This window comes from Cyclobacterium sp. 10D3-21, from assembly GCF_055809755.1.
The window spans coordinates 3633298-4094670 of the sequence record NZ_CM147924.1 but is presented as its reverse complement, the minus strand read 5'-3'; the positions used below and the strand labels follow the sequence as shown (position 1 = coordinate 4094670).

At 38.6% G+C, this 461373-nt stretch carries 335 protein-coding genes and 1 tRNA gene (1 of these 336 only partly in view); 172 read left to right on the top strand and 164 right to left on the bottom strand.

Going from position 1 to position 461373, the window contains the following annotated elements; all coding sequences use genetic code 11:
* Positions 1-700 carry the end of a sulfatase family protein gene (locus tag AC0L7T_RS16185; RefSeq protein WP_473336555.1) on the top strand. Its footprint begins 854 nt before the window's first position, so only the last 700 of its 1554 coding nucleotides appear in the window; its start codon lies off the left edge, out of view; its stop codon occupies positions 698-700.
* 151 nt (positions 701-851) lie between these two features.
* Positions 852-2108 (top strand): alpha/beta hydrolase family protein, encoded by a 1257-nt coding sequence (locus AC0L7T_RS16180; RefSeq protein WP_473336553.1) that lies wholly within the window; start codon positions 852-854, stop codon positions 2106-2108.
* A 105-nt stretch (positions 2109-2213) separates the two neighbouring features.
* Here the strand turns inward: AC0L7T_RS16180 and AC0L7T_RS16175 are convergent, their stop codons facing one another.
* The 18 genes from AC0L7T_RS16175 to AC0L7T_RS16090 form a co-directional block, all read right to left on the bottom strand.
* Entirely contained in the window at positions 2214-3281 is a 1068-nt protein-coding gene (locus AC0L7T_RS16175) for an NAD-dependent epimerase/dehydratase family protein (protein ID WP_473336551.1), read from the bottom strand.
* A 381-nt stretch (positions 3282-3662) separates the two neighbouring features.
* On the bottom strand, positions 3663-4325 hold the full coding sequence (locus AC0L7T_RS16170) for an NAD-dependent epimerase/dehydratase family protein (protein WP_473336549.1): 663 nt from the start codon (positions 4323-4325) through the stop codon (positions 3663-3665).
* 6 nt (positions 4326-4331) lie between these two features.
* Positions 4332-5249, bottom strand: coding sequence for a helix-turn-helix domain-containing protein (locus tag AC0L7T_RS16165; protein WP_473336547.1), 918 nt, complete (start codon positions 5247-5249; stop codon positions 4332-4334).
* A gap of 229 nt (positions 5250-5478) precedes the next feature.
* Positions 5479-5835 (bottom strand): DUF4260 domain-containing protein, encoded by a 357-nt coding sequence (locus tag AC0L7T_RS16160; protein WP_473343377.1) that lies wholly within the window; start codon positions 5833-5835, stop codon positions 5479-5481.
* Between the two features lie 181 nt (positions 5836-6016).
* Positions 6017-6139, bottom strand: a complete 123-nt coding sequence (locus tag AC0L7T_RS16155) for a hypothetical protein (RefSeq protein WP_473336545.1) — start codon at positions 6137-6139, stop codon at positions 6017-6019.
* Between the two features lie 57 nt (positions 6140-6196).
* Entirely contained in the window at positions 6197-6925 is a 729-nt protein-coding gene (locus AC0L7T_RS16150) for an SDR family oxidoreductase (RefSeq protein WP_473336543.1), read from the bottom strand.
* 28 nt (positions 6926-6953) lie between these two features.
* Entirely contained in the window at positions 6954-7265 is a 312-nt protein-coding gene (locus tag AC0L7T_RS16145) for a darcynin family protein (RefSeq protein WP_473336541.1), read from the bottom strand.
* A gap of 263 nt (positions 7266-7528) precedes the next feature.
* Positions 7529-8104 carry a Crp/Fnr family transcriptional regulator gene (locus AC0L7T_RS16140; protein WP_473336539.1) on the bottom strand — a complete coding sequence of 192 codons (576 nt, stop codon included), beginning with the start codon at positions 8102-8104 and terminating at the stop codon, positions 7529-7531.
* Positions 8105-8340: 236 nt separating this feature from the next.
* Positions 8341-9975 carry an MGH1-like glycoside hydrolase domain-containing protein gene (locus AC0L7T_RS16135; protein ID WP_473336537.1) on the bottom strand — a complete coding sequence of 545 codons (1635 nt, stop codon included), beginning with the start codon at positions 9973-9975 and terminating at the stop codon, positions 8341-8343.
* Between the two features lie 246 nt (positions 9976-10221).
* Positions 10222-12363, bottom strand: a complete 2142-nt coding sequence (locus AC0L7T_RS16130; RefSeq protein ID WP_473336535.1) for a plastocyanin/azurin family copper-binding protein — start codon at positions 12361-12363, stop codon at positions 10222-10224.
* Positions 12364-12386: 23 nt separating this feature from the next.
* Positions 12387-14261, bottom strand: coding sequence for a 3-keto-alpha-glucoside-1,2-lyase-like domain-containing protein (locus AC0L7T_RS16125; RefSeq protein ID WP_473336533.1), 1875 nt, complete (start codon positions 14259-14261; stop codon positions 12387-12389).
* Between the two features lie 469 nt (positions 14262-14730).
* Complete coding sequence (locus tag AC0L7T_RS16120) at positions 14731-16314, bottom strand: sulfatase family protein (protein ID WP_473336531.1); 1584 nt, start codon at positions 16312-16314, stop codon at positions 14731-14733.
* Between the two features lie 273 nt (positions 16315-16587).
* Positions 16588-16794, bottom strand: a complete 207-nt coding sequence (locus tag AC0L7T_RS16115) for a hypothetical protein (protein WP_473336529.1) — start codon at positions 16792-16794, stop codon at positions 16588-16590.
* A gap of 165 nt (positions 16795-16959) precedes the next feature.
* Complete coding sequence (locus AC0L7T_RS16110) at positions 16960-18735, bottom strand: SusD/RagB family nutrient-binding outer membrane lipoprotein (RefSeq protein WP_473336527.1); 1776 nt, start codon at positions 18733-18735, stop codon at positions 16960-16962.
* Between the two features lie 11 nt (positions 18736-18746).
* Entirely contained in the window at positions 18747-22238 is a 3492-nt protein-coding gene (locus AC0L7T_RS16105) for a SusC/RagA family TonB-linked outer membrane protein (RefSeq protein WP_473336526.1), read from the bottom strand.
* Positions 22239-22747: 509 nt separating this feature from the next.
* Positions 22748-23167: a DUF1801 domain-containing protein gene (locus AC0L7T_RS16100; RefSeq protein ID WP_473336524.1), complete on the bottom strand. Its 420-nt coding sequence runs from the start codon at positions 23165-23167 to the stop codon at positions 22748-22750.
* A 13-nt stretch (positions 23168-23180) separates the two neighbouring features.
* Positions 23181-23642, bottom strand: coding sequence for a GyrI-like domain-containing protein (locus AC0L7T_RS16095; protein WP_473336523.1), 462 nt, complete (start codon positions 23640-23642; stop codon positions 23181-23183).
* Positions 23643-23648: 6 nt separating this feature from the next.
* Positions 23649-24407 carry a helix-turn-helix transcriptional regulator gene (locus tag AC0L7T_RS16090; protein WP_473336521.1) on the bottom strand — a complete coding sequence of 253 codons (759 nt, stop codon included), beginning with the start codon at positions 24405-24407 and terminating at the stop codon, positions 23649-23651.
* Between the two features lie 432 nt (positions 24408-24839).
* Here AC0L7T_RS16090 and ypfJ point away from each other — a divergent pair, with 432 nt between their 5' ends.
* Positions 24840-25739: a KPN_02809 family neutral zinc metallopeptidase gene (gene ypfJ, locus AC0L7T_RS16085; RefSeq protein ID WP_473336519.1), complete on the top strand. Its 900-nt coding sequence runs from the start codon at positions 24840-24842 to the stop codon at positions 25737-25739.
* A gap of 79 nt (positions 25740-25818) precedes the next feature.
* Here ypfJ and AC0L7T_RS16080 read toward each other — a convergent pair whose 3' ends face one another.
* The 23 genes from AC0L7T_RS16080 to AC0L7T_RS15970 form a co-directional block, all read right to left on the bottom strand.
* Complete coding sequence (locus tag AC0L7T_RS16080; protein ID WP_473336518.1) at positions 25819-28038, bottom strand: TonB-dependent receptor; 2220 nt, start codon at positions 28036-28038, stop codon at positions 25819-25821.
* A gap of 469 nt (positions 28039-28507) precedes the next feature.
* Positions 28508-29464, bottom strand: a complete 957-nt coding sequence (gene rlmF / locus AC0L7T_RS16075) for a 23S rRNA (adenine(1618)-N(6))-methyltransferase RlmF (RefSeq protein ID WP_473336516.1) — start codon at positions 29462-29464, stop codon at positions 28508-28510.
* A gap of 3 nt (positions 29465-29467) precedes the next feature.
* A complete protein-coding gene (locus tag AC0L7T_RS16070) occupies positions 29468-29926 on the bottom strand; it encodes a tRNA (cytidine(34)-2'-O)-methyltransferase (protein ID WP_473336515.1) in 459 nt (152 codons plus the stop codon).
* 9 nt (positions 29927-29935) lie between these two features.
* A complete protein-coding gene (locus tag AC0L7T_RS16065) occupies positions 29936-30085 on the bottom strand; it encodes a hypothetical protein (RefSeq protein WP_473336513.1) in 150 nt (49 codons plus the stop codon).
* A gap of 86 nt (positions 30086-30171) precedes the next feature.
* The gene (locus tag AC0L7T_RS16060) at positions 30172-31317 is read right to left on the bottom strand and encodes an FAD-dependent monooxygenase (protein WP_473336511.1); all 1146 of its coding nucleotides are present in this window, start codon (positions 31315-31317) and stop codon (positions 30172-30174) included.
* Entirely contained in the window at positions 31314-33446 is a 2133-nt protein-coding gene (locus AC0L7T_RS16055) for a LodA/GoxA family CTQ-dependent oxidase (RefSeq protein ID WP_473336509.1), read from the bottom strand. Before AC0L7T_RS16055 ends, AC0L7T_RS16060 begins: the two co-directional genes overlap by 4 nt.
* A gap of 26 nt (positions 33447-33472) precedes the next feature.
* The gene (locus AC0L7T_RS16050) at positions 33473-34432 is read right to left on the bottom strand and encodes a ferritin-like domain-containing protein (RefSeq protein ID WP_473336508.1); all 960 of its coding nucleotides are present in this window, start codon (positions 34430-34432) and stop codon (positions 33473-33475) included.
* A 1030-nt stretch (positions 34433-35462) separates the two neighbouring features.
* A complete protein-coding gene (locus tag AC0L7T_RS16045) occupies positions 35463-35855 on the bottom strand; it encodes a hypothetical protein (protein ID WP_473336506.1) in 393 nt (130 codons plus the stop codon).
* Positions 35856-36173 carry an aminoacyl-tRNA hydrolase gene (locus AC0L7T_RS16040; protein ID WP_473336504.1) on the bottom strand — a complete coding sequence of 106 codons (318 nt, stop codon included), beginning with the start codon at positions 36171-36173 and terminating at the stop codon, positions 35856-35858.
* A 279-nt stretch (positions 36174-36452) separates the two neighbouring features.
* Positions 36453-36899 (bottom strand): TlpA family protein disulfide reductase, encoded by a 447-nt coding sequence (locus AC0L7T_RS16035; protein WP_473336503.1) that lies wholly within the window; start codon positions 36897-36899, stop codon positions 36453-36455.
* 8 nt (positions 36900-36907) lie between these two features.
* Positions 36908-37501 carry a hypothetical protein gene (locus tag AC0L7T_RS16030; protein WP_473336502.1) on the bottom strand — a complete coding sequence of 198 codons (594 nt, stop codon included), beginning with the start codon at positions 37499-37501 and terminating at the stop codon, positions 36908-36910.
* 12 nt (positions 37502-37513) lie between these two features.
* A complete protein-coding gene (locus AC0L7T_RS16025; protein ID WP_473336501.1) occupies positions 37514-38689 on the bottom strand; it encodes a sialidase family protein in 1176 nt (391 codons plus the stop codon).
* 75 nt (positions 38690-38764) lie between these two features.
* Complete coding sequence (locus AC0L7T_RS16020; RefSeq protein ID WP_473336499.1) at positions 38765-39565, bottom strand: M90 family metallopeptidase; 801 nt, start codon at positions 39563-39565, stop codon at positions 38765-38767.
* A 151-nt stretch (positions 39566-39716) separates the two neighbouring features.
* Positions 39717-40124 carry a hypothetical protein gene (locus AC0L7T_RS16015; RefSeq protein ID WP_473336498.1) on the bottom strand — a complete coding sequence of 136 codons (408 nt, stop codon included), beginning with the start codon at positions 40122-40124 and terminating at the stop codon, positions 39717-39719.
* Between the two features lie 285 nt (positions 40125-40409).
* Positions 40410-41234 (bottom strand): CHRD domain-containing protein, encoded by an 825-nt coding sequence (locus tag AC0L7T_RS16010; RefSeq protein WP_473336496.1) that lies wholly within the window; start codon positions 41232-41234, stop codon positions 40410-40412.
* 288 nt (positions 41235-41522) lie between these two features.
* Positions 41523-42536: an NAD-dependent epimerase/dehydratase family protein gene (locus tag AC0L7T_RS16005; protein ID WP_473336494.1), complete on the bottom strand. Its 1014-nt coding sequence runs from the start codon at positions 42534-42536 to the stop codon at positions 41523-41525.
* A gap of 62 nt (positions 42537-42598) precedes the next feature.
* Positions 42599-43168 carry a Crp/Fnr family transcriptional regulator gene (locus AC0L7T_RS16000; protein ID WP_473336492.1) on the bottom strand — a complete coding sequence of 190 codons (570 nt, stop codon included), beginning with the start codon at positions 43166-43168 and terminating at the stop codon, positions 42599-42601.
* Positions 43169-44413: 1245 nt separating this feature from the next.
* A complete protein-coding gene (locus AC0L7T_RS15995) occupies positions 44414-45961 on the bottom strand; it encodes an arylsulfatase (protein ID WP_473336490.1) in 1548 nt (515 codons plus the stop codon).
* Positions 45962-45971: 10 nt separating this feature from the next.
* Positions 45972-48071, bottom strand: coding sequence for an alpha/beta hydrolase (locus AC0L7T_RS15990; protein WP_473336489.1), 2100 nt, complete (start codon positions 48069-48071; stop codon positions 45972-45974).
* Positions 48072-48605: 534 nt separating this feature from the next.
* Complete coding sequence (locus AC0L7T_RS15985) at positions 48606-48992, bottom strand: GIY-YIG nuclease family protein (RefSeq protein ID WP_473336487.1); 387 nt, start codon at positions 48990-48992, stop codon at positions 48606-48608.
* 179 nt (positions 48993-49171) lie between these two features.
* Complete coding sequence (locus tag AC0L7T_RS15980; protein WP_473336485.1) at positions 49172-49558, bottom strand: GIY-YIG nuclease family protein; 387 nt, start codon at positions 49556-49558, stop codon at positions 49172-49174.
* Between the two features lie 336 nt (positions 49559-49894).
* Positions 49895-51505 (bottom strand): phage tail sheath family protein, encoded by a 1611-nt coding sequence (locus AC0L7T_RS15975; RefSeq protein WP_473336484.1) that lies wholly within the window; start codon positions 51503-51505, stop codon positions 49895-49897.
* A 20-nt stretch (positions 51506-51525) separates the two neighbouring features.
* Positions 51526-51765, bottom strand: coding sequence for a DUF1059 domain-containing protein (locus AC0L7T_RS15970; RefSeq protein WP_473336482.1), 240 nt, complete (start codon positions 51763-51765; stop codon positions 51526-51528).
* 1400 nt (positions 51766-53165) lie between these two features.
* Between AC0L7T_RS15970 and AC0L7T_RS15965 the strand changes: the two genes are divergently transcribed.
* Together AC0L7T_RS15965 and AC0L7T_RS15960 are read left to right on the top strand one after the other, a co-directional pair.
* Positions 53166-54545, top strand: a complete 1380-nt coding sequence (locus AC0L7T_RS15965) for an FAD-dependent oxidoreductase (protein WP_473336480.1) — start codon at positions 53166-53168, stop codon at positions 54543-54545.
* Positions 54546-54570: 25 nt separating this feature from the next.
* Entirely contained in the window at positions 54571-55665 is a 1095-nt protein-coding gene (locus AC0L7T_RS15960; protein WP_473336479.1) for a hypothetical protein, read from the top strand.
* Positions 55666-56139: 474 nt separating this feature from the next.
* On the opposite strand, the gene AC0L7T_RS15955 is transcribed toward AC0L7T_RS15960, so the two are convergent.
* From AC0L7T_RS15955 to nfsB, 6 genes are all read right to left on the bottom strand, one after another.
* Entirely contained in the window at positions 56140-58140 is a 2001-nt protein-coding gene (locus AC0L7T_RS15955) for an FIST N-terminal domain-containing protein (protein WP_473336477.1), read from the bottom strand.
* Positions 58141-58511: 371 nt separating this feature from the next.
* Complete coding sequence (locus AC0L7T_RS15950; RefSeq protein WP_473336475.1) at positions 58512-59135, bottom strand: toxin-antitoxin system YwqK family antitoxin; 624 nt, start codon at positions 59133-59135, stop codon at positions 58512-58514.
* Between the two features lie 89 nt (positions 59136-59224).
* Entirely contained in the window at positions 59225-60121 is an 897-nt protein-coding gene (locus tag AC0L7T_RS15945; RefSeq protein WP_473336473.1) for a YHYH protein, read from the bottom strand.
* A 379-nt stretch (positions 60122-60500) separates the two neighbouring features.
* Complete coding sequence (locus AC0L7T_RS15940) at positions 60501-61046, bottom strand: hypothetical protein (RefSeq protein ID WP_473336471.1); 546 nt, start codon at positions 61044-61046, stop codon at positions 60501-60503.
* 322 nt (positions 61047-61368) lie between these two features.
* Positions 61369-61842 (bottom strand): hypothetical protein, encoded by a 474-nt coding sequence (locus AC0L7T_RS15935; RefSeq protein WP_473336470.1) that lies wholly within the window; start codon positions 61840-61842, stop codon positions 61369-61371.
* A 499-nt stretch (positions 61843-62341) separates the two neighbouring features.
* Positions 62342-63001 carry an oxygen-insensitive NAD(P)H nitroreductase gene (gene nfsB, locus AC0L7T_RS15930; protein ID WP_473336468.1) on the bottom strand — a complete coding sequence of 220 codons (660 nt, stop codon included), beginning with the start codon at positions 62999-63001 and terminating at the stop codon, positions 62342-62344.
* Positions 63002-63100: 99 nt separating this feature from the next.
* Here nfsB and AC0L7T_RS15925 point away from each other — a divergent pair, with 99 nt between their 5' ends.
* Entirely contained in the window at positions 63101-63445 is a 345-nt protein-coding gene (locus tag AC0L7T_RS15925) for a winged helix-turn-helix transcriptional regulator (RefSeq protein WP_473336467.1), read from the top strand.
* A 45-nt stretch (positions 63446-63490) separates the two neighbouring features.
* Here AC0L7T_RS15925 and AC0L7T_RS15920 read toward each other — a convergent pair whose 3' ends face one another.
* From AC0L7T_RS15920 to AC0L7T_RS15860, 13 genes are all read right to left on the bottom strand, one after another.
* Positions 63491-64033 carry a DinB family protein gene (locus AC0L7T_RS15920; RefSeq protein ID WP_473336466.1) on the bottom strand — a complete coding sequence of 181 codons (543 nt, stop codon included), beginning with the start codon at positions 64031-64033 and terminating at the stop codon, positions 63491-63493.
* Positions 64034-64085: 52 nt separating this feature from the next.
* Complete coding sequence (locus tag AC0L7T_RS15915) at positions 64086-64622, bottom strand: Crp/Fnr family transcriptional regulator (RefSeq protein ID WP_473336465.1); 537 nt, start codon at positions 64620-64622, stop codon at positions 64086-64088.
* 26 nt (positions 64623-64648) lie between these two features.
* Positions 64649-65044 (bottom strand): (deoxy)nucleoside triphosphate pyrophosphohydrolase, encoded by a 396-nt coding sequence (locus AC0L7T_RS15910; protein WP_473336464.1) that lies wholly within the window; start codon positions 65042-65044, stop codon positions 64649-64651.
* A gap of 149 nt (positions 65045-65193) precedes the next feature.
* Positions 65194-66648: a hypothetical protein gene (locus tag AC0L7T_RS15905; RefSeq protein ID WP_473336462.1), complete on the bottom strand. Its 1455-nt coding sequence runs from the start codon at positions 66646-66648 to the stop codon at positions 65194-65196.
* 452 nt (positions 66649-67100) lie between these two features.
* Positions 67101-67523 carry a VOC family protein gene (locus AC0L7T_RS15900; RefSeq protein WP_473336460.1) on the bottom strand — a complete coding sequence of 141 codons (423 nt, stop codon included), beginning with the start codon at positions 67521-67523 and terminating at the stop codon, positions 67101-67103.
* A 736-nt stretch (positions 67524-68259) separates the two neighbouring features.
* Positions 68260-69039, bottom strand: coding sequence for a sterol desaturase family protein (locus AC0L7T_RS15895; protein WP_473336459.1), 780 nt, complete (start codon positions 69037-69039; stop codon positions 68260-68262).
* Between the two features lie 54 nt (positions 69040-69093).
* Complete coding sequence (locus AC0L7T_RS15890) at positions 69094-69831, bottom strand: hypothetical protein (protein ID WP_473336457.1); 738 nt, start codon at positions 69829-69831, stop codon at positions 69094-69096.
* Positions 69832-69977: 146 nt separating this feature from the next.
* Positions 69978-70544 (bottom strand): Crp/Fnr family transcriptional regulator, encoded by a 567-nt coding sequence (locus AC0L7T_RS15885; protein WP_473336456.1) that lies wholly within the window; start codon positions 70542-70544, stop codon positions 69978-69980.
* Between the two features lie 354 nt (positions 70545-70898).
* A complete protein-coding gene (locus tag AC0L7T_RS15880; RefSeq protein WP_473336454.1) occupies positions 70899-72194 on the bottom strand; it encodes an APC family permease in 1296 nt (431 codons plus the stop codon).
* A gap of 442 nt (positions 72195-72636) precedes the next feature.
* Complete coding sequence (locus AC0L7T_RS15875) at positions 72637-74484, bottom strand: pyridoxal-dependent decarboxylase (RefSeq protein WP_473336452.1); 1848 nt, start codon at positions 74482-74484, stop codon at positions 72637-72639.
* A 463-nt stretch (positions 74485-74947) separates the two neighbouring features.
* Positions 74948-75571, bottom strand: coding sequence for a hypothetical protein (locus AC0L7T_RS15870; protein WP_473336450.1), 624 nt, complete (start codon positions 75569-75571; stop codon positions 74948-74950).
* Between the two features lie 88 nt (positions 75572-75659).
* Positions 75660-76238: a Crp/Fnr family transcriptional regulator gene (locus AC0L7T_RS15865; RefSeq protein ID WP_473336448.1), complete on the bottom strand. Its 579-nt coding sequence runs from the start codon at positions 76236-76238 to the stop codon at positions 75660-75662.
* Positions 76239-76422: 184 nt separating this feature from the next.
* Positions 76423-77589, bottom strand: a complete 1167-nt coding sequence (locus tag AC0L7T_RS15860) for an SGNH/GDSL hydrolase family protein (RefSeq protein WP_473336446.1) — start codon at positions 77587-77589, stop codon at positions 76423-76425.
* A gap of 584 nt (positions 77590-78173) precedes the next feature.
* On the opposite strand from AC0L7T_RS15860, the gene rapA reads away from it, so the two are divergent.
* Together rapA and AC0L7T_RS15850 are read left to right on the top strand one after the other, a co-directional pair.
* Positions 78174-81008 (top strand): RNA polymerase-associated protein RapA, encoded by a 2835-nt coding sequence (rapA, locus tag AC0L7T_RS15855; protein ID WP_473336445.1) that lies wholly within the window; start codon positions 78174-78176, stop codon positions 81006-81008.
* A gap of 63 nt (positions 81009-81071) precedes the next feature.
* Positions 81072-82076, top strand: coding sequence for a DHH family phosphoesterase (locus tag AC0L7T_RS15850; RefSeq protein ID WP_473336443.1), 1005 nt, complete (start codon positions 81072-81074; stop codon positions 82074-82076).
* Between the two features lie 125 nt (positions 82077-82201).
* Here the strand turns inward: AC0L7T_RS15850 and AC0L7T_RS15845 are convergent, their stop codons facing one another.
* The 5 genes from AC0L7T_RS15845 to AC0L7T_RS15825 form a co-directional block, all read right to left on the bottom strand.
* Positions 82202-83155: a calcium/sodium antiporter gene (locus tag AC0L7T_RS15845; protein WP_473336441.1), complete on the bottom strand. Its 954-nt coding sequence runs from the start codon at positions 83153-83155 to the stop codon at positions 82202-82204.
* A gap of 274 nt (positions 83156-83429) precedes the next feature.
* Positions 83430-84806, bottom strand: a complete 1377-nt coding sequence (locus AC0L7T_RS15840; protein ID WP_473336439.1) for an FAD-containing oxidoreductase — start codon at positions 84804-84806, stop codon at positions 83430-83432.
* Between the two features lie 34 nt (positions 84807-84840).
* Positions 84841-84987: a hypothetical protein gene (locus AC0L7T_RS15835; protein WP_473336437.1), complete on the bottom strand. Its 147-nt coding sequence runs from the start codon at positions 84985-84987 to the stop codon at positions 84841-84843.
* A gap of 8 nt (positions 84988-84995) precedes the next feature.
* On the bottom strand, positions 84996-85856 hold the full coding sequence (locus AC0L7T_RS15830) for a sulfite exporter TauE/SafE family protein (RefSeq protein ID WP_473336435.1): 861 nt from the start codon (positions 85854-85856) through the stop codon (positions 84996-84998).
* 381 nt (positions 85857-86237) lie between these two features.
* Positions 86238-87635 carry a short-chain fatty acid transporter gene (locus AC0L7T_RS15825; RefSeq protein WP_473336433.1) on the bottom strand — a complete coding sequence of 466 codons (1398 nt, stop codon included), beginning with the start codon at positions 87633-87635 and terminating at the stop codon, positions 86238-86240.
* Positions 87636-87954: 319 nt separating this feature from the next.
* Between AC0L7T_RS15825 and AC0L7T_RS15820 the strand changes: the two genes are divergently transcribed.
* The gene (locus tag AC0L7T_RS15820) at positions 87955-88077 is read left to right on the top strand and encodes a hypothetical protein (RefSeq protein ID WP_473336432.1); all 123 of its coding nucleotides are present in this window, start codon (positions 87955-87957) and stop codon (positions 88075-88077) included.
* 226 nt (positions 88078-88303) lie between these two features.
* On the opposite strand, the gene AC0L7T_RS15815 is transcribed toward AC0L7T_RS15820, so the two are convergent.
* Positions 88304-88807, bottom strand: coding sequence for a YkgJ family cysteine cluster protein (locus AC0L7T_RS15815; protein WP_473336430.1), 504 nt, complete (start codon positions 88805-88807; stop codon positions 88304-88306).
* Between the two features lie 567 nt (positions 88808-89374).
* Between AC0L7T_RS15815 and AC0L7T_RS15810 the strand changes: the two genes are divergently transcribed.
* Entirely contained in the window at positions 89375-91114 is a 1740-nt protein-coding gene (locus tag AC0L7T_RS15810; RefSeq protein ID WP_473336428.1) for a SulP family inorganic anion transporter, read from the top strand.
* Positions 91115-91394: 280 nt separating this feature from the next.
* On the opposite strand, the gene AC0L7T_RS15805 is transcribed toward AC0L7T_RS15810, so the two are convergent.
* A complete protein-coding gene (locus AC0L7T_RS15805; protein ID WP_473336426.1) occupies positions 91395-93350 on the bottom strand; it encodes a sensor histidine kinase in 1956 nt (651 codons plus the stop codon).
* Between the two features lie 242 nt (positions 93351-93592).
* Between AC0L7T_RS15805 and AC0L7T_RS15800 the strand changes: the two genes are divergently transcribed.
* Positions 93593-93838, top strand: a complete 246-nt coding sequence (locus tag AC0L7T_RS15800) for a hypothetical protein (RefSeq protein WP_473336424.1) — start codon at positions 93593-93595, stop codon at positions 93836-93838.
* Positions 93839-94105: 267 nt separating this feature from the next.
* On the opposite strand, the gene AC0L7T_RS15795 is transcribed toward AC0L7T_RS15800, so the two are convergent.
* Positions 94106-95644: a sensor histidine kinase gene (locus AC0L7T_RS15795; RefSeq protein WP_473336422.1), complete on the bottom strand. Its 1539-nt coding sequence runs from the start codon at positions 95642-95644 to the stop codon at positions 94106-94108.
* 13 nt (positions 95645-95657) lie between these two features.
* On the opposite strand from AC0L7T_RS15795, the gene AC0L7T_RS15790 reads away from it, so the two are divergent.
* Positions 95658-96101 carry a hypothetical protein gene (locus AC0L7T_RS15790; protein ID WP_473336420.1) on the top strand — a complete coding sequence of 148 codons (444 nt, stop codon included), beginning with the start codon at positions 95658-95660 and terminating at the stop codon, positions 96099-96101.
* A gap of 143 nt (positions 96102-96244) precedes the next feature.
* Here the strand turns inward: AC0L7T_RS15790 and AC0L7T_RS15785 are convergent, their stop codons facing one another.
* The 5 genes from AC0L7T_RS15785 to fabF form a co-directional block, all read right to left on the bottom strand.
* Positions 96245-96661 carry a response regulator gene (locus AC0L7T_RS15785; RefSeq protein ID WP_473336418.1) on the bottom strand — a complete coding sequence of 139 codons (417 nt, stop codon included), beginning with the start codon at positions 96659-96661 and terminating at the stop codon, positions 96245-96247.
* 991 nt (positions 96662-97652) lie between these two features.
* Entirely contained in the window at positions 97653-98060 is a 408-nt protein-coding gene (locus AC0L7T_RS15780) for an OsmC family protein (protein ID WP_473336416.1), read from the bottom strand.
* Between the two features lie 863 nt (positions 98061-98923).
* Positions 98924-99982: a sensor histidine kinase gene (locus tag AC0L7T_RS15775; RefSeq protein ID WP_473336414.1), complete on the bottom strand. Its 1059-nt coding sequence runs from the start codon at positions 99980-99982 to the stop codon at positions 98924-98926.
* Positions 99983-100108: 126 nt separating this feature from the next.
* Positions 100109-101206, bottom strand: coding sequence for a glycoside hydrolase family 43 protein (locus AC0L7T_RS15770; protein WP_473336412.1), 1098 nt, complete (start codon positions 101204-101206; stop codon positions 100109-100111).
* A gap of 456 nt (positions 101207-101662) precedes the next feature.
* Complete coding sequence (fabF, locus tag AC0L7T_RS15765; protein WP_473336411.1) at positions 101663-102904, bottom strand: beta-ketoacyl-ACP synthase II; 1242 nt, start codon at positions 102902-102904, stop codon at positions 101663-101665.
* 563 nt (positions 102905-103467) lie between these two features.
* Between fabF and AC0L7T_RS15760 the strand changes: the two genes are divergently transcribed.
* On the top strand, positions 103468-104811 hold the full coding sequence (locus AC0L7T_RS15760) for a glucuronyl esterase domain-containing protein (protein WP_473336409.1): 1344 nt from the start codon (positions 103468-103470) through the stop codon (positions 104809-104811).
* A 268-nt stretch (positions 104812-105079) separates the two neighbouring features.
* On the opposite strand, the gene AC0L7T_RS15755 is transcribed toward AC0L7T_RS15760, so the two are convergent.
* The 3 genes from AC0L7T_RS15755 to AC0L7T_RS15745 all read right to left on the bottom strand — a co-directional run bounded on the left by AC0L7T_RS15755 (position 105080) and on the right by AC0L7T_RS15745 (position 109017).
* Positions 105080-106699 (bottom strand): ATP-dependent DNA ligase, encoded by a 1620-nt coding sequence (locus AC0L7T_RS15755; protein WP_473336407.1) that lies wholly within the window; start codon positions 106697-106699, stop codon positions 105080-105082.
* Positions 106696-107712, bottom strand: a complete 1017-nt coding sequence (locus AC0L7T_RS15750; RefSeq protein WP_473336405.1) for a ligase-associated DNA damage response exonuclease — start codon at positions 107710-107712, stop codon at positions 106696-106698. The genes AC0L7T_RS15755 and AC0L7T_RS15750 overlap by 4 nt, the downstream gene beginning before the upstream one ends.
* 69 nt (positions 107713-107781) lie before the next feature.
* Positions 107782-109017: an aryl-sulfate sulfotransferase gene (locus tag AC0L7T_RS15745; protein WP_473336403.1), complete on the bottom strand. Its 1236-nt coding sequence runs from the start codon at positions 109015-109017 to the stop codon at positions 107782-107784.
* A gap of 356 nt (positions 109018-109373) precedes the next feature.
* Here AC0L7T_RS15745 and AC0L7T_RS15740 point away from each other — a divergent pair, with 356 nt between their 5' ends.
* Complete coding sequence (locus AC0L7T_RS15740; protein WP_473336401.1) at positions 109374-109823, top strand: KTSC domain-containing protein; 450 nt, start codon at positions 109374-109376, stop codon at positions 109821-109823.
* Between the two features lie 223 nt (positions 109824-110046).
* Here the strand turns inward: AC0L7T_RS15740 and AC0L7T_RS15735 are convergent, their stop codons facing one another.
* The 8 genes from AC0L7T_RS15735 to AC0L7T_RS15700 form a co-directional block, all read right to left on the bottom strand.
* A complete protein-coding gene (locus AC0L7T_RS15735; protein WP_473336399.1) occupies positions 110047-111249 on the bottom strand; it encodes a Gfo/Idh/MocA family protein in 1203 nt (400 codons plus the stop codon).
* A gap of 290 nt (positions 111250-111539) precedes the next feature.
* Positions 111540-112973 carry a pectate lyase gene (locus tag AC0L7T_RS15730; RefSeq protein ID WP_473336397.1) on the bottom strand — a complete coding sequence of 478 codons (1434 nt, stop codon included), beginning with the start codon at positions 112971-112973 and terminating at the stop codon, positions 111540-111542.
* Positions 112974-113224: 251 nt separating this feature from the next.
* Entirely contained in the window at positions 113225-113473 is a 249-nt protein-coding gene (locus AC0L7T_RS15725; RefSeq protein WP_473336395.1) for a hypothetical protein, read from the bottom strand.
* Between the two features lie 44 nt (positions 113474-113517).
* Positions 113518-114351: an alpha/beta hydrolase gene (locus AC0L7T_RS15720; protein WP_473336393.1), complete on the bottom strand. Its 834-nt coding sequence runs from the start codon at positions 114349-114351 to the stop codon at positions 113518-113520.
* A gap of 148 nt (positions 114352-114499) precedes the next feature.
* Positions 114500-115531 carry a PorP/SprF family type IX secretion system membrane protein gene (locus AC0L7T_RS15715; protein ID WP_473336391.1) on the bottom strand — a complete coding sequence of 344 codons (1032 nt, stop codon included), beginning with the start codon at positions 115529-115531 and terminating at the stop codon, positions 114500-114502.
* Positions 115528-121263, bottom strand: a complete 5736-nt coding sequence (locus tag AC0L7T_RS15710) for a PKD domain-containing protein (protein ID WP_473336390.1) — start codon at positions 121261-121263, stop codon at positions 115528-115530. The genes AC0L7T_RS15715 and AC0L7T_RS15710 overlap by 4 nt, the downstream gene beginning before the upstream one ends.
* 317 nt (positions 121264-121580) lie before the next feature.
* Positions 121581-122609: a PorP/SprF family type IX secretion system membrane protein gene (locus tag AC0L7T_RS15705; RefSeq protein WP_473336388.1), complete on the bottom strand. Its 1029-nt coding sequence runs from the start codon at positions 122607-122609 to the stop codon at positions 121581-121583.
* Positions 122606-128305 carry a PKD domain-containing protein gene (locus tag AC0L7T_RS15700; RefSeq protein WP_473336386.1) on the bottom strand — a complete coding sequence of 1900 codons (5700 nt, stop codon included), beginning with the start codon at positions 128303-128305 and terminating at the stop codon, positions 122606-122608. The genes AC0L7T_RS15705 and AC0L7T_RS15700 overlap by 4 nt, the downstream gene beginning before the upstream one ends.
* A 405-nt stretch (positions 128306-128710) precedes the next feature.
* On the opposite strand from AC0L7T_RS15700, the gene AC0L7T_RS15695 reads away from it, so the two are divergent.
* Genes AC0L7T_RS15695 through AC0L7T_RS15685 form a run of 3 tightly spaced genes read left to right on the top strand, consistent with a single transcriptional unit; the run spans position 128711 to position 132754 of the window.
* The gene (locus AC0L7T_RS15695; protein WP_473336384.1) at positions 128711-130555 is read left to right on the top strand and encodes a glycoside hydrolase family 2 protein; all 1845 of its coding nucleotides are present in this window, start codon (positions 128711-128713) and stop codon (positions 130553-130555) included.
* Positions 130552-131724 carry an aldose epimerase family protein gene (locus AC0L7T_RS15690; protein WP_473336382.1) on the top strand — a complete coding sequence of 391 codons (1173 nt, stop codon included), beginning with the start codon at positions 130552-130554 and terminating at the stop codon, positions 131722-131724. The genes AC0L7T_RS15695 and AC0L7T_RS15690 overlap by 4 nt, the downstream gene beginning before the upstream one ends.
* Positions 131725-131728: 4 nt before the next feature.
* On the top strand, positions 131729-132754 hold the full coding sequence (locus AC0L7T_RS15685; protein WP_473336380.1) for an SMP-30/gluconolactonase/LRE family protein: 1026 nt from the start codon (positions 131729-131731) through the stop codon (positions 132752-132754).
* Positions 132755-132795: 41 nt separating this feature from the next.
* Here AC0L7T_RS15685 and AC0L7T_RS15680 read toward each other — a convergent pair whose 3' ends face one another.
* Together AC0L7T_RS15680 and AC0L7T_RS15675 are read right to left on the bottom strand one after the other, a co-directional pair.
* Positions 132796-133938, bottom strand: coding sequence for a geranylgeranyl reductase family protein (locus AC0L7T_RS15680; RefSeq protein ID WP_473336377.1), 1143 nt, complete (start codon positions 133936-133938; stop codon positions 132796-132798).
* Positions 133939-133947: 9 nt separating this feature from the next.
* Positions 133948-134304, bottom strand: a complete 357-nt coding sequence (locus tag AC0L7T_RS15675; protein ID WP_473336376.1) for a hypothetical protein — start codon at positions 134302-134304, stop codon at positions 133948-133950.
* 447 nt (positions 134305-134751) lie between these two features.
* Here AC0L7T_RS15675 and AC0L7T_RS15670 point away from each other — a divergent pair, with 447 nt between their 5' ends.
* The 5 genes from AC0L7T_RS15670 (at position 134752) to AC0L7T_RS15650 (ending at position 139135) form a co-directional block, all read left to right on the top strand.
* Positions 134752-135453 (top strand): orotidine 5'-phosphate decarboxylase / HUMPS family protein, encoded by a 702-nt coding sequence (locus AC0L7T_RS15670; RefSeq protein WP_473336375.1) that lies wholly within the window; start codon positions 134752-134754, stop codon positions 135451-135453.
* A gap of 17 nt (positions 135454-135470) precedes the next feature.
* Complete coding sequence (locus AC0L7T_RS15665) at positions 135471-136496, top strand: zinc-binding dehydrogenase (protein ID WP_473336373.1); 1026 nt, start codon at positions 135471-135473, stop codon at positions 136494-136496.
* Between the two features lie 2 nt (positions 136497-136498).
* Positions 136499-137290 carry an SDR family NAD(P)-dependent oxidoreductase gene (locus AC0L7T_RS15660; RefSeq protein WP_473336371.1) on the top strand — a complete coding sequence of 264 codons (792 nt, stop codon included), beginning with the start codon at positions 136499-136501 and terminating at the stop codon, positions 137288-137290.
* Between the two features lie 22 nt (positions 137291-137312).
* Positions 137313-138200: a sugar phosphate isomerase/epimerase family protein gene (locus AC0L7T_RS15655; protein WP_473336368.1), complete on the top strand. Its 888-nt coding sequence runs from the start codon at positions 137313-137315 to the stop codon at positions 138198-138200.
* A 62-nt stretch (positions 138201-138262) separates the two neighbouring features.
* Positions 138263-139135, top strand: coding sequence for an SMP-30/gluconolactonase/LRE family protein (locus AC0L7T_RS15650; protein ID WP_473336366.1), 873 nt, complete (start codon positions 138263-138265; stop codon positions 139133-139135).
* 217 nt (positions 139136-139352) lie between these two features.
* On the opposite strand, the gene AC0L7T_RS15645 is transcribed toward AC0L7T_RS15650, so the two are convergent.
* Positions 139353-140846: a Gfo/Idh/MocA family protein gene (locus AC0L7T_RS15645; protein ID WP_473336364.1), complete on the bottom strand. Its 1494-nt coding sequence runs from the start codon at positions 140844-140846 to the stop codon at positions 139353-139355.
* 97 nt (positions 140847-140943) lie between these two features.
* Positions 140944-143826, bottom strand: a complete 2883-nt coding sequence (locus AC0L7T_RS15640) for an FAD-binding and (Fe-S)-binding domain-containing protein (RefSeq protein WP_473336362.1) — start codon at positions 143824-143826, stop codon at positions 140944-140946.
* A gap of 191 nt (positions 143827-144017) precedes the next feature.
* Here AC0L7T_RS15640 and AC0L7T_RS15635 point away from each other — a divergent pair, with 191 nt between their 5' ends.
* From AC0L7T_RS15635 to AC0L7T_RS15605, 7 genes are all read left to right on the top strand, one after another.
* Positions 144018-145316, top strand: coding sequence for a Gfo/Idh/MocA family protein (locus AC0L7T_RS15635; protein ID WP_473336358.1), 1299 nt, complete (start codon positions 144018-144020; stop codon positions 145314-145316).
* A gap of 33 nt (positions 145317-145349) precedes the next feature.
* Complete coding sequence (locus AC0L7T_RS15630) at positions 145350-146102, top strand: 3-keto-disaccharide hydrolase (protein WP_473336357.1); 753 nt, start codon at positions 145350-145352, stop codon at positions 146100-146102.
* A gap of 12 nt (positions 146103-146114) precedes the next feature.
* Positions 146115-146999: a phytanoyl-CoA dioxygenase family protein gene (locus AC0L7T_RS15625; RefSeq protein WP_473336355.1), complete on the top strand. Its 885-nt coding sequence runs from the start codon at positions 146115-146117 to the stop codon at positions 146997-146999.
* 13 nt (positions 147000-147012) lie between these two features.
* Positions 147013-150132, top strand: coding sequence for a PVC-type heme-binding CxxCH protein (locus AC0L7T_RS15620; RefSeq protein ID WP_473336354.1), 3120 nt, complete (start codon positions 147013-147015; stop codon positions 150130-150132).
* 18 nt (positions 150133-150150) lie between these two features.
* Positions 150151-150993: a 3-keto-disaccharide hydrolase gene (locus AC0L7T_RS15615; RefSeq protein WP_473336353.1), complete on the top strand. Its 843-nt coding sequence runs from the start codon at positions 150151-150153 to the stop codon at positions 150991-150993.
* A 55-nt stretch (positions 150994-151048) separates the two neighbouring features.
* Positions 151049-152125 carry a Gfo/Idh/MocA family protein gene (locus AC0L7T_RS15610; protein ID WP_473336351.1) on the top strand — a complete coding sequence of 359 codons (1077 nt, stop codon included), beginning with the start codon at positions 151049-151051 and terminating at the stop codon, positions 152123-152125.
* 66 nt (positions 152126-152191) lie between these two features.
* Positions 152192-153187 (top strand): 3-hydroxyacyl-CoA dehydrogenase family protein, encoded by a 996-nt coding sequence (locus tag AC0L7T_RS15605; RefSeq protein WP_473336350.1) that lies wholly within the window; start codon positions 152192-152194, stop codon positions 153185-153187.
* A gap of 213 nt (positions 153188-153400) precedes the next feature.
* Here the strand turns inward: AC0L7T_RS15605 and AC0L7T_RS15600 are convergent, their stop codons facing one another.
* The 5 genes from AC0L7T_RS15600 to AC0L7T_RS15580 form a co-directional block, all read right to left on the bottom strand.
* Positions 153401-155071 (bottom strand): hypothetical protein, encoded by a 1671-nt coding sequence (locus tag AC0L7T_RS15600; protein WP_473336348.1) that lies wholly within the window; start codon positions 155069-155071, stop codon positions 153401-153403.
* Positions 155072-155083: 12 nt separating this feature from the next.
* Positions 155084-157051, bottom strand: coding sequence for a hypothetical protein (locus tag AC0L7T_RS15595; protein ID WP_473336346.1), 1968 nt, complete (start codon positions 157049-157051; stop codon positions 155084-155086).
* A 275-nt stretch (positions 157052-157326) separates the two neighbouring features.
* Positions 157327-159549, bottom strand: a complete 2223-nt coding sequence (locus tag AC0L7T_RS15590) for a DUF4954 family protein (protein ID WP_473336344.1) — start codon at positions 159547-159549, stop codon at positions 157327-157329.
* A 26-nt stretch (positions 159550-159575) separates the two neighbouring features.
* Positions 159576-161411, bottom strand: a complete 1836-nt coding sequence (glmS, locus tag AC0L7T_RS15585; protein ID WP_473336342.1) for a glutamine--fructose-6-phosphate transaminase (isomerizing) — start codon at positions 161409-161411, stop codon at positions 159576-159578.
* Positions 161412-161706: 295 nt separating this feature from the next.
* Positions 161707-163095, bottom strand: a complete 1389-nt coding sequence (locus AC0L7T_RS15580; protein ID WP_473336341.1) for a sulfatase-like hydrolase/transferase — start codon at positions 163093-163095, stop codon at positions 161707-161709.
* A 93-nt stretch (positions 163096-163188) separates the two neighbouring features.
* Here AC0L7T_RS15580 and AC0L7T_RS15575 point away from each other — a divergent pair, with 93 nt between their 5' ends.
* The 3 genes from AC0L7T_RS15575 (at position 163189) to AC0L7T_RS15565 (ending at position 167151) form a co-directional block, all read left to right on the top strand.
* Positions 163189-164283 (top strand): SGNH/GDSL hydrolase family protein, encoded by a 1095-nt coding sequence (locus tag AC0L7T_RS15575; protein WP_473336339.1) that lies wholly within the window; start codon positions 163189-163191, stop codon positions 164281-164283.
* 298 nt (positions 164284-164581) lie between these two features.
* Positions 164582-165688, top strand: a complete 1107-nt coding sequence (locus AC0L7T_RS15570; protein ID WP_473336337.1) for an acyltransferase family protein — start codon at positions 164582-164584, stop codon at positions 165686-165688.
* A 53-nt stretch (positions 165689-165741) separates the two neighbouring features.
* Entirely contained in the window at positions 165742-167151 is a 1410-nt protein-coding gene (locus tag AC0L7T_RS15565; RefSeq protein ID WP_473336335.1) for a Gfo/Idh/MocA family protein, read from the top strand.
* A gap of 65 nt (positions 167152-167216) precedes the next feature.
* Here AC0L7T_RS15565 and AC0L7T_RS15560 read toward each other — a convergent pair whose 3' ends face one another.
* Complete coding sequence (locus AC0L7T_RS15560) at positions 167217-168845, bottom strand: ABC-F family ATP-binding cassette domain-containing protein (protein WP_473336333.1); 1629 nt, start codon at positions 168843-168845, stop codon at positions 167217-167219.
* Between the two features lie 81 nt (positions 168846-168926).
* Complete coding sequence (locus tag AC0L7T_RS15555; RefSeq protein ID WP_473336331.1) at positions 168927-170147, bottom strand: multidrug effflux MFS transporter; 1221 nt, start codon at positions 170145-170147, stop codon at positions 168927-168929.
* 222 nt (positions 170148-170369) lie between these two features.
* Here AC0L7T_RS15555 and AC0L7T_RS15550 point away from each other — a divergent pair, with 222 nt between their 5' ends.
* The 28 genes from AC0L7T_RS15550 to AC0L7T_RS15415 all read left to right on the top strand — a co-directional run bounded on the left by AC0L7T_RS15550 (position 170370) and on the right by AC0L7T_RS15415 (position 204973).
* Entirely contained in the window at positions 170370-178475 is an 8106-nt protein-coding gene (locus AC0L7T_RS15550) for a malectin domain-containing carbohydrate-binding protein (protein WP_473336329.1), read from the top strand.
* A gap of 430 nt (positions 178476-178905) precedes the next feature.
* Complete coding sequence (locus AC0L7T_RS15545) at positions 178906-180354, top strand: MBOAT family O-acyltransferase (protein ID WP_473336328.1); 1449 nt, start codon at positions 178906-178908, stop codon at positions 180352-180354.
* Positions 180355-180362: 8 nt separating this feature from the next.
* Positions 180363-181250, top strand: coding sequence for a hypothetical protein (locus AC0L7T_RS15540; protein WP_473336326.1), 888 nt, complete (start codon positions 180363-180365; stop codon positions 181248-181250).
* 340 nt (positions 181251-181590) lie between these two features.
* Entirely contained in the window at positions 181591-182151 is a 561-nt protein-coding gene (locus AC0L7T_RS15535) for a hypothetical protein (RefSeq protein ID WP_473336325.1), read from the top strand.
* Between the two features lie 360 nt (positions 182152-182511).
* Positions 182512-183309 carry a class I SAM-dependent methyltransferase gene (locus AC0L7T_RS15530; protein WP_473336323.1) on the top strand — a complete coding sequence of 266 codons (798 nt, stop codon included), beginning with the start codon at positions 182512-182514 and terminating at the stop codon, positions 183307-183309.
* A 376-nt stretch (positions 183310-183685) separates the two neighbouring features.
* Positions 183686-184435 carry a hypothetical protein gene (locus tag AC0L7T_RS15525; protein ID WP_473336322.1) on the top strand — a complete coding sequence of 250 codons (750 nt, stop codon included), beginning with the start codon at positions 183686-183688 and terminating at the stop codon, positions 184433-184435.
* Positions 184436-185147: 712 nt separating this feature from the next.
* Entirely contained in the window at positions 185148-185984 is an 837-nt protein-coding gene (locus tag AC0L7T_RS15520; protein ID WP_473336320.1) for a DUF4437 domain-containing protein, read from the top strand.
* 49 nt (positions 185985-186033) lie between these two features.
* On the top strand, positions 186034-186285 hold the full coding sequence (locus AC0L7T_RS15515; RefSeq protein WP_473336318.1) for a hypothetical protein: 252 nt from the start codon (positions 186034-186036) through the stop codon (positions 186283-186285).
* A 20-nt stretch (positions 186286-186305) separates the two neighbouring features.
* Positions 186306-186575, top strand: coding sequence for a UBP-type zinc finger domain-containing protein (locus AC0L7T_RS15510; protein ID WP_473336317.1), 270 nt, complete (start codon positions 186306-186308; stop codon positions 186573-186575).
* Positions 186576-186587: 12 nt separating this feature from the next.
* Positions 186588-188234, top strand: coding sequence for an FAD-dependent oxidoreductase (locus tag AC0L7T_RS15505; protein WP_473336316.1), 1647 nt, complete (start codon positions 186588-186590; stop codon positions 188232-188234).
* Positions 188235-188248: 14 nt separating this feature from the next.
* Positions 188249-189115: an AraC family transcriptional regulator gene (locus tag AC0L7T_RS15500; protein WP_473336315.1), complete on the top strand. Its 867-nt coding sequence runs from the start codon at positions 188249-188251 to the stop codon at positions 189113-189115.
* Between the two features lie 595 nt (positions 189116-189710).
* Entirely contained in the window at positions 189711-190706 is a 996-nt protein-coding gene (locus AC0L7T_RS15495; RefSeq protein ID WP_473336312.1) for a zinc-dependent alcohol dehydrogenase family protein, read from the top strand.
* A gap of 280 nt (positions 190707-190986) precedes the next feature.
* Positions 190987-191955, top strand: coding sequence for a hypothetical protein (locus tag AC0L7T_RS15490; protein WP_473336311.1), 969 nt, complete (start codon positions 190987-190989; stop codon positions 191953-191955).
* 75 nt (positions 191956-192030) lie between these two features.
* Entirely contained in the window at positions 192031-192828 is a 798-nt protein-coding gene (locus tag AC0L7T_RS15485) for an SDR family NAD(P)-dependent oxidoreductase (protein ID WP_473336309.1), read from the top strand.
* Between the two features lie 158 nt (positions 192829-192986).
* Positions 192987-193406, top strand: coding sequence for an antitoxin Xre/MbcA/ParS toxin-binding domain-containing protein (locus tag AC0L7T_RS15480; protein WP_473336307.1), 420 nt, complete (start codon positions 192987-192989; stop codon positions 193404-193406).
* Positions 193407-193408: 2 nt separating this feature from the next.
* A complete protein-coding gene (locus AC0L7T_RS15475) occupies positions 193409-193864 on the top strand; it encodes an RES family NAD+ phosphorylase (RefSeq protein WP_473336306.1) in 456 nt (151 codons plus the stop codon).
* Between the two features lie 657 nt (positions 193865-194521).
* A complete protein-coding gene (locus AC0L7T_RS15470) occupies positions 194522-195286 on the top strand; it encodes a hypothetical protein (protein WP_473336304.1) in 765 nt (254 codons plus the stop codon).
* A 257-nt stretch (positions 195287-195543) separates the two neighbouring features.
* Complete coding sequence (locus AC0L7T_RS15465) at positions 195544-196641, top strand: hypothetical protein (RefSeq protein ID WP_473336303.1); 1098 nt, start codon at positions 195544-195546, stop codon at positions 196639-196641.
* Positions 196642-196831: 190 nt separating this feature from the next.
* On the top strand, positions 196832-197257 hold the full coding sequence (locus AC0L7T_RS15460) for a hypothetical protein (protein WP_473336301.1): 426 nt from the start codon (positions 196832-196834) through the stop codon (positions 197255-197257).
* A gap of 500 nt (positions 197258-197757) precedes the next feature.
* Positions 197758-198342 (top strand): Crp/Fnr family transcriptional regulator, encoded by a 585-nt coding sequence (locus AC0L7T_RS15455; RefSeq protein ID WP_473336299.1) that lies wholly within the window; start codon positions 197758-197760, stop codon positions 198340-198342.
* Positions 198343-198403: 61 nt separating this feature from the next.
* Positions 198404-199381 carry a cyclase family protein gene (locus tag AC0L7T_RS15450; protein WP_473336297.1) on the top strand — a complete coding sequence of 326 codons (978 nt, stop codon included), beginning with the start codon at positions 198404-198406 and terminating at the stop codon, positions 199379-199381.
* Between the two features lie 7 nt (positions 199382-199388).
* Positions 199389-199835, top strand: a complete 447-nt coding sequence (locus AC0L7T_RS15445; RefSeq protein ID WP_473336295.1) for a DMT family transporter — start codon at positions 199389-199391, stop codon at positions 199833-199835.
* A gap of 1 nt (position 199836) precedes the next feature.
* Positions 199837-200565: a GNAT family N-acetyltransferase gene (locus AC0L7T_RS15440; RefSeq protein ID WP_473336293.1), complete on the top strand. Its 729-nt coding sequence runs from the start codon at positions 199837-199839 to the stop codon at positions 200563-200565.
* A gap of 7 nt (positions 200566-200572) precedes the next feature.
* Positions 200573-201205 carry an NAD(P)H-dependent oxidoreductase gene (locus tag AC0L7T_RS15435; RefSeq protein WP_473336292.1) on the top strand — a complete coding sequence of 211 codons (633 nt, stop codon included), beginning with the start codon at positions 200573-200575 and terminating at the stop codon, positions 201203-201205.
* Positions 201206-201217: 12 nt separating this feature from the next.
* Positions 201218-201907: a DUF4386 domain-containing protein gene (locus tag AC0L7T_RS15430; protein WP_473336291.1), complete on the top strand. Its 690-nt coding sequence runs from the start codon at positions 201218-201220 to the stop codon at positions 201905-201907.
* A gap of 480 nt (positions 201908-202387) precedes the next feature.
* Entirely contained in the window at positions 202388-202813 is a 426-nt protein-coding gene (locus AC0L7T_RS15425; RefSeq protein WP_473336289.1) for a hypothetical protein, read from the top strand.
* Positions 202814-203413: 600 nt separating this feature from the next.
* Positions 203414-203758, top strand: coding sequence for a hypothetical protein (locus tag AC0L7T_RS15420; protein ID WP_149392223.1), 345 nt, complete (start codon positions 203414-203416; stop codon positions 203756-203758).
* Between the two features lie 399 nt (positions 203759-204157).
* The gene (locus tag AC0L7T_RS15415) at positions 204158-204973 is read left to right on the top strand and encodes a hypothetical protein (protein ID WP_473336288.1); all 816 of its coding nucleotides are present in this window, start codon (positions 204158-204160) and stop codon (positions 204971-204973) included.
* 112 nt (positions 204974-205085) lie between these two features.
* Here AC0L7T_RS15415 and ltrA read toward each other — a convergent pair whose 3' ends face one another.
* Positions 205086-206474, bottom strand: a complete 1389-nt coding sequence (gene ltrA / locus AC0L7T_RS15410; protein ID WP_473336287.1) for a group II intron reverse transcriptase/maturase — start codon at positions 206472-206474, stop codon at positions 205086-205088.
* 534 nt (positions 206475-207008) lie between these two features.
* On the opposite strand from ltrA, the gene AC0L7T_RS15405 reads away from it, so the two are divergent.
* Positions 207009-207383, top strand: coding sequence for a hypothetical protein (locus tag AC0L7T_RS15405; protein WP_473336285.1), 375 nt, complete (start codon positions 207009-207011; stop codon positions 207381-207383).
* Positions 207384-208180: 797 nt separating this feature from the next.
* Positions 208181-208618 (top strand): hypothetical protein, encoded by a 438-nt coding sequence (locus tag AC0L7T_RS15400; protein WP_473336283.1) that lies wholly within the window; start codon positions 208181-208183, stop codon positions 208616-208618.
* A gap of 87 nt (positions 208619-208705) precedes the next feature.
* Here AC0L7T_RS15400 and AC0L7T_RS15395 read toward each other — a convergent pair whose 3' ends face one another.
* The gene (locus tag AC0L7T_RS15395; protein WP_473336282.1) at positions 208706-209149 is read right to left on the bottom strand and encodes a hypothetical protein; all 444 of its coding nucleotides are present in this window, start codon (positions 209147-209149) and stop codon (positions 208706-208708) included.
* A 90-nt stretch (positions 209150-209239) separates the two neighbouring features.
* Here AC0L7T_RS15395 and AC0L7T_RS15390 point away from each other — a divergent pair, with 90 nt between their 5' ends.
* From AC0L7T_RS15390 to AC0L7T_RS15355, 8 genes are all read left to right on the top strand, one after another.
* On the top strand, positions 209240-209659 hold the full coding sequence (locus AC0L7T_RS15390) for a winged helix-turn-helix transcriptional regulator (protein WP_473336280.1): 420 nt from the start codon (positions 209240-209242) through the stop codon (positions 209657-209659).
* A gap of 250 nt (positions 209660-209909) precedes the next feature.
* Positions 209910-210335, top strand: a complete 426-nt coding sequence (locus AC0L7T_RS15385) for a hypothetical protein (protein ID WP_473336279.1) — start codon at positions 209910-209912, stop codon at positions 210333-210335.
* Between the two features lie 484 nt (positions 210336-210819).
* Positions 210820-212085: a DUF418 domain-containing protein gene (locus tag AC0L7T_RS15380; protein ID WP_473336278.1), complete on the top strand. Its 1266-nt coding sequence runs from the start codon at positions 210820-210822 to the stop codon at positions 212083-212085.
* Positions 212086-212501: 416 nt separating this feature from the next.
* The gene (locus AC0L7T_RS15375) at positions 212502-213617 is read left to right on the top strand and encodes a Fic family protein (protein WP_473336277.1); all 1116 of its coding nucleotides are present in this window, start codon (positions 212502-212504) and stop codon (positions 213615-213617) included.
* Between the two features lie 187 nt (positions 213618-213804).
* Positions 213805-214146, top strand: coding sequence for a hypothetical protein (locus AC0L7T_RS15370; protein WP_473336275.1), 342 nt, complete (start codon positions 213805-213807; stop codon positions 214144-214146).
* A 228-nt stretch (positions 214147-214374) separates the two neighbouring features.
* A complete protein-coding gene (locus AC0L7T_RS15365) occupies positions 214375-215664 on the top strand; it encodes a toxin-antitoxin system YwqK family antitoxin (protein WP_473336273.1) in 1290 nt (429 codons plus the stop codon).
* 781 nt (positions 215665-216445) lie between these two features.
* Positions 216446-217840: a vWA domain-containing protein gene (locus AC0L7T_RS15360; RefSeq protein WP_473336271.1), complete on the top strand. Its 1395-nt coding sequence runs from the start codon at positions 216446-216448 to the stop codon at positions 217838-217840.
* 92 nt (positions 217841-217932) lie between these two features.
* Entirely contained in the window at positions 217933-218601 is a 669-nt protein-coding gene (locus tag AC0L7T_RS15355) for a hypothetical protein (RefSeq protein ID WP_473336270.1), read from the top strand.
* Positions 218602-218739: 138 nt separating this feature from the next.
* On the opposite strand, the gene AC0L7T_RS15350 is transcribed toward AC0L7T_RS15355, so the two are convergent.
* Positions 218740-222279 (bottom strand): PVC-type heme-binding CxxCH protein, encoded by a 3540-nt coding sequence (locus AC0L7T_RS15350; protein ID WP_473336268.1) that lies wholly within the window; start codon positions 222277-222279, stop codon positions 218740-218742.
* A 51-nt stretch (positions 222280-222330) separates the two neighbouring features.
* Entirely contained in the window at positions 222331-223518 is a 1188-nt protein-coding gene (locus AC0L7T_RS15345; protein ID WP_473336266.1) for a GDSL-type esterase/lipase family protein, read from the bottom strand.
* 353 nt (positions 223519-223871) lie between these two features.
* Here AC0L7T_RS15345 and AC0L7T_RS15340 point away from each other — a divergent pair, with 353 nt between their 5' ends.
* Positions 223872-224438 (top strand): acyl-CoA thioesterase, encoded by a 567-nt coding sequence (locus AC0L7T_RS15340; RefSeq protein WP_473336265.1) that lies wholly within the window; start codon positions 223872-223874, stop codon positions 224436-224438.
* Positions 224439-224440: 2 nt separating this feature from the next.
* Here AC0L7T_RS15340 and AC0L7T_RS15335 read toward each other — a convergent pair whose 3' ends face one another.
* Positions 224441-225151 (bottom strand): class I SAM-dependent methyltransferase, encoded by a 711-nt coding sequence (locus AC0L7T_RS15335; protein ID WP_473336264.1) that lies wholly within the window; start codon positions 225149-225151, stop codon positions 224441-224443.
* Between the two features lie 375 nt (positions 225152-225526).
* Here AC0L7T_RS15335 and AC0L7T_RS15330 point away from each other — a divergent pair, with 375 nt between their 5' ends.
* From AC0L7T_RS15330 to AC0L7T_RS15320, 3 genes are all read left to right on the top strand, one after another.
* Complete coding sequence (locus tag AC0L7T_RS15330; protein ID WP_473336262.1) at positions 225527-225886, top strand: hypothetical protein; 360 nt, start codon at positions 225527-225529, stop codon at positions 225884-225886.
* Between the two features lie 787 nt (positions 225887-226673).
* Positions 226674-227072, top strand: a complete 399-nt coding sequence (locus AC0L7T_RS15325) for a hypothetical protein (RefSeq protein WP_473336261.1) — start codon at positions 226674-226676, stop codon at positions 227070-227072.
* A gap of 244 nt (positions 227073-227316) precedes the next feature.
* A complete protein-coding gene (locus AC0L7T_RS15320; protein ID WP_473336260.1) occupies positions 227317-227763 on the top strand; it encodes a DUF4440 domain-containing protein in 447 nt (148 codons plus the stop codon).
* 150 nt (positions 227764-227913) lie between these two features.
* On the opposite strand, the gene AC0L7T_RS15315 is transcribed toward AC0L7T_RS15320, so the two are convergent.
* The 5 genes from AC0L7T_RS15315 to AC0L7T_RS15295 form a co-directional block, all read right to left on the bottom strand.
* Positions 227914-228576: a bifunctional 4-hydroxy-2-oxoglutarate aldolase/2-dehydro-3-deoxy-phosphogluconate aldolase gene (locus tag AC0L7T_RS15315; protein ID WP_473336259.1), complete on the bottom strand. Its 663-nt coding sequence runs from the start codon at positions 228574-228576 to the stop codon at positions 227914-227916.
* 87 nt (positions 228577-228663) lie between these two features.
* Positions 228664-229116 (bottom strand): NanQ anomerase/TabA/YiaL family protein, encoded by a 453-nt coding sequence (locus AC0L7T_RS15310; RefSeq protein WP_473336258.1) that lies wholly within the window; start codon positions 229114-229116, stop codon positions 228664-228666.
* A gap of 24 nt (positions 229117-229140) precedes the next feature.
* Positions 229141-230166 carry a PfkB family carbohydrate kinase gene (locus tag AC0L7T_RS15305; protein WP_473336256.1) on the bottom strand — a complete coding sequence of 342 codons (1026 nt, stop codon included), beginning with the start codon at positions 230164-230166 and terminating at the stop codon, positions 229141-229143.
* A 370-nt stretch (positions 230167-230536) separates the two neighbouring features.
* Complete coding sequence (locus AC0L7T_RS15300; protein WP_473336254.1) at positions 230537-231367, bottom strand: polysaccharide deacetylase family protein; 831 nt, start codon at positions 231365-231367, stop codon at positions 230537-230539.
* Between the two features lie 3 nt (positions 231368-231370).
* Entirely contained in the window at positions 231371-231847 is a 477-nt protein-coding gene (locus AC0L7T_RS15295; protein ID WP_473336253.1) for a YehS family protein, read from the bottom strand.
* Positions 231848-231966: 119 nt separating this feature from the next.
* Here AC0L7T_RS15295 and AC0L7T_RS15290 point away from each other — a divergent pair, with 119 nt between their 5' ends.
* On the top strand, positions 231967-232761 hold the full coding sequence (locus AC0L7T_RS15290; RefSeq protein WP_473336252.1) for an SDR family NAD(P)-dependent oxidoreductase: 795 nt from the start codon (positions 231967-231969) through the stop codon (positions 232759-232761).
* On the opposite strand, the gene AC0L7T_RS15285 is transcribed toward AC0L7T_RS15290, so the two are convergent.
* From AC0L7T_RS15285 to AC0L7T_RS15270, 4 genes are all read right to left on the bottom strand, one after another.
* Positions 232758-233621: an SDR family NAD(P)-dependent oxidoreductase gene (locus AC0L7T_RS15285; protein ID WP_473336251.1), complete on the bottom strand. Its 864-nt coding sequence runs from the start codon at positions 233619-233621 to the stop codon at positions 232758-232760. The two genes, AC0L7T_RS15290 and AC0L7T_RS15285, sit on opposite strands and share 4 nt — an antisense overlap.
* Positions 233622-233732: 111 nt before the next feature.
* Positions 233733-234176, bottom strand: a complete 444-nt coding sequence (locus AC0L7T_RS15280) for a hypothetical protein (RefSeq protein ID WP_473336249.1) — start codon at positions 234174-234176, stop codon at positions 233733-233735.
* A 200-nt stretch (positions 234177-234376) separates the two neighbouring features.
* Complete coding sequence (locus AC0L7T_RS15275; RefSeq protein WP_473336247.1) at positions 234377-234976, bottom strand: hypothetical protein; 600 nt, start codon at positions 234974-234976, stop codon at positions 234377-234379.
* A gap of 348 nt (positions 234977-235324) precedes the next feature.
* A complete protein-coding gene (locus AC0L7T_RS15270; protein WP_473336245.1) occupies positions 235325-235735 on the bottom strand; it encodes a Fur family transcriptional regulator in 411 nt (136 codons plus the stop codon).
* 346 nt (positions 235736-236081) lie between these two features.
* Here AC0L7T_RS15270 and AC0L7T_RS15265 point away from each other — a divergent pair, with 346 nt between their 5' ends.
* Both AC0L7T_RS15265 and AC0L7T_RS15260 read left to right on the top strand, forming a co-directional pair.
* Positions 236082-236714, top strand: a complete 633-nt coding sequence (locus tag AC0L7T_RS15265) for an MSMEG_1061 family FMN-dependent PPOX-type flavoprotein (RefSeq protein ID WP_473336244.1) — start codon at positions 236082-236084, stop codon at positions 236712-236714.
* Between the two features lie 78 nt (positions 236715-236792).
* Positions 236793-237800, top strand: a complete 1008-nt coding sequence (locus AC0L7T_RS15260; protein WP_473336242.1) for a metallophosphoesterase family protein — start codon at positions 236793-236795, stop codon at positions 237798-237800.
* A 418-nt stretch (positions 237801-238218) separates the two neighbouring features.
* Here AC0L7T_RS15260 and AC0L7T_RS15255 read toward each other — a convergent pair whose 3' ends face one another.
* On the bottom strand, positions 238219-240918 hold the full coding sequence (locus tag AC0L7T_RS15255) for a DUF7133 domain-containing protein (protein WP_473336241.1): 2700 nt from the start codon (positions 240916-240918) through the stop codon (positions 238219-238221).
* 333 nt (positions 240919-241251) lie between these two features.
* Between AC0L7T_RS15255 and AC0L7T_RS15250 the strand changes: the two genes are divergently transcribed.
* The 4 genes from AC0L7T_RS15250 to AC0L7T_RS15235 all read left to right on the top strand — a co-directional run bounded on the left by AC0L7T_RS15250 (position 241252) and on the right by AC0L7T_RS15235 (position 245998).
* Complete coding sequence (locus AC0L7T_RS15250) at positions 241252-242328, top strand: amidohydrolase family protein (RefSeq protein ID WP_473336239.1); 1077 nt, start codon at positions 241252-241254, stop codon at positions 242326-242328.
* Positions 242329-242491: 163 nt separating this feature from the next.
* On the top strand, positions 242492-243487 hold the full coding sequence (locus AC0L7T_RS15245; protein ID WP_473336238.1) for a sterol desaturase family protein: 996 nt from the start codon (positions 242492-242494) through the stop codon (positions 243485-243487).
* Between the two features lie 177 nt (positions 243488-243664).
* Complete coding sequence (locus tag AC0L7T_RS15240) at positions 243665-244681, top strand: zinc-dependent alcohol dehydrogenase (protein ID WP_473336236.1); 1017 nt, start codon at positions 243665-243667, stop codon at positions 244679-244681.
* Positions 244682-245227: 546 nt separating this feature from the next.
* A complete protein-coding gene (locus tag AC0L7T_RS15235; protein ID WP_473336235.1) occupies positions 245228-245998 on the top strand; it encodes an SDR family oxidoreductase in 771 nt (256 codons plus the stop codon).
* A 159-nt stretch (positions 245999-246157) separates the two neighbouring features.
* Here AC0L7T_RS15235 and AC0L7T_RS15230 read toward each other — a convergent pair whose 3' ends face one another.
* The 6 genes from AC0L7T_RS15230 to AC0L7T_RS15205 all read right to left on the bottom strand — a co-directional run bounded on the left by AC0L7T_RS15230 (position 246158) and on the right by AC0L7T_RS15205 (position 255716).
* On the bottom strand, positions 246158-247375 hold the full coding sequence (locus tag AC0L7T_RS15230) for an IS256 family transposase (RefSeq protein WP_473336234.1): 1218 nt from the start codon (positions 247373-247375) through the stop codon (positions 246158-246160).
* Positions 247376-247936: 561 nt separating this feature from the next.
* On the bottom strand, positions 247937-249619 hold the full coding sequence (locus AC0L7T_RS15225) for a sulfatase (RefSeq protein ID WP_473336233.1): 1683 nt from the start codon (positions 249617-249619) through the stop codon (positions 247937-247939).
* Positions 249620-250197: 578 nt separating this feature from the next.
* Positions 250198-251295, bottom strand: a complete 1098-nt coding sequence (locus AC0L7T_RS15220; RefSeq protein ID WP_473336232.1) for a BF3164 family lipoprotein — start codon at positions 251293-251295, stop codon at positions 250198-250200.
* A 999-nt stretch (positions 251296-252294) separates the two neighbouring features.
* Positions 252295-253311: a DUF4221 family protein gene (locus AC0L7T_RS15215; RefSeq protein ID WP_473336231.1), complete on the bottom strand. Its 1017-nt coding sequence runs from the start codon at positions 253309-253311 to the stop codon at positions 252295-252297.
* 876 nt (positions 253312-254187) lie between these two features.
* On the bottom strand, positions 254188-254631 hold the full coding sequence (locus AC0L7T_RS15210; RefSeq protein WP_473343376.1) for a DoxX family protein: 444 nt from the start codon (positions 254629-254631) through the stop codon (positions 254188-254190).
* A 515-nt stretch (positions 254632-255146) separates the two neighbouring features.
* Positions 255147-255716, bottom strand: a complete 570-nt coding sequence (locus tag AC0L7T_RS15205; RefSeq protein ID WP_473336230.1) for an REP-associated tyrosine transposase — start codon at positions 255714-255716, stop codon at positions 255147-255149.
* A 744-nt stretch (positions 255717-256460) separates the two neighbouring features.
* On the opposite strand from AC0L7T_RS15205, the gene AC0L7T_RS15200 reads away from it, so the two are divergent.
* The 3 genes from AC0L7T_RS15200 (at position 256461) to AC0L7T_RS15190 (ending at position 259717) form a co-directional block, all read left to right on the top strand.
* Positions 256461-257663 carry a glycoside hydrolase family 117 protein gene (locus tag AC0L7T_RS15200; protein WP_473336229.1) on the top strand — a complete coding sequence of 401 codons (1203 nt, stop codon included), beginning with the start codon at positions 256461-256463 and terminating at the stop codon, positions 257661-257663.
* Positions 257664-257771: 108 nt separating this feature from the next.
* A complete protein-coding gene (locus tag AC0L7T_RS15195; RefSeq protein ID WP_473336227.1) occupies positions 257772-258890 on the top strand; it encodes a Zn-dependent alcohol dehydrogenase in 1119 nt (372 codons plus the stop codon).
* Positions 258891-258904: 14 nt separating this feature from the next.
* Entirely contained in the window at positions 258905-259717 is an 813-nt protein-coding gene (locus tag AC0L7T_RS15190; protein ID WP_473336226.1) for an alpha/beta hydrolase, read from the top strand.
* Here the strand turns inward: AC0L7T_RS15190 and AC0L7T_RS15185 are convergent.
* From AC0L7T_RS15185 to AC0L7T_RS15165, 5 genes are read right to left on the bottom strand one after another with little or no spacing between them, the layout of a single operon-like run.
* Complete coding sequence (locus tag AC0L7T_RS15185; RefSeq protein ID WP_473336225.1) at positions 259701-260828, bottom strand: XdhC family protein; 1128 nt, start codon at positions 260826-260828, stop codon at positions 259701-259703. The two genes, AC0L7T_RS15190 and AC0L7T_RS15185, sit on opposite strands and share 17 nt — an antisense overlap.
* Positions 260829-260833: 5 nt before the next feature.
* Entirely contained in the window at positions 260834-262030 is a 1197-nt protein-coding gene (locus tag AC0L7T_RS15180; RefSeq protein ID WP_473336224.1) for a molybdopterin molybdotransferase MoeA, read from the bottom strand.
* Positions 262031-262070: 40 nt separating this feature from the next.
* On the bottom strand, positions 262071-263060 hold the full coding sequence (gene moaA, locus AC0L7T_RS15175; RefSeq protein ID WP_473336222.1) for a GTP 3',8-cyclase MoaA: 990 nt from the start codon (positions 263058-263060) through the stop codon (positions 262071-262073).
* Positions 263061-263093: 33 nt separating this feature from the next.
* A complete protein-coding gene (locus AC0L7T_RS15170) occupies positions 263094-263507 on the bottom strand; it encodes a molybdenum cofactor biosynthesis protein MoaE (protein ID WP_473336221.1) in 414 nt (137 codons plus the stop codon).
* 1 nt (position 263508) lies between these two features.
* Positions 263509-263766 (bottom strand): MoaD/ThiS family protein, encoded by a 258-nt coding sequence (locus AC0L7T_RS15165; protein ID WP_473336219.1) that lies wholly within the window; start codon positions 263764-263766, stop codon positions 263509-263511.
* A 754-nt stretch (positions 263767-264520) separates the two neighbouring features.
* Between AC0L7T_RS15165 and AC0L7T_RS15160 the strand changes: the two genes are divergently transcribed.
* From AC0L7T_RS15160 to AC0L7T_RS15100, 13 genes are all read left to right on the top strand, one after another.
* On the top strand, positions 264521-265108 hold the full coding sequence (locus AC0L7T_RS15160) for an RNA polymerase sigma factor (protein ID WP_473336218.1): 588 nt from the start codon (positions 264521-264523) through the stop codon (positions 265106-265108).
* A 130-nt stretch (positions 265109-265238) separates the two neighbouring features.
* Entirely contained in the window at positions 265239-266264 is a 1026-nt protein-coding gene (locus tag AC0L7T_RS15155; protein ID WP_473336217.1) for a FecR family protein, read from the top strand.
* Positions 266265-266315: 51 nt separating this feature from the next.
* Positions 266316-269777: a SusC/RagA family TonB-linked outer membrane protein gene (locus AC0L7T_RS15150; RefSeq protein ID WP_473336216.1), complete on the top strand. Its 3462-nt coding sequence runs from the start codon at positions 266316-266318 to the stop codon at positions 269775-269777.
* Between the two features lie 50 nt (positions 269778-269827).
* Positions 269828-271360 (top strand): SusD/RagB family nutrient-binding outer membrane lipoprotein, encoded by a 1533-nt coding sequence (locus tag AC0L7T_RS15145; RefSeq protein ID WP_473336215.1) that lies wholly within the window; start codon positions 269828-269830, stop codon positions 271358-271360.
* Positions 271361-271542: 182 nt separating this feature from the next.
* The gene (locus tag AC0L7T_RS15140; protein WP_473336214.1) at positions 271543-272316 is read left to right on the top strand and encodes an HpcH/HpaI aldolase family protein; all 774 of its coding nucleotides are present in this window, start codon (positions 271543-271545) and stop codon (positions 272314-272316) included.
* Positions 272317-272320: 4 nt separating this feature from the next.
* Positions 272321-273754, top strand: a complete 1434-nt coding sequence (locus AC0L7T_RS15135) for a GntP family permease (RefSeq protein WP_473336212.1) — start codon at positions 272321-272323, stop codon at positions 273752-273754.
* 24 nt (positions 273755-273778) lie between these two features.
* Complete coding sequence (locus AC0L7T_RS15130; protein WP_473336211.1) at positions 273779-274942, top strand: mannonate dehydratase; 1164 nt, start codon at positions 273779-273781, stop codon at positions 274940-274942.
* 72 nt (positions 274943-275014) lie between these two features.
* A complete protein-coding gene (locus AC0L7T_RS15125) occupies positions 275015-275890 on the top strand; it encodes a 2-hydroxy-3-oxopropionate reductase (protein ID WP_473336210.1) in 876 nt (291 codons plus the stop codon).
* 19 nt (positions 275891-275909) lie between these two features.
* On the top strand, positions 275910-277223 hold the full coding sequence (locus AC0L7T_RS15120; protein ID WP_473336209.1) for an enolase C-terminal domain-like protein: 1314 nt from the start codon (positions 275910-275912) through the stop codon (positions 277221-277223).
* Positions 277224-277318: 95 nt separating this feature from the next.
* On the top strand, positions 277319-278251 hold the full coding sequence (locus AC0L7T_RS15115; RefSeq protein ID WP_473343375.1) for an RraA family protein: 933 nt from the start codon (positions 277319-277321) through the stop codon (positions 278249-278251).
* 184 nt (positions 278252-278435) lie between these two features.
* Positions 278436-279713, top strand: a complete 1278-nt coding sequence (locus tag AC0L7T_RS15110; protein WP_473336208.1) for a mandelate racemase/muconate lactonizing enzyme family protein — start codon at positions 278436-278438, stop codon at positions 279711-279713.
* 104 nt (positions 279714-279817) lie between these two features.
* Positions 279818-281215: a mandelate racemase/muconate lactonizing enzyme family protein gene (locus AC0L7T_RS15105; RefSeq protein WP_473343374.1), complete on the top strand. Its 1398-nt coding sequence runs from the start codon at positions 279818-279820 to the stop codon at positions 281213-281215.
* Between the two features lie 104 nt (positions 281216-281319).
* Positions 281320-282255: an RraA family protein gene (locus AC0L7T_RS15100; RefSeq protein ID WP_473336206.1), complete on the top strand. Its 936-nt coding sequence runs from the start codon at positions 281320-281322 to the stop codon at positions 282253-282255.
* Between the two features lie 264 nt (positions 282256-282519).
* Here the strand turns inward: AC0L7T_RS15100 and AC0L7T_RS15095 are convergent, their stop codons facing one another.
* Both AC0L7T_RS15095 and AC0L7T_RS15090 read right to left on the bottom strand, forming a co-directional pair.
* Positions 282520-286656 carry a PAS domain S-box protein gene (locus AC0L7T_RS15095; protein ID WP_473336205.1) on the bottom strand — a complete coding sequence of 1379 codons (4137 nt, stop codon included), beginning with the start codon at positions 286654-286656 and terminating at the stop codon, positions 282520-282522.
* A gap of 692 nt (positions 286657-287348) precedes the next feature.
* Complete coding sequence (locus AC0L7T_RS15090) at positions 287349-287747, bottom strand: hypothetical protein (RefSeq protein ID WP_473336204.1); 399 nt, start codon at positions 287745-287747, stop codon at positions 287349-287351.
* Between the two features lie 91 nt (positions 287748-287838).
* Between AC0L7T_RS15090 and AC0L7T_RS15085 the strand changes: the two genes are divergently transcribed.
* The 4 genes from AC0L7T_RS15085 to AC0L7T_RS15070 are packed head-to-tail and all read left to right on the top strand — an operon-like array spanning position 287839 to position 290571.
* A complete protein-coding gene (locus AC0L7T_RS15085) occupies positions 287839-288402 on the top strand; it encodes a LemA family protein (RefSeq protein ID WP_473336203.1) in 564 nt (187 codons plus the stop codon).
* A 7-nt stretch (positions 288403-288409) separates the two neighbouring features.
* Positions 288410-289345, top strand: coding sequence for a M48 family metallopeptidase (locus AC0L7T_RS15080; protein ID WP_473336202.1), 936 nt, complete (start codon positions 288410-288412; stop codon positions 289343-289345).
* Between the two features lie 25 nt (positions 289346-289370).
* On the top strand, positions 289371-290285 hold the full coding sequence (locus AC0L7T_RS15075; protein ID WP_473336201.1) for a DnaJ C-terminal domain-containing protein: 915 nt from the start codon (positions 289371-289373) through the stop codon (positions 290283-290285).
* The gene (locus AC0L7T_RS15070; RefSeq protein WP_473336200.1) at positions 290278-290571 is read left to right on the top strand and encodes a chaperone modulator CbpM; all 294 of its coding nucleotides are present in this window, start codon (positions 290278-290280) and stop codon (positions 290569-290571) included. Before AC0L7T_RS15075 ends, AC0L7T_RS15070 begins: the two co-directional genes overlap by 8 nt.
* A gap of 14 nt (positions 290572-290585) precedes the next feature.
* On the opposite strand, the gene AC0L7T_RS15065 is transcribed toward AC0L7T_RS15070, so the two are convergent.
* Together AC0L7T_RS15065 and AC0L7T_RS15060 are read right to left on the bottom strand one after the other, a co-directional pair.
* Positions 290586-290660: transfer RNA gene (locus AC0L7T_RS15065), tRNA-Val, on the bottom strand.
* Positions 290661-291100: 440 nt separating this feature from the next.
* The gene (locus AC0L7T_RS15060) at positions 291101-292987 is read right to left on the bottom strand and encodes an IS1634 family transposase (protein ID WP_473336199.1); all 1887 of its coding nucleotides are present in this window, start codon (positions 292985-292987) and stop codon (positions 291101-291103) included.
* Between the two features lie 172 nt (positions 292988-293159).
* On the opposite strand from AC0L7T_RS15060, the gene AC0L7T_RS15055 reads away from it, so the two are divergent.
* Positions 293160-294644, top strand: a complete 1485-nt coding sequence (locus tag AC0L7T_RS15055) for a thiol-activated cytolysin family protein (protein ID WP_473336198.1) — start codon at positions 293160-293162, stop codon at positions 294642-294644.
* 137 nt (positions 294645-294781) lie between these two features.
* Here AC0L7T_RS15055 and AC0L7T_RS15050 read toward each other — a convergent pair whose 3' ends face one another.
* The 4 genes from AC0L7T_RS15050 to AC0L7T_RS15035 all read right to left on the bottom strand — a co-directional run bounded on the left by AC0L7T_RS15050 (position 294782) and on the right by AC0L7T_RS15035 (position 300892).
* Positions 294782-297337, bottom strand: a complete 2556-nt coding sequence (locus AC0L7T_RS15050; RefSeq protein WP_473336196.1) for a protein kinase domain-containing protein — start codon at positions 297335-297337, stop codon at positions 294782-294784.
* Positions 297338-297344: 7 nt separating this feature from the next.
* Entirely contained in the window at positions 297345-297893 is a 549-nt protein-coding gene (locus tag AC0L7T_RS15045) for an ECF-type sigma factor (RefSeq protein WP_473336195.1), read from the bottom strand.
* A 282-nt stretch (positions 297894-298175) separates the two neighbouring features.
* The gene (locus tag AC0L7T_RS15040; RefSeq protein WP_473336193.1) at positions 298176-299528 is read right to left on the bottom strand and encodes a sensor histidine kinase; all 1353 of its coding nucleotides are present in this window, start codon (positions 299526-299528) and stop codon (positions 298176-298178) included.
* Complete coding sequence (locus AC0L7T_RS15035) at positions 299528-300892, bottom strand: sigma-54-dependent transcriptional regulator (RefSeq protein ID WP_473336192.1); 1365 nt, start codon at positions 300890-300892, stop codon at positions 299528-299530. Before AC0L7T_RS15035 ends, AC0L7T_RS15040 begins: the two co-directional genes overlap by 1 nt.
* Before the next feature lie 204 nt (positions 300893-301096).
* Between AC0L7T_RS15035 and AC0L7T_RS15030 the strand changes: the two genes are divergently transcribed.
* The 14 genes from AC0L7T_RS15030 to AC0L7T_RS14965 all read left to right on the top strand — a co-directional run bounded on the left by AC0L7T_RS15030 (position 301097) and on the right by AC0L7T_RS14965 (position 331337).
* Positions 301097-302443: a TolC family protein gene (locus AC0L7T_RS15030; protein WP_473336191.1), complete on the top strand. Its 1347-nt coding sequence runs from the start codon at positions 301097-301099 to the stop codon at positions 302441-302443.
* 3 nt (positions 302444-302446) lie between these two features.
* A complete protein-coding gene (locus AC0L7T_RS15025) occupies positions 302447-303697 on the top strand; it encodes an efflux RND transporter periplasmic adaptor subunit (protein ID WP_473336189.1) in 1251 nt (416 codons plus the stop codon).
* Between the two features lie 68 nt (positions 303698-303765).
* A complete protein-coding gene (locus AC0L7T_RS15020) occupies positions 303766-304461 on the top strand; it encodes an ABC transporter ATP-binding protein (RefSeq protein ID WP_048643561.1) in 696 nt (231 codons plus the stop codon).
* Positions 304462-304515: 54 nt separating this feature from the next.
* Positions 304516-306912 carry an ABC transporter permease gene (locus tag AC0L7T_RS15015; protein ID WP_473336188.1) on the top strand — a complete coding sequence of 799 codons (2397 nt, stop codon included), beginning with the start codon at positions 304516-304518 and terminating at the stop codon, positions 306910-306912.
* A gap of 38 nt (positions 306913-306950) precedes the next feature.
* Positions 306951-309356, top strand: a complete 2406-nt coding sequence (locus AC0L7T_RS15010) for an ABC transporter permease (RefSeq protein WP_473336187.1) — start codon at positions 306951-306953, stop codon at positions 309354-309356.
* A gap of 27 nt (positions 309357-309383) precedes the next feature.
* A complete protein-coding gene (locus AC0L7T_RS15005; protein WP_473336186.1) occupies positions 309384-311816 on the top strand; it encodes an ABC transporter permease in 2433 nt (810 codons plus the stop codon).
* 27 nt (positions 311817-311843) lie between these two features.
* Positions 311844-314276, top strand: coding sequence for an ABC transporter permease (locus tag AC0L7T_RS15000; protein ID WP_473336184.1), 2433 nt, complete (start codon positions 311844-311846; stop codon positions 314274-314276).
* Between the two features lie 54 nt (positions 314277-314330).
* Entirely contained in the window at positions 314331-316721 is a 2391-nt protein-coding gene (locus AC0L7T_RS14995) for an ABC transporter permease (RefSeq protein ID WP_473336182.1), read from the top strand.
* 17 nt (positions 316722-316738) lie between these two features.
* Positions 316739-319135 carry an ABC transporter permease gene (locus AC0L7T_RS14990; protein WP_473336180.1) on the top strand — a complete coding sequence of 799 codons (2397 nt, stop codon included), beginning with the start codon at positions 316739-316741 and terminating at the stop codon, positions 319133-319135.
* 99 nt (positions 319136-319234) lie between these two features.
* On the top strand, positions 319235-321604 hold the full coding sequence (locus AC0L7T_RS14985; protein ID WP_473336178.1) for an ABC transporter permease: 2370 nt from the start codon (positions 319235-319237) through the stop codon (positions 321602-321604).
* A 139-nt stretch (positions 321605-321743) separates the two neighbouring features.
* Positions 321744-324125: an ABC transporter permease gene (locus AC0L7T_RS14980; RefSeq protein ID WP_473336176.1), complete on the top strand. Its 2382-nt coding sequence runs from the start codon at positions 321744-321746 to the stop codon at positions 324123-324125.
* 29 nt (positions 324126-324154) lie between these two features.
* A complete protein-coding gene (locus tag AC0L7T_RS14975) occupies positions 324155-326527 on the top strand; it encodes an ABC transporter permease (protein ID WP_473336175.1) in 2373 nt (790 codons plus the stop codon).
* An 11-nt stretch (positions 326528-326538) separates the two neighbouring features.
* A complete protein-coding gene (locus AC0L7T_RS14970; RefSeq protein WP_473336173.1) occupies positions 326539-328953 on the top strand; it encodes an ABC transporter permease in 2415 nt (804 codons plus the stop codon).
* Between the two features lie 11 nt (positions 328954-328964).
* Positions 328965-331337, top strand: coding sequence for an ABC transporter permease (locus AC0L7T_RS14965; RefSeq protein WP_473336171.1), 2373 nt, complete (start codon positions 328965-328967; stop codon positions 331335-331337).
* A gap of 169 nt (positions 331338-331506) precedes the next feature.
* Here the strand turns inward: AC0L7T_RS14965 and AC0L7T_RS14960 are convergent, their stop codons facing one another.
* The gene (locus AC0L7T_RS14960; RefSeq protein WP_473336170.1) at positions 331507-331641 is read right to left on the bottom strand and encodes a hypothetical protein; all 135 of its coding nucleotides are present in this window, start codon (positions 331639-331641) and stop codon (positions 331507-331509) included.
* A 53-nt stretch (positions 331642-331694) separates the two neighbouring features.
* Here AC0L7T_RS14960 and AC0L7T_RS14955 point away from each other — a divergent pair, with 53 nt between their 5' ends.
* From AC0L7T_RS14955 to AC0L7T_RS14920, 8 genes are all read left to right on the top strand, one after another.
* The gene (locus AC0L7T_RS14955; RefSeq protein ID WP_473336169.1) at positions 331695-332453 is read left to right on the top strand and encodes a head GIN domain-containing protein; all 759 of its coding nucleotides are present in this window, start codon (positions 331695-331697) and stop codon (positions 332451-332453) included.
* Positions 332454-332480: 27 nt separating this feature from the next.
* Positions 332481-334910: an ABC transporter permease gene (locus tag AC0L7T_RS14950; protein WP_473336167.1), complete on the top strand. Its 2430-nt coding sequence runs from the start codon at positions 332481-332483 to the stop codon at positions 334908-334910.
* A gap of 449 nt (positions 334911-335359) precedes the next feature.
* On the top strand, positions 335360-337777 hold the full coding sequence (locus AC0L7T_RS14945) for an ABC transporter permease (protein WP_473336166.1): 2418 nt from the start codon (positions 335360-335362) through the stop codon (positions 337775-337777).
* A 61-nt stretch (positions 337778-337838) separates the two neighbouring features.
* Positions 337839-340205, top strand: coding sequence for an ABC transporter permease (locus tag AC0L7T_RS14940; RefSeq protein ID WP_473336164.1), 2367 nt, complete (start codon positions 337839-337841; stop codon positions 340203-340205).
* Positions 340206-340242: 37 nt separating this feature from the next.
* Positions 340243-340911, top strand: coding sequence for an ABC transporter ATP-binding protein (locus tag AC0L7T_RS14935; protein ID WP_473336162.1), 669 nt, complete (start codon positions 340243-340245; stop codon positions 340909-340911).
* A 208-nt stretch (positions 340912-341119) separates the two neighbouring features.
* The gene (locus AC0L7T_RS14930) at positions 341120-341440 is read left to right on the top strand and encodes a hypothetical protein (RefSeq protein ID WP_473336160.1); all 321 of its coding nucleotides are present in this window, start codon (positions 341120-341122) and stop codon (positions 341438-341440) included.
* A 120-nt stretch (positions 341441-341560) separates the two neighbouring features.
* Positions 341561-343165 (top strand): SulP family inorganic anion transporter, encoded by a 1605-nt coding sequence (locus AC0L7T_RS14925; protein ID WP_473336159.1) that lies wholly within the window; start codon positions 341561-341563, stop codon positions 343163-343165.
* Positions 343166-343204: 39 nt separating this feature from the next.
* The gene (locus AC0L7T_RS14920; protein WP_473336157.1) at positions 343205-343855 is read left to right on the top strand and encodes a carbonic anhydrase family protein; all 651 of its coding nucleotides are present in this window, start codon (positions 343205-343207) and stop codon (positions 343853-343855) included.
* 137 nt (positions 343856-343992) lie between these two features.
* Here AC0L7T_RS14920 and AC0L7T_RS14915 read toward each other — a convergent pair whose 3' ends face one another.
* The 5 genes from AC0L7T_RS14915 to nrfH form a co-directional block, all read right to left on the bottom strand.
* On the bottom strand, positions 343993-344631 hold the full coding sequence (locus AC0L7T_RS14915; RefSeq protein WP_473336156.1) for a hypothetical protein: 639 nt from the start codon (positions 344629-344631) through the stop codon (positions 343993-343995).
* A gap of 142 nt (positions 344632-344773) precedes the next feature.
* Positions 344774-347881 (bottom strand): cytochrome c biogenesis protein, encoded by a 3108-nt coding sequence (locus tag AC0L7T_RS14910; protein WP_473336154.1) that lies wholly within the window; start codon positions 347879-347881, stop codon positions 344774-344776.
* A 9-nt stretch (positions 347882-347890) separates the two neighbouring features.
* Positions 347891-349213, bottom strand: a complete 1323-nt coding sequence (locus AC0L7T_RS14905; RefSeq protein WP_473336153.1) for an alginate export family protein — start codon at positions 349211-349213, stop codon at positions 347891-347893.
* 23 nt (positions 349214-349236) lie between these two features.
* The gene (nrfA, locus tag AC0L7T_RS14900; RefSeq protein WP_473336151.1) at positions 349237-350730 is read right to left on the bottom strand and encodes an ammonia-forming cytochrome c nitrite reductase; all 1494 of its coding nucleotides are present in this window, start codon (positions 350728-350730) and stop codon (positions 349237-349239) included.
* Between the two features lie 11 nt (positions 350731-350741).
* The gene (nrfH, locus tag AC0L7T_RS14895) at positions 350742-351371 is read right to left on the bottom strand and encodes a cytochrome c nitrite reductase small subunit (protein WP_473336149.1); all 630 of its coding nucleotides are present in this window, start codon (positions 351369-351371) and stop codon (positions 350742-350744) included.
* A gap of 506 nt (positions 351372-351877) precedes the next feature.
* Between nrfH and AC0L7T_RS14890 the strand changes: the two genes are divergently transcribed.
* From AC0L7T_RS14890 to AC0L7T_RS14850, 9 genes are all read left to right on the top strand, one after another.
* Positions 351878-354202 carry a PSD1 and planctomycete cytochrome C domain-containing protein gene (locus AC0L7T_RS14890; protein ID WP_473336148.1) on the top strand — a complete coding sequence of 775 codons (2325 nt, stop codon included), beginning with the start codon at positions 351878-351880 and terminating at the stop codon, positions 354200-354202.
* A 1-nt stretch (position 354203) separates the two neighbouring features.
* Positions 354204-355658: a DUF1501 domain-containing protein gene (locus AC0L7T_RS14885; RefSeq protein ID WP_473336146.1), complete on the top strand. Its 1455-nt coding sequence runs from the start codon at positions 354204-354206 to the stop codon at positions 355656-355658.
* 24 nt (positions 355659-355682) lie between these two features.
* A complete protein-coding gene (locus AC0L7T_RS14880; RefSeq protein WP_473336144.1) occupies positions 355683-357857 on the top strand; it encodes a c-type cytochrome domain-containing protein in 2175 nt (724 codons plus the stop codon).
* A 355-nt stretch (positions 357858-358212) separates the two neighbouring features.
* The gene (locus AC0L7T_RS14875) at positions 358213-361431 is read left to right on the top strand and encodes a SusC/RagA family TonB-linked outer membrane protein (protein ID WP_473336142.1); all 3219 of its coding nucleotides are present in this window, start codon (positions 358213-358215) and stop codon (positions 361429-361431) included.
* A 17-nt stretch (positions 361432-361448) separates the two neighbouring features.
* On the top strand, positions 361449-362984 hold the full coding sequence (locus tag AC0L7T_RS14870; protein WP_473336140.1) for a RagB/SusD family nutrient uptake outer membrane protein: 1536 nt from the start codon (positions 361449-361451) through the stop codon (positions 362982-362984).
* 199 nt (positions 362985-363183) lie between these two features.
* Positions 363184-365526 carry a PSD1 and planctomycete cytochrome C domain-containing protein gene (locus tag AC0L7T_RS14865; protein WP_473336138.1) on the top strand — a complete coding sequence of 781 codons (2343 nt, stop codon included), beginning with the start codon at positions 363184-363186 and terminating at the stop codon, positions 365524-365526.
* A 4-nt stretch (positions 365527-365530) separates the two neighbouring features.
* Positions 365531-366991 carry a DUF1501 domain-containing protein gene (locus tag AC0L7T_RS14860; protein ID WP_473336137.1) on the top strand — a complete coding sequence of 487 codons (1461 nt, stop codon included), beginning with the start codon at positions 365531-365533 and terminating at the stop codon, positions 366989-366991.
* A gap of 515 nt (positions 366992-367506) precedes the next feature.
* Positions 367507-369408, top strand: coding sequence for a LamG-like jellyroll fold domain-containing protein (locus AC0L7T_RS14855; RefSeq protein WP_473336135.1), 1902 nt, complete (start codon positions 367507-367509; stop codon positions 369406-369408).
* Between the two features lie 322 nt (positions 369409-369730).
* A complete protein-coding gene (locus AC0L7T_RS14850) occupies positions 369731-370414 on the top strand; it encodes a class I SAM-dependent methyltransferase (protein WP_473336134.1) in 684 nt (227 codons plus the stop codon).
* A 390-nt stretch (positions 370415-370804) separates the two neighbouring features.
* Here AC0L7T_RS14850 and AC0L7T_RS14845 read toward each other — a convergent pair whose 3' ends face one another.
* Positions 370805-371086 (bottom strand): hypothetical protein, encoded by a 282-nt coding sequence (locus AC0L7T_RS14845; protein ID WP_473336132.1) that lies wholly within the window; start codon positions 371084-371086, stop codon positions 370805-370807.
* 189 nt (positions 371087-371275) lie between these two features.
* On the opposite strand from AC0L7T_RS14845, the gene AC0L7T_RS14840 reads away from it, so the two are divergent.
* From AC0L7T_RS14840 to AC0L7T_RS14830, 3 genes are all read left to right on the top strand, one after another.
* On the top strand, positions 371276-371944 hold the full coding sequence (locus AC0L7T_RS14840) for a hypothetical protein (RefSeq protein ID WP_473336131.1): 669 nt from the start codon (positions 371276-371278) through the stop codon (positions 371942-371944).
* Positions 371945-372089: 145 nt separating this feature from the next.
* Positions 372090-372398, top strand: coding sequence for a nucleotidyltransferase family protein (locus AC0L7T_RS14835; protein ID WP_473336130.1), 309 nt, complete (start codon positions 372090-372092; stop codon positions 372396-372398).
* Positions 372388-372735: a HepT-like ribonuclease domain-containing protein gene (locus tag AC0L7T_RS14830; RefSeq protein ID WP_473336129.1), complete on the top strand. Its 348-nt coding sequence runs from the start codon at positions 372388-372390 to the stop codon at positions 372733-372735. Before AC0L7T_RS14835 ends, AC0L7T_RS14830 begins: the two co-directional genes overlap by 11 nt.
* Before the next feature lie 21 nt (positions 372736-372756).
* On the opposite strand, the gene AC0L7T_RS14825 is transcribed toward AC0L7T_RS14830, so the two are convergent.
* A complete protein-coding gene (locus tag AC0L7T_RS14825; RefSeq protein ID WP_473336127.1) occupies positions 372757-374868 on the bottom strand; it encodes an outer membrane protein assembly factor BamB family protein in 2112 nt (703 codons plus the stop codon).
* A gap of 310 nt (positions 374869-375178) precedes the next feature.
* Between AC0L7T_RS14825 and AC0L7T_RS14820 the strand changes: the two genes are divergently transcribed.
* From AC0L7T_RS14820 to AC0L7T_RS14770, 11 genes are all read left to right on the top strand, one after another.
* Entirely contained in the window at positions 375179-375475 is a 297-nt protein-coding gene (locus AC0L7T_RS14820) for a type II toxin-antitoxin system HigB family toxin (RefSeq protein WP_473336125.1), read from the top strand.
* Between the two features lie 10 nt (positions 375476-375485).
* Positions 375486-375857 (top strand): helix-turn-helix domain-containing protein, encoded by a 372-nt coding sequence (locus tag AC0L7T_RS14815; protein WP_473336123.1) that lies wholly within the window; start codon positions 375486-375488, stop codon positions 375855-375857.
* 75 nt (positions 375858-375932) lie between these two features.
* Positions 375933-376697 carry a GDSL-type esterase/lipase family protein gene (locus AC0L7T_RS14810; RefSeq protein ID WP_473336122.1) on the top strand — a complete coding sequence of 255 codons (765 nt, stop codon included), beginning with the start codon at positions 375933-375935 and terminating at the stop codon, positions 376695-376697.
* A 113-nt stretch (positions 376698-376810) separates the two neighbouring features.
* Complete coding sequence (locus AC0L7T_RS14805) at positions 376811-377674, top strand: helix-turn-helix domain-containing protein (protein WP_473336121.1); 864 nt, start codon at positions 376811-376813, stop codon at positions 377672-377674.
* A gap of 99 nt (positions 377675-377773) precedes the next feature.
* Positions 377774-378739: an MBL fold metallo-hydrolase gene (locus AC0L7T_RS14800; RefSeq protein WP_473336119.1), complete on the top strand. Its 966-nt coding sequence runs from the start codon at positions 377774-377776 to the stop codon at positions 378737-378739.
* 243 nt (positions 378740-378982) lie between these two features.
* On the top strand, positions 378983-379609 hold the full coding sequence (locus AC0L7T_RS14795; protein ID WP_473336117.1) for an O-methyltransferase: 627 nt from the start codon (positions 378983-378985) through the stop codon (positions 379607-379609).
* 4 nt (positions 379610-379613) lie between these two features.
* Positions 379614-379811, top strand: a complete 198-nt coding sequence (locus AC0L7T_RS14790; RefSeq protein ID WP_473336115.1) for a hypothetical protein — start codon at positions 379614-379616, stop codon at positions 379809-379811.
* Complete coding sequence (locus tag AC0L7T_RS14785; protein ID WP_473336113.1) at positions 379812-380405, top strand: ferric reductase; 594 nt, start codon at positions 379812-379814, stop codon at positions 380403-380405. It abuts the gene before it with no gap.
* Positions 380406-380593: 188 nt separating this feature from the next.
* Positions 380594-380854 carry a DUF4842 domain-containing protein gene (locus tag AC0L7T_RS14780; protein ID WP_473336112.1) on the top strand — a complete coding sequence of 87 codons (261 nt, stop codon included), beginning with the start codon at positions 380594-380596 and terminating at the stop codon, positions 380852-380854.
* Positions 380855-381287: 433 nt separating this feature from the next.
* Positions 381288-382097, top strand: a complete 810-nt coding sequence (locus AC0L7T_RS14775; protein ID WP_473336110.1) for an alpha/beta fold hydrolase — start codon at positions 381288-381290, stop codon at positions 382095-382097.
* Positions 382098-382308: 211 nt separating this feature from the next.
* Positions 382309-383763: an amidohydrolase family protein gene (locus AC0L7T_RS14770; RefSeq protein ID WP_473336109.1), complete on the top strand. Its 1455-nt coding sequence runs from the start codon at positions 382309-382311 to the stop codon at positions 383761-383763.
* 171 nt (positions 383764-383934) lie between these two features.
* Here AC0L7T_RS14770 and AC0L7T_RS14765 read toward each other — a convergent pair whose 3' ends face one another.
* From AC0L7T_RS14765 to AC0L7T_RS14750, 4 genes are all read right to left on the bottom strand, one after another.
* Complete coding sequence (locus tag AC0L7T_RS14765; protein WP_473336107.1) at positions 383935-385611, bottom strand: SusD/RagB family nutrient-binding outer membrane lipoprotein; 1677 nt, start codon at positions 385609-385611, stop codon at positions 383935-383937.
* 18 nt (positions 385612-385629) lie between these two features.
* The gene (locus AC0L7T_RS14760) at positions 385630-389019 is read right to left on the bottom strand and encodes a SusC/RagA family TonB-linked outer membrane protein (RefSeq protein ID WP_473336105.1); all 3390 of its coding nucleotides are present in this window, start codon (positions 389017-389019) and stop codon (positions 385630-385632) included.
* A gap of 1077 nt (positions 389020-390096) precedes the next feature.
* Positions 390097-391773, bottom strand: a complete 1677-nt coding sequence (locus AC0L7T_RS14755) for a SusD/RagB family nutrient-binding outer membrane lipoprotein (protein WP_473336104.1) — start codon at positions 391771-391773, stop codon at positions 390097-390099.
* 18 nt (positions 391774-391791) lie between these two features.
* Complete coding sequence (locus AC0L7T_RS14750; RefSeq protein ID WP_473336102.1) at positions 391792-395163, bottom strand: SusC/RagA family TonB-linked outer membrane protein; 3372 nt, start codon at positions 395161-395163, stop codon at positions 391792-391794.
* Positions 395164-396700: 1537 nt separating this feature from the next.
* Between AC0L7T_RS14750 and AC0L7T_RS14745 the strand changes: the two genes are divergently transcribed.
* Entirely contained in the window at positions 396701-398506 is a 1806-nt protein-coding gene (locus tag AC0L7T_RS14745; RefSeq protein ID WP_473336100.1) for a sensor histidine kinase, read from the top strand.
* A 400-nt stretch (positions 398507-398906) separates the two neighbouring features.
* Here the strand turns inward: AC0L7T_RS14745 and AC0L7T_RS14740 are convergent, their stop codons facing one another.
* The 3 genes from AC0L7T_RS14740 to mnmA are packed head-to-tail and all read right to left on the bottom strand — an operon-like array spanning position 398907 to position 402394.
* Positions 398907-400403, bottom strand: a complete 1497-nt coding sequence (locus AC0L7T_RS14740; RefSeq protein WP_473336098.1) for a M28 family peptidase — start codon at positions 400401-400403, stop codon at positions 398907-398909.
* Positions 400404-400431: 28 nt separating this feature from the next.
* Complete coding sequence (locus AC0L7T_RS14735; RefSeq protein WP_473336096.1) at positions 400432-401163, bottom strand: pseudouridine synthase; 732 nt, start codon at positions 401161-401163, stop codon at positions 400432-400434.
* A gap of 1 nt (position 401164) precedes the next feature.
* Positions 401165-402394, bottom strand: a complete 1230-nt coding sequence (gene mnmA / locus AC0L7T_RS14730; protein ID WP_473336095.1) for a tRNA 2-thiouridine(34) synthase MnmA — start codon at positions 402392-402394, stop codon at positions 401165-401167.
* Positions 402395-402498: 104 nt separating this feature from the next.
* Between mnmA and gndA the strand changes: the two genes are divergently transcribed.
* Positions 402499-404397 (top strand): NADP-dependent phosphogluconate dehydrogenase, encoded by a 1899-nt coding sequence (gene gndA / locus AC0L7T_RS14725; protein WP_473336094.1) that lies wholly within the window; start codon positions 402499-402501, stop codon positions 404395-404397.
* A 34-nt stretch (positions 404398-404431) separates the two neighbouring features.
* Here the strand turns inward: gndA and AC0L7T_RS14720 are convergent, their stop codons facing one another.
* Genes AC0L7T_RS14720 through AC0L7T_RS14710 form a run of 3 tightly spaced genes read right to left on the bottom strand, consistent with a single transcriptional unit; the run spans position 404432 to position 408573 of the window.
* Entirely contained in the window at positions 404432-404746 is a 315-nt protein-coding gene (locus AC0L7T_RS14720) for a hypothetical protein (RefSeq protein WP_473336093.1), read from the bottom strand.
* On the bottom strand, positions 404743-406056 hold the full coding sequence (locus AC0L7T_RS14715; protein ID WP_473336092.1) for a PepSY-associated TM helix domain-containing protein: 1314 nt from the start codon (positions 406054-406056) through the stop codon (positions 404743-404745). Before AC0L7T_RS14715 ends, AC0L7T_RS14720 begins: the two co-directional genes overlap by 4 nt.
* Positions 406057-406113: 57 nt before the next feature.
* Positions 406114-408573 (bottom strand): TonB-dependent siderophore receptor, encoded by a 2460-nt coding sequence (locus AC0L7T_RS14710; protein WP_473336091.1) that lies wholly within the window; start codon positions 408571-408573, stop codon positions 406114-406116.
* Positions 408574-409018: 445 nt separating this feature from the next.
* On the opposite strand from AC0L7T_RS14710, the gene AC0L7T_RS14705 reads away from it, so the two are divergent.
* From AC0L7T_RS14705 to AC0L7T_RS14685, 5 genes are all read left to right on the top strand, one after another.
* The gene (locus tag AC0L7T_RS14705; protein WP_473336089.1) at positions 409019-409480 is read left to right on the top strand and encodes a GbsR/MarR family transcriptional regulator; all 462 of its coding nucleotides are present in this window, start codon (positions 409019-409021) and stop codon (positions 409478-409480) included.
* 73 nt (positions 409481-409553) lie between these two features.
* Entirely contained in the window at positions 409554-410915 is a 1362-nt protein-coding gene (locus tag AC0L7T_RS14700) for a TolC family protein (RefSeq protein WP_473336087.1), read from the top strand.
* 37 nt (positions 410916-410952) lie between these two features.
* Entirely contained in the window at positions 410953-412002 is a 1050-nt protein-coding gene (locus AC0L7T_RS14695) for an efflux RND transporter periplasmic adaptor subunit (protein WP_473336086.1), read from the top strand.
* 7 nt (positions 412003-412009) lie between these two features.
* Entirely contained in the window at positions 412010-415165 is a 3156-nt protein-coding gene (locus AC0L7T_RS14690; protein WP_473336084.1) for an efflux RND transporter permease subunit, read from the top strand.
* Positions 415166-415322: 157 nt separating this feature from the next.
* Positions 415323-415562: a hypothetical protein gene (locus AC0L7T_RS14685; RefSeq protein WP_473336083.1), complete on the top strand. Its 240-nt coding sequence runs from the start codon at positions 415323-415325 to the stop codon at positions 415560-415562.
* 437 nt (positions 415563-415999) lie between these two features.
* On the opposite strand, the gene AC0L7T_RS14680 is transcribed toward AC0L7T_RS14685, so the two are convergent.
* The 5 genes from AC0L7T_RS14680 to AC0L7T_RS14660 form a co-directional block, all read right to left on the bottom strand.
* Entirely contained in the window at positions 416000-417670 is a 1671-nt protein-coding gene (locus AC0L7T_RS14680) for a RagB/SusD family nutrient uptake outer membrane protein (protein WP_473336081.1), read from the bottom strand.
* A gap of 24 nt (positions 417671-417694) precedes the next feature.
* Positions 417695-420718, bottom strand: a complete 3024-nt coding sequence (locus AC0L7T_RS14675) for a SusC/RagA family TonB-linked outer membrane protein (protein ID WP_473336079.1) — start codon at positions 420716-420718, stop codon at positions 417695-417697.
* A 939-nt stretch (positions 420719-421657) separates the two neighbouring features.
* On the bottom strand, positions 421658-422974 hold the full coding sequence (locus tag AC0L7T_RS14670; protein ID WP_473336077.1) for a sulfatase family protein: 1317 nt from the start codon (positions 422972-422974) through the stop codon (positions 421658-421660).
* Between the two features lie 61 nt (positions 422975-423035).
* Positions 423036-425222 (bottom strand): polysaccharide lyase family 8 super-sandwich domain-containing protein, encoded by a 2187-nt coding sequence (locus AC0L7T_RS14665; protein WP_473336076.1) that lies wholly within the window; start codon positions 425220-425222, stop codon positions 423036-423038.
* Positions 425223-425249: 27 nt separating this feature from the next.
* Positions 425250-425477, bottom strand: coding sequence for an MbtH family protein (locus AC0L7T_RS14660; RefSeq protein ID WP_473336074.1), 228 nt, complete (start codon positions 425475-425477; stop codon positions 425250-425252).
* 352 nt (positions 425478-425829) lie between these two features.
* Here AC0L7T_RS14660 and AC0L7T_RS14655 point away from each other — a divergent pair, with 352 nt between their 5' ends.
* The 5 genes from AC0L7T_RS14655 to istB all read left to right on the top strand — a co-directional run bounded on the left by AC0L7T_RS14655 (position 425830) and on the right by istB (position 431944).
* Positions 425830-426942, top strand: coding sequence for an AI-2E family transporter (locus AC0L7T_RS14655; protein WP_473336072.1), 1113 nt, complete (start codon positions 425830-425832; stop codon positions 426940-426942).
* 92 nt (positions 426943-427034) lie between these two features.
* A complete protein-coding gene (locus AC0L7T_RS14650) occupies positions 427035-427520 on the top strand; it encodes a hypothetical protein (RefSeq protein ID WP_473336070.1) in 486 nt (161 codons plus the stop codon).
* A gap of 34 nt (positions 427521-427554) precedes the next feature.
* The gene (locus tag AC0L7T_RS14645; protein WP_473336068.1) at positions 427555-429084 is read left to right on the top strand and encodes a serine hydrolase domain-containing protein; all 1530 of its coding nucleotides are present in this window, start codon (positions 427555-427557) and stop codon (positions 429082-429084) included.
* Positions 429085-429654: 570 nt separating this feature from the next.
* The gene (gene istA, locus AC0L7T_RS14640; RefSeq protein ID WP_473336066.1) at positions 429655-431238 is read left to right on the top strand and encodes an IS21 family transposase; all 1584 of its coding nucleotides are present in this window, start codon (positions 429655-429657) and stop codon (positions 431236-431238) included.
* Positions 431225-431944 (top strand): IS21-like element helper ATPase IstB, encoded by a 720-nt coding sequence (gene istB / locus AC0L7T_RS14635; protein WP_473336065.1) that lies wholly within the window; start codon positions 431225-431227, stop codon positions 431942-431944. Before istA ends, istB begins: the two co-directional genes overlap by 14 nt.
* A 538-nt stretch (positions 431945-432482) precedes the next feature.
* Here the strand turns inward: istB and AC0L7T_RS14630 are convergent.
* From AC0L7T_RS14630 to AC0L7T_RS14605, 6 genes are all read right to left on the bottom strand, one after another.
* Positions 432483-432665 carry a phage integrase SAM-like domain-containing protein gene (locus AC0L7T_RS14630; protein WP_473336063.1) on the bottom strand — a complete coding sequence of 61 codons (183 nt, stop codon included), beginning with the start codon at positions 432663-432665 and terminating at the stop codon, positions 432483-432485.
* Positions 432665-432862, bottom strand: a complete 198-nt coding sequence (locus AC0L7T_RS14625) for a hypothetical protein (RefSeq protein ID WP_473336061.1) — start codon at positions 432860-432862, stop codon at positions 432665-432667. The genes AC0L7T_RS14630 and AC0L7T_RS14625 overlap by 1 nt, the downstream gene beginning before the upstream one ends.
* 245 nt (positions 432863-433107) lie before the next feature.
* Positions 433108-434490, bottom strand: a complete 1383-nt coding sequence (gene mnmE, locus AC0L7T_RS14620) for a tRNA uridine-5-carboxymethylaminomethyl(34) synthesis GTPase MnmE (protein ID WP_473336059.1) — start codon at positions 434488-434490, stop codon at positions 433108-433110.
* Positions 434490-434942, bottom strand: a complete 453-nt coding sequence (locus AC0L7T_RS14615; RefSeq protein ID WP_473336058.1) for a thioredoxin family protein — start codon at positions 434940-434942, stop codon at positions 434490-434492. The genes mnmE and AC0L7T_RS14615 overlap by 1 nt, the downstream gene beginning before the upstream one ends.
* A gap of 164 nt (positions 434943-435106) precedes the next feature.
* Entirely contained in the window at positions 435107-435778 is a 672-nt protein-coding gene (locus AC0L7T_RS14610; protein WP_473336056.1) for a metal-dependent transcriptional regulator, read from the bottom strand.
* Between the two features lie 264 nt (positions 435779-436042).
* Complete coding sequence (locus tag AC0L7T_RS14605; RefSeq protein WP_473336054.1) at positions 436043-437158, bottom strand: glycosyltransferase family protein; 1116 nt, start codon at positions 437156-437158, stop codon at positions 436043-436045.
* A gap of 36 nt (positions 437159-437194) precedes the next feature.
* Here AC0L7T_RS14605 and AC0L7T_RS14600 point away from each other — a divergent pair, with 36 nt between their 5' ends.
* Complete coding sequence (locus AC0L7T_RS14600; protein ID WP_020893592.1) at positions 437195-438010, top strand: 2,3,4,5-tetrahydropyridine-2,6-dicarboxylate N-succinyltransferase; 816 nt, start codon at positions 437195-437197, stop codon at positions 438008-438010.
* Between the two features lie 14 nt (positions 438011-438024).
* Positions 438025-438627 carry a tetratricopeptide repeat protein gene (locus AC0L7T_RS14595; protein WP_473336052.1) on the top strand — a complete coding sequence of 201 codons (603 nt, stop codon included), beginning with the start codon at positions 438025-438027 and terminating at the stop codon, positions 438625-438627.
* A 1640-nt stretch (positions 438628-440267) separates the two neighbouring features.
* Here the strand turns inward: AC0L7T_RS14595 and AC0L7T_RS14590 are convergent.
* Positions 440268-440969, bottom strand: a complete 702-nt coding sequence (locus AC0L7T_RS14590; protein ID WP_473336049.1) for a molecular chaperone DnaJ — start codon at positions 440967-440969, stop codon at positions 440268-440270.
* Positions 440970-441723: 754 nt separating this feature from the next.
* Here AC0L7T_RS14590 and AC0L7T_RS14585 point away from each other — a divergent pair.
* From AC0L7T_RS14585 to AC0L7T_RS14565, 5 genes are all read left to right on the top strand, one after another.
* Positions 441724-442176, top strand: a complete 453-nt coding sequence (locus tag AC0L7T_RS14585) for a DUF937 domain-containing protein (RefSeq protein ID WP_473336047.1) — start codon at positions 441724-441726, stop codon at positions 442174-442176.
* A gap of 32 nt (positions 442177-442208) precedes the next feature.
* On the top strand, positions 442209-442616 hold the full coding sequence (locus tag AC0L7T_RS14580) for a DUF4332 domain-containing protein (protein ID WP_473336045.1): 408 nt from the start codon (positions 442209-442211) through the stop codon (positions 442614-442616).
* 147 nt (positions 442617-442763) lie between these two features.
* The gene (locus AC0L7T_RS14575) at positions 442764-444296 is read left to right on the top strand and encodes a helicase HerA-like domain-containing protein (RefSeq protein WP_473336043.1); all 1533 of its coding nucleotides are present in this window, start codon (positions 442764-442766) and stop codon (positions 444294-444296) included.
* A gap of 21 nt (positions 444297-444317) precedes the next feature.
* Positions 444318-445541 carry a BaiN/RdsA family NAD(P)/FAD-dependent oxidoreductase gene (locus AC0L7T_RS14570; protein WP_473336042.1) on the top strand — a complete coding sequence of 408 codons (1224 nt, stop codon included), beginning with the start codon at positions 444318-444320 and terminating at the stop codon, positions 445539-445541.
* A 180-nt stretch (positions 445542-445721) separates the two neighbouring features.
* Positions 445722-446069, top strand: a complete 348-nt coding sequence (locus AC0L7T_RS14565) for a hypothetical protein (protein ID WP_473336041.1) — start codon at positions 445722-445724, stop codon at positions 446067-446069.
* A 116-nt stretch (positions 446070-446185) separates the two neighbouring features.
* Here AC0L7T_RS14565 and lhgO read toward each other — a convergent pair whose 3' ends face one another.
* Positions 446186-447385: an L-2-hydroxyglutarate oxidase gene (lhgO, locus tag AC0L7T_RS14560; RefSeq protein WP_473336039.1), complete on the bottom strand. Its 1200-nt coding sequence runs from the start codon at positions 447383-447385 to the stop codon at positions 446186-446188.
* Positions 447386-447499: 114 nt separating this feature from the next.
* The gene (locus AC0L7T_RS14555; protein WP_473336038.1) at positions 447500-448180 is read right to left on the bottom strand and encodes a hypothetical protein; all 681 of its coding nucleotides are present in this window, start codon (positions 448178-448180) and stop codon (positions 447500-447502) included.
* Positions 448181-448439: 259 nt separating this feature from the next.
* On the opposite strand from AC0L7T_RS14555, the gene AC0L7T_RS14550 reads away from it, so the two are divergent.
* Entirely contained in the window at positions 448440-449633 is a 1194-nt protein-coding gene (locus tag AC0L7T_RS14550) for a Gfo/Idh/MocA family protein (RefSeq protein ID WP_473336036.1), read from the top strand.
* A 174-nt stretch (positions 449634-449807) separates the two neighbouring features.
* On the top strand, positions 449808-451985 hold the full coding sequence (locus AC0L7T_RS14545; RefSeq protein ID WP_473336034.1) for a DUF5916 domain-containing protein: 2178 nt from the start codon (positions 449808-449810) through the stop codon (positions 451983-451985).
* A gap of 13 nt (positions 451986-451998) precedes the next feature.
* On the opposite strand, the gene AC0L7T_RS14540 is transcribed toward AC0L7T_RS14545, so the two are convergent.
* The gene (locus AC0L7T_RS14540) at positions 451999-452943 is read right to left on the bottom strand and encodes a phytanoyl-CoA dioxygenase family protein (RefSeq protein ID WP_473336032.1); all 945 of its coding nucleotides are present in this window, start codon (positions 452941-452943) and stop codon (positions 451999-452001) included.
* A gap of 157 nt (positions 452944-453100) precedes the next feature.
* On the opposite strand from AC0L7T_RS14540, the gene AC0L7T_RS14535 reads away from it, so the two are divergent.
* On the top strand, positions 453101-455593 hold the full coding sequence (locus tag AC0L7T_RS14535) for a PIG-L family deacetylase (protein ID WP_473336030.1): 2493 nt from the start codon (positions 453101-453103) through the stop codon (positions 455591-455593).
* Positions 455594-455689: 96 nt separating this feature from the next.
* Entirely contained in the window at positions 455690-457414 is a 1725-nt protein-coding gene (locus AC0L7T_RS14530) for a sodium:solute symporter family protein (protein WP_473336029.1), read from the top strand.
* Positions 457415-457775: 361 nt separating this feature from the next.
* Here AC0L7T_RS14530 and AC0L7T_RS14525 read toward each other — a convergent pair whose 3' ends face one another.
* On the bottom strand, positions 457776-458624 hold the full coding sequence (locus AC0L7T_RS14525; protein ID WP_473336027.1) for a DUF2911 domain-containing protein: 849 nt from the start codon (positions 458622-458624) through the stop codon (positions 457776-457778).
* A 235-nt stretch (positions 458625-458859) separates the two neighbouring features.
* On the opposite strand from AC0L7T_RS14525, the gene AC0L7T_RS14520 reads away from it, so the two are divergent.
* Positions 458860-459786, top strand: a complete 927-nt coding sequence (locus AC0L7T_RS14520) for a 2-hydroxyacid dehydrogenase (RefSeq protein ID WP_473336026.1) — start codon at positions 458860-458862, stop codon at positions 459784-459786.
* 16 nt (positions 459787-459802) lie between these two features.
* Positions 459803-460639, top strand: coding sequence for a universal stress protein (locus AC0L7T_RS14515; protein ID WP_473336024.1), 837 nt, complete (start codon positions 459803-459805; stop codon positions 460637-460639).
* On the opposite strand, the gene AC0L7T_RS14510 is transcribed toward AC0L7T_RS14515, so the two are convergent.
* Positions 460626-461324, bottom strand: a complete 699-nt coding sequence (locus AC0L7T_RS14510) for a tetratricopeptide repeat protein (protein ID WP_473336023.1) — start codon at positions 461322-461324, stop codon at positions 460626-460628. The two genes, AC0L7T_RS14515 and AC0L7T_RS14510, sit on opposite strands and share 14 nt — an antisense overlap.
* Positions 461325-461373 lie beyond the last annotated feature (49 nt).

Below are 461373 nucleotides of genomic sequence, written 5' to 3'. Positions count from 1 at the left end.
ACAGGCTGGTGCCTATGGAGATTTCATGGTACAAAGTGATTGGGTAGCAGGTCAGGTAATCCAAGCCATCAAAGACAAGGGACTAGAGGAAAACACAATTGTGATATTCAGTGCAGACAATGGGCCTGAAGCCTATGCCTGGGAGAGAGCAGAGAAGTATGGGCATTTTAGCATGGGGAACTTTCGTGGCCTCAAACGTGACGTTTGGGAGGGAGGCCATCATGTACCGTTTATTGTTAAATGGCCAGGAAAAATTAAGGAGGGATCAGTTTCTCAGGAAACGATTTCTCAGATAGATTTAATGGCCACTTTAGCTGAAATAACAGGAGCCAGCCTTCCTGAAAATGCAGCCCCTGACAGTTACAACCTTTTACCAGTTTTGAAATCCGAACCTTACCCAACACCATTGAGGGAAGCAACCGTACACAATACTTATGCGACGAAGTGGGGAATAAGAAAAGGGAAATGGTTGTACATTGATGATTCAACGGGTGGTCATAGGCCTTTGCCTCCATCCTTCAAAGCATTGAAAGGATATTCTGATTTTGAGACAGCGGGTCTCCTCTTTAATATGGAGGAAGATCCAGAGCAAAGAGTGAATTTGTACACGGAAAACCAGGAGAAGGTAAAAGAAATGGAAACGCTACTTCAAAAATACCGTGAATCAGAAAGGTCTGTTCCATTAAAAATAAAAAACTGATAAGACACTTGATAGGTAAACTGTAGCCATTGTGTCTTTTGAAGCACCTTCAGTATCTAAAATAAGGTCTAATACCTATTTAATATTGAATGGATAAAGGCAATAACTAATTTTTAACTTTAGATCAATCTATTTACTAAAAGAGTATAAAATGAAAACATTACTTGCCCTAATATGTATGGTAGGCATTCTTATTCCAGCTTATAGTCAAAAATTTGAGCCGAATTACGAGGAAGATAAGGTGCCTGAGTACCAATTGCCCAGTCTTTTAACCATGGAAAGTGGTAAAACCGTTACCAATAAAAAGCAATGGGGGAAAAGAAGGGCAGAATTGGTTGAAATATTTGAAAATGAAATATATGGCAAATCTCCCGAATGGGATGGTCAAATTACCAGTGAAATATTATTGGAAAATAAGGATTATTTGAATGGGAAGGCTACTCGTCAGGTAGTAAGACTTACTTTGGCAAGAGCAGGGGAAACCGTTGACCTTGATCTGTTGCTGTTTTATCCCAATACTGGTAAAAAGGTACCGGCTTTTTTGGGCCTCAACTTTTATGGCAATCACACTATTTCTTCAGACGATCAAGTTGCTGTTCCAGACACCTGGGTTAGAAACAACGAAGCCATGGGAAGTGCAAACAATAAGCCATCCGAAAAAGGCAGGGGCCTAAGAATTGACAACTGGCCCTATGAGGATATTTTATCCAGAGGATATGGCTTGGTTACCCTTTACTATGGTCAAATAGATCCTGATTATGCAGATGGTTTTAAGAACGGTGTTCATGCTTTGTATCCGGAGGAGAAAAGAGAAGCCAATTCCTGGGCAAGTATTGCCGCATGGGCTTGGGGCCTTTCCCGAGTGATGGATTTCCTGGAAGAGGAAGATTGGGTTGACGATAAGAAAGTTGCTGTATTGGGTCATAGCAGATTGGGTAAAGCCGCTTTATGGGCTGGAGCTACAGATGAAAGGTTTGGCATGGTTATCTCCAATAATTCAGGTTGTGGGGGAGCAGCATTGTCTCGAAGAGCCTATGGGGAAACCATAGGACAGATGATCAATGTAATCCCTTATTGGTTCTCAGATAGCTTTACTGTCTACAATAAAAAAGAAAATGAATTACCTGTAGATCAACACCAATTGTTGGCATTGATGGCGCCTAGACCATTGTATGTGGCCAGTGGTGTCGAAGATACCTGGGCAGACCCAAAGGGTGAGTTTTTAGCTTGTGTTGCGGCTTCTCCAGCCTATGAACTTTTTGGGAAAGAAGGAGTCCCAGCAGAAGTGCTTCCCCCATTAGACCAACCGGTAATGGGAACGATAGGTTATCACATTCGTTCAGGCGGCCATGGATTGCTACCTTATGATTGGAAACAATACCTTGATTTTGCTGACAAGCATTTTTAGAGCAATTAATGGAAAATAAAATTTAACCTTCATTGAAAATAAAAAGGAGGTCAATTGGACCTCCTTTTTGCATGCTTTTTTGAAGGAAAGCTTGATGTAACATTACTATTTACCTTTAATTATTCCTTCGTCTATCAATACTTGAAACGAATCTTCCATTGTTTCTTTGAGAGGCATAAATTTGATACCAAGGTCTCTTTTTATTTTAGAATTGTCTGCATGAAAGGGTATGTTTACGTTGTTTTTGATATACTTGCGGGTATAGAGCTTATTGGCCATTGGCCCAATCAACATTAATAACCACTTAGGCATTGCTCGTTTGGGCAAAGGATACTTGTACCCATATTTTGGTAATAAAACAGCACTCATTTCCAGAAGGTCTGTATCATGTGCAGACGTTATGTATCGCCCTTTCGCTTCTGGGGTATAGCCAGCCCTAAAATGTGCTTCGGCTACATCACGTACATCAACCACCCCAAGCCCCATTTTAGGCGCGCCCATTTTGAGTTCACCGCCTCCTAGTATCTTGAGAATATTGATACTTTCAGAAGTGGTGTTGGCAGCATTCAATGCCGGTCCTAAAACCAAGGACATATTGATGGTCACTAAATCCCATTGGCTTTGGGACTTTTCGACTTCCCAAGCCTTTTTTTCTGCCAAAGTCTTTGAATAGGAGTAAGGTTGGTAGTCCAGGGAAGCGGTGGTATTCCAAACTTCTTCGGTGATTCTACCTCCGGGTGCATTTACCGTGTCGATGGCATCTGTATAAATCGCAGCACAGCTACTCGTGACGACTACACGCAGAACTGAAGCTACCTCTTTTGCTGTATTCAATACATCCGCGGTGCCATTTACGGCAGGATCTATCAATTCCTTTTGTGGATCTTTGACGTCCATTGTAAATGGCGAAGCCGTATGGTACACCAACTCACAACCTTCCATGGCTGCTTTGTAGGATCCGGCTTGCAGCAAATCTCCTGCAAAGAATTTGATTTCACCAGGTGAATTGGTAGCGGCTGTTTTTAGATGGCCTATTTTTTTTTCATCATTTGGATTCCGGACTGCCGCATGTACAGTGATTCCTTCATCCAGTAGTTTTTTTACCAACCAACTGGCGACATATCCATTGGCACCTGTAACCATAACAGGTTTTGATTTATCTATTGTTGTCATTATTGTTCTGTTTTAACCCGGATTATATAATAGGATTTCCCGTGTTTACGGGAAGTGTGGCAATCGCAAGAAAATCATGCTGTTTGGAGGTTTTAGCATAGCACCGCTATGGTGAACCTGTCTACCGTCAGGTAGAATTGAAAACAGCAACGATTGGGTATTTTGAAGGGATTTCCGCACGTAATAGCTTGTCTATTGCATATTTCGGGTTTAATATTGATACACAAATGTCACATAAAGGATTTGGAAAGGTTAACACCAAATACTGAAGCTTTAACACTAATTATGGAAAACACTTCATTTATGGTATTTCTAACCGTGATCTTTCATTTGTATAGGTATTTGATATTTAGGGTTTAATTTGAAAAGTGTTTTATTGGTTTATTTATTTGCCAATTGCTTGATCTGGTAGGGTTCTAGTACTTTTTTCTCATTCGGACTTTTAACGAGTAACAGCATGGCTTTCCCTAAATCGCTACTTCCGATTGTGTTTTTCATTCTTCTAAATAATGGGAAAATTGGTCTTAGAAGCACGTATAACGTATTGTACCAGCCTGTTTTTGATTTCACGCCCTTTTCTGGCAAGATTATTCCTGGGCGAAAGGCATAAGCATCCTTAAAACCCAGGTGTAAAAGATAGTTTTCAGTTTTTCCTTTGACCCTGGCCCACATACTATTCCCCTTTTCAGAGCTATCCGTTCCTACTCCAGAAATGTAGGTGACTGTCATGCCCGGGGTACTTTTATAAAGAGTATCGAACAAAAATTTACTATAGCCAAAAGTCATTTTGGTATAAGCTTCTTCACTAAGCCCCATGGCTGAAACTCCCATGCAGTGAAAGCAGGCATCGTATCCTGCTAAATTGCTGGCATGTGATGGGATCTGCTCAAAATCCGCCACCAAAAGCTCTTTAATCTTTGGATGATGTAGTGCAATGGGCCGCCGATTAATAAGCAAAACTTCTTCTACAAAAGTGGCTTCAAGGCATTCTATTAACACAGCATGGCCAACCATTCCTGATGCACCGGTAATAATAATTTTCATGGAAATTTAGTTTAGAAAGGATTTTTTCCTATAATCATTGGGTGTCATCCCTGTTTTGGATTTAAACAAACGACTGAAGTAATGAGGGTAATTGAAGCCTAGTTTATAGGCAATGCCACTTACGGAATCTGCATCGCTTAGTAATAAAGTCTTGGCTTTATCAACAATAAAATTATTGATGTGGTCTTTGGTGCCAATTCCCGTTTGCTTTTTCAATAGATCACTAAGGTATTTGGGAGAAAGATGGATGGCCTCTGCAAAATAATCGATAGAAGGAGTGCCCTGTTCTATAAACTTCCCTTCTTTATAATATCTTTTGAGCAAATTTTCAAATTGACTAACCGTATCTATATTCTGTGCAGTACGGGTATTGAACTGACGTTCATAATAACGCAGGCTGTAATTTAATAGCAATTCCAAAGTACTTACAATGACACGCTGGCTGTGGTTATCAATCCTTTCCTTGATTTCAGCTTTAATTAAGTTTACACATTCATAAAGGGTGTTTTGCTCTTCATCTGAAAGGTGCAAAGCCTCATGGACATCATAAGAGAAAAAGCCATAATCGTCTATTCGATGTCCTAAATCTGTATGGCGAATTAGGTCGGGGTGAATGAATATAATCCATCCATTTATTTCGTTTATTTGCTGTATTTTTTGAATTGAAGTGACCTGATTAGGCGCAGTGAAAATTAGTACGCCTTCATTGAAATCGTAAGCATTGCGTCCATAGTTTAGCCCACAGCTGGCGTCCTTCAGAGCAATGGTGTACAAATCCAAAGCCATTTTTTTTCCCAACCATTCCGGACCAATTTTCCATTGGCTAACATCTATGATACTAATTAGCGGATGAACTGGCTTAGCAAAACCACATATCGCATGCAATCCACTAATTGATTTTATACGTAATATTTCTTCCGGCATATTATTTTTAGCTAAGGTCAAATTTCACCTAATTCTATTGAAATTGATAACACAAAATGCTGAAAAAAGAACATTAATGAATTGAGTGTGCAATGTTTATTGAATATAGGGCTTAAAGTTGGTCGTTCCAACGCTTAAGAAGTCTATACCAGAATTTTCAGGTTTGCCTTCAGGACCAACCTAAAATTGGAAAGTTTGTTTGATTTCTAATTCTTAAAATTGATGAAGCTTACGCTTTCTTTCCAATTTTACCCAAATGCGTATTTTTGAAATCGTCATTGTATTTCAACCCATAGCCAAAAATTCTATCCATTGATGAATGGCCAAATAATATGATACCTGTCAAAATTAGTATAGGTAGGTTTAGATTAAAACCTAGGGCAAATATCAAAATTGCCGTCAATTTATGATGAAAGAAATTATATAGCCAGGCACCGTATTTTGGGTTGATTAAATACCCCAGCATTGATAAGTCAGGCAGTAAAATACATGTAGGGAAAACCCACCAGGCATAATCTAAATTAGTAAACAAGAGTATGGCGAGTAAAAACTGGCCTACTTCTTCAAGTCTTAGAAGCGAATTCATTTCCTTAGTCATAATTACGGTGTTTTTTTTCTTAGACATAAAGATCAAAATTTTTATTCCAATAGCTCTTGACAAAAATCAAGAAACCTATTTTTTTGCTTACTTCATTGGCTAATAAATCTATAGCATTATTCCATTTAATTTTTTCTAGAACCAATGATATTATCAATAGCATCGGTTTTTAACCCATGGATTTTTGAAATATAAAAGACATGATTTTGGCGGTATTGTTGCTTTTTTCTGCAACAATGCTGACAAAATCTCTCAATTTAGCATCATTACGGTACTTTTTTAACGATGTCATTGAATCCGGGTTTAAGACCAAGTACATTGGAGATGGGAGGGAAGTTGGCCCGGTTCGTTAGCTTTTATTTATTATGCTGTGCGCCAACCTGGAGCTTATTCGATTTAGCAATAGCAATAATTTCACCTTTCCAATTCTTACCTCATACCTGTCTTTTTCAAAAGCGATCATAAATTCATCCACGAGCTTTTCTGCTGTGATTTTATTTTTTCCTCTTCCCTTGGTCATTGCAGTATCTACCAGAGGGGGTAAAATTTCAAAAACTTTGACTTTTTTCAATTGCTGCCTAAGGGTTTTAGTGAAAATATGGAGTCCTGCTTTGGTAGCACAATAGATCGGAGCCACATCTTTGGGAACAAGGGCAAGTACGGAGGTGACATTTATAATGGCTGCATTCTTATTCTCCTCTAGAATGGGCAATAGCATGGCCGTAAGTTTAACTGGTGCAAGAAAATTAATGTTTGTCTCAAAATCTACTTTTTGTATTGCTTCTGGATCTTCTGCAAAGGTGTAATTGTATTGTATACCTGCGTTATTAACTAAAACATTCAGGTCCTGATGCTCTTTCTCAATATACTGGGTCAGTTTGTCTAAGCCCTCTTTTGTAGTCAAATCGCAGTTCAAAATATAAATGACCGGAAACTCCTGTTTTACAGCTTTTAGATCAGCTTCGTTTCTTCCTGTAATTATTACCTGGTTATTAAGCTTTAGGAATTTTTTAGCCAGAGCTAATCCAATGCCTTTGTTTCCACCAGTAATGAGTACTTTATTGCCTGTTATTTTCATGTCATTTTTTATTATAAACTTCTTCTTCTTAATGTTGAAAACCATTCTCTATGCCAATGATGACATCATTTAATAGGATATAAGGCTTGCTAAACAATTCAGAATCCCTGAGGTATTCCATAAAATAGTAGTAATCCTTTAAACCGGTGCACTCGATTAACATATAATCTGAAGTTTTGGAATGGAAGGCTTCACTATCAAAAAGTCTGATGGTTAATTTACCCTCAAATTTTTTGAAAATGGGCGTGATTTTATCGTTGAAAAAGGTTGTCCTTTCTTCTTTACTTAAAGCAAGCCAATGAGTTGTTGATTGATATAAAATCAAAATTGAATAATTCATCTTTTTGTATTAAACCCGAAATATGCAATAGATCATCTATTTCGTGATGGAATCACTTCAAAATCAGTCACTTCGTTGCTATTTTCGACTTCATCATAGCGTTGCTATGACTCAGCCTCCAAATAGCCTGATTTTTTTGTGATTACACCATTTCCCGTAAACACGGGAAATCCTATTACACAATCCGGGTTAAATTCATAAATAAAATAGTTTTGGCAAGTTCAAACCATTTTTTATGCTGTGCATTTACATAGGTAAAGAAATTATTCTTTTGATAACCTTTGCCTGATGCGACTAAGTTGAGTTGGAGTTATCCCTAAATAGGAGGCAATATGGTATTGAGGGATGATTTGTTCGAGGTCAGGAAATTCTTTTTTGAAAATCAGGTACCGCTCGCTGGCGTTTAAAAGAACAATTTCTACTTCCCGTTGCTCTTTTTGAACAAAATAGCGTTCGGAAAGGATTCTGGCCATGCGTTCTAAATCCTGGTGCTTGTCATAAAGCCCTATTAGCTTTGAAGAATTGGCCTCCCTTATCTTGCAATCGGTCAATGCTTGTTGGATGATTTGATTGGGTTTTTCAGTTACCAAGGACGAATAACCTCCAATAAAACAAGGAGCCTTGAAAAAGTGTTTGTTGTATTCTTTTCCTTTTTTATTTCTAAAATAAGCCCTGATAACTCCCTCTTCCAGAAAGCCTATTTTTTTTGCTATAACACCTGCATCAATGAAAATATCATTCTTTGCTATTTGCCTAAAGGTAAATAATGCCTCTACTTCCTTTACTGTATGCGCAGTAATGGGTGATAAAGTGTTGATATAGTCAATTAATTTTTGCATTTATTTCAAGGTGTTGGTAAAATAAAATAGGCAAATGATAGGGGTAAATTTTCTCTGATTTTATTAATCTGAAATTAGTATTAAATATTCCAATAGCTTTATGAGCCTTATTTGGAATATAATGTAGTTTGATTGCAGCATATGCTATCTATAATAGGATGGAAACAATTAAAAATTGTCATTCCTTGTTGAATTTACAGCTAATTTTGGTTCTAGGACTTGACTTTTTTTTACGATCACAATAAATACCTGAGCTGATCCAATTGCTCAGCTTTTGCTTTTAATTCACCATCAATAAAAAGCATCAGCCCTTTTCCTTTTAGGTATTTCTCACCTGTCCTATCCCAAATCACGGTAAGTTCCCTGCCTCTGTATTTAACCTTGTCCAAACAAAACCAATCCCAGGTTTCAGGAATCAGGGGATTTACTACAATCGTATTGTCAATTCCCAATTTAAGGCCCAATAGATCTGCGATGACCAAATCACAAAATCCAGAATGGTTATACTCTTTTCCTCTTTCTTCGCCTCCTTTTGCTTTAGACCAGGTTCCATTTTCCCAGGTTTTGAGTCGGGTTCTTGATATCCAATCTCCAGTAAACGGATTTAAGTTTTCATCAATCCATTTTTGTTGCTTTCCATTTTCATCAACGATAACATGGCTTTTGGCATATTGCAACAATAGCTGATAGTAATCTTCTTTCGAAACATTTCCCCTATGCGAATAATTATTCAGCAGGTTGGATAGCCCTTTGAGCGTTTGTGTGGTGGCGAAAGGCCAAGAAGGACCGTTCCATTGGCATTCATGTCCGGTATAGTTTATTTCGAAAAATGGGTGGGAACGCTCGCAAACAGTCAAACCATAGGGTGCATAAAAGCCCGTAGTGTCCATAACCTTGTCCCAGGCCTTTGAAAAGTTGGCCTGGTCATCAGGTAAATTAAAGTACCATGGAGTATAGCCAATAAGCTCCCTTACGTTTATGGGTTTACTTGTTTCGGAATAAGCTCTTGGAAGTACTGTGAAAAAGTCAAGTTCCTCGTTCCACAAACGTTGCTGTACTTCCTGCTTTATCAATTGCGCTTTTTTATCAAACTTCTGGGCCAAGGATTGCTTGTTGGTGAGTTTGGCCATTGCACCAATAGCTTTCGCATCACCATACATATAACTGTTCATGCTAGGCCTGATGGCTTCCATTCCTCCAATGGGTATTCCATCGTTGAGGATTCTTCCACTTACAGAAACCTCCATACCCTCCAGGCCATCCAATTGCCAAAAAAGGGTTTTATTGCTGTCTAACCTTGTCCTTTCCCATTTCTTATAATTGTTTACCAACAAATCCAATTGACGGGCCATTATTGAATCATTTCTATGAACTTTTTGATAAGCGAGTATTGCATCAGCTACCCAAAAGGAATATTGTCGGATGCCATCACCGGATTTGTTAAGCCAGAAATCTATATAGTCAGATATATATATCGGGTCCCTAAGCCACCTTCCTTCGTAAATATGATGTCCTGCGGGACAATTTATTGTATTGTGTTTTCCAGACCATGGCACCTGGGGTAGAAACTCCGTGATAACAAAGCCATCATCCGATTGCCGGATGTGTTTTCTAAAAGTCCACCAGCGGAAATAATAGGTTTCCTCTATCTCCTTATCGGGTATTTCAATAATTGGGATATTCTGTGAAAGAAATGCAAAAGCAGCGTCATTGGGCACGAATTGCTTGTATAACTCACGGTCATTTTCATTGAAATGCGCAATATAATCCCGAAAATAACTGGGTTCCAAAACCTTAAATTGCTCAGGTTCTTTGCAGCCTGTTTGAGACATAAAAAAACCAAGAATTATAACTAGAGGGATTCTCTTCATATGGTATTTCGCTTTCTACACTTAAGTATTTTCTTTGGCTTGTTCTACTTTACTAAGTGCTGAGGCGTCAATATAAGTCAAAAAGCAGTTTCTTCCAATGTGGAAAAAGCCCTATCAATACATGGAAAGGCCTTTTCAAGTTAATGTTATTCTATAAATTGGCATCATGAGTTAAATTCCAAAAGTCCAAGTAACATGACTTACCAATGTTTCCAATCCTTTTAACTGGAAAAGAAAGTTTATGCACTATTGCACTACCCTCATGATTCCCTGCATGACGTAATAATGTCCAGGAAATGTACAAACGTAGGTATATTCACCAGGAAAGGAAGGTGCTTCAAAATAGATGCTCTCAGAATTTTCAGGCGAAAGAATGTTGGTATGAAAAAGCACATTATCAGATTCGGGAATATAGCTTTTTTGAGAACCTTGCAATCCCAATTTTAAGGCTTCTTCTCCAACCTGTACAGCAGTGTTAGGTTTTACTAACACCAGATTATGCAACATGTCATCATTGTTATTGAAAGTAATTTTAACCTTGCTGCCTGCTTTAACTTCAAAAAGCGCTAAATCATACTTTAACCCAGGCTTCGTACCAATAACAATGCTTTGATCAGGTCCTTGGGACCAGGTACCTGGCATTTCAGTAATTCTTTTGTTTGAATCTTTTTTGGATACGGCTATCGTGTTGGCAGGTGAGACATTGGATGCAGGAGCAATTGGACTTTGATGGGCTGTATGAGGGTTGGTAGGGGATGCCTTTATTTCAGAAAGATTCACTTTTTCACCAGCCGGAATTTGATTGAGGGTGTAATATCCAATGGAATGCAGTAAGTTACTACCCCTTTTGGATTTTATTCCTTCAGCGTTTATTTCATGGATATATCCTTGCTTAAGGCCATCCACTACTAATCTTATTTTTAGTCCATCTGCTGAGACAAGGGCTCCTTTCACAACTAAGTCTTCCAATTCGATTACAGGACTACCGTAATTGTGATGGTATTTGTAATTGAAACTGGATAACTCATAGGAAGCTAAGTTTTTGGCAGCCATCTCATCTATGGGTAAGGTGAATTCCAATTCAAATCCGTCGGGTTGTGCTTTTATTGTTTTAATTTCAAATGGAGTTTTCCCAGTCCAAATCAATCTTTGCAATCCAAAGGGTTCCTTTCCAGTAGCACTCCAACCCCTGCTGGTCATTCCTACAAACATGGATCCGTCATTTCCCCAAACCATTCTTAAGATGCCAGAAGAGAATCCTTCTCTGAATGGGAAGGCTGCACCTTGGTAAACACCATTTATTTTTTCAAGAGATACCCTTGCAATTTTACTCAACCCTTGATCTCCAACAAAAAGTTGGTTGGAAAATGGACCAAATTCCCCACCGGATTTATCAACAAGAATATCTGAAGTCGAAATACCCAGCAATCCGTGGGGTAGCCATACTGCAGGGGTTTTGAATCCCGGAATATCTGCGGCCACTTGTGACATGGGTAAGCCTGTATCGGGTATGTCTTCAGGCTTTAATTTCACCGGAGAACCTTCCAGATGACTCCAAACCAAGCCTTCCGGATTGCCAACAAAATCACCGGGTTCTACATGGGTAATTCTGCCTGAACCAACCCAGTCCCCTTGATTTTCTCCGTAAAACACATCTCCCTCTGCATTGTACCCAAAACCTGAAGGAGACCTCATTCCTGTGGCAATGGGAATCATTTCCCCATCCATTGAGACTTTCATCATCCAACCACGCCATTTTGCCAAGCTGGAACCATGCCCAATCCAGCCTAAATTCAAAGTCACGAGCATTTCACCTTCGGGAGTGAACAAAGGGCCATAAGAATACTCATGGTAGTTACCTGACAGGGGCCAGGATACAATTGTCTCGTAGGCATCTGCCTGGCCGTCTCCATTTTGATCAGTCAATTTAGTAAGTTCTGACCTTTGGCTGGTATAAAAGCTTCCTTTATGATAAGCAAGACCCAGCGGCTCGTGCAAACCGGATGCAAATCGGTTGAACCTGGGAATACGTGTGCCTGTCATGTATGGATTTTCTATAACCCACACCTCACCTCTACGTGTAGATACTCCCAAACTGCCATCTTGAGTTACAGCCAGTCCTCCAACTTCAAGTTCAATCCCATCAGGAATTGGGACATTTACTATGGTGTAATATTCCGCTTCTTTCGCAGCTAAAACTTCTGCATCTGTCTTGTTCTGAGCGTGTAATGAAACAGACAGTAATAAAACATATCCATAAAACACCAAAGCCACCAGTCGATTGAATATAGATGACGGTAGAAAAAGAGCCGTTCTAAGGTTTACGATCAATAATCTGTTTGTATAGGTTTTCATTTGCTTATTTTCCAATAAATTGATCTTGTTCATTTTCTGATAGCTAGGTTTATTATTTACCAAATAATATTGTATTTAACCTCATTTTTATCACCTTCTATCGAAAGAGGAACCAACAATTCCTGTCCGTTAGGTGTATTCCTAACTACAGCATTTAAAGGAATGGGCTCAGGCAATTTTATGTAAAATTGACCTTGATTTATATGGTAAATTCCTTGGCCAGCATCCATTATTTTCTTTGCTGAAACAAGCCTAGCCCATAATCCTGCTATTTTTTGAGGATTATTGTAGCCAATGGTTCGGCTTAGGGATTTGCCCTCCATCTCTGGTTCAATGAAATCCTCAAACTCAATTTGCTCAAGGGTATATTTGAATGTGGGTCGTCTATCATTATTTAAAAAATAGCCTAAGATATGGATCCCATCGCTGCTAATAGCATCCGGCCAGGGACTGTTTTCATGTTCAAGTTTAGCGATTGTCGGTCCTTCATTCAATTCGATTAATGCGCCATTGGGGATCATCAGTTGGGAGTGGCCCCGTTGTCTCCACATGGGTGAGGTATCCAAAAAACCACCTCTCCAAATACTTATAATTGTACCTTCCTGAAGATCATACGTATAGTTTGGCCCAGTCGGTTCTCCTACGCTTACCGTATGCGTTTTTTTATTCCCTCCATGCTCAAAAAAACCTCGTATAATCATCGGCTCTGAGGAGGGTTCTACATAAATCGGTTTTTGAATATTAGGCTCTATATAGGAGCTTGCGTCGTGCAATGGACTATTTTTAATTCCAGGTCCTGCAATAAAAAAGCCAAGCTGTGGTCTCCTTCCTGGGTTATTGTTTTTATAAAACAACAATTTAAAAGGATTTGAGCCCTTTTCTAACCATAAGGTTATGCTTCTTGGAGTGTTACCAGAAGATTGAGACTGGTCCTCTAGTATTGTTTCTCCATTGAGATAAAGGCTTGTTTTACCAAAGGCACTTAACGAAAAAGTATAATCCCCTGACTCTGGAAGCTGCAAATTGCCAGTATATGCATAAGCAAAATCGAGGATTCCATGGCCCAGGTCCCAGGTTATTTTATTTAGTTGACCTGTCTGGGTAGGAGTAATTTCCTGTAACTCTTCTGTTGAATTGAACTTACCTTTGAAGTAAGCAAATTTCAGGTCTTTGATCTGAGGAACCTCGTTGTCAAATAACTTGTAAGAAACATTTCTGATGGCCACCGGCCCGTGATCCCCCTGGATCATAATTGGACCACGTGGCTTTTCGTCTTCAAACAAAGCGGATCTGGTAGGTCCTGTTACCTCCACATTTTCATGGATCAAAACGCCATTCAAATACACTTGGTTAAATTTAGCATTTTTCACCTTTACACCTGCTTCATTAAACCTGGGTGCTTCAAAATCAATTTTTAAGTTTTGCCATAATCCAGGCGCCTTACTCGCATTGGTTCGGGGAGGTTTCCCTTCGTAACCCAGTTTGTTTTTTTCATCATACCTTTGATATATTCCACCTGCATCTCCGGAATTGGGTTTGATTTTACCCCAACTATCTAAAATCTGGATCTCATAGCGCCCTTGAAGATAAACGCCAGAATTGGAGCCTTTTGGCACCATAAACTCCAATTCCAGTTCAATGTCACCATGTTCAAACCCAGACACCAAATGTTCCCTGTTTTTTTGAGAAGGTTCGTTAACCAACACACTTGTTCCCGGACTTGTTGAAAGAAATTTTTCTTGCTTCCAGTCTGTCATCACCTCACCCGCCATTTTCCAGTTTTTCGGGAGATGGCCAAAATCCTTTAGCTCCACAAAATTTTGAACTTGCTGGGCACTTACTGCATGAGAAAAGAGACAACCTGCAAGCAAAATTAATGTAGCGTATTTTAAAGTTGTCATTGATAATGTTTTTCCAATTTTATAATCCATTTGAAAATGGTTTTTATTTTTAGCCCTCTTAATCTTATATATCGGTATTAATTTTATTATTCCCTGCGAAAGCAAGTGTTGGATTACGGAGTCGCATTTTCGAAAATATTCCTATATTTCATCTTGGTACTATTTGTCTTTTGCCAAATGTAAAATCAGGTGATTTTTTATACAGTTCTGTGATTGAGCAAGCACTCCTGGCGGCACAGATTAGGGTGGCGACCAATACGTTTTTACAAAGCAGACATTCACTGGCAAATTTTTCTATATATCGGTAAAGGAAGGATACTAATCCAGGCAAAACAAAGGGCATCACATGGCTGATCATTTACAAGATAAAAATAATATTTGGCTTTTCATTTCCCACTTGTTTGCAGCTCCAATTGCATAACAGAAAATGACTATCTACATATATGAGAATCTTTTGGTGAAATGGAAATTGATGGTTTTTGATAGGCATTGGACAAGTCTAATTGTTTTTGGATAAACTTTGCTCAATAAATTGCTGATTCAATGCATCCGAATCTCCGTATTGCACACGGAGTTCTTCCAATCGGGTATGCAACATGTCCTGCACGTCTTTGAGATTAGGATCATTGTAGACACTATTCATTTCGTCAGGGTCTGTTTTCAGGTCGTACATTTCCCATTCATCTATATCATGATAGAAATGGATTAATTTATACCTGTCCGTACGGACTCCATAATGCCGTTTTACGCTATGAGGACCAGGGTATTCGTAGTAGTGATAATAAATAGCATCACGCCAGGGACTGTCTTTGCCTGCTACGAGGTCTCGCCAGGATTCACCCTGCATATCATTGGGTTTCTCCAGCCCTGCATAATCCATTATTGTAGGAGCATGATCCAGGTTCATCACCATGCTCTCCACCACAGTCCCAGCTTTAATTTCTTTTGGATACCGCACCAGCAAAGGCGTACGGAGTGATTGCTCGTACATAAATCGTTTGTCGTACCAACCATGTTCTCCGAGGTAAAAGCCCTGGTCAGAGGTGTAAACAACAATGGTATTGTCCAGTAAACCCTCTTCCTCCAGGTAATCTAGTACTTTGCCTATCCCATCGTCAACAGATTTGATAACTTTTAGATAGTCTCTCAGGTACCGGTGATACATAAACTTTGCGAGTGCTTCACCTGTTGGCTTTTCCTTTAGGAAGGCTTCGTTTTTTGGGCCATATACTTCATTCCATGCTGCCATTTGCGCTTCCGTCATGCGTTCAAAGGGAGCGTTGAGACGATTGGGTTCCCCAGTCAAAGGATTTTCTTCGAACTTCATGTCCCAGCCCCAATACATGTTGTTAACGATTTCCATTTCCTGCTCTCTGGCAGCTGTACCTCTTCCTTCATAATCATCGAAGAAATTTTTCGGGAATTCAAATTCCTGATCTTCCATATAGGAAAGGTATTTTTCTTCTGCCATCCAGTCTCGATGAGGCGCTTTGGTGTGGTAGTTGATCGCAAAAGGTTTGCTTTTGTCCCAATCCTTCGCCAACCAATCCACCACAAATTCAGGAATTAAGGCCTCGCAATGCCCCTGGAATGTCAATTTTTCTTCCCCATTCTTGATGAACTCCGGATTGTAATAGCTTCCCTGCCCAGGAAGTGTTAGCGAATAATTATAGCCTTGAGGTTTACCACCTAAGTGAATTTTTCCAATCAGGGCCGTTTCATAGCCGGCTGCCTGTAGCAGTTTGGGATAATTCATTTGGTCCCAATCAAAAGGTAAAACATTGTCTACTTTTCCGTTTAAATGGCTGTATTTTCCCGTCAGCAACACTGCCCGACTCGGCGCACATATAGAATTGGTGACAAAACTGTTCTTAAAGAGTGCACCTTCTTTTGCCAAACGGTCCATATTTGGGAAATACACCTTGTCCAATAAACCTTCTCCGTACGCATGAATGGCCCGCTGAGAATGATCATCAGACATAATAAAAAGTATATTGGGCCGCTGTTCCGTTTCTCTGTCCTTATCCTTGCAGGAGGTAAAAAGCCAAATTGAAACGAAAACGCTTAGGAGAATCTTTTTCATGGAATTTTCAATTTTTATACAATCCATTTAATTTAGCAAAGGTTTTTTTCAACACCTACTTATTTGATTTAAAAGTGATTGACCAGGAAGCATCTTTGCGAGCATTCGTACAAATGGTAAGCTGTCAGCAGTTATTAAATTGTTTAATAATGCCCGTAATAGTACTTTGCTTACACATCCTAAAAAAGATTGAGAAAGCAAAAAGACCTTTTACAGGTCCTTGGTTGCTTGAAAGCGCCCTTCCCATCAGAAAAGAAAGAAATGAACAACCTTTTAGGCTTTAGGAGGCAGCTTTTTTTTAAGGCATTCAACTGCCTTATCACTACGTAGGAGAACGAGTCTTTGGTGGTCATCGATGATCCACTCTACAATTTCTCCTTGCTGAAACTCAATTGCCTGAGCCACTGCTACAAGAAAATTGACATACCGTTGTTCGCTTTTGGTTCTTTTGATAAGCTGAATTTTTGTAGGATATCCCATGGCTTGTTATTGGTCAAAATTTGTCTAAACACTTTAGTTTTTTATTCTAGTAATCGAATTTTCTGAGACAGCGCAGCAATACCAGTCCCACGAAAGCATTAGAAAATAAAGGTTGAAGGGACTTTCTCTTCAACCTTTATTACAGTAGCTTGATTTTTGCCTGTTTTAGTTACCACCACTTCCAATTGTAGGATTATTTTTATCCCACCAGACACGTTGTTCATTGAGCGCGACTGGAGAAATGTCTTGAGGATTTATAAATCCCTGTTCGGAATTTGCCCTTAACCACTTTTCTCTATTTAAATCTCCAGGTTCTGGCGTTGGAATCCTTCTGGGGAATTTAAGCTCATTGTCATCTACAGGAGTTCTGGCAAGAATTGATGAACCGAATCGGGGATACCCTGTTCTTTTTGAAAGTGCCCAACCTTCTTCAGGTAACCTGTAAAAATTCAAAAATGCTTGAATATATACCTTTTCAAGGTCATTGGTTCCGTTAAATACCACTTTTGATTCGTTCACATAGCTATCGGTTTCCGAATTACTAACGGGTAGGTAATTGTAGGTTTTATTGCCTACGATCAAGGAAAGATTTTGCACTTCTCCCAACATATTATACGTACTGATAGAAGCTTTTATACCATTTTCATACCATTCCTCCGCATTACCGGTTGTGTAGCCTTTCAATATAAATTCAGACATCATAAAACAAACCTCAGCATAGGAAATAAAAACGTCAACATATTTCCCGTCTAATCTGGGACCTCCATAATTGGCATCCACATTCTGAAGAAGTCTTTGATGGTATTTGGAAATCATATTGGCATTTATTCCTGCAACAAGGGAATTATCAGCGTAATTATAATCCATTTGGCCGATGGTTGGATCCTGCCTGTATGGAGGGACACCTATAAACCTATAGCCTAAAATTTCCTCCCCTTCAGCAGTAGTATAAAGTACTTTTGTGTCGTTTTCAGTGTCTACTGCAGCAGGTAAAGGCGTATTTGAAGCTTCATATATATCCAAAGTCGCTTCGTGGTAACCGTTTACCTGATAAAAGATTCTCAATCTTGGATCAAGGGTTTCTTTCATGTACTCAATAGTGGGTTTTGGGGCCCACATGGTGCCTTTCCACTCAAAATCAGCGCCGCTAGTTCCTCTCCATTCCTCTATTTGAGAAATGTCGAAAATAAACTGATCGTCGTCACTTGTGAAGCTTCCATCCCCCGATACAACCGAGGCAATTATGGATCTGGTTTTACTATCATCCTGTCTTTCAAACCGAGTGGCAATTCTTAACTTCACAGCATTGGCACATTTAATCCATTTGTCCCAATCTGCTCCATAATAAAAATCTAAACCAGCGAAATCAAATTCTACTTCGAGATTTTCATTTAATACACTTATAGCGTTGTCTAGTTCAGACAACAGCGTATTTAAAATCTGTTCCTGCGTATCATAATCAGGATTGGTCAAACCTTCTGATCTACCAAGACTAGCCTCTGTATAGGGTATTCTCCCATATTGGTCCGTAATTTTGAGCGCAAAATAAGCCTGTAAAATATCAGACACAGCCACCATTTTTTTACGGATTTCCTGCTCCTCCTCAGTCATTAAGCTTACCTGTCTTCTGAATTCAGTAAGATGGTTTAAAATGGATCCATAAAATGTTCCGTATCTTGAGCCATCCAGCAGGTTGTCAACACCTCCCGCATTTGATTCACCCTGAACAAGGTATTGGGCCCAGGTCATTGTTTGATGGTTTTCATGGTACCACTCAGCACCTTTGTATGTCCCCATCTCTTTCATGGCATAAGTAAGCAGGTATTCACTTGGTGGAACTGCTACGTTAGGATCTTGATTTATTACCTGAAAATCGTTTGTACAACCCACAAAAATCCCCAATGTGAGAAGCGTTATAACTATGCTTTTATATTCTTTCATCTTCTTCAAAATTAAAAGTTTGCCTTAATACCTAGAGTCATTGAAGTAATATATGGAGCCGAATTCATTTGTAATGGGTTGGCAGCTAAATTATTACTGATTGTAGGGTTGATATTGTCCGGCATTGAATTGTAAATAAATGGGAGATCTCTCGCAGTCAATATTATGGCAGCATTTTGCATTTTTAATTTGTTAGCCAATTCTGAAGACAATTGATAAGTCAGTGAGACTTCCCTTAAAGCCACCCATTTTTGCGTATACACACCCGTTATTGGTGTCCCTGTACTGGCAGATGTCCATCTATAAACATAGCCTGACCAATGTGTAGGCTCAACCAGTCCTTGGTTATAAGCTTCTTCGTAGGTCATTCCACCTACATCAACAGATGTTCTGTTATCGGCAGGACCCCTTGTGACTGTTGTTTCATCCGGAAACACTCCGTGGGGTATATAACCGTCTTCATATTCTTTGCCATAAAAATTCTGACCCTGTCCTTCACTGGTCCAAACAATCCCTCCTTGAGAAGCATCTCTGTTTGGCAATGAACTCTCAATAACGCCTTGATGCAGGCCATAACGGGCATCAGCAGAATAAATTTCACCTCCCCAACGGATGTCAAAGAGTACACCTAAACTTAGTCCCTTGTATCTAAAATTTGAGTTGACTCCTCCAAACCAATCTGATTGCATATTCCCCATGACATGAAGAGAATCAAGGTTTTGAATACCGATAGGATAAGCTATTGACCAGCCGTTTCGGGGACTCAAAATAGGAATACCATTGTTCGGATGATCAATATTATTGCCTGCAGCATCAGTTGCCTGGTAAGGTTTGTACCCTTTTCGGGTTACAAGATCCCCATAAGCACCACCAGCATAAGCATAAGATGCAGTTGCAGCATTGGCATCAGATGGATTGCCATATAAATTAAACTCGGTTACTCCGGGCACAAGTTCGAGTATTTTATCCTTGTTTCTGGTCCAGTTAAAACCCAGGTTCCATGACATATCCTGCCGATCAATTATTGCTACATCCACCAGAATTTCAATACCCTGGTTCTGGATATTTCCACCGTTTAAAAGAATTGATCCGATTCCGCTTTCACTTGGTACACTCAAAGGTATAATTTGATCAATGGTATTGTCCTTGTAAAAATTGAAATCAAAATTTACCAGTCCTTCAAACAATAAAGCATTGAAGCCCAATTCTATGGATTTCTTTTTTTCAGGTCTTATATTGGGTGAAACGGCTGTTGAGTTTTCAAATCTATACATGGGGATATTACTGGTCCCTATTCCTGCGGGTACAAATCCGGTAGAAATTCTAAATGGATCTGTATCATTTCCCACCTCAGCATAGGATGCTCTCAACCTTAGTGAGGATATGGCTGAAGGAAGTGTGAAATCATCACTAAGTACCCAAGACAAACTTTCAGAATGATAAAAGTAGGAGGGGTCACCTGATCCATCAGGATAAACTAAGGCTGATGACCAGTCATTTCTGGCAGTTACATTTAAAAATAGGCTGTTTTTGAAAGAGGCTGTTGCATATCCATAAAAGGAATTAATTCTTTTCTCATAACTTGTTCCACCTGATACATTTGGGTTTAGTCTGGAGTTTAAAATATTATGAAAGTCCCTTACAACAAAACCGCCACTCGTTCCCACACCTGTTCCAATTGATTTTGTATTCCAAGTATTAGCTCCACCAATTATATTCAAAGTAAGATCTGGGTTCAATTCAGTATCGTACATAAGTTTTGCATCAAAAGTTGATTGAAACTTCTCTCCGTTACTTAGTGAATAGCTACCATTAAGCCGGTCTGCACTTGTAGCAATACCTCTGGATTCTGTAGAGAATGTGAATTGGTTAATATTTCCTTCTACAGAAAAATTCAGGTTATCCATTATCTTGTAATCGATATTGGCTTTTGCCACAAGTGAACCTTCCGTTCTACCGGAATAATCGTGGTTCATGCTCATCCATTTGGCACTGTAATGGGTGTAGTAATAATTTCCGTTACCTGTAGGGTAGGGGACACCACCGTCCACATCTCTATAATTATTGCTCCATTTATCTACATCGTAATTTCTAGGAAAGCCGGTATGGAACCAATCGGAATTTGCTCCGGGGTTGACTGGGTTTTCTGCCAATGATCGCGTATAGTGGAACAATGCACCTACCGTCAGGCGGTTTTCAATTAACTCCTGAGTTCCCTTTACGCTCAATGACTTCCTATCGAAGTTGTTCCTTGGGATCACTCCTTTTTCAGTGAAATTAGAAAATGAGACCCTGAAGGAATTATTTTCTCCAGCGCCATCTAAGGAAATGTTAGTATTGCTGATGATTCCAGTATTAAAAGTTTTTTTGTAATTATCAGGTTGTGCTACCCATTGGGCACGACTCCCATCATAATCGATGTATTCCTGTCCTTCAAACTTGGGACCCCAACTTGCTGCATGTTCTTCGTACTGATTGTATTGCAGTGAAGGCAGGTCTGTGGTAATATCATAAAAAGGAAATTGCCTCGTATCGTGTTTGTCTTCCCGGGGATAAGTATTTGGCCCGTTAGTATTAAAGGTAAACCAGCCGGCTGTTTGCCCCTGACCATATTGATCCTGAAAATCAACTTGATCTGAAATAAAACGAGTACCTATTGTTTGATTAAAACTTACGCCAATGCCTCTCTTTTTTTTGCCTGATTTTGTTGTAATGATAACAACGCCATTAATTGCTCTTGAACCATACAATGCAGAAGCGGCTGCACCTTTCAGTATAGTGACAGATTCAAAATCATCAGGATTGAGGTTTTTCAATTGATTGCCCCAATCGGCCCCACCCGTTCCACTAACGTCATTGTCCATGATAACATTATCGACAACAAATATCGGTTGTGTATTTTGGCCGAAAGTTGAATTCCCTCTTATAGTAATTCTCGATCCACCAAAGGTTCCGCCTGAGGTTGTGCTTATTTGTACTCCTGCAGTTTTACCCTGCAAAGTACTAACTGGATTTACCAAGGTGGCCTGTGCCAAATCCTCTCCCTTTATGGTAGAAACTGCATAGCCAATGGTTTTGTCTTCTCTTTCAATACCCATTGCTGTTACAACAACCCCTTCAAGAGATTTGATATCAGGTTCCATTGTAACATTTATGACGGATTTATTCAATACGGAAATTTCTTGTTTTACATAACCGAGAAATGTAAATATTAAGACATCAGCATTGTTATCCACATTAATTTTATACGAACCATTTAATTCTGTGATGGTCCCATTGGAAGTTCCTTCAATAAGGATACTTACCCCAGGTAATCCATTTCCATTTTCATCGGTAACTACCCCCGATATTGTTTTTACATCCTGAAAGGACATTTCAGATTCAATTCGAAGATATGCATTTGCTTCTCCTGTTAAAGGACCCAATGACATAATACTCATTAAAATAAGACTGATTGAGGATCGTGTTAAAAAGGTCTTTAATTTTGTATAAAGTGATTTCATAAAATTAAAGTTTACATGATTAATTTTTTATTAATATATACAAAATATGCTATATTTAATGCTTTAAATCATAAAAATATATCCTTATTGTTTTGCTAAATAATGACTTACAACTTTTGTTGATTAGTGAAACGCCCTTATTTTATACTCAGTGGATTTCCATTTTCAAACAATTTTAAAAAATTGATAGGGATCAATTGCTCGTTCTTCGGGGAAAAGGTTTTCTACTTTAATGGGAAGATCCTGGCGCCGGATTCCTATTTAATTACGAATGTTTATCAGGCTCCAGTTGCGAATAGAATGTCTGGGGTTCGGTTTTCGTGGTGCCAGAGAAGATATCCAGCCTTTTTCTTCCAATTCGCTTTTGGTTTTCGAAAAATAATTTTTGCTTCGACAGGCAAAGTTCCCAAATGGAAGTAATTCAGAAAAACGATACACAGAAAAAGCCCTTTCAATTCTTTGAAAGGGCTTTTGCAAACATTGGCAATTTGTAAAAGGACATTAGAAATTTAAATTCCCAAAGTCATCAGGTGCTTGACTTTATGGTAAGTGAGGGTAGCTTTAATGCATTCTTTTAGTTCAGCTTCCGGAATTTTTTGGTCGAGCGGAAATATTATGGCGCGATTTCCTTCAAAATAAAATTGACTGTTGAAAACCAATTTGAATGTGGGAACTAATCTGCTGGTACATTGAAAATACATGGCATATTGATCTGGCGTCCTTTCCTTCCAATCCATTCTCAGTGTACTGCCATTTTTGGTAACATAGCTTGGTTCTCCCCATTTTAAAGTTTCCTCCAATTTAGAAAGCCCTTCAATTTCTTCTGCTGTCTCAATAACCAATTTACGCAGGTATAGCATTTTTGCTCTTACCAAATCTGGATAATTGCCAAAAACAGTGTTCACCTTCGGATTGGTTGTTAATTCCATTGAGGCCATATTATTATTGATTTACACCTATGAAAAAATCCACCTCCGCAGCTGATGGGTTTTGTGCTTTTTCACCGTAAACTTCAAAGTCAGCTTTATAAGTTCTATTCAAATCCATCTCGAAAATTTTTGACCATTGTTCGACGATTATTCCTTGTATTAAATCTCCTTGCGTAGTAGATTTTACATAATTCCCTCCCTCAAATGATCTTCCAACCATTCCATCAGGTATCTCATCTAAGCTTTCTACGCAACAACCAAGTATAGTCGTATAGGGTTTTGTATGGTCATCTTCGTAATCTGTGTACAAAGAATAAATGTCTGGACCAATTTTGTTTGGTATCTTATCGATTGTATTTTCAGCCATAAACCTGCCCCACAAGGCTGCAATGTCTTTCGAAGCCTGACCATTTTTATTGGTCGTTCTTATGGGTAATCCTATGATTTTAAAAGGTTCAATTTTCACGGTTTGCATATCTTGTCATTTTTGTTTCTTTGCAAATGTAACTTGTCCTTGTGTCATAGGTATGTCAGGGGTAGTTTGGTATTTTTCCCTACACTTTTCAAGGTACTGTTGCAAGCTCATGTCATGTGGATTGAAGAGCTCTTCCAATATTTCCATTTGCTTTATACAGTCCAACCGAAAGGCCCTGAAATCATTCTTTAACCTGCAAAATGCAATAAGGACCCAATTGTCTTGTGTGGTATACAAAGCAAATGGTTCTATTTCTCTATAGCTTGGAATGTTGTCCAGAGACAAGTAATCAATTTTCACCAATTGAAAATTGGCTATGCTAGATTGTAGTTGAATAAGGTAATTGCTGGTTTTTACTTGCTCCTCGTTATTGCGTACTTGAATTCTGCTACTCAGTAGTTCTGTCTTTTCTTTTTGCGTGCATTTTAAAACAGCTTTGATTTTTGTGATGGCACTTTCAAATTGCTCGGTCAATGAAAGGTCTTTGTTTTTTCTTATCAGTTGTTCTGCAGTAATAAGGGCATTTGCCTCTTCCTGGGTAAATAAAACAGGTGGTATTTTATAGCCTTCCATGATAGAAAAACCTTTTCCTTCTTCTGTGACTATTGGAATTCCAGATTTTTCAAGGGTTCGGATATCTCGGTAAATTGTCCTTATGCTCACCTGATGTTTATCAGCTATTTCCTTTGCCGTTACTATCTTCTTGGCTTGTAATTGGGTCAGCATTGCCGTCAATCTCGCCAATCTTGGTTTGTCTTCTGCCATTGCGGTTGGTTTTGCTTTTAGCTGTGTAGCTTTAAGCGCTATTGGTCCTGAAGTAAATATAGTCAAAAGATATTATCAGGTCCTTAATGGTTTTTGAGGTATGGGGCAAATTGAAGCGTATTATTATGGGTAATTCTTTAAATTATAAGCAAAGGCAAAATTAAATAAACCTTTTTTTCAGTTAATCCTTGGCACTAATCCAATTCTAAACGCATTTTGCTTTAAAGATTGATAATGTCTTCAAGAAGATAAATTTTACGCTAATTTTGGCATGAAGAATGTTAGGTTTTAATTTTAGCCTTTCCTGAAGGGCTACAATAATTGATTAGAAAAGAAAATTTTATTTGAACCTTATCCTTCTGAAGGATAATTATTTAAATATATTTAAGCAATAATTTGAAGAAAATAATCACCACCACATAAATCTCAAGTATGAAATGGCAAGGTAGACGTCAAAGTTCAAATGTCGATGACCGTAGAGGACAGTCTGGTCCAAGTAGGGGTATTGGTGGATTCAGTTCCCTATTGATGGGGCCCTTGATAAAAATTCTATTTTCAAAAGTTGGGTTGGTTCTTGCAGGCTTGTTCATTGTAATCTCCTTTGCCACTGGCAACAATCCGCTGAGTTTGCTTAGCGGTTTAATTTCAGGAAACAGTGTTCAACAAGTTTCGTCTTCTGCCTACCAAGGTACAGCAGAAGAGAATGAACTGGCTGATTTTAGTGCGACAATCCTGGCGAGTACGGAAGATGTATGGAATGGAATATTTGAAAACTACCGTGAACCAACCCTTGTATTGTTTACTGGTTCGGTTTCTTCTGCATGTGGTTCTGCCTCAAGTGCTACGGGTCCTTTTTATTGTCCAGGAGATGAAAAGTTATACATTGATTTAAGTTTTTTCCACGATATGGAGCAAAAGTTAAATGCCCCGGGAGATTTTGCCCAAGCCTATGTCATTGCTCATGAAGTTGGTCACCATGTGCAGAAGTTAATGGGGACTACGGATAAGGTACACAAACTGAGGGGGCAAGTTAGCGAAACAGAATACAACAAATATTCTGTGATGTTAGAATTACAAGCCGATTTTTTTGCCGGTGTGTGGGCAAATCGTTCTGAAAGCAAGATGAGTATGATGGAGGCAGGAGATTTGGAAGAGGCTTTGAATGCAGCCAATGCCATCGGAGACGATCGATTGCAAAAGCAATCCTCGGGTAGGGTAGTGCCCGACTCCTTCACCCATGGTACCTCGGAACAAAGGGTTAGGTGGTTTAAGAAAGGTTTTGAAACCGGGGATGTAGCGCAGGGAGATACATTTAATGCTGAATCACTTTAAGAAAATCCAAATGAAATTAGAGGGATAAAAGAAAATTTAAATTCTTTTATCCCTAATCATTCCCAATAGCGTATTTCCGTTAAAACTTGTATTCAATTACTCCTTTGATATAAAAGGGAGTTCCTGGAGTAAAGTGTATTTCTTCTACAGGCACTGTTTCATTTTGCAACCTTGATGCTGTAGCAAATTGCGTTTCATTCCATTCGGTATTTAGAAGGTTTTGAATTTGTATTCCGAAGTTTAAATTTTTCCACTTGTAGCCCATGTTCAGGTCTACTACTGTATAGCCTTCTGCAACAATCGAGTTGTCTTCGTTGGCAGGTCTGTTTTTGATATGTCGCACATTCGCTCCTCCATAAATCCCTGATTTATGAAGGGCACTTAGTCCGCTTTCTAAAATAAAATCAGGAGCCAATGGGATATAATCATTTCCGCTTTCCTCTTCCATAGACCTGGCATGTGAATAGTTGGTGTCAAAATTCCAGAACAACCATTTTAATGGCTGATAACGGAGACTTAAGTCAATTCCTTGTCTTCGGGTTTTACCACTTGGCTCTACTATTCCCGCATCACCCACATATACAAATTCTTGTTCCAGAAATAAGTACCAGTAGGCCGTGTTTACCAGTAACTTAGGAGCAGGTTTCCAAACAAGGCCGGCATCCAAGCCGTAAGCCGCAGGGAGGGTTTCCTTTCCACTTTGTGCAAGAATTACCCGGGTATCGTTGGAATGAAAACCTTTACCTCCTTTTAGGTACAATTGAAGGTTTTGAGTATAATCATACAAAACATTCAATTTGGGGCTTACAATTGTTTTTGAAGAGGTTTGGGTTTGGTAGGTAGCTTGCAAAGCATCATTGTATTGAAAATCAAAATAGTCAACCCTAAAAGAGGGGTTAAATGTCCACTTTTTATAATAAAAATTAGTATTTAGATAAGTGCCGAAATTGGTTTCATTAATTTCCCCAAACTGTATGCGTGCAAGGAGCTGCCTTCGATTTAAGGTATGGGATAACTCGTTGTTAATACTTTGGTCATTTCTCAGATTAACACCAGCCTGTAGTGTTGCTTCGATTTCATTGAAAGTAAATGAACAATAATATTCACTATTTAAACCGTAGATGTTCCGACTTTCCTTTTGTTTGATTTGATCCCCATTGACGTCATCCTCAAGAAAAAATGTAAAATTGGAAAACAACTCAAAATCATATTTACTGCAAAAAACGGTGCTTTTAATAAAGGACTGTTCATCTATAAATTTTTCATAATTGACCATTACATTGGTTCTACCTGTATTGCCCCCCTCTGTATCATCAATGGCACCAAATCGACTAATCATCCCCAAATCAACGGCCCTTTGAGGGATTTGACCGGAGGCATCCCATTTGCTTGATAAATGGGAGAAGGTGATGCCCAATTTATCTAAGGGTGTAATATTCCCGGTGTACTTTCCGAACAAATTTATTCTGTTGAAATTCTGAGGGCTTTCAAATGGTCCATCTGTACTGAGGTATTCCGTGGCAATATAGGCGTCGTGCTTTTCATTGTTCAAAACACTGAACATGCCCAAAATACGGTTGGTGCTAAATTGCCCCTTCTCCATTTTTATTGAACTGTTTTCCAGGTTACGTTTGGTTTTGAAATTCACATAGCCTGCTGTGGCAAAATTCCCCTTGTCAGCATAATATGGCCCTTTTCCAAAATCAATTTTGTCGACTGTTTCAGGAATAACAAAGTGCAGATCTGCATAGCCTTGGCCATGAGCATGCGAAACCATATTGACAGGCAAGCCATCTACTGTAATGCCAATGTCTGTGCCGTGATCTATGTCAAAACCCCTTAAAAATATTTGCTCAGCTTTCCCACCTCCAGCATGTTGACCTATGAAAAGTCCTGGTACCTGCCTTAAAATATCCTGAGAAGAGTTTACTGGATTGGTTTCCAGGTCTATGGTAGTGATAAGGTTTAAGGCATTTGTTTTAGGCGATATAACTATTCCTTCCAGGGAAATGGATTTCTCTTCCAAGACAATCGTTAAAGGAGAAGATAAAGATTGGACGATGATATTCTTTACTTCATACCCTATATGAGACAATTTTAGCGTATCTCCAAGGGTAATGTTTTGCAAAAGGAATTTGCCATTTTCATCACTATGGGTGTGGTTTTTAGTGGAAAGGTTTAATATTTGTGCATCAGAAACAAGTTCTTTTTTACTGTTGATAACGGTTCCTTCAATGGCTTGTGCAAAAAGATTGGTTTGTATTAGGAGGAAAAAGAAGGCAATAAATATTCGATTCATTGGGCAAAATTTATTTTAGATGATGATCGGGTTTGTATTTCGTAAGACTGATTTGGTAGATTAAGTAACCAATACCAAAATAAAGTGGATCAGGCCATGGCTTTCGTTCTTTATCCGGTACAATTAGTTAAGAAAACAAAGATAAGGGCATTCCTTTCTTTTTTGTGATTTGTAACTAAAATTATCTTATGTTGAAAGGTGCAGGAAAAAAATGAGTTTCGGGATACTGGAAAGGACATTGTCTTTCATCGAAATAGGCAATAAATATTTATTGCCTATTTCGATGAAAGATTGTAGAATTGTTCAGCCTGAACAAGAGATGAAATAAATGGGGGAGAAGTTGATTTTGCGTTTTAGAAAGCGTTTGAATCAAGTAGAGAGAAAGTTGATTTATGGCTACATTGGATCAAAATAATTGACGCTTTGAACAAAATGGGCAGTCCTACTATTGTTGATTATACAATGGAATCTACCATCTCTTTTTGATCCACGCCTGTTTTTCTTCCTCAATGAGGAATGTCCATGCTACTATTCGGCTCGATTTATTATTTGTTCCCAAGGGGATCGTTTTCACCTGATTTGCACCAACTTGTTCTAGTAATTTATAAATCCTTTTAAGGTTTGACTCTTTTGACACCAATGTTGAAAACCAGTAACAGTTTTTAGAAAACTTTTTGCTTTCGCTAATCATTTTCTGAATAAACCTGGCTTCTCCACCATCAAATATAAGCTCATGCCTTATACCTGAAAAATTGAGTGTAGGTGTTTTTACCTTTTTACCCGATAGATTCTTAATTTTTCTCCGTGTTCCTTTTTGGGCCTCCTCAATTGATGCATGAAAAGGAGGATTACTTATCGTTAAATCGATTCTATCGTTGGGGTTAATTATACCTTTAAAAATGGATTCAGGCTCTTTTTGTAAACGACATTCAATTTTACCTTTTAAGGATGGATTTGCTTGTACAATGTGTTGGGCGGATGCAATTGATTTTGTATCAATATCAGACCCAATAAATTTCCATCCGTAACTTGTCACTCCAATAATTGGATAAATGCAACTTGCCCCTATGCCGATATCAAGACAAGTAAATTTGTCTCCAGTTGGGATCCTGTTAGCATTGTTTTCAGCTAATATATCAGCAATATAATGGAGGTAATCTGCTCTTCCGGGTATTGGGGGACATAAATTTTCTGTAGGAAATTCCCAATGTTTTATCCCATAATAGTGATGGAGTATTGCTTGGTTTAAAAGTCTAACAGCAACTGGGTTTGTGAAATCAATAGATGCTTCCCCGGATTTGCTGGGTCTAATGTGATTTTTTAATTCCGGGATAGCGGCTGATAAAGCACTCAAATCATATTTTTCTCGGTTCTTATTGCGTGAATGTAGCCTTTCTTTCTCTTGTTTTGGTTTTTCTGAAGACATGTTTTATTGTGTTTTTATGTTTCTAATGCCTTCATATACAACAATAGCTACTGCGTTGGCCAAGTTTAAACTCCGGATATGAGGACTGTAAATAGGGATATTATAAACCGAATCAAGGTTTTCGGCGACTATACTTTCGGGCAGACCGGTGGATTCTTTACCGAAAACAAGAAACATGTCCTCTTTATAATCAATGGAACAGTAATCTTGTTTCCCATGACTTGAGAAGTAAGCAAATTGTTTGCCTTCGTTCTTTGCATAGAAGTCCTCAATACTCTCATAAATAAAGAGAGAAATATGCTTCCAATAATCCAAGCCGGCTCTTTTTAATCTTTTGTCACTTAATTCAAAGCCAAAGGGTTTTACAAGATGTAATGTTGACCCGGAACCTAAACTCAATCGGCCAATATTTCCTGTATTTGTGGGTATCTCTGGTTCAATTAATACAATATTTAATCCCATTATTTTTAGTTAATCCTTTACAACGGTTTGGGTGTGGGCATTACAGTCTTTATTGATGAAGGACTTCATTGCCTCTGTTAGCCCTAAGCGGTGAATATAGGACAAAATGATGGTGAGTGCAACGAAAAATAGCCAGAGTAGACTTTCTCCGACATTCATAAAGAATAGAAGTTATAGGTGAGAATATAGATCTCTAGCTACCAAATAGTAGGGATATTGATATAAGAAATAAGTGGGATTTTGGCTTACGGATGGCTGCTAATTTTGCCTTTTCGATTGATGTCAATAGGTACACTACTTCTTTGTTTCCAAAATGGCGCATCCCACCAACGCTGCTCTAAAGCATAAACATAGGCCCTGTTTTTCTTGTATATAGCATAACGGTTTTTAATGAAGGCTGTAAACGATTTGTCGTCTTCTTTACCATTGAAAAAGGAAAGAATCTTAGAAGTTACCTGAATTCCATCACTGATCCCTTTGTAAATACCATGAGCAGCTACAGGATCATAACTAGACGCGGCATCACCAATAGCCACCCAATTTTCCCCTTCAATAACTGGGGAAATTCCTGAATAAACTGGCCAGGTATAGTATTGGTAATCTTTTAATCGTAGTTTTTGCAAGCGTTCTGAAATAAATGCTGTATGGTGTAATTGGCTCTCAAAACCTTTATGATTAGATCCTTGTAATGCCGTTATACCCTCTTTATCCGTAATCTTCATGGTGATGATCCGGTTATCGGGCAATGCAGTATTGTACCACCATCCATTGGGTACGGCTTCTAGCTGTACCTGTTTAGTTGGCTTTCCTTCAGTAATTGTGGCCATTCGAATGGACGCAAATAAGCGGTCTTCTATGGTTTTACTGATACCTATGGCTTTGATAAATCGGGATCGGGAACCAGAAGCGTCTACAACAAATCGTGCTTTTATTTCGTACGCTGAATTTTCAGTCCTTTCTTTTAAACGTAAAACGTGCATTTTTCCTTCAGAAGAAGTATCTAAAAACCGGGTAGACCACAATATTTGAGCCCCAAGTTTTAGGGCTTTTTCAGCCAACATCTTATCAAAAACTTTTCGGTTTAAACGCCAGGAAGGCCCCATAGGATTCACTATAAAATCGTTGTATCCTACGTCTGCTTTACCCCATACAGAAGCATAACCTGGACAGGGTGCATGGTTGCCTTTATAAAATGCTCCGGCTACTCCCAGTTGTTTTAAAAGCAAGATGGTTTCCGGGGGACAGTTCTCTCCTATACGTTCTTCACCGGGTGACTGCCCTTCAATAATAAGTATCGATAGCTTCTGCTTCAAAAGAAGGGAAATGGCCACACTTAATCCAGCGGGGCCACCTCCTATTATTACCACATCAAATGTTTCTGCTTTACTCAAAAAGGATGGTCTTTTTTGGATTTTTTTGGAGGATTGGCGTTAAATGGCCATTCTGCTACAGGGTCTGTAGCATCTCCAGTATTGGTTAACTGTCCCTGTACTTCTAAATACAGTTCAGGAGAAAACGTTTTGTCATCCATTTCAACATTGGTTCCTTGAATAATGATTCCAATTTTATGCCAATTGTTAACAGCATCTAACGGATCTTGAAATGTAGCTGCTTGTGCTGGATTTACTGCATAGGTTCCAGGGCCACGAATAGACCATTTTTGCTTGGGCAGAACATTTTTTACTACTTCTTCTGCCACATAAACGGCATCAGGTCTTTGAGAAGGCCATGACCAATACAAGGTGGTTTCGGCACCATTGCTTTCGTTCACGCCATCTGTATTAATGTCTGTTTGATGAATGGAACAGGAGTTGTAATCTGTTTGCCATGGAGTAGCCATAAACTTAGAAATATCTCCTGGTTCTATACCATCGGTCATGTCGTGTAGAGGAATCCATCCACTAGAAAGGTAAGGGGTGTCTTTTTTTAGGTCTTTATAGTCCAAAGGATAATGCTTGATTCGGAAGGGTCCCGCACCGGACTTTTTCCAATCCTGAATATACATGTCTTTGCAACGCACGGTATAACTTACCTCAATTCCAGGAACGTATCGTCCGCCAAGGCAATTGGACAATGAAGCCATATCTAAAAATTCGCCTGGTCCCAAATTTCTTTTATTCCCTTTGCTAAACTTTTTCTTACTCCACTGCTCTAGCAGGAAGTATTGGGTTTTTGTAACCGTCATAAAGGATGTCCCTGCTGCTCCTAATGATAAAGGCATTAAGGGAGCTCCTATGTTGGTTTCGTCTTTATTAGGGTTTCTAAGGAAATTCAAAGCTGCCATAATCGTTCGATTAGGGTCATCATTTTCGCTTATAGCGTCTACTGCTGAATGTGCCCTTAATGCCATTTCAGGTAAATTGGCAGTCCACCTTTGTAAAGTACAGGCTACAAAAGTTGGTTTGATGTCATTTGCAAAATTAGGAATATAATCAGGGTTAAACTCTCCATTATTTGGATCATCGGTACCTTTTGCCGAATTTGAAGTTTTATGGAATAGATCAGGCTGTAAATCTAATTCACGAACAAAGGTATCGTATACATCATCCCATACTGACACTACATTACGGATTTGTGGGGCATAAGCAGGATCACCACATACTATCCAGGCCCCAAAAGCTTCTTCTCTACTTCCATCCTTGAACTCTAGCGTTACGGAAACGGGACCATCGGAAGCTGAATCAAACCATCCTACATTATTTAGATCACCAGTCATCTGAATAGGCACCCCATATTCATCGTATTGCCCGACAGCATTTCCGGAGCTCGCCAATACCAATAAACGTCCTTTATCATCGGTTAATATTTCTCCTAAGGTATCCAAGGCACCATTGGGCTCAAAAAGTTCGTCATTGGAATCCGAAGGGAAGCGTACTGGGTAATCTGGCAATTTTTCTATTTGTCCATTCTTATTTAAACAGGTAGGTATGGTACGGTTATCAAATTTCGCACTTTCTTTTTTTGAAGCTGAAATGGTTCTTGGTCCCGGGTCAATCATTAATCTGTTTAAACGATAAGGAGAATCAATATCGCCATGGGTTTCGGGATTACGCAATTGGGGAACTTGAGGAACCAGTACAGTTTTTCCATCAATGACCTTTTCCACGGGTGCATAAGCCTCTATTCCTTTATTGTTGACTACATTGTATACAGCCGCTTTCTTATTGGCCAAATGGCTAGACCAGATTAAATCACTTACCACTCTACCGTCAGGCAATTTGGTACCAATAGTTACTTCAATTCCACCGCCTTCTGGGTAACTTGAATCACCATTGTGATCATAAGCATAAATGCGGAACCTGCCAGCTTGCTTCTTTAAGTTTCCATCTTCATCTCTAAGGTCTTTACTGGTTACAGGCGTCTTTTCAGTTCCTTTTTTGATGGGTAATCCTCCTGTAACGTCAATTCCCTCTTGTGGTAAACCGGCACTGGTTTCTGGAGACAATATATAGTCATCACTGGTTCCGAAACGGGCAAAATTGATAGTAGGATGTACCCTAAATACGGTTTTATTTTTCATGTTTTGGTGTTTTAAATAAAGGCTCATTATTCACTGTATTTTGGAGTAACCCCATTTTCCCAGCAGTTACGAATTGCACCACCAACACTTGCCATAATGGGGAAGAAATTTTCAGGGTTCTCTCCTTTAAAAAGATTTTGCAAGGAAATTCTTAAGGTGGTAAATTGTTCAATCAATATACCTTCTAGTTCTTTATCTTTTTTTGTATATTCTGATAGGGGCTTTACAGGAAAGATTTCTGGTAAAGAACTGTTGTTTTTTATCAGGTTAAACTTCTCGAAATGGTCATCCACTGGATTTTGATCATCTGCAGTATTCTGGAAAGTTTTTAATATTGTTTCACTCGCCTTCGATTGTCCTTCTCCCTGATCTGTAATGAGGTCGATGAGTAAGCTTACTTGATTGTAGCCTGATGCTTTTGAATTTGAAACAGTCATGTCAGGCATATTCCTATAAAAGGCAGAAAAGAAGTCTACTTGTTTCACTCCACCTTTGATATTTTCCTTTAAAAGGGAGGTACCCAAGCGAAGGGCCTCATAAAATGCTCCAATGCTACCATATTCCTCCATATTACTATGAAGGGTTACCTTTTCTTCCGTTTCATAGTCTGGGATCTCAACCAAACACATTGCATTGATATGCTTTAAATCCAAACCACCTATCTCAGCAGTATAAGGCAGATAAGGTTTAATTACCTCTTTCTTATCCAATGAGAAATCAAGATGTGGAATGGTAGTGCCTTTATAAACAGGTGCATCAATGGTGGGTGATAATCCATAAGCATTGGCAATATTTGCCGCGGATTGCAAATGCAGCATTTCCTGGTTAACAACTGTTCTAATTAATTGATAGGAATCATTTGATTTGTCTTTTATAGAATACATCGCAGACATATAAAATGGAATCGTCCATAACTCAAGGTCTACTGCTCCCTGTAAGTGAACTTTTAAATGTTCTAGATTCCAGTCTTCATGGGTTAATATCATTTGTTTACTTTTTTGGTTAGCAGATGCTAAAGGTTGGTATTAAGAGAGTTGATACTTTATTGATAAATCCGAATAATTCAATTGCATTTCCTGACTTCAACCAAGAAGTGTTGTAACTGCAAGAAAATCAGATGAATTGAAACCTGAGAGATGGTGTCGCAATGGTGATAAGGAAATAGCAAAAATTGACTGATTTTAAAGAAGTTTCCATTCTGGAAGTGATTTATTGCAAATTCAAGGATAAAGAATACCTAAATTAAAACACCTAAAAACAAGGTGGAAATAACTTTTTATGGTGAAAATGGTTGGCTTTTCTTGTTATATGTATTCACCTAAGTGAAAAATTAATGGGCAGACAATAGATGAAATAATAATTTGTATTTCCATTTTCGTGGAATAATATCAAATCTTACCGATTCAATTGATCGCCATTATTTTGACAAAACAAGTTGTAATAAATGATTTAAATCAGTTGCTGCTGGTATTATTATGGTTCAACCAAACTACGAATTTTTTTTATATTTATATATATGTAATGTTTTATTTTTTACTACTTAATCATTAGTAAATATGGGTAATGCATGATTATACAGTATTTATTTTTTAAAAAAAGACGTAAATTCCGAATGAATTTTAGAGATTAATCCTTATTTGTATGTAAATGGGTTTACCTATAAATGCTCTTGCCGCGTAAAATCTGGGTTTTGCTAAATAGAAGGTCAATTGCATATTTGAGCTTAAAGTCATACAAGTCATTAACAGCTCATGAAAATAAAGTGGCAAAGAAGCGCAGCAAAATATGCTGGGTAGGAAATTGGGTCTTAAGCTATGAAACAATCTAAGAATAAAACTAAAAATCGCCCTATTTAAATTATGCTTTTTTCCCAATAATAGCAAGAACAATCAGTGGCAGGCTTTGTGCAATATAACAATCCGTTTAAGGCAGCACCTACAGACTCAGGAATAAACCATTATTGGTCAAGTTGGCGAAATAGATTGCTATCCTTAAAAAATGGGAATTGGTTACTGGTTACTTAGGGTATAAATATTCCAGAATTTGCACTATTTCAACCACCTGGTTTATTTCTAAATGCAAAGGGTTATTGCCTTTGTGTTTAAGCACTATGACATTTTCTGTTTCATTGAATTCAATGGACAATTGGGAGAAATCAATTTCCCAACTGAAGGTATTTAGATTTTCTACGAACAATTGCTTTACATAGGGTGTTTTTGTGTAATTTTCATTCTCCCATGTTTGCTGCGAAAGCCTTGTTAACAGTTGAATTAGATCTTGGGTATCAGAAAGAGCCAATTGGCAATGATCCCCATTTTCATAGTCAATTTGCAAGCTTATTCGGTATTCATAGCTTTGAACGACAATGTTTCCTTTCTTAAGGAATAAATTAAAAAGTTGGTTTTCCATTTATCCAATCCCTTGAGGGGTCCACATTTTTAAAAACCTGAATTTTTTAGGGTATTCTTCTCTCGGGCAAAAAGCCAAACAAACCTCCTTGTTGTCCAGGCTAGATTCTGTCAACAAGATGTTTTCAGATTCATTTTTAAGGTTATTAAACGAAGCTTCATTAACTACACAAACCACCTTCTTAAAGATCCCATTGATCCATTTCACCATGTGCTCATTTTCTTCAAATTTTATGTAGCAGGCCAAGGAGGCATGAGCCGTAATAACAGGAATTAATTTATCTGGAATGTTGTCCTTTACGACGATATACATTTTCATAAATGCGAATGTTTTAAAGTAGTCATAAATTAGCAATTGGGGTGATGACTTAGGCATTACATGCTGTATTGTCTATCGTATTGTTTTTTTCAATTTAAGAATAATTGTTTGATTGAGGTTTGTTCAATGCCGATTTATGGTATTTAAAAAGTAGCGATGGACAGCTTACCTGGGCACAATTTTTAATACTAATGGTTTAAGGCCGTGGTTGTTTTAATGGATGCTGTAACTGTACTAAAAGGTATTAAAGGTTTGATTCAAAAGTATAATTTATATCTGCTATTCTACTTTTAACTGTTCAATTGCATAGTATAAGCGATTCTGGGCTCCTTCCTGGGAACCGAATATCGTGCGAGATAGTTTGCCGTCTTTGGTGATTAAAACCCATTGAGGGGTGCCAGATGAATCAAATTGATCATAAACAGTTCTTCCATTGTCTAAGAAAATTGGAAAGGGAAGTTCATCAACTGTAAAAATACTTTTTATATCACTTTCAGTTGCTTGGCTTGAGTTGAAGCTTGTATGAATGCCAACAACTTGTATCCCTTCATTTTCTTTATGCAACTCATAGGCCAGTGGTATTGCTCTACCGGTACAACCCAAACATTGGTTGTTATAGACAATGGCCAAAAGTGGTTTGCCTTGATATTTTTTGATGAGATCAATTGGATTGTTGTCTAAGTCGCGAACAATAATTGATTCAACTAAGTCATTTTCACTTACCATGGTATCCTTTAAGTTTCATTTCTTTTTCTTGTGATGTAGGCTGTGGTTTTTTCTGGTAAATCAATGGCGTTGTATTCAAAGTCAGTAACCCATTCAAAATCGAAGATAGTAAACCCATCAAAACATTCGCTAGGTACCAAATCAAATGCTTTCATTACCATTAAGAACCGATCGATACCACCATATGGGAAGTTATCAGCCACATATTCAATGATTCCAAAATGTTCATTTTGCCTTTCAAGCCTGGTCAGGTATACCTCAAAATCAAATTCTAAATAATTTAATATTGAGAGCGTTTCTTGGACACCAAGTACTCCCAATTTATCATTGTCCACTCCCAGATATCTTTCTAAAAATGCATTGGCATAGCCAGGTATTAATGATTGGTATCTTTCTTTTGCGGGATCTTCATCCAATGATGCAATTAATTTTTCATAAGCTTCATCTGATTCTTCCTTTGATAAATTTTCCCAATCAATGAGGGGGGGCTCTTCTTCCTCAAATTTGAATCCAGGTTGCCTGACATTGTCCATATGTTCAAATAGTTTTTGAAAGTCTTCAAACTTAATAGAAGATTGTATATTGAATCTGATGAATAACATTATTTAATACTTTTATGGTAATGTGATCGATTCGAGGGGGATTATGGCCAATTCAGCACTATTATTGTTCCATGAAGCCCTGCCTTCGCTAATGGGGCGGCCCACTTTTCCACCGCTATTTGAATACCCTACATAAAGTTTTCCTTGGTATTCCACGGCGTGAGGATAGGCCAAAGCAGCTTTTGGATGCGATTCTCCTGGTCCTTCTGGAAATACGGCATGCCGGATTACAAAAACTTTGGAAAAGACCAATTCTCCAGGTCGGCTAAGAGCGATAGTAAGGGTGTTTCTTGATTTTTTGACGCCTTTAAAAGTTGCACCAATCAAATAATATTCACCAGTACTCAATTGGCCAGTATAAGGTTTTGAAGTGTTCATGGGCAAATTACTGGGTGCAAGTGATGTCCAGCTACGGCCATAATTTTCACTTTTAGAGGCGAGTGCAATGGGTTCTGCCCCCCAGCGAGCTACGTTAATTATCTCAGGACCATCTATCATTATCGAGCTTTCACCCCAAACGCTTTCTGTTTTCATAGGGATAACAACCACTTCCCATTTGGTGAAATTATCGCCATGGCTAATGGCCACTGCTGGTGGATTGTTGCCATTGCCAATTTCATTAACTTGAAAGCCTGACATTATCCAGTTGCCATTTTCCATTTTCTCAGGGGCGGCAAGTGGCCAAAAATTATTTCTTGCGACCACTCCCTTGTCCTCCCAAAGGTCTGTGTCTTCATTCAGCAGGTATGCACGAACGCGAAGGTTTGCCATAATGCCATCATATTCGCCTTGAAAAGCCCACAACTGGTCTTTGTATGAAAGGAATTCACCATGACTAACGGCTACTTTTCCGCCTCCTCCTATGTTTTTTACTGGCCCCCAGGTTTTTCCACCATCTTCACTGACACGGTAATTGGCCTCCTCCGTTACGGTGTTTTCACCATTTTTATTGTGCCCAAATGAAGCGTAGAGTTTGTCCTTGTGCCAGATTAATGCTACTCCATGAAGGAAACGGTAGCCGTCTATGTCAAATTCAAAGGGTTTTATTACCGAAAATTCAACGTTTTCAATAATAGGAATTTCTTTTAATTCTGGCATTGTTTCCTTTGAATCCCATAAAGGGAAGAGATGCTGTGCAGGCAATGGTAAGGCGCATAATACCGCAACCAATAATAATATACTTTTCATTTAGGTTATTTTTTGATGTTAATCGCTAAAAATAATATTTGCTATTACAGATTTCGAAAGATAAAAACCGGATGTTCATTTATTAAGATTTCTTGATGCCATATCCTGTTTGAATACTCCCTCTAATAGCTTGTAAAGTTCTGGATGTTTGCGCTTTAATAATTTTGGTCGCTCAAAGAAATACTCACTCGCAACGGAGAAGAACTCGGCTTGATTGGTTCCTCCGTAAGGGTTTATGTCAGACTTTCCCTCCTGAATTTCCACCAGCTTTTTATTGATAAAATCCAGCCAGGGTATGGTATATTGCCTTTCCATAAGGGAAGAAGGGACACCATCGACAGATCCATCTATTTTGTCGATTAAATGCACAAACTCATGAATGGCCGTGTTTTTCTTGTCCGTTTCATTTTGAAAGCCAAGCTTTAATGCTTTTTGTGATAAAATCATTACCCCCTCCATTGGACCATTCCCAACCATTCCTGCAACCCTTCTGTCCTCGCCTTCGGTTGCAAACCCCTCATTAAACAATGTTGGGTAGATCAGTACCTCATAAAGGTTGATGTATTTCCAATCCTCAAACCCAAATATTGGAATAATGGCACTGGCGGCGACAAGTATTTTATCGGTAAGGTCTATGTTTGTTTTTACGCCTGTAATTTTGCAGTTCAATAGGAACTCTTGGATTTTGTATTCAAATCTTTTTTGTTCCTCAGCAGACAATGACCTGTAATAGGATACTTTATTGTTCAGCACATTTCTCCATTCATTGGGGAAAGATTCGCTAGGTAAAACCCATTTTGAGTCCTTTTTTAGTTTCCAGCGAAAACCGATGAAACCAAATACTATTAAAAAGAATAAAACATAAAGAAACGTCATAGGGGAATTGTATGGTTTTGGCGCATTAAAGGAAACAATTGATTAACGAATACAGCAGTAACAGGTTGCTGGTGGCCGTTTTCCATTGACGCTGAATTGGTGTTAAGTCCAGTATGATCCAGACATCAAAAGGCTAAAGTTAAATGGTTTTTTATCGGTTTGTGGTGTTAATCGTTTTTATAAAGACGAACAGGAAGAATACGCAAAATAACAGATCATTTATACCATAGCTCGAGTAAAATAGGCCTGCCATGATGTCTTTTTCATACACTTCTGAAACATTATTGTCAAGCATCCAATTGATCCAAATGTAGCCGTAAATGGATTTTTCAATGGCAAAAATACCTACAAGCCATATTACTTTTTCATAATTGTAAGCAATAGAAATATAAGCCAGTCCCCAAATTGCAATCATTAACAAGCCAAAGTTCGACATGACCATTGGATCATATTCAGGAATGGTTGAATTACTAAAGAACCGTGAAAAAACCAAAACCGTTAAGTTCATCAAGCCTGATAGTATAAAGCCTTTTGCAATTGTTTTATCTTGGATTTTCATATTTCAGGTGAATAGGTAACGTTGATTGGTTTATAAAAGATTGTGCCAATGTAGCAGTCGAATCAAAAATCGGCAATTCGAAACCAATAGGTGAAAAGAAGTCATTGTTTCTGCCAGTTACGCATTTTTGCGGTATACATGATGAGAATGAAGGTCAAATAGGGGACTGATCGTATGATGAAAGTTTTGGGCGATAAAACAGATAAAAGTCTACCAGTCCAACGGGAGGATCGGGGAGGGTGCCGTGAGCACATTGCCCACGGTTCGATTCCCCAAATCCTATATTTATCTAATCTGACCACGGAGCAAACCGCCTCCATGTTGAATGGAATGAACATTCACATACACGGGATCATTGTTGACTATTGTTAGGTTTTCTGCACTTAGGCTGAGGCTTTTTGCTAGGTCAAGCTGTGCATTGTCTGTTATACCTAAATTTATAAGCACCCCTCCATTAACTTCCGAAGATCCTGCGTGTACATGACTTGCCGTTATCGCATCTGTAGCATCCAGGTCATTCACAATCACTTTATAAAGCATGGATGTACCTATTATTCTTAAATAGGCAGCGCCTGTTTCATTTCTTCCAGCAATCGCAGGGACTTCATTGGCAGGGGATAAAGCTACATTGTAGGCATTGTCAATGGTCTGGTCAATTTGTCCTCTTACCAAGCCACTGCTTTTGTCTGTTGAATGAACATTTACGTAAACATCACTGCCTATTAAGGTAGCCACTTCGGCATCAGTTAATGTAACCGCTCCTGTGGCCATATTGCCTGAAAATGCGATATTGGTTCCATCTACCAGAGTAATGGCTACACTTCCAGCCGTTACGACATCACCTGTGTGAACATGTGCCATGGTTAAATTATCGGTGGCCAAGAGATTGTCAATTGTAATTGTAAATTCCAATGAATTGTCGTCAAACAATGTCATTTGAATGTCACCTGTTTCATTTCTGCCGGTTACCATGGGAATGGAGTAAGCATTGTCCAAATCAATATCGAAGGTCTGTACATTTACCTTGGCAGGGGTTTCGTCATCGTCCTTGCAACTGAATGTGATCAATGCACAAAAACTTAGCAGCATTAACAAATTGGTTACTTTCATCCTCTAAAAATTTAAATGGTAGTGTCTACTTCTTTTTATAGTCCTTTTTCAACAGGTTCAGACTTTGATTCTTTTCTTAAATGTAGAGAATAGTTGACACATAAACCAAGCCAACCTTCAGGCTACTACAATTTAATAATCCCAGTTTTAAACATAAAATATGGAATAGATTTTCAATTCCGTGATAGAATAAATCCCCTGAAAAAGGTCAGGACAGGCTGAAAAATGTAAGGAAACCCTACTGCGTAATTCCATCTAAAATTGACCCGTGAGGCAATCCACTAGATCTTATACAGTGCTTTTCTTTCCCCAATTGTTCTTTAAATAGTTCAAAGCATTTATAAGGGCTTCTTTGGAAGGTTTGGGATTGAAGTCCAATTCCTGCCTTGATTTCTGAATGTCGTAATCTTGTTTCAAACCATAAAACATGTCCAAATAATGCCGTTGTAATAAGGGTTCTTTACCGGTGATTTTGCTACCACATTCCATTAGCCCTGCTACCGCATACAAAAGGGATTTGGGTACTTTTTTTGGTGTTTTTAAATTTAATTCCGGGTACAATTCGGATGCTATTTTAACGCTTTCTTGTAAGGTGGTGTGTTTTTCGTTCGATAGGATGTAACGTTCTCCATTTCTGCCCTTCAACATCGCGCTGTAGGCGCCATTGGCCACATCTTTTACGTCAATCCAATTTAAGGTGACATTGGTGTCAACCGGAATTTCTCCCTTCAAAATCTGATAGACTAGCTTATTGGTATAGCTCAGTTTATGGGCTTCACTACCAATCATGGCAGAGGGTAAAATCAATACGGTTCGAATCCCATATTTTTTTCCCAATTCAATGGCCAGTTTGTCAGAATCATTTTTAGAATTGTAATACCAGTTTCGGCGGTCCTGGTTGTAGCCATTGTTAACGTTTGCAGGCAATTTTGTGAAGTCCAGCGCAGCTACTGAACTTACATAGACGATGTTCTGAATGCCGCATTCCCTGGCCATGTCAAATACATTCTGCGTTCCTTTTACATTATTGTCATAGATTTCGACCTTAGGATTTTTGGCCCACATACTGAAATTTGCGCCCACCGCATAAAGGTTGGTGATTCCCTGAAAGGCTTTCTTAAGTGAAGTCCTATCGGTAATGTCTGCGGGTACTACTTCACAATCCAAGCCTTCAAAGGATTCCAGGTTGTTTGTATTTCTTACCGTAGCCCTTACTTTCTGGTTTTTAGAAAGCAATAGCCTAACCAAATTATTCCCTAAATGCCCGTTGGCACCTGTTACCAATGAAATTTCCTTGCTCATATTGTTTTATTTTTTGTTTGAGCAAATTTCAGCAGCAAGTAAGAATTTTAAAATAACATTTGTTAGAAAGCGATTTGCTTGCGGATACGGCTCAATGATTGGGGTTCAATGCCTAAGAATGAAGCGATATTGTCGACGGACACATTCAAAGCCAGTTTTGGGTGTTGATTTAGGAACTTTAGGTAGCGCTCTTTGGCGGTTAAAACTTGAAAATCTTTTACACGATCTAACTTACAGCTCAAGTGTTCATTCGTGACCGTTTTGACAAGCTCGGCCCAAACCGGGGTTGATTCTTGCAACAATTCAAAGTCTGGCTTTGAGATTTTCACGAGGGTACAGTCGGTTATCGTTTCATAATAATCCGAGGAGGGTGTTTCGCTCATAAAGCTGTCCAAAGACGTAAAGAAATCATGTTCATCCACTAAATGCTGCACGACAAGTTTACCTTCAATATTTTGGTACCCTTTTACAATCCCCGAACTCAAAAAATATACATATCGTTCGATCTTCCCAGCCTCTAAAAGTTTGGTTTGTGCAGGTACATTTACTGAAGTTAAGTGTTTTTCAAGCAAAGCAATGTCGTCCTTGCTTATAGAAAAGCGAGTGTCTATATAGTTGAGTAGATTTTTCATCAGTGCATCTTGAAGTGTGCCGGTATAATTCTAGGGGTGGAGGTCAATTTCTAAACTGCCCTCTTTCCCGCTTTAAATGTACTAGTATTTTATTTATATCCTGGGTTGGATCCATTTTCATAGCATAGACGTCATCGGTAGAATTAGCGTTGGGCCTGTGTGTGGAAAACCGTGAAAATCCCAATTTAGTTGGACTGCCAAAACCTTTTTTAGCCCAGGAAGTATCCAAAAGGGTTTGCTGTAATGAAGTTAATTCGGGTTCGATTACAAATCAATTAACGATCTGCATTTGGATTTTGTCAGGATTGTTGCTAAAAACAGGCAACAATACCGCCAAAATCCGATGTTATTTGCGTTATCGATCCACGGGTTTCACCCGTGGTTATTGTTGTTGAAGCCCTTTAGGCTTCTTTGGTTTTTCGTCTAAATTCACGGGTTTGTCTATTCATCTGATATCAAATCCTATAAAACAATCGTCATTCCGAGGCTTAGCGATGGGCCTGTGCGTGGAAAGCCGTGGGAATCCCAATTTAGTTGGACTGCCAAAACCTTTTTTAGCCCAGGAAGTACCCAAAATGCGTTTGCTGTAATGAAGTTAATTCGGGTTCGATTACAAATCAATTAAGATCTGCGTTTGGATTTTGTCAGGATTGTTGCTAAAAACAGGCAACAATACCGCCAAAATCTGGTGTCGTTTATGTTCTCGATCCACGGGTTTCACCCGTGGTTATTGTTGTTGAAGCCCTTTAGGCTTCTTTGTTTTTCGTCTAAATTTTAGGTATTGTCTACTCAACTACCCTACAATATAAAGGTTATACTATATTAATTAGTTGATATGGTTTAGTCTTCTTTTGGGACTCTTCAAGTTGGTCATTAAATTAGCCAATATGAAAATTACTAATCATTCATTGATGAACTGATATCATAGGACAATCGTCATTCTGAGACCTAACATTTTCAAAAATGCGGCAATCCAGATGAGAATATCCAATGCCGCACCCCAGTGGGGTGCAATCTTTGTAGCCCTGGGTAAGCCGACGCAGGAGGTGCGACCCAGGGTCTAAATGAGTGGCATTTGTAGGGCATTAGCATCCAATACGCTCAACAGTGAAGCCGGCTTTTCGCTAATGCCAGTGGCCACTTACCCGAGAATTTCAAAATCTGTCATCGGTAGGCTTAGCGATGGCCCTGTGAGGAGAAAGCCGTTGGAATCCCAATTTAGTTGGGACTTCTTCCACTGGAGCATTAATAATGACCTACATTATTGGGTCTTTCAGGAATGTTTGCTGCTTTCATCCTTTTTCGGAAAGCTTCTTTACTTTCTCCGGGACTTGGCCATACATCACTGGGGCGATGGGAGTCTGACATCATTTTGTTTATCGCTTCCACTTTGTCTTTATTGTCAGCACTTATGTCATTTTCTTGTTGTGGGTCAGTGATCAAATTGTACAATTCCAACTCAGCTCCGCTTGCTTTGTGTCCATAATAGTCTCCCCAGCGAACGGCTTGATTTTGATGGTGTTCCCAATACAGGTACTCATGTTGTTTTTGCACGCCATCTCCGGTAAGGGTTGGTAAGATCGAGAGGCCATCTAAACCAGAAGGTGTACTTACCTGTGCCAAATCTGCTGCCGTTGGGAGGAAATCCCAAAAAGCCCATATATGATCGCTTTCTGAACCTGCTGCAATATGACCTGGCCAACGTGCCATGGCCGGTACATGAAAACCGCCATTGTATTCATTGCTTTTTTGCCCTCTGGTAGGGGACAAATGTTTGAAAAATTCACTTAAAGTAGGGCCTTCTTTGAGGTCAAGATACCTTGCTTCATAGCCATGACTTGAATTGCCATTGTCTGAAGCGAAGAAGATGATGGTGTCATCATCCAATTCCGATTCTTCTAGCAAGGCCATTAACCGGCCTACATCTCCGTCCATGCGGGAAATCATGGCGGCCCATTCTTTGTGCTGGATAGGCCAATCTTTGTCTTTGTATTCTCCAAGCTCAGGGACGATTAGCGGGCCATGAGGAGGGGTGTTTGCCAGGTACAGGAAGAAAGGCTGCTCTTTGTTTTGCCTCACAAATTCAAGTGCCTTTTCATTGATGATATCAAAAGAATAAACAGCTGCTGTCGGGTCTTCTATGCCGTTGGGAATTACTTTTCCTTCTTCATCATAGGCACTTGCCTTGGAATAGTTTTCGTATTCATAATGGGATTCATTCCCAGGGAAATAGACCTTTTCTTTGTTGTGATAGAGGAATTCAGGATAATAGGTGTGGGCTTGTCGTTGGTTGAGGTAACCATAGAATTCATCGAAACCCATATTATTGGGAATCCCCGGTTGGTTGTCCAATGCCAGTCCCCACTTTCCGAATAAACCGGTTTTGTATCCCGCTTCTTGCAAAAGCATGGCCACCGTATAATCGTCCTCTCTTAAGGATTCGCGAAAGGATTGATAAGAATTGCCCCTTACCCTGGCATGCCCCTGATGCAATCCCTGCATCAGCGAGGACCTGGATGGCGCACAAACGGTACTTCCTGCATAAGCATTCGTGAATTTGATTCCTTCATAGGCAATCCTGTCTATGTTTGGGGTTTTGATTTTCTCCTGACCATAAGCGCCTAAATCACCCCAACTAAGGTCATCACTTAGTATAAAGATGATGTTAGGAACCCGTTCTTCTTTTTGATTTTCCTGGCTACCAGAGCAAGCAGAAAACAGGAGCAAGGGGATCATCAATGCCAATGTACCCTGAATGTTGATGGAGTTTCTATAAAATGGTTTAAACTTCATGTAATGCTGATTAATAATGGCTTAAAATGTACTTTTTCCTGTCTTCTGCATTGTAGGTGCCGATAGTCCAGGATTTATCGTTCTTCTGTACCTTGAAAGCAGGTTTTACAGATCGATCCATGTTTTTGATATCCAAATCTCCTGCTACGGACTTGTCTCCCAATAGTGGGTTCAATACCGCTAATTCCCTAGGCGAAAGGGCCTGATAAATTTGAGGCAGGTCAAAATAGGTCAATATTCCAGGTAAAATAATCTCATGTTGGTATTCGGGGCTGTCTACTACCACAATGTTTTCAAAAGAAATAAGGGGATCCTCCAACAGAAATGAAGCAATGTTTTCATCAATTGCCCCAGCAAAAGCGCCATAAAGAGCGCCCATTCCCGTACCCCAATAATGTATCTTTTTGGCATTGATTGCTGGTGATATTAGCCAGTCGGTAAGCGCTAAAACATCTCTTACCCGTTGGCCAAAAATAGGTTTTCCCAATAGAAAATCCCAGAACTTATTGGCATTGTCAGGGCCTGTTTCGCCAATGCCTCGCAAATCAATGCCAACCAGTAAGTACCCTTTGGCTAATAGCGCTTCTACCAAATCCAGATCCTCCAACAAATTCGATTTTCCTGCTTCATGAACGTAAAGGATCACTTCTTTTCCTACCAGGTCTTCATCTGCACCCAAGACAATACCAGGTACAATTATCCCAGATTCAGGCTCCATGGTGAATTTCCGTAACGTCATGCCCTTGAGTTTCATGGGAGCTTGCAGTGTAGCATCTCCTTTAATGTCCGAAAAAGAGGTGTTCAACACCTTTTCAATCAATTGGGGCAATTGCTTTTGAAGTTCCGCTAGTGTTTGCTTTGATTGGATGGTTTTCCAATTGGCTTTGTTTTGGCCCAAATGCGCTTTTATCAAATCCAGTTCACTGATACTACCGGCTTCCTTATAAACAGTTCCGTTTTGGCTGGCCCATAATTCCTCTTCTTTCATTAATGGGGTATCCTTCTCCCAAAATTTTGAGGGATCACCTCCGGTCCATTTCAGCATCCATGAATAAGTGACTTCCCTTTGTTCTTGGTTGTAATCGTGGCCTGCATGGACCATGCTTGTTTTGAACTTCTCTGGCATCCCATGAGCGGCATAGGATTTACTTAGCCAGGTATCCAATTCCCAAACACCCCGAGTAGGATTCAAATTGTCATCAGTTGTGGCATTAATCATTAAGGCCTTGGGCACCTGGCAAAACAATGGATCTCCCCGAGGATCTATCAACTGACCGAATGCGCCGAAAAAGACCTGCTCATGATCGGAGGCAAGGTTCGCGTGGGTGCGGTGTGACCAGGTATTGGGATTGCAGGTGGGTACGGCAACAGCAATGCGATCGTCAAGGGGTAGGATATAGGTGGTCGTCATTCCCCCTCCCGAACTTCCGGTCATGCCAATTTTTGTGGGGTCTACTTCGGCCCTGCTTTCCAGGTAGTCGATGGCCCTAATGGCATCCCAGGCCATGAAATTAAATAGGTGGGTGCCGCTTAAAAAGGCTTTTGTTCCCAAGATCCTGTGAGAAGCCAGCAGTCCCCGTTCTCCCTGGCCTATCTGGTCAATGGTCAGCACCACAAAGCCATTTTTCGCCTGTGCGATACTCATCCTTTGGTACCGTTCATTGGCTTTTCCATTTTGGGCATGGCCTATGACATTCAATTGGGCAGGTCTTGGTCCGGTATAGTTTCTGGGAAGGTATAGATTGGCACTTACGTATAAATTAGGCCGGCTTTCAAACAAGATTTTTTCGATGCTGTATTCCTCGTACTCAATTCGCCCCGTAACACGTGCATTCAAAGGTGTTTTTTCTGGAAATGCACCTGTCCATTCTTTCATGGCATCCGAAATGGAGGCCGCACGATTGTCCCAGTCCTCTGCTGATTTTAAAGTGGAAAGGAGGGAATCCCTTTTGGCAAATTGGACAGCTACCATTTTGGTAAGGTAACTCCGCATCATGGTAGTTGCAGGCTGATTCAGGACAGTCAAATCATCCACCACGAGGGTGTTTTGCCCATTTGCAACGCCAACTATTAAAAGCAAAATAAAATTTAACCAAATGTGTTGCTGCATTTTACCTGATTTAAAGTAGTTATGGGAATTCTAATTAACTGTTTTAACCGGATTATGCAATACTATTTTTAGTGAGAGGTCAGGATTATCTGAAATTATTGCCTTCGACAAGCTCAGGCGACGGTATGTTCACGGTGGTTGAGCCTGTCGAAACCACGTTGTAGATTATCGTACTTGTTTTCATTGATACCATTGCCTTCGACAGGCTCAGGCGACGGTATGTTCACGGTGGTTAAGCCTGTCGAAACCACGTCATTTAATATCGTTTTTGTTTTCATCGATACCGTTGCCTTCGACAAGCTCAGGCGACGGTATGTTCACGGTGGTTGAGCCTGTCGAAACCACGTTATGTATTATCTTTTTTGTTTTCATCGATATCATTGCCTTCGACAAGCTCAGGCAACGGTACGTTCACGGTGGTTGAGCCTGTCGAAACCACGTTATGTAATATCGTATTTGTTTTCATCGATATCGTTGCCTTCGACAGGCTCAGGCGACGGTATGTTCACGGTGGTTAAGCCTGTCGAAACCACGTTATGTATTATCTTTTTTGTTTTCATCGATATCGTTGCCTTCGACAGGCTCAGGCGACGGTATGTTCACGGTGGTTAAGCCTGTCGAAACCACGTCCCTCGGATACTGTGTGTAATTTTTCGCTAAATGTGGCAATAATTCAAGTTTTCCATTAATCAAGGCTTCTTTCTTTGTCCTGCTCCAACCTTGAACCTGTTTTTCTCTATAATAGGCTTCATCTATTCTCTGATATTCTTCAGAATAAATCAATTTTACAGGCAATCTCTTCTTTGTGTGATTGGCACCTTCACCATTCTGATGTTGTTCAAGTCTAACATCAAGATTGTTGGTACTTCCTGTATAGTAGGTCCCATCGGCACATTCTAATATGTAGAGCCAACCTTTCATATTTACACATTAAGATTTAATATACCAATACACCATTGCCTTCGACAGGATTACGATTCCGGTGGTTGAGCCTGTCGAAACCACGTTATGTATTATCGTACTTGTTTTCATCGATACCTTTGCCTTCGACAGGCTCAGGCGACGCGTCAATATCGGTGGTTGAGCCTGTCGAAACCACGTTATGTATTATCGTATTTGTTTTCATCGATTCCGTTGCCTTCGACAGGCTCAGGCGACGCGTCAATATCGGTGGTTGAGCTTGTCGAAACCACGTCCCTCGGATACTGTGTGTAATTTTTCGCTAAATGTGGCAATAATTCATGTTTTCCATTAATCAAGGCTTCTTTCTTTGTCCTGCTCCAACCTTGAACCTGTTTTTCTCTATAATAGGCTTCATCTATTCTCTGATATTCTTCAGAATAAATCAATTTTACTGGCAATCTCTTCTTTGTGTGATTGGCACCTTCACCATTCTGATGTTGTTCAAGTCTAACATCAAGATTGTTGGTACTTCCTGTATAGTAGGTCCCATCGGCACATTCTAATATGTAGAGCCAACCTTTCATATTTACACATTAAGATTTAATATACCAATACACCGTTGCCTTCGACAGGATTACGATTCCGGTGGTTGAGCCTGTCGAAACCACGTTATGAATTATCGTATTTGTTTTCATCGATACCATTGCCTTCGACAAGCTCAGGCGACGGTACGATACCTTTGCCTTCGACAGGCTCAGGCGACGGTACGTTCACGGTGGTTAAGCCTGTCGAAACCACGTTATTATGATTTGCCAAGTTTTGTCGATTGTTGTCCTTTATACGAATGACATAGTTGTTTAAAACGTAAATAAACTTAGCTATTTACGGGATTGGCCTTTTACTTACCTATCTTTTCCAGTCTACCCATTCCCCATCTTCTGCTCAAAGCTGATTTCTATAAACTCTGCGGGGTGGGAAAGGGCTACTTTTACGGATACACGTAAGATGCCGTTTAAAATGTCTTCTGCCGTCATGGTGCTGCCCAGGCCTACAGCTACGGAATAGGCATCTGCCGGACTTGAACCCACAAGCCCTCCTTGTTTCCAGAAATCGGTTAAAAAGTTAGAAATCATTGTGTTTATTTCCCTCCAGGTGTTGGCATCATTGGGGGCAAAAACGTAGGCATTTATCCCTAACTGTATCGATTGTTCCAGGTAGATGAGTGTACGCCTTGTATTAATATACCTCCAGTCATTGGAGTTACCATCCATGGTGCGTGCGCCCCAGACCATGACGCCTTGGCCCACGAAGGAACGAATGGCATTTATAGCCCTGCCAGACAAGGGCACATTGAGGTCTTCCTGCATTTCATTGGTAATATTGATGGTCGGCGCTACAACAATTGAAATGGGGAGATTTGCAGGTGCTTTCCATACTCCAATCGTGTTGTCGATGGAAGTATAAATCCCCGCCATGGCAGCAGCAGGAGGCAATGTATTGACTTTCTTTTGGATTGAGTTGAGTACCAGTCTATACGCTTTGCTAATGGAATAGAGGCTGGCATGTGCGATTTTTCGACGGTTTTCTTTAATTTTTAGCTGTTGTTCCTTGCTTAATTTTGGGTCTTCCTCCGTAGGATCATCAGCTCCTTCAGCAGCAGGCTGGCCTGTCAGTTGGGATATCATAAGCAAAACCGCTCCTTTTGTTTGCTCAGATAAAGACCTAGCGTCTATTTTGAGTAAGGAATCCAGTGTTTTAAGGCCATTGCCCGATAGGTTTTTATAGGAGAAGTCATCTTCTTGGTACATAAATGTGTGTAGCCAGGGGTAATAGGCTGCGGCAAAAGAATAGTAAGCGGATTGCGAAGGGTTCACGTTTTCCCTAAAGGCATCAATGCTCTCGGACTGATTTGTTTTAGGTTCCCAATAGCCTCTAGGGATGTCCAAAATGGCCACTCGGTTAGCCATGGTCCCGCAATGGTCGATCATATGGGATTGTAAGGCATAAGCCTCGGCATATTTATTCTTTAATGTCGATTGGCTAGGATCGAATAATTCCACTGCCTCAGGTATAACGAGTAGGGTAGGGACGGTTTCTTTTTCCAGTAAGTCTACTGCCGTTTTTAAGTCTTCTGCATTGATAGGATCATTGTAATCCCCCACGCTTACCACAAAACATTCTGCTCCGCCATTGTTATAGAAAAATTGAAGTGCACTGCGCATTCGGTATTGCCGGCCATGGGCTTTTAGCAGATAGCTTTCCCCAAATTTTCCAAAGGTGAAATCCGGTGCACTGGTTTTGGTCTTTTCAAGGTCAAATTGATTCACTGGTAGTTCTTTACCGAAAACCGTATAAAATTCAGACAGTGAGGTTACCCTGTGAGGCTTATTGCGCAAATCCTCGCCATTGTAACTTGTGTTGTGCGTATAGCCTATGAAAGCCGGAATGGCGGTGGCTACAGGTACTATTGAATTCCCAAAGGAATCTATTTCCGAGACATAAACGCCTGGGGTTTTTCTTTGTTTATACATGTTTTGTTGTTTGAGACTTACTATTGATTGTCTGGCAATGCATCAAATTCCCTTCGTTTGTCATCGAACCATTTTTTCATTTTCTCAGGAGATTGCATCAGTTGCTGCATTTCTCCCATGGCATTCAAATGGGCGGGATCCTTTTTTTGGAACATTTCCATGCCATGGTTTTTGCTGAGTGCAGCCATTTCATCAAAGGTGTTGGCATGAAATGCCAGCCCACAGGCTCCCCCAAGTTGTTTACAGGTCATTGTTTTCATTATAGGTTAGGTTTATAGTTTATTAAAAGCGTTTCTGCACTGTAAGAACAGTACTTCGGCCAGATTTGTGTTTGTTATCTACTTTTGGTTTTTGTAATCTGCTGTAAAATAATCAATATAAGTAAAATCCTTTGGCTTCGACAGGGTTCGCCACTGGAATAATTACGTTTTTGTAGTTTTTTCTTTCTGGTCTCCATCTGGTCTAAGTTTAGCGAAGCGTAAATAGCCCTAAAATGAAGAAAGTTTTGGCTTCGACAAGCTGGCTTCGACAAGCTCAGCCACCGGTAATTGGTTAATGGTTTGGCTAAAGCCAGAAAACTGTATAAACTTATAACCCTCCAGCTAAAGCTGGGGGCTATTGAAAAAGAGGGATGGTTAAATTAACCTTGTTTTATCCCGAGCCAATTGTTCGAGGAAACAATTCAATAGGAATGGGCTTCAGCCCATTTATAGAAAGCGAATCATGTGGTCTGGCTTTAGCCAAAATTTAGAGAACGAAAGGTTTCTGTCCTTTTACCTTTACCTACGGGGCTTCAGAAAGCATTCTATTGAGCTGCTTGGGTTAATGATTTGGCTAAAGCCAGAAAACTGTATAAACGCTTATACCCCCCCCCAGCTAAAGCTGGAGGCTATTGAAAAAGAGGGATGGTAAAATTAACCTTGATTTATCCTGAGCCAATTGTTCCAGGAAACAATTCAATAGGAATGGGCTTCAGCCCATTTATAGAAAGCGAATTATGTGGTCTGGCTTTAGCCAAAATTTAGAGAACGAAAGGTTTCTGTCCTTTTACCTTTACCTATGGGGCTTGAGAAAGCATTCTAATGAGCTGCTTGGGTTAATGGTTTGGCTAAAGCCAGAAAACTGTATTAATGCTTATTACCCTCCAGCTGAAGCTGGGGGCTATTGATAACCTGACCCTTTGTAACAAATCCCCCTTCTTAAGGGGGCAGGGGGATTTTTTCGAGGATTTTCAATATAAAATTGATCGAAGTAATTGATAATTACGTAATAAATTCCCCTTTCCCCCTTTTAAAGGGGGATTCCGGTTTTTTAAGAATTTCCGAGTGTGTTATTGACTTTTCAATTGGTTAGCCCATTTGTAGGGGAGCATCAAATAATCTGGCTTTAGCCAAAATTTAGAGAACGAAAGGATTTTCATTAAAAATGGATTTTACAAAGGTATGGGGCTATAGAATTTCATAGGTTATCCTTACCTTAGTCAGCTTGAACACGGGGCTTTTTCCTTGGCTTGGGATTCAGTTGAATCAAAGTTGCAGGATTTCCGTAAAAACAGTTATTGTAATTTCCCTGCAGGAATATCTTGCAAAAAAAAATATTGTAAAATCACTTGCCACCATGCCAGGTGCATGCACACAGGTTTAAAAATAAAACATAGCATATGAAGCGAAGAAAGATGATTTCCACTATGGGAGCCATTTCCCTAGGATTAGCCTCTTCACCACTTTCAAAAGCAGAGGTGGTAAAAGAACCGTATAAAATAACGGAGAAAACGATTGAAACCGATATTTTGATAGTTGGCGGTGGTACTGCAGGCGTGGTGGCAGCCATTCAGGCAGGAAGAGCAGGAGCTAAAACGACCCTGGTCGAAAGTGGGAGTCAACTTGGAGGAACAACCACCACCGGAGGCGTTTCCTTCCCAGGGATTTTCCATGCCTGGGGAAAACAGGTCATCGGAGGCATAGGCTGGGAACTGGTGATGGATGCGGTGAATCTAAACGATGACATACTGCCCAATTTTTCCATCGTCCCCAATAATAAGACTATTCGCCACTGGAGACATCAGGTAACAGTGAATCCAGCTCTTTACGCCATGCTTGCAGAGGAAAAGTGCGTGGAAGCGGGTGTTGCTATTCGTTACTACGAAACGCCTACGACCATCAAATTCAACAAAGGCAAATGGACTGTGAAAACAGTGGGTAAGGGGTGTAGCAATGAAATTATTTGTGATCAGATCATTGATTGTACCGGTAATGCTACCGCTGCGTCGATAGCAGGCTTTAAGCTTTTGAGAGAAGAAGATACCCAACCAGGATCGTTTGTCTTCAGGATCGGTGGCTATGATTTGGAAAAGCTGGACCTTTCTAAGATTCCAAAAGAATATCACTCCAGGCTCAAGCAAAACATGCTTATCAATAATGACGTGAAAGTGGAATCATCTGTCAACAATTTCCCCGCTACTGTCCCTTATAATTATGTTTACGTGCATGGTGCCGACTCCTCTACCGCCGAGCTACATACAAAGGCAAACATAGAGGGAAGGGCTTCGCTTTTGCAATTGATCAGAAAATTAAGAACATTCCCCGGTTGTGAAAAATTAAAATTAATGGATGCGCGTCCTGAAACGGCCATTAGGGAAACCTACCGAATTGACGGACTTTATCAAATCACCCACAATGATTATGTTACTGGGAAAGTATTTGAAGACTCTTTGTCCTATTCATTTTATCCGATTGATTTGCACCGAAACGGGAAATCCATTTACCAGGAATTCCTAAAGGAAGACGTCGTTGCCACAATTCCACTCAGGGCATTGATACCTAAAAACAGTCAGAATTTCTTGGTTGCAGGACGTTGTTTGAGCAGTGACAGGTTGGCCAATTCCGCGCTAAGGGTTCAGGCCTCCTGTATGGGAATGGCCCAGGCCGCTGCGGCTGCGGCAGTATTGGCCATCAAGCATAAAGTTACACCAGCAAATGTTCCACTTGCAGAATTGAAAAATATGCTAAAGGAGCATGGAGGGATAGTACCGAATGCATGATTTGCTCATTCAAAAAAATAAATAGATGATCAATTGGATCAAGGGCTTGATAGTAGGGGTATTATTGCTCCCGTTTTCTTTTGAAAATGGGGAGGACATCCGATACTTTCAACCATCAACCATACCTCTATCTGATTCCTCTGATGTAATTGTATCCTCTATTTATGATTCCTTGTCAAAACAGGATATTTACCAGTTAAATACATCAACTGGTACTCCAGTACATTATTATATTGAACTTAAAGAAGGGGTTTGTTTTGAAAATGAGTGCCGGCCTCTGAATATACTGATCTACTGGAACATTACCGGCAGGTACCTGGGTTTTGAATTGGTGGATGGAGAGTTTCTGAGTAAGTATGACCACGAGCCCTTTTCTCAAAAGGAGTACGAGGAACTGCATGAGCTGCTGGCAGATCCATTCCTGCCATTGGGCAATTATACTTTTGAGGAATTGGTCAAAAGACCGGATACAGTCAGCCAATCCATGGATGGTGTTTCAGGTGCCACTATGAAAGATGTGCTGGAATACATTGTGCCCGGAGCTGCCTATACTACCCATAAACTATGGAATGTAATTCATGGCCCTATTCAACAAGAAGTGATCCGTCTGACAGAGCAGCAGCTAGATTCCTCATTGTTTAATAAAATCCTGCAGAGCAAGGATCAAAGTGACCATACCTGGGCTTTAGAACGGATTGCGCTGCTTTCTGATTTGGATGATTCTGTGATTGAATCAATTGTCAGGATACTACTTGAGGGGGAGCATTTTCAATCCTACCTGCTTTTGAAATCACTTTCTTCAAACCAATTGGAATCAGAGCATTTGCAGCTTCATCTTTTCAGTCTTATAGGTAAGGTTGACTATAGCATTGAAAACCTGATTTTTGATAAATTGGTAGAGGCACCTCAATTGCATCCATCCGTAGTGCATGCTTCAATTTCCATCCTAGGAGAATTGAATGGTTCCCAATTGGGGAAGTTGCTGAAGCTTTATTCGCATCATCAAGTAAAAAATCCTGAGTTTAATCAGGCTCTTAAGCAGATGGTGCCCCATGAAAACAGTTTTGTGGAGCGGCAGGTATTGCAGTTCTTGAATAACCAAGCTGAAACTCCTGATTAAGAGGGGAATATTTTATTCAAATCCCCCTTTTTATAAAGGGGGCAGGGGGATTTTTTCGAGCACTCTCAATTTAAAATAAATCGATTAGGTGATAATTACGTAATTCCTATCGAAGGCTGAGCGGAGTCGAAGCCATAGGGATCTGTGCCCGTTTACTAACTCCTTCCGATCAGGATCCGGAAACTATTTAAAAAGGGGGCTCATATCAATAGCCATAATTTTACCCAGAGCGAATTGTCCAAGAAATGGATTTAGGAGGAATGGGCTTCCTCTCATAAGGCCCTTGCACCCTCTCAGTTTTTGCCAGGCAGTTCCGCCCTGAGTAAAGCGTTATAATAAATCCTTCCAAGCACCAAATAGATCGAATTTGTGGCGAGCAGGATAGGTATTGAAAATTAGGAACTAAAAGGGGAGGGGTGCTTCATGGTTAATGTAGGTAAGAAGGGCGATTTACTAAAGTAGGGTCATGTATTTCTACAAGACTTTATCAGGCAGGGTGAACCTAAATTTACTTCCTTTTCCTTCTTCACTCTCTACCCAGATTTTTCCACCATGTGCATTAATAAACTCTTTGCATAGCATTAAACCAAGACCAGTTCCTTTTTCTTTGTTAGTCCCTTCTCTCTCCACTTTCTCATCAATTTTAAAAAGTTTGTTTAAAATAGCTGTAGGCATTCCTATTCCATTGTCCTCAATATTCACCAAAATTTCACCTTTTCTTTTTTCTGCGCTTATCCAAATATTTCCGTTTGAATTGGTGAACTTTATACTGTTACTTAGCAAATTCTGGAAAACGGAATTAAGCATGTTTTTATCAGCATAAACACTTAAATTCTCCGCGATATTAGGATTAATTTCGATGTTTTTTGCCTGGGCCACATTTGTTAATTGTTGCATTACATTGCCTACAATTTCATTGAGCGATAGCTCTTCTGCATCAAAAGTTATATGATCTGTTTGAATATTTGACCATTGAAGTAGGTTTTCAAGAAGCGTATAAGTCTTATCACTACTTTCATTCAGCATTACAATGATGTTTTTAATTTCTTTTTCATCAAAATCATCATAATTGTTCATCAATAAATCGCACAGGCCTAGAATTGAGCTAAAAGGACTTCTAAGGTCATGGGAGACGATTGAGAAAAACTTATTTTTTGAATTAATGGCGATTTGGGCCTTTTTATTGGCACTGATCAGCTCTTGGTTGTGCATTTCCATCTTTTCCCTGGAAGCAATCAATTCCTCGGTAACTACCTTGGTAAAGTGGCTTAATGATCGGTTTATTTGGTAAGGCGTACTGTTAAACCCTGGTTTGTTTTCTGCAGGTGGTCCTTTTTTCTCTTCGGCAAATGAACTTTTATCCTTAAAATCAGCCTTAATATTTTCACTAAGCAATAACATGGTCATGGTATTGTTAAGGATGGTATTGATTCCATTTGGTGAGGTATAAAACTCCCCGTAAGTAAAAAATCCATTTGTAGGGGCTTGTGCATTAAATGGTTTTATCTCTTTGTCGATTTCCTTGTTAAGGATTGCTTTTCTCCCTCCACAACTATAGACAAATATGCTTTCTGCCTGTTCGTTTTTCACTTTATCCAGGATGCTATTGTCCAGTAGCATATTGCTGTCTGCATAAGCCAATTGTACTTCTTCACCAATAGCAAAAGTACCTGTGAATATGCCTCCACCTTCCGGTGTAATTTGCAACAAAACCCGTGAATTTAAAATACCATTTCTTTTGTAGACCAATGGAAAAAGACCTGCCGTACCGGGTAGATTAAGCGCCACCTCATCCCCCAGGTATTTATTATAAATGGCTACGACACTTTTACCATTTATTTTATAAATAATGTTGTTTTCTGCTTCTGTTATTTTTAAAGGGATACCTATGGGTTGCCAGTTAAACTTCATTTTATTATTAACCGATAACTCCTTTCCGGAAAGAGAGACAGCAACAATTCCATTAGAAAAAAGTGTGTTTTGGTGAAATAACCATGTTTTAATGAGTTTATCGTTATCACCCGCAATTCCACCCCCTATGATTAATTTGTTATCAGAGGAAGATAAACTCTTAATTATATTATCATGGTTAAGATTGAAACCACTGGTAAAGACAATTACCGCTTTTGTGTCAGTTTCGAGAATAGGATTCCAATCTTCAGGTAGTAAGTTCTCAGCTTTCTTGTCCTCAAATTTAATGAGCTGAAGTGTGGTTTTTTCGAAAACGGAAACAATTATTATGATTGATCCATTTAAGCTATCTCCATTGAGGATTTCGCCGGTAGTGGTAGCCCCTATGATGATGGCCTGAGGAGAATTGTCCTGAACAATAGTAAGTACTTTTTCTATGCTCTCTGTTTCTAAAATTCCAGAGAATACTTGAATTAGAATACTTGTAAATGAGTTTATTTGGTGCTGAAAAATGAAAGCTAAAAAATCTTCTTCGGTAGTGTATTCCGTGCTGAATGTTTTCATTACAATAAGTTAGGTTCAAATTGGGCTGTAACGGATGGGAATACACTGATACAATTGGTCTACAGCAAATTTTCCGCTTGGAGCAATAGTTTTATTTTTCAGTACCTTGTTAGGCATTGAGATTAAAGAATTGTATTCGCCCAGTAATGGAGCTTTATCGAATTTACATATAGTTACTGAAGCGTGCAAATTTCTTTAAAACAGGCTGCTATTCAATTCGAGAAATTTGACGGGAACCAATAAAGATTAAGTGTTAATTCCTAAAATTTTGCAACAATAGAAGTGATTCCTACTCTATTTTGAACAAGAAATATAATAGACTTTGATTTTGCTCTTTTAGGTCAATATAATCAATTTGACATCAAGTACCCTTAATCTGCGTATTGTACTACCTCATCTTCCAGCCCGACACATAGAACAGCTCTTTTTAAGCCGAAAATCCTACCGTCTTTGGCCTCATAATTGGCGAATAGGTCCCCGTTTTTTCTAAAAGCCTGTTGGAGACCTTCCTCCCTTCCCATGTTGAGGCTTAGGACCTTGAAAATTTCACCTGTAGGATACCATTTTTTTTGAACCCCATGTAACTTCCCTGAAAAGTATTGAAGTTGGGATATTAATAGATGTGTGGAATCAGGAAGCCAGGTTTTCTTTTCACCATGCAATTTCCCTTTATGATAAAAAGCAGAATGTTTGATTTGTCCATCAGGATACCAATCAGTGGTTTCGTTTTGCTTCTTACCATCCAATATGCCAATCCTTTGCTTAAGGCTGCTGTCAGGAAAATAGCTTAAAGCATAACCCGAAAATTTTTCACCATTTAGCGTCCAAAGCGAGACCTTGTTGTTGTAGTCCAGTTTTGATTTGTCAATGGTATTGGTAGGTACTTGCAACGAACTGATTGCCTCCGCTGCTGGGGTTTTGATTGCTGTTTTGGATTCTTCTCCACAACTTACAATCAATATAATCAGAGGTATGAAAATTAAATTTCTAATCATTTTATCCAATTAATAAAATAGGAATCATCCCTTACTTCAGGGTTGAATTTTGGGATGATTCCTATTCATATAAAACAGAAAGTACCGGATTACATTATAGTATTTGGTGTTCCTTGTAAATCAACTCCGAACAAAAGAATATAGGAACCAATATAGGTTTCATTGATAATGTGATAGTGATAAAATTCCTCTTCGCTACTGTGCTGCGTAGCGGAAATGTGTCCACCAGATGCATCCAGGTTAGCTGGATGGTCATCAGTTGAATCGCATTTTCTACCATAAAGCAAAAATCCATCTTGTAGAATGCCAATCAACTGTTTATCATCATACGATAGTGAAGTATTTGCTTCTACATCGGTAGATTCAAGGTGGTAATGATAACCTGTTGGTCCCATATGGGCACCGGCATAATCAAAACCTGAGGCTACATTTTCAGATAAAGCGATGTTTGGCCCTTCCTCATCATTGAAAATAGGAGCCCCTGTAATGGCAATACCGATAGCGCCTAATCCAGTTGCAGAGCTCGAAGAAGCTTTTACTGGTGTTGCAGGAACGGTAACAGTGTAGCTTCCGCTGGATATGGTACCAGGCGACATTTCACTTGTACTTGCCACAAAAGGTTCAATGTACAGGCTGTTGCTCTCCTCCCAATAAGGAGAGGTATGGTTAGGCAAACCGTTGGATTCGATGGTGATCTCATCCCCATCAAAAGAAATGGTTACGGCACTTTCATTAAAATCGTCAAATGCAGCAAGCGGGGTGCTACCTGTAGAGGCGGCACTGCTGTCATCGGTGTCGCTATTGTCCGCTACATATCCACTAGGTTGTACACAGGCTGTTTGACTTATATCAGCGTTTCCTAAACCATCGCTGTCAGCATCTAGATACCAACTGGTTTCAACACATACATCCTCCTCGTCATCACAAGAGGAAATCAATATTGTCACTCCAAAGAGCACAGATAGCAATAATTTTGAGTAGTTCATTTTTTTAAAATTTTAAAAATTGGTAATAAAAAGTAATCGTTAAAGGTTTAGACTCCTTTAATTGAAAAATCCCTCGGTATTGGTGAAGGTTATAGCAAATACCTTTGCTTAATTGGGGTGGAAATGGGTTTACTTGCTTGAAAAGGTAATAAGCGTTTTATCTGGTATTGTATCAAAAAAAAGATAAAGGTTACTACTTATTCTTCCTAGTAGGAAGTTGTAATGGTATAAAAATCATATCGCATACTTCTACACAAATGTATGTGTTTTTACTTCTACCACCTAAATAAACTTAAAAAAATATTTACTATCTTAATGATTTACAGTTGTTTAATGAGTGGTTTTTTTAAATTTAACCTATTAGGCTTGTCCCATTCGGTCAATCATCCAATTTCTCAAAGCACTTATAAATTGATGTTCTGATTGCTTTTAGGTATAGCTTGTCTATAAAGTCATAATTTGCATCCATTGATCTTGTTTCAAAAAAAGCTGCTGATGTACAATACTTCACCATTTTCCCAGCAGCATTTAACAATTCTATCTTGGTTTCAAATTCAACATATTCCCTTTCGTTAAAAGTGTGGGCCGAAAACTCCTGAAATCCACCGATAATGACACATCTTACTTTGACTTCAGTTTCACCATCAGAAAAATAGGAACTAATCTGATCAATGATCAATTGCTCTTGCTCATTATTTAAAATGGGTGAAACTTTGTCAGATTGACCTGGGAAAGAAAGTACATTTAACTTTATTCTCTTACTTGTAACGTTTGACCTTTCATCTACAATTTCAATAGCTATTAACTTGCCTGGTATCGCTATTTCTTCCGTTTCAATATTGCGATCCAATAGGGCATATTTAGAAGTGCAACTTGAAAAAATAACTGTACCGATTGTTAAAATCGAAAAAAATAATCTTGACATAAAGATATTGTTTAGAAAATAATTTAAAGAGTGAGGGTTTTTATCAACTGCTTAGATGGCCAATTTTTTAACCGCTTATACAAGACAATAGGGAAGAAATAACTCCAAATTGTTGGTCTTACAAACGTAGTAGGTTTTTGATTAATTTAAAAGCACAAGTTGGCAGAAATGGATAAATTCTTAGATTATAAGTTATAATTTTGCCTAAAGAGAATTGATTTTATAAGAGTGGATGGTGTTTTGCTCATTTACTGGTGAATATTAAACCTAAAATAATAATAGTCCTTCTATTTCCTGAAAAAAACCTTCAAAATCATACCCTTTAAAAAGCGTAACCCAAACCGAGGCCTAAACCAAGAATTCCTGCTTTTATCTTGAATAAAATGCCTCCACTTGGTTTTTGGAAGCGGTAACCGAGGTCTAAACTTGGTAAAACAAAAGTTTCATCATAGTAATCGTCATAACCGACAAATGCTCCCCCATTAAGCTCTAAATGGTGATTCTTCTTTCCGGTCAATAGGGTCATTGCGGCCAATCCTCCAGGTCCACCTTCCGCTAATAGCATTCCTCCATAGCCCAAACCAGCCCTTCCATACCAAGTGAGGTATCCAGCATCTTTCACAAGTACTTCGACATTCATTAATGCCTCTAATCCTGGGACGGCCCCAATACTTATGTAGGTATTGATCTTGCTAAATTCTCCCTGCGCCTTTAGTGGATTGTTCAATCCTAAATAAACAATTCCTATCAATACTAGATTTAAAAGCATCCTAGGAATCTGGTTTGTGTTTGTCATTGTGGATTTTTAAGTAATGCCAATTATTCGGAGAGCCTTGAATTTTTGAGATCCTTTCCCGTTTATTGCATGGCTTAATTTACCTAATGTAAACCTAATTCCGAATTACCCACCTTGATTTACCTTATTTAAATTTTATAGTAAAAGTACCCTTATCATTTGATGAACAGGTTTATTTATAGCTGCTACTAAATCTAACTTGTAATTTTATATGCTGGAATGTTAGTTTGAAGGTTATGCAAATTGTATCGAATGGCAATATTTCAATTGGCCTTTAGCAGGGTAGCAATAGTTTCCCATTTCAACTGATTAGAATCTCATTTTCTGAGTCCAGCACTGTGGAGTTTTAAAACAAAAAATAAATGACGCGGATTGGGTCATTTTTATAGCCTATCGATTGGTGGAAATTTTTGTGACGGTGCAAATGTGATCTTGGTTACAAAATGATAAAACCGGAACATCGAGTTAAACCCACTTACACAATTTTTGCTTTCTCTCCTTAAACAAGTGTGAAAATCTCTTGCTCTGGCAGTCTTGATTTTGGCGTTTTGTCTGTAGTGTTAAAATCTGATGCTGTTCGGTACCCAATGGAAACAGCAGTTACTACAGTAAATCCTTTTTCTCTCAAACCAAATTCTTCATCTAATGCTTTAACATCAACGCCTTCCATTGGCACTGCATCAATACCAAGGGTGGCTACACCGAGCAAGAAGTTTCCAATATTCAAATATACCTGCTTTTCCAACCAATGGGGCAGGTCCTTTAAGTCGTATTTGTGAATGTCGACAAATGCATTTCTTCCACCATGCATGCCTTGTTTTATCTGCTCATTTGGAAACCTACCATCCAAGTCTTCCACGGCCAATACATGTTGCATATAGTCCTCATCCGCCGTAATTCTTGAGCAAAACAATATCACATGAGAAGCTTTTAAAACTTTGGCTTCATTGAAGATAAAAAATCCCTGCGTTCCTTTGGCCATGCGTTTTTTGCCCTCTTCTGTATTAGCAATGATAAAATGCCAGGGTTGTAAATTCGTACTAGAAGGACTCATCCTTAAAAGTGCCTTGACCTGATCAAAATCTTCACTTGAAATTTTTTTGTTTGGATCAAATTCTTTGGTCGAATATCGCCAGTTTAATACATTTTTAATGTTCATAATTTTATACTATAATTTTTATAGTTGCAAAAGTAAGGATAGTGTTATAACTTTGCAATAACGGTCAAATAGGATAGTATTAAATATTTCTAAATAGTTATGTACAAGTTCAAAGGAAAAGAATACCCATGTTGTGCAAGTTTAACGATGGGGCTTATTGGTGGGAAATGGAAAACGGTAATCCTATTTCACCTAAGGAATGAAACTTTGCGGTACAATGAGTTGCGAAAAGAAATGCCCACAGTAACGGAACGGACCTTAAGTCTGCAGTTGAAAACCCTGGAAGAGGATGGCATCATTAAGAGAAAGGTTTATACTTCAAAACCGCCCTTAAAGGTGGAGTATTCGCTTACCGATTTTGGGAAGAGCTTAATCCCCGTGGTTCAGTCCATTGCAGATTGGGGCTATAACACCGTTCAAAATAACGCGGAAGTTTCGGAGTAAATAATTATAATTGGTGGACCAATATAGAAAAGTAAGGAGTATTGGCTATTTCAGGATTTTATTTGCTTGTACCATATGGCGATCATTGTGATAGATGACTACTCTAAAGGTATCGCCAAGTTTTAACTTGATCCATTTTGAAATACTTATGGCAGTTTTGGTTTTGGATAAATCCACTTTGCTGGCTTTATCCAAGAGAATCAGAAGTTGTTCTTGTTGGGTAAGGAACCGTTGAAGGGTTGATTTGTCCAAAGCGCTGCCCATCGGATTTTTGTCGCTGAAGGTTTTCATCTTCTTCAATTTCTCCTTTGGCAGCATCATTTTGGCGAAATAATCACCTAAAATGCCAGATTTGAAATTCTCTTTGGGAATTGTGTTTGAATTTTTGATGCATTTGTTTATTTCAGGGATATAAAAATCCCCATATAGGTTCAAATGTTCTATGCATTCCAAAATGCTCCAACTGTCCTGTCCTGGTCTGCCATTTAGCTTCTCAATGGAGAGGGTGCTAAACTTTTCGGCCTGGTTGATATTTATCCGTGTACGCTCAACCAAATCCTGTATTAATTTTCCTGATGCTATTTTCATCGTTTTTTTTACCAAAATTCGCTGTTATTTCTAGCTAAAACATTGATTTGGATCAAGACTTTTTGATTCTGGACAATGTTTCTGGCGTCATTCGCAAATAGGAAGCAATGTATTTGTTTGGGATTTCCTGGAACAATTGAGGACTTCTGGCTAAAACCCTTTTGTACCTTTCCAAGGGCGAAGTTGTTAAAATGTCGCGCTCTCTTTCCATTTGTTGATAGATCAAATCTCCGAGCATCTGCTGCCAGATTTTGGTGTTTTCAGTTGAACCGTCAACAAAAGCCATGAAGCTTGCTTTTTTGATTACTTTCAATTGCGTTTTTTTGATCGCTTGAATGTAAAGGTCAGAAGGCTTTTCACTAATAAAAGAATCCAAGGCGGCTATGAAATTGTTTTGGTATCCAAACCTTATGATGTTCTCTTCAAATTCCTCTAGCACATAGATTCTCAAGCTCCCGCTGACTACAAAATAAAGGTTGGTATCAATGCTTCCCTTGACCTTTAAGTATTCCTTTCGGTTCAATTCCAGCTTTTTGTCCCATAAATGCTGCTGGTCAATTTGCGCTATAAAGTTTGAAATAGGATTCATTTGTCAATAAGGGTAGCAATGTGCTCTTATTTGTTGGTCAGCAATTTATTTACAATTGGTATATCTGCCGCTGCCCAATCCAACTTATCGAGTTCTTCAGGTTTTAGCCACTCCTGGCTTATATGCTCACGGAGGGAAAGTGCTTTTGAATCCACCTCACAGAGAAACCCATGCATTGTCACTTCAAAATCTGGATAGGTATGCTCTACTGTAAGGTATAAAGATTTAATGGTAGGGATAATGTTCAGTTCTTCCAATAACTCACGCTGCAAAGCCTCCATTTTTGTTTCTTCAGGTTCAACTTTTCCCCCAGGAAATTCAAATTTCTCCGAAATGTAATTGTGTTTGCTTTTTGGTCTTTGCACGCAAAGGATCTGGTTTTTAAAAAATATTATTCCTGCAACAACCTCAATGCGCTTCATTATTGTTAACTGTTTTAATTTCCTTGTTGACATTCATCATTCCTATCCATGTCTACATGGTTTCCCACTTAAGCTTCACCAATATACCCGACTAGACTAATGGAAATAAAATGGCACAGCTTAAATTATTTCAATTTTCTTTATAAAGGTTATTCTATTACCTCCAAAAATGCAACACACTGTCTATTGCTTGGTGTTTCGAGACTTATTACGCCTTGAAAACCCCAATCATGCTTTCCACCTTTCCATGTAACTTCAACTATTTCTGGTTCTGACCATTTTAGTGAATTGATATCCAACCATTGCAGTTTTAATTTATCAGCAAAAACCCAAGGGTCCAAATCTACGGTATAACGGCCCTGAGGGAAATAGATAGCATATTGTTGGCCAATGTTTGCGGTGGCATAAGCTTCCATCGTAGAAGGAACCGAAACATTTGGAGAAAGGAGATCATTATGAGGTGTACAAGACACGATGTCTAACTTTTCAAGTAGCATGTTCATGGCTTTGAGATTGGTCTGAACACGCTCATTCAAACCGGACCCCCACGGTCTGTTTGGGACAGAAGGGCGGTGGAATCTGGCAGAAGCACAGCCACCTATGATGTCCCGCCAAAACCGATCCATGGCCTCAGTTTCTGATCCTGCAGAGTAATTTGATCCACCATCTGTGGCCCCATAAATCTTTACATTGTTCAGAGGAACAGGTCCAAAAGAGGCTATTTTTTCACGTAAGAACATCAGATTGTCCCAGTGTGCTTTCCCTCTACCGCCTTTGGAGTCCTGGTTGTTTTGAGAAATGTCTACAAAATCAAAAATAGTAGGGTAAGTCATGTAATGTCGGATTGCATTTGCAGCGGAAAGTTGCATGTTGGTGATGTATATCCTTTTCAAAGATTTATTGGCCAATTCCTTCAGATAAAGTGCCCAATAGTTTTCCCAGTCACCCTCTTCGCTGCTTTCGTTATTTATATTGTACAATACATTGTCATACTTTAATGTTACTGAAAGCAATTTATCAATGAACTTTTTTTGATAGGACAACTCAGCCTGAGCGTTATTATTAACGGTTGCAAAGAAGTCCCGACTGTCCTTCCAAGTACCAAGTTGCATATTGACATTATTTTTTGGGTTCCAGGGGTGATTTCCCCATCGCCCTGAAGAATTGATATCAAAGATATCCCAAAGGGTTAATTGAACTATAATTCCTCTCTTTGTGGTTTCGTCAAGAAAAAAAACAAGCCTGCGCCAATATTCTTCATTCCATTGGTTTAGATCATAACTGTCTCCGTTAATCTTTTTAAAAGCAAAGACATTTCCTTCATCACGATCCGACATCGTATTTCTTAAGTAATTGCCTCCTGAAGAAAGTAACAAATCCAGGTGATCTGTTAATTGTTTGCTTGTCCATTGAAAAAGGTTATCATCATCACTTCCTCCTATCAGTACTATAGGTTCCCCTTGATACTGCCAATACCAGGGGTTTTGGGTGTAGGGTTTAATGCCCTGAGAATCGGTGTCATTTGCAGAAATACTTTGTCCCGATAATTTTAGGGTACTTATTAATAGAATTGACAGTAATAATAACGTTGTTTTATTTTTCATTTTTTTGGGAGCTCAATGGCTTGGTTATTTTAAACCCGAAATATGCAATAGGCAATCTATTAGGTGCTGAAATCGCTTCAAAATACCCAATCGTTGCTGTTTTCAATTTTTCCTGACGATAGACAGGTTCACCATAGCGGTGCTATGCTAAAATCTCCAAACAGCCTGATTTTCTTGCGATTGCAACACTTCCCGTAAACACGGGAAATTCTATTAAATAATCCGGGTTAAATCGCTACAATGATCATATTATTAATATATTGGCAAGGAGGGGAAGGACAAACAATATATCCTTACTACCGCTTACATTTACTACTAATCTAATTGATTTTTTGTGGTTTTAAAAATTACAGGACTATCATGGAGTGATTTCCTAGATGGTATGGTTCGACGAATTTTCAAAAACCAAAACATGGTTGATTGGACTTAAAATAATTGAAATAGGAAATTTCTTAGGGGATGTTTTCAATCAGCTTTGCCAAATGTTTAATGGTAATTTCAATGGTATTTCCTTCCGTGTCGGCAATGACACTTTCATAGTATCCATCTCCAGTAGTCCTAGGTTCACCAATTACCTGATTGCCACTTTTGCGTATTTTTTCGGTAAGCAAATCCACCTTCTCTCTAGTCCCAAGGGAGATGGCAAAATGGGTCAAGCCTAGCTTTTGTTCTGATTTGGAAATAAATTTACTTATATCAGGTGAATGCATCAATTCTAAACGTGCGCCGTTTTTAAATGACAAGAAGTAGGAACTGAAATTTTTCTTTGGGTTAAAATATTTTTCATTGTCCCTTAAATCAAAGAATTCCAGATAAAACGCAGGCATTTTTTCTAAATTTTTTGTCCAAATGGCAATGTGTTCTATTCGTTGCATACTTATTGATTAAATTTTTTCGGTGAGCGGAATTGAAAATTCTGGTGATCTTTTAACTTTATTTTATTCTGGTGTTTTGGGTATGTACAATTCAATAGCATCCTAAGCTACCATGTTCGATTTGTCCAAGCACCTTCTTTACTATTGAAAACCATATGGATAAACCACTAGTTCTTGGGCTTCCATTCCACAAAAGGCCGGGTTTGGTGATTTCATCCACTTGAAAAAAATATACCTATTGGGCAATAGTTCTGAACCATAGAAGAAATGATTAGTATTTAACAGAGAAAATTGATCCAATATTTTGTGCGTTTTGAACCAACCGTATACCCTTGTTTAAAGATGTTTAATATTGCGGTGGTTTCGTCGGTAACTTGATTACTGAAATAATCCTTGAAATTATTATAAGAGGAGCATTGATCTCATTTATTGCTATTTCAATGGAGTCAAAAGGACAGCCATCATTATCTTTTAATATATCCTTTACCAGAGATTCGGGCTAATTCTTCATAATGTTCCGGAGATGTTTCCAGTATCCCAAACATTTGATAAAACTTTATATTATAGGAAAGAATGTACTAAAAAGTCATTTCTTAGTCAAGTTGTTTAAAAGGATGCCTAAATCTTGTGCCTGGATTAATTTAGCACTAGAAGGAAGTTGATTTTTTCTTTCCAAAAGCCAACCCACAATTTGGATGTTTAGCCCTGTAATTGAGATGCCATATCTCATAGGGTTTTAAGTGCTTGTAGGCGATGTGTAGAACCTTCGGCTTTGAATTTTATCAAATTCCCGCACATAATCTGGGTGTTCGGTCCCCATTAGTTTGTCCCAAAACCTAAAATACAAGCCATAGTTTCCTTTGAATTGCGCATGGTGCATATTGTGGTGGGTAGAGGTATTTAGTATTTCAAAAAGAATAGATGTTCTAAACCATTTTGGCGTGATTTCATAACCCAGATGACCGTATACATTGAAAGAGAAGGATAACAATGCAAAAATAAGAAGAGCCAGGGGATGGATGGGAATAAGAAGGATAATAATCGGTGCAATCAAGGCTTCCAGCATACTTTCGAAAAGGTGAAAAGAGTAGGAGGCCCAAGGCGATGGATTCACTGATTTATGGTGCATCCTGTGAACGTGTCGAAACAATCTAGGCATATGGATCCCTCTGTGCAGCCAATAAAAATAAGTATCATGTAAAACCAAGCTCAACAATATACTCATTGGAATCCACCACAAAGGGTAGTCTGTAGTGTCATGATAAATCAAGGTAGAGGCTTGTGCAGGAGATTTCAAGATCAACCAAACTACTCCTGCCAATACCAAGGTTGTTTGCATTGAAAGGCCTATTTCTCTTATGAATTCCTTCTTTTTTGCAATTCGCTTCTGGATTTTACTCTTAATAAAAAGGTGTGGAAAGATGATGTAGAACACCAAAAATGGAATACCAGCTAGCACAAAGTACCTTATAATATTCAAGGCGAGGGGAACGAGATAATCAATTGTGATTTGCATTTTTTTTCTATGTTTTAAAAATAATCTAAAATTTTATATACATGACGCATACGCTTAGTTCCATTCAAGGGAATACATTGTGCCTTCAATGGTTAAATCCGCAGTTTTGTCGCCTTTGAACAAGATAGTACCCGCAAAAGAAAAGGTTGAAACTTGGGTTGTATCCGTAAATGTAAAATTGCCTTCACCGGATTGAATGCTTAAAGTTTGCTTGTCCACTTTGATGTCGGAAAGTGAAACTTCAAAATTACTGCTGATGCTTTTTTCCTTCGTAAAATTTATCTCCTGTGTGCCAAAAGAACTGTATTGGCCAGAAATTAGAATAGTTGTAACACTGGGTTGAAGGCCTGAAACATTGCCGGTAAAGTAGGAGGAATCAGCTGAAGCTATCCTTTCAGAATTGTAGGCAAAATCTGTGTTGAGCGAAAAAGTAGCCGTTTGTGGGATGCTTAAAGCATTACAGCTCATTTCATAGGTCAATTCAGTAGTGTAATTTGCTTGAATAATATTACCCTGGTAAGCTTTCGATAATGTATCGGTATACAAATTGTCACATAGGGCACCAGACTTTATTGCTTCAATTAATTGATCTGTCAAGTCCTGTAAATTGGTGTACATTCCTCCAGTTTGGCTTTGTTGAGAAGATTCCATTGTTTTGGCAGCCTCACTTTCTGTAAGTGTTGGGTTTTCTTTCATCGCTTCATCGATGGTATCATTTTCTCCGCAGGAAAAAAGAAGTAAGATTGAAAAGATTAGTGCGAGTTTTGAGGTGTTATTTTTTACTTGTGTCATTGTTAATTTTTTTTAAGATTAATAATGACACAAACCTAGCGGTCAGATACTTCAATAAAATTAACAAAAGATAATTAAGGGATAAGATTTTATAATCCCGCTATAAATACCCTCCTTGGGAATATTTTTGACTGCTAAAAAAAGAGCTATTGCTTTTTAGAAGCAATTCGCTTTCTGATCCGGCTCAATGATACTGGGGTGATGCCAAGAATATTGGCAAGGTATTTATCCGCTACTCTATTTACCAATTTAGGGTTGGTTTTCATAAATTGTGTGTAGCGCTCCTCAGGACTATATAATATAAATGAGTTCACTCGGTTCAAAGCTTCTTTCAAAATGCTTTGAAAAATAAACTTTCGGTTGGCTTCTAGTTTTGGGTGTTTTGAAACGATGGATTGAAGCAAATCATGGTCCATATAGAACACGTCCGTGGGTTCTAATGCTTTGTAGTAAAACTGGGAGGGTTGATCAAATAAGATAATATTTGGGCTGGCTAAAACTTGGTTTTCCCATCTTAGCAGGGTGGTTATTTCCTCTCCATTTTCCTTTACTTTGTAAGCACGAACGAGACCTTTTCTGATAAAAAATATCTCTTTTCTTACACTGCCTTCTTTGATGATAAAATCTCCAGTGTCAAAAGATTTACGCATTGCTGCATGCAACAACGTTTGAATATCTTTGAGGTCTAAATTCCTGCCGAAATTGTAGAGCATTTGAACCTTTTCAAAGTCTATCACGGTTTAATCTCTTTAGAATTTAATGCCATATTATTTTTTCAAGTTAATGCATTTCTTAGAAGGCCAATATGCTTTACTTTTTAAATGTGTTGAGGGGTAAATATACTTGATATAGGTGATTGTTTCAACAATTGAAATAGGAATGGATTTGCACCTTGACGCTTATTAATTTTCATATTTCCTCAAAATAAAAGGTTTATAACAAATTAGCGTTCTTTTTCTTTTATATGAATAGGCCGTTTGCAGACAAGTGGAAAAGAAAGAATTTTACCCATCTTCAAATTAGGTAAGTATAATAATTAAAGTCTCTAATAATAATTCGTTCAATTTCTAAATTTCATCAACTTTCATTTCTCGTTTCTTGTATTTTCTAAAGATATACTCTACAACTATAGCAGCTAGGAAAGTAATGATACTGGCATAAAAGGCACTTTTCTGGGTATCCCACTGGTATTTCATTAGCGCAGCAAATACAATCAAAAGGACCATTAAATTGATAATAATAAGCAGTCTATTTCCTCCATACACTTTCTGCAATTTGAGATGAGAAATTAGCACAAAAATGTAAATAACCGTAAAAATTGTACTGGTAATGGAGGCAATTGCTTCTAAATTAAAGAACAAGGCAAATACAAGACCTAATCCTGCTGTAATGTACAAACCTTCGGTAGATTTAAACCAAACTTTTCGCTCGAAAAATTCCGGAAGTTCTCCATCTTTTGCCAATGAATAAGCAATGTTTGCTCCCCCAAAAATAGTGGCATTTAAAGCAGATGAAAGTGAGAACAATGCCCCAACAGTAATAAGAATAAACCCGAAATTCCCTAAAAATGGCTTAGCAGCTATGGCCAAAGCATTTTCCTGCGCTTTTACAATTTCTGTTAAAGGAAGATTACCAATGGTAACAAGGGATATCAAAATATAGAAAACCATCACAAATAGAATACTTATAAAGATGGCTAAAGGAATGTTTTTTTCGGGGTTTTTAATGTTTTCAGAGGTGTTGGTAATAAGTCCAAATCCCATATAAGAAAGGAAGAAGATTACAGAAGCATTAAGTAAACCATTTGTGTGAGCGGTATCGAAATTCGGTAGGGTCATTGACCAATTAATCGTCATAAAGCCGCCCAAAATAAACACCAGTAAAATCGATAATTTGATGAAGACAATATAAAATTCAACTTTCCCCACTGCCTTGCTACCGAAGAAATTCAGTGCGGTAAATAATGCAATAACCAATACTTCAACCAATCCAATTGCCCATGTTGTAGACTCCAGGTGCAGAAATGGAAGTAGGTATCCAGCAAAACCTTTAACAAAAAGGGATATTGATATGACATAGGACAGCCACATTAGTATGCTTAAAGCACCTGTTACAATACCATCTCCAAGTCCCTTTAATATGAAGGCAATTGGACCTGCGTTGGAGATAATTTTTCCGCCTAATGTAGCATAGGAATAAGCTACTACTAATGCATAAATGCCAGAGAGAATAAATGCTTCTGGTAAATTTTTCCCTGCGATTTCAGCCCCTAAACCAAAGATTGAAAAAATACTGGCACCTATCATTGTGCCTACAGCCATTGATATTACTTCAATTAAACTAAGTTTTTTGGTTTTTTTCATGGGGCTTCCTAATAATTTTGATGGGGCTATGGTTTTTAGCGATTACCTTAATGAAGTTACTAATAGGCTTGTAGAGAACTTAGTGTGGGCTACAGACAACAGTACCCAAGAAAATTGGGTGCATGCAGAAAGGTGAATATAGGACAAAAATATGATCGTACCAATACGGGATTAGTTTTGGCGAAAATATCTATATATCCCTTTTCTAATGGAGATTAAAATTTAAATCATTTAAGGTCTACCCAAGCTTATCCACCTGTCAACTTAGTTTTTTAAGATTAAGGACCTACATGAATAAAGGGGGGCAACATAGCAATAAACCCAGTGCCTTTGATGGGTTCAAGTATTTAAAAGTCAGTTTTTATATTTTTTAAACAACAAATAATACACCAGCCATAATGTACTTCAGAAGGCAAGTTTTTATTGATCTTTCCTTAAGCATTTATTGGTTTTGCAGTTCCGGGTTTGGTGCTGGTGGTACAGCACTAAAATCTATCTTGGGAAAGGCAACATGCCAATCTGTATTGCAGTTTTCTCTTAAATCAGCCATAAAGGCATCAATCCTTTCTTTGCCAACTGAGTGCATAACGAAGATATGGGAATAAGAACGCAACTGGCGTTCTTTCTCGGAAACAGGAACCCAAAGCCTATCTGTATCTAAGGACCATTTGTAATTTAATGTTTCGTTGACCAACCGAAAGCGAACGGTCAGACTCAAGCGGGACCGGGCAATCCATAGGTCGACTTCCTTACCAAATCTAGCTTTTAATTCTGATTCAAATTTGAACAATTCTGCCTCCAGATAGGCCGAAACATCTTCTGTTTCAACAGCCTTATTCATATTGTCTTCATAACTCATTCTGGAAAAATAATCCCATAGAATCATGGGTGAAAAGGCAGACCGGGAACCTCCGAGAGTGGTGTCTGGCGTACCTAAAAAGGAACTTGCCGCATCTGGGGGCAGTAACTGGTAGCCAGTTCGAGTCATAAAGATTCCTGAAGGCCAGGGACCCCCAAGCCATTTATGCATGGAGCAACCCACACTCATCACAGCTGGATTTCGAAAATCGAACATAGGGCCTTTTTCTTTCAAAAGGTTGCGGTTGTGGGCCATTTCGACAAAAGGAAGATAAGCCGCACCGAGCGCACCGTCCACATGAAGCCAAAAACCTCTCCTTATATCAAACAATGGATTTCCCTTTTCGTCCTTTCCATAAATCACTTTGCGTTCCCAAAGCCATGGATAGACTTTGCCTAACTTTTCAAACATGGCGTTAATGGCAGGCACATCATCATAAGCCCCTTTCCATGTGGTTCCAATATTGGCAACAACTACAACAGGGTAGCCTTTGGCAACAAAAAATTGAACCAATTGCGTCAATTCAGCTATTTTAACCGATCCTGACTGTGGATTGTCTTTGTCGAAATCATGGGAAGGAACCATTTCAGGCCAACTTCCATCGTTGGTAATGGGACATTGTCCGGGATATTTTTCCTGTCCTATCTGCTGGAAAGTAGGTAATTCCAACAAATGCGATGCTTTTTGAATGGAATAATGAACATCTTCCGAATAGAAGAGTACAGGGGTGTATGCATTTTCAGAAGTTTCCTCCTTTTTTATAGGCGCTTTATAAGAAAAATGTTGTCCCCTTGTTTCTCTGCCTCTTCTGGTATAGCCATCAATTTGCGCATTTGTTTTTTGATCTTCAAGGATTGTCCTGCCTTTAAGGTAGTCTCTGGCATTGAACAATCCGTAGATATTTCCTTCCGTAAATCCCATTGTGAGTACATAGCCCCAATACCTGGAATCCGCATCCTGTTGATCGGTAGCAGCTGTATGAGGCCACTTGTTATTCCATAATGCGGCAAAATAATCTAAAACTGCCCGCTCACAGAATTTTGAGTTTAGGGTGTATCGCCCACTGCTAAAAGGATCTCCAATATTATTGGCATGCATGTCCATGAGGTAGGGAAAACGATCTGCATAATTCTGATCTTGATTTCCCTGAAAGCCTGCAAAACTGGAATGTTGGGTTTCAATAAATTCTTTAAAAGAAGCCAAGGCTATTTCTCGTTCCTCATTTGTCAATCCCGTAGGAGGAATTTCGAATTGGCTATAATCAATTTGCGGGAAGTTCCCATGGACATCCTTGGGTGGCACCGAAACATACACCTCATTTGGGTCATTACTTGGCCTTGATACAATGGCTCCTTCGGGTACTTGGGCAGTCCATGGAAGTTGTTTAGGGCCGTAAGGTACATGCTGAGGATCTTTGCAGTTTTTAGACATGGTTATCTTTTATGTTATTTTAAACGACAACTGTTAAAGTTGAAATAGAACTTTCCATTGTAAAGGTTAGAAAAAAAGTAAGTAGTCGGCTATGGTTTCTTTTCTATTTTATTGGCGATGAAAAACAGTTGGTAATAACCCACCAATTCTTCTATGAATTGTCAGTTTAAATCTGACTATCAAATCTAATATACAGAGAGTTATCCAAGGGTGCAAGTTCCCTTACACGCAATTTATCATAGCTTTACTAGCAAATGAATGAAGCGCAAAAAGAAGTAAGGAAATTGGCAAACGCAGGAATTGATTTTGAATAAAATTCAAGGCGTTTTATATTAAAAATCTGTTTGGGAGAACCACGCTTTGAAATTAATAGGCTTAAGGGTGGGATTACCCTTAAGCTTGAGAGGTGTATAGGTATATTGTTTATTTTTTTGAATTGGGCAATCAAGTTATTTGAATAATTTCAAAAGTTATAACCAAAATGAAGTCCTGGTTCACCAATAAAGAATTTTGACCATTTGTCATCCAGTTCTTTAAACGAATCCGGCATTTCGGTATGGTAAGGTCGGTGGGTGATTGCTATGGACGGTTCAATGAAGAATTTGTCATTGAATAACTTAAAATGGTAGCCAACTCGGTAGGTATTGAAGATTTGAAAACCGTTTTTTATTTTTTTGTTCTCTTCGTCCTTAAATGTTTGAAAGGAATTCATTACGTGTATGCCAGTATACAAGCCTTTCCACCAAAAATGCTGATAGGCAAAGGCAAATCCAAACTCCCTTATATAGCCTGGAAACTTTTCTTCGGGTGCTTCAAAAGAATCACCATAAGGAATGCCAAGCGACCAGGCATATTTCCACGATTTTAGCTCCAATGACAGCGCATCTTTTGGTCCCAATCTGTAACCTAAGTTCAGCTGGGCAAAGTCAGGTGAATTGTCGTCAGGAATTAAATTACCAAACACAAAAAATGTACTGCCGATGAAGAACCTGCTGTGGGTAGTGTCATTTTTTGCATATTGTGCTTTGAGCTCCTTAGGAAAGGTACTTATTAGCGCAAATACAATTACTAAAATACAATTTCGCATTTTTTTAATTTTTAAGTTAAAAGATAATGCAAAGGTGCATGGGAGGGACACTAAAAAACGTTCACTTAAGGTAAGAAATGAAAAAAAATTATTTTTTTATTTTAACAAGTCTTGCTTTCAATCGGCTTAAAGACTGTGGTGTAATTCCTAAAAAACTTGCCAATTGATGTTGTGGAACTCTCTGAATCAAATCAGGTCTTGTTGCCAATAAATTTTCATATCGCCTGGAAGGCGAAGAATTCTTAAAATCGTCAAGTGAGGATTGAATTTTTACCAGCAATTCTTCTGAAACGATACGACACAAAGTTTCAAACCTTGGGAATTTAGCAAAAACGTCCTCATCCAAATCAGGGGTAGATGCGGAGATTATTGAATCTTCTATGCATGAAAGATAATAGGTGGATGGCTTATTATTGATTGCACATTCAGGCACTTCACCTTGGAGTTCTGTATAAAAATTTGTTGTTTTTTCTTCTCCATCAATGATGTAAAATTTTCTGATACATCCTTTGAGGACAAAGTAACCTAGATTGGATTTTTCCCCTTCCTTCAGAAGCAATGTCCCTTTTTTTACCTCTCTGAAAAGATCCAAATCGAGGATGACTTTTTTTTCATCATCAGTCAATGGCATGTATTTAGAAATATAGTCAAAAAGTAATTGGTGCATGCGTTGTTCTTATTTGGTTTTGGTGAGGGATACCAGAGAAATAGACCTAACTATATGCATTTTCCCCCAATAATTTTGCTACTAATTTACGGGCTTTTTAATCGATATAAAAGGGAAATCAAATTATACCGAATGCCAAGGATTTTGACTCAACCAGTACCTTGCTTGTTTCAATTTCTTCTTTTCAAAAGGTCATGGCTTCAAAAGCTTGCTCATACAACCAATGGCCAAAGTCATTCGGATGATTGATATTATTTCCTAGCAGTGAGGATTGGTCTTTTCTTTCAAGTACCTTCATCCAGGTACTGTACACATCAACGTAGGCGCAATTGGCTTCTAATGCTGCTTCTTTTGCTGCATTTGCAAAAAGTTTCATTGAATTAGTACCGTAATGCCATTCATTGTTGGGAGGAAATGTGGAATAAATGATTACTTCAGCATTCTTTTGCTCCTTTATCATTTCAACGAGCTGTATAAGATTTTGCTTGTACTGTTCAGGACTGTTACTACCAATATTGTGATCGTTCATGCCCCATCCTAATAATACCAGATCAGGAGAAGTTTTTCCGATATACGTGCTCCACCATTTAATGCCTTGGGATGAAGTATAGCCTGATATGGAAGTGTCTTCAATCTTTAAGTTTGCTTGTGGGAAGTTACCTTTCAGGTAATTTCCATATAAATATTGGAACCTTAGGTCTGTAGATGATGCCTCACCGCCAGCAGTAATGCTATTGCCATAAGAAACGATGGTGACAGGAGCGCCACTTTCTAATTTCTTCCGAAAATTCACCAGGTACTTACTTTGGTCATTTGGTTGCGCAAATCTTGCTCCATTTTTTGTTGCATAGTCGACCCATATAAAGAATGAATGATTGGAGTAGTCTGGAAATTTTCTATGGTCGAAATCTTTAAGTCCATAAAGAACATGGGTAGAATAATCCGGAATACTTGAGTCTTCGGTTCTCCTGATTTCACCAGTACTGTAATCAACGGTATAATCAACTCCTTCTACATAAACCTTGCTTTCTGGGTTAAATCGTTGGTAGGTACTGCGAACGATCACACTATTTTTGTACAATGAATCAAATGAAAGTTTTCCGGGTTTTGTAGCAGCAAGCACAAGGCTTTCCCCTTGAATATCCATTGCTATTCCACGGGAAGATGAAGGAATAGAGGCCTTGTCCGAGGTATTGTAAAGGGTACTTGTTTCAATTCCATCCGGCCCTGCTGGCCCGTATAAATTGTATGAGAGGGATTCATATCCAATTTTATTTACAAAATATATCGCGCCTATTATAAATAGGAGATTTAACAAAAGTGAAATTGGAAATAATACTTTACTTTTCATTGTCTTTAAATTACCTCTGATAAACGTTATAAACTATAGTCATTGCTAAATCAAAATTTTTAAAAAAGGAAGCCAGAAGCCTTTGACCTTAATTTTCTAAATCGTCTTTAATATTTTAAGCTATGAAAAAAAAACAAACAAACAGTGAAAAGGTCTCTCAAAAGTTCGGAGCTTTATATTGTCATTCAAAAGACAGCCACGAACGGTATGCCTTTCCATTAAAAACCTAGATAGTGCCGTATGATTTTCACTTTCAAGATTACTTGGTGCTGCCCATTAAGGTATGCTGGCCTGAAGAATTTTCTTGGTGATTAAAAAATTGAAATGAAGGAAAACCATCCACCAATCTGGTATTTAAATTTTTTCAATGCTGCCTTTCAGCTCTAATGGTAATACCCCTTTGTACCTAATCCTGCAAGAAGTATGGGGTCAATATTCAGCAAAAAAGCTTGCTTAAATTGTACCCATCAAGAAATAAAAACCTTCAGTTCATGGCGAGGTGGCTAAAAATTGAAGAACTTGCATTTTTTTCAGGAAATACCTTTTTGGTTGGTTAATAGTATAGCGTAAAATATATAGAAAATATGGTGGATTTCTATCCAGATCAAAGATGGGTAAGTGAAGGTGAGCCTGAGTTGGGTGTAGGTATAATTGTTGAAACAAATAAAAATCGTGTCCAGGTACATTTCCCTGCAGCAGGAGAAACGCGACTGTATGCATTAGCGAATGCGCCATTGCGAAGAGTTGTATTTAAGCCTGGCGATACGGTTGTAGATACCAATAAACGTGCATTTGTAATTGAGCGGGTTCAGGAAAATGGACCGCTAATTCTCTATATAGGGAACCAGGGGACTTTATCAGAGGCAGACTTGGGAGACGTATCAGTAAAGCATGGCGTAAATGACCGTCTCCTTATTGGGGATGTAGAGACACCAAGTGTATTTGCTTTGAGACGAAATACCCTGGCATATGATCATATTCGTAGAATTTCGCCCATTAATGGATTTGTTGGTGGTCGGATAGACCTTATACCGCACCAACTGTATATCGCACATGAGGTAAGTTCTCGTTATGCTCCACGTGTATTGCTATCTGATCAGGTAGGGCTTGGGAAAACCATTGAGGCATGTTTAATCATGCATCGTTTGTTGTTGAGTGGACAAGTCTCCCGAATATTAATATTGGTTCCTGACTCTTTAATTCATCAGTGGTTTGTTGAAATGCTTAGGCGTTTTAATTTATGGTTCCACATTTTTGATGAAGAGAGATGTGCTGCACTAGACGAAAGTGCGCCTGAAGGAAATCCGTTCCTGGATGACCAACTGATCATTTGTAGTACCTCGTTCTTAGCAGGTTCTAAGAAACGTGCCCAACAAGCGATTTCTGCGGATTGGGACATGCTTGTAGTGGATGAAGCGCATCATCTGGCCTGGTCTTTGGAGAAAGTAAGTCCTGAATATGCGATTGTTGAAATGCTGAGTAAAGTGGCGAAAGGCTTGTTGCTATTGACAGCAACGCCTGAGCAATTAGGGGTAGAAAGCCATTTTGCACGACTGAGATTATTAGACCCGGAACGGTATGCGGACTACGATGCATTCATTAATGAATCCCAAGACCATAAAGTTATTGCCAATATTGTTGAGGACTTGTCTTTAGGGAAACCTATAAAGAAAAAAGCCCAAGTCTTATTGGAAACTATTTTTGGAAAGGAAAGAATGGCCATTGTTGCGGAAAAAGGTGTTGCAGCAAAAAATCGTTTAATTGATGATTTATTGGATCAGCATGGTCCTGGACGTGTGGTATTTAGAAATACACGTGCTGCAATGAGCGGTTTTCCTACACGAAAGGCGCAACTAATCCCTTTGGAAGCGGAAGCCAACCAAGAGGAGTGGGTGAAACGCTTGTCCAAAGAATATGCAGTTGACAAAGAGTTAGATGTTAGTCCGACTTTAAAGCAGCAATTTCGATTTTCAGAAGACCCTCGTGTGAGGTGGTTGGTTGCCTTATTGGATCAACTGAATCCAGAAAAAGTAGTATTAATTTGTAGAAGTAAAGCCAAAGTATTGGCTCTAGAAAAAGCTTTACAAAAGCTCAGCAGTGCAAAGGTAGGAGTCTTTCATGAGGACCTTACCATTGTACAGCGGGATAGAAATGCCGCCTGGTTTGCTGAGGTAGATGGGGCACAAATATTATTGTGCTCTGAAATAGGGAGTGAAGGGCGAAATTTTCAATTTGCGCATCATTTGGTATTATTCGATTTACCTGTACATCCTGAGTTATTGGAACAAAGGATTGGTCGTTTAGACCGTATTGGGCAGACGGAAGCTATTCAAATACATGTGCCTTACCTGAAAGGTAGCCCTCAGGAAGGACTGGTTCGTTGGTTCCATGAAGGGTTAAATGCTTTTGAAGAAAACATAGAAGGTGGAAACCAGATAGGGGAATTGTTTAGGGATCGCTTGGTAGAAACTGCTTTGGCTGCCTCATCTGCTGGGGCAAGCGAGAAACTAGATACATTAGTTTCGGATACGGCCGCCTATCAAAAAGAGTTAAAGCAAACATTGGCCAATGGACGTGACAGGTTGCTGGAAATGAATTCATTCAGACCACAGGTGGCGGAGCAATTGGTGGAGAAAATTAAGGCTGCGGATCAAGACTTAGGGCTTGAGAATTATATGACTAAAGTTTTCAACCACTTTGGAATTGAAATGGAAGATTTGGCACCACGGACCTATTTGCTGCATCCTTCAAGAGCAAATGTAGCTGTGTTTCCGTCAATACCTGATCAAGGAATATCCGTAACCTTTGACCGAAAGCGTGCCTTAAGTAGGGAAGATATAAGCTTCATTAGTTGGGATCACCCAATGGTAACCGGAGCCATAGATATGGTTCTTGGTTTAGGCACTGGAGGGGCAAGTTTCGGAGTTTTGAGAGGTACGGAGGACACGGGCATTTTATTAGAAGTGATATTTGTACTTGAAACTACAGGTAAACAAGGGGTTTATGTTGATCGCTTTCTGCCCAACACCCCTTTGCGTGTGGTGGTAAATCATTCTAGTGATGAGGTTACAGAAGACTATCCCGTAGACTTGTTCAACATGCAATTGATACCGGGACAAATACGTGACTTAATCGAAAATGAAACGTTTGTTGATGAGATACTTCCAGAGATGTTAAAAAATGCTATTGAGATAGCCGAACAGCTGAAAGAGAAAGAAATAGAGATAGGTCTTAAAGATATGATCGAAACAATGGATCATGAAATTGGTCGTTTGGCTTCATTGTACAAACGAAACAAAGCGATACGACCTGATGAAATTCGGACCGCATTGGAACATAAAAATGAGCTGACTTCATTGATAGCAGATGCCCGAATTCGAATGGATTCTATTCAGTTGATTCGAGAAGGAGATAGGTAAACATTTTTTTTCAAATGGTTTTATTGAAAAAAATGTATCAAAATAAGAAATAATACTATTAGAATGAATATATACGAACAAATAGTAGCTGAAATTAAGGTAGCTTCAAACATAGTAATCACTTCACATAAATCTCCAGATGGCGATTCTGTAGGAAGCTCATTGGGCTTGCTACATTTTATTGAAAAGCTGGGTAAAACAGCTGTCGTTTGCCATCCAGATCCAGCACCTGGTTTTTTGTATTGGTTAGATACTTCGGATTTTCTTTTAATGACAGATCAGGCAGAAGCCGTAGCTTCAGCTTTTGCAGCTGCTGACCTGGTGTTTTGTTTGGACTACAATGGTACAAACCGTGTTGGGTATGACATGCAAGCTTTGTTGGAGGCGGTGACTTGTAAAACAATTATGATTGATCATCATTTAAATCCTGAAGATTTCCCAACCATAACCGTGTCTGAAACATCAGTCTCTTCTACGGCAGAGTTGATTGTTGAGTTAATCGAACAATCGGGCAATGGGGCTTTACTTGATCAGAAAATTGGCACCCCTTTGTACTTGGGTATATTGACAGATACAGGTAGTTTTCGCTTTCCTTCAACTAAGCCACGCACCCACGAAATACTGGCAAAGTTACTGGCTGCCGGGGTAGCGCACCATTTGGTTCATGAAATGTTGAGTGATAACAACACTGCGAGTCGTTTACGTTTGCAAGGATATGCGATATGCGAAAAGATGGAGATTTTAGAAGACTATATGGTGGCTGTTATTTCATTGTCAAAAGAGGAATTGGCGAAATACAATTACCAAAAAGGGGATACCGATAGTTTAGCCAATCAGGCCTTGTCTATTAAGGGAATGAAGGCAGCAATTGTGTTTACTGAAAGAGATGGCATCATGAAAATATCTTTCCGTTCAAAAGGGGAGGAGAATCCTGTGAATGTGATGGCAGAAGAGAATTTTAATGGTGGTGGACACGCAAATGCTTCAGGAGGCATGAGTGAATTATCGGTCTCGGAAACCTTAGATAAAATCAAGAATTTGGTACCAAAATACTTTTCAGTTAAGTAATGCTTTTCGGATTTAATTGGAAAAGGCCCTTACAAACAGCATCCTAAGTTCAGAATGGGACGTTCGAGGGATCAGGCTGTAAAATGTCACCTTGTTTTATTGTTTTTTCAAAGTGCTGGTTTGATTTACAATTCTTTTGATATTAAATAGGTAGTATAAATCAAATAAAAACATACCAATAGTAAGGCTTCCCATCGGTCAAGCTTTTTCCTTTTGCCTGTAAACATGGCGATTATAAGGAAAACAGTACCTCCAATCAATATAGTAAAATCTTGATTGAAAATCTGATTGTATGTTATAGGGTTTATTAATGAACTAATTCCAAGAATAAGAAGAATATTAAATATGTTTGAGCCTATAACGTTGCCAATTGCAATGTCACTATTTTTTTTAAGGGCAGCTACTATTGATGTAATGAGTTCTGGTAGCGAAGTACCAGCAGCAATGATGGTTAATCCGATTATTTTTTGACTAATCCCTAAATCCGTAGCAATGCCTATACTATTGTCAACCACAAGTTTCCCTCCAATAATAAGCCCACTAAAACCAAATAGCATTAAACCCCATATCTTAAGATTAGATTTTTGAGTATAGGGAATGACTTCGATTTTTTCTGTTTTCATTTGTTTAAAAATATAGTACAGAAAGAATACAAAAGATAGAAGTAAAATAATCCCGTCAAGTCTGGATATTTCAGCGTTTTGATTGATGAAAAAATTGTTTGCAAGACCAAATAAAACAATGGTAATTATTAAGGAAATGGGGATCTCTCTCCAAGCGGTTGAGGATTGGACGGTGATTGGATAAATTAAACCGGCTATGCCCAATATGATAAATAAATTAAAATTATTGCTGCCAATTACGTTTGCCAAAACGATATCTGAAAGTCCGTCCAATGAAGCTACTGAATTCACCACTAATTCAGGTGCGGAGGTTCCAAATGCAACGATGGTCAAACCAATAACCAAATCAGGAATATGGTACTTTTTAGCCAGAGCTGATGCGCCATCAACAAGCCAATTGGCTCCAAAAATTAACCCTAAAAACCCAACTACTATTAAAAATAAAGAAATTGCCATATCATTCAATATTTGTCTTAATTGCTTTTTATAATATTTTTTTTGGAATCGTAATTTTTTGCTCTGTTTCCGATTTCACCTAAAACAGTCCAATGCACTTGGTAAATAAATTAAATCAATAGGATCATTGTATACCAGGTACATCATCTTCCAATCGGGGTTGAATTTTCCCTTGTATTCTCGCAAACTTTTGCAACGTCCAAAGTGTTTTAACAAAGGCGTAGTGCACAGTGAAATTTTTCTCAACCGCTGAAATAGTTGACAAATCCTCTAATTAAGAAACTTTGACTAAGGATGCTAGCATGGTTGGAATCAACTCTGAAATTGTCGGATGTGGCACAACTGAATCTCTAATTATTTGGTAAGGTGCATCGGCGTACATAATATTTAGCAGACTGGTTATAATTTCATCACCACCTGTGCCTAACACACATGCGCCTAAAATTTTATCTGTATCGGCATCTATAAGCGCACTCATAAAACCATTGGTTTCCCCTTTTTCTTTTGCCCTTGAGATGCGGCTCATTTCTCTTTTCGCTTCCAATACATTATAGCCATTTGCTATGGCTTCTTTTTTTGTTAATCCAACGCGGCCCATAGGTGGATCTACAAAAAGGTTATAGGTGGTAATACGGTCACTTACTTTTCGTTGCTTTCCATCAAACAAGTTTTCGGCTACAATTTCATAGTCATTGTATGCCGTATGCGTAAAGGCCCCTTTGCCATTGCAGTCCCCCAATGCATAAATGCCCGGAACATTGGTTTGTAGAAAATCATCCACTTCTATAAAGCCCTTTTTGTCGGTTGTAATGCCTGTAGCATCTAAATTGAGTGTATCCGTATTGGCTTTTCTGCCAACAGCCATTAAAACATGCGATCCATTAATTTTAGGAGGGCCATCCATTTTACAGTCTACTTGTATAGAAATATTCCCTCCAGCTTCATTTTGGGCAGTGATACATTCTGCCTGTAAGCGAAAATCGATTCCTTCTTCTTGTAAAAATTTGAGAATGGCTGCACTCGTTTCAGGGTCTTCTCTTCCGATGATGGTGTCTTGCATTTCTACAATCGTCACTTTACTTCCAAACCTTCTAAACATTTGGCCAAATTCCAATCCAATATAGCTACCACCTACAATGATTAAATGCGCTGGAATTTCTTCTAATGCTAAAATAGAGGTACTTGTTAAGTAGGGAACCTCTTCATAGCCATTGGGTACAAATGGCCGGCCTCCAACATTAATAAAAATTTGCTCCGCTGTTATTTTCTCATTGCCAACGGTCACCTGCTTATGTCCAGTAAAAGATGCTTCACCTTTATAATAAGAAATGTTTTCATTTTTTTCTATTCCGGCGGAAATGCCACTTACTGATTTTTGAATGAGTGCGTCTTTACGCGCTTTTATTTTTTTCAGATCAGCATAAACACCTTCAGGAATTACGATGCCCAAGTCCTCTCCATGTTGCGCATCCCACATTCTTCTTGCACTTGCAACATAGGTTTTGGTAGGCGTGCAACCTACGTTCAGGCAGGTGCCTCCTAAATGTTCCTTTTCTATAAAGGCTACTTTTTTGCCTTGAGAAGCCATTTTAAAAACCAGTGGTGTGCCTGCCTGGCCTGAGCCGATGATTATTGCGTCAAATTTTTTCATTGGATATATCGTGTTGATTTCTAACTGAAATTGGTTATTTATTTGATGAACTAAAAAACAAAGCAGCAATTATTAAAAAACCAACTCCCGTAAGCGCAGGAGGTAGCATACTTGCTACAATACCTATAATAATCATGCCCAAGGCGATGATTACCAATAGAAGTAAAAGAATATTTTTCATAATATTAATTATTGGGTTATTGTATAAAGCATAAAAATACCGATCGCAACAAATGCAATGGAGATGGCAACTTTCATTTTATCCTCAGGAATGACTTTCTGGAGTTTGGGCCCAATTTGACCGCCAATGACTACCCCTGGAATAGTGAAAACAATTATATTAAGCACCTCATTCATCACATCATTTGGCTCCAGTGCAAAGGCATAAAAATGACCAATTGAAGCTACAAGGACTGTAATAACCACAACAAATACGGAAGTGGCTACGGCAACAGGTGTGGGCACTTTGCACCTTGCAACTAAATGATATTCTTGAAGCTCCGCCAGGCCCACAGAAATCATTCCTACAAATGCTCCTCCCAGCGCAGCAAAGCCTTTGCCCATGCTGCGATTACAGACGGTGTAGCGGTAAACTTTGCCAGAACTGTCGGTCAACTCGCTTTCAAAATTTTGGGCAAATTCCACCTTGTTTAAAGCTTCATTTTTTTCTCTTTCTTCCTTGCGCCAGGCGGCAAACAATTGATAGCCAATAAAAAGAAGGCCTACAGAAAATATTGTTTTTAGGACGATTGCAGGTACGATATCAGCATAATAACTCCCAATAATTGCGGCTGGGACAGAATAAATTAAGAGCGCTTTTACAAGCTTAAAGTCAATCAATTTGGCTTTGTAATAGGCAACCAAGCCACTTCCAAAACCAAAAAACTCTGTTGCCAAGGCTGAACCAATGGCAATATTCGGCTCTAATTTTAAAGCGAGCATAAATAATGGAGAGAAAAACACCGCCCCACCAATCCCACTACTCATGGCAATGGAAGCTATTAAAATGGAAATGGGAAGGAGGTACCAGAATTCTAATGTTAGTTCCATAATTTATATTGAATTTTTAATCAATAGGTAGCGTCAAAAAATTCCCTCTTCCGGGTTTTATAATTTATTCTATACAAGTGGGCCCTAACTATGGGGTATATAATTCAGGACTTTAGAAACAGGAATTCTCACTTGCAACTAACAGACGCAAAAAATGGAGAAACCTGACAAAAAGGGACCATTATTATAGTATTAAAATTTCAACTAACCATTATTAGTTTTTATCCTCTATTGATGCTTTCGTAATATTTTCAGATTACGAGTAAATCTGGATGGGTGAAATTTTTATAGCCAGAGATTCGAATCCCTTCTAAAACGATGCTGACCAAATTATAAGCTAAGTTAGCTGTACTACCTAATTTTTAGGTTGTATAATCCGGGTTAAATAGGCCATAAAACAACCAGTAAGGACTGAAAAATAAAGAGTATAATAAATGGGATGACAAGGTATCCCATAACATCTCGTGCTTGTATTTTGACTCCATTTCCCATGATTGGCAGGACAATCAATAAATAAAACGGCTGTAACAAATTGCTTAAACTTTCGCCATAAGCCACTGACAAGGATGCTCTGGAAATCATAGCCGTTATTTCATTCTCAGGCAGACCTGTACCCAGTTCTTTGATGGCATTGATTATACTTGGCCCAATGACAGCAAATTCTCCCCCAGCAGAGGGAATGGCAAAATTGACGATTGCACCGGTTAAATAGGCATAAAACGGATAAGAGTCCAATGTTGCTACTTTTGCCATTAATTGCCCGAGTTGATCTCCCAAACCTGTATACATCATGATTCCCATAATGCCTGCATAAAAGGGATATTGAAATAGAATGCCTGAGACATTGCTACTGGAACGTTTCATGGCTATGACATAGCGGGAAGGCGTTTGGTGCAAAGCCATGCCTACAATTAAGAAAATGAAAATCATGATATTAAAATTCAAATCAAAACCTCTGGTACTGAAATGAAATACAATATAGGTAAGCCCCATCATTACAATGATCATTTGTAGGATGATGCTATTGTTCAATTTGTCAGATAGGGCGTTAAAAGGCAATTTCAATTCTTTAGCCTCTTCTTCAATTGTTATTGGGGCAGAAAGGCCATTGGAAATTGTCAAGTCACTCAATTCTTTATTCTTAAATTGTTTTGGCCGCAATAAGAACATTAGCAGTGAGCCACCAATCACTATTAAGCCCATCATTGCAATGTTTAGTGAGGATTGTAAAGTATAGGTGGTTGGTATCACACCAGATAAGAGACCAGTTTCAATCAAAAAATTGTTTTCAGAATTGAGGAGTAAAGGGATTGAGCTTGAAAAGCCTAAAACCCAACTGTTAAATGAAAAGTAAGCGCATGCAATTAAAAAAGGGTAATTGATCCCTTTCACTCGCAATGCCAACTCTCTGGCTAAAACACAGGTGATTACCACCCAGCCAAAGCTTATCATGGACAAAAGCATACCTATAAATACCACCAGAAAATAGACTTGCGCTGGCGTTTTAATATAGGTAGAGAGGGTGCCTATCCCTCGTTTCACCAGAGGAGACAAGGCAATACTAAAGCCTGTAATGACGATTAACACAATTTGCATTGAAAATCCCAATAAGTCAAAAAAGCCCGTATACCAGGATTTTATTATTTCCATTGGACTTACTCCTAGCCAGGCAATTGCACTAATTCCTGTGATTAAGGTTAAAATAATTGCGAAGACAAATGAATTAGGTAGGTATTTAAGAAATATTTGGGTGAATTTTTCTCCTAATTTTTCAATCATGTTGTGGTTTTTTAATAATGCCCAGGATTTTTGCTTAAAACCGTGGCTCGTTGGGCATTGGGTTTGGGTTTATTTGTAAGTCGAATGTTGAATATAGGATAAAAAGCTGATCGTTACAATGGGTGAAAAGTAAGGGATGGCCTTCTTATGGCCTTATCCAGGTAATTGTAAATTACAGGACCATTGTTCTGAATCTAAGGTTTTAACAACTTCAGCATTTTTTTGTTGCCTTTTTTAAAAGCACATGGAGCAATTGCATTAGTTGTAAGATCAGTAAAAAGTAACCTTTAATGACATTTAGGTAGGCGGATAATTCCAGATGGCTTTATCCAACAACTGGTTTTCAGAAGGGTATAATGCTGCTCTTCCATTAGGAGAAGGAAGAGGTAGTCTTACAGTTTTCTCCGTAGTTGATTTTGTCTTTAATTCAGGTGATGTATAATTTGATAAATGTGCGGCCCCAAATCCCCATCAAAGCGGTTTTAAATGGCTTGATGGGGTCTTGGTATGATATTACTCGAGTAGAAGGAGGGAGGGGTTTAGAGCGTCAAAAATGTATTTCTACCAATTTAAAAGGCACTATAATCATAGGCTATAGCTTGACTATACCTTCCCCTTTACTATTCCGACTCAGGTCAAGCAATGGGGCAAGTATAAATTTGAGTACACTAGAAGAAAGAGACATCAAAATTTTTCATCACTAGTTTGTCGAGTTCTTCAATGTCCGTAAGTAATTCTTGTTGGCTTAGGGTAATTGTTACTTCATCTGTTTTTTTCCTTAACAACCTATTCAATTCTACCATTTTAAAATAAAAGGATTGGGATTGTAATTCGATGTTACCTACTGCTAATTTTTCTTCTATGGCGACCTTTTTTTGTTTGACTACCTTGACCATTTCAACAGCGGAATCAAATTCCAATTCCTTTTGGTCCACAGATTTTAAAAGTCCACACTCAAAACTGGCGCATTGTCTAGGCCTTTTAGAATAAACGGTACAAGCATCACAAAATTTCTTACAGGGCTGAAGGAAAAAACCATTGCCTTTTTCATCCTCTATATCCATAAATTCTTTAACAACAGGCACTTCTTCAGGATCAAGCTGCACAAAGCCAATTAAAGTGCCATCGCAACAGATTCCGCAAGACAAACAAATATTCAATGAATCATTCATGTTTTCTGGATTTTACCACTTGTTTAGTGTACGCTTTATTGGAGCTTTAATAAGTGCTAAGGCCCAAGGTAGGTCTTATGACGGCATTAAAAGCAATATTTTCACCGTCTAAACCCGCTTGACAAAAAGCCAAAAACCTTGGATATAACTCTTATCCTGAGCTAAGCTATATCCATTGTGCGTGTCCAGTAGGGTAAATATAGGTCAAAAAATTGATGGTACCGATTGATGAAATTTGGTGCTAATTTTAGTTCGATGGCTTAAGGTGATAGCGATCATAGTATAAGTGACTTATTATGAGGATCCTATCAAGTAATAGAATAAGGGATGCAAGCCTTTATAATCATTTCGGAGTAAGTAAAAAATGTCCTTATTAGGTTTTTGATTTAAAGTTTAAACAATTCATTAATGGGCATTGAGTATTAGGGTTTCTTAGGAAGTGGAGATAAGTAGACAAATTTACACCTCTCAGCATCTATATTTAACTATTGGTGAATTAGCAGCTTTGTGACCAATGTTACTGTAATGGGGGCTGTAATACGGTACTTTTGATATCAAATTCTAATCATGCTAAAAAAATATTTCCCCATACTCCAATGGCTTCCGAGCTATAAAAAAGCCTACCTCTCAGGAGATGTAGGAGCTGGATTAACTGTAGGTATCATGCTAATTCCTCAAGGGATGGCTTATGCAATGATAGCCGGACTACCTCCGGTTTTCGGACTTTACGCCTCCTTGATTCCACAAGTAATTTATGCCATCATGGGTACATCGCGACAGTTAGCGGTAGGTCCCGTTGCTATGGATTCACTATTGGTCGCATCCGGTCTTGGCGCACTTGCGCTCACGGGAATAGATGAGTATATCTCTATGGCGATCTTTCTAGCCTTATTCATGGGAGTAATCCAGTTGGGATTGGGCTTGCTTCGGATGGGGTTTTTGGTCAATTTTTTATCAAAACCGGTAATTAGCGGATTTACTTCCGCAGCTGCCATCATTATTGCGTTAAGCCAGTTAAAGCATCTTTTGGGTACTTCCATCCAAAGTAGCAATCAAATACATATCCTCTTAAAAAATGCATTTTCCACGATTACCGATACCAATATGATCACATTCGGTATTGGTATTGTTGCGATTGTTCTCATTAAGTCGATTAAGAAATTTAGCAGTCGTATTCCCGCTGCCTTGGTTGTGGTGGTACTTGGTGTTCTGGGTATTTATATTTTTGGGTTAAACGATCTTGGGGTGAAAATTGTAGGCGAGGTGCCAAGCGGGTTGCCTTCATTTCAGGTGCCTAACATCGCCTATTCAAGAATATCTGAACTGCTACCCATTGCATTGACTTTGGCGCTAATAGCCTTTATGGAAGCCATCTCCGTAGCCAAGGCAATTGAGGAAAAACACTCCGATTATAAGATCGACTCCAATCAAGAACTCATTGCTTTGGGAACATCAAATATCTTGGGGTCTCTTTTTCAATCGTATCCAACCACTGGAGGTTTTTCTAGAACAGCCGTTAACGACCAGGCAGGTGCAAAGACAGGTGTTGCCCCAATGGTAAGTGCTTTGGTAGTGGGATTAACCTTATTGTTCTTAACCCCTTTATTTTATTATTTGCCCAACGCGGTATTGGCAGCCATTATTATGGTCGCTGTTTTTGGGCTAATAGATTTCAAATATCCTGTTGAGCTTTTCAAAAATAGGAGGGATGAGTTTTTTCTGTTGATCGCTACTTTTTTGATCACCCTTACTGTTGGGATCAAAGAAGGTATATTACTCGGTGTTTTGATTTCTTTGCTCTTACTAGTTTATAGGACTTCAAGGCCACATATAGCCGTCTTGGGGCGCATACGAAACACCGATTATTTTAAAAATATAGCCCGTTTTCCAGAAGACACAGAAACCTTTAAAGAATTTTTAATCATTCGCTTTGATGCACAGCTCTTTTTTGGAAATAGAGAATATTTCAAAAATGAATTGCAAAATCAACTTGACAATAAAGGAACTGCGGTAAAATTCATCATATTAAATGCGGAGGCCATTAATTATATCGACAGTAGTGCCGTTCACATGTTACGGCAGACGATTGCTGAATTGAAGAATAAAGGAATAAAACTGGTTGTTGCAGGAGCGATTGGACCTACACGTGATATCTTTTATAGCAGTGGACTGATTGATGATATCGGTAAGGAGAATTTTTTCGTAAAGACAAGTGAAGCCTTTGATCATTGTAATCCCTTAAGTCAAAAATCTGAAATTGAGGAGAGAATTTCCCTGCAATCGAAAAATTACCACGAAGTTTCTTAAACCCGAAACATGCAACAATGCTGACAAAATCTCCTAAGTTAGCATGAATAAGTTACTTGCCGATGTCTTAGAATCTGAGTTAAAATACGGTATAGTGTGAAGTTTCTGTGATCTTTTAACCAGAATCCGAATTAAGGAATTCTCATCTCAAAATGGCTTAAATCGCCAATGCTAACTCTTCTTAGGGAGGGAGAAAGTGTGGGGGACTCAGTTTGCTTAGGGTTTTCAAAGCTTTTGTTACACGACCCTCATTTGGTAGATTATTTAGGGGGGGTAAAGATCAGTACAAATCGTTAAGGGAATTTTTTAGAATTGTGAAGTAAAATGTACTACCTTCATTTTCTATAGAATCCACCCATATTTCGCCTCCATGCAAATGAACAATCTTTTCACAATGGGCGAGACCAATACCAGTTCCTTCATAATTGCTGCGTTTATTGAGCCTTTTAAAAATAGCAAAAACATTGCGTTTGTCTTTTTCGGGAATACCTATACCATTGTCTTTAATTGAGAATTTCCAATAATCGCTATCTTCTTGTATAGCTATATGAATTTCCGGGGTTTTCCCTTCTTTTTGAAATTTTATGGCATTGCTTATCAAATTCTGAAACAAAAGTCGAATTTCAGTCTTATAAGCCCTTATAATTGGTAATTTACCCAATGTAATTTTTGCGTTTTTTCTTTCAATTAAGGTTCTTAGGTCTCTGGTTATATCAAGAATTGTTTCTTTGCTATCAACGGGTAAAAGTTCTTTACCACGACCTATTCTGGAATAATCCAATAGCCCCTTAATTAGATCGCTCATTCTGTCCGTTGCTTCTGTCATGAAGTTTAAAGACATTTGGGCTTCTTCATCTAATTTACTTGAGTAATCGCCTTGTAATATGTCTATCATACTTCTCACTGTTCTTAAGGGTTCTTGTAGATCATGGGAAGCTATATAGGTAAATTGCTCAAGCTCTTTATTTTTAAGCTCCAGATTGTCATATTGAACAGCCAATAAGGTGTGTTTGGTAATGTCTTGTCTTATGGTTAAGAACTGATAAATTTCTCCATGTTCATTTTTAAAGGGAACTATTGCCGTGTGTACCCAATAAAATATTCCTTCCTTGGTTATGTTTTTAATTCCGCCGGTCCAAATCTCTCCTTTATTGATTTGACCCCATAATTCTGCAAAGAACTCATTAGAATGATAGCCAGAATTGAAAATTCTATGCGTTTTTCCAATAAGCTCGCTTCGATCATAATGAGAAATTTCACAAAATTTATCATTTACAGAAATAATAGTTCCATTTACATCTGTGATGTCAACAAGAAAACTACTATCCAGGGCTTCTTTGTATTGCTGTATTTCTTTTGCGGAAGCTTGTAAAGCATTTTGATAGGTAACTTTCTCATGTTCTGAGGTGTTCAATCGTATGGCCACTTGGAAAATGTTGCTCATTGAAAGAAAGATTGCAACGACAGAATAAACAATAAATCCGATATTCTCATCTACTATATCGTAATTGGTGAGGTATAAGAATATTATGCCTTGACCCATGATTAGGATAAAAACAAAAGGACCAGACGTTTTTATCAATTTACTGCCTTCATAACTCCCGAAGAGCAAAACATTAAAAGGTTTCGTAGCATTTTTTAGAGATAAAAATCCAGAAAGCCAAAAGAAAATAAGGGAGGAATGAATGGGTATAGGGATAAGAAAAGCAGCATTTTGGCCAGGGATGTTTAAAATAAAGATAACAATGGAGGCGAAGTTTGTTAATATTATTGCGAAAATAATATACTGTGTAATTTTTTTTATCTTTTTGGATTGTGAGTGTCTACCCCAAATTGAAATCCCTATTAGTAAAAAGCAAATTGCTGTCGCAAATGGCATTTTTCCCGGAAAATTCAAATTGTAAATATCATTTACACTGGAGCTGTTAATAATAAAATGATCACCAAAAAAATATAGCACTATTGTTAGCAAGGCCATGAGTAAAACCCCAATAATTGTAACTCTATTCAGGATTAAAAAGAAGTTAGAATTCCGTTGTGAGGCCAGTATGCCCAGACTTAGTAGAAAGAAAGAAACTGCAGTAATAATTTCCATTGGTGGAACACCAGGAATAACACTTACAAATTGAGGTATATTGAATAACCATGAACAAATGATGATTGTACTTATCACCAATATTAGGAAGTTATAAAGTTTAACGATTCTTAATTTCCTGGTCTTTGTTACCTTATTCATTTCATTATTTTAAAATATATTAATGGTTTCTCTATTTTAGTCATTTTCCTATTTAAATGAAGAACAAAAACAAGATAGGTTTTTCTAAATGAAAAAATACTGAATATTTTAAACTATTTTTTTTAAAAATGTGCGCGTTTATGGATACAAGAGGGATTTAGTTTTAGCCATTGCCAGGAAATAATTATTTTCCGCAAGGTATTTCTCGAATAGACGCATTAATTTTAACGCTAAAAGCTTTTATGGAAGCCATCATCGAAGTCAAGCCAATTGGGAAAAAACACACTAATTTCAAGGCTGATCCCGATCAGCTGCTCAATGCTCAAGGAGCATCGAATATCTTCGGATTTCTTTTTCAATCGAATTCAACGACTGGAGGTTTTTCAAGAAGAGTTGCAATGACAGGGAAGAATAAAAATAGGTGTTATACCTATGAAAAGTACTTTATAAGTGGAATTAATTTTATTATCCTTTACACCTTTGTTTAAATATTGGCCAAATGTCCTATTGGCTGGAATAATTATGACCACCGTTCACGGGATGATAGATTTTAATATACTGTTGTGTTATTCAGATACAGAAGGGATAAGTTTTTCTTTATGTCCCTGTTTTTTGATTACCCTTACTTTTGGGATTAAAGAAAGTATTACTTGGTGTTTTGATTTCCTACTGACTAGGTGGGAGGGTATGTTATATTATTACCTTGGCTGAGAAGACATTAAGGGTTGACTTAGAGGGAAAAAAATCAGGACAACCTACTTACCAAAAGAATTTTTAAGTAAGGTAAAGTAAAAGGTGCTTCCCTCGTTTTCTTTAGAATCTACCCATATATTTCCTCCATGCAAATGAACAATCTTTTCGCAATGGGCAAGACCAATACCCGACCCTTCATAATTGCTACGTTTATGGAGTTTTTTAAAAATGGCAAAAACATTGCGATTGTCTTTTTCTGGAATACCAATACCATTGTCTTTCACTGAAAATTCCCAATAGTTGCCATCTTCTTGAGCTGATATGCTAATTTTGGGGGTGACTCCTTTTTTATGAAATTTTATTGCATTGCTAATTAAATTCTGAAATAAAAGTCGGATTTCTGTCTTATAGGCTCTGATTATCGGCAGGTTGTCAATTGTAATTGCAGCGTCATTTCTTTCAATTATTATCCTTAGGTCCTTAATTATCTCAGAAATGGTTTCATTGATATCAACAGGCATTAGCTCTTTACCGTGACCAATTCTAGAATAGTCCAAAAGCCCTTTTATTAATTCGCTCATTCTATCTGTTGCCTCAGTCATGAAATTAAGTGACAATTGGGCATCTCCATCCAATTTACTGGAATAATCATCCTGTAAAATGCTAATCATGCTTCTAACTGTTCTTAATGGCTCTTGCAAATCATGGGAAGCGATATAGGTAAATTGCTCAAGTTCCTTGTTCTTTAGTTCAAGATTTTCATACTGCATGGCCAATAAGGTATGTTTGGTTATATCTTGTCTGATGGTTAGGAATTGATAAATTTCTCCAAGTTCATTTCTAAAAGGAATAATTGAGGTGTGTACCCAATAAAATTTCCCGTCTTTAGATTTGTTTTTAATGCCCCCAATCCAAATCTTGCCCCTATTAATTTGCGTCCATAGCTCTGCAAAGAATTCCCTTGAATGGTGTCCTGAATTGATAATTTTATGTGTTTTCCCTATAAGTTCATCTCGGTGATAATTTGAAATTTCACAAAACTTATCATTAACAGATATAATTTTTCCGTTTACATCAGAAATATCGATGAGAGAACTACTATCCAAAGCTTCTTTGTACTGCCTTATTTCTTTTATGGAATTATGTAATGCATTTTCATAAGTGATTTTTTCATTGTCGGAAAAGTTCAATTTCATTGTCACTAAAACAATATCCCTTATTGATAGGATAAATGCAATGACGAAAAAAATTATTATGCCCACATTTACAGCTACTATATTGTTGTTTATTAGATACAATAGGATAAAACCCATTATCATAATCATTCCAGCAACAAGTGAGGCGGAGGATTTTACAATCCTGCTTCCAGAGTTGGAACCGTAGAGTAACTCATTAATGGATTCTGGAACATTTTTTAGGGATAAATAACCCGCAATACTGAATAATAAAATAGAGGTATGAATTGGTATTGCTATTAGGAATCCAGCATCATTTCCAGGTATATTTAACACAAAAATAACGATGGAAGAAAGGTTGATTAGTATTATTGCATAAAATAAATAATTGCTAATTTTATTTAATTTTTCAAATTTTGATTCCATTCCCCAAGTGGAAATGCCTAATAAAAAGAAGCAAATAGCAATGGGGAAAGGCATTCTTTCAGGGAATATTAAAGCTAAATTCTCAAAAATAAAGCCATCACCAAAAAAATATTCAACAATTGCTAGTAGGCTGATGATTAATACACAAATGATAGTGACTCTATTAAGAATTGAAGCGAATTTAGATTCCCTCTGTGAAGCCAATACCCCCAAACTTATTAGAAAGAATGAAACCGCAGTAATAAACTCCATAGGAGGAACACCAGGGATAATATTTAAAATTCTAGGAATATTAAAAACGTATATAGCAATGACGATTGTGCTTATAGCTAACGTTAAAAAGCTAACAATTTTTATCTTTTTAACTTTTAGCTTTTTAGCTTTTAGTTTTATTGTCATATTATTATTCAAAAATAAATGCAGGAATTTTTTTTTATGCCTAATAAAACAAAAATAGCATGTTTTTATTACTAAATACGTACTTGGTGAAATCCTAAAAGTTTTCTTTTATGTTTGTTCAAGAGTGGTAAGTTACTAGTAAACAGGAAATATTATTTTTATTAAAAATTACATAAGGTTTTTGAGGAAATTAAAAAATTATTATACTGGTACAATGTATTCTTCAACAATAGCCTCTATCATTTTTACGGTTAATGGTTTGTTTCTATAACCACTAATAGAAGAGAAACTTTTGGCCTTATTTACATCATCAGGGTTCAATGAGGTGGTCAACATAATTAAGATAATATCGTCATGTTTATTATGGTTTAATTTTTCATATGCCTCTAAAAATTCCCAACCGTTCATCACAGGCATATTAATATCTAAAAAAATGATATTCGGCTTTGGTGAAGAATCCTTTTCTCTGGATTGCAAATACTCCAATGCCTCAAATCCATTTTCGACAATAACTATGTTATCTGTGCACTCTGATTTTTTAATTGCATAATTGTTAACGAAGTTAGTGGCCTTATCATCGTCAACAAGAAGGATAGAATTAAGTTTTGATGTCATCATAATATAATTTTTTTGGTAAAAAATGTAATGAGGTCCATACTCATTTTTAATTGTCTACCAAATATAACATAAAAAAACCTTACGTAAATAATAAATAAATTATTTTTTACGGTTTTTCTAAATAAAAAATTTAAAATCACATGTTTTACGGAATAAACTATTGAAAAATTGGATTTTTAATGATAATCAAGACCGGCTTATGACCAATTATTAGCACTTAGAATACTGAAAATTGGTCTTTCAAACATAAACGCTATTTTCTATTATAAAAGTTTATTTTGATTAGTACTTTGAAAATTTTAAGTCATTTATTTTTGGTTCTGGATATCACTAATTACTTAAAATAGCACAAATCATGTTTTTTTTATTCTTCTACGAATTTATGCCCTAAAACAACGTTGAATAAATATCCTGGAAAAAGAATACATAGGGTGACTTTGCCAAAAAAGATAGCAATAAGTTTCCAAGACATGACTTTTTTAAGCAAGGTCAGCTTCTGGATAAGCCGACTGTTACCATCATAAATGCAATGCTGTTCCTAATGGGATTCCTTTGGCAGCAAAAACCTTGGTTACAGGGATAATCAAAGCAACATTGGCAAACTTCAATGTTGCTTTAAAAATGAACATGCCAATAAGCAGGGCAATTTCGACTTAATTGGCTTAAGGGGAAGTGCTGAGAAACGAAAACGCTACACCTCAAGGAATACCGCCTGGCACAAAGCCAATAAAAAGAGGTGTCGATGAGCAGGGACAAAAAGGCATTAGTGCCCCTAAAATGGAAGTAAAAAAGTATCATAGTCCGTAAAATTTCTTTTATTTAGGTAATCTTTAGGCTATTCAATTGGGAAATAGGCATTCTCAATTCCCTTTATAAAAAGTAGCATTTTAAGGGTTTCATAAACGAGGAAATTTTATGCAATATTCAAATGTGTTCTGCACCAATTTAAAAAATGCTATAAATGAGCCAATTGGAAATCTGTCGCAAATAATCAAGCATTCTCCACTTTATTTATGGCACCAGAAATAGTACAGGACAATTTGACTGTGTTGAAAATTGTACCAAATTTTTCAAGGTTCTTTTTTAACAAATCAGGATTGAGCTTTTTATCATTGCTGAAAATGGTCAATTTGTACTTAATATTGTCCATCCTTGGTGGATTTTCAAGACGGGTGGCATTAACTTCAACAGTGGCTTTAGTATAAGTGAATTTCATCAAGGCTGAAAATCTTTCTACATTTTTAAGCATACAAGCAGAAAAGGAGCCCAAAAATAATTCAGCTGGATTTGGCAGCATTTCAGCAGTTCTTGAAGTTGTACCAAAAGCAATGGATGACTCTTTTATCTGAATCACTGCATCTTGATTTGAAATGGATGAAGCATTGATTGAATAATTCATAATTTTTTCCTTTAATTTAAAAGATTTAAAACTTCTTATTTAGGTAATGGGCCTTAATTGTGATTACATTATCGTTTTCCTATGCTGGGGTGGTAATGAACTTGAATTTCATGATTTCCATTACCTCTTTATTGCTTGCTTCAATGTTGTTTTCTGTAATTAGCTTTTTTATAACACAACACTTTGGTCAATATGGCTATACATTAAGACACACCAATGCTTTTACCAATTCAGCCAAAGCTTCGGATTCTTTTGCACATTATGATAAGCTAAAGTTTTTTCTTTTTCTTAATCGTAAATATACGATAGGTCTTTAAGTGCTTTTGTGACCTAAATCATGTTATAACAGGAATGTGCAATAGGTCTTCAATTACCTGGTAAAATCGGTCTCTTCGTTCTATTTTCAATCTCAGCAAAGCGGTGCTATTCCTTAACATTCAAATGGTCAGCCTTTTTCCTTCCCTGAGAAAACGCATAAACAAAATTAATCCTATGGCATTTTCTTTCAAACTCTTTTAAAATAAGTGGGGCAATAACAGAATAATCGTCATTTTTGCTATTATACTTCCGATAAATGGACAATATACCATAGCCATGGATATAAGTCTGTGGTTCAATGATTAACGTTAACTTGTCTTGTTGGTATTATTGCTCTTTTTCTATAAAAATGCTGACAAAATCTCGAAATCCAGCTAGAAAATGATATTGTAGAATGTCTTCACAACCAGATTAAATGGAACAGTTAAGGTTATTGATTTCGTATAAATTTGATGAAATTAAAAGGAAAAGGTATGTGATGTAAGGTAGGAAGTGCTTTAATATTGCTGAGATAGTAGGCGTAAAAATACAGCATCCTATTTTGTTTACGCTACCTGGTTTCTGGTGTTTTTATTTGGGATTTCAACAATGAATGTTGATCCAATACCAAATTCAGAATATATTTTTATTGATCCACCAAGGTTGCTTACAGATTTCTTAACCATATATAAACCTAATCCCACTCCATCACTTGATTTTTTATTTACCTGATAATTTCGTTTCATAAGTTTTGGAATATCCTCTTTTTTTATTCCTAGCCCATTGTCCTCAACCTTCAAAACAGCTCGCTGCGCATCGGATGAAAAGCTAAATAATATAAATTTTTCAAGTTTCTGGCTATCTGAATATTTCATTGAATTGCTTATCAAATTAGAGAGGATTGAGCGAAACTCAATTTCATTCGTATAGAATTCACCAGTTTGTTGAATATCTAGCTTAAGGTCAATGGAATTTGATTTTAAAAGTTGCTCAATCGTCTCCTTGTACTTGGATATCACGTGGGCAACATTTACGGACTGTAACTCTTCAATAGTAGAAATATGCTTCAAGGTTTCTTTAACAAAAGACCTTAAATTGGAACTACCCTTTTCTATCAATCCCAAATATTCATTTACACCCTCAATATCTTTTTCTGATTTTGATAAATTAATTAAGCCCATGATCGAAGCCAAAGGATTCTGAATGTCGTGGACAATATTGTACAAAGTAGTATGAAGTCTTTCATTGATAATAAGGGATTTACTATAATTCCTTTCAATCTTTAACTCCGCAATTTTTCGATTTGTAATATTGATATGAGCCAATAATGTTAAATCAGGATTTTCTAAAACCTGAGTTACTCTAAGAATAAACCATCTTTTTTCATTAGGAGAATGGCAAGGGTATTCCAATTCAAAGTAATCTTGTTCCCGATCGATTACTTGTTGAATTCCATGTTTTGCATCCTTCGCCATTTTTGTTTCCTCTCCCTTTACAGCCTCGCATGTAGATAAATAATTGCTATTGACCCCTGTACTGACATCATCGCCCATATTTTCCATAGAAAAGTTACGCCAGGCCCTATTTGTAAATATTATTTCGCCAGAAACGTTTATTACAGCCATTGATTCTGTTATAGAATTTAATATTTCAAAATTGCTTAACATACTTTTCTACCATTTGATTTAAAAACCATGCCAAACATCATTGGTAGGAGCAATACTAATAGCTAAAGGAATTGAAACCCTTTATTAAAATTTGTAATTCAGTACTTTCTTTTTTACCCCTTCAGTTGTCATTTTGACTGGTTTAATAAAACCATCCTTATCAAATGTCATTTCATCAATACAAGTTTCGCGGTGGTTACCATTTGTGGTGTCCAAAGGACGACGGTGGTAAACAATATAATATTCATCAGTACCTGGAATGTTGATTACCGAGTGATGACCTGCACCGGTGGCAATACTTGGGTCTTGCTGTAATACTTTACCGATTCGTTCAAAGGGACCAAAAGGAGTATCACCAATGGCATAGGCAACACTGTAATCTGGTCCTCCCCAATTCCCTTCTGACCACATAAAGTAATATTTGTCCTTTCGTTTGAATACAAAAGGTCCTTCAACATATTCATCAGGAGTAACCTCTTTAAATGTTTCACCATCATCAAAAGGTACTAAACTCAATAAATCATCACTTAGTTGGACGATATTACAATGTCTCCATCCGCCATAATACATGTAATGCTTGCCATTATCGTCTTTAAAAACAAACTGGTCTATGGGCTGAGCACCATTGTGAAATGAATTTATCAAGGGTTTCCCTATGGCATCTACAAAAGGACCTTCCGGGCTATCGGCCATAGCTACCCCAATTCCTCCCATCTCATCGTCGCTTTGTATATCGTTGGCACCAAAAAACAAATAATACATCTCATTGGCCTCTATGATGGAAGGGGCCCAAATGGAATAGGCTGCCCATGAAACGTTTTTAATGTCCAACACCCGGGAATGCTTTTCCCAATTCACCAGGTCTTTTGAAGAAAATGCATCAAGAAAAGTTTGTTTTAGGTATTGAGGATTGATCGTGTTCTTCTGAAGAGCCAATTGCTGTTCAGTTAAATCTGAGGTATTATCAGCATCATCATAATCATCTGAAAAAGTGGGATAAATCCAATATTGATCATCGAATATTATTCCCTCAGGATCTGCATACCAGCCTGGAAATACTGGGTTTCCTGAATAGATTGCTTTTTCTTCTTCTTCTTCTTCTTTTAATTCCTCCTTCTTTTGAGGCTGACATGAGGTAAAAATGGTTACTGCCATTATAAAGGATAAGATAGGGGACTTCATTGGGTTTATATTCTATTTTTAAAGTGGAAGGACCTTTCTTTGTTGGCTAGGTAGTTGCCAAGCAAGATGTTAGTGTTGAGATTTGAAGTTGTAATGGTGAATATAAGTTAAAAAGTTGATCGTTCCAACGGGTTGAATACCTGTTTCGCCTACTATTCGTAAATCTTAACCGATAGGATACAGGTATCAAACAAAGACTATATTGGTTTTGAATTGATTGAGGTACTTGGCTATAGCTAAGTATTTTAACTGTGGAAGTGAAGTGTTTGGTGGCAATAATCAATTCAGCGTTTTACTGATCCTTACCACGTATTGTTTTAGTGCTCTCAGTGTGGAGTTTACAGCACCAGGTCAAGGCACTTTATTAGAACCATGACCTGGTCAAAAAATGATTGCCTCCTAATACCTTAATCAGACAATGGCAATGTCAGGGTGAACCTTAAAGGCAATTGAAATTTAGATACGCTTAAATAAAGTCGTCGCGTTATGGCCACCAAAACCGAAGGTGTTGCTCATGGCTACATTCACTTTACTATCAATCGCATTTTTTATCACAATAGGCATTGATTTGGGAATCTCAGGGTCAATTTCTTCTGTATTTATGGTGGGGGGAACGATGTTGTTTTGGATTGCCTTAATGGATAAAATGGCTTCAATAGCTCCTGCAGCACCCATTAAATGGCCCGTCATTGATTTAGTAGCGCTAATTTTAAGGTTTTTAAAATTGCTTTTAAATGTTTTGTCTACGGCTTTCATCTCGCTCAAATCCCCTATAGGGGTTGAGGTAGCATGCGCATTCAAATAGTTAATTTCTTCTGGGTTAAGTTTGGCTTCTTCCATCGCCAATTCCATTGCTTTTATTGCACCAATGCCTTCAGGGTGTGTTGCGGAGATATGGTAGGCATCGTCAGTCATTCCAGCACCAACTATTTCAGCATAAATCTTTGCACCTCGATTTTTTGCATGCTCATACTCTTCCAGAATCAATGCTCCGGCTCCTTCTCCCATCACAAATCCATCCCGTAGGACATCAAAAGGGCGGGATGCCTGTTGGGGATTTTCATTTCGTGTAGACAATGCTTTCATGGCATTAAATCCTCCAACTGAAGACTCGGTAATTGGGGCTTCCGACCCACCAGTAACCATTATTTTGGCCTTGTTCAAACGGATATAATTAAAGGCATCCATAATCGCAGAGTTTGATGAAGCACAAGCAGAAACGGCCGTGTAGTTGATTCCCATCAATCCAAATTTCATGGCGATCATTCCGGAGGCCATATTCACGAGTAATTTTGGAATAAAAAATGGGTTGAAGCGAGGGTTTTTACCATTCTCAGCATAATTGATGACCTCATCCTCAAAGGTTTGCATACCGCCCTGCCCAGAGCCCCAAATGACTCCTACGTCGAAAGGGGAGAGCTTTTGCATATCAAAGCCACTGTCCTCAATTGCCTCAGCAGCCGAAACAAGTGCGTACTGTGTAAACCGATCTCCCCTTTTTATTTCGTTTCGATTAAGGTGCTTTTCAGCACTGAATCCCTTCAATTCACTGGCAAAGGTTGTTTTGAATAGAGTAGGGTCAAACTTGGTAATTTTTGATATCCCACTTTTACCACTGATGGCATTTTGCCAAAATTCGTCTACTGAATTTCCAATAGGAGTCAAAGCTCCCAATCCTGTTATTACGACTCTTTTCATAGGTTCTATTTTTTTCTGGAATAGCTTTAAAGTAACTTTTGAAGCTTGATTATCACCAAGAGGTGCATTCTTAATAAAACACCCTTAATTTAAGATAAAACAAGCGCTTGTCTTTTAAACCATCCTCCTTTTAATTTAAATTCTAAACATGACCAATAGCCTTACTGGTCATGTTTGACTTGTGTTTATTGGTTTCTTTTTAAGCAACTTCTTATTTCTAAACATTGCTTCCTTAAGGTAATATTTTTAAAGAGCGCAAAACTAACCAGTCGTTTTGAAACAAAAAACTTTTTCACCAGTAATTTGTCTTTGTGTTAAAATCCAAAATCATGAGAATTGTCAGCATTTCTTTGCTTAGGTTGAAATGCTATTTGACTATCGTTTAATAGCCTCGTTGACTCAAGAGATTCTTCGGCTTGACAATTGCCTAATGCTCTTCTTACTAAACCATTTTGCTATTTTGGTTAAATCATCCGTTTAGTAATTTAAATAAACAAAAAATTAGTCAGCTCCTTTTCATTTTATTATTTTAGCCTTGAATTTTTACATATAAATTGCCCTCTATGACTATTCGGGTTTTATTGCTTTCCCTGCTAATTGTTTGCCCATTTCACAGTTTTACTCAAACCCTCCCAGTTGACTCCCTTAAGGGGTATGTTGTTGCAGGTAAGGTTTGGCCCACTAGTTATGGCAGAAATTGGGAAGAGGCAAATGTGGGCGAATATTCCCTTCCAGACCCATTACTTGATAAAACGGGACAAAAAGTAACAAGTTCAAAATCCTGGGAAGGCAGTAGGCGCAATGAGATTATGCAGGATTTTTCGGAACTCATGTATGGGCATACACCGGAATTCAATTTTAAGGAAAATGCAGAAATAGTTTCTGTTCGAAAGGATGCCTTGGATGGATTGGCTACTCGAACAATTATAAATCTTAGGTTTTTTGATGACCCTTCTGCGCCAACTATTCAATTGATGCTTTACCTTCCCAATGCTGCTAAGGAACCCGTGCCGGTCGTGATGAAAATGAATTGGTATGGGAACAGCAGTTTGGAGAAGGATCCTTCTATTCCACATTCCACGAAGTGGATGCGGCCTATCGTAGAAAAGGGGATTGTTGACAATCGTGTTACTGAAGCCACACGAGGCATCAATGCCTATCGGTTTCCCAATTTGAAGGAGTTGATGAAACGTGGTTATGGATTGGCCACTTTTTATTATGGAGATGTGGAGCCTGATCATATTGATGGATGGAAAGATGGTATCCGGGGATATGTCATGCGTAGGTCAGGGAAATCACAATTGGAATCCAATGAATGGGGAGCTTTGGGTGCCTGGGCCTGGGGAATGAGCCGTTCACTTGATTACCTGGAAACGGTTGCAGCGGTGGACGTGGACAGGGTAGCCTTAATCGGCCATTCCCGTCATGGGAAAGCCGTTCTATGGGCAGGTGCACAAGATCAGCGATTCACAGTAGTGATTTCCAATGATAGTGGAGAAGGTGGAGCTGCTTTAGCCAGGCGCAACTTTGGTGAAAACATTGCCTATAGCATCGGCCATGCCTCCTGGAGGTATTGTGAGCAGTTTAGGAATTATATCGACAAGGAAGATGAGCTACCTTTTGACCAACACATGCTGTTAGCAATGATGGCCCCACGACCGTTGTATGTGGGAAGTGCTACAAGAGATCTCCTGGCCGATCCGAAAGGTGAATTTCTTAGTGCTGTTCATGCAGGGCCTGTTTACGAGCTATATGGTGTTCAGGGTTTAGAGACAAATGAAATGCCAAAGCCAGATACTTCAATTGGGAATGAAATTCGCTACCATATACGTACAGGAGATCATGACTTGACCTTATTTGATTGGGATCAGTACTTGGAGTTTCTGGACACTCATTTCCGCAATTAAACTTTTTTTTGAATCGTTGGCCTTTCTTTGTCCTATTTGGATTTAGGAAAGCTATTGATAACATTATCTTCTTTTGTTATATCGTATTTAGGTCATACATATTTGATCAACCGCTATAATGAACCTGTTTATCCGGCAGATAGAAATTGAAAATAGTAGCGAAATGGCTGATTTTGAAATGATTTTAGCGCAAAATTGTTTGTCTAATGCATGTTTCAAGTAATAACACCTCAAAACCATCGAATTAAACATAGTGCAAACTATTTCCTTATCCGTACAAATTCAATAAATTTTCTAAATCATCCAATGTATTGGCTTCATTGGCGGGTTTGTCTTTTCGCCACCTGAACATCCTTGGGAATCGTAAAGCCACTCCTGATTTATGGCGCGAGGATCTGGCAATGCCCTCAAAAGCAATTTCAAAAACCAATTCAGGTTTTACACTTCTTACTGGCCCAAAACGATCCACCGTATTTCGCTTTACAAAAGCATCCACCTGATTGATTTCCTTATCTGTTAACCCTGAATATGCTTTGGTAAAGGGAACAAGTTCATTACCATTCCATACCGCAAAAGTATAGTCGGTATACAAATTGGCCCTTCTTCCATGTCCTCTCATGGCATAAATCAAGACCGCATCAATGGTCAGCGGATCAACTTTCCATTTCCACCAATCCCCTTTTTTACGCCCTACTTTATAGGTTCCATTCTTGTGTTTTATCATTAAACCTTCAGCATGATGCTGACGGGAATTGGCTCTTTCTTTCACCAACTCTTCCCAATTGCTAAATTCAACTAAACCAGAAATAAGTAATTTTTCAGAAGCCCCTTCTTTCACCAATTTTTCCAATTCACTTCTCCTATGCTGCATTGGTTTTTCTCGGATATCCTTTCCATTGATTTCCAATAGATCGTAGGCAATCATTAAAACAGGTGCCTTCTTTAGAATGGCTTTGCTCACATTTTTTCTACCTATTCGACTTTGTAAAACATTGAAACCTAAGGGTTGACCATTTTCGTAGGCAATGATCTCTCCATCAATTACTGTCCCGTTGGGAAGTGCTTTAGTAAGCGTTTCAAATTCGGGGAATTTATCCGTTACCAATTCTTCCCCTCTCGACCAAACAAACAATTGGTTTTCCCGAACGATAAGCTGCCCTCTTATGCCGTCCCATTTTCTTTCTGCCATCCAGGCGTCGGTATCACCCAATTCCTGCGGTTTGCCTTCTATGGCATAAGCGAGATAAAAAGGGTAGGGTTGTGAAATTTTATCTGCCGGATCGGATGCTACAATTAATTGATGGTAGCTAGTGGTCTCAGCTCTCCAGTTGCCCATTAAGCGGTGAGAAAGCGTGTTTTCTTCTATGCCGCTGTGCTTGGCAAGCGCACGGGTCATTAACTTCTGAGAAACCCCAACACGCCAGCCTCCTGTCATTAGCTTGTTAAAAACAAAGCGTTCGGTTTCATCCAATTGATTCCATGCCCAAAGTACTTGATCCTTTTTGGTTAAAAGAGCTTCACTTGATGAGGGAGAAGCCTGCTCGTCAAGGTCTTTTAAATCAATGATAAAATCAATCCATTCACTTAGGCTTTTGTCGTGTTTGCTTTCCAGGTTGGGGTGCATTAAAGCCATGGTTTCAGCCAAGTCACCTACGATGTGGTAAGATTCTTCAAACAGCCATAAAGGAACATTGGCAGCAGCTGCGGACCATTCCCTTAATAGGGCTGTTCTCACACTTCTCTTGGGTTTTCGATGACTTAGTATAGCAATCGTCCACAATTTATCACTGTCACTTGCTTCATTAAAGTAATCCACCAAAGCGGCTACCTTTTTCAAGGTTTTGGTGGTTTGATCAAGCTGCGTAAAAAGATGGACAAAGTTCTTCATTCTACCTCTGTTTTTTCAGTGGCCTCCAATAGTTCCCCCTCAAATTCAGTTGCCTCGATTTGCGTATCTATACCCTGGTCATTTAACCATTTACTGAAAATATTGGTATAACCATGGGTTACGATTACCTTTTCGCATGCTGTGGCTTTTATAGCTGTATTCAATCCGTCCCAATCTGCATGGTCAGACAAAACAAACCCTCTGTCTACGGACCTCCTTCTTCTGGGACCTCTCATTTTCATCCAGCCGGAAGCCATGCCTACCTCAAACGGTTGAAACTTCTTTTGCCAAGACGTACCTAAAGCGGAAGGAGGAGCGATTACCAAAGCACCTTTAAAGTCCATTTTATTCATTTCGGGAGTTACATAGGTTGTTTCATTTAAATTGACTCCCATATTTCGGATAATTTCATTGGTCTTTTCAATGGCTCCATGTGTGAAAATCTTACCAATTGAAGGATCAACACCCTGAATTAAACGCTGGGCTTTCCCCAAAGAATAGCCAGTTAAAATGGTTACTTTGTCTTCATCTTTGTTTTTTCTCCACCAATTGTTAATGTCCTCAAAAACGTCTTTCTGATCCTGCCATTTAAATACTGGTAAGCCAAAGGTGCATTCAGTAATAAAAGTGTTACATTTTATGGGTTCAAAAGGAGTTGAAAATCCATCATCTTCCAATTTATAATCACCTGAAGCCACCCAAACCTCTCCTTTATAGGCTACACGCACTTGAGCAGAACCGATAATATGCCCAGCAGGGTAGAAGCTAAATTCCACGCCGTTTATGCGTCTTTTCGCCAGGTATTCCATCGATTCTATATGAATGTCCCCACCCAAGCGGTGTTGTATTATGGGTTTGGATAAGTGATGGCAGAGGTAAAATTTATTGCCCCAGCGAGAGTGGTCTGCATGGGCATGGGTTATAATGGCATAGTCTACCGGTTTCCATGGGTCGATATAGACATTTGCTCTTTCGCAAAAAATTCCTTTTTCAGTGAATTGCAATAAAGACATAATTCAATAACAGGAATTGGTAAAATAAGTTTGAATTTGTATTGGAATTTCAAGTAAATAAACATTTGATTAAAACCCTAAAGCCGTAATGGCATCATCATCTACGTAAAACACGTAAGCACGCCATATAGTAGCATAGTTCGTTTTGTATAACCAGTCTACATCTCCATCATCAGATACTTCCCATAATGTGCCGTCCCTACCTTCAGCGATTAGTGTATTGCCATTCTTCATTCTCACAGCACTAGAAAGACCAGAAGAGTAAAGGTCATTGTCCGTAAAGCGCCAGACAACATTTGGTTCATTGTCTTGGCCGGCTACCAGATTATACGGGGGATTTAATTCATATTCGACTACTTCAGACTGGTTTCCATATACATTATTGGCATAAGCCAACATGTTACCAGTTCCCAAAAGGTTTGGGTAATGCACATTGTTTAAAGTTGCTTCACCAATATTGTCATAGGTATCAGGGTTACCAAATCGAAAAATAAGATCACCTCCATGGCCATAATTCCCTCCTGAATTAGTGCTGGCTTCAGCTGTAGACGTACTGTGATCCAATACCCATATTTCACTGTAATTATTTACGGTTAAATAGAGCAAGTCATTTTCTTCATCCAAGGTCAGACCGTTGATGTGCATAATGTCCCCATTATTCCTGGTTCGGTAGTTGTAATTTATATCAATCTTATTTGGGTTTTCAGCTACGCTTCCATAGTTAGGTTTTGTTTCGTCAATGTCCTGAACAATATGGTCCATGGCGTGCCATTCCCATACAATCTCCTGTGTAATGGGATTCATTTCAATTATGGATTCAGGGTTAAGACTGTAATTTCCTCCAAATCCTTCTTCTGCAGCCTCTGCCTGGCTCAACTCTTCCCATGCCGGAAAAATAATGTTCCCATTTGGGAGGTATTCAACATCGTGGTGGGCGGTGTAGTTTGAAGAAGAATAGCTGACTTCCCATTCTATAGACTGATCGGCATTGATTTTCCGAAAGATACCTCCATAACCTCCATAGGTAATTGCTGCATTGTTGTCTTTAAGGCAAACCAACATACTCCCATCTGAAAGCAAGTTAATGTCATTGCCTAAACTACTGTTAAAATCCCAATTGAAAAGTTCATCACCTGCATAGTTAATTAAATGTGCCTCATTGTTCTGCTGATCTGCGATCAGGAAATAGGTGTTTTCATCGGTCGTTTCCTCCAGTTCAAAATCGTTGTCTTCCAACATGTCCTCAGTACAAGAACCAAGGAGCGTTAATCCAATAAGGGCGGTATTAATCCAAAGCTTTTTCATATTTTTTAATTAATTCAAATTCAACATATGACTCAATTTAAAAAGAGCGCCAATCTGATTAAATAGACGCGGTTTATTTAAAAATCCCTTGGTTGAGTAGCTTATTAATTTTATTTCGCAGAATATTTTTAGAGTTTTCTAGTCCTGAAACACTTTTAATGGCCTATTTAAATGGGTTCAAAAACAGTTTTCGGTTTTTAGAGATGCGTGTAAATATTTTCTGAGCATTCACAAGTAGTGATTCCATTGCTTAAAAGAATGGCCATGGTTTGTTCATGGTTTTTAATAAAGTTCTGATTCGATAGTAATTAAAGGAAAATTAAGCCGTACTTTTGTGGCCGAAAATAAAAAGTCCGATGAAGCGCATAAATGAATACAAGAAACTCTTTGGAGTTGAAAAGGAAATCGAATTGACGACCTTGAAAAAGAAATACCGTGATTTAGTAAAGGAGTGGCATCCTGATAAATTTTTAGAGGGAGATGACTTACAAGCTGAAGCTGAAATACAAAGCCGAAGGGTTATAGATGGATATCATTTTTTGGTGAGTATAGCACCTGAAACCATAGCTGCTAACTTAGAAAGCTACACAGAAACGATTAATGTTTCTGGGATTGCGGATTATAAACACAAAGGTTTATTACTTGAAATCATATTTGTGGATGGATCCACTTACGAATACTTTGGTGTGACCAAACAAGTCTATCAAAAAATGATCAATAGCGATAAGCTAAATCGTTTTGCCAAACGAAATATTTATCCAAAGTATATCTATAGAAAGACCAAAAAGAGTTTGGAAACAGCATAAAGCCTCCGATTGACGGAAGCTTAATTTTTTTATAGAAGTTTGACTGTTATTTAATCCTTTTATAAGGTTGTGTGAGCAGCAAATCTGAGCCATTTTGATCAGGTTTGCTGCTCTATTTTTATATATTGTTTATGCTTACGATTTGTCTATAATCATAATTGACCAAGTGGCAATACAGGTCAGTATTACTTTATCCTATTATTTTTTAAAGCTAACCTAGCTATCATGACAACTGAATGACCTTACCTTCTTCTGCTGACTGGTAGGCTGCATAAATCACATTCACTACATCTACTGCCAAATCAATACCTGAACGTGGCTCTCGCCCTTCGTGAATGGAATGAATAAAATCCGCTATCTCAAGTGAAAATCCTCTAAACCAATCTTCATCACAACTAGGGCGGTTCCATCCCGCTTTGGTCTCTAATTTTTCTGTGAAGTTTTCGCTCTCAAATGTTCTCGGATCTACGGCATAGGTTTCAATGACATCATTTGCAGTCATATTGGCTTTGATAACCCCATCCGTCATATAGGCAGTTACACGTGTATTGAGTCCACCCAATCCCACATCACTTACAAGCACAGTTGCCCGGGATCCATCATCAAAGCGGATCACTACATTGGCCCAATCTTCAACATCTACCGGATCAGAGCTTATCCATTGATGGGCATTGGCCTTTCGTGCGTTTTCGGATGCATCAGTATGAATGAGGTCGGCAGTATCTGCCATCACAGCTACCGGAAGAATACTTTTACCTCTACGTTGCTGTCCTTCCCATTGTTTTAAATAGAGACAAGCGCCTACCGCATGCGCTCCCATTCTTAGCAAAGCTCCTCCTCCCATGTATTTCCATTCTTTGGAAAAAACAGAATTGGAACCGGAATGATTTTCTTCTGCCCTTAATTCCAGAACGGACCCTTTAGAGGCAGCAATCAAATTGCGCATTTTCACAATAGGAGGGGCGTAAACCCAATTCTCAGCATAGCAAAACAGCACCTTATTTGCACGTACAGCTTCTCTTACCGCCTCTGCATTTCTACTGGCACCGGCTCTCATTTTCGATCGCGCTACATGTAGACCAATAGGCTCAGGGTCTCCAGACTCTCCAAAGTATCCTGTCAGCGGTTTCTCCATAATTATGTGTTTTCCGGCTTCAGCAGCCTTTATTGCGATCTCATGATGTGAGGCCGGAGGGGTACAGATATCAATGACATCAATGTCGGTTCGTGCAAGCAATTCGTCCAGATCGGTTGTCACAAATGAAACGCCAATATCCTTGGCATATGCTGCAGCACTTTCCAGAGTCAATGAGCATACACCTCTGATTTCGACCAGACCGGGAGTTAAACTCATGTAATTTGCATGATGCATTCGCGCACCATACCGTGCACCTACCATCCCTATTCCCAGTGTCTTCTTTGTCATTTGATTAAAAGATTATATTGTTGTTCAATTTATTGCCAGATAGGAGTACACCTACCGCTACGAATAGTATTACATTGATTCCAATACTAAACTAATGGGTTTTTGCTTGTTTTAAAAGGGGCAGAGGTATTATTGTAAGGTTGTATTATTACATTATAAATGAACCTACCAGATTAGATTTGTTCATGAGCATTGACCTCAATCCATATGAAGATAATGGTTTGATGATTAGGCCAAGGCCTAAGATGCAGGTAAATGTCTTGTGATCTCCTTGGTCATTAGGTCTCCTATTAGTATTTATCGAGCTCCTTACTCAAAGAGATGTACTCAGAAAGTGTGGCTATGTTTTCATTGAAAACGTCACTGCTTATTCGATCCATTATTAAATACTGACCATTCCAACGTTCTCCATTTGTCATTCTTTTCTTAAATCTATCTTTTTTAGTTATCCAAGCACCCGATTTTTCCTGGTTTTCAAGTATTTCTCTCACCTTCCCAGTGATTTCCTCTAAACGCTTTGATACTTGGTCTTTTGAAAGAAAATGATGCTCAGATTTCCACAAGTCCTTGCTTCCTAATTTTAATGCCTTCTCATAGCGGATGGTACTTTCCTCTAATGCTGCCTGTAAATCTGATTCATATCCATATCCTGTACGGCGCTCAGGATGAAGGTCCTCAAGTTTCTCTACACGAATCCTTGGTCTATCATAGTAAAGCGGCTTGCCAGTCCCTAGCTCTACAAACCGTGCCCATTTCCCATTTTCCATTCTTATCTCACGAAGCCATCTTAAGGCATCTGGAATTGGCTCAAGTATGGTTGATTGACCAAGTACAATGTATAAATCAATTAGCGTATTGATATTGTTTACGGTTACTGAAGGACATACCGCTGCTGGTTCAAAAGTTCGTGCCCAGGCAGGTTGGAGAAATTCATTGTATTGCTGTGCCCAGCCTGATTGCGGGGGAGGTAGTTGGGAAATATTCATGAACCGAGCAGCTTTTCGAAGGCTTTTCTCAATGGCTCCATCATTGGGATAATATTGATAAGCCTCTATCATTACACGAATACAATCATTAATTCCTCCATCGTTAAAAGTTGCGTAATCATGGTAATCTCCTTGTTCAGGATATTTATGTGGCCAACCTCCATTGCTTAGTTGGGTGTGCATCATCATTTTCAATGCCCTTTGGGTGGCAACATTGATAAGACTGTCCTCAAGCTGTTGGTCTAAGGCCATTAAGAAACTGACAGCCGATTGGGTTTGATCGTCATCGAAACTTACTTTATCATTGTCCAATTTATTAAAGTCGATTGTGTGATCCCAGCCACCATTTTTGTTTTGCCCCCTTATCAAAGCATAGGCGGCTTCTTTTGCAAATTCAAGTGCTTGTTCATCACCCGTTGCCCGATAGGCACGTAAAAAGGATTGACCTACTGCCGGAGTACCCGGAGGCTGAACTTCTATAGAATGATTGTCCAGGGGTACTTCTCCCCATTTCAAAGACAGATCGGGCGTTACAAAGTAAACATAACCACCTTGGGTATTTATGGTTTGAAAAAAGGCCACCCCTTTTCTCAATGAAGCATCCACCTGTGCTTTTAAATCAGCTCTTTTGGATTGACTTAAGGTATTGTTTTGTGCAAATGAGGTTGAAAAATTTACGATTGCCAATAGCATAAATATAACACATGCGCTAAGCAATTTTCTTTTTTTGAGGGTCATGAATGGGTTTATTTATTTTTTTAAATTTTGTCTAATAAACGAAAAATGCTGTGATTTATCAAATGGACAAAACCTGTTATGGTTCTATATTATGGTTTATTTTCACCATTATTGGCAATGTGCTGGGTGAATTATAACCCAGCCCTGAAATACTTACCAATAAACCAAAAGGGTAATTTAGTTTGTAAGTGAGAAAGGTGGATTTCTCTGCGGGTTCAGGGATTTTTTTTTTTTTTTGGAAGGTGCTTGTTTTACTCTTCAAATTTTAAATACCTATCAAAGAATGGAAGCATATCATTTAAAGCCCTGCCATCTTCTGTCCAGATCTTATTGGAATGGTCACCAACATAAATTTCTGCATAATGATCTATTCCTAGGTTTTCTAGCTTTTTGCTAAATTCCAAATTGGTTTTTGGGAATATATTATTGTCTTCATTTCTGCCCCAATCCAGTTTTAAAGCTTTTAATTTTTTAAGGGCCTCAATGTGATCATCTACCATTCCTAGTACTGATTTCTCGTTCCATCTTTTTATTACCTCATAGTTTATAATCTATCGGCAACATATTCATAGGGAAAATCCATGTAAAAGGGTGGATTGTCAAGGTTTGGTGAATAAGCCTGACCCATTGATACCAGTACATTGGGTAAAAATTCAGCATATCCTGTAACTAACTGTTCCCGAGATGAAACATTATTTATTTGACGATGCACAAAGCCTTTGATGCCAAACTCTTCAGTGAGTGTACCAACATGGGCTGGAGACAAAGCATAGACCGAAGAGAAAACATCTGGAAATAACATTCCCATTTTAATGGCTCCTTGCCCTCCCATGGAATGGCCTGCAACTCCTCTGCTTTCTTGGTTTTGTATGGTGCGAAAGTTCTTGTCAATAAAAGTCACAAGGTCTTTTCCCGTAAAATCAGCCCACTTTCCAGTCAGGCTTGAATTGGTATACCAACTCCCTCTATACAAGGTATATTGATTGGGCATAACCACAATTACAGGTGCTATTTTGTTAGTAGCAATGGCCTTGTCCAGTAATTTATCAAATTTGTCGACTGCAATCGCAAGGCTATCGTTCCATGTAAATCCATGAAGGTAATAAATTACTGGATATCGTTTCTCACTTTTATCATATCCTGCTGGTAAACAAACAGTAATATTTCGGGTTGGATTTTCTCCACCGGGATTTTCCAAAAGTGCTGAATACAATTGTTCAGTTACAATTTCTCCTTGTGGATATTGGGCTAAAGCTACCTGCAGGATTAATGTGAAGGCAATCAGTGAAAAGGCAATTCTTTTCATGTTTTTGGGTTTATTGTGCACGAAATCTTCGTATTGGAGGGAGTAAAATGCAATGTAGACCATCACTGTCATGAACACGTTTTTATTTTATGTTCCGTCTTTCTATTTATTTAGTCAGTATATGGTGAGGGAACCTTAAGTGGTTTTCGTATAAAAGATAATCATCCTTAATCTACTGATTATATGGTTTTTGTACAAATTATTTCAATGGAAATATCCATTAATACCTCCATTCCGCATTACTGGTAGGGCAAGGCAGTATGGTATTCATTAATGTTTTCTTTAGAAGGTCTGTGAAGTAGATGGATACTTCATGAGACACATGTGGCGGGTTGCTAAACCTATTGAGCATATAATCATAACTGTAGGCCATGGTAATACCACTCAATAGACTAAAGCCTAAAACGGCATTGATGGAGTTTTGGTCTGGCAGTTCATTGAATCGGGTGACGTTTCTGAAGCCTAATCCTCCTATAAAATTTTCTACCTGAACTTGAGGGATGACTTCAATTTGTTGAAAAGTTCCCTGTCTTTTGTAATTGAAGGACACAGAAAATACTTTACGCATATTTCCGGTTTTAAACATCCTTCTGTCCAGGTTCTTGACATAGCCTCCATGAACCCCCCATTTAATAGGTAGGTTATTTCCTATTCCATCATCCAGAAAGCCGATATTGGGACGGGAGAGATGGCTGCTGCTCAAGCCAAACCAAAAGTCCGGGGCTTGAAGCAAGGCTCCAAAAGCAATGTCGGGATACCATTTACTGTCTTCACCTGGCAATAGGTCCATGCTGCCAGGATTGATGGTTCGGTTGAGCAAGTCTATCTGATCACCAAAAACCATTTCCTGTAGGGTAAGACTTCGGTTTACAAGTCCCAGCTGCCCTCCAAAACGAAGGAAGCTTTGGTTGTTTAACGTTAACTTGTAGGAGAGGTAACCAGCAATATCTGTTGACTTTATATTGAGTATGGATTCCGAAAATTGTGAAGCAGAGAAGCCAAATCCTACATTGGTCTCATTGATATAGGTATCAAAATATACCCCAGAAGCATTAAAATCATAGCCCAGTCCTGGCCATTGTTTCCGGTAGTTGATTCCTACTCTGGTGACTTCCATAGCTCCCGTAAAGGCAGGGCTTAGGTTTAACGGCGCGGCATAGAACTGCGTAAATTGAAAATCCTGTGCCATTATGCCCACCGGACCAGTTAACAAACAGGTAATGTACAGCAAAATAATTTTTATCTCTCTCATTCCAAAAGCATAAATGCACCAGTTTCACTAAAATTTCTACCATCTGTTGTGGTATAATTCAATTTGTAAACGTAATTACCAGGGCTTGCCTTCTGCCCACGAAAGCTGCCATCCCATCCTGCATCGTCAGGATCTTCAGAATGAAATAAAATCTCACCCCATTTGTCCATAATTGTGAAAGCAAGGCTTTCTACATGTACAGATTTGGGGAAATAGGTATCATTGATACCATCTCCGTTTGGTGTAAAGACATTGGGTGTCTTTAGGAAATAATCAGTGATTATAATCTCGAAAGTATCGAAGGTTTCGCAACCCCAAATATCAGTAACCATCAAAGTGACTGTATAGGTTCCAGGGACTTGGTAACTAAAAGTTGGATTCTCCTCTAAAGAATTGTTTCCATCTCCAAAATCCCAGTAATACAAGCTTATATTTCCGCTACTTTTATTGATAAACTGAACATCAAAATTGGCCAGGTTTTCACCGTAGATAGGAAAGGCAGCTGATAAATAGTCCCCTTCCGCCAAAACAACATTGTTTTCAACAACAAAGCTTTTGGTCTGAATACAGCCATAACCATCGGTGACCGTTACTTGATAATTGCCTGGGGTATTGGTTTCCATGCGGTAGCCATTGTTTGACACCTCGCCGCTGCTCCAATCGATGGTGTAAGGGGCAACCCCGCCATCTATATTAAGGTCAATGGTTTCTAGAATTTCCCTGGGCTCACATTGTGTTGAGGTAGTATTAGCCGCATTTATGAGGATTGGATCAGGCCTTCGGACGGTAAAAGTTTGTCTAACATAGCATCCCGATTGATCAGAAACTTCTACAGAATAATTGCCATTGGTCAGGTTGAAAATGGAAGGACTGGTTGCTCCTGTACTCCAGGTGTAGCTATAAGGAGGCCTGCCTCCCGATACGGTCAGGTTAATGGCACCTCCTTCGCTGTACTGGCAATCCAATGCATCTTGCACCTGGCCCATAGCGATAAGTAAGTCAGGTTCTAATAAGTTGAATGTTCTCTCGATGGTACATCCACGGGCATCTTCAAGATAAACACTGTAAACACCTGGGGCTAAATTATACAAAGAAGATTGCTCAGGACCATGAGACCATGTGGCCTTCACAGGCGCAGAACCTCCATTTAGATTTAATAATATGCTTCCATCTGTAGCACCAAAACATGAAATGGGACTGATTACTGGGTCTATTTCGAATACGGGTACTTCAGCGATGCTTGTCTCTTTCACCACCGTGCAACCATTTGCATCTATCACCGTAGCCTGATAAAAACCAGGACCAATTCCAACAAATGAACTCTGGGTAGAGCCGATGTTCCAACTTATTTGATAGGGTTCAACGCCTCCTTGTATGTCAATGGATAGATTGGCATCATTGGCATTGTAACAAGAAACTTCGGTTTGCGCCATTGTCACTTCAAGGGGAGCATCTGGTTGTAAAATTTCTATATTGGAGCGCCCTATTTGGCAGCCATTGGCATCCGTAACAACTACACTGTAAACCCCTGATAGAAGGTTATTGATATTTGCTGTGTTGGGAGTGATTGGTAATCCATCTCTAGTCCAATTGTAAGTATAAGAATCCAGAATGCCTCCTTCAACAATAATAGAAATACTACCTGTTGCTTCTCCATAACACAGCACATCTACTTTCCCAATGAGCGTTAAGGACAAAGGATCTGGCTCTTCAATGGTAAATTCTTCTATTATTTCACAATTGTTTTCATCCACGATGGTCACTTCATAATTACCTGGTGTGAGGTTGCTTACTGCCATTGCATCAGAGGTAAAGCCATTGGGTCCTGTCCAGGATACGGTGTAATTTTCTGTTCCACCACTAGGATTCAATTCAATACTGCCATCATTTGCGCCATTGCAGCTGATTTCGTAACCATTATATAAGGCTACCTCTGAATTGGCGAGTAGGGGTTCAGGTTCAATAATGTTGATGACCTCTGTGGTGACTTCACATCCGTTTTCGTCGGTAATAGTAAGCTGGTAGTCACCAGGTTTCAAATTTTCAATGGAAGGTTTGTTCCCAATGAAATTATCAGGGCCGGACCATTTGTATTGGTAGTTTCCAGATCCTCCGGAGGTAGTTACGTCTATCCATCCGTTATCAGCACCGAAACAAGAAATATTAAAACTTGTGAAATTAGAAATGGAAACTTCCTCAATCTGTAAACCTGATGCTGGCTGAGTGATTTCCAAATTTTCAATTTCCTGTAAGCAATTATTTACATCACTCACCATGAAAGAATAACTGCCAGCAATTAGGCCCCTGAAATACCAGGTCGTTTCAGTAGTAGGAGGAGAGGTACTTACCACATCACCACCTTCATTCATCAAGGTGTAAATATAAGGCCCGGCAGAAGTCCTGTTGATGACTGCCGCCAAAACCCCAGTTGCTTGGCCAAAGCAGAAAACATTCACTTTTTCATCTGCCAATTCTCCTATTTCTAATCCTTGTGGTTCAGTAATGGTATAGGTCTTGCTGATTTCGCAACCGTTTACGTCGATTATTGTAACATTATAGGTCCCTTGGAAAATATTTTTCAAGCTGTCACTTTCTGAAACAAAACCATCCGGTCCGGTCCATTGGATGGTTGTATTCCCGGAACCTCCTGTAATATCCAGGTAGATAAATCCTTCGTTCCCCCCATTGCATTGTACCCCAAAACCGTTGTAATCAGAAACCACATCGATCAGGTTTAAAGGATCAGGCGCTTCAATATCAAAAACCCTGCTTAAAGAACATCCAGATTCATCGGTTACCAGGAGCCCATATATTCCTGCTTCCAATCCTACGAGATTTGCTTCTTCTGAGGTAAAGCCATTGGGTCCGGTCCAGTTATAAAGTAAATCACCTTGATTTCCGTTAATGTTAAATGAAATTGTTCCATCCTTTTCTCCTGCACATGAAATTTCATAGCCATTGTAATCGGACAATTGAAGGTCACTAAGTTGAAGGCCAGTAGCTGGCTGATCTACCAATATGTTTTCCAGGAGGGTAATGCAGCCATTGGCATCTTCTATGATTACCTTGTAAAGATTACCAGTAAGGTTATTAAAAGTATAAGTAGCATCACTAAAATTTGAAATACTTTCAATGGTTGTTGGTTCATCCATTAACTCCAAAGTGATGGTGTAAGGGGGTAAAGAAGATTGGTCTATATTGATTGTAAAAGCCCCATTGTTCTCACCGAAACAAGCCACTGGTATGCGTGAAGAGATGTCTTCAGAAACAATTAATTCATTTGGCTCGGTGATGTTATAGTTCGATTCAATAATACAGCCATTTTCGTCGGTAAGCTCAAGTAAATAAGTACCAGCCGAAAGGTTTTGGAGCGTGCTTTCAACAGAAGTAAAACTATCAGGTCCTGACCAGGAATAAGTATAATTCCCTGTTCCACCTGAAGGATTGGGGGCAATGCTTGCATCATTAGCACCAAAACAACTAATTTGGAAACCATTGTTTTCTGGAATGTTCTCGTTTAAGGTTAAGGGGATGGGCTCCTCCAGAATAATGCTAGCGATACTAGCGGTACAAATGTTTTCATCGGTTACTATAAACTGATATTCCCCAGGTCCAAGGTTGCTAATGTCTCTGCTGGTGGATTCGAAGCCGTTTGGCCCTGTCCAGAAATAGTCTAATTCTCCCAGACCTCCTGTTATTTCCAAGGATATACTTCCGTCGGCTGCGCCGGCACAAGATATTTGAAAGCCATTGTAATCGGAAACCAAAGTGTCCTGAATCAGTAAGCCCGTTGGTGGTTCATCTATTAAAATTCCCTCTAAAAGGAAATTACAGCCATTGGTGTCTTCAATCCTAAAATCGTACAAGCCACCTACTAATTCTGTAAAAAAGAGGGTGTCAGAAGTAAGGGTATTTATCGGCCCAAATACCTCGGATAAATTCCCATCTAAAAAAACCTCAATAGAAAATGGGGTAGGGGTATTTTCATTCAATTCAATGGCAATGGTTCCCGTTTCTTCACCAAAGCACCTAACATCTTCTCTAAGGTCACTTAATTCGGTTAAATCTAAGGGAGTTGGTTCCGTAATGGTGAAATTTTCTGCAACAATACAGCCATTTTCATCTGTTAATAATACAGCGTAGTCCCCTGGCTTTAATTGTTGTCTTGTAAATACATCATCCTCGGGGCTTGGGGGCAAAACATCCAAATCCTCAGAATTGGGGTTGTCTAAATCGTCGAAATTTCCCGTATACCAGGCAATGGTATAGCCCGAGACACCCCCAGATGGATTGATGGTCAATACGCCATCGTCGGCCCCATTACAGGTGATGTCTTGAATGGTCTCGGAAAGAAGGAGGGCATCTGGACCTTCCACTGTTATCAAAGAGGTAGTTAATACACAAACAAGTGGATCAGCGCCTGCGATATCAAACAATCTTCCATTGTCTCTTACAGAAGCATAATAATTACCAGCAGGAAGGTTTCCAAGTTTGCTTTCCATGCCAATAATTTCCCCTCCCTCGGTGACAAAGGTATTTATATCATCCTCCACTTCTTCACCATTCTCATCAAACCAGGTAACGCCATATTTAATCCAATCTTCACGTGGATTTCCAGGAAATGGCTCAGACCACCCACCACTTATAAACAAGCTGATTTCTCCATCCATATCACCATAGCAGGCAAGGTCTTCAACCGTCTCAATTATTTCAATTGGTCCGGGAACTATAATTTCAAAACTTTCTCTTCCATTACATTGAAATCTGTCTTCAATTTCCAAGGTATAAGAACCTACTTCTAAGTCCTGGACCTGTATAACGGCGAACCCGTCATCATCGGAAACTACTTCAAAACTTGTGGGTTTTTCATTGCCATCGCTGTCAATGATTACAAAATTACTGACAGGAAGTGCCGCATTGAAGATGATAAATTCTACTATTCCTGTAGCGTCATCCGGGCAAAGGAACCCTGCAAAGTTTAATTCAAAATCCAGAGAATAGGCCTGGCCCAAAGGTCCTGCATTTCTTAAATATTCCCTTCCAAGATTATCTATAGCGATAATTTTATATTGGGCCTCTCTGTCCAGTGCAATATCCAAGCCGAAGACAACAGAGGCAGAACTTTCAAAAGGAGCAGTATTGTCTACTGTCAATTCTGATATTATATTGTCTGATTCATCTATCAATTTAAAGGTAAACGGAAAAGATTCTTCATGTCTTTGATCTGGTTTGTAGGCACTTACTGTCAAGGTAATAGTACCTTGACAACTATTTTCAAAATAATTTAAAGGTAGAATGGGAGGGATGACAAGAACTGTCATTGGATAAACTTCACTTACATCTACTCCGTCGGAAACCTGAATATTGACAATTAGCTCCTTGCCCTTTGCTTCCCAGGTATCATCATAAGTAATGGTTGAGGTGATGGTTTGTCCAGTGAAAGTATAATCATCACCTGCCAGTATTTCTAGATTTAAATTAGATGGATCCCCTGAATAGTCGATGGTTAACATTTCTAGCGAAATAGCTAAATCTCCTCTGTAATGAACCAGCGTATCCACATGAGCTGTAATTGTGACAGGTACAAAAATGGAGAATATTTCACCTTTTGTTTCAAAAATTTGATAGGTCAATAATAACGATACCACAATCCCTGGAAATAAAAACTTTCCAAATCCTGTTAAACGTCTTACTAGACTTTTTGTAAAAATAATCAATATCTCAATGGTCATTAAAAATTAAACTTACTTAAAGCTGAACCCAGATCAACAATTAAAATTAGCCAATACATATTAAATATTTACTTATATTATTATATAAATATTAATTTTTTAAATACCCGATTAGAAAACATAAGGAATTAACCTTTAAGTAGCTAAGGTGAATTTCCAGTCAACTGGCTTTTCGTGAAAGGTTATTTAAAACAAGGCATTGAAAATAGATAATAGCTAATTGGAAAGCGTTATTTCAATTTTTAAAATAGCAAATTATGAACTTTTTAAAGAAGTAATTTCCTCTCCAGAAAGTCTGCCTTTTGTTCATTTTGGTTTCAGAACCTCCTGCTGTTGCTGGTAGGACAGGGTAGTATGGTTTGCATAAACTTTTTCCTTCTAAGGTCTGTAAAATAGATCGAAACCTCATGGGAAACATGGGCAGGACTGCTAAACTTATTTAGCATATAATCATAACTATAGGCCATTGTAATGCCACTTAATAGGCTAAAGCCCAAAACAGCATTGATAGAGTTTTGATCGGGTAAATCGGTGAACCGAGTTATATTTCTGAATCCCAGCCCGCCAATGAAATTTTCAATCTGTACCTGAGGAATTACTTCAATTTGCTGGAAGGTTCCTTGTCTTTTGTAATTAAAGGAAACCGAAAATACTTTACGGACCTTAGTTGATTTAAACATTCTCCTATCAAGGTTTTTAACATAGCCTCCATGTACGTCCCATTTTATGGGTAAATTATTGCCTATGCCGTCGTTGAGAAAGCCTATATTAGGACGGGAGACATGGCTACTACTTATCCCAAACCAAAAGTCTGGCATTTGAAGAAGGGCACCAAATGCTAAATCGGGATACCATTTACTGTCTTCACCAGGGAGCAGATCAACGGTGGCTGAATTGATCGTTCGGTTCAACAGGTCTATTTGATCACCAAAAACCAATTCCTGCAAAGTCAAGCTTCTATTTACCAGCCCCAACTGTCCACCAAATCGCAAGGAATTTTCATGGTTAAGCAATAACTTATAAGAAAGATAACCTGCAATATCTGAAGACCTAATATTGAGTAATGATTCTGAAAACTGTGAAGCTGAAAAGCCAAAGCCAACGTTTGTCTCCTCTATGAAATTGTCATAATATACCCCAGAAGCATTGAAATCGTAACCCAATCCCGGCCATTGTTTCCGGTAATTGATGCCTATTCTGGTGGTCTCCATGGCTCCTGCAAAGGCAGGGCTCAGGTTAAGCGGCGCAGCATAGAATTGCGTAAATTGAAAATCCTGTGCCATTAAGCCGACAGGGTCGGATAAAAAACAGGTTATAAACAGCATTACGTATTTTACATTTTTCATTCTAAAAGCATGAATGCACCGGTATCACTAAAGTTTCTTCCGTCTGCTGTGGTATAATTCAATTTATAAACATAATTGCCCGGGCTTGCTTTCTGACCACGAAAAGTGCCATCCCAACCGGGGTCATTTATGTCATCGGACTGGTATAAGATTTCTCCCCAAGTGTTCATAATGATGAAAACAAGGTTATTAATATTTAAGAACTTCGGGAAAAAATAATCGTTGAGACCATCTCCATTGGGACTGAAAACATTGGGTGTTTTCAGAAAAAAGTCAGTAATCGTTATTTGAAATGAAGTGTTGGTTTCACATCCCCAAATATCAGTAGCCGTTAAAGTAACTGTGTACGTTCCTGGAACCTTGTAGCGATAAGTGGGGGATTCCTCCAGGGAGTTGTTTCCATCCCCAAATTCCCAATAGTATAAGCCGATGTTTCCACTACTTTTATTGGTAAACTGAACATCAAAATTGACGAGATTTTCACCGTATGTAGGAAATGCATCAGATAAGTATTCCCCTTTTACAAGAATAATATTGTTTTGTACGGCAAAACTTTTGGTCTGAATACATCCACTGCCATCGGTAACCGTAACGAGGTAATCCCCGGGTGCATTTGCTTCCATACGATAGCCGTCATCATACACTTCTCCACTACTCCAGTGGATGGTATAAGGTGCTACACCTCCGTCAATATTTAGCTCAATGATTTCCAGAATTTTCCTTGGTTCACATTGTGCAGTGGTTGTATTGGAAAGACTTATAGTGATGGGATCAGCTCTGTTGACCTCAAATGATTGACTGACATAGCAGCCCGATTGATCTGTAACTTCTACTGAATAGGAGCCATTTGTAAGATTGGATATGGTAGGACTGCTTTCACCATTACTCCAGTTATAAACATAGGGAGGCCTGCCACCGGAGACCATAAGTGAGATTTCTCCACTTTGACCATTATCGCAGGAAAAAGCATCCTGCACAAGCCCTACTGCTACCAGTAATTCTGGCTCTTGTAAGTTAAAGGTTCTCTCAATGGTACAGCCACTGCCATCTTCAAGATAGACCTTGTATACTCCGGGCTCAAGATTGTATATAGAAGATTGTTCCGGACCATGTTCCCAAGTAGCCCTTATAGGGGCTTTTCCTCCATTTAGATTCAATAATATACTTCCATCTGTTGCACCAAAGCAGGAAATTGGGTTGACTACAGGATCTATTTCAAAAACCGGCACTTCTTCTATTGTGGTTTCTTTTATGATTGTACATCCGTTAGCATCAGTAACCGTAACCTGATAAAAGCCTGGGCCAATTCCTTCAAATGAACTTTGGCTAGCGCCTATATTCCAACTGATCTGGTACGGCTTAACTCCCCCGACAATGTCAATGGAAAGGTTGGCATCATTGGCATTGTAGCAGGATACTTCCGTTTGTTCCATTACTACTTCCAAAGGTGCATTCGGTTGTGAAATTTCTATAGAAGAACTGTTGATTTGACAGCCATTGGCATCAGTGACAGTTACTTTGTAGCTACCAGAAAAAAGCCCCTCAGGATTAGGTGAATTGAGGCCTATCGGAAGTCCATCCTTGGTCCATTCGTAGTTATAACTATCTTGTATACCCCCTTCAATAAGCAAAGAAATACTTCCAGTTGGTTCTCCATAGCATAAAACGGGTACTTTTTCAATAAGAGTGAGAGTCAACGGATCCGGTTCAGTTATGTTAAATTGTTCCCTTACTTCACAGCCGTTTACATCCCCAATGGTAACTGCATAGGTACCGGGAGAAAGGTTTGTCAAGCTTAAAGCATCAGCGGTAAATCCATTAGGACCTGTCCAGTCAATGGTGTAATCGCCGGTTCCTCCTGAAGGATTCAATTCAATATTGCCGTCATTTGCTCCAAAACAACTGATTCCGTGCCCATTTGTGGTTCCTGCTTCGGAATTGATAAGCAATGGTTTTGGTTCATTTAAACTTATGATTTCAGTAAGCACTTCACAACCGTTTTGATCCACAATAGTAAGGTGGTAATCACCGGGCATTAAATTTTTGATAGAAGGAGTTTCTGCTGAGAAATTATTTGGACCGGACCACTCGTAAAGGTTGTTTCCTGATCCACCAGAGGTAATTACATCTATCCAGCCGTCGGCAGCTTCGAAGCAGCTGATATTAAATCCGTTAAAAGAAGAAATGTTTACGGAATCGATTTGCAAGCCTGTAAGGGGCTGCGTAATTTCAAGGTTATTGATTTCCTTAAAACAATCGTTTGCATCGCTTACAGTAATCTTATACTTGCCTGCAGTTAGGTTAGTAAAAAACCAATTGGTTTCGGTGGTGGCAGGGGAGGTACTAACAACCATGTCTTCTGCTTCATTCCATAACTCATAGCGATATGGTCCAGCCGAGGTCCGGTTGATAACAGCCGCCAATACGCCAGTTTCCTGACCATAGCAAGAAACATTTACTTTTTCTTCTGTCAGCTCTTCTATTTCCAGCCCTTGAGGTTCTGTTAAGTTGTAGACTTTGTTGATCTCACAACCGTTACTGTCAGTTATTCTGACATTGTATGTTCCCGGGTAAATATCCTTTAAACTGTCGGATTCAGAAATAAAGCCGTTCGGCCCGTTCCATTGGATATTGCTGTTTCCTGATCCTCCTGTGATGTCCAGGTAAATAAATCCTTCATTTCCACCATTGCAATGAACTCCAAATCCATTGTAGTCAGAAACTTCATCTAACAATGCCAAAGGATCAGGTTCATTAATTTCGAAATCCTTGCTGAGTGTACATCCATTTTCATCAGTTACCAGGACTTGATAATTTCCTGCTTCCAGCCCGTCAAGAGTTGCTTCGTCGGAAGTAAAGCCATTTGGTCCCGTCCAGCTAAATGATAAATTACCCTGATTACCGGTAATATTAAATAAAATCGAGCCATTCATTTCTCCGGCACATGACACTTCATAGCCGTTAAACTCAGATAGTTCAAGATCAGTTAGTTGAAGACCAGTTGCTGGTTGTTCAACTAAAATATCGTCCAACCTTTTAACACAGCCATTGGCGTCTTCTACTGTTACCCAGTACTGGTTTCCGGGGAGGGCATCAAAAGTGAAAGTATCACCGCTGAAATCCGAAACAGTACGAGTGCTTTGGTTTTCGCCCATTATTCCCAAAGAGAGAGTGAAAGGAGCCAATGAAGGTTGGTCTATATTTATGGTGAAAGCACCGTTACTTTCTCCAAAACAAGCCACCGGTACTCGAAGATTGGTGGTTTCAGACAGGATTAATTCATTTGGCTCAGAGATTTTGTAGGTGGCCTCAATGATGGCTCCGTTATCGTCAGCTACTTCAAGGGAATAAAAACCAGCAGAGAGGTTTTGAAGGGTGCTTTCTGCAGAAGAGAAGTCCTCTGGCCCTGTCCACTTATAGGTGTAATTTCCAGTTCCTCCGGAAGGATTTGGTTTAATTACCCCTCCTGCAGCCCCAAAACAACTTACCTGAAAACCATTGACTTCAGGGATGTTGGGTGTTAAGGTTAAGGGTGGGGGCGCATTTAAGATTATGGATGACAAACTGGCGGTACAATTATTTTCATCAGTTACGATAAACTGGTATTCCCCAGGACCAAGATTAGTAATGTCTTTCGTAATCGCTTCAAAGCCATCAGGGCCTGTCCAGTAATAATCATATTCACCAACTCCACCGTTAATGTCAAGAGAAATGCTGCCATCATTTGCCTGTGGAAAAGATATTTGATAACCATTATAATCAGAGACAACAGTATCCTGAATAAGTAAACCTGTTTCAGGTTGATCTACAAGTATTCCTTCCAGAAGAAAATCACAGCCTTTGTTATCCGCAATCCTAAAGTCATAAAGCCCTCCTTTTAAATTTGAAAAATAGAGTGTGTCTGAGGCAATACTGTTTACTGGGCCCAAAACATTCAACAGCTCTCCATCCTTAAAGACTTCAATAGAAAATGGAGTGGCGGTGTTCTCATACAATTTGATAGCTATTGATCCTGCCTCTTCTCCAAAACACCTGATATCTTCCCGGAGATCACTAAGTTCAGTTAATGTTAATGGTGCGGGTTCACTTAGGTTAAAGTTTTTTGCTATGGTGCATCCGTTTTGATCTGTTATTAGTACAGCATAAGGGCCCGGATTTAATTGTTGTTTCGAAAATTCATCTCCACCGGAATTGGCAGGTAGCGCATCCAATTCTCCAGAGACAGGTGAATTGGTGTTTTCAAAATTACCTGTAAACCAATCAATGGTATATTCAGGAGTACCCCCTGCTGGATTAATGGTAATACTTCCATCCGCTACCCCATTACAGGAGATATTTTGAATGGTTTCGGAGAAAGTTAAAGGTTCCGGCCCCTCGATTGTTATCAAGGGTGTGGATTTTTCGCAAACAAGTGGATCTGTACCTGCTATTTCAAATAGTCGCCCTTTGTCAATGATTTTGGCAAAATAATCACCTGGAGGTAAATTTTGAACCTTACTTTCCATTCCTACAATTTCTCCTCCCAGGGTTACGAATGAATTTATCTCATCATCCACTTCATTTCCTGCCTCATCGAACCAGATAACATCATATTGAATCCATTCCTTTCGATGATTCCCCGGAAATGGCGATGACCAACCACCTTCGATTAGCAGGCTGATTTCCCCATTATTGTCTCCAAAGCAAGTCACATGTTTCACTGTCTCAACTGCTTCCACAGGTTCTGGGATAACAATTTCAAAGCTAGCCCTTCCGTTGCATTGAAACCGGTCTTCAATTTCCATGGTGTAAACACCAGGTTCCATTTCTTTGGCCTGAATAACCACAAATCCATCAGCCTCGGAAACCACTTCAAAATCAGTGGGTTTTTCCTTGCCGTCACTGTCTATGATAATAAAATTGTTTACGGGAAGTGTTGCATTGAAGATAATAAACTCTACTATTCCTGTTTCGTCTTCGGGACAAAGAAGACCGGCGAAGTTTAATTCAAAATCCAGAGAATAGGCCAAACCTAAAGGACCTGCATTTCTCACATATTCCCTTCCCAAGTTATCTACAGCATAAATTTCGTACTCAATATCCCTATCCAGTTCAAAATCTTGTCCGAAGGTAACCGTTGCTGAACTTTGAAAGGGAGCAGAATTATTTACCGTTACTTCCTTTAAAACATCTCCAAGATCATCTATCAATTTAAAGGTAAATGGAAAAGATTCTTCGGATCGTTGAGTTGGTTTGTAAGCACTTAGGGTAAGAGAAATAATGCCTTTACAACTGTTTTCTGAATAGGCTAATGGTAAAATAGGAGGAATGACGAATACTTTAAATGGATATATTTCGCTAAGATCTACACCATCGGAGACTTGAATATTAACAATTATCTCTTTGCCTTTGGAATCCCAATTTTCATCGTATTGGATATTCGGAGTAATTGTTTGCCCTGAAAAGTCATATCCATCTCCTCCATGTACTTCAAGTTGGAGTTTAGAATTGTCTCCGGAATAGTTGATGGATAACATTTCAATAGAAATTGCTAAATCACCATCGAATTTTACCAGTGTATCAATTTGATCTTCGATAACTATAGTTGCAAAAGGGGAAGTTATGCCTCCTTTAATTTCAAAAATTTGAGATGCAAATATTAAAGATAAAATGATACCTGTAAATAAAAATTTACTATTTCCTTTCAACTGTTCCAACAAAGAGTTTTATAAAAAATTATGTTATAAAAATGCAATAACTTAGTGAGAATTATCCTTAGATTAATTCAAATTATTAAGTAAAAATACAAAATTCCTATTTAATAAGTGGTTGAATTTTAATTTATTATAAGCGGATGTGAGCAATGACAGATGCCACTTATCACAATTTAAAACAATACTTTAGTTTAAAAATTTAGAAGATTCATATTACCTATTTTCAACATCTTTTTTACCAGTATCAAATGAAAATATTGTGAAAAGGAAAAGCGGGGATGCTACCTGATATATTTTTTGGATTTCACTTAAATTATAACCTAATTGATTTAATTTTTTAATATTTTCGCTTAATTCCCATAAATACCAGACAATATAAAATTTTATAACCTGAAATAATTACAACCCATGATACAAAAAATAACCTGTTGTATTGCCTTATTTTTCATTGCTTTTCCTGCTTTTTGCCAGCAGGGAAATTGGCAACCTGTTAAAGATAAAATTTTATCAGAATGGGCATTGGATATTGATCCAAATGCACCACTTCCTGAATATCCTCGTCCCCAGATGACCAGGGAAAACTGGTCAAATCTAAATGGGATATGGCAATATGCAATAGTGAATAGAGGAGACAAACAACCTTCCGATTTTCAAGGAGACATTTTGGTTCCTTATGCAGTTGAATCTGCGCTTTCAGGTGTGGGGAAATCTGTGGGGAAGGACAAGGAACTTTGGTACCAAAGGGAATTTGAAGTGGACCGGAACATGAAGAAAGGAAATCTATTGCTTCATTTTGGAGCAGTGGATTGGGAAGCGGAGGTATTTGTCAATGGAAAAAGCGTGGGCATGCACCAGGGAGGCTACGACCCTTTTTCTTTTGAAATTAGCGATGCTTTAATTTCTGGGAAGATGCAACAAATAACTGTAAGAGTTTGGGATCCTACTGATGATGGGCCACAACCTAGAGGGAAACAAATAAATAAGCCACATGCGATATGGTACACCCCTGTTACGGGTATTTGGCAGACTGTCTGGTTGGAAGCTGTACCAGATCAATACATCACATCCATAAGAAATACACCAGATTTGGACAATAAGCAAATTATTGTTCAGCCTCAGGTGATGCATGCACAGTCAGGACAGATGGTTAATATAAGCCTAATGGCCGATGGAGTACTGGTAGCAGAAAAGAACGTGGCTGCCAATGAGGAGGCTATTCTCACAATAAATGATCCTAATATATGGGGACCAGACAATCCATTTCTTTATACTATAGAAGCTAGTTTAATGAATGGTCGGAAAGTGTTGGATGAGGTGAAAAGCTATGCTGCCATGAGGAAAATAAGCATGCTACCGGATAAAAATGGTAATCAGCGATTGCTTTTGAATGACAAGTTTTTGTTTCAATATGGTCCTTTGGATCAGGGTTGGTGGCCTGATGGTTTGTACACTGCCCCAACCGAAGAAGCTTTGGTTTTTGATATCGATAAAACCAAGGAAATGGGCTTTAACATGATAAGAAAGCATGTGAAAGTTGAACCAGCAAGATGGTACTACCATTGTGATAAAATTGGAATGCTTGTATGGCAGGACATGCCTAGTGGAGACATGGGAAATAGGTGGGAATCAAGGCCTGGAGTAATTGGGAAAGGCACAGAGAAAAAGAGAACAGCAGAATCCGTCGCTATTTTCAAAAAAGAATGGAAAGCCATTATGGATGCCAATCATAATTTTCCATCCATAGTCGTTTGGGTACCTTTTAATGAAGCATGGGGCCAATTCAATACCGAAGAAATTGTGAAATGGACCGTGGCTTATGATCCATCTAGAATGGTAAATGGTGCAAGTGGAGGGAATTATACCTTGGAAGGTCAGATCATGGACATGCACAATTATCCAGATCCAGTGATGCCAGATCCAAAAATATGGGGCAATAAGCAAATTATCGTTTTAGGGGAATATGGTGGCTTGGGGCTACCAATTGAAGGACATACCTGGCAGGAGAAGGACAATTGGGGCTACCAAAGCTTTGAAGACAAAATAGCCTTGAAAGAAAGGTACAGTAAGTTGATAAAAGACTTAAAGCCTCTTTTGCCATTGGGCCTTTCTGCCGCCATTTACACACAGACCACCGATGTTGAGGTGGAAACGAATGGATTGATGACCTATGACAGAAAAGTAATTAAAATAGACCCTCAGTTTTTAAGACAATTGCATGAGGGATTGTATACCATTAAAATTCATATGAAATGAAAACATCCCCTTTAATGGCTCTCCTGGTATCCGGTATGGTAATGGCCTGTGGCCCGAATAACAAGGAGCAAGCTGAAAATGAACAAAAAACAGAACCCAAATACTTAACAGCAATGGAAGATTCAGCATTCGAGAAAAATTTAAATGGTAAAGAAATAAAATTGTACCATCTCACCAATAAAAATGGGATGGAAATGACTGTTACCAATTTTGGTGCAAGGGTAGTAGAGCTTTTTGCGCCAGACAAAAACGGGAAGTTTGAAGATGTGGTATTGGGATATGACAATCTAGACGATTATATCAATAATCCTGGAGGGTATTACGGCGCACCTATTGGCAGGTATGGCAATCGGATCGCAAATGCAAAGTTCACACTTGATGGGGAAAACTATCAATTGGAAGCAAACAATGGCCCCAATAATCTTCATGGAGCACCAGATGGCTATCATAAAGTAGTTTGGGATGTGCTAGAAGCTACAGATCAAAAGTTGGCGATGAAGTATGTGTCTCCTGATGGGGAAGGAGGGTTCCCAGGAACGCTTACTGTTTACATGGATTATTACCTGACAGATGACAATGAGTTTAAAATTACTTATAAAGCCACTACTGATAAGCCTACCATCATAAATCTTACGCAGCATTCATTCTTTAATCTCAATGGTCAAGGAGAAGGAAATGTGAGAAATCACATGCTTCAACTTAATGCAGATAATTTCACTCCTGTAGATGACACTTTAATTCCTCTGGGTGAAATTAGGTCGGTAAAAGGGACCCCATTTGATTTTAGTGAACCGCACCTTATAGGAGAGCGAATTGATGATGACAATGAACAACTTAAAAAAGGGGGAGGATACGATCACAACTGGGTGATCAATCGGGAAGAAGGAAACAAGGAGACAATAAAAACTGCTTCAGTATGGGTACCTGAAAATGGACGTAAAATGGAAGTTTTTACTGACCAGCCAGGTGTGCAAGTGTATACTGGTAACTTTATGTCCGGTGGAGGAGCTTCCAAAGCCGGTAAAAGTTATATAAAACAAGGCGCCATCTGTTTGGAAACACAACATTACCCAGATTCTCCAAATCAACCTTCGTTTCCTTCGGTTACTTTAAGACCTGGTGACACCTACTCGCATGAATGTATTTATAAGTTTTCAGTGATTAAATAATGTCATGAAAGCACTTCGTATTTCAAGTTTCATTATTCTCTCCGCTGTAGCTGTGTTTTCCTGTAGTGAAAAGAAATCAGGTGAAAAGGACTTAGATTACCTATCCATAACCACCGTGTCTGAAAATGACGCTCTTCAGAACATTATTGCATCAGGGGTCAAAGCAAGAATTATAGGATCTGGCTATGAATGGACAGAAGGTCCTTTATGGGTAGAAAAGGAACAGATGTTATTGTTTTCGGAAATACCTGCCAATAAAGTGCATTCATGGAAGGAGGGTGGAAAGCCGGAAGTATACCTGGATCCGGCAGGACTCACTTCAGATGATGCCAGGGGTGGAGAAGTAGGCTCGAATGGCTTGCTTCTGGATCCAAACGGGAATTTGGTCTTGTGTCAACATGGTGACAGGCGTTTGTCCAGGATGATGGCCGAATTGGATGCTCCTGAGCCCAAGTATGAAAGTGTCATTGCTGAATTTGAGGGGAAACCCTTCAATAGTCCCAATGATGCCATCTATGATTCCAAGGGAAATCTTTATTTTACGGACCCTGCTTATGGATTAGAATTCAGAATGGATGATCCCAAAAAAGCCATTGATTTTCAGGGGGTGTACAGGTATACCAAAGAAGGTCAATTGCAATTGTTATTGGATAGTATTTCCAGACCAAATGGTATTGCCTTGCTTAAAGATGAAAAGCACTTGCTTATAGCCAATTCTGATCCCGAGAAACCCTATTGGTATTTGTATGAGTTAGATGGGGAAAAAGGGTTGAAGAATGGTAGGATATTTTATGATGCAAGTCCTGTGTCGGCAAATGAACCTGGACTACCAGATGGATTGAAAATTAAAAGGGATGGTACCATCATTGCTTCTGGTCCCGGTGGAATTTGGATTTTTGATGCCAATGGGACTTTATTAGGCAGGTTGAAATTAGAAGAACAGCTGGTGTCTAATGTGGCATTAAATGAAAAAGAGGATCTTTTGTTCGTTACAGCAGACAGTTATGTACTAAGCATTTCGCTAAAATAAGCCGTATTGAAGTTTAAAAGTATGGCCATGTTTCTTTGCTGTTAGATGAATTTCAGCAAGGGAACATGGCTTTTTATTTTTCTTTTTAGGTCGTCGGGAAAAGCTTTTTTACCCATAAATATATCAGTTAATATTTCACAACCTTTCTGGCCAAACTTTTTAAGTAACATATTGCGAATAGCTGGTTGGGCATAACAAATAAAAGCGATGATAGAAGAGCTGGCTAAATCAGATAGGATTTGTTTTTCAAGTAATTCCTGGTAGGCATTTGAGGCAGCCACTTCATCGGAAAAGTTGTCAACAATGGCCAAAGCCGCCAATTCCCCTGAAAGCAAAGCGTTGGAAATGCCTTCTGCTGTCAATGGATCCGCGAAACCTGCCGCATCTCCCGTAAGGAATACCCTGTTTTTAGAAAAGCCATCCTTTCTTTTTCCTACCGGTATTTGAAAGCCATGTGCTTCTGAAGAAATTATTTCTTTAATGTCTAACTTTTCCAAGTAGGCATTGTAATATTTTTTCAGGTCAATTTTTTGTTTTTTCAGAGTACCCACCCCTAATGAAAGGTGGCCGTTTTTTGGGAAACACCATGCATAGCCATCAGGCACAGCATCCACATCAAAGCGAACCTTATGGGATAACCTGTTATAATCTTCAGATGAAACAACAACCTCGTATTCTAATGCTGGAATTAGGGTTCGGCTTTCTTTCCATCCCCCCATTTTCGCAGTATTGCTAAGGACTCCATCTGCCCCTATAAGGTATTGACATTGAATACTACCTTCAGAGGTGTTTAGGATTAGGCCATGGTCTGTTCTTTCCAAACCCAAAGCTTTTGTTTGTTCCAAAAGTTCGGCCCCTTTTTCCAAAGCCTTTTTGACCAGAAATTGATCAAAAGTATCTCTCATGACCATGGATATAATTGGCTCGTCTCTTTTTGCGGTAAAGAATTGGGGAGAGTTTTCAAAAAAAACTACTAGCTCGTGGTATTCTTTTTCTATGACCTCATCTATAGAGAAAGGCAAACGTACCCGGCCTCGATGAACAAGGCCCCCACCACAGGTTTTGTACCTGGGAAGTTTTTCTTTTTCAATTATCACTACTCTTTTACCCATTTCTGCTGCTTTATAGGCAGCCATGGCTCCAGATGGTCCGGATCCAATGATCGCAATGTCAAATATCTTCATAGGTATTGATTAAATATCGTCTGGTTCTCTTTCTGGAATATCTGGTCCAGTTAAAATTATTTGGCCTTCGTCCGCATTAAAAATATACGATAGTTTAATTTTGTCGAGATCCGATTCATTGATATTTAAACAGGCATTGTAAAAACTCTTGTTAAACCCCAAAGAAATGAAACCTGATTCCAAATGGGGGCTTGCTATTGGCTCGATTAGTTGAACATTCTCGGCCAATGCCCCATCAAGCTTGGCATATAGGCTTAAAAACATTTCCAATTCATTCTTATTCTCCTTTAAAACGCAAGAAAGAGCTGATCTAAAATCTTTCGCCTCTTTAATGTTTTCACTTTTAAAAACCCATTTTTCTTGCATTTCAGATTTAATTTTTATGTAACAGGCTTAACTTGCAAACCTTTAATTTATGGAATAGCCCATTCATGATAAATTGACGTAATTCTATTGAAAATAACAGTAGTGATCAAAAATAAATAATTAAATTGAAACAAAATAAAAAAAACCATAATCCCAAAAATCTAACTAATGAAACCGTAGAATTTTTATCCTGGATTTAGTAAATGAATTTTAAGTTTTAGATATAAATCACCCTGAAATCAGGTGGTTTTTACTTAGGTAATGCGGTTGTTAAAGTGAAAAATAGTCACAATGACTGGTCGATTTTCCACCTATTGAAGTTTATTTAAATAGGCTCAAGCCAAAATCGAAGTAAAACGCTGCAATTATAATCCCCTTCAAAAAACGGTGTTCAATAATAATTAATAAAAAATCAATAAATATTTCTCATAAAATAACCTTAAGAAAATGAAACCAATTGTCCAAATTAGTTTAGACCTAACCAATATAGATGAAGCCTTAGAAACAGCTGCGCTTGCAATGAGAGCAGGGGTGGATTGGCTAGAAGCAGGCACACCGTTAATTCTTGCTGAAGGTCTACATGGAGTACGAAAGCTCAGGGAAGCATTTCCTGGTGTTCCAATAGTTGCAGATCTTAAAACAATGGATGGTGGATATCTTGAGGCTGAAATGATGGCCAAGGCAGGTGCTACCCATGTAGTGGTAATGGCAAGAGCCCATGAAGAAACCATTAAATGTGTGGTTCAGGCCGGTAAAGACCATGGGGCAAAAGTGATGGGGGACAATTTGGGTTGTCCGGATATGGTGGCAGGTGCCAAATTTCTGGAAGACCTTGGATGTGATTACATCGTTCACCATATTGGTTATGACGAAAGAAGAGGGATTGCTGCCCAAGGCAAGCGAATGCCTAGTCCTCTTGACCAATTGAAAGAAATTGTAGCAGCAGTCGATGTACCGGTACAGGCTGTTGGTGGTTTAAGCCTTGAGCAAGCCATTTCTACACCAAAATACGGTGCCCCTCTCGTGGTTCTTGGGGCTCCTTTAACCATTGATGCTGATGCTTTTAAAACAGCTGACGGAGATTTGGAAGCTTCATTAAGAAAAATTTGTGATGCGATCCATGCTTATGGAGACATGAAAATAAAATAATTATAAATCCAATTGAAATGAAAGCAGCAGCAGTAGTAAATTATGCGGAAACCAAAGGTTCCGTAGAAATAAGAGAAATAGAGCAACCAGAGATAGGTGAAGGAGAAGTATTGTTAGAGGTGGCCAATGTAGGCGTGTGTGGAAGTGATTTGCACCAATGGACTTCTGATCACAGTTGGCCAGTAAATTATCCCGTGGTGTTAGGCCATGAATTTGGAGGGAAGATTTTGGAAGTTGGACCAAGAGTAGAAGGTTGGAAAGTCGGTGACAGGGTAGTGAGTGAAACGGCTGCAGTGATTGATCCCTTGAATCCCATGAGCCGTATTGGACTTTATAACCTCGACCCTACAAGAAAGGGCTTTGGATATGGCGTAAATGGCGCCATGACCAAATATGTAAAAGTTCCTGCCCGTTGTCTTCACACCGTTCCTGAGCAAGTACCATTTGAGGAAGCTTGTCTGACAGAGCCTTGTTGTGTGGCGTATAGTGCCGTGGTAGTCAATTCGAATATCAAACCTGGTGACAGAGTATTGGTAATTGGACCAGGAACTATAGGTGTATTGTGCGCCGTAATGGCCAAGATCAGCGGAGCGGAAGTAGCTATAGTAGGCTTGGAAGCTGATAGAAGTAGACTGGAAATTGCCAAAGGTTATGGCTGTGAAGCGATCATTGGTGATGCGACTGGCTGGGCCAGAGAAAGAGATGGCTTAGGTGCAGATTTAATAATAGATGCTGCTGGTGCAAGTGCAACCCTTAAAATTGCCATGAGTTTGGTAAGGCCTAATGGTCAAATAACCAAAGTTGGTTGGGGACCTCAGCCATGTAACTTCTCTTTGGATCCTATTGTACAGAAGAATGTACGTTTACAAGGTAGTTTCAGTCATAACTGGCCTATATGGGAAAAAGTTATTGGTATGATGGGTGCTGGAATTTTAGACGTGAAACCAATTATAGGTGGTGTTTGGCCTGTAACCTCCTGGTTAGAAGCTTTTGAGAAAATGCACCATGGTGAGGTGATTAAAAGTGTATTGAAACCAGTTTAATCATGCGCTTAAAGGATAAAGTAATTATCGTTACGGGCAGTACTACCGGTATAGGTAAGGCCATTGCCCTCAGAAGTGCAAAAGAGGGAGCGAAATTGGTGATTCATGGTTTGGAAGAAAAATGGGGCCAAGAGGTTGTTGAAAGTATAGGGTCTGAAAATGCAGTCCTCCATATTGAAGATTTGCAGCAAGAAGGATGTGCAGAGCGATTGGTAGAATTGGCTGTAAAGACCTTTGGTAAATTGGATGCAGTGGTGAACAATGCTGCATGGGTGGTTTCTTCAGATTTTCAGTCTGTAGACCGTCCATTTTTAGAAAAAGTGCTTTCGATCAATACCATCGCACCATTGCTTTTAATAAAAGCAGCCTTAAATCAGCTTGAAGCAAACAGAGGGAATGTTTTGAACATTGGTTCTGTCAATGCCTGGAGTGGGGAGCCAAATTTGTTGGCTTATAGTATTTCTAAAGGTGGACTAATGACCATGACCAGAAATCTTGGCGACAGCCTTTTTCGTGACAATGGAGTACGCATCAACCAGATAAATCCTGGGTGGGTTTTGACCGAAACAGAAAAGCAGCGTAAAAAGGAACACGGACTTTCCGATAGATGGTTTGAGGACCTTCCTAAAATGTATGCGCCTGCCGGTAGGATTATCGCTCCTGAAGAAATTGCAGCTGCAGCCATTTTCTGGTTGTCAGATGAGTCTGGCCCTGTTAGTGGACAGGTTATGGAATTGGAGCAATATCCATTGATTGGAAGAAACGCGCCAAAAGACACAAGTACAATTAATTAATACAAATATTGAAATTATAAATATGCCTAAATTAGCAGCATTTCCTAAAGCCTTTATGCAGGCCCTCTGTAAGGATGGAACAATGAAACTGGAAGAGTGGATCCAATTGGCCTCTACTTTAGAGGTTGAAGGTTTGGAATGGTACGCAGGTTTTCTTGACATGGAAGATCAGTCCAAATGGTCAACTTATAGAAAAATGGTGGAGGATACTGGTAAAAGCATCCCTATGATGTGTTGTTCTCCAGATTTCACGCATCCTGACAAGGCTTTTCGGGACAATGAAATAGCCAAGCAGAAGCATTGGATTGACATGACCCATACCCTTGGTGGTAATTATTGTAGGGTGCTTTCCGGTCAAAAAAGACCTGAATTGACATTGGATGAAGGAGTGAAACTTGCGGCCGATTCAATTATGGCTTGTATTCCTTATGCCCAGGAAAGAGGCATTACCTTGATTCTTGAAAATCATTACAAAGATGATTTCTGGGAATATCCTGAGTTTGCACAGCAAATGGATGTTTTCTGTAAATTGGTAGATAGCATTGACCATCCTAACTTTGGTGTCAATTATGATCCTAGTAACACTTTTCTAGCAGGAGAAGATCCTATTGAATTGTTGAAGCGCGTTTCTGACAGAGTAGTTACCATGCATGCAAGTGACAGGTACTTGAAATCAGGAACCATAGAAGACCTTAGAAAAGAAGAAGGTGGAGCCGTGGGTTATGCCAAAAGGTTGAGTCATGGAGAAATTGGGAAAGGATTGAATGATTATGATGCGATCTTTACAGAATTGAAACGCGTTGGTTTCGACAGCTGGATCAGTATTGAAGATGGAGTAGATGGCATGGATCAATTGGAGAGAAGTGTAACCTTTCTCCAGAAAAAAATAGCTATTTACTGGCCGAAATAAATAATATAGAATGAAAATCGGTGCAAATGTATCATTTGCACCGATTTTAAAACCTTTGTGATTTGGAAGCGAAATTATTATTGAATGCACAATGTATTTTAGCCGAAAGCCCTACATGGCTGGCAGATCAGGGATGTTACCTTTGGGTAGATATAGAAAAGGGGCATTTGTACCAACTTATTCCGGAAGTAAGTGGGGTAAAGAAATGGTCTTTTCCACACAGGTTAACTTTAGTAGTTCCGGATGGTAATGGGAAGCTTGTTCTGGCTTTGGATGCAAAACTTGCCCTTTTTGACCCAAACACGGAGAAATTTGACTGGCTATGTGACATTGAAAAAGACAAACCTGAAAACCGTTGTAATGACGGCGCCTGTGACAGTGAAGGTAGGCTTTGGGTGGGTACCATGAGTACCAAATTCACAGACCATGCAGGGGCACTCTATTGCGTAGAAAAAGACCTAACGGTGACTAAAAAAATGGAGGATGTATCCATTTCCAATGGGATCTGTTGGTCTCTGGACCACAAAACCATGTATTTTATAGACAGCCCTACCCGAGAAATCAAAGCCTATGATTACGATCTGAGCACAGGGAAAATAAGTTTCAAAAGAGTAGCTGTTAAGATTCCGGAATCCCTTGGGACACCTGATGGGATGTGTATGGATCAAAATGGAAAACTTTGGGTTGCCCATTATGGGGGCTTCGGTGTTTACCAGTGGGATCCTGAAACCGGCGACCAATTGAATAAAATCAATGTTCCTGCTCCCAATGTTACTTCCTGCGCTTTTGGAGGGAAAGAAATGAATGAGTTATTGATAACTACCGCTCAGGAAAATATGACTCCTGAAATGCTGGAGAAATATCCGTTGAGTGGAGGCGTTTTTACTTGTGACATGCCTGTAAAAGGTGCTGAGGTTTTCGGTGTGCATTTTTAAATTCAAACCAAAATTCACTTAGTAACCCTACCCTTTATTTGGGGTTATAAAAAGTTATTAAAAAAGCTGTTCAAGTTGGGTCTCCCAGTTGAACAGCTTTCTTTTTGCCTTTGTTCGTTGCGTACGTTAGCCTATTTTAATCCGAAATATGCCAATAAGAGGTCATAAACCCATCTTTAGAAGGTTCATTGGGATTGGCTTTTTTATAAAGAAAGGTTTATAACTGATCCAACTCAACAGGTAATTTCCATCCTTCTCTGTATTCGTGACGAATGTACTGTCTAGCTGCTTCCAATGCTTTGGTCTCCATGTATTTACTTTCGAAAACAGGTCTCCCATTTCTCATAGAAAAATGATTGCTTTCGATTATTTTTAATTCATCACCAGCTGTAATATTGGTAAACCGCATGGATGGACCATCCCATTGAAGGGTTTTGTTAAGGCTCTGTAGTCGAATCGCTAAAACACCTAGAAGAACCATTTCATTGAATGGGCCAGAATAAGCAAAATTGGATGTGCTTTGAACCCTGGATTCAGGGGATTCTTTACAAGCTCTGATCCAGTCTTGTTCATGAGGACCATCCTTGTACCCTTTGGCTTTGGGTATTCTTCTTAAACGAGGGCTTATTTTTGGTTCTCTTCCAGAAAGCAATCTTTTACCAACGCCTCCGCAACCGCTATACAAGGTGTCTTTGGTGCCTACAAAAATACATCCTCCAAGTCTATCTGCCATAAGATCAATTCCATCTGGTAATAAGTCGGGTCTATAGGGCAATAAGCCTCCATCATACCAAAAAACATCCACTTCAGGGAGATTAAATCCATTTATTGGAGACCTCTCAGGGAAATGAAATTTTACTTGCTCTGATTGTGGAGGACTTTCAGTATTAAAAGGGGAGGAATTGCCTTCGATTTGATCTGGGTAGCCAAGGTCCAATGCCGCATAAACGGGGTCCAATACATGACAGGCCATGTCTCCAAAAGCTCCAGTACCAAAATCCCACCAGCCCCGCCAATTCCAAGGGGTGTATATTTCATTGTATGGTCTGTAGGCAGCAGGCCCTAAAAACAAATCCCAGTCTAAAGTGTCAGGAGGAGTCATGGCTTCCTTAGGTCTTTCCAGTCCCTGAGGCCAAATGGGGCGGTTGGTCCAGGTATGTACTTCTTTTACTTCGCCTATTTCCCCATTCTGAATCCATTCGATAACCTCTTTGGCATCAATTCCTGAGTTCCCCTGATTTCCCATTTGGGTAGCAACAGGATGAATTTTTGCCAGTTGTGTGAGTAAACGGGATTCGTAGATGGAATGCGTTAAAGGCTTTTGGCAATAAACATGCTTGTCCATTGTCAATGCCGTAGCGGCAACTATTGCATGGGTATGGTCAGGAGTAGCTACCATTACAGCGTCAATATCTTTACCCATTTCATCAAACATTTTCCGCCAATCATAGTATTTCTTTGCTTTTGGAAAATCTTCAAAACAAGGCTTGGAATAGGACCAGTCTGTATCACAGAGTGCCACAATGTTTTCGGATTTCATGCCATTTAGGTTGGGTCTGCCTTTACCACCAATCCCAACTCCAGCAATATTCAATTTGTCGCTTGGAGCTTTGTGGCCCAGACCACTTACGACATGTGAAGGCACTATAAAGAAACTGGCAGCACTTGCTGTAGCTTGTTTGACGAATTTTCTCCTGCTATTGTCTTTCATGATGGAATTAAGGTTTCGTGGGCTATTGTTATATTTATTGAACCTGTATTAGGCAATGGTATTTGTGATTACTTCAAGTGATAGGATGGATATAGCTTTAATCTGGTTTAATTACTTCTACACATGACACCCAGTGCTTGGTCTTTATACCAGTGAAATGGTCTATTTGGTGCCGACAAGAAAAGCCACATGCAGCAATGGAAGCATTTTCTGGTAGTTTCCTGACAGAAGGAAACAAGATTTCTTCGCCAATTTTTTTCGACAATTCATAATGTTCCTTCTCGTAGCCGAAGGATCCGGCCATTCCACAACACCCCGAGGGTATTTCATCAAATTCTTCGGGTTTGCCTAATGTTTGTTTCATCCCCTGTGTACCATAAAGCGCTTTTTGATGGCAATGGCCATGTACATGCAATTTCCCTTCCTTGGCTTGCAATTTTATGTCTAGTGAACCTTTTGCCATCTCTTGATGTAAAAAAACATCAATCATGAGTATGTTTTCCTTTAATTTTTCAGCCAATCCCTCCTCAGTTAATAAGTCTGGAAAATCATCATTCAATGCAGAGGCACAACTTGGCTCACAAACCACTACTTTCAGCCCTTTGTCTATAAATTTAACCAATTCATGTATAGTAACATAGCCAGCATCCTTTGCTTCTCTTAAAAATCCATGGGAGATTTTAGGACGTTGACAGCAACCTACATTTGCCAAAATCACTTCATAGCCGCAGTCATTTAAGAGTTTTACGGCATCTTTTCCAATTTCAGGTTCATGGAAATTCAAATAGGTATCTGCAAAAAGCACTACTTTTTTGTCTGTTTTTAAAAGATTGATCTCATTTTTTTTGAACCATTTATAAAATGGTTCTTTCGCATATTCAGGAAGTGTTCGCCGTTTATCAAAACCTGCAATTTTTTCTAAGCCCAACTTAAAAGGTTTAGTGGATTGAATTTTGTTAATGGTTGAGGAAAGTGTACCCGCGAAGCGCCTGGCCATTTTTGGGGCATCACGGATCATTTTATCCCTAATTGAAGGTCCATGTTTGTCAAAATACAATTGTTGAACCTCACTTTTCATTTTAGCCATGTCCACATTACTGGGGCACTCAGATTTACATGCTTTACAACTTAAACATAGACTTAAAGTTTCCTGTAGTCTTTCACTTGGTAAACCCTCTTCGTCCAATTGACCAGACATGGCCATTCTCAATGCGTTGGCTCTGCCTCTGGTGGAATGTTCTTCGTCTCTTGTGGCTTTGAAACTTGGGCACATGGTGCCTCCCAGCAATTTCCGGCATTCACCAACCCCTGTGCACATGTGCACTGATTCCTGAAAGCTTTGTTCTGATTTGTAAAGGAACTCGGTCTTTACTGCCTTGTCTTTATAATTTGCCCCATAGCGCAGGTTTTCTGAAATGGATTGATTCGATATTATTTTCCCTGGATTCATCAGATTTTCAGGGTCGAATAATTTCTTTATTTGAATAAAGGCCTGGTAAAGTTCTTTCCCAAAAAACTTTTCATTAAAAGAACTCCTTACTAGCCCATCCCCGTGTTCACCACTCCAGGAGCCTCCATATTCCATAACCAGGTTAAAAGTGTCCTCGGCGATATCTTCTAGTCTCTTGATATCCACCTGTTGCCTGAGGTCAAGGATAGGCCTCACATGAATAACACCCACACTCACATGGGCATACATGGCGATGGCTGTGTTGTGTTTCTTACAAATTTGAAGGGTTCTGTCTATATAATCTTTTAGGTATTGGGTAGGGATACCCGCATCCTCTATAAATGGTAGTGGTTTCTTTTTGCCTTTGATGCCTAGCATTAGTCCGAGTCCCTTTTTTCTTACTACCCATACATCTTCGTATTCAGGTCCCTGAGGGAAAAGAGGATAGGCATATCCCAAGGCTTTTTCCTGAAGATCTTTGATCATTGCCAAAGGCCTGTCCATAACATCCTTAAGGGTATCCCCATAAAATTCTACAATTAGAATGGCATCCGGGTTTCCGCTGATAAAGTGACAATGGCGTTGAGTGGTCAGGTTTTCCCTGCTTAAGTCCACTACAATTTTATCCAATATTTCTACTGCTGAAGGCTTGAATTCCAGTATGGGTGTAATTGCCCCTACTGCATCAAGCAAGGCATCAAAGTGTACAACGCACACTGATTTAAATTTTGGGAGTGGGGCTAGATTGAGTTTTAATTCGAGAGTGGTTGCCAAAGTGCCTTCACTTCCTGTAATTAGTTTGGACAGGTTCCAGTGGTCTACCTGAATAAATTCATCCAGATTATAACCGCCCACCCGTCGCATAACTTTCGGAAACTTGGCCTCAATTAACGCCTTGTTTTTTTCTATGAGTTCAGTGAATGAATGATAAATTTCTCCTTCTCTACTTTCTTGTTTGCCTATCGCTTTGAATTCTTCCAGGGTTTTGTTTTGCAAATGCATTAAGGTACCATCAGCCAGAAGTACTTTTGCCTCAAGTACATGGTCCACTGTTTTACCATAAATGATGCTTTTTGTTCCAGAAGAGTTATTGCCAACCATACCTCCAACATTTGCCCTGCTTGAGGTGGCAGGATCTACGGGAAAATGCAGGCCTAATGGTGCCAGTTCCTCATTGAGAACATCTCTGACTTTTCCTGGTTGTACCCTCACCCAATTTTCTTCTTGGTTTATTTCAAGGGTTTGGTTCATGTATTTGGAAAAATCGAGGACAATAGAAGCCCCAACGGTCTGTCCAGCCAAACTGGTGCCTCCTCCGCGGGGAAGGATAGAAATTTTATTTTTGCTTGCCCAAGTGATGGCTTTCTGAACATCTGATTCATCCTTTGGTAGGACAACAGCCAAGGGCTTGATTTGATAAATGCTGGCATCTGTAGCATACATGGCCAAAGAATAGGCATCATTTAAGACATCTCCTTTTATCAAAGAAGTAAGTTCACTTGTGTTTTCAACAGAACTATTGCGTGGCATGGGTGTAGTGGGTTTATAGTCAATCAAGCCAAATATATTATTTTTTACCCAAACAGAACAACTACAAATATTTAATTAGCAAATGCCATACCTTTTGACATAAAAATTGTTTGAAGTTGATAAGACATATCGTATTTTACGTTTTATTCATTATTCTATAGGACCAATAGGTCTCAAAACAGTTATATACTATGGATCAAAATAATAAGAATCGCCGATCATTTTTAAAATCTACTGGAACAGCTATTGTAGCCGGTTCAGTATTGCCCTTTGGTTTCAATATCAGAGAAGGATTTGCCGGACAAAGAGCCAAACTTAAGGTAGGACTCATTGGATGTGGTGGAAGAGGAACTGGAGCTGCTGCGCAAGCGCTAAAAGCGGATAAGGATGCAGAATTGACTGCTATGGGAGATATTTTCGAAGATTATCTCGAAGAATCTTACCAATCTCTTGTCAAAATAAACCCCGAGCAGGTGAAAGTTGACCAGGCACATAAGTTTGTTGGCTTTGATGCTATTCAGCAAGTGCTTGACTCAGGTGTTGATGTTGTTATTTTAACAACTCCTCCAGCTTTCAGACCTTCGCATTTTAAAGCTGCCGTTGAAGCAGGTAAGCATGTTTTTTGTGAAAAACCAGTAGCGGTAGATGCTCCTGGTATAAGGAGTGTTTTGGAATCAGCCAGATTGGCCAAAGAAAAAGGGCTATCAGTGGTTTCAGGATTTACCTATAGGTTTGATTTGCCAAAAAGAGCCTTATTTGAACGTATGAATAACGGGGAAATTGGAGACATTACCAGTGTTTTTACTATCAGGAATGGGGGAGGATTGTGGTACAAAGAGCGACAAGAGAGTTGGACTGAGATGGAATACCAATTGAGGAATTGGTATTATTATGATTGGTTATCAGGTGATTATATTGTGGAGATGATGGTTCATAGCCTTGACCTAATGTCTTGGGCGTTGGGGGATCGTTTGCCAATAAGTGCTACAGGTACAGGTGGAAGACAAGCAAGAACCGAAGAAAAATGGGGAAATATATACGACCATTTTGCTATAGAGTACCAATACGAGAACAATATCAAAGGTGTGCATATGAGCAGGCAACAAAAAGGTTGCTCGAATACCAACAGAGCCGATTTCACAGGAACTGAAGGATTTGCGACTATAGATTCTGGTAAAAGGACTCACGCCACAATGGGTGAAACCCGATGGGATTATAAAGGTCAATCCAACAACCCTTATGAAACACAACATGAGGAATTGTTTGCTTCCATTAGGGATGGGCAATCGATGAATCAAGGTGAGTTGATGGCAAATAGTACCATGCTGGCCATAATAGGTAGAATGGTAGGCTATAGTGGTCAAACTATAACTTGGGAAGAAGCAATGAAAAGTGAAGTGAAGTTGGGGCCGGATGCGGCAGACTATCGTTGGGATTTGGTGGTAGATGTACCGCAAGTACCTATACCAGGTATTACCAAAGCGGTATAAAACTTAATTCTTAAAAGCATAAATATGAAGACAATGTATAAGTTTATAACTGCTTTTGTCCTTTTTGGACTGTTCTCAGAAGTTGTAGAGGCACAGGAAAAGCTCTTTAAATTTGGAACCGAGCAGGACTTAAATGCTTTGGTTCAAGGTAAAAAAGCCAAAGGCAAATCAATTAATTGGATAGATGTGAACACGGGTAAAGATACCTGGCATTTTGATGGAGACGAATTGGTTTGTGAAGGATTGCCAATTGGAGTGATTCGTTCTGAAAAGCAATACGAAAATTTCATCATGTTTGTGGAATGGAAACACATGTCGGATGGTGGGAATTCCGGAACCTTTGTTTGGTCAGATGCTACTCCAGGACCAAATGACCTTCCCAATGGTTTGGAAGTTCAAATGCTGGAGTTGGATTGGGTAAACCAACATAAAAATGACAAAGGCGAATTGCCTCCAATTGCTTATGTTCATGGTGAATTATTTGGTGTTGGTGGTGTAGAAACGGTACCGGACACGCCTAGAGGAACACGTAGCAAATCCATAGAGAACCGTTGTTTAGGTAAAGGTCAGTGGAATACTTATGTGGTCGTAGCCGTGGATGGTGTTGTTAAACTTTCCGTCAATGGAAAATTTGTTAATGGTATCAGTAAGGCCACACAAAAAAAGGGTTATATCTGTCTTGAGTCCGAAGGAGCTCCAATTCATTTCCGAAACCTTACTGTTACAGAATTGCCAGCGGGAGTTACTTCTGCTGATCAAATTGCGCCTTTATTAACCAACCCATAATTGTAATATCATATGGTGAGTGATTTATCAAAAGTTCATGAACTGATCTCCGATCTTTTTGAATGGCCAAAAAGTGATGAAGATTGGGATCAATATCGATTGACAGAGGAACAAATAGTGTTTTTCCATACCAATGGTTATTTACCCAATATCAAACTATTGGAACATTGGCAGGTGGCTCAACTTAATAAGGAGCTTGAAAGCCTAACAGATCCCAATCAACCTGGATTGGAATTGTTTTACGATTTTGCTTCTAATGAATCATCAAATCCTGATACCGTTCTTTTTCATTCTTTGGGACATTGGCGAATTAAGGAAGGATTCCACGATATTTTGTGGAATCCTGCATTCGTCATGGCGGCTAGCCAGTTACTAGGAGATAATTCAGTACGCTTCTGGCATGATCAGTTGTTTTGCAAACCTGCCAAACATGGTGGGGTTGTGGCCTGGCATCAGGATTATTCTTATTGGACCAGGTCAGTACCCATGCAGCATCTGACCTGCTGGGTAGGCTTAGATGATGTAGATGTTGAGAATGGCTGTCTTTATTATGTTCCCAAAAGCCACCAATGGGGTTTATTAGACAAACCTGAATTGGCGGGAGATATGGAAGGTTTAATGGAATACCTAACAGATGACCAAAAAAAGGAATTTAAACCTGTTCCTATAGAAATGGAAAGAGGTTATGGTACTTTCCATCATCCCCTAATGGTTCACGGGTCATACGAAAACAAATCAGAAAGATCCAGAAGAGCCTTTGTGTTGAATGTTTTTGCAGATGGTACAAAATCAAACACTGACAAAGAATTGTTGAAAGGTGTTCCTATTTTCTCTCCTGGTGAGAAATTAGAAGGACAGTTTTTTCCAATCTTATTAAATAGAGAGAAGGCTCTATAAATTCTTGTTATTCATGATAGAAAGGAAAAATAATAAGAATAAATTATGGTTTGGGCTTACTGGCATTGTTCTTCTCTTGGCCATTTGGGCAACTTTGGGTATTTGGGAAGATACCCATGTACAAGTACCTGGAATTGAGGTGCCTGATGGCTTTGTGATTGAGGAGGCGGTTAAACCAGGTCTTGTTAAATACCCGATGTTTGCGGTGTTTGATGATAAGGGTGGGCTGTTTATAATGGAGTCCAGTGGGCATACCGAAGGCACCGAGGAAATTTTGGATGAACCGAATTTTCAAATTTTATTATTGAAAGATTTGGATGCCGATGGAGTTTTTGATCATAAGACCGTTTACGTTGACAAAATCCCTTTCCCAATGGGGGGTGCCTTTGTAAATGGGAGTTTAATTGTCACTGCTTCTCCAGATTTGATTAAGTTCACAGACCATGATGGAGACGGCGTTGCTGAGGAAAAGGAAATATTAATAACAGGTTGGACTTTGCATCACAATGCAGCCATTTTAAGTGGGCCATTTATGGGGCCGGATGGGTATCTGTACATGGCAGATGCGAGGCGAGGCTTTGATATTCAAAGCCAGGAATTTGTGAATTTTAAAGGTAAAGGAGCCAGAATATGGCGTTGTTTACCCAATGGCTCACAATTGCAGAGCTTCGCTGGAGGTGGTTTCGACAATTCTATTGAGTTGGTTTTTACCCCTACTGGGGATGTAATGGGCACAATGACCTATTTCACAGATCCACAGGGAGGTTACAGAGATGCATTAATGCACTGGGTAGAGGATGGCGTATACCCTAAGCCAAATCCTGTAATTGGAGAAGATAAATTGGTCCGAACAGGTGATTTGATGCCTGTTATGCATAAAATGGCGAGAGTTTCTCCTGCAGGGCTTATGCGCTATGCAGGGGATAGCTGGGGAGAATCTTTTCAAGGCAACTTATTTCATGCAGAATTCAATACTGGTAGGATTGTAAAGACAGTCCTCACTCCAAAAGGAGCTACTTTTGACGCCGAAAGCCAGCATTTTATGACATCCAGTCTACCTGATTTTCACCCTACAGATGTTCTTCAGGAGCCGAATGGGAATTTGTTGGTTGTAAATACTGGTGGCTGGTTTATTTCAGGTTGTCCATTAAGTAGAACTGCAAAACCGGAGGTTTCAGGCGGTATATTTAGGATAAGGAAAACAAGCAATAAATCAGATGGTGACGACCTTTGGGGAAATAGCATCTCCTGGGAAAGCCTAAGCGTTCCGGAATTAGTGGGCCTATTGGGCGATTCCAGGTTTAAAGTTTCTGATAAAGCTGGGGAATACCTACTTAAGCAACCACTTGTTGCGATTCCTTACTTGGTAAAATTATTGGAAACCCATCCAGATGAAAATATTAGGACTAAGGCTGTTTTCTTACTGTTTAGAACCCAGAACCCGAGGGCATGGAATCAAGTAATTGTCGGTTTAAAAGACAATAGTGACCAGGTGAAAATAGCTACTGCAAGGGTATTGGGTATGGCAGAGGTTATTTCTGCTAAAGGGGAGCTAATAAGTTTATTGCAAAACCAGACAAATTTGGCCTTGGCAAGACAGGTAGCTGTGGCCTTAGGGCAAATTGGAGACCCTCAAGCAACTAAGCCTTTAATCAAATTACTGAATGAGCAGCCATCTGACAGGTTTTTAGAGCATGCCGTTATTTTCGCTTTGATTCAAATGGAAAATGAAGAAATGCTATTGGAAGAAATTCAGGAAGGGAAATTTAATAAAGCGGCTATAATTGCCCTTGATCAAAAGCAAAGTGGAGCATTGAACGAAGGGTTGATTCAACCTTATCTTAGCGACGAAGACAGTACCATAAGAGGAACGGCACTTTGGGTGTTGAAAAACCACCCCGGATGGGAAAATGCTTTCACTACTTATTTGACGTATTATTTTTCTCAGGACAATGGAGATATAAATGAGCTTACTTCCATTTTACCTTCTTTTGTGAATGCTGACGCTGTTCAGTCTTTTCTTGCTGAAGCGCTAAGTAGTACCAATAAATCTGCTGAGGAAAAATTCCAAATTTTAAATTTACTGGAAGATAATCCTCCAAAAGAGATTTCACCAAAGCTTAAAAATAGTTTATTGGTCTTATTGAATAACCAGGATGAGCGTATTCAGAAAGCGGCCATTAATTTGGCTGTACAGTTAAAGGTTGTCCACTTCCTTGATAAGTTCAAAAGCATGTTGGCAACCAATCAAGATAATCCTTCACTCAAATTATCCATTTATGAAGGTTTAGCCACCTTAGGTGAACCTTTGGCTACAAAGGATTTTCAATGGATAGCCAACCAATTGCTTGTCAAAGGGCAACAACCGCTACACGGAGTGTCGCTTAATGTCCTGAGGAACTTAACCTTAGCGCCGACCGAATTGTCTTGGCTACTTGATAATGTATTTTCCAACGCTCCCAATGGGGACATTCCCTATTTATTGGAGTTATTTGAAGGCGTTTCTGATGCCAATTTATTATCCGAATTGGAATCAAAATTATTGGAACGAAAAGAGGTTTGGGACAATTTGTCGACAAGTCAATTGGCGAGCTTATTTGAAGGCAGTGCTACAGGAAAGGTTATTGTAGATAGCCTTGAAATTAGACAAGGAGGACGTCTGGCGCAACTGGAAGAAATGGCTTTAGGTTTAGTAAAAGGGGATGTGGATAGAGGCAGAGCCATCTTCTATGGAAAAGGGGCTTGTAGTACCTGCCATGCAGTAGCGGGTAAAGGACAAACTTTTGGACCTGACCTTACCAATATCGGAGAGATTCGGTCTAAACATGATATTTTAGAAGCCATGCTTTTCCCCGGAGCAAGTTTTGCCCGGGAGTATGAGACTGTCTCTTTACAAACCAAGTCCCAGAATTATATGGGAATTGTGAAAAAATATGAAAATGGAAGGTATGAACTGTCTATAGGGCCAGGAAGTACGGTACAGGTGGAAGAACAAGACATTGTGACTTTAAAAGAGGCCAATCAATCCTTGATGCCAGCGGGCTTGCTTACCAATCTGGACAATCAGGAAGTCAGTGACCTAATGCACTACCTACAATCATTACCGGATGGTATTTATACCAGAGATAAATAATTTAATTAATTTGAACCAATGAAAAATGTAATTATGCTTAGAAAGCCAAGTTTCTGTTTAGTATTGTTTTTCGTCCTTATTATGGTGAATTTTTCTGCCATGGCCCAAAGTTTTCCTATTGAACTACCTGAAAGCTGGGAAAAAGGGGAGGCAATTGAGTTATTTAATGGTGAAAATCTTGACTACTGGTATACTTTTATTAAGGACAGGGGAAGAGATGAAGATCCTAAGAAGGTTTTTCAAGTAGCCGATGGTTTATTAACAATAAGCGGAGAAGAATGGGGATGCATTACTACCAATAACCCTTACGACAACTACATTTTGAAAACCTCTTTTCGCTGGGATGGGGAAACCTATGGTGACCGTAAAGAAAAGGCCAGAGATAGCGGTCTTTTAATTCACTCCAAAGGTGAAGATGGTGGATACAGTGGTATTTGGATGCATGGCATAGAGGTTCAGATCATCGAAGGTGGAACAGGTGATTTCTTAGCGGTTGGGGATGGTACTGAAACCTTCGGCTTAAGTGCTCCTGTAGCAAAAGAGTTACAAGGAAGTTCACATCTTTATGAACCAGGAGGAGATCTTGTACGAATTAATAAGGGAAGAATTAACTGGTATGGAAGGTCTCCTAAATGGACGGATACCATAGGCTTCAGGGGAAAGAAAGAAGTAGAGAAAAAAGTAGGTAAGTGGAATGACTTGGAAGTTCAGACTTGGGAAGGCAATATTGCTGTCTTTTTGAACGGAAAGTTGGTGAATTTTGCGACTAACGTACAGCCTGAATTTGGTAGGATTCAAGTGCAATCTGAAGGGGCTACCATACAGTTTAAGGACATTACACTTTATCCATTGATCAAATAATTTGACCAGCAATCAAACACTTAAAAGTTAATTTTAATCACATAAAAAATATACCATGACCCAAAAATCAATAAAAGTATTAGTAGTAGGATGTGGCAATATGGGGGCCTCCCATGCACTGGCTTATCACCAGTTGGATGGTTATGAAATCGTAGGCCTTGTATCTGGAGGTAAAACCAAGGAAGTATTAAATGAAAAACTCGGAGGAGGTTATCCGCTTTACGATGACTTTTACAAAGCCATGGATGCCACTAAACCAGATGCGGTAAGTATATCAACTTACCCTGATACACATGAAACCTTTGCCATTGAAGCCATTGAAAGAGGCTGCCATATTTTTGTAGAAAAACCTCTTGCAGATACTGTAGAAGGGGCCAGAAGAGTGGTTAACGCTGCTGCCAAACACAATAAAAAACTTGTTGTTGGCTATATTTTAAGACATCACCCTTCTTGGGAGAATTTTATCGCTGTCAGCCAAAAATTAGGCAAACCATTGGTCATGCGAATGAACCTAAACCAACAAAGTGAAGGCAAGATGTGGACCCTTCATAGAAATCTAATGAAAAGCCTAAGTCCAATAGTGGATTGTGGTGTTCATTATATTGATGTGATGTGCCAGATGACTCGTTCCAAGCCAGTTCAAGTATATGCAATAGGCGCAAGGCTTACTGAAGAGATTCCAGAAGGAAATTATAACTATGGAAATCTTCAGATCAGGTTTGAAGATGGTTCTGTTGGATGGTATGAAGCAGGATGGGGACCTATGGTCAGTGAGACTGCGTTTTTCATTAAAGATGTATTTGGCCCCGAAGGATCCGTTTCAATAGTTGCCAAAGAGGCTGGTGGATCTGGGAAATCTGACAGTATAGAAGCCCATACCAAAACCGAGTCACTTCTGTACCACAGGTCTGAGCTTGACGAAAATGAGAAATTCGCCCATGAAGACGAATGGATTGACCTTACAGATGAACCGGATCACAATGGATTGTGTAAGCGTGAACAAGAATATTTTCTAAAGGCTATTCAGGAGGATATTGACTTGACGGATCATATGGAGGATGCTGTTAATAGTTTAAGAATAGCTTTTGCTTGTGATGAATCTGTCAGAACCGGAAAAGTTGTACATTTATAAAATCAATCAATTGAGTAAAGGCTGGCTAAATATATAGCCAGCTTTTTTATCCCTTAATATATCAATATGTCGAGTGAATTTGATCCTAAAAATTTTCCTGTAGGAATAATTGGTTTGGGTATGATGGGTAGTAGTATTGCTGTTTGCATGCTGATCGCCGGACATCCTGTGACAGGTGTGGAGTTGGTAGAAGGTGCACTTGAGGGTGCGCGACTTCGGATTAACAGTCATTTCAAATTGGCTGAAGAAAAAGGGCTCTTAAATGGCACACCTAAAGATTACCTTAAAAACCTACACATATCATCTGACCTGGCCAACCTAAAAGATTGCCAATTAGTGATTGAGTCCATAAAAGAAGATTTAAATATAAAAGGAGAAGTTTTCAAAGCAGTGGATAAAATTGTTTCTAAGGATGCATATATCACAAGTAATACCTCTGCTATTCCTATAACTGATTTACAGGTTTTTGTTAGTCATCCGGAAAGATTTTTTGGGTTGCACTGGATGGAACCGGCTTTTACCACTCGCTTTTTAGAAGTTATTTGTGGAGAGAAAAGTGATTTGGATAAAGCACAATTTCTTTATGGACTTGGTGAATTGTGGCAAAAAGAAACTGTTTTGTTAAAGAAGGATATTCCGGGATTTATAGCCAATAGGCTTATGTATGCCATGTACCGGGAAGCCATGCACTTGGTGGATGGTGAATATGCCTCAGTGGAAGATGTAGATAGGGCCTGCCGTAATGTAGCAGGGTACTTTATTCCTATGATGGGAGTTTTCCGTTGGATGGATTTTACTGGCATAGCTTCCTATAGGAAGGTAATGAAGGACCTTTTTCCAACCTTGGACAATTCTGTAGCACCAGGAAAACTCATTAATAAGATAGTAGATGAGGGAGGTTTAGGTATAATCAATGGGAAAGGTTTTTATAAATATACAGAGGAAGAGAAAGAGATTTGGCAAAAACTGTACAGTGACTTCTCCTTTGAAATCAGAGACCTTACCTTAAAGTATCCAGCAGATATTGTTCAGCAAAAATTGAAAGAAAAGAAAGAGGGATAGTGAAAAAACGTGTAATAGGTCGTTTTCTAAATATAAATATTAGGTAACCGATACTGGTGATCTTTTTAATGCAGGGTTTCAAGCGTTTCAGAATTGATTTTGAAACGCTTGAAACCCTTTTATTTTACATTTCCACTATTAAAAAGACAGCTATAAACTGACCCCATGGTGGTTAAACCTTTGTTTCAATACTAAAAAAAAATGGGACTGGAATCATTTTTCTAATGGTACCACCATTAGAGATACCTGCTGTCCTTTTTCAAGACTGATCTCAATTCCATCTACAAGTTCTTCTCCACGGTAAGTATGCGCTGTTTCGCCTTTTAAAAACGTGACCTTGTACTTTTTGCCTTCAGTGGCGGTAAACCACTCAGGTAGTTGGTTGATTCTTGGATAGTCCATAGGCAGTTTGAAGATAGTTTGGTGCCTCGGACGGTCAAATTGAATTTTTCCTTCCCAATCTGAATCACTCACCATGCTTATTAAAATTCCTTTGTCCATAGGAATTGCGCCTAGGTAAAGTTGTTCCTTCCAGGGAGAAGCAGTGACTCCCTGACTTTTCCATAAGCAATACATAATGCTAGTACGGGCAAAATTGCCATCCCCATGCCAACCTTCAATGACGCCTGTGTTCCTGAATTTCTCAGTATTTTTTCTGTGGGACGAATCCTGAAGTGACCACATGTGCTGAATCTCACTGTCAATCCACTCTTTTGTCCCATCTAAAGGTTCTCTATTGTATAAGTTTAGCGCACTTTCAATTGCATCTGCATAACCATCGGCACTTCCCTCTTCCCAATCAAAATTGGTGTATTTATAGAGGTTACCCATGGCCTTAAGGACAGCTTCTTGATAGGGCTGATAATTGTCTTGCAGAAAAACACTATAATAGGCATTGTAGGTGTAGCCATAGGTGTCTGCAATTTCCTCATCTAAGATTTCCCCTGTTTGAGGGTTAATTTGGTTATAAAAAAGACCGTCTTCATTGATGCCAACTTCAAGTATTCTATCTAACATTCGGTAAATAGGTTCCTTATAAGCAGCATATTTCTCAGTATCACTATTGGCAACGGCAACATAGAGTTCGCACAATCCCGAAACGATTTCACAACCATGGTCCCTAAGTCTAAGTAATTCAACATCATCTGTAGGGTGATGCCCACCTAGTAGGTAATAATCTCCCAAACGTTTGGCCCAGTCCAGGTATTTCTCATCTCCAGTCATCCAATATACGCGTGACAATGCCTGTAGTAATTCACCATTGACTTCTACATTCAAGGAAGGAATGAGGCCATAGGGCGTTTCGTAAGAGGCGTTTTTCCAAATGTCGTCAAGCAAGTCTATCATTCGCTCAGACCAAGGAGTATGCCCTATGTATTCTGTTAAAGGCAATAAGCCATCTTTGATGTATTCTGAAGCACCAAAAATAACTTCATTTTTATCCATCTCCTCATTTTCAAATCCATCTTTGCTAAAGGAATAAGTATCTGGAAGTCTGTCAAGTCTGGAGGTTAGTTTGATTTCGGTTTGAAGGATTTCTGACATTTTTCCTTCATATAGTTCTTTGTCTAAAATTGCGGAAGCCAATACCATAAATGGATAGTTGTCCGCTGCAGCATCTTTGGCGTTCCAAATGTCTATGCTTTCGTTTAAATTTCTTGGGATTAACCCCGTTTCTTTGTCTGCATATTCTAGCCATGCATTTACAAAATACATGCTCCTTCGGTATCCTTCGTGAGCAAGGTAGCCATTTTCGAGTGCGGCTTTTTGATCTGCTTCGCTTGCTATTGGTTCGGTTTTTTGGCAGGAGCTTAAATAGAAAGTTGAAGCTATAATAAGGAAACTAAAAGTCTTGAGGATTTGGGTTTTTAATTGATACTGCATTGATTTTTTTGATTATTCTAAAACTATTCCTTCTTCGAAGATGGCTTTTATTAGTTGATGGGGTTGGGACTTGGTAATGTAGTAAATGCCGGAATGCTCATCTTGGTAACTTTCGACAAATAGACTGTTTTTCATGCCCTGAAATATCACATTAATTTTAAAAGCAGGTTGATTTTCTATGTTTACTTCTTCGATTACCTTTATGGCGGCATGAATATAATCAGGAATTACCAATTGTCTTTCAATTTGTTCTGTTTTTGTTGTTAAAACCTGGGTTTCAACTGAAAGGTCGAAAAACCCAAGATTGGTTTTAAATCCTAAGGACAAGGGAAGCTGTTTCAATACCCCATAAAACTGGTAAATATCGTAAAGCCCAGGATTCCCCGGAATGGATAGTTGTTGTTGGCCTTGACGGGAATTATTTGCCATTAGGATAATGGTGTCTCCGTAATGGATTTCAATTTTAGTGTCATTAATTTCAAATTGTCTTAATAGAGGGAATTGCGCTTTTTCATCTAGTAGGAGTTCATAGGATAGCTTTTCAACACCATTCAAAGTGATGCCACCCGTATGACTTGGTGTGTTCTCCAAAACATTCTTCTCTTGGTCACGAAATTCCGTGACGGTAGTGACTAAAAACGCTTCGAAATCATCACTAAGGGAAGCTGTGGTAGGTAGGTTGTTTTCAGAAAAAAGCAACAATACAGCTTTTTTTAACTGTAAAGTGTCATTGTTTTCATCAAAAGATTTGAAGATTTTAGCAAAGCCACCATTCATGGCATTTACCTGATCCATGCTTATGGTTGGCTTACGCTCTTTTCCCTCGGAAATAGGAGAGATATCATTTCGTATGACCAGCTTTTTGGGCTTGGATTCCTCTATTATTTCTTCAATTTGAAACTGCCAAATAGGGTAGGTTCTTAATTTTACGGCTAGATTTTCCTTCCATGAGGGTGGGGGATGTACCGAGTTACTAATAGCTTTTTTCAATGTTTCCATCCCAAGATTGATTCCATAGAAAGCACTGTTGTAAAGTGCCACTAATACAGGCTCGGGCTTTGGATCTAAAGCAATAGAACTACTAGTCAATTTTGATTTTGGTTTTAAGCGACTTAGGTCTAAAGAATCTATCTTAAAGGGGTATTTGTCAAAAAATGAACTGAAATTCAAGTCCTCTGGCCCTAGTTCATATTTATTTATTTCCAAACTAGTTGAAGGTTCACCTATTACATTAAAAAGGGTAAATAAAGGATGTTTTTCATCGCCTTCATTTGCCACATAGTTACCAGAAGTCCCATTGTATTGTGGGATTGAAAATTCAAACCCCTGATTTCCTGTGCTTGATGAAGCAATGCCTGAGCCTCTTAAAATCTCTTTGTTTTTTTCAAAGCTTATCTCACCAGAAATCACTTTCATCTCTCCAGTTTGAGTAAATAGCTTACCTGATAAATTATTAATTTTTGGTTTAGGGATTGTTTGATCCACAATATTTAGGTGCAATGTAATTTTATTGTCCTCTATACTGGCAAATGAAATGCTGCCTTTCAATGTAACAAGATTTGCCTGTGTATCATAATAAAAATCAGAGGCTGATAAGGCATTTGTAAAATTTGTAGGTTTCAATTCAGGAAGGCAAGGTGTTGGGTAAAATTTAGCCCTATCTATATTTCCTTGCCACTTATCTGTTGTATTCAAACCCTTTTTTAGAACCAATTCATTCCATTGAATGATTGGGGTGTTTTGAGTAGTTAAAATATCGGGCAATAAGCAATAAATTCGTTCTTTGCCTTCAGGGAAAACCATGATATAAGGCAATGGAATCTGCTGAATTCCTTCAGGAGACTGAATCTCCAAATAACTTTGATTTATTTCAGAGGGATCAAGTTTTAGGTCGGGACAAGATTGTGCTTGTGAATGAAATGCAATAAGCTGACATATTATTCCAAACAAAATCACCCTAAAAATAGCTTTGCCGATCATAATTTATATGTGTTTGGACCAAATGCAGATTTAAATATAATTTAGTGAAATTATAGTCGTAAAAAAAGCCAGATTACTATAAAACCAGAAAGGAGTTGCTGATTTTTTTGGTGTTTTGTGATTTCGAAAGAAAAGGGAAGGCAAAGAACGGCTCCTATGTATTTGGATATACCTTGTATTGTGATAGGTTTGGTAAGCTTGAGGATGAAACGGGATAAAAAAAAGGGAGAGTAGCCACAGCTATTCTCCCTTTTACTTTTTGGATCAAAAAACAATCAGTCCATAAACTTCTTTAGACCTTCCAGAAAATCATCTATTTGTTGAATAAACTTTTGACTTTCCTCTTTTTCAGTATGGATAAAGCTATTGTCTTGTAAAGAACCCAATACCTGATCCCTTTCTTTTTCGTTGGCATAAACCATGTTTCTAAAAGGGTTGTCATAGTCTTTTTTCCTACTGGTATAAATTTTTTCAGACATCGATTGCCGAAAAGATTTAGATCCTTCCAGCATTTCGTAAAATTGCCCATTATTAAAAGCTGAAGATTCTATTCCCTGATCTGCAAAGGCTATGGCAAAAGCATGTTTGGTTTTAGCTACTTCATACTCATTCCCAAGTTTTATATAGCGATCATGCAGGTCATTCCAACTGTTTATTTCGCCTTCTTTTACATCTGCTACCAATTGGTCCATGTTAAGTTTTGGAACCAATTGACCACCAACATTAATCCATATGTCAGGGGCAGGGAGATTGGAGGTCAACTCTTTTATGAGGCTTCCATCACTCAAATCTACCCTAGAATAATATTCTGACAAGCAATAAACAGGATAATATTGAATGAGTTGTTTGAATAGGGTATAGGCCTCAGCGACCTTTATCAGTCTAATTTTCCTTTTGCTGTTTTCCCAACCTGTCGCAAAAACATCTAAATTTTTTACTATAGGGTTTTTTGAAGAAAGCAATTCTTTTCCTTTTTGCCGAACAGATTGAGTGGACTCCTCTGATTCAGATGGGAATTTAGTGTAAAATGCCTTGCCACAAAGTTCTTCTAATACAGTGATAGACTTCAATACTTCCATCATACTATCAGGAGCCAGGAAATCAAATTCCAACCGCTGAAATTTCTCTATTCTTTTGTCTCTGGCTTTGTATTTCCAAGCGTTTCTAGACAAAGCATAAAGGTTGTATTGAAACCAATAAGCAGGCATAACGATCAGCTCATCATGGGTAACATCATTGCTTAGTAAAGAAAATGGTATCGGGATATCCAACTCAGCCGGATAATCACCTTTGGCCACAATGGTAAAGGTAGCCAAGCGGGAATTGTGTTTAAGGCTTACGCATAAGCCAGGCCAAAAGCCCCTTCCTGCAATGATTTCACCATCTGCTCCTCTGGAGTTATGGTTGGAACCCACTGTTGCGCCAGCGGCCATATTGCTCTGTCCTTGGACCAAGGCGGCACACAAAAAGGAATTGTTATGGTGCTGTTCGTGGGAAGGGAAAATTAGGGAGTTCAAAACCTCACAACAAGAGATGGTAGCATTTGAGCCTAAATAGCTATTGATTAGCCTGGCACCATATTTTAATTGGGACTGCGCCGCCATTAAAAACCTTACCGCTTTTACCCCATAGAAAAGGGTGCAACCTTCACTCACAATACCATTTACCAATTCACAGCCTTCACCTACCTGGGTGCTTGCGTCCGCTGTTGAGTGGATCGTTAGATTTTTGAGTTTATTGGCCCCTTTGATATAAGCATCCGATCCGATCCAGACATCTTTGATGATGAGGGTGTTCTTAATTATGCAGCGATTGCCCACTTTGCCATAATACCCCCTTTTAACATCAAACTCATTTTGTGTAAAGGAGAGTAGTTTGGACTGAAAAATTTCGTCTGTCCTGTACCTTGACCACATCCATGCATCACCAGGAAGCATCCCACTAAATGGGGCTACCTTTCTGCCTCCGTTTTCATTACAAAGCTCAAGCCATATCCTTACCTCTTCTGATTCGCCTTCCTTTACGATGCCATTGCCAAATTTTGCATGGCTTGTTGTAGACATCTCATTGACATTTACCAATACAACCTCGTCACCTAATATATAATGTGAAAGGTAATTTACATTGTCAATGACCACATTGTCTCCAATATCACAACTGATAATGGTACTGTTGTATAGGCCTACTGGCATTCTTAAGTTATGGTATTCAAGGAAAAAAGGTTCTAATTTTCCTATTCTAATCAAGCCGAAAAATTTACAATTTTTTACCAGATCAGGATTAAAAGCATCCGAAACCAAGATGTTGTTCCAGTTGTCCGCTTGATTTCGATTTCGTACAAGCTGTTCAAGTTCACTTGCATTTAAGTTTCGAAAAAGCGTTTTTGTCCTGTTTTGCTTGTTTCGAAGGTAGTATTCATCGGCACCTTCCGGTAAATATTTAGGATCAATGAATTGATAGCCCAAAGATGACAATGGGTGGCGGGAAATTTTATTCATTTTTAAATCTTTATATAAAAAATAGGCTATTCAACAGTTACAGATTTTGCTAAATTCCTGGGTTTGTCTACATCCAGTCCTTTGGCAAGGCCAGTATAGTAAGCCAGAAGTTGTAGCGAAACAACGCTTATCATTGGGGCAATAAGTTCATCAGCGGCAGGAACAGAAATGATGTCATCTGCTATTTCTTCGAATACGGTATCATTTTCAGTAACCACAGCCAATACCATTCCTTTTCTGGCTTTGATTTCCCTGGCATTGCTAACGAGCTTTTCATGGTAAAGGTCTTTAGTGGCCACAAACACTACAGGTAGTGTTTCTTCTACAAGCGCAATTGGGCCATGCTTCATTTCAGCAGCAGGGTATCCTTCTGCGTGGATATAACTGATTTCTTTTAATTTAAGCGCTCCTTCAAGGGCTATTGGGAAATTGTATCCTCTTCCTAAGAAAAGAAAATCTCTTGCGTCTTGGTATTTAGCAGCTAATTTTTTGATAGAGGGTGCAGCATTCAGCACATCCTGAATTTTATCAGGGACCAAAGAAAGCTCGTTAATCAAATGTTGGTACCTGTCTTTGGACAAAGTTCCTTTGGCATAGCCCAGTTTAATGGCAATCATATAGAGTACGGCAAGCTGAGCCGTAAATGCCTTGGTTGAGGCTACACCGATCTCTGGACCTGCATGGGTATAGGCACCCGCTTCAGATAACCTGGCAATACTTGAGCCCACTACATTGACTACTCCAAAAATAAATGCTCCCTTACTTTTAGCATTTTCAAGCGCCACCAAAGTGTCGGCCGTTTCCCCACTCTGAGAGACCGCAATGATCACATCTCCTGGGTTTATCACTGGATTCCGGTACCTGAATTCAGAAGCATACTCAACTTCAACGGGTACGCGGCAAAGTTCTTCTATGACATACTCAGCCAAAAGTCCGGCATGCCAAGAAGTACCACAACCTACTATGATGATTCTTTTGGCCTCTTTCAACAAATCAAGGTGTTGATCAATGCCCCCCATAGTGATGTGGCTATTTTTGGCGTCAAGTCTACCTCTAAGGCAATCAAAAACTGCTGTCGGTTGCTCAAAAATTTCCTTCAGCATAAAATGCTCATAGCCCCCTTTTTCTATGGCCGCCAACTCCATATCAAGTTTAGTAATATAAGGGGTTATTCTTTCGTTCCCTGGATTTTTTAGGATCAATTCATCAGGCTTTACAATGGCCATTTCATAGTCATTGATATAAACCACTTCTTTGGTATATTCTATGATTGGTGAGGCATCAGAGGCCAAAAAATGCTCGTTTTTTCCAATTCCAATAACCAAAGGACTCCCTTTTCGTGCAGCTATTAGCGTGTCCGGATGATCCTGATCCAGGATAATGATTACATAAGCTCCCACAATTCGCTTAAGGGCTTTTCTAACCGCTTCCTCCAGGTTTTCTGCATCATTTTGGTAGATGTCATCTATGAAATGAAGCAATACTTCTGTATCGGTTTCACTTTCAAAAACATAGCCTTTTTGCAGCAACTCTTTTTTAATTGGTGCAAAATTTTCAATGATACCATTGTGGACCATTGCCAGTTTACCTGATTTTGAACGATGAGGATGGGCATTTCTGTCTGAAGGCTCTCCATGAGTTGCCCATCTGGTATGGCCAATCCCCGAATGAGCATGCAGGTTTTTGCCCACTAGAGAGGATTCTAGCTCAGCTACCTTACCCATCTTTTTGTAAACAGTTAACTCCTTGTCTAAGAGGGCCACGCCTGAACTGTCATAGCCTCGGTATTCTAGCCGTTGAAGGCCCTTTAAAATTATTGGATATGCTTCTCTGGATCCAATGTATGCTACTATACCACACATAATAAAATATCGGAATAATGTATTGTAAAAATTGTTAATGTAATACTATTCCGAAATTTAATGAATAAAAATGATGAATTACAACATTGAATTTTGAAGTGAATACCCTAGAAAATTAAAAAGTAAGGAAAACTTTTCCTTACTTTTTAATTTTAAACTAAAGTTTGATTAAAATTTTATTTATCTTTTTTATGATGTAGTTTATTTTTAATTATTTATTCAAAACTTCGGTTTTACTTTAATAAATAGGGTTTGAAGCTTGAAACTATTTATTGTAACATAGGTAAAAAAGGACCTATTTTATTTTACTTTTTATTCCATTTATCCAACTTTCATACATTTCATTTAACTCTTTAACTCTTTCTGGGTATTTTTCCGCAAGGTTATTTACCTCCGTAGAGTCCATTTCCATATTGCTTAGGTAGAGTTTGTCTGCCTCGGTAAAGGTCAGCTTACCGGTGGGGTCATAGGGATTGCCTAGTAACTTCCATGGGCCTTTTCGAACAGCCCAGGCATGTTTCTTATTGTCAGGGAATCCAGTGCCCCAATACATGGTTTCATGTGGAGTGGTCTTTTTTGGATCTAAAATCAGCGGCAACAGGCTTTTTCCATCTATTTTTTGACTGGAAGGAATGGTAATTCCAGTTAATTCGGCAAGTGTTGGCATCCAATCGATACTATTTGCCCAATGATGTCTGCTCTCACTTTCTGGTATTACGGAAGGAAATCTGATAATGGCAGGAACTCTTATTCCTCCTTCCAACATGCTAAACTTAGCACCATTCAAAGCGCCTGCATCCCCACCGCCAAAAAAGGCGCGCTCTTCTACGCTAAAACCGTGATCTGATTGGTAGACAATGATTGTGTTATCGAGTTCACCTATGGCTTCAAGGTGGTAATATATCTCTCCAACCATTTCATCAATTGTGGATACAAATGCAGCATATTCTTTCCTAGGCGTTTCGAGCTTACTGTAATAATCTAGCCATTTAGGATCTCCCTGATAAGGGTAATGAGGCATGTTAATCGCCCAATAAGTGAAAAAGGGTTGGTCTGACTTTTCACTTATAAATTGTTTCATTTCTTGTACCATGAGGTCACCGAAAAATTCTCCAGGCCTGTATATTTCTGTTTCATTTCGATAGAGGTCATGAAGGTTAGGACCATGCCAGAAGAAAAAGTGCGAAAAATTATCAATACATCCTCTTTGGTGTCCAAAGAAATAATCAAATCCTTGCCCGTTGGGTAATTTCTCTGGGGTATGTCCCAAATGCCATTTGCCTATTAAACCAGTTCTATAGCCATTGGATTTAAACATTTCCGCCATAGTAACTTCTTCAGTAGGCAATCCGGATTTACCTTCAGGATCTGAATTGGGAGGAACGACATTGCCAAAAAGACCCGCATTAAAATTATATTTACCAGTCATTAATGCCGCTCTTGAAGGGGAGCAAACAGGTGCTGCGGCATAAAATTGGGTGAATTTCACGCCTTCTGTAGCCAGCCGGTCAATATTTGGGGTCTTTAAGTCCGTTGCCCCGTAGCTTCCCAGATCTTTGTAACCTTGGTCATCTGTAAGGATGACAATAACATTCGGTTTTTTATTGGATCGACTTTGTTGTGCCGCTAAGGGATTGCCTAGGGAAAGTCCGAGAATCAGACAGAGGGAAATTATTTGGTTCACAGTTTATTGCGTTTTTTAGGTTTTTATCTTCTTAATTTTTCTAAATTAGTTGCTTAAACTTTCCTAAAAAATAATTTCACTAATTATATCACAATGAATCTAAGATTGTTTTTGGCACTGTCCCTATTATTTTGCCAGTTCTCATTGGTTATTGCCCAGGAGGATTTAAGTTGGAGAGATCCTTTGACTGTTCCTGGAAAAAATCTTGTTCACGGTCAGGGTTGGCCTGGTTTGGATTACCACAGACTTCCAGATGATGCAGAGGATAAAGTTAGAAAAGCAGTATGGGGCTTATCCAGACATGCGGCAGGTGTTAAATTGCGGTTTAACACGAATGCTGAAGAGATTAAAGTGAGGTATGTTGTCTCTGGACGGCAAGCAATGCCACATATGCCTGCTACAGGCGTTAGTGGACTCGATCTGTACAATAGAGAAAGTGATCGTTGGGTATGGGTTCGGGGTAGTTATTCCTTTGGTGATACCATACAGTATACTTTTCCACTTGTAGCGGACAATATTACAGCTAAAGATTTTGACCTTTACCTGCCTTTGTACAATGAGGTAACTTTTCTTGAAATAGGCGTAGATGAGAAAGCTGACTTTAGTTTTATTGCCCCGGGAAATGAAGATTTGCCTGTGGTCGTTTATGGTACATCCATTGCACAAGGGGGCTGTGCCTCCAGACCCGGAATGGCTTGGACAGCCATCTTAGAAAGAATGATTAATAAGCCAATGATCAATCTTGGTTTTTCTGGAAATGGACTATTGGAAGAGCCCCTTATTGATTATATGGCTACCATTAATAGTAGTCTTTATGTTTTAGATTGTTTACCTAATTTGGTTAATAACACCATCACTGAAGAGGAAGTAAGCAAGCGGATTATTGATGCTGTAAGAGAATTGAAAGCAAGAAAGCCTGATACCCCAATTCTTTTGGTAGAACATGCTGGCTATACCGATGACATGGTTAACAAAAACAGAAGAGAATCCTATCAGAATAGGAATGTATTGTCAAAGGCAGCCTATAAAAAGTTGATTGCTGAAGGCGTGGAAGAATTGTATTACCTGGAAAAAGAAGACATTGGCCTTACCATGGAAGGAACAGTTGATGGTACGCATCCTACCGATTTGGGAATGGATCAACATGCCAGAGGATATTATTCAATTGTAAAAGAAATTTTAGACTAGGTATGAAATAGCAGTGCATTTTGCTGAAGGAGCATTTCAATATTGGTATTTGCACGGGATTAGCCAATTCTCCTAGGTTGATTCATTTCAGATCCTAAGTAATTGAAACTTCCATTTTATTTCATGATTCAATTGGAAATCTTGGGTAAAATCTGGCTTGTGGTGAAAATTTTTAGATTTAAAGGGTAACCAGTCATATAATTTATAGGATGTACTATTTGAACCTGAACCATGAAAAGCTATATTTGAATTATCCCTTTAAGGTAAATGAACTTTGATTTTCATCACTTAACCGCCAATGACCACACTTCAGAATGCCAGTAACAAAAGATTAGTTTCCTTAGATGCCTATAGAGGGATCACCATGTTTTTATTGGTGGGGGAGTCTGCAATGATATATGGCGTTTTTAAAGGCTTGTTTTCAGAAGGATCTTTAGGGTATTTGTTTTTTAACCAATTCACCCATCACCCATGGAATGGGTTAAGGTTTTGGGATCTAATTCAGCCATTCTTTATGTTTATTGTAGGTGTGGCCATGCCATTTTCCTTAAATAAACGATTGGCTACTCAGGGGGATCAGAAAAAAGTGACGAGGCATATACTTAAAAGATGTCTTCTCCTTTTTCTTTTTGGTACGGGGTTATACTGCATTCACGCTGGAGAGCTGGTTTTCGAGTTATGGAATGTCCTTACACAGCTGTCTTTTACCATCTTATTCACCTATTTATTAATCAGAAAACCATTAAAATATCAACTGGCCATCTCGATTGGTTTGTTGGTATTGACGGAGTTGATGTATAGGCTTTATGATCCAGCAGCACCTTTTGTCAAAGGAGAAAATTTCGGTTCCTATATGGACATGATTTTAATGGGCAAAATCAGTAGTGGGGGATGGGTAGCCATTAATTGCATTCCTACAGCAGCGCATACCCTTTGGGGAGCTATGTGTGGTAGGGTTCTGCTAAGTGATAAAACCAATGCCATTAAAATAAAATATTTAGTAATTGCAGGACTGTCAGGCTTGGTTTTGGGCTATGGACTAGATTGGTCGGGTATTACGCCCATTATTAAGAGGATTTGTACAAGTTCCTTCGTTCTAGCTTCTGGCGGATGGGCCATTTTGGTGTTGGCCTTCTTTTTCTGGTTTATAGATGTGAAGAAAGTGAATAAATGGCCTTTTATGTTTACAGTAGTAGGCATGAATTCTATATTCATTTATTTGTTTGCGAATCTATTGGGCCATGGGTGGTTAAGAAATGTGGTCCATATTTTCAATTATGGGTTTTTGGAACCAATCGGGGTTCCTGAAGTAATACTGGCTTTGCTCAATGGCATCTTTACTTTGGCCATTATGTGGTATTTGTGTTATTTTCTGTATAAAAAGAAATTGTTTTTTAAAATTTGATGATTTTAATAGGAGTATTAATTTAAAAATTCAACTAACTAATTAATGTACTTATGAGTAATAATAGGAGAGAGTTTTTGAAGCTCTCCGGCCTTGCCGGATTAGGAGTAGTGGGAACTGGTTTTAAAGGGTTGTCATTAGAAGAACAAAATAATGTCCTTGCCCAAAGCAAGAGAAGTCATACCCAGAGATTTAACATGTCAGGTTACGCTGCACCTAAATTGGATGTGGTAAGAGTAGGGATTGTAGGTTTAGGAAGTAGAGGGCCGGGAGCAGTCAATAGACTCAGCAAAATCGAAGGCGTAGAAATCAAAGCACTTTGTGATTTGTTGCCTGAAATGGTAGACAAAGTAGTGAAGTCCTTGGAAGGTACTTCACATAAACCTGATACTTACAGTGGTTCTGCCTATGCGTGGAAAACAATGATGGACAGAGATGATCTTGATTTGATATACATTGCTACACCTTGGGAATGGCATACTCCTATGGCTGTTTACGCCATGGAAGCAGGCAAACATGCTTGTAGTGAAGTGCCAATAGCTGTTACCATTGAGGAATGTTGGCAATTGGTAGAGACATCTGAACGCACCAAGAAACATTGCATGATGATGGAGAACTGTTGTTATGATTTCTTTGAGTTGATGACACTCAATATGGCCAGAGATGGTTTCTTTGGAGATGTTTTCCATGGAGAAGGAGCTTATATTCATGATTTGTTGGGATTGAATTTCGCCAAGGATGGCTACCAGGACATGTGGCGTTTGAAGGAGAATTATAGAAATGGTAGCCTTTATCCTACTCACGGTTTAGGCCCGGTTTGTCAGGCCATGGATATCAATAGGGGCGATCAAATGGATTATTTAACTTCTCTTTCAAGCAATGATTTCCTTATGAAAGCGGAAGCTCAGAAATTGGCTGAAACAGATAGTTTTTATTCCTCTTTTGCCACCAAGAATTTCAGAGGCAATATGAATACCACGATAATAAAAACGAAAAAAGGGAAATCAATCATGGTGCAGCATGATGTGAGTTCTCCTCGTCCTTATTCAAGAATTCATTTGTTAAGCGGAACAAAAGGTGCTGCAAGCAAGTACCCTGTGCCTGGTATTTCTACTGGACATGAGGGATGGTTTAAAGCAGACCAAATGAAAGCATTAGAAGAGAAGTATACGCCAGAAATTGTCAAAAAAGTAGGGGAGATGGCCAAGAAAATTGGTGGCCATGGTGGAATGGACTTTATGATGGACTGGCGTATGATCGATTGCCTGAGAAATGGCCTTCCTTACGATCAGGATGTTTATGATGGTGCGCTATGGAGTGCAATTGCTCCATTGAGTGAGTGGTCCGTTGCTAACAGATCCAATTCTATAGATGTACCTGACTTTACTGGTGGATCCTGGAAGACGAATTCTCCTGTTGAACTTACCTTGAAAGGTGGTGGAACTACAGGTGTAAACGTCTAAAAATAAAAAAGCTGTGGAAATTATTTCCACAGCTTTTTACTTTATTATTCGCCAATTTCTTTTTCTTATTTACCTTTTGGATTGGCGTACATTTTTTCTCTAAGCGCTTTAATCTCCGGGCTTCCAAGATAAGATTCATAATCCATTCTTCTATCGATTGTTCCTGAAGGCGTAAATTCGATAATTCTATTGGCCACTGATTGTACAAAAGCGTGGTCATAAGAGGAAAACAAAACAGTCCCATTGAAATCTATCATTGCATTGTTAAGGGCATGGATAGATTCCAGATCCAGGTGATTGGTAGGTTCATCCAATACCAATAAGTTAGGATTTTGCAGCATCATTCGAGAGAGCATACACCTTACTTTTTCACCACCAGAAAGCACTGATGCTTTCTTAAATGACTCTTCACCTGTAAATAGCATTCTTCCTAAGAAGGTACGCACGTAGGCTTCTTCTTGGTTTTCTGAATATTGGCTCAGCCAGTCAATTAATTTCAGGTCAGAGTCAAAGAAAGGAGAATTGTCATTCGGCATATACGCCTTATTGATGGTTACTCCCCATTTATAGCTTCCAGACTGGACGGGAATTTCATCCATTAAGGTTTGGAAAAACTTCGTTACGGATTGTTTGGTTCTTGAAAGGAAGGCTATTTTGTCCCCTTTATCCACCATTAAATTTACATCAGTAAAATAAGTGGTTCCATCATTTTTTAGCTCAAGCTCTTCAGTAAGCAATATTTGGTCACCAGCTTCACGTTCTGGTTTGAAAATAATACCGGGATATTTTCTGGTAGATGGTTTAATTTCATCTACATTCAATTTTTCCAGCATCTTTTTTCGTGCGGTAGCTTGTTTTGATTTGGCTACGTTGGCAGAAAAACGCTCTATAAAAGCTTGAAGTTCTTTTCGCTTGTCTTCCGCTTTTTTGTTCTGATCCGTTTTTTGTTTGGCAGCTATTTGCGAAGATTCATACCAGAAGGTATAGTTTCCTGAGTAGATATTTATTTTACCAAAATCAATGTCCACTATATGGGTAGCTACTTCATCCAGGAAGTGCCTATCGTGAGAAACTACAATGACTAGGTTTTTGAAGTTGATCAAGAAATCTTCTAACCAACCAATCGTTTCTGCATCCAGATCATTGGTAGGTTCATCAAGAACAAGGATATCAGGATTACCAAACAAGGCCTGTGCAAGAAGCACCCTTACCTTTTGATCACCGGAAAGGTCTTTCATTAATTTGCCATGGAGACTTTCTACTACGCCCAATCCAGACAATAAAGCTGCCGCATCACTTTCTGCATTCCAGCCATCCATTTCTGCGAATTCAGCTTCTAATTCAGCTGCCCTTAAACCATCTGCCTCGGTAAAGTCTTCCTTCATATAGATGGCATCCTTTTCAGTCATGATTTCAAAAAGCTTTTTGTGACCGATTATAACGGTACGTAAAACCTCTTCATCCTGAAAGGCAAAGTGATCCTGGGACAATACCGCCATGCGTTGGCCGGGTGTAATGTTTACATTACCCGTAGTACTGTCCATTTCACCAGTAAGAATCTTTAAAAAAGTTGACTTACCGGCTCCATTGGCGCCAATAACGCCAAAACAGTTTCCGGGAGTAAATTTTAAATTAACTTCTTCGAACAGGGTTCTCTTGCCGAATTTAAGGGATAAATTATCTACTGAAATCATTCTTTTTACTTACTGTTATGATAATAAAGTGCAAAGTTAAAAAATTATTCCAGTATCACCTATTATATAGCAATTTGCCCCTTAAGTAGGTTTTGAATTCCTCAAGCGGGTTAGTTCTCCCGTAGAATGATAATGTTTCAGCAATACAAGTCCAGCAATCAAAATACAGGAGGCCATTAAAAAAACCATGGGGATGGCTGTACCATTGTGAAATACACTGACCAAAGCCGAAACTATCCCACCAATAGCCATGCGCATAAATCCCATCATTGCAGCAGCACTGCCCGCATTTTTGGTGAAGGGAGCAAGTGATATGGCTGCCGAATTAGGAACACTTAATCCATGGCCAGTTAAAAATATAAACATCATACCTATTAAGAAATAGACATTGAAGATATTTGTCCAAACTCCAAGGACCATTATAAAGCCAATGACCAATTGGTAACACAAAGCAGTAATTACAATGGTTCGGTTACTAAAATGATTTAGAAGAATGTGGTTCAACTGAGTAGCACCTATCATGGCTATTGATAGGAAGGCAAACAACCAGCCATATTCAGTTACGGATAATCCGTATATATTTATAAAGACATCTGAAGAGCCTGCGATATAGGCAAATGGTGCTGCTCCTGCTATTCCACCGACAAGAATGTAAGTAAGAAATTGTTTGTTTTTTAAAACCTCTATGTATTTATAGGTAACGGCCTTAGGTCTTAGTGACAGGCTTGGATCAGGATCTGCTCCGTCTGGAAGCTGCCATTTACAAGCGAATATTATAAGTGTACAAAGGATAGCCAAAATTATAAAAAGCCAATGCCAATGGAAGTGTGCGGTTATATAACCGCCTAAAGTAGGCGCAATCATTGGTGAAACTGCGATCACCAAAGTAAGCAAGGCAAATGCCTGAGCGATTTTGTTTACAGGAAAAATATCTCTTACAAGTGCTTGAGCAGCTACCATTCCCACGCAGCCTCCTACGGCCTGCATAAAGCGCATGAAGATTAGCGATTCTACAGAAGAGGTAAAGGAGCAACCTATAGAAGTAACCACGTAAATCCAAAGACCTATATATAAGGGTTTTTTTCTACCAAATTTATCAAGGAGTGGGCCATAAAACAATTGTCCAATTGCAATTCCAATCAAGTAGCTGGTCAAAGACAACTGAACATTTGAAATACTGGTGGAAAGGCTATCGGCTATGGCAGGAAATGCTGGTAGATACATGTCTACAGAAAATGGGCTTATAGTGCTTAATGCGCCCAAAATCAAAACCAGAATAAAATAGTTTTTTTGTTCCTTCATAAGACTACACAAAAGTAACCATTAAAATACATATTCTACCTTCTTTGGATAAAACAGGGAGTTGGAAACAAATAAATAGTAAAAAATGTATTTTAAAACAATTAAAATGCTTTTCAAATTTGATTTTTGTAAATGATTTAACTAATATTGTATCAGGTAAACAGTTGAAAATTTTTATATTTTTCTATACAAACAGTTTTAGCATATTTAATTTCTACTACAATGAAAAAACGGGTAATTATTCCGGTCAGATTGTTTTTTTGCATAATTTTGATTGGATTAGGGAGTTCTGGGGAATTGTTTAGTCAGGCAGTTAGTTTTAACCAGACATCATTGAAGTTTAATGAATTCGGGGAAATCCAAGCAGGTACTTCTCTAAAATTCGGGCCAGATGAGCGACTATACGTATCACAGCTTAAAGGTGATATTAAAATCTACTCAATTTCTAAAGAAGGTCCAAATCAATATGATGTTATAGGGGAAGAAACTTTATTAGATGTTAAAGATATACCCAATTACGATGACCATGGATTTTTGGCTTTTGATAATCGATATGGCCGGCAGGTTGTTGGGATTACAGTAGCAGGAACGGAAGAACACCCTGTAATTTATGCCAATTCAACTGACCCAAAATGGGGTGGACCTAGTGGAGATACTTTTTTAGATACCAATTCGGGTATGATAACCCGTTTAAGCTGGACAGGTACAGAATGGGAAGTAGTTGATTTGGTGAGAGGCTTGTCCCGATCCGAAGAAAACCATGCAGTAAATGGTTTGGAGTATACGGTGATTGGAGGAAAGCCTTATTTAATTGTTAGCAATGGGGGGTTTACAAATGCAGGATCGCCGTCTAAGAATTTTGCCTATTCATCTGAATTCGCTCTTGCTGGTGCGGTTTTACGCATTGATTTAGATGCTATTGAAGCCCTACCAACTAAAACGGACAGTTATTCAGGTAGAGCTTATAAATATGATGTGCCTACATTGGATGACCCAACCAGGGCAAATGTGAATGGAATTTATAATCCTAATGACCCAGGGTATGATGGTATAGATGTAAATGATCCTTTTGGAGGTAATGATGGGTTGAATATGGGGATGGTCACCTTGGATGGACCTGTTCAAGTCTTTTCTCCAGGCTATAGGAATACCTATGATTTGGTAGTTACTGAAAGTAAAAGACTTTATTTAACGGACAATGGCGCCAATATCAACTGGGGAGGAATGCCCCAACACGAAGGGAATGCAGCCTTGGTCAATAATAACTATGACCCTTCCGAGCCAGGAGGAAGCCCATTGAATCCAACTTCAACAGGTGAATATGTTGACAATCAGGATCACTTGTTGATGATAACTGACGATTTGGAAAGTTATATTTCCGGAAGTTTTTATGGGGGACATCCAACACCTATTAGGGCGAACCCGGGACAACCTTATCCATTAGGTAGTCCTTTTCCCTATTCTCCGGGTGGAGCAGGGTTATACACCAGGTTTACAGGAGATGACAATAATTATACAAATATTACACCTACTGTTCTTCCAACTGAGAAGTTTAGAACCGAAATTTTAGAGCCAATAGCACCCGGCCAACCAGGGTTTGAATATTACGCGACAAATAGTCTACCTGTCAACTGGCCTCCAGTGCCTTTCAGTATGGCAAATCCAATCGAAGCAGATTTTATTTCGCCGACGCTAACAAATTCTAATGGGCCTCAGCCAGAAATTGTTACTGTTGTACCTAATAATTCAAATGGTATTGCAGAATATACGGCGAGTAACTTTGGTGGAGCGATAAAAGGATCGTTGATTGTAGGAAAGAATGGTGGCTTACTACATTTAATTAACCTTAAGGAGGACGGAACGTTGAAGGACGCCGAATACAATAAGTGGAACCTAAATGGAGGAAATGCATTGGGAATCACCACCAATGGTGACGTATCTTCCTTTCCAGGGACGATTTGGGTTGCTACATTTGATAACAGGATAATGATCCTGACACCAGCTGATGATATATTTTGTATTTCAATTGATGATCCGGAGTTTGATCCTTTGGCCGATTATGACCATGATGGATATTCCAATCAGGATGAAATAGACAATGGTACAGACATTTGTTCTGGCGGATCAGCCCCAGATGACTATGACAAAGATTTAATATCAAATCTTAATGATGATGATGACGATGGTGATGGAATTCCAGACCATTTGGATCCTTTTCAGGTAGGTTATCCAAGAAATTTGACATTGGAAAACCAGTTGTTTACCAATCAGGCGGATGCTACAGGAAATGAATTTGGTTATTTGGGTCTAGGTCTTACCGGACTAATGAACAATGGGAACCTAAAACCCAACTGGCTTGACTGGTTGGATAAAGGAAACGCCAGTCCAGGAGCACCGGATATATATGGAGGTACTGCTGGTGCCATTCAAGTTACAATGACAGGTGGAACAGCCAATGGCCTTGCCAATAATCAGGAAAAAGGATTTCAGTTGGGCGTAAACGTGGGGACAGAAACTGGACCTTATGTCATTACTTCAGGTATAATAGGATTGTCTTCTCCAGGTCAATTGTATGATTTTGATGGTGTTGGTGAAGTAGGGATTCAGATTGGAGATGGTACCCAAAGCAATTTTATAAAGTTTGTCTTTAATAGTGAGGGAATTCTTGCCGCACAGGAAATCGATGATGTAGAGGATCCTAATCCACTATTCTTGCCAATTCCAATAAATGATCGACCAGGATCAAGCACATTAATAGAATTGTCTTTTAATGTAGACCCTGTAAGTGGAACCGTTGAACCATTTTATAATTACATTAATCAGCCTACCATATCTTTAGGTACCATTCAGGCAACTGGATCTATATTGACAGCCATCCAGGATATAAACAAACCATTGGCTGTAGGCGTTTATGGTACTTCGAATGACGTCACAAAAGGGTTTTTAGGAGTATGGAACTTTATAAAAGTTGTTGGAGAAAAACCATACAATATTCGTCAATTGAAAGATGTCAATCGACTTTTGGGAGACGATGATGTTTCAATTGATCTTACGGAATATTTTGGTGACAATAATGGGGAGAACAATTTAACATTTTCTGTTTCGGAAAACACCAACCCTTTAGTTGGCGCTACCATTAACAATCAATTATTGACTTTAGATATACCTATTGACGAAGTCAATTCCAATATAACCATTAGGGCAACAGACCAATTTGGCTATTTTGTTGAGCAAATGTTTGCAGTAGAAGTTGAACAGGATTTCACCATTCTTTTAAGAATCAATGGCGGGGGAGAGGTTATTAATACCACCGATGGAACACCTTCCTGGATGGCTAATGCTACTAAAGGACCTGTCAATTCAGAGGCATTTGTTGCCTCGGATGGTAAAAATGGAGCAAATGAATTTCCAATTGAAAATAGACATGCTTCTATACCTGATTATATTTCTGATCAGGAATATGTCCAGATTTTTAACACTGAGCGCTATAATGCTGAAGCTACAATGGAATATAAAATTCCACTTCCAGACGGGCAGTATGCTGTAAACCTTTATATGGGGAATGGTTTTATCGGAACGTCAACTTTAGGAAAACGACATTTTGAAATTCAGGTAGAAGGTGAAGTGGTAGAAACCTCCATTGACCTTGTAGAAAGATTTGGCAATAAGGTTGGTGGAATGGAGCAATACCTTGTCACAGTCACTGATGGAGAGTTAAATATCCAATTTCAAAAACAAAAAGAGAATCCGCTATTCAACGGAATTGAAATACTTGGTAAGCCAATCCAAAATCCGATAACTTTCACTAAAGTAGAGGATCAGATCAACTTCGTTGGTCATGAGACAGATGGAAGTATGTTTGTTCAGGCTTCTGGAGGAAATGGTAATATAAGTTACAATGCAGAAGGTTTACCTCCTGGTATATATTTAGAACCTACCAATGGTACTATTTATGGTACGATTGAGGAAGGTGCCCTGGCCAATAGCCCTTATAGAATTACCATTACTATTGATGATGATGATGAAATTCATTCTGATGCAGCATCATTCAATTTTAATTGGACCATTAGCCCTGAGTTAACAAGTCAGGAGTGGCATTTGAAAAATGAAGATACTTCTTATCATCCACGTCATGAAGGCAGTTTTGTTCAGGCGGGCCATGAACTTTATCTCATGGGAGGTAGAGAAAGTTCAACTACCATAGACATTTATGATATCGCCAAGGATTCATGGCGTTCGTTAAACCAGATCAATCCTTATAGCTTTAACCATTTTCAAGCAGTATCCTATCAGGGGCTAATTTGGGTAATCGGGGCATTTGATTCCAATACCTATCCTAATGAGACGCCAGCTTCAAACATTTGGATGTTTGATCCAATCAATGAGTTGTGGATTGAAGGACCTGAAATACCTGAAAATAGAAGAAGAGGATCTGCTGGACTCGTAGAACATAGAGGTAAATTCTATGTAGTAGGAGGAAATACCATCGGCCATAATGGAGGATATGTCAATTATTTTGACATGTATGATCCTGCAACTGGTGAATGGACGGTATTAGATGATGCCCCTAGGGCAAGAGATCATTTCTTTGCAGCTACCATTGGTAGTAAATTATATGCAGTATCTGGAAGACAATCTGGAGGGCCAGGTGGTACATTTGCACCTGTTTTATCAGAAGTGGATGTATATGATTTTAACACCCAAACCTGGAGTACTTTACCCGATAGCCTAAATCTACCAACGCCTAGGGCTGCTGCGGTAGTGAATAATTACCTGGGTAAATTGATAGTAGCAGGAGGAGAAGTTTTGACAGACACACTTGCTCTGGCTGCTACAGAGATGTATGATCCATTGACCAGAACCTGGGAAACACTTGACAGTTTAAATTTTGGGCGTCATGGAACTCAAGGCATTGTTTCAGGGAAAGGATTATACATTATTGCCGGATCTCCGAGAAGAGGTGGTGGAAATATGGGTAACATGGAATACTTCGGATTTGATGATCCTAATACCAAGGCTTTGGTAGAAAGTGAATTAATTTTCCCTGAATCAATTCTTGTCAAAAAAGGCAAGCCTCAGGAAGTCAGTATTTCCCTTGCCAATGGTGTAACAGGACTTTGGATCAAATCTGTTGTCCTTGCAGGAGAGCATTCTGAAGACTTTGAAATCGTCTCAGGAGAATTGATAGACAATGTGCTGCTAAAAGCTGGTGATACTTATAACCTGACATTTGATTATGTAGGTGATAACCTTTCTGATGCGGCCAACTTGGTAATTACCATGAGAAACGATGAAGAAGTAACCATACCAATTGTTGCTGATGGAGACTTTGAAGAGGTATTCTTGTACTACAATGCGGGATCCAATACAGATACAGATCTTGAAGGAAATACCTATCTAGGGGATTTCAACCTTACGTCCTTGCATAATGGTGGATCAGTATTTAGAAATGAAAGTGTAATAGGCGAGGAGTTGTACAAATCAGAAAGGTATGCTTCCTCCATTGCTTATCAAATACCATTGCCAAATGGAGTTTATACAGTTACTACCCACCATACTGAAACTTGGTTTGGCTTGCCAAATGGAGGAACAGCTGCAGTAGGGAAAAGGGTTTATGATATTCTTTTGGAAGATCAATTGGTCAAATCGAATTTCGACTTGTATGTTGAGAATGACAATCAGCCAATTGCATTGGTTTTCGAGAATATTCAGGTAACGGATGGTGTTTTAAACATTAATCTAAATGCTCAGGTAAACAATGCCACCATCTCTGGGATATCAGTTGTAAATCAAGGGGAAATCGGAGCCATTCCAATAGCGAATATTACCACCTCAATTATAGAAGGTACCGCACCATTAGAAGTGAATTTCACCAATGAAATATCCAGGCCACAGGATTTCACTTTTGCCTGGGATTTCGGAGACGGAACCACTTCTACGGAACAAAATCCTTCGCATTTATTTGAAGCAGCTGGTGAATTTAAAGTAAAAGTGATTGTTACTAGTATGCATGGAAGCTCCGCTACGGATTCAGTCACAGTCAATGCTGTTTCTCCGTCAGAATTTGAATTGAGCATCAATGCAGGTAGTAATAATACAGTAGAAAATGATGGGAAATCGTTCATAGGCGAAAACAATGCCGGCGTAACGTTTACCAGCTCCAATGCCTTCAGCAATAACGCTGCTGGCAACCCACCATTGTTTTTATCAGAACGATATGGCAAAAATTTCACCTATTCAATTCCTGTTCAAAACGGTGTCTATACGGTAAATACTTATCACAATGAACTCTGGTTTGGTAAAAATGGACCTGCAGGTCAACCTAATCAAAGGGTATATGATATCTATATAGAAGGAGAATTGGTAAGAAGTAACTTCGATTTGTTTGTTGAGAATGCTTACCAGCCAATTGAGTTAACGCATGAAAACATTTCGGTAACTGATGAATCTTTGGATATTCAATTGGTAGCAATTATCAATAATGCGAATATGACGGGATTCTCAATATCGATACAAAATGAGCTCATTACCTATCCAGAAGCTTTGGCTGAGGCCAATACTGTAAATGGACCAGCTCCTTTAGCGGTTACGTTTGATGCTGGAAATTCAACTGGCGAAGGTGAGTTGACTTATGAATGGAACTTTGGAAGTGGTTCAATCTCTACAGAGATGCAACCTGAGTTTACGTTCAATGAGAATGGAACATATGTAGTAAGTCTTACAGTGACCGATGAGATTGGAAATGAAGCCACTGATGAGATTGAAATAGTGGTCGGAGATCTAATTCCGGAACCAACTTTTTCACTTAGTGTCAATGCCGGTACCAACGCAGCTACAAGCTATATGGGAAATGAATTCGAAGGTGAATCTACTTCTGGCGTAACCTTTACAAATTCAGGAACCTTTAGCAATATGGGGGCAGGTGATCCTACTCTTTTTCTAACAGAAAGGTCAGGTAAAAACGTTAGCATTTCTACACCAATAGAGGATGGCGTTTATACCATAAAAACCTACCACAATGAATTGTGGTTTGGAAAAGCAGGACCTGCTTCAGAGACTGGACAACGTGTGTACAATATCATGATTGAAGGAGAAATTGTAAAAAATAATTTTGACCTTTTTGCAGAATATGGAAATGAACCTACTGAATTAATCTTTGAGAACATTGAAGTTAGGGATGGGGAGTTAAATATTGGACTCCAAGCTTCCAAAAACAATGCTTCCATAGTGGCCTTGTCCATTGAGTCGATTAATTCAGCTTCATTGCCACCATTTGCTTCAATTAATTCCTCTGCTTTGGAAGGATCGGCACCATTTGAAATTGAATTTAATGGAGCTTCATCTACAGGATCTGGAGATTTGATTTACAATTGGAACTTTGGGGATGGTGAATCCAGTGCATTGCCTAATCCTTCGCATACGTTCACTGAAGCGGGTACATACGATGTTGTTTTGACAGTAATGGACGAGGAAGGTAACATGGACTCCGATACCAAAGAGATAATTATTTGGGAGGCAGCTCCGGTATGGTCCATGGTGTTGAATGCGGGTTCAGATGTCAATACTACTTATAGGGGCATGCTATTCTTGGGAGACAATGCTTTCCCTGAATTATACAGTAGCAATAAAACCTATAGGGTCACTTCAGCAAGCGCCATTGAAATGTACCAAACTGACAGGTATTCTAAGTCTTTGACGTATAACATTCCGGTCGACAATGGTACTTATAGAGTCAGGACCTTTCACAATGAACTGTGGTTCGGCAAGGGAGAGCCTGTTGCTCAGGCTGGTCAACGAGTATTTGACATCTTGATTGAAGGCATTTTAGTGAAAGACAATTTTGATTTATTTGTGGAAAGCAATTATGAACCAACAGAATTGATTTTCGAGGATATTGTGGTCACAGATGGAGAGATTAACCTTGGCTTCATAGCTTCAGCAAATAATGCCAATGTTTCAGGTATAATCCTGGAAAGAGTAGCTCCTAGCAGTGCTAGTGCAAGGATGATGTTTGAAGAGGATGCTTTGCCAGAGGCTACAGCAGAGGTTTCAAATGAAGAACAGCAAAAAGCTACACTATCCAAAGCCATACTTTATCCTAATCCAGCTAAAAATGAAGCGTTTATTGTTATTCCAGGTGAGGTATCCTTGGATTGGATCAATGTTTATGACATGAAAGGCAGACAAGTGCTGACTTTCAATGCCAGATACAACAGTGTAAACACTTACACCCTACCCTTGAACAAACTAGAACAAGGTGTTTATATGGTAAGGTTGCTTGGAAAAGAGGGTGTTATTGATCAATTAAGGTTAATTGTCAAACGATAACAGGAAATTACAATCTACTTTTTAAAATAATCAACTATCTGAAAGGTCTGGTATTCCACCAGGCCTTTCTTTTTTTTTTAGAGGGAGTTAGATTAATGAATCGCGGAATGGAAGGCCTCAACAAAAGCACCCTAGACCAGCTAACTTGAACCATACAACGGTCCATCCTACAAATCCGTCGCTGTTTTGTCGACTCACAGCACACACTTACAGCGGTTTACAGGTGAATTTTATCTATTTCCATTAAAACCCCAGTACTCCACTTGATTCCTTGTCCGAAATCCTTAATTTGATAAAGGAAATAAGCAGAAGGAATTGGGTGCATAGTCCATATCTTCGCAAATCCCCAGCAAAACATAGCTATACAAAAATGTTGTGCATCATTCAAAAAAAACCTATCATTGCAAATTTAAAATTCACATAAAACTAAATGCTTTTTAACTCAATAGACTTTGCTATATTTTTACCAATAGTTTTTATACTTTATTGGTTTGTAACAGACAACAATTTGAAACTGCAAAATTTTCTTATAGTTGCAGCTAGTTATTTATTCTATGGTTGGTGGGATTGGAGATTTTTATCGCTAATTCTATTTAGTACTGTTGTTGATTATACCATAGGTCAAAAACTAAGAACAGAAGGAAATCAAACCAAAAGAATAATTTTACTTTGGACAAGTATTTTAGTTAACCTTGGGTTTTTAGGATTCTTCAAATACTACAACTTTTTCCTTGACAACTTTATAACTGCATTTTCATTTTTTGGAACTGAAATAACAGCCCATACCTTAAATATAATTTTACCTGTTGGTATTAGCTTTTATACTTTCCAAACATTGAGCTATACAATTGATGTTTATAAAAGAAAATTAGAACCAACAAAAGACTTTATTGCATTTTCAGCATTTGTTAGTTTCTTTCCTCAATTGGTTGCTGGTCCTATTGAAAGGGCTACACATTTGTTACCACAGTTTTACAAAAAACGTACTTTCGATTATTCAAAAGCCATTGACGGAATGCGGCAAATACTTTGGGGCTTATTTAAAAAAATTGTTATTGCAGACAATTGTGCGGAATTTGCCAATCAAATTTTTAATAATTCAGCAGATTTAAACGGAAGCACATTAGTTCTTGGTGCTTTATTCTTTACTTTTCAAATTTATGGAGATTTTTCAGGTTATTCAGATATAGCAATTGGAACATCTCGACTTTTTGGTTTTGATTTAAAACAAAACTTCAATTTTCCTTACTTTTCTAGAGATATAGCAGAGTTTTGGAGACGTTGGCATATTTCGCTTAATACTTGGTTTAGAGATTATTTATATATCCCCTTAGGAGGTAGCCGCGGTGGTACTTGGATGAAGGTTAGAAATATTTTTGCTATTTTCATAGTCAGCGGCTTTTGGCACGGTGCAAATTGGACATTTATTGTTTGGGGTACATTGAATGCCATTTACTTCTTACCACTATTATTAACAAACAACAACCGTAATAATGTAGAGACAGTTGCTAAAGGTAAATTATTTCCCAGCATAAAAGAACTCTCTTTTATGTTATTAACGTTTGGTTTGACTGTTTTTGCCTGGATATTTTTTAGAGCAGAAAATATTGAACATGCAATAAGTTACATTTCTGAAATATTATCACCTTCTCTTTTTTCAGTACCAAAATTTTATGGAATGAGAACAGCCTTAACAACAATAATTCTTATTGCAATTTTTGTTTTAGTTGAGTGGAAAGGAAGAGAAGGAGAATTTGCAATTTCCGATTTGGGGTTAAAATGGAAACGCCCTCTAAGATATTTAATGTATTATGCCATTATCATTGCAATATTTTGGTTTGGTGGAAAAGAACAACAATTTATTTACTTCCAATTTTAATTAATATCATGAAAAAATATATAATTAATACTTTTTTCTTTATTTTACCCTTATTTATTATTCCAATATCAATATTTCCTCTTGATAAATATATTTTAGAAAAAAATATTTCATCAAATAATAATGTGGTAATTATTGGAGATTCTCACACAGAAACCGGAATCAATGATAATTTAAATGCCCAATTATGGAACATATCTCAGTCAAGTGAAACATATTTTTTCTCATATTATAAATTAAAAAAAATTATATCTAAAAATAAGGCTACGAAAATTGTTTTGGGTTTTTCACCACATAATTTGACATTTTTCCAGGATGAAAAAACATATGCCTTAAATGGTTCAGAACGTTATATTGATTTGTATCCAAGATATTTTTTAAGTTTAGGTAGGGATGGCATTAATAACATTTATGAAAATTCAGAAGGTAATTTTTATTCCATATTAAATTTAATTTTAAAAAATAATATTGAAGCAATCATAGCAAACAAGAATGCATACATTGGTGAATATCGAGAATCGATAAAATCAAATTTAGATACTGGATTAATTAACGATAAAGTAAAAAGCCATTTTTATAATAATGACGGAAACATTTATAATATAAGTAATGTTCAAATTGAATATTTGAATAAAATAAAGGAATTATGTAATGATAACAACTTAGACTTTTACATTGTGAATTTACCAGTTTATGATAAATACAAATCTCAGATACCTAAGAAATTTATCGAAGTTTATAATAATTTAGTAATCCAACTAAAAAGTGATGGGGTTAGGTTTTTAGACTATTCATCTATTACTTTACCTAAAAAATATTTTGGTGATGGAGACCATGTAAATTCGTTAGGTGCTGAAATAATTACTCAAAAATTAATAAGGGATTTGAACTTATAAAAAAACAAAGCACGAACGCACAACAGTGGTGTGCCACGAAGCCGCGGTAATCAAGTAGGTGAAAATCCTAACTAAATATTTTGATGTTCATTTAGAACAGCTCCCGACAGTTAAACCCGTGAGCGTTACACTGAAGCTCGGTAGGCTCAAATGTGCCAACTAAAAAACGAAAGCGTGAATCCATAGTAGCTTCGAGAAGTGTATCTGTAGTTGAGGAGTGTTTTGATGGTCCCAAATCCTGGAATGTTGCAGGACTGATAGATTACTTTTTATTATTATCTTTAAGTACCAATAAGTTTAATTATCAGGCTCTAAACTATTAGTCCATTTAAAAACAGAAATGGAAAAACTTAAAAAGACAGAAATAATGATATTGGCAATTCTCTGGACATTGTCATTGACCACCTATTCAATTGCCTTGTTGAATAACTATGTTCTTTATAATTCTGACTATCTTGGCTTAGCAGGACTGACAACAGTGACTTTAATTGCATATGTCAAACCCGAAAAATCATTTCAAGGTGTCTTGATAATACTACTATTAGGACTGTTTAACTTGTTGTCTTTTGTATACTTTTTTAACGTGGTTCTGTCCTTTGGATTTTCCTTTTTGGTAACCCCAGGAATCCAATTGATTTCGCTAACAATGTTAAGTATTTTAGTGATTAGGAAACGAGGAAAAGTAGGTCAATTCTACCGGGAAATATTAGGACAAACTGAAGAAGAGAAAGAACAATCAAGGCTGAATGCTCAAAATCGATTTAAACTGAAATTTAAGCAAATGTCGGACATGGAAATAGAAAATAAGCTTCAACAAGATTTAGTTCCGGAAGCAATTTCTGCATTGAACGAAATAAAAGAAGAAAGAAAAAACGCACAACAATTACCAAACATTTTATAACCCGAACAACCAAATCGGACCCTGAGCCTGTCGAAGGGGTCGATTTGGAGGCTAACTATTAGGCTACCTATGGGAAGAATGGGTTTTCCCTTTTTAATTTTTAAGCGTTGAGAGATTTAAAAATGTAACTGGATTTAATAGGGCCACTGCAGCACAGGTTCATTGCTATTTGTAGCCCATTTTTTAGAGTTTCCATTAAAACTTTAGTATATCCAGTGGGTTTCTTGTCCGAAATCCTTAATTTAAGATAAAATAAGTACACAGAGTTGGTTGCATAATCGATATATTATCAATTCAATAGATAAGCATGTTTATTTACTGATGTACCAAAAATTAAAACTAACTAATAAAATTAAAATTATGGAAGGATCAAATTATCAAGTTATTCGCAAATATGAATTAGATACTTGGACAAGATGCTCATCAAGTTATAATGAAACTTGGGCTACTTTAACCAATGAAACACTTCCATTATTAATAAGTAAGACAAATGTTGGTGGCAATGTTACCGTATTAGATATTGGTTGTGGTGCTGGAAACTCAACTAGTAAAATTAGTGAAACGGGAGCAAAAGTTATCGGAATAGATTTTTCTCAAAAAATGATAGACGAAGCCAATTCAGCCTATCAGAGTATCGTATTTAAACAATCCGACGCCGAAAATATTCCACTAGAAGACAATTCGATAGATGTTGTAATTGCCAATTTTGTTGTGCATCATTTTGCAGAACCAAATAAGGTTTTTAAAGAAATATATAGAGTTTTAAAACCTAATGGAAAATTTGCTTTCGCAGTTTGGGGAGCCAATGAAGAACAAAGTTCATTAGGATCTTTTTTTCAAGCTTTCGCTAATCATCACGAAATGTCTGAACTGCCTCACGGACCGCTATTTGGAATAACAGCATTTGAAACGTATAATAAACTTATTACGGAGGCTAATTTAAAAAATTTCAAATTAGAAAAATGGGATACTAATTGGAACATGGATTCTCTTAACCCGCTAATTAATGGATGTTGGGATTGGGGGAATTTACACTTATTCCCTGAAGATAAACAAAAGGATATTAAAGATGATTTAATTAAAAATTGTGAATCCTATAAAAAAGGAAAAGGTTATTCATTTCCGCATTCTGCGATGATAGGATATGCTGAAAAATAAAAACACTTGGTAAAACCTAAGTATCCTCACACCTAAAACAGGCCCCAAATCGGACCCTGAGCCTGTCGAAGGGTCCGATTTGGGGGTAATTGGTGGGTATTTAAGGGGATGGTTTTTCCCTTTTAATTTTTAAGCGTTGAGCTATTGGAATATTTAACTGGATTTATAAAGGCCACCTAAGCGCGCACTTATAGCCTTTTGTAGACCTTTTATAATAGTTCCCATTAAATCTTTAGTATATCCACGTGATTCCTTGTCTGAAATCCTTAATTTGATAAAGAAAAATAAGCAAAAGGAATTGTTTGGTATACATAGCGGATATATATATGCAACTCCTTAGGATTTTTATTATTAATGTTATGTAGCTGTTCTTACAATGAAACACATTCTGATCATATTGACATTTTTAATTTCAGTTTCGGCAATGTCTGAACCCTGGGATAAAATGGTGAATGAATTAACAAAACAACGAAATTTAACAGAACTTATAGATGTTAAATCTAAATTCTATTCACGGCATAACGGAACACAATTAACTAGAAGTATAGATTTTGGATACGAACACACAGTATGGGAATTTGACTTTGTCCACGGCGCCTACTCAACGGATTTTAAACTCTTAATAATTTCTGCAAATGATAGAATTATATTTGGTAAACTTGAACGGCTTCATTGGAGAGGAGGATCGGAAGAAACTTATTTGTTTTCGGTTATAGAAACGGAACTGCAAAATATGGTAAATAAACACAATGATTTTTATTCAACTGCCTATAAGGTTGATCGATTCATGAATGAGTTGACGGAAGAATTCTATTTCTCGTTAGGATGTGGGGAGACTGCGAGTAATCGTCCTAAACAAGCTGATAAAATGCTGAAATGGGTTAATTCAAAAAATATTACGAAGTTGAGTGAATGGCTTAGCTCCCCGAACTTTGAACTTCAAGCCTATGCTGTTGAGGGCATAATGCGAATTGAAAAAGCTGGTTTATCTGTACCTGAAAAACAGAAAAATATTTTAGAGCATCTTTGCAATAGAAACAGTATAGTAATTAATTGTGCAGGATGCTTAATGGGACTTGAAACCCCGATTAACCAACTACTATTCGAACACAGAAATAGAAAATAGCCGGTACATAATAGGAACAATGAATGAATGTGGTTTCATTGGTCAGGATTTATTTGTGGGGGTTGGAAAGTTCACCACAATTGATAAATATGAAACAAAACTTGGCTATGTACTAGCGGTAAGGTTAATGATTTCTAATCCCCTGGTCATAGTTAAACGTTGTGTGGCATTAAACGGATTATTATTAAAGTAAATATTTTTTCTTTGTTTATTATTCTCAGCCATAGCCTCTTCTCTCAGAACACTAAAGAGTTTAATAAGATAAGACCTTTGAGTCAATTTGTTGGATATTACAATGTGGCTGTCAATTATTGACAGAAAATTTGAGCCCTATTCATGTGGGAAATTGAACTACACTATTTTTTATAACGAAAGAGATCTTCCAGAGATCAAAGAAAGCGATACGACAGCTTGTGAATACCTTATTGAGATTTGTGACTAATTTCTATCTTCCCATATCATAATTAATTAATAAAGGTAGTACTATCATTTTTGACCGTTATTGGATAGATAAATTACTATACTTAATTTTGATACTATAAAAAATATAGTATTTAAAAATCAACCCATTTTGAAAGCAATGATAATGGAGGAATATACGGCAAATGCAAGATTTGAATTCCAAGAAGTTGAGAGGCCCACTTTAAAAGGCGATCAAGTTATTTTAGAAATATTTTAGATTAATTATTTTGAGTATTATAAATAAATCAAAATGAAAAAGCAGATTTTAATGGCATTTGCCATTGCAACAACGTCTTTTGCAGGCGCACAAACACCAACCACGGATCCGGTAAAATCACAAAACGAGGTATTAACCGCAGATAATGTAGAATGGGGTTGGTTAAATCCGCTACGTGGAGATAAAAGTCCCGCTGCAGGAAAATTGTGGGGAGACCGTACAAAAAACGAAGCAGCAGGATTTTTAGTAAAATTCAATAAGGGTTTCTCATCGCCACCACATATTCACAACATTACCTATCGTGGAGTAGTAATTAAAGGATTATTGCACAATGATGATGAACAAGCAGAAAAACAATGGTTGTCAGCAGGTTCATATTGGCAACAACCAGCAGGAGAAGCGCATATTACCGCGGCAGATGGCGAGAAGAATATGGCTTTTTTAGATATTCAAGAAGGTCCGTATTTGGTACAAGCTACATCTGACGCTTTTGATAATGGTGAGCGTCCAATTAACGTAGATAAAACCAATATGGTTTGGTTAAATGCAGATGAAATTCAATGGGTTGCAGATAAAAGCAATGTTGAAACTGCATTTTTATGGGGAAGCCACAAAGAAAACCAATTACGTGCAACGCTTTTAAGATTGCCAGCAGGCTTTAATGGAAAAATCAAAAATTTGAGTCCGAATTTTAGAGCTGTAGTTATTTCTGGAGGAATATCCCATCAATTTTCTAAAAAAGGAGCTAAAAACCAGTTAGACGCACCATCCTATTTTGGGGCTGAAGACAATGGAACTTCAATAATTTCAACAGAAAAAGAAACAGTTATTTACATTAGAAGTAACGGTGAATTTGAAGTGAAGGAATGATGAAGAATATAAGTTTCATGTTTAGTTTAGTTACTTCAGTTATAGAGGCATGGACGATAATTACTTAAGCAATGTCTTGGGAATCCGTAATGATGAAAACGGTGTAATCTGGATGATTGATATGGTGCAACGGAATAAGGTTACGCCTAAAATCGTGGGTTGGAATACAAAAACCGACAAATTAGAACGAATTTATTATTTGCCGGAATCAAGTGTGCCAACAATTTCTCAGCCAAATGATAAGATGGTAGCTACTAAGAACGGAAGTGGTAAGTATCAAGTTCTTTCGCTAAATTTATAAAACACCAAAAAAGGGTTACAATGCCAAAAAATTCTTGCAAGCATATCACTGATATCTCAGAAATTAAAACAGCCAATGAACTTGTTTGCGAAGAATGTGTAAAATTGGGTGATGGTTGGGTACATTTGCGCCCATGTAAGGAATGTGGTATTACGCTTTGTTGTGACAATTCTAAAAACAAGCATGCTACAGCTCATTATCATATCACCAACCACCCGGTTATTAGTTCGGCAGAACTTAATGAAAGGTGGCTTTGGTGTTATGCCGATAAAGTTTTTGTAACCTATTAAACCAAACCATTTATGATAGATTCTAAATATCCGGAGTTAACCGACCTACAAGTTGATAAACTTAAAACCTATGGCGAAGTTGAATTTTACAGAGAGCCTACGGTGGTGTTGGATTTTGGTGATCAGCATTACGATTTTTTTGTAGTACTCACCGGTGGAATTAGAATTATAGATCCTGATAAAAAAGAGGATAGCATTGCCATCCACAGAAGACATCAATTTTCGGGGTCTAGTAGTATTTTGTCTCATAGAACGGTGGGTGTTTGTGGCGAAACATTAGAAAACACACAGCTTATAAGAATAAGTCCCGAAAAATTAAAAAGTGCCATTGCTAAATTCAGTGATATTAGCGACGTGCTTTTAAACGCTTTTTTACAACGTGAAGATGCACTTAAAAATAACGTACAAGGCATAAAACTTATTGGTTCTGAACACTCTAATGAAACTTACGCCATTCGCGATTTCATGGATAAAAATGATATCTGGTACAATTTTATTGATTCTGATAAGGAAGAAGGATTGGTACAAATGTTAGCAACTTTCAATCTTAAGGAATCTGATTTACCTGTTCTAATCAATAGTCAGAATGATATTTCTATTCGTCCGTCTATAGATGAAATTGGAGAATGTACAGGTGTTCGTCTACAGTTAGATGATGAAGTTTACGATGTACTGGTAGTTGGTGCAGGCCCGGCAGGATTGGCAGCTAGCGTGTATGCAGCTTCAGAAGGACTTAAAGTGTTGACCATTGATAGCAACTCCCCGGGCGGACAAGCCGGTAAGAGTTCTAAAATTGAAAATTACCTAGGCTTTCCTACAGGAATTTCCGGTAGGGATTTGGCGAATAACGGCTACATACAAGCACAAAAGTTTGGTTGTACCATTTCTGTACCGCATAGGGTAGAAGGCATAGAGCGAAAAGACAATTATTATCAAATCAGTTCTAGCAACACTTCTATTTTAAAAGCTAAAACAGTAATTGCGGCTACAGGTGCAGCCTATAGAAGGTTACCGCTAGAGGGTATTGAAAAATTTGAAGGTTCCGGTATATACTACAGCGCAACCTCTATGCATGCAAATATGTGCAGGAATAGTGAAATTGGTATTGTGGGCGGTGGTAACTCAGCGGGACAAGCGGCATTATTTTTGGCTAATTATGCGCATAAAGTTTATGTAATTATTAGAAATGAGGACATAGGTGCCAAAATGAGCGATTACCTGGTACAGCGTATTATTGCATGTGAAAATATTGAAATATTGACTGGTAGTAACGTGATAAAAGTTGAAGGAAGCTCCTATTTAGAAAAGGTTGAAATCAAGAAAAATGAGACCTTAGTTGAAAATGATATTGGTTATCTTTTCACATTTGTAGGAGCAAAGCCTTGTACAGAATGGTTAGATACTATTATTGATACCGATGCTAAAGGATTTGTACATACGGGACTTGCCATTTGTGATAAGGCTTTAAATAGTGAACCTGAGTATAGTCAGAGAAAGCCGTATACTTTTGAAACTAGTTTACCGGGATTATTTGCTGTTGGAGACGTACGCTCAGGTTCTGTAAAACGTGTAGCTTCTGCCGTTGGTGAAGGCTCTATTGTGGTAAGTGATATTCATAAATTTCTGGCACAAGACAAATTTGCTACTACCGCAAATTAAACCATCTATGCAGTATGGCACGGACTATCATTGAAAACATTGTTATTGCTCAATACAAAGACCAAACCTTTTTTGAGTTTTGTCAGTATACTACCATTCGCTTTTTTGAAATTGTATATTTTGAAAAAGGCACCGGTACCATAAAAATAAATGGTAAGACTGTAACCTACGCTCCCAACAGTTTTTTTGTATTTATTCCTGATGATATTTATATCCTAAACCCCGAAACTGCCACTTCAACCATTGCGATAAAGTTTTTAAAAAGTTTTTTTAAAAATACCTCCTTGCAAAATGCCAATCTGCCTGTGAACGATTGGTTTCGTAAAATCGAGGAGATTTTGAATAGCGAAAGTCATCAGCTTCGGGAAATGCAGTTTGAAACCGATGCTGATAGGTCTCACCTAGTTTCTTTAGTAAATATGGTGGCTACGGAATACCTGAACAAGCAATCCTTCGATATATTTATCATTCAAAATTCACTTTCCGTTATTCTACATCTTATTACCAGAAATATTCAATTTATAAACACTTCAGAATCCGTAAAAGAAGTAAAATCATCTAAAATTCAGCAAATCATAAATTACATTCATAGTAATATTTACAGTTCAGAATTGCTACAGACCAAAAGCTTGGCCGATGAATTTCATATGGCCGATAATTACATTAGTGAATACTTTAAAAAACATACGGATGTCTCTTTAAAGAAATACATCATCAACTACAAATTGAAGCTGGTGGAAACCCGATTAAAATATACCGATTTACAGATTTCGGAAATCGCAATAGAACTCGGATTTACAGACTCCAGTCATTTGAACAAAACCTTCCAAAGTTATAAAGGAATGACGATAGGCGCTTACAAGGCTAGTATATCGGCATAACTATTCCTTAAATATTTTTTAAATTCCGTACTAGCATCGATTTTTGAAAATCGACGTTTTTACTGACCTTTTAATTTCATCCGCCTAAAAAACTACCATTAACCTCATTTTTTACTAAAAGCACTTTGTTTTTTACCCATTTGAAAGTGTATGTCCTAGATACCTTTGTCTTGTAATAAATACGGAACAAATATCAATTAAACATACCATTATGAATTACAGGAACTTTCAAACATTCACAGCAGAACAAAAGGAGCAATTTTAACAGTATACATCAACTTGAAACAAGTCAAGGTACTGGGACAATAAATGGTAGCTGGTTTAAGCAGTCTTTGTTTGCGATTAGAAGGCGACAAAATCATAAAAGTAGTGGTCTTTGAATCTTCAAATGGAATTTGACCATGAAAACCCAAAGAATTGGGAACAAATGGTCCTGGATATTCAAGAAGCGAATTAAAGGTGCTCTGCACTCTACGCCATACGCAAATCGCCTTTCGCTTTTTTGTGTCAAGCGGGTTGCGCCCAACGAATAACGAATAAAATAAAATCTCAGTTAAAAGGCTAGAGATCAAAATATAGACAATTAAAAAACAAAATGAAGAAGGAAATGAAAGCAATGCTTATAAACAAGTACGGAGAAAATGGAACTTTCGAAGTTTCAGAAATAGCCAAACCAGAAGTAAAAGCAAATCACGTTCTAGTGAAAATAGCGGCATCTAGTGTCAATACTATTGATATGATGATTAAAAATATGGGAGCCGATTTACCATTATCCCCAGCTGCACCAGCCTTATTGGGTATGGATTTTTCAGGAACAGTAGAAGCTGTAGGAGAAGGTGTAGAAGGTTTTGCCGTTGGAGATAAAGTGTATGGTTGTGCCGGCGGCTTAGCAGATTTACCCGGTACATTAACAGAATACATTGTTGCAGATAGCAAACTTGTAGCCCACAAACCAAAAGGATTAACAATGCGCGAAACCGCAGCATTACCTTTGGTATCCATTACTGCTTATGAAGGTTTAACAAGAGCAGGGGTGAAAGCTGGTCAGAAGGTATTGATTCACGGTGGTTCCGGAGGTGTTGGTCACTTAGCAGTTCAATTGGCGAAGTACTGTGGAGCAGAAGTTTTTGCAACAGGAACGGGCGACAAACAAAAAGCTATTGTTGAAAAATTTGGCGCTACGTTTATTGATTTTATGACGGAAAAAGTAGCAGATTACACCTCGGAATATACCGATGGTGGTTTTGATGTAGTGTTTGATACCGTTGGTGGTCCAAACCTTATTAATTCTATTGAGGCAGTCGCCCTAAACGGACATATCTCTACAACCGTTTCTTTGTTGGAAATCGATTTAACGCCGTTACACTTTAAAGGAGCATCATTACATGTGGTCTTTATGCTAATCCCGATGTTGCATAATTTCAAAAGAGAAAAACACGGTAATATTTTAGAAAAATTAGCTGAAATTTCTAACGAAGGTCACTTAACTCCAATTGTAGATGAAAATCAATTTTCATTAGAGCAAGTGGGTGATGCCTATGCACATTTAGCCAGTGGTTCAGCCATAGGTAAAGTTGTAATTGAAAACTAAATAGTAGTTACAAAATCATGCAGCAGATTAGCGTTGCACACGCTAAATATATTGATTAATAAGTTTTGTTGAATGCCCCGGAAATGGGGCATTCTTAGTTTTATAGGCTAAACCTTGAAATTTACCGAAACAACCGTTTTTACTACCAAAAAACTACTGCTCTTCAGGCTTAAATTTGTAGTGTAATTAGAAGTTTTAAAAAGAAGTTAATAAGGAGCAGCCATGTACACAAAACTGCAATATTCAATAAAAGTAGTTTTTGGTTAAAATCAATTAAATTATGAAAACAATGACAAATACAGATACAAGTGCACTCGCAAAAGCCCGTGCCCTAACCCTACCTACTCTTGAAGCCGCGTTAATCCGTGAGCCTTCTGTCTCACAATTTTGGAACAGTAACCGAGAGTTACTCGAGGAGGCCTGGCGCGAATGGGAAATTGAAAACAAAGACCATTTACTGGTTCCCGATGAAACGCTGCTTGACCCGCGTTTGCGCCAAGCTATCAATGAAGCGTGGGAAAACCCGGAAAAGGAAAATGATGTGGCCGATTTATGGGAAGAAATTATTCCCGGGGTTTATTCCGCGCAGTTTTTCGACCTAGAACGCCTAGCGGAATTTCGCAAATATTTAGAAGCTACCGTAGATTCCGAAATTCCTAGACGTGCCCCTTATGGCATTCAATTGAATCGTTATGGGGTTATGCTAGATCCACGCTCAGAAGGCCACCTTGCAGCACCTAATTTTCAGGCATTTTACAGCGAAATTATGAACCGCTATATGCGTCCGGTTGCCCGTTTGTTGCTTGGTACTTATGGCTATGATAACCAAACATTTGGTTTTTCAATTCAGTACAATCCCGATAAAGATAAAGATTTGCATGCCCATACTGATGCTTCTGCTGCTACCCTGAATATCAATATAAACTTACCTGATGAAGAATTTACAGGTTCACAAGTTGATTTTAATGATAGATTCACAGGCAAAGTTGTTCAAACTATTTTTGAACCAGGCAAAGCAATAATTCACACCGGAAAAGTACCACACGCTACACACCCGATTACCAGCGGACAGCGCAGTAACTTGGTCGTTTGGCTGTACGGAGACCGTATGCAAATACCACGAGGTGGTTCAAGTAGTTATGGTAGTCTCGATAATTCAGCATCTAAAGTTGTTGCAACCGAAAACCTCACGGCTCGCCAACGATGGAGTGTACCCAACAGTCCTAAGGATAGCTTTGCCCCGTTTTAAAAAAACATAAATTTGAATTATTGGCAGAAATTATTTTACCAATAATTAAATATAAACCATTCAAAAGTTAAAAAAATGAAACATATATTAATTACAGGAAGTACAGATGGAATTGGAAAGCTTACTGCTTTTAAATTAGCTAAAGAAGGCCACACTGTTTATGTACACGGAAGGAGTGAAGTCAAAGTAAGGGGATTGGTAGCAGCAATTAAAGTAGCAGCTAACAATGAAAATATTTATGGGTTAGTAGCCGATTTTTCAGATTTAGAGGCTGTAAAAAAGCTAGGTGATCAAATTAACAATGGTATTCCAAAAATTGATGTGCTTATCAATAATGCCGGGATTTTGAAAAGTCCTTTAGATAAAACTAAGGATGGATTTGATATCAGAATGACTGTAAATTTTTTAGCTCCTTTCTTATTAACAAATGTCATTCTTTCAAGCATTAAAAAGGCCAATGTACCTAGAATTATCAATTTAAGTTCTGCTGCACAAGAAAGCGTTTCAGCGGCTGTTTTAAGTGGAAAAGAACGAGTGGCAGACAATAACAGCTATGCACAAAGTAAATTGGCATTAACGATGTGGAGTATGCATTTGGCAAAACAAGCGCCGGAAATCACAGTCATTGCTGTAAATCCGGGCTCATTATTGAATACAAAAATGGCGATTGAAGCTTATGGTCAGTATTGGTCACCGGCAGAAAAAGGGCTAGATGTGCTTTATGATTTAGCACTTTCAGAAAACCATAAAAATAATTCAGGGAAGTATTATGACAATGACCAAGGAGATTTTAGCCTCGCCCATCAGGACGCATATAATCAAGATAAGATCCATCAATTGATGGTTGAAACGAACAAATTATTGAAGTTATAGATGCCTACCTATTCAAAAGCAGCAAGCAAAGGCAAACCAACAGTCGGATTAGTATTACCTAAAGAGACATATAATAGGGTTGCCCGACACCATTAAAAAAAGCAATTTTACACCTATTACCCTGTAATTTTTCGTATCTTAAACAAAAGAGTAACGGTATGAATTCAACTAAAGATTCAATAATAGATATTCCTGAGAAAATTTCCGATAGTCAAGTGGTTACCTATATACATTCAGGAGATTTGGGAACAAAACAAGTTAAATTCTTCAAATCCTTGGCTCATTCAAGCGATAAAGTCATTTCTGAATGGTTTGATGTGAGTGAAAAAACTTTCCATAGTTACAGAACCACTACCGCTAAATTGAATATAAATTTCAAAGAAAAATTACTTTTATTAATATCCTTGTACAAACTAGGAGAAAGGGTTTTCGGGTCCAAAGAAGCTTTTAATGATTGGTTGGGAAAACCTAATTTTCATTTTAACAATAAACGACCTGTAGATTTTTATAAAACCATATCCGGTATTAGATATATTGAGGACAGATTAACCGGAATGTTATATGGAGATAATCCTTAATTATGGAAGTATACAGGATTTCACACATTGATTACTCAAAAGTATTATCAAGTTCTGGTTCACCAAGCAGGTGGAATTATGAGGATGAATTTGTTATTTACACAGGTTCTTCTAGGTCATTATCAACATTAGAGTTAATTGTTCATAGAAATTCCATTAAAAAACTTCCTGATTATGAAATGATGATCATTTCAATAGCTGATGAAGATGATTTATTTAAGCAAATTCCAATCAATAAATTACCGGCAAATTGGCGCTCCTTTGAATCCTACTTCAAATTACAAGAAATAGGTTCAGTATGGTATAAAAAACAAAACTCCTTGGTACTGAAAGTACCTTCTGCGGTAGTACCAAAAGAGTACAATTATATTATTAACACAAAACACCCTACCTTTAAAACGAATGTCCTATTGGTAAGAAACGAAGAGTATTTTTTTGATGAGAGATTATTTGAATAAAAATTGTAATCTTTAACTAAAACGCCTATGACCGTCACTTACGGTCCCTGAGCCTGTCGAAGGGGCTGGTTAATAGGATAACTATGGAGAATGAATTTCCACTATTAATTTTTAAGTGTTGAGCTATAGGAGAAAGTATGCTATTATGATAAACTTGTTAATACAAAAGGCAAACTTATAGAGCATATTATATCTCTAAACGACGAGGATCATTTGGCTTCAATATCAAATACGTTAAGTCAATTAAGTGCAGCTGGAACGATCGAATTGTCAGAAGAAAGAAAGCAGGAGCTAAAAAATAGAAGCACAGCAATTAAAAAAGGCAATTTCACGGCTAAGGAAGAGTTGGTAACAAGGTTTAGCAAATGTATTGAAAACATTTTGTCAAGCCTTACGATTTATTCCAAGTATAGGGGCCAATATATTGGTTGAGATGGACTTTCTCGTACATGCTCTTCATTTCAAATATTTTAAGGGTGTTTTTACACTGGCGACTTTACTTTTATTTTTCTCTCACACTGTTAAGGCAAGCCTACGCATCCTACACTCATAACTATTTGTAGCTCATTTTTATTAGTTTCCAATAAATTTTCAATGTCTCCACTGGATTCCTAGTCCGGAATCCTTAATTTAACGGGGCATTAAAAAAGCGAAAGAATGAGTCATTTATCAGCTATAGGATTTGACATTGATAGTGAAGAGGAATTTTACAAATTGGCTAAAAAAGCTTATGCAAAGGCTAGCTCGATTAAAACTGATAAAGGTACTTATTTTCAGTATTCAGATACTTCCGGTGCAGAGCTTTGGATACAAAGCAATAGGAATCATGAATTGATAGGTGTTAAACCTCATTATAATGGAATTAGTAAAAGAACTGTTTGCTTAACAGCCTCCCTTGATAGGAAGGAAAGCGAGTTAGATGGAGCATTTCATTCATGGGCCGACCCAACTGAACCAGGCAATCCTGTAAGTGGGGTGTATCCATTTGTTTTTGATGTTCCAAACCATAAATCATTGGGAAGTATAAAGTTTCCACAAAGCATAAAAATACAGCTCTCTGCATTTGCGCAGGACATAGATTATTATGAAAATGAAACAGCATTTGAGCAGGGGCAAGACGGTGGCGTAAAATGGTCAACTCAATCCTTTGTGCCGAGTGGATTATTCAATTCTAATGAAAACCCTGAGGTCAATACACCAGAGGCTTTAGGAATTATTACCGGAACAATTAAACAATCAGAGAAGAAATTAAATGATCTAACAGGTCAGGAATTTCAGTGGATGCTTGTGGATACGCTGGGAGGAGAAATAGATGTACTTGCAGATTGGGGATTCTTTTCGACCGAACCAAAAGTAGGCGGAATAGTATACGGTCAATTTTGGCTATCAGGACAGCTTTTGAATATTCCCGAATTGGTTTAGAAAGTGAAAGCAAGCAGTATTATAAATTGTCTATTTTTAAGGTGATAATCCTGAATTTCATGGTCCACCCGGTTGATTTAGGAAAAGAATGGACGATGTATAAGTAGTTTTGGGGCTATAAATAGCTGTTTATTTCGTGTCTGCTTGAGGACATTTTAGGGGATTTTCTTGGTTAGTTATTTTTTACTATATTGGATGCCAAATCATCTAATAAATCATTTAAAGCAACATTCACCTAAACTTTAACTGAAAACTCAATGAGCGTTAAATTATCTATAATAATTTTATTAATTGCAAATGCTACCATTGTATATTCCCAAAATATGCCGTATCCGCCAAGTCCAGTTGTTAAAAATATTGAGTTTGACTGGTCTACCCATATTAGTCTAGCGCCTGGCAGCGATAACTGGCCAATTACATGGGCTGATGATAACAAGCAATACACCGTTTGGGGAGATGGTGGTGGATTTGATGGCACCAATAAGCTTGGACGATCTAGTATTGGGGTAGCGCGTTTAGAAGGGAATTGGGATGATTTTAAAGCTTTTAATGTATGGGGAGGGCATAATAGTGAGAATAATAATAATAATTTAATTGCTAAAAGTTACGGTATTATTAGCATCGATGGAATCTTATACATGTGGTGTGGTATGTTTCAAACCGATGAAGACCAATTTGATCAAGCAAAGATTGCCTATTCTGATAATCACGGTGCGACATGGGAATTTGTAGATTGGAATTTTACTAGGGAAGAAGGAATTATGATGCCAACCGTGTGCAATTTTGATAAAAACTATGAAAATGCTAAAGATGATTTTGTTTACACGTATCTAATACGTTTTCAATCTTACGAAGGGCCTGATAATTATGAAGATAAAGTAGATTGGTTAAATTGTCAAAAACCCGGACTCATCGATTTAGCCAGAGTTCATAAGGACTCTATACTAGTGCAGAATGCGTATTCATTTTTTGGGGGCACCAATAATGATAAGCCAATATGGACAAAAAATTTAAACGAACGACTACCTGTCTTTGAAAACCCTGACGGTGTTGGTTGGAGCATCAATGTGAGCTATAACTCAAAACTTGAAAGGTATTTTTTGACAACAGAACATACTGAAACTCATCGAGGGAACCTTGGCATATTTGATGCGCCAGAACCATGGGGACCATGGACTACTGTTCTTTATGACAATTCATGGGGAGAAGGATTTATTCCTTTGAATACATTTTATTGGAATTTTGCAAATAAATGGCTAAGTAAAGACGGCAAAAATTTTTCCTTGATATTCACTGGGCGAAAAGAGAATGATTCATTTAACCTAATTAGAGGAAAATTCATCACTGACAAATAGAAAAGATTAGGTTAATTGTGTTGAATAACCTAAAGCTTACAACCAGTTCTGGCCTTTCGTGAGTGCATCTTATACATTTCTACTAAGCATGCCAAAAATGTCCATGTTTTAAGCACAAAATTGTTTAGTCCATAACAATTTTACGTGATGCCAAAAGTCCATTTTTGGAAAAATGTAGGGTATTAAATAAATGAGACGGTTAACGAAAATATTGACACTTTTAATAATCTCCACGCTGTTGAACAGTTGCGAAGGGTTTAAGGTATTGACTATTGACAACACTTCGGACCATGCCGCCAGAGTAACTATCCGACCTGGCCTCAATTATTCGGACAAGAGTCAAATACATAATTTTCCCAACAATCCAAGCTCAGACAGTTCAGTGGTTATATTGCAACCTGACAGTTCAATGACTGTTCTATCCATTTTCACAGGAACGATGTTTAACGTTAAAATTAAGGATCGAGAATTACGGACCGACTACTTGAAAATTGAAACACCAAATGACACAGTACTTGCAGATTCAAGAGCAGAAATAATTAAACTGATTTATGCAAAAAGAAAAGGGAGAATAAAAGGGGAAGGACGGAACCTGGCAACAATCAGAATTGAATAGGTTAAATGAAAAACGATATTAAAATACCTAAGTATTCTGGCTCCTGAAACAAGCCCCTAATCGGACCCTGAGCCTGTCGAAGGGTTCGATTAGGGGCTTGTAATTAGACTATAAGGGAATAAATTACACATTTTTTTAGCGTGGATCCATTGAGAAAAATAACTGCTTATTATCAAAATTACGCAGCCTCAGCTAAAACACCTTGAAGAGGATAATATGAACCAAATAATATTTCAAACTTAAATGCATCCACGGTCTTCTTGACCCTTCAAAAGCATACTCCTACAAATATTTGCAGAACATTTTTAACAGTTTCCAATAAACCTTTAGAATCTCTACTGGATTCCTTGTTTGAAATTCTTAATTTAAGAGATGAATAAAAAAGAAAGAGTTGGGTGTATAATCCATATATACGCCGCTCGAGGCTAAAACATAGCTATTACAAATGTTGTGCACCGGCAACAAAAGGCACACAATTATCTGGGATTAACTGATTTACGATGCATGAAACCTTAATTCATAATATTGAAGAAATTGTACCCTTAAAAGAAGAGGATATTTTGCTAATTCAGGATGCATTTAAGCCTATTCATTTAAAGAAAAAACAGTATTTACTTCAAAAAGGGCAATCATCCAACCATATGCGATTTATTGCAGAAGGGTGCCTCAAACTATACCGTATTGATTATAGTGGCAAGGAACATATTCTTCAATTTGGTATTAAAGGTTGGTGGGTAAATGACCTTTATGCCTATCTAACTCAAAAACCAGCCACATTTTTTATTCAAGCGATTTCCGATTGCACTGTTTTGCAGGTTCACAGGAATCAACTAAATAAGCTGTATGACAATATACATATGATGGATCGGTTTTTCAGAATTAAAACTCAAAATGGATATGTTGCACTTCAAGAGCGAACAATTAACTCCATGAGTCAAACTGCTGATGAACGCTACTATGAATTTATAAGTAGATACAGGAATATGGAACAACAGATTCCTCAATATATGATTGCCTCTTACCTAGGAATAACGCCAGAACACCTCAGTGCTCTTCGAAAAAGTGTTGCAAGAAGGCTTTCTTAAGATACCTTAATTGATTTGGCCTACATGGTTTGAAAATTTGCACAAACAAATAATTCAAATCATGAGAAAGACAAGTTTTGTATTGGCCTTGCTGATTGCAGGCCAGTTGACAGTATTAGGTCAACAAACTGAAACCGTTGGTAAAAGCCCTTGGGGATCCGATGATGAAATAGGTTCACTGAATCTAATGTCGAATTACACACGTTTTGAGGTATTGTCTCAGATCAAATCCGGTAAAACCTATGATTTAAGTGTTGATTATTTCGTGGGTATGCCAAGCTTCCATTCATTGGGAGATCCTGGCTATCAATACTGGTTGACCCATACTCCGAACGGTACTGTCGTTGACAATCCAAATAGACTGGGTAAAGCCATGAACCGAAAGGTGAGTTACACAGGGGATGCCATCTCCATGTATACGCACATGGGTACACACATTGATGCACTCAACCACTTTGGTTTGAATGGAAAAATCTGGAATGGATTTACTCCTGAGCAACACCTTGGAGACAAAGGTTGGAAAAAGACTGGTGCAGAGACCATTCCTCCCATCATTGCTCGTGGAGTAATGATTGATGTAAAATCATCGAAAGGGATATTTCCAGAGAACTATCGGATTACCGTCAATGATCTTCAGGATGCGCTTAAAAAACAGGGCGTTAAGCTTCAGCCTGGCGATGTTGTTGTTATGCGTACAGGTCAGGCTGAGTTTTATGAGGATGCGGATCATTATCTCGACAACTATCCAGGTATCAGCCTTGATGCAGTAAAGTGGCTAATCGAAGACCAGGGAACCATGCTCCTAGGTGCGGACAACCTCAGCTTTGAAGCGTTTCCTCCTGAGCGAGAAGATAACTGGGTGCCGGTACACACTTACCTATTGGCAGAAAAAGGGGTGATGTTCATCGAGCAAATGTACTTGGAGGAGTTAGCCAAAGATGAAGTATATGAATTTGCTTTCATCGCTGCGTCACTTAAGCTCAAAGGAGCAAGTGGTTCGCCTTTGCGACCATTAGCTATTCCCATCAAAACTGAATAGTCAAGCCATGAACAATTCAGCATTACTACTTCTTTCCTTTTCGGTAGGGGTTATGGTAGTGATCCAGGGTGGAATAAATTCTCGGCTGGGTATTCTGCTAAACAATTCCTTGCTAGCAACGCTCATAGCATTGACCATGGCTGCGAGTTTCACACTTATTGCTGTACTAATTACTGTGAGACAAATTCCAAGTATGTATCAACTCAGGGAGATTCCGATCTATATGTGGGTATTAGGCGGGCTACTAAGTTTTCTGGCTGTAACGCTTTTCTACTATGTCATTCCAAAAGTAGGCATCTCAACGGCTGTCACCTTCGGATTGGCTGGGCAACTCCTTTTTGCAGCAATTGCTGGGCATTTCGGGTGGTTTAATATGCCATTGGAGCCATTCACGATGAAGAAAATTGCAGGGTTGTTTATGATGATCGCAGGTGTAATTCTAATCAAAATATAAAATGGATTTAAACAAAGCAAATATAAACAATCTGATTGCTCTTTGGAAGACGGGAGGTCGGCTTGCCGGAAAGTACATCGAAGAATCAGGCTATCACCTAAGCATTGCAGCAAGCGGTGAATGGCCTAACAAACTGTGGTTTACTAAACCAATAGACACACAGACCCTCATGGATATTCAGCTCAAATGGAACTTGCCTAAGTTGTCACTCCCTATTTGGGGAGGTGATGTTGAAATGAGGGAGTCCATGCTTAAATCCAGTGGGTTTCAAGAAAAGCTCACCCAAGTAGCCATGTCAGTGAATCTCGAAGACGCTCCTGGCAATGTGGATCGGGTCATCATTCAAAAAGTGACTAGTAAACCAATGGCTGAAATTTGGTCGCAGCTATTTAAGGAGGCATTCGGATATGAAATTAGTGCTGACACAGTGAACAGAACCATGGTTTCCATTGATTATTTCATAGGAAAACATAATGGAACTCCGGTAGGTATTGCTGTGCTTTTTATGGATCAGCAAGGTCTTGCTGGTATCCACTCTATGGGTGTCATTCCATCACAGCGTAGAAAAGGCTATGCAGAAGAATTACTTATTCACATGAAAAATATCGGCAGAATGAAGGGGGCTACCTATGCCACTCTGCAAGCTTCTGATATGGGAAAGAGGCTCTATCTCAAAACCGGATTTCAACAAGATTTTATTATCAAAACATTTATTAAACCCCAAAACTAAAGAACAAATGAATTTACTAGAAAAACTTAATTGGCGCTATGCCACAAAAGCTTTTGACCCTTCCAGGAAGGTGTCAGAGAATGATTTAAACTTTCTAAAGGAAGCCATTCGGCTTTCGGTCTCTTCATATGGGTTACAGATGTATAAAGTATTGATTATCGAGAACCCCGAGATCCGAAAAGAACTGCGCAAAGCCTCCTGGGAGCAAGCCCAAATTACGGATGCATCTCATTTGTTTATTTTCAGCAACTACACGATCAACCATGATCAACACGTGGATGATCACATTCAACTTATCATTGATACCCAACAAAGAGTAGATGACCAAGGTCTAAAAAAGTATGCGGAATCCATTAAATCCAACATCGCAAATATGACCTCGGAAGAGCGAAGAAACTGGACAGAAAAACAGACCTACCTCGCACTAAACAGTCTGATTATTGCATGCGCAGACCGGCAGATAGATGCCTGTCCGATGGAGGGGTTTGATAAACAAGCATATAACCGCATTCTTGGTCTGGACGAAATGGGACTCAATGCTTCGGTAATTGCACCAGTAGGGTATAGATCGAAAAGTGATAAAGCACAACTGAGAAAAAAAGTTCGAAAACCAATTAAAGAATTATTTCTAAGCGCTTAGAAAAGAAGAAAAATGAACAACAAACTAAAAAATAAAGCAAGACTAACTGGTATTCTATATCTGCTAGTGATCCTATTGGCAGGTTTTAGCCAAGGATATGTGCGTGGAACGATTTTTATTCCAGATGACCCTCAGGTAACCCTGACAAACATTATTTCATCCGAAGTACTTTTCCGTCTTGGCCTGATAAGCGATTTATTGGCTTTCATGATAGATGCAGTCATTTCAATATTACTGTACCAGTTATTGAAGTCTGTCAATAAAACTATAGCTGCAATTGCTTCTGTTTTCCGGCTTTTGGCACATCCAGCCATCGGAAGCTTAAATCTCTTGAACCATTATATGGCCTTAGAAACGGCTAGTAGAAGCGGGCTTATGTCAAGCTTGGGGATTGAGCAACAAGAGGCATGGACAATGCTATTCATGAATGCACACAATGCGGGATATCTTTTGGCAGGAGCATTCTTTGGTATTCATTGTTTGCTATTGGGAATATTGCTCTATCGTTCTGTACTTTTCCCGAAAGTGTTTGGCATATTAATGGTTTTAGCTGCTGGGGGCTATATGCTTGAGACTTTTGGTAATTTTATATTTCCCGGCTATCAATTTGTTTTAGCCAATATTGTAGGTTTTTCAGCAGCAATTGGGGAAGTATCTTTTACTTTATACTTGTTGGTTAAAGGAACGAGAAAGACAATTTAACCAATAAAAAAAATGCTGAAGCAAATAATTTTATAAAAGCAATAGCGGATATAGTGGTAAAATTAAGGTCTGAGCATTGAATAAATCTTTGCTATAGTGGCCAGGTAATCACTTTGAAGTCCGCTACTGCTCTTATTCTTGCCCAACGGCATTAATTTTAAAAAATGGGACTGAAATTTCAAGGGATTAACATTAACGGAAATTTTGAAGCCAAACAAGGTGAGTTATTCGATTTACTGGAAATAGGGTCTTTTGAATTATTGAATAAATAGTTTGAATGATTATTGGAATGGGTTCCAATCTAAAGGGAAAATAGTATTTTCATTTATTGGGGAGGCTACACTCATTCGTTGTGACAACCATTTTATTTCAAGTGAATCGACAAAATCTAAGCTATGTATGAATCCTGAGACAATGACTTTATAGCTCCTTGCGGGTTTTCACCGGGCATAGCCAAACTATATATATTGAGGTATTAAAATGAGACGGTTAACGAAAATATTGACACTTCTAATAATCTCTACGCTGTTAAACAGTTGCGAGGGATTTAAGGTATTGACCATTAACAACACTTCGGACCATGCTGCCAGAGTAACTGTCCGACCTGGGCTCAATTATTCGGACAAGAGTCAAATACATAATTTTCCGAACAATCCAAGCTCAGACAGTTCAGTTGTTATTTTACAACCTGACAGTTCAATGACTGTTCTATCCATTTTCACAGGAACGATGTTTAACGTTAAAATTAAGGATCGAGAATTACGGACCGACTACTTAAAAATTGAAACCCCAATTGACACAGTAGTTGCAGATTCAAGAGCAGAAATAATTAAACTAATTTATGCAAAAAGAAAAGGGAGAATAAAAGGGGAAGGACGGAACCTGGTGACAATCAAAATTGAATAGGTAAATAGAAAACGACATTACAATCCCTAAGTATTCTCGCTCCTGAAACAGGCCCCTAATCGGACCCTGAGCCTGTTGAAGGGTCCGATATTGGAGCTGGTTATTAGACTGCTATGGTAAATGGTTTTCCCCTTTTAATTTTTAAGGGTTGAGTGATTGGAAAAAGTACGCTGTTATGATAAATTTGGAAACACAAAATCTAACCTTATGTCAAAGGTAAAAGACAAACTTATAGATCAAATTACATCCTTAAACGATGAGGAGCTATTGGAATCAATATCAAGTATGGTGAGTCAATAAAGTACTGATGGAACGATCGAATTGTCAGAAGAAATGCAGCAGGAGCTAGAAAATAGAAGCACAGACCTAAAATGAAAGCCGACCGCACACACATTACCTAAGAAAACATAGGGCAAATCGTTCACCAGAGTAAAAATTTTTATAGATACTCACTTTTCGGCTTAAACTTTATTTAGTAATTTGAATGCTCTACGTTTCTTAGCTTGACGATTGGAGTCAGGCCCGAATGAAGGACACGCAAACGGCCCTACGCAAATCTGACATAACGTTGACGTACATTTATATACAAACTAAAGAAGTATGCTCGATTTTTCTTCCAAACTAAAGCAAGTTTTTTCTTGGGCAGCAGCTATTGTTATCATGGTTGTACATACTTATTTGGCTTTTAAGATTTTAAATGTATTTACTAACGATACGAATTGGATAGAAATCGCAAAAGAACACACAGCAGCAACATTAGGCATTCCTCTTGCTGGGACAGCCTCCTTGTTTTTAGTGCTTGTTCTCCGAATAATTTCAGACCAAGTAGCATTTAAAATATTCAATATTGAGTTTAAGGGTGCTGCAAGTCAAGCAATTATCTGGGTATTTACTTATTTGATAGTAATTTTTTCAATATATCTATTGTGGCCCTTAGCTAATTAAAAAATAAAAAACGAGCGCCAATAATTAAGCTACGATGATGCGAAATATGGCTTCGGTTCATTGTAGTCCCGATCGATCGGGATTGGACTCAATCCTCCGGTAGCTTTCTGCGATGGGATTTGATAGTTTTTGTTGGTTAGGTAGGTAGCAGTAAAACTATTAAATTGCGCCCGTAATGATAGTCCAATAATCCTTTTGTTCCTTTAGCCATTTCCAGACCATTTTCAACAGATTCTATTAAATTCTTAGTCTATTTACTGGATACTTTGTTTGGAATGCTTAATTTAACAGATAAATCAAACAGAATGGGTTGGGTGCATAATTGATATATACGTAACTCCCAGCTAAAACATAGCTTTATACAATTGTTGTGCGGCAGCTAAAAAAAACGGCTACAAATTGAAAATTAGAGTATACATATTAACACTTTTGACCTTGACAATTTTCAGTTCCAAGGTTTTCGGGACTGCTCAAATTCCAGACAGACTGATTTTTAATGGAGATACTGTTTCTATTTATTCAAACCCATTGGAGCAATTTCCAAACATTGATAAATTAAGGCCAAGATTATTTGGCGACAAAAAAGGTTGTAGCTCGACAGCTTGTTGGAGAGAATATCAAGCGAAATGGGAAATTATAGACAATGAACTTTATCTAATTGGAATTTATAGTTGTTGCTTTTATGAAGACAAAATTCAATCGGATTTAGAGCAATTATTTCCAGACAAATTCGAGAATGGAAAAATAAGAGCCGATTGGGTAACAGCAAAAATTTTATCACCACAAGGAAAGCAACTTTACTATGTTCACATGGGTTATGAATCGCTATACGAAAAGGAAGTTGTTTATGAAATTGAAAACGGAAAACTTAAAGGAATAACAACCTTCGACAATACGAAATCAAGGAAATCAATATACAGCCAAGATACTACACTAATTAACTTTATCTATTCAAACATAAAATGGGAAATACTGCCAAAGACAGACAAGACCGTTAAAGTTTTTATTCGATTTTCAGCCAATGAACAAGGAATAATTGACAGTTTGAAAGTGATAAAAGGATTTGACGAAACCTATGACAATGAAGCACTAAGAGTTGTAAAATCTATTCCTGAATGGGATGTGTTTTACAGACATGGACAACACGAAAGAAGACCTTGGATATTACCAGTTGTGTTTAGTGAAGAGAATAGGAAAAAGTATCATAAAGACTAAAAATGACCCAAGAAAAAGAAAGCCGACCGCACAATCGAGTAGACGGCCGTGAGCCATAAGCTCACGGTTCGCCTCTCACACCACCGTACGTACGGGTCTCGTATACGGCGGTTCACTGGATTGTAGGTTGGGATTTGAGGTAATAGGAAACCATAGACTCGTAACCTTTTCTTCTTAGGCGTGACAAAGTGATCGTAGTAATCAGAATCGGACTCTGAGCTACCGCCCATCCCCCTTTTCTGGTTCTGCTCCATGCGTAAGCATGGTCTTGGTCAACCCCAAGTTGAATAAGATTTTTACGTTTTCGCTCCGGCTTTTTCCAATCATGCCAGATACAATATCGAAGTCGGTTTCTAAGCCATTCATCAATGGCTTTCAGCTTGGCGTGGATACTGGCAAGGCGGTAATTATTCACCCATCCCCGCCAGACCTCAGCCAGCTTTTTCAACCTCTCCTCGAAGCTGTACGGTTTGGTTTTCTTGGTGATCTGCTTGAGCTTACGTTTGAGCGACTCCCAACTGTTCTTTTTCACCACCAGTTGGTATTTTCCTTTGTCCCCTTTCTTATATGTCGGAACAAATGCATGTCCCAACAACTGGAAGTTAGAGGGTCTTCGGATGCCACTTTTCTCCTTGTTAATAGGCAATCTGAGTTTGTCCCTTAGAAAAAGATAAATCTCGTTGCCCACTTTTCTGGCCTCCGTCCTTGACTTAGTGTAGATGCTGAAATCGTCAGCATACCTAATGTATTGTAGGTTTCTCCTGTCCAGTTCCTTGTCCAGAACATCCAGCAGGATGTTGCTTAGTAAGGGGCTGATCGGGGAGCCCTGTGGTACGCCTTTTCTACGTTTGTGCAGTTTTCCGTCAATTTGGATTGGTGCACGTAGCCATTTTCGAATAAGCCGGAGAGTTGTCGGGCATTTTACCCGTTGATAGATGAACTGTAGTAGGATGGAATGATTTACTTCATCAAAGAATCCTTTCAAGTCAATGTCCACGATGTCCTGATAGCCATCATTGATGTATTTCAGGGCTTGTGTTACCGCCTTGTGGATGTTCTTCTGTGGTCGGAAACCATAACTGTATTCCTCGAACGTGAGTTCATACTTGGTCATCAGCACTTGGCTAACCGCCTGTTGGACCCACCTGTCCACTACCGTGGGAATCCCCAGTAGTCTCATCTTTCCGTTTTCCTTCGGGATTTCTACCCCCTCGATAGGTTTAGGTACATACGTGTGGTTCAGAATGGATGTGGCAATACTGTCCCTGTTACTTTCCAGATAAGAAAGCAGTTCTGTGACTTTCATGCCGTCCACTCCTGCCGAACCTTTGTTCTGCACTACCTTTCGGTAGGCTTTGTAGAGGTTCTTACGGTTGAGTACTTTTTCTATCATAATTAAACTGTAACCTGTCCGCTTAAGATGAGGCTGCACCAAAGAGGTACTCCTCATCGAATTAGGACGTAATCCAATGTTCAGTCCTTCACTTTTCTGTGAGACCATCAGGGGTATGGTTAAAGCAATCCCTGCTCGTTTCTCCAGCTACTACGACGTCGGCTGACTTCTTGGCTCATAGAAACCGAGTCTATTCCAAGACCTCCCCAGGTAAGGGCATATTCCTTTCCCCAATATCCACTGGATCTACCAGACAGGTATTTGATGGTTTCCCACCCTTCGGACGTCGGTATGATGTGCTACCTCATCCAACCTGTCAGGCCTCAGTATCCAGTTCCTGTTCGTTGGAACCGAGGTTTGCAGTCTCGCTTCCTTCAGTGCATGTCTCACGACAAACCACCTTGCGACTTGCTAATGCTTCGGGACACGACTCCCGCACATGAGGGACTTTCACCCTCTGGAATAATTTGGTATCTTCGATACCAAATGCCCATGCTGGGCACACACAAAGGCTATACGTAATGCGGGTTTTAGTGCTCAATTGAAAGTAAATGAATATTAACAAACATGTCGGTAAGCGGACAGTGCAGTGCTCTTTAATCCCGCACTACGCATAGCCAAGCCGTTAGGCAATATACCAGAATGGCAACATACATTGAGATAAAAACAGATGAAAGGGTGAAAGAACTTTTACCTCACCTTCAAGAAGTTGATGGGTTGGTTCTCATTGGTGAAATTGACAGCATGAACTACGGAGAAGGATATGACTTTAAATACAAAGGCATGTCAATCAGATTATTTGATGATGAACGAAGTGATGTTGTTTTTGCAGACGATAAATTTCAAGCGAACGAGGAGACTTATGAAGAAGTTTTCAAGCGGGTTGTAGTTGATAATAGAGGTGAAACAACTCTCCGAATTGAGGTTGACCATTTCGACGAAAATATGAATCTCGAGAATAAGCTTGTAGCTCTAATAAAAGAAAAACTAAAGACTAAAAATTATAACATTGCCTAATCGAGTAGCCCGACCTGAGCCAAATAGCTCAGGTTGAGGCCCTCACACAGTCGACCGGGAGTCTCGTACCTGCCCTGCATTCCGGCTCTTCACTAAAATGATCCAAAGAGATCATTTTTTACGCTCAGCCCCAGTTCACCGGAATATGGGTTGCGTTTTGAGGTAATAGGAAAGCATGGATTCATATCCTTTTCTTCTTAGGCGTGACAAAGTGATCGTAGTAATCAGAATCGGACTCTGAGCTACCGCCCATCCCCCTTTTCTGGTTCTGCTCCATGCGTAAGCGTGGTCTTGGTCAGCCCCAAGTTGAATAAGATTTTTACGTTTTCGCTCCGGCTTTTTCTCCCGGTCGACCGGGACCAGATACAATATCGAAGTCGGTTTCTAAGCCATTCATCAATGGCTTTCAGCTTGGCGTGGATACTGGCAAGCCTGTCCTGATATAGTCAGGGGCGGTAATTATTTACCCATCCCCGCCAGAAAAAATTAAAAACAATTATATTTGGGTAGGTGGCTTGATTGCTGACTTTCCAGCAACGGTTCTTATACAAGCATAAAAACCCATAACTGGAAATTAAACCCTGATAGATAATAATTTGAGAGGGAGAGTTTGTCCAACTCCGTTTTTCTTTAGATAGACCCGCAGGAGCGGGAGGAGAAGCGTCTGTTTTTACAAGGCATAGAAAAAGGCATTACAACAGTAGGTATCTAGCTATTTGAATAAGCGTTACTAGTCCTTATATTGTCTTCTTCAAACATTAGATACCCTATTGTTGGCAAAATTAAAGAATTGATAAATGAAAAACGAATATTTAAGACATACTTTAGCCACAATTGACTATAGATTTCTAAAATCCGTAAAATATAGAAATGCTGAGTTTGGTGATTATACATTGGGAAAGGAAAGCAGAACTCCAAAGGAAATTATCAACCATATGCATTTTGTTTTAAGCTCAACTACAATCTTTATCCAAGAAGGAAGAATACCGAAAGAAGAACCTCATAAGCTTGACTTAGAATCAGAAATTGACAGGTTTAATTCAGAAATGAAAAATTTAGATAAAGTTCTTTCTGAAAATGAATTAGATATGAATTACTCCAAAAGATTATTACAAGGTCCTTTGTCAGATATTTTAACACATATTGGTCAAATATCAATGGTATCCAGATTGAATAACAATCCAATTGAATGGGAAGATTTTTCATCTTCACCAATAAAAACAAGAACAACATAGATACAGAATGAAAACTATTGCCAACAAAATATATGCTTCGTATCGGATAAGCGCCTATATGAAGCATATTTAAGCCGTTGTGGGTAATTAGGACAAATGTGGCATTCCTTTTCCAGTTTCAACAAAATTTTTGAGACTTTGAGTTGCAAACCTTTCCCAAGCAGGCCAACATATTTCGTAACAATTTAATTCTGGAACAAGTCCATTATGGACAAAATTTAAAATGGTTTCATTTTGACTTTTTACTTCCAAAAACCATTCAACCTTTGTTCCAATCCATTCCTTTTCAATTCCGTCATAACCAGCATGAATATGCTTTGCATCAATACATTCCCAAACTATTTTCGAATTCCGCTTTAATTCTACAATTTTAAATTTCCAGAATGTTTTGCCAAAACTTGTTGTGAACTCATCATCTAATTTTGAACTGACAGAATCAGTGTTACCCCACCATTCTTGAACTGATTGGGTTATAGCATTAAATATAGCTTCTGAATTTGCTTCAATTAAAACACTTGTTGAATAAGACATAAAATATATTTTTAATTTGTACTTGTATTTTGCAAGTACAAATATATAATAGAACTTTTATTATGCAAGTACTTTTCGTAACTTTGAAAAATGGAAGGTCAAAAAAGAAGGTCAAATTGCCCAATAACATTATCTCTGGACATTTTCGGAGATAAATGGACTCTCTTAATTCTTCGAGATTTTATTTTTTTTGACAATCGCCATTTCAATCAATTGGTGAGTATAGAAAGTATATCAACAAATATTCTTACAGATAGACTTAATAGACTCTTAGCTAACGGAATTATTAAAAAAGAAGTTGATTTAAATAATAAATCTGCCTATTTATATTCTTTGACAAAAAAAGGTCTTGACCTTGTTCCTATTGTTATGGATATATATCGTTGGGGCGCCAATTATACCGAAAAGAATAATGCGGAAAAGGGCTTCAAAAAAAAGATAGATTTTGAATACGATAAAACAGTAGAAGAAATAAAAAATAGATTAATAACTACCCACAACATTGCATGACCACCCCAGAGTCGGCAATCGCTCGACTCCGTCAGGTATGCTTGGCCGTTAGAGTTTATAATACGATTTGAGGACAAATATTGAGAATTATATAATTGATGTATCAGCCAGATATTTTTCGCTGAGTTACTCTCGTTCGATTAAGAATGTTATAACATTAGCCTTCTTTTTTGTATCAATGTTGTTTTGCCTTTCCGTAAGCATTTTTTTAATCTACCTGATAGTAAAAGAGGACTTCAATTGGGTATACTTGATTACTTCTGCATTGTTTGGATTTGTTGGGATGATTCAAATGAGTAAATGCTATACAGCTCTGAAAACTCCATCAAAAAACATCTTAGTTTGGAATAAAGATCAAGATTTTTTGATTTTAAGAAACCATGAAAAGGAGGCAGTAATTAAAATATCAGATTTGAATGTACTTGAATATCAAATGAAATCCGACACAATAACTCTTGATGGAAGACCAAAAGACAGGTTTTGGATTATTGTAACATTGGTACTTAAGGGTGGTCTGAGAGAAGACTTGTTTCAGATGGAACTTGTGAAAATTATCACTTTTGAAAAAGCAAAATATAAAACCGAACTTAAAAAGTCTGCTAAAAATTTGACTTTATTAATTGCCAAACAATTGAATATAGAGGCAAGGAGGAAAAGGGAAAAAAAAATTGAATAAACAAAACAATTAAGCTACGATGATGCGAAATATGGCTTCGGATCATTGTAGTCCTAATCGATCGGGATTGGACTCAATCCTCCGGTAGCTTTTCTGCTATGTGGATTTGATAGGATTTGTTGGGGGAGGTAGGTAGCAGTTGAATAATTAAATTACGCCTGTAATGATAGTCCAATAATCCTTTTGTTCCTTTAGCTAGTTCCAGACCATTTTCAACAGTTTCCATTAAAATTTTAGTCTATTTACTGGATACTTTGTTTGGAATGCTTAATTTGGCAGGAAATCAATTAAATGGGTGGGGATATTGCTGGTATATATGTAACTTCTAAGCTTATTATTTATAAAGTTGTATTAGCCAATTTGTACTCCGATCAAATTCATCACTTAATGGGAAACTGGGGACCTGGAATATCTTCAAATGATACTTTTGAGGACATCAAAGACAAATTTTTTGAACTTTATAACGAATATCGCAACCTTCTAAATGTCAACATCAATAAAAGCTACTGAATCTTCCGAGCGGATTTCTTCTCTGGACTTTTTAAGAGGTATTGCAATACTTGGAATTCTGTTTATTAATATTGAGAACTTCGCTTACCCTGACCCGTGGAGTCCATGGAAATTTGGGTTTGAAGGGACTATTGATTACTCAACACGATTTTGGGTCTACTTCTTAACTCAGGGTAAGTTCTACACCATGTTTGCTCTTTTATTTGGCGTAGGTTTTTACATTTTTTTGGAACGCCTTGAGAAAAAGCAACTGGGACTTAAGGCAATGGACATTTATGCCAGAAGATTGCTTTGGCTATTCATCATTGGAGTAATTCATTCCTATTTTATCTGGACGGGAGATGTTCTCTATCATTATGCCATTTGCGGATTTTTATTATTTCCGTTCAGATCCTTCAAAACAAAAAGCCTACTTCTCATTATTGCTTTTCTATCCCTACTTCAACTGGCGAAATCTTACGATCAAACCATGATGAGGAAAGGCTGGCAGGATAATCACACAAAAGCCATCAACATACCGAAAGACCAACGATCAAAAGACGACATTAAGAATATCAACTTTTGGAAAAATCAAACCAAGAAAAAAGACCCTGACACCTCAAAAGTTGAAGCAAATAAAAGTACCTATTTGATAGGTTTAAAAGAAACGTACAAAAATTCCAGTGCTCACAAGGGGCTTGTTTACTACCAAGGGCTGCTTTTCCCATCTCTAATAGCAATGATCTTAGGGATCATTTTTTATCGGTCAGGAATATTCCAGAATTATCAAGTCTGGAAAAATTACTGGCTTATCTCTTTGGTTATTCTTGGTGTTGGATTAATTATCAATTATATAAGATATTACCAATGGACCTATGATTATTTTGAGCCTGTTACAAATATTTGGAAAGGATGGCTTTTTACATTTCCTAAGGAACTTCTCGGAGTAGGATATATATTGATCTTCAACGGACTATTTCAGAAGTTTTTCAGGTCTTCCAAGATAAAGTTAATTTCTAAAGTAGGAAGAACAGCACTTACGAACTACATCTTTCAAAATACCCTGTTAGGATTTATTTTTTATGGTTATGGGCTATCATTTTTTAACCAATTCTCCCGATTTGAGCTGTTGAGTTTAGTGGTGATTATTTTTATAATCCAGTTAACGCTAAGCTGGCTGTGGCTAAGAAAATTTCAGCAAGGTCCATTAGAATGGTTGTGGAGAAAACTTACTTACAGTAGTTTTAAACATACGAATTAATATTCGGTTCATTCAAGTCCTAATCGATCAGGATTGGACTCAGCCTTTGGTAGCTTTCTGCGATGGGGATTGGATAGGATTTGTTGGGGGGTAGGTAGCAGGGAAATTATTAAATTGCGCCTGTAATGATAGTCCAATAATCCTTTTGTTCCTTTAGCCATTTCCAGACCATTTTCAACAGGTTCTATTAAATTCTTAGTCTATTTACTGGATACTTTGTTTGGAAAGAAATAAAGACACTTGACTTATTTGATTCAATTGTAAAGGATAATTTCATCGGTGCAATAATTTTTGGTATTCCTTCTATTGAAATAAACAATCTGCGGAGAAAATAACTGTTATTTAGATCATATTTTGCGGAGAATATTTTAAATGCGGAGAATAGACTGTATATTAACCGCATAATTTGCGGAGATATGACGTTTTACATTCACCATAGAGATAATTGGACTGATTTCACTTGGAATGACAAGAAAGTTCTACTGAAGCTAAGTGAAACTAGGAACTTACAAGGAAAACTACTAGGACGGATGGAGTCGCTTGGATTTGACTTACAAAATGAAGCGATACTGAATACACTAACACTAGAAATCGTTAAGTCATCTGAAATTGAAGGAGAAATCTTAGAGGCAGAACAAGTGCGTTCTTCCATTGCACGTAGACTTGGGATTGACATTGCTGGTGCAGTAGAATCTGAAAGGCATATTGATGGTATCGTAGAAATGATGTTAGATGCAACCCAGCGATATGACGTAGCTCTTACAAAAGAACGATTATTTGGATGGCATTCGGCATTGTTTCCTACTGGTTGGAGTAATATGTTTAAAATAACAGTAGCTGATTGGCGTAGGGACATAAAAGGTTCAATGCAAGTTGTGTCAGGAACACTGGGAAGAGAAAAGGTTCATTTTGAAGCTCCAGCAGCAGAACGGATAGACTCTGAAATGGCGAAACTTCTTGATTGGATTGAAACAGAAAAAGAAGTTGACCCTGTTCTAAAAGCTGCAATATCACATTTATGGTTTGTAACCATACACCCGTTTGAAGATGGAAATGGCAGAATAACAAGGGCAATTACTGAAATGATATTGGCTCGTTCAGACAATAGTGCTAAAAGATTTTATAGTATGTCGGCTCAAATAAGAGTTCAACGGAAACAATACTATGAAGTATTAGAAAGAACGCAGAAAGAAAATTCTGATATAACTGAATGGATTTTGTGGTTTTTAGAATGTTTGCAAGAAGCTATAAATTCAACTTATGATGTACTTCAAAGAGTATTACAAAAAGCTGAATTCTGGAAAACTCATTCATCTACTATTTTAAATGAACGTCAGCAAAAAATGATTAATAGATTACTTGACGGATTTACAGGCAAGCTCACAACTACAAAGTGGGGAAAAATTTGTAAATGTTCTCAAGACACTGCGCTAAGAGATATTCAAGATTTAATTAAAAAGGATGTTTTACAAAAAAAAACAAGTGGTGGAAGAAGTACAAATTACGAATTGGTAGAAACGCCATCAACCTGATTGAACCCTGAAAAATGGTAGGGAAAACTTCAAAACCCCCTCGACAAGCTCAGGGACCAGTTCTAGTCAAGGCAATACGTGCTGTTGGCTGTGTTCGGATTAGACCTGCTTGGGGAAATGTTGTATGGCCTACAGCTAAATGGGAATAAGGAGAAAAATACGATCCTTCTTAAAAAATGGTAATGAAATGGAAACCAGTAAAGTATATCTCTGTAGAGTGGAAAGGTCGAAAATAAACGGTAATTATACCGTTTGGTTACCGGAACAACCTGACGATGATTTTGTCTATATGTTGGTGGATAAATATGATTTATTGCAAGGGGAACTGTGGGAAATCCTTTTAAAAACCGGTGCCAAGGATAGTAACTTGGATGTTTCAAAGGTCTATTTTGGCCCTGAAGGAGATGTCTTTGTCTCCTATACCAGCGATTATGAATTGAGTAAAAACATGGAAAATATCCTTAATGAACTGATTTTAAATCCCGAGTACTTCACTAAGTTGGTCCACCTAAGCGGATTTAAATTGTAATTGGCAGTAGGGCAGGTTACTTATCCACTGGTAAATTGTTTATCCAAAAGTAAGTTGAATTCGCCCTTTCTTTCTGAGCCATACATTGATGGGCTTATGGTTTGCCCGAGCTGTTTTAGCACCGGCCCATTGTCTTCAAATTTGTCTATAAGATTGTACTATTGATTGGGGTATTTTTATTGACATTTTTATACCTTTAATATTATCCGCTATAAAAGGTATTCTATTATGGTATTACGTGCGCTTATCCTTCTTGTTTTTTCCTTTGCTATAGTTAGTCTTGTCCAGGCGCAAGTAAAATACAATAGGGTGGTATTTAAACCCAGCCCTTATGTAGAATACCATGCCAATGGCAATATTTACAAAAAGGGTTTTGTGAATGCTCACAAGCAATTCGTTGATACTCTGACGGTTTTCTTTCCCTCTGAAAAATTATCCATGACTGCCGTTTACGACAATGGTGTACCGAATGGGTTATGCATTCAATACAATGAAGATGGCTCAATAAGCAGGGAAGGGCTATATGTGCAAGGCAAAAAAGAAGGGCTTTGGGTCTATAATAACTACGCAGCATCTAAAGATGGGCTTCCATATCGCTTCTCCGTGAACTATAAAAATGGCCAACTACACGGAGAGACCATCCTTTATGAAGGAACGCATAAAATCCGCTCCATGCATGCATTTTTAGGCAATCCCGCACCTAATACAATATGGGAAATGTATTACGACAATAGCGATAATTTATGGGCTGTTGGCTTTATTTCCAGTGACAATAAATTCACATTGAGGGGCTTGTATACGGAAGAGGGGGAGTTTGTAGACAAGGTTGGGGTCAGTAAGGAAAAAACCGAAACTTTTCTAGAAGCCATGAGAACGTTTTATAAGTCCATCCCTAAACAAGAAATACAGCCGACGACCAAGGTCACCTATGAGACAAAGACAGTCACACATAAATCCGTCCCCTTTAGTACTTACCATGCCAATGGGAAAATTCATGAGAAAGGCTACCGCAATGCCAAAGAACAGCTTGTTGGTAAGCTACAAACCTACTATACTTCCGGTACTTTAAAATCCGAAATGTACTATTTCAATGGAGTGCTTCAAGGTGATTGTACGCATTACAATGAAGAGGGTGCAATTAAAATGCAAGGCAAATATGCCAAAGGTAAAAAAGAGGGTTTATGGATTTATCCTGACTATATCAAGAATAATGAGGATAGGTTTAGTTATGAGGTGCATTACAAAAACGGCTTGGTTCATGGTGAAACCTCATTCATCAGAGGAGATGTAAAATTGATATTGATAACAGCTTCCGAGGGAGTACTGCTGGGGAAATGGGAAAGCTATTACCCAAATGGCTTACCATCAAGCTCCGGTTTGGTGAGTGCTGCCGGTGATGTCCTCACCCATAAAGTATTTGACAAAGAGGGAAAAAGGATGGTTACGATGTTTTCACCGCCTACACCCGAAAATTTAAGCAAGTCCATTAAGGATGTTTTTGCCACCATTCCTAAATAGTAAAGCAGATAGGAGGTAAGTTAAAGGAAAGCATGAGTCCCCGGAAGGAAGGCAATAGTTATCCGAAGGAACCGGAAAGTAATGTGAAGGAAGGTTAAAGAAACCTGCGGGAATCTAAATGTAACATGAAGGAATGCAATTGTAGGCCGTAGGAACGGAGATGTAAGCTGTAGGAACGGAGATGTAAGCTGTAGGAACGGAGATGTAAGCTGTAGGAACAGAAATGAAAGTCGAAGGAACCGGAATGTAACCTGTAGGAATGCAATTGTAAGCCATAGGACTGAAAATGTAAGTCTAAATTTTTTTTTATTATCCATTCAATTCAAGTACTAAGTGTGTGATTAATCTTGCATAATTGCTCTTACCCTAAATCTTATGCAATGATCCAAATGATCCTTTAATTAGCACTTTACGATTTAGCGGCTAGAAAGAATAAGCATTTTCGCAGAAGGGATATTTAAGTTAAAACATAAACTACCGTGATCAGATAAATTATGACCCAAAAAGAGTCATATGTTTATTGTTAACAGGTTTGGTTTTCGAACCCGACCCAAACAGGGTCGGATAATAAAGTAACTGCTGTTTGTCTGCAAACCTGTAAACCCTTTAGGATTGGAAATGTGTTATAATATTTTTTTAATCAACATAAGTACATGGTATTTAGCGGAATAACGAAATAAAATCGCTATTTTAGATAGATCAATGCCTGGAAGTAGTCTTTTATAGTATAGGTAATAGACTTCCCTTCCCCAACACGATTTGTAAATCAAAAGATCTTCTCATGAAAAAGACAATCTTCCTTTTCCTGACCCTATTTATTGTTTTCAACTCCCAAGGACAAAGTCCGGAAAACCAGCCCCCGATTATTTTTATATACGATGCAAGTGGTTCCATGTGGGGACAAATGCAAGGCAAAACCAAAATGGAAATTGCCGCCAATGCCTTGAGTAGTACCATAGGGAATCTTACTGAGCATCAAAAATTAGGCTTTGTTGCCTATGGGCATCGTAAGGAAGGGGATTGCGAGGATGTGGAATTTATGGTGGATGCCGAGACAGGGACAAAAAAGGACGTAATAGAAGCCGTCAAAGGGATTAAACCCCTTGGCAAAACACCATTGGCTTATTCTGCAACATTGGTCATTGACCAATTAAGAGCGGCCAAGCAGAAAGCCACCATTATCCTTATTACAGATGGCATAGAATCCTGTGATGGAAATATTTGTGAGATCGTCCAAGCCGCCAAAGAGGAGGGCATTGATTTTAAATTGCATATCATCGGCTTTGGCTTAAAGGAAGAAGATACCCAGCAATTGAGGTGTGCAGCAGGAGCAGGGGAAGGGAGCTATTTTAGTGCGGAGAACGCAGAGAATCTAGGAGAAATCCTCAATGTAGCCACTGCTTCTACTGTGGATAAGCCTGCCAATAATTTCTCTGTTTATGCCGTTAAGAATGGCAAGCCAATGGATGTTTATGTCAAAGCCTATGATATAGTTGCCAAGAGAGCAACTATTATGCTGAGGACTTATCGGGATACCGGGTATTTCTACTTGCCTCCAAGTAATTACAACTTTGAAGTGGTTCCATTGGAGGGAAGTGATGTAAATATGATTACAGTTAACAATGTAGAAAGTCATGAGCATACCATTGGCCACCGAACTTTCTCCTTTGATGGCGGTACATTGGATGTATTTACTTCAAATAATGGGAAGGGCTGGGACAGTATGGTCAAGATAATTGATAACAATGGAAAGGTAGTGGCCACCACCAGAACCTATGGGGCCAAAAAGGAAGTTGAAGTCAATCCTGGGGTATATAAAGTAGCCATTCAGGCATTGAAAATGGAAGGGCTTCAAACGAATACCGAGCTGGATAGCGTCGTCATTGCTGCTGCAAAAACTTTTCCCTTGGTTTATGATTTTAAAACGGGAGCGTTTGAAATTTATACTCAGGTTGGAGGAGAGAACATAGATACGGTAGTTTCCATAAAAGAAGAAAAGTCCGGCAAAAGTGTTGCTGGAGCCCGAACTTATAATAAAGGAGCCAAATTTCTATTAAACCCGGGCAATTATGTGGTAACCATTAGACCATTGGGCGCGCATAAAGAAAAAGCCGCACAAACAATAGATGTGGAAGTCAAAGGTGGAGAAACCCATACCAAAACATTAAATTTCTAAAAATGTTAAATATTTATTTTAAGATAAAATCCATTTTTAAATCCTTGAATTATTGGACTCTACTGTTTTTTGGGACAATAATAAGCTTGTCAATGGCTCCGTTCAACCAGTTACCTGTTAGTCCAAGAGGGGATAGTGGAAGATCAATCAAGGGAAATTCAGTAAAGGCTTTGCCTTTATCTGAGCAGATTGAAGGTCCTGAAAATGGCATAGGATTTTTTAAACCGAATTTTTATGAAAACCCAAGCCTGTATTTTTATGGGAATGTAAATTTAGAGAAGGGTTTGACAGAACATTTGCCTATGGATAGTGTTGTTTTTACCCAAAATCAATTTGGTGAATTTAGCACCTCTTACGCTCCTCCTTGGCTTTATCCGGAACACCTTAAATTAGATTATGGTGTCTTGTATTTTAAAGTTTTGGGTATTGGCCATGATTTTTTAAAAGTGATTGCCAATAAGGACAATGCCCAAGTGTCTTATCTGAACAAGAACCAAGGGGAATTTTTTTCATGGACTGAATTTTTAATGACTGTTAACAGTGTGGAGCTAAAGGAAGAAAATTCGGGAAAAGTACGGCTCAAGCCTCTTGAGCAAGCAGGAGTAATAGCTATAGAATATGAGTTTATTCAGCCATTAATAGTCAATGAAGAATGGCTCTACGGCAAATTTGTTGATGGGCAGCTTAAAGAAAAGGGAAAAGGTTGGATTAGGTGGAGAAAAGGAAATAAATTGTATATCAACTATTCACTGTTCTCTTAATCAGTGAATCCCTTGGAAACAAAACGCCGGTCGTAAAACCGGCGTTTATCCAATGATCTCCTTTGATTAGTCCAAAACCTACTGATCCTACCCAAGAAGGAACAGCCCTTTTCAATCCAACTATGAAGGACAATTAACTTACTGTCCTACAATTACCTGACTTTGTGCACTATTGGCTTTTCCATCTTCTATCAATACCATTAATGAACCTGAAGCGGCTTTATCCCGGTCAAAAACTATATTCACCCATTGTTTGCCTACACTAAGATTAGTAGCTCCTGTACCTTTATTGAGGGAGATTTCTTTACCACTTACCCAGACTTTGGCCTGATCAACTCCGGTTAATTTCAAACTGAATTCTCCTGCCTTAAGTATGTTAACTTCAAATTGAACAAGGCTGAATTTTTTACCTTTATTGTCTGTAATCACAGGAATATCTCCCAAGGGCAAGTCACCGGCTACTTTGCTGTATAAAGCCTTTGTGCCAGGTACAATTTTTTTACCCGGCAGGTTTTCCCAAGTATTCACTCCATCAATTTTGCTCAAAGCCTTAAAATCAGGTGCTGCCTTCCAGCGTCTCACCAGTTTTTCATTGGTAACCCTGAAATCTCCATTGCTTCCCAGTTTGGAAAGGTAGCTGACCAAATTAATAAATTCTTGTTTTTCCAGACTAGCAGTAATTCCTGCGGGCATCAAGGAACCGGGGACCTTTTCCACATTTTTAATTTGTGATTTAGGAATGCCATTTTCATTACCGGCCATGTCTCGAATGACAACTTCTCTTGCCCCATCATTGATCAAATAGCCCATTACAATTCCACCATCATTTTTGGTTACTTTCTGCAACTCAAAACCTTCTTTGATTGATTCTGTAGGCTCAAGTATGGATTTGATAATATTGTCTATAGGTAAACTTGTACCCAAAGAACTTAAATCCGGTCCCAACTGACCACCGGCTCCACCTATACCATGGCAGTTTTGACACATCATAGAGGCTCGCCTGTAAATGGCTTCGCCTTTCACCGGATCTCCCTCAGTTTTCACTTCAATTCCAAGGAGATAGATTTCTCGTTCGCTTAATTGCTGAGGCATTTTCTCAGGAGGTAATACTCCACCTGAGGCTTCCAGGGCATCTTTAAGCTGTATGGCTCCGGCTCTGGTTCTTCTATGCACGGGGAGTAATTCTTGCATGGTTTTTCTTCCTGTCTTGGCCGTTTCTGTTGGGATGCGTGTATTGGACAATGAATTGGCCAGCACAGTGGTGGCATTATTGGAGGAAAGGAATGCAGCAAACAATTCTCGCGTGCCATTTTCTGAAGGCTTTTCTGAAAGCAGGGTAATTGCAGCATCTGTAGCCTTCTCCGGTGCTGTTTTCACCAACTGAGAAATGGCCAAGATGCGGATGCTTTCATTTTTATGCGTTTTGGCCATGTTGAGCAAAAGTTCCTGACTATCGGCATCATCAAGCTTACCCATGGCTTCCATGGCGGCTTTTCTAACCTCCTCATTGCTGTCTTGGTTCTTTAGCAAGATAAGGTCCAATAGGTCGGCTTTTTTCCACATGCCTACCAATTGCAATACTTTTATCTCTACCGCTTCATTTTTACTTGAAAGCAAGGTTCTCAATTGAGCAGAAGAATGCTGTGGTGCCAAGCCTCTTTCTGAAGCTGCTTTGTACAGTAGTTCCAGGTCTTTCAATTGGCTTTCTACATTCGTAGATTTTGGATTGATGGCTTGTTGGTAGATTTTGGTTAAATCCTCTGTGGTGCCATATTTGGCCAATTTTTCACGAACCAATTCCAGGTATTTATCCGGGACCTTATTGTCGCTATACAATTGAGCAAGCAAAGAGGTGGATTTTGGGTCACCTACGGTATTTAAAGCAAATATGGTTTTGTCCATATTCCCGAAATAGCCAGGATCATTTAATAATTTTGGTAACCAAACCGGGCTTAAAGTGTTGATGGTGTGCCATAAGGCAAAGTCCAGGTTAACATCCATGGTTTGATCCAATGCCTCCAAAGCAGCAATAGTGGCTTCTGCAGTGCTGAAATTTTGAAGCCCTACAACCGCTTCTAACCTTACCGTTGCGTGGCTATCCTTAGTGGCTTTTGCCAATAGAGATTGGGTTTCAGGGATGTCTTCTTTCCAATGCACCAATACCCTTATGGCTGCAGCTCTTGCTTCAGGATTTTTAGCCGTCAATAGCTTTTCCAATAAAGGTACATTCACTGCACCAATGGCCTGATGCATCCAAAGCCCTTCCAATAAATGGTGCTCAAATTCTGGATTTGAAGGATCAAGCGTATCGATCCATTTACTTAATGCATCTTTTACTTCCTGTTCGTCCTTATTTTTAAGGATCAACTTCGCCTGTAATCTTTCCCAGTTTTCTTCCGATTTTAAGGCTTCCAATAATTCCGGAATGGTTTTATCCTGCAAATCAGGGTACTTGACCAAAGGACTGTCTTTTTTTGTTATTCTCCAGATCCTGCCATGCTGTTGGTCTCTTCTGGAATCGAAAAAGTCAACTTCCCCGTGCTGAATGATAGGGTTGTACCAATCCGCAATATATATTGCGCCATCTGGTCCCATTAAGATGTCAACCGGTCTGAAGCCAATATGATCTGTCCATAATAAATCATCAGCCTGCTTAGAAACAAAGCCACTACCTTGTTCTTCCAAAACAAAACGATTCACACGGTTGGCCCTAAAATCATTGGTAATAAGGCTTCCTGCCCAATCTTCCGGCATATGTGCACCTGAGACAATGTCCAAGCCACTGTGTTTTGGTTGACCAGGATTCAAGCCGCTTAAAATTCGTTCAGCACCTGGAGCTGTTGCAAATGTGGCACCTGGAAAGGCATAATTAATCCCTTCTCTTCCAGCGCCATCTGTCAAAAAGCTTTTCCCCCATTTGTCAAATTGCAGGCCCCAGGGGTTAATCAATCCTTTTGCATACACTTCTAACTTTTGGGTTTTAGTATTGTATTGCCAAACACCGCCTCCCTCTAATCTGCGAATGCCATAGGGCGTTTCTACGTGACTGTAGATGTAAATGGACTGGTTGAAATACATCAAGCCGTCAGGACCCCAGCGGAAGGTATGAATGAGGTGGTGGGTATCACCAGTTCCAAAGCCTGAAAGTATTTTGGTTCTTTCATCTGCTTTGCCATCTCCATCTGTATCTTTTAGGTGTAGGATTTCTGTAGAATTGGCCACATAGACGCCACCATCACCAGGCAAGAGGCCAGTAGGGGTGAAGAGACCTTCAGCAAAAACAGTAGATTTGTCTGCTATTCCATCCCTGTCGGTGTCCTCTATGACAAGGATCTTGTCATTGGCAGTTTCGCCAGGCTTCAAGTGCGGGTAAATGGTACTGCTTACCACCCATAACCTGCCTTGGGCATCCCAGTTCATTTGAATTGGCTTCACTACCATTGGTTCAGCCGCAAATAAATTGACTTCAAAACCTTCAGCTACCTGGAACCTGTCCATTTGGTCCTGTGGGTCAGGAGAGGGGATATCCCTAAGCGCATTCTGGCCATGTGCCGAAAAGCTTGTTATTAAAAGTAGAAGTGCCAATGAAATTTTATTCCAGAGGTATTGGGTTGATTTCTGTTGCCGTTTAGCCTTTTTGGGTAGGCATTTTATATAGGATATTGATTCCAAGATCATTGTATTAGGGGCTTTTTCAGTAAAATGGTTCAATCGATTTAAATCCAGTTATTATGGCAACCGTTCCAGTAAATATTGCGCGCTTTGAGGCTTTTTAGCTTGATTGATTTGATCATCCAGCCAAAGAATTAAAGCATCCAATGCAGCCAAACCTTCCTTATGTCTGCCTTGTTCATAAGACCTGAAACCTATAATATAGGTTCTGTTTTGAGGACGGTATTGGTGAAAATATATTTTATCTTTCTCTCTTATTAAATTAAGCAATTGCTCAGACTGTTGTTTGGATGGACTTTGCTGCAATGAAATTCCTTTTTCCCAGTCATTTCTGGATCCTACGACTTGAAGTTTTCCTCCGATAGACAACGTATACATTCCTTTCTTTAACCCATCTACCGTTATCATTTTACCATCCAATTGGGATTTTGTAACGGGTATTGAAGTTGCTTGAAGGGTACTGTTAAATGAAAAACCTTTTGATTTATCTGTTATGGCAAAGTTTTCTGTTGGAACATTGCTTTCGACAGTTGCCGTAGAAGCATCAATTTTAAAGGTGGGAATTTCAGTTTTGAGCTTCAGTTGATCCAATAGGGTTTCAGCAAGAAGCAAATACCCAGCTTCGTTCAAGTGAACACCGTTATTTTCATAGTGCTTCAATCGTTCGGGGGTATTGAATGCATTAAATACATCAATAAAAACTAGCGATCTACTTTTAGCGATTTCGGAAATAGCCTCGTTGTATAATATTAACCCTTCATTTCTCTTTTCCAAAAGTGCATCAGATCCTGCAATTGCTTGTGGAATGGTGGAAAGCAAGAGTGCTTTAGTACCGATGGCTTCCACACTGTCGAGCAATTGGTTTAAGCCTGCTTTAAAGTGAGACAATCCTGCGGCACCTTCTTGTGCTTCCACGTTGCCATAGCCTATAATTATCCAGTCTGGTTCCGCCGCTTTTATTTGAGAAATAAGCAAGTCATAAGGTCCGGGAGGATTGGTATAATAGCTTCTGGCTTCTCCAAAAACGGTATCCCCAGACCAGCCCAGGTTTCTAAAGGTGAGGTGTTTATCAGGCCAATAATTGGTAAGCCGGTATTCGAGGAATCCATATTCCTGTTCATTTTCAATCAGTGCGTTTCCCAATAAAACGATCCTGTCCCCATCTTTTGGGTCTAAGGTCTGTTGGGAAAATACAGCGGAATGGAAAAACACCAGGAAGAAAAGAAAAATGTAATATCTGTTCATAGGAATGTATTGGGTAATGGTATGGTCTGTTAATGGAAGCTATAAATATAAAGAGGAACTAAGAGTACCAGGCACATTAATTTATTAATTTTATTACTGGTTGGTTTTTTAGACCAATGGTAGGGGGAATTAATAGCTTTGGAAAAAGGCAGAAGCTTTATTTTAAAATCAAACATAATATTAGTTTAAACTGCCAAAACCGCAATAGCATTGATTTTGGTACCCAATTATCAGGCTTTTCTCATTTTGGAATGTGCTGACCGAATTCAAGGTGTTAATTGAAAGAAATCCTATATATATTTGTACTCGAAATTCGACACGAATATATTGATCTATAAAAATCCCCTTAATTAATGAGTGCATTACTAAGTGCAAGGCCAGCCAGTTTTTCGCGTGTTACCATTACCGAACTTATGATACCCTCTTTTGCTAACTTTGGTGGCAAAATTCATGGAGGCATTTTACTTTCTATGATGGATAAGGTGGCTTACACTGCTGCAACCAAACACAGTGGCGCTTATTGTGTCACGGTTTCTGTAGATACGGTAGATTTTCTGCAGCCAGTGGAAGTAGGGGAGTTGGTTTCTTTAAAAGCCTCAGTAAATCACGTGGGCAACAGTTCCATGATCATCGGGATCAAGGTGATTTCAGAAAATGTAAAAACAGGGGTTGTAAAACATACCAATACCTGTTACTTTACCATGGTAGCCAAAGGAGAGGATGACAAGCCTACACCTGTTCCACCATTATTATTGGAAACCCGTACAGATGTCAGGCGCTTTGTAGAGGCTATTAAAAGGAAAAAGTACAAAAGTGAATACGGAGCAATCCTTAAGGAGCTAAAACGCACCTGGGACCAGGAAGCCATTTCCACAATGCTAAAGGGCCAGCGCTGTGAAGTTTCATTGGAAATTAAATAATCCTATTCCTTTTTTTCGAAAACCAGAAAATGCTGGATATTTAAAAATTGGCCATTGGTAGTCAATTTGAATCCATTGGCTTCCAATTCTTTCTTTACTTGCTTAACGGTCATTTTATGCAATGGCTTTATGGCCACTTTAGGATCCTCACCACGGTATTCAATAAGCAATAACTTACCCGTTGGATTTAAGGATTTCTTGATGTTTAAAAGCATCTCTTTGGGAAAAGCCAACTCATGGTAAACATCCACCATAATTACCAAATCTAAGGTATTTTCAGGTAAGTTTGGGCTTTTTTCTGTTCCCAATACCGTTGTTACATTGTCTACTTTTTGTTCAGTGGCTTTGTTTTTAATGTAGTTTAAGGCGTCTTGTTGAATGTCCACCGCATATACCTTACCTGAAGGTACCCTTTCAGCGATACGAAAAGTATAAAAGCCAGAACCTGCTCCCACATCCGCGACATTACTGTTCTCACTAATTGGTAATTTGGCAATGGTCATCCCCGTGTTTTCTTCTTCCTCGCGGCTGTCCCTTTCCAGCCAGGCTACGCCATGAAATCCCATGACATGAGAAATTTCTCTACCCATGTAGACTTTACCAATTCCATCTCTCGATGGCTCCTTTTGGGAATAGTCATTTCCAGTTTGTGCAGTTACTTCTCCGGATAGGCAAAGGGAGAACAAGGACAAAACAATTAGTAGGTATCTCATGGTTTTAACAAGGCTATTGTGGATTGCTTGTTTAATTTAACCTAAAATACCTAAAAGTTCCACTGATATTTGATAAAGTTTAGCCAACATTAATGACCTAAAAGGAAATAGAGGGAATGCTGAAAGAGCAAATGAGGGGGATAATTCGAAAGGTACCTAAAGAGAAATGAGTAGAAGATGGATTTGAGAAGCGAAAAGTGGGACAATAATGAACAAGGCGGATGAGTGGCGATAAAGCCCTTCTGGCTGTTGTTTATTGTTAAATTTATTTATAAGTAGCTCTATTTAATGGAATTATACGAATATATCCAAACTTAATAGTTAATTTAACGTGTAAACAAAACAGGATAGGACCTTTCAATAAAATATAAAGTCATGAATAAAATTGTACTCATTTTTGGAATCCTCTTATCTTCATCGGTGGCTTATGGACAGGGATTAATTATCCGCCATATTCCCCATTCAATTCAAAGTAATCTGGATGTGCCTCATAATCTAGGCTATAGGACCTTAAACTTTGAGTCATCACTTGGCCGTAAAGTTCCAGCACTTGAGTCAAATGTTAGTGATAATAAATCGGAGGAAGATTCAAATGTATCCATTTTAGACCCTTCAAAGGGTTTTTCTTCCAATATGCCTGTCAAAGATTTCTCCAAAGATTTACCCTCCAGAATACCTATGTTTGGCAAGAAACCAGTGAAATTTGGGATTCAATTGGAGGGCATAAAGAAATAGTTTTATTCTTTCGTTAGGCTCTAATCGGCTTTATGAAATACTTTACCATCCTAATAGCATCATTTCTGTTTTTTATTGGGTCAACTCTGATGGCTTATTTGCTATGGAACATTGAACAACAATGGACATGGAAAGTTTTAATGATTTTTTGTCCAACTTTTTGTGGATATTTAATTGTCAAGAACCTCCAAAACTATTCAAAAATTCAACAAAACAAAAATCATCTCCAGGTCTCGAAATTATTCAGCTCTCGAACTTATAACCTGAACGATCTCACATCTTGGACTGAGGAAACCAACCTTTATCGTGTGAGATACAGGAAGATGAAACTTACATTTCCTAACACCCAGTTAACACTGGTCGACCATGTAGATCGAAGAAATATTGAACAACTTTATCATTTTTTGCGAACTCACTACAAGAGTCGTATGAAGCAAACTTAACGGGGGAACAACGAAACTTAAAAACGAAAAGTCAAGGGAGCCGAACAGTCTGTAAATGTATGTTACTACTGCCTAACCTCCAGTTTTAGCGTAATTGGACTGTGATTTCTGGATTTGAGAATTTATTTGTTGAATGAAATTTTTTGGCAGCAAAGAAGCGAAAGGTGGGGCAATAATGAACAAGGTGGATGAGTGGCGAAAAAGCCCTTCTAGGCGTTATTTATTGTTAAATCTATCTATAAATAAGGCTATTAAATAGACTTACTACGAATATATCCAAACTTAATATTTAATTTAACGTTGCAATAAAAATAGGATAGCAACACTCAATAAAATATAAAGACATGATTAGAATAGTATTTATTTTTGGAATTGTATTTTTATCAACTGCCTCTTTTGGACAAACCGTTCACTATCCCTACAAACAAGGCGATATTTTTTCAAGGGTTGATATCCAATCAATTAAAAAGTTCAATCCGGATTTATTTCTCAATTTTACGGAGCCCAAGGTTGAGTCAACCATTAGGGCTACTGAAACGGACAAAGTTGAGTCAACCATTAATCCTGAAATTAGGACCAAAGAAACTGATGACGAATCAAATATGCCCATCATAGACTTATCAAAGAATTTTTCTTCCAATATGCAGGTGAACGAATTCTCAAAGGATTTCCACTCTAATATGCCTATCGTTACTAAGTTGCCAGTTGGTTTTTCGATTGAATTGGATGGTATAAAGAAATAATATTCAAGAAGAAATTATGGCCGCTAAACCTCTAAAATAAAAGCGCCTTAAGTTTTTATAGCAACGGGCAGGTTTTCTTATGGCTGTTTAACCTTCAAATGCAATAACACTTCACATCTGTTTCATCGAACCCCTATATTCATGGGGTTTTGGGGATTCAATAGGCAAACTATTGAATAATCAGTGTTAAAAAGATAGGGAAATATTACAAAAATTCTTACTTTTATTACAAACCCAATCTTCTATGAACATAGCAAAAACCTTTGTATTGTCTGTATTGATGTTTTCAGGTATTTCTTTTTCTATCAAAGCCCAAAGCTTTGAAGATGGAAAAGCCATAATTGATCTGGTTGCCAGCTATGCAAAGGCCAGAGAAAGCATAGATACAGTAATGCTCAAATACATTATCACTGAAGACATGGATCAGTTGGTGTCTAGTGGTGAATGGAGACACGGAAAGGCAGCAGCTGTTAAAGGAATGGCCGAAAGTTCTAGCACCAATCCTGGTGACAGGGTGTTAAAAGTCGAGCGTGTGCGTTATTTGAAGGAAGATGTTGCTTTGGCCGATGCAAGATACATTATTAAAAACGAGGACGGTACAGAGCGAAAAATGTGGAGCACTTTTGTAACCATAAAAAAAGGGAAGCAGTGGAAGATTGCGGCTATTAGAAATATGAAACCTGCGGAGTAGGACAGCCTTTATTATTCCTTTATCTGTTAATGAAATTTTGAAACACACTGTTCAGAACCATAATCACAAGAAAAATCCTTTAAAAGAAAGGAATAGATTGAGTAAAAAATATCCTAAAAATAGCGGCCAATTTCTTGACCGCCATTGTTTTTATCCTTTTACTTCATTGACTACTTTGATGGCTTTTTCTGCCATTTCTTGAATTTTAGCGTAGTTTTTCTCTTGAAGCAATTGTTTGCTAACCAATTTACTGCCCATACCTACGGCACTTACTCCAGCTTTAAACCAAGCTTCAACATTGTCCTTGTCTAAAGACACGCCACCTGTTGGCATAAAGATCAAATTTGGGAACAATGATTTAATACCAGCCATGAAATTGGGTCCTAGCATGTCACCTGGAAACAATTTGATCATTTTAGCGCCTAGATTCTCTGCTCTGATGATCTCAGAAGGAGTCATACATCCAGGGATCCAAAGCTTGTCATGCTTGTTCGCAACTTCTACTACTTCTTCAACAAGTCCTGGGCAAATGATAAAATCAGCTCCAGCCTCAATATAAGTCGTGGCCATTTGCGCATTTTTAATGGTACCAATACCCAACAACAAATCCGGCATTTCACTGTTTCTTAGCGCAACCATTTTCTTGAAGTTGTTCAATGCCGCTTCACCTCTGTTGGTATATTCTACCAGGCGAATACCTGCCGCATAAAGCGCTTTCAATACTTCAAGGCTAACAGTTTCATCCGCATCAAAATATAGAGGGAGAATGGCTTGATCGGTTATTTTCTTAAGTATAGTTTCGTTTTTATTCATCTTGATAAGATTTAAAGTAAATTACCCCGGAGAATTCCCGGGGTAATTTATATAAGTTATTGATTTTTAGCAAGTTCTTTCCTTTTGTTAAATTTTAACTTTAACAACCATTTTCTTGATATCTCCCTCGCCAATCATAGGCGAGTGTACATCTTCAGGATACAGAATTACAAATTCTCCTGGTTCCATTCCGAAATACATTTCTGGTTCATCAACATAAAAGGATACATCCTTTTCAGAATTATAGGTTCCTTTTACCTCAGTGCACTTTTCTCTCGGTTTCCATCCAATGCTCTCTTTCCCTTTGATTAAAACTTGAATATCAATGTGCTTGTCATGACACTCAAATTTCTCATTGGATTCGGCCTGAGTTTTAGCTCCTTTTTCAAAAACAGCAGCTATTAAATTATCCCCGTCAATTACATATTTGCCTTCTTCCATTTCATCCAAATTGCTGGACTGTATAAAAGCGAATGCTTTTTCAAACAATGGATGCACGCTATTGTATCTTGCGGCATTGGATAATGTATCAAGTATCATGGTTTTGTTTTGGATTAAGTATTACTATCGTTGAACTCTACCACTTGCATCTCCACCCATTAGTACTTCAACCTCTGCAAGTGTTGCATGGTTCATGTCTCCTGGGAAGGTATGTTTCAATGCGGATGCCGCAACAGCAAACTCAGTAGCACCTTTAAGGCCCATTTCCTGAATCAAACCATAAATGAATCCACTGGCAAAAGAATCTCCACCACCTACGCGGTCAACGATTCTAATGTCATATTTTTTAGAATGATAAAATTCATCACCATCATATACCAAAGCACTCCATCCGTTGTCAGAAGCACTGTAGCTTTCTCTAAGGGTAGAAGCAATGTATTTGAATCCGAATTTTTCTTTCATTTGCTTGAATACATCTTTGTAGCCTTCAAGGTTCAATTCACCTTTGGTAACATCAGTTTCCTTGCTGTGGAAGCCTAATGTAGTTTCAGCATCTTCTTCGTTGCCGATACAAACATCCACATACTGGCAAAGTCTGCTCATTACTTCCCTGGCTTTTTCCTTGCTCCATAATTTCTTACGGTAGTTAAGGTCAATGCTGGTAGTAACACCTTTTGCTTTGGCTGCTTTAAGTGCTGCTTCAGTCAATGCTGCTGCTTTGTCACTCAATGCAGGCGTAATGCCAGTGGTGTGAAACCAAACTGCACCTTCAAATATTTTATCAAAGTCAAAATCAGAAATTTCAGCTTCTGAAATGGAAGCATCAGCCCTGTCATATACTACCTGAGAAGCTCTCATAGATGCTCCTGTTTCCAGAAAGTAGATACCAAGTCGTTTGCCACCTCTAGCAATGTATTGTGTGTCCACACCGTACCTGCGCAAGTGATTGATGGCTGATTGCCCAATAGGATTATCGGGAACCTTAGTCACGAAAGTGCCATTCAGCCCATAATTGCAAAGGGCTCCAGCCACATTCGCTTCACCGCCACCATAGGTTATGTCAAAAGTATCAGTTTGTACAAAACGCTTAAAATCAGGGGTAGAAAGGCGAAGCATTACCTCACCTAGTGTAACTACTTTTTTGGACATGATTGTTTATATGTTTAATGATTAATTGAAATTCTTTATTATTAATCTTTAAAAAGACATTTTAATGGCATAATGATTAAAAAAGCCCTTTTCAAGACAAGATTACTGCTTAATTTTCTAAAAACCAAATATATTCATTGGGCTCCAAAGCATCTAATTCGCTATCAATCACATAAATTTATAGCATTTAATGCATTGGAAGACTGTTAAACTTAAATACCAATATCTTCTTATTTTTAAAATGAATTAGACCTTTAATTAACCGTTGTAAAGGCTTCAAAAAAGGTCATTTTGCAGGTATTACCAACATGTATTTAAGCACTAAAACCAAGCCGAATTTAATTGCCATTGATGATTTTAACCTTCGAGACTAGTTCCTTAATGGTTTATTCAAGTCTACCTTGAGTTGATTCCTCGCTTTTTTGAAATCGATGTACTCAGCCAATTGCTCAAAGGACAAGACCTTGTATTCATTGTTGCTTAGAAAATCTAGGTACCTCAAAAACATCTCTGGAGGGGTATTTACCCAAGGATGTTCCAGATCAGGTACCCCATGAATGGTTAAAACAACAATTTGTCCATCCTTTGCTTGCGATAAAGCTTTCATTGTTTCAGCCTCATTTTCTGAATCGGTCGCCCAACTTGGAATGAGGTAAGGGTGGTCCTCTAAAGGATTATAGGCTCTTTTACCTCCCGCCCGGGCCAATAAGTAATCTTTTTTGTCAAGGGCCTGCAGGACGATTTCACTCATTGAATAGCCTGGGTATGCAAAGCTTATCAAAGGTTTAATGCCTAAGGAATCACATTTATCCTCTATATAGTTTATCTCCTGTAGGATTTCTTCCTCAGATAATTTCCCCACAGGAGCATGATTGTGGGTATGGTTGGCCACTTCAAAACCCATTCTGTCCAACTGCTGCATTTGTCGCCAGTTCATGTACTTGGTGCTGTCCGAAAAGTTAGGGGGGAATTCACAGACGAAAAAGGTAGCACCAAATCCTCTCTCTTTTAATAAGGGAGCAACATTAGAATAATGGCTTGCGACCCCATCGTCAAAAGTCAATATGACTGTTTTGTCTGGAATCGGTTTTTTGATTATTTGACCGAATCCAGGTAAATACACTAACATTAAAAACAACAATACGCTCGTCCTGACACAATGGATTGCATTTGCAGTGGAATTTGATTTAAACTGCACCATTGATCAATTTTTTTTGTTTTGCTGCTCTCTATATTTAAGTTGCAAACCTTGCAGAAAATAACGTAAAACCTGGTCTCTACAAAGCCTGTACTGAGCTTGCTCAGGTTTTCTGAAGAAGGCACTTATTTCATGCTTGCTCATTTCCCGTCCTGCCAAAGCTAAAATCTCCATGATGTCTTCATTTTGGAGCTCAAGGGCAATTTTTATCTTGCGTATAATCTGGTTGTTGCTCAGTCTGCTTTCAGGAACGGGCTGAGGACCTTCCTTTTTACCTCTTTTGTAAATGATAAAGCCGTTTAAAAACACAGCCAATTTAAAATCATTGATGGGTTTTGATTCCGGGTCATCATCTCTTTTAAGCCAGTCGCTTACCTCCGTTCGGGTTACTTCCAGTTCTGCGAGACCAAAGATTTTAATCATTTGGTCATCTCCAAAATCAAAAGTATACCTCAAACTTCTTATTACATCATTGTTTTGCATAGACCATAAAGGTAAACAATGACTTTGAAAAAGATTTAAAGTTTTAGAGACTAAAGGCATTTTTATTCAGAATTGCAGGATAAGAGGGATTTTTTGTTAGGTTTTTTTAACTTAAGCCTATGATTGGAGAAAATTTCACATTAATCACTGGGGCCAGTATGGGGATTGGTAGAGCTTTTGCAATGGCTTGTGCTGCAAGAGGAATGAACCTTGTGTTGGTGGCCTTAGCAGATGGGCAACTAGCAGCGGTTCAAAAGGAAATTTTAGCTTCATGGAATGTGAAGGTGCATATTTTCCCCATTGACCTTATAGAAGAGGATGCAGTAAAGCAATTGTATGACTTTTGTATTGAAAAGAAACTGACAATCAATGTATTGATCAATAATGCCGGAATTGGAACAGGAGGGAGGTTTGAAAATATAGGCTTGGAAAAACAACTTCAGATCCTTGATTTGAATAACAAGGTGCTGGTCAGAATGTGCCATTATTTTTTACCGCTACTCCAAAAGCAGGACAAAGCCTATATTTTAAACATGAGCAGTATGGAAGCCAATTTGCCATTGCCTTATAAAGCGGTTTATACAGGTTCCAAAAATTTTGTTTATGCCTTTAGCCTTGCGCTTAGGGAAGAGCTGAAACGAGGCCCCGTTAGTGTTACTGTGGTCTGTCCTGGTCCGGTTGTGACCAATGCAGAGGGCCTAGAACGCATGAAAGCCCATGGAAGTCGGGCTAAATTGGTAGTGTTGATGCCAGGTGAAGTGGCTGAAATAGGTTTAAAAGGCTTATTGAAGGGCAAAACCATAATCATTCCTGGCAAAATCAATTGGGTATTGGTCAAACTGTCTCGTCTTTTTCCTACGGCCACTAAAATGCGGTTATTGGAGCGTTTGTTTCGCGTATACAATACGCATTAGGTTATATTCCCAAAATAATCGTTAATTCCGCATTGCTTACAACTCATTGCCCAAAGCCTATCAGCGTCAGAAATAGAAGCCGCTTTTTTTGAAACTGCTTTGGGCTTGCATTTGTCCCAATATTTTCCTGATTCACCTTTTACCGTTTCATCAGCCGCGAGGAAAATAGAAGTAGCAGCACCTTCGGCTGGCATTTTGCCTGTTAGCCTTCTTAGTTTCCACATCAGCCCATGAAAGGAGAAGGTATGTTTAAGGCCGATATCTGTTTTTACCAAACCAGGCTGAACGGCATAGATGCTCAGTTTTTTATCGGGTTTTAATTGATCAAATGCTCGAGTGAACAATACATTGGCCAACTTGGACTGTGCATAAGCCCGCAGGCCATGGTAATTATTGGTCAGATTGACATCTTCAAAATGAATTTTGCCATGAAAATGGGAATCTGAGCTGACAGTTATAATTCTTGGGTCTTCTGCCTGGATCAGTAAAGGCAATAGTAAATGGGTCAATAAAAAAGGAGCGAGGTGATTGATGGCCCATTGTCGCTCTATTCCATCATCCGTCAACACCATATCAGAATACCAGCTTCCTGCATTGTTAATCAAAACATCTATCACCTGGTATTTGTCAGTAATTACTTCCGCTAAACTTCTTATTTCCTTCTGAGAACTCAGGTCAGCAATGGCATAGTCCATGTTGGCTTCCGGATATTCCTGCTGTATTTTGGCTATTGCCGCGGTGGCTTTTTCCTTTGTTCTACAGACAAGAATCACTTTATAACCTTTTACGCAAAGTGCTTTGGCTGTTTCAAATCCTATGCCTGCATTGGCTCCAGTAATAAGGCAAATTCTTTTCGTCATGTTGGCTTTTGTTGGACTAAAAGTGAATTTTGGAGTAAAATTAATTTTTACTATTCAACATTTATCAATCTGATAATGAGGTAAATATGATTCGTTAAATAAAGTTTAACTTTATTGACCTTCTTTTAATTTCTCTTTGGCCTCCTTAATCACCGGATAAAGGTCATAGGTAGGATAGAACTCGGTAGAGAAGGCCCCCCAAACACTTTTTTCCACGGCTATGTTGAGGTTGCGGAGTTCGCTGGCAGGAATTTTAAGGGTTACCACCTGACCTATTCCCATCATCACGTACCAATTGATTACGCGGGCGGAAGGAGGAGGAAAATTTTCTAAAAATCCATTCTTATTACGGATTTCTCTCAACTCTTCAATGTTTTTGTCCTGATGGTGTTTCATCATGATGGTAATCATAATACTGTCTGAAGAAGTAGTGAGCGTATCGGTTTGTCCCTGGCTAAAACCCGGCATCAACAGCAAGAGCAAACCCAGAAAGATAACCCATTTGAATTTTTTATTAAAGATCTCCATTTTTTGCTGTGCTAGAAATTTGTTCATATAAGCCAATTTAGTTAAATACCATGGGAATACGAATTAAATTAATATGGAAATTGGTGCAAAATGATCCTTAAAAAGGCCCTCAAGATGGTAACAATTGTCCTGGTATTACCGATTCATAGTAAACCACCCAAAATTTAATGGTTAATAGCTAATTTTATTTCAGAAGTAATGCCAATACTTATTATCATTAGCACTTTTTAAAAGTTCTTTTGGGATAATTCATATTTTAAAAATATCCCATCATACTTGATCGTTCCATAGTTCGATGATTCATAAATGGTATCCACATTAAATGCATCCTCAATATGAAAAGTAATTTTATCGCACACAAAAGATCCTGCATCGGTAGTGACCTTCACATTTTTATCAATGACTTCATACTTCCCAACATTATTGTTGTTATTACCTTCCCAAGTGGTTCCTATGGCAGGGTCATTTTTCCTGAAAATATTATTTAAGGGGTCATCTGTAGCTGTATTCATTTGGGAGATATTTTCTCCACAGGAAAACCATATATTTTCTATTGGTTCATCAATTAGATCTGAATCAATCAATACCTTGAACTTCCTCGGTTCCAATGGTTCAGCTATTGTTACGGTCATCTTTGCATCGGCCATGAAAAATGATTCCAGTTGGTAGGTCCATTGATTTCCTTCTTCCATATAAGGGAAATTCTCATTTCCCCCACAAGCTCCTTCTTCAGGCTCATTATCATCTGAAATACAAGATAGGTTAAGGCTTGAAGTTAAAATAATTGCCAAAAATGGCATTCCAATAATGGTACTTTTGAAACGCATAATTAAAAGTTCTAAGTTAAAAATAGTCTAATAAAACCCAATATTAAAGATTTAATATTCAATATTTATCGCCGGTTATAAAAAACCATCAAATAAGTTTTAAAACTATAGTCCATAGCCGTTAATGTTTTGGCCAAATGCGATTAGGTCTAAGTTTCAGTGTGACGTTTTCTCTAATTTAAAATACTCTGCGTGAATCATTAAAAAAGCATTACCCTGACCTGTGGTCAGATTATTTGAATGAGGGTTATTAACTGTTCTATTTTATTTTCCAAAAGATTAAAAGGTAAGATTATTGAATCTTTCCTTTACCCCCGGAAGGGTTAGATACCATTAAGGTGAAATTGGTCAAGAGCATTTATTACAAACGCCTTGATAAACCATACTAACACTTAATGCATTAAAACCGGCCGGAATACTGGCGGCAGGGATTTTGGTTTGTGTAAGGCAGAATGTTTCGTTGCATTTGATACAATGGAAATGGATGTGTTGATCTTTTGGCTCGCACGCACAACCTTCTTCACATAGTGCGTATTTTACAGCTCCCGTTCCATCTTCTATGCTATGAATCAATTTTTTCTTTTCAAAGGTCTTTAGGGTACGGTATAAGGTGGCCTTGTCTGCACGGTCAAACTTACTTTCAAGGTCATTAAGACTCACCGCAACAGTTGATTCCACTAATTTTCTTAAAACCAATAACCTCATGGTAGTTGGTTTTATGCTTTTTTCTTCAAGTTTTTCCTCCAATTCACTTCCCATAATTCCTTTGGTTTTTTTACCTAAATGGGCTATAGCCTCTACTACTGATTAAAAGTTAATCCCAAGTCAATTAGTTCCAGCTAAGGTGCTGGCAATAATCAGCTTTTAATCTGAATTATGCAAAGGCTATTCAAATACTAAATAAAAATAATCCCACTAAGGGATGACTGGATACCAATCCTATATTCCTGATCCAATTATATTAGATTAATGATTAAATTAATGTTCTCAAAGTCTTCGTAGTAACCCCTTTTAGGTATAAATAGATTAGGTGGAATTAAAGGAGACAGGAATTGAAGCTTCCAAAAGAAAAACCATATCTTGTATTTAAGAAAATATTTAATTTATGAATAATGCCTTTAAAAATCAGATAAGTACTGTCGAGGAATTGAGGGAAATCCTTGGTTACCCAAGAGAGTTGGTGCAGAAAAAAGAGATCAATTTTATTGACGAGCATTGTAAAAATTATATTGCCAAATCTCCAATGCTTTTGATAAGCACTTCTAATAAAGAAGGGAAATGTGATGTGTCTCCTCGAGGCGATCCGGCGGGTTTTGTAACTGTCCTTGATGAGCGATACTTGATCATTCCGGAAAGACCTGGAAATAAGCGATGCGATTCATTGGTAAACATTCTCTCGAACCCTCAAATCGGCCTTATTTTCATTATCCCCGGACTGAAAGAAACTTTGAGAATCAATGGAAAGGCCTTGCTTACCCGTGACAAGGATTTGTTGGAAAAGCAGCAGGTCAATGGAAAGTGTCCTGAAGTAGGGATAGTAGTGGAAGTTGAAGAGTGCTATATTCATTGTGCAAAGGCCTTTTTAAGGTCCAAATTGTGGCAACCTGAAACCTGGCTGGAAAAAGAGGAATTACCGGTAGTTGCCAAAGTTTTGGCAGATCATATCAATAGTGAGAATTTTTCATCTGAAGACATTGAAACAGTACTTAAAGAAAGCTATTTAAAGCGTTTGTATTAACCTATTAGAAGTTAAACACTTTTAATTTAGCCTTTGATCACTATTCTTTACCATTTTCAAATAACTGATATTTAATTAATGAAACGTAGAAAGTTTGTCCACCAACTGGGTGCAGGTTCCTTGCTGGCCTCCCTGCCATTTACTTCTTTGTCCTTTAAAGCCAATGCTGCAAGTAAGAAGAATGCCAAAAAATTGCGTTTTGGGCTGGTGGCAGATGTGCACAAAGATTTGACACCAGACGCCAATCAGCGATTGGAGGAGTTTATAGACAAGGCCATCTTAAGAGAGGTTGACATGGTGATACAATTGGGAGACTTTTGTATGGGGGATGATAAAAACAAGGAGTTTATGGGCATCTGGGAAACTTTCAAAGGGCCTAAATACCATGTCCTTGGTAACCATGACATGGATCGGAATTCAAAGCAGGAAATGTTGGATTTCTGGGGCATGCCCAATACTTATTATTCTTATGACCTGAAGGGAGTCCATTTCATCACCTTGGATGCCAATTTTTTGTTTCAAGATGGGAAGTATATTGATTATCATAAAGCCAATTTTTATGTGGAAAGTGCGGTAAGGACCTATATTGATGACGAGCAGATTGAATGGTTTCAAGCTGACCTTGCTGCCACAAAATTACCGACTATTGTACTTTCCCACCAAAGTCTATGGCACCACCAATGGGGAGTAAAAAACAGGTTGCGAATTCAGGAGATAATGGAAGCTGAGGCAGAGAAAGTCATATGCTGTTTTAATGGGCACAATCATATTGATTTTCATCGCCACTTGAATGGAATTGATTATATAGAAATCAATAGCATGTCATACCAGTGGATGGGAGAGAAGTATACCAGTTTGGATAGGTTCTCAAAGGAGCAATACGAAAAATACCCTAACTTGCCGCATATTGCTGCGTATAAGGATCCACTTTATGCATTTGTAACCATTGATCCAGCAGGCACACTTACCGTGGAAGGTGTAAGAAGTCAATGGATAAAGCCCACACCTTATGAATTGGGAATGCCAGAAGGACAATACGGAAGTGTCTCTACTGCAGTAATATCGGACTATAAGGTTACCTTTTGATTTTAACCTGAAATAGGCAATCAATTTTTTATTCCCTGTAGGGATTAATCCTTTAAATAATGAACTGGTTGGGCTGATAAAAGTTAGAGAATCTTATTAATAATCCCTTCTAACTCCTTTATTCAATACAGAAATTCTCATGAATTAATGGAAGTTTGATTATTTCGAATTTCCGAGCCCCAAGGGGCGAAATAACCTAGCCAAGGGTGTCAGCCCTTGGTAAAAAAATGAGCACTACATGATTTTGGCGGTATTGTTGCTTTTATTCTTCAACAATGCTGACAAAATTTTAAGATTTAAAAGTTAATGGCGGGGTCTTAGCATCCGGCAATAACCCAGAAAAAAATGGCAATCGTTTTTAGAATAAATGGTGACAAATCAGAGCTGAAAGCGCCTTGATTTGTCACCATTTTAATATTTATCTGGCGTAGACATTTAATTTCCGCATATTCCAAGGCTTTTCGCCTTCTTCCAAGCTTTCAATTTTTATAAATTTGGCTTCGGAACTGTTGTCCCAACTAACGGTGTTGGCTCCTTGATTTCCTTTAGCCTGAGCTACTTCAGTCCATTGTTTACCATCTAAGGACACCATAACTTTATAATTCCCTAGATTCATTTCATCTCTAGATTCAAAAGTTAACTCCGCAAGGGCTGCCGCCTTTGGCAATTCAACCTGAAACCAACTGCCATTTTTTAGGTTTCCATCGGTTTTCCAACCTTTAAAACCAAAGACATAAGAGGGATCTCTTGTTGACCCTACACCTTGTAAAGAGGTACTGCTTGCTGTTACTTTCCAGTTGTCTTGAGGGGCAAGTACTTTTGGTACTTCAGCTACCAAGGCATCGTATTGGTAATTCCCATCCTTTTGTTCGGTGTCTTTACGGATTTTTGCTACATAATCTGCTGACACAAAGCTTCCTGAGTTACCAAATTCATTTCTAATATAAGAGGCAACAGCAGCAATATATTGGTCATCATTGCTATTCATGGCAATCATTACCCCTTCGTATTCCTTGCCTTCTATTGCTCCGGTAAGGCCATGAAGAAGTGTCTTGACGATGTATTCCGGATGACCTTGAACTCGTGGTGAACCTGAGAATGCTGGTGCAATCAATTGACCACCGGCAGCGCCAGTAGGCGTTCCAAGCCCTTTTACACCATGACAAGTTGCACAGTAACTGTCAAAAATGGTTTTTCCTTGGTTATATAGCACAAGATCAGCTGGGGAATACTGTGTTTCTGCTAGTTTTTTTGCTTCAGCAATTTTTTCCAATAGCTGTTTAGTGACCAATTGAACCCCTTTGGCTTGATTGGATTGCTGAATAGCTTTAAGGGTTTCTTCGATACCGGCAACTTTTAAAACATAGGCGCTTTGAAGGGCCTGAATGACTACTGAAGGATCAGCATCCAAAGTCCTTTCTTGGTAGGACTTTTCAAGGCTTTTCTCTCCATATTTATACAAGGTTTCGCTAGCTCGTAGTCCTTGAATCCTGATAGCCACACTTTCATCCTTGAAAAATTCCAATACAAGGTCCTTTTTAAGTAAGCCTAAACCTTCCAAAGTCCATAAGGCATGGATTCTAGCCAGTTCATTGCTGGAACTTTTGGCCATTTTTACCAAATCGGCCTGAACAGAATGGTCTTGTCTCAGAATTAAGAGTTGTTGTGCCTTGTCTCTCCACCATCCATTGGGATGTTCCAGGTGCTTGACAAGTTCAATAGCACTTTCTTCAAACATTTTGGGCTTGTTTTTGTCTCTAGACATACCCTTATAGGTTACTCTCCAGATTCTTCCATTCTCTATGACATCGTCCATTTGGTACTGAAGGATTTTTGTACGCAAGTAACTTCCATCCTGGGTCCAGTTACCTTCCTGGATAATCCCACGGTACATGTCCACGATATACAGGGTGCCATCCGGTGCAGTTGCCATATCTGTTGGTCTGAAGAATGGGTCTGTAGATTGAATGAATTCTGATTCGATATCCAAGTATTGGTTTTGAATAGAAGTGATTCCTTCCTTTTTTTCCGAATATACCTGTCTTACTATTCTACCTACAGGTTCACCATAGAAATACTGGTTAACCAACTCTTTTGGCAATCTGTCACCTCTGAAAACATCATTTCCAGCAGCACCTGTTACATTATTTAATGAACCATCAGGTTTTGTTTCCCTCATACCAGGTTCAAAATCCGCTAATCTTACCAAACTGAAAGGGAGTCTAAAATCTTTTTGGAATTGTTCTTTCACAGAATAGTTGCCATACACGATTGGAAAGTTAAAGTTTCGGGGTACTCCACCGGCACCATCCTGAAACCACACCTGTCCATAATTGTCCTGAGTCACTCCCCATTGGCCATAAGGATTTCCTGTTGGTTCCTGAATTACCCCATCAGGTGTCCATCTAATTCGCTTTGAATTGTAGGTACTGTACATCCAATTGTCCATGGCCCAGGTAAGGAAACTGGTTTGGTGTTCTACATTGCCGGATCTTCCAAGACCGGTAGCAAACAATTCTTTTTTATCTGCTTTGCCATCATTGTCGGTATCTGTGTACTTATAAACTTCGTCTTCATTGGATTCCATTGACAGAATAGTACCTGGTCCAAATGGAACGACAAATCTTGGGAAAACCAAGCTGTCTAAAAACACAACGCCATCTTCATAGATGCCATCATTGTCCTTGTCTTCCCATCTTGAGATACGGCTGGTAGGTAATAATTCACCTACTGCATCTATGTCCTGCATATAACTCCTTAACTCTAGTACATACATTCTTCCATTGCCATCAAACTGTATGGCTGCTGGTTCTTTGATTTGTGGTTCGGTCAGTATTGGCGCAATAGTATAGCCAGGTTGGAGAACGAAAGTCTTTTGTTCTTCATTGGCAGACAATGGAACCAAAGGGGCCAAAGGGCTTAGGTCAATGCCTTTCCATCTTGGAGAAGTCAGGTCTGCTGATTCAGGAATAGGAACTTCAGGGAAAGGTGCTTCTGCTCTTTTTGGATCGAGACGCTCTACAGGTGAAATATCTGAATATGACTTTTCTTGGGTGCAACTGAAAAGCAGAAGGAAAGAAACACCTAGACTAAGAAGTGGTTTTACTGAGGAATGCATTAAAATTTAATTTACTACACCTTGTTAAGATGTAAAGGTTCTGATGATATGGTCTTAATAATTGAGAACTATTGGTCCTGATTAAAATTAGAGGGACAAAGTTTACTATTTTTTTAAATATATAGAGGATTAAAAAATAATTTTTTTATCGTTTTTTTCTTACTGGGAATAATTTCCTTTAAATTATGCCGAAATAGCCTGATGACCAAAAACGATACTCGTATCAAATTTTAGCATCGGATTTAAGAGTTGAAGTATTTAACCAATTGTAGATGCGTTGACAATAATCTCTTTTTCCTGTTTTAATCCCTAACCATTCCTATTTCTATTTCAATGAAAAAGTACCTATCTATTATTTTTGCGCTAACAATTTTTGCCTCATGTGCTGAGGACAATGCATATTATTCCCTGGAAGATTATACTAAGGTCAAAAAGACAGATGTTCACATTCATATTATGTCAGACAGGCCTTATTTCGTGGAAAAGGCCAAGGCTGACAATTTTCACTTGGTGAATGTTGCCTTGGAAATAAATAAGGGTTGGGATGATGTTTATATCAAGTACAATTTTGGTAAGATACAACAGGAGCAAAACCCTGAAACTGTCGATCTGGTAACTGCATTTGCCGTATCGGATTTTGATGCTCCTTCTTGGGAAGAAAAAGTAATTTCCTGGTTAGACAGTTGTTTTGATGAAGGAGCAGTGGGAGTGAAGGTTTGGAAGAATATAGGCATGGTATCCAGAGATACTGCAGGCAATCTAATTTCGATCGACGATGTTAAGTTCGATCCTATTATAGCCCATATTCAGAAAAGGGGCAAAACCTTAATGGGACATCTTGGAGAACCTAAAAATTGTTGGTTGCCATTGGATGAAATGACGACCAATAATGATAGAAGTTATTTTAAAAAGCATCCGGAATACCATATGTACCTGCATCCTGAAATGCCTTCTCATGAAGATATTGTGGCCAGTCGGGATAGAATGTTAGAAAAACACCCTGACCTTAGATTTCTAGGGGCGCATATGGGGAGCTTGGAGTATAGTGTTGACGAACTGGCCAAAAGGTTTGAGAAATTTCCTAACATGGCTATTGGTCTTGCCGCTAGAATGGGACAGGTTTTTTACCAAACGGTAGAAAACAGAGAAAAAGTCAGAGACTTCTTTATTAAATACCAGGACAGGATATTGTATGCAACTGATTTGGCTGATAATGACAACATGACCAAAGAAGAACTGGAGGCCACTATGGAGAGTGCCTGGAAAAGGGATTGGGAATACTTTGTTACAGACAATGAAATGGAGAGTGATTTGATCAATTCATCCTTCCAGGGAATTAAATTGCCTAAGGAAGTTGTGGATAAGATATTTTATAAAAATGCCAATACCTGGTTTGCCATGAATCCTTGAAAGTTGATTTGGATTCTTTTTCATGTAATTTAGATTCCTATTTACTATTTTAAAAACCAGATTTAACAAATACAAAACCCAAATGATGGTTAAGGCTTGACTTATTAAACAAAAGGATAAGACCAGTCATAAACCAATAACCTAGATTATCTTATTATTACAAATGGAGTTTTTAAACAATTTATTCAGTGAAATAACCGGGTTTTTAGGCATCAACAGATTGATGGAAATCTTAAGTTCTGGGGATTATGCAGCATTTAAGACCTATGATGGCATCACCTCATTGATTTTCCCAATTATTCCCTTGCTGGTTTTACTAGAACTGATTTTAAGTTTTATTTATAAAAAGCCACAAACCAAGGTTTATAAGGTCAATTTCTTGATTTATGTTTTTAATCGGATTGTGGGTAGATTTATCGCCATTGCCATGGTGGTTTTACTCATAGGCTTGTTGGAACCCTATGCGCTTTTCCATGCAGAACTTACCTGGTACTGGTTTATTTATGGCTATATAGTTTGGGAGTTTGCGCATTTTCTGTACCATTATTGGGGGCACAAAGTCCGTTTGTTTTGGTGCCTGCATTCTACCCATCATGCACCAGAGAACATGAACCTTTCTGTTACTTATGCGCATTTCTTTCTGGAAGCGCCTTATGCTGACACCATACGTACCGCTGTGTGTATACTAATGGGAGTTCCTCCTGAGATGTTGTTTGTGATTATGTTTATTGATGGTACTTATGGTGCCTTTATTCATGTAGGTGAAAATTTGATGAAGGACGGGAGAATGGGTTTTCTCAATAAGATCATCCTTACGCCTTCCCACCACAGGGTGCATCATGCCAAAAACCCCTTATACATGGACACTAATTTCTGTAATTTATTGCTTATCTGGGACAAAATATTTGGTACTTTTCAGGATGAAGACGATAAAATTGAAATAGAATATGGGATTACCCGAAAAATGGATTCCGGTAACTTTGTTGATGTTTACTTTGGGGAATTTATAGCTCTTTATCGGGATGTAATCAATGCCCCGGGACTGAAGAATAAACTATTGTATATCGTCAAACCTCCGGGATGGCATCATTCTGGTGAATACCAAACTGCAAGACAACTAAGAAGGGAGTATATCGAAAACAATAATTTAAAAAAATAGTTTTTATATGAAATGCCATTTGATTTTACCCTGGAAAGATCCCTTTAATTTTTGGCCTTAAGGATCATTTAAAATTCCAATACCGGGTTTTACTGCATTTCATTTAGGAATTGAAGCTATAGCTGACAATTCAATATTAGTCTATTAACCTAATCATAACTTAAAACCTATACAATTTTGAAAGCAACAGTTTATAACGGCAATGGCTCCTTTTCTGTCATCGATAAAACATTGGAAGAACCAGCTCATGATGAAGTCCGCATTAAGGTGGCCTATACAGGTGTTTGTGGAACAGACGTTCACATTTATCATGGAATGATGGACAAGCGGGTAGCTATACCCCAAACCATCGGGCACGAAATGTCAGGAACCATAGATGCCGTTGGCGAAAATGTCAATGATTACTCAATTGGTGAAAAAGTAGTGGTTAGGCCTTTGGATGATCGCTTGGTCAAAGCTTCAGACAAAGGATACAACCATATTTGTGCAGGCCTTAAATTTATTGGTATTGATAGTCCGGGATCCATGCAGCAATATTGGAATGTTCCGGCCTTTGTTTTGCACAAATTAAAACATGAAACAGACTTGAAATTGGCAGCATTGATAGAGCCTCTATCTGTAGCTGTTCACGACGTTAAAATGAGTGGTCTGGTGCCCGGAGAAACAGCCGTAGTGCTAGGTGGTGGGCCAATAGGCTTATTGGTGGCTTTGGTCGCAAAGAATGCCGGCGCCAATGTGATTATCTCTGAGGTCAATGAGACCAGAATAAAAAAAGCAGCGGAATTTGGCCTGCAGGCCGTTAATCCTACAAAAACGGATATTGTTGAATTGGTGCGGGAGCAAACAGAAGGCCGACTGGCCGATGTGGTTTTTGAAGTAGCAGGAGTGCAGCCTGCCCTGGACATAATGACGGAGCTGGCAGGCATTCGAGGGAGAATAGTCATGGTTGCCATCCATGGGGAAAAGAAACCGGTAGATCTGTTCAAATTCTTTTGGAAGGAATTGAAGCTTATAGGGGCAAGGGTATATGAAAAGGAGGATTATGAAAAAGCCATTGCATTGATCACTGCCAACGAGCTACCTTTTGAAAAAATGATCACCGATGTACAGCCTTTGAGCAATATTCAGCAGGTTTTTGAGTCCATAGATAAAAATCCTTCTGGCTTAAAAGTATTAATGGATTGCCAGCTTTAAAAGCAAATAATCCCAAATAGGTTGTTCCATCTAATTTGCTCAAGATATGATTGGTTGTAGCCATGGGTTTTAATAGAAGGACTGAAGTATAAAAATAGAACCTGATTTTGGCGGTATTGTTGCTGATTTTCTTGCGACTATGTTGACAAAATCACAACGTTATTTATTACTGTGGTTGTGGATTATTTCATTTGACCTCAGCAAGCTCCAGCGGGGCGCAATATCACAGCCAAGAGTGCAAGCCCTTGGTCTAAAAGATTAATTACATCTTGATTTTGTCGGTATTGTTGCTGATTTTTCTGCGACTATGTTGACAAAATCACAACGTTATTTATTAATGTGGTCGTGGATTATTTCATTTAACCTCAGCAAGCCCCAGCGGGGCGTAATATAACAGCCAAGGGTGCAAGCCCTTGGTAGAAAAAGATTAATCACATCTTGATTTTGGAGGTATTGTTGCTTTTTTTTCTGCAACAATGCTGACAAAATCATTACGAAATTACCTCTATCGAGGTATTAAAAATTTTAACATTTAAACAATTTAAAATGTCAGTATTGAACGCTTTCAATTTAGAAGGTAAAACAGCTTTGGTAACCGGTTGCAAGAGAGGGATAGGCAAGGCCATGGCCATAGGCTTGGCAGAAGCAGGTGCGAATATCATTGGCGTTAGTGCCACCCTCGAAACATCAGGCAGTGCAGTGGAACAAGAAGTAAAAGCATTGGGAAAAACATTTAAAGGTTATGCCTGTGACTTTAGTGATAGAAAAGCTTTGTATCGCTTTATCGATGCCGTCAAACAAGATTTTCCGGTAATAGACATCCTTATCAATAATGCAGGAACCATTCTCAGAAAGCCAGCTGCTGAGCATCCTGATGAAATGTGGGACAAAGTCATCGAAGTAAACCAAAATGCCCAGTTTATACTTACCAGGGAAATCGGTAAAGAAATGGTAAATAGGGGAGCAGGTAAAATTGTCTTTACCGCCTCCTTATTGACTTTCCAGGGAGGCATTACCGTGCCTGGCTATGCCGCAAGCAAGGGCGCTATAGGCCAGATGACCATGGCTTTTGCCAATGAATGGGCAGGTAAAGGAGTAAATGTTAACGCCATTGCTCCTGGTTACATTGAAACAGACAATACAGAAGCACTTCGCAATGACCCGGAAAGATCAGCTAGTATTCTTGGAAGGATACCTGCGGGCCGTTGGGGCAAGCCGGAAGACTTTGCTGGGCCTACCGTATTCCTATGCTCTGAGGCCGCATCTTATATGCATGGTACCACCATGTTGGTAGATGGCGGCTGGATGGGAAGGTAGTGAATTGTTAGTCCTTTCGAGTTCGTATTTAGATAGGATAAGGTTTGTTTAGAGAACAAGTCTTATCCTATTTTTTTGCTTTAAAAGGGAGTGTTAGCTAAACTCTGTCCTTCCCTTCCCCAGGGGTACCCCTGGGGAAGGGAACTAAATAATTAATTTTTATTCTACATCCAAGCTCAACCTCCCTTCAAATCTAATCGCTAATTGTTGAACTGTCAACCCCCAGTTGTGAAGAGGAGATGTCCATTTCTTTTCGATCCTCCTTGTAGCAAGATAAACCAGTTTTAGCAGAGCCATATCACTTGTGAAAGCTCCTTTGGTCTTGGTGACTTTTCTTACTTGTCGATGATACCCCTCAACAGCATTCGTGGTATAAATAATCTTCCTAATGGGCTTAGTATAAGCAAAAAAGGTACTAAGACGATCCCAGTTGTTGTTCCATGAACGAATGACTACTGGATATTTTTTCCCCCATTTTTCCTCCAAATCCATCAATGCTGCCTCTGCTTGGTCTTTGGTATCAGCTCCATAGATCAGTTTGAGTTCACGGGCAAACTCCTTTTGTTCCTTACTGGCCACATACTTCAGGCTGTTGCGGATCTGATGCACGATGCAGAGTTGCACCTCAGCTTTTGGAAATATAGACTGGATTGCCTCGGGAAACCCTGTTAGGTTGTCTGTACAGGCTATCAGAATGTCCTGTACCCCGCGGTGTTGTAGATCACTGAGCACCTGAAGCCAGAAGTTTGCTCCCTCACTTTCGGAAAGGTACATGCCCAGTATTTCTTTTCTCCCTTGCTTAGTAATACCCAAGACATTGTATAGAGCCTTATGTCGCACTTTGCCTTCTTCCCGTACCTTGAAATGCATAGCATCAAGCCATACGATACAGTAAACTTCCTCTAACGGACGGTTCTGCCATTCCTTGACTTCTGGAATCACCCGGTCAGTAATTTCGCTGATCACTTCGGTGGACACTTCAGTGTCATACATCTCCTTAATATGGGCAGATATATCTCGCATGCTACTTCCCATACCATACAGAGCGAGGATCTGGTCTTCCAAACTGTCGGCTAAGATTCGCTGCCTTTTCTCGATAATTTGAGGCTCAAAACTACTCCTACGGTATTGAGGTGTTTGGAGCGTCACTTCTCCAAGATTGCTCTTTACTGTCTTGCTTCCTCGTCCGTTTCGTTTGTTGCCAGAGGCCCATCCCTTTTCTTCATCCTTAAGATGCTCTTCCATCTCAGCCTCAAGAGCCTCTTGCAAAAACTCTTGGAGTATCGGAGCAAAAGCTCCTTCCTTTCCGAATAAATTGTCTCCTGATAAAAACTGTTCTAATACTTTCTTCTTAAATGCACTCTCTTGTTCTTTCATATTCCTCTATCTTATAAACTTTAACTAAAATTCAAAGTTTTAGACAGAGTTTAGATTACAGCCTCCTTTAAAATGGACATTAGCTTTATTGTTACCTTATTATCAACCCTTGCTAATTTTCTAATACTTTATATCCATATTTAAAAACCATGATATTTTTTATGGAGATAATTATTATAGGATAGTCCTCTTCCTTTTTAACAGGTAAATACTGACAATTAATAGAATTTAAATGTGCTATTTAAACTATGAATAATATCGAATTATTCAAATTAAATACTAATATCACTCGATTTTAGATGAGTGTTACTCCATTAAATGATGATTAGCTAATCATCAGATTTATCAAATTTATAATAGTTTAAATTCTATATAAGTATGTCTAAATAGGGCGTTAATTGAATTGTAAAATTCATAAATATAAATCATTTATATTAATATTTATTCTACATAAACATCTGTTAATCAGCTATTTTACGTGTAACTTTTAAAGTTATTTAAACTTTTGAATTTACAATTGTATGCCTTTTTATTTTTTGCTTTATTAAAACGTTAAGTCACTTATAAAATATCATTAAATAACACTTTAAATTTCTCATCCCTTACCTCCTTGTCCGCATTGTAGCTTGGGTTCAATGTGGGCCAGTATCGCTTGTCAATGTTTTCTTTTATCCATTCTTTTAACTTTATGAATAATTCTTTGGTTTGCACAGGAGAAGTTTTAGACAAGTCATTTTTTTCAAATGGATCATTTTCAATATTGTACAAACGTAACCTTCCATACCAATCAAATATAAGTTTGAAATCGCCTTCTCGGATAGCGGAATGTGGTGTCAATGGATAAGGTTCGTAAGGGCTATTGTAAATTACATTGAATGGATAGTGCCAGTAATGACTTGTTTTGGTATAGCTTTTCTTTTGGTTTTTACTGTCTGTTAACAGCCCCATTAAACTCTCACCATCCAGGTCATTTGCAGCTACTATTTGTTTTGCGTTATAGCCTCCTGCTTGCAGTAAGGTAGGATAGATATCTGTACAATCTATGGCTAGGTCTACCCATTGTCCTGAAGGAACATTGCCTTTCCATCGAAAAATCAAGGGAACTCTGATGCCGCCTTCGGTAAGACAAGCTTTTCCTCCCAGGAAGGGACTATTGCTGGTACCATCACCTCTTGGAGTGATAGCGGCATCTATTCCTCCATTGTCAGACATAAATACTACCAGGGTATTCTCTTCCAGTCCTAGGCTGCTTAGTTTATCCAATATTTTGCCCACGGAACGATCCAATCCTTTGATCATTGAGGCATAGGTAGGGTCTTTATGGCCATTCCATCCTTTAGTATCTTTACCCTCAAAATAACTGATTTCATCTGCTATACCCTGATAAGGGGAGTGTATAGCGAAATGGGAAAAATACAAGAAGAATGGCTGCTCTTTGGTTTTAGCCCTTTGCTCCAAAAAATTCAAAGCCTGTGTGGTCAAATCATCAGTGAGGTATTCCTCAGAGCTTGGATTCCCGGCATCTCCAATATCCAGTTTTTCAGGTGCCAGCTTAGGGAAAGTCTTATTGGTAGCATCATTCCATCGGTCCTTCCAATTAAAATAGGACGATCCACCAGCATCATACCATGCCAGAGGTTCAAATCCCTGATCTTCGGGTTGGTAGCCTTTTGCTCCAAAACCTCCAATATGCCATTTTCCAATAAAAGCCGAGTGATAATCTTCCAATGCCTCAGCTATAGACAATTCATCCCAGCCCTTGTCCAAGTCAGATCCTGTGGGAATGGCCGAATTGGAAATGCCATTTATCAAGGCTTGTTCTATCATTATATTGTCTTTATGCTCCAATACATCATGAATATACTGTCCTTCAGGAACAGCTATATCCTGGTTATAATAAGTAGCCCTGGGCGGCATGGCAGTGGTAAAACCAAGCCTGCCTGCATATTTGCCAGTGAGTAGGCTTGCCCTGGTAGGCGAACACAGTTGGTTGGCATAGGCTTGAGAAAAAGCAGTGCCTTCGCTGATGAGTCTGTCTATGTTAGGCGTTTCATAGAACATTTTGGAAGTATCCGCACCTGTGAATTTTTGCGCATAGGCCTGGCTGTCCATGATCCCATAATCATCCGCTAAAATGAAAACTATATTTGGACGACTAGCTACAGGCTTTTCGGCTTTTTTTTCTTGGTTCTGACAAGCGCAGCAAAGAAAGAGGGAGAGCGTTAAAAATGGTATTTTATTCATTGTTTTAGGTATTTGGGCTATTGTATCATGATTTTACGAGGATTAAACAATTCCTTTTTGAGATAAAAACCAAAGTCTTTAATTCGGCTTAAATTTAAAGGCAAGCCTAAAAGTAGGGTTTTGATTTAATCAAACCATCCTGTGCAGTACTGGTGAAGGATTTGGCAATTGATTTAATAATTGGTTGGTAAAAAATGTATTGGATGTTGGTTTGTCTTTATTTTAGGTGCCAAGATGTCTGGGTGTAGTTTGCAAAACAGCCCAATATCCTTAAGCATCTGGTTTTAAAAAAAATAGACCGTAATCATAAATAATCCACTTCAATAAGCCCTTTTTTTAGTAATAACATCGCTCCTCCCACCACCTGAAATTGAGTTATTAGGACAATTCCTGACCTCTTAAACACACCTAGTGCAGCTAACTGAAATATGGTGGAAAAGTGACCTTAGACGTCCAAATCCTTTATTTGATAGGTGGCTTATTCAAGTTTCTGTAATAGACAAGGGCTAACACAACATACTCTTACCATTATTATATAAGTATAAATTTAAATAAAAATTATAAATCCTGATTTCACATTAAGATAGTATGTCTTTTAATGAGAATCTAAATAAATAATCTTCTTTTTCAGGATGAACGAAATATAAAAAAGCATCATCTTGTGTCACGGTAAATAGCCGCATCCAGTCTTCCAAAATAATCTTAACCACAGGGTCTCCATCCAATGAAAAAATGTGAATTTCTTTGTCCGAAAGGGATTTGCTATGAACCTCAGCACTATTTCCTATGGGCAAAAATTCCTTTTCATGGTAAAAAGCATATATTAAATTATCAGAAATAGCAATATTTGAATAGTAAGTGAAAAGATCAAAAACATTAACTGTCATATTATCAGGACCAACTTCCACTTTTTCTTTTTGATCAACATTAGATTTGTAATGAATATTGGTCGCTACCTTATTTTCAGTATCATATATTTTTATCAAGGGAAAAAACGAATAGGCAAAAACAATTTTCTTTTGATCAGGAGTAATACTAACTTTATTTTGATAAAGATGGTAGTTTGCACTAGCTGGAACATCCTTTCTGAGCAATGGAAAATCTATTAAATCAAATGTCTTCTTAGTATTGATATTAAAACAAGAAAGTTGTTTACTTGAAAAATCTGCTTGTCCACAGACAATTGAATCATTGAGGAAAAATGGGGAATTTAATGGAATATATGTACTTGGATATTTAACATTCTGACTTGCCTTAATATTTCCATTATTTGAAAATTGATTATCAAAATCACTAAATTTGCGGATTGAATAAAGGTCACCTATGGAAAGTTGATTATTAAAAAAATTAAGACCAGAAGGAAAAGCATTCCTGAAATCATCTGGACCTTCACCTTCCTTCCCAAATCCACCTTTATATTCACCTGTATGTGAATCAAAAACATCGAAGAGAAGATTGTTATCTGCACCCAAAGCAACAACGTTTTTATTGGTTGAAATCAATTGCCTTACCAGAAGTAATGCTGGTTCAGTTTTAATAGAGTCAAATAAAGATTTAACATTTACTACCTTTGAAAAACGCACTGATTCATTATCTGAAATAGAAGGTCTACAAGCAAAGAAAAATAGCATTAAATTTAGAGTTAATACTAATCCTATTATTCCATTTCTCAACATGTTCAATATTTTTTTTTAATCCGAAGTTATAACCGCTTATAATAAATAATTTAATTGTATGCCTATATATTAGAAGGAAAACACAAAAGGTGGCTTTTAAGATGATGTGGTCATATTTTTGGCCAACAAAACTACATTCAAATACCTATAATAGGTTTAACATGTTAGATAATAAAACTAACATATAAATTATTTCTCATATATAAAATGAAGAGTATCAATTTAAATCAATACATCTTTGGCTAAATAAAAGATAAGAATATATTATCTTCCTTTTTGATTAGTTGTCATAGAATAAATCGGCTTAATTCACATTCCACACATTAAATTAGTAATTTAATTTCCAAAGGTATTTTTAAAATACTTCGATAGTTTTTACTCATCTCCGTTATTCTCCAGCTGTGAGCAATTGGCAACGCTATGTTATTTAAGGTTGTTGGTGAATTCGATTGCTTGTGACAATTATGTCCTAAGAGTTTGCAACTACCCTAATATCTTTAACCATCTGAATTTTAATAAATTGCATGTAGTATTAAATATTTTTTTCATCAGCCTCAATCCTAAATCTTGCATTTGGTTCATAAATGATGTGTAATTACACCATTATTGTTTGAAGGGTATTTATTATGGCAAGACAGAGTATTTCATTTACAAATCCCAATGACGCTTGATTAAAAGAACAAGTTGACAGTCAAGAATTTTCAAGTAAAAGTCAATTAAAAAACGATTTACTCAGAAAAGTAAGAAAATCATAAGCGCAGATTGAATGGATTAGGGCAAAGCTAGAGCGTGCCGAAAAAAGTGAATTTACAGATAATTCACAAGAGGAAATTCGACAACAAGCCAAAGATTTGATGAATGACTAATTACTAACGAAGAAATGCTGCCAAAAATGACTTGAAAAAGATTTATCATTATGGCGATTGTTTGTAGGCAGGATTTAAACAATATTTTGTAGTCTATTAGATTAAAAATAGTAAAATCTTTCTAAATGCTACACTATTTGATCACTCCAAAATCTACAATTACAAAAGCAACAATGTCATCTGTGCTTTCTTTATAAAAAGGCAGGGCATACCCATCAAGTGTGTTAAAACCATAACTGCCCCATTTGTCGGTGTCAAATTCCATTTCAGCCTCTACAAGCAAGTCTTTGTTAAGAACCAAAAGTTTGTGTCGTTCCTGGGCTTTATTGTCTTCAGAGGGGCCTTTTATCCTTACCCATCGGAGAATTTTTTCAGCATTTTCAGCATAATCCAGCCCTCCATATTTACTGGTTTCGTGGTTTGGATGGAAAACCGTAAACTCCCCCTTGGTTTGGGTGGTACCCTTTTTAAAGGAAATATTTTCTACAGTTGCGGCGGATGCTTTCTTTTGTTCCCCATTTTGTACGATGACCAGGGAATCTGAAATAGCAAAGCCAATCACATGCGATTTGATCTGTGGCAGGTAAATATGGCTGTAAAGCCCTAGTTGGTCATCTCCTTTGAAATCCAGTATATTTGGCGGATATAAAAAGTTAAAATGCGAGAATTGCTGGGTTTTGGTATTAAAAACTACACCCCATTTGTCATAGGTCTCAAAACCATCCATTATTACATAGGGTATGTCGACGAAAAAAAGTTTGTCATCTGATTTTTGAAGCCTATTAAAGCCCATGCTTGAGTAATTGGCATATTTCCTTACAGGATCCACTTCGGGATGGGGCCAGCGGTTAAGTACTTTTCCATTATAATTGGCTCGAATCAATTCTTTTCCATGTGAGAGTAAGTAAATGTATTTCTTATCGATATAATGTCCTGAAATAAAAGACCCTATACCATCAGGGCCTTCGGTTTCATAAGTTTGTTTGTGGACTAGCTTTCCTTCTGGATAACTGTATTGAAGCAGCCTGTGTTGGGTGAATGTAAGAAGAAAGGCTCCTGAATCAGTGTCAAAATAGCGGAAATCAGTACCAAGATTTTTGGTTAGGGTATCTTTTTCCAGGTAAAGGGTGTCAATTATCAGGTCTTCCAAATTCGCTGTAATCCTTTCCGTTCCTGAAGGCTTGTTACAAGAAAAAATAAAGGAGAATTAAAGAGGCCGCAGTATATTTCATGGCTTATTTTGGTAGTATTTGTTTTAGTCAAAACTAGTGGATTATTTATCTCAATGCTATTATGCGGATAGGTATAGGCCTCTTGCAAGGTTTTATGAGTGTTTGTCTTTGTGTCTGGGTGTAGTTTGCAACTACACCCCAATATCCTTAACGATAAGTAATGGTAAAATTGCTCGCAATCATAAGTAATCCACTTCTATAAGGCCTTTTTCTAGTAAAAACATCAGCCCATCCTACCACCTGAAATTGAGGAAATAGGATTGTTCCTGATCTCTTATTTGATAAGCCTCTCCCATACCTACAAAATTACTGATTGTCATTGAATTGCCAATTTAAAATTGTTATAAGGCGTTTTACCAGTGTCCTTGGAGGTGATTGTAATTCTGAAGGATATAAAGGTGTAGTTGCAAACTACACCTAGCGGGAAAATAGGACAGTTCCTGATCCCTTATTTGATAGGGTTCTCCCATACCTGCAAAATAACTGATTGTCATATAATTGCAAATTAAAAATTGTTATAAGGCGTTTTACCAGTGTCCTTGGAGGTGATTGTAATTCTGAAGGATATAAAGGTGTAGTTGCAAACTACACCTAGCGGGAAAATAGGACAGTTCCTGATCCCTTATTTGATAGGGTTCTCCCATACCTGCAAAATAACTGATTGTTATATAATTGCAAATTAAAAATTGTTATAAGACTATTTTACCCTTAGTCTAAGAGGTTATTGTAGTTCTGACGGATATTTTGGTGTAGTTGCAAACTACACCAAGCGGAGTTACAGGAAATGATATATTTTACCAATGAGGGTGGTTTTTCATGAAACTATCCACCGAAAATTTTCCTGATCCAAATATCAAAAAGACAAACAGCAGTAAGAGTACCAACAGGGAAATCTCAAATTCAAGGTTATTGGAAACCGAAAGAAAACCTTGTTCAATGTTTACAAAAAAAACAGCAACCAATAATATGGGGATTTGGATGATTATAGCCAATCTTGTCAGCAAGCCCATTGCGATCAAAAGACCCCCGACCAAATGAGCAAAGGAAACATAATGGGCCAATGCCATATGGAAAAAACTGATATCAGCTTCTCGTATTAGGTTCATAAGAGCATCTGTATTGGAGATGAATAAAATACCCTTATAAAGAATAAATAATCCTAAGGCAACTCGAAAAAAATCGATCCACTTTGGATGATGTAAATCTGCCCAATGTTCTATTTTATGAATGGTATCCATGGTTAAGTATGTTTTGGGTTCCATGGTTTATACGATTTTTTACGGATCAATGTTTCAGATAATCGGTTGATAATTCTATGAAATCTGATTTTTATTAAATATTGACGCTGTGAACTCTTTTTGTTAGGTTTAGGAGTTGGAAAAGGACCTGACAGGCGTCCTTGAGCTTGTCGGAGAAATTCGCTCAAATCATTATACTAGACTAGTGTCAGACCTATAATATTATCATAAAATTTGTACTGGGGGGTGCTTGGTGTAGTTTTCAACTACACCCCAATATCTTTGACGATAAGAAATGGTAAAATTAGCACGTAATCATAAATAATCCCCTTCAATAAGCCCTTTTCATTTCGGCACCAGGTCAAGTTTTCCAAAATGAAATCGCTATACCTTTTTCTTGTAAAAACATCAGCGCTCTTGAAAGGTTTAATAAGTGATTGTCTTTGTCTCTGGGTGTAGTTTGCAACTACACCCCAATATCTTTGACGATAAGAAATGGTGAAATTAGCACGTACTCATAAATAATCTAATTCAATAAGCCCATTTAATCCAGCATAATTCCTGGCACTTGAATACAGATAATCCTCAGGCTTATCTACTATTCCTGCTTTAACCGGATTTTGGTGGATATAGGTCATCCTACTCGCAATCATTTCTGGCCCAAATAATTCAATAGCATGGTTTTCATGGGTCCAAAACTGTATTTCTTCATTACGTTTGTTGAACTTTGCATGAAATTCGAAAATCATCTTCAGCCATTCCTTTCGTCTTTCCTTCGGGTTAACCAAAATCATTTTCAATAACTTTTTACTGGAAAACTTTTTAAAATCACGCACCCATTCAGAAAGCTTGCCATCTTTCTGCTGTACCAGCAAATGAATATGATTGCTCATGATAACGTAACCATAAAGGTACAAGCCCTTTTCATTTCGGCACCAAGTCAAGTTTTCCAAAACAAAATCTCGATACCTTTTTCTTGTAAAAACATCAGCCCATCCTACCACCTGGAAAGTGAGGAAATAAGGCAATTCCTGATCTCTTATTTGATAAGCCTCTCCCATACCTACAAAATAACTGATTGTCATTGAATTGCCAATTTAAAATTGTTATAAGGCCGTTTTACCCGGGTCCTTGGAGGTAATTGTAATTCTGATGGATATCTAGGTGTAGTTGCAAACTACACCTAGCGGGGAAATAGGACAGTTTCTGATCTCTTATTTGATAAGCCTCTCCCATACCTACAAAATAACTGATTGTCATTGAATTGCCAATTTAAAATTGTTATAAGGCCGTTTTACCTGGGTCCTTGGAGGTAATTGTAATTCTGATGGATATCTAGGTGTAGTTGCAAACTACACCTAGCGGGAAAATAGGACAGTTCCTGATATCTTATTTGATAAGCTTCTCCCACACCTTCAAAATAACTGATTGTCATTGAAATGCACATTAATTATGGTTTTAAGGCTATTTTACCCTGAGCCTCGGAGGTAATGTAATTCTGATGGATATCTAGGTGTAGTTGCAAACTACACCTAGCGGGGGATGTTATGGGGAATAATTCAAAAGAATATACCTGTTTTAGCAGATGAAATTCGAAAATTGAAAGCTGGATAGAGAATAAAATGATAAAATAGCCATAGTTTATTTTTTTTTTTTAAGCAGTGAATTTTTCATAAATCTAATTTTAACCCTGTAGTTGCAAATTCCCCTAGCGAAATTTTTAGGGTTCACTTTTTATTGACCAAATAAATAAGTGTAAATTAATGCCGTACATTCAGTTTTACTATTACTCCAAATTAACAATTGGTACAGCCCTAAAATAATTAAATATGGATCATAAATTACTTATTTATTGTGCTTTAAGTGTTTTTTTATTTCAATCATGTCAGTCTACACCAAACTCTGAAAGTCAAAAAGAGGAGACTGAAACAGCAATCAGCCCTGAGCAGATGGATAAATTGGGGATTACAAATGCAGATCACCTAAGTGCCGCATCCAAGCGCGCACTGAACTGGCCGGATATAGGGAATGAATGGTTTATAGAATTCTCAGGTTTACAACCTTTGAAAGGGGATCTGGCCTATGAAGAAGGGATAGTTCGGAGAGACCCAAGTGCCATGCTATTTGAAAATGGTAAATACTATGTTTGGTACTCCAAAAGTACTGGACCAACGGATGGATTTGCCGGGGACATTGAAAAAGACAAAGTATTCCCTTGGGATAGGTGCGATATCTGGTATGCGACTTCAGAAGATGGCTGGACCTGGAAGGAAGAAGGAATGGCAGTAGGCAGAGGGGGAAAAGGAACCTATGATGACCGTTCGGTATTCACCGTTGAGATCATGAAGCATGAGGATATGTATTACCTGACCTATCAAACAGTGAAATCCCCCTACAATGTGCGGGTGAAAAATCAAATTGGACTAGCCTGGTCTGATTCACCTGATGGTCCTTGGACCAAAAGTACTGAACCTATATTGAGTCCTGCAAACAATGGCATTTGGAAAGGGGAAGAACAGGATAGGTTTGATGTAGAGAAAAAAGGGGACTTTGACAGTCATAAAGTCCATGATCCATGTATTCTTCCTTATAAAGGCAAATTTTACCTTTATTACAAAGGAGAACAAATGGGGGAGGAGATCACTTTTGGAGGTAGACAGATCCGACATGGACTGGCAATAGCAGACCATCCAAAAGGACCCTATATCAAATCTCCTTACAACCCCATCAGCAATAGTGGACATGAGATATGTGTTTGGCCGTACAATGGTGGAATAGCTTCTTTAATCACCACAGATGGGCCGGAAAAAAACACCATCCAATGGGCACCTGATGGGATCAATTTTGAAATTATGTCTTCTATCAAAGGAGCACCTCATGCCATTGGCTTGAACCGCAATGTGGATTCAGAAAAGGAACCTACTGAAATTCTTCGATGGGGACTGTCACATATTTACAATAACTCCGATTATCAAAGTATCATGCGTTTTTCTTCAGCCAGAAGAACCTCACATAAAGCCAAGGGGGAATAAGCACAAATAGAGGTACAAGATTTAGCAGATGTTAGATAAAATTATCTATTTAGACTGCTATCTTTATCACTAGATTTATCATTACTATTATCCCAAAACGAACTCACCATGTCAATTACTTCTAAAAGTGCTGTAGCCAAAGGGGACGGGACTTTTATTATTACTCAGGTCAACCTTTCTGATCCTCAAGAGGACGAAGTCTTAATCAAAATGAAGGCTGCAGGACTTTGCCATACGGATTACGATTCACTCAATTGGGGAAAGCCTCTTGTGATGGGCCATGAAGGCGCGGGAATCGTAGAAAAATTTGGATCGGCTGTAAAAGAGCTCAAAGTAGGGGATCAGGTGATTCTTAATTGGGCGACACCTTGCATGCATTGTTTTCAATGTCAGGAGGGGAATCAGCACATTTGTGAGAACAATTCACCGGTTGTAGCTGGAGCAAATGGACATACCCCCGGGCATGCCAACCTGGAGAGTAGCCAATGGAACGGAAAAAGCATTGAGCGCTCATTTAATCTTGGGACCCTAAGTGAGTATGCACTTGTGAAAGAGGCAGCAGTGGTGAAAGTGGATGAGCCTGGACTTAATTTTTCGGCAGCAAGCATAGTGAGTTGCGGTGTGATGACAGGTTTTGGCTCTGTTGTTAATGCGGCAAAGTTGGAAGCAGGAAGCTCATCTGTGGTCTTAGGTTGCGGGGGAGTTGGTCTGAACGTGATCAACGCCTGTAAAATTTCAGGAGCAGCTAAAATTATCGCAATAGACGTCAACCCTCCAAAATTGGATTTGGCAAGAAAATTCGGAGCAACAGACACGATTCTTGCGGACAAGTCAGACATAGGTTTGTTGGCTGCGGCTAAAGAAGTAATGGAATTATTAGGAGGGCGAGGCTCAGATTATGCTTTTGAGTGTACGGCCATTCCTGCCTTGGGTGCTGCACCATTGGCCATGGTAAGGAATGCTGGAACAGCAGTTCAGTTGAGTGGTATAGAAGAAGAAATAAGCATAGACATGAGGCTATTTGAATGGGATAAAGTCTATATCAATCCCCTTTATGGTAAATGTAGGCCACAAATTGATTTTCCAAAAATCATGAAACTTTACAAAAAGGGTGAATTGATGCTGGATCAGATGATCACCAGAGAATATGCGCTGGAGGATTTACAACAAGCATTTGATGACATGCTTGCAGGAAAGAATGCAAAAGGAGTAATCGTTTTTAAGTAAAATTAGCCTATACCATGAGTAGCTTTAGAACCAGCGAATTGTCTGACAACACTTTTGGAATGGACGGTTTGCGCTTTCTTACTGTCAAAACCCCAAACCTTAAAGGGAGGGGAGACATTTGTCTATTTGTGCCTGATGGAACGGATGCACTTGCCGATCTGCCCATTTATATATTGCTTCACGGTGTCTATGGGAGCTCTTGGGTTTGGGCAATGAAGGGTGGCGCTCACCATACTGCCAAAAGGATGATGGATTCTGGTGAAATCCGACCAGCCATTCTGGCCATGCCTTCAGATGGATTATGGGGAGATGGCTCAGGTTATCTGAGGCATAAGGACTGGGATTTTGAGCAGTGGATCGTCTCCGATGTGCCAAAAGCTGTTTATGAGAATACCACCTCTGCAAGCGAAAAATCTCCGCTTGGAATAGGCGGTCTATCTATGGGAGGTTATGGCGCTTTAAGGCTGGGTGCCGAGTTTCCAGAAGTTTTCAAGGCCATTTCTGCACACAGTGCCATCACTAAATTTGCCGAAATGGAGGGTTTTGTTGAGGAGCCTCTGGATGCCTATGATTTAATGCATGCCGACAATGATGTGATCGATTCAATAAGGAAAAATCTCAATTCTATTCCTGCCTTGCGCTTTGACTGTGGTAAAGGGGATGGGCTGATTGAAGGCAATCGCTTACTGCATGCTCAATTGCTGGAATTGGGTGTTGCTCATGAGTACGAGGAATTTGAAGGGGCGCATGAATGGCCCTATTGGCAGAGGCATTTGGAAAGCACCTTAAGGTTTTTTGATCGAAACTGTGTTAATAATTATGAATAGGCCCATCTTTTGATTTGAGATAGCCACCCATACTTCCAGTCATCACAGCTTTTATTTCAGATAGGATAGAAAGGGCTATTTCTTCTGGGCCCTCAGCACCAATATCAAGGCCCATAGGACCGAAGATTACTATATCTTCCCCTTTTTGAAAATTTATCCCATTTAGCGATAGCTGTTCTTTTAACTTCATCAGCTTTTTTTTCGGCCCTAATACTCCGATATAGGGACATTTATAGGGGTACAACCCTTTTAAAATTGCCAAATCGTAATTAAAATTGTGGGTCATTAGTACCACAGCCGTTCGACTGTCAAGGTCCAATTTTCCAACTACTTCCTCTCCTTTTCCTATAATAAGTTCTTCCGCCTCTGGGAAGCGAGCACTTGTTACCAAGTCACTTCGGCCATCAGCAATGCTAATTTCCCAGCCCATTATAGCCGCCAATTTTACTAGTGGGACCACATCATTTCCTGCACCCAATATATTCAGTTTGATAGCGGGAGCCATGTACTCAATAAAAGCAGTGTACTCGGATTCATTAACTGGAAGGATTGAAGGTTTTTTAGTAGAGATTACCGATTTTGCTTCCTCTAAAATAAAGGCTCTTATTGCAGAGTGTAATTGGTCAAATTGCTTATTAGAACTTGTGTTTTGAGCGTCCAATAGTAGTAACGTCCCTGGTTGTGCGGCTCTTTTATGCTTAAAATCAAATAAGGTTACCAACACCTTTGATTCCCTGTTTTTAACGCAGGATTTGATCAGTTGAATGGGGTTATTCTCGTAGCTTTCATCAATCGGCTCGATCAGAATATGAATGATTCCATTGCAGCCCAATCCTACACCAAATTTGGCATCGTCATCGTCCGTAGTGTCATAAGTGACTAGCAAAGCTTGCTGCTGGAAGATTACCATTTGGGCTTTTTTTAAAGCATCTCCTTCCAGGCATCCTCCAGAAATTGCCCCGGTTAATTCTCCATTTTCAGTAATTAGCATTCTTGCACCGGGTCGCCTGTAAGAAGAACCATCCACTTTTACGACGGTTGCCAAGGCAGTTTTTTCATTGTTCTTCACTGCAAAAGCATAGGCTTTCAGGATCTCTTTGATTTCTTTCATGCCGACTAAAAGCTGTTTCTGTGCAAAAAGGTGATGGGAAATATTTCTCCCTTTTTGAACTCCGATTGGTCCGAAGGAAGGCTCAAGAATGCATCAGCAAGTGCCAGATGTACCCAATCCCCAGAACCTGAATTAGCAATAGGCTTGGCCAGTAGCTTGCCGCCCTCTGTACTGGTGATCACCAATAAATGATTGGTAATGGGCTTGTTGAATACGATGTCCTTGTCTAAATACCCAAAAGTAAGGCTGTCTTTTATGCCCAAATGCTTTTTGAACCACAATTTAAAGTACGCGTGAAAACAAACTAAGGTAGAGGTAGGGTTTCCAGGGAATCCAAAAACGAATTTTCCCCCCTTTGTTCCAAATAAAAATGGTTTTCCCGGCTTTTGTTTTACGCCATGGATGTGTATTTCAACGCCTAATTCCTGAAAAACGACTGGTAGAAAATCATATTTCCCCTTGGATACAGCTCCGGAAAACAGCAACACATCGTAATCCTTCAACAATTCCTTTATGGCCGTTTTAAGTTTTGCCTTGTCGTCTGGTAAGTGAGTGGTTTTTGCCTCAATATTCAAATCTTTTAGCGCCGCCTGAAGCATATAAACATTGGATCTTCTGATTTGATGGGGAAGTGGTTTTTCTTCAATGGGAACCAACTCATCTCCTGTAGAGCAAATCATGATTTTTGGTGATTTCTCTACTCTAATCTGCGTAAGGCCTGTAGTGGCCAATACTCCTTTTACGCCAGGGTGAATCCAGGTTCCAGCAGGTAGCAGCTGATCTCCTTTTTTCGCATCAACACCTTTCTTATGGATGTTTTGGAATGGCTTATGATCAGTACCATCCAATGCCGCTATTCCATCATTGATCGTTATTTTTTCATAAGGAATTACGCAATCCGTATTGCCTGGCAAAACAGCACCAGTCATCACTTCAAGACAACTCTCAGGATTTTTGAGGACTTTTTGCTCCTGCCCAGCAGCTTGTATGTCTTCGATAAAAAATCGTTGCTGTTTACTTAACTGTTGGCTTTGAATGGCAATGCCATCCATAGCAACCCGGTTAAAAGGTGGCGCATCCCGGTCGGCATAAACACCTTCAGCAAGCATTCTATTGAGACAATTTTCGAAAGCAATGCCTTCTGTTTCCCCTTCTATGGTATATTTTAAAATAATATTTTGGGCTTCTGCTACGCTTATCATTCAGTTTGATTTGTCTTCACAATAATTCATAAAAGAGTTTTTACCCTCCTAAAAATGACATGGATTCTTTCGAGCCATTTGGGATTTGGTTTTCAGCTTCAAAACCATCTTTTGCTTTCCCCGCAACCGCCAAAAGAATGGTCGTTTTCAATGCCTCATCTCCAGCACCGCTTCGTAATACATCCCTAAGGTTGCTAACAGGAGGGCCATATAAACAGGTTCTTAGCTCTCCGGTAGCAGAAAGCCTTATTCGGTTACAAGTGCCACAGAAAGTACGGCTGAAAGCAGGGATAATTCCAAAACTACCTACAAAACCAGGGACCTGATAATTAATAGAAGTGCTATTTGATTCGTCTGTGATTTTTTGTATTCCGGGAAATTGGGCTTCAATATAATTGTAAAGGGCTTTGTAGTTCCATTCAGGGATATCAAATTTATCGGTTCCATTGAAGGGCATTTCTTCCAAAAATCTTACTGATAAAGGATGTTTTTCCGTCAATTGGATGAAAGGGACGATGTCGTTAATATTTTTCTTCCCATCAATTACACAGTTCAACTTGACAATGAACTTCTGGTCCAACAATTGGGTAATACAGGCCATTACTTCATCAAATTTGTCTCGTCTGGTGATTTCATGAAACCGCTTTCGATCCAAGGAATCCAAAGAAATATTTACTTTTTTTACCCCAAGAATGGCAAGTTTACCGATTTGTTCTTTGCTTATTGACCCATTGCTGGTCAAGGTTATTTCCTTAAGTCCTTTGTTGTTGGAGAGCAATTCTAAAAAATCTAAAATTCCCCTTCTTACAAAAGGTTCACCTCCAGTAATTCTTATCTTTTTAACGCCAAGATTTACGAAAATCTTTGTGAGATAATCCAGTTCCTCATAAGTTAAGAGGTCTTCCCGTTGGACAAAGTTCATCCCTTCCTCCGGCATACAGTAATAACACCTAAAATTACAGCGATCAGTCACTGATAACCTTAGATAATCTAGTTTTCTACCGTATTTATCAATTAGCTCTTGCTGCATAGAATTGTTATTGGGAATTTCGAGTTCCCAAGATTAAGGATGTGCATTTACCCACACCGTTTGGTCGGTAAAGTATTCTTTTTTCCAAATTGGAACAGTCTTCTTGAGTTCATCTATTAGAAACCGACAAGATTCAAATGCGTCTTGTCTATGTGCGGAGGAGGTGCCAATGACCACCACAGGATCTCCTATTTGTTTTACGCCCAAAGCATGAACAATCACAATTTTTTTGAGCGGCCATTTCTTTGCGGCCATTTCTGCCAATTTGTTCATTTCCGAAATAGCCATCGGTTCATAGGCCTCAAATTCTAATTTTACAACATCTTTTCCCTGGGCATGGTTTCTTACATTTCCTATAAAAAGATCCATTCCACCTGCTTCAGGATGCTGGAGAAAAGAATAAATGTCATTTAGCTCAATTTGATCAACCAATTTTATTTGTATCATTTTATCCTCCACTTACTGGTGGTATTAAGGCTACTTCTTTTGCATTACCAATTGCCAAGGTGTCATCAGCATACTCTAAATCAACAGCAATACCGATACTGCTTAGACTTCCCATTCTGGGATATTTTTTCAATAACCATTTTTTTAAATCCAACACTGTTATTATTGAAGGGTCTTTGGGGAATTCTAGCTCTTTTTGTCCTACAATGTCCTTGGAAATTCCGAATAATTGAATTTTCATGCCTTGATTATTATTCATTGATCTAACCTTAAATTTAAGCATAAGCAATTGATAAAGCATAGGGCTTGGCTATATTATTATTAGAAAAGGTGAATTGAAAATATTTCTAAGCAGCACCTTAACCATAATCCAATATGCCTTTACGCCAAATGTAGCGTTCTAAAATTGTCATTTATTCATTGCACCTTGGGCATTAATTGTATCAGGTGTTTGAATTCAAGGTGAAATTCACACCAAAAATCAATTTATACTGTGTTAAATTCAGTTTTTATCCAGCGAAGAAAGGCCCACCATTTTTATATCCAAAACCACTCTTTGTTGTCCCCATTCTTAAATGCATGGCCTCTAAATATCTAGGTTGAGAATGTTAAGGTTGTAAAATGTTTAAATGCAAATAATTATGGTGCAGATAATGGAATGGATTTTTGATTATGTAATTAGTTCATTTACAGGTGGTAATAGGTTATTAATTTGGCATTCGCAAACAAATAATTTTGGTAACGTGCTTCGTTAATTATAACTATACTAATGAAAAATTATGTTTCATTAATGATTGTATGTAGATAAAATTTTATATTAATTAATTCATCAACTATTTAATTCAATTAATTGATGGAATTTTTTTATATTTTTGTCTATTATATATCTTATTTGTTGAAAATTTTAATTAACGATACAAAATACTAATTAATAGATGAAATTAGGTTAATAATTGTGTATTTATCGAAAAATTCATTACTTGTGTTGTAATGTTTTAATTTTACCCTATTCAATGAATAACAATCAATCCGTTCCTGAGCTCGTAGGCTTGTTGCAGACCGGAGATAAAAAGGCCTACAACAATTTATACAAGCTTTTCGCTCCTAAAATTTTAAATACTTGTAAGAAAATGTATCTCCCTCAGCACGATGCCGAGGAAATAGTTCAAGAAGTATTTTTAAAAGTGTGGGAAAAAAGAGTGCAATTGGACAATACCTTGTCCTTTAATGCCTATTTACTGACAATAATGCGGTCCCTGATATTTAAACGATCCAAAAAACAGGCTATGGAAATAGCCTATCAAAAATACAATATCCAATTTATAGCGAAGGAAGACAATTGTACAGAGGAAACCATTCTTTTTGAAGAGATTAAATCCTTCTCCACCAAAGCCATCGCCTCTCTTCCAAAGGGACAACAAGAAGTTTTTTCTTTGAAGTTTTCTGAACATCTAACAGCAGATGAAATTGCTGCAAAACTACATCTATCCAAAAGAACGGTAGAGAATCAATTGTATAAAGCAACTAAAGCACTTAAAAAACAATTGATTTCCAAGGAATTGATACCCTACGAATTCCTCTTGATGTTATTAATTTATTAATTAAACTGTTGATTGTGTAATGATTTTTTAAAAATGACTTTATTTAGTTAAATAATATGTAAAAAATTAAAATTACGTAAGTAAATGTAGGTAAGTGAGGATATATACCATATAAACATCTAGTTTTTCAATGGATAACTTTACAAAGAAATGGCAAGATTTTCATGAAGGCAGTCTTTCAAAGAAAGAAGCTGTCGAATTTCTTCATTTTCTTGAAAGTGACTTGGGAAAAGAAAAATTTCAAAAACTTCTTAAAAAGACCTGGGCGGATCAAGAAGAAAAAAAGCCAAAAATAGTTTATCCTACTCCTAAATCTTCTTCCTCGAGCTCAAAAATTAGCAATCCTCAGCGTAAAAAGAGTGATTTTTTTAATAAGTTTTCTATAATTAACATTTCAGGATTCAAAACCTTCGCAAAGTATGCTGCCTGTTTACTTTCCATTATTGTTATTCTAAAGAGTTTGCATTTTATACCTGATTTCACAGGAAAAGAAATAAAGGAGTTACCTGAAACGGTATGGATAAGCAAATCAAATCCCAAGGGAATAAAGTCCAAAATACTATTACCAGATAGCTCTTGGGTTTATTTAAATGCGGGAAGTAAAATTCAATACCCGGAAAACTTCCCTGAAAACAGGTATGTGTATTTGGAAGGGGAAGCATTTTTTGAAGTTTACGAAGACAAAAACCATCCTTTCGTTGTCGAGGCATTTCATGTTAAAACCCAGGTCTTGGGCACTTCATTTAATATAAATTCACTTTATCCTGAATCCGTTGAAATTGGACTAGCTACAGGTGCTTTAAAAATAATGAATTCTTCCACAGGCAAAGAGATACTACTTGCTCCTGGAGAAGGGAGTAAAATTATTCCTTCCAATGATGAAATGGAAAAGTACAAGGTAGATCCTGAAACGATTTCTGAGTGGAAAGAGGGCATTCTCCATTTTGAGAATGAAAGCATTGAAAGGGCAATAAAGAAATTAGAGAATTGGTATGGGGTTCAAATAACCGTAACAGGAGAACTCCCGAAAGGTACTTGCAATGGGACTTTTCAAAAAAACACTTACCTGAGCAATGTTTTGAAAGTGCTGGGACATGCTTTGGATTTTAACTCTGAAATCGATAAGAATCAAGTAACAATAAACACAAAAAAGTAGATGAATAAATAGATAGTAATAAAATTAGTTCTAACCAATACCCAAAATCCCATGAAACAAGTTTTATTTAAAAAGTTTAATGCCCTAAAGTTTAGATTACTGATCGTAGGGTTGTTAAGCATAATCGCAATGCTACCTGCATTGGCTGCCAATACTGTCAAGAGTATTGAGGACGTTAAGATTAAAATGGACTTCCTTGAAGGAAATTTAGAAGATCTTTTAAGTAATATAGAAAGTAAAACCGACTATAGGTTTTTTTATACCGATCAGGCAATAGTAGATAAGGATGTCCTTACGCTTGACCGTAGCAAAGGTTCAGTAGCTGATATTTTAAAAGATCTTGCAAGATTGAAAAACCTTCATTTCAAACAAGTTAATAACAATATCAGTGTGAAATTTTTGGAGAATAGGACCAAAAATAACGACGTTGAGATAGTATTGAATGAGGCAGATATTACCATCAGTGGTAAAATCACAGACGATAGTGGTGAGCCTATACCAGGCGTTGCTATCTCTGTTGTCGGTACCTCCATAGGTACTATCACCAATATAGATGGTGAATACTCTTTAAATGTCCCTGAGGATGGAGTATTATCGATATCTTATATTGGTTTCAGTACGCAAAGGATACAGGTTAACGGAAGATCTATTATTAATGTCACTATGGAAGAAGCCATAGCAGGACTTGATGAAGTAGTGGTAACCGCTCTCGGTATAAAGAGAGAAGCTAAAAGTCTTGGTTATGCAACCTCTACGGTAGCCTCTGATGAAATGACCATTAACAGAACGCCAAATTTCATCAACTCCTTACAGGGTAAAGTAGCAGGAGTAAACATTACCTCCATGGGCTCAGGTCCTCAGGGAAGTAGTAAAATCAGGATCAGGGGAGTCTCTTCCTTTGGAGGAAACAATTCGCCTTTGATCGTAGTGAACGGGGTTCCCATTGACAATACGAATTTCGGAGTAAGTGGGGATGTTTCAGAAGTAGGGAGCAACAGAAAATCGGATAGTGGTGATGGTTTAAGTAGTATTAATCCTGATGACATTACTTCAATGTCTGTATTGAAAGGTGCTGCAGCTTCAGCTTTGTACGGAGCAAGAGCAAAGGATGGGGTAATCATGATTACGACCAGAAACAGGGCCTCAGGATCGGGGATTCAAATAGAACTCAATACCAATTACACCAATGATACACCACTGGATTTTACAGATTATCAATATGAGTATGGACAAGGTGAAGGTGGGATAAGACCAAATTCTCCACGACCAGTTTCAGGGGTTTGGAGTTTTGGTGAAAAAATTGAACCTGGTATGACCCAGATTCTTTTTGATGGGGTAGAAGTACCTTATACCGCCCAACCCAATAAAATCAGGGACTATTACAGAAATGGCTCTACACTTTCAAATACCATTACCCTTTCTTCAGGTGGTGAAAATGGTGGTTTTAGCCTTTCAGTTTCTAATATGGACAGTAAGGCCATCTTACCTGGTTCCAATTACAATAGGAAAACCATCAATCTGGGCTTTACTCAAAACATAAAAAAATTAACCGTCTCTGGAAATATCAACTATTCTAAAGAAGATAGAATAAACCCACCAAACATCGCAGAGCAGGATTTTAGCCCTGTGGTCATTTATACATTAGCTAGTTCTATGCCATTGTCATTATTAGAGCAATATGCCTTTGATGAAAATGGTGATGAATTCCCTTATTCCAGATTCACCAACAGAACCAATCCTTATTTTGCACTTTCAAGATTTGAAAACAACATAAGGGATAGGGTTTATGGAAATGTTACTGCCAAATATGACATTACTGATTGGTTGTATGTACAGGGTAGGTTTGGACAAGATTTCTATTCCAGAGATTCAGAATACAACCTACCTACAGGATCGCAAAGACAATCCTCCCCACCTCCAGGATTCGTAAATGGTCAATACGTACAAGACATAAGAAGATTTAGAGAAGTAAACACAGATTTCCTTCTGGGAATGAACAAGACGTTTGGAGACTTTGGATTGATGGTTAATCTTGGAGGAAACCAGATGTACAGAAGGCTGGATGTAAACACCCTTTTGGGAGAGAATTTTTACACCCGTGATCTTTATACCATTGGGAATGCAAGTAAAATCACCACAAATTACAGTATTTCTGAAAGACAAGTTAATTCCTTGTATGCGAGTTCTGAATTGTCATGGAAAGGTTTCCTTTATTTAAATGGAACGGTTAGAAACGATTGGTTTTCTACACTTTCTCCGGCCAATAGGAGTATCGTTTATCCATCTGTTACTGGTAGTTTTGTTTTCTCTCAGGCTTTTGAAAACCTTCCCAATTGGATTTCATTTGGTAAGGTCAGATTGGCTTATGCTGAAGTGGGTAGTGATACAGATGTTCAGCCTTATGCCAATAACCTATTCTACAATATCAATCAACAACAATTCCCTAATTCCAATGGCATCGCCCAACCGGTAGGCTCAGTTAGCGGATCTGTAGTACCAAATTCCAATTTGAGGCCAATGAGAGTCACTGAAAAGGAAATAGGTTTGGAAATGACACTATTTGACAATCTTCGTTTTGAAATGTCCTATTATGACAAGTTATCCTCCGATCAAATTCTGCAAGCGCAAATTTCTGATGGATCTGGCTATCTCAATCAATTGATTAATGTAGGGGAAAGTGAGAACAAAGGTTTGGAAATGTATGCTGCCATTTCTCCAATAAAAACTTCGGATTTTGAATGGAATTTTGGGGCCAATGCTTCATATAATAAATCCAAAGTATTAAGTCTTGGAGATGATGTAGAAGGAACTTTTATCACTGTAGGTACAGCAGAATTTCATGGAGAATTGAGGCAAGAAGTTGGCAAGCCTATGGCCCAATTGTATGGATGGGGTTACCTTAGAGATGATCAGGGAAGACAAGTTTTTGATCCCAACAGTGGACGTCCATTAAGATCTAATGAGCAATTGAATTTTGGTTCAGCCATACCTGTATGGGTTGGAGGATTTACCAATAGCTTCAATTATAAAAATCTTAGCTTTTCCTTTTTGATAGACTTTAAGTTGGGACATAAATTGATCTCAGGAACCCATACAAATGCTTATAGGCATGGATTGGATAAAGCCACATTAATTGGAAGAGATGTGGGTTATGTAGTAGGAGACGGTGTAAATCCTAATGGAGAAGTAAATACAGCCCAAGCGCCTGTACAGACTTTTTATGAGACCATTCGTTCTGGAAGAATGTCTGAGCAATCCGTTTTCAATGCAGGTTCTTGGCAACTTCGCCAGTTAACACTTGGTTATGACTTAAGTAGCTTGATTCCTCAAAATAACTTTATTAAAGGATTGAAATTGAATGTTGTTTCGAACAATGTAGCTGTAATAAAAAAATGGGTACCACATATTCATCCTGACCAAAACGGTATTATCTCAGATAATAGTGCTGGTTTGGAAGCTACTGGATTACCTATTACAAGAAGTATTGGGTTCAATCTAAATGTGAAGTTTTAATGGCTTTACGACATCCAATCAAATATGTGTTACAACTAAAATTATCAGAGATGAAAAAGTCTAAAAAATCATATATCTATCCCATTATTTTACTGTTCATTCTGTTCTCCTGTGATTCAGGCTTTGATGAAATGAACACTAACCCCGTACGGCTTACTTCTATAGACCCCGCCTTTCAATTGAATCAGGCCATAATCTCTAGTTCTCCAGGGTACAATAACTTGACTTATGAAGTAACTATAGTCAGACAAATGATAACTCCCTTTCAAGGAGTAGGAACTGGAGGCAATTTAAATCAGGACAATAGAGCAGCCACTGAAGGAAACTGGAATACGGGCTATCGTACCGTATTGAAAAACCTAATTGATGGATTGGCCAGGCTTGAATCCATGCCAGAAAGAACTAATCTTAAACATATTCTTCAAATTTGGAAAGCACATACATTCATGACCTTAACTGATACCTATGGAGACATTCCTTATTCAGAAGCTGGTAAAGGATACATCGATGGCTTGGTTTTTCCAAAGTATGATTCTCAAGAAAGTATCTATGCTGGAATATTAAGTGACTTAGAAGCTGCAGTGCAAGGGCTAGATGCATCTAAGGATGCAATAGGGCAGGAAGTAATGTACAGTGGAAATGTGGAACAGTGGAAAAGGTTAGGGAATTCATTAATGCTCCGTGCCGGTATGCGTTTGTCAAAAGTTGATCCTACTTCAGCTGCTTCTTATGCCAGCAAAGCAGTAAGCGGTGGCTTGATGCAGTCCAACGATGACAATGCTGTAGTACGTCACAATGCAGATTATAGAAATGGTGTAGGTACAAACCTTAATGGAGGGCAAGCACCATTTTACTATCTGGATCAAGAATTTGTTGATTTCCTTCAGTCCAATAACGATCCCAGATTGACTTCCATTGGGGTAAGGTATATAGGTGCGCTTAGCGGTAATGACCAGGTAGAAGAAAATGCCAATAGGGATTTTGATGCGCAGGTTGGAATGCCACAAGGCTATGACAATACCACCATTATTCCTGTAGTAGAGGATGCAGGGTTGGCGAGCTTGTTTGATTATACACAATTGGATAGAAGTAGAATGGGAAATCCTGAAGCACCAAATTTTCTCGTAACCTATTCTCAAACATTGCTTTTATGGGCAGAAGCTGCTTTTCGTGGTTGGGCCCCTGGGGATGCTGAACAATTGTACCATGATGGCATAAGAGCACATATGGAACAAATGGCATTGTGGGGCAATAATACGGCTATTTCTTCTAACGAAATTGATGCTTATATAGCTGCTCATCCTTTGGAAGCTGGTAAAGAACTTGAGCTCATCAATACCCAGTATTGGATGTCCTCTTATCTAATTGGCCATGAAGCATGGGCAAACTTTAGAAGATCAGGTTATCCTGACGTAGATCCTAATCCTTACCCAGGTAGTGACCTTAAAAATGAAGACTTTATCAGAAGACTAACCTATCCTGACTCCGAGTTAACTGTAAATAAAGAAAACGTAGATCTCGCAACCAGTAGAATGGGGCCGGATATTCTTGATACTAGAGTTTGGTGGGATGTAAATCAATAAAAACCAATTGAGTAGACAATGAATTTTTATTGCCTATTTTTCAATAAAACTAAAACCGGATTATGTAATAGAATGCCTATTGCATAATCCGGCTTACTTCAAAGGGGTTGATATTCAATCAAGTACGGAATAGCATGGTTTGTAAACCTTTTATATTTCGTGTTATAGAAAGTATAGCTTAAATGAAAAAAATAAAAAAAAGAATAAATGCTGGTGAAACATTGGCTGGTTGTTGGCTAAATCTGGGCAGTTCTGTAACCGCAGAAATTGTGGGATCATCAGGTTATGACTGGGTCCTGATAGATTTGGAACATGGGGCAGGAGAGCAAACGGATCTTTTGCACCAGCTTCAGGCATTGGAACATACACCTGCTGCAGCATTGGTCAGAGTGGAAAGCTACCAAAAAGAAAGAATCCACCGGGTACTTGATCTGGGAGCCAATGGAGTGATGGTTCCACGTATCAAATCTGCTGCTGAAGCCAAAGCTGCCATTGCAGGAATACATTATCCACCCATGGGAGTAAGAGGTGTGGCCAAAATGGTTAGAGCAACTGGCTTTGGGAAGAATTTTGACGCCTATAAAGAAGGGACCTTGGATAATTTACTTGGCGTTATACAGATCGAAACAGTTGAAGCTTTGGAGGAATTGGATGGGATAGCAGCACTTCCCGGAGTGGATGTGCTTTTTATTGGTCCGGCAGACCTTACCATGGCACTGGGAATAGATGGCGATTTATCGCATCCCTTATTTGTGGAAGCGGTAAAGAGAATCATTGCAGCAGCAAAAAATGCAGGCAAGGCTGTAGGTATTTTGATTTTTGATCCCATTGACTTTGAAAAGTACAATGCCATGGGAATTCAACTTATTGCCTGTGGGGCAGATGCCACTTTTGTAGCCAATGGTGCAAGGGCACTTGCCAGCAAGCTGAATTCATCTAAAATAAAAAAAGAGTAAGTAGATGCTACATGACCCTTTAATTATTTTAGTAATTGGTATGGCCATCGTTGTTGGTGGCATTATTGGTGGGAAGTTTAATCCTTTCATTGCACTTATTCTAGCAGCATTGGTTGTGGCATGGTTGACACCTACCGCAGCTATTGTTGAATTTGCCTTAAGCAAAGGGCAGTCCGAAGCGGCTGCAAATGCCTTAGCGAATACTTCCATAGGAGAGCGAATAGCTTCTGCTTTTGGGAGTACAGTGGGTAAAATCGGTATTCTGATAGCCATGGCAGCGATTATAGGCAAAGCCATGTTGATGAGTGGAGCAGCAGAAAGAATTGTCAGGTCGATTTTGGGGGTAACAGGTGAGAAAAATGCACCTCTGGCCTTTTTAAGTGGAAGTTTTTTCCTTGGCATCCCGGTTTTCTTTGATACGGTCTTTTACCTAATGATCCCATTGGCCAAAGCCATGGCCATGCGACTAAAGCAGAGTTATTTGTTGCTGGTATTGTGTATTACAGCCGGTGCAGCCATGGCGAATTCACTGGTTCCTCCCACTCCTGGTCCTTTGTTCCTCATTGCAGAAATGGATATTCCTATTGGGATGATGATGGTCGGAGGTTTCCTCGTGGGCTCCGTTACCATTACAGCTGGTTATTTCTTTGCGGTGTGGGTGAACAAGCGGAATCCTATTCCATTGCGGGAATCATTGGATGCTCCTTTAAGTGAAATTGAAGCTTTGGCCAACAAAGATGAATCCCTATTACCTTCATTGGGCATTTCCTTGTCACCTATTTTGGTGCCACTTTTACTAATTACGGGAAGTGCTACCGTCAAAACCTTTATGGATGTGAATGCAGCAGGAAGCGACAATGTTTTCCTGGAATTTCTTCAGTTCTTTGGTGAGAAAAACATGGCCCTGATAATGGGGGCAATGGCAGCACTATTGACCTTATTTCTCCAAAGAAGCAAAGCCAGTGATGGAATGAAAGGTGCTGTTCAATCTGCATTGACCAGCGGTGGAGTAATCATTTTAATTACAGCTGCAGGTGGTGCTTTTGGTGCGATGCTACAGCAAACGGGAATTAGCCTGAGAATTGCTGACCTGACTTCTGGTTACCAAATGGCCTTAATTCCTTTGGCATTCTTCATTACAGCACTTGTTAGGACAGCTCAGGGATCAGCTACTGTGGCCATGATTACTGCCTCAGGGATTTTATCAGGAATGTCTACCACAGGTTTAGATTTTCATCATTTATACCTTGGATTAGCCATTGCTTGTGGTTCTAAACTCGTTCCATGGATGAATGACAGTGGATTTTGGATTGTATGTAAAATGAGTAACCTGACGGAAAAGGAAGCCTTGAGAACCTTTTCGCCCTTGCTCACCATCATGGGCATTGTTGGCCTAATTACAATTATGATTGCTGCAAAGATTTTCCCATTAATTTAATAATGATAGTAAACCCAGAATAGTATGAAAAATATTCTTAAAACCCTTCAGAGAAGGAAATTCATGAAGTTGTTTGCTTCTGGTACTGCAGGAGCTTTAACTACCGCCTCTGTGGCCATGGGTGCAGATAGGTCTAAATCCAGACCGGCGGCAAAAAAAATTATGCCAGCAAAGAAGCTGTTGATGAAGGTGGGCTGTCAAGCGGGAGGTACTTCCGAAGAAAACCTGGCTTTTAAAGCCAGACATGGTGTTTTTAACATGGATGGTGGAATGCCAAAATTTATCCCAGGTGTAGGATGGGATTTGGAAGACTCACTTAGAAAAAGAGAAGCATGTGAAAAATTTGGGATTAGTTTAGACGCTTACCATCTTCCTTTGACTTCTGCCGGCATTGATCGTGTGCAGGTTCCCAATATCATGCTGGGAAAAAGCCCTGAAAGGGACAGGGAAATAGAAATGATCCAGCAAATGATCCAGGTTTCCGCAAAAACAGGAGTAAAGTTGTTGAACTACAACACTACAATATTGCCTGTCCTTAGGACTGGTAGAACCATTGACCCAAAGAGAGGGAATGCCACTTATAATACCTGGAATTATGAAGAAGCCTTAAAGAGAGAACAACCTTTAACTGTAGCTGGAAATGTGGATGGGGACGAAATCTTTGAAAGAATCGCCTATTTATTGGATAGGATTGTTCCGGTAGCTGAGGAATACAAAGTTCAGTTGGGCAATCACATCGCCGATCCACCAGTACCTGACCAATATAAAGGGATAATGAGATGGAATAGTCCCGAAGTTTTTGAAGGGATGAAGAGGTTTGCTAAATTGTCCGATAGTCCATACCATGGGTTTAATTTCTGTATTGGATCCATTGCTGAAGGTTTAAGGGATCCAAAAAATGATATCTTCCCAATTATAGAATATTTTGGCAAGCAAAAACAAATATTCAATGTTCACCTTAGAAATATCAAAGGCAACTACAATAATTTCCAGGAAGTTTATCCCGACAATGGGGAAATGAATTTCTTCCATGTAATACGCGCCCTACGTGATGTTGAATTTGATGGAATGATAATGCCTGACCATGTGCCGCACCATGAGGCAGAGGGGGCAGGTTCTCAAGCATTTTCTTTCGCCTATGGACACATTATAGGAATTCTACAGGCATTAAAAGATGAGGAGGCCTGATTTCTTGAGCTTAAAATGACGATCAATACTATAAAATAAGCGAGAATTTTAAATTAATAAAGAGCAACTATTATGAAGAAAGTAGGATTTATAGGACTGGGGATTATGGGTAAACCCATGGCGATCAATTTAATCGATGCAGGCTACAGTTTGAATATTTTAGACAGCAATAAGGCTGCTGGAGATTTAACCCCTAAAGGAGCAACTGCCTTTTCCACCTGTAAAGATTTAGCAGAAAATTCAGAAATCATTATTACCATGCTTCCTGATTCACCAGAAGTTAATGAAGTTGTTTTTGGTGATATGGGTGTTTTGGCAGGAATCAAGGAGGGAAGTATTTTTGTTGACATGTCTACTATTGCACCATCCACCGCTAGAGAAGTGGCAGAGGCCATGCATCTTAAAGGCGTGGATGCATTAGATGCGCCAGTATCAGGAGGCCAAGTAGGGGCGGAAACAGGAAACCTTTCGATTATGGTTGGAGGAAAAGAATCGGCATTCGATGCTTTAAAACCATTGTTTGATGTGATGGGCAAGAGTGCCGTACTTATTGGAGATGCAGGTGCAGGCCAATTAACGAAAGCCTGTAACCAAATGATCGTAGGGATGACCATACAAGCGGTGGCTGAATCTTTCACTTTGGCCAAAAAAGCAGGTGTAAACCTTGAAAAAATGAGAGAAGCGCTTTTGGGTGGTTTTGCTCAAAGTAGAATTCTCGATTTACATGGACAAAGGATTATTGACCGAAACTTTGACCCCGGTTTTAAATTGAAATTGCACCGTAAAGACATGAACATTGCCTTAATGGCTGGTAAAGAATTCAAAGTCCCATTGTATGGATCTGCTTTAGTGGCCAATCATATGGATGCTGCTTTGGCAGCAGGATGGGATGAAAAAGACCATAGTGCGCTGGCTTTGTTAATGGAAAAATTATCCAATGTGGACTAAACCTTCATTTTCTTAAATTATGAATAAAAATTTATCAGGTAGGGGACCGATCATTAAGGAAATGATCATTACCCCTATCGCGATTACTGATCCGCCTTTGTTAAATGCGGCAGGATTACATGCGCCTTATGCCTTGCGCACAATCGTGGAGTTGGTGACAGAAGATGGAATTATTGGTATCAGTGAAATACCTGGGAATGATGCCATCAATAGTTCATTAGCTGAGGCGGCTAAAATCATCATTGGGAAGGATGTTTATCAATTTGGTAAACTACAGCATGCATTGAATGCTCATTTTGGTACGGATACTAGCAAAGACAGGGGAGATGCTCCTTGGGACCAGCGAAAGCTTGTTCATGTTTTTTCAGCCTTGGAAGTCGCCTGTCTAGATATTATTGGCAAAGTGGTCAATCGGCCAATTGTGGACCTTTTGGGAGGGAAAATGCGAGATGCAGTACCTTTTGCCGCTTACTTGTTCTATAAATTCGAAGGAGCTGGGGGAGAATTAGGCTTTGGGAAAGAAAAATATGCCACCGGTTGGAATGCTGCCAGACAGGAAGCCGCGATAGATCCAAAGGGAGTCGTAGCCCAGGCAAGGGCCATGTGTAAACACTATGGTTTCCAATCGATAAAGTTAAAAGGAGGGGCATTTGAACCTGAACAGGAAGTAGCCGCCATGTTTGCATTATATGACGAATTTGGTGATGACATGCCCCTTAGGTTTGACCCCAATGCCATATGGAAACCAGAAACAGCTTTAAAGTATGGTAAAAAAATGGAACCAATCCTGGAGTATTTGGAAGATCCGGTTCGTGGTCAGGAGGAAATGTCCAAATTAAGAAATCTGATAACAACTCCCTTGGCTACCAATATGTGTACCACTTCATTTGATGAAATACCTTCAAGTATTCGATTGGGTGCTGAGGATATAATTCTTAGTGACCATCACTTTTGGGGTGGCTTAAGGGCTTCAATGGAATTGGCCAAGCTTTGCAGCACTTTTGATCGAAAACTATCCATGCATTCCAATAGTCATTTAGGCATCTCATTGGCGGCTATGGTGCATTTGGGAGGGGCATTGCCGGAAGTTCCTTATGCTCTTGATACCCATTATCCATGGCAGTCTGAGGAAGTGATCATTGGTGGAAGTATGGCTTTTGAAGATGGGGCTGTGGAGGTGCCGAATGGTCCTGGATTGGGTGTAGAATTAGATCGAAAGGCTTTAGCAAAACTGCATCAACAATACCTTGACAGTGGGTTGTCCAAAAGGGATGATCAAATAGAAATGAGAAAAGTGCAAGCAGACTGGACCTTTCAAAAAGTTAGGTGGTAAATAAACTTCCAGGTTGCTTTTTCGCCTATCCTAAACTGGAAGAGGTACTAAATATGTTTTTTTAATTAAACTGACGGAGGATGAATAAGTGGAATATGATAAAGGCGTTTTGTGCATTCTCAATTTTCTTACTTGCAACCCAACAAAGTGAGGGGCAACAGATAAGTAAAGAAGAATTGCTATTCCTCACCCCGGAGTGGAATGGAGATAGATTCGAAGATGGACGCCCCAGGGTTTCTGATGCTCTTTTGGAACGGATGAAGGTAGTAACACACGAAGAAGCCTGGGCTGTATTAAAGAACGAAGGTTACAAATATCAATATGCTGAAGGCTGGGAGACCATTCATCCCGACAGTATATTGGTGGGCAGGGCACTTACAGCGACCTTCATGCCTGGAAGACCAGATATCCATGGCGCCATTGACAAAAGAGGAAAAGCAGAAGGAAAACGTGGGCAAAACAGTTGGCCTGTTGATCTTTTAGTGCCTGGAGATGTTTATGTAGCGGACCAATTTGGCCTTCACAATGGGGGACCTACAATCGGTGATAATGTTGGGAATGCCATCTATGCAAAATCTGGAAATGGCATCGTGTATGATGGTGCGATCAGAGATATCAACGGCTTAAAAGCCATCGGAGGCTTTGTGTCTTATTTTAGTAGTTATCATCCTTCCCATCACAACCAATCAGGTGATTTGAATACCATGTTGATTGGAATCAATAAACCTACCAAAATCAGGCAAGTAACGGTCATGGCTGGGGATGTAGTTTTGGGTAGAGATGGAGCAGTTACGTTTATTCCGCCCCATTTGGCGGAAAAAGTGGTTGTTACCTCAGAAGTAGTCCGCCTTCGGGATATGTTTGGTCATAGTAGGATTAGAGAAGGGATATATACGGCAGGGCAAATTGATACCCGTTGGTCTCCTGAAATAGAAAAGGATTTTTCTAAGTGGCTAAACGATCATATGGATGAACTGCCTATTCCCAAAGAACAAATTCGAGAAATACTGGAAAACAGGACCTGGTAAATAAAGCTTTTCTCTAGCTCAGGAATTGCGATAATATTGGTATTTACTGGTTTATTGGCATGAAAATTTAAAGTGCTGGAGGTTGAGCACTTCTAATAAGGATGTCTACAATGTAAATATTGACTGATCTTTAAGTTTCTTGACCTAGTTTTAATTAGTAACGATTAACCCAAAATAAAAAACCATGACTAAAAACATACACCGAAGGTCATTTCTTTCCAAGGCAGCATTGACAGGCATAACAGGAACGGCTTTTTTGTCCAATTATGGAACAGCGCTTTCTGCAGCTGTGGAGAAAATGCCCTCCCATTCCAATCCTTCTACGCTTAAAATTACAGATGTAAAATGTGGCTTTGTAAGAGGTGCATTATACGTTAAAATATATACCAATCAGGACGTGGTAGGCTGTGGTGAGGCAGTAGATGCCATCCATGGGACCTATCATCTGGTCAAAAGATTAGGGGGACAAATCAAAGGAGAAAACCCACTCAATCCAAACCGACTTGCGGAACAATTGAGAAAAGGGGCCTTTTTTGGAGGCGCTCAATCCGGAGTTTTTGTGGCTGTGCTAACGGCCATAGAAACCGCACTTTGGGACATTACCGGCAAAGTTTTTGGCGTTCCTGTTTACCAGTTACTAGGTGGTAAATTCAGGGATAAAATCAGAGTGTATTGCGATACCGCTCTGTACACATCCAGAAATCCAAGCCCTCAAGATTATGCTGAGGCAGCCAGGGGAGCTGTGGATAGAGGCTATACCGCAGTAAAGTTTGATGTGGACGATGGGGGAGATCCTAACAAATATGATAGATTCAATTGGACCGCCAGTCCTGCAGAAATTGACCGGATGTACAATGCCATTGCTGCTGTGAGAGAAGAAGTAGGCAAAGGAATTGATATCTGTGTAGACATGCACGGTAGGTATGATTTTGTAACTGGAGTCAAGATGGCCCAAATGTATGAAGACCTTGACCTAATGTGGTTAGAGGAACCGATTCCGGCAGATAACCCTAACCTTTATCAAAAACTCACCCAGCAGACCAGCACGCCTATTTGTACAGGTGAGAATGTTTACCTGGCTTATGGATTTGTCAATATACTCACCGAAGGGGGAGTGGACATTATCATGCCAGACATACAGAAAGCCGGAGGCCTAGGAGAAGCCCAGCGCATCGCAAACCTTTCCAATTTATTTTATGTACCCTTTAGTCCCCATATGGTTGCCTCTTTTTTAGGGGCAATGGCTTCTTGTCATGTGTGCGCTTCGGTTCCAAATTTCCAAATCATGGAATGGCAAATTTACATGGACACGGAACAGATGTGGCAGGACATTGTAACCTACGATGGTGAGAGGACTTCGGATGGATTCATTACCCTCTCTGAAAAGCCCGGAATTGGTGTGGAAATCAATGAGGAGGGCATGAAAAAATATGCAGTTAAAGATGTTCCTTTTTTTGAATAATAAAATTACTTAACCCAATAACTATGAAACCAATAGATAACCCAAAATTCAGTAACCTTTTCAACCTACCCACTACACCTAAAAAAGAGGTAGCACAAAAAGCAATGATGCCTCCCGAAACGGCAATACCCGACCGTAGGTCATTCCTTCAAAAAGCGGCATTAGGAGGCCTGGGCCTAGGTGCGTTTATGTCTATGCCCATCGAGGACACACTTGCCCATTCCATGCAAAATGTCAACCGGAATTCTAATCCATCAGATTTAAGAATTACAGATTTGAGGATTGCAGAAGTAGCAGGAGCTCCTATGCGCTGTCCGATTATCAGAATTGACACCAACCAGGGAATTTATGGATTAGGAGAAGTGCGTGATGGTGCCAGTGCAAAATATGCCTTGGTGCTGAAAAGCCGGATTTTAGGAGAAAATCCTTGCCAAATAGAACGGCTTTTTAAAAAAATTAAACTCTTTGGTAACCATGCAAGGCAGGCAGGAGGAGTATGTGGGATTGAAATGGCCCTTTGGGATTTGGCTGGGAAAGCTTATAATGTACCCATTTATCAAATGTTAGGTGGTAAATACAGGGATTCTATCCGCTTGTATTCAGATACCACTAAATCCAATGATCCAGCAGTCTTTGCAGACCGCATGAAAGCAAGAAAGGACAAAGGCTATACCTTTTTAAAAATGGACTTTGGCGTTGAAATGGTAAAGGACAATAAAGGTTCTGTGGTCAATACCAAAGCATTTGAAAAAGGAAGGGAATGGGATTCAGAGTATGGAAGTTACGGCCGAACGGGGCATCCTTTCACAGGGGTGCAAATTACAGATAAAGGCATAGCTGAGATGGTAGAATTTGTTGCTGCCGTAAGAGACAAAATTGGGTATGAGATACCTCTGGCAGCAGATCATTTTGGTCATTTTGACTATAAGGAATGTATCCGTTTAGGGGAAGCATTGGAGCCTTATAGACTTGCATGGCTTGAAGACATGGTTCCCTGGTTTTATACAGAGAAATGGAAGCAAATAACAAATGCCATCAAAACGCCAACTTTGACAGGTGAGGATATATTTCTAAAAGAAGAGTTTATCAAATTGATTGATGCCCGCGCCATTGATATGATTCAGCCGGATTTGGCCTCCTCAGGAGGGATTTTAGAAACAAAAAAAATTGGGGATTATGCTGAAGAGCAAGGAATACCTATGGCGATGCATTTTGCAGGAACTCCAGTTTCCTTTATGGCCAATATTCATTGTGCGGCGGCAACTGAAAACTTTATTTCTCTAGAACATCATTCTGTTGATATTCCATGGTGGGAAGACATGGTGAAGAATATTCCGAAACCTTTGGTCATTGATGGTTTTGCTAAAGTGCCAGAAGGTCCAGGGTTGGGTATAGAACTTAATGATGAAGTCATCAAACAACACTTACAAGAAGGTACTGAGTACTTTGCGCCGACTGATGATTGGAATACCGACCGGTCTAATGATAGATGGTGGAGCTAAATCCTAATCTCAAAAGTTAACGATCAAATAATTTAGATTGGAGACTGGTTGTTTTATTACTTTCTTTTCTGGAAATTCACATTTTAATACTATTAAACCCGATTATGATGAAGAAGATTACGCTTGCTTGCCTCGTATGTTTATCGGCTTTTACTTTGGAGAGTTTTTCCCAACAAATTTCACCTACACCAGATCAAATCAAAGCTTTGACTGTAGAATGGGATGGGGAAAGATTTCCTGACGGAAGGCCAAAAGTTTCAGATGAATATCTTGAAAGACTCAAGGCCATATCTATGGAAGAAGCTTGGGGAATTTTGAGGAACAAAGGATATAACAATCAGTTTGAAAACGATTGGATTATTTTAGATGAGAATGAAGTCATGACAGGAAGAGCTGTTACCGCTCAATACATGCCTTTTAGAGAAGATGTCAATAACCTGGTGAAAAAGGTAGGTAAAGAAGAGGGGAGAGCCCAATCCGGCGGAACCAATTCCTGGCCTATTGACGGTTTGGTTGAAGGGGATATCTATATAGCCGATAGCTACGGAAAGATCGCTGATGGTACCTTGATAGGAGACAACCTTGGAATTGCCATCCATACCAACTCAAAACGAGGTGTTATATTTAATGGAGCAGTTAGAGATATGGCTGGTTTAGATAAGATTGAAGGTTTCAATCTTTGGATAAAAGGTCATGATCCGTCCTACATTCAGGAAATGATGCTTACTACCATTAACTATCCTATTAGAATTGGTAGGGCCACGGTTTTACCTGGAGATGCAGTTTTAGCCAATAAATGGGGAGTGATTTTTATTCCAGCTCATTTGGTAGCAGATCTTGTGATCAATGCAGAATTCACCGCGCTAAGAGATGAATTTGGCCATCTTAGACTACAGGAGAAAAAGTATACTGCTGGTGAAATTGATAGTCGATGGAGTGATATAATTAAAAGTGATTTTATGACCTGGCTTAACAGTAAAAATGATCTTCCAATGAGTAAGGCTGAATTGGATGCCTACTTGAAAGATAGAAACTGGTAAAACAACTAAAAACCCTCCTTTGAAATTCATTGGAGGGCTTTATTTTTTAGAGGAATTGAATAAAAGTCAATTTACATGACCAGTATTTAAATTACTGTTTATTGGCATTAAAAGTTTTTTTAGGCCCTGATTCAAAGTGTTTTAATAGGTTCTATACCAAATTGCTAGTTGTTTTCATCTTGAAATAGGGGCTCATTGTAATTCTTAACGGATTGCATTTATTTTCCTAAACTATTTTATCCTTTTAATCCAATCAGTAGATAATTATTTCTGATTTGATCTCTCTGAGATATCCCTAATAATTTTGTCCAATTCATTGGAAGAGTCCATGATGTAATCTAAAATTTCCTGGAGTTCCTCTCCTGTATAGTTCATACTTTTTTGAAGATTTACTAGTCCCATTATCCTTGCGACTGGAGCACGTACTACATGGGATTGTCTCCAGGCAATCTCTCTTAGTTTTTCATTCTGTCTTTCAATCGCGGAAATATGCTTCACCCGATCTGTAATATCCCTGGCAAAACAGGCTGCTCCGGATATGCGATCTTTACCTTTATCCTTGTCAACAATTGGATAGAGTCCAATTTGAAAAGTTTTGGATTCTAATTCTTTTTCCCCAGACTTAAAAGTAAGGTTTAACTGAAAACCAGCTAAAACCTTCGTAAAATTTTTTTCCCAGTAACCAAGAGACTTTTCACTTACCGACAATTGCTCTTTAGAAAAATTGACAATGGGTTCCCCTAATTTAAACCTATAGCCAGAAACCCTTTCCATTTCATCGAGAAATGCATTATTGGCTAAAATTAATATATACTGATCATCTATGGCCCAAATAAGGTCTTCTGTACTGTTAATAACATGTTCTTGAAGTAGCTTTACCTCAGCTAACTTTTTATGTTGATTTATTCTTGCGGTTATATTCTTCATATAAACGACAATGCCATTTTCTTTTGGAAATGCAGAACATTCTAGCCAAATATCAACAGTTGGATAATATTCGACAAAACATCTTTCTTCACCTCTTTCCATGGAAATCGAAAATTCAGTAAAAAAATCAAGGTGTAATGCATCCTCATAAATATCCCACAAACTTTTACCCAAAATGTTTTCACGAGGCATTTTCAGTATACTTTCGGCAGCAGTGTTCCAGTAAGTTACTATCCAGTCTTTGTCGACAGAGAAAAAGCCATCTGTGATGCTTTCCAATATTTTTTTTCTTTCAAGATTGGCTTTCTCAATTTCCAACTTGTATTCTACTTCCTCAGTAACATCATAATTTACTCCTACCATTCTCACAGGCTCGCCTACTTCGTTTCGGACAACATAGGCAAATGCCTTTAAATACCTAATCTCTCCCGTTAATGGCAATATTATCCTGAATTGAGTATTATAAGAATTCTTTCCCAATAACGCCTCCTGAACAATTTCATTTTGCCGTTCCTGGTCATCCGGATGCAAACCACTTTTCCACAGTTGATAACCATCATTTGTATTATCAATATCTATCCCATACAAAGTTTTCATGGTATCATCCCATATAAGTGTGTTTTCCACAATATTCCAATCCCAAATACCAATGATAGCTGCTTTAGAAGCCAGATCATAGCGCATTTTTGCTTCTACAATTTCTTCCTCGGCATTCTTTCGTTCATTGATATCCTGAATACTACCGAAAATCCGGAAAAGCTTGCCATCCAACCATTCGGATTCCGCTTGAACCCTTATCCATACCGTATTTCCAAGGGAGGTAACTATTTGAGCATCTACTTCAAAATTCTTAATTTCTCCCTTTAAAGCTTGTGCTACTTTATCTTGAATTAAATCCCTTGAATAGCCCTCCTTATAAAAATTTATAGCAGTTTGTAGTTCTGGCTTAAATTGATCGTCTATCTCATGGATTACTTTAGTCATGTGTGACCAATAAACGCTATTATTGGCAATGTTTACTTCCCAAGTCCCCATTCTGACATTTTCATGGGTTCTTTTTAACAATTCCTCCAAATTCTTCTGATGGGTTATGTCTTTTCCTACACAGTAGATAAAAAACCCTGCCGGTAGTAGCGTAGCAGAAATATTAATCCACTTTACCTGGTCATTGATCAAAAGAGGAACATCAACATCATTAATTGTTTTTGTCGTATATAAGTCTGTTAAAAATTTGTCAAATTCAGCTTGATAATCCTGGGGAATCATTTTTCGAAAGGATTTGTCAATTAAATCGGATTCCATACAATGGAGGGTTTTGGCAGTTTGCGCATTTCCTTTTTTTATTACTCCTTTATAATTGGTTATAAATAATAAGTTAGGAGTTAAATCGAAAACCGTTTTAAGTTCATCTTCTGTTTTCATTCGTTTCAACTCTGCTCCTAATCGAAGGCTTATTTTTTCGAAAAACATCAAATGCGAAGCTAAATCTATTTTCTCTCTTTGAGAAAATAGGTTTATTACTCCAACCAAGTAATTATCATGAAAGACTGGAATTGCCACGGCTGTTTTCAATCCGTATTTTAGAAGGGATTTATTTCGGTTAAACTCTGGATGATTTTTTAAATCTTCCCAAATGATGGTTTCGCCTTTTTCCCACACGGACCCTGCCAAACCTACTCCCATTTCTACTTCTTTGAAGACATTTTTCATTTCAGAGATGTCATCAAAATCAAAAGGCTGTGTGCAGGTAATGACTTTATTGAGCCTACTATTGTCAATATTCATAATCCAGCCTTCTGCGATTTTTAAATTGGTGTATCCCAAGATCACTCTCAACAAAGCTTCAAACCTTCCAGCTAGATCTTTGGGTTGGCTAACGGCCATACTCATTCTTTGAAAAATTTCTTTTATTTCATTCTTCTTTTTCCATTCTGAAGTTTGCCTTTGAATGCTTATAAAATTTGTGAACCAACCGTTTTCATTTGCTATGGGCACAACGGAAAATTCTACCCAATACTCTTCTCCGTTCTTTTTATAATTTATGGTTTCAATCTGGCAAGGTTCCCAATTTTCCATGGCTTTTTTTAACCGTGCAAGCTCTTTTTTATTGCTTTTTGGTCCTTGAAGAATGCGTGGATTTTTCCCAATAATTTCCTCTCTTGAATAACCAGTTTGTTTTAAAAAGGCATCATTGGCATAAACTATACGAGGCCCAGGCTCATCGATCGGTTCGGCTTCGGTTATTAAGATGGGGTCATTCGCACTTTCAACCACTTTTTCCATTAAATGAAGCTGATGCTCCCTATCCTTGTGGTTGGAAACATCTTGCATGGCTCCAATTGCTTGAATTGTTTGCCCCTGTTCATTCCTTAGAAAAGTGCATTGGTCAAAAACATGTGCATAGCTTCCATCTGTTTTTTGAAATCGATAGGAGGCTTCCCATTTTGGTAGGTTTTCATTAACTGCATGATCGAAACTGTTAAGAATTTTATTTCGCTCATCAGGATGAATGCGTTTGACCCAAGCTTCCATGCTGTCATCTTTGACTGAATCGTAACCGAATAGTGAGTTGTAATTATCTCCAAAAATAAGCTCTTTACCTTGCACATTATAATCCCAAATGGCACTATTAGTGGCCTTAAGCATGAGTTCGAAACGATGAACTATTTTTTTTAAAGTGTTTTTAGTAGTTTCTACTTCGGTTATATCTAAACATGCGAACAGTATCAGAGTCTTTTCTTCAACTTCAATCTGTTGTATGGTGACTTGAAGCAAAATATCCTCCCCTGAATTACTTTTCGTATGTGTTCTTGTTCGGAAGGAGTGACCGGCATGGTTTTTTTTATCAATTATGGCTTTTTTAAAATTCTGCTCTTTATTTCCTCGAAAAAGCTCGAAAAAATATTTGATTGCATTGCCTGTAGTTTTTAATAATTTTTCAGCCGCATGATTGGTTTGCAGTATAGAAAGGTCTTCCGCCCGGCATAAAAATTTTGGTGTAGGATTTTCAGTGAAAAGCAAATTGTACCAATTTTCGCTCAGCATTAGCGGAATTTGATCCATTCGTTTTTCAGCCTTTATAAGATCATGTCTCAACTCCTTGCTTTCTATCGCAGTCCTTAAGGCTTTGTATAACTGTACTTTATCAAAACGCTCTTTGACGAGAACATCCTGAACACCTTCCTGAATTAATTTAATATAGAAGTTTAATTCAGGATTAGAAGATATTGCTATAATAGGAATTTGACCTAATTTGAGTTTTATTTCAGTTAAGGTTTCATTTCTCTTGGATTCTGGTAAATTTAAATCACAAATTACTAAATCATAAAAGCTTGAAGTAACTTGTCCAATAGATTTGAACCAGTAAAGCTGTGTTTTATCAACTCCTAATTCCCCAAACTTTTCTTCAAAAAGCATGTAATCCTCCAGAATACCCACTACTACTAAAACCTTATGGGTAGGTAAATCATTCATAATGTTCTTGTTAAGTCTGGAATTTTTGCAGTACTTCTATTCAGCTTTATAATAAAATCTAATTAATGAAAGATTAAAATTGAATTAAATCATGAATTCTGTTTAAACATCTAGTTTGGTTATTTGGTCGATTTCCGAAGACGTTAAACGAATAGAAAATTTTCTCCTTAAAATATTTAAGAATTCTCTACAGCAACTAAGTGAAAAATTTTTACAATAAAAATAAAAATTAGCTCACTATTAATTTTATCCTATATAAAATATAACAAAAATTGATCCTCAATGTTTTTAATATCTATCCTTATGGTGATAATTTATTGCTGTAAATATTAGGTGATGGTACGTTATTCGTGGTGGATAGGTCCTAAGGTGAGTGATTAGAAAAAGCAAGCAATCCACTGCCAATATACATTACTGTTAAAGAAGAAAAGAGAATAAACTGCTTATAAATCCAGCCTGAAAAGAATTAACCAACAGAGCTACTAATTTCAATGGGCATAAAATATAACCTTACACAAACATCCTTTGTGATAAGCCTTGCCAAAATTTAATCCAGCAAGAGAAAACCTAAAAATGAAAAGGATTGATAGTCTTATATTGTAATTTAACAGGAATAAGAAGTCAAAATGGCTATTCCATGATAAATACAATGCTAAATCAAAAAGGGCAGTGATTTCACTGCCCTTTTTGATTTATTTGATTGGGAAACTCTCAGCTGCTTTGGAATTTTCCACTCTTATGATTTCGGTTACTACGTACTCACTTGCCCCACGCCAAGGAATGGGGTTAAGGTATTCTTTGTACCTAAGTTCAACAAATTTACCCCCCGAGCGTTCTAAAATTGAAGCCAGAGAATCACCTTCTGCGCTAAAACGAAATTCATTGCTTTGAAGGGCTCCAGGATTTGGACTTTGAAATCCATCTTGAACTAACCTTCCTTCCCAGGTCTTAAAAATAAACCCTTTCTTTTCAAAATAGTTTAGATTTCCGGCTTTCACACCTTCAGCAAAAACAAAATAATATCTCCACCAGAATACACCTATAAGGATGATAATTACCAATACCGAAACCGGGCCAATAAATTTTTTCATTTTGATTTTAATTGAAGTTAACCGTGGCCAAATATACTAATAAATCACAAATTTCGTATATTCAGGCATTAATGTACAAACCCAAATTAATATGAGTACTACGCTGATTATTATAATAGTTGCCGTCGTTATTGGCTTGTTTTTGATTTCCCTTTACAACAAGCTTGTAGCGTATAAAAACAACAGAGAAAATGCATTTGCAGATATTGATGTTCAATTAAAACAAAGACATGATCTTATTCCACAACTTGTAAGTAGTGTGAAAGGCTATATGGACCATGAGTCAAGTGTATTGACCAGGGTAACTGAGGCTAGATCCAAGGCGATAAATGCTACCTCAATTGATGGAAAAATTGCTGCTGAACAAGAATTAGGAGCAGCTTTACAAGGCTTGCAGATTCAAGTTGAAGCTTATCCTGACTTAAAAGCCAGTACCAATTTCTTGCAACTGCAAAATGAAATTTCAGATGTAGAAAACAAGCTGGCTGCTGCTAGGAGATACTTCAACTCTGCTACTCGGGAATTTAACGTAGCTGTACAAAGTTTTCCTTCTAATTTAATTGCTGGGATGTTTGGCTTCCATACAGAGAAAATGTTTGATGTAGGTGAGGTCGAAAGAGAACGCCTGGACAAAGCCCCAGATATTAAATTTTAGATTGTAAATGGCAGAATATATAGGTATACAAACCCAAATCAGGAGAAATAATACACGTTCTGTCTTATTATTAATAGGTTTTCCACTATTGATTTTGGCTTCGGTATATGCTTTCTTATACCTAACCATTCCACAGGAAGAATATGATGTTTCAATTAATGAAATGTTTGTGGATACCATACCTGGTGTGCTTATTGCAGTTGCTGTTTGGTTCGTGATTGCCTTTTTTTTTCACTCCAGAATGATACAGGGTGCAGCAGGCTCAAGACCTCTGGAGCGGAAGGAAAACATGCGGGTTTACAATTTGGTAGAAAACCTATGCATCAGTAAGGGAATGAAAATGCCCAAAGTAAATATCATTGAAGACCCCGCTTACAATGCCTTTGCCAGTGGCATCAATGAGAAAAGCTATACCGTTACGCTTACCCGAGGAATAATGGAAGCGCTCACCGATGAAGAACTTGAAGGAGTTATTGCTCATGAGCTGATGCACATAAGAAATAAGGACGTTCGTCTTTTGATTATTTCCATTATTTTTGTGGGAATTTTCTCCTTTGTTGCACAAATATTGTTTCGTAATATGCTTTTTGGTGGAGCCAGAAGAAGAGATAAAAATGACGGTCGTGCTGTGCTTATAGCCATGGCCATTGCTTTCGTTGCTTATTTCTTGAGTATGCTATTTCGTTTTGCAATTTCCAGGAAAAGAGAGTACATGGCAGATAGTGGAGCCGCTGAAATGACAAGAAACCCGCGTGCTTTGGCATCCGCATTGCGAAAAATAGCGGGTAACTATCAAGTAAAAGGAGTGAAAAGTGATGATGTTGCAGAATTATTTATTGAAAATAGGCCAGATAAATCATCTGGTATTTTGTCTTTAATTTCCGGATTATTTGCAACGCATCCTCCAATAGAAAAACGCATTGAAATTTTAGAAAATTTTTAACATCGAAATATTGTATTTATAAACCATGGATTTTATTGATTATTATAAACTGTTGGGTATAAATAAGACTGCCACACCAGAAGAAATTAAAAAAGCTTACCGGAAAATGGCCAGAAAATACCATCCTGACCTGAACCCAGACGATAAGGGAGCCGAGAAACATTTTAAGGCTGTGAATGAGGCCAATGAAGTGCTAAGTGATCCTGAGAAGCGAAAGAAATATGACCAATACGGTGAAAATTGGAAAAATCAGGAAGCCCACCAGAAATCTGGTAATGCTGGAAGAAGAGGAGCACAGCAACAATACAGTAATGCTGATTTTGAAGAGGCCTTTGGACAGGGCGGATTTTCAGACTTCTTTGACTCCATGTTTGGTGCTGGTGGGGGTGGTGGCAGAAGGTCATCTGGCTCTAGCATAAAATTCAAAGGACAGGATCTTCATGCCACGCTTGAACTTCAACTGCGAGATGTCCTCGAAGCGGACAAAAGAACCCTTGAGATCAATGGTAAAAAGATAAGGCTAACCATCAAAGCAGGTGTTGAAGATGGTCAAACCATTAAAATTAAAAATCATGGAGGAGATGGTGTAAATGGTGGGCCTAAAGGTGATCTCTATATTACTTTTAAAATTGCCCCTGATCCTGAGTACAAAAGAGAAGGTTCAGATTTACACAAAGAAGTTGACATCGATTTGTATACCGCCATTTTGGGTGGGGAAATAATTGTTCCTACCCTTACCGGAAAAGTGAAATTAAAATTAGCTGCCGGTACACAAAATGGTACCAAAGTAAAATTAAAAGGAAAAGGATTCCCAGTCTATAATAAAGATGGTGCCTTTGGAGACTTGTATTTGACCTATGTGGTGAAAATTCCAAGTACACTTTCAGCAGAGGAGAAGAAACTATTTGAACAATTGGCTAATCTTAGAAACCATGAATAATTTAAGTGATGATCATGTTTCACTGGATCAGTTTTGCCAATCCTGCAATATAGAAATGACATTTGTCTATTCACTCGCAGCGCAAGACTTGTGTGAAATAATTGTTATAGAAGAAAAAAAATACGTGTTACAGGAGGATTTAGCCCTCTTGGAAAGACTTTCAAGGTTGCATTATGAAATGGAAATAAACATGGAAGGTTTGTATGCTATCGTCCATCTACAGGAAAAAATTGATAAGCTAAATGAAGAAGTTAAGTCCTTAACAAGAAAATTGGATAATTACTAGCAAAGTCAAAAAAGTAGGTCGTACCAGGCTCGAACTGGTGACCTCTGCCCTGTCAAGGCAGCGCTCTGAACCAACTGAGCTAACGACCTAAATTCAGATGCAATGATAGTTGAATTTTGTTAATTTGGCAATTAATATAAAAGTTAACTGCTAGGCTTTCCAGAAATTTTTCCAACTCTTGCTAGAAACCACGGATTAATCAATAGTAATGATTTTTATCTCACGGATTCCAGAAATGTATAAGACAAATTTTTAATGGTATAGCTTTTTTGTTCTCTGCAACAATGCTGAAAAAATTTCAAGCTAAGTTAGCTTCAATAGGTTATTTTTTGCCTATTTCATTAAATCAGGATTAAAACCTCGAAGAAATGTCCATTTTTTTTTAAACTGATTACCCTTTTTAGGTTTTTATATCGCTTTTAGAAATATAACTCAACTAATTTCTAAAAACTATGAAAAACGCTATATCAGTCAGAACCACTTCGTTAGTAGGTATATGCTTTTGGTTTGTTCTTAACCCACATTGCAGCTAACCGCTCAGAAGTATCTGTTTTTCAGGTCTTTCAATTTTTTCGATTTCCGTTTTGTGTACTACGGATTTTCGTTTGGTAAATGGCTGGTATTTGGTTTGGAGGATATCGTAGATCTGCTTTAGATTTTTGTTGGGTACTGTGCATTTTCGGGTGGTGATGGTTTTGTTGTATGTGTTGGTCCCCGAAGTAGTGATTACCTTCTGGGTATTGCCTATTCTGACAATTTCTCCCCAGCAGTTTTTTATGCCATTGTGTTTTAACTGATGCCTTACCGTATTGACCAGCCAGTAAGCCAATATCCCCAGATGGAGGTGTGCCATGGTGGCGTCGTCGTTTTTGTGGTAGATAGGCCTTAGGTCCAGGTCGGTTTTCAGGGTACGGAATGCGTTTTCTATCTCTCTTATGGTATTATAAATATTCCAGACCACATACTCTTCCTGTACATTCAGGTTGGTCCGGAGAAAATAGACGCCCAGGCTTTCATTTTTTTCCTGATGCCTGTCCGGGTCTTTTTTCCATGTGATTTCTGTGGCCAGACCTGTTTTCGCATCACTGCTTACGGTAATGTCATAATAACGCTGGACAGACGGGTATTTTTCTTTGGCCCTGCCTATACGCTGGTGGACTTTGTCAGCTTTCTTGGTTCCTCCCTTGCTGTGCAGTGCGTTGTGTATCTTTTGGAGTTCCTGCTCAAACCTATTTTCAAACTGGAGCTTCATCCCTTCCTCTTTTTTTTCCTTGGAAGGGCTTTTGACCTCAAGGTAATAATCGGTGTTTTTTTCTGTATTGACTGATCTGAGTCTGATGGTCTGCTTTGATTTTGTATCCAGCAAGGTGGTAAGCCTTCCGGGAACATAGCTGTAATCTTTCAGCCGGGTACGGCTTACACAGAGATATCGGTACCCTTTACTTTCGATAAGTCTGAGGTTTTCCTCTGTGGCGATGCCGGCATCAAGTACCACTACTGCAGGACCACGGCAGGTATGGGACGCGAGTTTCTCGATCATTGCCGATAGGGTATTGCAGTCGGCAATGTTTCCTTCCAGAATGGAGGAATATTTTATGAAGCCTTCCACGTTGACCACCAGGGCGAGCACAATGAGCTTTGCGTCGTTTCTCTTTTCCTTGCTCCTTCCGAATTTTGCGAGTTGGCTGTTCCGCTTTTCTCCCTCAAAATAGGTGTTGGTCAGGTCGTAAAGAATGATCTTATCCTCCAGGTCAAACAGCTCGTTGGTACGTCTGGACAGGTGCTTTTCGATTGAATCCTTGGCCTTGTACAAGTCAAGGGCACTTTTGTAAAGCCTGTCTTTTGTCACTTTGTCTGCCTCGTACCCGGTAAGTTCGCACACCGCAGAGTTTTCCTTTATCCAGCGCACGGTTTTCAGCTCTGAGGCCGGGTATACCGCACGGCTTACAACCTGTGTGGCCGCAAGCTTGGCCTGTTCGGGGCTGAAGCCGACCGAAAGCAGCAACGGCGTTAGGTTCAGCTTCTCCCATGTCTGATAAGCTATGTTCTCCGCTCCGATCTCCCTTGCATTGCTGTGCTGAAGTGTGTCCATGTTGACCATGCGCGACAGTTTCTCTGCTGACTTGATGTCCAGCTTTTTTGATAATAGGATACGCTGCCAAAAATCTTCAACATATCGTTTGACCTCAGGATCTTCTTCCTGATCAAATAGAGATGTCTTTTGCTCATATTTATCGGTAAGGTGCTTCTGGATCTTATTGAGCTGCTCTGGGGTGGTGTCCTCAATGAATCCTACATTCAGAATGGTACGGTGGCATATCCTGTTGTCCGCATTACGGTAACTCTCCACCAGACGGTAGTAACCGCATAGCTTTCCTGATTGGGGGTGTTTTCGTAAAGAGAACTTGAAATACATCCCGTAAAGTACTGATTTTTAGATCCCAAATCCAATACCCTCTGTGTACTACAAACCAAATGAAGGTCCCGTGGAGAGCGTAAAAAAATTTGATCGTAGGGGGGTACGAATAATTTGCAGATTAAAAACAGAAAATAAACTGAAATTTCTAATTTAACGACCAAAAGCTGCAATGTGGGTTAATGCTTGTGATTTAATAATCAAAGATGAGCCCATAAAGATTTCTCCAGATGCAACAACCATAAGTGAATTTGTTAAGGACCTTAATTTTGATAAAAAAGAACTTTTCAATGAACAAAATATTGCCGGGAATCAAAGTAGAGAGGAAGTAGGAGCACCCCTCAGGCGAGAAACATCAAAGAACGGCATTGTTACAACATGTTCAACTCAGAAAATAAGTTTGAAAAATAATTTTGAGGAAATCGCCATTCTTCGTCCTACGGATGGAATAATATATCCAGGAGCACTAGTTATCGCTGATAAAGCTACATTGGGAGGTTTGCCCACTCCGGTGACCATTGATCGCTCACCTATTGATCTTAGGCTTGATTTACCGGGGATTGGGGAAAAAGGCAATATAGAAATAGAAAATGCAAGCAATACCAGCGTTCAGGCTAAAATTGATGAGGCCCTGGAGTGGTGGAATGCAAATGCCAAACCAGAAGGATATACCATAGCTTCTAATTCATCTTATACGGCAGCAACTTCTTATTCTTCCAAACAGTTAAGCCTTGATGTTGGGCTGAATGTAGAGTGGGCCAGGGGAGATGCACAGGCGCAATTTAACTATACTTCCAGCAAAACAGAAAGAGTGGCCATGATGGTATTTAAACAACGGTTTTATACCATAGCCATGAATGCACCCGAAAAACCCGGGGAATTTTTTGGAAGGAATGCTACCATTGCTGATGTTAAAGCTAAGTTTAGTCAAGATGGACCACCAGCCTATGTGCATTCGGTTTCCTATGGTCGAATAATTTTATTTAGGATGGTAACGAGCGAGGAGGCCACAGATGCAGAACTGAAAGGAGCATTTAATTATGTGACAGGATTATCTTCTGCTTCGGGAGATATTGAAACAAAGTACAAAACGATCCTGAATAAGGCTTCCATAACTGTTGTTACCATGGGAGGAGGGGCTCAAGCAACTTCATCCGCAATATCTGCCAAAAATTTCGGAGACTTAGAGGATGTACTGCAAGGAGAAAATGCCGTCTATAGCCGGGAAAATCCGGGTGTACCCATTGCTTATAGCCTGAAATACCTTAAAGACAATACCAATGCAAAATTGGGGTATACCACTGAATACGAAATAGAAACCTGTACTGGAAGTGCTTATCCTTCTCAAACTGTTTCACTGAATAATAAAAATGGATTTTTAGGGATGACCATGCGTTTTACTATAACGTATAAAATTCTTGAAGATGGAAGTGTAAAAAGTAAAAATATTTCAAGTGGGAATATTCCTACCAGTACAAAAAAAGTAAAAACGGTGCCAGCTGGAGCTTATGGTATTAGGATTGCAGTGGAATATAAAGACGGTTTGATATGGAAATTTAGAGCTGATGAAAATTTTAATAAGCCAACCAAAATCTGTTTGGAATCCACACAAAAAGGTTTTCCTACTAAAGTTTATGTTAATGTTGGTCCCTGTTAGGGCATATTCCATTAATTTATTTAAGACCTGCCCGGGTAGATATTTTTTGAAGCTTGGGTGTAAGCCTTTGATTGAGTGACTTAACATTAAATGATTTTTGCGGTGGTGTTGCTTATTCGGCAATAATACTGTAAAAATCATTTATAATGATTTTGTCTGGCGCTCAATATTTCTGATTTAATACTGTCTATTGTTTCTTTAGATGGGTTTGAAGCTGAGGCATAGGTTTGTAAAGCTGCTTCATAATAATGAATCGCTTCTGCAAAATCGCGCAAAGCGAACAGGCATGAAGCAAGATCCCTTTGGCTTTGAGCAATTAACTGGTCTCCTTCTGCCAAGGAAGCCTGCCTTAACCTCAGGCCCTTCACTAAAAATTCTTTTGCTTTTGGAAAATCATTTTCTTGCATGGCAATTCTGCCCAAAAAAATCACTGGTGAGGCATGTCGAAGATCTTCCTGAGGAAACAACTCTTGGTATATTGAAACTGTTGTGATTAAATTTGCCTTTGCTTTCTCTATGGCCCCTGTTTTCAAATAAACTTTCGCCAGACTCTCTAATATTCCCGCATAGTAAGGATGTGCTTTACCAAATATGGAATCAATTTTCGCCAATGCTTTTTCATACAATGGGATTGCTTCATTTGGCTGCTCAAGGAAACTATAAGTTCTCGCTAAATTCGACATACTTGCAATTGTTTCAACATGGGATTCTCCTAGTATTGATTTTCGTTGTTCCAGAGATGCTTTAATAAATTGCATTGCTTTTTCGTATTCTCCTAGTGATTGATAGAGACTTCCTAAAAAATTATAGGTATAGGCAATTTCCAAATGGGGACTGGTAAATAATTGTTCTTTCATAGCCAATGCTTCTAAAAGGTAGCTTTCACTATTTTCTAAATCTCCCAATTTTCTGGCTATAGCACCCAACATATGCAAGGAAAAAGCCAAGTCTGTATTTGGCGGTGTAGTCAAAACTTTATATAAATTGTAGGCTTCATTTATTGCTGAATCAGCTTTTTGGTATTTTCTATAATCATAATATGAATGCCCTAGCTCTGTTAAAGCATGGGCCATGGTAATACCATGGCTTAGCTCATTTTTCTTAAGCCTTATAATGGCCATTTCTAAATAGCGGATTGAACTGTCCAGTTTTCCAAAATAGAAAAATGATTTACCAATTTCTATTTCATTTTGAGCCAAAACATTTTGGGCAATCAAAGGTAATTTATTGTTGATATTGTAAGCTGAAAAAGCAAGTTCCTGAGCTTTTTCATATTTCCCCAGATTGAAAAATATAGGTGAAAGTCGTCCTAACATGTCGGCATATAAATATTTATCCTCATTTAAGTTCTTCTCCAAAGATTCAAGGCCTTGATTCAATAGATGGACAGCTGTAATCGTGTCAGCTCCGCCTACATTTGGGTCTGCAGCCATAAAAACATCAGTCATTAAATCCGTTATTTGATTGGCTCTTTTAGCTTCCCTGACCGATAAATTTCGTTCCATCTTTAATTGATAGGTGTAGAAAATAACGGCACTAAATAACAATAGTACACCAGCAATAATTGAAGTCAGAATTTTGCTATTTCTTTTTATATATTTTTCTGACTTGTATTTCCATTCTTTATTCCGAATGGAAATTGGCTGATTGTTTTGGCTGGCTTTGATATCATTCATTAAATCGCTAATTGAAACATACCTTTCTTCAGGTTTTAAAGCCATCGCCTTTTTACAAATATATTTTAGGTCGCTAACCATCACTTTGGATACAACTATTCCCTTCATAGAAAATGCTAATGAATCTCCCCTCATTTTTTGATGTGTAAATAATTTGGGATCATTGAGTACTGTTTGAAATGGATGGGTCTTCGTACACAATTCGTATAAAATGGTTCCTAAAGCATATATATCAGTGACGGTAGTGGGTACTAACTTTTCAATTTGTTCGGGTGCTGCATAGGCCAAGGTAAAGCTTCCTTTAAAATCATTTGTGTCTTCCAGTAACCGAGCAACGCCAAAATCCAGTAATTTCACTGCTCCTGATGAATTTACAAGGATATTTTGAGGTTTGAGATCAAGATGAACAATCAAAAGCTGGTGGGCGTATTGTACTGCCTCACCTATTTGAAGAAATAATTCCAAACGTTGGGATATAGGACAATTATTAAGGTTACAATATTCCATTAAGGTATGACCAGAGACGTATTCCATGGTAAAATACGGTCTTCCCTCTTCATTGAAATCCCCATCATACAACCTTGCAATTCCATGGTGGTTTAGTTTTGCAAGTATCTGCCTTTCTTTATAAAAACGATTTTTGAGATAAGAATTTGTTACCTGTGAATTCATCAGTTTTATGGCTACCAATTGTTCAAATTGGCCATCCACTCTTAAGGCTTTAAATACTGTTCCCATGGCACCCGTGCCAATTATTTCAGTTAATTTAAATGCGCCTATTTTTTGACCGACAAGGAATTCATCATTTTCCCAGGTTTTAAGTAAAAGATTAGGAGAGAATTTAAATATCGGATTTGGTGAAATATCTGCTAATAAAAGTGATTTTAAAGTTATAGCGGTTTCAGGTGCTGTGAACTCAAGGCTGTCTAACACTAGTTTTTTTTCAGCTTCGTTTTTGTCAGCAATCTCATGGAATAAATTTTCCACTTTTTTCCATGCAACATGTTTTAATGTCATCTGGAAATTATTTAAGTTCATTGCTCAACCATGCCCTTGCCAATCTCCAATCTCTTTTAACGGTTTCTACAGAAACCCCTAGCATATTGGCAATTTCCTGGTATTTATACCCTCCAAAAAAATGAAACTCAACCACACGAGAATACCGCTTGTTTATTTGTTTTAAGCCATTCAGGGCTTCATTAAGATTAATTAAACCTTCAGGTGTTGTGGTGACGATCTGCTCACTACCATTACCATAGGTTAATTGGATTTGATGTCCACCTCTCTTTACTCGCTTTTTTTGTCTTGCATAGTCTACTAAAAATCTACGCATGGCTATTGCAGCTATGGCTAAAAAATGATTTTTATTTTGAATTTCACCCTGGTATTTATCCATTTTCATATAAACCTCATGCACCAAAGCACTTGTATCCAGGGTTAAGGCATTATACTCGTATTTTAATTTATTGCTTGCCTTTAAGGAAAGTTCTTCATAGCAAACCTGAAACATTCTTTTTTTATGAGAATATGGGACTTCGTTATTTCTGGGATTATTTAAGTCAATAATATCCATGATTTGCCAACTTTTATTCTGTACAAATTAAGATACATTGGTTAATTCAGCAAATAATATTGGGAAAATCTTTCCTATTATTTGTCTACTTTAACCCTTCTTATTCCATCTAACAACTTTAAAGTCTTGGAGGGATTATAATAAAATTGAGCCATAGTTCCTACTTTATTAGTTCAGAAAGAGCGAAAAAACACAGCGGCGTGAGTAGCTCGTAATTCAGTAAATGCACATTAATTGTTTTGGCTTTCTTACCATGCAATTTTCAATGTCTTCGAATCCGGTTTAAAACAGTAAAACAAATGTAGTTCCTTTTGAAATTTCTGAATGCACCCTAATGCTACCCCCATGCAAATGCATAATTTGCTTGGACAAACTCAAGCCAATACCTGTTCCACCTTCCTTTGTAGTAAAAAAAGGAACAAATATTTCATCAATTTGATCCGGCGGAATACCAGGCCCGTTGTCTTTAACTTCTATGTATTTCCTGCCTTGTGCATTGATGGCTGCTTTTATGGTCAGCTCACCGTCATCTTGGCCTTCCAAAGATTGAATGGCATTCTTTGAAAGGTTGATTAAAACTTGCGCAATTTGCTTTTCATCCATGTAAAATTCTAGGGCCCCAGGTTCTACCAAAAGGTTAAATGCTAATTTTTTGTTGCTATTTTCCATTCGCATCAATACTTTCAACCGATCCAGTAATGATTTTATTCTTACCAATGATTTGTCCGGACTTGGGAGATCAAGGAAACTCCTATAAGACTGAACAAAATCCATTAAATCCTCTCCTTGAATTCGGATTACATTTAGCCCTTTCACCGTATTTTTAATTTGATCTTCATTTAAATTTTCCCATTTCAACTCACCACCTTCATCAATTTTATAGTATTTGGACAAGGATTCCGAGATGGAGGTAATAGGAGTGATGGTATTCATGATTTCATGGGTAAGCACCCTTATCAAGCGTACCCATGAATCTGTCTCTTTTTCGTCTAATTCTTTGTGAAGATCCTGTACGGTCACAAGGAGAAGCGCTTTCCCTTCCATTTTAATGGGTACAGCCTTGAAGAACAATTGGTTTTTTTCGCGCTCATTTACCAATTGATAATACTTTTGTTCAAAGGGTCCAAGTCTTTCAATCAACTCAAATAATTTCTCATCAATTTGCTGTAGTTGTTTGACATGCAAAAGTGGTCTGAAGTTAAGAAGCCTTTCCAAAAAAGGATTTGAAAAAAGAATATGTCCTTTCTCATCAATGGTCATAATGCCAATATCAATCTGCTTTAAAATTTCCTGGTAATACCTTTCCCTCGCCTGGAGTTGTAATTGTACATCCTGAATCAGTTGGTTTACCCGGTTTAAGCTGCTGTTTAATTCTTTAAAAGATTGAATGGAAACTTTTTCTGGAAAGCGAAGGGTAAAATCTTCATTTCTAATGGCGTCGAAAAAATAGGCAATTTTTCTGTTCGTTTTATTGATATAGGAGATAAGGAAGTAAGTTTGAAACCCTATACTTAATAACAATGCAGCACCCAAACTGTACCATTGAATAACAATTACATAGGCCATTCCTAAAGCTGAAATTGTGATCAAAAGTACCCTGATAATCAATTGAAAATAGAAATTTCGGCTGGCCATCAGTCTCTGATTTTTTTTATTTTATTATATAAAGTTTGTCTGGATATACCCAAGCGTTCGGCGGCTAGGGTATAATTTCCATCACATTCTTTAAGGGTGTTTTCTATCATCAAGGCTTCCATTTCCTCCAATGAACCGGGGAAAGAATCAAAAGAAGAGATGGCTGCTGAATTTAGGAAAAAGTCGGATGGTTTTAACACATTTCCTTCACTTAGAATCACGGCTCTTTCCATGGTATGTTGCAATTCCCTAACATTTCCAGGCCATTTGTATTTCAGCAGCTTTTCCTCAGAAGATTGGTTCATACGCAAACCTGGTTTACCATATTTGTGCATGAATTTTTCCAAGAAATACTGGCACAAAACCAGAATGTCATCTCCTCTTTTACGTAAAGGGGGGACATCTACGTGTATGGTGTTGATTCTATACATTAAATCCTCCCTGAAAAGTCCATCACTTACCATTTTTTCAAGATCACAATTTGTGGCACATATTAACCTTATATCCACTGGCACAGGCTTATTTGATCCTACTCTTACAATGGTTCTATTTTGAATGGCGGAAAGTAGTTTGGTTTGCATTTTTAAAGAGAGATTGCCAATCTCATCTAGAAATAGGGTACCACCATCAGCTGCCTCAAATTTCCCTGTACGTTCTTCTTTGGCGTCTGTAAAAGCCCCTTTGGAGTGGCCGAATAGCTCACTTTCAAACAGAGTCTCTGAAATGGACCCCATATCTACTCCAATAAATATTTCATTACTTCTTTGCGAACACCTGTGAATTTCTCTTGCTATTAACTCTTTACCCGTACCATTTTCTCCTGTTACTAAAACATTGACATCTGTTTGGGCTACTTTTCTAGTCAACTTCAAAGCATTTTTAATGGCTTCGGATTGACCTATTATAGAATGGTTGTGTTGGTTTATGACTTGCTTGAGGTTGTGTTCTTTTTTTTGAAGTTGGATGACTTGCTTTTGAGACTTTCGGAGTTGGTGCGCTGATCTGACAGTTGCCAGCATGCGTTCATTGCTCCAGGGCTTTAAAATAAAATCTACTGCACCATTTTTAATCGCTTTGACGGCAAGGTCTATGGAGCCATAGGCGGTCATCATTATCACGGAGATGTATGGTGCCTTTTCTTTGATCTGATTGAGCCAAAAAAGCCCCTCATTGCCAGAATTGACTCCCGCAGAAAAATTCATATCCAACAATACTATGTCTAAATCAGCAAATCCTGGATAAGAAGGAATTTGCTTGGGATTGTTTAGGGTCGCTACATGTTTGTACTCAAACTGCAATAAAATTTCTAAAGCACTCAACATGCTCTTGTTGTCATCAATCACCAGGATTTTAGCATCGATCATTTCTGTAATGGATTAGTATTGGGTTAAAACTACTATTCAGTAGGGAAACCTGCTAAAAAGTGTCAAATTTTTTGACAAATCACGTACAATTATTTTACAACGCACCTTGAATTTAATAGATAAATAGTTATATATGCCTGTATATCAGTATAATAAAAATTCTGGCATGAGGCTGGTATAAGTGTTTCACAGAATTATTAACGTATGGCACTAAAATTAAAAGCATTTCTACTTCTGTTAAGTTTTTTTACCTTGAAGGTACAAGCACAATCATCCTGGTCTTTGGAAGAATGTGTGGCCTATGCAATGGTACATAACCTGGAAGTAAAGGATTTTGAATATGTATCCCAATCAGGGAAGGAAAACTATAGGCAATCCATTAGAAACCTACTTCCCCGAATAGATGCGTCTACCGGATACAACATAAATTATGGTAGAAGTACTGATCCATTCACCAATGATGTGGTTACCAATGAATTCTTTTCAAATGGATATTCTCTTAGTTCCTCAATTGATTTGTTTCAGGGGTTCTTAAAAATGAATTCAATTAAAACCTCTCGATTTATATATGAGGCAAATCTACAGGAAACCTTACAACAAAAGTATTTACTTGCCTTTAGGGTGATGCGTGCATTTTATGACGTTCGCTTTTTTGAGGAATTGGTAGAAGTTGCCAAAGGACAAACAGAGGTTTCCCAGGCAAATTATAATTTGGTAAAAAGACAAATCGAGTTAGGTTTAAAAGCAGGTGCGGACCTTTATGAATCAGAATCACTTTTACTGTCAGACAAGCTTAACCTCACCCAAAGTGAAAACAAGTTGGAATTAGCGAAGCTTCAATTGATGCAGGAGATGAATTTAGAGGAAAGAGAAAATTTCTTCGTCGCAAGTAAAAAGCAGGAGGGTGGTTTTCAGAAAGTTTTTCAAGCCATTCATACTGATTCCATCTACCAACAGGCAGAAAGCTTTTTGCCCTTGCTAAAAGCGCAGGAATTCCGTGTAAATGCTGCCAGAAAACAGATCGATGTGAACAGGGCTTACCTGTATCCATCACTTTCCCTTTATGCGAATATTGGAACAGGGTATTTTCAAACAACAAGAGATACTTTAGGGAATACAATAGAATTCAGGAATCAGATTAGGGACAATACCTACAGGGCGGTTGGCTTGAGTTTAAATATTCCAATTAGCAGGGGATGGTCCACAAGATCACGAATCAAACAAAGCAAAATTGATTTGCTTAGAGTAGAAAATAACTTTGAAATTCAAAAACAGACCGTCTACAATGATATTCAGCAATTGGTAGTAGAAAACAAAGCCCTTCAGAATGAATATGCTCAAAGTCTGCAGAAAGTAAAAGCTCAAGAACTTACATTTCTTATCGCACAAAGACGATATGAAAAAGGACTTATTAGTATTTTGGAGTTAACCACAGCAAAAAATTTATTTTCTGCGGCCCAGAATGAGAACTTGGAAGTAGGCTTGCGCCTTGAAGTAAATAACAGTACCATCGATTTTTATAGGGGAGTATCCCTTTTTAACATTCAATAACTTATGGATATTATACTTGAAAAGAAAAAAGGGCTAAGGCCAAAACATTACGGATACATAGCTCTGGCAGCGCTGTTGATCTATGCAGGTTATCAGCTATGGTTTACCAGTTCTGTCTCTACTTTCCGTACGGAAAAGGGCAAATTATCCATAGCCGAGGTAGTTGAAGGGAAATTCGATGACTATATCACCATCAATGGAAGTGTTGCGCCCATTGCCACCATTTATATGGATGCCTATGAAGGGGGTCGGGTTACCGAAAAATTAATAGAAGAAGGAGCTATTGTTAAAAAGGGCGACATTATTCTGGTTTTGGAAAACAGAAGCCTTTACGAGCAAATACTCGCCAGCGAAAGTAATCTCGCTCTAAAACAAAATGACCTGCGTTCAACAAAATTAACTTTTGATTCCAGACAGGTGGAAGGAAGGAAATCCCTGGCAACAGCAAGTACCAACCTACAAAGGTTTAAAAGAAATTATGAGCAAAACAAAGCGCTGTATGAAGAGGAATTGATTTCCAGAGAAGAATACCTAATAGCGAAGGAGAATTATGAACTTTCTGAAAAGCAATATGAAATCGTTAAACTCCAGACCGAACAGGACAAAGAATTGCGTGAAACTTCACTGACGGGTCTTGATACTGATCTGGAACGGATGGAAAAGACCTTGTCTATGGTGTATGAGCGACTGGATCATTTGAATGTGCGTGCACCAGCAGACGGGCAATTGGGATTTTTGGATGCGGAAATTGGGCAGAGCATCGCTCAGGGAGAACGCATAGGTCAGATCAATGTATTGACTGATTACAAAATCGAAGCGGATATAGATGAGCATTATATTGATAGGGTTCAACGAGATTTAATGGCCGTATTGGAGCGGAATGGCAAGGATTTCAGCTTGCGACTAAGGAAAGTATACCCAGAGGTTAGAAGTGGGAAATTTAGGGTTGACCTGGTTTTCACAGAGGACAAACCTGAAAACATAAGAACCGGACAAAGCTATAATATCAAATTACAACTAGGAGAGTCCTCCGATGCCATGTTGCTGCCAAAAGGAAGTTTTTTCCAGAGTACAGGAGGTCAATGGGTCTTTGTCGTTAACCAGGATGGGGACGAAGCCATAAAGAGAAACATTAGAATAGGCAAACAAAACGCCAGGTATTATGAAATCCTGGAAGGCTTGCAGCCCGGAGAAAAAGTAATCACAAGTAACTATGACAATTTTGGTGAGGCCGATAGAATAGTTTTGAACTGATCTACTCCTAAAACAAATACATACGAAATAGATAACATACCTGAGCAATAGAAAAAAATAAATAAGATATGATAACCATTAAAGATTTAGTAAAAAGCTTTCGAACAGAGGAGGTAGAAACACTTGCGCTAAACAAGGTAAACCTCAAAGTAGAATCAGGGGAATTTGTAGCCATTATGGGCCCATCAGGCTGCGGAAAATCTACTTTGCTCAACATTATAGGCATGTTGGACAATCCAACTGAAGGCAGTTACAATTTCGCTTCCAATGAAGTGGCAGGTCTCCGAGAAAATCAGAGAACACAGCTGCGAAAAGGAAACCTGGGCTTTGTGTTTCAAAGCTTTAATCTAATTGATGAATTGACCGTTTTTGAAAATGTGGAATTGCCGCTTATTTACCTGAAAATGGGCAAAGCAGAACGCAGAGAAAAGGTAATGGCGGTTTTGGAGCGAATGAAAATTGCCCATCGTGAAAAACACTTCCCGCATCAATTGTCTGGTGGACAGCAGCAGCGTGTAGCCATAGCGAGGGCGGTAGTCACCAAACCCAAGTTGATCCTGGCTGATGAACCTACAGGTAACCTGGATTCGAAAAATGGAATGCAGGTAATGAACCTGCTAACTGAACTTAACCAGGAAGGAACGACCATCGTAATGGTGACGCACTCAGAGCATGATTCCCATTTCGCACACCGTGTAGTTAACTTATTCGATGGACAAATCGTGACAGAAAGCCAAAACAGAGCCATGGGGGCAGCATTATAGCTGTACCAAAATTCCCCTCACCTTTTACTCTTCACATTTTAGATACTGGCATTAATGATCAAAAATTACCTTAAAATAGCTTGGCGAAGCCTTCTTAAAAACAAGGTCCTATTCACTATCAATACCCTGGGTTTGGCATTGGGAATAGCGTCTTGTGTCATCATTTCTCATTTTGTCCTGGATGAATTGAGTTATGACCAGTTCAATGTGAAGTCGGATCAAATTTCAAGGATCGTTTTTAGAGCCAAAGTAAATGGTGAGGAGATAAAAGAAGGAGTGGTGATGGCCCCTGTAGCACAGACGCTTAAAGAGGAATACCCGGAAGTGCTGGATGCAACAAGAATTCGTAGGATCGGAACACCGAAAATCACCATTGACAATCAGTCTTATAGAGATGGGAGATTTGCCTACGTAGATCCAAATTTCTTCGAAATCTTTAGCCTGCCTATTATAGCCGGGGATGCTGGCAACCCATTGGAGCAACCGAATACTGCCGTAATAACACAACCATTGGCTTTAAAGTATTTTGGAACCAAAGATGCAACAGGGAAATTGTTTTACATGGAAAGTCAGGAACAACCCTATACTATTACGGGAGTTATTGAGGAGATGCCTGAAAATGCCCATTTTCATTTTGACCTCTTTGCCTCAATGAAAGGATTCCCTGAAGCCAACAGTAATTCTTGGTTTAAAGGTGATTTTTTCACCTATCTCTTGCTTGAAAAGGGATTTGATCACCAACAATTGGAGGCCAAACTGTCAGATTTGATCGGGAAATATATGGGGCCTTCCATGCAGGAAGAAATGGGCCTGTCCTTTGAGGAATTTACCAAAGACAACCAACTTGGTTTTATCTTACAACCACTGAGTGACATTCATTTGCACTCCGACAATGCCTCATACAGCGAATTAGAAGAAGGTGGGGACATAAAATATGTCTATATTTTCAGTGCAATAGCCCTGTTTATGCTTTTGATTGCTTGTGTCAACTTTATAAACCTGGCAACAGCAACTGCTGCTAAAAGAGCCAAAGAGGTCGGCATCCGCAAAGTATTGGGAGCCGATAAGAAAATGCTTTTCTACCAGTTTATCTCCGAATCCTTTATAGCAAGTACTGCAGCCATGCTTCTGGCAGTTGTTTTCGTAATTGTTATCCTACCTTTTTATGTGGAGTTTTCAGGGAAAGCACTTGAGCTATCCTATTTTTTGCAGCCACAGTTGCTATTGGCTTTGCCCATATTTACTTTTCTGATAAGTCTTTTGGCTGGAAGCTATCCAGCCATTTATTTGTCTTCCTTTCGGGCCATTCAGGGCTTAACCAATAGTACGTCAGGGGGATCAAATAAAAGCTTTCGAAGTGCATTGGTGGTGTTTCAATTTGTGATTTCGGCAGGGCTAATATTGGCGACCTTGGTGGTCAATCAGCAAATGAACTATATTCAAAACAAAGACCTGGGCTATGATAGAGACCAAATTCTGGTCATTAGGGATGCTTATCTGTTGGAAAATAATCAGGAGGCCTTCAAAAATGAGTTGATGAAAAATCCTAAAGTAAGCGCTGTGACCCAGTCTTCCTTTGTACCAGCAGGCCCTTCGGACAATAATGTGACACAGATTTATATCAATGGTCAATTCAATCGGCGGATGCCAGTGTTCAATATTGACGAAAACTATATTCCTACAATGGAAATGGAAATGGTTGCAGGAAGAAATTTTTCAAGAGATTTCGGCGCTGATTCATCAAATGTGATCCTTAACCAAACGGCAGTTGAGATTTTTGGATTTGGAGAAGATCCAATAGGGAAAACCATCTCAGATGGGACCCATACAAGTACGGTAATAGGCGTGGTAAAAGACTTTCACTTTAAATCTTTGCATCAACCAATAGAACCTTTGTTGATGTATTACAGGCCTTATGGTGGCTTGATCGTGAAAGCCAAACCATTGAACATGACTGCTCTCATTGCAGAGACCCAATCGTTGTGGAATTCTTTCGGTACTGCAGAACCTTTTGGCTTTTCCCTTATGGATGAATCCTACCAAAGGGCTTATCAAACGGAACAAAATATGGGAAAGGTTTTAAATGGTTTTGCGCTATTGACCATTGCTGTTGCGTGTTTGGGACTATTTGGGCTCGTCACTTTTACCGCCGAACAACGCTTTAGGGAAATTGGGATTAGAAAAGTATTGGGTGCTACCGTTTTTCAGATAGTGTCCATGCTTACCAAAGATTTTCTTCTTTTGGTGGGGATCTCTTTCTTCTTCGCCTTTCCTATTGGGTATTACCTGATGGAGAATTGGTTACAGGGATTTGCCTTCCGAATAGAGATTTATTGGTGGATATATGGCTTGGCTGCCTTGATTACGCTTTTTATTGCCTTTTCCACAATAGGCTACAAGAGCCTTATGGCGGCAAATTTAGATCCAGTAAAAGCAGTTAAGGAAGATTAGGTGAATGCTCAATCATTTATGCACTAAATATTAGAATAATGTACAGAAACTATCTAAAAATTGCCTGGAGGAATCTTACCCGAAGAAAGGGGCACGCACTTATTAATATTGGGGGCTTGGCTGTTGGTATTGCTGTATGTATTTTAATATTTATCGTTGTTCAGTTTGAACTTAGTTTTGACGATTATCATCAAAAGAAGGAGCGCATTTATAGGGTTTTGACTGAGTACCATCATACAAACACCCCTGTTTTTTACGGTGCTGCTATACCTTATGCATTGCCTGAAGGCATAAAGAGTGCCCTTCCCCAAATAGAAAAAGTAGCTGCTTTTTATGCTGAAAGAAATACCCAACTATTAATTGTTGACGATAGTGGAAAAACAACGAATAAATTCAAGGAAAAAAGTGGTGTTTTCGTTACAGAACCTAATTTATTCGACATCTACGACTTTGAATGGCTGGCTGGAAATGCTTCTGTATTAAAGGATCCTAACAATGTAGTACTCACCAGAGAAACAGCCATTAAATACTTTGGGAGATGGGAAGAGGCAATGGAAAAAACCATCAAATGGAACAACAAAGAATTATTAAAGGTAACAGGCATTCTAAATACGATTCCTAATAATTCAGATCTTCAGATCAAATTATTGATTGCCTATGGAACCGGGTATACCTCTAACTTCCTGCAATCCAGTGATTGGGATGGAACAGATAGTAGTTTTGGTTGTTTTGTATTATTACCCGACAATGTGTCTCCAGCCTCGGTAGATTTACAATTAAAAGTACTTTCAAAGGAGAATAAGGAGACTGATAACGAAGACAGCCACGTTTTACAACCTTTGGATGAAATCCATTTTGATACTGCCGCAGGGAATTTCAGTAACCGAAGTATCAGCAAAGAAATGATACAGGTATTATGGATTGTGGCTGTGTTTATTTTGCTGATTGCCTGTGTAAATTTTATTAATTTATCAACTGCCTTAGCCGTAAATAGAGCCAAAGAAATTGGTATAAGAAAAGTGGTTGGTAGCAGTAGATTGCACCTAAGGATACAATTTCTTACCGAGACTTTTCTTATCGTTGTACTCGCAGATCTTCTTGCACTGGTAATTGTTTCTTTATCCTTAAAGCAAATAGGTCTCTTGATCGAGTTACCCCTGACCTTCAGTATTGTCCAACCTATTGCAATGCTTTACTTTTTGATGTCTATTACTTTAGCTGTCACGCTTTTAGCAGGGTTCTATCCAGCCTTTGTGCTTGCTAAATTCAATCCAATTAATGTATTGAAGAGTAAAGTAGCTGCATTTGCTTCTGGAGGAATTGCCTTACGAAGAAGCCTGGTTGTGTTCCAATTTATCATTGCCCAAGCCTTGATCATTGGTACCATTATCGTGGTAAATCAAATGGACTTTTTTAGTAATCAATCCCTGGGTTTTGAAAAAGATGCCATAGTGAACGTTTCTATTCCTAATGACAGTACAGCCAATGCAAGAATAGATTATTTACGAAATGCACTATCGGCTATAAATGGGGTCAATAGTGTAAGCTTTAGTTCGAGTACTCCTATGGAAGAGGGGAACAGTTGGGGGAAATTCACTTTCGATAAGGCAGTAGAAGAAAACGAATTTTATTCAATAAGGAAAAGAATAGACCATGAATTTTTGACTACCTATCAATTGGAATTGGTGGCTGGACGAAACTTTTTACCAGCGGATGAAACTCTGGAGTTTTTGATAAATGAAACTTTGGCTAAAAAACTTGGTATTAATGATCCTCAAGAGGCACTGAATAAAGAAATTAGGTTGGATGATACCAAAGGACTGGTCGTGGGAGTGGTCAAGGATTTTCAAGAACGATCATTAAAGGATAACATCGCAGGAGTATTTATGTTTCCGCAAAAATTAAGATACAACCTGGCTGGTATAAAATTACAATCAAGAGAGGCATTAGGCACAATAAAGGAAATAGAAAACCTATGGAATGAAACCTTTCCAGACTTTGTATTCGAATACAATTTTCTGGATGACAAAATAGCCGGGTACTACGAACAGGAAAAACGATTGTCTCATTTGTACCAATTGGCCGCTGGGGTTGCCATATTCTTAAGTTGTTTGGGATTATTCGGACTTGCATCATTTATGATTATGCAACGGATCAAAGAAGCGGGCGTAAGGAAAATCCTTGGAGCCAGTAAAAGTAATCTAGTGTACCTATTCTCAAGGGAATTTATTGTTCTAATAGGCATTGCATTTTGTATAGCGGCACCTCTTTCATGGTATTTTATGAACCAATGGCTGGAAGCGTTTACCTATCACATTAATATTTCTTGGGATGTTTTTGTAATTGGTGGCACAATCACAATGTTAATTGCCTTGGCTACTGTAGGCTTTCAGGCCCTAAAGGTTGCCAATGAAAACCCTGTAAATAGTTTACGGGCAGAATGAATAGTATGCAATCAAAAAGGAAAGATTATGTTTAAAACTCATCTTATCATCGCATGGAGAAGCTTGAAAAAGCAACCCTTTTTCACTTTTCTCAACATTTTCGGACTTACTGTGGGCATGGCAGGAGGACTTCTTATCGCATTGTACATTTACGATGAGTTGAGTTATGATCAGATGTTCACTGATGCAGAACAAATTTACCGCTTAGATGCAGACATAAAGTTCGGGGGATCGGAAAACAACACGGCTGTTTTGCCTGCACCTATGGCTGGGGTTTTGGAAAGTGATTTCCCTCAAGTGGAAATTGCCACCAGGTTTAGAACTTTGGGCAGTACATTTGTTACCAAAAGTGGCACCTTACAAAAGGTGAAGTTATCAAGAACTACCTATGCAGACCCTTCATTTTTGGAATTGTTCGGTATTGATTTACTCGTGGGAGACAGCGAAACGGTTCTTTCGGAACCAAACAAAGTGGTCCTTACCAAAACTGCTGCTGAAAAGTTTTTTCCAGTAGATGAAGCATTGGGGCAAACACTCGTTTTTGATGGGGGAGACATCTATACTGTAACCGCCGTAATTGACGACTTGCCTAGAAATTCATTTTTGAGTGAATTTTCCCTTTTTATAGCTATGGAAGGCTATGCTGATGCTAAAATACCCCATTGGGGTAGCCACAATTACAATACTTTTGTAAAATTAAAGCCAAATACCAAGATCGCTGATTTTGATGCTGCGCTACCTACTATTGTGAAAACCTATGTGATGGCCTGGGCCCAAACGGTCTTCCCTGGTATCACTGAGGAGCAGTTCGCTGCATCAGGCAATTATATTCGCTACAGTACCATTCCATTGACCGACATTCACCTACATTCTCAGCGAACAGGAGAAATGAGTGCCAACAATAGTATTCAAAATATCTATATTCTCTCCTTTATTGCGCTGTTTTTGATTGTTTTGGCAAGCGTCAATTTTATGAATTTGAGCACTGCTAGCTCTTTAAAAAGGGCTAAAGAGGTGGGCATACGAAAAACTTTAGGATCCAATCGATACACCTTGATCCAGCAATTTCTGACCGAATCAGGCCTTATCAGTTTTGCCTCCTTGCTTTTGGCAATAGGTTTAACCTTACTAATCCTGCCGTACTTCAATGACCTATCTGACAAGCAATTGTCTCTGCCATTTATGTCTCCTGGTTTTTGGTTGATGCTTCTTGCGGCCACAATCCTTTTGGGTTTGTTTTCTGGAAGTTATCCTGCTTTCTTTCTTTCACGATTTTCACCGATTAAGGTACTTTCTGGAAATGGAGGGAGTGCTGTTGGGGGCGGGAAATTGCGCAATGCATTGGTCGTCTTTCAATTTGCAATATCTGTATTTCTAATAGTGGCAACCTTGGTTGTTTATGGACAATTGCAATTCATACAGCAAAAGGATCTTGGGTATGAAAAAAACCAGGTATTAATCATTAATGATGTGTATGCGCTGGGTTCGAAGACAAGCACATTAAAGGAAGAAATTCGGGAATTGGCCCTAGTTGAAGAAGCAACTTTAAGTGGGTATTTACCAACCCCTTCCAATAGAAGTAGTAATTCGTATTTTGAGGAAGGCGTTTCCGATCAGGAGAAAGCCTTGAGCATGCAAACATGGGCGGTGGATCATGAATATGTGGCTACCTTGGACCTTAAAATCCTTGCTGGAAGAGACTTTGACAGAGAAAGGCCTGCAGATTCCAGTGCCATGCTCATCAACGAAAGCACCTTGAAAGTGCTGGGTATAACAGCTGAGGAAGCTTTGGGAAAAAGGTTTTATTCCAATATGGTGGATACCGATCAGGAATTCTATAAAGTAATCGGAATCATCAATGATTTCCATTATGAATCCCTTAGGGAAACCATTAATCCCTTAAGTTTGGTAATAGGTGAAAACCCAGGCCTTATGGCCATAAAACTGAATGCAGGTGATTTTTCACAAGCCATCACCCAGATTGAAACCATCTGGACCCAGTTGGCCCCTGAACTTCCTTTTAATTATTACTTTATGGATGCCTCATTTGACAACACCTACCAATCAGATCAACGGTTGGGTAAGCTGTTTGTCATTTTCACGGTCCTTTCTATTCTGGTGGCTTGTCTGGGACTATTTGGGCTGGCTGCTTTTAATGCGGAAAAACGGACCAAGGAAATTGGAATCAGAAAGGTATTAGGAGCCAGTGTAGGCCAAATATCCATTAGGTTATCAGTTGATTTTTTAAAGTTAGTAGGAGTTGCGGTGCTTATATCATTGCCTTTGGGCTGGTATGCCATGAACAAGTGGCTTGAAGAATTTTCCTATAAAATAGAAGTGGGTTGGTGGGTTATGGCACTTGCAGCTTTTCTGGCTGTAGCCATTGCCATTCTTACAGTTAGCTATCAAAGCATAAAGGCGGCGATAGCTAATCCGATAAATAGTTTAGGGACGGAATAATTTTGATGCAATTTAAAAACCAGTATCATGTTTAGAAATTACCTTAAAATTGCTTGGAGAAGTTTGAAGAAACAGCCTTTCTTTACCTTTCTAAATACCTTCAGTCTTACCATAGGTATTGCGGGGGGCATGCTCATATCTCTGTACGTTTACGACGAACTGAGTTTTGACAAAATGTTCATTGATTCTGACCGTATTTACCGCATCAATGCGGACATTAAATTTGGTGGTGCGGTCATGAACATAGCTGAAACCGGAGCTCCAATGGCTGGTACAATTCTAAATGATTTTTCCCAGGTTGAAAATGTTACCCGGATCAGGAATCGGGGGAGTTTACTGCTCAGAAAAAGTGGTACTGAAGAAAACACAAAGGAAGACCAGGTAGCTTTTGCAGATTCTACAATTTTTGATTTTTTTGGAATAAACTTGTTGGTAGGGGATTCAAGAACTGCGCTCACTGAGCCAAATACGATGGTGCTGACCAAAACAGCCGCAGAAAAACACTTCGGAGTTAACAATGCTTTGGGCCAAACTTTATTGGTAAACAATGAGGAAACTTATACGGTAACCGGCGTGATGGACGACCTGCCCAAGAATAGTTTATTGAGGGATCATTCTCTGTTTATGGCATTGGCTGGGTACGATGATGCACAGCAAATGTTATGGACCAGCCACAATTATTTTACATTCATCAAACTGATATCAGGTGCAACTATTGAAGATTTTAAAGCGCCTCTGCATTCAATGTTGGAAAAATACATCTTTCCATATGTTCAGCAGTTCTATCCCGGAATAACTGCGGAATCCTTTGCTGCATCCGGCAATTATTTAAGGTACAGTACCATTCCTTTGACTGATATTCACCTGCATTCCAATCGCCACCATGAGCTCAGCGCCAATAGTAGTATTCAAAATGTATACATTCTTTCATTTATAGGTTTGTTCCTAGTTGTATTGGCAAGCGTTAATTTCATGAACTTGTCAACGGCTTATTCACTAAAAAGAGCCAAAGAAGTTGGCATTCGCAAAACCTTGGGTTCTAACAGGTCCCAACTGGTTTGGCAATTCCTGAAAGAAGCAGGTTTGATCTCTTTTATTTCTTTGCTGCTGGCTGTAGGGATTGCAGTCTTAACACTGCCCTTTTTCAATGAACTTTCGGGGAAATCAATGACCCTACCTTTTGCAGCCCCTTATTTCTGGATCATTTTGTTGTCGGCTACCATACTGTTAAGCCTTTTTTCAGGTAGCTATCCTGCCTTCTTTATGTCGAAATTTGTGGCCGCAAAAGTCCTTAAAGGGAGTGGACAAAGCAGTATTGGGGGAGGAGGGGTTCGAAACTCACTTGTCGTTTTCCAGTTTGCCATTTCGGTTATATTGATCGTGGCTACTTTGGTTGTTTTTCAGCAACTTAATTTTATTCAGGGTAAAGACCTGGGCTATACCAAAGATCAAATCCTGGTGATTGATGATGTATATGCAACTGGTAATCAAATTGAAGCCTTTAAAGAGGAAGTTCAGCAATTGGGTCAGGTGGCAAATGTTTCTTTGAGTGGGTATTTGCCTACGCCATCCTTCCGACAGGACAACGGTTTCTTTAAGGAAGGATCTACCGAACAGGAAAATGCTTTGCAGATGCAAAATTGGCAGGTAGATCATGATTATATATCCACCTTGAATATGGAATTAATAGCCGGTCGTGATTTTGACAAACGTTACCCTTCAGATTCTACGGGGATGATAATAAATGAATCCGCCTTGGCAATTTTAGGGCTAAAACCTGAAGAGGCCCTGGGCTTGAGACTGTCTCAGGATTTAGGGGAAGAAAACCCAGATTTCTATAAAGTTATTGGGGTAGTTAAAAATTTTCATTTTGAATCTTTAAGGGAAGATATTGGCGCATTGAGTCTTTCTTTAGGTAGCTCTTCAAGTACAATGGCTGTAAGGATAAAATCTGGTGATTTCCCCAATGCCATTGAAGGCATAGCGTCAATTTGGACCAAAATGGCCCCCGGCCAACCTTTCAACTACAGGTTTATGGAGGATTCATTCAATAGGGTCTACGAATCCGAACAAAAACTAGGACAGATCTTTATGGTATTTACTGTTTTATCCATAATGATTGCTTGTCTAGGCCTATTTGGTCTGGCTGCTTTCAACGCCCAAAAGCGTACGAAGGAAATTGGTATCCGAAAAGTTTTAGGAGCAAGTGTGGGGCAAATCACCCTGCGTTTAACGACGGATTTTCTAAAAATGGTAGGCATTTCCATTTTGATAGCCATACCCATAGGATGGTATGCCATGAACAAATGGCTTGAGGATTTTACCTACCGGATAGAAATCGGTTGGAGCATATTTGCTTATGCTGCCTTTCTGGCAATAGGCATAGCCATTCTAACTGTGAGCTATCAAAGTATTAAGGCAGCGATAAAAAATCCTAGTCAAAGTTTAAGCACGGAATAAAGAAACGCAGCTTCTAAAGTGTAAAAGTAATGGCCGCTAAAAACCAAAAATATCATGTTCAATAACTATCTAAAAATTGCTTTGCGCAATATGGCTCGAAGTAAATTATTTACGACCATCAATGTTTTTGGTCTGGCTATCAGTATGTCTGTGGGCCTATTGATGATTATGTTTATTTCAGATTTATGGTCGTACGATGATTTTCACGAAAACAAAAATAATATTTACCGTGTCATTACCCATAACCTAGATGCTAATGGTCGTTTGATGACCCTAGCATCTAGCTCCGTAAAGGCCGGCTACAAAATTAAGGAAACTGTCTCTGGCATTGACGAGTTGACATTAATTCGTAACGGTTTTGGTGGTGATGCCGAAATAAGCGATAGTAAAGTGCCTTTACAAGGGTTATGGGCCGATAATTCTTTTTTAAAGGTATTCACATTTCCGTTGTCGGAAGGTGATCCCGGTTCCGCACTTCTAGAACCATTTTCACTGGTTCTCACTGAAAAGTCAGCCAAGAAATTGTTTGGAAATACAGATGCAATAGGTAAAACGGTAAAGTTCGATACCCTTAATTATACGGTGACAGGTGTTATGAAAGATATTCCAAAACTTTCACATCTCAATTTTGAGGCACTGGTTTCTTTTTCTACTGTCGAACTACAGAAGCCAAGTGATGATGGCGATTTTTTAGGGTGGGGAAACTTTTACAGTAATTACATCTATGTTGCAGTTCCAAAAAACCAAGGTTTACAAACGTTACAATCTCGAATTGATCAGCTGTGTGAAACGGAGAATGCTGGAATTGATAACCAGAAAATCACACTGTCGTTACAAGCGTTAAATGAAATTTCTACAGGTAATACCCTTGTCAACGAAATAGGCCCCCATTTAGACGTCATAGCTATTTGGGTTCTAGTAACATTGACCTTTATCGTATTGCTCTCGGCATGCTTTAATTATACCAATCTCTCGATTGCGCGAGGCTTAAAACGTACCCGTGAGGTAGGCATCCGGAAAGTAATCGGCGCTAAAAAAGACCAAATTCTTTCACAATTTATTATAGAATCAATCGTAATTGCACTTCTTTCGCTGGCCTTCTCGTTTGTATTTTTGCTGTTCTTGAAAGAAGAATTTATTGGGCTGCATCCTTATATCGAACAATTAGTTTCATTGAAATTGTCAAAAGGTCTTGTGTTCGGGTTTATTGTATTTGCCGTCTTTATCGGCTTACTGGCAGGAGTATTACCGGCACTTTTCTTTTCCCTAACTAAACCCTTGTCCATATTAAAAGGATTCTCCTCGATCCAGCTTTTTCAGAAAATAAACTTGCGAAAGGGCATGATCGTGGTCCAGTATGCTTTTTCCCTAATATTTATTACGACAACCATTGTCGGCTACAACCAGTACAAAAGTTTTATAGCTTATGACCTAGGTTTTTCCACCGAAAATATCTTGAATATAAAATTACAAGGAAATAAGCCCCATGTATTTATCGAAGCACTTTCCGAAATACCTGCGATAACTGAGATTTCGCAATCGAGAATTATCACTAGCCTAGGAAATATTTATGGTACGCAATTGAAGTACAGAAACCCCAATGACTCTGTTATGGCAAGACAAAATATTATAGATGAAAAATATTTACCGATGCATGGTCATGAGTTTTTATCAGGAAATAACTTTAGGCGTAGGACAGGTAATGGCTTAGAAGACGAAGTTATCGTAAATGAAAAATTGTTAAAGCGATTCAATATCACGGAAAATGACCCTGATATGGCCCTTGGAGAAACGGTTACTGTAGATGGAAAGGAGTTGACTATAATTGGGGTACTGAAAGATTTTCATTATGAAAAACCCATGCAATCGATAGAACCTGTAATCATGCGGTATTCGGCAAACCCTGGAAATTATATTAATGCAAAGATAAGTTTAAACGATTGGCCAGCTACGCTAGCCAGTATCGAAGAGGCTTGGGAACGAATAGATGATATTCATCCAATGGAGGCAACGTTCTATGAAGATCAAATCGAGTATTCCTATAGTCAGTTCTCAATTATGATAAAGGTAATCGGTTTTTTAGCCTTCCTTGCGATTTGTATTTCTTCCCTAGGACTTCTGGGAATGGTTGTTTTTACCATCGAAACGAAAATGCGCGAAATTAGCATTCGAAAGGTACTTGGGGCTGCAGAAGGCAGTTTGATTTATCTGTTGAGCAAAAACTTTTTTATGTTACTTGTGCTTTCGGCGGGTGTTGCCCTCCCAGTTACGTACCTGCTTTTCGATAAGGTAATACTAACCAATTTTGCCTATCATCAACCGATTGGTTTGGTGGAATTATTAACAGGGTTCCTAGGTATTTTAATCATTGCTGCACTAATGATAGGCTTAGAAACCTTCAGGGCTGCACGTACAAATCCTGCTAAAATTCTTCGAGATGAATAATCAAAAAACAAATAATCATGCTTAAGAACAACCTTAAAATCGCCTGGCGAAATATAAAACGAAACAAAGGCTACAGCTTTCTGAATGTTAGCGGTATTGCCATAGGTCTCGCGGCTTTTTGGTTGATAGCATTGTATGTAGCCGATGAACTTAGCTATGATCGATCCTTCACCAATTCGGAGCAAATCTTTAGGCTTGCTCAGCATGCGAATTGGGACAATGGAAAAATGGACATTGCCCTTACCTCCCCACCATTTGCAGTCGCTTTAAAAAATGAATTCCCTGAAGTGGAAGAGGCAGTAAGAATCAATATTGAAGGTGGTGACCTAATCAATTACGGCAATAAAAGTATCAACCAAGAAGGCATTTGGTTTGCAGAAAATACTTTCTTTGCGCTTTTTGATTATCCGTTTCTTTATGGAAATGGCGCAGCTGCCTTGGTAAATCCGGGAACCATCGTCATTACAGAAAGCCTTGCAATTAAAATTTTTGGGGATGCCTCAAAAGCAATCAATGAAACTATTGCCCTGGGCAACCAAAAACAGCCTATCAAAATAACGGGGGTAATAAAGGATCTTCCTCAAAACTCCCACTTGAAATTCAGTGCAATCCGTTCATTTGCAAGGGAAGACCTGAGAAGTGAAAATTGGAATGCTGCTTTTCTCTATACATACCTTCTTTTAAAGAAAGGGACTGACCCAGATTCATTTGCAAACAAGTTGCTTCCTTTTGAAAAAGACCTGGCCAACCGAATGAATTTTTCTGATTTTAAGATAGAATTACAAGCATTGACAGCTATTCATCTGCATTCTCATCTGGATTATGAATTAAGTGCCAATGGAAATGCCGGATTGGTCTACTTATTTATTGTAATTGGGCTACTAGTATTGTTGATTGCGGTAATCAATTACATGAACCTATCTACAGCACGCGCCACCATGCGGGTGAAGGAAATCGGTATCCGGAAAGTGGTAGGATCTGAAATAAAACACCTCGTAGGGTTGTTTTTAAGTGAGGCAATTTTGGTCACCTTTATTGCTTCACTTTTAGCCTGTTTTATCGTTCAATTAACCCTTCCTGTATTTAATCAATTTGCAGAAAAAGATTTAACACTCCTGCATTTCGGAGCTTTTAAAACCATTGGGGCAATTGTTCTTTTTACGGTTTTGACAGGGGTTTTATGTGGGAGTTATCCTGCCTTGTTTTTGTCAAGGCTTAAAATGATTCCTTCACTCAAAGGGCAAATTAGCAATATGGGTACTAGTATTTTCTTACGGAAATCACTGGTAGTAGTCCAGTTTGTCATTACAGTTTGCCTGATTAGTGGCTCCTACATTATTTACAGACAGATGCAATTTGTCTCTCAAAAAGACCTTGGATTTGACAAAACTCAGGTGCTGATAAGCCATATCGATGATGTAAAAGTACGTAGCAAAATACCAGCATTGAAAGCTACACTCTTGCAAAGCCCTTTGGTAGAAAGTGTGGCAACAGCCGGTAATCCATTAGGTACCAATTACCTTGGCAAATTTAGTTTCTTTTTTGAGGTGAATGGAAAAATGCAAACCACTGCCAATATGGCAAATTTTCTCTACATCGATGAGGATTTTTTACCAACCAATGGAATGGCAATATTACAAGGTAGAAATTTCTCACCTGATATGCCCACAGATAAAGAGGGCACCGTAATCATTAACGAAACATTGATGAATTCCCTTGGCTATACAGATGCCATTGGAAAGAAAATCAATTATAAATCCGGAAATGACAGCCTGGTAAATCGGCAGGTTATCGGGGTTATTAAAGATTTTCATTCAACTTCTTTACAGCATAAAATCGAACCTATGGTACTGTTGATGCCACCAAATGATAGGGAAAGAGACAATCTTTATATAAAAATCTCAAAAGGTAAAGCGGTTGCAGGGATTGCATTTGTAAAAAGTACAATGGAACAATTCGATTCCGAAAATCAAGCAAATGTCCATTTTCTCAATGAAAACTTTAACCAGCAATACCTGGCCCAGCAAAAACAGGGAAAATTATCACTCGTCTTTACGATCCTGGCTTTTATCATTTCGGGTCTGGGACTGTTGGGTCTGGTGATCTTTGTCACTGCTCAGCGTAGAAAGGAAATTGGTTTAAGAAAAGTCCTTGGGGCTTCCATTATCTCTGTTACCCTGATGTTGAGCAAAGATTTCGGAAAACTAGTCGCCATTGCCTCTTTAATCGCCTTTCCCATTGCCTGGTTTGGCATGGATAGATGGTTACAGGACTTTGCCTACCATATCGAAATTAAATGGTGGATGTTTTTGATATCAGGGGCCATTGCGGTTACCATTGCCATGACTACAGTAAGCTTTCAGGCATTTAAAGCTGCCTTAACAAACCCCGTAAATAGTTTACGGTCAGAATAATGAATTGACGTTGAATTTTCTGGAAAGGAAAAATTGATTTATATAGTCTTAATTATCAGGCAATAAGAGCAATTAGTAAAAATTATAAATTAGAAAATAATGCTGAAATATTACATCAAATTTGCATTAAGAAACTTCAGAAATAATAAAATTATTTTTGTGGGAAGTCTTTTAACCCTATGCTTGGGTGCCTTGTGTATTTCTTTATTGTATTCTTATGTGCCGGATCAATTAAATATGGATGGATTTCATGAGAATAAAGAGAATATTTATGTAATTACCAAACAGTCTTCAGCCAAAAGTTTGCCAGAGGTTTTCGATCCAACTTTATATTTAAATATTGAATACAAAGATTTTCCTGAATTAAGAAGTCATACAATGGTGAAAAAATATTCTGATGGAGAATTATTATTTACCTACGATAATACTACTTTTTCAGCAGAAGGATTGGTAACAGATAGCTTATTTTTTAGCGTTTTTGATTTTAAATTATTGATAGGGGATGTCAATAATGTACTCGATGATCCAGACGCTATTTTATTAACAGAGGACTTTGCTAATATTATCTTTGGTGACGAAGATCCAATTGGGAAAAGCATAGACGTAGGAGACAGGAAGATAAAAAAATTCACTGTAAGGGGTATTCTAGACAAAGTGCCTTTTAATAGTTCTATAGAGTTTGATTTTATTATGCCCCAACAATATAACGATCTCAATTTTTTCAACAGGATGGGCGGCAGTTTTATTTTGGTAGATAATAGCTTTGATAAAGCTGTTTTTAAAGAGAGAATAAATCAATTTGAAGACAAATACAATCGATTCAAAGAAACCACATTAGATATTTTACTTTTTGATTATAAAGAGATCAACAAAAGTAATGTACAAAGTCTTGGTATTTTTAGTCGTACAGTGAATGAAAAAAACCTTTACATACAAATTATTATTATGCTGATTATCCTTATTATATCTGCATTAAACTTCTCTAATTTACAAATTATAAATACAAATTCCAGAATTAAAGATACAGCTTTAAAAATAGTAAATGGCGCGAATAAATATCATGCAGCAAAACAAATGTTTGTAGAAATGTTAGTTTTAGTAGTAATAGGTACGTTTATCACAACGATAGCCTATGTTTCAGTTTTACCAACTTTTACAAGTTTAACAAATATTAATCTTTCTCCTTCATTGTTAGAAGTCATTAAAATTAATTGCGTTGTCCTTTTAATAATCGCTACTATTGGTATGATTTATCCATTTATATTAGGAATTAAAATTTCTTTGATAAATGGTTTAAGAAATATGGTTATAAATGAAAAAAAGCTCAAAGGAAGGGGAGTAATAGTTGTTTTTCAATATGCATTATCGTTTTTATTGTTGATATCGTCTATGGTTGTAGCCAAGCAATTGTCTTTAATGCTAAATATGGATCTGGGATTTAATCATAAAAATATAGTGAGTGCTCAATTGTGGACTGTACCATCAAATATAGAATCAAAGGAAGATGCAGATAAGTTTCTATCAAAAATTAATCTTGGTAAGAATGAATTAAAAAGCAATAGTAATATTAAATCATTTACTAAAGGGGATAAACCAATCGATTCATTTACGATGGATTGGAAGAAAAAGAATGATGAAAATGAACTTGAAACCCATAATATGTTAAAGGTTTCTCCTAATTATGAAAATTTATTTCAATTGACATTATTAGAAGGTCGCTTTTTTGACAATGATATAGATCGTTCTCGTGAAAATAAGATTGTAATTAATGAAGCTGCAAAAAAGTATTGGAATATAATAGATATCAACAATACTATAATGGAACATGAATCCTGGGGAGATTATAAAGTTATAGGTGTTGTGCAAGATTTTAAATATCAACACCTTTCTTCTATAACCCAACCTTTAATTATGATTTATATGGAAAATGTTGAAGATCCTTATATTGTCGAATTTCATGATGGTTCAATTGAAAGCGGGTTGGGATTCCTTGAGAAATTTTTTAAAAATAATAACCCTCAAGCATCCTTTAGTTATACCTTTTTAGAAGATGACATCGCCTCCCTCTACCAAAAAGAAAAACAATTAGGTATAAACTATATATTGTTTACAGTTATTGCCTTGATTATTTCTGTAATAGGACTTTTTACTATCGCTATTTATGATACCCGAAGAAGGGTGAAAGAAATAGCCGTCCGAAAGGTAAATGGGGCTCAGGTTTGGGAAGTGATTTCCCTTTTGAATATCAGTTTTATAAGATGGGTTGGATTGGCATTTATTATTGCTAGTCCAATAGCGTATTTATCGATGGAAAATTGGCTCCAAAATTTTGCTTATAAAACCAATATTAGTTGGTGGATATTTGCCTTGTCTGGTGCGTTTACCTTATTAATTTCATTGTTGACGGTGAGTTGGCAAAGTTATAAAGCAGCAATAGCAAATCCCGTTAAAAGCCTCCGAACCGATTAAGTTTTAGACCTACGCTTTCCGCTAATGGAGTGAGAATATAGGTATTGAAATAGTGAAAAAGGCATAAATATTTAAATCATCAATTGATTCATTTCTAACTCGGTGCGAAAAAGATAAGGTTAGAATTATAGAAAAAACCATGTATAAAAACTATCTAAAAATCGCTTTTCGAAATCTTTGGAGACATCGGGGCTTTTCGTTCTTGAATATAAGCGGCTTGGCCATTGGGCTAACCGCAGGTTTTCTTATTTTACTTTATGTAGGTTTTGAGATAAGTTATGACAATTTTCATTCCAAAGGAGACCGTATTTACCGGGTTGTTGCAGATATAAAAACACCTACAGACAATATCGAAGCAGATATCCCTGCCTGGGCTGTACCGCCGCATTTAGAAGAACAATTCCCTGAAATTGAAGCTGCGGTTAGGATTTCAGGGCTGGATATGTTAGTCCGCAAAGAGGACATCAAATTCCAGGAAACAGAGGCCAAAATTGTTGATGCCGATTTTTTCAATGTATTCGATTTTAAACTGCTACAAGGAGATGCTGACAATGTTTTAAAAGACCCCTTCAGCCTGGTGCTTTCAGAAAAGGCTGCAAAGAAATACTTCGGAAATGAGAATCCTGTTGGCAAAACAGTTAAAATCATGGAGGAAGGCCATTTAGCTACTGTTACTGGCTTGATGGAAGACTTTCCCGAAAATTCACACATCAAGACCAACATGGTGTTATCTATGGCCACCTATACCAAAGGAATGGATAGGGATGTGGATAGCTTTTGGAACAATTACGGTGCGGCTGGCTATATTCTCGTAGCGGAACATGCTAATATTGATCAACTTGTTGCCAAATTTCCAGAATTTTTAGAGCGAAATAATGGAGAGGAAATGAAGAAGTCGCAGATGTATGTCAATCTTTTTCTTGAACCATTAACAGATGTTTATTTACGGTCCACCAGGGGAGGTGCTGGGGGTGGTAATATTAGTAATGTATACATTTTTTCTATTGTGGCTATTTTCATTTTATTAATAGCCTGCATCAATTTTATAAACTTAACTACTGCCAGGTCAGTCGAAAGAGCCAAAGAAGTTGGAATCCGAAAAGTTATTGGTGCAGGCAAACGACAATTGGGCATTCAATTTTTAGGGGAGTCCATTGTCATTTCATTTATGGCGTTTATAATCGCCCTAGTTCTTACCGCTATAGCCATTCCCTTTTTTAATGACATGGCCGGTAAAATAATAAGCCCAGGTATTATTTCTAGTGCCAATCAATTGCCTATACTTCTATTAATGTCCTTGGGTATTGGCGTTTTGGCAGGTATCTACCCAGCTTTTGTATTGTCCTCTTTTAAGCCTATTAGTGTTTTAAAAGGAAGTTTTTCTTCTGGTACCAGGGGGATTCTTCTGAGAAAAGGATTGGTAATTGCTCAATTTACCATCTCAATCGCATTGATTATTGGAACCATTGTCATCTATAATCAGATGAATTATATGCGCAACCAGGAACTAGGTTTCAACAAAGAACAAACCATTGTCCTGGGTACAGGTGTATCGCCTTCTCAAAAAGCATTGAGACATGCCATTGATGATTTACCCAATGTACTTTCAACTTCGCTTTCCTCAAGTGTGCCTGGAAAAAGCAATAGTTCTGCTTATTCTGAAGTGGAGAATATAAATGGTGATTTGCAGATCGCCAACCTCGCACTCTATTTTATAGATGAGGAATTTATTCCTCAATTCGATATACCGCTTGTTGCCGGAAGATCCTTTTCAAAAGCATTTGCAACTGATTCTACCGAGGCCATGGTGGTGAATGAAGAGACAGTGAAGTTGTTAGGATACAGTTCTCCTGAGGAAGCCATTGGTGCCAATTTTAAACAATGGGGACGTGAAGGTAAAATTATTGGGGTAATTAAAGATTTTCATTTTAAATCTCTTCGACAACCTATCGAGCCTTTGACAATGCGGCTTGAACCAAAAGGTACTGATTTACTGGTTGTGAAAGTAAACCCAAAAGATATTCAACAAACTGTAGCTGCTATTGCATCCAAATGGGAGGCCATAATTCCAAACGCCCCTTTTGATTATTATTTCTTAGATCAATCTTTTAATAAACAATACCAGACCGAAGAACGCTTTGGAAATCTCTTCTTGAACTTTGCAGCGCTAGCCATATTTATTTCATGTCTGGGATTATTAGGTCTTGCAGCTTACAGCACCTTACAGCGCAAACGAGAAATAGGAATTAGAAAAGTGTTGGGCTCTTCGGTAGGAGGAATATTAAATCTCTTGTCCAGGGAATTTGTAAAATTAGTAATTATCTCCTTCTTTATTGCTGCCCCTATAGCCTGGTTCTTTATGTATTTCTGGTTAGAGGATTTCGCTTACCGCATTACCCTTCAATGGTGGATGTTTGCTCTCGCAGGGGCTTCAGCAATAATAATTGCACTGCTAACAGTGAGTTTTCACGCCATCAAAGCAGCAATAGTGAACCCAGTTAAAAGTTTAGGTACGGAGTAAAATTCCGCATCAATTAAAGAAGAAAAACCATGTACAAAAACTATCTAAAAATCGCTTTTCGAAATCTTTGGAGACATCGAGGCTTTTCGTTCTTGAATATTTCAGGGCTGGCAATTGGGCTTAGTGCTGGTTTCCTTATTCTTCTTTATGTGAGCTTTGAACTCAGCTATGATCAATTTCACAGCAAGGCAGACAGGATCTATCGGGTGGTATCGGATATTGAAACGCCAACAAGTACCATAAAAAATAGTGAACCTGCTTGGGCTGTGCCACCTCACTTGCAAACAGCATTTGAAGAAGTTGAATCAGCAGTAAGAATTCAGGAAACCCGTCTGTTGGTTCATCGCGATGGTAAAAGATACAACGAAAACAATGGAATGGCAGTTGATCCGGATTTTTTCAAAATGTTTGACTTTAAACTTTTATCTGGAAATAAGGAAAATGCACTTCTAGCTCCTTTCAGCATTGTACTCTCTGAATCAATGGCAAAAAAGTATTTTGGAGATCTGGACCCCATTGGCGAGTCTTTGGATATTGAGGATTATGGTTTTGTAGGCAATATAACAGCTGTGATGGAAGATATGCCTGTAAATTCCCATTTAAGGGCAGATATTTTGATCTCTTTAACCACTTTTTTTACTGAAAATTATAGTCCCAATTTGAATGACAATTGGGAAGGGTATGAGCCGGATGCCTATATATTGCTCAAGCCAAAGGTAAATGCCAAGGTATTGGAATCAAAATTCCCAGAATTCTTAGAAAGAAATGATGGGGAAGGGATGAAAAAACTACAGGCCTACGTCACATTGTACCTGGAACCTTTTAAGGAGGTTTATCTGCGATCAGACCGATACAGAACGATAAGTGGAAACATTAACAATGTGTATACCCTGTCAATTGTTGCCCTGTTTATTTTGTTGATTGCCAGTATTAATTTCATCAACCTTACTACTGCAAGGTCCACGGAAAGGGCAAGGGAAGTGGGAATACGCAAGGTAATTGGTGCTGAAAAAAGACAACTGGGCCTCCAGTTTATCGGTGAATCTACCCTCATTTGTTTACTGGCATTTTCCTTAACCCTTGCCATTACTTCGCTGATTCTACCTGCTTTTAACGATATGGCGGGTAAAACCATAGCTGAGGGTATTTTGTCTAATCCCTCTCATGTCTTGTCTTTATTAGGAATCGCAATACTTATAGGAATATTAGCAGGAAGCTATCCTGCATTCGTTTTGTCTTCATTTAAGCCTGTAAATGTATTGAAAGGCAGTTTTTCCAATGGAAATACAGGGATTCTATTGCGAAAAGGGCTGGTCGTTACCCAATTCTCAATTTCCATAGCATTAATCATTGGTACCATTGTCATTTATCACCAGATGAGTTTTATGCGGAACCAGGATTTGGGGTTTGATAAAGAGCGGATGGTAATATTGAACTCCAGTAATACTGAGCTAAAAGATGGACTTGAGGCTTTACCTGGAGTAGTCTCAACGAGTTTGGTATCAAGCATTCCAGGAGGAGACAATCCTTTGGCCTATTCAAGGATTCAAAATGTAAACAATGACCAACAAATAGTAGATGTTGATGCCTATTTTGTGGATTTTGATGCCATTACTCAATTTGATATGAAGGTAGTTGCAGGAAGAGGTTTTTCCAGCCAGTTTCCAACAGACACTTTAGAAGCCATGGTAATTAACGAAACTGCTGTGAAATTGCTGGGTTTTGCTTCTCCGAAGGATGCTTTGGAGGCCAAATTTGAGCAATGGGGACGTTCAGGCAGGGTTGTCGGGGTTGTACAAGATTTTCATTTTAAGTCCTTAAAGGAAAACATTGCCCCCCTTACCATGCGGGTGGACAGAGGTAGAAAAGGGCTTCTGACGGTTAAATTATCCTCAAATGATTTAACAAATACAGTAGCCTCCATTGAGGAAAAATGGAAGGCCGTTCTACCAAATGAACCCTTCGATTACTATTTTCTTGATGAATTCTTTGACCGTCAATACCGAGCTGATGAGCGATTCGGATACCTTATTTTTAATTTCTCTATGCTGGCCATTATTATTTCCTGTCTGGGCTTATTTGGCCTGGTAGCTTATAGTACTGTGCAGCGCCGGAGGGAAATAGGCATACGGAAAGTGATCGGCGCATCCGTAATGGGCATCGTAAAACTTTTGTCCAAAGAATTTTTAAAACTAGTAGGACTCGCAATTATAGTGGCGTCTCCTTTGGCCTGGCTTGTTATGAATTATTGGCTGGAGGATTTTGCTTATCAAATAGAAATTCAATGGTGGGTTTTTGTCATGGCAGGTGCTATGGTTTTGACTATCGCACTGTTGACAGTAGGTTTTCATGCAATAAAAGCAGCGAATATCAACCCCATAAATAGTTTAAGAACCGAATAAATCATAAAATCATGTATAAAAATTATCTAAAAATCGCATGGAGAAACCTTACACGAAACAGGGGCTACTCTGCAATTAATATCGGGGGATTGGCACTAGGAATGGCTGTTGTCATCATGATCGGTCTATGGGTTCTGGATGAATTTACTTTCAATACCCACCATAAAAACCATGATAAGATTGCACAGATTTACAATAGATCCAAAAACCTGGATACAAGTGAAATTGAGTCTTTTCCCTCTACGGTATACATCATGGGTAGCGTTATAAAAGACAATTATTCAGATTATTTTACGCATGCAATACGTGCCACCTGGGTAGGGAATTATGTATTGACGAATGAGGGAGAAAATCACACCCAAACAGGGCAGTTTATTGAAAGTGAGGGGCTGGAAATGCTCTCTTTGGAAATGTTACAAGGCTCTTATTCGAGTTTAGAGGAGGTAAATGCGGTAGTTTTATCTGAAACTGCTGCTGCAGCCATTTTTGGAGAAGAAAATCCTATAGGTAAATCTATAAAGATCAACAATGAGATGATTGCCGTCGTAAATGGCGTTTACAAGGAACTCCCCAAAAACAACAGTTTTGCCAATGTGAAATTCTTTGCCAATTGGAAATTGACAGAGGCCAATGAGCCCGAAAGATTCGAACGAATAAAAACAGTTTGGGACGATTGGTCATTCCAGTTTTATGTGCAATTGAAGCCAGAAATTGATTTTGAAACAGCCAATGCTGCTTTGAAGGATTTGTATTTTCAATACGGACCCGCGGAATCATTTGAGGGTTTCGAGAAACGTGGTCTACATCCTTTTGCTTATCCCATGGACAAATGGCATTTGTATTCCCAATTTGATGCTCAAGGGGAGCCTACAGAAGGTAGGATCACTTTTGTGTGGTTATTTATAGCCATAGGTTTATTTGTATTGATTCTGGCCTGTATTAACTTTATGAACCTCAGTACAGCTCGCTCTGAAAAGCGTTCCAAAGAAGTAGGCATTAGAAAAACAGTTGGCTCCAATAAGCAGCAATTGGTCTTCCAGTTCCTAAGTGAATCCATATTGATTTCAGGTATTGCCCTACTTTTCGCATTGGCAATGGTATTGCTCACCATTCCATGGTTCAATGAATTGGCGGGCAAAAATATGCAGATACCCTGGTCCAACCTGACCTTCTGGGCATCTATATTGGGGGTGACCTTGCTTACTGGGTTGTTGGCTGGTAGTTATCCGGCCTTGTACCTTTCCTCCTTTAGTCCGATCATGGTATTGAAAGGAACATTTAAGGCTGGACCCTATTCCGCAGTTCCCAGAAAAGTATTGGTAGTCTTTCAGTTTGCTGTATCGATAATGTTGGCAGTGGGAACAGTGATCGTTTTTAACCAAATAGAGTTCACCAAGGACCGGCCGATTGGCTATGACCGAAGCAATCTTATTTCGATACAAATGAACAATCCCGAGTACAATGGAAAGTACAACCTATTGAGGGATGAATTGATAAACACAGGAGTTGTGGAAGACATGACCCAGTCTTCTTCTCCATTAATGGGGGTATATAGCAATGGAGGTGGTAGTATCAGTTGGGAAGGCAAAGATCCTGAGATGTCACCTGACTTTGGTATTTTGCGGGTAACGCATGATTATGGGAATACCGTTGGTTGGCAGTTTGTGGATGGCAGGGACTTTTCCAGGGACTATGCTTCGGACTCTTCGACCATTATCTTAAATGAAACGGCTGTCAAATACATGGGCTTGGAAAATCCGGTAGGGAGCTTCATTACATTTGGGAATGACGACCGTGCTGAGATCATCGGTGTTACAAAAGACATGGTGATGCAGTCTCCTTATAATCCTGTAAAACAGGCCTTTTTCTATATTGATTACGATAGGGTAGACTATATTAACATTAGAATAAAGCCCGATGCAATTGCCAGTGATGCCATTGCCCGGATTGAAGAGGTATTTGCCAAAGTTGTTCCTTCTGCACAATTTGATTATGGTTTTGTAGATGAGGCTTTTGGTCAAAAGTTTGAATCTGAAGAGCGCCTGGGGAATTTGGCAGGAGTTTTCACCCTTTTGGCCATTCTTATTAGCTGCTTGGGCCTTTTTGGTTTGGCTTCCTTTGTTGCGGAGCAACGAACCAAGGAAATAGGGGTTCGAAAAGTGTTGGGGGCATCCGTTTTAAATTTATGGCAGATGCTTTCCAAAGATTTTGTGATTCTTGTGCTGATTTCCTGCCTGATTTCGATTCCTATCGTCTATTACTTTATGAGTCAGTGGTTACAGAATTACGATTACCGTATGGAAATATCTGGTTGGACATTTGGCTTTGCCATTGCTGGCGCATTGCTCATTACCCTATTGACGGTAAGCTTCCAAGCCATTAAAGCCGCAAATGTAAATCCTGTGAAGAGTTTAAGAACTGAGTAAATGAGGGGGCCATGTACAGAAATTATCTAAAAATTGCCTGGAGAAACCTTAAACGTAACAGGGTCTACTCCATGATAAATATTGGAGGACTGGCCTTGGGAATGGCGGTAGCCATTGTCATTGGGCTCTGGATTTCGGATGAAATACATTTCAATAAACAATTCGAAAACTATAAGCGAGTGGCTAAAGTCATGCAAAACCAAACCTACAATGGAGAGATCAATTCCAGTGAAAGTTTGCCTTTGCAACTGGCAGAGGAATTGGAAACTGCCTACGGAGATTATTTTTCCCAAATTGCTTTGGCCAATTGGGGTGGAGCGTATTTGTTGGCCTATGAAGAGAAAAAAATCATTCCAACTGGTTATTTTGCTCAACCGGATATCACAGAAATCCTTGACCTTAACATGATTGAAGGCACGCGTTTCGGATTGAATGATCCGAATGCCATTTTGCTTTCAGAAAGTTTAAGTCATTCCTTATTCGGAGAATCCAAAGCCATAGATAAAATCATAAAACTGGATGATGAAACACTTCTTACTGTAACAGGGGTTTATGAGGACTTGCCATTGACTTCTGAATATGCCGATTTCAAATTTATAGGTTCCTGGGAGCACTATAAGAAAACCTTGCCTGAATGGCTTTCCTGGGGGAATAACTGGTTCAAAATTTTTGTAGAAATTGCACCAAATACCAGTATGGCAGAAACATCCTTGGCCATTAAAAATGCGAAACTAGACCATGTTGAGGGTAGGGAAAAAAACCTAAAAACTGAAATCTTCCTGCACCCCATGTCCAAATGGCACCTGTACTCAGGCTTTGAAAATGGGATCAATACCAGCGGAAGAATTTACTATGTATGGCTGTTCGGTGTTATAGGGTTTTTTGCATTGCTTCTGGCTTGCATCAATTTTATGAACCTGATGACTGCTCAAAGCGAGAAGAGAGCCAGGGAAATCGGATTAAGGAAGACCATAGGCTCTTTTAAAAGGCAATTGGTTTTCCAATTTTTAACAGAATCTATATTGGTTTCCTTCTATGCGTTCCTATTTGCTTTGGGGCTATGCTTCTTTTTTCTACCGTTTTTTAATGAAATAGCGGACAAATCATTGCAAATCCCTGTAGAGAACACTGCATTTTGGGGCATTGGAACCCTATTAATCCTTATAACCGGCCTTTTGGCTGGTAGTTATCCGGCTTTCTATTTATCGTCTTTCAATCCATTAAGCGCATTAAAAGGCAATTTTAAGTCGGGGAAATCTGCTAGTATGCCCCGAAAGGTTTTGGTGGTATTTCAATATACTGTTTCAGTGGTGTTGGTAATTGCCACGATAATCATTTATCAGCAGATTGAATTTGCCAAAGATCGACCTATCGGCTATGACCAAAATAATATTGTATCCTTTGAACTAAAGGAGGAAAAAATTCAGAAACATTTTGATGTCATTAGACAAGAGCTAATCCAAAGCGGTACAGTAACTGAAGTTGCGGCTTCTGACCATCTTATTGGCAGCGTCTACACCACCAATGGCGGACTTGAATGGCAGGGAAAAGATCCCAACATGACGGATCAGTTTTACACCATGAGGATTACACCGGAATTTGGAAATTTAATCGATTGGGAGATTACCCGGGGCAGGGACTTTTCCAAGGAAATGAAAACAGATACTTCCGGATTTATTCTCAATGAGGCTGCGGTAGCCTATATGGGTTTGCAAGATCCGATTGGTCAAAAAATTGGATGGGGAGATGGTTTTTATCAGGTTATCGGAGTGGTGGGAAATATGATGAATATTTCTCCATACGACAAGATTATGCCAACTTTTTATGTGCAACAGGCGCACCGACCTTATATCGTAAATGCAAAAATAAATCCAAACGTCTCTGCGGCTGAAGCCTTAGAAAAGATAGAGGAGACCTATTCTAAATTTGAACAAGCTGTTCCCTTTGCTTACAAATTTTTGGATCAGGAGTACGCTAAAAAATTCACTTATGAGACTCAAATTGGCAAGTTAGTAAGCTATTTTGCCCTGATCGCAATTTTCATTAGTTGCCTGGGGCTATTCGGATTGGCCGCTTATCTGGCGGAACAGCGTACCAGGGAGATAGGTATTCGCAAAGTGCTGGGAGCATCAGTATTAAGTCTATGGAAAATGCTCTCCAGAGATTTTTTAATTCTTGTTCTTGTAGCTTGTGTGATTGCAGTTCCTCTTGCCCATTATTTTATGGGGCGATGGTTGCAGAAATATGAATACAGTGTAGAAATTTCCTGGTGGGTTTTTGGTATTGCCATTATGGGAGCCCTTACCCTTACCCTCCTTACGATAAGTTACCATGCGCTCAAAGCCGCAAATGTAAACCCGGTGAGAAGTTTAAGAACTGAGTAAAGGAATTAAACCCGAAATAGGCAATAGACCTTTTATTTCGCGATGAGATCACTACCCCTGAAGAAAGATCAGGCCTGGCTTAGAAAAATCAGGAAAGCCTATATCATATTTCCCTCTAACTCCTTAAAGACTTAGAGTAATCATTGTAAAGTATGGACATTGTCCCTATTTAACAAGCCCCGACAGGGCGTAATGACACAGCCATGGGTGAAGTAGGTTCAATGAATGCATATTGAATAATTTTGGTGGTATTGTTGCCTTTTTTCTGCAACAATGCTGACAAAATCTCTAAAGGTCGTTTCATTACTTATCATGTTTTCGAAGCAGCGTCAAATGTGAGGTATTAAAAACAGAAAGATGAAAAATAAAAGAAATACAATAATACTAACGTTTATCCTCTTTGTCTTTATTGGCTCTCAGATCGGTATGGCTCAGGGTTCTGAAATAACTGTTGATTCTTTTAATAAGGTTATTGTAAGTCCCCATGTGCAGGTAGTCTTCCAACAAGGGAAGTCTGAGACGGTGTTTATTGAGGAAAGCAGCGTCCCTGAGGATAAAATTAATATCGAAGTGTATGGAAAAACGCTACGTATTTATCTTGATGGAGCCAAAGAAGTAACCAAAAGCGTAAAAACCTATGAAAATGGGAACAAACAAAATGTGCCTCTATACAGCGGGACCGTCTTAAAGGTGACCATAACCTATAAGGATTTGGAAGAACTTTCCCTGCGAGGAGAAGAGAATTTTGTGTGTAAAAGCACATTGATAGGAGATAAATTTAGACTAAAGATTTACGGTGAATCGGAGGTTTATATTTCTGAGGTAGATCTTGGTTTGCTGCATACCACAGTCTATGGAGAAAGTTATTTGGAGATCCAGGCTGGTACCATAAGTCAACATACCATAACGGCTTATGGGGAAACAGAGGTTAACACATTGGGTGTTGCTAGTGAAACTGTCAAAATAAAAGCTTTCGGAGAAGGCAATTATCAGCTTAAGGTTAGTGAGGACCTGAATATAACGGCCTTCGGTGAGGCTACGGTTGCTTATAAGGGTAATCCTAGAATAAGTAAAGGAATAGTAATAGGTGAAGCAACTATTAAAAAGTTAGACTAAGTCAAATCCATTTAAAACCGCATTCCCATGTACAGAAATTATCTAAAAATTGCTTTTCGAAGTATCTGGAAAAACAAAACCTTCTCATTGATCAATGTAATTGGTCTTTCCATAGGTTTGAGTGCCGCTTTTGTGATCGGTATCATGATTTATTATGACCTTACTTTTGATAAATTTCATGAGGACAGAGAAAGGATTTACCGTGTAGTGGTAGATACCCAAGGACCTGACCGAGAAGGCCATTCTAGAGGTGTTCCGGTACCGCTAATTGATGTTTTACAAGCCAATAGTACAGGAATTGACCATGTCAGTCCATTTTTCCTTTTTGGTTTTGATAAAGTAACTGTAGCTTCTAGTCAAGAGGAATTTGACTGGCCAGGAGATATAGTGATTGCTGACCAGGAATACTTTAAGATTTTCAATTACCAATGGCTTGCAGGATCATCCATTGCAGCACTCGAAAATCCGTATGAAGTAGTATTGAGCAAAAGTAGGGCGGAAAAATACTTTCCTGGCAAATTACCCGAAGAAGTCATTGGCAATACCTTGATTTATGAGGATTCTTTAATCGTAAAAGTGACAGGAATTGTGGCTGAATTTGAAGAACGTAGTGACTTTACGTTCAAGGAGTTTTTATCCCGAAGCTCGGTTCAAAATTCAGAGAAGTATGGTTATATCTATGATACTAATTGGGGAAGTATCAGTTCATCAACCCAATTGTTTATTAAAACAGATAAATTTAATAATAAAGAAGCCGTGCAAGCCCAACTGAATGCTTTGGCTGAAGAGTACAAGAATGAAGAAATGGCTGCTTTGGGCTATTTCAGGTCCTTCAATTTGCAACCTTTGAAAGCCCTACACCTTAACGATAATTACGGCGTATTTGACAACAGCAGTTACCGGGCAAGCGCTGATATTTTATTTGGTTTAGGTTTTATTGCCCTTTTTCTATTGCTTTTAGGGTGCATTAATTTTATCAATCTCAATACAGCTCAATCTGCCAAACGGGCCAAGGAGATTGGTATTCGGAAAACTTTAGGAAGTTCCAAAAAGCAGTTGGTGATTCAATACCTGGGTGAAACTTTCATTTTGACCCTTGCGGCAGCTATTTTGTCCCTATTCTTAGCTTCTTTACTGCTTCGTGTATTCGCCGACTTTATACCTCCTGGGCTTAGCTTGGATTTAATGCAAAACCCGGTGCCTATTTTTTCTTTATTGCTGTTACTAATCCTCATTACCTTTTTGGCGGGATTTTATCCAGGCCTTGTGTTGTCTCATTTTAAACCAGTATCCGTACTCAAAAATCAATCGGTTTTGGATGGGGACAAGGGGAGTTTAAGAAAATTCCTAACCGTTTTCCAATTTGCAATTGCCCAGGTTTTTATTATAGCCACGCTATTGGTAGGCAAACAGATAAACTACCTGATAAATAAGGATATGGGATTTAAAACGGAGTCTATCGCCTATATTAAAGCTCCGAGAGGTAATGCTTCCCTTGAAAAATATGAAGCGTTTAAGGAGGTACTTGAAACAGTCCCTGAGGTAAAAAATTTAAGCATTGCTGGAGATCCTCCCGCATCCCAAAGCTATTCAGGAAGAGGAGTGAGCTATTTTTCTGAGGGTGAAGAAACCCATGTTCAAATACAATTGCTCTATGGGGATGAAAATTACCTCGATTTATATGGAATAGACCTTTTGACAGGTCGTTTACCTCTCAAGGATTCTATTTCGGAATATGTAATCAATGAAACATTGATGCGCCAAATTGGATTTCAAAAACCGGAAGAGGTCATTGGCCAGCAATTCAAAGTAAACAATAAAAATATACCTATTGTAGGGGTTATGGAAGACTTTAACCAAAGTTCCTTAAGGGAGGAAATAGAGCCTATGGCATTTCTTCAGGATAGTCAAAATAGAACCCTACACTTTTCCTTTGAGGCTAACGATATAGAAAATTGGCCTTTGGCAATAAATAAAATAGAATCGCAGTGGAAGGAGTTCTTTCCTGACGAAACGTTTAAAATTAATTTTGTGGATGAGGATGTCAAGAAATTTTACAGCGAGGAGCAAAGTACGGCCACGCTTTTAAAATGGTCAACCGGATTGGCCATACTCATCAGTTGCCTTGGCCTTCTTGGTTTGGTAATCCATACCACCGAAAGACGCACCAAAGAAATCGGTATTAGAAAAGTCCTGGGGGCCTCTATCATGCAACTTAACCTCTTACTGGGTAAAGAGTTTATGGCGCTGGTGGGCATTGCTTTTGTTATTGCTGTTCCTATTGCCTGGTGGGGAATAAGTAGCTGGTTGCAGGAATTCGCCAACCATACGGCCATGAGTTGGTGGGTTTTCCTACTTGGTGGCTTAGGTATTTCAATAATTGCATTGGCTGTCATCAGTATCAAAATATTTGCCGCAGCCAATACCAACCCTGTGAAAAGTTTAAGTACGGAATAAGGAAAATGACTAAGGCTTTGGTCAAATGCTAAAAAGTAGCCTTTGTTTACTTCAAGAGGAAATCGGCATTAGACTTTCTATTACGTGATGTAATCATTTGAAGATTTATAGTAAACATATGAGAGTAGTAGGCATTGTTTCTATTACAGGAGTCCAAAAGATGTGTAGTATCACAGCTTTGGGTAGACCCGTGGGGCATTGCTGACAAATTCTCTCAAGGAGGTCTTAGATTCCAGATTTAAATTCAGAAATGAAATAGCGCTTAATATTGTGTAAATATATTGTACAAATTCTGTCAAAATATTTTACACTAAATGGTTTATTTACAACTTATCTTATTGTAATTATTTGATATAGAATGAATTACAATAATGGCACGAAGATCGTATTTGTTGAAATACCACAATACTGGAATAGTCTAAAGCCAGTAGTAAACTAAAAAGGAAACCATGTACACACTTTTCTTAAAAATCGCCACCCGGTACCTGCTTAAGAACAAGTTGTATTCTTTTATCAACATTTTCGGATTGGCCATTGGTGTCGCTTCTTTTGTGATGATTATGCTCTATGTGAATTATGAGGAGAGCTTTGACAAGTTTGATGGGTCTGAGAAGGTATACCGGGTTTATATGGATTATTTGGAAGGGGATGAATATGTCCCTGGAGATGCGAATGCCTATATTGTAAGTGGCCCCACTTTAATCAATGAATTCCCCGAAATCAAAGACTATGTGCGACTTCGCAGGGTAAAAGGTCTGGTGCTTTTGCAAAACAATAATATTTTTGACGATCTAACAGGTGCTCTGGCCGATCCAAGTTATTTTTCAATTTTTGATAGGAGCTTAGAGAAAGGCGACATCCAAACAGCCCTTAATGAGCCTTATTCAATGGTGCTTTCCGCCGCCCTTGCAGATAAAATCTTTGGTGAGACGGACCCGGTTGGGGAAAGCGTAACATTAGGAGGCAGTGGGAATACCATTTTTAAAGTCACAGGAGTCATGGAGCGAAATGTGCCAAATTCACATATCAATAATGATTTTCTGATCTCCTTTAAAACCTTTTATACCTGGCCTGTATTCGAGAATGATTGGAAATATACCTGGAACCAAAATGAATACTTCACCTATTTGAAGATTGATGAAAATGCTGATGTTGAACAGCTCAATCAAAAAATAATGGCTTTTGCACCCGAAGGATTAAAAAATGAAAGGCACCATCTTGAACCATTAGAAGAGATTCACTTGCACTCAAACAAACCCTATGAAGCAGAGGCCAATGGGAGTGGGAATAGTGTCAAATTACTGGCCATCATTGCCTTTATTACCATTTTACTGTCCTGGATGAATTATATAAATCTCTCTACAAGTAAATCTTTGGAACGGGCTAAAGAAATCGGTGTTCGAAAGGTAGTAGGGGCGAAACGACCGCAATTGATCTTGCAGTCTCTTATAGAATCCAGCCTGCTGAATTTTATTGCAATTCTCCTGGCCTTTGTTTCTGCCTATATGTTACTGCCAGCATTTAACCAATTTGTAGGAATAGACCTTCAGTTGGACGGTATTCAAATTCAGGGACTGTTGCCCTATTTTGGTTTTATGCTGGCAGGAGCCATCTTGTCTGCTTTTTACCCTGCCTATGTTTTGAGTAATTACAAGGCTGTCACTGTTCTCAAAGGAAAGTTGCAGACTTCTGATAAAGGGCTCAATATTCGTAGAGCTTTGATTATGGGACAGTTCCTGGCTACCATCACTCTATTGACTTGTGCTTTTATGGCAAACAAGCAAATTAGGTACCTTCAAAATAGGCCCATAGGAGCAAATTTAAATAATTTGGTCTCGTTGAACGGAAGGGTTTTAAATAGTGAAAATGACTCTCTTTTAAGAAGGGATTTTAGTACCCTGGTAGCAGAATTGAAGAAAAATCCTTATGTAGAAAACGTGGCTTTGGCACAAACTTATCCCGGAGATGATTTTGGAAATTTAAATTCAAATATTGGCCTAACCTTTCCAGATGGTAGGACTGATGTAAAGCGGGTATGGTACAATTATTGGGTACAACCAGATTACTTTAAGGTGGTAAAGATGGAATTTGTTGCTGGTGAACCTTTTCCCCAAAATGCGAGTGAATGGAGCCATAATATTGTGATCAATGAAAAAATGGCGAATTTCATTGGAATTACGGATAGGAACAGTTCAATAGGTAAAACGATTCGATTTTGGGACCGAGAATGGACCATTAGTGGAATTGTAAAAGATTACCATCATTTCGGTATGAAAACGCCAATTGAACCCTTCGTTATCAGCCACAATAATGGTATAGGGAATGTATTGGTAAAGCTTGACAAACGATCTGCCAGCATGGCCAACACCGCCACAACACTGGATCAATTGGACAATATTTGGCATGAGGTATTTCCTGAGAGTACCTACAGTTATACTTTTTTGGATCAAAATTTCGAAAATCAATACAGGCAGGACAGACAGTTCTCCATTGCTTTCCAAATTTTCACGGTGTTGGCCATTCTTATAGCTTCCATGGGGCTGTTCGGGCTCACATCCTATTCAGTGGTGCAACGCAAAAAGGAAATCGGAATAAGAAAAGTAAACGGGGCCAGCATAACCCAGGTTTTGGTACTCTTAAACAAAGATTTTGTCAAATGGGTGCTTTTGGCTTTTATCATTGCCATTCCAATTTCCTGGTATGGCATGCAAATTTGGTTGGAAGATTTTGCTTATAAGGCAGAGATGAGTTGGTGGCTATTTGCTTTGGCAGGAATAACTGCTTTAGCAATAGCCATGGTTACGGTAAGTTATCAAAGTTTACGGGCAGCTATTGCCAATCCAGTGGATTCATTAAGGGATGAATAATGGTAATGCTTATTAATTAAGCCAAAGGCTTGTAAGGAATCAACATTTAAATTGAGAAAGAATGCTACGACATAACTTAAAACTTTTCTTTAGAAATATAAAGAACAATAAGGGGACCTTCCTGATCAACACCTTTGGATTAGGCATTGGGATTGCTTCTTTTTTGCTTTTGGCACTTTATGTCCACAACGACCTGACCTACAATCAATTTAATGATAATTATGCCAATATCTACAGGGTAAGGGATGGGGAATCTGTTCAGACCAAAGGACCTTTATTGCCGAAGCTATTGGAAGAGATACCTGAAATAGAAAATGGTACCCGAATTTTCGATTGGGAAGGTTTCCGCATAAGCTATGAAGATGTAGCGTTTCAAGAAAACATTTTTTATGTGGATGAGGGTTTTTTCTCTGTCTTTAGTTTTCCTTTTACCGAGGGGTCCGCTAAAAATTCCATTCAGGAAAAATATGGGGTGGTGGTAAGTACAGACTTTGCTAAAAAGTATTTTGGTGATGAACCTGCAGTGGGTAAAAAGCTGCAAATAAAATTTGAGGAGGTATTCCTCGAAGTTAAAGGGGTGGTAGCCATTCCTTCAAATTCTTCCGTAAAATTTGATATCGTTTCTTCCTATGATACAGGGGAGGAGATTTCTCCATGGGTAAAGGGAATTCATGACTGGTACAATACCTTTTCCATTACCTATATTCAGCTAAAGGATGGAATAAACCCCGAAGCACTCGATGAAAAACTTAAGCAAATTGTTAAAGAAAATTACTTACCGGTAGGTCAAAATGAAACAGACCTTAACCTATTGCCTTTAAGTGAATACCATGCTGCTGAGGAATCCAATCAAACGCTAATTGTCATCCTCAGCATAATTGCTTTTGGCATCATAAGTATCGCTATTGTCAATTTTATAAACCTAACAATTACCAGTGTGCTCTCTCGCATTAAGGAAATTGGGATTAAGAAAGTGCATGGTGCCAGCCGAAGTGAGCTTTTTGGGCAAATATTGACAGAATCTTTTGCTGTCAGTTTTATTGCCCTGTTTTTAGGACTTGGCTTAATGGCTGTATTTCTTCCAAGCTTCAATTCACTTTTTGAAACCAACTTACATTATTCACCCCTTGAAAAGCCCGTTTTTATTTGGATACCATTGCTTATTTGGGCGGTAGTAGGCGCTTTATCAGGTTTAATACCTTCCTTTTTCTGGGCAAGGGGTAAATTGACAGAAAGTCTAAAAGGAAATGCCTTTTCAGGAAGCAGGTCTTCAGGTGCAAGACATTCCCTTATCGTCATTCAGTTTGCCATTGCCATTGTCTTGATTTCAGGTACATTTTTGGTCAGAAAACAAGTCAACGCAATGATGGAAAAAGATCCACTTTTTGATACGGAGAATGTAATCATTACAGAATTGCAACCCTGGCAATTTCCCGATTTGGAAAAAACCAGCAGTCAATACAAACGAATAGCAGCGGAAATGGAAGAAAGTCCCATGGTAGAAGCAGTAAGCTTTTCCCAATGTATTCCAGGATATTATAGTGAAAATTACAATGGATTTTACCCTCAGGGAGAAAATTTACCAGAATCCATACACCTTCGAAAAGCCTATGTAGGAGAAGACTATTTTAAAACCTTTGGTATAAAGATATTGTCAGGACATGGATTTGAAAAAGGAAGTGTAGATTTCGAAAATGCAATTGTTCTCAATAAGGCAGCTACACAAGTGTTGGGTTATAAGGAAGCAAATGGCCAGATTCTAAATGAAAGTTCAACAAGTGGAGAAATTCGTAAATTGGTGGGCATTGTAGACAATTTTAGTTATCAGGGTGTACAATACAAAGCCCAGCCATTGGTTCATATATTTGCTGATCAGGAAGATTTTACCAATTGGGGATTTTTTTCCATCAAAGCAAAGAAAGGGGCAAGCCTTCAGGTGCTTGACCAACTAAAACAAAAATGGGGTAGTGCTTTTTCAGGAATAGAACCCAAGTTTTATTTTGCTGATGACAAACTTAATGAACAATACAAAGAGTATATTAAAATCAATACCCTGGTGGCTTGGTTTTCTATCCTTGCGGTTTTACTTTCCTGCATGGGTTTGTTTGCCCTGGCTTCTTATGCCATGGCCAAAAGGACCAAAGAAATTGGCATCCGGAAAGTAAATGGCGCCAAAGTATCCGAAATTCTAATCTTACTCAACAAAGATTTCCTAAAATGGGTATTGCTGTCGTTTATTATTGCCGTTCCAATTGCTTGGTACGGTATGTACCATTGGTTGGAGGGATTTGCTTTCAAAACAACTATCAGTTGGTGGATATTTGGTTTGGCGGGTACCGCTGCCATTGGCATCGCTATATTGACCGTCAGCTGGCAAAGCCTAACAGCCGCTATGGCCAATCCTGTGGAAGCTTTAAAAGAAGAATAATAATTACAATTAAAATATTTAACACTAATTCAATACCATGCTCATACAATTAAACAATATCTTCAAATGGGTCCAACAAGGTGGACGAAGGATTTTTTTGCTTAAAGACATCAATCTTGAAGTTGAGGAAGGCGCTTTTATTTCCATCATGGGACCTTCCGGTTCAGGGAAATCTACCTTGCTCAATGTAATTGGTATGTTGGATGTCTTTGATGAAGGTAAATACAATTTTATGGATGAGCCTGTCCACCAGCTGAAAGAAAAACACAGGGCGGAGCTTTACAAGCAATACATTGGTTTCGTATTTCAGGCCTATCATTTGATTGATGAGTTGACTGTCTATGAAAACCTGGAAATGCCTTTGCTCTATAAAAAGCATTCCGGATCTGAACGTAAAGCCCTTGTTGCAGATATGTTGGATCGTTTCAATATTGTAGGAAAGAAAGATTTGTTCCCTTCACAATTAAGCGGTGGGCAACAGCAGTTGGTAGGGGTTGCAAGGGCCCTGATTGGCAAGCCAAAGTTAATTTTGGCTGATGAACCCACCGGTAACCTCAACTCAAAACAAGGCGAGGAAATTATGGAGCTGTTTAAGAAATTAAACGAGGAAGGCGTCACCATCATACAGGTAACCCATTCAGAAAAAAACGCTTCCTATGGAAAGAAAGTGATTCATTTGTTGGATGGTAGAATGGAAAAAGTTTGATTTTATAGGGGCTAAGGTAAGCTTTGGAATTTGATAAGGGCTTGCTTAGTTAAGGGTAATATCAACTAAAGTTACTTTTTCATTTCCTTAATTAAGTGCTGTTATTCAAGCTGAAAGCGTTAAAAAAGAAGAAAAAATCTAAACATTTTTGATTAGACAACGTTAAATTTTATGTTATTCGCTATATTGCGTTCACAAATATTTTAGATTGATTTTCAATAAGGCAACATATCGAGGCATAGCTTTTGGGTTTTTAACACTTTTCCTTTCGCTTTTATTTATTCCCACCATTGTGGTGGCAGCGATAGATGAAGAGGTGAATGTTTCCATGTATTTTTCTTTTACTGAAGAAGAAACGAAGGAGCATGAAGTGAAATGTGAGTTGGATATTGATGATTTTTTTCCTACAAATTATTTCTTGCTAGCAAGATCGTTTGATAGTGATATTTCTCGTAGAAATAGTATTGATAATTTCTTGAATAGCCTCTATGACCCGGGAATAATAGTCCCACCTCCAGAGTTTAATTAATTTTTCTTTCTCCCTATCAATGACACTGTAATTTATGCAGTCATTGATTTTTTATCTGCCCGTACAAGTAAAACCTGGTTTTTACAAGGGTAAGAAATTTTAAACTCATAATTATTTTACATGAAAAGTAACAATCTATTTGCGCATCTGAAATCAGATGTTGCATCAGGTTTGGTAGTATTTCTGGTAGCACTTCCTTTGTGTTTGGGAATAGCTTTGGCATCTGGTGCACCTTTATTTTCAGGAATCATTACAGGAATCATTGGCGGTATAGTCGTTGGATTCCTAAGTCAATCTCACATTAGTGTCTCAGGCCCAGCAGCTGGTTTGACGGCAATTGTTTTCGTTGCCATAGCAGACCTTGGCTATGAATCCTTTTTAGTAGCGGTTATTTTAGCCGGTGCCATGCAATTGCTCCTCGGTTTATTGAAAGCAGGAACAATTTCCAATTACTTTCCATCCAATGTAATTGAAGGCATGTTAGCTGGGATAGGTGTTATAATATTTATCCAGCAAATTCCGCTAGCCTTGGGTTCGGATGTGGAAATCAGTTCTGGGTTAGGGATTTTTGCAGATATATTTGCCGCCTTTCAAGACATTCAACCAGGAATTCTTATTGTAACAGTTGCTTCCTTGGCAGTGCTTATCACATGGCAAAAAACGCCTGCTTTGAAAAATTTAAAGTTGATTCCAGGGGCTTTAGTTGCGGTTTTAATGGGGATTGTTATAAATGGAATATTTATTTTAACGGACAGTTCCTTTGCCGTTACATCAGAATATTTAGTTAGCCTTCCTGTTCCAAAGAATATTGAAGAATTTAAGGGGATTTTTGTTTCGCCATCTTATGATGCCATTTTCAATCCTGGCGTATGGATTGTTGCCATTACCATAACCATTGTTGCCTCTATTGAAACATTGCTTTGCATAGAAGCCACAGAAAGATTGGATCCCCTAAAACGATTTGTCAATACAAATGTAGAATTAAAAGCACAGGGAGTAGGTAACATGATTAGTGGTCTTTTAGGTGGCTTGCCTATGACTTCTGTTGTGGTAAGGTCTTCTGCCAATGCAAATTCTGGTGCTAAAACGAAAATGTCCGCAATTATCCACGGTTTTCTTTTACTTATTTGCGTATTAAGTATACCTGCTTTTCTGAACATGATACCAATGGCAACCCTTGCTGCCATTTTATTAACTATCGGTTATAAATTGGCAAATCCCGCCACATTCAAACATTTTTGGGAGCGAGGGAAATACCAGTTTATTCCATTTATTTTCACATTGTTGGCAGTTGTCTTTCTTGGTTTGCTAAATGGTGTAGCCTTAGGGATGATCATCAGTGTGATTTTTATTCTAAGAGGTAATATCAAAAAGGCCTACTTCTTTAGAAAAGAAGAATACACGAGTGGTGACGTAATCCATGTAGATTTGGCTCAGGAAGTTTCATTTCTAAACAAAGCTGCAATAAAGCTTACCCTGAACAAACTCCCAGAGAATTCAAACGTAATAATAAATGCATCAGATACAGTATATATTGCTCAGGATGTACTGGATTTGATCCATGAATTTAAGATGGTAAATGCAAAAGAAAAAGGAATTAAAGTTAAATTGGTTGGTTTTAAAGATGCTTATCGATTAGACAATGATGTCGATACCAATAATAAAGTTCACATAGACAAAAACCTTTTATCGGAAGAAAAAATTAGCCAACTATTCAATAATTAATTTTTTATAATACCCATATTTAAAAAATAGATATAAACAATGAAAGCACATACAGCAGAAACACAGGCCACCATGACACCAGCAAAGGCCTTGACCATATTAAAGGAAGGAAACCAGCGATTTGTTAGTAATCTTAAAATAAATAGAAATTTACTTGAGCAAGTAAATGACACCAAAGACGGACAGTTTCCTTTTGCTGTTGTCTTGAGCTGTATTGACAGCAGGACTTCAGCTGAATTGGTTTTCGATCAAGGTTTAGGAGACATTTTTAGTGTAAGAATTGCTGGGAATGTGCTAAACAATGACATCCTTGGAAGTATGGAGTTTGCCTGTAAGTTGGCTGGGTCCAAACTTATAGTAGTGCTCGGACATAGCAAATGTGGTGCAATCAAAGGTGCCTGTGCAGGGGTGAAAATAGGAAATCTTACTGGTTTACTAAATAAGATAAACCCTGCTATTGATGAAATCAACACTGAAATGCCTGATACCGATCATTCTGATCCTGAATTTATCAGAGCTGTAGAAAAACAAAATGTAATTTCTACCATGGACCTGATTTTACAAGAAAGTCCTGTTTTAAGAGAGTTGTATGAAAAAGGAGAGATTGGAATGACTGGAGGCTATTATGACGTGGATACCGGAGAGGTAGCATTTATGAAGGCAGTTATTGAAGAGCCTGTAACTAAATAAACATGGAAAAAAGCAGTTTTTAGCATCTGAATTGTTTATAATTATTCAGCTAAAAACTGCTTTTTCTTTTCGTTTTAATTGTATTCCCTTAGAAAGCATTTATAAGTTTGGCTTATACGCACCTGTACTACAATTTTTTATAGATACAGATCTTCCTTGTACTTTGGAGTAGTTAGCTTAATATTATCCAAATTTCTATTGTTAAGGTTTATTTTCAGCCCTTTATAAAAGAACTCTTCCACTTCCGTTTTATAGATTTTCTGATCTCTGTCGCAATCTTCAAATTCTTTTTTGTAGATTATTTTTCCTGTAGAGATATTGAAATCAAAGTTAGCCCAGTATTCGCATAATTTACCATAAATGCTTGTATGACCTATAAGTTCAAACTCACCGTTTTGAAACCTGTATTTGTCTTTATAAAACCATTTCCAACTGCTGCCACCAGAAAAGCCAATTGTCAAAATTCCATTTTCAATAGAAATTTCTTCAAAAGGGTCACCCATAACGCCGCCCTCTTGACTTTTTAAAATGGCATTGCATGATTTTCTCCAGATAGTCCATTGTCCATTTGAAAATTTCAGCACTTGAATTTCCCTAATATTCCCATATTCAGAGGGTTCGCAGGTTTCGAATACAAGTACTTTTTCACAAACCTGGTCCTTGTCCAAATCTCCATCTGTTTCAGCAAGCAATTCATAACCATTTGGAATGTTTATTTCCTGTCCAAAAGAAAAGGTGCTAAAGAAAAGGAGCATAAGTGCAATCGACAGTTTCATAATATAGCGGGTCACCCTTGAGATTAAATATAGGTCCAAATATACGTCCAACAAAAAGAGAAAAAGCTTTGTGGTTTTACAAATAACTAATAAATCCCTGAATTAAGGTATAGATAAAAAAGATTGAATAAACCCTTCCTTGTCAAATCATCAATTTTTGTTTTTCAGCTACGCTCAACTTACTAAATCTCAGGTAAGCCGCTATTGAAATTATAAACAAAATAGTCGTCACTACATAGACCCAGAAAGGAACGGGTACAGGATCTCCTTTGGCATAAGAGTGCAAACCTGAAAGGTAATAATTGACTCCAAATGAGGTCATAATTATAGCACTGAAAGCCCATAAGCTGGCCAGGTTATAGACGATTGCATTTCTACTGCCCGGAATAAGTCTTAGGTGAAGCACTACTGCATACACCAATACAGAGATAAGCGCCCATGTTTCCTTAGGGTCCCAAGCCCAATACCTTCCCCAGCTCTCATTGGCCCAGACACCGCCAAGAAAAGTGCCTATTGTCAAAAGAAATAAACCCACGGTGATAGACAATTCGTTGACCACAATAAGCTCTTTCATGGATAACCACCACCTAGGATTAGGGTTTGAAGGTTTAAAAATTAGTAAGCATAGGCTGAGTAAAGCGATTATGGCAGAAAGGGCTAATGGCGCATAACCACTAACAATGATGGCCACATGAATCTTAAGCCAATAGGAGTGAAGCACAGGCATCAGGTTGGTGATTTCGGGATTGAGCCAGTCCAGAAAACTGACAAACAATAAGGTCCCAGAAAAAAGCAAGCCCAAAGGCACAGTAAAATGGGATTTCCTTCCAAATACCAAACCAAATAGGAGTACGCCCCAAGCGACAAAAACCAACATTTCGAATCCATCAGTCCAGGGTGGATGCTTGGCAATGTACCAACGAAGTGCCAAATGTAAGGTGAATATGATCCAACCAATCCATGCCAAAATTACCCCAAGCTTCCAGCTAATTCTCAGCATTTTACCAGAATAGAACAGTGCCGTTATTGCCAGGCCTAGCATCACCAAACCCAATAGCCAGAAATATCCAAACAGCCGATTTCCAAGCCTTAGTTTGTTAAAAAGAAGCTCGCCTTTTATTTCGGTTTCGTTGGGATAAACGGCTTTACCAGCTTCTCTTTGATACAAATCTATATAGTCAAACGCCTCGTCCGCCTTCGCCCAATCGCCAGTTAACAAACCCTCCTTTAGGTTGTTTACGTACAGCTTTCCAATGTTTTGTACAAAAATCGCATCTTCCTCCTCAAACCCGTTTGTGAATTGGGAACTGGTATACCAGGTTTGGTTGTCATCCAAACGGTTGGGATATAATTTTAGAAAATCTCCGATCAGGACGGCATAAAAAATATTAAACCGTTCATCCGTTTTAAGCAATTCTTTGTGGCCTTCATTTCTTTCCGCAGGCTTTAGTAGATTGGCCTTTTCAACCAATTCTGAGAGTAAATAATTGCCTTCTTCATCCACGAAATCCATAAATCTAAGGTGTCCGGTTGGGGTTTTCCCTAAAGCCTGAAAAACGGCCAAAGATTTCTTCTGATCAATCTTTATTAATGGCAATCGACTAAAATAGGCTGATTGCAATTGAACAGCGAGTAAAAATTGTTCTGGGCTAAGAGAAATCGTTTCTCCATCGCTTTGAATTTCAATTTCACCCTTACCACTAAGTTTACGTGTGATTTCATTGGCCAAAGTATTCAATGGTTTCATGCGGCCATCCAAATCCTGGACAATGAGCTTCCCATAAGCTTCGGCTTTCTCTTGAGGAACCACAAAGTTTTCTGGAGAAATGTCTTCCTGTCCCTTAACTGCAAATGAGAGAAGGGTAAAAAAAATAGCCATTGCAGTGCCTGAAGAAAGCTTTCCAAGGCGTCTCTGTAGCATATTAAACCGGCTGTTTCTGGCAAAGAGGGTTAGGAACATTCCTATTCCTAAAAATAAATAACCGAAATAAGTAAGGTAGGTACCGGGTCTATCCTGATTGATAGTAAGGATCGTTCCTTGTTCGTCAGGGTCGTAAGAACTTTGGTAAAATCGGTATCCTTTATGATCCAGCACATTGTTCATAAAGATTCGGTAGGGCCATGATTCACCATTGTCCTGAACCATCACTTCACTGGCATAACTTTCCGGACTCTGAGAACCTGGATAGCGTTTTAGGTCAAAGGTATTCAGGTAAAGAGAAAAAGGAAGTTTTTGAGCTTTTGGGCCATAAGTCATGTGATAGGTGTTCCCCTTATGTTCAAAAGCAATCCATGTAGGTTTATAACTCACTTTTGGAAAAAATCCGCTAGCCAATTTGTTGCTTTTTGGGTCGTATATACTCATTTTTATCCCATCTGCATAATTTTTTGCTACTTCAGCATCTTCCTCAGAAACATAACTTAGGCTTACCTTTTCTTTAATATCTCTTACCACCAATGCGCCAGTATCCCATTGATAAAGAGACCGAAGTTTCAAGGTTTCTACCGAATTGGCATGCATAACTCCAATCTGTTGCGTGGCCATTTCCATTACTTGAAGGTGGACCTTTGTCGCAAGCATCCAGCCTGAATCGCTTTTATAAATTCTCAATGGAGAATTTCCATCTTCTTGCATTTCCAGGCTTATATCACCTAAAACCAATGTCTCCCCACTTCTTAAGATTTGATCTTCCCTTGTTCCTTCTTTTACAAATGAAAGTTCTATAATGGTTTCAGAACCAGGGATAAATGCACTCTTGGCAGCCGGAATGTATTCCTCCAGAACCAGTTCAAATTCCTGCTTGTCTAAGTGAATATCATAGGTTGAAGGTTTAAAAGTTTTAGAAGTAAATTCTGCTCCTTCGCTATAATGAAGGCCATCTTCACTTTCTAATTGCAAGTAATTGTTACTGGTGTAATAAATGTTTTCAGCATTGCCTGTACGTATATGAATGACCCCTTCCTTACTAAAAAGTCTGGTGACCCCGGCACCGATGATAATAATGATAAAGGCCAAATGGAACATCCCTAAAGGAAGTTTGTCCTTGCTTAACAACTTGTATTGGTTGATATGGGAAATAAAATTGATGCATAGCCAAATCATTATTAATTCAAACCACCAGGCTTCGTAAAAAAGTGCCCTGGCAACAGCCGTGCCATGGTCATTTTCTACAAAAGTGGCAATACCCATCGCTACAGCAAGTGAAAAAAGAAGCAACACGGATACTTTGGTGGAAAGAAGAAATTTCATAGGGTTATTTTATAGGGGTACACCAATAAATTTGGCTTTATTATTTGGCCTGAATACAAACATTATATAGGCCCAATTCTGATTGCTTTTAAGGCTGCCATTGTTCTGAACATGTTTAAAAGTATCAGAAGCAATGAATTGACTGTAACCAGCTTGAATGGAAACGGACTCACTGATCACCTTGCCTACAGAAAGGTCAATCTCCGAACCAAATCCCTTGTCCAATTCGATCCCACTGTAAAGTTCCTCGAGCATGGTTGCAGTACTGGCAAAGTGATGATAATCCCCTTGAATCCAAAAGCCAGCATCAAAATTGTACCGTGTCCTGAGATAAATATCTCTTAAACCCACTGAATTAAAGTGATTGCCTACATAGAACAAATCCATAAAACCATTAAAAGCATGGTTGGTACCATATAGTGGTGCGAATGACTTGTTTTTCTGCTGGCTATTTGTTGGTGTTCCACTTAATAGTTCAAAGCCAGCTGTGGCGGTATATTTAGAGCCACTCTCCTTGTTTTCGGTCAAAGTTTGGGTAATATGCGCACTTAAATCGTAAGCGGAGGTAGACCTGTTAAAGACATCTTTTCCAAACTGGTAATAGAAATAGCCAGAAACCTGGGTTTTTGGAAGGGTGTATTTTAGCGTTGGGAGGGCCAGGGTTTGTAAATAACGGACCCCTTTTTTTGTGGTATTGGTTGCATTATCTGTTTCCTTATATTGTCTGCCATCATTCCAAAAGAGTAGGGCATATTTGAATTTTCCAGCACTGTTTTCATATCTGGCAAACTGTGCAGCTTTGTATTGGTTGGGGGTATTAAAAACATTGTCACTAATCTTTTGGGCGTCCTGATTATAACCCAGGCCAAAATGAAGTTTGGCATTTTCTTTTTCATACTTCATCAAAGCAAATTCATGGGACCTGGCCTGTAAAGCCCAATCCAAATTGCCAAGAAACCTTGCATTGTCATAATTCAATTCTTGTCTTCCCAGTTTTAGCTTCCAGTTGTCACCAAAATTAACTTCAGCCCAAGCTTCATGCACAGACAAATAATTGTCTGAAATATTGGCGGTAGAACTGCTTCCCCAGGTGCGAACATCCTGTATGCTCATGAAAAAATTTAGACGATCAATCTTATAATTTGCCTGAATTCTTGCTCTGTGGGCTATAAATCCTGCGGGGTCGGCATTTTCATTTAACAACTGATTGTATCCATGTCGGTATTCACTTCTTACTAGCATTTGCCCATCTATTGAAAATTGGGCAAAAGTTTGCTGTTTGGAGCAGAACAATAATAGTACTGCTCCCATTATAATAATAGACCTTTTCATAATGGTGGAATTTGGTCAGTATTTTATTTGATACTGACTGTTTGAATTTCATTTTTTGCTTCTCTGGCTTTACCTTCCTTTAGCCATTTAGGGATAACTTGCTCAAGGAAATCCTCCTTAGCAACCAAATCTTTTTCTATGTCAAAGCCAATATAGGCTTGAAGGGCATCCTTTGAAGTGAAATCAGGCATGTCTACAGGTTTGTTGTGGCCGAGATCGGCCAGTAAGCGAGCGAGCTCAATCCTGGTCTCCTGAATAATACCAGTAGCTGAGGTTACTATTCTACTTGTCTCAAGTGGTGCATGAAAAGCAGCACCATGAGAAGCTACAGAATAATCCCATCTCCACTGGGCATGTCGAATCCCTTGCTGAATAGTACTCATTTGATCCTGTGTAGCACCCAATTCCCAAGCTTTTGCGGCTTCTATATGGGCCATGGCTATTTGCCTTTGGAGCTTGGAAGTACCTTCTTTTACCTTCTGCTGTCTTTCATAGACATCAGTAATCAAATCGTCTACTTTTTCCCTATGGCAAACAAAACAACTGTTTTCAACATTGCTTAAAGGGGAGCCTATATTGTGGTTGGTGAATTTCTGACCTCCCTCAGATTGGTAAGGCATGTGACAGTCTGCACAACTTACGCCTCTTTTGCTATGCACACCCATTTTATAGATTTCGTAATCCGGATGCTGTGCCTTCAACATTGGTGTTTTGCTCAATGGGTGGGTCCAGTCAGAAAACTCAGCTGCATCATAATAAGCCTCGGCACTTTCCACATCCATGCCATCTTTCCATGGGAAAGTCAGGTAATTAGCATTTTCAGCACCAGGTTTTTTCTTATCGAAATAATATTCTACATGACATTGGGCACAAACCAAAGAGCGCATTTCCTGATGGGAGGCTTCGTTGATGTCTTTGCCCATGGCCTCATACGCTTCTATAAGTGCTGGCCTTGTGATGGTTAGTTTCATTGTTTCTGGATTGTGACAATCAGCGCAGCCAATAGGATTGATTACTTCTGCTCCTAGATCCGAGAATTTCTGGCTGTAATACTCAGTTACTCCGATTTCCTTCATCAGTCTGGGTACATCAGGGCTTTTACAGGTCCAACAAGTACTAGGCATTGGACCTTCACCCGCATTCATCGGAGCACCAGTTCGAAGGGTTTCATTGATGTCAGAAATGGCATGATTGTGTCCCTTAGGTGAATTATAGTCTTTACTAAATCCATAGCCTGCCCATAGAATTACCATCTCAGGTTCCGCCCGAAGCATGTCTTTATGTCCACTGGTATTGAACATGCTGCGAAAAGTGGTATCCTTGGTTTTCATATAGGATTGGTATTGCCTGGGAAAATTTAATCCCCAAACAGAATCCCGAGGTTCTATTCCTTCAATTTCTACTTTGGGTTGGTAGGCAAACCTTGCTTCAGATTTACGGTCTAAAATATTAACGGCTAAATAAGCCAAAAGGAATACAATTACTGCCGTTGCTAAAAAGAGAATCCAGTTTTTCATGACACTTTAAGTTATTTATCCTTCGATGATTTCATTGATTTTTCAAGCCATTCAGGAACAATGCTAAGGTCCGAAGGACTGTACTCTTTGATGGGCTCTATTTGTGCACCTACTGCAGAGAGACTTCTTACCCTCCCGTGAGGTACTTCTCTGTGACATTCCCAGCAGGTCCGGTCTGTTCTGCTTTCCTGATGGTTTTCGACAAATGCTGCTGTTTTGGCATCTGTAACCTGGTCTTGATGGCACCTTATACAATTGTCTTGGATAACAGCGATGGAGGGAGGCAATGCCCTGATCACCTCAGGTTCAGCTCTGGCGGTAAATACTGAAGCATGATAAAGTCCATCCTTTGCCTTGAAAAAATACTTGTTAAAAACATTGTCATGAGGCACATGGCAGTCATTACAGTGGGCCACTTCCCTATGGGAGCTATTCGTCCAGGTAATGTACTGAGGGGCCATAATATGACAATTGACACAGGCCTGAGGATCATCCGATAAATAAGAAGTGGCGTTGCTAATGTCCAACAAGAAAAATCCCAAACCAACGATCAATGCTACCAAAAAAGTAGCTCCGGTCCTCCATTGCCTGGGAGGAACCAGACTGTATTTAAATAAAAAACGCTTGATATTGACCTTCATAGCCTTCGCTTTAATTGGTAATCAAAAATAAGCCATTTGTATTAATAGAAACCTGAGGAAAGTCAGTTTTGAACCTGTTTTTTGCCTATACGTAGACTTGGAAGAATGCTTATCTCAAAATAATTCTATTAAAAATCATGAATTAATTGCTCATTCGAAAACAAATGAGGTAATATTTTGCATGGAAATATACTATCCATTAATAATCACTGATAACAATGCATTTTGGCAGAATTATAATTGTCTATGTCGTGGTATGTCAAAATCCAACATTTTTTAAATAACCACAACTATATTTTCAATCAGTATCTCCATATTATTTTAATAGAAACCTTTTTTACCAAACCTTTTGTATAATAAATATTTTATTACCAATCTTATATTTATAATTTGGTATTTGTTCGAGTAATTGTATTGGTATTTCATTTGATATTGAACCTAAATATTTAGTACCAATATATGGGATTACTTATTCTGGGCTAACATTGAGTATTAATTCTATAAATATGAGCATCCGTCAGCTTGTTTTAAATTTATTGTCAGTTTTTGTAATCTTGATCTTTCAGGCTTGCAATCAAAACAATGAGACCCAGGGTGAATTTGGCTCTCAACATATAGCAGATCAAATCAGTTACAATTTTCATGTTCGTCCAATAATGTCTGACAACTGTTATGCTTGTCATGGACCTGATGCGAATAAAAGAGAAGCAGATTTAAGACTGGATATAGAAGAAGAAGCTTACAGTGCACTAAAAGATAATCCTGATGCACACGCAATTGTACCTGGTAAAGCCAAAAATTCTGAAGTTTACAGAAGGCTAATTTCAGATGACCCCTCCATTAAAATGCCTCCTCCGGAATCCCACCTGAGTCTCAACGAAAGAGAAATAGAAACAATCAAAAAATGGATCAATCAAGGAGCTGTATATGAGCCGCATTGGTCATTTATTCCATTAAAGGAAGTTAAGGTACCTACTATAGAAAAAAGTGATTGGGGCATTAATGAAGTAGATAAGTTCATTCTTCTAGCTCAAGTGGAAAATGGTTTCCAACCCAATCCAGAGGCGGATAAGGAAAGTCTCTTAAAACGATTAAGCTTTGACTTGACAGGATTACCTCCTGATCTGGAAATAATGGATGCATTTTTAGCAAATGAAAACGGTGCAACCTATGAACAAATTGTAGAGCAATTATTAGAAAGTCCAGCTTATGGAGAAAAGATGGCTGTGTATTGGATGGATATTGCTCGTTTCGCCGATTCTCATGGCTTTCAGGATGATAGTTATAGAAGTCAATGGCCCTGGAGGGATTGGGTTATCCATGCATTTAACACCAATATGTCCTATGATCAGTTTATTACCTGGCAAATTGCCGGAGATTTGCTACCAAACCCAACAAAAGAACAGCTGTTGGCGACCGGTTTTAATAGAAACCATAAGATTACAGAAGAAGGGGGCATTGTGGATGAAGAATACAGGGTCATGTATGTCACGGACCGTACAAATACCTTTGGCAAAGCGTTAATGGGAATAACCATGGAATGTGCCACCTGCCACGATCATAAATACGATCCCATTACCCAAAAAGATTATTATCAACTTTATTCCTTTTTTAACAATGTGCAGGAAAGTGGTATTGAGTCGGTTGTAGGAGGACCTGAAACCTATGCCAAAAAACCTTTTATGCACATAACCGATGAAGATGTGCGTTCCATTTTATCCTTTGTAAACAAGAAGGATACCACTGAATTGATTGTTTCTATAATGGGTGACATGGAGGAAACCAGAACCTCTTACATTCTTGAACGGGGTTCCTATGAAGCCCATGGAGAAGAAGTATCAGCAGGTACACCAGCATCTATTCTTTCCTTTGATTCTGGATTTGAAAAAAACAGGCTTGGACTGGCCAACTGGCTTTTTGATAAAAGGAACCCCCTCACGGCAAGGGTTTTTGTAAATCAGATATGGCAGGAAATATTTGGTAGGGGCATTGTGGCTACCCCAGGAGATTTCGGTATGCAGGGCGAACTTCCCAGTCATCCTGAATTATTGGATTGGCTGGCAATGGATTTTATGAAGAATGATTGGGATGTCAAGCATTTGATAAGAAAGATGGTGACTTCAGCCACTTATCGTCAATCAGCCGTGATTAGTGAAGACAAAAGGAATAGGGACCCGGAGAACATCTTCCTTACAAGGGCACCTAGGGATAGGCTGAAGGCTGAGTTTATAAGAAACCTGATCCTTGCCAGTAGTGGACTTTTAAATAAGGAAGTGGGAGGACCTAGTGTGAAACATTACCAACCTTCCGGTTTATGGGAAGGGGCCACTTCAGGAAGAGGTATTTTATCCATGTACAAGCAGGACCATGGTGGAGACCTGTACAGAAGAGGCTTGTATACTTTTATTAAAAGGACCGTACCACCACCCTCAATGACTTTGTTTGATGCAAGTAATCGGGATCAATGTGAAGTGGAAAGATTGATTACAAACACCCCTTTACAGGCCTTGGTCATGTTGAATGACCCGACGATGTTAGAAGCTTCAAGAGTGCTAGCAGCCAGATTATTGAAAGAAAATAGTGATACAAACAAAAAGATAGAAAAAGCTTTTCGATCCATCGTCTGTAGGTATCCGAGGGAAAAAGAATTGCTGGTGTTGAACAAGTATTACGAAGGACAATTGCAAACGCTGTCTGAAGAGGTTGCAGCAGAATTGCTACAGGTAGGAGAGTACCCACTGGATAAAAGCCTGGACAAAGTGGCATTGGCTGCTATGATGCAGGTTATTAGTACGATATATAATTTGGAAGAGTCAATTGCAAAAACCTGATATGGAAAAGGAATATATTGAACACGGTTTAAACCAAAATCGAAGAAAGTTTCTGTCAAAAATGAGTTTGGGTCTTGGCAGCGTAGCTTTAGGCTCCTTATTAATGCCTAACTTATTTAAGGGAACAGGAAGCATTGAAAGTGAACTGGCTGCTGCAATCCCTGATTTTGCTCCAAAAGCCAAACGGGTGATTTACCTTTTCCAGAATGGAGCACCCTCACAATTGGAATCCTTTGATTACAAGCCAAAATTGACAACAATGTTTGGCCAAGACCTTCCTGAATCCATTAGGGGTGGCCAAAGGCTGACGGGCATGACAGCCAATCAATCTACTTTTCCCTTGGTTGGATCCTTTTCTAAATTCAATCAATATGGAGAATCAGGGGCATGGATAAGTGACCTCTTTCCCTATACCTCAAAGATTGTCGATGACATTTGCATTGTGAGGTCCTTACATACAGAAGCCATTAACCATGATCCAGCGCTTACTTTTTTCCAAACAGGGGCCCAGCAAGGCAACAGGCCTAGTATGGGAGCTTGGCTGAGTTATGGTCTTGGAAGTGAAAACAACAACTTACCAGCCTTTACGGTGTTACTTTCCAGAGGCATTGGAAATGGGCAGGGCGTTTATTCCAAATTATGGACCAATGGGTTTTTAGATTCCGTTCATCAGGGGGTTCAATTTAGCAGTGGGGAGGATCCGGTATTGTACCTTAAAGATCCTAAAGGCATGAAAAGATCGGAAAGGAGAAAGATGCTGGATAATTTAGCAGAACTCAACTATATGTCTTTTCAAAAATTTGGAGACCCTGAAATTAGTGCCAAAATCCAACAATATGAGATGGCTTACAGGATGCAAACCACTGTTCCAGATATCATGGACTTGTCCAAAGAACCAGACAGTGTAATCAAACTCTATGGGCCGGACTGCCTGGTTCCTGGAACCTATGCCGCCAATTGTTTATTGGCCAGAAAGTTATCTGAAAGCGGTGTGCGTTTTGTACAATTGTACCATCAGGGATGGGACCAGCATGGTAACCTTCCCTATGAAATCACCCATCAGGCAAAGGATGTAGATCAGGCTTCAGCAGCTTTGGTAACTGACCTAAAGCAAAGAGGTTTATTGGATGAAACCCTGGTAATTTGGGGTGGAGAGTTTGGCAGAACCAATTATAGCCAGGGAAAACTTACCGAGGACAATTACGGAAGGGACCATCACCCAAGGTGTTTTAGCATCTGGATGGCTGGAGGTGGAATCAAACCGGGAGTTGTTTATGGGGAGACTGATGAATTGGGATACAATGTGCTTAAAAACCCAGTACATGTGCATGATTTTCAAGCTACGGTATTGAACCAATTGGGATTAGATCATGAAAAGTTAATTTATAAGCATTTGGGAAGAAGGTTTAGGTTAACCGATGTTTCAGGGAAGGTAGTTAAAGACATTTTGGTATAATTAAGACGGGCAAATATCCTATTTATGAAGATCAAGTACCGGTTTATAGCAGAGAGCGTTTTGTTCGTTTTGAATATTCTACTTTTGTATTTTTTGTTATTGGAGCAATTCGTGGAAATCCCTTATTGGTTACAGCCATTGGGAAGGCTCCATCCCATGGTGCTTCACTTTCCTATAGCATTGCTGTTTTTGTCCATGGTTTTAGAATTTTTCAGGTTCCGAAAGGAGTTTGAAAAAGAACTATTCTTTCAGAATTTTCTAACGAGCTTATTATTAGTAGCGGTGCTCACTGCAGGCATTACAGCACTGATGGGATTCTTTCTTTCCCTGGAAGAAGGCTACGGAGGCCCTTCATTGAATTGGCACAAGTGGAGTGGGGCAGGAATTGTTTTTTTTGCCAGTGGACTTTACTTTTCAAGGGAGAAGTTATGGTACAAGGCAAAAGTGGCAAAAGTTTTAGCGTCAGGTCTGGTTGTGCTAACTGTTATGGCTGGCCATTATGGGGCAGCACTTACGCATGGGGAGGATTTTATATTTGAGCCCATCATTGCTGCCCGTGAGGTGCTAGTACCCATAGAAGAGGCAGTTGTTTTTGATCATCTGGTCATGCCTGTATTGGAAAAAAAATGCAATTCTTGTCATAATTCAAGCAAAGCCAAGGGTGAATTGGTCATGACAGATAAAGTTTCTTTTTTAAAAGGTGGTGAATCGGGAAAACTGTTTGACAGCAAGTCACTTGATGAAAGTATGCTAATTCAAAGGCTTTCCTTACCCTTAGAAGATGATGATCACATGCCTCCTTCCGGAAAACCACAACTTACAGCAGAGGAAAAACTACTTTTGGAGTTGTGGATAAAGAACAATCCTGACTTCGAGGTAAAAGTATTGGCTTTGCCTGCCAGTGATTCGCTCAGGCTTGTGGCTACTAATTTAATAAATCCAAAAGCCGAAGAAAAAGTATTTGAATTTGAAATGCCCGATGAAAAAGTGCTCGAAACCCTCAACAACGAGTACCGGGTAATAAGACCATTAAGTAAAGATTCACCTGCACTTGATGTTACCATTTTCAATGCAAATGCGTATACCAGTAATTCATTAAAAGAACTTGAGCCATTAAAAAACCAAATTGTCTACCTAAGTCTCAATAAGCTACCTGTTGAGGATGAAGACCTAAAAATAATTAGCCAGTTTAAAAACCTGGAAAGGCTAAACCTTAATTTTACCAATATCAGTGGAAAGGGGCTTGAGACTGTTTTTACGATCACAAATTTAGAACACCTTGCTATTTCTGGTACTGCTATATCCTTTGAAGATTTAAAGCCCCAACTGGGGAAATTAAAAAGGTTGCAATCTATTTCAGTTTGGAATACTTCCATAGATGTGGAAGACCTGGAACTTTTGAGAAATGAATTTAGAAATATTCAAATTGTAGCTGGTAGAGAAGGTCTTGAGGGAGAGAAAATCAAGCTAAACGTTCCCATGCTTGCAAATCAATCCAGCATTTTCAAGGATTCCATTGCATTAGAAATCGGGCATCCCATTGAAAATGTAACGGTTAGGTATACTTTGGATGGAACAGAACCAGATAGTATTTCCTCTCCCATTTTTGAAAAGGGTAAGGTATGGCTGGATCAAACCACATCCATTAATGCTAAAGCCTCTAAGGAGGGGTGGTTTGGAAGTGTAAACACTACATTTTCAGTGTTTAAAAATAAATACCCGCCAGACTCAGTAAATTTATTGACGCGGCTAAACCGTGTTCATCCAGCCAATGGTCCTGCTACTTTTTTTGATGGGGATTTTGGCGGTTTCAATGCCAATAGCCCCGCTTGGGCAAATAACTGGGCTGGCTTTTCCGATGAAGACATGGAGCTAATATTGTCCTATGAACAGGAGGTGGAAGTATCCTCTGTTTCCTTTAATGTTTTGGTAGAACCTGAAACCATTATTTTTCCTCCCTCTCAGGTAGAAATTTGGGGTGGAAAAAGCATGGACAACCTGAAGCTGATGGCTAAAATGAGCCCTGATTTACCTAGAAAGGAGCGAAAGCCTTATATACAGTTAATTACGACTCCCTTTGATTCAGCTAAGGTTAATTTCCTTATGGTAATTGGTAAAACGGTAAAAGAAATCCCGTCATGGCACAGAAATAAGGGTAGGGGAGCATTGTTATTGGTTGATGAAATGATGGTCAATTGAAATAGCTTCTGGTATTAATAACCCACTCTTTAACTGGGATAACTTTTGAACTTTCTCTTCGCCACAAAAAAAATGACCTGGCTGTAGCTATGCTCAATTTTTTGTGCCTCGATTTAGTCCAAACTCTTCTCCCTATTTATTCACCTTTAAAACAAAGTCCAAATACTAGTAACACTATGGCAAGAATGAATAAAGGAACGATTGGCTGCTTTCGACCTGATGCCCTCACGGAATAGGAAATCCTATATTATTATTACAACCTAAAACTTAAACAGCATAATTTATGGATATAAAAATTTAAAATTAAAGTATACCTAATACAACCAATTAACAATCACTAATAACCCACAATGACATGAATAAAAAGTACTTAAGCCAAATTAGGAAGGCTACACGTTTTTCCATTTTTGGCATTATTTTCCAACTAATGATGGTGAATTTCACCATCGCCCACGATGCCGGGGATCTAAAGGCAATTGGCATACAAAAGGAATCATTGAAATTATCCCATTCGGAAGTTTCTTTAAATGATATCGAGCCCAAAGGAGATTTTATTTTAAATTTTAAAGACAAAGAGCTCAACAAGGAGGTGGAAGACCTTGAAATTAAAGGAAGAATCACCTCCTTTGGCGACAAGCAAGGCCTTCCTGGTGTCACCATTCTAGTTAAGGGCTCCAATATTGGTACTGTCACCGACATTGATGGTAATTTTTCACTGAATGTACCCAATGAAAATGTAACGCTGGTTATTTCCTTTTTAGGCTATGAAACACGTGAGGAATCCATAAACGGGCGAAGCATAATCAATGTTGAATTGTCCGAAGATGCCAAGGGATTGGATGAGTTTGTCGTGATAGGATATGGTATTCAGAAAGAACGGGAAGTTACAGGCTCTATCACCAGCGTGGAAGCTGATCAATTGGAAGACCAGCCAGTAGGTCAGTTTGTTCAAAAACTTCAGGGTAGAATGGCTGGCGTTCAGATCAGTCAGGCTTCAGGTACACCAGGTGGTGGTATGGCCGTAAGGATTAGAGGTGCAGCCTCCATCAATGCAGGAAACAACCCACTTTATGTGGTCGATGGATTTCCTATTGTTGGGGATATTAATACGATCAATCCCAATGAGATTGAAAGTTTTTCTGTACTTAAAGGAGCTTCTGCGTCTGCCCTATATGGCTCGAGGGCAGCTAATGGAGTAGTTTTAATCACCACAAAAAGAGCTAAACCCGGCCAAACATCAGTACAATTAAGCGTTATTCAGGGGGTTACCCAAGTTCCCAATAGAGGAAGAGCGGATTTGATGAATGCGAGGGAATTCCTAGAAGATAGGAAAGCCATTTATGAGGATAAAATTCGGTACGAAGGCTATACAGGAGGGATCCCGGAATTGTATCAAAATCCGGAAGCCTATACTGGGCCTGATACAGATTGGTATGATGAGTTGTTACAAGGAGGTAAACAAAATAGTTACAATGTATCCTTCTTAGCGAACAAAGATAATTTTAGTTCTGCGACCACAATAGGTTTTTTTGATGAAAAGGGTGTGGTCATAAACACGGGCTTTCAACGTTTTTCTTTGCGATCAAACAATGAATACAAGATAAGTAAAAACATTAGGGTTGGTCTCAATTTAGCACCTACCCATCAACTCAGTAGAAACCAGGCTACTGACGGTTTTTACAGCATTCTTTATTCTGCCATTATCACACCTCCGATTTTTTCACCGAATGATTTAGATGAAGATGGTAATCAAAAGGTTAGTTTTACCGGTCCAGGTCTTTTTACTTTTCCGAATTGGAAAAAAACAATGACAGAAACCCTTGATCGATCTGCTACTAACAGGTTATTGACAAATGCCTATTTTGAAGCAGACATTCAGAAGGATTTCTTCTTTAAAAGCAGCGTTTCTGTAGACATGGGTACCGCCAAAAGAAGAATCTTTAACCCCTCTACAGCAGGTGGTATATTTTCACCACCGCCAAAACTTGCCACAGGCTCGTATACTACTTACGATTATAGCTCATGGTTAACAGAAAACACGCTTAATTATACCAAGAATATTGGCAATCATTTCATTGATGCATTGGCAGGTTATTCTGCGCAAAAGTACCATGAAGAATACAACCAACTGACTGGAACAAGTTATCCCGATGATGAAGTACCCTGGATAGATGCGGCTGCCATTCGTTATGGAAGTGGCAATATGTCTGAATGGTCTTTGCTGTCCATGTTCAGTCGTTTGAATTACAATTATATGGGAAAATACCTGCTCTCCCTATCTGTTAGAAGAGATGGGTCTTCTAGATTTGGTTCCGAAAACAGATGGGGTACTTTCCCTTCGGTTTCTGCAGGGTGGATCATTTCCGATGAACCCTTTATGGCAGATTTCGCTGACTTGAGTTACCTAAAAATCAGAGGGGAATACGGACATGCGGGTAATTTTAATATCGGAAATTACAGTCAGTTCGGGAACATCTCTTCTACCAACTATGTATTTGGAGGAGCTTTGGCACAGGGTAGAAGTCCAGTATCCATTGGCAATCCATTTCTCACCTGGGAAACCACTAAAGGGATTGACTTAGGGGTGGATGTTGGGTTATTTAATGACAAAGTTTCTTTGGTATTCGATTTTTATGACAAGCGAACGAATAATATGCTTTATCAGGTGGACATTCCTTATGGAACAGGTTATCCAAATATCCAAGACAATATAGGAGAATTTCACTTTTGGGGATATGAATTTGGCATCAATGCCAGTGTGATAGAAACTGCTCAATTTCAATGGAATTCGGATTTTAACATCTCATTCAATAGAAACAAAGTAATCCAATTGGGAACCAACAACACGCCTTTGGGAGGTATTGGAAATTATTCCTCTACGATCTGGAAAACGGAGGTCGGTCAACCTATTGGTCAATTTTATGGCTATGTTTTCGACGGTATCTACAAAACCCAAGAGGAATTTGACTCTCAACCTACCCATTTCACTTCTAGTGTGGGAACGATTAGGTACAAAGATATCAATGAAGATGGAGTCATCAATGTGGATGACAAAACTTATATTGGCAACCCCAACCCTAAATTCTTTTATGGCTTTAACAATAACTTCTATTACAAGAATTTTGACATGAATATCGTCGTTTCAGGTTCTTATGGAGGTAAAATGTATTATTCTCTGGCTGAATGGTCTGAAACACTGGAGGGAATATTTAATGTGGAAAGGTACATGAAAGACAGGTGGAGATCCTTGGAAGATCCAGGAGATGGAATCATCGGAAGATCCTTATCCGGCACTACAGAGTTTCCAAGGAATGTACAAGACAGGCTTGCCCTGGATGCCTCGCATTTAACTTTTAAAAACATTACGTTAGGTTATTCCTTGCCTGAATTCAGTGAATTTGTCAGCTCTTCAAGGATTTTTGTAAGTCTTCAAAATGCCTTTGTTCTAACGCCATATAAAGGCGCAAACCCTGAATCAAGTTGGCAGGGATTGAATGGTTTACAGGAGGGTGTGGACATCAGTCCTTACCCTATTCCAAGAACTTATGCGCTAGGAGTAAACTTTAATTTTTAACCCAAACCAACTAAAACATGAAGAATTTATTGACAATACTCGCAACAATATTCGTCCTGAGTTCCTGTTCAGAAGATTTCTTGAATCTGGTTCCTGAAAGTTCCATTACCTCAGGTAACTTCTATAAAACAGAAGATCATTTCAATCAGGCCCTTGTAGGCTCTTATGCTTCCCTTAGAGGAGCAAAAGGTTCTATAGCTTCATGGGTGATGGGAGAAATGAGATCAGATAATACCCATCTTGAATTCAATATTACCAACCGTGGTCCGGGATATATAGAACGGGAATATGCAGATTTCTTTACTGACGATGTGAACAGTGGTTTGGTGGCCAATAAATACAATAGCTGCTTTATTGGAATTGCACGTGCCAATGAAATATTGGACCAAGTTGGAGAATCTCTTTTGAGCGAAGATAAAAAAGCCCAAATTACCGGAGAGGCTAGTTTTATAAGAGCACTTTTGTATTTTGATTTGGTGCGGTATTTTGGTGGAGTACCTCTTTATCTCACGTCCGTCAAAGGGGCTGGTGATGCCTACCTGCCAAGAGCTTCTGTGAATGAGGTTTACCAGGCCATTATAAGTGATCTGGAAAATGCCATAGCTTCACTTGATCCTGTATCTTTTCCTCAAAATGGGAGAGCCAATGAGGGAGCAGCCAGAATGCTACTTGCTGATGTATACCTGACTACTAAGGACTATCCAAAAGCGGAATCAGAACTTACAAAGGTTATACAAATGGGGTATTCTTTATTGGATAACTATGGAGATATTTATGAGCTGAGTAATAAAAATAGCTCTGAATCTATATTTGAAATTCAGTTTCAACAAGGTAACCAGGGACAAAACAGTGATTTTCTCTACCCATTTATACCCCTCTCTGCTGATGTAAGTATGATTACAGGAATTACTTCTCAAAATCTCCAGGGAGGTGGTTGGAATACACCCACATTTGAAATGCTAGGTTCGTATGAAGATAATGACGAAAGACTTTCGGCCTCTATTGGTGTAGTTGAAGGAACTGGACAGATTGGAAATTTATTTATCGATGAATTGAAATCTCCGGTCAATTATACACCTACACCAGGTAAAAGAACTTATTTGTATGTAAAGAAATACCAACATGCGCATGCATTGGAACGGAATACGGATGATAATTTCCCTGTATACAGGTATTCTGAAGCATTGCTTTCAATGGCTGAAGTACTAAACGAGCAAGGCAGGTCGGGCGAGGCATTGCCTTACCTTAATCAGGTGCGTTTAAGAGCTGGATTGGATCCTGCGACAGAAACCAACCAACAAATGCTTAGAGACATCATTGCCCATGAAACAAGGGTGGAATTGGCATTTGAGAACAAAAGATGGCTGGATCTGGTAAGAACGGACCAAGCCATAGACGTAATGAATGCCAATGGCGTTTATCTTAAGGAGTTCTATGCCGGAGAATCCTATATTCCTGAAATGAGCTATAAAGTAACTTCTGAAAGGCTGTTGTTTCCAATTCCACTTAGAGAAATAAGGATTGGCGATTTGGAACAAAACCCTGGCTATTAACGCTTAGTGTTTAAAAAAAATGGATCAAACTTGAATGTAAAATAGAACAGCAGGCGATTAAATATTCCACTGCTCTAGCGAGATGCCCTTTTATAAAGTAAATTTTGAAGTGCCTGCTGTTCTTATTATATTCAACTTGATCTCTTCTCAGTTTGACCTGGTTTAGGAAAAATTGAAAAGGAAGAGAAACGTGATACAAATGAAGAAGAAAATACAAACCAACTCATTTATTAGGCCATTGTTAGGGATTCTATTCCTTTCAATCGTAGGCTGTGCAAATGAAGAGGTGGGAGAAGCCAGTCTGAAGCCATTTCCTGATGTAGTCAGTTATAATTTCCATATTCGACCCATTCTTTCTGACAATTGCTATGCTTGTCATGGTCCTGATGCCAATGCAAGAGAGGCAGGATTAAGGTTGGACCTTGAAAGCGAGGCTTATAAAGCTCTGGCAGAAAATCCTGGTGCGTTTGCTCTTGTTCCCGGAAAACCCCATCAATCAGAGGTTTACCTTCGCATCAATTCTGAGGATGAGAACGAAATGATGCCCCCTCCGGATTCCAACCTCAAATTGACCAATAGAGAGATTGAGCTCATTAAAGCCTGGATCAAAGAGGGTGCAATTTATGAGAAACACTGGGCTTTTGAGCCTCCTAAATACCATGAACCTCCTGCGGTAAAAAACAAGAATTGGCCGATCAATGAAATTGATTACTTTATCCTAAAAAGGCAGGAAGACATTGGATTGGATCCGAACGAAACTGCTTCTAAAGAAAACCTTTTAAAACGTTTGAGCTTCGACTTGACAGGCCTTCCGCCTACGCTGGAAATGATGGACCAGTTTAATAGCAATGAGGACCCGAATGCCTATGAGACAATGGTGGACTACCTCTTGTCTCAAAATGCATATGGTGAGCGCATGGCCGTTTATTGGATGGATATCGCCAGGTATGCGGACTCCTATGGCTATCAACTGGATAATTTCAGAACACAATGGGCATGGAGAGATTGGGTAATTCATGCTTTCAATAAGAATTTATCCTATAAAGATTTCATTACCTGGCAACTGGCAGGTGACCTCTTGGAAAACCCGACCAAAGAACAAATTTTAGCAACAGGCTTTAATAGGAACCATAAAATCACGGAAGAAGGAGCTGTGGATGAGGAGGAATACCGGATAACCTATGTGACGGACAGGACCAATACCGTTGGCAAAGGGATCTTGGGCATCACCTTTGAATGTGCTGCCTGCCATGACCATAAATTCGACCCTATCTCGCAGAAGAATTATTATGAAATGTTTTCATTCTTCAACAATATCGATGAATTAAGGACTTCTACAAGTCCTATTGATCCATTGGCTGGTACACCTAAGTCTTATGCCAAAAAGCCTTTTATTGAAATTACAGATGAAGATGCAGAAGGCATTTTATCCTTTGTGAACAAAAAGGATACCAGCACTTTAATTGTTTCTGTGATGGGTGAACTGGATACCATGCGGAACAATTATATTTTAGAAAGGGGCGTTTTCAATGCTTTTGGTGCAGAAGTATTTCCTGCTACTCCTGAATCCATTTTAGGTTTCGATACCAAATACCCTAAAAGCAGACTGGGGCTGGCCAGGTGGTTGTTTGATGAAAAGAACCCACTCACTTCCAGGGTTTTTGTGAACAAAATCTGGAAGGAGTTTTTTGGGAGAGGAATAGTCAATACTACCGGGGATTTTGGCATGCAAGGGGAGTTGCCTAGTCATCCGGACTTGTTGGATTGGCTGGCCATTGATTTTATGGGAAATGGTTGGGACATGAAACGATTAGTAAAGCAAATAGTGATGTCTGCGACCTACACGCAATCGGTTACTGTAAGTCAGGAAGAAAGGAACCGTGATTCGGAAAACAAGTACTATACCTATGCCTCCCGCAACCATTTGAAGGCTGAGTTTATAAGAAACATGGTATTGTCCTCAAGTGGACTTTTAGTGCCGGAAATTGGCGGTAGAAGTGTTAAACCTTACCAACCGGACGGACTTTGGGAAGCGGCGACTGCTGGAGGCTCTACTTTAGCTGAATATACCCAGGATCATGGTGAAGATCTTTATAGAAGAGGCTTGTATACCTTTATGAAGAGAACAGTTCCTGCGCCTTCCATGCTAATATTTGATGCCAGCAACCGGGATCAATGTGAAACAGAACGCTCTTTTACCAATACGCCATTGCAGGCATTGGTAATGCTAAACGACCCTACCGTTCTTGAGGCTTCCAGGGTTTTGGCTTCCAGATTGATCAGCGAAAAATCCACCGAAAAGGAAAAGATAAATAAAGCATTTCGATTAATTCTTTGTAGAAAACCCAAAGCCAAAGAGCTGGATTTATTGGTAATGTATTATAAGGACAAGCTAGCGACCATTACGGAGGAGAATGCCCTCGAATTGGCATCAATTGGTGAATATCCTCAGGAGGAAAACGTGGATAGGCAATCAGTAGCGGCACTTATGCAAGTAATTTCTACAATGTACAATATGGAGGAATCCATAAGCAGATCTTAAACAAATGGAGAAAGAGATATTAGAATACGGGCTGAATAGAAACAGAAGAAGGTTTTTGTCAAAATTGAGTTTGGGCGTTGGAAGTGTGGCTTTAGGTTCATTGCTTATGCCAGACCTTTTTGATCGGGTAGGGGGGAATAAGGAATTAGAGATGGCCATTCCAGGCTTACCAGACTTTGCGCCAAAAGCAAAAAGGGTGATTTACCTGTTCCAAAATGGTGCACCTTCGCAATTGGAGTCTTTTGATTACAAGCCCAAACTCAGGGACATGCAAGGCCAGGATTTACCTGCCTCTATCCGTGGAGACCAAAGACTGACGGGTTTTACGGCCAACCAGTCCTCCCTTCCATTGGTAGGCTCTTTTGTGGATTTTAAGCAGTACGGCGAATCCAGGGCCTGGGTAAGCGATCTTTTCCCCAAAACCGCAGAAATTGTAGATGACATTTGCATCATTAAATCCATGCATACGGAGGCCATCAACCATGACCCTGCGCTTACGTTTTTTCAAACTGGAGCACAACAAGGCAATAGACCCAGTATGGGCTCCTGGCTTAGTTATGGCCTTGGAAGTGAAAACCAAAACCTGCCTTCTTTTACGGTATTGATATCCAGAGGAGAAGGCAATAGTCAAGGTGTTTACTCCAAATTGTGGTCCAATGGATTTCTGGATTCCATCCATCAAGGCGTACAATTCAGTAGTGGGGAAGACCCAGTATTGTACCTTAAAGATCCCAAAGGGTTAAACCGGTCTGACAGGCGTGACATGTTGGACAAGCTGGCCCAATTGAATCAGTGGTCTTATGAGGACATTCATGACCCCGAGATCAACACCAAAATTCAACAATATGAAATGGCTTACCGCATGCAAACTACAGTGCCTGAGACATTGGACATTTCCAAAGAACCCCAAAGCATCATAGACATGTATGGGGAAGACTGTAAAAAGCCAGGTACTTTTGCTGCCAATTGTTTGCTGGCTAGAAAATTATCAGAAAATGGGGTGCGCTTTGTTCAACTCTATCACCAGGGTTGGGACCAGCATGTCAATTTACCGAAAGAAATCACCGGCCAGGCGATGGATGTGGACCAGGCATCTGCTGCCTTGGTAAAAGACCTTAAGCAAAGAGGCTTATTGGATGAAACACTGGTTGTCTGGGGTGGCGAATTTGGGCGGACCAACTTCAGCCAGGGAGAAATAACTAAAGACAATTACGGAAGAGACCACCACCCTAGGTGTTTTAGTATCTGGATGGCAGGAGGTGGGGTCAAACCAGGGATCGTTTATGGCGAAACGGATGAGTTTGGATACAATATCACGAAGAGTCCTGTTCATGTGCATGATTTTCAAGCTACACTTTTACACCAACTGGGATTGGATCATGAAAAGTTGATTTATAAACACCTGGGCAGAAGGTTCAGATTGACGGATGTTTCGGGGCATGTGGTAAAGGATATTCTTGCCTGATTTTGAATTGACTCTGCGGCATAGTAGGACTACTAGCATGAGTTCGATTGTAAAAAAGCACTGGTTGTTGGCGGTAATGCCTTCCGAATCGAAAAGTGTAATTGCCTGAAAAGCACAACCACCTCATAATCAACTTAACATTCATTTTCAGCAACTCCCCCTTCCAAAGGAGATTTGCTTTCGATATCTTTACAGTTGAATTGGAGAAGGCTAGTGCTTCCCACAACGAATGGCAGTTAGTTGGCGGGACATGCGCTGCGCCCCCTAAAAAAGGGGGATTAGCTGAAATGCATGATCGAAGCCGAATAGGTGCCATTTAAACGGACTGAAAAAACTACTCGTCAATACTGTTACCGGTACCCCACAGGTATCCAAATCCCCTTTCCACAGAGGATTTGTCCTCAAACCGTGTGTTTTTATCATTTTTTTGCCGCATTAATTTCGGCTTTACCCTGTTTTTAGCTTAAAATATAAGATATTTATTGATGTATCGTATCTTCTTTGATATTAGACCCATGAGATTAAAATTTACTTTAAGCCCGGCCAATTGTCTCCTTTTTTTTGTATTATTTTGGACAATTTTAGGCAAAATAGATCCGGTTATAGCCCAGTCGAACGATTGGAGAAATATTGAAAATGGCCGGATTATTCCTGACAAAAGCTATAGTGATCAGCCTTATATCGTAAAAACGGATGATGGAGCTTGGTTGTGCGTGATGACCACCGGATCCGGCCATGAAGGAGCCACCGGACAGCATATCATCAGTCAGAGAAGTTTTGATCAGGGTAAAACCTGGGAAGAAATGATAGAAATAGAGTCTTCAGATGGCCCTGAGGCTTCTTATGCAGTGCTTTTGAAAGCCCCATCAGGACGGATATTTGTGTTTTACAACCATAACACCGACAACCTTAGAGAGGTAAAAGGAGATGATCCTCCTTATAAAGATGGGATTGTAAAAAGGGTGGATAGCCAGGGCTATTATGTGTTCAAATACTCAGATGACAATGGGCAATCCTGGTCAAAGCAAAGGTATACCATCCCAGTTAGGGAATTCGAAATCGACAGTAAAAACCCTTATAAAGGTGATATAAGGTTTTTTTGGAATGTAGGGAAGGCATTTGCCCATGAAGGAAGTGCTTTTGTTCCCTTGACCAAAGTGGGTGGATTTGGAAATGGTTTTTTCACTTCAAATGAGGGTGTTTTACTAAAAAGTGACAATCTCTTCGATGTGGCTGACCCAGCTGATGCCAATTGGAATACCCTGCCTGAAGGAGACATAGGCTTGAGAACCCCAGAGAATGGCGGTCCAATAGCTGCCGAACATAGTTATTCCATACTTAGTGATGGTTCTTTCTTTGTGGTTTACCGTTCATTGGATGGGCATCCGGTTTACAGCTATAGCAGAGATCAAGGGAGAACCTGGGACAAACCCCAATACATGCGATTTGCCGATGGGCGCTTGATGAAAAACCCGAGGGCAGCCAATTTTGCCTGGAAATGTGAAAATGGTAAATTCCTCTATTGGTTTCACAACCATGGAGGCAGGTTTATCAGGGAACATCCAAATCCGGGAGCTATCGGTTACAATGACCGCAATCCAGTATGGATGGCTGGAGGTGTAGAAGTGGATGGTGAAGCTGGTAGAGAGATTCAATGGAGTCAACCGGAGATTTTACTATACGATGACGATCCTTTGGTTCGAATGAGTTACCCTGACCTAATTGAAGAGGGCGGAAATTATTTTATTACCGAAACACAGAAAGACATTGCACGAGTACACCAAATTGACAATGCTTTTCTAGAGCGCCTTTGGGGACAATTTGAGGAACCTGTACGGGTTCGGGATGGCTTGTTGATCAATTGGTCAGGACAGGGCAAAAGTTTACCGCAAAAACTTCCGGCTCCGGCTGTTCCAACCTTTCGGGTTAGAGATACCAATACCGCTGATTACAGAGGAAAAAGCACCAATGCAGGCTTTACTATAGAACTGGTTTTTTTGCTTAATGAGATCAAAGAAGGACAGGTCTTGGCGGATACCAGAGACGCTTCAGGCAAAGGTTGGTGGGTAAGTGTTTCAGACAAGAACAACATTACGTTTCAGATGAACGATGGCCAAACCCAGGCTGTATGGAGCTCTGATCCAGATGCCATACAAGCAAATATCCAACATCAGGTAAGTATCCTTATAGACGGAGGTCCAAATATCATTGCTTTTGTAACAGATGGCCAATTAAATGATGGGGGAGCGCACAGGCAATTTGGTTGGGGCAGGTTCAGTCCCTATTTCCAATCACCAGAAGGCTCAAAGACTTTACTACTAGGTTCAAGTATAAAAGGAGAACTGGATTATGTGAGGATTTTTGATCGGGCTTTGATGGTATCGGAAGTTTTGGCTAGTCAGAGGTGGAAGGAGTGATGGGGTGATTTGGTGATGTGGTGATCGAGTGATGGGGTGAGAAGTGGATGGTAGTTCTTGGGCTAAGGATTTCGTTAACTTAAGGGATAAAAATGAGGAGTAGGTTGTGAAATCAATTTGATTTCAGGTTATTACTGCCTACTGTAATCGCATGGGTGGCTGAGCGGAGCCGAAGCCAGCCAATCGGGAACTTCTTATAAAAATTAGAAACCATGGGATTAGTAGCATGCAAAGGAGCTAACTTTTATATGCTTCAGCAAAATTTCGTAACCCATGTATTTGTGAAGATGAAAACTGTACAATGACCTAAAAATTAAATAAGATGAATAAGAAAATATTTCTCCTTTCAGCATTCTTCATGTTGTCAACATTGGCATTTTCCCAGCAGAAACATTCTCCTAAAAGCAGCGAAAAAAACAGCTCAAATGTAGCCAACGATTACATGAATCAATCCCCTACGGAAGACCTAATCAAAATATTTGAGTCTCCAGAGCGAGATGCCTACCAACAACCCCAAAAAGTATTGGACTATCTAGGGCATCTAGAAAATAAAAAAATCATGGACATTGGTGCTGGTTCCGGTTATTTTTCTGTGAAACTCGCAGAAAAAGGAGCAAAAGTAATTGCTGCTGATGTGAGTGACGAATTTCAAAAGGCTCTGCAAAAACGCATAGAGGAAAACAACCTTAAAAATATTGAACTACGTAAAATCCCTTTTAATAATCCAAATTTATCTGACCATGAAGTAGATATGGTATTGATTGTAAATACTTATCATCATATTGAAAATAGAAGCAGTTATTTTTCAAAGGTCAAAATAGGAACCAAACGAAAAGGGGAATTAGTAATTATAGATTTCTTTAAATCAAATGTTCCTGTAGGCCCACCAATTGACCATAAAATAGCTATTGATCAGGTAGTAGCAGAACTAAAAGCGGCTGGATATACCTACTTTGAGGTAAATGTTAACTTATTACCTTATCAATACATCATTAAAGCGAAATGAATAATTTTATAGGCTTTTGTAAAGTGTGCTAACTGCATCAAAAATATGAAATGATGATGAAGCAGAGAAAATCAATTGATTTTAGGTTATTTTCTTTTCAATAGTATCCTGCTTTAGCTAGACACTAGGAGCTTTTTCATGATTGACGCTCATTTTTAAAATATCTGAAGTGCTATCTGTGGGGTGATATTGTGATGGGGTGATGTAGTGGGTGGTAGTTCTGTTGGGCTAGGGATTTCGTTAACTTAAAATATAAAAATGAGAAGTAGGCTGTGAAACCAATTTGATTTCAGGTTATTACTGGCTACTGTCTCATGGGTGGCTGAGCGGAGCCGAAGCCAGCAAATCGAAAACTTCTTTCTGCAAATATTAGAAGATTTGTGAAGGGCATCAATCGGGAAGACTAAATACCAATACAGCACCTCCAGGGTGGGGTTTCATTTTTGAACCTCCTGCAGAGATGGCAATGTATTGCTTGCCGTTCACAGCGTATACACTTGGGGTAGCGTGGCCGGCAAAAGGTAGCTCATATTCCCTTAGTATTTTTCCATTTTCTGTGTCAAAAGTCCTGAATTTGGAATCAGAAGTAGCAGCAATAAATAGGAGCCCCCCACCTAAAAATACGCCGATCGGGGTATTTTTTTCAATCAGTGAAAATCTTATCTTTAGCAAGCCTTGTGGAAGGATGGCTTTTGATTGGGTTTCTTTCGTTGAGTGTGGCGGAAAGGAGTGGTAGGGATTTGGGGTTACCTGAAACCTGACATTTAAAAGCGGTATGTTGATAAGTTCAGGTAAAAATTGGTGTAGGGACCTAAAACAAGATGAAAGAAGGTGAAAAGTGCGCCAGGCCAACAATAGGGTATGAAAATTGAAAAAATCCGTCCCGGTAAACGGGTTCTCATCAATTTAAAAATGAAGCAAATGAAAAGAAATCAAATTTGGATCATTATTGGGATTAGTGCTTTTTCACTCGTTCTTGGATTTTTAATAGGTTCTTCAAATAGCCCTGTGATTGGAGCTGCTATAAGTAGTATTTTTGGAGTGATTTTGGCATTAATAAGTTTATTTGAATCTGATAGTGAAAATCGATTTAAACTAAACTATGATAGATTACATTCTACTGGAAAGATTCTCTTTACCTTTTCCATTCTGCTTTTTATTGGAGTGATTTCGGGTGAGAACTATAGAAATAATAATATTACATTGCTAAAAGATCAACAGGTGTTTCCATGGGGTAACCAGACACCAGAAAGCACTTATGAAGCTCTAGATTGGATTGTTACCTCCCAGAAATTAAAGCAAATGGGTTACTCAAATGACCAAGTAAAATTAATTTATAAAGTTAGAGAAAAGGAAATACTGAAATACAAAAATGACACTTTAAATGACCCTTCATTGGAAGAAGATACGTATAGTTTTGATAAAAAGGATGAATCAGGGTACGATAAAAGTTCACCCTTTAACTCTGTAATACCTGACAAAACCATTGAATCAACAAAAGTCTCGCGTGGACCAGCTAGTGAAGATTGAAAAATTGATGAGAATCGTAGTCTGGCCTGAGCTGAAAAGCTCAAGTTGAGGCTCTCACACCAAATATACCCCGGAAAACACATGGCAAACTGTAGAGGTCTAGTATGCATATGTATTATTCTAAATTTCATGTACCTTTGAAATTATGATTGAATTGATTCAAAATAAACTAGATGAAATAATAAAAGCGTGTAAGCAACATCAGGTTGAGGCTATTTCTGTATTTGGGTCAGCTGCAAAAAACACCATGAATGAAGAAAGCGATATCGATCTGCTCGTTGAGTTTTCTGATGAAATTGATGTTTTGGAATATGCCGACAACTACTTTTCTTTGTTAGATCAGCTTCAAGATATATTAAATAGAAAAGTAGATCTTGTGTCTAGTAAATCACTTAAGAACCCAGTTCTAAAAGAAGAGGTTTATCAGTCAAAAGTAGATTTGTATGCAGCCTAAACTACTCAAATATATTTTAGACATTGAAAGTGTTATTGAGGAGATCGAATCTATTAAGCGGAAAACTCAAAATGACTTCAACAATTTTTCCGATGAGATCATTTTGCAGCGGGCAGTTGAGTGGGATTTAGAGATAATCGGTGAGGCGATACGAAAAATGATTGAGATCAACCCTTACATCGAAATTACGGCTTCTAAAAACATCATTGGATTAAGAAATATTATTTCACACGCTTATGATTCGGTTGAACCTGAAATGTTATGGGGAATAATTCAAAAGAACATCCCTGTTTTAGCTGGCGAAATTCGAAATTTGAAAGGTAGCCGCATTCCCTAAAGACATCTAACCAGAACTGCATCAATCCGGAAGGCTAAATACCAATACAGCACCTCCAGAGTGGGGTTTCATTTTTGAACCTCCTGCAGAGATGGCAATGTATTGCTTGCCGTTCACGGAATATACACTTGGGGTAGCGTGGCCGTCAGAAGGTAGCTCATATTCCCATAGTATTTCTCCATTCTCTGTGTCAAAAGCCCTGATTTTGGAATCAGAAGTAGCAGCAATAAAGAGTAGCCCACCGGCTGTTACGACCGGACCACCATAATTCTCAGTGCCAGTAACCGGAATTCCTCGTTCGGTCAGTTCCTTATATTCTCCCAGCGGCACCTTCCATTTTATGGTGCCTGTATTTAGATCGACAGCATTCAGCGTGCCCCAGGGTGGTTTAATTGCAGGATATCCTTCATCATCCTGCCAACGTTGGAAACCGCGGAAGACATAAGGTGGCGCCTTGTCATCCCGTTCGTTTTTTGAGCTAACAGCCGTTTCTTCATTAAAGAGAAAGGAAATGATGGCTTCCCGACGTGCTTGCGAAACCTGATCAAAGCCTGGCATACGTCCTCCTCCCTTTTTTATGACCTGCATTACCATTTCCTTGTCTAATCGCTTGGAGATGTTTTCTAGGGAGGGAAAACCGCCCGTAGGATTACCTTTACGATCGGTACCATGACAGGATGCGCAATGGATCAGGTATTGTTTTTCCCCGAAAGGCAAAGCACTGCCATCTGCCTTTTGTGTAGGTACCATCTGGTAAAACCAGGGAATCTCATTTACATTCACATACAGTATTCCTTCGGGATCTGCTGCAGCACCACCCCATTCCATGCCTCCATCGTATCCGGGAAACATGATCGTTTGATCGGTACTTGGAGGAGGGTAGCCCCCATAATTTTCCGATTGACTGAATACCTCCTTGCTTATTTGCTGCGCTCTAGGAGATATATTGGAAAAGTCATCCGCAGTATATTCCTGCCTCATTAATGGGGCTGGCTTGGTTGGAAAAGGTTGTGTTGGCCAGGTTTGGATTTCATCAATTTTCGATGCTGCTCTAGGTCGTTCCTCAATGGGCCAAAGTGGTTCTCCTGTAAGCCTATCATATACGAACAACAGCCCCATTTTTGTACCTACAGCAACAATATCTACCTCTTTTCCTTCGTGCTTTACCGTCAGCAAAGTCGGTGGTTGAGGAATGTCCAAATCCCAAAGATCATGATGCACCAGTTGGTGGTGCCAAAGTCGTTTTCCTGTATTCGCATCGAGCGCAATGAGGGAGTTTGCAAATAAATTTTCCCCATAACGGTTACCTCCAAAAAAATCCGGACCGGCTGTCTCAGTTGATAAATAGACAATGCCACGTGGTATATCAATTGCTATACCTGACCAGTCAGATGCGCCTCCTGTATTTTCCAAATAGTTTTCCGGCCATGTATCTGATCCAAATTCACCAGGCCTAGGCAAGGTGTGAAAAATCCACTTTCGCTTACCAGTTCGAATGTCAAATGCCCGCACTGCACCAGGTAAATCCTCACCTACATTGGCCCCAATAATAAACATGTCCTTGTAAATCTGCCCAGGTGTATTGAGCATTACATTTGGTTTACCTGGAACGTCCATTTCTTCTCCAAGATGAATCGATCCATTTTCTCCAAAAGAAGCAATGAGTTCACCACTTTTTGCATTCAATGCAAAAAGCCGGTTTCCTTTCATAGTGAGTATGCGACCCGCTTCACCATCATGCCAATACATCAGGCCCCGTTGGTCTCCATCAGCGAGTGATTCATGAACCCTGGAAGGATCAAAGGTCCAGCGTTCCTTCCCTGTCGCGCCATCCAAAGCAACCACCCGACTGTTTGGAGTAGCAGTGTATAGCCAACCATCGACAATAAGGTTATTCGTTTGATAATTGGCACTGTCACCTGTCAAATAGGTCCAGGCCAATTCCAATTGAGACACATTTTCTTTATTTATTTGATCAAGGGTTGAGTACTGATTGCTGCTAGGATGGCCGAGATAAGTTGGCCAGTCAGCTCCGGCTCCTTCTGGTTGGGTTTGTGTGCAGGCAGTTAGGTATAAAAACAGGTAAGAAATGGCGATGAGTTTGTGTTTTGAAAAATAGTGATCATTGTCCATGTTCTTCCAGATTTTAATTTTGGGGATGAGGCATTATTGGGTATGCAAAATATAAAAAATATTGATCATGTTAATAAAATAGGAAATCTTTCGAAATGCCAAATTGGGATTTAGGGGTTTGGGAGGGGGGATGGGGCGAGAGAGTGATCGGGTGATTTGGTAATGTAGTGAGAGAGTGAAAAGGTGATGGGGTGATTTGGTGATATAGTGATCGAGTGATGTAGTGAGAGTACAAGCCCTATCCTAATTTATAAAAAACAGTAGTTCTTCATTCGAGAACTTTCTGTAAGTTTGTTTATTAAGTGAACGAATGAAACGGACAATTGCAATAAGTACCCTTCGGGAATATTGGGGAAATCTTGTAGATGCCGAACAATATTTAAAAACTTGGTACGATACGGTAAAAAGTGCAAATTGGTTTTCACCGAATGAGGTAAAACAAACTTATATCAACGCAAGGATTCTGAAGAACAGTCGGATAGTTTTCAACATGAATGGAAATACTTATCGCTTGATAGTTACGTTCAATTACGAAAAGCAATGGGCATTTATTCGTTTTATTGGCACACAGGCTGAATATGATAATATTGATGCTGACACGATTTAGTAATGAAATTATGGAATTAAGGCCAATAAAATCTGAAAAAGACTACCGAAATGGACTTAAACGTTTGGAGGTGATTTTTGATGCGCCCATTGACACCAAAGAAGGAGACGAAGCCGAAATACTTTCATTGCTCCTTGAAAATTATGAAAACGAGCATTATCCGATTGAATCAACAGACTCTATCGAAGCAATAAAAATACGAATGGAGGAGCTGAATATGCGTCAAAGGGACCTTGTCGGAATCATTGGTGGGAAAAGCCGTGTATCGGAGATTCTGAACAGAAAGAAAAAATTAACCGTAGATATGGTAAGAGAACTGGAGCGAAAACTACAGATTTCAGCCTCTGTCCTGGTAAATAATTACCCGCTTTCTGGAAAATAAGATTGTAAAAATTCAAGTACCCAAGAAACATATACTAATCGACCTTAAACACATCATTTTAACCTTAAATTAACCATGAACAAATTATTACTTTACCTGGTAGCTGCCTTTATAGTCCTCAGTTGTGAAACGAAAGAAAATAGCACCGAGGTTGAAATTATAGAGATCACTAAAACAGTAGAAAATCCTGCTGCAATGGCAGTAAAAAAAGAGGACGAGGGATGGGTGAAGCGGCATGAAACAATATTGGGTAGGCTAAATCAGGAGGCTGAATTGATTCTTGTAGGCAATTCAATTTTTCATTCCTTGGACAATGACGACCGCAATGCGGTTTGGGAAAAATACCTCAATCCCTATAAAACCATAAATATGGGAATATCTGCGGACAGAACGGAAAATGTGATTTGGAGGCTTGAGAATGGGTCACTAGAAAATATAAATCCTAAAGTGGCCCTTCTCTTGATTGGAACCAACAATACCGATGGCAATCATTTTCTTACAGTGAGTACTGCTGAAGAATTGGCTGGAGGGATAAAAAAGATCTGTACCATCCTTAACGAAAAACTTTCCGATACCGAAATCCTTATCATGGGCATTTTACCCTATGGTTACAAGCCAAACCATCGAGACAATATCAATAAAGCGACAAACAATATCGTTTCCAAATTTCCTGATGAGCTACCATTTGTTCATTACATAGATATAAGTGATGTCTATTATGATGCCAATGGCAAAGTTATTAAAGAACTGATGCCGGATTTTCTGCATCCTAATGCCGAAGGCCATATGCTAATGTTTGAAGCCCTTGATGATAAAATAAAGGAGCTGATGGTGAAATAATGGATTAGGCTAATAAAAGATTTTAAAACTATTCTAACTGGAAAATAGCTTATTAAATTTTGGCTTCCTGGTCTTATTATTCTCTACTCCACCCAATAGACTGAAAATTTTACTTGAAAAACATCCCCAACATATCTTTTCAAAGCGCGGAGGGCGCTACCAAAATTGAATTTCTGAAACTTTCAGAACTTTTTAGCCGGATTCAAGAAGATCCGAACCACAATCCTAAAAGGCCACATAGATTAGATTTTTTCGCCTTGTTAATTGTTACAGAGGGTACAGGAACCCATCAGGTGGATTTAAAAAAGTACGCTCTACAAAAAGGGTCGGTTGTGAAAATAGCAAAGAACCAAGTCCACGCTTTTCAAGACGATCTGAATTACCAAGGTTATTTGGTTGTATTTACCGAAGAATTTGTTCTTAAATACTTTTCCAGGTCATCAATTGAGTTTCTTTCTCATCTCTACAATTACCATGTCTCACTACCCTTAGTAGAAAAAAGTTCGTACAATGAATCTTTTCTTTTAGATTCATTGGCAGCGCTTAAATCCGAGAACCAGTATGCACAAATAGACATTATTGCCAAGTTATTAGAACTTTATTTGCTGCGATTAGACCAACAAACACAAGGGGCATTTACGCGTATAATTAAAAATGAGTTTCATCAGATTTTTACCAACTTCAAAAATTTATTAGAAAAAAATTACACGGAAACACGTAATGTAAAAGACTATGCGGACTGGTTGCACATTTCTCCCAAGCACTTAAACCATGTCGTAAGAGAAGTCACATTGAACACAGCCAAAACCTTTATTGACCAATATGTGATACTGGAAATTAAACGCAGTATTTTGAGTACCGATAAGAGTTTGAAAGAGGTGGCATTCAGTACTGGTTTTGAAGAAGTGACCAATTTCACCAAGTTTTTTAAAAAACATACCGGCCTATCTCCAAAGGAATTTAAAACCAATATATAAGTCTACCGGTTACACATTTACCATTTTTAAATCCATTTTGATAAAAATTGGTATTGCTGTCTTTCTCACCTTTGCTTCATCAAATTAAAACAAACAAAGATGAAGTATTTAAAATTAAACTTATGGGGATTGGCATTGCTTGCCATGGCCCTGTTTACTGCTTGTGACAAAGATGATGAAGACAAAAGTCCAGGTGTTGAAATTGTAGATTTTGGTGCATCACCATCTGCCTCCATAATTACCACCGGTGAAGTAAGTGTTATTACCGAAAACACTGCACGTTTTCATACCTTTAACTTTGATGTAGCCCCTTACACCGTAACCATAATAGAAACTAAAAATAAAGTGGTGATTGTGGATTTGGGACCTGCACCAGTTTTTGCGGCTGAGCTTAAAACTTATATCGATGAAATCAACAAACCAGGAGCTGTAATCATCACTCACAATCATGGTGATCATTATGGAGGCGCAGGAAGCTTCACCGATTGGGATTTTTATGCAGAAACTGCAGTAGCGAACCAGTTAAACAATACCGAAGATTTCACCAATGTATATACAAATAACGTAATTGGCGTTTCGGGTAGCCAAATCATTGGAGAGCTTGAGTTTACCTTCAATAGCGTATCCAATGCTGAAACCGGAGAGAATGGTTACTTTTTCAATGAAGCACATAAAATCGTTTTTCCCGGGGATTTGGTTTATAACCTGACCCACATTTATCTCAGAGAGTATACGCCGAATGATGGGGAGGACGAAATAGACAACTGGATAGCAGGCTTGAACTTGTTGAAAACGGAATTTTCAACTTATAACCATCTATTTGTTGGCCATAACGGTTCCCGCTCAGATGTAACCGTAGTTATAGAGGAGAACATAGACTATTTAATGAGTGCACAAGCCATCATCAAGGGAAACCAACAGCTAACCAATGGTGGAAGCGCCACGACACAACAAGGGGTAGTGGATGAATTGCTATTGCTTTATCCGAATTACAAGGTAGGGGGCTTAATGCTTTCTTTGCCAGATGCCTTCTTCCCAGGAGACCCTGGAGCAGATTGGTTTTAAAGCCGATGCAGTTTGCGCATTTCAAGATGGGGATTTTGTATACACCCACACCAATTAAGATTACTTGGAAGCGAAGATTGGCTTTGATAGGTTCTGTTTTAAGAATGGCTTAATTGTAGTGCATTGGGGGGGATTACTATTATACTTCCAAAGTCAGCATGAAAAATCGAAAACAGGATTTGGAATAAAAAGACCATGGGGACTGTAACATTAAGACAGTCCCCGTTTAAATCAGAAAAAGTGATGAGCCAAGAACAAGTTAAGATTAATCGCACTATTGCCCAGCTGTATCAAAAAACGAAGTTTGACAGCATCAAAGCCTTTAAAGGTTTAGCAAAAAGTGCATTTAGGCCTATGGAACCAGCCGATTTTAAAGACGTGGCTCTTTCCATATCTAAAGAACAGGGAGAGCGCCTAAAGGAATTGATTGTAATAAATGACCTCAAAAATATTATAGAATTCGGAACTTCATTTGGAATATCAACGCTTTTCTTGGTTCAAGGCGCAATGAAAACAGGAGGGCATATTATTACCACCGAACTAATTCAGTCAAAAGCGGAACTCGCCATTGAAAGTTTCATAAAAGCAGGCGTAAACAATTTAATAGAAACTAGAATTGGTGATGCAATGGAGACACTTAAAGGACACCGCGGAGCGATAGACCTGTTGTTTCTGGACGGATGGAAGAATCTTTACCTGCCTCTCTTTAGGATGTTGGAACCAAATTTTCATGCCAACACTTTCATTTACGTGGATAACGCTGAGATGGCAGACACCAAAGTGTTTTTGTGCGCGGTGAGCCAAGACAGCAAGTACCAATTAAGCTCGGAAGACGATGGCAACGTTGTATTGATAACTATCAAAAAATAATAAGATGAGTAATATTGCACTATGCCCAACTTGTGGCAGCAAATCAAAGACAAAAGAAAAGGAGGGGAGAACCCTATATCAAGCCGTTCAGGATGAGGATGCTTTTAAGAAAATAGTCAAACTCAAAAAGGCCATGGAAAAATATAAAACCAAAGCTGAGGCGCTGGAAGAAACGTTAAAGGCTCTAAAAACAAAAGGATAAATGAAGTTTTTGAAGCAAAATTATGGTTGGATGATTGTGGCTATTTTAGCCATTTTCCCTCTTATTCCATTGGTAAAAATGGCATTGGAAAACAGCAAAGAGAATATTGATATGCTCTACCATATTTCTGGGGAATTTGCCATTAGATGGATGACTGCGGTATTGACGCTAACCCCTGTTTTTATACTTTTTGGGGTTACTAACCTTTTTGTACGCCAGGCTATGGGAATAGCAACCGCCGTTTGGAGTCTTTTGCATTTTGCCATTTTTATAGCAGCAGAAGGATTTACAGCAACTTTTACCCAAGTCAACTACATCCTGGGTTTTGTTGCTGTTCTGATATTAATTCCGCTGCTTTTTACTTCCAACCGGAAGGCCATGAGATGGCTAAAATCAAATTGGAAAAAGCTCCAAAGCATGGCTTATCTGGCTATTCTTCTCAGTTTGATGCATGTGGCCATATTGGAGAAAACATGGATTTTATATGCTGTGGTGGTTGGTTTAGGATTTATCATCAGATTACCGACAGTGAAAGCAACAATCCTTGGCTATCGGCTTAAAAAGAAAAACAGACAAACAAGAGCACATCATTAGAAAAATGGAATATAAAAACTAAAATTCCATTGTGGATTAATATCCTTCAAGCACTATTGATTTTGATCATGATAACTCAAGTGTATCAGTTTTTTTTGACCATGAGGCTGTAATTGCATCAGGTAGCACCATTAACACTGTTGCTGATCAGAATATCATCTATGGGTTGAGCATGGCTGGAAGAATTAATGTTGAACAAATTCACAAGTCTTGGTAATCAAAGCAATGTCTTTACAGGAGACAATAAAGATCCAGATGGTAACTTCATATCAGACAATGGTTTTCCTTGGGCAATCAGTATTATACATGATTTTAAAGTACCTAAAGAAAAAGTTAACATTACTTCTGCCTATATTTTTTTTAGTACATGGGCAGCGTCAGGTGGTGTATCAAACGAAGATTGGTACAAAGACAACCCGGGCAATAGAAATGAGGATTTTCTAGATTAGTATTTCAAATCCATTTGAAAACAAAACCCCGAAGTTCTACTTCGGGGTTTTTCTCTTTAAAACAGTCAGGTAATGCTGCTATTGAGACGACTATTAACCTTTAAATTAAGAATAGGCTTTTGCCATTTTAATTGCATTCATGGCTCATTTATGCAGGAGACAATTATAGCATCCTGGGTGGATTAGCGGAGCCGAAGCCAACTTTACGGAACTGTTCTAAAATATTCACTCATTTATGCCGGTTTTGATTATTTATTTCCTTGTATAATTTAAACCAATCGGCACAAAATTCTTTATCTTAGTCGGATAACCAAAGAAATTATCAATGAATGCATAAACTCAGGTAACAGCCTTTTACGCTCTAGTAAGGTTAAATTCAAGACCTTTATTAAGGTGCATTTCTTGTTCATAAGCTCATTGAAAAAACGTACTCATGGCAAAAGCTAAAGTAAACAATGTTGAATTACATTATGACGAATTCGGCAAAGGAAAGGAGGTTCTTCTTTTTTCACATGGCTATTTAATGAACAATACCATGTTTAAAGGTCAAATCGATAAACTGAAAGAAAATTTTAGATGTATAGCTTTTGACCATCGGGGACATGGCCAAAGTGAAATAGCTACAAATGGCTATTCATTGGATAACCTTGTAACAGATGTAATTTGTCTAATGGAGGAATTGAAATTAGGTTCTGTCCATTTCGTAGGGATGTCAACAGGGGGATTCGTGGGGATGCGACTGGCCATTAGAAGGCCGGAATTATTGAAATCATTAATATTAATGGATACATCTGCTGAAGAAGAGGATAAAAGTGCTAAAAAGAAAAATTATTTACTCTTATGGATAGTTAAAAATATGGGTTGGTTTCCAGTAATTGGTAAGACAATGTCCATTCTATTCCATAAATCCTTTCTCGAAGACAATTCTCGTCAATTGGAAGTGAAAAAGTGGCGGAAAATTTTGATGAGTCAAAACATGAAGGGCATAATTCCTTTTGGTAAGATGATTTTTGAGCGAGATAGCGTACTTGGTAAACTTGCTGATATAAACCTTCCTACTGCCGTAATTGTAGGCGCAAAGGATGTTGCAACCCCTCCAACATCCAATAAAAGGATTGCAGATAGGATTCCCAATGCTGAGTACTTTACAATCCCTGATGCAGGTCATTCTGCAGCGGTTGAAAAACCTGAGGAGGTGTATGAAGCAATGAGGGAATTTTATGTTAAAAATGGGATATTATAAATGTTATAATATTCTAACCAGAAAAATTAACGGTAGCCAGCTAAATAGTTGGGCTAGCCAGATTCCTCTAAGCAGGTGGGCATTTCATCGTTGAAACGGTAAAAATATTGACCTATATTCACTCTTTAAGGCATGCCCAATCGCTATTTACCATAACCCTTTCCAATTACCTGAAGCGTTGGATATAATTGTAAAAGAAAAATAGAATCATATGAAATATTTAATTCCTATACTTTTTATACTAATTTTCATTCTTTCTGAATGTCAGCATTCTGAGGTGAAATTTGAAAACGCCCTTTGTATAGAAAACATCTCTACAATTGACGCTGAAGATGGATTAAAATCAAATCAAACAGTTATAATCAAGGACGGAAAGATCTATCAGATTACCCCTTCAAAGGAGCTTCAATTATCAAAAAAGAATACGATTGTTGATGGAACGGGAAAATTTTTAATTCCTGGGTTATGGGATGCCCATGTTCATTTTGCCTATATAGAAGAATTAGCACCCAGGATGTTTGATTTATTTCTGGTATATGGAATTACAAGTGTTCGGGATACGGGTGGTGAGATAAGTTTTGTTAATAAATGGAAGCAAAAATCCTTGACAAATCCCACCAATACCCCAAGAGTTATGATTGCTGGACCACTTCTAGATGGTACACCTAACGTGTATGATGGTAGTGATTCTGGCCACCCGCCACTCTCTGTTGGATTGAATACGCTAGATGATGTAAAGGAGCAAATTAATAAACTGGAAATTGAAGGAGTAGATTTTCTAAAAGCATACGAAATGTTAAGCCCTGAGCAATTTGCGCTTATAACGCAGCTTGGGAAAGAAAAAGGGCTAAAAGTAACTGGGCATGTGCCTTTAAGCATGGACGTGATTAGTGCTTCCAATGCTGGACTAAATAGTATGGAACATTTACGTAACCTGGAATTGTCATGTGCTTCAAATGCGGAAGAATTATTACAACAGCGTCAAGAACTTCTAACATTAGGGAAAGGTATGAATGGGGCTGCTTTGCGATCAAGTATTCATCAGGAACAAAGGAAAATTGCTATTGATAATTACGATGAAATAAAAGCCCAGGAGGTGCTAAATGTTTTGGCAGCAAATGATACCTGGCAAATTCCCACATTGACCTTAAATACAGGTTCTACCAAGCGACCTTTTACGGCTTTTGATTTTAAGGAAAGTTTTAAATTCCTGCCAAAAAACATTGAAGAAGAATGGAACCAGGATATAGATAATCTCTTAAAAAAAGACATTTCCGAATCTAATATTCAGCGGACTGAATGGACTTTAAATATTACCGAAAAAATGCATAAAGCCGGTATAAATATAATGGCTGGTACCGACTGCCCGATTTCCTTCCTAACTCCTGGAAGAAGTTTACACCAGGAATTAGCTGTATTGGTCGAAGCTGGTTTATCTCCACTAGAGGCGATAAAGGCAGCTACGCTTAACCCTGCTAAATACTTTAACCTGGAAAATGAATTGGGTACAATTAAGGAAGGTAAATGGGCTGATTTGGTTATTTTGGATGCAAATCCTCTAGAGGACATTAATAATACTAGGCTGATAAATGGTGTAATCAAACAAGGGAATTATTTTGACAGGGAAAAATTAGATCAGAAATTGAAACGGTTAGATGAAGAATAAAACTATCATCATCAACTGACTTGAGGTAGCAATTACAATTGTTTTTAAAGCTCAATTTTTTAAATTGGGCCCAAACAATTATTTCACCAGCGCCTTTTATTTACTATAAAAAAAAGGTTTACCGAAATTTCTTTCAGTAAACCTTCGGTAACAAATTGGTGGTTATAAAGATTAGTAAGGTATATTGGTTCCTTGTAGCAACCACATACGTGAGCGAGTATCATCATTTGATGGCACCTGTACAAATTCTGATTTTTCCAGTCTCTCTACAGCTTCATTGTATTTATCAACATACTGAGGATCAGGAGGTGTAGGTGAGTCATAATGATACCTAATAGGAATGGCAGGCTGAGCACCATCATAAGGAGGTACAAAATCCGGATAACCAGTTCTACGCCAGTCAAACCATGGCTCGGGTCTGAAAAACATGGATATGTATTTTTGAGTAATAATGCGCTCATGCTTATTGGTTGCTTGACTCAAGTCAATATCTTCCTGACTGTAAAACTCATTAAAATCAAATCCTCCTACATAATCACCAAATATTCCCCATTCATCCATAGAAGCTTCAATAGCCTTCTTATAATGACCTTCTGCATCACTGGCACCAAATGCCCCAATAGCTGCCGCTTCTGCCAATATGAATTCAACTTCAGAATAGGTGATAATATTCATGCCAACATATTGATTTGCATTTTGGAAATAAATATCGCTAAGACGACTATTAAACGGAGTAGTTTTGGGCTCTACAGATGTGGCTTGAGGGCCAGCATTATAGGCTGTCCATGAAGCCTGGCTACCAACCGGTAATCCAACGTACAGACCTGTATCCAGATCATCATAACCACTAGGGTATGGCAATACTTCAACAGGGAAAGTCTGTCCTAGTGGGTCTGTGTATTGGATAGTTGTTGCTGTTGCAATATCCTTGTCCCATTTCTTTTCAACAGGTCGTAACCACCTATACAATCTCGGATCATTTTGATCTCTTAATGAATTAAGAAAACCTAAGCCCATTCTTCTCGCATAAGTCAGTTCAGAAGCCCTAAATGACCCACCTCGAAAAGAAGTAGTTGCAGAATTTCCTATATAATCTAAAACAGCATTGTCATCTGTACTGGTGAATACATTTTGTGCAGCATCTTGGAACTCAGCATCTAAATCAATACTTAATTCATTTTTTTTGTTGTTCAACAACAAACACATCCTGATTCTGAGAGAATTAACAAACTTTATCCATTTGTCTTTATCTCCATTGTACAACAAATCATAGCCATCTAACACAGGGACTTCCGCCCCTGGAAGGGCTTCAATCATATTTTTTGCTGTTTTTAAATTAATCAGCAAGGTTTCATAAATCTCTTTCTGCTGATCATATTTAGGGAAAACAATTCCTTCTTCCAGCTGATTGGTTTCTGAAAAGGGCACATCACCATAAATCTTTGTAGCTAGATCTATAAGTCCGGCTTGATATACTAAAGCTACAGCCTCTGTGAAAGTGTTTTCTTGCTCAACACTAAGGTCGGACATCGCTTGAACATCTACTAGATTAGAGTAAATAGAAGCCCACGGACTACTTTGTCCCGGTGTCCAATATAGGGCGTTAAATTCCTCAGATTTATAACCATCACCCACTTGGTAATACTGCAATAAGGAAGGAATTCTTGAACCCCAATAGCCAAATTCACTATAGGTATTGGCAAAATTATAGGTACTTGTAGTTAAGAGGAAGTTTGGATCAACTTCGTTTACATCATTGGGACTTTCACTCAATTTATCAAAATCACTACATGAGTTTAAAATCGGAATGAATGCAATGGATAATATTATTATTATAATTTTCTTCATGATCAATATTTATTATAATTAAAACCCAACATTTAATTTCATACCGATACTACGGGTACGTGGAATCACAGAGTAAAATTCATACCCCGGTTCATTCCTATTTCCTCTTGCGGTATAAGCAGTTTCAGGATCGATGAATACATTGTGTTTTGTCCACATAAACAAATTTTGACCTAGAAGGGATAAAGACATATTTTGTAGGTTAAATTTATTTACTATAGCCTTAGGAAACCTATAGGTAATTGACACCTCTCTTAACTTCACATAAGTTGCACTGTACAAATTAGCTGATGCCAAGTATCTGTCAGCTCCCTTTTGCGCATTATACGGACTGAGCCATATTGTACCTGGGCCACCAAAATTCTCAATGTATCCACCTTGGCCATCTTCTCTAACTCCTACATCAAAACTGGCATCATTAACGTATATTTTTTCCCCATCAGCATTAATATAGCTTCTGGCTTCTCGTTGTTGCTCGTCTTGCCATACAAAACCACCATATTCAGAATCACGTCCTCCAACCCATTCATGTGAATATTTCTCAGGGTTATCTTTGATTTGCTGTACAATGTCTACATTGGGATCATAATCCACGCTTCCATTAATATATTCAGGAAACCTGCCATCATTCTTTCCTTGTCTCAATGTCTCAGAATAGAATTGACCTCCTGATCTCCAGTCAAGAACTGCAGAAAGACTAAAGTTTTTATATTCCACATTAGGGTTTATACCCAATATGAAATCAGGGTTGTAGTTTCCAATTTTTTCAAAATGCTCAGGATTTTGATCTCTTTCAGGCTTACCATTGCTGTATATGATGGCATGACCATAATACTCAGAGCTAGGATCTTCCACTTTAAAATAAGGAGCTTGATAAATATCTCCTACCTGATCTCCTGGATAGGTATAGAAATAAGCGTACCCTTGGCTATACCCAAAGTATTCGACACCATCAGCTAGCTCTACAATCGTAGTTCTATTTCTAGTGAAATTTAATCCTAAATCAAAGGAAAAATCCTTTTGCCTAACGATAGAAGTACCTAGCGTGATGTCCCAGCCATTACTTCTTACCAATCCTGCATTGATCAGTTTGCTGTTTGCTCCTGAAGTAATTGGGGTACTAATGCCAAGTACCTGATTTTTATTATCCATGGTATAGTAGGTGGCATCTAGTGTCAATCTGTTATTAAACAAAGACAAGTCAACACCAACTTCTTTGGATGTAGCTATTTCAGGTTTTAGTTGGGCATTTTTAGCAACCTTGTCAATACTGGCTCGTTTGGTTTCTCCCCAATCTGCGCCAAAATTATAATATCTTTGAAGCTGATAAGGATCTACATCATTACCTACCTGAGCATAACCTGCACGAACCTTAGCGAGGCTAATCCATTCCGGCATGTCAAACATTTCATTTACCAGCACACTTAAAGAAGCGGAAGGGTAAAAATACGAGCGGTTTTCTTTTGGCAATGTACTAGACCAATCATTCCTAGCCGTCAGGTCAAGATATACCGTGTTTTTATAGCCTATTGAGGTTTGACCAAAAAGACTGTTCACTTTCTTTTTACTCAAAAAGTTATTATATACTACCGAACCAGGGCCTCCATTACTAATGGTATACAAGCCGGGAATAACCAGGTTAGTTGTCGAATTATGAATATTTTCCTGGTAGTTATATCTAAGGTTTCCCCCAGCATTGGCTTGTAGGTCAAAATCCCCAAAGGTTTTGTTATAAGAGAAAAGACCTTCCCAATTTTGTTCCCTAAAACTGGAGTTTTGAATATCAAAGTTTCCCTTAGGTGCACTATTTGTATCCCATGGTCTTTGATTAACAGCTCTTTGGTTTAATTGACTCCGCAAATATCTTGCTGTAAAGCGCAAATCTTTAGCAAACTCCCAACCTACTTGTATTTTAGTCATTGCCTGTACACGATCAAAACTAGTTGTGGCCAACTCTTGCATCAGGTAAGGGTTGTTCCACCTTTCTTTCCAGCGGGTTTGAACAATCCCCTCTTGGTTAGGTATCCACCAAGTTTCTGGATTACTATAAAGGGACATGTCAACTTGTGGTCCAACAGTTAAAATGGCTCTTGTTGGCGTGAGAAAACCATCATTGGTATTTGGCCTATTACCTGAACTTGACTCATTCAAAGAGGTCATCACCGTCACCTCCAAATTATCAGTCAGGTTCATGGTTCCATTGATGCTGATATTGTTCTTTTTTAAATCTACATTCGGCATAATACCTTTATTAAGGTAGTTACCCAATGAAACACGGAAATTGGCTTTGTCATAGTTACCACTAACTCCCACATTGTTTACCTGTGTCCATCCGTTTTGATAAAAATCTTTCTGGCGATCTATATTGTTTTGATGAGAGACCAATTCACTTGGATTATCCTGATTTCTTTGTTGTGCAATAAAACCATTGTCTAACTTTGGTCCCCAAAATTCGTATGCATCGTTTTCAAATACAAATGCACCTTCTTGCCCTGAAGCAAACTCAGTTTGAACAGGAAGGTATTCATAAGGATTGTCAACAATAAAGGAAGAATTGAAATCCACTCCTAAACCTTTTTTCTCACCGGCACCTGATTTGGTTGTAATAAGTACTACACCATTCGCTGCACGTGAACCGTAAAGAGCCGCAGCACTAGGTCCTTTCAATACTGACATTGATGCTATATCTTCTGGGTTTATGTCTGAAATAGCATTGCCAAGGTCAGTCTGATTAAATAGGTTGTCCGTAGTATTGTAAACGGGCACACCATCAATAACGAACAAAGGTTGATTGTCTGAGTTTAAAGATGAAGCTCCTCTAATTACCATATTCATAGAAGAACCTTTCACTCCGTAGGTTTGAGAAATCTGTACACCAGCTATCTTCCCTTGCATTGAGCTAAGTACACTAGCCTGTGGAGTTCTATTCAATTCCTCTCCATTGACTGTTCCTACTGAATATCCCAATGATTCTTTTTCACGAGAAATGCCAAGAGCAGTAATAACTACCTCATTCAAACCAACAACAGCATCAAGCATTGTTATATTGAATATTGACTGAGATCCAATCACCACTTCTTGCTGTTTATATCCAATATATGAAAACAGCAATAATTCCGTACTTGCTGGAAGGCTAAGTGAGAAATCTCCATCCAGGTTGGTTACGGTACCGTTATTGGTCCCTTTGGCCAATACTGCCACTCCAATCAAAGGAAGTCCTTCGGCATCGGTTACTATACCTGAAACTGTTTTTTGTTGGGACTCCTCATTTTTTGTATTCTGAGAATAGGAGGTATTACTTGAGAACATTGCAGCATTTATCACTAACAAAAACAGACTTAACCGCATTATCTGTTTTGTTTTACTGGAGAGATTTTCAAAATCTCCACAAAATAATTTTCTTTTCATTTCTTTTTTAATTCTTAAATAAAATTCACTTGAAACCGAGTTTTTCTTTTATCACATTTCGGTTTTTAATACTATCAGCTCTTTTGTTTACTTCTATCACATAGGCATTCTTCTCTAGTTTTTACAGGTAATTAATAAGGGGGAAATTTTCACTTTTTGGATCAAAGGAGACTGTAAACGTAGGGTTACAACTCCAAACCGAAAGGCAAGATTGTAATTCCAAATCTAAATGCAAGGTGCATCTCTGCCATAACAGCATACATCATAGAATGGTAATGTTTGAATAATTCAGGGGTTAAATACCGGTGATTTTGAGATGAAATTCGGGTAATTTGGTAATAAATTAATAGCATTATTTATACCCTATTTCAGTGCACTTTTCCTGCCAGTAGGGAATACCTTAAATTAATGAAAGTACATATCCATCGTGATGGATCCTTCCCAAGAGGCATAAATAGGAGAGGTGAGGAGCCGAAGTTCGCTAATTGGAATAGGTGATCAGTGCTACTTTACATTTAAGAATATCAAAGAGGGAGGGTGTGGCAAAAAAGGACTTACGGCATTTGATTTTATGACTTAGATTCGAAGACATTTAAAAATTTAATGAAGAACCTAGCTTGAGAGATTTTGTCAGCATTGTTGCAGAAAAAAAGCAACAATACCGCCAAAATCATATATTGTACATCTACTGAACCACGGGCTACACCCGTGGCTGAGATATTACGCCCATTCTGGGCTGGAAAAATAAGAAGATTGTCACAATTTATTATTATTTAAAGCATTGGATGAGATTCGAAGACATTAAAAAGGAATGCTATGTAGAACCTAGTTTTAGTGATTTTGTCAGAGTTGTTGGGGAAAAAATCAACAATGCCGCTAAAATCATATACTTTACATCTTCTGAACCACGTGCTTTACCAGTGGTTGTGATACTACGCCTTTTCTGGGCAGGTGAAATAAGAACAATACCGTTAAAATTGCATTTTGCTAATTGATTTTAGATTTAGGTATAAAAAAGAAGGTTTACCGAAATTTCTTTCAGTAAACCTTCAATTACTAATTGGTGGTTATAAATGATTAGTAAGGTATATTGGTTCCTTGTAGTAACCACATACGTGAGCGAGTATCATCATTTGTTGGCACCTGTACAAACTCTGATTTCTCCAGTCTATCTACAGCTTCATTGTATTTGTCAACATACTGAGGATCGGGAGGGTTGGGTGAATCATAATGGTATCTAATAGGAATTGCAGGCTGTGCTGCATCGTATGGTGGTACAAAATCCGGATAACCAGTTCTTCTCCAATCAAACCAAGGCTCGGGTCTGAAAAACATGGATATGTATTTTTGAGTCATAATGCGCTCATGCTTATTGGTTGCTTGACTCAAGTCAATATCTTCCTGATTGTAGAATTCATTAAAATCAAATCCTCCTACATAATCACCAAATATTCCCCATTCATCCATAGAAGCTTGAATGGCATCCTTATAATGACCTTCTGCATCACTGACGCCAAATGCCCCAATTTCTGCAGCTTCCGCCAATATAAATTCAACTTCAGAATAGGTAATAATATTCATACCTACATATTGATTTGCATTTTGGAAATAAATATCGCTAAGACGACTATTAAACGGAGTAGTTTTGGGCTCAACTGATGTAGCTTGAGGACCCGCATTATAGGCTGTCCATGAGGCTTGACTACCAACCGGTAATCCAACGTAGAGATTTGTATCCAGATCGTCATATCCACTAGGGTATGGCAATACTTCAACAGGGAAAGTCTGTCCTAGTGGATCTGTGTATTGGATAGTTGTTGCTGTTGTAGCATCCTTGTCCCATTTCTTTTCAACAGGTCGTAACCACCTATACAATCTTGGATCATTTTGATCTCTTAATGAATTAAGAAAGCCTAAGCCCATTCTTCTGGCATAAGTAAGTTCAGAAGACCTGAATGGGCCACCTTGAAAAGATGTAGCCGCAGAATTTCCAATATAATCGAGAACAGCATTGTCATCACTACTTGTGAAAACATTTTGAGCAGCATCCTGAAATTCAGCGTCTATATCGACACTTAACTCTCCTTTTTTATTGTTCAACAACAAGCACATCCTGATTCTAAGGGAGTTAATAAACTTTATCCATTTACTTTTATCTCCATTGTACAGCAAATCATATCCATCCAAAACCGGTACATCATTGCCTGAAATCCCTTCAATCATATTTTTAGCTGTTTTCAAATCCATCAACAGCGTTTCGTAAATTTCTTTCTGCTGATCATACTTTGGGAAAACAATTCCTTCCTCCAGCTGATTCGTTTCTGAAAAGGGAGCATCTCCATAAATCTTCGTAACTAGGTCCGTTAATGCAGCCCTATATACCAAAGCTACTGCCTCAGTAAAAACGTTTCCTTGCTCCTTGCTGAGGTCAGACATGGCTTGAACATCTACTAGATTAGAGTAAATAGAAGCCCAAGGACTACTTTGTCCCGGTGTCCAATAAAGTGCATTTAATTCCTCCGATTTATAACCATCACCTACTTGGTAATACTGCAATAAGGAAGGAATCCTTGAACCCCAATAACCCAGCCCGCTATACGTACTAGCCAAATTATATGTGTTTGTAGTTAATAGAAAGTTTGGATCAACTTCATTAACATCATTGGGACTTGCATTCAATTTATCAAAATCACTACATGAGTTTAAAATTGGAATGAATGCAATGGATAATATTATTATTATAAATTTCTTCATGATCAATATTTATTACAATTAAAACCCAACATTTAATTTCACACCTATGCTACGGGTACGTGGAATCACCGAGTAAAACTCATACCCTGGTTCATTTCTATTTCCTACGGCAGTGTAAGCAGTTTCAGGATCGATGAATACATTGTGTTTTGTCCACATAAATATATTTTGACCTAACAAAGACAAAGACATGTTTTGAAGGTTCATTTTATTTACTATAGCTTTAGGAAACCTATAAGTAATGGATAACTCTCTTAATTTTACATAAGTTGAACTATATAGATTAGCGGATGCCAAATATCTATCAGCACCTTTTTGTGCATTATACGGACTTAACCATATTGTTCCCGGTCCTCCAAAATTCTCAATATATCCACCTTGACCATCTTCTCTAACCCCTACATCAAAACTGGCATCTTCTACATAAATTTTTTCCCCATCAGCATTTATATAGCTTCTGGCTTCTCTTTGTTCCTCTGTTTGCCAAGGAAAACCTCCCAGTTCAGCATCTCGACCTCCAACCCATTCATGTGAAAATTTTTCAGGGTTATCTTTGATTTGCTGTACGATATCTACGTTAGGGTCATAATCTACACTTCCATTAATATATTCCGGAAACCTTCCATCATTCTTACCTTGTCTCAAAGTCTCAGAATAGAATGAACCTCCTGATCTCCAGTCAAATACTGCAGTAAGGGTAAAGTTTTTGTATTGTACAGTTGGGTTAATACCCAATACAAAATCAGGGTTGTAGTTACCAATTTTCTCAAAATGCTCAGGATTTTGATCTCTTTCAGGTTTACCATTGCTGTATATGATGGCATGACCATAATACTCAGAATTTGGATCTTCCACTTTAAAATAAGGAGCTTGATAAATATCTCCTACCTGATCTCCTGGATAGGTATAGAAATAAGCGTATCCTTGGCTATACCCAAAGTATTCGACACCATCAGCTAGCTCTACAATGGTAGTTCTATTTCTAGTGAAATTTAACCCTAAATCAAAGGAAAAATCCTTTTGGCTAACAATAGAAGTACCTAGCGTGATGTCCCAGCCATTACTTCTTACCAACCCTGCATTGATCAACTTGCTGTTCGCTCCTGAAGTAATTGGCGTATTAATGCCAAGAACCTGATTTTCATTATCCATGGTATAGTAGGTTGCATCTAACGATATTCTGTTATTAAACAAAGACAAGTCAATACCAACTTCTTTGGATGTAGCTATTTCAGGTTTTAGCTGGGCATTTTTAGCAACCTTGTCAATACTGGCTCGTTTGGTATCTCCCCAATCTGCACCAAAATTATAATATCTTTGAAGCTGATAAGGATCTACATCATTACCTACCTGAGCATAACCTGCACGAACCTTAGCGAGGCTAATCCATTCCGGCATGTCAAACATCTCATTTACAAGCACACTTAAAGAAGCGGAAGGGTAAAAATACGAGCGGTTTTCTTTGGGTAATGTACTCGACCAATCATTCCTAGCCGTCAGGTCAAGATATACTGTATTTTTATAGCCTATAGAGGTTTGAGCAAAAAGGCTGTTCACTTTCTTTTTACTCAAAAAGTTATTATATAATACTGAACCAGGGCCTCCATTACTAATGGTGTACAAGCCGGGAATAACCAGGTTAGTTGTCGAATTATGAATATTTTCCTGGTAGTTGTATCTAAGGTTTCCACCAGCATTGGCTTGTAGATCAAAAGCTCCTAAAGTTTTGTTATAAGATAAAAGACCTTCCCAATTTTGTTCCCTATAACTGGAATTTTGAATATCATAGTTTCCCTTAGGCATACTATTTGTATCCCATGGCCTTTGATTTACTGCTCTTTGGTTCAATTGACTTCTTAAGTACCTTGCTGTAAAACGCAAGTCCTTAGCAAACTCATAACCCACTTGTACTTTAGTCATTGCCTGTACACGATCAAAACTAGTTGTAGCCAACTCTTGCATCAAGTAAGGATTGTTCCATCTCTCTTTCCAGCGGGTTTGTACTATACCTTCCTGGTTAGGCATCCACCATGTTTCCGGATTGCTATAAAGGGACATGTCTACTTGTGGTCCAACAGTTAAAATGGCCCTTGTTGGGGTAAGAAAACTTCTATACGAATTAGGTCTATTACCTGAACTTGACTCGTTCAAAGAGGTCATTACAGTCACCTCCAATTTATCTGTTAAGTGCATGGTTCCATTGATGTTGATGTTGTTCTTTTTCAAGTCAACATTTGGCATAATGCCTTTATTTAGGTAATTACCCATAGAAACGCGAAAGTTTGCCTTGTCGTAGTTTCCGGTAACACCTACATTATTTGCCTGAGTCCAGCCGTTTTGATAAAAATCCTGCTGACGATTTATATTGTTTTGATGAGAAACCAATTCGCTTGGACTGTCCTGGTTCCTTTGTTGAGCGATAAAACCATTGTCTAACTTAGGTCCCCAGAATTCATATGCATCATTTTCAAATACAAATGCACCTTCTTGGCCTGAAGCATACTCAGTTTGAATAGGAAGATAGGCATATGGAGTATCCATAATGAATGATGAATTGAAATCTACACCTAGACCTTTTTTCTTATCTGAACCTGATTTGGTTGTAATAAGTACTACACCATTCGCTGCACGTGAACCATAAAGAGCCGCAGCACTAGGTCCTTTCAATACTGACATTGATGCTATATCTTCTGGGTTAATGTCTGAAATAGCATTACCAAGGTCAGCCTGATTAAATAGGTTATTCGTAGTATTGTAAACCGGCACCCCATCAATTACGAACAAAGGTTGGTTGTCTGAGTTTAAAGAAGATGCTCCTCTAATAACCATGTTCATAGAAGAACCTTTCACTCCGTAGGTTTGAGAAATCTGTACACCGGCTATCTTGCCTTGCATTGAGCTAAGTACACTAGCCTGTGGAGTTCTATTTAATTCATCCCCACCAACTGTTCCAACGGAATATCCAAGTGATTCTTTCTCTCTGGAAATACCAAGAGCAGTAACCACTACTTCATTCAGTCCAACTGCAGCATCAACCATTGTTACATTGATTATTGAATTAGACCCTATCGAAATTTCCTGTGATTGATAGCCAATATAAGAAAACTGCAATGATTCCGTATTTGATGGAACGGAAATTGAATAATCGCCATCTAGATTGGTTACGGTACCGCCATTGGTCCCTTTAGGTAATACTGCAACCCCAATCAACGGAAGGCCATCAGGATCGGTTACAATACCAGTAATCGTTTTTCGTTGTGCTTGTCCATAAGAATTGGTGCTAAAGAGCAATGCAGCATTTAGCGCCAATAAACACAGACTTAACTGCAAGATCCGCATAGTTTTACGGGGAAGATCCTTAAAATCTCCACAAATTTGTTTTTTTTTCATTTTTGTATTTTTAAAATAAAATTCATTTAAAACCGAAGGCTTTATCAGCATATCACGGTTTCTTTTAAATATCAAATCTTTAGTTTGTTTCTATTTCATAGGCATATTTTTTTTGGGTTTATTGGTTAATAAATAATATTTCATCCTTGCAATCGGTGGAAAATGAGGCTAAAAAAGTAAGATTGGAATTTCAATCTTCTAAAAATCTTCTCTTTTCAAATAGCTGCAAACATCATTAATTGATAATATTAAGATAATTTAATGGTTAAATACAAATAAAACAGATATAAATGTGATGGATTTAGCAATAAATGCAAATGATTTATTGGTTAAATGGTTTGTGTCATTACAAGTATGAAGTTTTTAGTAATAGAATTAAAAGATGATTTATTCCCCTTCATATGACGGTATTTTTAAACTTTTTCAATAAAAGTAAACCGAAAATAAAATTTTAGTTCTATAACAGAAATTGGAAACAGAGTAGAGCCGAACCCATCTTTTAATAACTTCATTTTTCTTAAACAGGCTATTGGTCAGGAGAAAGAGAAAGAAATTAATTATAATTATACAATGAAGTTGTACTTTTATTTTGGCAGTAAAATTTAGTTTAATGGTTAATGAAAAAATTTAATTTTAACTAGAAAAAGGTCATGGAACAAAAATAGGCTCGTTTTGGTCCTATGATTCCGAGTGGAAATTATAATAAATTACCGATAATTTCTTTTTTTTGGTATACATCAAAAAAAATGATCAAATTCACCTCAACTGGGTTTTTACTTGAGCCATCATTTAGGCCAGTTTCTAATCCTCAGACAAGTTAGCTTACCGGAATATTGTGAACCATTATTAAATAAAAATGAATGTCAAATAACAGGGCTTCGCTCAGGATTTGGGGAATTTTTTATCAAATATTGAATTTAAAATTGATATCGTAAAATTGGGACAAGCGGAAATATTGATTGGTAAAATACATTTTGCATTACTTAAACTTGACACTAATTCTCCGATATTAATTAAAAACTGTGTCAGAGAACTGGAGACCTTAGGTATTTTGGTAGTGGTTCTAATTAGAGGTTCTCGCAAAATTTCTCTGAGCAGAGGCTTCTTTTATTGGGTACTTCGCTGCAAACCATCTTTGATGGGTTCCAGGACATTAATATCAAGGTAGGGGCTTATGCATTCTTGCATGTGCTACCAACTTCAATAACCAAAACCTTAATCCACACATAATTTATCTGAGTCAAAATAATTCAATTTAAATGCCAGCTAGTTTTGCTTTGAATTTATTATATTGCGATTTGATTAGTAATTGTATTTTTATCCAAACTAGCCAATATTCAAAACGCTATTTTTAGTTTTTGTATAAGTTTATTCACCCATTCCAATCCGATTAAATTGTTTTAAATCAATTGCATCTAATCAAAATTAGTTGCAATAAAAACTTAATTTCTGAATATTTAGATAAATATTTTGTATTTTTTTATTGTACAAAATATTATTTCTTAAATTTAATAATCAAGTTAAATAATAATTTTTTATGAAAAAACTGCTGTCTCTAAAAAAACATGAGTATTTATTATTAATAATCTCATTTTTGATTGGCATATTATTAATTGTTTTCAGCTTAAAAGAATTAAGAAGTTTCAATATTAAAACCGTTGAAACATCACTTATTACGGTAAATAAATCTTCTCATGAAGCAATAAAGCAATGGGTACACTTTAGAGAAAATACCATTAAAGGATTATCTGAAAACAAGTTCTTAATAAGCAATACGGCTGAAATCCTCTCGCTTGATCAAGACTCAACTACATTGGTTAATTCTCCTATCACATCATCTCTTCGAAGCTTTTTTCAGCCGATTTTAAAAGCCAATGAAGATTTAGGTGTTTTTCTTATAGCACCAAACTATGTTAGCGTTTTTTCGATGCGAAATGCAAATACTGGCAGTTTGAATTTAATGGCTAAAGAGAATAAATATTTACTAGATAAAGTACTGCTTGATGGAGAGACCGTATTGATTCCGCCAATAAGATCTGATGTCGCTTTGAATAGCAAATACAGTAATGATAAATGGCACACCATGTTTTTAGTGACTCCCATAATTTACCAAGGGAATATTATCGCTGCGTTTTCAATTCGTTTAGATACGAAAAAAGATTTTTCAAGAATATTAGAACTGGGCAGGATTGGAGAAACAGGAGAATCCTATGGCTTTAACAGATTGGGGAAAATGGTAACAACCAGCCGGTTTGACGAGCAGTTAAATAATACAGAAAGCTTAGAAAGTCCCAGCTTGGATGAAAACCAAACAGATCCAAGCAGATCATTTTTTATAAATGATTTAGAATTGTGTAAAGGCTATGCTTTAAATGAAATTAAAGATTTTAGGGGACAAAAAGTCTTTGAGGTGTGCATATGGGATGAGGAATTAAATTTTGGTATAACTACCAAAATCGATGCATCGGAGGCATTGAAGGGTTATCTTTTTATGCGTAAAATATTAATAATCATTATTTTATCGATATTTATAATGGGCTTTATTATGATTAACATCATTATTAATGCCAGGCAAAATGAAGAAAATGCTTTAAAAAGGGCTAAAAAAGACCTTGAACGTACTGTTTTAGATAGAACAAAAGAATTACATCAAACCATTAAAACAAAGGATAAATTCTTCTCGATCCTGGCCCATGATTTACGTAGTCCATTTTCAGGCCTATTGGTGTTATTGGACCTCTTATTGAAAAACCCCAAGTCTTTTACTGAAGAAGAAAGAACTGACATGCTGCAAGAGATTTATAATTCCAGTTCGCAGCTTTATAAACTGTTGGAAAATCTGTTAAGCTGGTCCCGGTCTCAGACGGAAGGGATAGCACTTAAACCTGAGAAAGTGTCAGTTTGGGAACTTATAAACGTAAATTTCAGCCTTCAGCAACAAAATGCAAATAACAAAAAGATTGCCCTTATAAATGAAATAGGCAAGGACTTATATGTATATGCCGATAGAAATTCTATTGATACCGTTTTTCGTAACTTAATTTCTAACGCGATAAAGTTTACAAATTCAGGGGGAACAGTAAAAATAAAATCCTCTCCAAACAATAAAATGGTTAAAGTGTTTGTTCAAGACAATGGTATTGGGATTCCTAAGGAAAATCTTAATAAAATATTTAAAATTGAGGAAAAAATTTCCACTAAGGGAACCAATGATGAAAATGGAACAGGATTGGGTTTGGCGCTGTGTAAGGAATTTATTGAATTAAATGGAGGAAAAATTTATGTTGAAAATGACACCACTGTTGGTACTGTTTTCACCGTTGAGTTACCTAATATTGAATAAAAAACACGGATCTTAAAGGAATTTAAGTCTTTGGAAATTAACGAAATTGCCCTTGATTCTTTATTAGGATCAAGGGCAATTTTTTAAATGCTATTCCATCTGTCGCTTTTAAAACACAACGTTAAAAGCAATTGGTGAGGGTTTTAACCCATGGAAAAGTGAAACCTTGGCATCCGTTTTTGGTAGTATTGTTGCTTTTTATTCTGCTACAATCCTGACAAAATTTTGAGCTAAATTAGCTTCCAAATGTTTCTTATCAAAGTCCTTGATTCCGGGGTTAGCTTTTTGCCGGATTAAATTGTGGCAATACCTATACAAAAAAATAAGCCCTATTTGTTTGAAAAATAGAGCTTATGGTGTACAAGGCAGTGCTACGATGCAGCTTTTTTATTTTCTATGATCAATAGGCATTCCCATAAAGTGCTTTGGCGGCACCTTCATATTTGTCACCTTCTACCCAAATAGGTCTTTTGGGATCATTTGCAATGTTTTCAGCGGAAAGTATATAGGATTTCCAATACTTTAGCGCATAGTCCAAATCAAAGCTATCTACATGATCAGAAGCCTGGTGATAATACTTTCTTATTTCTTCGTCAAATGCGGTAAATCCTAAACTAAAAGTAGGAGCGGGGATGCCTTTTTTGGCAAAATTAACATTGTCAGAACGATCGTATAATCCCTGTTCAGGAGCAGGGTCTGCAATTGCTTTCAAACCAAAATCCTCTGCTGCAGCTGAAATATGGTGGTCTACCGAGGACCTGCCCATTCCTATTATTGTGACCAGACTTGTATCATTGTAGCCTCCATTGTCAATATTCAGGTTGAAAACAATTTGTTTCAAGGCTATAGGAGGGTTATCAGCAAAATAGGAGGAGCCAAGCAATCCTTTTTCTTCGGCTGTCCATGCGCACAATAATATCGATCTTTTAGGAGGGTTTTCACCAAAATAATTAGCAGCCTGAATCAAAGCTGCCGTCCCGACTGCATTGTCTCTTGCACCATTGTAGATGGAATCTCCTTCTGCATTGGGTTTGCCTATTCCCAAATGATCATAATGCGCAGAAAGCATTACATATTCATCCTTTAATTTAGGGACTGTTCCTTCGATAACCGCCACAACATTTCGCCCTACAATCTTTCTGTTGACTTTTCCTTTGATCTCCACTTCCATAGTATTTTTGCCATTGGCAATGGATTTGATCATTTCACCTTTCAAATCTTTCACCCATAAGTAAGGAAAGGCGTCGTTATTTTCAGGGTCAATATCGATACTTAATTGAGGCTTATTTAGGTAATTTACCAACATACTCCATGGTGTAGTAGGCACATTGTACATTTCTATCAATCCAATGGCTCCTTTGGATTTGGCCAAAACCATTTTCTCCCTTCCAGCTTCAAATAGTGCTGTAGGGCTTAATCTTCCTGGCGCACCAACCCTCACCACTACCCACTTGTCTTTTACATTTTTACCTTGGTAATCATCCTCAAATCCATAACCAACAACTACCATATCATATTCTCCTGAAATATCTGCTCCACCTAAGACCAACAGGTCTTCTCCATGGTTTAGCCTGGAACTTTTCCATTTCATTGAACCAATGGTAGGAGGTGATGAATCGACAAATGGAATATATTGGTAATACCCATTTAAGTTATTGATGGGCAGCGCACCATATCGCTCAAATTCATTGGCGATATAAAAGGCGGCAATGTCTATTTCTGGGCGTGCCGGATCCCTTCCTTTTAATTCATCAGAAGCTAAAAATTTAAAATGAGAAAGTGCCTCAGCTCTTCCCAGGACTTTATCGATGTTCTCTTTCTGTGCCATTCCCTGCGAACTCACAAGGGCAAATACCAATAGGAAGACTACAGAAGGTAAATGTTTTAAGTTTATCATATGTAATTATTGCTTGTTTCAGGATAATTTACAACTTAAATGAATGATCAATTAATTCCGCTCCAGACAAATTAAGGTCTGCCATGGTTTTTTTAAAGTGATCAGGAATTTCCGCAGAAATAGTTAGGGCTTCATTGGAAAAGGGCTGTATAAAATTCAATTCCCAGGCATGCAAAAGCATATTGGCAAGTTGGAATTGGGAAGCAAAAAAATTATTCTGCTTATTGTCACCATGAGTTGTATCACCGATTATATAATGTCTCAAATGAGCAAAATGTCTCCGTATTTGATGCATTCTACCCGTATGTGGATATACTTTAACCAAAGAATACCTGCTGGTAGTGTACCTGTCGGAGGAAACATAAGGCACCTCACAACGCTCAAGCGCCCAATATTCAGTACGGGCCTCTTGTAATATAAATTTCATGTCCTTTGCTAGTGGATGATCTATTAAACCATGTGCTTCAGGAAGATAGCCCCTGACAATGGTCAGGTAATGTTTTTTAATGGAGTTATCAAAGAATTGGGGTTGAAGCATGGACGCAGCTTTGGAACTTTTACCAAAAAGTAAAACACCAGTAGTTGGCCGGTCAATTCTATGCATAGGATAAACCTTATAGCCAACTTGTTCTTCCAGCAATTGCACGGCAAATAAGGCCTCTGGATCTTTCTCCAAAGGTGTTTTATGTACCAATACCCCAGCAGGTTTATTGATGGCTATGTATTCATCGTCTTCGAAAACAATCGGGAGTTGAATCATATTAAAAAATTACACCTGATCCTATGCTTTCTTCGCCTTCATACCATGCCACAAATTGTCCAGACGCAATGCCTTTCTGAGCATCGTCAAACAACACGTACAAGCCATCTTCTCTCATAAGTAAAGTAGCTTGTGACAAGGGTTGACGGTACCTTATTCTGGCCAGGTATTTGGCTGACTCACCTACTTTTAAGGTTTTATCAGGCCTTAGCCAATGGATGTCTTCCTTTTTCACATGAAGACCATAGCGTAAAAGACCCGGATGATCTTCCCCCAAACCAGTATAGATAATGTTTTCGCTCGTGTCTGTGGCAATAATAAACAATGGTTTACCGGTACCCCCAACATTCAAGCCTTTCCGCTGTCCAATGGTAAAGTAATGTGCGCCATTGTGCTCACCTACCTTTTCTCCCATGTCTTTGTTATAGCTCAATGGCCAACAAATATCTTCCAATTGTTCCTTGTCAAGATCTTCCATCTCAATGCCGGCTGGAATACCATGGTTGGCAAAAATTGTGGCATCAGCAGGCACAGACAATATATTGCCTTTTTTAGGCTTAAGTTGTTGTTGCAGAAAATCAGGAAGCTTTACTTTTCCAATAAAACACAAGCCTTGGCTGTCCTTTTTTTCCGCAGTAATCAATTCCTGTTCTTTGGCAATTGCCCTGACCTCCGATTTTTGCAGATGGCCAATAGGAAACAAAGCTTTGCTTAATTGTTCTTGGTTAAGCTGACATAAAAAATAACTCTGGTCTTTATTCGCATCTGCCCCGGCAAGTAGCCTATACATGGGTTTGCCGTCTATATTGAGCTCGTCTTTTTGACAATAATGTCCGGTGGCAACAAAATCAGCTTTAAGCTTCATTGCAGCCTTTAAAAAAATATCGAATTTTATTTCCCTGTTACAAAGTATGTCAGGATTTGGTGTTCTTCCAGCCTTGTATTCGGCAAACATGTATTCAACTATTCTTGTTTTATAATCCTCACTTAGGTCAATGGCCTGAAAGGGTATACCCAGTTTTTGGGCGACCAGCATGGCATCAGTACTGTCCTCTATCCAAGGGCATTCGTTGGATATCGTAACCGATTCATCGTGCCAGTTTTTCATAAACATACCAATCACCTCATACCCTTGTTTTTTCAGTAAGTACGCAGTTACAGAACTATCGACACCTCCTGAGAGGCCTACTACTACTCTTTTCTTACGTTGAGACATAATCTGTTTTTCCATGAACGCAAATTCCATCTATAACATCCAACAATATTGATATGGTTCAATTAACAAAATTAGCCATTTAAAATGGTTTGATCCGGCTGAATTTCATATTTTCGTCAATGATTATAATTGTTTACGGGGTAACGGGATGTGGAAAAAGTACTATTGGTGAATTATTGGCAAATAAAATGGGAGTTCCATTTTTAGATGCAGATGATTTCCACCCCATAGCCAATAAAACCAAAATGAATGCTGGAACGCCTTTAGTGGATGAAGACAGAATCCCATGGTTGAACAATGTGGCTGAAAAGCTGAAAGTTTGCTCCAAAGAAAAAGGGGCAGTTTTGGCCTGTTCAGCATTGAATGAAAAATACCGAAAGATTTTAAAAGTAGTGCCCAATATTGAATGGGTACTTTTGGAAGGCAGTAAGTCTTTGGTAGAGGAACGACTTGGCGCAAGGGTAGGGCACTTTATGAATCCTGCACTATTGACATCTCAAATGGAAGCCTTGGAGGTTCCTGAGTATGGGAGGAAAATAACCATTGATAAATCTCCCGAAATAATTGTTGAAAATATAATACAAAACATCAAAAAAATGGAAAATAAGGCTGATTTTGGAGTAATTGGAATGGGTGTAATGGGAAAGAGTCTCGCCTTAAACTTAGCTGATAAAGCAGTAAACCTATCCATTTACAATAGGTATGTTGAAGGAAAGGAAGAAGGTGTTGCAGAAAAAGTATTGGAAGAAAACCCTGGCTACACCAATATCCAACCCTTTGAGAAAATAAAGCCCTTTATAGCCTCCCTTTCCTCACCAAAATCAATATTATTAATGATTCCAGCAGGAAATGCTGTGGACCTTCAGATCAATGAACTTATTCCGCTATTAAGCCCAGGAGATATTCTCATTGATGGAGGCAACTCTTTTTATAAAGACACCAACACCAGAGCCGAATTATTAAAAGAGAAAGGAATTCTATTTGTAGGAACAGGAGTCTCAGGTGGCGAAGAAGGAGCGAGAAGAGGCCCATCAATAATGCCTGGCGGAGACAAGGATGGTTTTTCTAAGATTGCACCCTACCTTGAAGTGATAGCTGCCAAAGACTATCAAGGCAAGCCATGTGTTACTTATGCCGGACCTGGAGGAGCAGGGCACTTTGTGAAAATGGTGCACAACAGTATAGAATATGGGGAAATGCAGGCCATCTCTGAAGTATATTACCTGATGCGCAACTACCTGGAACTTTCACCCCTGGAAATAGCAGCTATTTTTGAGAAGTGGATGGACAGTGACCTTTCCAGTTATTTATTGGAAATCACCATTGACATTCTTAGAAAACTTGAGGATGGTGAACCCTTAATTGACAAGATTCTGGACCAGGCAGCACAAAAAGGAACTGGTGGATGGTCGGTAAATACCGCTTTAGAATATGGTGTGCCTTATGGCGTACTTTCTGAGGCAGTAATGGCCAGGAACCTTTCGGCCAGAAAAGGGCTTCGAATGATCACTTCAGGCTTGTATAACCTTGAAAGATTTACTGGAATTGAAGATTTGGAGAATTTTCTAGACAAACTACAAGCAGCTTATCAAGCGACTAGAATAATCAACCATGAAGTAGGTTTTTCCCTTATGCTGGAAGTTTCAGAAAAGAACAATTGGGCCCTTAACTTCTCTGAAATTGCTAGAATTTGGACAAATGGCTGTATTATCAGGTCTAAATTGATGGAAGAGTTGGTAGAAATCTTTAAGGAAAGCAATCACATTTTGCTTAACTATGAAGCGATTACTGCCCTAAAGAGTTACCAAGGTGATTTATCTTATGTAGTAGGTCAGGCCTTGCAGAATGGATATTCGGTGCCTGTTTTATCCAATGCAATCAATTATTTTCTTGGAGTAACTACTGCGCATTCACCAGCAAACATGCTCCAGGCACAAAGGGATTACTTTGGAGCCCATACCTATCGCCGAAATGACCGAGATCCAGACACCGCCTTTCATACCAATTGGAAAGAATGATTCTGTAGGTAGGTTGATTTGTAATTAACTTAAGTTAAAATAAAAAAGCAAAGCCTACCAATGAAAGGCTGGTACAAAAAATACACAGTATCCGTCTTTTGCTGAGGACTGAGAAAAAACAGCAGATTGTAATGGCTAAATAGCCTAAACCACTTTTACTTGTTGTTATGAGAAAAGTCTTTACCCCATCAACGCTGTTGATGGGGTAGTAAGGATATAAAAAGTTTTCAGTGGCCACATTCCTCCATTCATTCCAGTAAAATAGGCTCACAATTAGGAAGATAGACCCAAAGGCTAAAAGCAATGGTATAAGGTAATGTTCTGTAATTTTATCTATTTTTTTGCTCATGCGGATTGCTTTTTGGTTGGCCTTTCTTTGAAAAATACAAGAAGTTTTTTAACAATGATGCCGATAATAAAACCATAGAATGCCAATCCCACCAAGATAGATGGAATGCCTAATCCTATTTGGGTACTCATTATGCCAATTATTAAAATGGTTCCTAGTATACCTATGGTCCATTTTAATAATAGCGGTTTTAAAGGTTTGTCTTCACCAAATTGAGATTTTGATTTCCTGGTACGTTCCAGGTAAATTATGAATCCACTTAAGGAGAGAAAGCCAGAACTGAAAGCCAGAAGACAATAGACTATCTTTAAAGGAAGACCTCCGAAATCACCAAAATGAAAGGATTCTTGTACGAAATACAATTTTGAACCAAAATCCTGATCACTGATATTGTATTTGAACAAAAGGCTATGGTCTTGTTTGTCAAATACGAGTTTGTTGGATCGTCTTTCATATGCCTGGCCTGGAACGTTCCCCAAAACCTGAACCAATCCTTCCCCATTAGTAGTGGGCCGAATAAACCAAGGAATCATGTTTGGAAATGCCATGCTTGATTTTTCATAGATCGCATCAAAATCCAACGGATAATTGAGATCCTCTTTGGCTTCTAACACTTTTTCTGAACGGGTATAGCTATTGGGTTGCGCTATATTTAATCCCACCATCAAATAGGCCTGGAGGCCTAACCAGGCACCGGTGATGCCTATCATCATATTGAAGGCTAAGGAACTTATGCCCACTAATTTATGGATGTCTGCCTGGGTGATCCTAAGTTTGGTTTTTCGGATTTTTCCAAAGGCTTGTTTTTTCATAAACTTCCCATAGATCAACAAGCCGGTGATGGTGGATAAAAACAGGGCTATGCCAGCCAATCCTACAATTTGTCTACCATAATAGGCTTCATAAAACCGAACATGAATGTTTCTTAAAAAGTAACTGAAAGATTTAAAGTAATTGCGTTCTCCAAGTATTTTTCCAGTATGCGGATTGACAAAGACTTCCCAAATCATTGGGTTTAAGTCGTTTTTTTCCTTTGGCATCAACCTGATAATCCAGGTATTCAAATTGGCTTTTGGCATTTCTACCTCAAACAAGTATTTGTCAGGATGCAAAGGCAAAACTTTTCTCACAGCCCCCGTCAATGAGGCTTTATCAGTACTTGGAGTTACCTGGGTAAGCTCAGGATTGAGCAAATGGTCGATTTCTGGTCTGAACAAGGCTGCAGCACCGGTAATGCTTAAAAATACGATGACTATACCAGTGTATAGCCCCAACCAATTGTGAATTCTCCAAAGAAGATTATTTTTCATTCCTAAAGCATAAAAACCTTTCCTGAAACCAATCAGGAAAGGTTACCATAAATTTTTCTAAAATATATAAGAGATGGTTGTCATCGCGCTTCTAGGAGACCCTGGGAATGCCCTTAGATAATCGTATCCACCTACCCAATGGGTTTTATCAAATAGATTATTGACATTCATCTGGATCTGGAACCTATTCATTTTGTAATAGATTGCAGCATCAAACAACTCATATCCAGGGAATATTGGTGGATTATCCGTTGCTCCCAAAGACCCAAATCGCTCAGACACGAAATTGGCCCCAAAACCAAAACCAAGCCCTTTGAATTCTCCCTGTTTGATCAGGTATTTGGTCCATATATTCCCCATATTTCTCGGCGCATTTGGCTTTTGTCTGCCAATTAGATTTTCGTCATCATTTTGGGTTATCACAGCATCATTAAAAGCATAACTTGCTGTCAAGCTCCAATTTGGAGTGATATTACCCGCAATATCGATTTCAAAACCTTTTGACACTTCCTCTCCATTCTGAACAAGAAGATCAGGCTGACCAGCCTCATTTGCATTGTACAAGGAGCCCCATTCAGTCAAGGTATACAAGGCTAAGCTACCACTTAATTTGCCATCAAACCATTCTGTTTTAGCACCTATTTCACCCAATTCACTTGTCAAAGGATCAAATGGCCCTCCTGCGTTAGGGTCATTTATGACGGTTGCGGTTTGCGGTTGATATCCCTGCACATAGGTTCCATAAACATTGATGTGAGGATTAATGGTATAAACCAATCCAACTCTTGGAAGCAAGGCGTTTTGGGTGACGTTGTCCTCAGTACCTATTTTATAATCCAATACATCCTGATAGTATTCTTGTCTCAGACCCAATAGAACTTTGAAATCTCCAATAGTCGCTTGCTCTTGAATATAAAAGCCATGAGAATTTAGTTTTGACGGCGCAAAATTACTGGTCGTGTAAATGTATTTACTCATGTCCCTCATTTGATTGGCAAAGGGATCTGTAAGGTCAAAATGGGTTACAATTGGAACGGGATTTCCCTGACCATCCAATAGGTAATTGGCTTTATTGTCTGGGTTGTAAGAATTGATGGAACTTTGACCATCTGCGCTATAATAACCTCTAGCAGCCAATTGAGACCCACCTGGTAGCAAAACTTGCTGAAAATAATCATAGCCTACTAACAATTGGTGTTCAATTTCACTGGTCTTGAAATCAAAATTAAAATAGTTACTGAAATTATTATTGCTCCAGTTTCGTTTTCTAATACCTACCCTCATACCGACTTTTTCAGGATCAATACTTCCATCACCCAAAACAGCAAAAACATTATTGGAACGGTGTTCCAAAAGATCTTCGGCATAGTTTGACCGCATGTACACCGAATTAAAACTAATATTAGAAGTGAATTGGTGGTTCAGGGAAATTGTAGCATTTACACTTTCTTCTTTTAGGTAATCATTCACCGCATTCAATGACCTTGTAATCGGGACAGAAAAAAGGTCACCATTACCAAAGACTGCTTGACCTCTATCTAATCTACCATCAGATTGTTGGTAAACAATGTCCAGGTTTAGCCTGGTTTTGTCGGAAGGCAAAAAGGAGAAGGAGGGAGCAACAACCAAATTTTTGTCATATTGTAAATCCCTGAAGTTACCTGAATTTTCGTATCCCAGATTAAGGCGGTACAATAAGGTCTCATCCTCAGTCATAGGACCTGTAAAATCCCCTACTACCCTAAAAGTATTGAAACTACCAAGTGTAGAACTTACAGATTGTCTTGATTCCTTTAATGGTTTCTTTGTAACTCTATTAATGGTGCCACCAGCAGAGGCATTTCCAAAAAGAGCAGATGCCGGACCTTTTATCACTTCCACGCGTTCAATATGGGGGATAAGTTGTTGTTTCCAGAAACTTGTCATGGCACGCATTCCATTCACGAGATTTCCGGAAGTTTTTTGTCCCTGAATCCTGTGTCCTCGAATGGTAATGTCATTGTAGAATGTAAATTGATTGACGCCACTGATGTTTTTGACTACATCATTCACACGGAAAGCACCCTGGTCAAGCGCCAATTCCTTGGTTACATAGCCAATAGATTGTGGAACATCCTTTAGTGCGGTGGCTGATTTTGTCCCTATATAAGAGGATTTGTTTTTATAGGAAGTTTCAGACCGTCCAAGAATTTCAACCGTTTGCAAAGTCACTTCACTTTCCTTCATAAGGACTTCAAGTGTGAGGGTTTCTCCTGGATTAATTTTTACCATTTTCACTTGGGCTTCATAAGCAAGTGAATTGAAGAGAATGCTTACATTTCCGGCTGGAATGTTTTTGATGGTAAATTTTCCATCAAAATCAGTGATTGTACCCAACTGGGTATCTTTGATTATCACATTGATAAATTCAAGTGGTTTGCCATTTTGCCCCTTTACAGAACCGGTAATTCCCCCGGTTTGGGCCATCAATGGTAAAACAGTAAGGCAAAATAATAAAATTAGTAGTGTATATTTCATAGTTTTTTATTTAGAATTGATCTTAATAGCCGCAAATTTAAAAGCAAATTTTTAGGAAGCAAAGCCTTTTTACTTTTATTTAGATTTATTCCAATTAAGGTAGTATTGAGGTTTGAATGACACCTATTACTTGTCAATTAATTTTAAATGCTCTTTCATGGAAAAATTAAGTTGGGCCGAGCGTTGGTTAAAAAACTAAATAAATATTGAAGGAAGAGGACACTACAATTTAAAAATAGGTAGGCTTTATAGGGTAGGGTCAATAATTGTATTATTGGACATATCATTTGATTTTAATCACTATGTTGAAATATTACTTTATAGTACCAATGGGGGTAATATCTAAAAAAGATAAAAAAATATTAAATTTTGGTTCATAAAATTATGAACCAAAAAAACCTTTTGTATCTTTGTGCCGTAAATAGACTCAAAAAAATAATAGAATATGACACTGACCACAGATCAACAACAGATTATAGAAAAAATTGGTGTTTTTTTCGAGAAGAAAGGAAACCAACCAATTCTTGGTAGAATCATAGGTTTATTGATGGTAGTAGAGGAGGCTGAAGCAACATTTGAGGATATTCAGAATGCTTTATTTGTAAGTAAAAGTGCTGTAAGTCAAGCTTTAACCCTTTTGCAAAGTCAAAATAAAGTTGAATACATCACTAAACCAGGTGAAAGAAAAAGGTACTTTAGGTTGAAAATTCGCAATTGGAAAGAAGATATTCAACATGACATGAAGGAGGTTTTTAAGTTTAATAATATCCTGGAAGAAATCATTTCCATGAGGGCTGATAAAAATTTTGCGTTTAACGCCTATTTGATTGAAGTTTCTAATTTCATGAAATTCATGGAAGCAGAATTACCAAAATTGGTAGAAAGGTATAAAAATCAACTAAAATAATATTTTTTTATCTTTTAAGTTCATAAAATTCTGAACAAACTATTATTTACTAAATATAATATAATTTAATAAAATGAAAAAACAAAACTGGATACCTTTAATTTTAATGCTCATTTTTGGGGGTGTTGTCAATGCTCAGGAAGCAATGGACGATGGATATACTTTAAAGGAGTGTATAGAATTAGGGTTAAAAAACAATGTCGCCATCAAAAAATCAATGTTGGATGAGCAGGAAGCTGGGTTTCAAAGAAAAGAGATTACAGGTTCGGGATTACCGCAGCTAGAAGCTTATGGTACTTATAATAATTTTATAGATGTTTATCCCCAGGGAATTCCTGGAGGGGTGTTGAATCCTAATTCGGATCCCAATGGAGTAGATGTAATTTCTTTCGGTGTGCCTCAAAGCCTCAAAGGAGGATTTAAACTAAATCAATTGGTTTTTAGTCAGTCCTATTTAATAGGATTAAAGGCGGCAAGGACTTCTGAAGAATTTTATAGATTGATGACTGCCATGACCTCTGAGGACATCATTTATGATATAGCCCTTAATTATTACAACGTTATTGCTACTGAACTTCAAAAGATTAACCTTCAAGCCAATCACGACAAGCTGGTTAAGTTGGAAGGAATTATCAAAGCGCAATATGAAAATGATCTTGCCAGGAAGGTAGATTATAATCGCGTAAGGGTAAACCTAACAAGTTTGGAAACCGAAATGGATAATCTGGAAACCCTAATCGAACAAAGGAGCAATTATTTAAAGTTGGTGATGGGGCTTCCGGTAGCCAATGAATTGAAACTTGCTGCTTACGCTTTTGATGAAAATAGCAACCCGCTGCAGATAATGTCATCAGATCCGGATCTGAGTGAACGGTATGACCTTCAAGTATTAGACAAGCAACAGGAATTATATGCGCTGAATATAAAGAACATAAAATCAGGTTATTACCCCACAATTTCGGCCTTTGCAGACTTGAATTACAATGCTTTTTCAAATTCTTTTGATTTTTTATCCAGTAGCCACCAATGGTATAGGGGCTCTTTGGTTGGCATACAATTAAACATTCCAATTTTTGATGGAAATCAAAGGAAATATAAGGTTGCTCAAGCCAGGGTACAAAGGGAAAAATTAAGGCATGACCAGTATTTAGCAGAGCAAAACGCGCAAGCGGCCTATTTAAATGCCGTTAAAAAAATGAAGAATAGCCTGAAAAGCCTGGAAGCACAACAATCAAATTTGATGCTTTCTGAAACCGTATTTGATGAAACCAACCAGCTATATCGAGAAGGACTATCTCCTTTAACAGATCTACTGGATTCAGAAACTGCCTTAAGAGAAGCTCGGGCGGCTTATTTTAATCAAATAATCAATGTTAAAACTGCGGAAGCGGACCTTTATCAATCAACAGGTCAGATAGAAAAGATTGCGAAATAAAATAATAAGGAACTTAAAGATATTGTCTTAAATAATTATGAAAAAATTAGTCACACCCTTGGTTATAGTTGTAATAGCAGCAATTATTGGCTTTACACTTTTCAAAAACAAACAAGAAATGGGAGTCAAAGCCGAACAAGCGATGAAAACCAGCGAATACATACCTGTGAGAACACAAGTGGTCGCTAAAACGTCAAATTCACTTTCGTTTATGACCAATGGTACTTTTATTCCAAGTCAAGAGTTAATACTTAAGTCTGAAGGGAACGGAAAAGTTATTAGGATTTTAAAAGACAAAGGAGATCATGTCAACAAAGGAGATGTAATTGCCAGATTAGATGATGAGCTTTTGCAAGCCGAACTATCAATTGCAGAAACAAAATTCCAACAATACACCAGGGACTTGGGTAGGTATGAAAATCTAGCCGGAACAGAGGCCATTACCGAAAAGCAGCTTGAAGAAATTCAAAATGCGCATAAAATGGGCACTTCAGAGATCAAAATGATCAAAAGGAGATTGTCCAATACTGTAATAACTGCCCCCATCTCAGGATACATTAACGAAGATTATATTGAAATAGGTACTTTAATGAACCCTGGAATGGATGTAGTGGAGATTGTAAATGTAAATCCTTTGAAGTTAGTGGTACAGGTTGCAGAAATGGAGATCGCCAATATTAAAGTTGGGGATGAAGTTCAGGTAAAGGTAGGAGTGATCCCTGACCAGAAATTTAGCGGAAAAGTTTCCTTCACAAGTAGTAAAGGAGATGCTTCCTTAAAATACCTGGTTGAGATAGAATTGAAAGAAACTTCTGACAAAATCAAGCCTGGGATGTTTGCCTATGCAACGTTTGATTACCCTGCTCAGGATGCTGTTTTAATAGAAAGGACCTCTTTAGTGAGGGGAGTTAAAAATCCTGAAGTCTATATCCTGGAAAATGGAAAAGCTGTTTTAAAACCAATCAAAATCTCCCAGTTGGGTGATAATAAATTGATGCTTTTAGACGGATTGGACATTGGAGATAAGGTAATTACTTCTGGTTTGATCAACCTTAAGGATGGAATGGCTGTAACCGAACTACAATAGAAAAGCGATGCAAATTACTAAAATATCTATTCAAAGATCCACCATTGTGGTGGTACTCTTTACAATATTGACATCGTTGGGGATATTTTCCTACAGTCAAATGTCCTATGAACTTTTACCCAAGTTCAGTTCAAATATAGTCACTGTATCCACACTGTACCCAGGATCAGCACCTTCAGAGGTAGAAAATTCAGTCACCCGTAAACTGGAAGATGCGCTGGCATCTCTGGAGGGGCTCGATGTAATGAAATCTACTTCCCTGGAAAGCTTTTCAATCATCACCATTGAACTCAAAGATGATGTAGATGTAGATATAGTCTTGCAAGATGCACAACGTAAAATTGATGCGATCTTGGGTGACTTACCAGAGGATGCAGATCCCCCTTCGTTGGGTAAGTTTAGTTTGGATGATATGCCCATCATGCAATTGGGTGCTTATTCTAATTTGAATGCCACAGAATTTTATGATTTGATGGATCAGCGTATTCAGCCGACATTGGCTCAAATAGATGGAGTGGCTCAGGTGAACTTATTGGGTGGAACTGAAAGAGAAATAAAAGTTAACCTGAACCAAAACAAACTTGAAGCCTTGGGGATTTCCCCGCTTCAGGTCAATCAGGCCATCGCCTCTGAAAACCTGGATTTCCCTACTGGTAAACTGAAAAATGATGCGGAACAAATATTGATTCGTTTGGCAGGAAAATTTCGATCAGTTGAAGAAATCAACGATCTTGTGGTTGCCCAAAATGGTCCATCTACCATTAGAATTAAGGATTTGGCTGAGGTAGTGGATTCTAAGAAAGAGGATGAAGTTCTGAGTAGACTAAACGGCAATGCAGCCATAGGGATATCTATTCAAAAGCAATCCGATGCCAATGCAGTAGATGTTGCAAAAGACATCACCCTGGCCCTTTCAGGCCTTGAAAAAACCTATGGTGGTAGTGACCTTAGATTTGAAGTTTCACAGGACAGTTCCACCTTTACACTGGATGCGGCGAATGCTGTTATACATGATTTGATTATCGCAGTCGTTCTGGTAGCTATTATTATGTTGTTGTTTTTACATAGTATCAGAAATGCGGTGATTGTAATGATAGCGGTACCTGCTTCCATTATAGCTACTTTCACGGTTATGTATTTGGCTGGGTTTACCCTAAACTTGATGAGCTTACTAGCGCTTTCTCTTGTAGTAGGTATTTTGGTGGATGATGCCATTGTGGTGATTGAAAACATTTACCGGCACATGGAAAAAGGTAAAACCGCCGTACAGGCTTCCTATGATGGCATCCGTGAAATTGGTGGAACCGTGCTTTCTATTACGCTTGTAATCGTGGTGGTATTTGTCCCTTTGTCGCTTACTGGTGGATTAATTGCCGGTATATTGACCCAGTTTAGTATCACCGTTGCAGTGGCTACCTTGATAAGTTTATTGGTTGCTTTTACCTTAATACCCTTATTGACATCCAGGTTTTCAAAATTAGAACACATTAATCCAAAGAGTATTTTTGGCAAAATCATTAATGGTTTTGAAAAGATATTGGACAATATAGTGGACTGGTTGACAGGGATTCTTAAATGGGCTTTTAATCACAAAGCAATTACTTTGATTGCAACGCTTGCCCTATTTATCTCTTCCTTTATGCTTGTAAGTAAAGGTTTTATAGGAAGTGAATTTATTGGGCAGGGGGATAAAGGAGAATTTATTGTTAGAATAGAACTTCCTAAATCTTCTACTTTAGAAGAAACCAATTTCACTACGATGGAGGTGGAACACTTCTTAAGACAATACCCTGAAATCACCGGAGTCTTTACCTCTGTAGGCCAGACTACTGGAGGTTTTTCTGGTGCTACGTCTACACCTTATGCTGCTGAACTTACCGTAAAAATGGTTCCTTCAGATCAGCGAAACAAGACAGCACCTGAGTTTTCTCGAGAGGTGGAGATCGCCTTGGAGGAAAATATCGTTGGTGCTGAATTCACTGCTGTGCCTATTGCCATCACTGGTACTGCGAGTGATGCTCCTATACAAATCTTACTTTCAGGTCCCGATTTGGCTACCTTAAAATCCTTTTCCAATGAGGTAATGGCAGAGGTCATCCAAGTCCCTGGTACCAGAAAAGTAGAAACTTCTTTGGAAGATGGGAATCCTGAAATAAGTGTAGAGGTTGATCGGGCCAAGATGGCAGACTTAGGTTTGGATATGGCATTGGTAGGTGGTACCATGCAGGTCGCTTTCAATGGAAATACTGACACCAAGTACAGAGATGGCGATTTTGAGTATGATATTAATATCAGGCTGGATGAATTTGATAGAAAATCTGTCACTGACATTGAAAATCTAACCTTTGTAAACAAGAGGGGTGAGGCAATCTTGCTAAAACAATTTGCCACAGCAACCCCTTCAGAAGGACCAAGCAAACTTACCCGTCAAAACCGGATTACTTCAGTATCTGTAAATTCCCAAGTTTCCGGAAGGCCTACTGGTACCGTTGGGGCAGAAATACAGGCCCGGATTGCAACGCTTGATTTGCCAAAAGAAGTTACCATAGCTTATGAGGGAGACCTTAAAATGCAAGAGGAAGGTTTTGGGAGTTTGGGTATTGCCTTATTGGCCTCTATTCTTCTAATCTACCTGATTATGGTCGCTTTATATGACAATTATGTATATCCTTTGGTAGTGATGTTTTCCCTTCCATTGGCCATCATTGGTGCCCTATTGGCTTTGGCCATGTCCGGGTCTTCGCTGAGTATTTTTAGTATTCTTGGATTGATTATGCTTATGGGCTTGGTGGCCAAAAATGCAATTTTGTTGGTGGATTTTGCCAATCAGCTAAAAGCAGCTGGCATTGAGGTTAAGGCAGCACTTATCAAGGCTGTGGAGATTAGGTTTAGGCCAATCTTGATGACTACCCTTGCCATGGTATTTGGTATGATGCCGATTGCCCTTGCTTCAGGAGCAGGAGCAGAATGGAAAAATGGTCTGGCTTGGGCCCTTATTGGTGGATTGATTTCTTCCATGTTCCTTACGATGGTTATTGTACCAGTTATATATTATGTATTCGATCGTATCCTGGCAAGGTTTGGTAAGGATAAGAAAAAAGAAATAGTGATTGAAGAGACAGAATTGTCTGAAACTGAATCAGAAGTCGCTGAATATGTCTAGGTGAAACTTAAAAAAGAAAAAGTAGTAGGCAGTATTTGGTACCCATTACTGCCTACTTCCCTAATTCTTTTATGTTGTAAAATAAAATAATAGTTGTAACCGTTTAAATATGAGTAGCTTGTAGCTTCCGTAAAACGGAAAATTTAAATCCTTAAAAATGAATAATTACACAAGATTGAAAGCGATTGTTGAGGTTTTGGGTCAATATGGTATTGCTCCGGTGGCCAAGGTCAGGCAGGCTGATTTTGTAGAAGACCTTGGATTTGACAAGGTATTTTTGAATGGATTAATCTTTGATGTGGAAACGGTCCTTCACATGGAATTGGAAGATGAAATTGTACAATCCTTAAGGAAACCTGAAGATTTAATTCAATATTTTCTTCAGCACCAAAATTAAAGTCTATAAAGCTGGAACTCCAATAGGTATAGGAGGGGATTTTAAACTTTTGGTCTAATTTACAGGTTTTTAAATCCTTCGTCTATATTCAATTCATCAGAAATCTTGTTAATTCTTCAGATAATATGAAGGAATACGGCATTTTTAAACTGAAAAGGAGTTGAATCTTTGATGGGATGGAGAACTTAAATTATTTTAGTTAAAATCTTCAAATATTTGGGATCCCAAATACCCATTTTTCTTACCAAGAATCGAAAGAAAATCTAGATACGAGAAGGGTTTGGTATTGAAAAGAATGTAAAAAAAGGCTAGGATACAATCCAAGCCTTTTTTTGATTAAACCTATTCTCTGACATTCAAGGCCAGTAATGTTCATTTTAAAGTTATTTCTATCAATTTAGAAAAGTCCTTAGGAGGATAATGTTTCCCAAGATGATTTAATAACCCGGATTTTGAGGGAAATTGGCATTGTTACCCTCTGCCCGGTCAATTTGATTTTGAGGTATAGGTCTTAAAACATGGAAATCTTCTATTCCAATGGATTTAGGGTTATGTGTCCTAACTCTTTCCAAAAGTATCCCCCAACGTTTTAAATCCAACCACCTTTGTTGTTCTCCCAAAAGTTCTCTTGCCCTTTCTTCTATAATCATTTCCATATCCATTTCTCCCGCAGAAATCTCCATTTGCTCTTCTCTCCCAGGAAATGCAGCTCTCCTTCTTACCATATTGATATTATCTGTGGCCTCAGCTATTTTATTCTGCATTAGTTGTGCTTCTGCCAATAGAAGATAAGTGTCGGCCAATCGAAATGAGATATAGTCTCTGGTTCCCTCAAACTGGGTCAAGTCGGCTCTGCCAGGGTCCAGGTGTTTATTCAATGTGGGGAATAGCCTTTCTGTATATGCGCTTGGCACCAATACTTGATATGGTTTTTTTGCCCTTTCTTCTTTAGACATTTCAAATCCTGGTACATAGATGGCAGTATCTCCCGCAGCAAAAGTGACCTGAGATTTAGAATTGTCAAAGGTAGTATTAAAAGTGCCAGGATTATTGGAATAATATACCTGTTTGAAAGACTGTAAATACCTGCTATCATTCTCCCTATCACCATAAATCACATTTAGGGTATAATCTGTAGGCATGTACCTTTTAAATGGTCTACCATTTTCTGTATCCCTGCGCATGCCAGGCTGCACATCATATTCCATTAAGAAAAAAACATGAGTGTTATTGCCTGTGCCATTGGTTAGTGGATTATTACTGTATTGGGTAGCAAATACTACTTCATCATTCATCTCATTTCCAAAGGCATGAATGTCCCCATAATTGTCTAAAAGTCTAAAGTCGTAATTATCGATTACCGACTGAAGCAAGGACTCTGCATTGGCATAATCATCATTGGCGCTTGCCTCGGAGCTTGCTTTAGTGACATATACCTTTCCCAGAAGGTTTTCTGCAGCAGGGCGAGTGGCCCTGCCATAGTCATCAGCATGGGAAACAGGCTCCAAATCGGGGATGGCTGCTTGCAAATCATCAATTATGGCCGCATAAACATCAGGGACTGCTGTTCGGGTCACTTCATTATTTGGGATAACAGATTCGGACAGTTGTAAATCAATAGGTCCGAAAAGTTGTACCAAAATAAAATAATGATGGGCGCGAATAAATTTTGCTTCAGCGATTCTTTGTTTACGGGTTTCTTCCGCCAAGCCCTCCACTTCTGGTGCTCTTTGAATAACGGCATTGCATGTATTGATCCCCTGGTACAATTGGTCCCACAATTCTCTTACATGGGAATTTTGAGAATCAAAATCAGAAGTATAGAAATTCATGTATTTGAATGATCCATCAGCTCCATTTGTATAGGTATCTGTACCGAAAATGGTGAAGTTATTACCTCTTTCTGTTCCATACCAGGACCTAAAAGAACTGTATGCAGCTTGTAATCCATCATTTAGTCCGCTAGGGGTATTGAGATAATCGTTCCCAATATTGGAAACCACATCTTCTTTCAATAAACCTTCACAACTTACGGCAGCAAAAATCACTGCACTCATCAAGCCGTTTTTGGTATACCTTACTATTTTATTTTTTATATTAATCTTCATTTTTAGCAAAATTTAGGTTCCATTTTAAAACTTGGCGTTAATTCCAAAAGTAAACTGTGTAACAGCAGGTGCGATATTTGAATTAATTACCCCACCTTCTACACCCTGTTCGCCGTCTATAAAGGTCTCAGGATCTATCCCGGCATGTCTACTTCGGTATTCGGAAAATATAAATGGTTGCTGAATACTGGTGTAAACCCTAAGGCTTTCCATTTTAAGGCTTTCTACAATACTATTGGGCATCGTATAACCAAGATTTATATTTCTTATTTTCAGGAAAGTACCATCAAAATACTGTAAGGAAGAGGAATATTTAGGAAATTCCTGGTTTACATTGGGTCGGGGATAATCGTTGGTAGGATTATCAGGTGTCCAGTAATCTACATCTAGATTGTTATACCTGCCAGCAAGGGCATTGAACCCTCCGGTGTGAAAAGCACTCCTTATCATTGATCCAAACCTACCAAAGACGAAGAAGGAAAAATCTATCCCTTTATAGGAAAACCTGTTGGTAATACCTCCGGCAAAATCAGGAACGGGTGAACCCAGTATTTGTCTATCATCAGCATTAATCTGGCCATCATTGTTCACATCTTCAATTTTAATAACGCCAGGTTGATCACTGTATACTTCCGCTTCATCTGCTTCATCCAGTTGCCAGATACCTATTTTATTCCAATCAAAAAATACAGTTAGAGGTTCCCCTATAAATCGCCCTGCGCCAATATCATCTCCGTCTGCCAATTCAAGAATCTCCTCCCTGTTTCTGTTAAAGATAAAATCTGTTGACCACCTGAAACCACCTTTGTCTATATTTATAGTGTTTAAGGTCAATTCAACACCTCTATTTTGGGTTTTACCAATATTGGTTATAAAACCTCCAAAACCTGTAGAATTAGGTAATGGTTGAGGAGCCAAGAGGTCAGTGGTAGTGGTAATGTAATATTCCATAGAACCTGCTATTCTTCCCTGGGAAAAAACAAAATCCAAACCTGCATTGGCGGTGGTGGAAGTTTCCCATTTTAAATCAGGATTACCAATTGTATTGGGAAGGTAGCCAAATGCTGCACTTGAGCCGAATTCATAGGAAGTTCTGCCAAGCAAAGGTTGGGTTTGATAGGGATCAATCCCTTGATTCCCAATAGAACCAAAACTGGTTCTCAGTTTCAATTGGTCTAAAACAGGGCTTTGCTGAAGAAACGGTTCATCACCTATGTTCCAGCCAACAGCTACAGAGGGGAAATAGCCAAATCGGTTGTTTTCTCCAAACCTGGAGGAACCATCAGCTCTTAAAGTACCTGTCATCAGGTATTTGCCTTTATAATCGTAGTTTAACCTTCCCATAAATGACAGCAATGTCCATTGGATTAAATTGGTGCTCGCACCAGTTATCTGGCTGGCATCCCCCAATCTATGGTATTTTTGGCTTTCTGCTGGAATACCCAAAACATTGATACTGGTATACTCCTTATTATCCCTCTGGAGAGATTGAAGTCCTGTAAACTGAAAAGTGTGGGCATCATTGAATGTTTTTGTGTAATTGATGATGTTTTCAATGGTGTAGTTGAATTGAAACTCTTCAGAAATGCTGCCAGTGGGATCTCCTTCACGTCTTGCATTGGTTTGAGAGCCAATAAATCTTCCACTTCTATTCATTCCAATATCTGGACCGAAATTAAAACGGTAACTTAGACCAGGAGCAATATCATATACAGCGTAAAAACTATTAAAGATTCGATACCTTTTCGTTAAATCCTCGTGGGCTCCCGGTACAATTTCAGCCAGGGGATTGGTTCTTAAACCATCCTGTGTGGGCTTAAAATTTATTGTCCCGTCCTCATTAAAGGTTTTGCCCAATGGATTCTCCTGGAGTGCGCCTCCTAAAGGATTGAAATTTCCCCCGTTTCTTTCGCTGTAAGTGGCAAGGGTAGAAGTACCTATCCTGAATTTATCATTGAATTTATGGTCAAGGTTTACCCTGTAAGTGTGTCTGGTAAAATCCTGTAACTTTACCACCCCAACATCTTTAAAAAAGTTTCCGGAAATAAAGAAAGTTGTTTTTTCATTCCCTCCTCCTACACTTACATTATGGTTTTGTATGGAGCCAGTTCTTGTTAAAGCATCAATATAATCAAAACTTCTTCCAGTTTGAATACTTTCCAGCTCATTGGGTTCAAATAAAGAGGCATCCGCTTCGGGAGTGGCAGGACCATCAGGGTATTCGCCAACAGCCCTTCTGGACTCTCTTTTATACTCTGCAAATTCTTCGCCGTTAAAATTTTTGATCCTCCCAAGGCTTTGACTGATGCCATAATAGGAATCAACTGAGACCCTTGTTTTTCCAGCATTTCCTCTTTTAGTAGTGATTATTACTACACCATTGGCTCCTCTGGATCCATATATGGCTGTAGCTGAAGCATCTTTTAAAACCTCCATTGATGCAATGTCCTGAGGATTAAAATCTGTCATTCCACCAACGATAGGAATATTATCAACCACATAAAGAGGGTCATTGCCTGCATTAAAGGAACGTCTTCCTCTAATTCTAACCTGTGGTTCAGCTCCTGGTTTACTACCAGCCTGGGTAACATCTACTCCTGTTGCACGACCTTGAAGCGCTTGCCTTACATCAGTTATGGGTAGCTCCAAAATTTCTTTATTTCCAACAGAAGAAATGGCTCCAGTCAATTGACTTTTTCTGGTAGTACCATATCCTACCACAACTACTTCATCCAAATCAGATATATCGGGTTCCAATTGAACATTGATCACTGATTGATTACCAATCGCAACTTCTTTTGCTGAATATCCAATAAAGGAAAAAACCAAAGTTGCACTAGTTGGAGCAGCTATGGAGTAATTCCCTTCCACATCTGCAGCGGCCCCTGTGGAAGTACCTTTTATCAGGACAGAAGCGCCTGGTATGCCCATGTTATTTTCGTCTACAATTTTCCCACTAATATCCACAGTTTGGGCCACAAGAAAATGGCAGTTAAATCCAATTAGGAGAAGTAAGAACCTTAGTCTTAAGGATAATTTTCTGTTCATAATTTTAGGTTTAAGGTTGATAAAATAGGTTGTTTCAATAGGTTTTTTACTTATTAATTTTAATTCAATGTAATTTTTATTTAAATATTTTGTAAAATTATCACACCATTAATTCATTTGACTTAAAATATTTTGAAGAAAATTGCATTAATAATAATAAAAATGACAAATTATTAAGCTCTTTTAAATTCAATTAATTAGTCAAATTATTCAAAACTAGATAAAATCAACTAAACATCCAAGTAAACTTAATTGTATAGATTTATCGAAAAATTTCTGTTATAAATAGTTTTATTTTCTCCCATTTAAACAAGAAGTTTGAGAGAAAAAATCAACGATTTCTATGGCATTTAGCGCAATTTCTGCCTATTTATTTTTAGGGTTATCCTAAACCAAATAGGGTATAAAGTATTTTATAAAAAAAAATATTTTATTGTTATTTATTCCATTGATTTTAGCCAATAGAAAATTGTTTTAAGTAAACTTTTATTCTTAAGTAACCAATTAAAGGGAAAATAGAATTGGTATTAATACCTCTTGCTTATGGAGAAAAAATTTACAGCCAAAGATTGGTGTTCGGATCAATTTTGAGTTTAATTTGTTAAATAAATTATTTGATACCTCTTTGTAGTTTGACTTTGAATAGACAACAGCATTTCTGACTTCATTGAAAAGTTTTGCATTCAATTGTCTAGTTCGATTTGAATAAATGGAGGAATCAGAAATTTTCCTTTACAGGTGCATATGATTATTTACTGGGCAAAACTAAAAATATCTGAACGGGAGAGTCTCTAGAGGAATTAAAAATAAAGGATGATCTCTGTTTTGCCGTTTCCAATTTTGATGGGCTGAGATTCTAAATGCTAAATTTAGAGAAGGATAGAGTCATTTCAATAGATAGGGGAGAACCAGTTTTAACAATCTACTCCTACAATATTATTAAGATTTGGCTTTACCTACCTCCATTTTATCCAAAACCTTCTCAAAAACCCGGATAACTTTTTCTGATTTCTTATCCAGATCAGCTTTCTTTACTGGATTTTTTTCGTACAAATCCTCCTTCAATCGATAGATATCCCCATTTTTGTAAAGCTTTAAATCGGTATTGTGCACAAATGTTCTTGGTGGAAATTTCCCCCAATTTGGAGCGTAATGGCAAAAAATCCAATCCCTTTTATTTTTAGGATTTTCATCTCCCAAAAGTTGGGGATAAAAGCTAATACCATCCGTAAAGACCATATTATTCTTAGTTTCAGCTCCAGAGGCTTCCATTAAGGTTGGTACAAAATCAGTGAAATCTATGAGGTTTTGATTAACGCTTCCTGCCTTAATTTTGCCTGGCCAATAAGCGATCATGGGAACATGCGTGCCCAAATCATTGGTATACCCCTTATTCCCTTGCAATAACACACCATTTACAGTTGAAGTTACGTCTCGATCAGTGCCATTGTCACCAATAAAGAGTACCAGTGTATTTTCAGCTATTCCCAGGTCGGTTACCTTCTTAATGATACGGCCTACCAAATGGTCCATATGCTCCACCATATCCGGAAATAATTCAGGGTTATTTAAGCGGGTTTTTGGATCATAATCCGGAAATGCTTTTGAACTTGGAATGGGCTCAAATGGATCATGCGTCAAAACCATTGGGAAGTAAGCAAAGAAAGGTTTGGCTGTATTTTTTTCCATAAAGGCCTCGAGGTAATCTACAAATAGATCTGGACCATATTTTCCTTCGAACAATTCTACACCTGTCTCCCTGGTATCCAATAGCGGATCTTTATACCTGGATCCAAGCTCTGTAACTTGCCAAAGCCTGTAATTATCGAAACCTGCTTCAAGTGGCAAACTTCCCCCTTGACCAGCAGCCAACTCTCTTTGTTTTGCATTTCCATACAATTGCCATTTTCCTACGATGCAAGTAGCATAGCCCTGCGCTTTTAAAAGATGTCCAAAAGTGGTTTCCTGAGGATCCAGGATACCAAAACCCCGGTAATTCCTGAAGTTATATTTACCTGTCATTAATTGCACTCTTGATGGTGTACACAAGGGCATGGAATGCGTGTTTTCAAACTTCATTCCTCCAGCAATCATCTTATCCAGGTGGGGCGTTTGGTTATAGTCATTCCCATAAGCTGCCAATGCTTCATAACCCAAATCATCAGCCATTATCAATATGATATTGGGTTGTTCCTGAGAAACAACTCCATTATAAGACAGGAAATAAAGGCATAAAATTAAGAAGGCGTATTTCATGTTAATAAGAGGATTAATAACCTAAGGTTAGATTAAAATTTTGGTAGTTAACTATAATCTTTTAAAGTGTAAAACTAAGACTTTTTCCAGCAAATGCCCCTTTAGGCATTTGAACAATAAACTGTGAGGTTTTTGTTTTCCTGCTTTTTTTGACTTTAATATCATTTTCTTTGGCGTTGTAAAGTCCGTCTAAGGTAAACTTAAGCTCCTTCAATTTCCTGGTTGGGTCTGAAATTGAAAAGGATTGCACTTTTCCTCTTTTCAGTTTTAGCATTATGATTCCAGCATTTTCCATCTGTAAATTCAACCCCTTTTCAAGCGATAAATTTCCAGATTGGTAGAACACTGCTTGCACCTCATTTTCATCGCTGTTCTTAACCGCCTGAAGCTCCGCTGTATTGGATAGGATTTTATATGGTGTTCCCGCTTCATAAATGGTTTTGAGTTCATTTTCTGAAATGGAGGGAAAAACCATATAGGCATAGCCACCATTCTCAGGTTTTACTCCATGGTCGAACCATACTTTCAACACCTCTTCTGAAACTACTTTTTTTGATATGTTTTTTTGTTCCGTTATATCCGACCATCGTCCTGTTTCGGTTTTATTGGAGACATGAACAGTAACATCATTCGGGAAAACATAACCAATATTCCCATGATACAACCACTTCAGTTGACCGATTTCATGGTCTCCTTCAGGTAGTTTTGCAACTGTTTTACCTGATTGTAATGTACTTACAGGTGACCTCATTATTACCTGATCAACTGTTGTTACAATTGGTAAGTCTTGGCTTCCTTTTATGCCCGCACCCAGACACACATAACTTTGGTAAAAGAAAAACCATGATTTTTTGGCTTTTGTGCCGTCATGAGGACTGATAAAATCAAAACCCACTGCACCATTTTGGCCATCTTCCACCGCTCCAACAAAATCCATTTTACCCGCTTTTTGGATGATATCTCCTCCCAGCAAGCCCGGCTTCTGCATGATAGTAGTTCCAGAAATTTTTTGCCAATCATAAACCGGCCAAATGTCATGGTATTCATCCCCTTTGAGCATGAGGTAGTTGGTACCATCGGCCCGATGATGGGTGGTTATTCCTGGTCCATTATAAGGTTTCTCCATGTTTTTATTTCTGCTGGAAAACATCCTAACAGTGGTATAATAATGAGGTCGTTGTACCACAAAATGCTCCGTTTGCCAAAAAAACTTCGCAAAGGATAGGGAAGGAGAGGACGCTCCTTTTCTTAACCGTATTATTTCTTCAAGTTCCTTTTTTCTGTAATCTGTACTTCTAAGCAACCGCTCTATTTCAAGTGTACCTTTTGGTTTAAAAGAAGATCGGTTGGCAATGGATCGGTTTTTTACACTGATATCTTCATATACGCCATATACCAATTGTTTATATACTCCATCAAGATAGTAATCGACCAATTGATTGATTTTATCTTTTTCAAAAGCATAAGAAGTGCCCGCCACATAGTCTGACCACTCTCCAAAAGCATTGGCGTATTTACCATAACCATAGGAGGTGGTATTGTTTACTCTGTCTTTTCTGTGATGGAAACTGTAATCTTGCTGCATTCCACGCCCACCATTATTAAACTTGATTTCATTGGCTATTATATCGATCACTTCATCAAAACCTTCTCTATCTTCATTAAATAACTGATTCTTGGCAAGAATCCCTGCTATAACAATCCGGTCACCACTTGGCCTGGCTCCGGAGGCATCCATGTTCGCACGTCCTATCATTGGCTGACTTTTATCGACCAGCTCTTTAGGAAGCTTATCGCCAATTAAAAGCATCAGGTTGACAAGGTTATTTGGCGTTGTAATTTGATTATTGTGCCAATTCTCCCCTATAAAATCATTGTCCATCCAAAATTGGGTGGCTAATATAATCTTCTCGAGTAAGCGTTGATTCTGATTGTAGGTTGAACCTTCTGAATGGTAAGCTTTGGCCAGAGCGACGAGTGCTAAAGTATGTTTTCTATGTGGGAAACTGGCTGTTCTGCTTAAGTCATCGTACTTGATGTTCTTAAAGCTACCATCAGGTTTTATCAGATCCATTAACGAGGCCACTTGATCTGAATCTACAGTACCAGACCTTAATTCAAGGACCACTCTTTCTTTTATTAAGGCTATTTCATTGACCTGTGCAAAAGCAGATGTGCTGCTTAGGAATGAGATAAGATATATAAGTAAAATTAAAAAAGGTCTTTTGGGTATATTGTTTCTTGTCATTATTTCAAATAATTAATGCGGATATTTCTAATTTATGTCTTTATTATTTTCAGCATCTTCCCTACTTTTTTTTAAACGCATAGGCCACATGTCTTTCCATTCATTCTCTATATATTCAAGACATTTTTGATAAGTTCCTTCCATGCCTTCTGCTTTCCATCCTAAAGGAATCTCTCGTTCTTTCGGCCAAATACTGTACTGCTTTTCATGATTGACCACCCCTAAAAACAGGCTGTTTGCCTCTCCTTCGAACATAAATTAGAGATTCATTATAATTTACAGAATTTCAATTTAGTTAATATCTTATTACCTAACAATATCTTTAATTTCGATTCTAGCTATGCATTAAGCCCGTTTTTCCAGGAAGTATTAATTGTATATTTATTATAAACAAAAGAAAATCAGACCGTTTAGCAAACAATTTTAAAACTTTTAAATGGGATCATTTGTCTAAAAGGATACATGTTCTTCGAGAAGGCTAACTTTAAAATATATCAGAAACCAATACATTTCAAAAGTAGCAGAAATAAAACAACAAATCGAAAGGAATGAAACTTAGCACATTTATTGCATTTTGGCAATAAGCATTTAGATTTAAAACATACACATGAAGAAATTCTTTTCCCGATCCGGCCCTATAGTACTTTCCGCATTAATAATCATGGCTTTGTATTTTTTAATTATGGGACTTGTAGCCTCACAAAAAGTACTGGCACCTTTAATTTTGGCTTTAGTACTGGCATTACTGGTTTATCCTATCGCACAGTTTTTAGAAAAACGAGGACTGCATAGAATAGTAAGTACCTCTTTTGTTGTAGGGATGGTTTTTGTTGGCTTTATAGGAGTTTCTGCTGTTATCTCTTTGCAGGTGAGGTCTTTTTTGGAGGATGCTGATGTTATGAAAGAGCGTTTGAGCCCGGTAGCTCAAAAAGTAGAAGTATTTGTGTTGGCCCATACCCCCTTGGAGCGAAGCAAGTTGGAGGCCTATAAAACAACTTATGGCTTGAATGGTGAAAAACCGAATGAAGAAGAAAAATCTTCGGAAGTAAAACAGGAAGAAGCATTTTTGATGTTGGGAAAAGTTATGGGTACCGCAGCTGACTTTCTACTGATGTTTGTTTACCTCTTTTTTCTTATCCATTTTAGACATATGTTTTACACCTTTATTTTGAAATTATTCCCTGATGAGAGCAAAGAAAAAGTAAAAAGGGTTACCCATGATTCCGCTCAGGTGGTTAGGCATTATCTAAATGGACGGTTGATTTTAATGGTTATTTTAGTGGTACTCTACAGTTTAGGAATGTGGATTTCAGGTGCAGAAGACTTTTTGTTGATCAGCTTCATTGCCGCCTTTCTTTCTTTGATTCCTTTTATCGGCAATATGGCGGGCTATGTTTTGGCCTTATTCATTGGCTTGTTATCAGGAGGGGAATTCGATACTTTAGTAGGTATTTCAGCCACATTTCTCATTGTTCAATTTCTTGACTCTTATATTTTTCAACCCATTATACTGGGCAATAAAGTAGATGTGCATCCCTTTTTTATTATTTTAGCGGTTATTATCGGTAATGCCATTTGGGGAATTATCGGTATGGTTTTATCTATCCCAATAATTGCCATTATAACCGTGATCCTCCGAGAAACACCGGGTGCAAAAGCATTTGCTTACCTACTCAGTAATGGTGAGGACAGTAATAGTCAACGGGAAAAAATGAATTAAAGGGCAAAATAGTAGACAGTCAAATTGTTATTATTTAAGCTAATTAAAGCAATTCAAACCTTTACGTAACGATTAAATAACTATTTTTCAAAATGAAGATTCCAAGCCTGGCGAACATTAAAAAGGAACTGACACAAAGGAATGAATCCGAATTGGTCGATTTGGTATTGCAACTAAGCAAATTGAGTCGCGACAACAAGGCTTTTGTGTACTTCAAACTTTTTGAAGCCGATAACCATGAACTGTATTTGGCAATGGTTAAGGAGGATTTGGAAGATGCTTTCGAAAATGCAAATTTGAAAAGTTATTTTACGGCCAAGAAATCTGCTCAGGCCATCAGGAGAATGATGAATAAAAGCCTAAAACTGACGAAGGACAAGGTAACTATCATTGAGTTGCTTTTCTTCTTCTGTGAGAAAATAATTGAATATGGTTACCTCAAATTCCGTCATCCTGTAATCGATAATTTATATGCCTCTCAGGTAAAAAAGATTGAGAAACTAATTGCAGGGCTTCACGAAGACCTGCAATATGATTACCAGGAAACATTGCATAATTTTAAAAAACACATTAGATAAATTATCCATTCCTACCCAATCAATAACCTATCCCATGAAGTCAGCTTTAAAATTATTTTTACTCTTTTTCCTTTCATTTCAGGCGATAGGACAGGAAAGAGCTACCGATTTTGCCTACAGTACTCCAGCAGAGGAGAAGGTAGATGCTCAAGGAATTTTATCCTTTATTGATGCGATGAAAGGAAGTGAACACGAGCTTCACAGCTTGATGGTACTTCGGAGAGGTAAAGTAATTGCAGAGGGATGGTGGGATCCTTATGGGCCTGATTTGAAGCATACCATGTATTCTGTTAGCAAAACTTATACGGCTTCAGGAATAGGACTCGCTGTGAATGAAGGGCTTATCTCCGTGGAAGACCAGGTGATAAAATTTTTCCCTGAATCCCTTCCCTCTGAGGTTAGCGAAAATTTGAAACAGTTGAAAATTAAACACCTGCTCACCATGAGTGTAGGTCATGCAAGGGACTATACTTTTTCCATTGTAAGAACGGAGGACTGGGCAAAATCCTTTTTGGCTGTGCCAATAGTGAATGAACCTGGAAGCCAATTCGTGTACAACACAGCAGCCACCTATATGTTGTCTGCAATTGTCCAAAAAGTAACTGGTCAAACCCTTATCGATTATTTAACTCCAAGACTCTTTCAACCTCTAGGCATAAATGGAGTGGATTGGGAAACAAGTCCACAAGGTATTAATACCGGAGGTTATGGGCTAAGGGTCAAAACAGAAGACATGGCTAAATTAGGCCAACTCTTTTTGCAAAATGGCAACTGGAATGGCAAACAAATTCTGCCTGAAAGCTGGATAAATGAAGGCAGGAGCCTTAAAATTCTCCAAAATCCAAGTGCTAGCTCAGAGGAAAAGGCAAAAAGTGATTGGCTTCAGGGATATGGTTATCAAATGTGGAGAAGTCGCCATGACTCTTACCGTGCAGACGGAGCTTATGGGCAATACATTTTAGTTTTACCCAAACAGGAAGCTGTCATTATCATTACCTCTGAAACTTCCAATCTTCAAGGCTTACTAAGCGAAGTTTGGGAACATATATTGCCTGCTTTCGATAGGGAAAGCAATAGTAGCAAAGATTTGGCACTGAAGGAACGTATGGAGAACCTTTCCCATAGTCCTACAATTGGGGTCCAAAATGAGTGGATGGAAAATAGATTGGATGAGAAAAAGATTGCTTTGGAAGATGAAGACGAAAGGATAAATTTTCACATTGATTTCCAATCCAATGACTTGGTATTGAATGTAATTGAGGAGCAAAAGGACTATAAATTAACAGTTGGCAAAGAGCATTGGGTTTCAGGCATGACCGATAGAAAGAAACCCTATTTAGTAGCAAATGCAAAAAAGGCATTGAACGGACTTGCGCCTTATAAAGTCTTTTCGAGCTATTATTGGGAAGATTTTCAAACACTCGTTATAAAGATTAAATACATTGAAAGCCCCCATACCGAAACACTTAAATTTTCCTTTGAGGGGAAAAAAATAACTTTTACAACGAGCAGTCTTGGGAATAGAGGAGCAAGTAGGGTATTCCATGGAATTTTAGAGGAATAATAAATAGTGTTGTTTTAAGGTGTTTATTACAGCTTGTCAAGTAGGTTACCTCTTGACTTGACACTTAACCCTTACCTTAATAAGAATACTGACCTTCTTAAAATTAAGATGATTCATGATGGAGGTAAGAATACCTATCCCACCTTTTCATCTTACATTTTTTAACCTACTGTTTAAGCTGTTAAAAGTCAATAGACACTAGCTTTAACCCGTGAAAATTAAGTAGATAATGACAAAATCTCAACTGAAGTTTGCAATAAAAAGTTAGTGATTTAGTTCTAAAATTCCCATCTAACTCTCAATATGTTCCTAATTACTTTTAGCGTGGATATTCCGGACTATGTTGACCCCCTTAAGCAGTGATCCAGAAAGGGATGTTTTAATGTGACATTCTGGCGGATACTGACCCCTTTATTTTTGAATAGCGTCAAAGTTTAGCTCTTGAATTAAAATAAAACGGAGCATATTGACCCCTATTTGTAGCTTCTGTTTGTTAAAAAACGGAGCATGTTGACCCCTTGGATTTAGGTTTTATTAATTAGTAGTCTAAACTACTAATTAATACTGATTATGGCAGGTAAACCTAAAAGAATGAGTCAGGTAAAGCAAATACTACAACTACACAATCAAGGTTATGGGAATAAGACCATTGCCCGGGATTTGGGTATCAGCAAGAATACCGTCAAAAGTTATCTTGAAAAATACCGTAAGTCTAAAATAAGGCTTTCCACCTTGTTGAAAATGGAGGATCACGCTCTTGAAAAAGTGTTCCACCCAGGAAATCCCGCATATAAAGACAATCGATTTGAAGTGTTAAAAAGCAGATTGGACGGGTATGTAGAAGAGCTCAAAAAAACCGGAGTAACCAAGCAGCTTTTATGGGAAGAATACCGAATGTCTCAGCCCACAGGATACAGCCTGAGCCAATTCAGCTATCACTTGTCCCAGCATGTTAAGGTCAAGAGTCCCTCCATGGTTTTAACTCACCAACCGGGTGAGAAGTTATTTGTTGACTTTGCAGGTAAGCCACTTTCATACATAGACCAAAGTACAGGAGAGATAATGAATTGTCAGGTGTTTGTTGCCTGTCTTCCCTATTCAGATTACGGCTTCTGCTTGGCTGTTCCCAGTCAGCGCATCGATGATTTTATTTATTCACTTACCTGCTGTTTGGAAAGCCTTGGAGGTGTACCTAAGGTACTGGTGCCGGATAATCTGAAATCTGCGGTTATAAAGGCCAATAAATATGAACCTACTCTTAATCGTGTTCTTGAGGATTTTGCTAACCATTACAACATGGCAGTGGTTCCTGCACGTGCAAGAAAACCAAAAGACAAGGCGCTGGTAGAAAATCAGGTCAAGCTTATCTACAATCGGGTTTATGCACGTATCCGGCAACAACAGTTTTTCTCCTTGCAACAACTTAATGATGCCATTAAGCACCATATGCTCAATCACAACCAAACTCGCATGCAAAGGCGTGATTACTGTAGAGAAGAACACTTCCTGTCTAACGAAAAACCTTTGCTTAAGGAACTGCCCGCAAAATCTTTTGAGATCAAGTACTACAAAGAGTACAAGCTTGCACCGAACAACCATATCTACCTGAGTGAGGACAAGCATTATTACAGTGCTCCTTATCAATATATCGGGCAAAAACTAAAAGTAGTGTACACGCGTTCTTTGGTGCGTATTTTTCATCAGCATGACTTGATAGCTGTACACAAACGAAAATCAGGCATTGGCAGGTATACGACCAATAAAGAGCACTTGTGCTCGACCCATCAACACTACCTGAACCGCAGTCCTGAATATTACAAGAAGCAAGCAGGGAAGCTATCGAAAACCTTGGAGGAGCTTGTGGAGCTCGTCTTTGCCCAAAACAGATACCCGGAACAGCTCTATAAAAGCTGTGATGGGCTGTTCAGCCTGTATAAAAGCACATCTCTGAAAACCTTTGAAAAAGCATGTCAAATGGCTATTGATTACCAAAATTACAGTTACCTATTTGTCCAGAACGTTATCAAAAATAAAACAACTGAATATGTAGAAGAACAACCCAAGAAGAAATTACCGGAACACCACAATATCAGAGGAAAAGAATATTACCATAATCAATTATCACTTAAACTAAAATACGATGGAGAACATTGAGAATCAACTCTCACAATTACGCTTGTATGGGTTTAAATCAAGCTGGAGTGCGCTTATGGAGACAAGAAGGTCAAGCGAGCTCTCGCTCAATGAAGGCCTGGAGATACTCTTGCAGGCAGAACTTCAGGACAGAGCTAACCGCCGTTTTGAAAGATTACGAAAAACCGCCAAATTTAGGTATCAGGCCTCACTGGAAGAATTAAAATACGATAACTCTCGAGGCCTGGACAAAGGACTTATAGCTTCTTTGGCTACAGGCAGTTATATAAACAACGGAGAGTCTGTATTGATAACAGGGGCCACCGGATGTGGAAAAAGCTTTACAGCCTCAGCATTGGGACATCATGCTTGTGCACAGGGGTACAAGGTAGCCTATTTCAATGTTCAGAAACTCATGCAACATACAAAAATGGCGCGTTTGGAAGGAACCATATATCAACTCTTAAACAAAATATCCAAGACCAGTTTGCTTGTCCTGGACGATTTTGGGCTGACCCATCTGGAAAAACAACACCAAATGGATCTAATGGAAATAATAGAGGACAGGCATGCCAGAACAGCTACAATAATAGTCAGTCAATTACCGGTAGGAAGTTGGTTTGATATTATAGGTGAAGCCACTATTGCAGATGCAATTTTGGATCGATTGGTGCATACCTCTCACAGAATCGAACTCAAAGGGGAGAGTCTTAGAAAATTAATGTAATTTTGTCATAGTAGCCTTTTTTAGTTACCAAAATCCAAGGGGGGTCAACATCACCGGTATTTCCAGCTACAGCTGCAGCTTAGCGAAAGTATGCCGAAAACAATGGAAGGTGATTTTTTTGATAATGCCCGCTCGCATAATCCATACAGCGAGATTTAGATTTGTCCAGGCCGAATACTTGAGGCCTGGAAATACCTTGTGGTCCCGACCTCTTGGATATCCAAGAATATCCACAGCTTGCTGTGGTACATTCAAGGTCTGTGGTCGATCGGTCTTTTCATGAATGAATCGAATGAAGTGGCCATTGATTTCCGAATATTGAATCTCGCCCCAGGTGAGGTTTATTAGGTCGCTCTATCTTAAGCCTGTCAGGGCTGAGAAGATAGCAGCAACTTTCAGTATGGGAAATTCGCACTCTGTGCTATACAAGACTTTGAGCTCTTCAAGGGTAAGAAACTCACGCTCGGTTTCCTTCTGCTTGATGTGACCTATTTTGAGCATATAGTTTTCTTCCAAATAGTCCTTTTTGAAAGCTTCTTCAATGGCTACTGGAAATACCGGTGATGTTGACCGAGAATTTACTGAAATAGGATGCCTGGCTATTTTGAGATAGCTTCTTTGCTTTGCTCTTGATACTGTGTGTCGTTTTCAGAAACTCTTTGAAGTCCTCACAAAAATCTCTATCAATATCAGCTGTACTGCACTCACCATTGGTGTACATCAAGCGCTCAACCAATTGCCATGATTGCCGTCACTGTCCCATTTCTTGCCAGTAAGTCTTTTGAAAAAATTGAGGAAATCAACTTGCTTCATTTTCTTAAAGATGAAGTCATAGTTGATACGCTGGATATCCAACTGCCTTGACGATCGAATGCTGTCGGCCTGGCAGATTCTTTGGACTTTGATGTTGGAACTCATGATAATCTCTGACTTTCATTTCGGATAGGTTTGATTCATAATGTATCATTTTGTTTCAAAATGTTTCATTAACTCTCCATTTTGGTACCTCATATAAAGATAAAGAATTAGGTACAAATAAGGTACAAAAAGCATCAAAATATCACTAAAAAAGGATAGTCAGAAAGAATATAAAAACATTTATTATAGTTAAATTAAGCTGTTTTTTAGGTTTGTTTAGATGTGTTTATGAGTTGTTTGGAAGACTACTTCCCAATACAAAACTTGCTGAAAATATTCGCCAGTAGGTCGTCGGTAGTGATCTCTCCAGTGATCTCACCCAAGAAATATAAGGAGCGACGGATGTCCATGGCCAGAAAATCGTTTGTCACCTCTTCGTCCAAACCAGTTAGAACATCCAGCAGGGACTGACGGGTTCTAGTAAGAGAATCGTAGTGACGTATATTGGTGACAATGGTATTTCCAGTCCTGAATTTGTCCAAATTGACCAGTGCTAAGATTCGATCAGTTAAGGTTTCCAGATTCTCTTTCTTTCCTGCAGAAATGAAAATTGTATCCGGATAGGATTTAGTTAACTCATTGATAAATAATGGATTGGCCTTGTCTACTTTATTCGCTACTTTAAGGAAAGGAATACCCATATTTTCCAGTTTATTAATGTCTTTGCTGATCTCAACCATGTCGGTATCTCCCAAATCAAACATATAAAGGATCAGCGAAGCAGATTTCATTTTCTCATGCGTTCGGCTTACGCCTATGGCCTCAAGAGTGTCGGTGGTTTCCCTAATTCCAGCTGTATCTGTAAACCTGAAAATCACTCCTCCAATATTGATTTCATCTTCAATATAGTCACGGGTGGTTCCGGCGATATCTGAAACAATGGCTTTTTCTTCTTTGAGTAAAGCATTGAGTAGGGTGGACTTACCCGCATTTGGTTTCCCTGCAATTACGGTTGGTACGCCATTTTTTATCACATTGCCCAAGTCAAAGCTACTGATCAATTGCTCCACAACACGGAGCAATTTTTCTACAAGTATCCTCAAATCATCTCTGCTGGCAAATTCTACATCTTCCTCTGTAAAGTCCAGCTCCAGCTCAATCATGGAAGCAAAATGAATCAGCTCGGTGCGAAGGCTGGCGATTTCTCCAGAAAATCCACCACGCATTTGGTTCATGGCTGCCTGATGAGAAGCTTCGGAATCACTGTGAATTAGGTCGGCAACAGCTTCTGCCTGGGCCAGGTCAAACTGTCCATTTAAAAAAGCGCGTTGGGTAAATTCACCGGGTAGGGCAGGGCGGGCCCCCTTTCTGACCAACAATTTGATCACCTGATTGATAATATAAGAAGAGCCGTGCGTTGAGATTTCTACTACGTTTTCTTTTGTAAAAGACTTAGGTGCAACAAATAAGGAAACCAGCACTTCATCGATCACACGTTTTTCATCCCGAATGGTGCCAAAGTGAATCGTGTGACTTTCTTGTTGCTCCAGATCCTTGCCATAAAAAACCTGATTGGCCAGTTTAAGGGCATCCTTTCCGGAAAGTCGGATTACAGCGATGGCACCTACACCTTGCGGTGTGGCCAATGCAATGATGGTGTCTTCTTTTTGACTAAAATTTTGGGCCATTAATGATCGAAATTTTCGAGTAAAAGTTTGACTGAGCTAATAAAGTTATCCGGTTCTCTATATCCAGGAAGCTGAGTGATGCTTTCCATGGCAGAATCCATGATGACAAAATTGGGATAGGATCTTACCTTCATTTGCCTAGCCATTGTTTGTCCGTTGTATTCTTCTCCCTTGAATTCAAACTTCTTCTTCCTGTCTTCCGCATTTAACTTTACGGCGTAAAAATTTTCATTTACGTATGCTATGACCTTCGGATCTGTGAAAGTATTTCTATCCATTTTCTTGCACCAACCGCACCAGTCGGTGTATACGTCAACAAGAATCATTTTTGGGTTTACAGCCGTCTTCTCTATGACTTCCTCAAAACTGTGCCATTCTATTGAATTTTTCTGGGCATTGGCCAGTTGCTGAACAAAAACCAGCAATACAACTAGTCCTACTACTTTTTTCATAATCTTATTAATAAATTATTTCTTATAGCTGTTTTTTTCTTAAATCGACAATTTGATCAATCTCCTCCATAAAATAATTGTCTCATTCAGGAAGATTATATAACGTACAATTGCCAAGCCAAGATTCAAAAGAACCTATAAAGGTTAAATTCGGTTCCATCGGATTACAAGGGGTGGAGCATTACTTGAATATTGCCAGCGACTTCTTTGGATACGAAAACTTTTTTCTGGTTGTCGATGAATAATTCCTGCGAACCATCGTAATCTGTTTTTTCCAGTACAAGCACCTTTGCGCCAATGTAGATGCCTACTTTGTCCAGGTACTTCAAAAAGGCTGCGCTGCTATCGCTGACAGAAACGATTTTTCCGCTTTGCCCAACGGGTACCTCCTGCAAGACGATTCTAGGCTTGCTACTCAATTCTCCGAATTCGTCTGGGATCGGATCTCCATGTGGATCAAATTTGGGAAATCCCAGGTATTCATCCAGGCGACGAACCAATAGGGGTGCCTTCACGTGTTCCAATTCTTCTGCGATGGCATTGACCTCATCCCAACTGAATTTTAGTTTGTCCACCAAAAATACCTCCCACAAACGATGCCTTCTAATAATGTGAAGGGCTCTTTTTCTCCCTTCTTCTGTAAGGCTTACTCCATAGTATTTGCGGTAATCGATCAATTCTTTTTCCGCCAGTTTCTTTAGCATATCACTAACTGACGCTGCCTTGGTGTTGACAGCTGCAGCGATCTCATTTGTAGTTACCTTTTCCAGCCCCTCAGCGATCAGGCTGTAAATGGTTCGCAAATAGTTTTCCTCAGCAGGACTTAAGCTTATCATAATGTGAAATTTCTACAAATATATAATTTAGGCTTGTCTAAAAAAATGTTTAATTTCAATCTAAATCACCTGTGGATAACTGTGTTCTTAACTTTTTCTAAAATTTAGATCACTATATAAAAATATTTAGACTAGTCTAAAAATGAGTTAATACATTGTTATTCAACTATTTACAAACAATAATATTGTTAAATTAAATAATCTGCGCCCGAAATAGGCGAATTGGAAAAGTACAATTGGGGCTTTTTGCTTAGGTTTTGGAGCCTAAAATTTTTGAATTAAATGCTGAAGTTTTCTACTTTCTACCTGCCAATCGATGTTTTCATCTGGCGGAAACTGGTAAAAATCAATGTTTAATAAAGTTTTCCACACTGAATGCGCCTTCTCTGAGGCTGAAAAATCGATGCATAATCCTGCGGGATACTTATCCACAATGGTTTTCCACAGTGGATTGTCAGCCATTAAAATCACCTTTTGAGAGGCAATTCCTTCATAGAGTTTGGTAGGGATTTTATCCTTAATGCTGGGCAATAAAAGATAAGGCAGTAGCAGGACATCCGCCTTGATAATCTTATCTTGGATGTCACCTGCAGGCAAAGGATTATGTGAGAGTTGGAGCTTAATTCCTCTAATCCCACCATATTTTTGTTCCAATTCCCTGGCAAATTCGGTTATTGGACAATGCCCTACAATCGTTAATTTTGACTTTGGAAGGTGTTTATGAAGTTGAAGGAACCAATTAATGGCTGGAATAACCCCATATACGGCCGTAATGGTGCCACTGATGATAAAATGGGGTGCAATGGGGTTAACCAGTCTAAAAGAGGGCTTTAGGCTGTCAGGAATAGGCGCTTTATTTTCAATTACTGTATAGTTATTGATGGCAGGCATTTCGGAAACATAGCATTGCTCAGCAAATAGGTAGTGATCAATGGCATGTTGACTGAACTTTTCTGAAATTTTAACCATTGATATACCCAAATACCGACCTAACAGAGGCAAGGTCTGGTTATAGGCCATGTTTTTGGCGTAGTTTTCCTGAACGTCATAAATAAGCCGGAAAGAAAGCAGCCATTTGCCTATTGTAGCCACTGGAAGCAATTCAAAAGTAGTCACAATGACTATGGCAGGTTTTATTTTGAATAGTTGCTGGAGAAACTTAAAAGGAACTAAAAAACGCGAAGGATGCGTTCTTGGACCGGAAAAAATTTCAATTAGTCGTATATTTTTGACCTTTGGCGTTTTTTTTGTTGAAAAACCTATGATGTTAAGGTCGTATTTATTTGTTTCACGAATTGAAAACCCGAGCTTATACAGCATTCTGGAATCATCCACTGGTTTGAGGACAGAAGCGATTATAAGGGGGATTTTTTGAGGCATAAAATAGAAAAATCAAACTAAGCTAATATTAAATTTATGGATTTACAGCATATTATTGAAAAAGCCTGGGACAACAGGGAGCAATTAAACGAAAAAGATGTTCAAATAGCGATTAAAACGGTGATTGCTGACCTGGACAATGGTAAACTAAGGGTAGCAGAGCCTGCTGAAGATGGTTCTTGGAAAGTAAATGATTGGGTAAAAAAAGCTGTAATCCTGTATTTCCCCATTCAAAAAATGAGAACAATAGAGGTTGGACCTTTTGAGTTTCATGATAAAATGGCTTTAAAAACCAACTACGCAAAACAAGGAATTAGAGTGGTTCCTCATGCGATTGCAAGATATGGCGCGTTTCTTGCAAGGGGTGTTGTGATGATGCCTTCCTATGTAAATATCGGTGCTTATGTTGACAGTGGAACCATGGTGGATACCTGGGCTACTGTTGGATCTTGTGCACAAATTGGTAAGAATGTTCACCTTAGTGGTGGCGTGGGTATAGGAGGCGTTTTGGAGCCTATTCAAGCAGCACCTGTCATCGTTGAAGATGGTGCTTTTATTGGATCCAGGGCAATTATAGTAGAAGGAGTAAGAATAGGTAAAGAGGCTGTCATTGGTGCAGGTGTTACCCTTACTGCTAGTTCTAAAATCATTGATGTTACAGGTGATGAACCAATTGAATATAAGGGATATGTCCCTGATAGATCAGTAGTTATACCAGGTACCTTAAATAAAAAGTTTAAGGCTGGTGACTATCAAGTTCCCTGTGCACTTATCATCGGTCAAAGAAAAGCCTCAACTGATTTAAAGACTTCTCTCAATGATGCCCTCAGAGATAACAGTGTAGCAGTCTAATTTCAATTTATTATATGATTTCATTAAAAAACCTTTTAAGCATATTTGTTTTGGCCACTTTGTTTGTGGCTTGCGGCAGCAGTTCTTCTAATAAAGGAGACTCTTATTACAATGATGGGCAGTACAAGGAAGCAATAGTGGCTTATACCAGTTACTTGGAAAACAAGCCTAATAATGTAAAAGTATTGTACAACAAGGGTAGGGCGCATGAAGAGTTGAATGATTTTGAAAGGGCAGAGGAAAGCTTTAAGCATGCCTTGAAACAAGATTCAAAAAACACGCAGATCCTACTGAGCCTATCCAATTTGTATCATAACAATGACAAACCGGAATTGGCACTTATGTATGCTGACAATGCTGTGTCCGTTTCTGGTGCACCCGCAATGGCCTATTTTCTTAAAGCAAGGTCCATGCATAAGCTAGGCAATGTTAAAGAAGCCCTTCGCGAGTACAATACAGCCATCAAAATGAGCCCTACCAATGGTCAGGCTTATTATTATAGAGGTATGGTTTATGCCGCTACAGACGATATAAGAAATGCTTGCAAAGATTTTAAAGCTGCAGTCAAAAATGATTACGAGCCAGCCAATGTAATGATTAAAAAGTATTGCCGATAGGGTATAGTATCAACAAAATTATTAAAAAGGCCTGAACAATTCAGGCCTTTTTTTATGTCCTAGATTTTAAGAACAGTAATAAATGAGTCAGCTATGTTGACTTATGGTCGACCTTTTGTTGGGTTTTTTTATACCAAAAGCTATTCTACTTCCGTATAATTCTATTGCCATTTCTAAGCCATTTTCTTATTAAATTTAGAATAAGGCAGTAGATAAGGTTCATGTTTAGTGTGGATTGAATAAGGGTTAAGTAAATTGACCTGATGTATATGACAGTGCTATTCCCAGTTTTTGGACAAAAATTACTTCCCCTGAGCCTGCACTTGCCTGTCCACATTTAACTTTTGTGCATTATTTAAATTCATATATTATTGATTTAGCTGCAGTAATGAGGCTTCTTCTTATCGTGTGGTTTTCAATTTTCTTTAACCAAAAAGCCGTAGGTACTACCCTAAAGTATTTTAAATCAAATGATTCATAAAGGTATTAAATTCAGGTCAGTAAGATTGAACCACCGTTTGGTTTTGTCATTTCTTTAATTTTCCGTATCAGCATAGCTCTGTAAGGTTGAAATCATTGTTTCCAAAGCCGTGAGCCCCTGAAATAACCAAGAAGCGCATACCCATTTTGGCTATAGTGTTGCCTATTGTCTGCAATATTGGGACTAAAGCTTTACAGTTTGCTTCATGAAATTTCTTTTCTCCTGCCTGTGGATATAAGCTTAAAGCGGTTGATATCAGTTACTTAGTAAAGTAATTGAATTTAGTTCAAAGAACTTGAATTACCGTACAGTAATGCCGTGAATAATATAGAATAGGGTCGAATTCAACTTTACCTGTTTATTTTAATCCATTGTTGATTCGCTAATTTTTTTATGAGGTTACAAATAGGCCATGCAAGGGAGTTGAGAAACGATTCTGATTAACCAATAAACGAATTCAGTTTGCGATTGCAAATGCTAACTGGTTTGTAGCTTAATGTGATTTGGAGCAGCAGTTATTCAATATGTTTAAACCCAGTTCAATAGAGTTGAACGTCTGTATTCCAGATTAACTTACGCTTTGACCTCCTCGAATTCCGTACTTTTTATAAGTACTTCCTAACAGTGCTTGTATTGTGTTTTATAATTCACCTTAGGTAGCATGGTCCAGCTTTTTAGGACAATACGGTAGCAAGGCCACTTACCAATTTTGATTTTATTCCTTCCTTTTGCACTGCCAATAGGACTTAAAGTACTTTGTCTCGAGGGGTATTTAAGTTGTTTGAATTCAGTTCAGTATAAAAAAATAGCAGTATTGCTTTTTTTTTAAACATAAGGACTCGAAAACAACCTTTAAGAAGGCATGGATGCTTTTAACTGCCTGGGAATCTTTGGAAAGAGCTGAGGATAAAAAAGTATTGAACAAGGCCATAAAATTTGATTTAAACCGGGATCTTAGAAATCTATAAAGATAGAATAAGCAGTTGACTTAATCCTTTATTTTGATGGTATAGCTTCCGGATAATACCGATTGATGGCTCTGTTTATTGATGCTTTAGTACCTACCTCTCCAACAGATTACCTTAGAATATTCTTTGGTTAGCATGATAAATTGTTAAATGGAGACAAGCAATGGAATGCTATATGTAACTGTTGGAATTTATTTTTCAGGAGCGGTATGGTCACACAAGTCCTCCGTTAGGGTGTGTCCAGATCCTTCACAAACAGGACAGAAATCTGTTTCAACCAAGGTTCCATGACAGGAAGTACAGGTTAATCTACCTTTTCCTGAACAACGTTCGCATTCAAAATACTCAATGATGTTGAAAACATTTTTCTTGGTCACCATTCCATCCCCAGCGCATCGGCTACAACCTATGACACCTTTACCTCTGCAGAGTGAACAAGCTTGTTCCGCTTTGCCTTCACCGTGGCAAGTTTCACATATTCCATACCTGTAACCCCTTGCATCACAATATTCGCAAGCAGCAATTTCTTCCAATGGATGTGTCAATGCAGTTTGCAATGCTTTGGCTTGTTTGTAATAGCTACCTTTAAAACCATTGAGGTCCAGGTATTTATTGACAAAACTATTACTGTTATGGTATTGGCCCAACTCAAACAGTGTTTTCGAAAATAAATAGGGCATTTCGGGGGGAATAGGTTGGTTGCTATCGATGATCTCCCTGAAAATACCATTGGCTTTTTTATAATCGCCTTTATCCATCGCTGCTGAAGCATTCTCCAACATGGCTGAAGTTGTTCCTAAACTAGGTCCTGATTGGGCATGGGAGGTAAATGGATGAAGTAGACCGAAGGTTACTAATAGCAGTATAAGTAATAGATAAGGGCTTTTTTTCATTGTTGTTGCTTCTTCTGGTTGGCAAAGTAAATACCTTTCAGGAAATATTCAATTTTCATACAAAACTTTAATGTTTTTTAACCTGTAACCGAAACATTTCAGCCATTTCCATAACATCAGCAGGAAATTTATAGAATTACAACTTTAAATATTTTTTGACTTTTTTTTATAAAAAGTATTTTATCCATTATTTGGCCAAATAGCGCTATTTAAACACAAATAAACAGGAGCAATTGATCGATTTAAAATGAATATAGGAGTTATAAAGGTTAATAATTGTATTATTTATGTATAGCTGAAGATTAATACTTCCTTTTAGTTGTAAATTGAATAATAAGTAGGTGTTCTATATAATTATTTTGTTTAAATTGGGTTGATAAATTGACTATTATACGGTAAAAATTGCCTGGTATTATAGCATTTATTGGCAATTATATTTTATATTGTAAGGCATGTATATAAACTATAAAGTTTGGTAAGTTTCTTAAGCATCTAAAGTTCTAAAGAAATTTTTAATTGGCTAACTGTCTGTTTTCCTAGTATATCTTTCCTTTATCAAATATTAGTGTGTCCGAAAGTGGAACAGTTATTGCGTATCGAGATTGTACAAATGCGAGCCGTTTTATAATAAAACAGTAATATTAGCCTTTTGCACTGTAAATAAACCGTTCATAAAAATCAGGTTTATTTTTGAAGTACAAAATAAACTTATAAATTACAGGTTCAAATACTAATTCACATAAAAAAAATACATATGATTTCATCACTTTTAGAAAACCTGTCACCAGAATTAATCTCGGGTCTTACCGAAAAATTTGGTCTTGATCAAAGCAAGGCTTCAGAAGCAGTTAGCACTACCAAAAACAGTTTGCTGGAAAGTTTAACAAAAGAGGCAACTGGGGGAAATTTTGATGGAATTCTTGGAATGCTTAATACAGGAAGCGGTTTGACCTCAAATCCAATGTTTAAAAGTATCTTAGGAAATCTTACTGGTAATTATGCATCCAAACTGGGGCTTTCTCCAGAAATGGCCATGTCTATTGCTTCCTTTGTTTTACCTAAAGTAATTTCTGCTATATCTGGTTCAAAAAGTGGGGATTTAGACAAATCTGAATTGGTTTCAATGTTGGGCAAATCATCAGGAAAAGCCATTGCTGATAAGGCTTCTGACCTACTCAAAGGTGGTCTTGGTGGTTTATTCAAATAATACTTTAATTCATTAAATTTAATTGTATCAATATGTCAAATTCTATTAGCAAAATTGAGGGAATAGGCCCGGTAAATAAAGAAAAACTTTCTGCGGCTGGAATAATTACGGTTGAAAATTTACTCGAAAAAGGCGCTGCAAAAAGTGGCCGAAAAGAAATTGCCGCTGCAAGTGGTATTGACGAGAAAGTAATATTGAATTGGGTAAATATGGCTGATTTGTTCAGAATCAAAGGCATAGCCAGTCAATTTGCAGAACTACTTAAAGCAGCTGGTGTAGACACCGTTAAGGAGTTGAGAACTAGAAATGCGGAAAATTTACATCAAGCACTTGTGAGTACCAATGAGGCCAAAAATTTAACCAATGCTGTACCAGCACTTTCAAAAGTGACGGATTTTATTGAGCAAGCGAAAAACCTGGAACCTAAAGTGACCCACTAATTCAAGAAAATTCACCCCTAATTTGGTAATAAGTAGACTATTTCCTAATTAGGGGTGTAGCATTTAACCGTGCATACTTCATTTCGGGTTAGACCTTAATGTGATCAATGGGATTGCATTAAGGTTTTTTATATTAAAGACAAATTGATGGAACAAATAGATAAGTTCAAAGAGCATATCAACCTCGGATACACTTTTAAGAAGGATTCCTTTATCATAGGTACAGGCATGCTTGATAAGGCAGCGCTTACAGGTGCACAAGTAAAAATTCCTCTTAAAACCCTAAATAGGCATGGTTTGATTGCTGGTGCTACAGGAACGGGTAAAACAAAAACGCTTCAAGTCATAGCGGAACAACTTTCTTTGAAGGGTATTCCGTCAGTTTTAATGGACCTAAAAGGTGATTTGACTGGATTGGCTTGCCCGGGAACCAACAATGAGCACATTGAAAGAAGATCTGAGAGCATTGGTATTCCTTACGAAGCTACAGGATTGCCTGTGGAATTAATGTCTATTAGCAATGAGAAAGGAGTCAAGTTAAAGGCCACGGTATCTGAATTTGGACCTGTATTGATGGCTCAGATTTTAGACTTAAATGATACTCAATCTGGGATCTTGTCTTTGGTTTTTAGGTATTGCGATATGAAACATCTTCCTTTATTGGACTTGATGGACCTGAGAAGTATTCTGAAATATGCCATCAATGAAGGAAAACAAGAAATAACCAAGGAGTTTGGGGCAGTTTCCTCCAGTTCTGTCAATACCATCCTTCGAAAAATTATTGAGCTTGAACAACAAGGAGCGGAAAATTTTTACGGAGAACGCTCATTTGAAGTAGAAGATTTTGTCAGAAAAGAATCTGGTAAAGGAGTGATTTCTATCATTAGACTGACTGACATTCAAAATCGGCCCAAGCTATTCAGTACTTTTATGTTGAGCCTGCTGTCTGAAATCTACGAAACATTTCCTGAACAAGGGGATCAGGATGCCCCTAAGCTTTGCCTGTTCATCGATGAAGCGCATTTGGTGTTTTCAAATGCCAGTAAGGACCTTTTAGAAAAAATTGAGGCAATTGTAAAATTAATACGGTCTAAAGGTGTAGGTATCTTTTTCTGTACGCAAAGTCCAACGGATGTTCCAGACGAGATTTTAGGACAATTGGGATTAAAGGTGCAACATTCCTTACGTGCTTTTACAGCCAAGGATCGAAAAGCCATTAAAAAAGCAGCTGAAAATTACCCAATATCGCCATTTTATGACACTTCTGAGGTTTTGACCGCCATGGGTATAGGCGAGGCCTTGATAACTGTCTTGAATGAAAAAGGCATTCCAACCCCTCTTGTTCATACCCTTTTAAGGGCACCGGTGTCGAGAATGGGCATTTTAAGTTCTGAAGAAATTGACTTACAGGTAGGAAAGTCTAATTTGATAAAAAAATACAATGAACCTATCAATAGAGAAAGTGCTTTCGAAATCTTAGAAGAAAAAATCAACAATGCAGCTCCTGAAAAGGAAGAAATGGAGCCACCAACCAAAAGTCAAAGGAAAGCTTCGGCTGCTAAAGATGTTGGTTTCTTTGAATCTTTAAGTAAAAACACCATGGTTAGGCAATTGGGAAGAACATTTTTCAGAGAATTGACCCGGGGGATAATGGGTTCACTGAAAAATAAAAAAAGATAATTAGAAGGCTGAATTCGTAAGGTGGAAAAATTAAAGGTTGGAATAATAGGGGGTGGTGCCTCCGGATTTTTTGCAGCAATTCAAGCTGCTAAGAATGGAGCAGAAGTTTATTTATTTGAAAAAAGCAGTAAAGTTCTGTCAAAAGTATTGGTTTCAGGGGGAGGAAGGTGCAATGTAACCAATGGAACTAGCTCTCCTTCTGAGTTTCTGAAAGGGTATCCACGAGGGAACAAATTCATGAAAAAGGTTTTCAGAAGCTTTAATCCCAAAGATACTGTCTCTTGGTTTGAAAGCAGAGGGGTTCCGTTGAAGACGGAGCAAGATGGCCGGGTATTTCCGGTGAGTGATAGGTCTTCAAGCATAGCAAATTTATTACAGGAAGAGGCTCAATCTGTTGGAGTTAAAGTTATTTATCAATCTGGTATTCAGGAAGTAGAAAGGGTTAATGGAAAGTTTTTGCTCAAGATATCCAATGAAAATAGAGAGGTGGATAGACTAGTAATCTGTACCGGCGGCAAACCTAAGAAAGAGGGCTATACCCTGGTAGATCAGCTTGGGCACAGTATAAACCCACCCATTCCATCCCTTTTCACCTTCAACGCACCCTCCTCAGAAATCATAGCACTTAAAGGATTAAGTGTCTCAAATGGCCATATTCGCTTTGAAGGGAGCCAGTTACAATATTCTGGACCGATATTAATTACCCATTGGGGAATTAGTGGACCTGCTGTTTTAAAACTTTCTGCTTTTGGTGCAGAATGGCTGCATGAGAACCACTATGAAGCGACAGCACTTATTAAATGGCAAGCTGACTTTACCGAAGATGGACTAAGAGTTGAGCTGTTGACTTTTAAGAGTGTGCACCCATTAAAGAAAATTTCAAAGAACCCTCTATTTGGACTGCCGGGTAGATTGTGGGAATTTCTTACAGAAAAAGCTGAAATTGATCAGGATTTAAGGTGGGAGGCAGTAAATAAGAAAAAAATCAATAAATTGATTGAAAATTTATTCAGATTTTCTTTAAAAATCTCAGGAAAAACTACCTTTAAGGAAGAGTTTGTTACTGCTGGTGGTGTGTCGCTTAATGAGATAGACGCAAATACCATGGAAAGCAAATTGGTCAAAGGATTGTTCTTTGCCGGTGAGGTCATTGATGTGGATGGGATCACTGGAGGGTATAATTTTCAGGCAGCCTGGAGTACAGGATTTTTGGCTGGAAATGCTTCAAGTCTTATTGAGAAATAGGATTTTTTATTTTTTGAGAAATTGATGAAATTACTTGAATAAAAATTTATCTATTAGGAGATTGAACCATGACAGCGGTAGGGTAATGCTGGAAATAACAAAGATTGATTGATTTTTGTAAAGATTCCATTTCGTAGTAGGATGACTATTGCCTATATTGGTTTCAACTAAACAACAACTATGGAAGGTGATTTTATTAACATCGATTTTAAGAAAATCGAGGATATGGTAGAAGATGATTTGGACTTCAGAAACCAATTGTTGGATGCTATTGAGATTGCAATTGAAGAATTAGAAACTGCTTATATCAAAGGTATTGATGAGGAAGACTTGCTCTGCATTAAGCAAGCCAGGCATAAAATAAAGCCTACTTTGGGCCTGTTTGGTTTAAAAAGGCTTACTAAAATTTTGGCTAATGGTAAGCGGATGATGGAAGAATCTGCTTTTGACAATGACATGCAGGCACACTTGGCGGAATTTAAAGAAATAACGAAAGCAGTCCTTTCCGAAGTAAGAAATTATCGTTAAGCGCTTCATTCTGTTGGCGGCCTATTAAGCATATATATACTAATGCTTTTTTTAACTATATGAAAACAATAGGTCCAGCAATGGCTTAAACGTATTCGAAAAGGACTTTAAAAACTTTAAACTTTTTGTAAGGCAAGTTCACTGATTTTATCTGCTATAGACAGTGCACTGGTGGCTGCAGGAGAGGGTGAATTGATAACATGCACAGCCTTAGCCGTTTCCTGAATAGCAAAGTCATCCAATAAGCCGCCTTCTTTGTCACAAGCCTGCGCCCGAACGCCCGCGCCGCCTGACACAAGATCAGTAGGCATAATATCAGGAATCAGCTCTTGCAAAGCTTTGGTAAATGCAGCCTTGGAAAATGACCTTTTGTATTCTCCTAAACCAGTTTTCCAGTATTTACCAGCTACCTTCTGTAAACCAGGCCAGGTAACGGCATCCAAAAATTCCCTAAGATCAAAGTCTGTTTTTTTATAGCCTTCTTTTTTGAAAGCCAATACAGCATTGGGGCCTGCTTCTACGCCTCCTTTTTGCATCCTTGTAAAATGAACACCCAGAAATGGGAAGTTTGGATCCGGCACCGGATAAATCAAGTTTTTAACCAGGTACTCTCGCTCTTTTTTGATTTTAAAATATTCCCCCCTAAATGGTATAATTCTAATGGGTAGGGGATCTTTTTCAAGCATGCCTGCGACTTTGTCTGCATAAAGTCCTGCGCAATTTATAACCACTTTTGTGGTAATTTCACTACTTGAAGTATTAATAGTGATGGTGTTCTTTATCTCCTTAATGTCCAGTACCTTATAATTGAATAATACTACTCCTCCTAGTGCTACGAATTTTTTCTCGTAAGCCATGGCTACGCGCTTATAATCTACGATTCCAGTTTGAGGAACATGTAAAGCACCAACACCCTGGCAATAAGGTTCAAGTTCTTTTAGCTCATCGATCGATATTGAACGAACGCCTTCAAGCCCATTCTGCAAGCCTCTTTCAAGCAAGCGGTTAAGTTGAGGCAATTGATCTTTTTTGGTAGCAACTACCACCTTTCCAGTTATTTCAAACGGTAGCTCATTTTCTTCACAGAAACGTATCAATTGATGGTATCCATCGATACAATTCTTGGCTTTTAGACTTCCAGGAGCATAGTACAATCCAGAGTGGATCACTCCACTGTTGTTTCCTGTTTGATGGCTGGCTACTTCTGGTTCTTTCTCCAGAACGGCCACTTTCAATTCTGGTCTTTGTTCTTTTATCTTTAATCCAGTGGCCAATCCAACGATTCCACCGCCAATTATTGTAATATCGTAAAGCATATTTCTATTTTCTTAGAGAACAAATATACACAGTAGATTGATACTTTTTTTCCGGAGATACCATTTTACTTCTCTTTAATGAGTAGCAATTGCTTTTATGGCGTTTAAAATAATCTACCAATTGTCATCTTCTTCGGGAGCTTGTTCTTGTTTGTCTTTATAGGTTGAAAAATAGTCTGGATTTTTTTCAGCAATAACTAAATTCGGGCTTTGTAGTAAATCATTGATCTTCAGCAATTTTTCATAGCCGGGCTCCTGTATATGAGCAGGTACCTTGAACAACCTTGGGTCATCTTTCTTCAATTTACCTTCTGCTGTGAATAGGTAGGGCCATAAAGTTTTGGAGCAGGAATAGGCTATATAATCAACAGGATATTTATTGAGATATTCTGAAAGTTTCTCGTTGATTTCTTCAAAAAACTTCTCCGAAGCCTCAAGTCTTACCCTTGAACCAGCCCTGGATTTCCCTTTGGTTTTCAAATATTTGATTTGACTTTTTCCTTGTTTCTTTCTAACCATATAAGCTCTAATGACCTTGTGTTCGGCATTGATCCCCTCCTCAAAATAACCCAATGCGGCAGTTCCTGCCCTGATAAGGAATACAATCCAATTCTTTTCCACCTTAGAAATTCCGTTTGTTTCAGGATCAAAGGATAGGGTGAAGGGCAGCCACAAGTCTCCAATTATTTCTCCCTGCTCATAAATCCGAAGTTTATGCCTTGAAGGGTCATAGGACAGGTCCAGCTTTCTTATTAAAAGCCAATCTAAAAATTTTTCAATATTGTTTATGATCATTAATTGAAATTGGAAACGTGTATTTTTAGTTTAGCAGAGCTCATTTTTTTTTCAAAATTATACCACCACTACACTATTTATAAATGGCTCTAAATCCCCCTTCAAAATTAGACATAAAGATTGCAAATAGGGTTTATTTTATGCACTGATTTTGGTACATTTAGTATTTTACCACGAATATACAATTGGTTTGCTGTTGTTTTTGATACTGAATAACTACATTATTACTTATTGATGATTTAACCCAAAATAGATACTTATGAATATTGCCATGCTTGGTTCAGGGTTTATTGCCCGTTTTTATGCAGATACACTTCATGCCCAGAGAAGGTTGGACAGGATAATTAGTGTTTATTCCAGAAATGAGGAAAACGCTAAAAGATTCGCTCAGGATTATGGATTGGAAACTTACAGTTCTTCCATGGAAGAAATCATCAACAATGAAAAGATAGAGGTAGTCATTATTTCCTTGCCAAATCACCTGCATGAAGCCGCAGTAATGGCCTGTGTGAAAGCGGGAAAGGCAGTGCTGTGTACCAAACCGCTGGGTAGAACGGCAAAAGAAGCCAAAAAAATGCTTGATGCTGTGGAAAAAGCAGGGGTTTTTGCTGGGTATTTAGAAGACCTTTGTTATACCCCTAAGTTTTTGAAGTCGGTAGAAAGTGTAAATGCAGGAAGCCTGGGTAAAATTTTGTGGACCAAATCCAGAGAGGCCCATCCAGGCCCACACAGTGATTGGTTTTGGGACAAAGAACAATCCGGAGGGGGAGCCATTATAGACCTTGGTTGCCATTGTGTAGAAATCGGGAGGAATTTTATTGGTAAATCCGTACGTCCAGTAGAGGTGATGTGCTGGGCAGCTACGCAAGTTCATCCCATAGCTGCTGAAGACCACGCCATAGGACTGGTGAAATATGAAAATGGAGCCATTGGCCAGTTTGAAGTCAGTTGGACTTTTAGAGGGGGCATGGATTTGAGAGATGAAGTAATGGGGACCGAAGGAACGATCTGGTTGAATAGTTTTTTACGGACGGGTTTCGATATGTTTACAACGGGAAAAGGAGCCAAATACATTGCTGAAAAGGCGGAATCAGATTCAGGATGGTTGTTTCCTGTGGGGGACGAGGCACATGAACTTGGGTATCCACACATGTTTACAGACATGTTTGAAGCCATGGACAAAGGCACAGCCCCAAGAGAAACTTTTTATGATGGATACATTGTCAATGCAATTCTGGATGCCGCATTTTTATCCGCAGAAACGAAACTTTGGGAACAAGTAATCATTGAAGACTGGAGGGGAGACCAAAACCAGGAGCAAGAGAAAAGTTTCATCAGTCACGATGACGATTATTTTCTAATCAAGAAAGAAAAATTACCCAATGGTGATGAGAAGCTTATCCTAAAACACAAAGAAACAGGAAAAGTGATTCAAAAGACTACTCGTTCCTAACCATTTATATGACCATTTCGCTATCAGTATAAAATCAGGTAAAATTTAATAAAACACAGCCGACAAAGCCTAGTTTTTGTATTATTTAGGTTATTATTGCGCTTTAAATTAAATATTTTATTTATTACTTGTCAAATGCTCCATTTTTAGTTTTGGCGGTAAGCTAAATTTGTCATGCGGAAAAGTTTTATTTTATTATTAGTTATCCTTTTTGCCATTCCCGGAATGGCCCAAAAAATCAATGAAGATTACAGGTTAAATATAAAAAGGGCAAGTTCTCCAGTTTTGATTGATGGTGTAGTGGATGAGCAGGCCTGGGCCGATGCCGATGTAGCCAAAGATTTTTACATGATTCTTCCCATGGACACCAGTTATGCTGATGTGAAGACAGAAGTAATGATGACTTATGATGATGATCAAATTTACCTATTGGTGATCAATCACCATGGGGAAGAAGGACCATATTATGTTGAATCTTTGCGTCGGGACTTTGCATTTGGTAAAAACGATAACTTTTTGCTTTTTATGGATCCCTTTGATGACCAAACCAATGGTTTTTCTTTTGGTGCCAATGCAGCTGGAGCCCAATGGGATGGGATCATGTATGGAGGAGGAAGTGTAGATTTGAGTTGGGACAATAAATGGGTTTCTAAAGTGCAGAATTATCCCGACAAATGGGTGTTTGAAGCTTCCATTCCCTTTAAATCCATAAGGTATAAAAAAGGAATCAAGGAATGGGGTATTAATTTTAGTCGTAAAGACCTTAAATCAACTGAGAAATCTTCCTGGGCCCCGGTTCCACGTCAGTTCCCTTCTGCTTCCCTTGCTTATACAGGCATATTGGTATGGGACGAGGCACCACCTGAAGCGGGAATGAATGTTTCTGTGATTCCTTATGTAATGGGAGGTAGGGTAAAAGACAATGTCAGAGAATTGCCCTCAGATTATCAGAATAGAGTCGGTGTGGATGCTAAAATTGCAATAAGTTCCTCGCTAAACCTTGATTTGACAGTCAATCCTGACTTTTCCCAAGTGGAAGTAGATCGTCAAATTACCAACCTAGATCGCTTTGAGTTGTTTTATCCTGAACGTAGGCAGTTTTTTCTGGAGAATGGCGATTTGTTTGCTAGTTTCGGTTATGAAACCATCCGTCCTTTCTTTTCAAGGAGAATTGGTTTAAATGCACCCATTCAGTTTGGTGCACGTCTAAGTGGTAAGATCAACAAGGATTGGCGTATTGGTGCCATGAATATGCAAACAGGTAAGGTGGGTGAGACCAATACCCCCGGGCAAAATTTCACAGTATTGGCTGGACAAAGAAGGGTAGGTCAAAGATCAAACATTGGGGCGATATTTGTCAATAGAACCAATATTGGTGTTTTACCTACAGGTGGAGACAATCCTGGAGACCCTATCGCCAGCTACAATAGGAATGCGGGTTTGGAATACAATCTGGCCTCCTCCAATGGGAAGTGGGCAGGTAAGGCTTTCATTCTTAAATCCTTTAGCCCTTTAGAAGAAAATCAGAGCATGGTCCACGCTGCCAATATCCGGTATTTGGGTGGAAATTTGATTTGGGAATGGAAACATGAATATGTGGCACCAAACTACCTGGCAGAAGTAGGTTATGTGCCTAGAAATGGGTATTACCGAATAAATCCCAATGCATCCTATTTGTTTTTCCCTAAAAGTAAATTAATACTAAACCATGGGCCCACGATCAATACCTCCTTGTTTTACGATATGGATGTGGAACAAACTGACAATATTACGGAACTTTCTTATGGCTTGAAGTTTAGGAGTCAAAGTGTATTGACAGCAAAATATGCTTACAACCATATAATATTGCAAAGGCCTTTTGATCCTACCAATTACAGTCAATCTACCCTTGATGCCTTTACTGAACACCAATGGAATTCCTTTGGTATGGAATACATTTCCAAACCGCAAAGCCTTTTTACCTATACCTTTACTTCTCAATACGGTGGTTACTTTGCTAATGGAGAACGTTTCAATATTGCCGGTGAGTTGGGGTACCGTTTTCAACCTTATGTTGGCCTTTCTATCACAGGTAATTACAATCAAATAGACTTGCCAGAACCCTGGGGCAATACCAAATTTTGGCTTGTAGGACCAAGAGTGGATGTGACTTTTACCAATACCCTGTTCTTTACTGCATTTGGCCAGTACAACGAACAGATCAACAATATTAACCTTAATACCAGGTTCCAATGGAGATTTAAACCAGCTTCTGACCTTTACCTGGTTTATACTGACAATTATATACCTTCTCCATTCTATGTTAAAAATAGAACGCTGGCATTGAAATTCACTTATTGGTGGTCATTGTAAAAGATTTTGGGGGTTACCATGGAGTAACTCCCAATAATTTTTCACCCAAAGGGCTGAGTTCCGCTTGTGGGTACTTGCTTTGTTCCCATTTTCTAGGATCTCCAGGAAAAGCATAGCCTTCTGGAGAAATTCTATTTTTCCAGGAAGAAATCCTCCAGTTTTTCATCTCCTTATTGTCCTCTTCGGCAGGCATCATAGATATATATTGTGCCATACGTACATTGTTTCGACTTATGTTTGGCCGGATGCCATGGGGAAGTTTGCTATTGAAAATCAACAAATCGCCTTCCATTAATTTAACTTTTGTCAACTCAAAACCACTGATGTCTGGTTTAAAATGATCCCGATCTTTCGGCTGGTCTTTTTTCCAGGTATTGTAAGTTCGGTAAAGCTCAGGGATACATTGGAAACCACCAACATCAGTATCGTCCTGATTGTTTAAAGCCACAAGTCCTTGAACATTTTGGGGATTGGTCTCTGGATCGTAATCCCAATGGATAAATCCCTTAAACTCAAAACCAGGTCTTGAAGGCAGGTTTAGATTGGCCCGGTCTATGGTTACCCACAGGTTTTCCATGCCCCAAATATCTGAAAATGTTTCATATACCTTTGGATGCTGCCGGATATCCCAAAGGAATTGGTGGTTGTAAACCTCTACCATTCCACTATTGGTAAGTTCTTTCATTTCCATTTCTTTGGATTCCCTGGCATACCAGGTTGAAATGTCCCCAGGATCTTTCTCTTCAAATTCCCATAACAATTTGGACATTCTTTCAGTCATGGTTTTAGGAACTGCCTTTCGTATTATTACATAACCGTTTTCTATCCAGAAATCCCAATCTGATTCTGTTAACACTTTTAAAGGCAAGCCATTGGATCTGTCGTTTAAACGGTACTTGCTCGAATAGGCTGTGGAAGGATTGCCTGGTATATCTTTGTGGTTTTTATTAATGGCCATAGTGGATTTTTAACTTTACAGACCTGTATAAGTTAGCATTTTAAATTAAATTCTACAATTTCACAACAGGAGGACCCAAATTCTTAGCCTGATCTGCCTATATTTCCATTAATATAATTTAGTTTTAGGTTAACTAACACAATGCTTACTTTTAACTATGATACCTAAACCCACGAAGCTAGCCTACCAATATCCCATAGGTATATGCTTATTGATAATATTTAGCATTTTTTTAAACAGTTCGCTCAAAGCACAAAGTAGTGCTACCATTTACCATGGTCTTTTAAAGCTTCAGGAAACCAAAAGGGTACTGTATGTGGCCGCTCATCCTGATGATGAAAACACCAGACTGATTGCCTACCTGGGCAATGAGGAAATGGCTGAAGTGGGCTACCTCTCCCTTACCAGGGGGGATGGCGGACAGAACCTTATAGGAAAGGAACTGGGGATAGAACTGGGAATGATCCGTACCCAGGAATTATTAAAAGCCAGAGAGACAGACGGAGGGAAGCAGTTTTTTTCCAGGGCCATTGATTTTGGTTACAGTAGAAATCCAGACGAAACATTAAATAACTGGGATCGGGAAAAACTTTTGTCAGATGTAGTATGGGTCATTCGAAAATTTCAACCAGACATTATCATTACCAGATTCAATACAACACCGGGAATTACCCATGGTCACCACACTACTTCAGCCATAATAGCTGGTGAAGCTTTTAAAGTTTCAGGGGACCCTACAGTTTTCCCAGAGCAATTGTCCCATGTAGCACCCTGGTCTGCCAAAAGGATCTTTTGGAATGCTTATACCTGGGGAGGCAAATATGAACCGAAGCCGGAAAAGCAATATTATGAATTCCCTGTAGGTAAATTTAATCCATTGTTGGGAAAGAGTTATTCAAAAATAGCTGCTGATAGCCGTACCATGCACAAATCTCAGGGTTTTGGGGCAACCGCTGATATCGGTGAAGGAACAGATTTTATCGAATTTGTAGATGGATTGGCTTTCACCAAATCACCTTTTGAGAACATTGAGGAAAGGTGGAAACAATTGGCTAACGGCAAAGTCATCACCCAGAAAATAGAGACCTTGGTTAAAAGTTTTGACTTTGTGAATCCAGCCAATAATGTCGGGCAGTTGATTGAAATCAGGAAGGAGTTAAATAAAGTTCAAGAGAATTTACCCTGGGTCAAAGACAAGCAATTACTTGTCAATCAATTGATAATGGAGACTATCGGTTGGAAAGCCTTGTTTCTTTCTGACACAGAATTGAATTATCCTTCGGGTGATATAAAGGGTAAAATCATCCTTAATCAAGTGACAGCAAATCAAGTAAACCTACAGTCTTTTCGTGTTTTTGATCAAACTTTATCATTGAAAGCCAATCTGGCAAACAATAAGTCAATCGTGGAAGAATTGGTCTTTAAAATTCCTGCGGACCATTTGAATTCTCAACCTTACTGGCTCAGAAATGAACCTGAAAATAATCTCTATACAGTAAAAGACCAGAAGATGATTGGCAAGCCTTATAATGCGCCAACCATTGAGGGGGTTTTGTCCTTCACTTTAAATGGGGAACAGTTTGAGTTGCCCATACCCCTGCAATACCGATACAATGATCGGGTGAGTGGGGAAATCATTCAACCCTTTAAAGTAGTTCCTGAAATAGCAGTAGCTGTAGAACAAAACAATGTGTTTCTCCTGAACCGTAGGCCCGGTAATTTGGATGTACTTGTCAAGTTTGGCAAAGAAATTAAGGAAGGCCAATTACATATAGATGGATTAAAAGGTTTAGAATTTACCGTTAAGGATAAATTGGTTGATGACAAAAATAAAACCATCCGCTATCAAATTGAGCTGAAGAATGCCAATGGAGAAGAAAAGACTTCCCACAAGGTTTATTATCAAACGGTGAATGGTGAAGTTTATCAAAAGGATACCAAGCGTATACTGTATCCCCACATTCCCAACCTTACTTATTTTCCTGACGCCACATTTAATTTGATACGGCTTAACATGGAAGTCAGCAACCAAACCATTGGTTATGTCCAAGGTGCAGGAGATGACGTTCCTGAAATTTTGAGAAACCTGGGCTATAAGGTAGAGGCGATTGAAGATTCTCAGTTGGGCTCGGATTTATCAAAATACAATACCATTATTACTGGAATAAGAGCATTTAATGTAAATCAAGCACTGGCCACAGGTAGGGATGCATTAATGGACTATGTCAAAACAGGGGGAAACCTAATCATTCAATACAATACGAGTGCTTCCCTTTTGAGCAATGAATTTGGGCCTTATCCTTTGACCTTGTCACGAGACCGGGTAACTGTCGAAGATTCTCAAGTCAAAGTTTTGCTTAAAGACCATCCTGTTCTTAACAGTCCCAATAAAATCAGTTCCTTAGATTTTGAAGGTTGGGTACAGGAGCGTGGTTTGTATTTCCCTGGTACCTGGGATACGCATTATCAAACCCCTCTATTAATGCAGGATCCTGGCGAAGCGCCCTCCAAAGGAAGTCTTCTGGTTGCCGATTATGGTAAGGGAACCTATACCTATTCAGGTATTTCCTGGTTTCGCTTGCTTCCTGCAGGAGTACCGGGAGCCATCAAACTATTTGTCAATTTAATAGAGCAAGGCAATGAAGAATAGTAAGGAATATCAAAACTGGAACCGCTTGTATTGGCTTCAAATAGTCGTTTTGGGGGTTATAATTGCTGTTTTGTATTGGTTAACTAAACATTTTTCATGAGTTATCTGGATTGGACTATTCTATTTGGAACACTGCTGATCATCGCAGGATATGGCATTTATAAAACGTACGGGCCAAAGGATATGGACAAATATATCCGTGGGGGCAATGACATGAATTGGCTTACCATTGGTCTGTCAATTATGGCCACCCAAGCCTCTGCCATAACCTTTTTGAGTACACCTGGGCAAGCCTACTCAGATGGCATGCGATTCATTCAGTTTTATTTTGGCTTACCAGTGGCCATGATTTTTATTTGCATGTTTTTCCTGCCCATTTACTATAAACTTAAAGTTTATACGGCCTATGAATTTCTCGAACAAAGATTTGACCTAAAGACAAGAACTTTGACCGCAAGTCTATTTCTGGTACAGAGAGGTTTAGCGGCGGGTATTACCATATATGCTCCAGCTATAATATTGTCCACATTATTGAGTTGGAACCTTACCTTTACCAATGTATTCATAGGTTGTATTGTGGTGATTTACACGGTTTCGGGTGGGACCAAGGCGGTTTCGGTGACGCAAAAACATCAGATGACGGTGATGATGGGAGGAATGGTGCTGGCTGGAATTATCGTAATACAAATGATCCCCGTAAGTTTCACAGAAGCTTTGCATGTTGCAGGCAAAATGGACAAGCTAAATATTGTCAATTTTGAATTTGATTTATCGGACAGGTATAACTTTTGGTCTGGGTTTACTGGGGCTTTGTTTCTATTCCTTTCGTATTTTGGAACAGATCAATCGCAGGTGCAGCGGTATTTGAGTGGAAAGACCCTGACTGAAAGTAGGATGGGCCTAATGATGAATGGCTTTTTAAAGGTTCCGATGCAATTTATTATCCTATTTATAGGGGTGATGGTGTTTGTATTTTACCAATTTTTTCAACCTCCGGTTTTCTTTAATACCATACAGTTGGATAAATTAAAGCAAAGTGAATATGTACATGAATTCAATGATTTGGAACAAGAATATACCAATATCTTTGAAAGCAAGGGGCAGAGTATAGATGGATTATTGGGCGCCATCGAAAAGGAGGATCAGGTAGCTGTTGACCAATACACAGCAGCGATCAGCGAGCACTCAAAATCACAGGAAGAAGTAAGGGAAAAGGTTAAGGATTTGATCGTTAAAAATGATCCATTGGCAGAAACCAGAGATACGGATTATGTGTTTATGCGCTTTGTGATGGACTACCTTCCACAGGGGGTTATTGGCTTGCTTTTCGCAGTGATCTTTAGTGCGGCCATGTCTTCGACCGCCTCAGAATTGAATGCGTTATCTTCTACCACTACGATAGATATTTACAGAAGGTCTATAAACAAAAAACAAAGTTCACATCATTACATGAAATCTTCCAGGTGGTTTACCGTGCTTTGGGGAGTATTCGCTATTCTTTTCGCTACTTATGCCACCTTATTTGAGAACCTTATTCAGGCCGTAAATCTTTTAGGTTCCTTGTTTTATGGGAGTATCCTGGGAATATTTATGGTCGCCTTTTTTATGAAATGGGTAGGAGGGAGAGCGGTATTTATAGCGGCCATTATTACAGAAATTCTAATACTGACATTGCATTATTTCAACGGAAAAACAATAGGAGATACCAGCATTGATATAGGTTTTTTATGGTACAACGCCATTGGTTGTTTGTTGGTAATGGCGATTGCTGCCATTTTAAATTTGTTTTTTCCCAAGCGTGAGAAATTGATTGTAGGTTAGGAGTAGATCAGGCAACGGATTGAAACACAAATGTAAATAAACGTGGACAGGTTAACTTGAAAAATACCTGGCCATTGTTTTGGCCCATAAATCAGGATTATGCTATAATCTTTCTTTTACGTGATGGATTAGGAGAATCATAGTAGAATAGGTGACCAGGTTTCTATTTCCCTATCCCTGTAAAGGACGAAATATCACAGCCAGGAATGTAGCCAGTGTTTCAGTGAATGCACATTAAATGATTTGGCAGTATTGTTGCCTGTTTTTAACAACAATACTGCCAAAATCCGTTCATCAATTGGATATTTAATGTAACTTTTTCTAATTCGTAGCCTCGAGATTAAAGGTATGCTATAGTTTATTATTTGAGGAAATCAATCAATCGCTGGTTTAGCGCTACATAATCGGGATTTCCTTCTGCTTGAGCCATTACCATTGACTCCTGCGCAGTAGCAATGGCCTCGCTTTTATTGCCCAATGCCGCTTGTATTTTTGCCTTCAAATGAACGGTATAATACTTAGGATCAGAATCAACGGATTTTGAAACCCATTCCAAGGCCGTATTGAGATTCTTTCCTTGAGAATAATAATAATTAGCTGCTTGAAATAGTAAGCCTGCATCATCACTCTCCTGATCAATAAGCAACTCTTTGATTTGACCCATTACCACCCGATCAACCTCCATCTCTATAGCGAAACCCACAGAAGTTTTGTCCCAGGAGATATTAAGTTGTGCACCTGAATCTGTTAGGTTCGAAAAATTGATTTCCATGGATTCAACAGCTTTTTTAAGCTTCTTTACCGGGACATTTAACCTAAGCGCATCATCAGATGGATCATATCCCATGGCCCCCCATAACTCTGTGTTTTTGGAAAAAATAATGATCCATGTTTTCTTTTCAGGAATGGTATAGATGGCATATTTTCCGGCTTTCAATGATTGGCCATTAACCTTAATATCTGTATCAAAAGATAAGGTTGTAGGGTTATTGGCACCTGTCCTCCATACCTTCCCGAAAGGGACCAATTCCCCAAATATTTTTCTGTTTTTTTTGCTAGGTCTTGAATATTCTAGATGGAGCATTGTAAGTCCAACTTGCTGGGAAATTTGACTATTAGGGCTAGCCTGAGGCATTTTAATTTGTGCAAAAAGACTCATTTGAACCAGCGTGAAAACCGCAATTAGGCAAACAATGTTCTTTGTTTTCATGGATTTTATAATTAGATTGTTGTTAATCATCTAAGCGTTAGGTATACTTACATTACGGGTAGTATTATCGTTTAAACGGTAATTTAACCCATTTGTAAAGATAAGAAATTTGTTAGTAAATATTTATCGTTATCAATTATGTTGCTTTGAATAGTCCACAACCTGAAGTCTTTTTTCAGGAATGTTAGCGGCTATTTTCCTTAAATTAACTATCCAAAATCAACTTAATTCCCACATGTCTTTAGCAATTGTTGCGCCAAATAAACCTGAAAAAGAACTTAGTGCCTGGAAAGAAATTTTTCTTGAATTAGCACCAGATATTAACCTTCAAATCTTCCCAGATATTCAAGACAAATCGTTTGTGGAAGTAGTTGTATTGTGGCAACATCCTAAAAATATCCTCAAGGAATTCCCCAACCTTAAGCTTATTTGCTCAATGGGTTCTGGTGTAGACCATATCATGTCAGATTATATACCCGAAAATATTCCTATAACCAGAATTATTGACCCCAGACTTACTTTTTCCATGACCAACTATGTGGTGATGGGAATTCTAAATTACCACCGGCAATTTAAGCGATATCTGATAAATAAAAAGTCCAAAACCTGGGACATGACACAGCCAGAAATACCTATTTCAGTGGGTGTAATGGGGGTAGGTGAATTGGGAGGGGACGTTTTAGACAAGGTAAATGCTTTAGGGTTTCCGTGCTATGGCTATGGTAATTCTCCTAAAAAGGACTTTAGGTATCCTTATTATTATGGTGAGCAATTACAAGACTTTTTGGATCAAGTCAATATTGTGGTCTGTTTATTGCCATTAACGCCTAAGACCAAGGGTTTTCTAAATGAAGCTTTATTTAAAAAGTTTAAGCAAGGGACTTACCTTATTAATGTTGCTAGAGGTATGCACCTGGTAGAAGAGGATTTGATCCCTGCCATTGCTTCGGGTCAGGTTTCAGGCGCTTTGTTGGATGTTTTCAGAAAGGAACCACTAGATAAAAATCACCCCTTTTGGGAGCAGGAAGAAATTATGGTCACCCCACATATTGCAAGTATTACCAACTATAAAGCAGCCGCTCCTCAGATTATAGCCAATTATAGAAACCTGAACAATCACAGGCCTTTACTTAATGAGGTGAGTACAGATCAAGGCTATTAAATTATACTTATCAGTTATGAAAAATTATACCATTCTATGTCCCACTGACTTTTCAGAATGTGCCCTAAATGCCATTGAATATGCTGCAAGGTTAGGTGAAAAGTTAGGTGCTGATTTAATACTCTTTCATGTTCCAGACAAAGACGACTATAATAAGCTTTTCCCAACAAAGGCCTTAGAAGACAGCCTGCATGCCGCCAGAAATAAACTAAACAATTTGGTGAAAGCAGTTCAAGAAGAAAGTCTTGAAAAAGGGTTGGCTTCTTGTAGTGCGCTGCTAATGGAAGGGAAAACCGTGAAAACGATCCTGGATTATTCAGAACAAAATAAAATTGACCTGATAATAATGGGAACTGAAGGGGTCAATGAATTTAAAAACAATTACATAGGTACAAAGTCCAGCAATGTTGTTCTTGATGCCAATTGTGATGTATTTATCATTCCCAGAAAGGTTTTCTTTCAGGCTCCCAGAAAATTAGTCTACGCTACAGATTACCTGGAAGAAGACAAATTGGCCATTCAAAAGGTAGTAAAAATTGCCAAATGTTATGATGCTGAAATTGATGTAGTCCACGTAAGTTCAAAATCCAATATTATTGACAAAGCCCAATACCAATGTTTGAAGGACGAGTTGGCCCCATTTGCCAATTATGAGAAGATGAATTACGTATTAAAATCCTACCGAGATGATGCTGCATTGGGTTTAGAGAATTACCTGATAACTTCCAAGGGAAATATTTTATTTACCCTTAGCAAGAAAAAAAGTTGGTTTGAGAAACTCTTCACCAATAACCTCTCCAAAAAGATGTCCTATTTTATCAATAAACCCCTTTACGTAATCAAGAACCTTTAAATTTAGTCTTTAAAAAAGCCATAAATTCATCCCTTGTGTCTTTATTGGTAATGATGCCAGCCAAGGTTTTAAAATAACCTTTTAAGCTTATTGCACCCTTTTGGTCCCCTGGATCCAGATTCCCATCTGGTGGAGTATTATCGATTTTGGGCAAAGGGGATTCTTTTGGATTAGGTGCTTTATATCCAGTTATTCTGTCTGCCTCAGAAAAACTCTGTTTGGATTGTTTTTGATAGCCAAGTTTTTCCTCTACAATTCCTTTATTGTTATGTGCCACAGCATCTTCAGGATCAAGAGCTATCGCCCTTTCATAATCTGCTATAGCTCCCTTCAAATCCCCAATTCTGTCCTTGAAATAAGCCCTGCTTGAGTACCGGTAGGGATTATTTGGGTCGAGGTTTAACGCCTGGTCAAATGCCTCCATGGCTTCGTGATTCCGTTTAAGTAGGTGCAATACAACCGCCTTGTCAGAAATGTAAGTCGTATTATAAATATCTGATTCAAGCAAGGAATCAAAATCATTTAACGCTTCTTCTAGTGCACCAAGCCTTGACTGAATACGTGCCCGGTAGTGAAGGTAAGGGGCTAGTTTTCCTTCTTTTACGATCAGTTGGTTAAATACAGCCAATGCTGCCTCAAATTTCCCTTCTTTGTAGAAAGAGATGCCAGTTTCTATTGTTTCCACCTTAAATTTGATTTAGTGTCATAATACATACAAAAGTAATGAAGGTATT

Excerpts from the sequence above, each read along its gene's own strand:
- AC0L7T_RS14625 (WP_473336061.1), bottom strand. The coding sequence starts at position 432,862 with ATGAGTTCCAACATCAAAGTCCAAAGAATCTGCCAGGCCGACAGCATT.
- AC0L7T_RS15255 (WP_473336241.1), bottom strand. The coding sequence starts at position 240,918 with ATGCATTCCTCAGTAAAACCACTTCTTAGTCTAGGTGTTTCTTTCCTT.
- AC0L7T_RS16165 (WP_473336547.1), bottom strand. The coding sequence starts at position 5,249 with ATGCCGGAAGAAATATTACGTATAAAATCAATTAGTGGATTGCATGCG.
- AC0L7T_RS14965 (WP_473336171.1), top strand. The coding sequence starts at position 328,965 with ATGTACAGAAATTATCTAAAAATTGCCTGGAGAAACCTTAAACGTAAC.
- AC0L7T_RS15130 (WP_473336211.1), top strand. The coding sequence starts at position 273,779 with ATGAAAAATATTCTTAAAACCCTTCAGAGAAGGAAATTCATGAAGTTG.
- AC0L7T_RS14585 (WP_473336047.1), top strand. The coding sequence starts at position 441,724 with ATGATTTCATCACTTTTAGAAAACCTGTCACCAGAATTAATCTCGGGT.
- AC0L7T_RS14950 (WP_473336167.1), top strand. The coding sequence starts at position 332,481 with ATGTACAGAAATTATCTAAAAATTGCTTTTCGAAGTATCTGGAAAAAC.
- AC0L7T_RS15495 (WP_473336312.1), top strand. The coding sequence starts at position 189,711 with ATGAAGAAGGAAATGAAAGCAATGCTTATAAACAAGTACGGAGAAAAT.
- AC0L7T_RS16070 (WP_473336515.1), bottom strand. The coding sequence starts at position 29,926 with ATGGGATTAAATATTGTATTAATTGAACCAGAGATACCCACAAATACA.
- AC0L7T_RS15020 (WP_048643561.1), top strand. The coding sequence starts at position 303,766 with ATGATAACCATTAAAGATTTAGTAAAAAGCTTTCGAACAGAGGAGGTA.
- AC0L7T_RS14615 (WP_473336058.1), bottom strand. The coding sequence starts at position 434,942 with ATGAAAAAAGTAGTAGGACTAGTTGTATTGCTGGTTTTTGTTCAGCAA.
- AC0L7T_RS15635 (WP_473336358.1), top strand. The coding sequence starts at position 144,018 with ATGGATCAAAATAATAAGAATCGCCGATCATTTTTAAAATCTACTGGA.
- AC0L7T_RS15035 (WP_473336192.1), bottom strand. The coding sequence starts at position 300,892 with ATGATCGATGCTAAAATCCTGGTGATTGATGACAACAAGAGCATGTTG.
- AC0L7T_RS15300 (WP_473336254.1), bottom strand. The coding sequence starts at position 231,367 with ATGGTGCAGTTTAAATCAAATTCCACTGCAAATGCAATCCATTGTGTC.
- AC0L7T_RS15280 (WP_473336249.1), bottom strand. The coding sequence starts at position 234,176 with ATGAACAAATTTCTAGCACAGCAAAAAATGGAGATCTTTAATAAAAAA.
- AC0L7T_RS15380 (WP_473336278.1), top strand. The coding sequence starts at position 210,820 with ATGTCAACATCAATAAAAGCTACTGAATCTTCCGAGCGGATTTCTTCT.
- AC0L7T_RS15430 (WP_473336291.1), top strand. The coding sequence starts at position 201,218 with ATGAACAACAAACTAAAAAATAAAGCAAGACTAACTGGTATTCTATAT.
- AC0L7T_RS15695 (WP_473336384.1), top strand. The coding sequence starts at position 128,711 with ATGATACAAAAAATAACCTGTTGTATTGCCTTATTTTTCATTGCTTTT.
- AC0L7T_RS15360 (WP_473336271.1), top strand. The coding sequence starts at position 216,446 with ATGAAAAAGACAATCTTCCTTTTCCTGACCCTATTTATTGTTTTCAAC.
- AC0L7T_RS16150 (WP_473336543.1), bottom strand. The coding sequence starts at position 6,925 with ATGAAAATAACAGGCAATAAAGTACTCATTACTGGTGGAAACAAAGGC.
- AC0L7T_RS15750 (WP_473336405.1), bottom strand. The coding sequence starts at position 107,712 with ATGTCTTTATTGCAATTCACTGAAAAAGGAATTTTTTGCGAAAGAGCA.
- AC0L7T_RS14865 (WP_473336138.1), top strand. The coding sequence starts at position 363,184 with ATGAAGAAGAAAATACAAACCAACTCATTTATTAGGCCATTGTTAGGG.
- AC0L7T_RS14940 (WP_473336164.1), top strand. The coding sequence starts at position 337,839 with ATGCTACGACATAACTTAAAACTTTTCTTTAGAAATATAAAGAACAAT.
- AC0L7T_RS15515 (WP_473336318.1), top strand. The coding sequence starts at position 186,034 with ATGGACGATAATTACTTAAGCAATGTCTTGGGAATCCGTAATGATGAA.
- AC0L7T_RS15535 (WP_473336325.1), top strand. The coding sequence starts at position 181,591 with ATGGAAAAACTTAAAAAGACAGAAATAATGATATTGGCAATTCTCTGG.
- AC0L7T_RS15290 (WP_473336252.1), top strand. The coding sequence starts at position 231,967 with ATGATTGGAGAAAATTTCACATTAATCACTGGGGCCAGTATGGGGATT.
- AC0L7T_RS15460 (WP_473336301.1), top strand. The coding sequence starts at position 196,832 with ATGAGACGGTTAACGAAAATATTGACACTTTTAATAATCTCCACGCTG.
- AC0L7T_RS15440 (WP_473336293.1), top strand. The coding sequence starts at position 199,837 with ATGGATTTAAACAAAGCAAATATAAACAATCTGATTGCTCTTTGGAAG.
- AC0L7T_RS15180 (WP_473336224.1), bottom strand. The coding sequence starts at position 262,030 with ATGATAAGCGTAGCAGAAGCCCAAAATATTATTTTAAAATATACCATA.
- ltrA (WP_473336287.1), bottom strand. The coding sequence starts at position 206,474 with ATGGTCTCACAGAAAAGTGAAGGACTGAACATTGGATTACGTCCTAAT.
- AC0L7T_RS15795 (WP_473336422.1), bottom strand. The coding sequence starts at position 95,644 with ATGGAATCAAAATTTGAAAAATTAAATAAAATTAGCAATTATTTATTT.
- AC0L7T_RS14670 (WP_473336077.1), bottom strand. The coding sequence starts at position 422,974 with ATGAAATACGCCTTCTTAATTTTATGCCTTTATTTCCTGTCTTATAAT.
- AC0L7T_RS15075 (WP_473336201.1), top strand. The coding sequence starts at position 289,371 with ATGGATTTTATTGATTATTATAAACTGTTGGGTATAAATAAGACTGCC.
- AC0L7T_RS14995 (WP_473336182.1), top strand. The coding sequence starts at position 314,331 with ATGTTCAATAACTATCTAAAAATTGCTTTGCGCAATATGGCTCGAAGT.
- AC0L7T_RS15760 (WP_473336409.1), top strand. The coding sequence starts at position 103,468 with ATGACTATTCGGGTTTTATTGCTTTCCCTGCTAATTGTTTGCCCATTT.
- AC0L7T_RS16020 (WP_473336499.1), bottom strand. The coding sequence starts at position 39,565 with ATGACGTTTCTTTATGTTTTATTCTTTTTAATAGTATTTGGTTTCATC.
- AC0L7T_RS15105 (WP_473343374.1), top strand. The coding sequence starts at position 279,818 with ATGATGCCTCCCGAAACGGCAATACCCGACCGTAGGTCATTCCTTCAA.
- AC0L7T_RS15775 (WP_473336414.1), bottom strand. The coding sequence starts at position 99,982 with ATGGCTGTAATAAACGTTTCTGGCGAAATAATATTTACAAATAGGGCC.
- AC0L7T_RS15475 (WP_473336306.1), top strand. The coding sequence starts at position 193,409 with ATGGAAGTATACAGGATTTCACACATTGATTACTCAAAAGTATTATCA.
- AC0L7T_RS15505 (WP_473336316.1), top strand. The coding sequence starts at position 186,588 with ATGATAGATTCTAAATATCCGGAGTTAACCGACCTACAAGTTGATAAA.
- AC0L7T_RS15895 (WP_473336459.1), bottom strand. The coding sequence starts at position 69,039 with ATGCAAATCACAATTGATTATCTCGTTCCCCTCGCCTTGAATATTATA.
- AC0L7T_RS15870 (WP_473336450.1), bottom strand. The coding sequence starts at position 75,571 with ATGCGAAATTGTATTTTAGTAATTGTATTTGCGCTAATAAGTACCTTT.
- AC0L7T_RS14840 (WP_473336131.1), top strand. The coding sequence starts at position 371,276 with ATGAAAATTGAAAAAATCCGTCCCGGTAAACGGGTTCTCATCAATTTA.
- AC0L7T_RS15195 (WP_473336227.1), top strand. The coding sequence starts at position 257,772 with ATGTCAATTACTTCTAAAAGTGCTGTAGCCAAAGGGGACGGGACTTTT.
- AC0L7T_RS14835 (WP_473336130.1), top strand. The coding sequence starts at position 372,090 with ATGATTGAATTGATTCAAAATAAACTAGATGAAATAATAAAAGCGTGT.
- AC0L7T_RS14915 (WP_473336156.1), bottom strand. The coding sequence starts at position 344,631 with ATGAAACTGTCGATTGCACTTATGCTCCTTTTCTTTAGCACCTTTTCT.
- AC0L7T_RS15465 (WP_473336303.1), top strand. The coding sequence starts at position 195,544 with ATGAGCGTTAAATTATCTATAATAATTTTATTAATTGCAAATGCTACC.
- AC0L7T_RS14740 (WP_473336098.1), bottom strand. The coding sequence starts at position 400,403 with ATGATAAACTTAAAACATTTACCTTCTGTAGTCTTCCTATTGGTATTT.
- AC0L7T_RS14565 (WP_473336041.1), top strand. The coding sequence starts at position 445,722 with ATGGAAGGTGATTTTATTAACATCGATTTTAAGAAAATCGAGGATATG.
- AC0L7T_RS15470 (WP_473336304.1), top strand. The coding sequence starts at position 194,522 with ATGAGTCATTTATCAGCTATAGGATTTGACATTGATAGTGAAGAGGAA.
- AC0L7T_RS14680 (WP_473336081.1), bottom strand. The coding sequence starts at position 417,670 with ATGAAGATTAATATAAAAAATAAAATAGTAAGGTATACCAAAAACGGC.
- AC0L7T_RS16065 (WP_473336513.1), bottom strand. The coding sequence starts at position 30,085 with ATGAATGTCGGAGAAAGTCTACTCTGGCTATTTTTCGTTGCACTCACC.
- AC0L7T_RS15990 (WP_473336489.1), bottom strand. The coding sequence starts at position 48,071 with ATGCAGCAACACATTTGGTTAAATTTTATTTTGCTTTTAATAGTTGGC.
- AC0L7T_RS16105 (WP_473336526.1), bottom strand. The coding sequence starts at position 22,238 with ATGAAATCACTTTATACAAAATTAAAGACCTTTTTAACACGATCCTCA.
- AC0L7T_RS15320 (WP_473336260.1), top strand. The coding sequence starts at position 227,317 with ATGAACATAGCAAAAACCTTTGTATTGTCTGTATTGATGTTTTCAGGT.
- AC0L7T_RS15910 (WP_473336464.1), bottom strand. The coding sequence starts at position 65,044 with ATGAAGCGCATTGAGGTTGTTGCAGGAATAATATTTTTTAAAAACCAG.
- AC0L7T_RS15885 (WP_473336456.1), bottom strand. The coding sequence starts at position 70,544 with ATGCTCTACAATTTCGGCAGGAATTTAGACCTCAAAGATATTCAAACG.
- AC0L7T_RS16115 (WP_473336529.1), bottom strand. The coding sequence starts at position 16,794 with ATGGGATATCCTACAAAAATTCAGCTTATCAAAAGAACCAAAAGCGAA.
- AC0L7T_RS14780 (WP_473336112.1), top strand. The coding sequence starts at position 380,594 with ATGTTGAACAAATTCACAAGTCTTGGTAATCAAAGCAATGTCTTTACA.
- AC0L7T_RS15675 (WP_473336376.1), bottom strand. The coding sequence starts at position 134,304 with ATGCAAGAAAAATGGGTTTTTAAAAGTGAAAACATTAAAGAGGCGAAA.
- AC0L7T_RS14575 (WP_473336043.1), top strand. The coding sequence starts at position 442,764 with ATGGAACAAATAGATAAGTTCAAAGAGCATATCAACCTCGGATACACT.
- AC0L7T_RS15725 (WP_473336395.1), bottom strand. The coding sequence starts at position 113,473 with ATGGTAGATGATCACATTGAGGCCCTTAAAAAATTAAAAGCTTTAAAA.
- AC0L7T_RS15155 (WP_473336217.1), top strand. The coding sequence starts at position 265,239 with ATGGATAACTTTACAAAGAAATGGCAAGATTTTCATGAAGGCAGTCTT.
- AC0L7T_RS16160 (WP_473343377.1), bottom strand. The coding sequence starts at position 5,835 with ATGAATTCGCTTCTAAGACTTGAAGAAGTAGGCCAGTTTTTACTCGCC.
- AC0L7T_RS15375 (WP_473336277.1), top strand. The coding sequence starts at position 212,502 with ATGACGTTTTACATTCACCATAGAGATAATTGGACTGATTTCACTTGG.
- AC0L7T_RS15085 (WP_473336203.1), top strand. The coding sequence starts at position 287,839 with ATGAGTACTACGCTGATTATTATAATAGTTGCCGTCGTTATTGGCTTG.
- nrfA (WP_473336151.1), bottom strand. The coding sequence starts at position 350,730 with ATGAAAAACTGGATTCTCTTTTTAGCAACGGCAGTAATTGTATTCCTT.
- AC0L7T_RS15435 (WP_473336292.1), top strand. The coding sequence starts at position 200,573 with ATGAATTTACTAGAAAAACTTAATTGGCGCTATGCCACAAAAGCTTTT.
- AC0L7T_RS16140 (WP_473336539.1), bottom strand. The coding sequence starts at position 8,104 with ATGCAAAAATTAATTGACTATATCAACACTTTATCACCCATTACTGCG.
- AC0L7T_RS15865 (WP_473336448.1), bottom strand. The coding sequence starts at position 76,238 with ATGCACCAATTACTTTTTGACTATATTTCTAAATACATGCCATTGACT.
- lhgO (WP_473336039.1), bottom strand. The coding sequence starts at position 447,385 with ATGCTTTACGATATTACAATAATTGGCGGTGGAATCGTTGGATTGGCC.
- AC0L7T_RS14790 (WP_473336115.1), top strand. The coding sequence starts at position 379,614 with ATGAGTAATATTGCACTATGCCCAACTTGTGGCAGCAAATCAAAGACA.
- AC0L7T_RS15040 (WP_473336193.1), bottom strand. The coding sequence starts at position 299,528 with ATGGCCAGCCGAAATTTCTATTTTCAATTGATTATCAGGGTACTTTTG.
- AC0L7T_RS15395 (WP_473336282.1), bottom strand. The coding sequence starts at position 209,149 with ATGTCTTATTCAACAAGTGTTTTAATTGAAGCAAATTCAGAAGCTATA.
- AC0L7T_RS14530 (WP_473336029.1), top strand. The coding sequence starts at position 455,690 with ATGAGTTATCTGGATTGGACTATTCTATTTGGAACACTGCTGATCATC.
- AC0L7T_RS14875 (WP_473336142.1), top strand. The coding sequence starts at position 358,213 with ATGAATAAAAAGTACTTAAGCCAAATTAGGAAGGCTACACGTTTTTCC.
- AC0L7T_RS14775 (WP_473336110.1), top strand. The coding sequence starts at position 381,288 with ATGGCAAAAGCTAAAGTAAACAATGTTGAATTACATTATGACGAATTC.
- AC0L7T_RS15150 (WP_473336216.1), top strand. The coding sequence starts at position 266,316 with ATGAAACAAGTTTTATTTAAAAAGTTTAATGCCCTAAAGTTTAGATTA.
- AC0L7T_RS15965 (WP_473336480.1), top strand. The coding sequence starts at position 53,166 with ATGAAGCGAAGAAAGATGATTTCCACTATGGGAGCCATTTCCCTAGGA.
- AC0L7T_RS15540 (WP_473336326.1), top strand. The coding sequence starts at position 180,363 with ATGAAAAAATATATAATTAATACTTTTTTCTTTATTTTACCCTTATTT.
- AC0L7T_RS15135 (WP_473336212.1), top strand. The coding sequence starts at position 272,321 with ATGCTACATGACCCTTTAATTATTTTAGTAATTGGTATGGCCATCGTT.
- AC0L7T_RS15265 (WP_473336244.1), top strand. The coding sequence starts at position 236,082 with ATGAATAATGCCTTTAAAAATCAGATAAGTACTGTCGAGGAATTGAGG.
- AC0L7T_RS15250 (WP_473336239.1), top strand. The coding sequence starts at position 241,252 with ATGAAAAAGTACCTATCTATTATTTTTGCGCTAACAATTTTTGCCTCA.
- AC0L7T_RS15625 (WP_473336355.1), top strand. The coding sequence starts at position 146,115 with ATGGTGAGTGATTTATCAAAAGTTCATGAACTGATCTCCGATCTTTTT.
- AC0L7T_RS15630 (WP_473336357.1), top strand. The coding sequence starts at position 145,350 with ATGTATAAGTTTATAACTGCTTTTGTCCTTTTTGGACTGTTCTCAGAA.
- AC0L7T_RS14920 (WP_473336157.1), top strand. The coding sequence starts at position 343,205 with ATGAAAGCACATACAGCAGAAACACAGGCCACCATGACACCAGCAAAG.
- AC0L7T_RS14820 (WP_473336125.1), top strand. The coding sequence starts at position 375,179 with ATGAAACGGACAATTGCAATAAGTACCCTTCGGGAATATTGGGGAAAT.
- AC0L7T_RS16090 (WP_473336521.1), bottom strand. The coding sequence starts at position 24,407 with ATGGCAGAAGACAAACCAAGATTGGCGAGATTGACGGCAATGCTGACC.
- AC0L7T_RS15120 (WP_473336209.1), top strand. The coding sequence starts at position 275,910 with ATGAATAAAAATTTATCAGGTAGGGGACCGATCATTAAGGAAATGATC.
- AC0L7T_RS15090 (WP_473336204.1), bottom strand. The coding sequence starts at position 287,747 with ATGAAAAAATTTATTGGCCCGGTTTCGGTATTGGTAATTATCATCCTT.
- AC0L7T_RS15755 (WP_473336407.1), bottom strand. The coding sequence starts at position 106,699 with ATGAAGAACTTTGTCCATCTTTTTACGCAGCTTGATCAAACCACCAAA.
- AC0L7T_RS15365 (WP_473336273.1), top strand. The coding sequence starts at position 214,375 with ATGGTATTACGTGCGCTTATCCTTCTTGTTTTTTCCTTTGCTATAGTT.
- AC0L7T_RS15905 (WP_473336462.1), bottom strand. The coding sequence starts at position 66,648 with ATGAAAAATAAAACAACGTTATTATTACTGTCAATTCTATTAATAAGT.
- AC0L7T_RS14590 (WP_473336049.1), bottom strand. The coding sequence starts at position 440,969 with ATGAAAAAAAGCCCTTATCTATTACTTATACTGCTATTAGTAACCTTC.
- AC0L7T_RS15770 (WP_473336412.1), bottom strand. The coding sequence starts at position 101,206 with ATGAAGTCCCCTATCTTATCCTTTATAATGGCAGTAACCATTTTTACC.
- AC0L7T_RS15220 (WP_473336232.1), bottom strand. The coding sequence starts at position 251,295 with ATGTTGAGAAATGGAATAATAGGATTAGTATTAACTCTAAATTTAATG.
- AC0L7T_RS15525 (WP_473336322.1), top strand. The coding sequence starts at position 183,686 with ATGAAACACATTCTGATCATATTGACATTTTTAATTTCAGTTTCGGCA.
- AC0L7T_RS15010 (WP_473336187.1), top strand. The coding sequence starts at position 306,951 with ATGTACAGAAACTATCTAAAAATTGCCTGGAGGAATCTTACCCGAAGA.
- AC0L7T_RS15960 (WP_473336479.1), top strand. The coding sequence starts at position 54,571 with ATGATCAATTGGATCAAGGGCTTGATAGTAGGGGTATTATTGCTCCCG.
- AC0L7T_RS15640 (WP_473336362.1), bottom strand. The coding sequence starts at position 143,826 with ATGCCACGCAATAGTTCTGTTGAAAACACAAGTGAACTTACTTCTTTG.
- AC0L7T_RS15705 (WP_473336388.1), bottom strand. The coding sequence starts at position 122,609 with ATGAAAAATGTAAAATACGTAATGCTGTTTATAACCTGTTTTTTATCC.
- AC0L7T_RS15720 (WP_473336393.1), bottom strand. The coding sequence starts at position 114,351 with ATGACAGTGATGGTCTACATTGCATTTTACTCCCTCCAATACGAAGAT.
- AC0L7T_RS15860 (WP_473336446.1), bottom strand. The coding sequence starts at position 77,589 with ATGAAAAGTAAAGTATTATTTCCAATTTCACTTTTGTTAAATCTCCTA.
- istA (WP_473336066.1), top strand. The coding sequence starts at position 429,655 with ATGGCAGGTAAACCTAAAAGAATGAGTCAGGTAAAGCAAATACTACAA.
- AC0L7T_RS14520 (WP_473336026.1), top strand. The coding sequence starts at position 458,860 with ATGTCTTTAGCAATTGTTGCGCCAAATAAACCTGAAAAAGAACTTAGT.
- AC0L7T_RS14935 (WP_473336162.1), top strand. The coding sequence starts at position 340,243 with ATGCTCATACAATTAAACAATATCTTCAAATGGGTCCAACAAGGTGGA.
- AC0L7T_RS15655 (WP_473336368.1), top strand. The coding sequence starts at position 137,313 with ATGCCTAAATTAGCAGCATTTCCTAAAGCCTTTATGCAGGCCCTCTGT.
- AC0L7T_RS15805 (WP_473336426.1), bottom strand. The coding sequence starts at position 93,350 with ATGAATAAGGTAACAAAGACCAGGAAATTAAGAATCGTTAAACTTTAT.
- AC0L7T_RS14735 (WP_473336096.1), bottom strand. The coding sequence starts at position 401,163 with ATGATTCAACTCCCGATTGTTTTCGAAGACGATGAATACATAGCCATC.
- AC0L7T_RS14815 (WP_473336123.1), top strand. The coding sequence starts at position 375,486 with ATGGAATTAAGGCCAATAAAATCTGAAAAAGACTACCGAAATGGACTT.
- AC0L7T_RS15160 (WP_473336218.1), top strand. The coding sequence starts at position 264,521 with ATGAATAACAATCAATCCGTTCCTGAGCTCGTAGGCTTGTTGCAGACC.
- AC0L7T_RS15270 (WP_473336245.1), bottom strand. The coding sequence starts at position 235,735 with ATGGGAAGTGAATTGGAGGAAAAACTTGAAGAAAAAAGCATAAAACCA.
- AC0L7T_RS14810 (WP_473336122.1), top strand. The coding sequence starts at position 375,933 with ATGAACAAATTATTACTTTACCTGGTAGCTGCCTTTATAGTCCTCAGT.
- AC0L7T_RS14850 (WP_473336134.1), top strand. The coding sequence starts at position 369,731 with ATGAATAAGAAAATATTTCTCCTTTCAGCATTCTTCATGTTGTCAACA.
- AC0L7T_RS15595 (WP_473336346.1), bottom strand. The coding sequence starts at position 157,051 with ATGATCGGCAAAGCTATTTTTAGGGTGATTTTGTTTGGAATAATATGT.
- AC0L7T_RS16135 (WP_473336537.1), bottom strand. The coding sequence starts at position 9,975 with ATGAAGAGAATCCCTCTAGTTATAATTCTTGGTTTTTTTATGTCTCAA.
- AC0L7T_RS14855 (WP_473336135.1), top strand. The coding sequence starts at position 367,507 with ATGAGATTAAAATTTACTTTAAGCCCGGCCAATTGTCTCCTTTTTTTT.
- AC0L7T_RS15555 (WP_473336331.1), bottom strand. The coding sequence starts at position 170,147 with ATGAAGGAACAAAAAAACTATTTTATTCTGGTTTTGATTTTGGGCGCA.
- AC0L7T_RS14595 (WP_473336052.1), top strand. The coding sequence starts at position 438,025 with ATGATTTCATTAAAAAACCTTTTAAGCATATTTGTTTTGGCCACTTTG.
- AC0L7T_RS15045 (WP_473336195.1), bottom strand. The coding sequence starts at position 297,893 with ATGGATATTATTGACTTAAATAATCCCAGAAATAACGAAGTCCCATAT.
- AC0L7T_RS14750 (WP_473336102.1), bottom strand. The coding sequence starts at position 395,163 with ATGAAAAAAAAACAAATTTGTGGAGATTTTAAGGATCTTCCCCGTAAA.
- ypfJ (WP_473336519.1), top strand. The coding sequence starts at position 24,840 with ATGAAATGGCAAGGTAGACGTCAAAGTTCAAATGTCGATGACCGTAGA.
- AC0L7T_RS16080 (WP_473336518.1), bottom strand. The coding sequence starts at position 28,038 with ATGAATCGAATATTTATTGCCTTCTTTTTCCTCCTAATACAAACCAAT.
- AC0L7T_RS14755 (WP_473336104.1), bottom strand. The coding sequence starts at position 391,773 with ATGAAGAAATTTATAATAATAATATTATCCATTGCATTCATTCCAATT.
- AC0L7T_RS14720 (WP_473336093.1), bottom strand. The coding sequence starts at position 404,746 with ATGAGCAAAAAAATAGATAAAATTACAGAACATTACCTTATACCATTG.
- AC0L7T_RS14690 (WP_473336084.1), top strand. The coding sequence starts at position 412,010 with ATGCAAATTACTAAAATATCTATTCAAAGATCCACCATTGTGGTGGTA.
- AC0L7T_RS15825 (WP_473336433.1), bottom strand. The coding sequence starts at position 87,635 with ATGATTGAAAAATTAGGAGAAAAATTCACCCAAATATTTCTTAAATAC.
- AC0L7T_RS15660 (WP_473336371.1), top strand. The coding sequence starts at position 136,499 with ATGCGCTTAAAGGATAAAGTAATTATCGTTACGGGCAGTACTACCGGT.
- AC0L7T_RS15425 (WP_473336289.1), top strand. The coding sequence starts at position 202,388 with ATGAGACGGTTAACGAAAATATTGACACTTCTAATAATCTCTACGCTG.
- AC0L7T_RS14550 (WP_473336036.1), top strand. The coding sequence starts at position 448,440 with ATGAATATTGCCATGCTTGGTTCAGGGTTTATTGCCCGTTTTTATGCA.
- AC0L7T_RS14760 (WP_473336105.1), bottom strand. The coding sequence starts at position 389,019 with ATGAAAAGAAAATTATTTTGTGGAGATTTTGAAAATCTCTCCAGTAAA.
- AC0L7T_RS15285 (WP_473336251.1), bottom strand. The coding sequence starts at position 233,621 with ATGACGAAAAGAATTTGCCTTATTACTGGAGCCAATGCAGGCATAGGA.
- AC0L7T_RS15125 (WP_473336210.1), top strand. The coding sequence starts at position 275,015 with ATGAAGAAAGTAGGATTTATAGGACTGGGGATTATGGGTAAACCCATG.
- AC0L7T_RS14700 (WP_473336087.1), top strand. The coding sequence starts at position 409,554 with ATGAAAAAACAAAACTGGATACCTTTAATTTTAATGCTCATTTTTGGG.
- AC0L7T_RS15400 (WP_473336283.1), top strand. The coding sequence starts at position 208,181 with ATGAAAAACGAATATTTAAGACATACTTTAGCCACAATTGACTATAGA.
- AC0L7T_RS14890 (WP_473336148.1), top strand. The coding sequence starts at position 351,878 with ATGAGCATCCGTCAGCTTGTTTTAAATTTATTGTCAGTTTTTGTAATC.
- AC0L7T_RS14685 (WP_473336083.1), top strand. The coding sequence starts at position 415,323 with ATGAATAATTACACAAGATTGAAAGCGATTGTTGAGGTTTTGGGTCAA.
- AC0L7T_RS14795 (WP_473336117.1), top strand. The coding sequence starts at position 378,983 with ATGAGCCAAGAACAAGTTAAGATTAATCGCACTATTGCCCAGCTGTAT.
- AC0L7T_RS15680 (WP_473336377.1), bottom strand. The coding sequence starts at position 133,938 with ATGAAGATATTTGACATTGCGATCATTGGATCCGGACCATCTGGAGCC.
- AC0L7T_RS14770 (WP_473336109.1), top strand. The coding sequence starts at position 382,309 with ATGAAATATTTAATTCCTATACTTTTTATACTAATTTTCATTCTTTCT.
- AC0L7T_RS14580 (WP_473336045.1), top strand. The coding sequence starts at position 442,209 with ATGTCAAATTCTATTAGCAAAATTGAGGGAATAGGCCCGGTAAATAAA.
- AC0L7T_RS16180 (WP_473336553.1), top strand. The coding sequence starts at position 852 with ATGAAAACATTACTTGCCCTAATATGTATGGTAGGCATTCTTATTCCA.
- AC0L7T_RS14860 (WP_473336137.1), top strand. The coding sequence starts at position 365,531 with ATGGAGAAAGAGATATTAGAATACGGGCTGAATAGAAACAGAAGAAGG.
- AC0L7T_RS14665 (WP_473336076.1), bottom strand. The coding sequence starts at position 425,222 with ATGACAAGAAACAATATACCCAAAAGACCTTTTTTAATTTTACTTATA.
- AC0L7T_RS14660 (WP_473336074.1), bottom strand. The coding sequence starts at position 425,477 with ATGTTCGAAGGAGAGGCAAACAGCCTGTTTTTAGGGGTGGTCAATCAT.
- AC0L7T_RS16145 (WP_473336541.1), bottom strand. The coding sequence starts at position 7,265 with ATGAATTATTCAATTTTGATTTTATATCAATCAACAACTCATTGGCTT.
- AC0L7T_RS15735 (WP_473336399.1), bottom strand. The coding sequence starts at position 111,249 with ATGACAAAGAAGACACTGGGAATAGGGATGGTAGGTGCACGGTATGGT.
- AC0L7T_RS16130 (WP_473336535.1), bottom strand. The coding sequence starts at position 12,363 with ATGAACAAGATCAATTTATTGGAAAATAAGCAAATGAAAACCTATACA.
- AC0L7T_RS15230 (WP_473336234.1), bottom strand. The coding sequence starts at position 247,375 with ATGAAAGAACAAGAGAGTGCATTTAAGAAGAAAGTATTAGAACAGTTT.
- AC0L7T_RS16120 (WP_473336531.1), bottom strand. The coding sequence starts at position 16,314 with ATGAAAAAGATTCTCCTAAGCGTTTTCGTTTCAATTTGGCTTTTTACC.
- AC0L7T_RS14830 (WP_473336129.1), top strand. The coding sequence starts at position 372,388 with ATGCAGCCTAAACTACTCAAATATATTTTAGACATTGAAAGTGTTATT.
- AC0L7T_RS14955 (WP_473336169.1), top strand. The coding sequence starts at position 331,695 with ATGAAAAATAAAAGAAATACAATAATACTAACGTTTATCCTCTTTGTC.
- AC0L7T_RS15225 (WP_473336233.1), bottom strand. The coding sequence starts at position 249,619 with ATGAATAAAATACCATTTTTAACGCTCTCCCTCTTTCTTTGCTGCGCT.
- AC0L7T_RS15980 (WP_473336485.1), bottom strand. The coding sequence starts at position 49,558 with ATGAAAGGTTGGCTCTACATATTAGAATGTGCCGATGGGACCTACTAT.
- AC0L7T_RS15325 (WP_473336261.1), top strand. The coding sequence starts at position 226,674 with ATGATTAGAATAGTATTTATTTTTGGAATTGTATTTTTATCAACTGCC.
- AC0L7T_RS14980 (WP_473336176.1), top strand. The coding sequence starts at position 321,744 with ATGTATAAAAACTATCTAAAAATCGCTTTTCGAAATCTTTGGAGACAT.
- AC0L7T_RS15295 (WP_473336253.1), bottom strand. The coding sequence starts at position 231,847 with ATGCAAAACAATGATGTAATAAGAAGTTTGAGGTATACTTTTGATTTT.
- AC0L7T_RS15745 (WP_473336403.1), bottom strand. The coding sequence starts at position 109,017 with ATGAAAAAGCTTTGGATTAATACCGCCCTTATTGGATTAACGCTCCTT.
- AC0L7T_RS15490 (WP_473336311.1), top strand. The coding sequence starts at position 190,987 with ATGAAAACAATGACAAATACAGATACAAGTGCACTCGCAAAAGCCCGT.
- AC0L7T_RS15390 (WP_473336280.1), top strand. The coding sequence starts at position 209,240 with ATGGAAGGTCAAAAAAGAAGGTCAAATTGCCCAATAACATTATCTCTG.
- AC0L7T_RS15605 (WP_473336350.1), top strand. The coding sequence starts at position 152,192 with ATGTCGAGTGAATTTGATCCTAAAAATTTTCCTGTAGGAATAATTGGT.
- AC0L7T_RS16175 (WP_473336551.1), bottom strand. The coding sequence starts at position 3,281 with ATGACAACAATAGATAAATCAAAACCTGTTATGGTTACAGGTGCCAAT.
- AC0L7T_RS14515 (WP_473336024.1), top strand. The coding sequence starts at position 459,803 with ATGAAAAATTATACCATTCTATGTCCCACTGACTTTTCAGAATGTGCC.
- AC0L7T_RS14710 (WP_473336091.1), bottom strand. The coding sequence starts at position 408,573 with ATGAAATATACACTACTAATTTTATTATTTTGCCTTACTGTTTTACCA.
- AC0L7T_RS15710 (WP_473336390.1), bottom strand. The coding sequence starts at position 121,263 with ATGACCATTGAGATATTGATTATTTTTACAAAAAGTCTAGTAAGACGT.
- AC0L7T_RS14600 (WP_020893592.1), top strand. The coding sequence starts at position 437,195 with ATGGATTTACAGCATATTATTGAAAAAGCCTGGGACAACAGGGAGCAA.
- AC0L7T_RS15600 (WP_473336348.1), bottom strand. The coding sequence starts at position 155,071 with ATGCAGTATCAATTAAAAACCCAAATCCTCAAGACTTTTAGTTTCCTT.
- AC0L7T_RS16055 (WP_473336509.1), bottom strand. The coding sequence starts at position 33,446 with ATGAAAAATAAAACCGTATTTAGGGTACATCCTACTATCAATTTTGCC.
- AC0L7T_RS16005 (WP_473336494.1), bottom strand. The coding sequence starts at position 42,536 with ATGAGCAAGGAAATTTCATTGGTAACAGGTGCCAACGGGCATTTAGGG.
- AC0L7T_RS15875 (WP_473336452.1), bottom strand. The coding sequence starts at position 74,484 with ATGTCTAAAAACTGCAAAGATCCTCAGCATGTACCTTACGGCCCTAAA.
- AC0L7T_RS15645 (WP_473336364.1), bottom strand. The coding sequence starts at position 140,846 with ATGAAAGACAATAGCAGGAGAAAATTCGTCAAACAAGCTACAGCAAGT.
- AC0L7T_RS16050 (WP_473336508.1), bottom strand. The coding sequence starts at position 34,432 with ATGATATTAACCCATGAAGACTGGAATCTAGAACATTTAAAAGTTCAC.
- AC0L7T_RS14655 (WP_473336072.1), top strand. The coding sequence starts at position 425,830 with ATGAAGAAATTCTTTTCCCGATCCGGCCCTATAGTACTTTCCGCATTA.
- AC0L7T_RS14800 (WP_473336119.1), top strand. The coding sequence starts at position 377,774 with ATGAAGTATTTAAAATTAAACTTATGGGGATTGGCATTGCTTGCCATG.
- AC0L7T_RS15335 (WP_473336264.1), bottom strand. The coding sequence starts at position 225,151 with ATGAGATACCTACTAATTGTTTTGTCCTTGTTCTCCCTTTGCCTATCC.
- AC0L7T_RS15900 (WP_473336460.1), bottom strand. The coding sequence starts at position 67,523 with ATGCAACGAATAGAACACATTGCCATTTGGACAAAAAATTTAGAAAAA.
- AC0L7T_RS15845 (WP_473336441.1), bottom strand. The coding sequence starts at position 83,155 with ATGGCAATTTCTTTATTTTTAATAGTAGTTGGGTTTTTAGGGTTAATT.
- AC0L7T_RS15185 (WP_473336225.1), bottom strand. The coding sequence starts at position 260,828 with ATGAAAGAAATCAAAGAGATCCTGAAAGCCTATGCTTTTGCAGTGAAG.
- AC0L7T_RS15100 (WP_473336206.1), top strand. The coding sequence starts at position 281,320 with ATGATGAAGAAGATTACGCTTGCTTGCCTCGTATGTTTATCGGCTTTT.
- fabF (WP_473336411.1), bottom strand. The coding sequence starts at position 102,904 with ATGAAAAGAGTCGTAATAACAGGATTGGGAGCTTTGACTCCTATTGGA.
- mnmA (WP_473336095.1), bottom strand. The coding sequence starts at position 402,394 with ATGGAAAAACAGATTATGTCTCAACGTAAGAAAAGAGTAGTAGTAGGC.
- AC0L7T_RS15345 (WP_473336266.1), bottom strand. The coding sequence starts at position 223,518 with ATGAACAGATATTACATTTTTCTTTTCTTCCTGGTGTTTTTCCATTCC.
- AC0L7T_RS15920 (WP_473336466.1), bottom strand. The coding sequence starts at position 64,033 with ATGAAAATAGCATCAGGAAAATTAATACAGGATTTGGTTGAGCGTACA.
- AC0L7T_RS15140 (WP_473336214.1), top strand. The coding sequence starts at position 271,543 with ATGAAAAAAATAAAAAAAAGAATAAATGCTGGTGAAACATTGGCTGGT.
- AC0L7T_RS16030 (WP_473336502.1), bottom strand. The coding sequence starts at position 37,501 with ATGTTATTCATCAGATTCAATATACAATCTTCTATTAAGTTTGAAGAC.
- AC0L7T_RS15260 (WP_473336242.1), top strand. The coding sequence starts at position 236,793 with ATGAAACGTAGAAAGTTTGTCCACCAACTGGGTGCAGGTTCCTTGCTG.
- AC0L7T_RS16000 (WP_473336492.1), bottom strand. The coding sequence starts at position 43,168 with ATGAAAAATCTACTCAACTATATAGACACTCGCTTTTCTATAAGCAAG.
- mnmE (WP_473336059.1), bottom strand. The coding sequence starts at position 434,490 with ATGGCCCAAAATTTTAGTCAAAAAGAAGACACCATCATTGCATTGGCC.
- AC0L7T_RS15560 (WP_473336333.1), bottom strand. The coding sequence starts at position 168,845 with ATGATTTCAGTAGATAATTTATCCCTTAAATTCGGCAAGAGAACCCTG.
- AC0L7T_RS15715 (WP_473336391.1), bottom strand. The coding sequence starts at position 115,531 with ATGAGAGAGATAAAAATTATTTTGCTGTACATTACCTGTTTGTTAACT.
- AC0L7T_RS16045 (WP_473336506.1), bottom strand. The coding sequence starts at position 35,855 with ATGGAAAACCAACTTTTTAATTTATTCCTTAAGAAAGGAAACATTGTC.
- AC0L7T_RS15550 (WP_473336329.1), top strand. The coding sequence starts at position 170,370 with ATGAAAAAACGGGTAATTATTCCGGTCAGATTGTTTTTTTGCATAATT.
- AC0L7T_RS15205 (WP_473336230.1), bottom strand. The coding sequence starts at position 255,716 with ATGACAATCAGTTATTTTGTAGGTATGGGAGAGGCTTATCAAATAAGA.
- AC0L7T_RS15000 (WP_473336184.1), top strand. The coding sequence starts at position 311,844 with ATGTTTAGAAATTACCTTAAAATTGCTTGGAGAAGTTTGAAGAAACAG.
- AC0L7T_RS15015 (WP_473336188.1), top strand. The coding sequence starts at position 304,516 with ATGATCAAAAATTACCTTAAAATAGCTTGGCGAAGCCTTCTTAAAAAC.
- AC0L7T_RS15690 (WP_473336382.1), top strand. The coding sequence starts at position 130,552 with ATGAAAACATCCCCTTTAATGGCTCTCCTGGTATCCGGTATGGTAATG.
- AC0L7T_RS15780 (WP_473336416.1), bottom strand. The coding sequence starts at position 98,060 with ATGAATTATTCAATCAATGCTTCATCCATTTCAAATCAAGATGCAGTG.
- AC0L7T_RS14605 (WP_473336054.1), bottom strand. The coding sequence starts at position 437,158 with ATGCCTCAAAAAATCCCCCTTATAATCGCTTCTGTCCTCAAACCAGTG.
- AC0L7T_RS15055 (WP_473336198.1), top strand. The coding sequence starts at position 293,160 with ATGTGGGTTAATGCTTGTGATTTAATAATCAAAGATGAGCCCATAAAG.
- AC0L7T_RS15340 (WP_473336265.1), top strand. The coding sequence starts at position 223,872 with ATGAGTGCATTACTAAGTGCAAGGCCAGCCAGTTTTTCGCGTGTTACC.
- AC0L7T_RS16025 (WP_473336501.1), bottom strand. The coding sequence starts at position 38,689 with ATGAAAAGTATATTATTATTGGTTGCGGTATTATGCGCCTTACCATTG.
- AC0L7T_RS14675 (WP_473336079.1), bottom strand. The coding sequence starts at position 420,718 with ATGAACAGAAAATTATCCTTAAGACTAAGGTTCTTACTTCTCCTAATT.
- AC0L7T_RS16035 (WP_473336503.1), bottom strand. The coding sequence starts at position 36,899 with ATGGTAAGTGAAAATGACTTAGTTGAATCAATTATTGTTCGCGACTTA.
- AC0L7T_RS14765 (WP_473336107.1), bottom strand. The coding sequence starts at position 385,611 with ATGAAGAAAATTATAATAATAATATTATCCATTGCATTCATTCCGATT.
- AC0L7T_RS15405 (WP_473336285.1), top strand. The coding sequence starts at position 207,009 with ATGGCAACATACATTGAGATAAAAACAGATGAAAGGGTGAAAGAACTT.
- AC0L7T_RS16100 (WP_473336524.1), bottom strand. The coding sequence starts at position 23,167 with ATGGAATTAACAACCAATCCGAAGGTGAACACTGTTTTTGGCAATTAT.
- AC0L7T_RS15975 (WP_473336484.1), bottom strand. The coding sequence starts at position 51,505 with ATGTATAAACAAAGAAAAACCCCAGGCGTTTATGTCTCGGAAATAGAT.
- AC0L7T_RS15210 (WP_473343376.1), bottom strand. The coding sequence starts at position 254,631 with ATGGATACCATTCATAAAATAGAACATTGGGCAGATTTACATCATCCA.
- AC0L7T_RS15450 (WP_473336297.1), top strand. The coding sequence starts at position 198,404 with ATGAGAAAGACAAGTTTTGTATTGGCCTTGCTGATTGCAGGCCAGTTG.
- AC0L7T_RS15235 (WP_473336235.1), top strand. The coding sequence starts at position 245,228 with ATGTCAGTATTGAACGCTTTCAATTTAGAAGGTAAAACAGCTTTGGTA.
- AC0L7T_RS16040 (WP_473336504.1), bottom strand. The coding sequence starts at position 36,173 with ATGAAAATGTATATCGTCGTAAAGGACAACATTCCAGATAAATTAATT.
- AC0L7T_RS15445 (WP_473336295.1), top strand. The coding sequence starts at position 199,389 with ATGAACAATTCAGCATTACTACTTCTTTCCTTTTCGGTAGGGGTTATG.
- AC0L7T_RS15950 (WP_473336475.1), bottom strand. The coding sequence starts at position 59,135 with ATGATTAGAAATTTAATTTTCATACCTCTGATTATATTGATTGTAAGT.
- AC0L7T_RS15370 (WP_473336275.1), top strand. The coding sequence starts at position 213,805 with ATGGAAACCAGTAAAGTATATCTCTGTAGAGTGGAAAGGTCGAAAATA.
- AC0L7T_RS15200 (WP_473336229.1), top strand. The coding sequence starts at position 256,461 with ATGGATCATAAATTACTTATTTATTGTGCTTTAAGTGTTTTTTTATTT.
- AC0L7T_RS15610 (WP_473336351.1), top strand. The coding sequence starts at position 151,049 with ATGACCCAAAAATCAATAAAAGTATTAGTAGTAGGATGTGGCAATATG.
- AC0L7T_RS14535 (WP_473336030.1), top strand. The coding sequence starts at position 453,101 with ATGATACCTAAACCCACGAAGCTAGCCTACCAATATCCCATAGGTATA.
- AC0L7T_RS15545 (WP_473336328.1), top strand. The coding sequence starts at position 178,906 with ATGCTTTTTAACTCAATAGACTTTGCTATATTTTTACCAATAGTTTTT.
- AC0L7T_RS14990 (WP_473336180.1), top strand. The coding sequence starts at position 316,739 with ATGCTTAAGAACAACCTTAAAATCGCCTGGCGAAATATAAAACGAAAC.
- AC0L7T_RS14985 (WP_473336178.1), top strand. The coding sequence starts at position 319,235 with ATGCTGAAATATTACATCAAATTTGCATTAAGAAACTTCAGAAATAAT.
- AC0L7T_RS14695 (WP_473336086.1), top strand. The coding sequence starts at position 410,953 with ATGAAAAAATTAGTCACACCCTTGGTTATAGTTGTAATAGCAGCAATT.
- AC0L7T_RS15350 (WP_473336268.1), bottom strand. The coding sequence starts at position 222,279 with ATGATCTTGGAATCAATATCCTATATAAAATGCCTACCCAAAAAGGCT.
- AC0L7T_RS15890 (WP_473336457.1), bottom strand. The coding sequence starts at position 69,831 with ATGACACAAGTAAAAAATAACACCTCAAAACTCGCACTAATCTTTTCA.
- AC0L7T_RS15115 (WP_473343375.1), top strand. The coding sequence starts at position 277,319 with ATGATAAAGGCGTTTTGTGCATTCTCAATTTTCTTACTTGCAACCCAA.
- AC0L7T_RS16010 (WP_473336496.1), bottom strand. The coding sequence starts at position 41,234 with ATGAAAGTAACCAATTTGTTAATGCTGCTAAGTTTTTGTGCATTGATC.
- AC0L7T_RS15050 (WP_473336196.1), bottom strand. The coding sequence starts at position 297,337 with ATGACATTAAAACATGTTGCATGGAAAAAAGTGGAAAATTTATTCCAT.
- AC0L7T_RS14715 (WP_473336092.1), bottom strand. The coding sequence starts at position 406,056 with ATGAAAAATAATCTTCTTTGGAGAATTCACAATTGGTTGGGGCTATAC.
- AC0L7T_RS15665 (WP_473336373.1), top strand. The coding sequence starts at position 135,471 with ATGAAAGCAGCAGCAGTAGTAAATTATGCGGAAACCAAAGGTTCCGTA.
- AC0L7T_RS16110 (WP_473336527.1), bottom strand. The coding sequence starts at position 18,735 with ATGAAAGAATATAAAAGCATAGTTATAACGCTTCTCACATTGGGGATT.
- AC0L7T_RS14650 (WP_473336070.1), top strand. The coding sequence starts at position 427,035 with ATGAAGATTCCAAGCCTGGCGAACATTAAAAAGGAACTGACACAAAGG.
- AC0L7T_RS15615 (WP_473336353.1), top strand. The coding sequence starts at position 150,151 with ATGAAAAATGTAATTATGCTTAGAAAGCCAAGTTTCTGTTTAGTATTG.
- AC0L7T_RS15800 (WP_473336424.1), top strand. The coding sequence starts at position 93,593 with ATGGAAGCCATCATCGAAGTCAAGCCAATTGGGAAAAAACACACTAAT.
- AC0L7T_RS15420 (WP_149392223.1), top strand. The coding sequence starts at position 203,414 with ATGCTCGATTTTTCTTCCAAACTAAAGCAAGTTTTTTCTTGGGCAGCA.
- AC0L7T_RS15305 (WP_473336256.1), bottom strand. The coding sequence starts at position 230,166 with ATGTCCAAAAAAGTAGTTACACTAGGTGAGGTAATGCTTCGCCTTTCT.
- AC0L7T_RS14540 (WP_473336032.1), bottom strand. The coding sequence starts at position 452,943 with ATGGCCATTAATAAAAACCACAAAGATATACCAGGCAATCCTTCCACA.
- AC0L7T_RS15170 (WP_473336221.1), bottom strand. The coding sequence starts at position 263,507 with ATGATACAAATAAAATTGGTTGATCAAATTGAGCTAAATGACATTTAT.
- AC0L7T_RS15480 (WP_473336307.1), top strand. The coding sequence starts at position 192,987 with ATGAATTCAACTAAAGATTCAATAATAGATATTCCTGAGAAAATTTCC.
- AC0L7T_RS15245 (WP_473336238.1), top strand. The coding sequence starts at position 242,492 with ATGGAGTTTTTAAACAATTTATTCAGTGAAATAACCGGGTTTTTAGGC.
- AC0L7T_RS15510 (WP_473336317.1), top strand. The coding sequence starts at position 186,306 with ATGCCAAAAAATTCTTGCAAGCATATCACTGATATCTCAGAAATTAAA.
- AC0L7T_RS15785 (WP_473336418.1), bottom strand. The coding sequence starts at position 96,661 with ATGATGACATCAAAACTTAATTCTATCCTTCTTGTTGACGATGATAAG.
- AC0L7T_RS15310 (WP_473336258.1), bottom strand. The coding sequence starts at position 229,116 with ATGATACTTGATACATTATCCAATGCCGCAAGATACAATAGCGTGCAT.
- AC0L7T_RS15315 (WP_473336259.1), bottom strand. The coding sequence starts at position 228,576 with ATGAATAAAAACGAAACTATACTTAAGAAAATAACCGATCAAGCCATT.
- nfsB (WP_473336468.1), bottom strand. The coding sequence starts at position 63,001 with ATGAACATTAAAAATGTATTAAACTGGCGATATTCGACCAAAGAATTT.
- AC0L7T_RS15880 (WP_473336454.1), bottom strand. The coding sequence starts at position 72,194 with ATGAAAAAAACCAAAAAACTTAGTTTAATTGAAGTAATATCAATGGCT.
- AC0L7T_RS14745 (WP_473336100.1), top strand. The coding sequence starts at position 396,701 with ATGAAAAAACTGCTGTCTCTAAAAAAACATGAGTATTTATTATTAATA.
- AC0L7T_RS15840 (WP_473336439.1), bottom strand. The coding sequence starts at position 84,806 with ATGAAAAAATTTGACGCAATAATCATCGGCTCAGGCCAGGCAGGCACA.
- AC0L7T_RS15590 (WP_473336344.1), bottom strand. The coding sequence starts at position 159,549 with ATGAATAAAATTTCCCGCCACCCATTGTCATCTTTGGGCTATCAATTC.
- AC0L7T_RS15820 (WP_473336432.1), top strand. The coding sequence starts at position 87,955 with ATGGCTTTATCCAACAACTGGTTTTCAGAAGGGTATAATGCTGCTCTT.
- AC0L7T_RS15925 (WP_473336467.1), top strand. The coding sequence starts at position 63,101 with ATGTACAAGTTCAAAGGAAAAGAATACCCATGTTGTGCAAGTTTAACG.
- AC0L7T_RS14825 (WP_473336127.1), bottom strand. The coding sequence starts at position 374,868 with ATGGACAATGATCACTATTTTTCAAAACACAAACTCATCGCCATTTCT.
- glmS (WP_473336342.1), bottom strand. The coding sequence starts at position 161,411 with ATGTGTGGTATAGTAGCATACATTGGATCCAGAGAAGCATATCCAATA.
- AC0L7T_RS14630 (WP_473336063.1), bottom strand. The coding sequence starts at position 432,665 with ATGTACACCAATGGTGAGTGCAGTACAGCTGATATTGATAGAGATTTT.
- AC0L7T_RS14880 (WP_473336144.1), top strand. The coding sequence starts at position 355,683 with ATGAAGATCAAGTACCGGTTTATAGCAGAGAGCGTTTTGTTCGTTTTG.
- AC0L7T_RS15190 (WP_473336226.1), top strand. The coding sequence starts at position 258,905 with ATGAGTAGCTTTAGAACCAGCGAATTGTCTGACAACACTTTTGGAATG.
- AC0L7T_RS16125 (WP_473336533.1), bottom strand. The coding sequence starts at position 14,261 with ATGGATTATAAAATTGGAAAAACATTATCAATGACAACTTTAAAATAC.
- AC0L7T_RS15110 (WP_473336208.1), top strand. The coding sequence starts at position 278,436 with ATGACTAAAAACATACACCGAAGGTCATTTCTTTCCAAGGCAGCATTG.
- AC0L7T_RS15685 (WP_473336380.1), top strand. The coding sequence starts at position 131,729 with ATGAAAGCACTTCGTATTTCAAGTTTCATTATTCTCTCCGCTGTAGCT.
- AC0L7T_RS14555 (WP_473336038.1), bottom strand. The coding sequence starts at position 448,180 with ATGATCATAAACAATATTGAAAAATTTTTAGATTGGCTTTTAATAAGA.
- moaA (WP_473336222.1), bottom strand. The coding sequence starts at position 263,060 with ATGCAGCAAGAGCTAATTGATAAATACGGTAGAAAACTAGATTATCTA.
- AC0L7T_RS14545 (WP_473336034.1), top strand. The coding sequence starts at position 449,808 with ATGCGGAAAAGTTTTATTTTATTATTAGTTATCCTTTTTGCCATTCCC.
- AC0L7T_RS15730 (WP_473336397.1), bottom strand. The coding sequence starts at position 112,973 with ATGACCCTCAAAAAAAGAAAATTGCTTAGCGCATGTGTTATATTTATG.
- rlmF (WP_473336516.1), bottom strand. The coding sequence starts at position 29,464 with ATGTCTTCAGAAAAACCAAAACAAGAGAAAGAAAGGCTACATTCACGC.
- AC0L7T_RS14970 (WP_473336173.1), top strand. The coding sequence starts at position 326,539 with ATGTATAAAAATTATCTAAAAATCGCATGGAGAAACCTTACACGAAAC.
- AC0L7T_RS15025 (WP_473336189.1), top strand. The coding sequence starts at position 302,447 with ATGGATATTATACTTGAAAAGAAAAAAGGGCTAAGGCCAAAACATTAC.
- AC0L7T_RS15810 (WP_473336428.1), top strand. The coding sequence starts at position 89,375 with ATGCTAAAAAAATATTTCCCCATACTCCAATGGCTTCCGAGCTATAAA.
- AC0L7T_RS15985 (WP_473336487.1), bottom strand. The coding sequence starts at position 48,992 with ATGAAAGGTTGGCTCTACATATTAGAATGTGCCGATGGGACCTACTAT.
- AC0L7T_RS15670 (WP_473336375.1), top strand. The coding sequence starts at position 134,752 with ATGAAACCAATTGTCCAAATTAGTTTAGACCTAACCAATATAGATGAA.
- AC0L7T_RS15070 (WP_473336200.1), top strand. The coding sequence starts at position 290,278 with ATGAATAATTTAAGTGATGATCATGTTTCACTGGATCAGTTTTGCCAA.
- nrfH (WP_473336149.1), bottom strand. The coding sequence starts at position 351,371 with ATGAAGGTCAATATCAAGCGTTTTTTATTTAAATACAGTCTGGTTCCT.
- AC0L7T_RS15530 (WP_473336323.1), top strand. The coding sequence starts at position 182,512 with ATGGAAGGATCAAATTATCAAGTTATTCGCAAATATGAATTAGATACT.
- AC0L7T_RS15005 (WP_473336186.1), top strand. The coding sequence starts at position 309,384 with ATGTTTAAAACTCATCTTATCATCGCATGGAGAAGCTTGAAAAAGCAA.
- AC0L7T_RS15165 (WP_473336219.1), bottom strand. The coding sequence starts at position 263,766 with ATGAATAATAATCAAGGCATGAAAATTCAATTATTCGGAATTTCCAAG.
- AC0L7T_RS15570 (WP_473336337.1), top strand. The coding sequence starts at position 164,582 with ATGACCACACTTCAGAATGCCAGTAACAAAAGATTAGTTTCCTTAGAT.
- AC0L7T_RS14610 (WP_473336056.1), bottom strand. The coding sequence starts at position 435,778 with ATGATAAGCTTAAGTCCTGCTGAGGAAAACTATTTGCGAACCATTTAC.
- AC0L7T_RS14885 (WP_473336146.1), top strand. The coding sequence starts at position 354,204 with ATGGAAAAGGAATATATTGAACACGGTTTAAACCAAAATCGAAGAAAG.
- AC0L7T_RS15520 (WP_473336320.1), top strand. The coding sequence starts at position 185,148 with ATGAAAAAGCAGATTTTAATGGCATTTGCCATTGCAACAACGTCTTTT.
- AC0L7T_RS16155 (WP_473336545.1), bottom strand. The coding sequence starts at position 6,139 with ATGACATCGTTAAAAAAGTACCGTAATGATGCTAAATTGAGAGATTTT.
- AC0L7T_RS15145 (WP_473336215.1), top strand. The coding sequence starts at position 269,828 with ATGAAAAAGTCTAAAAAATCATATATCTATCCCATTATTTTACTGTTC.
- AC0L7T_RS15835 (WP_473336437.1), bottom strand. The coding sequence starts at position 84,987 with ATGAAAAATATTCTTTTACTTCTATTGGTAATCATCGCCTTGGGCATG.
- AC0L7T_RS16015 (WP_473336498.1), bottom strand. The coding sequence starts at position 40,124 with ATGAAAATCCAAGATAAAACAATTGCAAAAGGCTTTATACTATCAGGC.
- AC0L7T_RS15330 (WP_473336262.1), top strand. The coding sequence starts at position 225,527 with ATGAATAAAATTGTACTCATTTTTGGAATCCTCTTATCTTCATCGGTG.
- AC0L7T_RS15935 (WP_473336470.1), bottom strand. The coding sequence starts at position 61,842 with ATGACAAACACAAACCAGATTCCTAGGATGCTTTTAAATCTAGTATTG.
- AC0L7T_RS14870 (WP_473336140.1), top strand. The coding sequence starts at position 361,449 with ATGAAGAATTTATTGACAATACTCGCAACAATATTCGTCCTGAGTTCC.
- AC0L7T_RS15945 (WP_473336473.1), bottom strand. The coding sequence starts at position 60,121 with ATGAACTACTCAAAATTATTGCTATCTGTGCTCTTTGGAGTGACAATA.
- AC0L7T_RS15940 (WP_473336471.1), bottom strand. The coding sequence starts at position 61,046 with ATGTCAAGATTATTTTTTTCGATTTTAACAATCGGTACAGTTATTTTT.
- AC0L7T_RS15275 (WP_473336247.1), bottom strand. The coding sequence starts at position 234,976 with ATGCGTTTCAAAAGTACCATTATTGGAATGCCATTTTTGGCAATTATT.
- AC0L7T_RS14645 (WP_473336068.1), top strand. The coding sequence starts at position 427,555 with ATGAAGTCAGCTTTAAAATTATTTTTACTCTTTTTCCTTTCATTTCAG.
- AC0L7T_RS15080 (WP_473336202.1), top strand. The coding sequence starts at position 288,410 with ATGGCAGAATATATAGGTATACAAACCCAAATCAGGAGAAATAATACA.
- AC0L7T_RS15955 (WP_473336477.1), bottom strand. The coding sequence starts at position 58,140 with ATGAAAACATTCAGCACGGAATACACTACCGAAGAAGATTTTTTAGCT.
- AC0L7T_RS16095 (WP_473336523.1), bottom strand. The coding sequence starts at position 23,642 with ATGCAAACCGTGAAAATTGAACCTTTTAAAATCATAGGATTACCCATA.
- AC0L7T_RS15995 (WP_473336490.1), bottom strand. The coding sequence starts at position 45,961 with ATGAAGTTTAAACCATTTTATAGAAACTCCATCAACATTCAGGGTACA.
- AC0L7T_RS15030 (WP_473336191.1), top strand. The coding sequence starts at position 301,097 with ATGGCACTAAAATTAAAAGCATTTCTACTTCTGTTAAGTTTTTTTACC.
- istB (WP_473336065.1), top strand. The coding sequence starts at position 431,225 with ATGGAGAACATTGAGAATCAACTCTCACAATTACGCTTGTATGGGTTT.
- AC0L7T_RS14705 (WP_473336089.1), top strand. The coding sequence starts at position 409,019 with ATGACACTGACCACAGATCAACAACAGATTATAGAAAAAATTGGTGTT.
- AC0L7T_RS14925 (WP_473336159.1), top strand. The coding sequence starts at position 341,561 with ATGAAAAGTAACAATCTATTTGCGCATCTGAAATCAGATGTTGCATCA.
- rapA (WP_473336445.1), top strand. The coding sequence starts at position 78,174 with ATGGTGGATTTCTATCCAGATCAAAGATGGGTAAGTGAAGGTGAGCCT.
- AC0L7T_RS15095 (WP_473336205.1), bottom strand. The coding sequence starts at position 286,656 with ATGAATGATTTACCTACCCATAAGGTTTTAGTAGTAGTGGGTATTCTG.
- AC0L7T_RS15565 (WP_473336335.1), top strand. The coding sequence starts at position 165,742 with ATGAGTAATAATAGGAGAGAGTTTTTGAAGCTCTCCGGCCTTGCCGGA.
- AC0L7T_RS15850 (WP_473336443.1), top strand. The coding sequence starts at position 81,072 with ATGAATATATACGAACAAATAGTAGCTGAAATTAAGGTAGCTTCAAAC.
- AC0L7T_RS15575 (WP_473336339.1), top strand. The coding sequence starts at position 163,189 with ATGAATCTAAGATTGTTTTTGGCACTGTCCCTATTATTTTGCCAGTTC.
- AC0L7T_RS15455 (WP_473336299.1), top strand. The coding sequence starts at position 197,758 with ATGCATGAAACCTTAATTCATAATATTGAAGAAATTGTACCCTTAAAA.
- gndA (WP_473336094.1), top strand. The coding sequence starts at position 402,499 with ATGATTATAATTGTTTACGGGGTAACGGGATGTGGAAAAAGTACTATT.
- AC0L7T_RS15830 (WP_473336435.1), bottom strand. The coding sequence starts at position 85,856 with ATGGAACTAACATTAGAATTCTGGTACCTCCTTCCCATTTCCATTTTA.
- AC0L7T_RS15500 (WP_473336315.1), top strand. The coding sequence starts at position 188,249 with ATGGCACGGACTATCATTGAAAACATTGTTATTGCTCAATACAAAGAC.
- AC0L7T_RS15740 (WP_473336401.1), top strand. The coding sequence starts at position 109,374 with ATGAAGCGCATAAATGAATACAAGAAACTCTTTGGAGTTGAAAAGGAA.
- AC0L7T_RS15355 (WP_473336270.1), top strand. The coding sequence starts at position 217,933 with ATGGCTCCGTTCAACCAGTTACCTGTTAGTCCAAGAGGGGATAGTGGA.
- AC0L7T_RS15790 (WP_473336420.1), top strand. The coding sequence starts at position 95,658 with ATGCCTAATAAAAAGAAGCAAATAGCAATGGGGAAAGGCATTCTTTCA.
- AC0L7T_RS14960 (WP_473336170.1), bottom strand. The coding sequence starts at position 331,641 with ATGAAACGACCTTTAGAGATTTTGTCAGCATTGTTGCAGAAAAAAGGC.
- AC0L7T_RS15915 (WP_473336465.1), bottom strand. The coding sequence starts at position 64,622 with ATGAATCCTATTTCAAACTTTATAGCGCAAATTGACCAGCAGCATTTA.
- AC0L7T_RS15815 (WP_473336430.1), bottom strand. The coding sequence starts at position 88,807 with ATGAATGATTCATTGAATATTTGTTTGTCTTGCGGAATCTGTTGCGAT.
- AC0L7T_RS15485 (WP_473336309.1), top strand. The coding sequence starts at position 192,031 with ATGAAACATATATTAATTACAGGAAGTACAGATGGAATTGGAAAGCTT.
- AC0L7T_RS14910 (WP_473336154.1), bottom strand. The coding sequence starts at position 347,881 with ATGAAATTTCTTCTTTCCACCAAAGTATCCGTGTTGCTTCTTTTTTCA.
- AC0L7T_RS14785 (WP_473336113.1), top strand. The coding sequence starts at position 379,812 with ATGAAGTTTTTGAAGCAAAATTATGGTTGGATGATTGTGGCTATTTTA.
- AC0L7T_RS15620 (WP_473336354.1), top strand. The coding sequence starts at position 147,013 with ATGATAGAAAGGAAAAATAATAAGAATAAATTATGGTTTGGGCTTACT.
- AC0L7T_RS16170 (WP_473336549.1), bottom strand. The coding sequence starts at position 4,325 with ATGAAAATTATTATTACCGGTGCATCAGGAATGGTTGGCCATGCTGTG.
- AC0L7T_RS14975 (WP_473336175.1), top strand. The coding sequence starts at position 324,155 with ATGTACAAAAACTATCTAAAAATCGCTTTTCGAAATCTTTGGAGACAT.
- AC0L7T_RS15060 (WP_473336199.1), bottom strand. The coding sequence starts at position 292,987 with ATGTATTTCAAGTTCTCTTTACGAAAACACCCCCAATCAGGAAAGCTA.
- AC0L7T_RS14525 (WP_473336027.1), bottom strand. The coding sequence starts at position 458,624 with ATGAAAACAAAGAACATTGTTTGCCTAATTGCGGTTTTCACGCTGGTT.
- AC0L7T_RS14945 (WP_473336166.1), top strand. The coding sequence starts at position 335,360 with ATGTACACACTTTTCTTAAAAATCGCCACCCGGTACCTGCTTAAGAAC.
- AC0L7T_RS15970 (WP_473336482.1), bottom strand. The coding sequence starts at position 51,765 with ATGAAAACAATGACCTGTAAACAACTTGGGGGAGCCTGTGGGCTGGCA.
- AC0L7T_RS14905 (WP_473336153.1), bottom strand. The coding sequence starts at position 349,213 with ATGAAAAGGTCTATTATTATAATGGGAGCAGTACTATTATTGTTCTGC.